Origin of the sequence: Streptomyces sp. NPDC017529 (assembly GCF_044329785.1) — a bacterium.
In the GTDB taxonomy this organism is placed as follows: Bacteria; Actinomycetota; Actinomycetes; order Streptomycetales; family Streptomycetaceae; genus Streptomyces.
Map to the genome: position 1 here is coordinate 171,364 of NZ_JBIRJY010000001.1, position 393,020 is coordinate 564,383.

Sequence of the window (393,020 nt, forward strand, 5' to 3'; positions counted from 1 at the left end):
GGACGAGATCCGCCACGCGGCCCGCGACAGCGCCGCCACGCTCGTCCTCACCGCGGAGGGGCCAGGGCCTCCGCCACCCGGCCCCCCGGACCGCTCCCCCGCCACCGGCTTCTCCGGCATCGCGACCGTCGCCTACACCTCCGGGACCACGGGACGGCCCAAGGGAGCGCTCCAGACGCGCCGCGCGGTCCGGCTCGGCGGCGAGAACATCGCGCGGCGCCTGGCACTCGGGCCCGCCGACACGGTGCTCAGCCCCCTGCCGCTCGCCCACACGTACGGCACCAACGTCCTGAACGCCGCACGGTCCGCCGGGGCCGCCATCGTCGTCCTCACCCGGTTCACCGAGGAGGCCGTCGCCGAGGCGCTGCGCCGGTACCGCCCGACCGTACTGGCCGGCGTGCCCACGATGTACCGCAGGCTGCTGGCCTGCGCGGACCTGCCGCTGGATACGGTCCGCTGCTCCCTGTCCGCCGGCCAGCCCGCCGGGGAACGGCTCGCCGCCGACTGGCAGGAGCGGTCCGGCGCCGTCTTCGCCGAGGGCTGGGGCATGACCGAACTGGCCGGCCTGGCCGCCCTCACCCCCGCCGACGACCCCGGCCACCCCGGCACCTCCGGCCCGCCCGTGGCGGACACGGGCGTCCGTACCGGCCAGGACGGTGAACTGCTGGTACGCGGCCCCCTCGTCACCCCCGGCTACCTGCACGCCCCGGAGGCGACCGCACGGGTCCTGACGCCCCGCGGGGAACTGCGCACCGGGGACGTCGGGCGGGTGTCGGCCGACGGCGGGGTCACCGTCCTGGACCGCCTCAAGGACGTGATCCTGTGCGGCGGTTACACGGTCTACCCGGCCGAGGTGGAGCGGGTGATCGCCGATCACCCGTCCGTGGCCGCGGTCGCCGTCACCGCCATGCCGGACACGGTGCGCGGCGAGTCCCCCCGCGCCTGGATCGCCACCGTCCCCGGCACGACCGCCGACGAGGCCGCGATCCTCGCCCACTGCCGGGCGCACCTGGCCCCGTACAAGATCCCCCGCCGTACGACGTTCCTGCCCGAACTCCCCACCACCGCGGGCGGCAAGGTCGCCCGCGGCCGGCTGCCCCGCTAGGAGACCCGCCATGTCCACCACACCAACGAACGTCCTGGTCGCCGGCGCCGGGCCGGTCGGGCTCGCCACCGCCCTGCTGCTGCGGGCCCGCGGCCTGCCCGTCACCGTCCTGGAAGCGGCTGCGGAGCGCGCGCCGCGGCCCGGCAGCCGGGCGATCTTCCTGCACCGGCAGTCACTGGCCACCCTCGCCGCGGCCGACCCGGCGCTGGGCGCGGAACTCGTACGCCACGGGCTGGTCTGGGGGACGAGATGCACGTACTTCGCCGGCCGCGAGGTGCACCGCCGTACGTACGTTCCGCCCCCGGCGGACCGCGCGCCCTTCTCCAGCCTGCCGCAACCGGTCATGGAGGAGCTGCTGCGGGCCGCCTGCCACCGCGCGGGAGCCGGCATCCGCTGGAACACCCCGGTCACCGGCGTGACCCCGTCGTCCGACGGCGTGCTGGTGCGCACCCCGGACGCCGTGCACCGCGCCACGTACGCCGTCGGCTGCGACGGGGCGCGGTCGGCCGTGCGCCGGGCCGTCGGCGTCGGGCTGCGCGGGCCCCGCTCCCCGTACGCGTTCCTCGTCCTCGACGTCGCGGACGACCCCGGGCATCCGCTGCCCCTGGAACGGGCCTTCCACTACCGCGACCCGCGCGTGGACGGCCGGAACGTGCTCACGGTGCCGTTCCGCGGCGGGCTGCGCGTGGACGTGCAGTGCCGCCCGGACGACGATCCGGACGCGCTCGGCGCGGCGGCGGACGACTGGCTCCCCGGCCTGCTGCCGGCCGGGCACGCCCGCACCGTCACCTGGTCCTCGCACTACCGCTTCCAGCAGGTCGTCGCCGACACCCTCACCGACGCGCACGGCCGCGTGCTGCTGGCCGGCGAGGCGGGGCACCTCTTCGCGCCCTTCGGGGCGCGCGGCCTGAACTCGGGGATCGCCGACGCCGCGGCGGCCGCGGCAGCGGCGGCCACCGGCGACGTGTCCGGTTACGCGGCGGCCCGCCACCGGGCCGCCGTCCTCAACCGCCGGGCGGCCGGGCGGGCACTGGCCCATCTCACCGCCCCCGACCCGTGGCACCGCGCCGCCCAGCGCCTGGCCGCCGCGGCCGCGCCCCGCTCCCGGCGCGCCGGCCGCTGGCTGGACTCCGCCCCGTACGGCCCGCGCGACGCCGGCATTCCGGGGAGCCGCTACTGAGCGCTGCCGTCACACCTGCCTCGCACACCCGGTCGATCCCGCCTCACCTCACCGTTCCCGCGCTTCACACTGGTCACGTCTGCCGTCGAACCTCCTTGCACCGCAAGGGAATTACTGCATCCTGGTCACTCACGACGGTGACGACGAGGGGGCGCCGGTGAGGTCCCGACGTGACCTGCTGATCCGGGAGTACGTCGGGCAGCGGCTCGTCCGCACCGGTGGCGAGCACGCCGGCCACCCCGTCCTGCTCCTGCTGGGGCCGCGCGGCAGCGGCAAGACCGCGCTGACGGGCCGCCTGGAGACCTGGGGCCGCCGGGCGCCGCTGGCCGCCCTCGACCTCGCGGCGCTCGACGACGGAGCCCACCACCCCGTCGACGTACTGGCCAGGATCGCCTTCCAGCTCAACGCCAGGCGGCGCGACTTCCCGCCGCTGGCCCTGCCGTCCTTCGCCGTCCTGCTGATGGCGCTCTCCGCCGAGGCCGACCCGGAGAGCCGGGACGCCGCCCTGGGCCAGATGCGCGAGGCCCTGCGGACCGGCCGCGCGGAGGACCACTCCCTCGCGGTGCTGCGGGAACTGGTCTCGACGGTCGGCGTGCCCATGGGGCTGCCCGGCTGGTCCGCCGCGGTCGTGCCGCTGATACAGGGGTGGCAGCGGGCCCGGGTGTGGTGGGGCGTGCACCGGCGGCTGGGCCGGGTGCCGCGGGGCGGGGCACGGCCCCAGGTACCCGCGGACGTCCTCGTCGAGCTCAACCAGCACTTCCGGCACGGCACGGCCGCCCAGCGGGAGCGCGCCGAGTCGGTGCTGTTGCAGGCCTTCCTCGCCGATCTCCAGGGCGCGTACACCCGGCACGGCGGCGACCGCGCCCGCACGCTGCGCTGCCTGGTGGTGCTCGACAACGCCGACAGCGAGCTGGGCGACGCGTTCCTCCAGGCGCTGGTCGAGGCGCGCGGACCTGGACACCCCGACCCGCTGGTGGTCGTCGCGTGCGCCGGCCGCGCGCCGGAGGTGCTGCGGCAGCTGGAACAGGGGCCCCGCCAGCTGGGCAGTTACCTGTCGTGCTGGCAACCGCCGGAGCGGGACGACCAGCCGGAACTGTTCGTGCCGCGCGTGGTGAGCCGGCCCGGCGGCGGCGCCCGGCTGGAGGTCGCGCAGCTGCGCCCGCTGGACCGCGCCGAGGTGCAGGAGCAGGCCGGCCCGTACGCGCGGCGGATGCCGCAGGCGGCGACGGCGGGCCTCACACACCCGGTGGCGTGGCTCGGCCGTACGGTCCACGAGCTGACGCGCGGTCACCCGGCGGCGACCACCGCGGTGCTGGAGGCGCTGGAGGACTTCGCGCCCGAGGTGCCCTGCGGGCGGCGGCTGCGCCTGGTGATGGCCCCCGAGGGGCCGCACTCCGTCGCGGGCGTGCTGCTGGAGCTGCTGCTCCAGGACCTGCCGCCGGAGCTGGAGGGGGCGATGCCGCGCGCGGCCGCCGCCGTCACCCTCGGGCAGGCCGCGAACGCCGCCGGCCTGTGGCGGCAGTCCGACGCCCCGCCCCGGCTGCTGCGCGGGCTGGCCCACGACGACCGGCATGCCGTACGCATCACCGTCGACGGGCACCGGCACAGCGCGCTGCCGGACATCACCCGAAGGCTGCTGCTGGACCGGCTGGCGGTGGCTCCGGAGGAAGCCGGCGCCGCCCCGCCGTGGGACGCGGCGCACGAGGCCCTGGCCGGCGCGGCGGACGGGGGACGCGTGGGCGCCTACCACCGGTTGGCGGGCGGCGACGTCGCAAGCGCCGCGGCCTACCTGCACGAGCGCTTCCTCGAAGTGTGCACGGGCGACGGGTCGGCGCAGGCGTGGTGCGAGGAGCTGTCCTGGATCCAGCGCGCGCCGCGCCGCTGGGAGGCGGACGCGCTGGAACGCACGGCGGGCGCCGAGTTCCGGCACCGGATCGCCCTGGCGCCGGGCCCGCCCGACCGGCTGATGGTCACCCGGCTGCTGGTCGCGGGCTGGATCACCACCCACCCGGCGTCCGACCCCTACGCGTCGCTGTGGTCCGACCCGCTGGGCGACCCGGCGGCCGAGCTGTATCCCAAGATTGTCGATGCACTGCAGACCCTGAGCGGCCGGCTGAGCGACGAGACGGACCACGACGTGCTGTGGCAGCGGGCGGCCGCCTACGAGAGGAAGCCGTGGTGACCGCCGGATGAGTGACGACGACCAGCTCGTGCCGCCGCGGCCGCGCCCCCGCATCTGGCTGCGGGCCGCCGTCGCGGTGGCCGCCGCTGCCGCCCTGGGCGTGGGCGGGTACCGGGCGTACGACGCGGTGTTCGTCCGGTGTGCCGACGGGGTGCGCGAACAGGGGCCGCACGACGAGTGCGTGGGCGTCACCGACGGCTCGTACGTGTTCGACGCCTCGCTGCGGGACATCTCGCGGCAGATCCTCGCCGAGAACCGGCGGGTGGCGAAGTCCGGCAAGCCCTGGGTCTCGGTGGCCTACCTCCAGCCGATGACGACGGGCGCCGGCGACCGGGGGCGCGACAGCATCCGCCGCGAGCTGGAGGGCGCCTATCTGGCCCAGCGCGAGCTGAACGACCCGCGGCGCGGCGGGCGCGGCGACTCGCCGCAGATCACACTGCTGCTGGCGAACAGCGGGGCGGGCTCCCGGCAGTGGCGGCCGCTGGTGGACCAGCTCAAGGAGATGAAGGACGGGGACCGGCACCTGGTCGCCGTGGCGGGCCTCGGGCAGAGCCGCCGGACCACGCAGGAGGCGATCGACGCCCTGCGGGAGGCGCGGATTCCCATGATGGGCTCCACCGTGACCGCGGACGCCATCAACCGGCCGGGCGAGACCGGCTTCTGGCGGGTGGCGGCGACCAACTCGGACCAGGCGTCGGCCGCGGTGCGCCACCTGCGGGCCTTGCAGAAGCGCCCCGGGCAGCAGCGCCCGTACCGCGTGACGACCATCAGGGACCGCAGCGAACAGGACACCTACAGCACCTCCCTGTACCGCAGCTTCACCGAGGCCGCCAAGCGCCACGGCCTTCAGGTCACCGACCTCGGACTGGCCTACAGCTCGACCGACCCCGCCACCGCCAACGCGTTCTCCTCGCTCGCCGACCGGGTGTGCGCCGACCCGCCGGACGCCGTGTACTTCGCGGGGCGGGGGCGGGCACTGCGCGTCTTCATCGAGGCGATGGCCGCCGCCGGACGGCGCTGCCCGACCACGGTGGTCACCGGCGACGACGTGATAGGCGTCTTCGACGTGCCCGAGAGCGACGAGGCCCGCCAGGCGTTCCGCGAGGTCTGGGAGCGCAGCCGCCTCACCGTGCACCACACCGTACTGGCCCACCCCGACCAGTGGACGAACGCCTACCCCGGCGCCGACAACCCGCTGCCGCAGTTCCGCGACGCCTACCGGCAGGACATCCGCCGCACGGACGCCGAACTGGCCGACGGGCAGGCCATGATGGGCCACGACACCCTGCTCACCCTGGGCGTGGCCATCCGCGACGGCGCCGGCCGGCAGGGCAGCGGCCCGGTCACCACCGGCAGCACCCGCCAGATGCTGTTGCAGATCAGCGGCAGCAAGCCGGTGTACGGAGTGAGCGGGCCGATCCGCTTCGACGACCGCGGCGACCCGGAGGGCAAGCCGCTCGCGCTGGTCGAGCTGCGGCCGGACGGCTCGTACGCCTTCCGCAAGGTCGTGTGGCCCTAGAAGTTCCGGCCCGTTACGCCGCCGGTACGGCCCGTGGTGTGCCCGTCCTGGCGCGCAGGCTCGCGCCGTAGCGGCGCAGGAGCAGGACGGCGGTGGTGGCGAGACCGGTGAGGAGGCCGAGCCAGATGCCGAGGGTGTGGAGCCCGGCGGCGTAGCCCAGGAGCCAGGCGGCGGGCAGGCCGACGGCCCAGTAGCCGACGAGGGTGATGCGGAAGCCGCTCCTGGTGTCGTCGAGTCCGCGCAGGAGGCCGACGCCGATGTTCTGGGCGCAGTCGAAGAACTGCAGGACCATGACGACCAGGAGCAGGTGGGTGGCGATCGACACGGCTTCCGCGTCCCGGGGGCTGCCGGTGTCGAAGAAGGGGCTGAGGACCAGCCGCGGCAGCGTCGCGTAGGCGGTGGCGACGACGGCCATGACGACGCCGGCGCAGGCCAGGGCGGTGTTCTTGATGCGCAGGGCCGTGTCGGTGCGGCCGAGGGCGAGTTCGCGGCTGACGTTGATGGACGCGGCGTGCGAGAGGCCGACGGCGACCTGGAAGACGATGTAGACGAGCTGGTTGACGGCGGTGTGCGCGGCCAGCGCGGCGCTGCCGAACGAGCCGGCCATCAGGGCGGTGACGGAGAAGAAGCCGGCCTCGGAGCCGTAGGTGGCGGCGATGGGGATGCCGAGCCCGGCGAGGCGGCGGACCGTGGCGCGGTCGGCCTTGGCGATGTTCGGGCTGAGCAGGGGGCCGAGCACGCCGTCCCGCTTGGCGGAGGCGTACAGGGCCAGAAACGAGAGGAAGTAGACGAGGGTGGTGGCCACGCCCACACCGGGCAGCCCCAGTTCGGGCATTCCCCAAGCGCCGTGTATCAGCGCCCAGTTGAGGCCGGCGTTGACGGCTACGGAGGCGATGGTGATCCGCAGCAGCGCCTGCGGCCGCCGCATGCCCACCGTGAACTGGCGGACGACCTGGAACCACAGGCAGGGCAGCAGGCCCGGCGCGAGGGCGAGGAGCATCGTCTGCGCACGGCCGACGACGTCCGCGTCCTGGCCGAGCCGGCCGAGAACCTGGCCGACCAGGAGCATGAGGGCGGCGCCCAGCAGGCCGGAGAGGGTGGCGACGGCCAGCGCCGCGCGGACGATCCTGCGGACCTCCTCGCCGCCGTCCCCGCCGCCGGAGCCCGGCCGCCGCGCCGCGTCTTCCGCGCGCGCCGCGGCGGCGGCCACCTGGTTGCCGACGGAGGTGACGAGGCCGACGCCCATGGTGCGCAGCTGGTTGAAGATGACGATGGCCAGCCCGCCCGCCGCGAGGTCGGCCGTGCCGAGCATGCCCATCATGACGGTGTCGGTGGTCGTCAGGGCCACCTGCGCGAGCTGGGTGAGGACGAGGGGGACGGCGAGGGCGGCCAGGGCGCGGCTGTCGCGGAGGAGGGTGGTCACCTGCATGGCGGGCTCACCTCCTGCGGAGCTTGGTGAGCGTTTCGTCGATCTCGCGTTCCAGTGCGCGGTCGACGAGAGCGCGGGCGTGCATCCAGTCGTCGTTGAAGACGGTGTCCAGGTACTTCTCCCCGCCGTCGTTGACCAGCGCGACCATGGTGCTGCCCGGTGGCAGCCCGGGCAGCCGGGCCAGGGCCTCGTGGACGACACCGCCGGCGGAGCCGCCGACGAGGAGCCCGGTGGCGCGGGCGACGGCGCGGGCGGTGGCGAAGGCCTCGACGTCGCCGACCTTCACACCGTGGTCGATCAGGCCGAAGTCGACGAGGGCGCCGATCTCGGCGCCTTCGGGGGTACCGGTGCCGGACTGGTAGTAGTCGTGGGCGGGGCCGCCGAAGGCGATGGAGCCCTTGGGTTCGACGCCGACCGTGGTGCAGCCGGGGACCAGGGTGCGCAGTTCGCGGGTGGTGCCGCAGAGGGCGCCGCCGGTGCCCACCGCGCCGATCAGCACGTCGATCTTCCCGTCGAGGGCCTGGTGGAGTTCGTGGGCCACGGGGAAGTAGCCGACGCCGTTGCTGGGGTTGTTGTGCTGCTCGGTGAAGACGGTGTTGTCCTGGTCGCGGGCCAGCTCCGCGGCCAGTTCCTCGCGCGCTGCGGTGGCCAGTTCCCCGGTGCCGTCGTCGGCGGCGTAGACGAGTTCGGCGCCGAGTGCCCGCATGGCGCGCAGCTTGTCGGCGCAGGCGTGGTGGTCGACGACGGCGGTGAAGGCGTAGCCGCGTTCCGCGGCGATGACGGCGAGGCCCAGGCCGGTGTTGCCGGAGGTGGACTCGACGATGCGGCCGCCGGGCCGCAGTGCGCCGCGCGCCTCGGCGTCCAGGACCATCTGCCGGGCCATGCGGATCTTCGCGGTGCCGGTGGGGTTGTACATCTCCAGCTTGAGCAGCAGGCGGCTGCCCGTCTCGGTGCGGCACAGCTCGAACAGCGGGGTGTATCCGACGAGTTCGGATATCCGGGAAACCACGGCGGGGCGCGCGAGGGCCTCGTTCATGGGAGCGCTCCTGGGCAGGTCGGAGGGGCTGGTCGCGGAGGTCGGTCGTGCGGGTGGCGGAGGTGGCGGGCCTCAGCAGGCGGGGTGCCGGTCGAGCCGCCAGCGCGGGCGGGCGCCCAGGCGGTCCACGACGACCTTGGGCGGCAGCGGCAGGTCGTGGAACGAGGACTCGTTGGAGTCCATCTGGTACCCGGCGGTGTTCGGGTAGACCAGCAGGTCGCCGATCCGCGGCCGGGCGGGGAACGGGACCTTGCGCCAGGTGAGCAGGTCCGGTTCCAGGCAGGAGGCGCCGCCCACGCACGCCGGGTGGCTCTCCGCGCCGCGCCTGACCCGCCCGGCCGCGGTGACCAGGTGGGGGTCCGGCAGGTATTCGCTGTTGAACCACTGCTCGGACAGGCTGAGGCTGGTGCCGTCGACCGTGAGGATCCGGTAGCCGTCGCGCTCCTTGACGCCCTGGACGCAGAAGACGGACGCGCCGGCGCCGTCCAGCAGCGCCCGGCCGGGTTCCGCCATCAGCAGCGTTCCGGTCTCCTTGAGGCGGCCGGCCAGGCTGGTGCGGGCGCCCTCGGGGACGGTGTCCAGGACGGCGCGCAGGGCGTCGGCGCCGGCGACGGGCGAGTGGTACGGGTAGAAGCCGTCCGGCTCGAACGTCTTGTGCGCGTGGTAGTGCTCGGGGCGCTGCCCGTCGAGGAACGTGTGCCAGTGGGCGGCGCTGCTGTAGTCGACGGCGAAGCCGCCGCCGATGCTGATCCGGTCGGCGCGCAGGCCCAGTTCCCGTGCCCGCAGGCAGTGGCCGACGAGTTCGCCCGCGAGGTCGGCGCGCGGCCGGGTGGCGTAGCCCGACAGATGGAAGCTGAAGCCCTCCATCCGTACCGCGTCCCCGGCGCGTACGCACCGGTCCAGGGCGGTCGCCACCTCGGCGGCGGTCAGCCCGAAACGGCTGTGCGGCTGTGCGGGCGGCAGGCGGCGCAGCAGCAGGCGGGCCGGGCGGGCGGTGCCGGTCAGGGCGAGCGTGATGAGCAGGTCGAGTTCGTCGAGGGAGTCGACCGCGACCAGGCAGCCCTGGAGGGCGGCCAGCCGTAGCAGCTCGGTGCTCTTGGCCGGTCCTGTGACGACGATGTCCGCACCGCGTACGCCGTCTCCGAGAGCCGCGCGCAGCTCCGGGACGCTGGCGGTGTCCACGCCCGCGTGGTGCGCGGCGCAGCGTTCCGTCCAGACCGCGGCCTTGTTGGCCTTCTTCGCGTAGTACACCTGCCCGGTCACTCCGGCGGCGTCGAGCGCGGCGCGGAAAGCGGCGAGGTTGGTGTCGAAGCGGTGCGGCAGCAGGAAGTGGAAGGGGCCGCCGAAGGCGTAGGACAGTTCGTGCAGCAGGCCGCTGTCCATGACCCGGTCGGTGTCCGGGTCGGTGTGGGCGGGCAGCGTCGGCACGTGCACGGGGTGCGGGCCGGTCACTGCCACAGCGGCACCCGCGTTCCCCGGCCCTGGCCGAGGGCGAGCTGCGCGAAGCGGTGGCCGAGGGCGATGTCGGTGACGACCAGTCCGCTGTTGTACGCGAAGATTCGTTCCTGCCCGGTGCCGCGGCCGGTCGCGGTACCGGCGATCACGGCGGGCAGCTCCGCGTCCACGCCGGGCAGGCGGCCCTGTTCGTCGGCCATGTCGACGCCGGTGACCTGCATCTGCGCCGCGCTGGTGGCCACGACGCGGTCGGCGCGGTGCAGGGTGGAGGGGGCCAGCCCGTGGCCGACGAGCACGGACAGCGCGCCGGGCCTGAGCCAGCCGGCCTCGACGGCCGCCGGGGTGTGGCCGCCCGCGGCCGCGACGAGGACGTCGGCGTCGCCCGCCGCGGCCCGCAGGTCGGTGACGAGTTCCACGTCCCGGTCGGGGAAATGGGTGCGCAGCTCTTGCCGTACCGCCGCGATGCCGTCGGGGTGTGTGCCGGACAGCATCAGGCGGTCCAGGTCCGGCAGGGTCGTCAGCAGGAACGGGAGGGCCAGGCGGCCTTGGGTGCCGGTGCCGATGACCAGCGCGCTACGGGCGCCGGGCGGGGCGCACTCGCGGGCCAGCAGTGCGGAGACGGCGGGGGTGCGCAGCGAGCCGATGCGGCCGCAGTCCATCATCGCGACCGGCAGGCCGGTGACGTCGTCGTAGAGCGTCAGCGTCGTGTAGTAATGCTGCTCCCCGCGGTCCTCGTCGAGGCCGTGCTTGTACGACGTCTTCACGGCGACGACGTCGCGGGAGCCGTCCCGGCCGAGCATCGCGTACGCGACGGAGTGCCCGTCGGCGGGCTTGACGGTGAGTTTGCGCGGATTGTCGGAGCGGCCCGCCGCCAGGGTGCGGTAGGCGCCCTCCACGGTGGCGACCACGTCGGCGAGATCGACGCGGAGGCCGGCGAGGTCGCTGGTGGACAGGAGGCGCAGGGACTTGTCGTCGGCGGGTATGGAGCGGGTGTTGTCGGCCACGGTGCTGTCGGTCATGTCCGTCCTCGGGGGAGATGCGGGTTGTCAGCAGGCGTGCGCTTCGATGGCGGCCTGACCGTAACCGTGCTCGGATGCCTCGGCCAGGGGGCGTGTACGGCGCGCGGGAACACGGACGGAAGCACGCTTGAGCCAGCGGTCGGTGCCGTCGTAGCGCGCGCGGAAGGGGACCCTGCCGTGTACGACGAGGTCGTTGTCGACGACGAGCACTTCGCCCGGGTCGAGGCTGACGGCGACGGAGACGCGGGCGAGTTCGTCCTCCAAGCGCCGGTAGGCGGCCCGGTAGGCGGGTGTGGCGTCGTGGAGCGGGGTGTAGGCGGGGTCGAAGCGGAGCGTCAGGCCGTCCTCGGAACGGAAGAGGGTGGGGACCGCGGGCGGGCGTCCGCCGTCGAAGTGCTGGGCCTCGGTGTACGCGTCGTCGGGCAGGATCGGCAGCAGCGGGCGGCTCAGCAGCGCGATGTCGGCGTCGTCGAGCCGTACGTTGCGGATGCCGGCCGCGGTGGTGGCGACGCGGTCGTGGTTGCGCATGCAGCTGAGCATCAGCAGGTGGGCGCGGCCGGGGTGGAAGGCGTCCTCGGTGTGCGGGCTGAGCAGCACCGCGCTGCTGGCACCGGTCTGTTCTGCCTCGCGACCGGGGGCCGGGACGATGTTGTGCACGAAGCGGCCGTCCTGCTGGCCTTTCCAGGCGATGGGGGTGCCCATGACGGTGGCGAGCAGCAGCAGGACGACGTCGTGGACGGCGCCGCTGTCACCGGCGGTGGCCCAGTCGGCGGGGGTGGGGCCCAGTTCGGTGTCGTCGACCTCCAGGCCGCGCAGGACGAACAGGCCGTCGTCGGTGTCGACGGGGCGGAGCCGGTGGCGGACGGTCGCGCTCAGCCCGGCGGCGGACTTCGCGACCCGGCCGAGAAGGTGTGGCGCGGCCGCCGGGGTGCCGGTGGCGCCGAGGATCCGCTCGGCGGTACGGCGCAGTTCGGCGGCGTCTGCGGGGTCGAGTCGGCGGACGGGTGCGGCTCCCGTGGTCATGTCGAGGCAGTCCGTTTCCGTTGGGGGTGGGGAATCGGGTCCGGTGCGTCGCCGCGCGGGCAGGGCGCGGCGCGCTCGACAGCGCGGTCACGGGGCGGAGTGGGTTCCGTACCGTTTCCGGCGTCCAGCGGACAGTAACGACGCTACCCACCCAACTTAGGTTAGGCAAACCTCACTTTGTTTGTCGCGCCTGCCCACTTTCACCCAACTCCGGTCCACTAAGGCCCAGTTGACGCCCACCAACAGGCGCACTCGAAGGCGAGCGCCCTTGCGGAGGTGCTCATCGTTAGGGTAGGCAACCCTAAGTGACCGAACGAACCAAGCGAGGCAGCGTGGACTTCAACAGGCGTCAGATGCTGTGGGCCGGCGGCGGTTTGGGCGCGGCCGCCCTGCTCGCGGCATGCGGCGGCGGCAACGGTACGACACCCGCCGGCGGCGGCTCCCCGCGGCAGGGCGGCACCCTGCGCATCGGCGCCCTGGGGCGTACCTCCGCGATCACCCGCGACCCGCACGGCACCCAGGGCAACGAGAGCGACTACCTCGTCATCGCCCTGGTCCACGACACGCTGACCGCGCCGGGCGGCAAGGTGAACACCGTCGGCCGCCTCGCCTCCGCCTTCACCCCCTCGAAGGACCTGAAGACCTGGCGCTTCACCATCGCCGACCACGCCGCCTTCCACGACGGCACCCCCGTCACCGCCGACGACGTGGTCTGGTCGCTGCGCCGGCTGCGCGGCACCCCGTCCGGAGCGGCCCGCCTGCCCGGCATCACGGCGGACCACATCACCGCCGAGGGCAAGAAGACCGTCGTCCTCGTCTCCGACTACGCCAACGCCGAACTGCCCATGCTGACACGGCTGTCGACCTTCGTCCTCAAGAAGGACACCGCCGACAAGGACATACCCAAGGCCCCGGGAACGGGCCCCTTCAAGCTGGACTGGTACCGCGGCGGCAACGCCCGGCTGCTGCGCAACGAGCACTGGCACGGCGGCGCCGTCCACCTCGACGCCATCGAAGTCACCATGTTCCAGAGCCCGCAGGCGATGGCCAACGCGATGCTGTCCGGGCAGCTCGACGTGGCCTCCAACGTCGGCGCGGTCGCCGCGCGCACCGCCGCGACGCGCAAGGACATCCAGGTCGTCCGGCGCCCCGACGACATGGCCATGCCCCTGGTGATGCGCACCTCCGAGGGCCCGTTCGCCGACCCGAGGGCCCGCGAGGCGATGAAGCTGATCGTCGACCGCGAGGCGATGGTCAAGCAGGTCCTGTCCGGGTACGGGAGCGTCGCCAACGACATCCTGGGCACCGGCGACCCCGCGTACGCCAAGGACGTCCCGCAGCGCACGCGCGACCTGGCACGGGCGAAGCAGCTACTGGCCGAGGCGCGGTTCGACCTCTCCAGGACGTACCAGCTGGTCACCACCGAGGACGTGGCCGGGCTCGCCGAGTCCGCCACCCTGTTCGCCTCCCAGGCCCGCGAGGCGGGCGTCAAGATCGAGGTCGTCAAGCAGGAGTCCGGCGCCTTCTACCAGAAGACCTGGCTCAAGGGCGACTTCTACACCAACTACTGGGGCACCAACGACTCCGTGGTCTTCTTCGCGTCCAAGACCCTGACCACCGGGGCCGGGCAGAACGAGGCCGACTGGTCGGACAGGGCGTTCGACGCCGCGTACCGCAAGGTCATGGCCACCGCCGACCGCACGGCCCGCACCGCGGCCCTGCGCGACCTCCAGCGCATCGAGCACGAACGGTCCGGCTATCTGCTGTGGGGCATGGCGGACGGCATCGACCTGGCCGCGCCCAAGGTGCACGGCCTGCCGAAGCTGCCCGGCTACGGGCGCGTCCAGCTCGAAAACGTCTGGCTCGCCCCGTGACGGAGACCGGCATACGGCCCGCCGAGGCCGCCACCCGGCCCGCGCCCGCCTCGGCCGCGCGCCGCGCCGGCGCGCTCGCCGCGCGCACCGCGACCGTACTGGCCAAACGCGCGCTGCTGCTGGTGGTGCTCCTCGCGGTGGTGTTCGCCGCGATCGAGCTGCTGCCGGGCGACGCGGCCACCGCCACCTCCGAACGCGGCGAGGGAGCCGCCGGCGTCGCCGCCCGGCGGCACCTGCTCGGCCTGGACCGGCCGGTGTGGGAGCGTTTCCGGGACTGGATCACCGCGCTGCCCACCGGCGACCTGGGCACCTCCGCCCGCGGCGAGCGCGTCACCGACCTGCTCGCCGCCCCGCTGCCCAACACCGTCCTGCTGGGCAGTACCGCGTTCGTCCTCACCGTGCTCGCCTCGCTCGCCCTCGGCAGCTGGGCCGCCGCGTGCCCGAAGGGCCTGGTGGACCGGGTGGTGGACCTGACCTCCACCGCCGCCTTCGCGCTGCCCGAATTCGTGGTGTCCGTGGGCCTGTTGCTGGCGCTGTCGCTGTGGACGGGCTGGCTGCCCGCCGCCACCGTCACCAGCGCCGGCGGCACCCCGGCCGACTGGACGATGCTGGTGATGCCGGTGCTGGCCCTGATGGTCCCGCAGACCGGCTGGAACACCCGGATCGTCCGCGCCGCCCTCGCCGACCAGGCCGCGACCCCGCACGTGGCGGCGGCCCGCCTCGACGGCCTGCCCACCCGGCAGGTCCTGCTCCGGCACGCCCTGCCCGGCGCCTGGCCCGCCATCGCCACCGGCGTCGCCACCTCCACCGGCATGCTGCTCGGCGGCACCGTCGTGGTCGAGACCCTCTTCAACTACCCCGGTATCGGCACCGTGCTGGCCGGGGCCGTCGCCGACCGCGACACCCCGGTCATCGCCGCCGTCGTCGCCTGCTCGGCCGCCCTGATCACCGTCGTCCTCCTGCTGGCCGACCTGGTCCGCGCCCGCACTCTGGGAGCCCGCCCATGAGCACCGCCGTGGAAACCGCGCGGCCGCGCCCGCGCCGCCCGCGGCCCCGGGTCCTGGCCCCCGCCGCGCCCGCCGCCCTGCTGGTCCTGGTCGCGCTGGCGGGCCCGCTGCTCGCCCCGCACCCGGTCGACAAGCCGGTCACCGCACCGTACGGAGCGGCCGGTACGGACACCGTGCTGGGCGGGGACCAGCTCGGCCGGGACGTCCTCAGCCGCCTGCTGCACGGCGGGTCCGCGCTGATCGGCAGCGCGCTCGTGGTGGCCCTCGTGGTCACCTTCCTGGCGGCCCTGCTCGGCTGCTTCGCCGTCCTCAGCCCGCGGCTGGGGCGCCTGGTCGAACGGGCCGCGGACACCGCGATCCTGCTGCCCCCGGTGCTGGGCATCATGCTCGTCGCCCTGGCCTGGCCGGACGGCGGCCGTCTCGCGATCACCGCGGCCGCCGTCGTCCTGGGGACCCCGTACGCCGTGCGGATCGTCGCCGGCGCCGCGGCGCCGATCGCCGCCACCGGGTTCGTCGAAGCGGCCGCCGCCGGCGGCGAACGCCTGGGACACCTGGCGCTGCGCGAGATCCTGCCCAACCTGCGCGCCACCGTCCTCGCCCTGTTCGGCCTGCGCTTCGTCGACGCGGTGTACGTCATCTCCATGGCCGGCTTCCTCCAGCTCGGCCCCCGGCCGCCCGAGGCGGACTGGGCCCTGATGATCCGCGAGAACGGGCCCGGCATTCTCCTCAACCCGTGGTCGGTGGTCGCGCCCGGCCTCGCCATCGGCCTGCTCGCCATCGGCGTCAACCTCGCCGCCAACGCGCTCGCCCCCGCCAACGCCCGCAGGGCCGCCCAGCGATGACCCTCCCCGGCCGCCCCGCGCCCGCGCGCCCGCCTCTCCAGGACCTTCCTTTGGCCATGACCGAATCCGCGACGCCCGTCACGGTCACCGACCTCGAAATCGGCCTCGGCACCGGGCCCGTACTCCTGCGCCGCACCAGCCTCGGCCTGCGGCGCGGCCGGACCACCGCCCTCACGGGGCCGTCCGGCTCCGGCAAGACGACGCTCCTGCGCGCCCTCGTCGGAGACCTCCCCGGCGGGGCGCGGGTCACCTCCGGCAGCATCGACGTCCTCGGCCACGACGTGCTCGCCCTGGCCCCCGCCGCGCTGCGCACGCTGCGCCGCCGGCATGTCGCCTACGTCGGCCAGGACCCGGGCTCCGCCCTCAACCCCCGGATGACGGCCCGGCGCCTGATCGCCGAACTGGCCGCCGATCCCTCGCCCGGGGCCGTCGAGCAGGTGATGGCCGAATGCCACCTGCCCGGCGTGCTCGCCCACCACCGCCCTGGAGCTCTGTCCGGCGGGCAGCAGCGCCGACTCGCGCTGGCCCGTGCCCTGGCCCGCCGCCCCGAGGTGCTGCTGCTGGACGAGCCCACCGCCGGGCTCGACTCCGCCTTGCGGGACGACATCACCGCACTCCTGCGCCATCTCGCGGCCGAGAACGGCATCGCCGTCATCATGGCCAGCCACGACCCGCATGTCGTCGAGACGTGCGCGGACTCGGTCGTCACGCTCGCCGCCCCCGCAACCGGGACCGTCCCTCTCAAGGGCACCCCGCGCGCCACCCGTGGCCGGCCGCCTCGTCAGACCGCGGCGCCCGAAGGGCTGCGGGCCGAGAACCTGCACGTCGCCTTCACACACCGCGGACACACCCACCAGGCCCTCGAAGCGGCGGACTTCCACGCGCCCACCGGCTCCGCCACCGGCATCATCGGCCCCTCCGGTTCCGGCAAGACCACCCTCCTGCGGACGCTCGCCGGGCTCCAGGTCCCCCAGGCCGGCACCCTGACCTGGAACGGCCGGCCGCTGCCCGCGCAGGTCCGCAAGCGCAGCCGCGACCAGCAACGACGCATCCAACTCGTCCCGCAGAACCCCCTCGGCGCCCTCAACCCCTCCCGCACCATCGGCGCCACTCTCACCCGGCCCCTCCGGCTGCACCGCGTCGTCGGCACCACCGAGAGGCCCGCCCGGGTCCGCGGTCTGCTCGACGACGTCGGCCTGCCCGCCGACTTCGCCCACCGCTACCCCCACGAACTCTCCGGCGGGCAGCGCCAGCGCGCCTCCATCGCCCGCGCCCTGGCCACCGAACCGGACCTCCTCCTGTGTGACGAGGTCACCTCCGCCCTCGACCCGGCGACCGCCGCCGCGGTCCTGGACCTCCTCACCCGCCTGCGCGCCGAACGCCGGCTGACGCTCGTCCTCGTCAGCCACGAACTCGCCCTGGTCACCGCCTACACCGACACGGTCCACCTGCTCCAGGCCGGGCGCGTCGTCCGGCAGGAGGCGGACCGCGAGGGCGTCACCTCACCCTGAGAGTCCGCTTCAGGGCCGAACGGCGCGGCGAAGGGCCCCTTCGGCCCGTCCCCGGGCGCTCCCGGGCGGCGGAAACTGAGGACATGGGGAACCCCCGGCGCCGAGGAAGCGCCGGAGGCGCGCAGGAAGCGGAGGTGGAGCGGTAAGGACGATGACCGGACGGCTCGGCGCGCTGTCGGCGGAACACCGCGAACGGCTGATGGCGCTGGCCCGGGAGGTCTCCTTCCCGGCCGGGCAGCGGATCTTCGAGGAGGAACGGAAGGCCGACCGCTTCTGGATCATCCGTACCGGGGCTGTGCAGCTGGACATCCGGGTGCCGGGCCGCCGGGCCGCGGTGGTCGAGACGCTGCACCCGGGAGACCTGCTGGGCTGGTCCTGGCTCTTCCCGCCGCACGCCTGGCAGCTCGGCGCGGAGACGCTGAGCCCGGTGCGGGCCTGGGAGTTCGACGCGCGGGAGGTGCGCGCGCTGTGCCAGGAGGACCCCGTGCTGGGGCACGCGCTGGTGCTGATGTACGCCGAGGTGATCGGCGACCGGCTGCGCTCCGCGCGCACCCGGCTGCTCGACCTGTTCGGGCCGTACGGGAGCGGGGTGCGCTGACCACCCGTGTCCGGTCCCCGGTCGGGCGCCCGGGGGCCGGGCACGGGTTGCGACCGCCGGGGCCGCCGGTCCCTCACGCCGCCGGCCCCGGCTCCGGCGCGACGCATGTGTGGTGCACGGGCCCGCGATGGACAACTCTGGGGGCAGGAGCCCGCGCTGAAGGAGTCCGTGATGCAGGAGCCCGTGACGCAGGAGACCAATCCCCGCACCGTCGGGGACGTGATGACCCGCACCGTGATCAGCATCGGCCGCGCCGCCCCGTTCAAGGAGATCGTGCGGACCATGGAGCAGTGGAAGATCAGCGCGCTGCCCGTGGTCGAGGGCGAGGGGCGGGTGGTGGGCGTGGTGTCCGAGGCGGATCTGCTGCCGAAGGAGGAGTTCCGCGACCACACGCCCTCGCGCATCGAGCAGATGCGCGTCCTGGACGCCCTGATCAAGTCCGGTGGTGTCACGGCCGAGGAGCTGATGACGGCGCCCGCCGTCACCGTGCACGCGAACGCCACGCTCGCCCAGGCCGCCCGCACCATGGCCTGGTACCGGATCAAACGGATGCCGGTGGTGGACGACTACGGCCGGCTGGAAGGCGTCGTCAGCCGCAGCGACCTGCTCAAGGTGTTCCTCAGGGAGGACGACGACATCGCCGAGGAGGTGCGCCGTACGGTCGTCGGGCAGCTCTTCGGCGGCCGGTCGCCGGAGCCGGCCGTACGGGTGGCGCAGGGCATCGTCACGCTCACCGGCACCATCGGCGACACCTCGCTCATCCCGGTCGCGGCCCGCCTGACGCGCGCGGTCGAGGGCGTCGTCGATGTCGACATGCAGCTCAAGGGCGGCACCTGAGGGCCCGTGAAATGCGAATGAACTGCACCGGAATTGCGTGAGCAACCGTGGCGCGCGGCGGGAATGCGGTTAGGATCCCGGCATGGTCACGGCCCGGTCGCCCTTCGGTGTGCAGCGGTCCCGCCCTTCGGCGAGCCCGTTTTGCGCGCTGTGGCTGGCCGTTCTGCTGCTCGGTCTGATGTACACGCACGCGCTGAGCGCGGGAAGTGTGGTGGGGCACGGCCCCGCGAAGTCGGCGACGGCCATGGCCGTCGCCCATTTCCCTTCAGGCGGCGGGAAGATGTCCGTACCCGCCGTCGATGCGCGCGCGGACACGGTACGGCCGGACGAGCGGCGCCACGACCGTGACCTGCCGCATCCGGCCGGTGAGTGCGTGTCAGGCCAGCCGCAGCAGGGGCCCGCGGTGGCGGCGCCGTGCCCGGCGCCGCTCGACCGGGCGCCGGCCGCGCACGCGCCGGCCGGGAGCGGAACGGGACGGGCCTCCCCCGCGTCCGGGGCCTTTTCACCAGGGAACGCCGAGCAGGCGTCGGTCCTGCGCATTTAGCGGTCCGGCGGTTCTCCCCTGGACTGCGTCTTCGTGACGTCCGCCGGCTCCGTGGTGCTCTCTCCGTTCCGGGGACCGGTATGTCCAGTCGTCAGCGCCCGGTCCCCCACGCGCGGAGGCTTCGTGCCGTTCTCCTCTGGCAGGCCTGCTCCCCTTTCCCTGATGCGCCGCATACGCCGTCCGGCCGTCTTCCTGCTGGCCGTTCTGCTGTTCGCCGCCTTCGACTGCGGCGCCCTCTTCCACCTGGCGGAGCAGTCCCACAACCCGTCTGCTGCCGTGTCCGCGCAATCAGCCGGCACGTCTGCGGCAACACCGGCCGGCGAGCTGCACGCCGCCGACATCTGTTCCGCGGCCGGTCTGGGCCGACTGCCCCAGCGGGCGCCCGAACCGCCGCCCCGTACGGCCGTCGAGCCCGTCGCGGACACCGGGTACGACGCGGCCGGCTCCCCCACGCCCCGCAGTGGCGGCCCGCCAGGGGCACCACTGTTCCGGGCCGGCCGGGACACGCTCACCTCGATCTGCCGGTGGCGGGTCTAGAAGCGGCCTCCGCAGCCGGCGGTTCCCGGCTGCCGCGCGCTGCCCCGGGGGCCTTCCCCCGAGCAGGCGGCGCGCGAGACGAGCATCCCCTCGCCACCTTCGACCGAGAGCGAAAAGATGCACTCTCCGACCACCAGCGTCCACGCGCCCGCGCACGCCTCCCTCTCCCAGCTCGTCGGCAACACCCCCGTCCTGCACATCTCCGAGCCCTTCGCCCCGGGCGGGCGGGGCTTCTGGGCCAAGCTGGAAGGCTTCAACCCGGGCGGCATCAAGGACCGTCCCGGCCTCCACATGGTCGAACGGGCCCGGGCCCGCGGCGACCTGCGGCCGGGCGGCACCGTCGTCGAATCGACCAGCGGCACGCTGGGCCTGGGGCTCGCCCTGGCCGGGATGGCGTACGGCCACCCCGTCACCCTCGTCACCGACCCGGGCCTGGAACCGTCCATGACCCGGCTGCTCACCGTCTACGGCGCCCAGGTCGACATCGTCACCGAGCCGCACCCGACCGGCGCGTGGCAGCAGGCCCGCCGCGACCGGGTGCGCCAGTTGCTGGCCGAGCGCCCCGGCTCCTGGTGCCCCGACCAGTACGGCAACCCCGACAACGTGGCCGCCTACACCCCGCTCGCCCTCGAACTGGCCGCCCAGCTCGGCCACATCGACGTGCTGGTGTGCAGCGTCGGCACCGGCGGGCACTCGGCCGGCGTCTCCCGGGTGCTGCGCCAGCTCTTCCCCGGGCTGCGGCTGATCGGCGTGGACACCGTCGGTTCGACCATCTTCGGCCAGCCGGCCCGCGCCCGGCTGATGCGGGGCCTGGGCTCCAGCATCCATCCGCGCAACGTCGCCTACGAGCACTTCAGCGAGGTGCACTGGGTGGCGCCGGCCGAGGCGGTGTGGGCCTGCCGCCGGCTGGCGGCCTCCCACTACGCCACCGGTGGCTGGAGCGTCGGCGCGGTCGCCCTCGTGGCCGGCTGGGCCGCCCGTACGCTCCCGGCGCACACCCGGATCGCGGCGGTCTTCCCGGACGGTCCGCAGCGCTACCTGGAGACCGTGTACGACGACGCGTACGGCGAGGAACACGGCCTGCTCGGCGTCGTACCGGCCCCCGAACCCGACGTGCTGGAGCGGCCCGACGAGAAGGAAGCCCTGCGCTGGACGCGTTGCACCCGGGTGACCGATCCGCTCGCCGCGGCGGCCGAGGGCCCGGCGGCCGTGGAGGGGGCCCGGTGAGGGGCACCCTGGCGCGTGTGCGCTCCTACGACCGCAGCGTGCAGCTGCTCATGGTGAACCAGTTCACCATCAACCTCGGCTTCTACATGCTGATGCCGTACCTGGCCGCGCACCTGTCGGGCACGCTCGGCCTGGCCGGCTGGGTCGTCGGACTCGTCATGGGCGTACGGAACTTCAGCCAGCAGGGCATGTTCCTGATCGGCGGCACGCTGGCCGACCGCCTCGGGTACAAACCGATGATCGTCGCCGGGTGCGTCCTGCGCACGCTGGGCTTCGCGACCCTGGCCCTGGTCGACTCGCTCCCCGCGCTGCTCGCCGCCTCCGCCGCGACGGGCTTCGCCGGCGCGCTGTTCAACCCCGCCGTACGGGCCTATCTGGCCGCGGACGCGGGCGAGCGCAGGGTCGAGGCGTTCGCCCTGTTCAACGTCTTCTACCAGGCGGGCATCCTGCTCGGCCCGCTGGTGGGCATGGTGCTGACCGGCGTGGACTTCCGTATCACCTGTCTCGTGGCGGCCGCGGTCTTCGCGCTGCTGAGCGCCGTGCAGATCCGGTCGCTCCCGGCGCGCCGCGGCGAGTCGGGGCGGCGCGGGAACGTGCTGGCCCAGTGGCGGGGCGTGCTCGCCAACCGGCCGTTCCTGCTCTTCTCCGCGGCCATGATCGGCTCGTATGTGCTCTCCTTCCAGGTCTACCTGGCGCTGCCGCTGGAGGTCCGGCGGGTGGCCGGCGCGGGGGAGTCCGGCACGGTGGCCGTCGCGCTGCTCTTCGCGGTCTCCGGGCTGAGCACGATCCTGGGGCAGACCAGGGTGACGGCCTGGTGTGCGCGCCGGAAGGACCCGGCGCGGGCGCTCGTGCTGGGACTGCTGGTCATGGCCGCCGCCTTCGTGCCGCTGCTGGCCGCGACCGCGCTGCCGGTGGCGGACGGCGGCCCCTGGCGGTGGGCGGTGGCCACCGTGCCGCCCGCGCTGGCCGCCTTCCTCCTGGCGCTCGGCACCATGATCGCCTACCCGTACGAGATGGACACCATCGTGCGGCTGTCCGGGGACCGGCTCGTCGCCACGCACTACGGCCTCTACAACACCGTCTGCGGCATCGGCATCACGCTGGGAAACCTGCTGACCGGCGCGGCACTCGACGCCGCGCGGACGGCGGGGGTGCCGGCCCTGCCGTGGCTCGTGCTGAGCGCCTTGGGCCTGGCCTGCGCGGCGTCGCTGTACGCGCTGCGCCGGTACGGCCACCTGGCACCGGCCGCGCCCGCGGCACAGCCGGTCACCGCCTGACCGGCGCACCGGTCCGAAGGGGCGGGCGGCGCCCGGCCGCCCGCCCCTTGCCCCGGCCGGTCAACCGGATGACCGGACGCCTCATCAATTCGCGGCCGAATTCCCCGCGATGCGCTCCGAAAGGCGTACCGGCGTCGGTAGTGCGGACGTAGACCGAAACGCACCCGGGCGTAAAGCCCGTAGTGCAGGGAGACCGAGGTGGGCGAATCATGCATGCTGCCGTACGACCCTTGCGCCGCCGTATCGCACTGGCCGGAGCCGTCGCCGCCGGAGCGCTGGCGCTTGCCGCCTGCGGCCATGGCGACGGAAAGCAGGAAAAGGAGGCGGGCACGGGAAGCGGTGGTTCCGCCGTGGCGTCCCGGGACGGTTCGCAATCACCGGCGGACGGCACCTTCGGCGAAGCGGACGTGACGTTCGCGCAGCGGATGATTCCGCACCACCGGCAGGCCGTGGAAATGTCGGAGCCCGCCGCCGAACGCGCCTCGGACACGGAGGTGAAGCAACTGGCCGCCGCCATCGTGCAGGCCCAGAAATCGGAGATCGCCACCATGCGCTCCTGGCTCTCGTCCTGGCACAAACCGGAATCCCCCCGGGCCGACGAGGGTGAGCAGCCTTCCGTCTCGCCCGAACACAGCCGGCACGGCATGGACCCGGGTATGGCCGGACCCGGCAGCCCGGGCATGGCGGGCATGATGTCCGACGAGGACATGGCCGGCCTGAGGTCCGCGCGGGGCCGTGCCTTCGACAAGAAATTCGGCGAAATGATGATCAAGCATCACGAGGGCGCGATCGAGATGGCCGAAAAGGAGCTGAAGCAGGGCCGCAACGCGGACGCGAAGCGGCTCGCCGACTCCATCGTCACGAGCCAGTCGGCGGAGGTGGCCAGGTTCAAGCAGGTGCTCGACCGGCTCTGACCCGCCGGCCCGCCGGGCCCCGCCGGAGGGTCCGGCAAAAGACCCGCCCTCCGGGGGCGCGCCAGCCGATTTTCAGACATCACACGGTGTTCATCGAAAATACACCTTCATACTGAAACCAGTTGTTAGCTTGCCGAGAAGTAGTAATCGCCTACATCAGTAGGGAGACATACTTCATGACCGCTCAGACAACTGCCGTCGAGGTGAATTACCCTTCGAGCGAATTCCGCACCTATGTCGAATCCGTCCTCGACGTCCTGTCGGCCGATCCCGACCGCCCCGTGATCACCACGGCGGACGGCCGCCAGGTCACCGCGGGGGAATTCCGGGACGGCGTCCACCGCATCGCGAGAGAACTGGCAGGCTGGGGAATCGGGCGCGGCAGCACCGTGTCCCTGCTCTCGGGAAACCGGCCCGAGGTCCTCACCGCACGGTACGCCGCCAACCTGCTCGGCGCCCGGGCCGTCTTCCTCTACCAGGGCATGGCCCCCGAAACGCTCGCGCACATCGCGCACAGCGTCGACACCGAACTGCTGCTCGTCGACCCCGGGCTGCCGGACGCCGCCGAAAGCCTGCTGGCCCACGCGCGGCCGCCGTACGTTCTCTCCCTCGGACCCGGCCCGCACGGCCAGGACCTGCTGGCGCGCGCCGCCCGGCACGAACCGCTCCCCGTGCGGGGCGCGGCACGCCCCGAGGACGACTGGTGCATCCGCCACACCGGCGGGACCACCGGCGTCCCCAAGGGCGTGCGGATGGCCCACGGCCCCTACCAGGACATGCTGGCGTTCGGATCCGTCGGCGCCGGCGAACCGCCCCGCTTCCTGGCCTGCACCACCCTGGCGCACGTGGCGGGCAACATCGCCGACGCCACGCTGCTGGCCGGCGGCTCCGTGGTGCTCCAGCAGTCCTTCGACCCCGGCGAGGTACTGGCCGCCGTCGAACGCGAGCGGATCACCCACCTGTGGCTGCTGCCGCCGCTGATCTACCGCCTGCTCGACCACCCCGCGCTCGCCGCCACCGACCTGAGCAGCGTCCGCCGGATCTCGTACGGCGGGTGCGCCGCCTCGCCGACGCGGCTGCGGCAGGCGTACGACACCTTCGGAGCGGTCCTGTTCGGCGGGTACGGCCAGTCCGAGGCGGGGCACGTCACCGTCATCGGCCCGGACGAGCACGAGAACCTGCCGGGGGAAGGACAGGCCACGGTCGGCCGCGTGATCCCCGGCGTAGAGGTCGCCATCCTCGACGAGCACGGCGCCCCCGCGCCCGCCGGGACGGTCGGCGAGATCCGGGTGCGCTCGGGGCAGGCCATGTCCGGCTACTGGAAGCAGCCCGAACTCACCGCCGAGGTGCTGCGCGACGGCTGGGTGCACACCGGGGACATGGGCTACCTCGACACCGAGGGCTACCTCTACATCGTCGACCGGCTCAAGGACATGATCATCGTGGTGGGCGGTCACGTCTACACCAGCGAGCTGGAGGAGCTGCTGCTCACCCACCCGGCCGTCGCCCACTGCGCGGCGTTCGGCGTGCGCCGTCCGGACGCCTCCGAAGAGGTGCACGTCGCGGTCGTCCCCGCACCGGGTGGCGGGCCGGACCTCGGCGGGCTCCGGGAGTTCGTCACCCGGCACAAGGGCGAGATGTACGCGCCCACCGGCCTCCACCTGGTCACGGAGATCCCGCTGACCCCGGTGGGCAAGCCCGACAAGAAGCGCATACGCGCGACGCTGGGCGCTTGAACGGTGCCGCGGTGCCCCGGCCGCCCGCCCCCGCGCCGGCGGGGGCACCGCACGCTGACGTACCGTCAGCCGGTCCCGCGACCGCCCTCACCCCTTCTCCCCCACCCGCGCTCCCCCGCCCCCATCAGGCCACTCTCTGGCTGCCCGCCCCCTTGTGCCGTGCCGCGCGAGCGTTTCCTATGTCAGCAGGCCCGAGAACGCCGTCCTGCTGGCCGTCGCCGGTCGAGAGAGGCTGTCGTATGCGGAGCGTGGGTGTGGAAGAAGAGCTTCTCCTGGTGGATCCGCATTCAGGGGAGCCGCGTGCCGTCTCCGGGACCGTGCTGGCCATGGCCCCGGACGACTCCACCTTGGAGAAGGAACTGCACCGCGAGCAGCTGGAGATCGCCACCCGCCCCACGACGCTCATGGAGGACCTGGCCGCCGAGGTCGCCCGCTGGCGCGGCGAGGCGGCGCGCCGGGCGCGCGTGGCCGGGACGGAACTGGTGGCCCTGGCGACCTCGCCGCTGCCCGTCACGCCGTCCCTCAGCGTGGACGAGCGCTACGAGCGGCTACAGGAGGAGTTCGGCCTGACCGCGCAGGAGCAGCTCACCTGCGGCTGCCACATCCACGTCTCGGTCGAGTCGGACGACGAGGGCGTGGCGGTGCTCGACCGGATACGCCCGTGGCTGGCGACGCTGCTGGCGCTGAGCGCCAACTCCCCCTTCTGGCAGGGCAAGGACAGCTGCTACAGCAGCTACCGCAGCCGGGTGTGGAACCGCTGGCCCTCGGCAGGACCCGTCGAACCGTTCGGCTGCGCGGCGGGGTACCACCGGCAGGTACAGGCGCTGCTCGCGACCGGGACCCTGCTCGACGAGGGCATGATCTACTTCGACGCCCGGCTGTCGCGCCGCTACCCGACCGTCGAGATCAGGGTCGCCGACGTGTGCCTCCAGCCCGACGACACGGTGCTGCTCGCCGCCCTGACGCGCGGGCTGGTGGAGACGGCGGCCCGCGCGTGGCGCGCCGGCGAACCGCCGGACCCCGCCGGGATCGGCCTGCTGCGGCTGGCGTCCTGGCGCGCCGGCCGCTCCGGGCTGTCCGGCCGCCTCGTCCACCCGCTCACCTGGACGCCCGCGCCCGCCGAAGCGGTGGTGCGCGCCCTGCTCGACCACGTCACCGAGGCGCTGGAGGACTCCGGCGACCTCGGGCTCGCCAAGGAGCGCCTGGACACCCTGATGGACCGCGGCAACGGGGCCCGCGTCCAGCGGGAACACCTGCGCCGCACGGGCGACCTGCGCTCGGTCGTCGAGGAGTGCGTACGGCGTACGGCACCGTGACCTGCGGTCGGCGCGCCCCGAAACTACGGTGCGCCCTTCGGTCGCACCGTGAAGACCCCGCCCGCACCGCCGCACGAGGATCGGGGTGGGCCGGATCCGGCCGGTGCCGGGACCGGCGCTCCGGAACCGGCGACCGTCGAGATCAACGGAGGGCGAGATGTTGACCGGTAGCGACCGGCTGGACCCCGGCACCGTAGAGGGCTCGGACTGGGTGAGCGCGCACGTCTTCTACGACACCGACCAGGACGCGCTGCTGACCGGCTGCGTCCGGCCGCTGGTCGCCAAGCTGACCGCCGACGGCCTGGTGCAGCGTCACTTCTTCCTGCGGTACTGGGAAGGCGGGCCGCACGTCCGGCTGCGGCTGCTGCCCGCCCGCACCGCGGACCGCGCAGAAGTCGAACGGCTGGTGACCGAGCAGATCCGCTCGTTCCTGACGCGCACACCGTCCCCCGACGTCGTGGACCGGTCGCGCTTCGCCGAGGTCTCCGAGGGCCTGGCAAGCCTGGAAGGCCGCCCTGACGACCGGCGGCAGGAAGAGGTGCGGCCCAACAACACGCTCGACTTCCCGCCCTACGAGCGGGAGCACTCGGACTTCGGCCACGGCCCGGCCATCGCCGCCGTGGAACAGCACTTCCAGGAGTCCAGTCGGCTGGCCCTGTCCGTCGTCGACACCGGCGCGACCGTGGAACAGCGCGCGATGCTGGCGTTCGACCTGGTCGTGGGCGTCTTCGCGCTCTGCGACGAGGTGCGCGACCGGTGGTCCCGGCACGGCGGCCCGCCGCTGCCGTTCGGCAGCGGCCCCGAATCCGCCGACGTCGAACCGCGCTACCGCGCACAGCGCGCACAGCTCCAGGAGCGGGCCCGGCGCACCTGGCGCCTGGCGGCCCGGCCGGAGGGTCCCGATCACCGCGCGTACTGGCTGGCGTCACTGCGCCGGCTCCGGCACGAGCTGCACGCCCTGGAGGACGCGGGCGCCTTCGCCAACGAGTGGCCCGCCTCCCCGCTGGCCGGCCCGCTCGAACTGGCCGCCACCGCCCACCCGGCCACCAGCCTCGTACTGCTGCGCTGCGGCCACCTGGTCAACAACCGGCTCGGGCTGACCCTCTGGCAGGAGAGCCAGGTGCGCTTCCTGGTCGGCCGGGTCCTCGCCGAGCTGCCCGAGGCGCTGAGCGCCCCGTGAACCAGCCGCCCGCACCGTGGCACAGCATCCACGTCCACCACCACGACGAGCACACCGAACCCGCGCTCGTCCTGGACGCCGTCCGCCCGGCGTTCGAGGCGGTACGCGCTTCGGTCAGCGGCGCCTGGTTCGGCCGACACTGGCTCCGCGGCCCGCACCTGCGCCTGAACTTCCGCACACCGGACGAGACCTGGGCCTCCCACGTCCGGCCCCAGGTCGTCTCGGCACTCGACGCCTACCTCCGCGACCACCCGTCCACGGCCCGGCTGGACGAAGCCGCACTGGCCCCGGTGCACGAGCGGCTGGCGGAACTGGAGATGGAGACGGGGCCACGGCACCCCTGGGTGCCCGACAACACCGTCCTCGAACAGCCCTACGACCACCGGCTGCCGGTGCTCGGGTCGATGCAAGGCAGCGAGGTGCTGGCCGGCTTCCTCAGCGACACCAACGACCTGGCGTTCGCGATGTACGACCACCTCCGCTCCGGCGGGGCGCTGCCCGTACTGGCACTGGACCTGATGTGGACCACCGTGTCGGTCGCGGCCGTCCCCTTCGACGAGGACGGCGCGGCCATCGAACGCGGCTTCATGTCCCTGCGCTCCCATGCCGACGCGTTCCTGTCCCGTACCCACGACCCGGACGGGTACCGGGCGGCCTTCGACGAGCGCCACCGGCGGCAGGCCGACGCGCTGGCCGGCCGCCTGCGCGCGGTGGAGTCCGTACTGTCCGGTGACCGCGGGGACGAGCTGCCGTTCGTCCGCGACTGGGCCGGGGCCGTACGCCGCTGCCAGCGCACCGCGCTTCCGCTGCTGGAGTCCGGCGAGCTGACGCTGAGCGGCGCCGGCCGCGCACCGCGCCTGCCCACCCGGCAGCTCAGCGACTTCCACCGCCTCCTGCAGACCGACCACGGCCACGCGGACTTCCTCCGCGACGACCACTGGTTCGCGTCCTTCCGGCTGGTGGTGAACTATCTCTACGTCCACCTCAACCGCCTGGGCCTCAAACCGGTGGACCGCGGCCTGCTCTGCCACCTGGCGGCCAACACCGTCGAAGCGGTGCACGGCGTCTCGGCGATCGGCAACTTCGAGCGCTACGTCGTCGCCTCCCCCACGGCCGACACCCCCGAATGGTCCCGCATCGGCACCCGGTGGGCCTCCGAGGGCACGGACGCACAGACGCCGTGAGACGGATGACTACGCCTCGCGCGGATGCGCTTCCGCACTCAGTTCCGGCAGCTTCCCGGCCGTGCCGGCGTCGGACGGCAGGCAGGAGACCAGCGTGACGCCGGGGGTGTCGACCGGGGTGAGCTTCACGTAGTCGAAAGTGAGCCGGCCCAGGCGCGGATGGTCGAAGATCCTGCGGGTGGGCCGGAACTCGGCGACGTCGTGGGTGTCCCACCACGTACGGAACTCCTCGCTGCGGCCGCGCAGTTCGGCGGTCAGCCGCTCGAACGCCGGGTCGCCGGTGTGCCGGTCGGCGACCGCGCGGTACTGCTCCAGGAGCGTACGGGCCTGGTCGGGCCAGTCGGCCAGCAGCGAGCGGGTCCCGAGGTCGGTGAAGACGAGCCGCAGCAGGTTGCGCCCGGGGTCCGCCCAGCCGTCCGGGTCGCCGATGAGGCCCGCCTCGGCACGGTTCCACGCCAGCAGGTCCCAGTTGGGCGCGACCACGTAGGACGGGTGCGGGTCGAGCGCGTCCACCAGCCGCTGCAACGGCCGGCTCCCGGCGCGCCCGGCCACCGGTTCCGGCAGCGGCTGCCCCGCCAGCGCGAACAGGTGCCGGGCCTCGGCCGGTGAGAGGCACAGCACCCGGGCCAGGCTGTGCAGCACCTGGCCGCTGACGGTGATGTCCCTGGCCTGTTCCATCCATGTGTACCACGTGACGCTGACCCCGGAGAGGGTCGCGACCTCCTCGCGGCGCAGGCCGGGCGTACGGCGGCGGGGTCCTGCCGGGAGGCCGGCGTCGGCGGGCGTGATCCGTTCCCTGCGGGAACGGAGGAACTCGGCCAGCACCCGGCGGCGTTCCCTGCCGTCTCCCGCGGCCCGCCCGTCCTGTGCGGCGCCCTGCCCGCGCGCTCCCACCCGACCGCCCATTCCCGTTCGTCCGCCCGTTCGTCCGCCCGTTCCCCGTACGCGCCGCGCCAAGGGGGTACCGCGACCACCAGCATAAGCAGCCTCTGTATGCCCGTCGCCGCCCCGACCAGGCTCGGAGCATGACGCACACCAAGCCGACGGCCGTTCCCCCACCATCCCCCCGCAACGCTTCGAGCAGCACCGGCACCCGCGGTACCGCTCCGCGCGGGCCCTCGCCCTGGCGCGCCCTGTCCGTCGTCCTCATCGGCGTCTTCATGGCCGTCCTGGACACCTTCATCGTGCTCGTGGCCGCGCCCGCCATCCAGCAGGACCTCGCCGCCTCGGACGCGGACGTCCAACTCGTCCTCGCCGGCTACCAGCTCACCTACGCCGTCGCCCTGATCACCGGCGCCCGCCTCGGCGACCTGTACGGGCGCAAGCGGTGCTTCCTGACCGGCATGGCGCTCTTCACGCTCGCGTCGGCGGGCTGCGCCGCCGCGCCAGGCCCCGGCGCGCTGATCGGGGCGCGGCTGGTGCAGGGGCTCGGGGCCACCGTGATGTTCCCGCAGGTCTTCTCGACGATCCAGGTACTGCTGCCACGGGAACAGCGGGCCCGCGCGTTCGGGGTGCTCGGTGCGGTCATCGGTACGGCGGGGGTCGCCGGTCAGCTGCTCGGCGGCGTCCTCGTCTCCGCCGACCTCTTCGGCACGTCATGGCGCCCGGTCTTCTGGGTGAACGTCCCCGTCGGCCTGCTCACGCTGGCACTCGCCGCCGCCTTCGTCCCCGAGACACGGGCTCCGGAGGGCCGCCGCCTCGACCTGGCGGGCACGGCCGTCCTGACACCCGCGCTCTTTCTCCTCGTCGTGCCGCTGATCACGGGCCGCGAAGCCGGCTGGCCGGTGTGGGCCTGGGCCGGCCTGGCCGCGGGGGCGCTCGCCCTCGCCGGGTTCGCGCTCGTGGAACGCCGCGTCGAGGCGCGCGGCGGCTCGCCCCTGATACGGCTGGGCCTGCTGCGGGAGCGCGCCTTCGCCGTCGGCATGCTGCTGGTCCTCCTCGCGTACTTCGGCATCAACTCCTTCTTCCTGGTCCTGTCCGTCACCCTGCAAGACGGCCTCGGCCTGAGCACGCTCACGGCGGGGATGTCCTACCTGCCGTTCGCCGCCGCCTTCTTCGCGGGCAGCATCGCCGCCGGGCGCATGGCCCACCACGGGCGCCGGCTGCTGCAGGCCGGGGCGCTGACCCTCGCCCTGGGCCACGCCGCCGCCATCGCTGCCGTCGTCCACGCGGGAGCGGCGCTGACGGCCTGGACTCTCGTCGTACCGCTGCTGGTGATCGGCGCGGGCACCGGCATGCTGGTCACGCCGCTGCTCAACGCCGTGCTCTCGCGCGTACGCCCCGCCGAGATCGGCATGGCCTCCGGCGTGCTGTCCACCGGGCAGCAAGTGGGCGGCTCGGTCGGCGTCGCCGCCGTCGGCGTCATCTTCTACGGCACACTGGGCGACGCCCCCCACCACGACACCGCCGCATACGGCCACGCCCTGACCGCCGCCCTGGCCTTCAACCTCACCCTGGCACTCGCCGTCTCGGCCCTCCTGCACTGGTCGGCACTCACTCCGGAACAGCGGGCCGGCCGGCGTCACCGGCGAACTGCGTGAACTGCTCCACGCCACCGGCACTCCCGGCCCGTACCTGCTGGTAGGCCATTCCCTGGGCGGCGCTTACGCGCGCCACTACACCAGACTCTTCCCCGACGAGGTGTCCGGCCTGCTCCTGCTCGACCCCTTTCACGAGGACCTGGTGGTCCGCGCTTCCCGGCGCGCACGGGAGAGGCTCGACGAGATGCTGGAGCAGATGGCGGGCCAGGAGTCGGCCGAGCCCACGCCGGAACAGCTGGAACAGGCCCGCGCCCGGCTGCTCCGGCACTTCGCCGCCTGGCCGGGGCCGCTGCGCGACGAGTTCCGCCGCGCGGCGAGCAGCGGGTCCTCGGCGACGCGGGGCACGGGTGGCTGCACGAGGAGAGGGCGGACGCGGTGCTCCAGGCCGTGGACGCGCTGCTCGCGCGGGCGTGTTCACGGTATCCGGGGCGCGTACGGGGTCAGCCGAGGCGGCGTACCGGCTGGCCCTTGAGGTAGGCCTCGATGTTTTCGACGGCCTGGCCGTAGTAGGTGCGGTAGTTGTCCTCGGAGACGTAGCCGAGGTGGGGTGTGGCCAGGAGGCGGGGTGCGGTGCGCATCGGGTGGCCGGCGGGCAGCGGCTCGATGTCGAAGACGTCGACGCCGGCGCCGGCGATCCGGCCCTCGTGCAGCGCGGCGAGCAGCGCCTCCTGGTCGACGATGGCTGCCCTGGAGGTGTTCACCAGGTACGCGGTCGGCTTGAGCAGGGCGAGTTCGGGGGCGCCGAGCAGGCCGCGGGTGCGGTCGCCGAGCGCCAGGTGTATCGAGACGAAGTCGCTGCTCCGCAGCAGTTCCTCTTTGCTCGCGGCGAGCCGCGCGCCGGCCTCGTCGGTCCGCTCCTTGGTGAGGTTCCGGCTCCAGGCCACCACGTCCATGCCGAACGCCGCACCGATCCGGGCCACCCGGCTGCCGATCTTGCCCAGGCCGAGCAGGCCGAGGCGCCGGCCGTGGAGGTCGGCGCCGACCGTGGACTGCCACGGGCCGCCGGCGCGCAGCGCGTTGCTCTCGTGCACCACGCCGCGGGCGAGGCCGAGCAGGAGCGCCCAGGTCAGCTCGACGGGCGGGGTCGGGGAGCTGGCCGTTCCGCATACGGTCACGCCGTGTGCGGCTGCCGCAGCGTGGTCGATCACGGAATTGCGCATGCCGGAGGCGACGAGCAGCTTGAGCCGGGGCAGCCGGGCGAACAGCGCGGCCGGGAACGGCACCCGCTCGCGCAGCGTGACCACGATGTCGAAGGGAGCCAGCGCTTCGGCCAGTTCGTCCTCGGTGGCGAAGTGCCCGGTGAAGCCGGTGACCTCCACCCGGTCCTGGACGGGGCTCCAGTCGGCGATGGTGGTGGCGACGTCCTGGAAGTCGTCGAGCACGGCGCAGCGCAGTCGCATGGCGGTCATCTCCCTCAGTACGGTCCGGCAGTACGGTCCGGGGCGCCGGCCGGAGAGGCTTGGCAGGGTTCGACCGGCCCCGGTAGAAGGAGATCATGTACGACAACTCCGGCTTCGGCCGCATCCCTTCCACCACCCTCGCCGAGCTCCTGGGCCGCGAGCAGGGGCCGAGCTGGCCAAGGAGGCCGCCGAAACCCTCGACGTGTGGGAAGCGGCCCACCGCGGCCGGCGGACGAGCACGGGCCGCCCGTTTCCGGCCCCGCGCACGTCGGACGCCTCGCGCAAACCACCGGATCGAGATCTTTCTCACGCTCCGGATTCCCCTTGCGCAGGTGTGCGAAGGCGCATTCCCGGTACTCGGGTGTTCACCTCTTGTCCGCGGGAAGGTTTCGTTGGGAGGGACCGGTAAGGAACCGGTGACCGGGCGTGGCCGCCGTCACGCCGGCGGCGCAGGGACGGACCTGTCTTCCTGCCTCCGGCGGGGCTCGGTAGCATTTGCCGGACGGTAATCGAAGATCGCGTGTGGTTGGGTACGCACCGCGCCGGCGACACGCCCTACGCGCTGACGCGCGTCAACCAACAGGAAAGGACCGCGGGTTGAGTTCCATCGAGGCTGCGGCACGTGAGCGTGTCACCGACGCGCTCCGCGCGGAGGCCGACACCGTCGCCGACCGCTGGGTACAGCTCCAGCTGGCCCAGGAAGAGCTGGGCAACGGCGTGAGCGAGAGCGAACTGCGCGAAGAGGCCGACAGTTTGCTCGGCGCCCTCGCGCAGGCGCTGGAGAGCACCGTGCCGGTGAACCGGCTGGTGGCCACGTACCAGGAGCTGCACGCTGCGGTCACCGAGCTGTCGATGCGCCGGGCCCGCGCGGGCGCGAAGCCGACGATCACCTCGCTGGCCGTACTGGCGCTCAAGGAAGCCCTGCTGGAGGCCGTACAGCGGCAGACGCGGGACACCGAGGAACTGTTCACCGCCGCGGTACTGATCAACCGGCTGCTGGACAGCGCCGGCGCCCTGTCCTTCGAGACGTACGTCGAGGGCCGCGAGGAGATCATCCGCAGGCAGAGCCGGCAGCTGCTGGAAGTGTCCACGCCGGTGGTACGGCTGTGGCGCCAGGTGCTGGCCGTCCCCCTGATCGGCACCCTCGACACCACCCGTACGCAGGTGGTGATGGAGAACCTGCTGGAGGCCATCCAGGAGCACGAGGCGCTGGTGGCCATCGTCGACATCACCGGTGTGCCCACGGTGGACACCGCCGTCGCCCAGCACCTGATGCAGACCGTGAACGCGGTACGGCTGATGGGCGCCGACTGTGTGATCAGCGGCATCCGCCCGTCGATCGCGCAGACCATCGCCCAGCTGGGCATCGACCTGTCCACCATCCTGACCCGCGCCACCCTCGCCGACGCGCTGGCGGCCGCCGTCGAGATCACCAAGGACAGCGCCGCCCGGCCCGCCACGGCCGCGGCCGAGGAGAACCGGTGAGCGGCGCGGGCCCGGTCGGCATCCCCATCCTGCGCCTCGGCGACGTCCTGGTCACGGGGCTGCTCAACGAGCTGGACGACGCCACGGTGGTGGCGTTCACCGAGGAGCTGACCACCCGCATCACCACCGACCGGGCACGGGGTGTGCTCATCGACATCTCCCGCCTGGAGATCATCGATTCCTTCGTGGCCCGCACCCTGATGGAACTGACCACCATGGCGAGGCTGCTGGGGGCCCGGGTGATCGTCGCCGGGATGCGCCCGCCGGTCGCGCTGACCCTGGCCGAGCTGGGGCTGAGCCTGACCGGCGTGGAGACCGCGCTGAACGCGGAACACGGCATGGTCGCGCTGGGCTGGCACCGCAGCCCCCGATCCTCCGGAGAGGTATTGCATGACGGACGCCGGTGAAGTCCGCGGTACGGGCACCGCCGGTACCGCGGTGCTCAACGGCGGCGAGGGCCATGGCCGCGGCGGCGACCCGGCCGGTGCCACGGTGCTCACCGTGCGCAGCGAGCCGGACCTGATGGCCATCCGGCACGCCGTGCGCGCCGCCACCCTGCGGGTGGGCTTCAGCATCGTGGACCAGACCCGGGTGGTCACGGCCGCCAGCGAGCTGGCCCGTAACGCCTACGTGCACGGCGGGGGCGGCACCGTCGCGATCGAGTACCCGACCCGGCCCGGCTCGGTGGGCCTGCGGCTGACGGTGAGCGACAGCGGCCCCGGCATCGCCGACGTGGACGCGGCGCTCGCCGACGGCTACACCACGGGTGCCGGGCTCGGTCACGGGCTGGGGGGTGCGCAGCGCCTGATGGACGAGTTCGAGATCCGTACCGGCAAGGGCGGCGGTACGACCGTGACCGCCACGCGATGGGCCGACCGTTGACCGCTCTGCCCACCGTCCCGCCGACCGCGTACATCCGTATCGACCACTACAGCGCGGTGCACCTGGCCGCCGAGGCGGCCAGGGCGCTGGCCCGGCGGTGCGGGCTGACGGGCGCGCTGCCCGACCGGGCCGCGGTCGTCGCCTCGGAGCTGGGCAGCAACCTGGCCAAGCACGCGACCGACGGGGCGCTGTTCCTCCAGAAGGTGCCGCTGGGCACCGGCGTGGAGATCCTCGCCGTGGACCGCGGGCCGGGGATGGCCGAGCTCCAGCGGTGCCTGGCCGACGGCTATACGACGACCGAGACCCTCGGCGCCGGTCTGGGCGGGGTCAGCCGGATAGCGACCACGTTCGCCATCCGTACCCAGGAGCCCGAAGGGACCCTGGCCTGCGCGCGGCTCACGGCGCCCGCGGACGCGGAGACGGCCCGCCGGGCGGTCGGCAGCGTCTGCCTGCCCATCGAGGGCGAGGAGGTCAGCGGGGACGCCTGCGCCATGGCCGAGACCGGCGATGGCGGGCTCACCGCGATCGTCGTCGACGGGCTCGGGCACGGGCCACCTGCCTCGGAGGCCGCCCAGATCGCACTGCGCGCGTTCGCCAAGGTGCCGGACGAGCCGCTGCCCGCGTTGCTCGTCCGGGTGCACCGTGCCCTGCGGCGCAGCCGCGGCGCGGCGGTCGGGCTGCTGCGTCTGGACTCCGGGCGCGCGCAGTACTGCGGCATCGGCAATGTGCGCTTCCTGGCCGTCACCCACCAGGAAACCGGCCACCGGCTGACCGGCCAGCCCGGCGTCGCCGGGCTGGAGATGCCGCCGCCGCGCACCCGCGAGCTCCCGTGGGAGCCCGGCGCCACCGCCGTGCTGCACACCGACGGCATAGACCACCGGTGGGCCCGCGACCCGGCCCCGTTCCTGCTGCGGCTGCCCGCACCGCTGCTGGCCACCGCCCTCGTCCACGGCCACCGCCACGCCCGGGACGACGCGACCGTACTGACCGCCAACCTCCACCAGAGACTTCCGTGACACCTCACGTCTTCCACTCCCCGCAGGCGCTGCGCCGCGCCGTGCGCCTGCTCGGTACGTCGCACTCCCTGCCCGCCGAGACCCGGGCCCGGCTCGTGCTGTCGGTCAGCGCGCTGGCCGGCGCGGCGTTCCGGGCCGGCCAGGGCGTCACCCTGGAAGCGGCCCTGGAGCCGTCCTCCCGGCCGGCCCAGGCCGACGCGGGAGACCGTTCCTCCGCACTGTCGCTGGCCGTCACCCTCCGCTCCCCCGTCCCCGCTCCCGACGAGGCCGTGCCGCTGCCGGCCCAGCGGTCGGGTGACGGGGGCACGACCTGGCACGTGCCGCTGCCGGGACCGGAGTACGCCGCGGACGGAGCAGGTCCGGACGGCTGCTCGGGAGGGCTCGGCGGCTCGCCGGCCTCCGGTGCCGAGACGGAGCTGCTGGAGGAGGAGCTGCGCGCGGCACTGGCCCGCGTCGACGCGCTCACCGCCGACCAGCGCCGGCTGACACACGAACTCGCCGAGACCAACAGCGGGGTCCTGGCCCTGTACGTCCAGCTGGAGGAGCGCGACGAGCAGCTGCGCACGGCGCACGGGCACATCCTGCGCGAACTGGAGGACGCGCTGCGGCCTCCGCCGCTCTTGGTGGACGGGCTCGAACTGGCCGTCCACTACGCTCCGGCCGGCACCGACGCCCCCACCGGCGGAGATTTCTACGACTGGTTCGTCCTGCCGGACGGTACGGTGCACATCACCGTCGTCGACGCGCTCGGCCACGGGGTACGCAGTACCCGCAGCGCCCTGAACGTCACGCACGCCGTACGCACCCTGGCCCTCGAAGGCCACCCGCTGACGTCCATCGTGGCGCGCACGGACGAGATCCTCTCGCCCTTCGATCCGGAGCTGATGGCGACGGTCCTGCTGGTCAGGATCGACCCGCGCACCGGCGAGGTGCAGCTGGCCAACGGCAGCCACCCGCCGGCCCTGGTGGTCCGCGCGTCGGGTCGTCACGAGTATCTGGAGGTCCGCGGCCGCGGCGTGGGCTACCCGCTGCCCGGCAGCGACCGGCTCCTGCGGGCCGGACTGGCGGAGGGCGACCTGCTGGTCCTCTACACCGACGGCCTCACCGAGAGCCGCCGGGATCCCAGGGAGGGCGAACAGCGCCTGGCGGAGAGCGCCCGGCGCCACCGGCACCGGCCCATAGCGGACGTGCCCGGGGCGATCGCCGCCGACATGCACACCGTCATCCTGCACTCCGACGACACGCTGGCCCTGGCCATCCGCCTGGCGTCACGGCCGTCCTGACGGGCCGGGCACCCGTGCCACGACGGCTTCGACGGTCTTGCCGCGGGGCGTGGGCCGCACGGAGGTGGACGCCGCGAGGCGGCGGACCATCGGCCAGCCGAAGCCGCCGCCCTCGCCGCGCACGTCCGGGTCCCGCTCGTGCGGTACGCGGGGGCTGGAATCGGCCACGGACACCGTGACCGAGCGGGCGTCCGCCGCCAGGCGCAGCGTGCAGACGCGGCCCTCGGCGTGCCGTACGGCGTTGGTGACGAGTTCGGAGACGATCAGTACCACCGCGTCGCGGGTGTCCGGATCGACCGGGGGCCCCAGGCTCCGTAGATGACCGGCGGTCACATCACGTGCGGTGGCCGCCGCCTGGGGGCAGCTCTCCAGGGTCACCACCAGTGGCGCCGGCGCGGTGACGTTCCGCGCTGCCGTGGTGCTGCTCATCGGGCTCACCTGTTTCCCGTTCGGCGATAAGACGTACAGTCGGGCAGCTTTCCCGTCCCCGTATCCCGTAATCACCCCTTCGCGCACCGAGCACCTGTTTCTTCCCAACTGGGGCCCCGGACTCCGGTAATCGGTGCCGGCGGCGTCACGGAGCGCAATACACCGCACACATACGGAATACTCATCCGATCGCAGGGTAGACGCATCGCCGGCAGCCGCCGGGGACGGGTACCCGGAAGCTGACGCGGTGAGCGGCAGAGCGGCGACAAAAATATCGTGGCACGCATAACCGCCGCACCCCGGCCCCGCATTACCCGACTCCGGGTCCGGTTCCGGTCACGGTCCGTCACACCCTCGGATCACTGCCCCGGCATGGGCAGCAGGGTGGGATTGTCGCCGTTGAGGAGCTGCGTCATCCGGTGCTCGATGTGTTTCCCGTATTCGGGATGCGTCAGAATGTAGAAACGCTGTTCGCGCATCGCCTCCACCACCCGCTCGCCGACGGCCCGGGGGCTGAGACCGGTTTTGAATGCCTTCTTGGCGGCCTCGACGGACCAGTCGCCCGGAACCGGACCCGCGTCGGAGAGACGGGCCGGCCGGTTGCGCTGGGAATGGTAGATGTTCGTGTCGACGAGGCCGGGGCACAGCACGGATATCCGCGGCTTGAGACCGTCCCGGACGAGTTCGAGGTGGACCGTTTCCGACAGGGCGACCACGGCCGTCTTCGTCGCGCCGTACAGCGATCCGCCGGTCAGCAGTCCGGCCAGCGAGGCGGTGTTGACGATATGGGCGTCCTCGTTCTGTTCGATCATGACGGGCAGGAAGGTGCGGATTCCGTGCACGACCCCCATCAGATTCACGCCGAGGATCCATTCCCAGTCGTCGAGCGTGCTCTCCCAACTCGGTCGGCTGCCGGTGTAAACGCCCGCGTTGTTGCACAGTACGTGCACGGCGCCGTAGGTCCCGAGCGCGGACTCGGCGAGCGCGGCGACCTCCCCGGCCGAGGACACATCGGTCACCACGGCGTGCACGTCGGCGCCCGCGTCGCGCAGCCCGGCCGCCGTGGCGCGGAGCGCGGCCTCCTCCACGTCGCTCAGCACCACGCGCATTCCCGCGCCGGCGAACGTCTCCGCCATTCCTTTTCCGATACCACTCGCCGCACCGGTAACGACGGCAACTTTGTTCTCCAGGTTTTCCATTTCCCCTCCGCATCGCGCCGGCCCCGCGTCGGGGAGACAGATTAAGGAAGGTCTGCCATTCAAGGAAGAGGCTGTCGTCCGGCACCCACCCCTGGGGACCCAAGGCCGGAACCATGATGATTCGGGGCATACGGGTGTCGACGACCCGCCGGACACCGGCACCTGCCGACCACAACGTGCCGTCCGGGTGACCTCTGAGTAACGACGGCAAAGCGCGGCAAAAATGTAGTCCAAAGCTGCCCAACTGGCGAAAAAGCGTCCCCGTATCGGCCCGCGGCAAGAGGAATCTGGAGTGCGTTCGTCGTGAGGCGTGGCGATGCGAAGCGCCACCGTGGCCCGAAGAGGAGCCGCTCGTATGTGGCGTGGCAAAACGAAGGCGGAGCGTGTCGCGGCGGATGCGGCCGAACGGCTGCTCGCGGCCGGACGACTGCTGCGCCGCGCGCCGGTGACGGCGGACGGGCGGGCTGTTTTCCGGGTGGACCAGGGCGTCAACGACGCCCCGTACCGGGAGCGGTGGGCCCACGACAAGGTGGTGCGTTCCACCCACGGGGTGAATTGCACGGGGTCGTGCTCGTGGCAGGTTTACGTCAAGGACGGTCTGATCACCTGGGAGACACAGGCGACCGATTACCCGTCGACGGGCCCCGACCGCCCGGAGTACGAACCCCGGGGCTGCCCGCGCGGCGCCGCCTTTTCCTGGTACACCTACTCGCCCACCCGGGTGCGGTATCCGTACGCGCGCGGCGTGCTGGTGGAGATGTACCGCGAGGCGCGGGACCGGCTGGGGGACCCGGTGGCGGCCTGGGCCGAGGTCACCGGTGACGAGGAGAAGCGCCGGCGCTACCAGACGGCGCGCGGCAAGGGCGGCCTGGTGCGCGTCGGCTGGGACGAGGCACTGGAGATCGCGGCCGCGGCCCATGTGCACACCCTGCGGGAGCACGGCCCGGACCGGATCGCCGGCTTCTCCCCCATCCCGGCGATGTCGATGGCCTCGCACGCGGTCGGCGCCCGGTTCATGTCGCTGATCGGCGCGCCGATGCTGTCGTTCTACGACTGGTACGCGGACCTGCCGATCGCCTCGCCGCAGGTCTTCGGCGACCAGACCGACGTGCCGGAGTCGGGCGACTGGTGGGACGCGGCGTACCTGATGCTGTGGGGCTCGAACGTGCCGGTGACCCGGACCCCGGACGCCCACTGGATGGCCGAGGCCCGCTACCGCGGCCAGAAGGTCGTGGTGGTCTCGCCCGACTACGCGGACGCGACGAAGTTCGCCGACGAGTGGCTGCACCCGCATCCGGGCACGGACGGGGCGCTGGCGATGGCGATGGGCCACGTGATCCTGCGGGAGTGCTTCGTCGACCGCGAGGTGCCGTATTTCACCGACTATGTGAAGCGGTTCACGGACCTGCCGTTCCTCGTCGGGCTGGAGCCGTACGAAGGCCCCGGGCAGCCGGACGGTGCCCGCGTGCCGGGCCGTTTCCTCACCGCGGAGGACGCGGGACTGGCCACCGGCGCCGCCGCGGAGGCCCGCCGGTGGATGCCCGTGCTCGTCGACACGGTCACCGGCGCCCCCGTCGTACCGCGCGGCACGCTCGGCGACCGCTGGGCCGAGGGCGGCGCGGGGCGCTGGAACCTGGGCCTGGGGGACATCGTTCCGCAGTTGAGCCTCCACCGGAATTCCGGTGGCCCGACCGCCCCGGTGGTGCTGCCGCGTTTCGACGAGGCGGGGGCGGTGGTGCGGCGCTCGGTGCCGGTGCGCGAGGTGGGCGGGCGCCTGGTGACCACGGTCTTCGACCTGTTGCTGGCGCAGTACGGGGTGGGGCGGGCCGGCCTGCCGGGGCAGTGGCCGCTCTCCTACGAGGACCCGGCCCTTCCCTGCACACCGGCCTGGCAGGAGGCCATCACGTCGGTGCCCGCCCGGGCCGCGGTGCGCGTGGCGCGGGAGTTCGCGCGTACCGCGGAGCGGACCCGGGGCCGCTGCATGATCGTGATGGGGGCGGGCACCAACCACTGGTTCCACTCCGACACCATCTACCGCTCGTTCCTGTCGCTGCTCCTCCTGACGGGGTGCCAGGGCGTCAACGGCGGCGGCTGGGCCCACTACGTGGGCCAGGAGAAGGTGCGGCCGTACGCGGGCTGGCAGCAGCTGTCCACGGCCGCCGACTGGGTGCGCCCGTCGCGGCAGATGGCGGGCACGCCGTACTGGTACCTGCACACCGGCCAGTGGCGTTACGACCGGGCCCCGGCCGACGCGCTCGCCTCCCCGGCCGGCCGGGGCCTGTTCACCGGCCGGCACACCGCCGACCTGGTGGCCCACTCCGCCCGCCAGGGCTGGATGCCGTCGTACCCCACCTTCGACGCCAACCCGCTGGACCTCGGCCGGCGCATCCGCGAGGCCGGTGCGGAGCCCGGCCGGTGGCTGGCGGCCGAGCGGGAGGCCGGCCGGCTCTCGTACGCCTGCGAGGACCCCGACGCCCCGGCCAACTGGCCGCGTGTCCTGACGGTCTGGCGGGCCAACCTGATCGGCTCGTCGGCCAAGGGCAACGAGTACTTCCTGCGCCACCTGCTGGGCGCCGACGACAACGCGGAAGCCCAGGAGGCACCACCCGGAGCCCGCCCGCGTGCGGTCGCCTGGCACGAGCAGGCGCCGCGCGGCAAGCTCGACCTGCTGCTGGCGCTGGACTTCCGCATGACGTCCACCACCTTGTTCGCCGACCTCGTGCTGCCGGCCGCGACCTGGTACGAGAAGCACGATCTGTCGAGTACGGACATGCACCCGTACGTGCACGCCTTCTCCCCCGCGATCAGCCCGCCCTGGCAGGCCCGTACCGATTTCGAGATCTTCCACGGGCTCGCCCGGGAGGTGAGCCGGCTGGCCGCCGGGCGCCTGGAGGGCGCGTGCGACCTGGTGGCCACGGCCCTGCAACACGACACGCCCGACGAGGCGCCGCCGCACGGGCCGACCGGACCGCGGTTCACGCTCGTCGAACGGGACTACACCGCGCTCGCCGACCAGCTCGCGGCCTTCGGCCCGCTGTCCGGGGAGCGGGGGTTGTCCGCCAAGGGCGTCACCGTCCGGGTCGGCCCGGAAACGGACTGGCTCGCCGCCCGCTGCGGCACGGCCACCCGCGGCGCGGCACGCGGCCGGCCGCTGCTCGACACGGACGTCAAACTGTGCGAGGCGATCCTCGCCCTGTCGGGCACCACCAACGGCCGCCTCGCCGCCGAGGGCTTCGCCCGGCTGGCCGAACGCTGCGGCCCCGGCCACGGCCTGGAGGAACTGGCCGCCTCGGTCGCCGAGCGGCGCGTCGTCTTCTCCGACACCCAGGCCCGCCCGGTGCAGGTGTCGGCGAGCTTCGAGTGGTCGGGCAAGGAAGGGCCCGAGCGCCGGTACGCGCCGTTCACCGTCAACACCGAGCACCGCAAGCCCTGGCACACGCTCACCGGCCGCCAGCACTTCTACCTCGACCACGAGTGGATCGCCGAGTTCGGCGAGCAGCTGCCCGTCTTCCGCCCGCCGCTGGACCTGGCCGCACTGGGTGAGCGGCCGCGTCCCGGCGCGTCCGCCGGGCGGTCGGTGACCGTGCGCTACGTCACGCCGCACTCCAAATGGTCCATCCACTCCGAGTACCAGGAGAACCTGCTGATGCAGACTCTGGCCCGCGGCGGCCCGGTCGTCTGGATGAGCGTGGCCGACGCCGAGGCCGCCGGCGTGGCGGACAACGACTGGATCGAGGCGGTGAACGCCAACGGCGTGGTCGTGGCCCGCGCGGTCGTCTCCCACCGGATGCCGACCGGCACGGTGTTCATGTACCACGTGCAGGAACGCCTGGTGAACGTGCCGCTCTCGCAGACCACCGGGCGGCGCGGCGGTGTCCACAACGCGCTGACCAGGCTGCTGATCAAACCCACCCACCTCATCGGCGGCCACGCCCAGCTGTCCTTCGCCCCCAACTACTACGGCCCCACCGGCAACCAGCGCGACGCGGTCACCACCATCCGCCGCCGCTCCCAGGAGGTCAGCTACTGATGCGCGTCATGGCACAGGTCGCGATGGTCATGAACCTCGACAAGTGCATCGGATGCCACACCTGTTCGGTCACCTGCAAACAGACGTGGACCAACCGCTCCGGCACCGAGTACGTGTGGTTCAACAACGTGGAGACCAGGCCGGGCCAGGGCTACCCCCGCGGCTACGAGGACCAGGACACCTGGCAGGGCGGCTGGCAGCGCAAGCACGGCCGGTTGGTCCCGCGCAGCGGCGGCCGCGCCCGGCGCCTGGCCCGGCTGTTCGCCAACCCCCGGCTGCCGACCCTGGACGAGTACTACCAGCCGTGGACGTACGACTACGAGAACCTCACCGCCGCCCCGCTCGGCGACGACGTCCCCACCGCGCCGCCCCGCTCGCTGATCGACGGCCGCCCCACCGCCGTCACCGGCGGCCCCAACTGGGACGACGACCTGGGCGGCGGGCCCGGCCAGCTCGCCGGCGACCCCGTACTGAAGAAGATGAACGACCGGGTGCGCCTGGAGTACGAGCAGGCGTTCATGTTCTACCTGCCCCGGATCTGCGAGCACTGCCTGAACCCGTCGTGCGTGGCCGTGTGCCCCTCCGGCGCCCTCTACAAGCGCATCGAGGACGGCATCGTCCTCGTCGACCAGGACCGCTGCCGCGGCTGGCGGATGTGCGTGACCGGCTGTCCGTACAAGAAGGTCTACTTCAACCACCAGACCGGCAAGGCCGAGAAGTGCACCTTCTGCTATCCGCGCATCGAAGCGGGCGACCCCACCGTCTGCTCGGAGACCTGCGTCGGCAGGCTGCGCTACCTCGGCGTCGTCCTGTACGACGCGGACCGCGTCGGCGCGGCCGCCGCCACCGCCGACGAGCAGGACCTGTACGAAGCGCAGCTCTCCTGCTTCCTCGACCCCGGCGACCCCGGGGTCGCCCGCGCCGCCGAGGCCTGCGGCATCCCGCACGACTGGGTCGCCGCCGCCCGGAACTCCCCCGTGTACGCCCTGATCAGCACCTACAAGGTGGCCCTGCCGCTGCATCCGGAGTACCGCACGATGCCCATGGTCTGGTACGTGCCCCCGCTGTCCCCCGTGGTGGAGTCCCTGACCGCCACCGGGCACGACGGCGAGGACCCCGCCAAGCTGTTCGCCGCCATCGACTCCCTGCGCATCCCGCTGGAGTACCTCGCCCACCTGTTCACGGCGGGCGACGTGGCACCGGTCGAGGCCGCTCTGTGCCGGCTGGCCGCGATGCGCGCCCACATGCGGCGCGCCAACCTCGGCGAGGACCCGGATCCGGCCATCGCCGCCTCGGTGGGCATGACCACCGAGGCCGTCGAAGCCATGTACCGGCTGCTGGCCATCGCCAAGTACGAGGAGCGCTACGTCATCCCGACCGGTTACACGAGCGCCGGGGCCCCGCACACCGACGAGGGGTGCAGTCTCGACGGCGACGGCGGCCCTGGCATGTATGGCGGAACGTACGACGCGGACGGCTTCCACGCCTCGCCGGCCGCCGTACCGGCGTCCGGAACCGGCACCTCCTTGCGTGGCCGGTTCAACCTCCTCAACTGGAACGGCAGCGGCCGCCCCAACGGCCTCTTCCCCCGCCGTTCCGACGATCCCTCGCCCCGCCGACAGGGCCGTTCATGAACACACCGCTGATCCACCAGGCCGCGTCCCTACTACTGAGCTACCCCGGTACCGACTGGCCCGCCCGGCACCGGGCCGTGCACGAAGCGCTGCGCCCCGTACCCGGCGAGCAAGCCGCGCTCCTGCTGCGCTTCTGCACCCGCGTACAGGACGTACCACCGCTCGTCCTCGCCGCCCGATACGTCGCCACCTTCGACCGCAGCCCCCGCCGCACCTTGCACATGACGTACTACACCGACGGCGACACCCGCCGCCGTGGCGCCACCCTCGCTCACCTCAAAAGCCGCTACCGCGAAGCCGGTTGGCAGCCACCCCCCGACGAACTGCCCGACTACCTCCCGCTGCTGCTGGAATTCGCGGCCCGCACGCCGAAAACCGGATGCCGACTGCTGGCCGAGCACCGGGCCGCCCTGGAACTCCTCCGCATGGCACTGGAGGAACACCGCAGTCCCTACGGCGACATCCTGAATGCCGTCTGCCACACACTCCCCGGGCCACGCCCCGCCGACCGCGCCGCCGCCCGCCGCCTGGCCCGCTCCGGCCCACCCCCCACGGAGGCCGTGGGCCTGGACCCCTTTCCCGGCTCCCAGCCGCAAGGAGCCCGACGGTGAATCACCTGCACACCGCTCTGTGGGGCATCCTGCCCTACCTCGTCGCCACCCTGCTCGTCGCGGGCACCGCCTGGCGCTACCGCTACGACCGTTTCGGCTTCACGACCCGCTCCAGCCAGCTGCACGAAAGCGCGCTCCTGCGCATCGGTTCGCCGCTGTTCCACTACGGCCTGCTCTTCGTCATCGCCGGGCACATCACCGGCCTGCTCATCCCCGCATCCTTCACCGAGTACGTGCACATCCACGAGTGGCTCTACCACGCCAACGCCCTCACCATCGGCGGCGTGGCCGGCCTGGCCACCACCGCGGGCCTCGCCATCCTGATCTACCGCCGCCTGACGGTACGGGCCGTACGCCACGCCACCCGGCGCAGCGACCGGCTCATGTACCCCGTCCTCCTCTGCGTACTGCTCGCCGGACTCGCAGCCACCGCGACCACCACCAGCGCCCACCCTTACGACTACCGCCAGGGGGTCGCGGTGTGGTTCCGTTCCCTGTTCACGTTCGCCCCGGACGTACCCGTCATGGCCCATGCGCCCTTCGTCTACCAGCTCCACACCCTTCTCGGCATGGCGCTGTTCGCGCTCTGGCCGTTCAGCCGCCTTGTCCACGCCTTCACCGCGCCGGTCGGCTACCTGGGCCGCCCGTACATCGTCTACCGGTCCCGCGCCACCGCCAGGCCAGAATCACGCGGAGCCGGGCTCTCGGAGTGAACCCCCCGAGAGCCCGGTTGCTCGTCACGAGCCGGCCATCAACGCCGCCACCGCCGCAGCCGTATCCGGATAGGCGCTGACCAGCGCCGCGCCCGAAGGCCCGGGCCCCGCGGTCTCCCAGGTCCCGTCGCAGCCCAGCAACCGCGCCACCGCGTCGCACGTTCCGGGGTGCGCTGCGAGCAGCGCGCTCCCGCCGGCGCCGCCCGTACGCGGCGCCGCGTACTGAGCCTCCGGTTCCGGCCGGTCCCGCCATGGCGGGACCCACGCGTCCAGCGCCGACAGCCGGCCGGGGAAGATCCGTCCGGCCTCGCGGATCAGCAGCGGGGCCAGTTCGGCGCCGCCCGACCGCAGGGTGGTGATCAAGGTCGGCAGCCAGGGCAGGAGCACCGTATCCGGCAGGCGCGCGAAGGCGTTCGACACCGCTTCCACGACGAAGTCGGTGAGGCCCGGGACGGGTTCCAGGGCGTGCACGAAGCCGCTCAGATAGCGCGGATACGACGGCACCACCAGGGGGTTGCCCAGCAATTCGTCGCACTTCGCCCGGAGGTCCGCGCGGGAGAGTGCGCCGAGATGCGACTTGGCCGCCCACAACAGTGCCGTCTTGGACGGGTCCTCCGGATGCGACTGGGCGACCGCCAGTTCCAGTTGGGTGCGGTCGCAGCCCAGCGACAGGGCCAGGCTCTCCATGCTGAACAGGAAGCCCAGCATGGCGGCCACTTGGCGGACGGTGGCATCGTCGTCGGTGAACGCCGTAGGCAGCAGGGTGCAGTAGTGCGCGTACCCGGTGGTGGCGAAGGACTCGATCCACGGCGGCAGCACCGGCTCGCTCGTGCGGTAGTACGCCAACAGCCCGCGTACGCGGCGCAGCACCTCCGGGGCGCCGTCGACGTTGCGTTCGGCCGACAAGGCCTCCAAGGCGCGGGTGCCCAGTTCGTCGGCGAGGCGGCGGCTGCGCAGGTACAGCGTCGCATCCTCGACGCACCGGAGGACGGTCGCGGCAGTGGCCTGCGGGGCGTATGCCGTGCGGCGGAGGCGCTGCTCCAGGACCTGTTCGATGCTGACGCCCTCATAGCCCAGCTCGATGAGCGCACGTTGGTGGGTGCCCAGTGCCAGGTCCCACGACTCCTGGACCGACCGCTCGCCGAGCCTCCGCTCGCCCATGATCGGGCGGGCGGCGCCGTGCGGCATCAGGTGACGCAGCATCCACAGGACGTCGGAACACCGCTCCAGCTCCGGCCGGCCGGCCATGTCCAGCAGAGCCCGCTGCACGCCGCGCTTCTGGAGCTTGAGGTTCAGGGGCGCGAGCCGGTCGTGCACGTCGCGGGCCAGGGGAGGCAGCGCGTCGTAGCCGACCCGGCCGATCCGGTCGCCGCCCATCATGATTTCCACGAGACGGCGCACATCGCGCCGGCCGGGCACGGTGTCCTTCTCGATGCAGGTGACGGCCGCGTCCTGGAAGTCGTACGGCGTCGGCTTGGCCCGGTCGCGCATCCCGGCGAGCAGGATCGACGTTTCGAACACCGCGATGGCGTCGGCGGTGGAGGCGAGGTATCCGTTACGCCGCGCGGCGCGCACGATGTCCACCGACCAGCCGAGCAGTTCGGCCTCGTCGAGCCGGTCCAGCGCGGGTGGCCGCTCCAGGAAGCCGGTCAGCCTGTCCGAGGGCGGGACCGCCGCCACGGGAGCCGGTGCGCCCGCGGACTTCCCGGCCCTCGGCTTCTTGGTGCCCGCTTGCCCCGCCAGGCGGTACGGCTCCACGCGCGTGCGCTTGACGTTCTTCGCCCAGACCGTCGCGGCTATCGACACCGAGCCGGCGGCGAGGCCGAACTGCGCCTCGATCGCCGCGTGGCTGGACGGGATCAGGCCGTGCTGCCAGGTGGTGGCGGTGCGCGGGCCGATCTCGAAGGTGTCGGTGCCGTGGACGCCGAACTCCGCGACGCGGCTGGCCGCGTGGAAGGCGCCGCACACGTAGAGGCAGTCGGCGGGGTCGGCGCCGGTCGCGGCCAGGTGCTCGCGCATCCTGGTCCACATGTAGCGCTCGCGGTCCTCGTCCACCCGCACCCGGTGGGGGTCGCCGGGCGCGAGACGCCTGAAGAGGCTGCCGATCAGGAGCATGACCTGGCGGTAGGTGTCGTGGTCGCTGTCGCCGAGCGGCAGTTCGACGTACTGGTGCCACCATTCCGACCAGTGCCGCACCCGCCCGTGGCGCAGCAGGTGCTCCTCCAGCTCGGCGAAGCGCGGCCGCAGGTCGCCGATCTCCAGGCCGACCGCTTCGCCGTGCAGCGCGGCCTCTTCCTCGGCGGGTGGCGCGTCGTGGTCCGCCGGCGCGGCGGCGGACGTCCCGCGCGCGTCCCACTGGAAGACGTGGTCGGAGGAACGGTCCACGAGGACCAGTTCGACGCCCGGCGTGTCCAGCGCGTAGGCGATCGCCTGGTACTCGGCCGATGCCTCGGTGATCGGGGCGACCACCGACAGCGGGGACCACTCGGCCGGGAAGCCGTCGACCTCGCTCGCGAACGCCTGGACCGCGACCGGGAGCCGGCAATTGCGCAGCTCGGTCAGCAACGGCGCCATGTCCTCGCACAGCTCCAGGTACACGACCTTCGGCTGCTTCTCCCGCAGGCGGCGTGCCATGGCGATGGCGGAGGCGGGCGAGTGGTGGCAGACGGGGAAGATTTCCAGCGGCTCGCGCACCGCGCGGTCGACGTCGTCGACGAGGCCGAGGAGGATGCCTTCCAGGGCGCCGGGGCCGTCGGAGAAGGCCGCGGCGGCCTCCTGCAACTGCGTGCGCAGTGCGGTGAACGTCTCCTCGCGGCTCCCCTCGTACGCGCCGCTCATGACAGGGTGGCGATCGCGTCGCGGCCGCCCTCCAGGAACTCCGGCCAGGGGCCGCCCTCGTCCTTGCCGCGCGGCTCGACGACGCCGTGCAGGTACTTGTTGAGTATGGCCAGGTCCTCGGGCTCGCGCCGGGCCAGTGAACCGACGAGCGAGGAGGCCAGCGTGCGGGCGGTCAGGGCGCGCTCGCCGAAGAAGTTGCCGTGCAGGATCGCGTCCTCCAGTACGCCGATCTGCTCGGCGGTGGACAGCGCCGACTCCAGCTTCTCGTCGTCGCTGCCGGCCGAGGCCGCCGAGGCGCGCAGGTCCGCGAAGCTCTGTAGCAGTACGTCCAGCAGGGTCGGCGGGACGTCCAGTTCGATCCGGTGGCGGCGGAGCAGTTCCTCGGTGCGGAAGCGGACGATCTCCGCCTCGCTCTTCTTGTTCGTCACCACCGGGATGCGCACGAAGTTGAATCGGCGCTTGAGGGCCGAGGAGAGGTCGTTGACGCCCCGGTCGCGGCTGTTGGCCGTGGCGATGACGGAGAAGCCGGGCTTGGCGAAGACGATGTTGTCGCTGTCCAGTTCGGGAACGGAGATGTACTTCTCGGAGAGGATCGAGATCAACGCGTCCTGCACGTCACTGGTGGAGCGGGTCAGTTCCTCGAAGCGGCCGATCGCGCCGCCCTCCATCGCGGTCATGATCGGCGAGGGGATCATCGACTCCCGCGACTGGCCCTTGGCGATGACCATGGACACGTTCCACGAGTACTTGACGTGGTCCTCGGTGGTGCCCGCGGTGCCCTGCACGACCAGCGTGGAGTTGCGGGAGATCGCGGCGGACAGCAGCTCGGCCAGCCAGCTCTTGCCGGTGCCGGGGTCGCCGATGAGCAGCAGGCCGCGGTCTGAGGCCAGCGTGACGATGGAGCGCTCGACGAAGCTGCGGTCGCCGAACCACTTTTGCGGGATCTCGCGGTCCAGGCCGTCGGAGCGCTCGGAGCCCAGGATGAACAGGCGGACCATCTTCGGGGACAGCCGCCAGGAGAAGGGCTTGGGGTTGTCGTCGACGGATTCGAGCCAGTCCAGCTCTTCGGCGTACTTGATTTCGGCGGGAGCGCGCAACAGGTCGGACATATCGGGCCTTTCGGAGAGAAAATGAGCAGGGTTCAGCACGTCGAACAGGTCGCTGTTCGGCCTTGATCAGCTTTGGTCGGCCTTGATCGCTCGTGAATCGCCGTCAGGTCAGGCGAGGAACGTCTTGAGCTCGCGGACCAGCTTGCGTATGTGGCCGGAGAGCACCGGCGTACCGAGGTCCTTGAAGCGGTCCCGGAACCAGGGGTTGACGCTGCCGCGGCCGGAGCTGGTCACCGAGCCGACGGGGATGAACCTGGCTCCCGAGCGGTGGATGGCGGCCATGCTCTCGAACAGCGGCTCGGTCTGCCATTCGTAGAAGTCGGAGATCCACACGACGACGGTGTTGCGGGGCTCGGCGATCTTCGGCTGGGCCAGCGCCATGGCGACCGTGCCGTCGGTGCCGCCCCCGAGGTTGGTGCGCAGCAGGGTCTCGAAGGGGTCCCGCACCCACGGTGTGAGGTCGAGTGCCTGCGTGTCGTACGCGATCAGGTGGACGTCCACCTTCGGCAGCCCGGCGAAGACCGACGCCAGGATGGTGCAGTTCACCATCGAGTCGACCATCGATCCCGACTGGTCCACCACGACGATCAGCCGCTGGGGCGTCGTCTTGCGGGCGGTGTGCCGGTAGTAGAGGCGGTCCACGTACAACCGCTCCTCCTCCGGGCTCCAGTTGGTGAGGTTCTTCCAGATCGTGCGGTCGAGGTCGAGGTTGCGGAACACCCGCTTGGGCGGGACCGAGCGGTCCAGGGCGCCTACCGTCGTCTTCTCGACCTGGGTACGCAGGACTTCGGCGACCTCGTCGACGAAACGGCGGATCAGGGCCTTGGCGTTGGCCAGGGCCACGCCCGAGAGGTTGTTCTTGTCCCGCAGCAGCTGCTCGATCAGGGACATGCTCGGGGTGAGCCGGGCGGCCAGCTGTGAGTCGGCCAGCACCTCGCGCAGGTGCATCCGCTTGACCAGGTCGGCTTCGATGGCGCCCAGCTCCGGACCGATCTCCGGAATCAGCCGGCCGAGGTCGGGCAGCGCGCCCCGGCCGCCGGTGCCGGTCGGGCTGACACCCTGCCCGGCGGCTCCTGCCCCGGCCCCGTGCCCGGCTCCCTGTCCGGCGCGGCCGCCACGCAGCCCGCCGGGCTGGCAGCCGAACGCGCGCTCCAGCCAACCCGCGTCGGACTGCCACCGTGCCAGCTGCCCGGCGCTGACCGTGCCGGAACCGGAGGTGAAGACGTTGAGCAGCACCTTCGACGCCAGCGCCGCGCGCCGCACCTCGGCGGCCCGGTCGCGGGTGCCCTCGTCGTCGGGCTCGGGCGCCATCAGGCCGTCGAACTCGGCGGCCAGTTCCGGGTGGCGCTGCACGACCGAGTCGACGGATGCCTGCGGGTCCAGCAGCGCGGACGGCAGACCGATGTCCTTGACGACGGCGAGGCTCGCCGACTCCAGCGTGGCCTGCTCCTCCTGGTCGAAGAGGCGGGCCAGGAGCCGCCAGTAGAGAACCTGCCGGCGGTTCTCGTCAGGGTCCGCCTCGGCCCCTGCCGTATGCCTGTTCGTGTGCTCCGTCATTTCCGCAGCAACCTTCCGGCGCGCTCCCGCAGCACGTGGACGGCGTCGGTGGCGGCCTTCTCCGCCTTGACGCCGGCCTTGTCGGCCGTGCCGCCGGCCCATTGCCCGGCGTGCACCGCGACGGCCTTCTTCCGCACGGTCGTCTCGACGGCCAGGGGCTGAATGCTGAACGTCCCCGCGTCCCAGCGGAGCAGCCCTATGCACGCGCCGGACGCCGCGACGGCCTGAGGGGTGAGCGGCCCGGCGGCCGGAATGCGGTCCGTGTCCACGGCCAGCGGCCGCCCGGCGACGGCGAAGGTGACCGCGTCGCCGTCCTTCCGCGCGGCGTAGCCCTCCATGAAGACGGGCACGGCGATCCGCGCAGGGTGCCGGTCGAGCGGGGCGGTGACCGCGTCGGCAGCAGTGGGCAGCGCGACGCGGGCGGTGGCGAAGGCGTCGGCCGGCTCGCCCTGACGGGCGTGCTCATCGCTCCAGAGCAGGTCGCCCCCGGCGGTGAGCGGCATACCGTCGAGGTCCATCGAGCGGCCCTCGCTGACGGCTTCCAGGAGCGACATGTGCGGGCGGAGCAGCTGCCACAGGCCGGCTCCGACGACCGTGTCGGGTTTCGGCGCCGACACACTCGCGCGCACCAGACGCGGCACCGCGCCGTCCGCCGGCTCGAACACCGCGTGGACCTGGGCCTGTACGGCGGTCGCGTGTTCCTGCAGGTCGACGCCGAGGGGCAGGAGGCGGCCGGTGGCCGTACCACTCGCGGACGCGTCAGCCGCACCTGGCAGCGTCAGCAGCAGCGCGCGGGACCACAGGTCGGCCCAGCGGCGTGCCGGAACACGTTCCAGTGCCGCGCCCGGACAGGACGCGGCCAGTTCGGCGGCGAAGCCGTCGAGGAGCGTCGCCAGGCGGCGCAGGTCCGGGTCCCGAAGCAGCGCGGAGACGACTTGCGCCGCCCCGGAGACGAGGTCGTGGTCGATGCCCTGCCAGCCGGAACGCGCCACGTCGGACAGCCAGGATCGGGCGGCGGCGAGCAGGTTCACCGTCTCTTGCGCGCGGGGGGACTCAGCGGTCTCCCCGCCACACGTCCGGCCGGTCACCTCCTCGGCCCTGACCAGCAGCGCGTCGTGGACGGAGCCGAGCAGCGCGGTGCGGGCAGCGGCGAGAGCCACGAAATGGTCCTCGCTCGCCGCTCCGGCCGTCGCCTTCTCGGCCGCCTCGGCGGCCCTGGCGGCCCTGGCGGCCAGCGGCGTGCCCGCGACGGCGTGGGCGAGCTGGGCCGGCCCGGCGGCCTGGGCGGGTTGGGGGCGGAGCAGACCCGCGACGAGGGCCTGGTCGAAGGCGTCGACGGCCGCCAGCGCTTCACCGAGCCCGTCGATGGTGTCGGCCAGCAGTCCGACGGGCTCCTCCTCGCTCGAACCGGGCTCGCTCGGTGGCGCCTCCGGCGCTGCCGCCCTGGTCGGCGGGAACCACTGCATCTCCGGCAACGGCGCGGTGACGGGCGCGAGTTCAAGGTAGGCCAGGTGGCGCAGGAACCTGCTGAAGACGGCGGGCGCGGCGGCCTTGGCGTCCCCCGGCGAGGGGCGTGTACCGACCATGCCGTCGGTGACGGACTGCGCGGTCGGCTCGTCGTCGGCGGTCTCGACTCTCAGGTAGCGGGCGACGCGCTCGGCGCCGTACTGCAGCACCGCCTCCTTGACCAGGGCGCGGATGTGGTTGCAGAACGAGCCCCGCGCCCCGCCGCAGGGCCGGTTGTTGTTGGTGCTGCAGGCGTACGCGTACGTGCCGGCCGCGACCGACGAGACATAGACCCGCTCGATGTCGGAGCCGCTGGACACCACCCCCTGCAGACGCCCGTCGGCCAGCTCGACGAACGGGACCTTGGCCAGCTTGCGCGGTCGCGCGGGCGGCACCACCCGCGCCGTACTCGACCTCTCCCAACCCGACACCGCACCATCTCCCATGCACCAAGAAGCCTTCCGCGCCACATCGGCGAGGCACGACTGAACATACTTCCGACCACTGACAACGCCGGTCGGGAACGCTCAGGGGGCACCAGCCCGCCCGGCCAGGTGCGGCGTCCCGTCGCCGGTCGTCCGCTGGCCTGAAGCCGCCCACCCGTCCCGCCGGCGGCATCGCGCCACTGTGGCAGGCGGCACCGCGTCGTGCGCGCGGGAAGCGTGCGGCGCCTCTTCCTGTGAAACGGCGCGTCATTTCCGGACGTTTTCCGAGAAACGGCGTGCTGATGTTGTGATGGGTGTACTCGGTCTGAGCGCGGGGTGCTGCGGGTCGAGGAGTTGTCATGTATTGCAACCGGTGTGGTGCTCAGGTTATTCAAGGCCCGGACGGCGGGTGGTCGTGCAACTGTGGAGCGTCCGGATGACGGAACCCGAATCAGGCTCGGGTAACGGGAGCACCGGCGATGCGGTCGGGCGGGGGCCGGCGTATTTCACGACCGCCCCGTGCCCGCGGTGCCAGACGGCCAACGACGGGCTCAACGGCCGCTTCGCCTGTGACGCCTGCGGCCACGCCTACTCATTCCACCCACCACCATGACGATACGCGGGGCTCGGCCCAGGGCCGCGGCCGAGCCTGCGAAACCACCCGTCGCAAATCTGCGGCGCTCTGTTGAAAAACCGCCGGGCGGGTAGAAGGAAAGCGTGGAGTACGCAGTGGTGTTGTTGCTCGCCTCGGTACTGGTCGGCGGGCTGGTGGTGTTCATCGTGGAAGCCGGACTGCGTCGCGCGCGTTCCATGACCGCCCGCGACGAACAGGAAATCAACGAACTGCATCGCCGTTACGGTGAGGGACGGTGGTGACACCCGTGGTCCTGTGAGCCGGCCGCGTTTCGCGCCGGCTCGTAGGCTTCCTGTTCACGCCGCTGCGGTGGTGCGCCTGGCAATAGGCGTCGCGCACCTGGCGATAGCCGGGGACATGGACGGTGTTCAGCAGTGACGCCCAGCGGGCGGCATTGTTTTCGATCCGCCGCACGATTTCCTTGCGCGCGGACGGGCCGTCGGCTTCGGCGAGCTGCCGTGCGTGCGTCCAAGCCTGTTCCCGCCACATACGGAACAGGCGGCTCGCGGTGTAGCCGGCAAGGGGGTTCCAGCGCGCGTCGGCCAGGGCGACCACGGGGTCGTAGTGCCGCGCGATCTCTTCGACTGCGGACGCGTAGGCCCGGTCCAAGACTTTCTGGAACCGGTCGTAGTCGGCTTTGCGCGAGGCTCCCCCGGGACGGGCGAGCCCCAGCGAGGCCAGCACGTAGGGCATATCCCGCTGGATATGGGCGTTGGCACCGAGCAGGACGTCCTGGCCGGCGTTCACATCCCCCGTACGCGCCGCGTCGAAGGCTGTTTTCCACGCCTGCGGAACCGCCCTTGACCCTTGGTCCGCGCGATAGGCGTCCAGGTACAGATTGACGAATCCGGTGTTGAGATCCCCGGCCAGCCATTCCGGCTCGTCGAAGGAGCCCGGTTTCGCGGCGGCTGCTTCCAGCGCGCGTTCCAACTGCACGTAGATGACGGGAAAAGGCGCCCGGTGATCGCAGCCCAGCGCATCGCGTACCTCGGTCAGGGCGTGGCGCGCTTGCCGGACGCAGCCGACCACCGGCCCTTCACAGGCGAGGCGCCGGGCCTCGCCCCTGGGTGGCGGTGTGGCAAGGGCCGGTCCCCCGGCCAATAGCACCGCACCCGCCAACGCCACAGCGGAAGACTTGAAGAAAGCATTACGCATCCGGGCCACCCCTCCTCGCCGCCTCGTCTGCCGAACGACCCAACTCGCAGAAGGTCACGGCAAAACCCGGAAGAAGTCGCGCATCGCAACGCCGTACGATATCCGCGTCGTACCAGGCACCCTGCGAATCCCGGGCCGTGTCCGCACCGGCCCCGCCCGCCGGCACGGCCCTCCTCGCCACCGACAGACCGCTAGGAGCGCCACCATGTCCCCTCCCCCGCAACCCGCCCGACCTTCCTCCTCGTCCACGGCGCCTGGCACCGCCCCACGTGCTGGAGCGCTTTGCAGGACGCCCTCGCCGCCGGCGGCTGGCAGTCCCGTGTGGCCGACCTGCCCAGTTCCGGCCCGCAGAGCACGCCCTCCGCCGGCGTCCATGACGACGCCGAGGAGATATCCGCACACCTGCGGCAGATCGAAGGCCCCGTGGTCGTCGTCGCCCACTCCTACGGCGGCCTCCCGGCCACCCAGGCAGCCGTCGGCCACCTGGGCGTCGCCCGCATCGTCTATCTCGCGGCCTACATGCCGGAGGAGGGGCAGTCCCTTGCCACCGTCCACGGCGGCAACAGCGTCAAGCCCGAGGACGAGGACCTCAGCGGCATTGCGCCCCTCGTCTTCGAGGACCCCCGTACGTCGCTGTACGGGGACCTGCCGGACGACCAGGCCGAGCACGCCATCAGCCAACTCGTCGACCAGAGCCGGCGGTCGTTCCAGCAGCAGGTGACGCATGCGGCATGGCGGACCGTGCCCTCTACCTACGTGATCTGCGAACGTGACCAGGCACTGCCGCCCGCGCTTCAGGAGAAGATGTCCGCGCGCGCCACACACGTCGAACGGCTCGGCACCGGGCACTCCCCCTTCCTGTCCGCCCCCGCCGAACTGGCCGCCCTCCTCGGCAGGATCGCTTCCGCACCCACCGAAGGCTGACCCGGCCGGGCGGCCTGGCCGCTCACGCGCTGGTCGGCACGCCCGCGTTGACGAGGATCTCGCGTGCCGCCAGGGCGGTGCTCTGGGCGGCGGTCAGGCCGGAGGCCGCCAAGTGCGCGTCCACGATGCGCAGCCCGGCGCCGTACCCCGCGAAGTCCGGCAGCCCCACGGCCGGTTGGCCCAGGCGCCGCGCGGTGGCGTCGCCCAGCACGTAGGCCGTCAAATGCTGCATCCCGGCCACGTCGACGTCGGCGGCGATCTTCTCGTACGCGCTGTCCAGCGCCGCGCCGGCCAGCGCCTGCGACCACGGCCCCATGGCCTGCTCACCACCCAGCTCCCGTACGAACGCCTCGGCCAGCCCTTCGGCGACGACGTGTTCTCCGACCGTGACGGTCATGGGGTCCCAGACGACATTCGCATAGCGCACGTTGTGGTGGAGCTCGTGCGCGGCGGCATACTCGATCTTCTTCAGGCTGGTCTCGGTGGGCCACATCGTCAGGTGGATCGCACCGGGAATGCCGCCCAGGCCGAAGTAGCCGGCACTGCGGACCGTCAGATGGTCGTCGTCGGGATCACCGAGCACCAGGACGACGTGCACCGTATCGGCGTGCCGAATGCCCGGAACCGCGGCGCTGATCCGCTCCCACGCGGCGCCGAGGGTGTCCTCGATGCGGTTCCACACCGCCGCGTCCTGCATCCGGCGGATGGCGGGCACGTACCGCGGATCCTCCCGGTCCAGCCGGAAGCCACTGCCCTGGCCGCGGTGCATTTCGGTCAGGTCCGTGATGCCCACAGCGGACATCACCCGCTGGATCGGGCCGAGCATGTCCCGTAGGGCGTCGGGCCGTTCCGCCAACGGCCGCTGGAGGATGCCGAGCATGGCGGACGCCGTGTCATGAACAACGATCTTCATGGTTCCGAACCGTAAGACCTCCCGTTACGTGAGGAGCAAGTCGTATTCGGCACGACCGGCGCACGGTTCCTTTCGGAGGCAGGGGCCGAAAGGAGGCTGGCCCCCATGCTCGGTGCGTCGTGCGCGAAGAAGGGCCGTGTCATATTCGACGGCGTTCGTCAGGCTTCGCCGTTCCCGAAGATCCCGTCGGCGGCGAAGACCAGCTTGGCGAAACGTTCGCCCATGCGGCGGTGGGTGGCGGCGTCCGGGTGGATCCGGTCGGGCAGTGGCAGCTCGGCGGCGTCCGCCTCCCCGTAGAGTTCGCGGCCGTCGAGGTAGTGGATGTTCGGGTCCTCGGCGGCTCGCTGCGTCACGATCCTGGCCAGTTCGTCCCGGATGACGTTCAGGGTGAGTTTCCCGCTCGCCCGCTCGGCCGGGTCGCCCGCGGCGCGGAAGCGCAGTTGTCCCTCGCTCATGCCGGAGAAGTCCGGGACGGCGGGGCCGGGCGTGTCTTCGTGAATGGGGCACAGGACGGACGAGACGACCAGCAGCGGGGTGGCGGGGTGGCCTTCCCTGACGGTGTCGAGGAAGCCGTGCACCGCGGGGGTGAAGGCGCGCAGGCGCATCAGGTCGGAGTTGACCAGGTTGATGCCGATCTTGATGCTGATCAGGTCGGCGGGCGTGTCCCTGAGGGTACGGGCGGTGAACGGGTCCAGCAGGGCGCCGCCGCCGAAGCCCAGGTTGATCAGGTCCACGCCGCCGAGGGAAGCAGCGAGCGCCGGCCAGGTGGTGGTGGGGCCCGCGGCGTCGGACCCATGGCTGATCGAGCTGCCGTGGTGCAGCCACACGCGGCGCCCGGTGTCCGCCGCGCGCTCGACGGGGGCGTCCGTGCGCAGGGCGAGCAGTTCGGTGGTCTCGTTGTGCGGCAGCCAGATCTCGACGTCCTTGCTGCCGTCGGCCAGGCCCGTGAAGCTCAGGGTGCCGGCCGGACCGGACTGGCGCTCGGCGGTGCCTGCCGTCATGTCGATGGTCAAGGTGTCGCCGCCCGGCACACTGGCCCGGCCGGCCGGGCTGCCGTCGACGAGCAGCTCGTACACGCCGTCCGGGCGCGGCGGGACGCCCACGTAGACCCGCTTGGTGGGCACCGTGTCCAGTTCGATCGCGGTGGCGCGGGTGCGGAAGGCCAGCCGTACGCCGGAGGGCTGTGACTCGGCCATGGCCAGCTGCCCGTCGGTGCACTGGGCTCGCGCCCAGGCGGGCAGCCGGTGCGGCAGTACGCCGCGCGCGGTGCGCTCCACTTCGAGGGCACCGCGCAAGAGGTCCTCGGTGATGGGGGTGGTGATCCAGTCGTCCTTGGTGTGCATGGCCTCAACCTGTCGATCAATGTGAGTGGGGTGTCACGCCGCGGGCCAGTTCCGGAGCAGGGCGTCCAGGGCGTCCAGGGTCCGCGACCAGCTCTCCTGGCTGTCGGGGGCGCTGTGGCTGAACCCGCCCGCCAGCTCCAGGCTGACGTAGCCGTGGAAGACGCTGCCCAGCAGCCGGACGGCGTGTGTCTGGTCCGGCTCGGTCAGGTCGTAGCCGCGCAGGATCGCCCGCGTCATCCGCGCGTGTCTGACACCGGCGCTCGCGGCGGCCGTCGCCGGGTCGAGCCGCAGCTGGGCCGCGGCGTAGCGGCCGGGGTGCTCGCGGGCGTAGTCGCGGTAGACGTTCGCGAAGGCGGCCAGGGCGTCCTTGCCGGCCCGCCCGGCGAGGGCGGCGGCGCACCGGTCGGCGAGTTCCTCCAGGGCGAGCAAGGCGATCTTGGTCTTGAGGTCCTGGGAGTTCTTCACGTGCGAGTACAGGCTCGCGACCTTGACGTCGAACCGCCGGGCGAGCGCCGAGACGGTCACCTGGTCGAAGCCGGCCTCGTCGGCCATCTCCGCACCCGCCCGGGTGAGACGTTCCGTGGACAGCCCTACGCGTGCCATAGCCTTCCCTCCGCTAGCCATAAACCAGTGTGCACTCACCTAAAGGTTTTAGGCAAATACTTATGGCTATTAGGGGTCTGTCAGGGAGCGGCAAGGGTGCGTCAAGGTGTGCCGGCTCGGGTGCGGGACAGGGCCAGGGCCGCCAGGGCCTCCGGGGCGCCGGCCTGCCCCCGGACGCCGGGGAAGGCGTTGACGTCCACGATGAGCGGGGCGCCGCCGCCCGTGTCGATGATGTCCACGCCGTAGACGTCCAGCGCGAAGACCTCACCGGCCCGGCGCACCAAGGCGGGCCAGCCGGGCGGCAGGTCGTCCAGGGCCAGCGGCACGGTGGGACCCCGCCCTTCGGGGGCGAGTTCGGAACGGCGCAGGGCGGCGAAGAGCCGGTCGCCGATCGCCCACAGCTTGTGGTCCCAGCCGCTGTTCGCGACGAACTCCTGGACCACGACCGGCTCCTGCGGGTGCGCGGCGGCGAGCTTTCCCAGCTGCGTGTCGTTGTCGACGCGGGCCACCAGGTCGTGTTTGCGGCTGTGCCGGCTCTTGACCACCACCGGGCCGGAAAGCCGCGGCTCGCGGGCGAACCGGGCGAGCGTGGCGAAGGTACGGGTGTCCGCGAACGGGAGTCCGGCGCGCCGGGCGCGTGCCGCCATCTCCGTACGGTCCTGGCACAGCGTGGTCGCCGCGGCCGAGTTCACCACCGGGGAACCGCGCCGTTCCAGGTCGCGGGCGAGGGCCAGGGCCCGCGGCGTACGTGCTTTCAGCAGGTAGACGTCGGCGCCCGGCCCGGTGTTGCCCGTCACGCTTTCCGGGTCCAGCGTCTTCACGTGGTGTTCGGGAGTGAGCAGGGCGGCGGTGGCAGCCAGCAGCGGGTGGCCTGGATCGCTCGTGATCAGGCCGATCCTCACGCGCTCTCCCCCGCCGCCGCGGACAGCTGCACGGCAACCGCGCCGTGCTGTTGCGGCGGGCCGGCGGCGGCCGGCAGCGCGGCCGCGGCGAACGGCCGGTCCGCGCGGGCCAGCCCGAGCACGGCGCGCGCCACCCGGGCCACCGCGTCGGGCACCTGGCGGAAGCTGGGGAAGTCGTTCACGTCGACGACCACGGGGCCGTCGGGCCCCAGCAGTACGTCCACGCCGTACAGGTCGAGGCCGTAGACCGCACCGACCTGGTTGACGATCGCGGCCACCTCGGCCGACAGCGGCACGCGGCGTTCCCTGACGGGGCGCTCCGGGTGCAGCGGGGAGCGGCGTTCGGTGGCGTAGAGCTCGCCGCCGACGCAGTACACCTTGACGTCGATGCCCGCATTGGGCACGTACGGCTGGGCGATGAGCAGGCCCTCCCGGGCCAGTTCGGGAACCACCCTGGCAAGTCGGTCCGGCGACGCCACCAGGTGCACGGCCCGCCCCGAGCTGCCGTCGGCGGGCTTGACCACCAGCGGGTACTCCGCGTCCGGTATCTCCGCCAGCAGCTCCGGCCGCGCCACGGCGTACGTCGGCGGGACCGGCAGCCCGCGGCCCCGGCCGATCGCCGCGGCCAGCGCCTTGTCCCGTACGCGCCGGATGGCGCGGGCGTCGTTGACCGTCGTCGTCCCGGCCGAGGCCGCCGCTTCGAGCAAGGTGAGCCCCGGGCCGCCGGAGACCGTCTTGAGCACCCACGCGTCGTGGGTCCCCGCCCGCACCGCCTCGGTCATGCGCAGCAGGGAACCGCCCGGCCGCAGCACGTCCACCTGGTGTCCCCAGCTGGTCAGTTGACGGATCACCTCATTCGGCATGCCGTCGTGCCGGTATTGTTCCTCCACCAGGAAGCAGAGCCTCATCGATCATCCTTGTAATCCGCCGGGCCTGCCCGGCGCGTTGCGAGATCACAGGATGTCATGAGCCGCCGCCGGCCCTTTCCCCGGCGCCGGGTGCCTGATGCCGGGTGCGGTTCCCCGTCGCACAACGCGGCACGAGCCCGCATCCGGCGGGCGGATGCGGGCTCGTGCGGCGAAGCGGTGGGGTCAGTTGCCGGCCTTGGCTCCGCGACGGCGTACGACGAAGACCGTTCCGGCGCCCAGCAGCACGGCGGCGCCGCCCGCGAGGGCGAGCTGCGGCACGGCGGAGGAGGCACCGGTGCTGGCGAGGTTGCCGCCGGCCGGGGTGGGCTTGGCGGAGTCGTCGTCGCCGGCGCCGGGCACCGGCTTGGCGGAGTTGCCGCCCTGCGCCGACTTGCCGGGCTCCTGGCGGTCCTTGTCGGCGACCTTGCCGGGCTTGGCGTCGTCCACCTTGCCGGGCTTGCTGCCGGCGGGGAGCACCTCGAAGTCGTAACGCTTCATGGGGCCGAGCACGCAGGGGTTGTACTGGTCGGAGGCGTCGCCCGCGAACAGGGCCAGGCCCTTCTTCGCCGGCACACCGGTCTCGATCGTCATGCGCATCTTCACGTCGGCGCGGGCGCCGGGCTTCATGGCCTTGACGGGCTCGGTGTAGGAGTGGCCCCGCGAGTCCAGCTCCTTCCAGCCGGAGCCGTCGGACCACTGCACCTTCATGAAGTGCTGCTGGTCGTTCTTGGCCCGCAGGTTGAAGAAGACCAGCGGGTCCACGTCCAGGGTGCGGTCGGTGCCGTTGGCCACCGTGAACGAGAAGTCGACCGTGGTCCCGGCCACGACCTTCGAGGGCAGGCCGTCGGCGAGGACGGTCAGGCCCGGGACGCGGACGCATTCCTTGGCGGCGGCGAGCGCCTCGTCGGCCGCCTTCTTCGCCTTGCGGGCCTCGTCCAGGGCGTACTTGGCCTTGCTGAGCTCCCGGAACGCCTCGACCCGGGCGTCGGTCACCGCCGTCCAGGCCGCCTTGCTCTTGGCGTCCGCGTCCGTCTTGGCGCGGGCGGCCTTGTCAGCCGCCGTCTCGGCCGCCGCCAGTTCCTTCTGCGCCGCGGACTTCCCGGCCTCGTCCCCGGCCGCGGCCAGCTTGGCCTTGGCGTCCGTGACGGCCTTGTCGGCGGCCGTCTTGTCCGCCTCGGCGGCCCCGGCTTCCTTGTCCGCGGCGAGAGCGGCCAACCTGAGCGGGTGGGACCCGCCGTCGTCCATGGCCTTCAGCGTCTCTTCGATCTTCTTGTTCTCGTTTTCCTCGGCCGCGACCGCGCGCTTGTACGCCTCGTCCGCGTCGTCGGCCGCCTTCTTGAGTTCCGCGAAGGTCGGCTTCTGCTGCGCCTGTGCCGAGGGGTTGGCATCGGCCAGAGCCGCGGAACCCGCGGAGAGCAGGACAGCGGGGGTGGTCACGGCCGCGACGGCAGCGGTCGCGAGGGTGCGGCGAAGGTTCACTGAGGCCTTTTCCTGGTCAGAGAGAAAGGGGACCCGCTCCATGGCCGCGTCGGCGGCGCACTTGGGGCGGGCACATGTGATCGTATGACCGGAATAAGGGCTCGGGGTAGCGTATTGCGCCCGAGGTGAGCGCCCTCATCTGTGACGTCGGAGGAAAATTCCGGGCAAAGGTGAACAGTTGCCTGCCTTACGGCAGGTTTCTCTGTGATCTAGCCAACGACGACGACCGCCGGGGTGTCAGTGGTGCCTGTTACGGTCGCTGACCGTGACCGAAGCGCTGCCCGAATTCCCGTACCACCCCGACCCCGTGGCCACGGGGTCCGTCGTGCCGTCCGGCATCCCGTGTTCCTGCTGCGGCCGGGCCCGCGGCTACGTCTACCCCGGCCCCGTCCACATCCGGAAGGAAGAGGTCGGCATCGGCGTGCTGTGCCCCTGGTGCATCGCCGACGGGTCCGCCGCCGCACGGTTCGACGCGGAGTTCACCGGCGACAGCGACGTGCCGGACGAGGCGTGGGACGAGATCGCCACCCGGACGCCGGGCTACCTCGCCCGGCACAAGGGCTACTGGCTGGCCCACTGCGGGGACGGCGCCGCGTTCCTGGGCGCGGTCGGCACGGAGGAACTGGCGCCCTACCCGGACGCGGTCGAGACCCTGCGGCAGGAGGCCGGCGGCTGGGGCTGGTCCCCTGTGGACGTCGAGCACTACCTCAACGTCCTGCACAAGGACCGGCAGCCGACCGCCTACCTCTTCCGGTGCCGTGTCTGCGGCACCCACCTCGCGTATTCCGAATACGCGTGAGCCGGCAGGCTTTGATCGGCCTGCCGGCTCTGATGTGACGCGTCCTCAGCCCTACGACAGGTTGAGGGGACCGCTCCAGTAGACGTCGTCGAAGTCGAAGTCACCGACGCTGGGGTTGAACTCGACCTCCGCGCTGCCGGCGGCGTCGGGCGGCAGCGAGAAGGCGTACTTGCCGACCACGGTCTTGCCGGGCTCGACAGAGCCGCTGATGAGCTTCTGCCGGCCGCTTCCGTCGATCACCAGCTCCGCCGAGGTGCCGTTGGCGTCCTTGACGGTCGGCAGTCCGGGCTCGGTCTTGATGCGCTCGGAGCTGGTGTTGACCACCGTGACCGTCACCTGGATCGCCTTGTTGCCCTTCGCGTGACCGAAGACCATGCTGTCCGGGACGAACGTCTCCGGCTTGGCGACCGTGATCTTGAGGCCCTTCTCGAACGTGTACGTCTGGCCGAACGAGATGTGCCGGGCCTTCTCCTTGGCCGCCTCCGCGGCCTTCTCCTTCTTTTCCTTCTCCGCCTCGGCCGCCGCCGAGGACTTCACCTCTTCGACCCCCGCGCGCACGTCGTCGGCCGCCTTCTTCACCACCACGACGGTGAAGATGCCGCCGCCGATCGCGGTCAGCAACCCGATCCCGCCCAGGATCACACCGGCCAGCGCCAGGCCCTTGTTGCTCACCTGGTCCTTGCGTGCGCGGCTCAGCCCGATGAAGCCGAAGACCAGGGCCAGCACGGCCGGCAGCCAGGACAGCCAGAACAGGATGATGAACATGCCGAGCAGGATGCCGATGATGCCGAGCACCAGGGCCGAGATGCCCAGGCCGTTACGGGGCTGGGGCTGAGGGGCCCACACCGGCGCCGCCGGGTACGCCGCCGGGCCGGCGGGAGCCGCTCCGGGCGGCGGCGGGCTCCACGGGTTGCGATCGTCCGGCGCCTGGTCCTCGGGCTTCTGGTCGCCAGGCGGAGTGGACACGGTCATGCACAGTCCTTGAAATAGTCCGAAAGAGACAAGTCGCTGACATTACCAGTCGTTTTACCTGTGCATCACGGTATTTCGGGCAGGTGGGAAGACCGTGATCACACGGAAACATCCGCCCGGTCCCCCGGCGCCGGCTCCGGGCGTCGCAGCGCGAAGGGCGGGCGTACGCCGCCGAGTTCACGGCGACGCCCGCTTCCGCCGAACCCCTGTACCGGACCCCCGCGGCGACGCGGGCGATGCGGTCCGGTACGGGGGTGACCGGTACCCGGCGGCCGCCCTGGCCGGCGTCGGCTCCCTCTTCGCCGTCACGCGGCCCACATGTCTCGAACGGTGATCTCCGGCGGCGTTCACGGACGACTACACCAGCGGCTGAACCCTCGACGGGCTGCGCGAGGGCTCGCCCTCCTGGCCCATGCCCGCCGACCGGCCGCTCACGCTCATCCCGGCCGCCGCCATCGGCGCGTGCGCCTCCTGTCCGCCGCGCCGTCGTGGTCCCCGCGTCCGGGGCGCGAGCCCCCGGACGCATCGCACCGCACTCCACCTGCGAACCTTGTGGTGATGGCTGCATGACAAGGAACGACTCGGAACCAGCGCCGCCCGATGGGCGATGCGCACCGGGCCGGTTCGGTTCCGTGACAACGCTCACGATGTTTCCTCGCCCTGCATGTCGACCGAATGCCTCCTGCGAGGCGTATGGCAGGTGAAGCGAGAGATCCGGGAGTGGCTGTTGACCGTCGAGGAGTTCGAGGAGTTCTACGCCCAGACGGTCGCGCGGCTCACGGGACAGCTGTACGTGATGCTCGGCGATCTGCACGAGGCGCAGGACGTGGTGCAGGAGGCGTTCGTCAGGGGCTGGAGCCGGCGCCGCCGGCTGGACCGGGACGGACAGCCGGAGGCGTGGATCCGCACCGTCGCCTGGCGCCTGGCGGTGAGCCGGTGGCGGTACCTGCGCCGCAGCGCCGACGCGTGGCAGCGCAGCGGTGCGCCACCACACGTCGAAGGGCCAGGACCGGCGCAGGTCGCGCTGGTCGAGGCGCTGCGCGGACTGCCCGCCCAGCAGCGCCGCACGCTGACCCTCCACTACCTGTGCGACCTCACCGTCGAGCAGATCGCCAGTGAGACGGGTCTGTCGGCGAGCACGGTCAAGACGCACCTGAGCCGCGGCCGCAAGGCACTCGCTCCCCGTCTGCACGACCCGCGTATTGAGGAGGCGCCCGGTGCCTGAACCCCAGGACCCGCTGCGGTCCCTGTTCCAGCAAGCGGCCGGCGCCGGACAGGACAGCGCCGTGACCGCCCCGGTCGCCCTGATCGCCGCGCGCGGGCGCCGGGCGCGGCGGCGGCGCTTCGGCGCGCTGGCGGTGGTCGCATGCCTGGTCTTCGGCGGCGGTGCCGCTGCCGTCGCCGCGCTCCTGCCCGGCAAGCCGGCCCCCGTAGGCCCGGCCGGCACTCCCCCTCCCAGCCGGCCGTCCACGAAGGGCCTGCCCTTCCCCGCGGCCACGGCCACGGCCACCCGGCTCGGCCCGGCGTCCTCCCCCACCCCGGAGTCCTCGATCAGCGCCCCCGCGTCGGGCTCCCCTCACACAACGGCGACGGAACCTCCCTGACCCGGCCCGCTTCGCAGTGACCCGGCGGAACGCCGCCGGGTGGTCCAGCGCGCCGCAACCCCCTCATGGAGTCCGTCATGCCTGCCATGCCCTTCGACGTACGCGAACACCCCGGTGACACGCCCCGCTCCCCGGCAGCGCCCCGGCGCCTGCCTGCCCCACGGAAAGGCCGTGCGAGCTGGGGCAAGCGCATGCTCTGGCGCCCGAGCCCGGCCGACAGAGACATTCTCTGGCTGTATCTGCTGACCCGAATATCGATCTGGATCACGGCCTACTGCGCCCGGTGGCTGTTCCCCGGCGACCCCGAGACCCACGACCCCGGCCCCGCCCTCGCGCCGTTCCAGCACTGGGACTGGGACCACTTCCTGCATATCGCGCGCGAGGGCTATTTCCCCGGCCAGGCCGGGCCGTGGCAGCCCGGCTGGGACAACCGGGAAGCCTTCTTCCCCGGTTTCCCCCTCGTGCTGCGCGCGGTCCACTTCGTCGTGCCGCACTGGGGCCTGGCCGGGCTGCTGATCTCCTTCGTGTCCGGCGCCGTCGCCGTGCTGGCCCTGGCCCGCATCACCCGGCTGCACCTGCCCGACACCGGAGCGGGCAAGCGCGCCGTACTGTTCTTCCTGCTCTCCCCGTGCGCCGTCTTCCTGACCGTCGGCTACACCGAGGCGCTCTTCCTGGCCCTGGCGCTGCCCGCGTGGCTCGCGGCCCAACGCCGCAACTGGCCCCTGGCCGCGGCACTGGCCACCGTGGCGACCGCCGTACGGGTCAGCGGGCTCTTCCTCGCCGCCGCCCTCGCCACTCACTTCCTCCTCACTCTTCGCAGCACCCGGAACCTGCGCCCGCTGCCCTGGCTGGCGCTGCCCGCGCTCCCCCTCGCCCTGTTCAGCTGGTATCTCCACGCCCACACGGGCGACTGGATGGCCTGGAAGAGCGCGCAGGAACGCGGCTGGTACCGCGCCTTCCACACGCCGTGGGAGGCCTGGGCCAACACCTGGCACAACGCCTTCGGCCACGCCCAGAGCACGGGGTACGGCTTCATGTTCCAGGCCGAACTGGTGGCCATGCTCACCGGACTGGTCCTGCTCGTCGTGCTGGCGCGCAAGCGCCGCTGGCCCGAACTCGTCTACGTCGCGCTCAGCCTGTGCGCGCTGGGAACGTCCTACTGGTACACGTCCATCCCCCGCGCCGCCCTCCTGTGGTGGCCGCTGTGGGTCAGCCTGGCCGCCTGGAGCCTGCGCCGCCCGCGCGTCAAAAGCGCGTATCTCTGCCTGGTCGCGCCGCTGAGCATCGTGTTCGCCCTGACCTTCCTGACCGGGCGCTGGACCGGTTGACCGATGGGCCGGTTGACGGCTGCCTCCGCCGCGCCAGGGGCACACCGCCTGGGTCCTCGACACCGGCGACGGCCGGCGGGTCGTGGCCTTCGGGGACGCCCTGCAACACCCCGGCCCAGGTCCGGCACCCGGGCTGGGAAGTGGTCCTCGATCACCACCGGGCCACGGCCGAACGCTCACGGCGCCGACTCGTGGATCACCTGGCCAGGGAAGGAGTCCTCGGCTTCGGCGTCCACTTCGCAGACCAGCAGCTGGGCACGGTCGACGGCTCCGGCCGCTGGCGCCCCTGGACGGACGGCAGCGACGCTTCGCGTGCCACCGGGTGACGCGTTCACCGTACGCCGCACAGCCGGAGCCGGTGAGGACTTCGGTACGTGTCAGCGGTGCCGCGCTCGCCAGTTCGCCAGCACGGCGTCGGCCGCGGCGTGCAGGTCCCGGGCCGGCGTGCCGTCGCACACCTGCGTCGACACGCCGAGCAGAAAGCCGTGGACCATCGACGTGACGCCTTCCACGTCGGCGTCTTCGGCGAGTTCCCCCGAGGCCACGCCCCGCGCGACGCACGCCCGGATGCGCGCCCGGTCCGCCGCACGGCGCGCCGCCACGATCTTCCGTGCCCCCGCCGCGTCCACTCCGGGCGCCCGGACCGTTCCGGCGAGAGCGATCAGGCACCCCCGGGGGCGCGACGGGTCGGTCTGCATGGTGATCGACCCGTGCAGGAGCCGGGCAATGGCCTCACGGGGGCTCACCGTCTCGTCGGCCACGGCGTCGGTGACGCTGCCCGGCCCGGCGATGTAGTGCTCGACCGCCCGCTCGAACAGCCCTTCCTTCGAGCCGAAGGCGCCGTAGAGGCTCGCGGAGGACAGCCCCGTGGCCGCGCGGAGCTGCGCCAGCGATGTCGCCTCGTAGCCCTGTTCCCAGAACAGCAGCATCGCGGCCTCCAGAACGGCCTCCGTGTCGAAGGCACGGGGACGGCCGGCGGGTGGCACGAGGGGCCTCCTTCATTACGGAATGGCTGATCCAGCTTGATGTCCGCCGTCGGCTTCCGTCAACGTGATCCGTCGGCGGCGGTCGCGGAGGGCGTGCGCAGAGCCGGGCTGCCGGAATCGTCACGCAAGGATCGCAAAAGTCGCAAGCCATCTGATCATGAACTAGAACTGTTTTTGTCCGGTTCAGCAGATCCACCGAGCGAGCCGGCACCTGACCGGTCTTCTCGGGATCAGAGAGGAAGTCAATGAGGCCAGACGCCGGGGCGGAGGAAATGCCCCCCGCGGGCTACGCGGACCCAGTGAGTGAATTGGTGCATACGGCTGTCGTGTGTCAGCCGTTGGACGCAGTCGCGCGCCTTGTCGATTTGCTGGAGCGCTCACCCCACGGCAGGTGCGCCGTCGACGAGGCACTGCGCACGGCCGCGACGGAACTGCCGGTGCGCGAGGTGGCGCAGTTGGTACACCTGCTGTCGCAACCGCCACGGCCGTACGACGGCGCGGACCAGGTGCTGCGCACCGCCGCGGAACAGCGGCCCGTCGCGGAGGTCAGCCACCTCATGACGCTGCTGCACCAGCCTCCGCACGCCGCGCGCTCCGGCTCGGAGACGACGCGCACGGTGGCGGGCCGCCGGCCGGTGGAGGACCTGGCGGAACTCATCGACACGCTCGCGGAAGAACGCGCGAAAGCCACCGCTCACCCGGCTTCCCCGAATGCCGCGGCACCGGTCGGCAGCGATGACGAGCCCGCGTCGCACAAGTCGGCGCGTGACCGTAATCCCTTCGCGGTCGCGGACAAATGGCTCCCGTGGCTGGCGGGCGCGGGAGTGCTGCTGTGCGGCGCGGCCCATTTCCCGATGGGAATCCGCAGCGGCTCCTCGGTGTCCGCGGAGACCGCGGCCATCGGCCTGCCGGCCGTGTGCGCCCTGCTGGCCACCCTGCTGTTCATCAAGAACACGATTCCGCGCCTGGCTGCCGCTGTCGTGATGTCCGCGGCAGTACTCGCACAGCACGTACTGGAAAGCGGCCTGTTCTCCCGCTCGCCCTTCCCTCACCTGCTGCACCACACTTTCCTGCCGCCCCTCCCGGCCTTTGCGGCAACCGGGCTCGCAGCTGCCCTGTCGCTCGCCGCGCTGGCACGCGTCCTGGCCGCCTCGCGGCACCCGCGAGCCGCCGCTCCCCTGCCGACGGTCTGACCGCGGACAGCTCCGCCGCCTGCGCCGCGCGTGCGGCAGCAGGCCGTCAGCCGTCCGCCTGCCGCGTGGCCGCGGGAGCCGCCTTCGCCTTGGCGACCGCGACCGCCAACTGCCGTTGCACCGAATCCGGCAGCGCGGTGCCCTGAACGCTGTCCACCAGGCCCTGAGCCAGCAGATGCAGCTTGGTGTTGGTGTTCTGGGACGCGGTGACCAGCACGGCCCAGGCCGCCTCGGGACTCAGGCCGAAGGTGGCCATCAATATGCCGCGGGCCAGGTCGATGGCCGGCCGGGTCTGCATGGCGCGCCGCAGCTGGGCCACTTCCACAGGCAGGTCCTGATGTGGGTTCCGGTCGTGGTCGCGACCGTCTTCCTGGTGGGTGTCCTCGGGTGAACTCCGGCTGGGGGCAGCGCCGCTCGGCGCGTCCGGGCCGTCCGGGTCCGGGTACATGAGCAACTCCCGTGCTCCGGTCAGGTCCAGGAGCCGCTCGACGGCGCGGCTGCCCGAACTGATGACGACGGTCTTGTTCTGAACGAGAGCCCGCAAGCGCAGGCGCAGCAGCATGTTGAGGCCGGAGCAGTCGCAGAACGGCACCGCGTCGAGGTGGAGTTCGACGCCCCGTACCGAGCGGCTGAGGACATCGCGCAGATCGCGTTCGATCCGCCGGCAGGTGTCCAGATCGAGCTCTCCCCGCACCGCCACGCGCATCCGGTCGCCGTGCGCGAGGACATCGGTCCGCGGCAGGCCTGGCGCAGCCTCGGGCATGGCCTTCCTCTCCCGTTCTCGGCTCGCCCGCTTCGGCTCCCAGGCTCGCCTACCACCCCTACACGCTAACAAATACACGAAACATGGTACGTGTTTCCTGGTGCGTGAATACCCGATCGGTAGACTTGGCGCATGAACGGAGTGCCCGAGTCCCACAACGGAGTGCCTGAGCCGCATACCGGATGGACGTTCGTGACCAATCACGCCAGGGTGCTGGCGGCCATCGCCGACAACCACAGCGCCCGCATCCGTGACATCGCCGCTCACTGCCGACTGACCGAACGCGCGGTCCAGAAGATCATTTCTGACCTGGAGCAGGACGGATACCTCTCCCACACACGGGAGGGCCGCAGCAACACGTACCAGATCGATCCGGGGAAGGTCCTGCGCCACCCGGCCGAAGCGGGCCTGACCGTGGCGTCGTTGCTCTCCCTGCTCGTCCAGGACGAAGCCGACCGCACCACGGTCCCCGACGGCCGGCATCGGCACAGCACGGCCTGAACGGCAAAGGGGCGGGCCCGGGAACCTCCGTACGGAGTTTCCTCCGCCGGCGTTCCCGGACCCGCCCCTTCGGTCAGGCGGCCGGCTTACAGCAGGTTGAAGATGTCGTAACCCCAGCCGATCTTGACCGGCGTGCCGTACGGAGCGCCCGCGTCACCGGTGCCGGAGTACCGGTACAGGTCGCCGCCGGGCGTGCGGGCCACCAGGTCGCTCCTGCCGTCGGCGTCGAGGTCGCCGACGGGCAGCAGACGGTCGTACATGTTCCAGCCGCCGCCGATCTTGGCGCGGGGTTCGAAGGGGGCCTTGTAGTCGCCCGTGCCCTTGTAGAGCCACAGCGTCCCGGCCTTGTCGCGGGCGACGACGTCGGGCTTGCCGTCGCCGGTCAGGTCACCCTGGCCGGCGATCTCGGTGTACTGGTCCCAGTTGGCGCCGATGCGCACCCGGTCGGACACCCGGCCGTCCGGGTAACCGAGGTACACCCACATCACGCCGGCCTTGTCGACGGCCATGAGGTCGGCCTCAGGGGCGCCGCCGAGGTTCCCCGGGGACAGGACCTTGTCGTAGATCTGCCAGCCCCTGCCGATGTCCTTGGTGTACACCTGCATGTCCTCGGACCAGGTGTAGGTCAGCAGACCATCCTTGTCGAAGATCCAGGTGCCGTCGCCGTAGCCGTCCTTGTCGTTGTCGACCCTGGCGACGGCGGCGGCGAAGTCGAAGCTCACGCCGACGTCGTACGCGGCTTCGAAGCCACCGCGACGGTCCGGGTAGTAGTGGCTCAGGTTGCCGGTCTTCTTGTCGACGGCCATCAACGGGAAGCTGGGCGTCTCCACCTGGCCGGGCGCCGCGACACGGGGAGCCGCGACCGCGCCCCGGGGAGAGTGGGCCCGGTGCTCCGCCTCGGCCTTGACACTGGCCTTGCCGGCTCCGGCCGGGTTCCCGGCGGCGGTGGCGGTACCGGCCGTGGCGGCCACCGCGGCAACGAACGCGGTGGCGGCGAGCGCGCGCCTGAAGGCGCGGCCACGCTTGACGAAGGTCATGAGAAGTCCCCCTGAAAAGGTCACTGGCTGGTGCGATTGGTCTGGACCGCACCACAGATTCCCGCAACTTTCTCACAAAGACTTCACAAACAACGCCGAAAATCCCCTCTACCTCACGGCTCCCACGAGGGAGGTACACCGAAAGGGGAGCGCAAAACCCGACGTTTCGCAGCAAATGCCGAGGTATCGCAGGTCATGCGATGACCAGACCACGAGTCGTCATTGGGTACGACTCTGCCATGTCCGGGGCATGACGCCGGGGCCGGTCCGCCGGGGCCGGGCCTCTAAGCGTCCTCGGCCGCCTGCCGCACCCTCTTGTTGCGCGCGCCCACGACCAGCGCCGTGGCCGCCCCCGTCACCGCCAACGCCGCCGGGACCATCCAGCCGCGGTTGGCGAAGTGGCCGAGAGCGTGGTCCAGGGAGATCCGGCCGGGCCCCGTGACGCCGAGGCCGGCGGCCGTCAGGCCCAGGAAGGCCGGGTGCTCGTAGCCGCCGCTCTGCGCGAAGAACCCGTTGGGCGTGTGCACGGCGGCGGCGCCCGCCATCGCTCCCGCGGCGCCCGCTCCGGCGGCGGGGGTGGCCAGGCCCAGCGCCAGCAGCACACCGCTGCCGGCCTCCGTGAGCCCGGCGATCGCCGCGTTGGCCTTGCCCGGTACGTAGCCCACGGACTCCATGAACTGACCGGTGCCCTCGACCCCGCCGCCGCCGAACCAGCCGAACAGCTTCTGCGCACCGTGCGCGGCCAGCACCCCGCCGGTGCCCACGCGGAGCAGCAGCAGGCCCAGATCTCGTCGGTCGAAACAGGTCACGGTGACTCCCTGAGCACGCGGCAGGAACAGTCCCCTCCGGGTGCCCAGGGTCGCGTTCCCGACACGTCGCGGGCTCGCCCGTTCGGCCATCCGGGCGACGGTGCGCGACGGGCCCCGGCGCCTGCCCCGACCGGGCCCGCGCGGCTCAGTCCCCCGGTTCGAGGACGAAGGGCCGGGTTCGGGTGACGAACCGGAAGCCCATCTTCCGGAGAATGGGCTCCGAGGTGGGGAGCGCGTCCACCAGCACATGCGTGCGGCCCCGCTCCCGGGCCTCCCGTAGGCGAGCGGCCACCAGGGCGGTGAACAGCCCGCGCTTGCGGTGCGTCGTCTTGGTGCGGCCCCCGGCCAGCTCGGCGAACCCGCTGCCCTCGGGGAAATAGACGCGCCCGCAGGCCGCCGGTTCACCGTCCACGTAGGCGACGTACACGCTCATCCCGCCGGGCGCCTCGCCCAGTGCCAGGAGCAGCCGGTGTGCTTCCTCCTCGGCGTTCTCGCGGCCGATCTCGCGGGAGATCTCGGCGTAGTCCCTCAGCCCCTCCTCGTCGTCCACCCGCCGGATCTCGTACGCGGAGGTGCCGAAGTCCGCCAACCGGCCCTCGTCCACGGGCAGGACGAGCACGCTCTCGGCGTCATCGGCCGCGAAGCCCGCCGCGCGCAGGCGGTCTCCCAGGCCGGCCGGGGTGTCGTGCTCGTAGACCTTCCACTCCAGGGAGTAGCCGGCCGCCTTGGCGCGCGCGGCCTCCTCGGCGATCACCGTGTCCAACTCGTCGGCCGTACACCGCGAATGGACGATCCGGCATTCAGAGCCGTCGGGGGCCGGCTCCCTTACGACACCGTTCGGGGCCGGCTCGCCGGCGGACCGGCGCAGGGCGTCCAGGCCCTTGAGGATGTCGGCGGTCATTGGCCCTCCGGATTCACGGATGTCGCGATCTCTCGTACATTCGCGTGATCGTAACTCCCGCGGGCCCGTCCCGGCGGGCAATAACGGCCCCTGTGCCAGTCGGCCAGGCGGCGCCCGGCCGGGAATTCGGTCGTGCTGAAAGCGCACGTCACCGTACTGTGACCCGGTTGACCACGGTGGGGGGGCACGGGCGCGGGAACGCGTCCGCCGCGGCCCCGCCCAGCAGTGACGAGCGCGCGGAGGACGGGGAGCAGTGGTGCAGTACCAGGGTTGGGCCGACGAGGGATTCGGGGCCGTCGCCGACGCGTTCGCGCGGAACTTCACCGATTTTCCCGAACTCGGGGCGGCGGTCACGGTGTACGCCGGCGGGCGCAAGGTGGCGGACCTGTGGGGCGGGGTCGCGGACGAGGAAACCGGCAGGCCCTGGAAACAGGACACCGTCGTACCGGCCTTCTCCTGCGCCAAGGGAATCGTGAGCCTGTGCGCGCATCTCCTGGCGCAAGAGGGACGTCTCGACCTCGACGCCCCGGTGAGCCGGTATTGGCCTGAATTCGCACAGCACGGCAAGGAGGCCGTGACCTGTCGGATGGCCCTCGGGCACCGGGCGGGAATCCCCGCCCTCGACCCGGTGCTCGGCTTCGACGAGATCGCCGCCTGGACTCCGGTGATCCGCGCCATCGAGGAGCAGAAACCCCTGTGGGAGCCCGGCACCTCGTACGAGTACCACGGTCACGTCTTCGGCTTTCTCGTCGGCGAGGTCGTCCGGCGTATCACCGGGCTCACCCCGGGTGCGTACTTCCGCCGCGCCGTGGGCGACCGGCTGGGCCTGCGGGCCTGGCTCGGTCTGCCCGAGGAGGAGACGGCGGGGTGTGCCCGGCTCGTCGAGGCCGCGGGACGGCCCGCGATGCCGGGGCCCGAGCATCTGCTCACCCGCATCGTGACGATGAACGGGGCGCTGGTCTTCCCCGGCCTCGACGTGCCGCACGGCTGGAACGATCCCGCGCTGCTCCGCATGGAGTTGCCGGGAGCGGGCGCCACGGCGTCGGCCGGCGGGCTCGCCGGTGTGTACGCGGCGGCCGCGACGGGCATCGAGGGCCGGGAGCGGCTGCTCACCCGGGACACCGTGACGGACGCGGTCCGCGAGGTGTCCGCCGGCGCGGGGTGGCTGGGCTTCGACGCCGGGGCGCGCTGGGGCTCGGGCTTCCTGCTCGGCTCCCCGGCCTTCCGGCCGATGCTGGGCGAGCGCAGCTTCGGCAACGACGGCGCGGGCGGTCAGTTCGCCTTCGGCGACGACGAGTTCGGGGTGGGCTTCGCGTACCTCGCCAACCGCATGATCGGCCATGGTGACGCCCGCGCCGACCGCCTGGTCGCCGCCGTGCGCACGTGCCTGGACGGCTGACGTACGCGAGCGGGCGCCGGGGAGGCCGTCACGGCTTCAGCACGTCGGCCTCCCGCACGGCGTGGAGGTGGACGAGGACGTCGAAGGAACGGGCGAGCGCGATGTCGGCGGGCGGGTAGTAGTACTGCGTGCCGATGTTGTGCGTGGGCCGGGCGACGTTCAGCCAGGCGCGCGCGGCAGCCGGGGCCGTACGGGCATCGAGGTAGAAGTCCCGGTAGCGGACCTGGTCGAGGGTGTGTTCGTTCATGCCGGGGTCGGCGGCGCCCACGGTGAACTTCTTCCAGTCGCCGCCGAGCGCGGCGTCCTTCGACAGGAAGGAGCCCCGGTCGAAGGTGAAGCCGATGGGGAGGTAGCGCTTGCCCAGCGTGTCGCGCAGGAACGCCCCCTGCGTCTTGGGATACATCCCGGGCTCGCCTGAGACGTAGCCGACGTGGTCGTTGTGTGCCGACACCAGGATCTTGTGGCCGGTACGCCGCTGCCACCAGACGACGTTCCGGGCCATCACCTCGTCGCGGAAGCGCTGGGCGGCGGCGACCGATTGCGGGTCGCCGACGTTCACGGTGAGGAACCGGGCGGTCTGCGCGATGGACCTGGCGTCCTGCTCGGCCCGTTCGTACGCGTCCCCGCCCGGCCCTTTCCGGCTGCCGATCAGCTCCAGGGCCTGCTGCGCCCTGGCGGCGAGCCGCTGTCGTTCCGCGAGCGGCTTGCGCAGGTAGGCGAAGGCGTCGTCGATCGGGCGCAGGCCGGTGTAGAGCTCGTTGATCCGCGGCAGCGACTGCGGGTGGTGCCGGCGTACGTAGCCGGTCACGCGGCCGAAGAACGCGTCGCTCAGGGTGGGCGCGCCGATGTCGTCGCCCATGAAGTGGACGGTACGGCCGGGGTGGCGGCGGTTGTGGTCGCGCATCCACTCGATGAGGCTCAGGAACTCCTCGCGGTCCCAGGGGGAGCCCGCCAGCGCCTCCTTCGCGATCCGGCGGGCGTCGCCCTGGCCGGTCTGGAGGTACTCGTCGATCCGGAGCCCCGCCGACCAGCTCAGCTCCAGGGCGAAGGTGGTGAAGCCCCGCTCCTCGACGAGGTGGCGGAAGACCCGCTCCTTCATGGTGAAGAACTCGTGGGACCCGTGCGTGGCCTCGCCCAGGCCGACCACCTCGGCATCGCCGATCATCGCGGTCAGGGCACGCAGGTCGGCCGTGTTCCCTCCGGGAGCGGTCGAGCGCAGTGGGTGGGCCGCCCGCTCCAGCGCGCGGACCGGGTTCTGCTGTGCGGCGGCCGGGGCGGCCTGGGCCGTCCCGGAGGCGAGGAGCGCTCCCGTCGCGACCGCCGCCGTCGCCGTCGCCAGGAGCCTGCGGCGGCTGATGTGCTTCCGGTGCGTGGCCATGCTGTTTACCCCTCAACTTGCGTGTGGCAACTGAGAAGGATCATCGCCTGCGGCTCTCCGGCCGCGCGCTGGGGACAACCGCCGGATCGTTCGGGGGGATTGCACCCCCTCGGCCGTGGACCTCCGTACACCTAGCCCCCGCGATCATGGCATGATCACGCAGATCCGTTCCGCGACTCATCGCGACGGTCCCGTTGTCGTGAGGCGCGGCAGGAGGCGACTCCGTGCCGCGCACCCCACCCCACGTCCCCAAGGGCCCACTGTGCACAAGCTCACCAAGCAGGCACTCATACCTGCCTTGACCGCCGTCTCCCTGCTGGCCGCGGGCTGCTCGGCGGCCGGATCCGGCGCTGCCGCCGAGCCCGCCGCACCCGGTGGCGGAAAACCCGCCGCACCGGCCGCCGAACTGGACTCCGCCACCGACGGCACCCCCGCCGGCAGCACCGCCGCCGGCGGGCAGCGGCTGCCCGTCGCCGCGGCCCAGGCCCCGTCCGGCCCGGCCGGCTCGACCGCCGTGGCGCGCCCGTCGCGCGACGGGCGCCCTGCCCACAAGTCCTCGCTGCGGATCGCGTCGTACGACCGCCACAACGGGCGCGCGGTCATCGCCGGCCCGACGGACCCCCCGAAGAATCCGCCGGCCACCCCCACACCCTCCGCCTCCGCCTCCGCCTCCCCCGGGAAGAACTCGGCCGTGGCCGTCGGCGACGTCATCGCGAGCGCGCCCGCTCCAGGCGCTCCCAGCGGCGTACTGGCCAAGGTCACCAAGGTCCTGGGCACGACGCGGGAGGGGACCGAGGTCAACACCGCCCCGGCCACGCTCGACGCGCTGCTGGGCAAGAGCAAGGCCGACGGGAAGGTGCCCGTCGACCCGGCGGGGGTCTCCGTGGAGCCGCTGGTCAAGGGCGTGAAGGTCTCCTGGGCGAAGAACGGCGAGCGCCGTTTCGGGCCCCATGGCGCGACGCTGCCCCTGGGCAGCCTGCGCCTCGACGTCGGCGCGTCGGTCGCCACCGCCGAGGGCGCCCCGGCGAGCGCCGCGGCCTCGGTCGCCGGCTTCGTGCAGCTCTCCCCCACGGTGGAGTTCGCCTACGACGGCAGCCGGCCGCACGCGAAGTCCGCCACCGGCGCGGGCACCGGCACGTCCCCCGGCGGCGCGTTCATCGGGCTGTCCGGCGACTGGTCCTCCCAGTGGCAGTTCAAGGGCCAGGCCGCGGCCTCGACCGGCGGCAAGCCGCTGCGGATGCCGTTCGCCAAGCTGCACGCGGACCCCGTCGTCCAGGTCGGCCCGGTGCCGGTCGTCGTCAACCTCGACCTGACCTGCTACCTCACGGTCGAGGCCGACGGCCGGATCAGCGTGGACGTCAAGCAGGATCTCAAGGGCGGCTTCCGGGTCGGCGGCAGCTACACCTGGGCCAAGGGCTGGAAGCCGGTCAGCGAGTCGGGACTGACGTCCACTCCGGTCCGGGCCGGCGTCACGGCGGCCGGCCGGGTGAAGGCGGCACTCGGCGCCGAGGCGAGCGTCGGCCTGTACGGCATGGCCGGCGTGAGCGCCGACATCGCGCCGTACCTGCGCGGCGAGGGCAGTGCCGTGGCCACCGGTTCGTCCGACGGCAAGGGTTCGGCCTCGGCCGACTGGAAGGTCTTCGGCGGACTGGACCTGTCGGGTGCGCTCCAGACCCAGCTGACGGTCTTCGGCACGCCGCTGTTCCAGAAGCGCGTCCCCTTGGGCGCCCTGCACCGGGAGTGGAAGCTGGCGGCCGGCCACCTGTCGTACCCGGCCGGGCAGCCGCACACCGGCTGACACCGGTCCGGCGGCCCGCCCCGGCGCCGCCCTGCCACGACGCCGGTCTCGAAACCGGACCGCCGGAGCGGCCCCGGGCGCGCCGGCTGCATAGAATCTGCTCTCATGTCGAAGCCTGACGAGTTGCTCGTTGACCTCGCCGCCATGGTGGAGTCCGGGCACAGCAACCAGATGTCCCTGACCGTGATCGCCGGAGGCTCTGTGATCACCGGGCGACTGGCCCCCGAAGCCGTGTGGCGGCAGCGCGTGTCGGAAATCCTGAAGGACTCGGACCGCCTGCGCGAGTTCGCCGGCGTCTTCACGTCCTCCGAGCGCAAGGAGGGGCCGCCCACGCACCTGCACTTCCACGTCGCCCGGATTCTCCAGGGCTCCATCGGGATCCCGGAGACAGGCGGGATGTACCGCGTCTCGATCGAGGACGTCAGCGGCTGGACCGTGGGCGACTTCAGCTACTCCGAGAACTGAGGGCCCGTGCCGCCGCCGGGACGCGGCGGCACACCCTCGGGGCCCGGCCGGTGTCCACCGGCCGGGCCCTTTTCGTTCGCCGCCCTGCGGGACGTGCTCGCCGCCATGGCACCGGCGGCCTGACCGCCGGCGGGCCCCGCGGTCCGGCCAAGTGGTGCTGACACCCCTTGGGTTCGGGGGAAACCCGTAGTGAGTGCGGACGTCTGTGCCTCTAGCGTCTGACGGTGTGAAACACATACCGAGAAGAGCGCAGAGGTTTCCCGTCGGAACGCACCGGTCGGCGTGGCGCGCGACGGCGTTCGCCGTGGCCTCCGCGGTGTTGGCCGTCTCCGCCCCCGCGGCCGACGCGGCGGCCCGCCCGGCCGCGCCGGCCGGCTGTGACGCGGTGCGCGGCGCGCTGACCGCGTCCCTGGACACGCTCGTCACCCGCCACGGAATACCGGGCGCGGCCGCCGAGACGGCCGACCCGCGCTGCGGCCGGCTGACCACCGCCCGCGGCGTCGCCGACCTGCGCACCGGGCGCCCGATGCGCGCTGCCGACCGGCTGCGGATAGGCAGTGTGACCAAGACCTTCACCGCGACGGTCGTCGTGCAACTCGCCGCGGAGGGCCGCGTCGGGTTGGACGCCCCGGTCGAGCGTTACCTGCCCGGACTGGTCCAGGGCAACGGGTACGACGGCCGCACGATCACCGTGCGGCAGCTGCTCCAGCACACCAGCGGCCTTCCCGACTACACCGGGAAGCTCGTACAACTCCCCTTGGAAGAGTGGAGGTGGAAGCACTCCGAGCCCCGCGAGCTGATCGCCACCGCGCTCACGATGCCCCGGCCGGACAAGCCGTGGCATTACGCGACCACCAACTACCTGATCGCCGGGCTCATCGTCGAGAAGGTCACCGGGCACGGCGTCGAGGCGGAGGTGAACCGCCGGATCGTCGAGCCGCTCGGCCTGCGCGACACCTATTGGCCCGGTGACAGCACGCGCATCGAGGGGCCGCACTCGCACAGTTACTTCACCGACTCCGACCAGGGAGGAACCGACGGCACGACGCTGGTCGACGGCACCGCCTGGAACATGACCTTCGGCGGCGCGGGCGGCGCGCTGATCTCCACGCCCGCCGACGTCAACCGCTTCTACCGCGCCCTGCTGGGCGGGAAGCTGGTGCCCGCACGCTGGCTCGCCGAGATGCGGCGCACCGTAGCCGCCGACCCCGAGCGGCTGTGGCCCGGCGCCCGGTACGGACTCGGCCTGATCGCCACGCCCCTGGAGTGCGGCGGCTGGTGGTGGGGGCACGCCGGCACGGTACCCGGCGGGCACCGTGCGCTGGGCGCCGTCGGCCCGGACGGCCGCGGCGTTTCCCTCGCCCTCACCGCGGCGCCCTCCGCTGCGGAGGCCGCGAAGGACTTCCGCGCGGCCGTGGACACCGCCTTGTGCGCCCCCGACCGCGAGCACCGGCCCAAGGAGAGCATGTGATCACCCCCCGCCCGGCCGTGCGCCGCGCCGCGGCCGCCGGCCTCGCCCTCGCCGCCTGCCTCACCGCCTCCCCCGCCGTGGCCACCGCGGCGACGGACCGGGACGCCACCGGACTCGACCGCTACTACCGCCAGCACCTCGACTGGGGCAGCTGCGTCCAGGGCCCCGACGACACGACGGGCCGTGACCTGGAGAAGGCCGGCGTCCAGTGCGCGGACGTGACCGTACCGCTCGACTACGCCGCTCCCCTCGGCCGTACCATCACCGTCGCGATCTCCCGCCTCAAGGCCACCGACACCCGCCACCGCATCGGCGCGATCCTGCTCAACAACGGCGGCCCCGGCAGCACCGCCCTGGAAAGCCCTCCCGAGATCCGCCAGGCGATGAAAGACGTCGGGCCGCGCTACGACATCGTCGGCTTCGACCCGCGCTTCGTCGGCCGCAGCACCCCGCTGGACTGCGGCTGGCCGGTCGGCACCAACATCCTCTCGGCCGGCCTCGGCCGCACGAGCTTCGAGCGCCAGGCCGCCTTCCAGAAGGACCTGGCCGACAAGTGCCGCGCCACCAACGCGTCCGTGCTCCCGCACATCAGCACCCGCAACACGGCCCGCGACATGGACGTCATCAGGGGCGCGCTGGGCGAGCGGAAGATCTCCTACCTGGGCTACTCGTACGGCAGCTACCTGGGCACCGTCTACACCCAGCTGTTCCCCGGCCGCTCCGACCGGATGGTGCTCGACGGCGCCATAGCCCCACATCACTACAGCCCCCGGCTGCTGCAGTACGCGCTGCGGGAGAACGAGCAGGCGCTCTCCGCCTGGGCCGACTGGGCGGCACGCCGCAACGGCACCTACGGACTCGGCCGCACCCGTGCCGAGGTGCTCGCCGGCATCGACCGGATCGTCGCGGCGGCCGCCCGCCACCCGCTGACGGTCGGCACCGGGCAGGAGAGCTTCCGGCTCGACGACACGCAGGTGCCGTTCCTGGTCTTCGTCGCGCTCGCCGACGACACCGACCCGGCACGGGCCGAGTTCGGCGAGCAGCTCGCCGTGCTCCGCAAGGCCGCGGCCGGTCAGCCGACCCGCCTGTCGCCGCAGTTCGCCGCGTTGCTGCGACTCGTGCTGACCGGCGGCCTCCCCGGTGCGGCGCAGAGCGCGTTCCTCTGTGGCGACAAGGCGGCTCCGCGCGACCCCGAGCGCTACTGGCGGGACATCCAGCAGAGCCGCGCGAAGCACCGGCTGCTCGGCCCGCTGGTCAACAACATCGGGCCGTGCGCCTTCTGGGACCGGCCGCGCGAGGAACCCACCCAGGTACGGCACGACGCCTCCGCGCTGATCGTGGCCGCCACCGGCGACCCGCGCACCACATACCGGAGCAGCCGCGATCTGCACGGCCTCCTGCCGGGCTCCAGGCTGCTCACCCTCAAGGGCGCCAAGCGCCACGGCATCTACGGCGCCTACGGCAACGCCTGCGTGGACGCCAAGGTCAACCGGTACCTGGCCACCGGCGAACTGCCGGCGGGCGACGAGACCTGCGTGAAGCAGGGCGGCTAGAGACGTACGGGGAGCGGCGGTTCACCGGGAGGCGCCGCTCCCCACCGACGGCAGGTAGCGCGGCGCCCGCCAGGCGTCCAGCCGGCGTTCCACCGCGGCTCCCAGGGACAGCAGCCGGGTGTCCTGGCGGTTTCCGGCCGTCAGGAGGAGGCCGACGGGCAGTTCGCCCACGGACCCGGCGGGTACCGACAACGACGGGTAGCCGGCGACCGCGGCGGGGGTGGAGGACGGGATCACGTCGTTGTCGCCCCGGGCGCAGTCCGTCGTCCAGGCGGGCGGGTTCGTCGGCGCGGCGATGGCGTCCAGGTGGTGGGCGGCCAGGGTCTCGTCGATGGACCGCCGGGAGAGGTCCGTCAGCTCGGCGCGCATGGCGCGGTACTCGGGGTCGGTCGTGGGAGGCGCGGCGAGGGCCTGCTCGAACAGCTCCTGACCGGCGAAGCACGTCTGCTCGGCCGGGTGGGTGCGGTTGAACTCGATCAGTCCGGCGAGGTCCCTCGGTCCCTTGCGGGTGGCGAGGTAGGCGTCGATGTCCCGGTGGAACTCGCTGAGCAGCGCCGGGAATTCGAGTTCGGCGAGCCGCTTCTGGTACGGGGGCGTCACCTCGACGACCTCGGCTCCCGCCGTGCGCAGCCGCGCCGCCGTACGGGTCATCACGGCGTCGACTTCGGCACCGAGCGAGGGCAGCCGCCACAGACCGATCCGTTTGCCGCGCAGGCCGTGGGAGTTCCGCGGCCCGTCCGCGCGGCCGGGGACGCCGTGCCACGCCGTCTTCCCGCCGCTGAGCACCGAGAGGGTGAGCGCGACATCGGTGACATTGCGCGCCATGGGCCCCGCGGTGTCCTGCTCGGCGGAGATCGGCACGACACCGGCTCCGCCGACCAGTCCGAGGCTGGGCTTGTGACCGGTCACGCCGTTCGCCCCGGCGGGGCACACGATCGAGCCGTCCGTCTCGGTACCGATCGCCACCTGCGACAACGACGCGGCGAGCGCGGCGGCCGACCCGGCGGACGACCCGCACGGGTTGCGGTCCAGTACGTACGGGTTGTGGGTCTGCCCGCCCACCGCCGACCAGCCCGACGTCGGCTTCGTGGAGCGGAAGTTCGCCCACTCCGACAGGTTGGTCTTGCCCAGGATCACCGCGCCCGCCTCCCGCAGCCGGGTCACCAGGGCGGCGTCGGTGTCCGGCGGACTGCCGGCCAGCGCCAGCGACCCGGCCGTCGTGGGCAGGCCGCGGGTGTCCACGTTGTCCTTGAGCAGGACGGGTATCCCGTCGAGCGGGCCCAGGGTGTCGCCGCGACGGTGCCGGGCGTCGCTGGCGGCCGCCTGGCGCAGGGCCGTCGGGTCGGTGCGCAGAACCGCGTTGATCGTGGGGTTGACCGTCTCGATGCGGCGCAGGTAGGCGCGGGTCAGTGCCGAGGAGGTCAGCGAACCGGCCGCCATACGGGCCTGGAGCTGCGGGATCGTCACGGTGTCGAGATCGACGCCCGGCAGCGGGGCCGACCCGGCCGCCGGCGGGCCACCGGCGCCGGGCCGGCCGGCTTCCGCGTGCGGAGGGGCGGTGCCCGTGACGAGGGACCCCGTGACCAGAACGGCAATCAGTGTGGCAATTCTCTTTTTCACCATGGGCGGTAGCGCACTACAAGCGGCACTTTCGACGCAAGGGTGTCGGGCGGGCGCTTCCTCATCTCAGACAAGCGTGCGGCGCACGCACTCGGTCACCACCCCCCGCAGACTGCCGGTGCTGCGCAGCAGGTCCCGCTGGACCCGGGCGCCGTTGCCCGTCTTCAGCAGCGCGGCCAGCGCCTCCTGCGTGGGCAGGACGTCTCCGGTGTCCTCCAAGGCGTCGCGTACGTGGTCGAACAGGGCCCGCACCACGGCTTCGGCGGGCGCCGGGCGCATCGCGGCGGGGTGGATCAGCTGCCCCTCCAGCCCCGACCTGGCCGCCCGCCACGTCGCCAGGCGCAGCATCGCCACGCTGTGGCGCGCGGGCGGTTCGCCGTCGCGCCACTGCCGTACCGCCGTCTCCACCAGCCCCCGGGCCAAGGCCGCCAGCACCACGGTGGTGGACGGGTCCAGGCAGACGTCGGCGACCCTGACCTCGACGGTCGGGTACGTGCGGGACAGCCGGGCGTCGAAGTAGACCATGCCCTCGTCCTTGAGCACGCCGCTGGCCGTCATCTCGCCCACCAGCTCGTGGTACCGGTCGGCCGAGCCGAACACCTCGACAGGGCCGGCCGAGGGCCACCGCCCCCACACCCGGTTGCGGTAGCTGCCGTACTCGCTGTCCGCGCCCTGCCAGAACGGCGAGTTCGCGCTCATCGCCAGCAGCACGGACATCCACGGCCGGACGCGGTCGAGCACCGCCACGCCCTCTTCGTCCGACTCCACCGACACGTGGATGTGGCAGCCGCACGTCAGCTGCTCCTGGACCGTGAGGCCGTAGTGCTCGGCGAGCCACCGGTGGCGCTCGCCGGTGCCGATGGCCGGGTCGGCCGCCAGCGGCGAGGTGGCCAGGGCGGCGACGGAGGCGCCCAGCCCCTCGGCGTGGCGGGCCGCCTCCGCCCGCCACCGCCGGATCTCCTTGTCCAGGTCGCCCATGTCCGTCTGCGGCCGGGTGGCGAACTCCAGCTGCTGCCGGTGCAGCTCGCTCTCGAACATCTCCTCGTTGCCCCGCGGGTCCCGCGAGGCCGCCGCGAGGACCGCGGCCGACAGGGCACGGGGGTCCCCTGTCCGGGCGTCCACCAGCAGCAATTCCTCCTCCACACCCACACTGCGCACGCCGTCCGCCCTTTCTCCGCCTCCTGGGTTCCGCTCACGTACCCCGCCGCGGCCCCTTCACCCGCTACGACGCGTCTTCGGAGTCCCACAGCTCGGTACGGCACGCTTCGACCAGGTCGCCGATGCGGTCCAGGACGGCGTCGGCGGGCCGCGGGCCGAGCCTGCGTCCGTCACGCAGGCGCAGCGCCACCTGGCCGGCGGCGGCTTCCCTGGCGCCGACGACCGCCTGGTACGGCACGAGGCGCGCCTCCCGGACGCGGGCACCCAGGCTGCCGCGTTCCGGCCCGTCGAGCCGGGCGCGCAACCCGCGACCGGCGCAGCGCGCGGCGAGCGCCTCGGCGGCCGGCACCTGTGCGTCGGAGACCGGGAGGATCGCCAGTTGGGTGGGGGCGAGCCAGGCCGGGAAGGCGCCGCCGTGCTGTTCGACCAGGTGGGCGACGGCCCGCTCGACGCTGCCGATGATGCTGCGGTGCACCATGACGGGGCGGTGCCTGGCGCCGTCCGGGCCGATGTAGTGCAGGTCGAACCGCTCGGGCTGGTGGAAGTCGACCTGGACGGTGGAGAGGGTGGACTCCCGGCCCGCGCTGTCGGTGACCTGCACGTCGATCTTGGGGCCGTAGAACGCCGCCTCGCCTTCGGCCGCCTCGTAGGGCAGTCCGGCGCGGTCGAGGACGTCGGTCAGCACGGCGGCGGACCGTTTCCACAGGCCGGGCGCCGCGACGTACTTCCCGCCGGGGCCCGGGAGGGAGAGCCGGTAGCGGGACGGGCGGATGCCGAGCGCCTCGTACGCCCGGCGGATCATGTCCAGGGCGCCCTGTGCCTCCTCGGCGACCTGGCCGGGGGTGCAGAAGATGTGCGCGTCGTTGAGCTGGATGGCCCGGACGCGGCCCAGCCCGCCGAGCACGCCCGACAGCTCGGCACGGTACATGCCGCCCAGCTCGGCCATGCGCAGGGGCAGCTCGCGGTAGCTGTGGGAGCGGGAGCGGTAGATCACCGCGTGGTGGGGGCACAGGCTCGGCCGCAGCACGAGCTGCTCGCCGCCGAGGTCCATCGGCGGGAACATGTCCTCGCCGTAGTGCGACCAGTGCCCGGAGGTCTCGTACAGCTCCCGTTTGCCGAGTACCGGGGAGTACACGTGCTGGTATCCCGCCCGGCGCTCGGCGCCGCGGACGTACTCCTCCAGGGTGTGCCGCACGGTCGCGCCGTCGGGCAGCCAGTACGGCAGCCCGGCGCCGATGAGCGGGTCGGTGCCGAACAGGCCCAGTTCCCGGCCCAGCTTGCGGTGGTCGTACATGGTGGTCTCCTCGCGGACGTCGGGCGAGTGACCTCCATGGCGAAGCCCCGGGGCACTCGCCCCGGGGCTTCGACTAGGACATCGGTCAGCGCGCCGGGACTCTCTCCGGCGTCGTCGTCATTCCGGCGCGCTTCATGCCGGGACCGTAGCAGAGGAGCCCCTGTCCGCGAGCGGGATTTTTTCCTAGGAAACCGTCACCGGTTCCTGCCATTCGATGCGGTGACCGGCCAGCCAGCCGGGGGTTCCCGGGCGGCCGCGGGCCAGCAGGCGGGGCATCATGGCGTCCCGCAGGGCCCGCTTGAGGCGGGAGGGCATCTTGTCGTCGCCCATGCGGGCGCTCATGGCCACGACGCGCTCGACGCGTTCCCTGCGCAGCCCTTCGTACGCCGCCAGCGCCTGGGGGACGCCGGGGACGTCGCGCAGGCACTTGGCGAGCACCACGCTGTCCTCCAGGGCCATGGAACCGCCCTGGCCGGCGTGCGCGGCCGCGTGCGCGGCGTCCCCGATGACGACCATCGACCCGTTGTGCCAGACGGGGAGCCTCGGCAGGTCGTAGGTGTTGCTGCTGATCATGGTGTTGCCGGTGGCGGCGACGAGGCCGGCGGCGGGGGTCCGGTCCTGGGCGAAGAGGGCGAGCAGCCGCTCCCGCCACTGGTCGGACGTGGTGCCGGTGATCTCGGTCCTGGACAGTTCGGGGCCCGGCATGTTGACGAACCACCAGGTCTCGCCGTCCGGGGCGGTGGTGTAGCCGACGAAGGACCGCTTGCCGTAGATCATGCGGTAGCCGTCGGGCGAGGCCGGTGCCGTGCTGTCGCGGGTGTACCCGAAGACGGTGTTCAGGCCGGTGTAGCGGGGTCCCGGCGCGTCGGGGTCGATCACCCGGCGGGTGGTGGAGCGCAGCCCGTCGGCCCCGATGAGCAGATCGCCTTCGGCGGTGCTGCCGTCGGCGAACGAGGCCACGACCCGGCCGTCGGCGGTCGTCGTGGCCCCGGTGAACCGCTTGCCGTGCACGACGTCGATGCCGCGCCGGGCCGCCTCCTCGTACAGCACCCGGTACAGGCTCGCGCGGCGCAGCGTGCGCGGGGTCGCTCCGCCGGGCCGCCCGTCGCCCATGGGGACGTGGCCGAGATCGCGGCCCGAACTGCTCGTGAAGTCCACACCGGCGGCGGCGAAGGAGCGGTCGAGCACGGGCTCCAGGGCGTCGATCGCCCGCAGCGCGTCCAGGCCGTTCTCCATGAGGGTGACGAAGGCACCGGCCTCGTCGGCCGCGGCGTCGTACGCCTCGTGGACGACGGACCGGATGCCCGCCTTGTGCAGGGCCATCGCGGTGGCCGGACCCGCGATGCCGCCGCCGATGATCAGGGCTGTGGTCATGCTGTCGCTCCTTCGTGCTGCCCGCGGGTGCGGTGCGGACCGCCGGTCACTTGACGCCCACGACCAGCGAGCGGGGGCCCGGCAGCGGCTGGACCCGGCAGTCGCGGAACCCGGCCTCCGTCAGCCAGCCGATGCCGTCGGCACCCGTGTAGTCGAAGCCGCCCGGGCTCTGGACGAGCATGTGCAGGCTCATCAGCAGGCCGAAGGTGTTCTGCCGGCGCTCGTCGTCGATCAGCGCGTCGGCGATCACCACGGCGCCGCCCTCGGGCAGCGCGTCGTACGCCTTGCGCAGCAGCATCCGCTTGGTCTCCAGGTCCCAGTCGTGCAGGATCTGGCTGAAGACGAGCACGTCGGCGCGGGGCAGCTCGTCGGTGAGGAAGCTGCCGGGACGGAAGGCCATCCGGTCGCCGAGCCCGGCGGCGGCCACCGTCTCGTCCACGGTGGGGCCGACCGGCGGCAGGTCGAAGCCGGTACCGGTGAGGTGGGGATGGGCGCGCAGCACGTGGGAGAGCAGGGCACCTTCGGAGCAGCCGATGTCGGCCACGGTGCGGTACCGGCCCCAGTCGAACGCGTCGGCCAGCGCCGTGATGGTCGGCAGCGAACCGCTCGTCATCGCCCGCTGGAACCGGCGCAGCCGCTCCGGGTCTGCGTACAGCTCCTCGAACGGGTCGGTGCCGTCCTCGGGCACGTTGGTCTGCGGCTCGCCCGTGCGCAGCGCCTCGGTCAGCCGGCCCCATGGCTCGTAGTCGTGCTCGCTGACGAACTCCAGGATGGCGCCGGCGTAGTGCTCCGGCTTTCCCCGGTCGAGGACGGCGCCGGTGGCCGCGGTGTTGCGGTAGCGGCCCGCCTCGCGGTCGAGGAGGTCCATCGAGACCAGGGCGTCGAAGAAGTCGCGGGCGCCGCGCGGGTGGATGCCGATGCGGGTACGCAGTTCCTCGGCGTCCAGGGGCCGGTCCGCGCGTGCCAGCTCGGTGAAGACGCCCAGTTCGCAGGCCGACATCAGCACCTTGGAGTGCCAGAAGCCCAGGCCGGTCCGGAGGATGTCGCCCACCGGGTCGGCCTCGGCGGGCGGTTCCAGCAGGCCGCGCACCTGCGCCGAGTCGAAGTGGTCCTCGAAGTGCGTGGCCTTGCCGTCGGCGATGCGCCAGGAGTGCACGAACTTCACGGTGCCGCTCACGCCGCTGCGTGCGCCGCGCATGTGGTGGGTGCCGAAGACCGCGATCCGCTCGCCCGACCCGACGAACTCCTCGGGCTCGGGACGCATCTCGCTGAACACCTTCGGTACGCGGGCCATGAACTCCCGGACCTCGCGGTGGCCCTTCTTGGTCCCGCCGAGCCCGTAGGCGTCCATGCCGTCGGGGTGGGTCCACAGGATGTCGGGCGCGAAGAACGCGAGGACGCCGTCGAGGTCGCGGCGGTGGAACGCGGCGTAGGCGGAGCGGATCAGGTCGGTGCTCGTGGGCATGTCTGCGTTTCCTCCAGGAGCCGTGGTCACGACAGCGGGGTGCTGGTTTCGAGCTGCGGGAAGTGGGCCGCCAGGGCGCGGCGGACACCGGTGCGCCAGTCGACGCGGCAGTCGCCGATGAGGGCCCGGCGCCGGGTGTTGTCGTAGGCGTACGTCTCACGGGTCACCTCGGCCTCGGTGAACCCGGCCGGGGTGCCGGTCACTTCCGAGACGTACGCCATCAGGTCCCGGATGCCCACCGTCTCGTCGCCGCCCCAGTTCACCACCTGCGCGGGCACGCCCGCCGCGCCCCACAGCAGCGGCACCTGGCGGGCGATGTCGTCGGTGTGGATCGGGCTGCACAGGTGCTGTCCGCCGCGGGGGACCTCGATGGGGCGGCCGGCCAGCATCTGCCGGTAGAACAGCACCGGTACGCCGCCGTGGCCGTACGGGCCGTAGGCCACGTTCAGGCGTGCGATGGTCGTGGGCAGGCCCAGCGTCGCCGCGAAGGCCCGCACCGTGCCCTCGGTGGCCAGCTTGCCCACGGGGTAGGTGGGCAGCCAGGGTGCCCGGCCGCCCAGCGGGTCGGTCTCGGTGTAGTGGTGGTCGAGTCCCTGGGAGGCGTAGATCGCGCCGGTGGAGACGTAGAGGAAGGACTCGGCGCGGCGGCAGTGTGTCATCAGGCGGCCGGTGGCGACGGAGTTGACGGCCACCGCGTCCTCGAAGTCGGTGCCGTCGCCGCGGTGCACGGCCGAGTGCAGGACGTGGGTGAAGTCGTCCGGCAGGCCGCCGAGGCCGTCCGTGGCCATGTCCCAGCGCCTGGTGTGCATGCCCTGGTCGGTCAGCTCGCGTTCGGCCGTGGCGTCGCCGAACCGGCCCAGGCACCACACCTCGTTGTCCTTGGCCAGTGCCTCGGCCACCGGCCTGGCCACCTGGCCGGTGGCCCCGGTGATCAGGATCTTCTTTCCCGCCAGCACGGGTTCTCCTTCGCTGTCGTCGCGTGGTACGTGCCCGGTCGGGCAGGTCAGTTGCCGTCCAGCGCCTGGTCCAGCTCCCGGCGCAGGATGTCCTGGAAGGCGGCGACGTGCCGGTGCCCCATCAGCGTGTAGTGCTCGCCGGGTACGTCGATGTACGTCACCGGGCTGCGGCTGAAGCCGTCCCACTTCTTGAGCTGGAGGTTCAGCCAGTCCTCCTTGGTGCCGCGGATGGGGATCGCGTAGAACACGCTGAGCCGCTCCACGCTGCCGGTCGGTTCGTACGTGCGCCCCATGGTCAGCAGCGACTGGGCCAGTTCCGCCCAGGCGGTGAACGCGGGCTGGTCCAGGTCGAGTTCGGCCATCCGACCGGCGGGCGCGCAGGAGAGCAGGGTTTCGATGGGGTCCTGGCCCGGCGGGAGCTTCCGCAGCTGCTCCGGCAGCCGTTCGGACTGTTCCTTGTTGATCAGGTCCAGGAAGAACGCCAGGTTGACGGCGCCCTCGGCGAAGTCGAGTTCCTCCATGCGCGGCTTGATGTGCGGCGGGAGGTTGAAGATGCCGACGAAGTCGACCCGCTCGCCCTGCGACTCCAGCTCCTTCGCGATCTCGAAGGCCACCGCGCCGCCGTAGGAGTACCCGGCGACCGCGTAGGGCCCGTGCGGCTGCTGGTCCCGGATGGCCCGCACATAGCACTGGACCATCTCGTCGAACTCGGTGAAGTAGTCCTCCCCGGCGTTGAAGCCGCGGGCCCGCAGCGCGTAGAACGGCCGCTCGCGCGTGAAGTACGCGGCGAGGTTGACGAAGACCAGCACCTCGCCGACGCCGGGGTGCACGCAGAACAGCGGGGTCTTGCCGCCGGTGGTCTGGAGCGGGACGAGGGGGTCGTAGGCGGCGGGGACGGCCGGCCGGCCCGCGTCCAGCCGGCGGGCCAGGTCGCGTACGGACGAGGCGCGCAGGATGTCCAGCACCGGCAGGTCCGCGATGCCGAAGGTGCGCTCGACCTGGCTCTTCAGGCGCAGGATGTCCAGGGAGGTGCCGCCGAGTTCGAAGAAGCTCACGGTGGCGCCGATGGCTTCGGGATCGGCGTCGAACAGCTCGGCGTAGATCTTGGCCAGCGCCGTTTCGGTGGTGCCTTCCGGCGCCGCGTGGTCACCGAGCTGATACGCCGTCACCTCGGCGGCGCGGCGCTCGTACACGGCCAGCCCGCCGGATTCCAGCCGCTTGCGCAGCAGCGCGCGCTGGATCTTGCCGAGGCTGGTCTTGGGGAACTCCTCGGCCGGCAGCGGCAGCACCAGCGCCGGCCGGAACCCCCAGTGCAGGACGACGCTGCCGCGGATCGCGACGAGCAGGCGGTGCAGTTCCGCCTCTCCTCCCGGGCCGGCGGCGTCGAGCGGGGCCGACGGCGCGAAGGCGACGACGAGCTGTTCGGTGTCGCTGCCCGGCTTGCGGGTGGGGAAGGCGGCGACGTACGACGGCTCCACACCGTCGAGCTGCTCCAGCACCGTCTCCAGGTCGTGACTGAAGTAGTTGACGCCGTTGACGATGACGCTGTCCTTGCTCCGCCCCACCAGCGTGAGCCGGCCGCCGGTGATCCTGCCCCGGTCGCCGGTACGGAACCAGCCGTCCTCGGTGAACGCCTGCCGGGTCGCCGCCTCGTTGTTGTAGTAGCCGGTGAAGACCATCGGCCCGCGCAGCTGGAGCTCACCGGCCGTGCCGTCGCCGAGCGGTACGTCCTCGTCGTCGACGGCCCGCATCTCCAGGCCGGTGACCGCGGTGCCCAGCGAGGCGAACTCCTGCCCGGCGTCGGCCTCCGGGAACTCCCGCGAGTAGATGCTGCCGGCGCAGGTCTCCGTCATGCCGAAGGCGGGCCACAGCGCCGCGCGGGTCAGTCCGTACGGCGCGAGCCGGTCGAGGAAGGTGAGGCCCGTGGTGCGTACGACGGCCTCGCCGCCGCTGACGATGTGGCGCAGGCACGTCAGGTCGGGGGCGAAGTCCGCCGGCGGCCGCTCCAGCGCCTGGTTGATGTGGCCGAGCAGGAAGTTGGGGGTGAAGGTGACGGTGACGCGGTGGGTGTCGATCAGCCGCACGAACCGCAGCGGGTCCTCCAGGACCGTCTCCGGTCCGCTGTGGATCTGGGTGGCGCCCACGGACAGCGGCAGCAGGTGGCACTCCAGCAGGGCCGCCACGTGGTCGAACGATATCCAGTTCAGCGTGGTGTCGCCGGAGCTCAGCCGGTGGTGCCCGTTCTTGCCGCGCATGGACGCCAGCAGGTTGCCGTGGGTCAGCATCACGGCCTTGGCGGCGCCCGTGGAGCCGGAGGTGAGCACCAGCAGCGCGAGGTCGTCCGGGCCCGCGCGGTGGAACTCCGCCGCGGGAGCGGCCGCCGCCAGGTCCTCCGCACAGGCCACGGCCAGGCCCGCGACGTCGGGCAGTTCGCCCTTCAGGGCCTCGGTCGTCACCAGCAGCGGCCCGTCGAGCAGGGTGTTCACATGCGTCAGCTGCGCGGCCCACCGTTCGGCGTCCGATCTCAGCGGCACCAGCGGGCAGGGGACGTAACCGCCCAGCACACAGGCCCAGAACACCGGTATGAAGTCCTGGGAGTGTTCCAAGAGGAGCGCGACCCTGTCGCCGGGCCGCAGCCCCGCGGTCCGCAGGCCGCCCAGCACGCGGCTCGCCGCCTGGAGGAGCTCCGGATACGTCATCAGGGGTAACGCGTCCGCACCGGCGGCGGACAGGCTCAGCACGCCCGAGGCGGGGTGGGACCGGGCAGCGTCGAGCAACAGACCGACCAGGCCACCGCCGGGCTCGTTTCGGGACAGGTCGGGTGATCGCGGACTTTCGCCTGCGGTGGAGGACGGCACTTCGCGCATGACTGTGTTCCTTTCCGACTTCTTGCTGGGTTCCCGGCGGCCGGGGGGAGATCGCCGCTGCACGGCCGGCGCCGCCGAAGGCCCGACAGCTCCAGGGCTGTTCGGAAGATCTACAGATACCGCTCGGAGGCGCTACGGCCGCTTCGAGCGCTTGAACCGGTACGCGACCGGGTGGAGCCGCCAACGCTGCGGCACCAGGGGCGCCGCCGTGCGGACGACGGCCGCGAACCGGCGCAGCCGCCGTTCGTCGGCCCGGGTCCAGCGCAGGCCGAGGCGGTCGCGCAGCGGTGCGGGCATGAACCCGACGACCAGCGCGTACGCCAGCGGTTCGACGGTCCGGCACAGGCGCTGCCAGTCCCGCCGGGGCAGGCGCCACCAGCCCGGCGGCGGCAGCGCGGACACGTTCACGATGCCCAGCAGGTCCCGCACCGTCTCGTTGTCGCCGAGGCGTTCGTCGACCATGGTGGCGACGTACGCGTCGAAGCCGTCCAGCGTGGGCGGCATGTGGTGCTCGCGCAGCCCCAGGATCAGCCCGAGCTGACGCCACTCCTGGTACAGGCGACGCTGGGCGGCGGGGCTCAGCGGACGTCCGAACCACTGCTGCGACAGCACGAGGGCCCGGTAGAGGGTGGCGTGCACCCACCAGTACGCCTCCGGGTTGAGCGCGTGGTACCGCTTGCCCTGGGCGTCGACCCCCTTGATCGTCTTGTGGCTCTCCCGCAGCCGGTCCGCCTCGCCGAAGGCCTGGGGACCGCCGAAGATCAGCGTGAACACGGAGGTCATCCGCTGGTCCAGCCGCTGCCACGGCCCGGCACCCACGGGGTTGGGGTGCTCCCGGGTCGCGGCCCCGATGCCGGGGTGCGCCCCTTGGAGGAGCAGCAGGTAACCGGAGAGCAGAAGCAGCCGCCGGTCGCCACCGATCCGCCAGGCGACCGAGTCCGGCCCGAGCGGCTGGACGGCGGAGCGCCGGGGGCGGGCGGCGGCCGCCGGTACGACAGGCCGGGCAGGTAAGCCGGATGCAGCAGTCATTCCCGTACCTCCGGAGGACGTGGGGATCATCTCCTGTGCCTGCGCGCTGCGGCCGAAAAATGTTCGACCAGGCGGCGAAGTGCACGACGCGCGGTCACACTACCCCGACAAATGCCGAAGTCATAGGCTTGTTGATCTCTTCAGAGGAATAGCGGCCGATGACCCACGATGGGCCGAAAGGCTCTGGACAGAGGGCACTTGGCAAGGTATTCCCGGGGCGCGACGCGGGAGGGGAAGCGGGAGGGGAACCGGCTGCCGGCGCGGTGGGCGAGGGTTCGCGCCGACGAGACCGACCCGCCGGGGGCCCCGGCACGGCCCCTCAAGAGGACCGTTCGGCCCTGGCGCCGGCGGCGCGCCCCGGGAAGGCTGGCGGGTCAGGCAACGAGATGCCCGGGCGAACGCGGCCGGAGCAAAGGGTGTGCATGATGAACCACGCGGACACACGGCAACCGAAGGGCCCTCACGAGGCGGTGGAACCCCGGAACATGAAGCAGCTGAGCCGCGGCCAGTCACTGCGGCTGCTCGGCAGCGTCTCGCTCGGGCGTCTCGTGTTCACACAGAACGCCCTGCCGGCCATCCGGCCCGTCAACCACCTGCTGGACGGCGAGGACATCATCGTCCGGCTCAACGACGGGGCGACGCTCACGTCGATCGCGCCGCCCGCCGGCGAGGCGGGCCTCGTGGTCGCCTACGAAGCGGACGCCATCGACCCGCGGACCCACCTGGGCTGGAGCGTCGTCGTGACCGGATACGCCCGCCTGGTGGCCGACCCGGCCCAAGAGGCGCGCTACCAGGAGCTGTTGCGCCCGTGGGTGGCGCAGACCATGAGCGCCGCCCTGCGCATCCACCCGGACCTGGTCACCGGGTTCCGGCTGGTCCCCCAGCCCGTGGACGCGGTGTGTGCTTCGGGGCCGGAGAGCCGTTGAGCCGTCAGGCCACGTACGCGGTCAACCGCCCGCGGGCAACGGGGCGCGCCACACGATCCGGCTGCCGCCGCCGTCGGGTGCATGGATCTCCATCGTCCCGTCCACGTTCGCCGCACGTTCGGCCAGGTTGCCCAGCCCGCTGCGGCGTCCGGTCTCCGGGATGCCCCTGCCGTTGTCCGTCACGGTCAGCACGACCTCGTCGCCGGTGGCCCGGAGGGCCACTTCCACCCGGGTCGCGTGCGCGTGCCGGGCCGCGTTGCTGAGCAGTTCGGTGAGGGCCGCCATGACGTGGTCGGCCACCTGCGGCGGTACGTCCGTGTCCAGCAGGCCTTCCATGCTCAGCCGCGGCGGGAAGCCCAGCGCCGTGCCGGCTTCGCCGACGGCGCGCGCCACGCGGGCCCGCAGGCTCGGCCCCGCGTCCTCTTCCCTGACCCGCAGACCGAAGATCGTCGACCGGATGATCTTGATGGTCTCGTCCAGGTCGCCGACGGCCCGGGTGACCCGCTCGGCGGCGCCGGCGTGCTCCACCAGCCGGGCGGCGCTCTGCAGCGTCATACCGGTGGCGAACAGCCGCTGGATGGCCAGGTCGTGCAGGTCACGGGCGATGCGGTCCCGGTCCTCCAGCAGGGCGAGCTGTTCGGCGTCGCGCCGCCGCTCGGCCAGTTCCAGGGCCACGGCCGCCTGCCCCGCGAAGGCGCGCAGCGGTTCCAGCTCCTCTTCGGTGAACACCGCCTCCCCCTCGGCACGCGCCAGGAGGAGGACGCCCCGGGTGCTGCCGCCCTCGCTGCCCAGGGGCACCGCCACAGCGGGCCCGAGGCCCTCGAACCGCCGCGCCCCGGCGGTGTGACGGCCGTCGTTCACCACATCGGACGTGGTGACGGGCGCCCCCGCCCGGTGGGCGGCGCCCGCCAGCGTGCCGTCGACCGGCTCCACCAGGCCGCGGCGCTTGCCGCCGTCCTCGCCGAGCGCCAGCTCGACGACCAGGTCGCCGGTGTCCCGCTCGGGTACGGAGACGTCCGCGAGCCGCGCCCGGGTGATCTCCTGGGCCCGGCGGGCGATCAGCTCCAGCACCTCCAGGCGCGGGCTGCCGGAGAACAGGCTGTTGGTGATCTCCGCGCCCGCCTTCAGCCAGCGCTGCTGGCGCTGCGACCCCTCGTAGAGCCGGGCGTTGTCGATCGCCACCCCGGCCGCGACGGACAGCGTGGCGATCACCGACTCGTCCTCCGCGTCGAAGTCGTGCCCGCCCCGCTTGTCGGTCAGGTAGAGGTTGCCGAAGACCTCGTCGCGCACCCGGATCGGCACGCCCAGGAACGTGCGCATCGGCGGGTGGTGGGCGGGAAACCCGTACGAGGACGGATGGCTGCCGAGGTCGCCGAGCCGCAACGGCTCGGGGTTGCGGATCAGTTCGCCCAGCAGGCCGTGCCCGGCCGGCAGCGGCCCGATCGCGGCGATCTCCTGGGGGGTCAGGCCCACCGTCAGGAACTGCGACAGCCGCCGGCCGTCCGGGCCGATCACGCCCAGTGCCCCGTACTCCGCGTCCACCAGCAGCGCGGCCGCCTCGACGATGCGCCGGAGCACCTGCGGCAGGTCCAGCTCCCGCCCCACCGAGACCACGGCCTCCAGGAGGCTGTGCACCCGGTCCCGGGTGCCGCGAGCCGCGTCGATGCGTGCCTGCAGTTCCTCCAGCAACTCGTCCAGTCGCAGCTGCGGCATCCGTGACAACGACTCCTGCGCGCCCACCGGCCCTCCTTCTTCGGTCGCCCGCTGTACCTGGTCAGCGTAACCCTGTTCGAACAGCCGCCCTACGGGACGGAGGGGTTGCCCGCCAGGGCGCGGACCGGTGACGGGGCATCAGGAAGCGGCCGAGGTGGTGTCCAGATGCGGGCAGGGCGTGCGGCGTGCGGTGTCGGGGATGCTCAGCCGGTGCGTCAGGTCCCGGGCCTGGCGCCGGGGCAGTGCGCTGCGCCACGCCAGGCCCGGGTAGGTGGAACGCAGGTGGGAGAGGGCACGTGTGCCCAGGCCGCTGCCGTGGAGCGGTCCGCAGACCTCCGCCTGGAGTATCACCCCGCACTCGCAGCGGCCGCACACCTGGTAGGTGACCTGCCCGACCACGCGCCGGATGTGCACCAGGAGCAGGCACTCCGCGCCGGCCGGGGACGGTGCGGGCGAGTGGACCAGTTCCACGTCGCGGTAGGCCATCAGCCGCCGGTGCCAGCGGCCCTTGCGCCGTCCGGGACGCCGGCGCCGGCCGCGCCTGGCGAAGGGCCGCTGAATGGTGGACACCACGCGCTTTTCAGGCATGTCCTGCGCGTACCCGTCTTTTCCCCGCCCACCCCTGCGAACACGGGCCCCTCATGCCACCGGGGCCCGCATCCAGGCGCCCGTCACCCCGTACGTCACTGGTGGCCGGGCAGGAAGCGCACGTCGTACTGCTGCGGGACGGTCGCGAACTTCCCCGGTTCCGGGATGACGGGCTCGCGCGGCAGGCCGAGCTGCTCGGTGGGCACGCCGAGGTTTTCGTAGAAGCGCTCGAAGGTGCCGCCGGGCCCGGCCGCGACGCCGACGACCTGGCTGTGGCGGCGTTCCATGCGGTAGGAGTGCGGGCAGTTCTTGGGTACGAAGCCGAAGCCGCCGGGGGTCATCAGCAGGTGGGCGGCGGCGGTCGGCCGGGCGCCGTGGCGGCCGCGGTCGAAGAGCACCACGCCGAGTTTGCGCTCACAGGTCCGTACGGCGTGAGAGACGGCGGACTGGGTCGTGCCCAGGCTCGCGGCCGCCGCGGTGAAGCCACGCTCCCGGTCGACGGCGATCAGGACGCGCAGTTCGTGCGGTGCGAGGTCGCTCATGCGCGGAGAGAACACCGGCGCCCGCGCCGTCCTCCCCAGCCCAGGAGTACACGTGACCGGCACGGCAGCCCGCTTCGTCCACCAGATCTCCCGCCCCGACGGCTTTCCGACCGCCGGGAACTCCGCCTTCACCGAAGCGACCGTGCCCGGCCGCCCGCCGCGCCCCGCAACCTCTTCGACATCGTCGAGAAGAGCCTGCGCCTGGAGGGCGTCCTGGTACGCAACCGCCGCGACGCGCAGGGCGAGTTGGCGGACTTTCTCGTCCCGCACCTGCAAGCGGGGCGCGTCCGCGACGTGCAGACCGTGGCCCACGGCTTCGACTGCGTGGTGGACGCGTTCCTCGGCATGCTCCGCGGCGCCAACACCGGCAAGATGCTGGTGCGGGTCGCGGCGGAACAGCCGTAGGCGCCCCCGTCGGCTACGCGGCGCAGAACTCGTTCCCCTCCGGGTCCCGCATGAGCCACCAGTGCCCGGCGGGGCCCTTGTCGACCTCGCTGACGCGGGTCGCCCCCAGGCCCTCCAGCCGGGCCACCAGCTCCTCAAGGCCGCCGGGCCCGGCGTGCACGTCGATGTGCAGGCGGTTCTTGCCGGACTTGCTCTCGGGCACGTCCTGGAAGAGCAGCCGCCTGCCCTGGCCGACGCCGCTGGTCGGGTCGAACGGGTCCTCGGGGTGGCGGATCGCGGCGTAACCACGGAACAGCTTGCGGCCGTCGTGCTCGGTGACCGCCTCCTCGCCGATGTGCCCGGCGGCCAGCAACTGCCCGACGAGCGCGCTGGGGTCCTCCACCTCGTACTCCAGGGCCGCCGCCCAGAAGTCCGCGAGGGCGGGCGCGTTCGTACTGTCGACAACCAACTTCCACGTCAAGGTCATATGATCAGTTATATACCTCGTCGCCGCCGAGGAACGTGAAACCCAGGCGCTCGCGCAGCGCTTCCGCCTGCTCGGGCGTGGCGAGGACCATGCTGCTGTCGTAACCCGCGTTCGGCTTGCGCTCGAAGTCGAGGCAACGCCAGGTGCGGGGGTCGTCGTCATGGGCGGTCACGGCGATGGCCTCGCAGGCCGCCTCGTGGTCGTAGTAGTCGTCGTGGACGGAGTCGATGTCGTCGGCGTGCACCGAGACCGCCACCTTGGACTGTTCGAGGCGCAGGCCACTTCGTAGTGGTCCGTTTCGAGGGTGCCGGCGCCTACCGCTCGTCGCGGTCCTGGCCGCGGTAGGCCTGCTGCGAGGCGGCCATCTTGCGCTTCACGGGCGGCAGGTGGTTGACGACGCGCATGCCGGTGCGCATCGCGGCCAGCACGGCGCGTCCGATGACGGGCTTGTGGATCGGGTCGTCACCGCTCATCTGCGCCAGCGACTTGCGCACCGCGTCGAAGCCGTAGTCGATCATCCGGGTCTCGTAGTCGCGGATCGCGGAGACCAGCGGCGTCCGGCCGTCGCGGGCGGCGGTCAGGTTGCGGCACAGCAGCACGGCGTCGCGCAGCGCGGTGTTGGCGCCGACCCCGCGGCCCGGGGTCATGGTGTGGATGGCGTCACCGATGAGGGTGATGTTGCTGGAGGGCCACGGGTCGATCGGCACCGAGGTGCGGATGCGTATCGGGAAGCAGGTCGAGGGGTCCACGAGCCCGGCGAGGGCGCGCAGGCGCGGGTCCCAGGTGCGCATCAAATCCCGCATCAGGCTCTGTAGTCGGAGCCCGTCCCGCTCCATGACGTCGGCGGGCAGGTTCTGCCTGGCACCGCTGAGGCCGAGCATGATGTAGTCGCGGGTGTTGTCGTACTGCAGGCCAGGCCAGTTCTTGATGAGGTCCGCGTCGCTGGCGCCGATCCCGCTCTTGGGGGCGCCGTCCTGGTCCCAGGGGAACTGCATGACGTGGAGGATCAGGGAGTACCCGCCGGGGGCGAAGAAGAGGTTGACGCCGTCGATCGTCCGGTCGGTCAGCAGGGCCCGGGACACGTCCGTCAGCGGCACCTTGCCCGCGATGGCGGTGATCCCGGCGTCCTTGAGTTCGGCGTGCGGCAGGTACTGGCGGCGGACCGGCGACTGCGAGCCGTCCGCGCCGACCAGGACGTCGCCGGTGGCGGTGGTGCCGTCTTCGAAGTGCGCGGTGACCGTGCCGTCGTGGTTGCCCTCGTAGTGGGTGAAGACCTTGTCGAAGTGCACGAGGTCTTCGAGGCCGGTGAGCAGCACTTGGCGCAGCGTCATCCGGGAGACGGAGCGTTCCGCGCCCGCCTGGTCGGCGCTGGCCCGCGCGAAGCCCTCCAGGGACAGCAGTTCCTTGTACTGCTCGGTGAACATGTTGAAGCGGTCGGGGGTACGGGCGCAGGTGGCCGCGAAGGTCTCGAACAGGTCGGGCGGCAGCAACTGCGACAGGGCCCGGCTGCCGTCGTGGTCGATGCCGACGCGGTAGCCCTGCAGTCCGCCGCCGCGGGTCCGGTCGCGCTCGTAGACCGCGCAGCCGATACCAGCGCGCTTGAGCCCGTGCGCCAGGGCGAGGCCGCCGGTACCGGCCCCGATGATGATCACGTGCATGGGTCCTGCCTTCTGTTCCTGGTGGATTGCTGTATGGGGCGCGTGGCCGGCTCCGGCCCGCCGGCGCTACGCGGGCGCCGGGCCGGCCTTGCCACCCCGCTTCGGCGCGGGTACGGCGCGCAGGCGCTCGGTGTGGCGTTCCTGGATGCCGCGCGAGAAGTCGAGGAAGTCCGCGACCAGGGCGAGCTGTGCGGTGGTGTAGCGGGCGAAGACCTCTGTGGCGGAGTCGTGGAGGAAGGGTTCGATCAGCGCGGAAGCGCGCTCCCGGAAGGCCGGGGTGACCTGCACGAAGGTGCTGCGCCGGTCGGTGGGGTGCGGGGCACGGGCGAGGTGGCCGCGCTTCTCCAGGCGGTCGATCATCGCGGTCACACTGCCCGTGGTCAGCCCCAGCCGGCTGCCCAGTTCGCCGGGGGTGGCCCGGTCCGCGCTCAGCAGCAGCTCCAGGCACCGCAGGTCGGTCTCGTTGACGCCCAGCAGGCGCGCCATCTCCCGGTCGAAGTCGTCGACGGCTCCTTGGTACGCCTGCACCGCCCCGCCCAGGGCGGCCTCGATCGACTCGGTCTCCTCAGCCACGCTCCGCACGTCCCTTCACCGTCACATTTACCTTGATTTCCAAGATACACGATTTTCAAGGTACTGCGCGACTCGGGACCTGGGCGTCGACGGTGCCGTACGGCTGGCCGGAGCTCTCGCCTCTCTCTGGGACCTGCACGGGCGCCAGTGACCGCTGGAAGCCGCCGTGCCGGCCACCCCGGAGCACGACCCCGTGCTGGGATTGCACCTGGAGCACAGCATTCGGACGGGCGCGTACTGCTCTTATGCCCCGGACCCCGCCTCGCGCATTGTCTGGGGATAAGGAAAACGTCGTCCCATGGAAATATCCGTCACTCACACGAGTGCAAATAAGCATGACCCGCCTCGCCGTCCCCCGCCCGCAGCAGACTGGGCATATTCCGGCTGCCGGCTCGCGATCGGAGGCGATGACGACGGAACACACGACAAGTGACCAGGACCCTCCGGCCCCGCGGGTCCGCAACGAGGTACGCGCGCCGGTCCGCGGACACGTGGTGCAGGCCGGAGCCATTCACGGCGACGTCCATCTGCACCCCGGGCGCGAGCACGCGGCGGTGCCCCACCAACTGCCGGCCGCGCCCCGGTGGTTCACCGGTCGGGCCCGGGAGCTGGCGGCGCTCACCGCCGCGCTGGACGAGACGGCGCATTCCGGCGCCACGGTGGCCATTTCGGCGATCGGTGGCGCCGGCGGAATCGGCAAGACCTGGCTGGCCCTTTACTGGGCGCACCGGCACGCCGATCGTTTTCCCGACGGCCAATTGTTCGTGGACCTGCGGGGCTTCACCCCTCTCGGAGATCCCATGCCCGCCGGGGAAGCGGTACGGGGATTCCTGCACGCCCTCGGCGTCGAACCGTCCGGAATTCCCGCCGACCCGGACGCCCAAGCGGGCCTCTACCGCAGCCTGGTCGCCGACCGCCGCATGCTGATCGTGCTGGACAACGCCCGCGACACCACCCACGTGACCCCGCTGCTACCCGGGAATTCCGCCTGCACGGTGCTGGTGACCAGCCGCCGCCGGCTGGCCGGTCTGGTCACCACCCACGGCGCCCGGTCGCTGGACCTGGACGTACTGCCCGAGGCCGAGGCGCGCCAGCTGCTGACAGCTCACCTGGGCCCCGAGCGGGCTGCCGCCGAGCCGGACGCCATCGAGGCGTTCCTGGCCTGCTGTGCGGGGCTGCCGCTCGCGTTGAGCATCGTGGCCGCCCGCGCCACCACACACCCCGGCTTCCCCTTGAGTCTGCTGGCCGAGGAGCTGCGCGACCACACGACCCGGCTCGACGAGCTGGACGCCGGCGAGATCCCGCTGAACCTGCGGGCGGTGTTCTCGTCGTCGTACCACGCCCTGTGCCCCGAGGCGGCCGCGCTGCTCGGGCTGCTGGGCCTGGCGCCAGGGCCGGACATCAGCCAGCCCGCCGCCGTCTCCCTGGCCGGGCTCCCGGCGGCCCGCGTGCGCGCCCTGCTGCGGGAGTTGGAAACCGCGCACCTGCTGACCCAGCCGGCCCCCGGGCGCTACCGGCTGCACGACCTGATCCGTCTCCACGCCTCCGAGCAAGCGCGCCACCACCACACCGAAGACAGCCGCGACGACGCGCTGCGGCGGCTGGTGGACTTCTACCTGCACACGGCCTACACCGGCGACCAGGTCCTGGACCCTCATCGCGAGTCGGTCGCACTCGACGCGCCCGCACCCGGCTGCCGTCCCCACCCGCTCCAGGACGAGGCGAAGGCACTGGCGTGGCTGGATGCCGAACACCCCGGCCTGCTGGCCGCGCAGCGCCTGGCCGTGGAGCGGGGGTGGCACACACAGGTGTGGCAGCTGGCCTCGGCGCTGCACACGTACCACTGGCGGCGGGGGCTCCTCGCCGACCAGGTCACCTTCGCACGCGCCGGTCTGGCCGCTGCCCGGCAGCTGGGCGACTCGGCCCTCCAGGCGCCGGCGCACCGCCTCCTCGCCGAAATCTGCGCCCTGGTGGGCCGACACACCGAGGCCCTGGAGCACCTCCACGAAGCCCTCACCCTGGCGGAGCGCGCCGGCGACCTGCCGAGCCAGGCCCACACACACCGCGTGCTCGCGTGGACCTGGGGGCAGCAGGGCGAGATCCCGTCGGCCCTGGACCACGCCACCCACTCGCTGAGCCTGTTCCAGGCGCTCGACGACCAGGAATGGGAGGCCCGCGGTCTCAACCAGGCGGCCTGGTACTCCGCGCAACTCGGCCATTTCGAGCAGGCCCGCACCCACGGCGAGCGCGCCCTGCTCCTGCACCGCCGCCACCAGAACCGCAATGGCGAGGCGCTCTCGCTGAGCGTCCACGCCTACCTGGGCCTGTGCACCGGCCGGCACACCCAGGTCCTGGACTACGGCCTGCCCGCCCTCGCCCTGTTCCGCGACATCGGCAACACCTTCTACGAAGCGCTCGTCCTGGACAGTCTGGGACAAGCCCACGACGCCCTGGGCCACCACACGCAGGCCCGGGAAGCCTGGCAGCAAGCGCTGGAGCTCTACCAGGCGCAGCACCGGTCAGCGGAGGCGGAGCACGTACAGCAGCGGCTCGCCGGACTCGCGGAGCGGGAACGGGCCGTGTAGGCACGCCAAGTGATCAGTACGGATACGTCCACGCGGTACTCGCCCTGCCGGCCGGGCCCGTCGTCCGTCAGCCCGTCAGGGCCGGTCAGGGGCCTCCGGGGTGCGTCGCACGCCGATCGCGGCGAGTGCGGCGCCGAGGACGCACAGCACGCCGGTGGTCAGGACGGCGGCGTGCACACCGTTCATGAACGCGTTGCCGCTGCCCTCGACGACGGCGGCGCCGAGCTGTGCGGGCATGCCCGGGGAGACGGGCGAAACGCCCATCGCCACCGCGTCCTTGGCCTTCTCGAAACCGGGCGCGACCGTGTCAGGGACACCGGCCGAGGTCAGCTCGCCGGTCAGGGTGGAGCCGACCTTGCCACTGATCAACGACACCAGGACCGAGGTACCGAGAGCGCCGCCGACCTGTAGGGAGGTGGCCTGCAGGCCACCGGCGACGCCGGCGTCCCGCACCGGCGCGTTGCCGACGATCGCGTCGGAGGAGGCCGCCATCACCATGCCGACGCCGAGCCCGAGCGCGATGAAGGGCGGCCACATGACGGCGTACGAGGAGTGCGCGTCCCAGGCCAGCATCCAGAAGGACGCGATCGCCTGTAGCAGCATGCCCAGCGGCATGGACAGCCGTGCGGAGAACCGCTCGGTCAACGCCGCGCCGGCCGGTGAGGCGACCACGGAGGCGAGGCTCAGCGGGAGGGTGCGGACGCCCGCCTCGACGGGGGTGAAGCCGCGGACGTTCTGGAGGTACAGCATGACGAAGAAGATCACGCCGAGCAGGACGAAGAAGTTGACCGCGGTGATGACCGTGCCGATGGTCAGGGCCGGGTTGCGGAACAGGCGCATCGGGAGCAACGGGTGCCCGACGCGGGTCTCGTACCGGCCGAAGACGAGCAGGAGCACGATGCCAGCGCCGATCGCGCCGAGTGTGCCTGCCGAGGTCCAGCCCCACGTCTCGCCCTTGACCACGCCGAACACCACGCCCAGCAGACCGAGCGCGAGGAGGACGACACCGGGGAGGTCGAACTTGTGGTGTCCCGTGGAGTTCTTGCTCTGCGGCAGCACCAGGCCGCTGAAGACCAGCGCGACGACGCCGATCGGGGCGTTGATGTAGAAGACGGACTCCCAGTTGACGTGCTCGACGAGCAGGCCGCCGACGATGGGACCGAGCGCCGTGGAGACGGACGAGACCATCGCCCAGATGCCCACCGCCATACCGAACTTCTTCGGCGGGAAGGCCGCCCGCAGCAGTCCGAGCGTGTTCGGCATGAGCAGCGCCCCGAAGAAGCCCTGCAGCGCCCGGAACGCGATGACCCCCTCGATGTTGCCCACCAGCCCGATGGCCACGGACGAGACGGTGAAGCCGGCGACGCCGACGAGGTAGTACGTACGCCGCCCGAAGCGGTCGCCCAGCTTGCCGCCCAGGATCAGCGTGGCGGCCAGGGCGAGGAGATAGGAGTTGGTGACCCACTGGAGGTCGGCGGTGGACGCGTTCAGGTCCCGGCCGATCTCGGGGTTGGCGATCGATACGACGGAGCCGTCGAGCCCGACCATGAACAGGCCGAAGGCGACCGCGACGAGCGTCAGCCAGGGGCGGCCCCGGCGGCCGCGGGGACCTTGCGGGAGGGACAGTGCGGGCAGGGGTGAGCGATCCACGGCAGTGGAGGACATGGCGATGCCTGTTTTCTTCGTAAAAAAGGGTGATGCCCGGCCGCGGCGGACCGGGAAATGGGATGCCTGCGGAGTGCGGCGAGTGGTGAAGGAGCGTCAGCCGGCGGCGGGGTGCACCCGCTGGGCGAGCCCCTGCAAGGCGCCGAGGGCGGAGCCGATGGCGTCCCGTTCGCCGTCGGTGAGCGCGTGGAGCGCCTCGGCGAAGTAGCCCTCGACCAGGTTCGCGACCTCGTCGAGACGGCTGCGCGCCACGGTCGTCAGGTGCAGGTGGGCCACCCGCTTGTCGGCCGCGTCCTGCCTGCGCTCCAGGAGTCCCAGGCCGACCAACTGGGTCACCAGGGCACTCGCGTTGTTCGGCTTCAGCATCAGCGCGTCGGCCGCGGCGCGCACGGTGACGCCGTCGTGCCCGCCGACGAACCGCAGCAGGGCCAGTTGCCCGTCGGGGAGTTTGGGGTGCGGGAAGTCCTGGGCGATGCGCCGGTCGACCGCCCGGTGCAGCGCGGGCAGGACGGCCGCGAGCCCGGAGGCGACGCGGCGGGTGTCCTGGGGGGACGCGCTGGGGGCAGACATACGGACGAGCATAGGTATGACTGCATACCTAAGTCAAAGTTCCCCGCCGGGAGAGGGCCGGCCCCCTGTTGTGCGCACGTACGGCGACGCGCCGTACCGGGCAGTCCGGTACGGCGCGTCGTCGTTCGGCCGGGAGCGCTCGGTGGCGCTCCGGGTCAGGAGCGGTGGTAGGGGTTGGGGACGTGGATGTCGGCACCCAGTTCGCGGGCGGCGTTGCGGGCGAAGTAGGGGTCGCGGAGGAGTTCGCGGCCGATGAGGGCGACGTCCGCCTGGCCGTCGGCGACGATCTTCTCGGCCTGCCGGGCCTCGGTGATCAGGCCGACCGCGCCGACCGGCAGACCGGTCTCCTTCTTGACCCGCTCGGCGAAGGGCACCTGGTAGCCGGGGCCGACGGCGATCTTGGCGTCGGGGGCGTTGCCGCCGGTGGAGGCGTCCAGGAGGTCCACGCCGTGCGCCTTGAGGTCGGCGGCGAAGCGTACGGTGTCGTCGGCCGTCCAGCCTTCGCGCTCGTCGTCCGCGTTCTCCGACAGCCAGTCGGTCGCCGAGATACGGAAGAAGACCGGCAGGTCCTCGGGCCACACGGCCCGGACCGCGTCGACCACCTCAAGGGCGAACCGGGTGCGCCCCTCGTACGAGCCGCCGTACTCGTCGGTGCGGCGGTTGGTGAACGGCGACAGAAACTCGTTGATCAGGTAGCCGTGCGCACCGTGGATCTCCGCCACCTGGAAGCCGGCCTCCAGCGCCCGCCGAGCGGTGGCGGCGAACTGCCCGACGATCTCCTGGATCTCGTCGGCCGACAGCTCGGCCGGCGCGGTGGACGCCTCGTCGAACGCGAGCGGGCTCGGCCCCACCGGCTGCCATCCGTACCCTTGGCCGGGGGCGATGGGCGCGCCGCGGTCCACCCACGAGCGCTCGGTCGACGCCTTGCGGCCGGCGTGCGCTATCTGGATGCCCGGGACGCTGCCCTGCGCCTTCAGGAAGTCGGTGATCCGGCGGAACGCGGCGGTCTGCGCGTCGTTCCACAGCCCCAGGTCGTACGGGCTGATGCGCCCCTCGGGGCTCACCGCCGTCGCCTCGGTCAGGATCAGCCCCGTACCGCCGGCGGCGCGCGACGCCAGGTGCTGGAAGTGCCAGTCGTTGGGCACGCCCTGCTCGGGGCCGTCCGGAGCCGCCGAGTACATGCACATGGGAGCCATCCAGATGCGATTCGGAATGGTCAGCGACCGAAGGGTGATGGGCTCGAACAGTGCGCTCACGGTTGACTCCCGCTGTCGGGGTTGCTCCTGCTTGACGCTTCATACGATAAACCTCGTAGTACGGCGGTTGTCAAACTACGAAGGTTCTCGTACATGCGACGGGGCCGGACCCTGGTGGGCCCGGCCCCGCGTACCGAGCTCGGCCTCGGAGGATGATGGCGATCCCCCCGCCTGCCGCCGTTCCGGCCGGCTCGCGACGTACCCCCGTACCGCCGCGACCGGCAGCCCGCCCGGGAGCGTCGCTCCTGGGCCGACCGGCTCACGATAAGGGGCTCCGCTTTCCTCGTTCGAGCGAATTTTGACGGCGCGAGGGGCGGCGCGTACGCGGCGCGGGGGCCGGGCGGCGAGCTGTTCGAACCCTCGGACCGCTCGCATCCGGCCGGTCGAGGCGTGCGCAGATGCAACTTTCCGCCATCTTGAGCACGCACGGCGGGCCGCTCGGGGCGCGGAGAGGAGGAACGGCTCGGCGGGCGCACGATGTCGCACAGAGGCCCGAACCGCTTGCAGTGTTTCGATCCGCAAAACGGGGAAACACCAGAGCTGAAGCGTTTTGATCTTATTTGCGAACGAGGTGAAGCTGCCATGGGAATCATCGCGTGGGTCTTGATCGGACTGCTGGCAGGCGCGATCGCGAAGGCGCTGATGCCGGGCAAGGACCCCGGCGGATGCCTCGTCACCATGCTCATCGGCATCGTCGGTGGTCTGCTGGGCGGCTGGCTCGGCAAGGTGATCTTCGGTGTGGAGTCGATCAACGGCTTCTTCCACCTCTCGACGTGGATCGCGGCCATCGTCGGCTCGGTAATCGTCCTGGCGATCTACCGCGTGACACTCGGCCGCAACCAGCGGCACTGAGGCGAGGCCCGGACGCGGGTCCCGGCGCGGAAGGCAGCCGGCCCGCCGAGAAGGAGCGGAGCGAGACCGCCCGGTCGGTGGCGGTGCCCGGCCCCCTGCTTGCAGGGGGCCGGTTTTCATGCGCTGACCTGCACGGACGGCGGGCCGCAGGGCCGTTGTCAGTGGTCGGGTGCAGACTGGCCCATACCTGAGACAACGGCGTCCCGGAGGTGTTCGAGATGGCATCCGGCAAGGCAGACGTAGTACTCGCGGTAGGCACTCGCAAAGGGCTCTTCATCGGCCGGCGGCGGCGTGGCGACTGGGAGCTGGGCGGCCCGCATTTCGCCGCCCAGGCGGTGTACTCGATCGGCATCGACACCCGCGGCCCGGTCCCCCGGCTGCTGGCCGGTGCGGACAGCGCGCATTGGGGGCCCTCGGTCTTCCATTCCGACGATCTCGGCGAGACCTGGCAGGAGCCGGCCAAGCCGGCGGTGAAGTACCCGCCGTACACCGGGACTTCACTGGAGCGGGTGTGGCAGCTCCACCCGGCCGGCCCGGCCGCGCCCGGTGTGGTCTACGCGGGGACGGAGCCCGGCGGGCTGTTCCGCTCCGAGGACGGGGGCGAGACGTTCGAGCTCGTACGTCCGCTGTGGGACCACCCTTCCAGGGAGCGGTGGGAGCCGGGCGGCGGCGGCCTGGCGGTGCACACGGTGATCACGGACCCGCGTAACGCGGACGCGGTGACGGTCGCGGTGTCCGCCGCCGGCGTGTTCCGCACGACGGACGGGGGCGAGACCTGGGCGCCGTCGAACAGCGGCGTGAAGGCCGTGTTCCTGCCGGACCCGGACCCCGAGTTCGGGCAGTGCGTGCACAAGATCGCGCAGGACCCGGTGGACCGGGACCGGCTCTATCTCCAGAACCACTGGGGCGTTTACCGGAGCGACGACGCGGGCGCGCGGTGGACGGACATCGGCGGCGGACTGCCCTCCGACTTCGGGTTCGCCACGGCCGCGCACCCGCGCCGGGCCGGTGTCGCGTACGTCTTTCCCATCACCGCCGACATGGACCGGGTTCCGGCGGACCACCGGTGCCGGGTCTACCGCACCGGCGACGCGGGAGCGAGCTGGGAGGCGCTGAGCGACGGCCTGCCGCGGGAGGACCACTACGGCACGGTGCTCAGGGACGCGCTGTGCGTCGACGACTCCGACCCGGCGGGCGTCTATTTCGGCAACCGCAACGGGGAGCTCTTCGCCAGCGCGGACGACGGCGACAGCTGGCGGCAACTGGCCTCGCACCTCCCGGATGTGCTGTGCGTGCGGGCAGCCGCCGTTGGATGAGCAACCGTGAAAGGGGAGGGAGAAAGACCGGGCGGGCGGCCGGACCGGGCGTGGGGGTCGGGCCATCGGTTGAAGAGGATCACCTTGCGGCCAGTAGGGTGACGGCGTGGCTGCACGACCTCTTCATGAAATCGTCGAACCTGGCTGGGCCAAGGCACTTGAGCCGGTCGCCGGACAGATCGCCTCGATGGGCGAGTTCCTGCGGGCGGAGATCGCCGCGGGGCGCACGTACCTGCCGGCGGGCAGCAATGTGCTGCGGGCCTTCCAACAGCCCTTCGACGACGTCCGGGTGCTGATCGTCGGACAGGACCCGTACCCGACCCCGGGGCACGCGGTGGGGCTGAGCTTCTCCGTCGCGCCGGACGTACGCCCGCTGCCCGGGAGCCTGGAGAACATCTTCCGCGAGATGTCCTCGGACCTGGGGCTGCCGCGGCCGTCCAACGGCGACCTCACGCCGTGGACGCAGCAGGGTGTGCTGTTGCTCAACAGAGCGCTGACGACGGCACCGCGCAAACCGGCGGCGCACCGGGGCAAGGGCTGGGAGGTGGTCACCGAACAGGCCATCAGGGCGCTGGTGGCGCGCGGCCGACCGCTGGTCTCGGTGCTGTGGGGCCGCGACGCGCGCAATCTTCGGCCCCTGCTCGGCGACCTGCCCGCGGTGGAGTCCGCGCACCCCTCCCCCATGTCGGCGGACCGGGGGTTCTTCGGCTCGCGCCCGTTCAGCAGGACCAACGACCTGCTGGCGCGGCAGGGCGCGCAGCCGGTGGACTGGAGACTGCCCTGAGCGTGCGGGATAGTGTTCCCGCATGACGAACGCGAACATCCCTGCGGGTTGGTACGCCGACCCGCAGGGCACGCCCGACCAGCTGCGCTGGTGGGACGGCTCCCGATGGACCGAGCACACGCACCCCGGCCGGCAGGCGCAGGGACAGGGGCAGGCTCAGGCGGCTCAGCAGTCGGTCGGGCAGCAGCAGGGCCCCGGTCAGGGGTACGCACCCCAGCAGCAGGGCGCCGGACAGCCGATGCCGCAGCAGCAGGGCGTGGGGCAGCCGATGCCCCAGCAGCACGCGCCGCAGGCCGGCCAGCAGGTTCCCGTCGGCGTCGGCCGGCAGACGCCTGACGCCCAGGCAGGGTACGGGCAGCCGGCCGGCGACCCGGGCAAGGTGCAGTACCAGGTGCAGCAGCAGGCCGGTGTCGCGCCGACCGCGCAGGGCGGCGGTTCCCTGTTCACCGAGCCGGTCCTGGTGGTGAACCAGAAGGCCAAGCTCATCGAGGTCTCGAACGAGTACAGCGTTTTCGACCAGCACGGCAACACCCTCGGCACGGTCGTGCAGGTCGGCCAGAGCACCGCGAAGAAGGTGCTGCGGATCGTCTCCAGCCTCGACCAGTACATGACCCACCGGCTGGAGATCCGTGACGCGTACGGGCAGCCGCAGCTGGTCCTGACCCGCCCGGCGAAGTTCATCAAGTCGAAGGTGCTGGTGGAGCGGCCCGACGGGCAGCCGGTCGGTGAGATCGTGCAGCAGAACGCCATCGGCAAGATCAACTTCGCGATGATGGCGGGTGGGCAGCAGGTCGGCGCCATCAGGGCGGAGAACTGGCGCGCCTGGAACTTCGCGATCGTCGACCACGCAGACACCGAGGTCGCCCGGATCACCAAGACCTGGGAGGGCCTGGCCAAGACGATGTTCACCACCGCGGACAACTACGTCCTGCAGATCCACTGCCAGCTGCCCGAGCCGCTGCGGAGCCTGGTCGTCGCCACCGCGCTGACCGTGGACACCGCGCTCAAGCAGGACGCCCGTGGGTTCGGCTGAGCCAGGGGGCAGCGCTCCGCGCCCGGCACCCGGCCATGTCCTGGGGGTGGATTCGGGCGGTTCGGGCCTGCGGATCGCCGTCGCCCGCGCGGACGAGCGGGACGCGCGGCCGCTCGCCTCGTACGCCTCCCAGGAGCCCATCGGCACGGGACCGAACGGCATGGACGCCCAGCAGTTGCTCAAACAGCTGGTGCCCGCCGCCCAGGACCTGATGCGGGACACCGGCGCGCGGCGCCTGGACGCGGTGTGCGTCGGCGCCTCGGGCATGGCCACGCTCGGTACGGAGCTGCGCGCCGAGCTGCCGTCGGCGCTGGCCGAGGCGTTCGGCGTACGGCGTCTCGCGCTGGCCGCCGATGCCGTGACCGCGTACGCCGGGGCGCTCGGGCAGGCGCCCGGCGCGGTGGTGGCCGCCGGTACGGGCGTGATCGCGACGGGCACGGACCTCACCCCGGCGGGCGGCTGGCGCCGCGCCGACGGCTGGGGCCACCTGCTGGGCGACTGCGGCAGCGGCGCCTGGATCGGCCGGGCCGGGCTGGAGGCCGCGCTGCGCGCCCACGACGGGCGGCCGGGCGGCTCGGACGTACTGCTGGACCGTATGGAGGCGATGTTCGGTGCGGCGGCCGAGCTGCCCGGCGCGCTGTACCCGCGCGCCGACCGCACGGCCGTACTGGCGTCCTTCGCGCCCGAGGTGGCCGCCTGTGCCGGGCACGACGCCGTGGCGGCGGCGATCCTGCGGGAGGCCGCTCGGCACCTCGCGGAGTCGGCAGCCGCCGTCTGCCCGTCGGCGCCGGGCAGCGCGGTGGCCTTCACCGGCGGCCTTCTGCATCTGGGCGAGCCGCTGCTGGCGCCGCTGCGCGCCGCGTTCGCCGAGCTGCTGCCGCGGGCCCGCCGTGTCGAGCCGGCGGGCGACCCGCTGGACGGCGCGCTGCGTGTCGCCGCGGCGCTGGCCGCCGACCGGCTGGTGCTGCCGGCCGACGAGAAGCTGTTGCGGGTCACCTGACCCGTCGTCGGTGCACGGGCCGCCGTGGCGCCCGCAACGCGCGACGGCGGTCCCCGCACCCGTACGCCTCCACGTCACGTTCCCCCGGTCCGACGAGACGCATTGTCATGTCTTCGATACCCGTCACGATCGGTCACCGCACCGCCACCGGCCATCGCCGGACCGACGCGTATCGCGCAGCGAGCGTCGCGGATCGCTCAGCAGTCGCCACCGGTCGCCCGGCCCACCCCACGAGCCGCGGGCGCCCCCTCCCGAACCACCCCATCCACCCTCTGACCTGCTCATACGGCGCGCGGGACAAACCGGCACGTATACCTCCCGACCGAACCCTCCCGCCGCGCGGGGGACCCCCGAGGCATTAGCATGCGACGCCATGAGTTCCCCCACTGGGCCCGCACCCGGCTCGCCCCGCTTTGACGAAGTTCCTCCGAGCTCGGGCGACGCCGCACCCGGCCTGCCTGTACGAATGCCGCGTCCCCGACAGTCCGGTCGGCACCGCCGTCCGGAGCCCGCCGCCGCGCCCGAGGGCGCGCCCGCGCTGGTCCTCGCCGTGCCCGGCGCCCCCACCGCCGCCGCGCGCGGCCTGGCGTCGGAGGTGACCAGCATCGCCCGGTCCGAGCTGCCCGGCCTCGACGCCCGGGTCGGTTACGTGGACGGCGGCGACGCGGAGTTCCCCGCGCTGGAGGCCGTGCTGGCGCAGGCCGCCGGCGAGCACAAGGCCCGTACCGGCGACGGCTCGCAGCCCGAGCCGCAGGGGCCGCCCGCCGTGGTCGTGCCGCTGCTGGCCGGACCGGACAGCGCGCTGCTCCGCCGCATACGCCAGGCGATCATGAACAGCGGTTCGGCCGCCGAGCTGACCGACGTGCTCGGCCCGCACCCGCTCCTCGCCGAGGCCCTGCACGTCCGCCTCTCCGAGGCCGGTCTGGCCCGCGCCGACCGGGCGCGCCTGTTCACGGTCGCGACGGCCGCGGACGGCATCATCCTCGCCACCGTCGGCGGCGACGAGGCGGTACAGGCCGCCGGGATCACCGGCATGCTGCTCTCCGCCCGCCTGGCGGTGCCGGTGCTGGCCGCCGCGCTGGACGAGGAGGGCGCGATCGCCCGCACCGCCGAGCAGCTGCGCTCCTCGGGCTCGCAGCACCTGGCCCTGGCCCCGTACCTGATCGGTCCCGAGATCGCCGACGGCCTGGTGGGGGCGGCGGCAGCGGAAGCGGGCTGCTCGGCGGCGGAGCCCCTTGGCGCCTACGGCACGGTCGGCCGTCTCGTGCTGTCGAACTACGCGGCGGCGTTGGGCATCACGCTGCAGACGGCGGGGCAGGGCGCGCCGGTTCGGTGACTCCCGGGGGCGGCTGCCGACCGCCGCCCGCTCGCCGGCGGTCACAGACCGCTGAAACGTCACGATCGCAAAAGGGCCGCTTCCCGTACTTGGGTTGCGGCCCTTCGGGCTCACCGCAAGCGCACGTCAGGCGAAGACCACGCAGGAGGCGGCCGGAGCGTCGGCCGAGCCGCCCGGTTCCGGCACTCCGGTCCGGGGGTCGACGGTGAACCAGGCCACGTTCCCCGAGCGTTCGTTGGCCGCGTAGAGGTGCCGCCCTCCGGGGTGCAGCGCCAGGTCGCGGGGCCAGTGGCCCCCGCACGGCACGGTGGTGACCAGGGAGACCTCGTCCCCCGACGCGCCGATGGCGAGGACCGAGATGCTGTCGTGGCCCCGGTTGGCGGCCCAGGCGAAGCGGCCGTCGGGCGAGACGACCAGTTCGGAGGGGTAGTTCTCGGCGGTGACCGACGAGGGAAGAATCGCCGTCTCCGTCAGCGGGGTGAGGGTGCCGGTGGCGGCGTCCCACCGGCAGGGGGTGACCGTCGAGGCCAGCTCGTTGACGACGTACGCGTGGTCGCCGCGCGGGTGGAAGGCGAGGTGCCGGGGCCCGCTGCCCGCGCGCAGCCGTACCTCGTCGCGTACGGTCAGCTCCCCGCCCGCCGGAGCGAGTTCGCAGACGCGTACGGAATCGGTGCCCAGGTCCACGCTGAGCAGCCAGCGGCCGGTGGGGTCGGGCAGGACGGCGTGCGCATGCGGCCCCTCCTGGCGGTCGGGGTTCGGGCCGCCGCCCTCGTGCCGCAGCACGGCGGCCGGCTCCGCGAGGGTGCCGTCGGGCCGTACGGGCAGCGCGGTGACGCTGCCGGAGCTGTAGTTGGCCGTCAGCAGGTGCCCCGCCCAGAGGGCGAGGTGGGTGGGGTCGGCGCCCCGCACCGGCACGGGGCCGGCGACCAGCACCGGTCCGCTCTCCGTGAGCGCGAAGGCGGCAGCCGCGCCGTCGGACGTCTCGCTCACCGCGTACAGGTGGCGGCCGTCCGGCGCCGGGGCGAGGTAGGACGGGTCGCGGACCTCGTCCGTGGCGTGCAGCGGGGTCAGCGCGCCCGTCTCCGCGTCGACCGCCGCCGTGATGACGCCGCGCCCGCCCGCCGACGTGAACGACCCGATGTACGCCCGCTGCCCGCCGCCTGCCGTGCCCGTCGGCTCACTCATCGGCGCTGTGCCTGCCCTTCGTCCGCCCTGCGCGTCGTATGGAGATGTACGCGCTGACGCTAACAGCCCACCGGACGCACCACCCCGGCCGATGAGCGGCCCGGCGGAAAACCGACAGCTCCCTCAGCGGCGGCCCCGCGCGGATCGGCCGCCGCCTCCCGGCGCAGGCGGCGGCCCGGCCTCAGGCGTCGGCCAGTGGTGCGCGCGGGGAGCTGCGGAGCGGTGCGGCCAGTTCGGCCAGGGCCCGTTCCAGGCCGTGCAGGTGGACGAGCGCGGGCTCCAGGGCGGGCGGGTGCGGAGCGGAGACCGTGGCGGCCCCCGCCTCGCGGGGCCGGTCCGGCGCGGTGAGCGCCTCGACGGCGGCCTCCACGCGCTGGCAGGCGGCGGTGAGGCGGGCGTCGTGCGATGCCTCCGGGTCGGCGGCGATGGAGGCCAGGCCGCGCACCTCGCGGGCGCAGTCGTCGAGCAGCGCGAGCACCTGCCGCGCCCGGCCCTTGCGGGCCCGCATCGGCGCCAGCGGGTGCACCAGCGGGGACAGCGAGAGCCGTACCCGGCGGAGCAGGACCTCCAGCTCGGCGACGAGCGGGGCCGGGTCGGCGCTCTCGCGGCCCGCGATGCGCGCGGCGGCCTCGGAGGTGCAGTGGTGCACGCAGCGCAGGGCGCGCTGGATCCAGGCGTCGGTCGTGGCGTGGGTGGTGACCGGCAGCACCAGGAGCACGGCCAGGACCGCGCTGAGCGCGCCGACGCCGGTCTCCGCGAGACGCAGCGCGAGCAGGGCGGGGTCCAGGACGCCCAGCAGCCCGTACAGCAGCCCGACCATCAAGGTCACCGCGAGCATGTTCCAGGTGTACGAGACCGGGGACGCGTAGAAGATCGAGAAGACGCAGACGGCGATGAGGGCGGCGGTGGGCGCCACGGCGCCGTCCAGCGGTACGGCGATGAGCAGACCGGCGGGGATGCCGAGGAGCGTGCCGGCCATCCGGCGGAAGCCGCGGACCACGGTCTCGCCGCGCGAGGCGGTGTTGACGAAGATCCACCACGTGGCGCCGACGGCCCAGTACCAGCGCTCGTGGGAGAGCACCTGGCCGGCCGCCAGGGCGAACGCGCCGGCGGCGGTCGCCTGGACCGCCTGGCGGGTCGTCGAACGGGCGAAGCCCTTGCCGCTCGGCAGGGCGGGGAGGGCGGCCGGCGGCACCCGGCGCTCGTAGCACCACACCCCGAAGCGGACGACCGAGCAGGCCACCAGGGAGAGCGCGGTGGCGGCGTACAGCTCGGGGAGCTGCTCGGGCACCGTGCGCAGGAACTGCGCCTCGAAGAACGACATGAACGCGAAGATGCCGAGGGCGTTGCCGCGCGGCCCCCACCGGCGGGCGTAGACGCCCGCGCCGACCATGGCGAGGAAGGCGGTGTCCCGTACGAGCGGGTAGTCGTGCAGCATCGCCGCGGCGGCGAGCACCGGGAAGCCGACCACCGGCAGCAGGGCCGTGGTGACCACCTGGCCCCGGATGGTCGGGTCCGCGACGGTGAAGAGCGCGAGCAGCGCGGCGAGCCCGCCCACCACGGCACCGATCAGCGAGTGGCCGACGACGCCGCACACGGCCACCGCCAGGCCGACGCCGAGCACGGCCCGGGCGGCGCTGCGCAGCCGCAGCCGTCCCGGATCCGGCGCCACGAACACCCTCTTCCACACGGTTTTCCCACCCTTCTGTCCGCCAGCATCAAAAAGGCGCCGCGGAAGTCCGCAGCGCCATCGACGGGGCTATGACAACATCAACACTGCTGTTGGCTCAACAGAGCGCGCGAGTGGTGAGCCATTGGTACAGCGAGAAGCGGTGTGGCTGGACCAGAAGCAGGCCAATGGTCTTCGTCTCACCTTTGCGTCCACATCGCGGAACACCGCCGTCACATGCAACCCCCACGCATTACTCTCGATGTCATGTCCGCACCCGCACGCCTCCTCTGTCTCGCGCTCTTCGCGAACTCGGCCTGGTGCGTCGACGACGGGCTCTGTCCCCGCTGACGCCTGCCCGCCCGTGCCCTCCGGTACGGGCGCCCCGGCACCTGCGACTCCCCCTGCCTTCCCGGGGTGACGTGCGCCTTCGGCGCGCCTCCCGACGCACGCACCACCGCTCACCTCACGGAGCCCGCTGTGACCACAGCTCCATCCGATCCGCTGATCGAAACGCCCCGGCCCGCCCCGGCCCTGCTCAACCCCGCGCCCACCTCCAGGCCCCGGCCCGCGGCTCCCGCCGCGCCGCCGGTCCGCCGTGTGCCACTCGCCGTCGGCCTGCTGATCGCCGTCGCGCTGGCGGGCCACGTCTTCGCCTCGTACGGCGCGAAGCCGGGCGTCCTCCTGCTGCTCGGGCTCGGCCTCGGGGTCGCCCTGTTCCACTCGCGCTTCGGGTTCACCTCGGCCTGGCGGCAGCTCGTCGCCGTGGGCAACGGCACCGGGCTGCGCGCCCACGCACTGCTGCTCGGCACGACGGCGACGCTGTTCGCCCTGGTCATCGGCACCGGCACCGGACTGTTCGGAGCAGCGCCCGCGCCCTCGGGCGGGCCGCTGGGCGTGGGGCTGCTCATCGGCTCGTTCGTCTTCGCCGTCGGCATGCAGCTGGGCGGCGCCTGCGCCTCGGGCACGCTGTTCGCGGTGGGCTCGGGACAGACGTCCATCGTGCTCACGCTGGGCGGCTTCATTGCCGGTTCCACGCTGGCTGCCTGGCAGTTCGACCTGTGGCGGGACCTGCCGGCGTTCGAGCCGGTCGTGTTCGCCGACCACGTCGGCTGGTTCGGATCGTGGGCCGTCACCGTACTGGCGCTGGGCGTCGTCGTGGTCGTCAGCCGTGCGGTCCAGGCACGCCGCAACCCGCCGCCGACCGGCCCCGTCCCCTCGGCGAAGGCCCCGACCGCCAGGGTCCTGCGCGGGTCCTGGCCGCTGGCGGCCGGCGCGGTGGCGCTGGCGCTGCTGGGCGGGGGCGTGCTCCTCGTCTCCGGCGGCGCCTGGGGTGTGACCAGCGCCTTCAGCCTGTGGGGCGCGAAGCTGGTGAGCGCCGTGGGCGGGCACCCGGAAACCTGGTCCTACTGGCAGAAGCCCGGCAACGCGCACGCGCTCGCCGGCCCCGTGCTGGCCGACAAGACGAGCCTCACCGACATCGGCATCATGATCGGCGCCGCGGTCGCCGCCGCGCTGGGCGGCACCTGGGCGCTGCACCGGGGCACTCCCTGGCGCACCGCGGTCGCGGCCGTCGTGGGCGGCGTCCTGATGGGCGTCGGCGCCCGGCTGGCCGGCGGCTGCAACATCGGCGCCTACCTCGCGGGCATCGCCTCCGGCAGCCTGCACGGCTGGATCTGGGGTGCGACGGCCCTGCTCGGCACCTGGGCCGGGCTGAAGCTGCGCCCCGCGTTCCGGCTGGCCAATCCGAAGCCCGGCGACGGCGTCTGCTGACGGCCGGGGCGGGCACCGCGACAGCGGGCCGCCGGCCCACCGGGCTCCACCGCAGGTGGGCCATTGGTACGGTCGACGGGATCTGTGCCGACTCTGAGGAGGCCGTTGGCCCGTGGCCGTGGACACGCTCGACGCGAAGATCCTGCGACTGCTGCTGGAGCAGCCGCGTACCAGCGTGCGGGAGTACGCCCGTATCCTCGGCATCGCCCGGGGCACGGTCCAGGCGCGGCTGGACCGGCTGGAGCGGGACGGGGTGATCACGGCCTACGGGCCGCGCCTGTCCCCCGCCGCGCTCGGCCACCCGGTCCTCGCCTTCGTGCACATCGAGGTCACCCAGGGGCACCTGGAGGACGTCGCCGAGGCGCTGTCCGAGGTGCCGGAGATCATCGAGGCGTTCTCGACGACCGGCGGCGGCGACCTGCTGACGCGGGTGGTCGCGCGGGACGCGGCGCACCTGGAAGACGTGATCCAGCAGCTGATCAAGATGCCGGGCGTGGTCCGGACGCGCACCGAGGTGGCCCTGCGCGAGCGGGTGCCGCACCGGATGCTGCCGCTGGTCGAAGCCGTGGGCGGTGCCGCGAAGCCGCGCCGGTGACCCCGTTGGCATGCCGGGGGCCATGAGCAGTCCCGCCGGCGCCTCCCCGGTCCCCGCCCGCCCCCTGGCCCCCTCCCCCACCCCGGTCCTCTTCGACTGGGACGGCACGCTCGTGGACAGCGAGCCGAACTACTACGAAGCGGGGCGCCGGTTGCTCGCCGAACACGGCGTCACCGGCTTCACCTGGGAGCACCACACCCGCTTCATCGGCATCGGCACCCGCGAGACGCTGGAGGTCCTGAAGCGGGAGCACGGCATGCACGGCCCGCGATAGAGGCGGAGCTCACCGGGACCGGTCTGGAGGCGCGGCTGACCGTGCTCGTGTCCGCCGAGGAGGTCGGGCGCGGCAAGCCGGAGCCGGACGTCTTCCTGGAGGCGGCGCGGCGGCTGGACGCGGCGCCGGACACGTGCGTGGTGCCGGAGGACGCGCCGCCGGGCGCGGAGGCCGCGCGCCGGGCGGGGATGCGGTGCATCGCGATCCCGTACATGCCGGAGACGGCCACGGACCCCGCGTTCGGTAGCGCCGGTCTGCTCTTCGCGGGCGGTCGGCGGGAGTTCACGGCGCAGGCCGCCTACCGGTGGCTCAAGGCCGAGGGATAACGGCACGCCCGCATGGCCGCCCCGCCGCTTCCACATCGGACGAAAAGGGGGCCAACACCCCGTACGCCGGGGCCCGGATTGACGTACGCGAGGGGCTCGTGTGTCATGACTTGGCAAAAGACTGGCAACGGGGGTCTCATGAGTCAGGGCACCAACGTCGAGAGCGACGCGCTGCGCGCCTACGCGCGCGCCGCCGAGAGCGCGGCCGACCGGATCGCGAAGATCCGCAGCCGGACGGCCGCGCTGGATCTGTCGGACGGCACCTTCGGGCAGCTGCCGGAGGCCAACAACCTCCGCTCCGATTACATGGAGCAGAAGGACCAGTCCGGTACGGACCTGGAGGACAGCGCGGAGATGCTGCGCTCCATCGCCGACGCCGTGCGCGGGTCCGCGGACCACTACGACGCCAACGAGGAAGAGACGGCGAGCGGCTTCGGGGGCGGTGCCTGATGGGCGTCGGCCAGGCCGCGGGCAGTGCGCTCGACCGCGTCAATTACGTACTGGACTGGAGCAACCCCCTCGCGGCCACCCTCGACGAGGTCATCAAGGCGATCCTCAAGCAGTGCGGCGCCGACGACTGGTTCGACTGGGTCACCGGGGACAGCGAACTGCTGGAGAAGACGGCGCAGGAGTGGCGCGACGCCGCCCGCGACCTCCGGGACGTCGTGGCGGATTTGGTCGCCGAGCGCAGGACCGTCGAGCGGGCGTGGGAGAGCGAGGCCGCCCAGGGCTTCAGCAAGACCATGACCGACTTCGAGCAGGCCCTGCTCGGCGAGGCCGACGACATGGACACCGTCGCCGAGCTGCTGGAGATGGCGGGCGCGGCCTGCGCGATCGCCGAGCAGGCGATGATGGACCTCCTCGTCGAGATCGTCGAGGCGCTGATGGTCACCGCCGCGACCACCGCGATCCTGTCGGTGCTGACGGCGGGCGCCGCGGCGGCGATCGGCCCGTTGGCGGGCGCGGCGAACGTGGCGTACCGGGCGGCCAAGGCGACCCGTATCGCGGCGAAACTGGCCGACAAGCTGGCCGACATCGCCCGCCAGACCCAGGCCCTGGCCAAACTCTCCCGGCTGCGCCGCTACTTGCGCGGACTGGACCGCGCGAAGATCAAGGAGTGGAAGGGCGCGAAGAGGCGGGTCGCGGGGAGTCTGCTGCGCGGCGAGCGGCCCGAGATGACCGACCTCGCCCAGTACATGGCGTGGAAGCAGGGCAAGAAGCTGGCCAAGGGAGTGCTCGGCGTCGACATGGGCGGCGCCGTGTCCGGCTCGGTCATGGAGAACGGCCCCGCGCTCGCGGAGGAGGCGGTCGAGTACGGCACCCGGCCGCCGTCGCAGAGCTTCGACGAGCGCATGGGGCAGAATCCCGACCAGGCCAAGAAGTCCGTCCGGGAGGCGTTCGGATGAGCATCGGCGGGGCGTTGTGGTCCGGCCTCAAGGCGTGGGTGACACCGCCCGACCGGCACGCGCTGGTGCGCGAGGCCAAGGCGCGGGCGGCGGCGCTGCTGCCGCCCGGCGAGACGGTGGTGGACGGCCACACCGTCGAGCCGGGCGAGCGGGTGCCGCAGCCCCCGGCGCCGTACCGGGTGGACGCCTTCGGCATCCGGCCCACCGCCACCGACCGGCTGCTGAACGGCGCGGAGCGCGTCGAGCTGGCGCTGGACCGGGTCAACCCCTTCAATGCGGCGCTGGACGCGTGGGACCGGCGGGGCGAGGACCGCAGCGCGCAGTGGCACGGCGGCTGGCAGAGCGCGGCGGGGCGGCTGGCGGCGGCTCTGCGCCCGCGTACCGAGAAGAAGTACCTGTCGGTGCTGCTGCTCACCGGGACCGGGTTGCACGTGGTGCGCGTACAACTCTCCTCGGACGGCAAGAAGGTGGCCGGCGCCGTCGAGCACGCGTACGCGGTGGCCCGTCAGGACGTCACCTGGCTGCGGGACCGCAAGGACGTACGGCACGGCACGCACGAGATCGGCTTCGCCGACGGCTCGTGGGTGACGGTGTTCCTCCCCCTCGGCGGCTGGGGCACACTCGTCGAGCAGTTCCCGCGCCGGCTGCGCCACACCGACCCGATGCCTTGAGCGTCCTGCGGCGGGCGACCGCCGCCGGACCGTAACGCCGCTACGGGTGCGCCGCTACGGGTGCCGCACCTCGACGCGCACCAGCGAGCCGGTCTCCAGCGCCGCCCACATCGCGCCGTCGGGGCCGGGTGCGATGCCGTGCGGCTCCCCGGCGCGGTCCGGGAGGTCGTACGCGTCGATGCGCCCGTCGGTGGTGATCCGGCCGATGCGGCCGGCGCCCCACTCGGTGAACCACAGGGCGCCGTCCGCGCCCGCGGCGATCGCGTGCGGGCGGCACTCCCGGTCCGGCAGGGGGTAGGTCCCGACGGTGCCGTCGGTGGTGATGCGGCCGATCCGCCCGGCACCGATCTCCACGAACCACAGGGCGCCGTCGGGGCCCGCCGTGATCCCGACGGGGGCGGCGCCGGGCGTCGGCAGGTCGTACAGGACGGTCTCGCCGTCGAGTCCGGTCCGGCCGATCGCGTTGGCCTGGTTGGCGGTGAACCACAGACCGCCGTCCGGCCCCGCCGTGATCACCGAGGCGAAGGCGCCGCGTACCGGCAGCTCGTACTCGGTGACCGTGCCGTCCGCCGTGATGCGGCCGATGCGGTCGGCGGCGGACTCGGTGAACCAGACCGCGCCGTCCGGCCCTGCGGTGATGCCGAGGGGGCCCGCGTCCGCCGTCGGCAGGGTGAAGGATTCCACCTTCGCCCCGGAGGCGCCGCCGCTCCCGGGGACGACACGGGCGATGCGGTGCTCCTTGAACTCGGTGCACCACAGCGCGCCGTCGGCACCCGCAGCGATCATGGTCGGCCCGCCGGTGGCGGTGGGCAGCGGGCAGGTGGTGACCTCCCCCGCCGTCGTCATCCGGGCAAGGCGCCCCCGGTGCACGAGCGTGCACCACAGGGCCCCGTCCGCCCCGGTGGCCAACGCGTACGGCCCGGCACCGGGCCCGGACACGGGGAACTCCCGCAAGGTGACTTCTGGCCGGGACGACATGCGCCGCATCCTACTGATCACGCCGGACGGCGAGCCGCCCGGCTGCCGCGCGGCTCAGCCGATGTCGGCCGAGTACGCGGTGGTGTCCAGTTGCGCCTTGCCCGTGAAGGCTTCCGTGCCCGCCTCGACGCCGCTGAGGTAGTCGGTCTTCGCCACCGCGCCGCGGCGGACGAGCGCTTGGAGGAACTCGTTCAGGTCGAGGTCGGACGACGTGGTGTTGCCGACGCGGACGAAGGAGTGGACGTTCCAGCCGGTCTTTCCGGAGTACAGGTCCCAGTACGCACCGGCGATCTTCACGCGCTGCTGCCGGGTGCCCAGCGGAGCGGCGGCGCCGCCCTTGGCGAGCCACACCATGACCTCGTGCTTGGGCCGGCTCCGCCAGTCCGTGTCCGCCCTGTCGTGGAGCCAGAGGTCGTAGGCGACGTTGTAGGCGCCCGCCTTGGTCTCCTTCACCTTGTACGTCCACTTCGCGCGTACCGGCGTCTTCGCGTCCAAGCGCACCGGCAGTCCCGTGGCGCCGGATTTCCAACCCCAATGCCAGCCGAGCACGCTGCTCGCGTAGGACTTCACCGATTCCGGCGCACCGGACCATTCGTAAGCGGTGCCCCAGCCGATGGTGTTCCCGGACTGGTAGGCGGACCAAGTACAGCTCCATCCGGAACCGGTGTCGGCTCCCCAGGTGTTGTTGTTGAGCCAGTACTTGCCCATGGGGGTGGACTCGTTCGGCGCGCAGCCGTCCGCCGCGCGGGCGGAGCGGGAGGAGGCGTCGAGGCCGAAGAAGGCTCCGCCGCCGATCGCGGCGGCGGCGAGCGTCGCGGCGAGGAAGCGCTTGCGGGACGAGCGGTGACGGCCAGGTGCTGCCATGGGACGGCCTTTCCGGTCGGGGTCAATGCTTCCTGGTTGCCGCCGGGCCGGAAAGGGTTGCTCCGGCCGGCTCCCAGGCACGGCATCCGGCCGCCCCGGCACGGCGTCCCGGCTCCGGGGGAATTCGATGGCGGGCGGCGGCAACCTTTCGCGCAACGGCGGCAACTGGGGGCTGTCAGAGTGTCCCCGACCAAGGAAGCCCGCACCGTGCTCAGCCTTCCCGGCCTTTCCGCCCGCCCCGGTCACCGGCCGCAACCACCGCGAACCGAAGGGTTGGCATGATCCCGTCCGCCCCTTCGCGCGGCATGAGCACCGCACGCGGCACCGCCGGTACCGACGCCGCGTCCGCGGAGTTCCACGCCTTCTTCGAGCGCCACCACGCCGAACTGGCCCGCCTGGCCCACCTGCTCACGGGCGAGGCGGACGCCGCCGACGACCTCGCGGCGGACGCGCTGCTCGCCCTGTGGCACCGGTGGGACCGGGTGCGCGGCGCGGAGCACCCGGTGGCCTACGCCCGCGGGGTGGTCGCCAACATGGCCCGCGGCCGCATCCGCAGCACCGTGCGCGAACGGCGCCGTGTCGCCCTGTTCTGGTCACAGCGCGCCGAGCGGTCCGACGGCCCCGACGTGGCCGCGGTCGTGGACGTCCGCCAGGCACTGGAACGGCTGCCCTTCCGCAAGCGTGCGTGCGTCGTGCTGCGGCACGCGTTCGACCTGTCGGAGCGGGACACCGCCCGCGCCCTGGGCGTCTCCGTCGGTACGGTGAAGAGCCAGACCTCCCGGGGCATGGCGGAACTCCAGCGGCACCTGGGCGCGGGGGCCGCGGACGACCTCGCGGGGAGGAGGCACTGATGGCGGACGAGAACCTGCGCGGGGAACTGCGCGAGGCGGCGCTGGCGTACCGGCCGGACCGTACCCGGATGCTCGCGCGGGTGGAGCGTGGGATGGCGGGCCGCGCCGAAGCCCGTACGGAGGGGCGCCGCGGCCCGGCACCGGCCCGCTCGTGGCCGCGCATCGCCCTCGCGACCGCCGCGACGGTGGGCGCACTGATCGCCGGGGGGTACGCGGTGGCGGCGATCGCCGAAGCCCCCGGCCCGCCGGGGAAGGTGACCACCCGTCCGCTGCCGCCCGCCGGCCCGCCCGCCGGGGACACGGGCCGCGGCGCGCCCCGGCCGGAGGACGGCCCGCTGTGGTCGGACGGCTCCGTCGACCCGCACAGCAACATCTACTGGTCACAGAGCAACGTCACCCTCAAGACCGGGCGCCCGCTGACCGCGCTCACCGTGGAGCTGCGGATCGCCCAGACCGGCGGCGTGGCGGACACGGGCCACTGGAGCACACGGCCCGAGTCCGACTTCACGGTGACCGTGGGCGAGCGTGGCGGCGTGCTCGTCTACCGGTGGACGCTCAAGCCGGGGCGCACCGTGCCCGCCGGGCAGCACGTCTTCGCGGGACAGTACAACCACGCGGAGGGCGGCCGGGACGCCAAGGACGACTCGTACGCGGCGTCGGCCGGGTCGGCAGGCGGCGGGCTGCACGTACGGGGGGCCTTCTGAGACACCGGCGTGCGGACCGGGCCGTGCGCTATTTCTTCGCGCGGCTCGGTTGCACCCGCTTGGGTTCGCCCTTCATCTTCGGGTGCTCCGGCGGGTACGGCAGGTCGCCGAGCCCGTGCTCGCGCTCGTCGCGGTCGGCGAGTTCGAGGGCCGCCTCCAGGCGGCAGGGGTGGGCGTCCATACCGGCGTGCAGGTCACCGTGCTCGGCGAAGCGGGCCGGCATGGTGAGGAGGTCGAAGTCCTCCGGTACGGCGTCGGGCAGTTCCTCCCAGCGCAGGGGTGCGGACACCGGCGCGTGCGGGAAGGGGCGCACCGAATAGGCGCTGGCGATCGTGCGGTCGCGCGCCGTCTGGTTGTAGTCCACGAAGATCCTGGCGCCCCGCTCCTCCTTCCACCAGGACGTGGTGACGTGCCCGGGGTCGCGCCGCTCCAGCTCCCTGGCCACCGCGATCGCCGCGCGCCGGACCTGGGTGAAGGTCCAGTCGGGCGCGATGGGGACGAAGACGTGCAGGCCGCGGCCGCCGGAGGTCTTGGGTCGGCCGGCGAGGCCGAGTCCGTCGAGGACGTCGCGCAGGGCGAGGGCGGCCCGTACCGCGTCCGCGTAGTCCGTGCCCGGCTGCGGGTCGAGGTCGATGCGCAGTTCGTCCGGGTGCTCGGTGTCGCCCCTGCGCACCGGCCAGGGGTGGAAGGTCAGGCAGCCGAGGTTGGCCGCCCACAGGACGGCGGCGGGTTCGGTGGGGCAGATCTCGTCGGCGTACCGGCCGCTGGGGAAGGAGATCCGGCCGGTCGGTATCCAGTCGGGGAGGTTCTTGGGCGCCCGCTTCTGAAAAAACGATTCTCCTCCGACTCCGTCGGGATACCGCTCCAACGTGGTGGGCCGGTCCTTCAGAGCGCGCAGGATCCCGTCGCCGACGCTCAGGTAATAGCGGACGACATCGGCCTTGGTGAAGCCGCGCTGCGGGAAGTAGACCTTGTCCGGGTGCGACACCCGCACCGTCCGCCCGCCCGCCACCAGCTCCAGCGACTCTGCCATGCACCCACGCTAGGCCGTACGGGCACCCCCCGCCCGTCGAGCGGGCGCGTACCGCTTATCGCCCCCGCGGCCCACCGCACAATCGCCCCCATGGACCTTCCCGTGATGCCCCCGGTGGAGCCGATGCTGGCGAAGGCCGCCCCGGCCATCCCGCCCGGCATACAGTACGAAGCCAAGTGGGACGGCTTCCGGGCCATCGTCTTCCGCGACGGCGACGAGGTGGAGCTGGGCAGCCGCTCCGGCAAGCCGCTCACCCGGTACTTCCCCGAGCTGGTCGAGGCCCTGCGCGGGCAGCTGCCGCCGCGCTGCGTACTGGACGGCGAAATCGTCATCGCCCGGGACGGGCGCCTGGACTTCGACGCCCTGCTGGAACGCATCCACCCCGCCGACTCCCGGGTACGCCACCTGGCGGAGGTGACACCGGCCGCCTTCGTCGCCTTCGACCTGCTCGCCCTCGGCGACGCGTCGCTGATGGCCGAAGCGCAGCAAGACCGCAGGCAGGCCCTGACAGCGGCGCTGCGCGACGCCGCCGACCCGGTGTTCACCGCGCCCGTCACCTACGACATCGAGGAGGCCCGCGACTGGTTCGAGCACTTCGAGGGGGCCGGGCTCGACGGGGTCGTCGCCAAGCCGCCCGCTCTGCCGTACCGGCCGGGCCGGCGGGTCATGGTCAAGACCAAGCACGAGCGGACCGCCGACTGCGTGGTGGCGGGCCTGCGCCCGCACAAGAGCGGGCCGGTGGTGGGCTCCCTGCTGCTGGGCCTGTACGACGAGGGCGGGCGGCTCCAGCACGTCGGCGTGTGCGCGTCCTTCTCCATGCGCCGGCGCCAGGAGCTGATGGAGGAGCTGGCGCCGCTGCGGATGGACTCCGTCGCGGGCCATCCGTGGGAGGAGTGGACCAGCGAGGAGGCGCAGGCGGCGGGCCGGCTGCCGGGCGGGCCCAGCCGCTGGACGGGCAAGAAGGACCTGTCCTGGGTCCCGCTGCGCCCGGAACGCGTCCTGGAGGCCGCCTACGACCACATGCAGGGCGACCGCTTCCGGCACACCGCCCAGTTCCGCCGCTGGCGCCCCGACCGCGAGCCGGAACAGTGCACGTACGCGCAGCTGGAGGAACCGGTCCGCTACAACCTGTCGGAGGTCCTCGGCGCCTGACACCGGGCCGCCCCAAAAAACTCTTTTCACGCGGCAGGACACGGACTTCGGCAGGCGAACGACCGAGTTTTCGCACCGAAGTCGGGCTCCGCGCAGAACTCCGCGAACTCGGCGATCACCCCCCGCCGTAATCATGGGCCGGCGCAAAAGCGCGGGCATTGGCCGGCGCCGCGACGAAAGCGCCGGCATAAGCAGGCCGCTAAACCGCTGAACCTCGTCGTCTGCACATTTTCCGAGGATCGTCACAACCCCGCCACAAACCCCGCACGCCCACCGGCAGACACCGTCGGTCAATTCCCGGCCATGGGATGCTGAAGCGTTGGCAGATCACGGCAGAGACGGGAGAGTACGACAGCGTGGGGGCAGTGATACGACGGAGCCTGACCGGTGTGTGGGACCGCTTCGCGGCGTCCGACCCAGGTCTGCTGCGGCTGATGGCGGGACTGCGTACGGTGGCGGCCATCGCGCTCACCCTCGTCGCCCTCGCCGTGCTCGGCACCGATGTCACGCACCTGGTCGCGGGAGCCATGACGGCCATGGTCGCCACCTTCGCGATCAAGGAGAAGCAGGTACGCGGCCAGGCGGTCACCCTCGCGCTCGGCCTGCCCGTGGCGCTCGCCGCGGTGTCCCTCGGCGCGCTGCTGCACAGCCACATCATCGCGGGAGACGTCTTCTTCGTCGCCCTGATCTTCGGCGCCGTCTACTCCCGCCGCTTCGGCGACCGCGGCACCGCCCTCGGCCTGATCGGCTTCCAGACCTACTTCGTTTCCCTGTTCGTCGGCGCCACCATATCCGCCCTGCCCGTGCTGGCGCTGACCCTGGCCATCGGCTTCGCGTGCAGCGCCGTCGTACGGTTCACCGTCGTACCGGAGACGCCGCAGCGCATCCTGCAATGGCTGCGCGGCGCCTTCCGGGCCCGGGTCGCCCAGCTGGTGGCCACCCACATCGAGCTGCTGGACGCCGGCCCCGACCAGCTGGACAAGGTCCTCGACGACCTGCGGCGGCACACCGCCCGGCTGCACGAGTCGGCGCTGATGATCCAGGGCCGCCTGGAGGACGGCACCCGCGACCCGGCCACCGCCGCCCTCCTGCAGCGCCGCGTCGCGGACGCCGAGATCGCCACCGAACGGCTGGGCGTCCTGCTCCTCAACGCCCGCAGCGCCGAACGCGCCGACACCCTCACCCTCCACCTGCCGCAGGCACCGCTGCCCACCGCGAAGAACCTGATGCGGGCCGAGGACGACGCGACCGTCACCCTGCGCCGGGACCTCAACGCCCTGCACCTGCTGGTGTCCCGGCCGGCGTCCGACCGCCCGGGCACCGCGGTCGCCCACGTACGCAACCGGCTCCTCGGCTACCGCGACGACGACAACCTGCCGCGCGCCTCCATCGCGGTCCAGGACGTCTTCCGCGGCATCGGCGAGGCCGCCCGCTCCGTCCTGGGCCTGCGGCTCGCGCTGGACGGGCCGCAGGACGAATCGGACGACTCCCCGGCGACGACCCGCTCCCGGGAGGAGTTCGACGCCGAGGACGTCGCGCTCGCCGGCGCCGAGGAACCCGAGGAGGACGACCGCACCGGCCTGCAGCGCCCCACCACCCGGGCCGCGTTCCAGATCGCGGTGGGCTCCACGCTCGCCATCGTCGGCGGCGAGTTCCTCTCCGCCCAGCGGTGGTACTGGGCCGTGCTGACCTGCTGGGTCGTCTTCCTCAACACCGCCTCCACGGGCGAGATCATCATCAAGGGCTACCGCCGGCTGCTCGGCACGGTCCTCGGCGTGATCGCCGGTGTGGCGCTCGCGGGCCTGGTCGGCAACCACACCTGGACGGCGTTCGCGCTGATCCTCCTCTTCGTCTTCGCCATGTTCTTCACGGCGCCCCTCTCCTACGCCCTGATGTCCTTCTTCGTCACGGCGATGCTCGGCCTCCTGTACACCCTCCTGAACACCTACAGCCTCGACGTCCTCATCCTGCGCATCGAGGAAACCGCTCTCGGTGCCGCCTGCGGCATCATCGCCGCGGCCGTCGTCCTGCCGGTGCACACCGACCGGCGCACCGACGACCTCCTCGGCACGGTCCTCGGCAAGCTGGACGACGTCGTATCGGCCTCCGTCGACCAGCTCAGCGGCGGCCCCGCCGCCGACCTCCTGAGCCTCTCCCGCGACCTGGACACCGCCCTCGACGAACTCCGCGCCTCCACCCGCCCGCTGACCCACCCGATCAGCCCCCTGCGCGTACGCCGCCAGACCGTCCGCTACCTCGTCGCCCTCCTGGAAACCTGCGCCTACCACGCCCGCTCCCTGGCCGCGACCGCCGAACTGCTCCCCTACAGCAAGACCATCGCGGCCGACCCCCGCCTGGAGCGCGTCGGCCGGCGCATCGCCCACAACATCGAGACCATCGCCGCCCACATACGGGGCGAGCACACCGACGCCAAGGTCAACTCCGGCGCCACCATCGCCTCCCTCCTCGAATCCGACACCACGTCCACCCCCCACGCCGGCACCGTCACCTACCGGGTCCTGCGCCATCTCCAGCGCCTCGACGAGGGCGTCGCGGGCCTGGCCCGCCCGCTGGAGGTACCGGTGGCGGGACGACCGGAAGCCAAGCCGCAACGCGCGGGACGGCCCGACACCAAGACCGCCCGGACGTGAGCTGACCTTCCTACCCGAGGAAGCTCAGCCGCACCTCCCGCTCCGGGTTGTCCCGGTTGGTGTCCACGAAGCACACCGATTGCCAGGTGCCCAGGGCCAGGCGGCCGTCGATGACGGGAAGGGTGGCGTGGGGCGGGACGAAGGCGGGGAGGACGTGGTCGCGGCCGTGGCCCCGGGAGCCGTGCTGGTGGCGCCAGCGGTCGTCGGCGGGGAGGAGGTCGCGGAGCGCGGCGAGGAGGTCGTCGTCGCTGCCGGCGCCGGTCTCGATGACGGCGATGCCCGCGGTGGCGTGCGGGACGAAGACGTTGAGGAGGCCGGAGGCGCCGTCGGCGACGTCGCGGAGGAAGGCGGCGCAGTCGTCGGTGATGTCGGCGACGGTTTCCTTGGTGCCGGTGGTGAGGTCCAGGGTGCGGGACGTGAATGCGTTGGTCATGGGTCCATTTTCGTACGGGTGCGCCGTGAATCCGCGCAGGTGTGCGCCGGCGGTGCGGGCAATGTCGCCGCAACAAAGGTCCGGCAGGCGAGACGGCGTTTGACCGGTCTTGGGAGCGCCGCTACGTTCTGCGACATGTCTACGTCAGCCCGGCTCATCACGCGCGGTCACATCGACCTGCTGCGGGTGGCGTCCGCCGCGTGTCGCCGCGGTTGCTGAGGTTGTGCCAGGCCGCGCCGGGTTGTCGTCCCGGGCCGCGCTAGGCCCCTTTTTGGGCGCGCTGACCAGCTGACGGTTTGCCGGAGTCGGCGACGTTTCTTGTTCGGACGCCGAGCCGGTCGGTTATTCCCGCGTGCGCCTTCTCTTGTTGTCAGCGCCGCCTCAGCGCTTTCTCTCCTCTGACTGCGGATCACCGACTTGTCGATTCTGGAGCGTTCATGAGTGTTGATCAGGCCGCGGTCGGCCAGGCGCCGTCCGGTGCGCCGCGGCCGGTTGCCGAGCGGCCGGCGGGCGGGTCGCGCACCGGCCCCGAGCTGGAACCCGTCGTGCCGGTGTCGGCCCGCCGGCGGCCCGTGCCGCGGTGGGTGCGGCGGGCCGTGGTGCCGGTGTTCCTGCTCGCGTTGTGGCAGGTGCTGAGCGCGAGCGGGGTGTTGGAGGGCGACATACTCGCCTCCCCGGGGACCATCGCCCGTACGGCCGGGACGCTGGTGTCCGACGGGACGCTGTCCTCGGCGATGTCGGTGTCCCTGCAACGGGTCGCCGTCGGGTTGGCGGTGGGGGCGGTCGCCGGGGTGGGGCTGGCGCTGGTGTCCGGGCTGTCGCGGCTGGGTGAGGATCTCGTCGATCCCGTCGTGCAGATGTTGCGGTCCGTGCCGTGGGTGGGCGGGATCCCGTTGTTCATCATCTGGCTGGGGATCGGTGAGGCGCCGAAGGTCGCGCTGATCGCGCTGGGGGTGGCTTTTCACCTTTACCTGAATGTGTATGCCGGGATTCGTGGAGTGGACGCGCAGTTGGTGGAGGCCGGGACCTCGCTGGGGCTCGGGCGTTGGGGGCTGGTCCGGCATGTGGTCCTGCCGGGCGCGCTGCCCGGGGCCATGACGGGATTGCGCTATTCGCTGGCCACCGCCTGGCTGGCGCTCGTCTTCGGCGAGCAGGTCAACGCCGACGACGGAATCGGGTTCCTGATGAATCAGGCCCGGGAGTTCTTCCGTACCGATGTGATCGTGGTGTGTCTGATCGTGTACGCGCTCCTCGGGCTGTTCGCCGATTTCGTCGTCCGTACTTTGGAGAGGTTGTTGCTGCAATGGCGGCCGACGTTCACAGGGCGGTGAAAGCCGCGGATCACGGGACGGCCGAGGGGGCTGCCGTACGGGTGCGGGGGCTCAGCCGGTCCTTCGACGGGCGGGCCGTCATCGACCGGCTCGGGCTGGAGGTGGCGCCGGGCGAGTTCGTCGCGCTGCTCGGGCGCAGCGGCTGCGGCAAGTCCACGCTGCTGCGGGTGCTGGCCGGGCTGGACCGGGAGATCGCGGGCCAGGTGCTGGTGCCGCGTCGCAGGGCCGTCGCCTTCCAGGCGCCGCGGCTGATGCCGTGGAAGCGGGTGTGGCGCAATGTGCTGCTCGGTTTGCCGGGCAACCCCGAACGCGGTGCGGCTGTGGCGGCGTTGGAGGAGGTGGGGCTCGGGCACCGGGTGGACGCGTGGCCGAAGACGCTGTCGGGGGGCGAGGCTCAGCGCGCCTCGCTGGCGCGCGCGTTGGTGCGTGAGCCCGACCTCTTGTTGTTGGACGAGCCGTTCGGCGCGCTGGACGCGTTGACGCGTATCAAGGCACAGCAGTTGGTGTCCGAGCTGTGGCAGGAGCGAGGTTGCGCGGTGCTGCTCGTCACGCACGACGTGGAGGAGGCCCTGCTGCTCGCCGACCGTGTGCTGGTGATGGAGGGCGGGGTGATCGCGTACGAGAGCGAGGTGGACCTGCCACGGCCGCGCGAGGTCGCCGATCCGCGTTTCGCCGCGCTGCGCGCACGGCTGCTGGACCGCTTGGGAGGAAGAGAGAACGGAACGGATCTCCTATGACACCGCTTGAACGGTGGGCACTGCCCACACCGCGACGCCGTTTCGCTCCGGCCGCCCTGCTGCTGCCCCTCGTCCTGCTGCTCGCCGCCTGTGGTGGGGCACCCCGGGCGGGCGGTTTCGGGGGCGGTACCCGTGGCGGTACCGACGGGAAGGGCCCGGTGACCCTCAATGTCGGTGACCAGAAGGGGGGCTCGGCGGCCGTGCTGCGAGCGGCCGGGGAGTTGGACGACCTTCCGTACCGGATCCAGTGGTCGACCTTCACCTCCGGGCCGCCGTTGCTGGAGGCGGTCAACGCCGGGGCCGTGGACGTCGGCGCGGTGGGCAACACGCCGCCCGTCTTCGCCGCCGCCGCGCATTCGAAGATCAAGGTGGTCGCGGCCACGCACAGTGCCTCCGCCGGCGAGACGATCCTGGTGAAGAAGGACTCCCCGCTCACGCGGCCCGCGCAGCTGAAGGGCAAGTCGATCGCGGTGGCGCGGGGCAGCTCCGCGCACTACCAGCTCGTCGCCTCGTTGAAGAAGGCCGGGCTGACGCCGGGGGACGTGACCCTCGATTACCTTCAGCCGGCCGACGCGCTGGCCGCGTTCAGCCGCGGCAGGGTGGACGCCTGGGCGATCTGGGACCCGTACACCTCGCAGGCGCTCGACCAGGCGGACGCGCGGGTGCTGACCACCGGGGAGGGCGTCGTCAACGGCCTCGGCTTCCAGGTCGCGGCGCCCGCCGCCCTGGACGACGAGAAGAAGTCCGCGGCGCTCAAGGACTACGTGGACCGGCTGCGGCGCGCGCAGGACTGGGTGCACCGGCATCCGGACGCGTGGGCGAAGGTGTGGGCCGAGGAGACCGGGCTGCCGCGGAAGGTGGCGCTGGCCGCGGTCAAGCGCACCCGGGGTACGGCGGTGACGGTCGCCCTGGACCGGGCGGCCGTCGCCTCTGAGCAGCGGATGGCCGACATCTTCGCCGAGTTAAGGCTGATCCCGGGCCGCTTCGACTTCGCGCCCTTCGTCGACACCCGCTTCAACGGCGGCCTGCCGCCTTCGAGCACGGCACCACGTACTTACGGCACCGACGGAAAGGCCAGCTGATCATCATGACCGTACATCTGCACTGGTTCCTGCCCACCGGCGGCGACGGGCGCTCCCTCGTCGACCGGCACGCGTACACCGACGGCGGGATCAAGCGCGACCGCATCACCCCGGTCAGCGGCGTGCGGGCCCCGGACATCGAGTATCTGGCGCAGATCGCCAAGGCGGCCGAGCAGCTCGGGTTCGAGGCGGTGCTCACGCCGACGGGTACGTGGTGCGAGGACGCGTGGCTGACGACGGCGGCGCTCACCCAGGTCACCGACCGGCTGAAGTTCCTGGTGGCCTTCCGGCCCGGGGTGATCTCCCCCGTGCTGGCCGCGCAGATGGCCGCGACGTACCAGCGGATCTCCGGCGGCCGGCTGTTGCTGAACGTGGTGACCGGCGGGGACTCCACCGAGCAGCGGCGCTTCGGGGACGCGCTGGACCACGACCGGCGCTATGCCAGGACGGACGAGTTCCTGCAGGTGGTGCGGGGTGTGTGGGGCGGCGTTCCGTTCGACTTCCAGGGCGCGCACTACCAGGTGGAGGGCGGGCTGACCGCGCTGCCGCCCGACCCGCTCCCGGAGATCTTCTTCGGTGGCTCGTCGGCCGCCGCGGGGCCGGTCGCCGCCCGCAACGTCGATGTCTACCTCACCTGGGGCGAACCGCCCGAGCAGGTCAAGCAGAAGATCGACTGGATCTCCGGCCTGGCCGCGCGGGAGGGCCGTACGGTCCGCTTCGGCATCCGGCTGCACACCATCTCGCGCGACTCGGCGAAGGAGGCGTGGGCCACGGCCGACCGGCTGCTGGACGACCTGGACCCGGACACGGTGGCCGCCGCGCAGCAGGCGCTGGGCAAGAGCGAGTCGGTGGGCCAGCAGCGGATGCTGGCGCTGCACGGCGGCTCGCGCGACCGGCTGGAGATCGCGCCGAACCTGTGGGCCGGTGTGGGTCTCGTACGTGGCGGGGCCGGGACGGCGCTGGTCGGCAGCCACGCGGAGGTGGCCGACCGGATCGAGGAGTACCACTCGCTCGGCATCGAGCACTTCGTGCTCTCCGGCTACCCCCACCTGGAGGAGGCGTACTGGTTCGGCGAGGGCGTACGGCCGGAGCTGGCCGCCAGGGGGCTGCTGCCCGCCGGCCGCCCGCCCCTGTCCGGCGTCCCGGCGGCCAACGGCCGGCCGGCCTCGGCGCCGGGCGGGGCGCCGCTGCTCGTCTCGGGCGGCCGCTGAGCGGGAGCGGCGCGGGGTGCGGGGCGCGGGGCGCGGAAGATTCCGGCCCGCACCCTGGTTGGTAGAAACATGAACTACAGCGGGGTGCGCGAAGCCGAGGCCGTGGTGGTCGGTGCCGGGCAGGCGGGCCTGGCCGCCGCCTTCCACCTGCGGCGGACGGGGTACGAGCCGGACCGGGACTTCTTCGTGCTGGACCACGCGCCGCGGCCGGGCGGCGCGTGGCAGTTCCGGTGGCCCACCCTGACGTACGGGAAGGTCCACGGCATGCACGCGCTGCCCGGCATGGAGCTGACCGGCGCCGATCCGGGCCGCCCTGCCGCCGAGGTGATCGGCGCCTACTTCGACGCCTACGAGCGGGCCTTCGGGCTGCGGGTGCACCGGCCGGTGGACGTCCGGTCGGTGCGCGACGGCGCGGGCGGGCGCCTGCTGGTGGAGACCTCGGAGGGCACGTACGCCACGCGGGCCCTCGTCAACGCGACCGGGACCTGGGAGCGCCCGTTCTGGCCGCGGCTGCCCGGCCAGGCGGACTTCCGCGGCCGGCAGCTGCACAGCTCCGGCTACCGGGGGCCGCGGGACTTCACCGGACAGCATGTGGTCGTCGTGGGCGGCGGCACCTCGGCCGTCCAGCAGCTGCTGGAGATCGCGGAGGTCGCGGCGGAAACGACCTGGGTGACCCGCCGCCCGCCGCGCTTCCGCGAGGGGCCGTTCGACGAGCAGCGGGGCCGCGCGGCCGTCGCGCTGGTCGAGGACCGGGTCCGGCGGGGGCTGCCGCCGCGGAGCGTGGTCTCCGTCACGGGCCTGCCGATGACGGAGGCGATGCGGCGGGCGCGCGAGCGGGGCGTGCTGGTGCGCCGTCCGATGTTCGACCGCGTCACCGAAACCGGCGTCCACTGGGCGGACGGCGTACGGGACGACGGCGTGACCGGCGTTGCCGCCGACACCATCCTCTATGCCACCGGCTTCCGCCCGGCCCTGGGTCACCTGGCCCCGCTCCGCCTGCGCGAACCGGGCGGCGGCATCCGCCTGGAGGGCACCCGCGCCGTCCGCGATCCCCGCGTCCACCTCGTCGGATACGGCCCCTCCGCCAGCACCGTCGGCGCCAACCGCGCCGGACGCGCGGCCGTACGCGACATCCGGCGGCTGCTGCGACCGGTCGTCCCGACTGCCGCCTGAACGGCTCGCGCACCGCCCCGGCTCCACCGCGGGAGCAAGGGCGGTGCGGGGTCACGACGTCACTGCACGACGTCGAGTGTCGGCCTGGCGGGGCGGAGGGTGTGGATCGGGTGCGGCAGGCGGATGTCCGCCGTGCCGTCTCCTTCGAAGAGGCGCTCGCCCGCCGCGACCGGCGCGGTGCCGAAGGCGCTCTTGAAGGACTCCGCGCCGTGGCTCGTCAACGTGAACGCGACATGCGCCGTGACCTTGCCGCCGCCGAACCGGATCTTCTTCGGGTCCGGCTTGAACGCCAGGAACGCCGTCCTGGCGGGCCGGGCGCCCCGGACGTCGCCGGAGACCCGGCCCGTGGCGAAGTCGGCCTTCAGGTGGTTGACCCGCAGATGGCGGCCGCCCCGCGTGAAGTCGAAGCCGCCGTCGAAGTCGATCTCGCCCTTGGTCGCGTTGCGGTTGACCGAGCCGCCGGTGATCGGCGTGGTGGCACAGAGCCGTTCGCGGTTGCCGGTCAGCCGGGCCGGGCGGATCGCGGTCAGCCGTACGTGTGCCTTGGCGAGGGCGCGGGTGGCCCCGGGCGTCAGGCAGAAGTCGCCGCTGCCCTTGCCCAGCCGGATAAGCTCCGCCCGGTGCGCCGGCGCCGGGCGCGGGCCGTCCGGAGCGGAGGCCAGCGAGATGCTGCCGCCCAGGGGCCCGGTGAGGACGAGTGCGGTCACACAGGCCGTGGTCAACAGGCGGCGCGGTGCGGACATGGGGACGTCTCCTTCACGTACGGCTACGGCCGCCCATGGCGGACCGGCAGCGTTGCTGTGTTTGCTACAGATATGCACGCCCCGTTCCGCGCGCGACGTCCCACGCCAGCAAATCACCCGGATGGCCCGGACATTCCGGGCGTGTTGGCCGGGACGGCGGGCGCCGCGACAGCGTATGGGCGGCGGGTGACCGTACCCGGCGCCCAGGGGCTTGCGCGGCCCGGCACCCTAGCAACCGGGGGCGGCCGTGGCGGGTCTTTGTCCGGTAGGTGCTAAGCAACGGAAAAGCGGCCCGGTACCGCATTAGCGTCCTCTTTCCCGTCACCCGGAGAAGGAGGGCACTGTGCGAAGCGTCGGACGGCGGCGTTCGGTGATCGGCGGTGTCCGGTCGCGGTTTTCGGTGGGCACCGGGCTGGTCGTCGCCGGGCTTTCCCTGACCGCCGTGGCCATTTTGCTGCCGGTTCAGCTGTTCGCGGGCACCGGCAGCAGCGCGGCGAACGGCACCGCCCCTGCCGCGCAGGACGACGGGCTCGGGGAGTGGAACACGCCGTCGGGCCCTCTGTCCCCGCTCGACCGGGAATTCGTCCGGAAGGTGCGGCAGGCCGGACTGTGGGAACTGCCCGCGGGCCGGCAGGCGCTGCAACGCGGGACGCGTCCGGCCGTCAGACACGCGGGGCGCCATTTGATGGAGGGGCATACCGATCTCAATCAGCGCGCCGCCGAGGTGGGGCGAATGCTGGACGTCACCCTGCCCGGCCGGCCGACTCCCGAGCAACAGGGCTGGCTCGACCAGTTGGGGGCGGCCCAAGGCGACGCCTATGAGCGGCTGTTCGCGAACCTGGCCCGCCAGGCGCACGGCAAGGTCTTCTCGCTCGTCGCCCAGGTGCGGGCCAACACCCGCAATTCCGTGATCCGGGACCTGGCCACCCGTGCCAATTCCGTCGTGCTCGATCACATCACGGCCCTGGAGGAAACCGGACTGGTCGACTTCGGGGCACTCGCCGACGGACAGGCGTCCGCCGGGCCGGGCGCGGTTACGGTGGCGCCGCCCGCCCGGCAGCCGGCGCCCCCGTCGTCCTCGTGATCCGGCCGCGCTCAGAAAACCACAACTCCCAAGAGAAGTGATGTCATGAAACGGCAGCAATACCGGCGGACACAGCAGGCGTTGACGCGGACGCACAAAAGAACCCGCCTCACCAAGCGGAGCGGAGCGCTGGTCGCCACCGCGCTGGCCGCTTGCGGCGGTACGGCGATGATCGCCGCCCAAGCGTTGGCGGGCCCCGCCGGGGCGGAGACCGGTGGCGGGGATGCCGCGGCGGGCGGCGGACGGAACGCGGCGGCCGGCCGGACCATCAGCTGCCCGGACGTGGGGCAGCGGTTGCGCCGCCTCCCGCCGGAGGCGGCGCCCGCGGTGAACCGGGGCCTGGGGCAATTGGAAGCCCAGGTGGCCCGGGCGTTCCAGCAGTGGTCGGCGGACCCCGGCGCGCAGGACCGGGTGCTGCGCACGCTGGGCCGGGACCGCAAGGCCACGATCGGGCGCATCACGGACGCGCTGCGCCAGGCCGGTGAGCGGCCCGAGGCGCTGGACGGCCTGAATACGTGCCGGACGACGCGGGGTTCCGCCGCCGCGCTGAACGCGCCCAGGGGCGCGCAGGACGGAGACAGCGCGGACAACGGTCCTTTCCGCGACGATTTCGTCGACATACGGACCGTACGGCCGAATGCGCCGGGCAACGGGCGAGGCGGCGGGCAGGGCGCTGCCACCGGTTCGTTCCTGTCGCAGTGCGGGCGCAACGAGAACGGCCACAACAACCCGGACAATTTGATCGTCGCGCCGGGCGTGCGCAACGGCGCCCACCACACGCACGACTACGTCGGAAACCTGGAGACGGACGCGTTCTCCTCCGACAACGAACTGGCCGGGGCGGGCACGACGTGCGGCAACGGGGACCGGTCCACCTATTACTGGCCGGTGCTGCGGCTGCGCGACAACGGACGGGAGCGGGACGCCAACGCACCGGGCGGCGGCCCGGACGGCAATGTCGGTACGATCCTCCGCCCCGCTTCCGTATCACTGGAATTCGACGGCAACGCGGCGGACAAGGTCACCGAAATGCCGCCCTTCCTGCGGAATCTCACCGGCGACGCGAAAGCGCTGACGAACGGTCCGGCCAACGCCAATGCCTCGTGGAGCTGCACCGGATTCGAAGACCGGCAGCTCAAGAACAAGTATCCGCTCTGCCCCCGGGGCAGCGACGTCGTGCGGTCCCTGGCCTTTCCCAGTTGCTGGGACGGGCGCAACACCGACAGCGCCAACCACCGTACCCACGTCGTTTTCCCGGGAGCGAACGGCCGGTGCCGCAACGGTTTCCGGGCCATTCCCCGGCTGGTGCAGCGGCTGACGTACGCCATTCCGCAGAACACGCTGTACGCGGTGGACAGCTTCCCCGACCAATTGCACAACCCGGTGACGGATCACGGTGACTTCATCAACGTCATGCCTCGGCAGCTGATGCGCCGGGCCGTGGACTGCATCAACTCGGGCCGTGAATGCCGCTGAGCTGCCGTTGAGCCGTCGTTGAGTTGCCGTTGAGCCGTCGTTGAGGCGATGTTGAGAGGAAAGGACCCGCCATGAAGCTCTCGCCCGGTCCGTTACCGGCCCTTCTGGTGGCGGGCGGCCTGTCCTGCGCGATCGTCGTCGCCGGTTACGCGAACGGCGGCCCGGCACCGGACGGCCGGCGCTCCCCGCCCGCCGCACACGCCGCCCCCTCCCCCGCCGCGCCGGGCGCCCCCGCCTCCATGGCGCGGATCGCCACCGCCCTGGGCTGCCGCGCCGAGGTCATCGTCGACGCCCAGGAGCTGCGCGAAGGCGGCTGCACCACCGGCCGCGGCGTCTTCCGCATCCTGACGTTCAGCAGCGACAGCAAGAAGCGCGCCTGGCTCACCGAGGCGCAGGCGTACGGGGGCACGTACCTGGTCGGTACCCGGTGGTCGGTCACCGGGCCCTCTCCGAGTGCGCTGTTGCCGCTGCGCGACCGCCTCGGCGGCACCATTGAGACAGGAGGTGCGCACGGGCACTCATCCTGACAGCTGCAAAACCCCCGCTCACGGCGCTGCCCCGGCTTCCCCGGGCGCGCGGCGGCGCCGCTTTTTCGCTCCCTTGACGGGCACCGGCCCACGGTGCCCGTTTTCCGTGTGTGACAGCCTCCCGGCGGTGGTAGTGATCACGGGCGCGGACACATGTTCGCGTCCGTAAACTCCCGTGCGATTCCCGTACGTCCCCCGTATCACGCACGCAACGACTCCTGGAGGCATCCCATGGCATCCCCGCACTCCGCCGCGCCGACCGCGTCCCCGCTGCCGCTGATGCAGTTAGCCACCGGGTTCTGGGCGTTCAAGACGCTGGCCACCGCCGACGAGCTGGGCCTGTTCGGCCTGCTCGACCGGCTCGGCGGCGGCACGGTCGAGGAGTGCGCCGAGGAGCTGGAGATCGGCACCCGGCCCGCGGGGATGCTGCTGACCGGCTGCGCGGCACTGGACCTGCTGGAGCGCCGCGGGGACGGGCGCTTCGTCAACTCGGCGCTGACCGACGCCTATCTGGTGCCGGGCCGCCCGTACCACTTCAGCGGCTGGCTGCGAATGCTGGACCAGCGGCTGTACCCCGGCTGGGGCCGGCTCGGCGAGGCCGTGCGCACCAACCGCCCCACCACCTGGGACCCCGACAAGCAGCCGCACCTCTTCGACACCGAGGACCCGGGGCTGCTCTCCGTCTTCTGGGAGGCGATGCACGCGGTGTCGTCGTGGACCGCGCAGCGGCTCGGCGAGGTGGTGGACCTCACCGCCGGGACACGGCTGCTGGACCTGGGCGGCGGCTCCGGCGCGTACGCCATAGAACTGTGCCGGCAGCATCCGGGGCTCAAGGCGACGGTGTACGACTTGCCGAGGGTGTGTCCCATCGCGGAGCGCAACATCGCCGACGCCGGGCTCGCCGACCGTGTCGGCACCCACCCCGGCGACTTCCTCGCCGAGCCCGACCTGCCCGGCGGTCACGACGTCATCGTGCTGTCGATGATCCTGCACGACTGGGACGAGGACACCAACCGCACCCTGCTGGACAAGTGCTGTGCGGCACTGCCGCCCAACGGCACGCTGGTGATCAGCGAGCTGATGGTCGACGACGACCTGACCGGGCCCGCACCGGCCGCGCTGATGAGCCTGAACATGCTGGTCGAGACCGAGGGCGGCCGGAATTACACAGCGGCGGAGTACAGCTCCTGGCTGGCCGACGCCGGGTTCGCCGAGGTCCGCAAGGTCCCGTTCGAGGCGCCGGGCGCCAACGCTGCCATCGTCGCCCGCAAGTGACGCTCCCGGAGTGACCGGGACGCGGGCCGTTCGCGGTGCGCGCGCGGACCGCGAACGGCCCGCGCGCACGCCCGTCTCAGGTCTCCAGCTTCTGCTTCGCGGTCTCCGGCAGGGTCAGGTACACGACGAAGGAGACCAGGCAGAGCGCGGAGACGTACCAGGGGAAGAAGTCCGCGTGCCCGGCCTGCTTGAACCAGGTGCCGACATACGGGGCGGTGCCGCCGAAGAGGGCCACGGTCAGCGAGTACGGGAAGCCGATGCCCGCGGCACGCACCCGTGCGGGGAAGACCTCGGCGTTCACGGCGGCGGCCACCGCGGTGTACCCGGTCAGCAGCACCATGCCCGCGCACTGCACCAGCAGCAGCGACCAGAACGCGTCCGTCACCAGGTGCAGCAGCGGCACGGCGAGCACCGCGAAGCCCAGCGCGAAGCCGAGCAGCAGCGGCTTGCGGCCGACACGGTCGGAAAGCATGCCGCCGAGCGGCTGGAGCAGGGCGAAGAACAACAGGGACAGGGTGCCGACGGTGAGCGCTTCGCTCTTGTCGAAGCCCACGTTGACCTGCGCGTACGTGGGCAGGTAGGTGGTCCAGGTGTAGTACGCGAGGGTGCCGCCCGCGGTGATGCCGCAGATCAGCAGGGACTGGCGCGGGTAGCGGCGCAGCGCCTCGAAGAGGCCGGGGCGTGCGGCGGCACGCTGCTGCGCGCTCCGCGTCTCGCGTGCCCCGCTGCGGACCCAGAGGCCGATCAGGCTGAACACCGCGCCGATCAGGAAGACCAGGCGCCAGCCCCACTCCCCCATCTGCCCGTCGGTCAGCACGCCCGCCAGCAGGGCGGCGGTACCGGACGCGAGCAGCTGGCCGGCGGTGGTGGAGACGTACTGGAAGCTGGAGAACAGCCCGCGCCGGCCGGGTCCCGCCGACTCGACGAGGAAGGTCGTGGAGGCGGCGAACTCACCGCCCACCGAGAGTCCCTGCACCAACCTGGCGACGACGAGCACGATCGGCGCCAGCACGCCGGCGGCCGCGTAGGTGGGGGTGACGGCGACGAGCAGGCTGCCGCCGCCCATCAGCAGGATCGTCAAGGTCAGCGCCGTCCGGCGGCCGCGCCGGTCCGCGACCGCGCCCATCAGCAGCCCGCCGACCGGGCGCATGAAGAAGCCGACCGCGAACACCGCGAAGGTGGACAGCAGGGGCACCAGGGAGTTGCCGGTGTCCTTGGGGAAGACCCGGTCGGCGATGTAGACCGCCAGGAAGGAGTACGCGTACCAGTCGTACCACTCCACGGCGTTGCCGACCGACGCCGCGGCCAGCTGCCGCAACTGCGACACCTGCCGCGGCGCGCCGTCCGGCGCCCTCTCCCGCCTCACGTCCTCGGCCTGCTCCGCACGCGTCATGGTCCTCCGCTCCGGGTCCTTCTCCTTCGCCCGCCGCTGGGGCAGGATGAGCCGACAGGTGATCATGTACCGGTGGGACGGCCCGCCGCCAGCGGTCGACGGCAGCCGAAAGGAGATGGCAACGTGCGCGTAGCACTGTTCGTCACCTGCATCAACGACACGCTCTACCCGGACACCGGCCGGGCAGTGATCACGCTCCTGGAACGTCTCGGTGTCGAGATGGGATTCCCGCCCGGACAGAGTTGTTGCGGCCAGCCGCAGTTCAACACCGGCTACCGGCACCTCACGGAGCCGCTGGTGCACCGCTTCGACCGGGCTTTCGAGGACTACGACTACGTGGTCACCCCGTCCGGTTCGTGCGCGGCGATGGTGCGGGACAACTACCCGCGGATCGCGGAGCGGGCCGCGGCCGAGGGGCGCGGCGGCCGGGAGCTGGCCGGGGCAGCGGCGCGCGCCGTGCCGAAGACGTACGAACTGACCGAGTTCCTGGTCGACGTGCTGAAGGTGACGGACGTCGGCGCCTACTACCCGCACACCGTCACCTACCACCCCACCTGTCACGGCCTGCGCATGCTGGGGCTGGGCGACCGGCCGCGGCGGCTGCTGGAGCACGTCAGAGGGCTCGACCTGCGGGAGCTGCCGGGGGCCGAGGAGTGCTGCGGGTTCGGCGGCACGTTCGCGGTGAAGAACCCGGCGGTGTCGGCCGCGATGGGCGCGGACAAGGTCCGCAACATCCGCGCGACCGGCGCGGAAGCGGTCTGCACGGTCGACAACTCCTGCCTGCTGCACATCGGCGGCACGCTCACGCGGCAGGGCGCGGGGGTCAGGCCCGTGCACATCGCGGAGATCCTGGCCGCCACGGAGACGGGCGCGGAAACCGGTACGGAAGGGAGCCCCCGATGAGCGGCACGTATCTCGGCATGCCCGCGTTCCCCGCGGCCGCCGCGTCCTCCACCCAGGACACCCGGTTGCGCGCCAACCTGCGGCACGCCACCCACACCATCCGCGACAAGCGCGCCAAGGCGGTCGCGGAGCTGGACGACTGGGCCCGGCTGCGGGCCGCGGGCGCCGCCGTCAAGGACCGTACGCTGCGCCACCTCGACCACTACCTGGAGCGGCTGGAGGAGTCGGTGACGGCCGCCGGCGGGCGGGTGTACTGGGCGGCGGACGCCGCCGAGGCCAACGCCATCGTCGCCCGGCTGGTGCGGGAGACCGGCGAGCGCGAGGTCGTCAAGATCAAGTCGATGGCGACGCAGGAGACCGGGCTGAACCGGGCACTGGCCGAGGCGGGCATCAGCGCCTACGAGACGGACCTCGCGGAGCTGATCGTGCAGCTGGGCGACGATCTGCCCTCGCACATCCTGGTGCCGGCGATCCACCGCAACCGGGGCGAGATCCGCGACATCTTCCGCGAGCGGATGGGGCGTTGGGGGCGCCCGGCGCCGGAGGGGCTTTCGGACTCGCCGTCCGAGCTGGCGGAGGCGGCGCGGCTGCACCTGCGCGAGAAGTTCCTGAACGCGAAGGTCGGCGTGTCCGGCGCCAACTTCATGGTCGCCGAGACGGGCACGCTGGTCGTCGTGGAGTCCGAGGGCAACGGCCGGATGTGCCTGACCCTGCCCGAGACGCTGATCTCCGTCGTCGGCATCGAGAAGGTGGTGCCGACCTGGCAGGACCTGGAGATCTTCCTCCAACTGCTGCCCCGGTCCTCGACGGCCGAGCGGATGAACCCCTACACCTCGATGTGGACCGGTACGACGGACGGGGACGGCCCGCGCGCGTTCCACCTCGTGCTGCTGGACAACGGGCGCACCGACACCCTCGCCGACACGGTCGGCCGGCAGGCGCTGCGCTGCATCCGCTGCTCGGCCTGCCTGAACGTGTGCCCGGTGTACGAGCGGGCCGGCGGGCACGCGTACGGGTCGCCGTACCCGGGGCCGATCGGCGCGATCCTCACCCCGCAGCTGCGCGGTACGGGCAGCGAGCTGGACGCTTCGCTGCCGTACGCCTCGTCGCTGTGCGGCGCCTGTTACGAGGTGTGCCCGGTGGCCATCGACATCCCGGAGGTGCTGGTGCACCTGCGGGAGCGGGTGGTGCAGGGCGGCCCGGTCACCCGGCGCGGCGTGAAGACCGTCGTCAGGCCGGCCAGGGGGCACGCCGCCGAGCGGGCCGCGATGCGCGCGGCGGGCTTCGCCTTCGGGCATCCGGGAGTGCTGCGGGCGGGCCAGCGGCTGGCGGCGCGCACCCGGCGGCTGCATCCGCGCCGGTTGCCGGGGCCCGGGCGGGCCTGGTCGGACAGCCGGGACCTGCCGGCGGTGCCGGCCGAGTCCTTCCGGGACTGGTGGCGGCGTACCCGTGGAGAGGAGCAGGGCACATGAGCAGCCGGGACGTGGTGCTGGCGCGGGTGCGCCGGGCGCTGGCGGACGTGCCGCGCGACGAGTGGCCACAGGACGCGCCGGTACCGCGCGACTACCTGCGTACCCATGGTTCCCGTACGGCGGAGGAGCGGGTGGCGCTGCTGGCGGAGAACTTGGCGGAGTACCGGGCGCTGGTGCACCACAGCGGCACGGACGGCCTGGCGGCGCTGGTCATGCGCCTGCTGAACGAGCACGGTGCGCGGACGGTGCTCGTGCCGCCGTGGCTGGAGCCGTTCTGGATGGCCGCCGCCGACCAGACCCGCATCCACGACCGGGCGGCGTGCACCGCACGCGAACTCGACGCGGTGGACAGCGTCGTCACCGGCTGCGCGGTGGCGATCGCCGAGACCGGGACCATCGTGCTGGACGGCTCGGCCGACCAGGGCCGCCGCCGGATCTCGCTCATTCCGGACCATCACATCTGTGTCGTACGCGTACCGGACCAGGTGGTCGACTCGGTGCCGCAGGCACTCGAACGCCTCGATCCGGCACGCCCCCTGACGTGGATCTCGGGGCCTTCGGCGACCAGTGACATCGAGCTGGACCGGGTCGAGGGGGTGCACGGGCCGCGGAAGCTGGAGGTCGTCCTCCTCACGGAGTGAGGCGCCCGGGGGCGCGCCGGCGCGAAGTGGCGTGCGGGAGGCTTGTGCCGGGCGCCGTTGTGGTTCGACTCTGACGCTTCCTGTTGCCATACGTTCGGAGCTGTCGCATGAACGTACGCCGCATCAACCGCCGCTCGTTCCTCGCCACCGGCGCCGCGCTGGCCGGCTGGGCCGCGTTCGCCGCACAGAAGCGAGCCTTCGCCGCCTCGGCCGGGTACGTACCGGCCGCGGGCGGCACCGAGTGGGACGCCGCCCCGCGCGTCTTCCAGGTCAACCGCGAACCGGCCCGCGCCCGCCTCGTCCCGTACGGCGACACCGGATCGGCCCTGACCGGAAAGTTCACCGAGTCCCCGTACTACCGCCCGCTCAACGGCAGCTGGCGCTTCCACTGGGCCGAGAATCCCGACCGGCGGCCCGGGGACTTCTTCGCGCCGCGGTACGACGACAGCGCCTGGGACCACATCACCGTGCCCTCCAACTGGGAGATCGAGGGCTACCCGGAGCCGATCTACCTCAACGTCGAATACCCCTGGACCGGCTACGAGAACCCCCTGCCGCCGCACGTGCCGCGCCGGTTCAACCCGGTCGGCTCCTACCGGCGCGCCTTCACCGTGCCGGAGGACTGGGGCAGCCGCCGTACGCTGCTCTCCTTCCAGGGCGTGAAGTCGGCATTCTTCGTGTGGGTCAACGGCGAACGGGTCGGCTACAGCGAGGACAGCTACACGCCCGCCGAGTTCGACGTCACCGAGCGGCTGCGCCCCGGCACGAACGTGCTGGCCGTCGAGGTCTACCGCTGGTCCGACGGCAGCTGGCTGGAGGACCAGGACATGATCGACCTGTCCGGGATCTTCCGCGACGTGTACCTGTACTCGATCCCGCCGGTACACCTCCAGGACCTGCACGTGGGCGCCGCGCCGGACGCCGCCCACCGCGACGCGGAGCTGACCGTGTCGGCGACCGTACGCAACCGTGGCACGGCGGCGGCGGGCGCGCACCGGCTGAGAGCGCAGCTCTACGACGGGCGGGGACGGCCGGTGCTGCCCGAGCCGCTCACCGCCGCCGTCCGCCTCACCGGCGGTCAGGAAGCCACGGTCGCGCCGAAGACCACCGTCAGGGCCCCGGCCCTGTGGTCCGCCGAGGCGCCGAACCTCTACACGCTCGTGCTCACCCTCACCGACCCCGCAGGCCGGACCGTCGACATCCACAGCACCCGTACCGGCTTCCGCTCGATCGCGTACGGGCCCGGCAAGCTCACCGTCAACGGGCGGCCCGTCGTCTTCCGCGGCGTCAACCGGCACGAGACCGACCCCGACCACGGGCAGGCCGTCCCCGAGGAGCGGATGCTCCAGGACATCCGCATCATGAAGCAGCACAACATCAACGCCGTCCGCACCGCCCACTACCCCGGCGACCCGCGCTGGCTGGACCTGTGCGACGAGTACGGCCTGTACGTCATCGGCGAGGCCAACCTGGAGACGCACGGGGTGCGCGACTGGCTGCCCGGCAGCCTGCCGGCCTGGACCGGCGCCTGCCTGGACCGGATGCGGTCGATGGTCGAACGGGACAAGAACCACCCGTCCGTCGTGGTCTGGTCGCTCGGCAACGAGGCAGGCCGCGGCCTGACCTTCCGGGCCATGTCCGACTGGACGCGCCGCCGCGACCCGTCCCGGCCGGTGCACTACGAGGGCATGAACGCCGTCGCCGACATCGAGAGCCGGATGTACAGCACGCCGGAGGAAGTGGAGCGGTACGGGAAGTCCGGCGACCCGAAGCCGTTCATCCTGTGCGAGTACGCGCACTCCATGGGCAACAGCACGGGCAACTTCCAGGAGTACTGGGACGTCTTCGAGCGCTACCCCAACCTGCACGGCGGCTTCATCTGGGACTTCGTCGACCAGGCCATCCGCCTGCCCGTCCCCGGCGACCCGGAGCGCACCTATCTGTCCTACGGCGGCGATTGGCACCCCGGCTACCCCACCGACTGGAACTTCAGCTGCAACGGCGTCGTCTCCGCCGACCGCGTGCTGCACCCGGCCATCCACGAGGTCAAGAAGGTCTACCAGGCGGTCCGGATGGCCGCCGCGGACCTCGCCGCCGGCACGGTACGGATCACCAACCGGCAGCTGTTCCTCGGCCTGGACGCCTACGCACTGCGCTGGGAGGTCACCCGCGACGGCGAGCGCGTCCAGCACGGCACGCTGCCCGCACCCGAGGCCGCGCCGGGACAGGACGCGACCGTGCGGATACCTTTCCGGCGGCCCGAACGGCCCGCGCCCGGCGCCGAGTACTGGCTGAATCTGTCCTTCGTACTGCGGCACGCCACCTCCTGGGCGGACGCCGGCCACAGCGTCGCCGCCGAACAGCTCGCGCTGCCCTGGCGCGCCCCCGCACCCGCCGAACCCCCCGCCGCCGGACTGCCCCCGCTCGACCTCGCCGAGTCGGACCGCGCGGTCACGGTGCGCGGGCGCGACCTCGAAGTCGTCCTGGACAAGGCCACCGGCACGCTGTCCGCCTACCGCCACCGCGGCCGGGCGCTGCTCACCGGAGGCCCGGTGCCCAACTTCTGGCGCGGGCCGACGGACAACGACATCGGACGGGGCGCGCAGAACTCGCTGCGCACCTGGCGCGAGGCGGGCGCCAAGCGCACGGTGACCAGCGTCAGGGCCGCCCGTACGGCCGCCTCCGAGGTGACCGTCGAGGTCACGGCCACGCTGCCCACCGCGCCGGCGGCCTCCCGCTGGGACACCGTCTTCACCGTGCGCGGCGACGGCGAGGTGCGGGTACGGCACACACTGACGCCGGGCGCCGGGCTGCCCGACCTGCCCGTGGTCGGCGCGCTGCTGACCGTACCGGCCGGGCTGGAGACCTTCGCCTGGTACGGGCGGGGGCCGCACGAGAACTACTGGGACCGGCGCACGTCGGCTTTCGTCGGCCGCTACCGCAGCAGCGTCGACGCCCAACTGGGGCCGTACGTACGGCCCCAGCAGACCGGCAACGTGACCGATGTGCGCAGCGCCTCGCTCACCGGCCGCGACGGCACGGGGCTGGCCGTCAGCGCCGAACCGGGCGACGGCGCGCCGCTGCTGGAGCTGAGCGCCCTGCACTTCGCGCCCTCCGACCTGGAGAGCGAGCGGCACGAGCACCCGTACGAGCTGAAGCGGCGTGCGGAGACCGTCCTCGGCGTCAACCACCGGCAGACGGGCGTCGGCGGCAACGACTCGTGGGGCGCGCCGCCACTGGACGAGTACGTGTTGCACGCGGACCGGGCGTACGGCTACGCGTACCGGCTGCGGCCCGCGTGACGCGGGGCGGGGGACGGGCGGGACGGGACGGGACGGGACGGGACGGGGGGCACGCTACTCGTACATGACGTACTCGGGCCGCGGCCGCAGGGCGAGGACCTCCTGATGCGACATCAGGCGGCTGCCCTTGGGGTCCTCGTCGTAGAAGAGCTTGAAGCCGGTGTGCATGCCGCGGGGCAGGTCCTTGACCAGGTACTCCCAGGTCTCCCGTTTCAGGTCGGGCGAACCGATGCCGTCGGCGCACTTGACGGCGGCGACGCCGGGCTGCGGCCTGAACGCGTGCTGGTCCTCGACGACCGAGGTCGCCACCTGGTGGAAGACGAAGGGCTTCTCCGGCAGGTCGTGCTCGCGGACCAGCCCGGAGAGGTAGCGGGCGATCTCGGTGAGTTCGCGGCCGTCGGTGCTCCCGTAGGTGTCGCCCGGTTTCTCGCCGGGGCCCATCTCCCACTCGGGGTCCAGGGCGAGTCCCACGTCCGGGTGCACCAGCCACTCGCGCAGCGCCTTGACCTCGCCCAGCGCGGAGGCGCGCCCCGGCTGGATGTTCAGGAGCAGCAGGGCGCGGTGCTTGCGTGCCGCCTCGTGGAAGCGGCGGACGGTGCCGGCGGGGGTGCGGGAGCGGTAGGTGCCGTCGTCGCCCGCCTCGGCGTTGGCGACCGTCGCCAGCAGTTCCAGGACGGGCAGCGGTTCGCGGTCGGCGGCGTAGGTGTGGGCGAGCTTCTCGATCTCCCGGGCGCGCTCGTCCAGGTCGCCTTTGCCGAGCCGGCCGAGGACCGGGGACCCGGGCAGGCCGCAGAAGCCCACGAGCTGGTGACGGGGGAACAGTTCCCGGCCGCCCCGCGGGAGCTGGGGGCGCTTCCTGGCCGGCCTGGCCGAAGGGCCGCTCCCGGCTCCCGGGGTCCGGGGCCGCGGGGCGCCGGGCGGTGAGGCGTCGCTGTCCGCGGTGCCGCCGCAGGCGGCGAGGAGGCCGAGGCCGGCCGCGGCGGTGGCGGCCAGGGCGCCGCGGCGGCCCAGCTCGCGCGGTGGGCGGCCGCCCGCGCCGGGCGTGCCGTCGGGTGCGCTGTCGACCACGTCGTCTCCGTGAGTGCGTAGGGGGTGCGTGCCGGCCGGTGGGGACGTTGTGCCGTGCGCCTTGCCGGGTGCGACCGGATGAAACTCCACTCGGCACGCTGTCTGCCCTATCACGATCAAGATTGCGCCAACTCCGACCGGGCGGGCGGCACCGCGCCTCTCACCCGCTCGCCACCCCCGGCTCCCGCCTTCGGCCGCAGGGTGACCCCCGCGTTGGTAGGCAGCCGGTGCGTACGCAGCCCGAGGGGCTGGGTGGCCACGCGCACGCTCGGCAGACTCGTGATCACCGCACCGACGAGAGAAACGAGTGGCCGACATGAGCAACGACACCGTGTGGAACGCCGGCTGGAGCACCGCCGTGCAGCGCCCGAGCACCGGGTTCGACAAGAACTGGGCCGAGGAGGGCTTCGCGGACCAGACGGTACGTCAGGTCGTACGGGTCACCGGCTCCGGCACCACGGCCCGCGTCAGACTCTCCAACCGCTTCGGCACCGGCGAGCTGGCGGTCTCCGGCGCCACGCTCGCCCGCACGGACCGGGGCGCGGCCGTGCGGGAGGGGACCACGCGCCGGCTGACCTTCGGGGGCGCCGACTCGGTACGGATACCGGCGGGCGGCGAGGTCTACAGCGACGCGGCCGAGGTGGACGTGGCGCCCTTCGACCGGCTGACGGTGAGCCTGTACTTCGCGCGGCCGACCGGGCCCGCCACCTTCCACGCCCAGGCGTTCACCACGTCCTACCGCGCCGCGGGCGACCAGCTCGCCGCCGCCGACCCGGCGGTCTTCACCGAGACGTCGCTGTCCTGGTACTTCCTCGCCGACGTCGAGCTGGCGGGCGGCCCGGCCCGGCGGGACACCGTGGTGGCGTTCGGCGACTCGATCACCGACGGCTTCGCCTCGACGCCCGGCACCGACCGCCGCTACCCGGACGCGCTCGCCGGGCGGCTGGCCGAAGCGGGCCTGGCGCGCCCGGTCCTCAACGCCGGGATCGGCGGAAACCTGCTGCTCAACGACTCGGACTGGTTCGGTGAACGGGCCGGCGCGCGCTTCGCACGCGACGTCCTGGACAAGCCCGGGGTACGGACCGTGATCGTGCTCGTCGGCCTCAACGACATCGGCTTCAGCGAGGCGGACGAGGCCGCGTTCCCGACGTACCGGCCCAACCCGCGGCTGTCCGCCGCGCAGGTCGTCGACGGCTACCGCGAGCTGGTCGAGCGGGCGCACGCGGCGGGGGTGCGGGTCGTCGGCGGCACGATCCTGCCGTTCCGGGGCGCCGAATACCACACGCCGGCTTCCGAGGCCAAGCGCCAGGAGATCAACGCCTGGATCCGCACCTCCGGCGCGTTCGACGCGGTCGCCGACTTCGCGGCGGCGCTGGCCGATCCCGCCGACCCCGACGCGCTGCTCCCGGCGTACGACAGCGGCGACCGCAAGCACCCGGGCGACGCCGGGTACCGGGCGATGGCCGCGGCGGTCGACCTGTCGGCCCTCTGAGCGGCCGCGGCGCGCCGCCTACAGGCGCTCGACGATCCGGAAGCGTTCGGCCACGACCATCGTGTCGTCGCCGACCGTGAACGCCGGGTCTCCGAGCGCCTCGCGCATCTTTGGCCCGTGCCAGAAACCGTCGTGGTCGGCCCGCCAGCCGGCGACCGTCCCGTGGCCCTCGCCCTCGTCCACGGCGTGCCGCAGGTCCACGTCGGCCAGGCGCAGCACGCGTACGTCCGTCACCTCGATGACGGCGACGGAGCGGCCGTCGGAGCCGGGCACCCGGTAGCGGTCACCGGCGCGCGGCAGCGGGTCGCCCGCGTGCTCGTAGTCCGCCACCAGGCCCGTCGTGGTGGTCTTGGCCCCGGACAGCACGGCGGCGACGAGCCGGTCGCGCAGCGGTCCCGGATAGGCGAACTCGAAGGGTGGCAAGGATTCGTGGGCAGGCATACGGCCCACTCTAGAAGGGCCACGGCGCGGCACGCCCGCGCGTTTTCAGGGGCGGTCGTCCCGCCCGGCGGCACGTGCCGTGTGCAGTGCCCAGGCCACCATGGGTGCCTGGAGCGGCAGCCGGCCGTAGGCGACGGCCTTGAGGGGCGCGGAGCGGTGCCGCCAGTCGCGGGCCATCTTGACGTTGGCGGGGAAGACGGCGGCGAACAGGCCCGCGGCGGCCAGCGCGCCGGCCCGGCGGGTGCGCGGCAGGGCGACCGCGGCTGCCACCGCGAGTTCCGCGGCGCCGCTGAGGTACGTCCAGATGCGCGGGGAGCCGGGCAGTGCCCGGGGCACGATCGCGTCGAACGGCTTGGGGGCCAGGAAGTGGAGCGCCCCCGTACCGCCGAGCATCCGGGCCATCAGCAGGGCGGAACGGTCGGCGGTTCGGTCGGCGGCTGCCACGGGGCGCTCCCGAGATCGGTCCGGTGCGGTCGGTGCCGACCTTACCGGCGGGTCAGGTCGGCGGACAGGGCCCGACCACCGCCGGGTACGAGGTGTGCGTCACGCCGTACCAGGGCCGCGTACCGCCCGTCGGCGGCGAGGAGTTCGTCGTGGGTGCCGCGTTCGGCGATCCGTCCCGCGTCGAGGACGACGATCTGGTCGGCGTCCCTGACCGTGGACAGGCGGTGCGCGATGGTGATCGTCGTACGGCCCTTGGCGAGGGCGTCGATGGCCTGCTGCACCGCGTGTTCCGTGCGGGTGTCCAGGGCGCTGGTGGCCTCGTCGAGGACGAGGACGGGCGGGTCGCGCAGGATGGTGCGGGCGATGGCCAGCCGCTGTTTCTCGCCGCCGGAGAAGCGGTGGCCGCGTTCGCCGACGAGGGTGTCGTAGCCGTCCGGCAGGGCCGCGATGTGGTCGTGGATCTGCGCGGCGCGGGCGGCGCGCTCCATCTCCTCGTCGCTCGCGTCGGGCTTGGCGAAGCGGAGGTTGTCGGCGACTGAGGCGTGGAAGAGGTACGTCTCCTGGGAGACCACGCCGACCGCGCGGGCGAGGGTGTCGAAGTCCAGGTCGCGTACGTCGGTGCCGTCCAGGGTGACCCGGCCCGCCGTCACGTCGTACAGGCGCGGCACCAGGTAGCTCAGGGTGCTCTTGCCGCTGCCGGTCGGGCCGACGACGGCCAGGCTGCTGCCGGCCGGGACGGTCAGGTCGATGTCGCGCAGGGTGGCCGGGGACGGTCCGGCGCCGGGGCCGCGCTCGGAGGTGTCGTAGGCGAACGTCACGTGCTCGAAGCGGATCTCGCCGCGCGGTGCGGCCAGGCGTACCGGGCGGTCCGGTTCGGTGATGGTCACCGGCAGGTCGAGGTATTCGAAGATGCGCTGGAAGAGCGCGATGGAGGTCTGCATCTGCACGCCGGTGGACAGCAGCGAGACGGTGGGGCGCAGCAGGCCCTGCTGGAGCGTGACGAAGGCGACGAGGGTGCCGATGGAGAAGGCCGGGCCGCCCATCCGGAGGACCAGGCCGGCCGACCAGTAGATGACGGCGGGCATGGCGGCCATGACGATGCCGATGGTGGCCATCCGCCAGCGGCCGGCCATGTTGGCGCGGACCTCCAGGCCGACCAGCCGCTCGGACTCGGCGGCGAAGTTCGTGGTGAGGGAGTCGGCGCGGCCCATCGTGCGGCCGAGCAGGATGCCGCTGACCGACAGCGATTCGGTGACCATCGCGGACATCGCGGCCATCTGCTTCTGCCGCTCGGTGGTGATCTTCTTGCGTTCGTTGCCGACCCGGCGGCTGATCCAGACGAAGAGCGGGAGCAGCAGCAGTGAGATGGCGGTCAGCCGCCAGTCGAGGGCGAGCATGGCGACGACGGTGGCGACCACGGAGGTCAGGTTGGAGACCAGGGAGGTGGCGGTGGAGGTGACGGTGGCCTGCATGCCGCCGATGTCGTTGGCGATGCGGGACTGCACCTCACCGGTGCGGGTGCGGGTGAAGAACGCCAGCGGCATGCGCTGGAGCTTGGCGTAGACGGCGGTGCGCAGGTCGTGCATGACGCGCTGGCCGACGGTGGTCGAGATCAGGGTCTGCAGGACGCCGAAGACGCTGGTCAGCACGGCGGTGACGATCATGCCGGCGGCGAGCAGGGTCAGCAGGCCGGTACGGCCCTGGGGGATGGCCACGTCGAGGACGGCGCGCAGCAGGAAGGGGGAGGCGACCGAGACCAGGGAGGAGGCGGCCACCAGCAGGCCCACCGTGACCAGCCGGCCGCGGTAGGGCTTGAACAGCGCGAGGATGCGCCGCACCTGGGCCGGCTGGGCCGGGTCCTTGGGCGGCGGGGTCCACTGGGGTTCGTCGGGGCGCATGGGCTCCTTCGGGGGGCAGGGAGGTTGGGGCAGCCGAGCATAGCCAATAGTTACCTATACTCACAATGAACTTGATCCTGATACCCTCCGGCCATGCCCTCCCCCGACCCGGCCACCGCGGACCACGACCTGGCGGAGCAACTGGTACGGCTCACCCGCCGGATGCACCGCGCGCAGAAACAGCACCTGGAAACGCTCGACATCGCGCTGACCCCCGCACAGCTGCGGCTGCTGCGCATCGTGGACCACTACCCCGGCGACGCGCCGCCCCGCATGGCCGACCTGGCCGCGCGCCTGGAAGTCGTACCGCGGGCCGTGACGACGCTGGTCGACGCGCTGGAGGCGAAGGACACGGTCCGCCGGGTGCCCGACCCCGCCAACCGCCGCGTCATACGGATCGAGCTGACCGGCACCGGCCGTTCGACGCTGCGCGCGTTGCGCGGCGCGCGCCGGGCCGCCGCACAGGACATCCTGGCGCCACTGACCGCCGAACAGCGGGACGTCCTCGGCGGCCTGTTGTCCACCCTGGTCGACGGGGCGGCGGCGCGCTGCTGAAACACTGGCCCGGTGGCCGCTCCGGAGGCCGGAGCGGGCCCGAGCAGACCGGAGGTAGAACGTCATGCCCCTGCTGGAGCCGAAGCCCGGGACCCTGCGGCCGGCCGCCACCGAAGGCCCGTACCACGACCGGGTGGCCGACGGGCGGGCGTCCGGCACGCCGGAGCGGCTGCGCGACGACCTGACCGCGCTGCTGGGCCCTGACAAGGTGCTGCACGGGATCTCCGACCTGGTCCGGTACGCCTCCGACGCGAGCCCGTACCGCTTCGTCCCGCAGGTCGTCGTGCTCGCCGAGGACGTCGACGACATCTCCGCGGTCTTCTCCTACGCGCACGGCAAGGGCCGCAACGTCGTCTTCCGGGCCGCCGGCACCTCGCTCAACGGGCAGGCGCAGGGCGAGGACATCCTCGTGGACGTGCGCCGGCACTGGGCGGGCGTCGAGGTGCTGGACGGCGGCGCCCGCGCCCGTATCCGGCCCGGCACCACCGTCGTACGGGCCAACGCCGCGCTCGCCCGCCACGGCAGGCTGCTCGGCCCCGACCCGGCCAGCGCCATCGCCTGCACGCTCGGCGGCGTGGTCGCCAACAACGCCTCCGGCATGACGGCCGGCACCACCCGCAACTCCTACCGGACGCTCGCCTCGGTCACACTCGTGCTGCCCTCCGGGACGATCGTGGACACCGGCGACCCGGCGGCGGACGAGGAACTGGCGCACGCCGAGCCCGCCCTGTGCCGGGGCCTGATGGAGCTGAAGGCGGAGATCGAGGCGGACCCGGAGCTGGTGGCCAGGATCCGCGCCAAGTACCAGATCAAGAACACCAACGGCTACCGCCTGGACGCCTTCCTGGACGCCTCCACCCCCGCCGGGATCCTGCGCGGGCTGGCGGTGGGCTCCGAGGGCACCCTCGGCTTCATCGCGGAGACCGTCTTCGAGACGCTGCCCCGGAACCGCTGCACCTCGTCGGCCCTGCTGTTCTTCCCGACGCTGAGCGCCGCCGCTGCCGCCGTGCCCCTGTTCAACGAGGCCGGCGCGATCGCCGTGGAACTGATGGACGGCAACACGCTGCGCGCGTCGGTGCGCGTGTCCGGAGTGCCGGCCGACTGGGCGGAGCTGCCGAAGGCGACCGCCGCGCTGCTGGTCGAGTTCCGCGCGCCGGACGACGCGGCGCAAGAAGCCCAGGAGGAGGCCGCGCGCGAGGTGCTGGCCGGACTGGACCTGGTCACCCCGGTCGCGTCCGTCACCAACGAGTTCACCCGTGACGCCGGGGTCATCGCCGGGTACTGGAAGGCGCGCAAGGCGTTCGTCACGGCGGTCGGCGGCTCCCGCCCTTCCGGTACGACGCTGATCACCGAGGACTTCGCCGTACCGCCGTCCCGGCTCGCCGAGGCCTGTGCGGCACTGCTGGAACTCCAGGCCCGGCACGGCTTCGACGCGGCGGTAGCGGGCCACGCCGCCCACGGCAACCTGCACTTCCTGCTCGCCTTCGACGCCGCGCGGCCCGCCGACGTGGAGCGCTACGCCGCCTTCATGGACGAGTTCTGCACCCTGACCGTCGAGCGCTTCGACGGGTCGCTGAAGGCCGAGCACGCCACCGGCCGCAACATCGCGCCGTTCCTGGAACGGGAATGGGGCCCGCGCGCCACGGAGTTGATGTGGCGCGTCAAGAAGACCGTGGACCCGCACGGCATCCTGGCCCCGCGCGTCCTGCTCGACCGCGACCCGAAGGCCCATCTGCGCGGCCTGAAGACCATCCCGCGGGTCGAGGCGGTCGCCGACCCGTGCATCGAGTGCGGCTTCTGCGAACCGACCTGCCCCAGCCAGGACCTGACCACGACGCCGCGCCAGCGCATCGTGCTGCGCCGCGAGATGATGCGCCAGACGCCGGTGTCTCCCGTCACGGGCGCCCTGCTGGACGCGTACGGGTACGACGCGGTGGACACCTGCGCGGGCGACTCGACCTGCAAGCTGGCCTGTCCCGTCGGCATCGACACCGGCGCGATGATGAAGGACTTCCGGCACCGGCGCCACTCCCCCAAGGAGGAACGCGCGGCGGCACTGACCGCCCGGCACTTCAAGGTGGTCGAACGGTCGGCGCGGCTGGCGGTGGCCGCCGCCGCACAGATCGGCGACCGGATCGGCGAGGGGCGCGCCGACCGGCTGCTGAAGTCCCTGACGGGCGCGGCGCGCAAGGCGGTACGGCCCGATCTCGTACCGGAATGGCTGCCGCAGATCCCCGGCGCCGCGGCCCGCCGGCTGCCCGCCACCCGGCGGGTGGGCGCCGTCGCCGTCTACTACCCGGCCTGCGTGAACCGCATCTTCGGGGAACCGGACGGCTTCGACGGGCCTTCCCTGCCCGAGGCCGTCGTGGCGGTGTCGGCGCGCGCGGGCAAGCCGGTGTGGATCCCGTCCGACGTGACCGGCACCTGCTGCGCCACCATCTGGCACTCCAAGGGCTACGACGAAGGCAACGCGGTGATGGCCAACCGCATCGTCGAGGCCGCTTGGGGCTGGACCGCGGGCGGACGGCTGCCGCTGGTCGTGGACGCCTCCTCGTGCACGCTCGGCATCGCCCACGAGGTCGTGCCGTACCTCACCGAGGACAACAGGGAACTGCACGATGAACTGACCGTCGTCGACTCCGTCGTCTGGGCGGCCGAGGAACTGCTGCCGCACCTGGAGATCCTGCGGACGGTCGGCTCCGCGGTGCTCCACCCGACCTGCTCCATGCGCCATCTGGGCGACGAGGCGCAGCTGCGCGCGGTCGCCGAGGCGTGTGCGGAGGAGGTGGTCGTCCCGGACGACGCGGGCTGCTGCGCCTTCGCGGGCGACCGCGGCATGCTGCACAGGGAACTGACGGAGGCGGCGACCGCCAAGGAGGCGGCGGAGGTGGCCTCCCGGCGGTTCGACGCGCACCTGTCGGCGAACCGGATGTGCGAGGTGGGCATGGACCACGCGACCGGCGGCCGGGGCTACCACTCGGCCCTGCTCGCCCTGGAGCGGGCGACGCGGCCGACGGGGTGAGGGCGGGGGCGGGGGCCACCCGGCGCCTCAGTCCTGTACGTGCAGCGCCACCGCGCTCTTCGCCGGTACCGGGATCCGTGCCGTCCCGTCGTCCCCGACGGTGACCGTGTGCCCGTCGCACGCCCCGGGCGCGGCCCGGACGACGTCGCAGTAGGTGCCGGCGGGCAGCGACGTGGCGAACGTACGGTCCAGCGCGCCGCCGCCGTTGTTGAGGGCGACGAAGCCCTTCCCGTCGCGCCCGAACGCGATCGCGTCACCGCCGTTGTCCCACCAGTCGGTGATCCCGGCGGAGCCCACCGCGTTGCGGAACCCGACCATGCCGGTGATCTCGCGCTTGGCGTGGATGCCGGTCCAGCCGTCGGCGCCGGCGGGCGGGCCCGCGTCCTTGTCGGTCCACGCGTACCCGGAGTGGACGTTCGGCGCTCCGTATGGGGAGGCGAGCATGAAGACGTTGGCGAGGAGGTAGGCGGCGCCGTCCTTGTAGGTGAGCGTCGAACCGTTGCGCTCGGTGTCCCAGTTGTCGACGAACGTACGGGCCCGGTCGCCGCTCAGCTTCCCGTCGGCCACGGACTTCAGCTGCGCGAGGTTCCCGCTCTGGAACGCGGCCTTGAGGTGCGTGCCGTAGCGGAACTCGTCGACGTCCCCGGTGGCGGTGTACTCCTCCGGCCGCACCGCCTCGCCCTCGCCGTACACCACCTCCTGCACCCAGAAGCCGGGGGCCTTCATCTTGCCCTTGACGGCCGCCAGATCGCCGGCGGCCATGTGCTTGGCGGCGTCCACACGGAAGCCGTCCACGCCCAGTGACCGCAGGCCGTCCAGGTACCCGGCGATCGCGGTCCGTACGCGGTCGCTGCCGGTGTCGAGGTCGGCCAGGCCGACGAGTTCGCAGTTCTGCACGTCACCGCGGTCGGTGTAGTCGGCGATGTCCTTGCGGCAGGTGTGGAAGTCCTGGTCGCGGTAGAGGCCGGGATAGTCGTACTTGGTGTACGAGGTGCCGCCGGTGCCCGTACCGGACCCGGCCGCCATGTGGTTCACGACCACGTCGGCGATCACCTTGACGCCCGCCGAGTGGCACGCGCCCACCATGTTCTCGAAGGCCGTACGGTCGCCCAGCCGGCCGGCGATCCGGTAACCGACGGGCTGGTACGACGTCCACCACTGCCCGCCCGCTATGTGCTCGGTGGCGGGCGACACCTCGACGTAGCCGTACCCGGCCGGGCCGAGCTGCTCGGTGCAGGCCTTGGCGACCTGCGCGAACGGCCGCTCGAAGAGGGTGGCCGTGACGGACTTGACGCCCGGCGGGGACGCCTGCGAGGTCCAGGGGGCGTACGTGGCAAGGCCGGCGGCGGCCAGCACTCCGGCCAGCGCTCCGCCGAGCAGACGGGAACGACGCTGCATACTGCGGCTCCTTCGACAGGCGGAGACGACCGGCCGCGACATTCGGGCGTGGGGGGGGGCCGCGGGGCGGTGTCCGCGCGGGCAGCCGCATGCGGGGCTGCCGTGGGGGGTGTCGGATGTCGCGACGGAGCCTGCCCTTCCGCCGGTTGACGCGTCAAGAGGTTCCGTAAGAAATTCCAATCGCTTGCGCAAGAAACTTTCCACCACCGCCGTTCCATACGGGGCGGATGACCAAGGCCCTTGCAGGGCAAGCCCCTCAGGAGCCCACAGGGCAGGCGACCGGGCCCGGACGAAGAATCAGTCCGAGCGGCCCTCTTGTGCCTCATGCCGCACAACCGTCAAGGTCCTCAGCGAGGTTCACGCTTCCGCCACGCACCATCCGTTCCTATGGAGGACCGATGAACGAGGCACCATCGCAGCACCATGAGCCCCACGAGAACGACGACCACCGCGCCAGACCCGACGAGACGGGACCGAGCAGGCGCTCCGTTCTGTGGAGCGCCGGAGCGGCGGGTGCCGGGCTGGGAATGGGCGGACTGGGCGCGGGCAGCGCCGCGGCAGCCGGCTCGCGCCAGGGGTCGGCGGCAGCGGCCGCGGCAGCCGCCGAAGCGGCGGCAGCGGAACCGAGGCGCAAGTACAAGACCATGATCGGTGTACCGTTCGAGAAGCGGAGCACGCTGCGGATCGGCATCATCGGCCTGGGCAACCGCGGCATGGGCATGCTCCCCCTCTACCTCGCCATCCCGGGCGTCCGGGTCGTGGCGCTGTGTGACCCGGTCAAGGAGAAGGCGGCCCAGGCGGCCCAGCTGGTCACCGCCGCCGGGCAGCCCGCGCCGGCCGTCTACACCAAGGGCGACCACGACTTCGAGAACCTGTGCAAGCGCGGCGACCTCGACTTCGTGTATATCGCCACGCCGTGGGACTGGCACTTCGACATGGCGAAGTCTGCACTGCTCAACGGCAAGCACACGGGCGTGGAGTGCCCCCTCTCCCTGCGCATCGACCAGCTCTGGGAGCTGGTCGACCTCTCCGAGCGCATGCGCCGCCACTGCATGCAGCTGGAGAACTGCTGTTACGGACGCAACGAGATGCGCGTCCTGCGAATGGCGCACGGGGGCCGCTTCGGCAAGCTGTTGCACGCCGCGGGCGCTTACAACCACGATCTGCGCCAGCTGATGTTCGACCCGACGTATTACGAGGGCCCCTGGCGGCGGCTGTGGCACACCCGGCTGCGCGGCGACCTCTACCCGAACCACGGCTTCGGGCCGATCGCCAACTACATGGACGTCAACCGCGGCGACCGGGCAGTGCGCATATCCAGCTTCGGCACCCCCGCCCTCGGGCTCGCCGAGTACCGCGAGGCGCACATGCCGCCGGGCGACCCGAGCTGGAAGGAGTCGTACATCGAGAGCGACCGCACCTTCAGCCTCGTCCAGACCGCCAAGGGCAGGGTGCTGCGGCTGGAGCACGACGTCTCCACGCCGCACCCCTACAGCCGCATCAACAGCCTCGGCGGCACCAAGGGCGTCTTCGAGGACTACCCGGAGCGGATCTACATCGAGCCCGACCACACCGACGACCAGTGGGGCGACTTCGGCAAGTACGCGGAGTGGGACCACTGGCTGTGGAAGGAGCACGCCAACCCGCCCGGCGGGCACGGCGGCATGGACTACATCATGCTGTTCCGTCTCGTGCAGTGCTTCCACCTCGGGCTCGTACCGGACTTCGACGTCTACGACGGAGCGACCTGGAGCGCGCCGGTACCGCTGAGCGACGCTTCCATCAAGGCGAACGGCACGCCGCAGCGCATCCCGGACTTCACCCGCGGCCTGTGGCACAAGCCGCGGCAGGGCGTGGACTCCCCCAAGCCGCGGGCGTGACCGGGCGGGGGCCGGGCGGACACCGAACCGCGCCCGGCCCCCGCCTTCCGGTGGCGGTGCCGGTTCAGGCGGCCAGATGCGCGGCGTCGCCCATGACCACGACGGGATGCTGCTTCGGGTCGAGCGTGCGCAGCAGCGACACCATGCCCGCCTTCGAGATGCTCACGCAGCCGGACGTGCCGCTGCCGTGGTCCAGGTGGAGCCAGATGCCGCCGCCCTTGGCCTGTCCCTGCGGCCGGGTCGGGTCCAGGGGCGAGGTTCCCTTGACGCGGTTGTAGTCCACCGCGATGACGTGATCGAAGTCGTGCCGGGTGCGCTTGTCCCAGTACGGGGGCGGGGTGAAGGCCGTGGAGTGGGTGTACGGCAGCTTCGCGCCCGGGTCGGGCAGCACCCCGCCCGCGTCGGAAAGACCGTAGACGCCGACCGGGCTGCGCAGGTCGTTCTCGTGGTGGTCGGTGGTCCAGCCCTTCCTGCCGTTGTGCGCCGGCCAACTCGCCGTACGCTGCCACCCCTTGGCCGCCTTCGTGTACAGCACCATCGTGGCGTCCGGGGAGTCGGCGCCCTTTCCGTACACGGCGACCACCTGCCGCGTTCCGCCCGGGATGCGTGCCCGCAGCTGTGCGCCCACGCCCGGCACGGTCTTCGTGTACCCGGCCGGCGCGCCCGCGGTCCGGCCGCCACCCTTTCCTTCGTCCCGTGCCGCTCCGCCGTTTCCACCGCAGCCCGCCAGCAGGGTCAGCCCCACCGCGGCGAGCGCCGCCCTCCGTACCATGCAGCCCGCTGTTCGCATGACTCCCATGGTCGCACCACGCGGCGCGTACGAGCAGGGCGCCCGCGGCGCGTACAAGGAGGGCGCTCGCGGCGCGTACGGGCGGGGCGCCCGCGACGCGTTGTGCGCGGTCGCGCGGAAAACCGGTTGAACCGGGGCGCCTTGACGCGCCAGTCTTCCATGGCCTTCCCACACCCGCGCCCGCCACCCGAACACGCGTCCGCGCGCCCCGGCAGCAGCGCACGGCCCGGCAGCACCAGATCCAGGCATCACCGCATCGCATCCGCATCCTGACTCCCTTGGACATCATGCACATTCGCGACCTTCCTCATGCCGACCCAGGTGTCCCGGACGTCCGCTCCGGTGGCCGATTGCTCCTGTGGCTGTACCGGCAGCAGCTCGGCGGACAGACCAAAGCGCTGTGCTGGGGGCTGGTGCACACCGGTGGTGTCGCGTCGTTCCCCGTACCGGTGGGCCTCGCGGTCCAGGCCGTGGTGGACCGCTCCGGCCCCCGGCTGCTGCTCGCGGGCGGCCTGTTGCTGCTGCTCGGCGCCCTGGTCGCGGTCGGCGACGTGATGCTGCACCGCTCCGCCATCACCAACTGGATCACGTCGGTCGCCCGCATCCAGCAGCTCCTGGCGCGCAAGACGACGGAGTTGGGGTCCACCATGACCCGGCGGGTCGCCGCGGGAGAAATCGTCGCGGTCAGCACCGCCGACCTGGAAAAGGTGGGGTGGTTCGTCGAGGCCGTCTCCCGGTTCGGCGCCGCGGCGCTCACCTCCGTGGGCGTCTGCGTGGCCCTGCTCGTCTACCAGCCCGCACTGGGCGTGGTGGTGGCAGCCGGCGTACCCGTGCTGGCACTGGCCGTCCTGCCGCTGCTGCCGCCCGCGACCCGCCGCGCCGACGAGCAGCGCGAGAAGGCGGGCCGGGCGACCGAACTGGCCTCCGACACCGTCGCGGGACTGCGCGTGCTGCGCGGCATCGGCGGCGAGGAACTCTTCCTCGACCGCTACCGGAGTGCTTCCCAGGACGTCCGCCGGGCCGCCGTGCGCAGCGCCCGGATGTGGTCCACCATCTCCGCCGTCCAAGTCGTCCTCCCGGGGCTCCTGCTGATCGCGGTGGTCTGGTACGGCGTCGGGCTCGCCCTCGACGGCCGGGTCCAGGTCGGCGAACTGGTCACCGTCTACAGCGCGGTCACCTTCCTCCTCTACCCGCTGCGGCACTTCGAAGAGATCGCGATGGCCTACTCCTTCTCCAAGCCCTCGGCCAAACGCGCGGCCCGCGTGCTGGCGCTGAGCCGGCCCGCCGACGGGCGCGTCGCCGCGCCCGAGACGCTCGGCGGGGACCTGTTCGACCCGGTCACCGGTCTGCACGCGCCGGGCGGGCAGCTGACCGCGGTGGTGTGCGGCGACCCGGACGCGGCCGGGCGGCTCGCCGACCGGCTGGGCGGCCACCCCGCCGACGCCCCGGAAGGCACGCCTTCGGTCCTCCTGGGCGGCATCGCCCTGGACGACGTGCCACGCGACACGGCCCGCGCCGCCGTACTCGTCCAGGACAAGGACCCCGTCCTGCTGTCCGGAACGCTCGGCGAGCTGCTGGACATCCCGTCCTCCGGGTCCGTACGGGCCGAGGACGCGCTGGCGGCGGCACAGTGCGGTGACGTGCTGGCGGCGCTGGCACAGGGCTCGGCCGACGCCTCCGGCGATCCGGCGCGCACCCACATCACCGAGCGCGGCCGGTCCCTGTCCGGCGGGCAGCGACAGCGCCTGGCCCTGGCCAGGTCGCTGGTCACGGACCCCGAGGTACTGGTCCTGGACGAGCCGACCAGCGCCGTCGACTCGCACACCGAGGCCCGTATCGCGAACGGGCTGCGGGAGCTCCGCGCGGGCCGCACGACCGTGGTCCTCACCTCCAGCCCGCTGCTGCTGGACCGCGCCGAACACGTCGTCTTCCTCACCGAGGGCCGGGTGGCGGGCACGGGCACCCACCGCCGGCTCCTGCACGACGACGCCGCATACCGCGCCGTGGTCACCCGCGAGACCGAGGACGACGAAGAAGGCGGACCGGCCACCCCTCTGGCGGGCGGGCCCGCGTCCGCTTCCCTGGCGGGCCGGGCCGCGTCCGGTCCGCTCTTCGCCCGTACCGGCACCGACCAGATCGAGGAGACCGCATGATCGGCCTGGCGCCCCCGGAGCACGATCCGGACGCCCCGCGTACGGCCACGACCCTGCCGGTCGGCTCGCCCGCGACCGTACGCGCCTACGTGGGCGGGCTGATCCGCCGGCACCGGCGGGCCTTCGTCCTGCTGGTGGCCGTGAACGCCACCGCCGTGCTCGCCTCCATGGTCGGGCCGTACCTGCTCGGCGGGCTCGTGGAGGACCTCGGCAACGGCGCCCGCGATCTCCATTTGGCGCCCGTCATCGGGCTGTTCGCGTTCGCTCTGGCCGTCCAGACCGTCTTCGTACGCCTGGTACGGCTGCGCGGCGCGATGCTCGGCGAGCAGATGCTGGCGGACCTGCGCGAGGACTTTCTCGTACGGTCCGTGGCCCTGCCGCCGGGTGTGCTGGAGCGCGCCGGGACCGGCGACCTGCTGTCCCGCATCACGACGGACATCGACCGGCTGTCCAACGCGATGCGCGAGGCCGTGCCGCAGCTGTCGATCGGCGTCGTCTGGATCGCGCTGCTGCTCGGCGGCATGACCGTCACCGCTCCCCCGCTGGCCCTGTCCGTGCTCGTCGGCCTGCCCGTGCTGCTCGTCGGCTGCCGCTGGTACTTCAAGCGGGCCCCGCACGCCTACCGCTCGGAGGCGGCCGGATACGCCGCGGTCTCGGCGGCGCTGACGGAGTCGGTGGACGCGGGCCGGACCATCGAGGCGCACCGGCTCGGCGAGCGCCGCGTCCGGCTGTCCGAACGCCGGATTTCGGAATGGGCACAATGGGAGCGATATACCCTTTTTCTCCGCTCTGTGCTCTTCCCGGTCGTCAACGTGACGCACGTGCTGATCCTGGGCTCGGTGCTGCTGCTCGGCGGCCTGTTCGTGCTGCGCGGCTGGATCACGCCCGGCCAGCTGACGACGGGCGCGCTGCTCGCGCAGATGATGAGCGAGCCCGTCTCGATGATCCTGCGCTGGTACGACGAGCTCCAGGTGGCCCAGGTGTCCATCGCGCGGCTGGTGGGCGTGCGGGAGATCGAGCCGGCTGCGGGCGACGCACGGGTGGCGCCGGCGGGCCGGGACGTACGGGCGGACGACGTGCGCTTCGGCTACCACGCGGGCGTCGACGTCCTGCACGAGGTCTCGCTGCGGGTGCGCCCCGGCACGCGGATGGCGCTGGTCGGTCCGTCCGGTGCGGGCAAGTCGACGCTCGGGCGGCTGCTCGCCGGGATCTACGCCCCGCGCACCGGCGAGATCACCCTCGGCGGCGCGGAGCTGTCCCGGATGCCGGCGGAGCGGGTGCGCAAGCATGTGGCACTGGTCAACCAGGAGCACCACGTCTTCGTGGGCTCGCTGCGCGACAACCTGCTGCTGGCCCGTTCCACCGCCGGGGACGCCGAGCTGTGGGCCGCGCTCGGCGCGGTGGACGCCGCCGGCTGGGCACGGGCCCTGGACGGCGGCCTGGACACCGAGGTCGGCTCGGGCGGCCATGCCCTCACCCCGGCGCAGGCCCAGCAGATAGCGCTGGCCCGGCTGGTGCTGGCCGATCCGCACACGCTCGTCCTGGACGAGGCGACCTCGCTGCTGGACCCGCGCGCGGCCCGGCACCTGGAGCGCTCGCTGGGCCGGGTGCTGGACGGCCGCACGGTCGTGGCGATCGCTCACCGGCTGCACACCGCGCACGACGCGGATGTGATCGCGGTGGTCGAGGAGGGCCGGATCAGCGAACTCGGCAGCCACCACGAACTGGTCGCCGCGAACGGCGCCTACGCGGCCCTGTGGCGTTCCTGGCACGGGTAGCCGCGCCGCCCCGGACCGGTCGGCGGGCGTCCGAGGAAGGACACCGGCCTGCTGTTCCGGGGCCGCAGGGGCCGCGCCCTGGACCGGGCGCGGCAGCACCGGCCCGGGCGCCTGCCCGGCGCCGGTCAGATGTAGCCCAGGGCTCCCAGCCCGCCGATGCCGCCCAGCAGCATGAACGCGGGCATCAGCACCTTCAGCTCCACCCAGCTCCCGGCGCGGAACCGCATGCCCTTCGGCGGGCCGAGCGGGTACCAACGCTTGCGGCCTATCGGGATGGGCCACAGGACCGGGCAGCCGGAGACGGTCAGCGCGTCGCCGATGTCGTGGACCAACGCGCCCAGCACGATCGGCAGGCCCAGCCACAGGTACTCCTGCCCCGGCTCGGTGAACAGCCAGCCCGCCCCGTTCCCCGGCTGGTCCAGGATGCCGGCCAGAATCCAGGCCGTCGCGGCCCCCAGCAGCCACACCAGGACGTCGCTGGAGACCCGGGCCGCCCGCCACAGCAGCCCCTCGATCGCGAGGACCATGTGGACGAAGAGGATGCCCAGCACCGCCCAGCGGCCGCCCTGGACCGCCAGGAGTGACATGCCGGCGCCGATCAGAACCGCCCACACCCACGTATGGGTGAGGGTGCGGTGCCCGCCGGAGCGGTGGGAGTCGCCGCGCATCTTGGTGGCCTTGTAGACCGCGTGCGAGATGGAGTCGACAACGCCGCACAGCGACCGCGAGAGCGGTCCGAAAGCGCGCGAGATGGTGGCCGACTTGTGGTCCAGGTCGGGGGCGAGTGCCGCGCCGGCGCAGATCAGCGCGCCGACGACGAGCACCGGCCAGGGCATCGGATACCCTGCGGCCGCCGTCGCCGCGCCCACCCCCAGCCAGGCCGCAGCCCCGGACAGCGAGTGCGCCGGTCCCATCATGGTCGTTCCCCATCCCGGATTGACTAGATCCATCGCTCGGATCCCCGGTTCCTGACGCCGGGCCGGCGACACAGCGTAGCGTCAGATGATCTAGGTCTGACCCGCCGGTTGTCTCATCCGGACCGGGCCAAGGCAGTATGGGGGCGTGACCCTCATCGATCATCTCCCGAACGACGCCGACCCCGATGCCCTCTTCGAAGCCTTTTCGAGCTGGGCCGAACAGCAGGGCATCGCGCTCTACCCTGCCCAGGAGGAGGCGCTGATCGAGGTGGTCTCGGGGGCGAACGTCATCCTGTCCACCCCCACCGGCTCCGGGAAGAGCCTGGTCGCGGCCGGCGCGCACTTCACCGCGCTCGCCAACGACCAGGTCACCTTCTACACCGCGCCGATCAAGGCCCTGGTGTCGGAGAAGTTCTTCGACCTGTGCAAGCTCTTCGGCACCGAGAACGTCGGCATGCTCACCGGCGACGCCTCCGTCAACGCGGACGCCCCGGTGATCTGCTGCACGGCCGAGGTGCTCGCCTCCATAGCGCTGCGGGACGGCAAGGACGCCGACATCGGCCAGGTCGTCATGGACGAGTTCCACTTCTACGCCGAGCCGGACCGCGGCTGGGCCTGGCAGATCCCGCTGCTGGAACTGCCGCAGGCGCAGTTCGTCCTGATGTCGGCGACGCTCGGCGACATGTCGCGCTTCGAGGAGGACCTGACCCGGCGCACCGGCAAGCCGACCTCGGTCGTGCGGTCCGCGACCCGGCCCGTGCCGCTGTCGTACGAGTACCGCGCGACCCCGATGACGGAGACGCTGACCGAGCTGCTGGAGACGCGGCAGGCCCCGGTCTACATCGTGCACTTCACGCAGGCCGCGGCCGTGGAGCGGGCGCAGGCCCTGATGAGCATCAACATGTGCACCCGCGAGGAGAAGGACCAGATCGCGGCGCTCATCGGCAATTTCCGTTTCACGACCAAGTTCGGACGGAACCTGTCCCGCTACGTCCGGCACGGCATCGGCGTCCACCACGCCGGCATGCTGCCCAAGTACCGCCGGCTCGTGGAGAAGCTGGCCCAGGCCGGCCTCCTGAAGGTCATCTGCGGCACGGACACGCTCGGCGTCGGCGTGAACGTCCCCATCCGCACCGTGCTGTTCACGGCCCTGACCAAGTACGACGGGACGCGGGTGCGCACGCTGCGGGCGCGGGAGTTCCACCAGATCGCGGGGCGCGCCGGGCGGGCCGGCTTCGACACCGCGGGCTTCGTCGTCGCCCAGGCGCCCGAGCACGTCGTGGAGAACGAGAAGGCTCTCGCCAAGGCCGGGGACGACCCCAAGAAGCGCCGGAAGGTCGTGCGCAAGAAGGCGCCGGAGGGCTTCGTCAACTGGGGCCAGAACACCTTCGAGAAGCTGATCGCCTCCGAGCCTGAGCCGCTGACCTCCCGTTTCCGGGTCACCCACGCGATGCTGCTGTCCGTGATCGCACGGCCGGGCAACGCCTTCGAGGCGATGCGCAAGCTGCTGGAGGACAACCACGAGCCGCGCCGCAACCAGCTCCGGCACATCCGCCGCGCCATCGCCATCTACCGTTCGCTGCTGGACGGCGGGATCGTCGAGCGGCTGGCCGAGCCGGACGCGGAGGGGCGGATCGTCCGGCTCACCGTCGACCTCCAGCAGGACTTCGCGCTCAACCAGCCGCTGTCCACCTTCGCGCTGGCGGCGTTCGACCTGCTGGACCCGGAGTCGCCGTCCTACGCGCTGGACATGGTCTCGGTCGTGGAGTCCACCCTCGACGACCCGCGGCAGATCCTCGCGGCCCAGCAGAACAAGGCCAAGGGCGAGGCGGTGGCCTTGATGAAGGCCGACGGCGTCGAGTACGAGGAGCGCATGGAGCGCCTCATGGACGTCGAGTACCCCAAGCCGCTGGAGGAGCTGCTCTCGCACGCGTACAACCTCTACCGCAAGAGCCACCCGTGGGTCGGCGACCACCCGCTGTCGCCGAAGTCGGTCATCCGCGACATGTACGAGCGCGCGATGACCTTCACCGAGTTCACCTCGTTCTACGAGCTCGCGCGCACCGAGGGCATCGTCCTGCGGTACCTGGCGAGCGCGTACAAGGCGCTCGACCACACCGTGCCGGACGACCTGAAGTCCGAGGACTTCGAGGACATCATCGCCTGGCTGGGCGAGATGGTCCGCCAGGTGGACTCCAGCCTGCTGGACGAGTGGGAGCAGCTGGCCAATCCCGAGGAGGAGACGGCCGAGGAGGCCGCCGAGCGGGCGGACCAGGTCAAGCCGGTCACCGCGAACGCCCGGGCGTTCCGGGTGCTGGTGCGCAACGCCCTCTTCCGGCGGGTCGAGCTGGCGGCGCTGGACAAGGTCGAGGAGCTCGGCGAGATGGACGCCGAGTCCGGCTGGGACGCGGACGCCTGGGGCGAGGCGATGGACGCCTACTGGGACGAGTACGAGGAGCTGGGCACCGGTCCGGATGCGCGCGGCCCCAAGCTGTTGCAGATTCAGGAGGAGCCCGAGCACGGACTGTGGAAGGTGCGGCAGACTTTCGCCGATCCCAACGGCGATCACGACTGGGGCATCTCCGCCGAGGTGGACCTCGCGGCCTCCGACGAGGAGGGGCGCGCGGTCGTGCGCGTCACCGACGTGGGCCAGCTGTGACGGCGCCGAGACACCCAACGGAGGACCTACGGTCATGACCAACCCCGCCGAGCGCCTGGTCGATCTGCTGGACCTGGAGCAGATCGAGGTGAACATCTTCCGCGGCCGCAGCCCGCAGGAAAGCCTCCAGCGCGTTTTCGGCGGGCAGGTCGCCGGCCAGGCGCTGGTCGCGGCCGGGCGCACCACGGAGGGTGACCGGCCCGTGCATTCGCTGCACGCGTACTTCCTGCGCCCGGGCCGGCCCGGGGTGCCGATCGTGTACCAGGTGGAGCGGGTGCGTGACGGCCGGTCCTTCACCACCCGCCGGGTCGTCGCCGTCCAGCAGGGACGCACGATCTTCAATCTGACCGCCTCCTTCCACAAGCCCGAGCCGGGCTTCGAACATCAGTTGCCGCCGCGCCGGGAGGTGCCCCCTCCCGAGGAGCTGCCGACCGTCGCGGACGAGGTGCGCGAGCACCTGGGCGGGCTGCCCGAGACGCTGGAGCGGATGGCCCGCCGGCAGCCCTTCGACATCCGCTACGTCGACCGCCTGCGCTGGACGCCGGAGGAGATCGAGGGCGCGGAGCCGCGCAGCGCGGTGTGGATGCGGGCGGTCGGCCCCCTGGGCGAGGATCCGCTCGTCCACACCTGCGCGCTGACCTACGCCAGCGACATGACGCTGCTGGACGCCGTACGCATCCCGATCGAGCCGCTGTGGGGGCCGCGCGGCTTCGACATGGCCTCCCTCGACCACGCGATGTGGTTCCACCGCCCCTTCCGCGCGGACGAGTGGTTCCTCTACGACCAGGAGTCCCCCGTCGCGACCGGCGGCCGCGGCCTGGCCCGCGGCCGCATCTACGACCGCGCCGGCAACCTCCTCGTGTCCGTGGTCCAAGAAGGCCTGTTCCGGCCGCACACCCCGCCTGCCGCCGGAGCCTGAGCTCCGTCCCCGAGCGGGGTGGCGGGCGTGGCGGGGGTCCGCAGCCGGCTGGTCGCCGGCTGCCCGCGGCGGGCCTGGTCCAGGGAGCGGGAGAGGTTGACGCGGTACCACAGCACCTCGTCGAACTCCTCCGCCGTCGTCGCCCGCTCGACGGCCTGCCCGGCCGCCGGTACGGCGGCAGGCGGGGCCAGGGCGGGGCGCAGCCTGCGCAGCAGTGACCGTTCCAGCGGGTCTTCGGCGACCGAGGCCAGTTCTTCCGGGGGCAGTACGGCCGCGATCACCGCGGCCGACTCCCAGGGGTCGGCCGCCTGGCCCATCAGCTGGGCGACCCGTCGGCTGCGCCATTGCCGGCCGCGCCAGTCCTGTCCGCTGCCGAGCATGGCCCGCATCGCCGCCGGGACGCTGCCCCGCATCAGCTCCGGCTCGCGGTCGGCGAAGCCCGTCAGTTCCGCTGCCAGGTAGAGCCACACCACGGCGCCGTAGCGGTTCACGTAGAACCGGACCGGGCCGAAGCAACCCGCGCGGGCCAGCCGCAGGAACCGGCTCGCTCCGATGCCCATCAGGCCGGCGGCCTCGGCCGTGCCGACCGTTCGAAGGCGGTCACGCAGCGTTTCGGGGAATCCCTCCTCGGCGCGCAGCCGCCGGATCTCCTCCACCGGCACCCGCCGCCGCGCCCACGGCCCGGCCGGACCGGTCCACGGCCCCGGCCCCGCCCCTGGCCCCGGTGGGACCGTGGCGACTTCCCCCAACTGTGCCGCCAGCTCGAACTCGCCGCTGCGCAGCTCCAGTTCGCGAGCCGCCCGCCCCGGCGCGAGCGCCTCCCCCGCGGTGAGCGGTTCCTCCGCCGCGTACGCCTGCCGCTTCTCGTCCATCACCGTCATGTCGCACTCCCCCGTCGTCGACTTCGTCACGGGCTCGTCAGGGTCCCGCGTCGGTTCGTTACCGACAGTGACGACGATAGCCGCGAGGTACGACAGCCGGTCAACCCCCGGCCTCAGCGCTGTGGACAACTCCGCTATCGGCGGGCCTCGACCCCCAGGTGTTCACCCACACGGTTGACCAACAGTGCCATTTCGTAGGCGATTTGCCCCATGTCGGCCTCCGGTCCCGCCAGCACGCACAGACAGCTGCCGTCCCCCGCCGCCGTCACGAACAGTACGCCGTCGTCGAACTCGACCATCGTCTGCCGCACCCGCCCGGCCCGGAAGTGCCGGCCTGCCCCCTTGGCGAGGCTGTGCAGGCCCGACGCGACCGCCGCCAGGTGCTCGGCGTCCTCCCGCGCCAGCCGTTCGCTCGCGCTCGTCACCAGTCCGTCGTTGGACAGCACCAGCGCGTGCCGCACCTGGTCCAACCGCTCGGTCAGGTCGTCCAGCAACCAGTCGAGTCCGCCGTTCGGCGCCATCGCGCTTCCTCCCCGTGTCCCCGTGGGCAACTGCCGTGCCAGCCTGGCTCACCCGTGGCGCCCCGGCAAGCGGCACGGCCGGTCGGCGTGCCTCGCGGAGCCCGCACGCGCCGGATGACCCAGGATGGCGGCATGGGACACAAAATGAGCAAGGACGAGTGGCAGAGGTTCCTGACCGAGGGCACGCGCACCGGCAAGCTCTCGACCGTACGGGCCGACGGCAGCCCGCACGTCGCGCCGGTGTGGTTCCTCCTCGACGGCGACGACCTCGTCTTCAACACCGGAGCCGACACGGTCAAGGGGCGCAATATCGCCCGGGACGGCCGGATCGCGCTCTGTGTGGACGACGAGCGGCCGCCGTTCAGCTTCGCGGTCGTGGAGGGGCGGGCCGGGATCAGCGACGATCTCGCCGAGGTGCGTGGCTGGGCCACGCGCATCGCGGCCCGCTACATGGGCGAGGACCGCGCGGAGGAGTACGGGGCGCGCAACGGCGTCCCCGGTGAGCTGCTGGTGAGGGTCCGCATCGACAAGGTCGTCGCGATCGCCGACCTGGCCGGCTGACGCACCGGCGCACTCCTGGCCCCGCGGCGGCGCGTGCGGCCGGCCGGCGACCGGCGCGCCTCATCCCACCGAGTCCAGCAGCCGGGCGGTGTGCACCCGCCCGGCGTGCTCGACCAGCCGTATCAGCACTTCCTTGCCCGAATCCCGGTCCCGCGCGTCGCACAGCACCACCGGAGTGCCCCGGTCCAGGTCGAGCGCCCGCGCCACCTCGTCGGCCCCGTAAGCACGCGCGTCCGCGAAGCAGTTGACGGCCACCAGGAAGGGGATCGCCCGGTTCTCGAAGAAGTCCACGGCGGGGAAGCAGTCTTCCAGCCTGCGGGTGTCGGCGAGCACGACGGCACCGAGGGCGCCCCGCGCCAGGTCGTCCCACAGGAACCAGAACCGGTCCTGCCCCGGCGTACCGAAGAGGTACAGCGAGAGCCCCGCCCTGATGGTGATGCGTCCGAAGTCCATCGCCACGGTGGTCGTTGCCTTGCGGACCACGTCCCCCGCGTCGTCCAGCGCCGCACCCGCCTCGCTGAGCAGTTCTTCCGTACGCAGCGGCCTGATCTCGCTGACGGCGCCGACCAGCGTCGTCTTGCCGACACCGAAGCCGCCCGCCACCAGGATCTTCAATGTCATCGCGGCGTCGTCCGTGGTGTCGGCGGGCCCGGCCGCGGGCGCTTCGGGTACGTCGCGGGGCTCGTCGTACGACTCGAAAACCATGGCGAGGACCGTACTCCTTGCGCTACACAGCGTGGCTCAGAGTTGACAAGTTCGTACGCTTCGGTAGAAACCCCGGTCACGGTCCGGCCGGATGCCACCAGCGGGAAGCCTGTTTCCGGGAACCGGCCGGCGCACCGGCGGAGCACGAGAAAGAAGGCCGATGATGTCCACTCACGAGGCCACCGAGACCGGCACGGGCATCGCCGCCGTCCCCGCCGCGGGCGACAACGAGGCAGGACCCTGGCACAACCTCTGCCGCATCTGCCATCCCAAGGAGTCGCCCGTGCGGCCGCTCGTCGCCATCTGCGGTGAGCCCCTGCTCGGCGTGCGAGCCGCCCGCGGGGCGCCCCGGTGCGAGCTGTGCGACTACCTCACGCCGCATCACGTGCGGGGGCACCTGCCGTGATACGGCCGCCCCGCGTTGCCCGAACCCCACCGAAAGCCGCATCCGATCCTGCTAACTTGATTAGCCTACCTAACTAGGCAGGCGAAAGGGCCTCATGTCCCAACAGCAGTGGAACACCGTCGACGACTACTTCAACTCCCTGCTCGTCCCGGCCGACGAAGCACTGCGGGCCGCGCTGCGCGACATCGAGGCGGCCGGTCTTCCCCGTATCAGCGTGGCCCCCAACCAGGGCAAGCTGCTCCACCTGCTCGCCCAGATCCAGGGGGCCAGGCGCATCCTGGAACTCGGTACGCTCGGCGGCTACAGCACCATATGGCTCGGCCGGGCGCTGCCCGCCGACGGCCGCCTGATCTCGCTGGAAGCCAACGCCTCGTACGCCGGCATCGCCCGCGCCAACCTGGCCCGCGCCGGGCTCGCGGACCGGACCGAGATCAGGGTCGGCCCGGCGCTCGACAGCCTCGCCCGACTGGTCGCGGAAGGCGCCGAACCGTTCGACCTGGTCTTCATCGACGCGGACAAGCCGAACAACCCGCACTACCTGGAGCGGGCCCTCGAACTGACCCGCCCCGGCAGCCTGATCATCGGCGACAACGTCGTGCGCGACGGGGACGTCGTCGACGCCGGCAGTACGGATCCGTCGATCCGCGGCACCCGCCGGTTCCTGGAGCTCATCGCCGGGAACCCGAAACTGTCGGCCACCGCGCTGCAGACGGTGGGCGTCAAGGGGTATGACGGATTCGCGCTGGCCCGCGTGATCGGATAGGGGTGCTCACGGCAGGCTGATCCTGTTTCCGGCGGACACCTCGGCACCGGCGATGCCCGACCCGGCGTAGCGGATGTTGTTTCCCGTGGCCGTTCCGCCGGAACAGGAGGCGAAAAGGATCCCGGTGCCGTCGCGTCCCCGGCTGTATTTCACGACGTTCCCGGTGACCACGCCTTCATGGACGTATTGCAGCACGATCCCGTTCGCACTCGCCCAGTCACGGATGATGTTCCCGCTCACGACGACGTTCTCCAGCGGCGTGTCAGACATTCCGTACACGCCGATGGCGGCGTAACGGGGGCCTTGGCCCGGCTGGTTCTCCAGGCCCATACGCGTCAGGACGTTGTTCGCGATGACGATGTCCTCGGTTTGCGACCAGAACCAGGACTGGTACTGCGCCGACGGGTCGACCTGCACCTGGATTCCGCTGTTGCAGTCCGCGAGAATGTTGTTCGAGATGACCGCGTTGCGCCAGTTCTGGGCGCGTATCCCGTAGTTCTTGGCCCGGGTGATCCTGTTGTTCACCACCCGGATGCCGTCGTGGAAACGGCCGGGGAAGGTGGCCGTGTGCGTGCCCACCAGGGCTCCGTACCCGTCGGCCGAGCAGCCGTCCACCACGATGTCGACGCAGTGCGTGCCGTCCGGCGCCTCCTGCACCTCGACCGCCTCGGAGAAGAACCGCGTCGGAGTGGTCGCCTTGAAACCCTTGAAGACGCAGTTGCGTGCCGTGCCGTTGCGGACGCCGTGGAACTCGATCGCGTGCCAGTCCGGGATGTTGTCCACCACCAGGTCCTCGTAGAGGATGTTCTCCGCGGAGCAGAAGGCGAACATGTCCAGGTGCAGCGGGTTGTTCGCGCCGCCGTCCCACAGCCCGCCCCGGATGCTGATGTTGGACGCCCCGTTGTAGCCGTTGTGGGAGAACCCGCCGCCCCACAGCGTGTCGATCGCGGAGGTGTCGCTCCGGACGATATGAGCGCCGTAGGCGATCACGGTCAGGTTTCCCGTGTCCGGTACCACCGTCCCGGTGCTGTGGACCAGATAGCGGCCCGGAGGAATCACCAGCGTTCCGCCACCGGCGGCGCAAATGGTGGTCACCGCGCTCTGCAGGAGATGTGCCGCGTCGACGAGGCCCTTCGGATCGGCACCGAAATGGTCGACGAAATTCCACTTCCCCGTGTCGGTCATGCCAGCATGATTACGCCGGTCGGCCGGGAGGGAAAGGCGTCGAGGGGAAACAGTTGCGGCGCCAACCACCGCGGCCGACCGGGCGGTCGCCGTCGTCGGGCCAGTGGGCGAGCACGCGCACCGTTCCCTACAGTTCCCGTATGAACGACGAGACCGCCCGGGTGGCGGAGAGCGCCGGGCAAGCGCACGACGTGCGGGAGTTCTTCGGTTCCCGGGCGCACGACTGGGACGCGCGGTTTCCCGACGACGGCCCCGCCTATCAGGCGGGCGTCGCCGCGTTGGAACTGCGTGCAGGCGACCGCGTCCTGGACGCGGGCTGCGGTACGGGCCGGGCCCTGCCCGCGTTGCGGGCGGCCGTCGGGGCGCGCGGAGCGGTGCTGGGCGCCGATCTGACGCCCGAGATGCTGGCGGCAGCGGTACGGGCCGGGCGGGGGCGCCTGGCGCCCCTCCTGCTGGCCGACGTGAGCCGGCTTCCGCTGCGGGACGGGTCGCTCGACGCGGTGTTCGCCGCCGCGCTGCTGTCCCACCTGTCCGACCCGGGGGCCGGCCTCGCCGAACTGGCCAGGACCGTGCGGCCCGGAGGCAGGCTGGCACTGTTCCACCCCGTCGGCCGCGCGGCGCTGGCCGCACGCAAGGGCCGTCGGCTCACCTCCGAGGACGTACGGGCCGAGCCCAACCTACGGCCCCTGCTCGCCCGTTGCGGGTGGGGCCTGGTGCGTTACGTGGACGAGGACGCGCGCTACCTGGCCGTGGCGGTACGGCAGGGCGTCTGACCTCCGAAAGCCTTCGCCTCTGTAACAGCTACGCGGACCGTTGAGGGGACTCGGGCAGTACCGGGCAGCCGCCCGCGGGGCTCCCCTTGGGGAAGGTTCCCAGGTCGGCGACGCGGTAGCCGTTCGGGTAGCCCTTGATCTCCGGGTTCTGGCGGGCGTAGTGCGGGCGGCGGCGCGGCGGCAGCAGACGTACCGACTTGGCGCGCAGCCGCAGTGCGCCCTGCACCACTGCCCGGACGGCCGGCTTGGGGCGCTCGTAACGGAAGGCGTGCAACAGCGCGTCGTCCAGTAGCGCCATGCTCGCGCCGCGCACCACGGGAGCCAGCGGGCCGTACCAGCCCGCCATCAGGCCGAGCGTGGCGTCGGAGACCCGCCGGCCGCCCTCGTCCCAGCCGAAGTGCTCGTGCTCGTAGTCGTCCAGGAAGCGTTCGAACTCCTGGAAGTCCTGCGGGATGCCGGTGATGCCCATGTGCCGGCCGAGCGTCCGGTAGTAGACGGCCGAGGCGTGCTTCTCGTGCTCGCTCAGCCGCCGCCACCCGTACAGATCCAGCCAGCGCTTGGGAACCACCACGAAAGTGCACAGCACGTACCGCATGTCGTCGTTGCCGATGTCGTAACGCCGGTGCATCTGGTTGATGCGGCGGATCGCGGTCCGGCCTTCCTCCGCGTCGAAGCCGTGCTCCATTACCGTGTCCAGGAGAAGCGCGGTGTCGTCGTAGCGCTTCTGCGTACGGTCGGTCAGCTCGGCGGTTTCCGCGAGCAGCCGCCCGATGGCCGGAACGGCGTAGGTGCGGTAGAGCGCCAGCTCCAGTGCGCGCGCGACGTCCCACGGGAATTCGTACGTCGTGGTGATGCGATGGATGCGCAGGAAGTCCCGCTCCGGATCCAGCCGCTGGATCTCCTTCAGCCAGTCATATCGCCGCACCGAGTGTCCGCCCTTTCGTCGCCGAAGTTCCAATCGTAAGCACCCAGGGCACACTGGAACGACCGGAACGGGCACCGGGAATGGGGGACACGATGGCCGGATTCTTGCGCGGGACTTCCGGGCTGCTCCGCGGTCTTGAGGACTTCTTCGCCCAGATCAGAACGGCCCTGCGGATGCCGGGCGGCGACGGCCCCCGGGCACCGGGGCCGAAAGCGCGCCGGCACAACATCTTCGAAGCCGCCGCGGCCCATGTGGCGGCCTGCGCCGAGGATGACGACGAGCGCAGCGCCGAGACCGCCGAGTGGGTCTCTCCCGAGGCCCTCGCCTTCGGCATCAACGAGCTGGCCTGCCGGGCGGTGATCGCGCTGGCCCGGGAGCGCCGCGAGTCACCGCAGACCGTGGCCAGGGACCTGCTCAATCTGCCGGCGGCCTGAGGGCGGCCGGGAGGCGGGGAACTTGGTTCGCGGGCGTACGACTGGTGACAAGCGGCTCTTGGTCCAACTATGGTGCGCCGACGACTGATCGGAACGATCGGGGCGGTACGGGTCCGGCGGGCCGGGGCCACCCGGTCAGAGCGCATCGGATGGGGAGGCCCGCGTGTCGACCGACAGCGCCGGAACGTCCACGGCTGCCGGACAGGGCGGTCAGGACGGGCAGACCGCCGACGACGACCAGTTGCTCGTGCTGACGGCGGTGCTGCTGACGCCCGCGCAGTTCCCGAGCGTGCTCGGCGACGACTACCCCGAGGCGTGCGCCGGGCTCGGGCTCGAACCGTACGCGGCGGGCTACGGGCTCGTGCTCGGCCAGGACGGGCAGGGCGCGCGCTGGACCGCGGTGACGGAGGACGTCTCGCTCGTCGCGTGTGCCATCGCGGCCTGGGACTGCGGTATGGAGTTCGACCTCTCGCCCGGTGAGGACGGCGTGGTGGCCGCCCTGCCCGGCTGGCCGCTCGCGCTCGCCGTAGCGGCGCCGGGCGTGCCGGCACCGCACGACCCCGCGCCGGAGGACGGCGGTCCGGCCGTGCTCACGCCGCCGCCCGCCGCGCAGTGGGGCCCGGCGCAGCGGCGGCTCGGCGCCGACGAGATCGCGCTCCAGTGGGCGGTGTGGCGCGAGCAGGTCGAGGGTGAGGTCACGTTCGTCGATCCGGGCGCCCGGCCGCACGCCGGGGTGCGGCGCGCACTGGCCGAGGCACGCGGTTACGTGGCGGAGCCCCCGCCTCCGGGGCGGGTCCGCTCGTCCTTCGCCGACGGCGAGGCCCGTACGCTGCGCGTGGACGGTCCGGGCTGGAGCATGGTGGCGCGGACCGACGACATCGCGTTCGTCCTGCTGGACGAGCAGCCGGGCGAGATACTGCCGGTGGGACGCGGCCCCGAACTGCCGGGGCTGCTGAAGGCGTTGGAGGCACTGGCGGCCCGGCCGGCCTGAGAGCCGGCGTACGGGGCCGCACGGCAACGTCCCACCCGCGGACCGCCGGTCCGCAGGCCCGCTGACGGGGACGTCGTCCGAGGCCCGGCGCGCCGCGCCGGGCGGTTAGCGCCCTATCTCCTTGCGGGTCACGCGGCGCAGCCTGCGCCGCTGCGAGGGATCCAGCGTCAGATACGCCACGGCCGGCACTCCGACCATGACCAGCAGCGCCGCCCAGAACGGCAGCAGCCACAGCAGGATCACTCCCACTGCCACGCCGCCGACGGCGACCTTCGCGTTCGTGGACATCCTTCACGTCCCTTCCGCGGCGGATGCCGCGCTCTCTGTACCCCATTGAACGCCTTTTCGGCCCCACAGGTTCCATCCGGGACCGGTACGTCAGGAGTCACGCGGCACCGCTCCGGTCTCGGCGTTCCGCCCGGCGGTGCTGTACCCTCGGGCGCTCCGGTCACCAGTAGTCAAATTTGAGGAGTTAGCTGCACGTGGCACCCATCCCCGCGGCACCATCCGCTCCGGCCTCCGCCCTCTCCCGCTGTGCCGCGGTCTTCCTGCCCGCCGAACCACCCCGTACCGGACGCGTCGCCTTCTGGCGGCCGGACGGCACACCCTTGGACGACCGGCCGACGCGGCAACTGACCGTCGCCGTCCCGGCACCCGGCTCCGGGGTCGAGATCCGCGACGTCCCGGCCGTCGTGCTGCCCGTCGCCGACGCCCTCCCCGTCCTCACCCGTGCCCGTACGGCTTCCGCGGCAGACCCGGCGGCGGCCTTCTGGGGCGCCGCGTCCGTACTGGCCCTCCAGCTCGTCGCCCGCGGGCGGCTGCTGCCCGGCCTGAGCCGTTCCGGCCACGACGCCTGGCGCGTGGGCCCGCTCGACCCCGCCGACTTCGAGCGGCTGCGCGAGCTGGCCGCTTCGCTGCCGCCGCAAGCACACGCCGTGCCGCTCCCCGGCGCCGACGGCCCCGTACTGCTTCCCGAGCCCGAGCGCCTGGTACGCGCCTTCCTGGACGCGGTGGCCGACGGGCTGCCCCGCTCCCCCGCCGCCGCGCTCGTCACCGGCGGGCCGGCCTTCGCGGCGCCCGAACCGCAGCACATCCCCGCGCAGCGCGCCTGGGCGGCGGACGTCGCGGCCGGACACGACGCGGGCGTACGGATCTCCCTGCGCGTCGAGGTCGCGGGCCTGCCCGGCACGGACACCGCCCCGGACGCCACCGGCGATGCCGGGAATCCGACCGCCCACGAGGGCACCGCCGCGGCGCGCTGCACCTTCAGCGCCGTTCTCCAGGTGCACAGCCTCACCGACCCCACTCTGGTCGCCGATGCGTCGGAGGTCTGGGCGGGGACCTCTTCCGCCGGGCAGGCGTTCGGTTCGCGGGCCCGTATGGACACGCTGCTCACGCTGCGGCGCGCCGCCGCGGCCTGGTCGCCCCTGGCGCCCCTGTTGTCGGCCGCCGTGCCGGACGCCGTCGACCTCGCCGACGAGGAGATCGCCGAGCTGCTCGGCCCGGCGTCCCGCGCGCTGGCCGCCGCCGGCGTCCAGGTGCACTGGCCGAAGGATCTGGCACGCGGGTTCGGCACCCGCGCCGTGGTCGGGCCGCCCGGACCGGACGACGCGCCGGACGAGTTCGCGGGAGGCCGGGACCGTACCGCGTCCGGCTTCCCGTCCCTCTTGTCCGCCGACGCGCTGCTCTCGTTCAGCTGGCGCTTCTCCGTCGGCGGCCAGGAGATCGGCAGGGCGGAGCTGGACCGGCTGGCCGAGGCCGGGCGGCCGCTCGTCCGGTTGCGCGACCAGTGGGTGCTGATCGACCCGGAGGCGCTGCGGACGGCGCGCGGCCGCCAGGACCGCAAGGTGGCGCCCATCGACGCGCTCGGCGCCGCGCTGACCGGAACCGCCGAGTCCGAGGACGGCGAGCGCGTCGAGGTGCAGGCGTCCGGGTGGCTGGCCCGCCTGCGCGACCGCCTCGCCGCACCGGAGGCGGCCGGCCCGGACACGGATGCGCGGGGAGCGGGTCCGGTACCGCAGCCGCCGGCCCTCGCCGCCACCCTCCGCGACTACCAGCTGCGCGGCCTCGGCTGGCTGCACCGCATGACCTCGCTCGGCCTCGGCGGCTGTCTCGCCGACGACATGGGCCTGGGCAAGACCATCACCCTCATCGCGCTGCACCTGCACCGGCAGGGCGATCCCGCCTCCGCCGGGCCCACGCTCGTCGTCTGCCCGGCCTCCCTGATGGGCAACTGGCAGCGCGAGATCGCGAGGTTCGCGCCCGGCACCCCGGTACGCCGCTTCCACGCGGGCCGGCGCAGCCTCGCGGGTCTGGCGGACGGCGAGTTCGTGCTCACCACGTACGGCACCATGCGGCTGGACGCGGCGAAGCTGGCGGACACGCGCTGGGGGCTGGTCGTCGCGGATGAGGCCCAGCACGTGAAGAATCCGTTCTCCGCGACGGCGAAGGCGCTGCGCACCCTGCCGGCGGGGGCGCGGGTCGCGCTCACCGGCACGCCGGTCGAGAACAACCTGTCCGAGCTGTGGGCCGTTCTGGACTGGACCACGCCGGGCCTGCTCGGCCCGCTGGGGCGCTTCCGCGAGCGCTACGCGCGGACCGTCGAGGGCGGCACGGACCCGGCCGCCGCGGAACGGCTCGCCCGGCTCGTACGCCCCTTCCTGCTGCGCCGCCGCAAGTCGGACCCGGGCATCGCGCCCGAACTGCCGCCCAAGACGGAGACCGACCACGCGGTCGCGCTGACCAGGGAACAGGCCGGGCTGTACGAGGCGGTGGTACGCGAGGGGCTCGGCGAGATCGCGGAGTCGGCCGGCATCGCGCGCCGCGGCCTGGTGGTCAAGCTGCTCACCTCCCTCAAGCAGATCTGCAACCACCCGGCGCAGTTCCTGAAGGAGGAACGGCCGCGTATCGCCGGACGTTCCGGGAAGCTCGAACTGCTGGACGAACTGCTGGACACGATTCTCGCCGAGGACGCGAGTGTGCTGGTCTTCACCCAGTACGTCCGGATGGCGCGGCTGCTCGAAACGCACCTGGCGGGGCGCGGGGTACCGACGCAGTTGTTGCACGGTGGCACCCCGGTCGCACGGCGCGAGGACATGGTGCGGCGCTTCCAGAGCGGCGGGGTTCCGGTGTTCCTGCTGTCCCTGAAGGCGGCGGGCACCGGCCTGAACCTGACCAACGCCTCCCACGTCGTGCACTTCGACCGCTGGTGGAACCCGGCGGTCGAGGCGCAGGCCACCGACCGCGCGTACCGGATCGGCCAGACCAAGCCGGTGCAGGTCCACCGGTTGATCACCGAGGGCACGGTCGAGGACCGGATCGCCGCCATGCTCGCGCGCAAGCAGCGGCTGGCGGACGCGGTGCTCGGCTCCGGCGAGGCCGCGCTGACCGAACTGACCGACGCCGAGCTGGCCGACCTGGTCGGACTGCGGGGGAGCGAGTGATGACCGACGGCCACGGAAAAGGACTGCCCCGCGAGCACCAGGACGAGGACGGACACGTGACAGGACACCGTACGGAACGCATCTTCGCCGCCCTGCCTCCGGCAGCCGGGCGGGGCTTCGCGCGCACCTGGTGGGGGCAGGCCTGGCTGAAGGCGCTGGAGGACAGCGCGCTCGACGGCAGGCAGGTCAAGGAGGGCCGCCGGCACGCGCGGGCCGGGGCGGTGGGCGCGGTGTCCGTACGGCCCGGCCGGCTCACCGCGGTCGTCAAGGACCACGACGGCACGCCGTACCGCTGCGACGTCCTGCTCCAGGAGCTGAGCGCGGCGGACTGGGACCGGTTCCTGAACCTGGTCGCCGACCGGGCCGGGCACATCGCGGCGCTGCTGGACCACGACATGCCTCCGCACCTGGTGGAGGACGCGGCCGCCGCCGGCATCGAACTGCTGCCAGGGATCGGCGATCTGGAGGCAGAGTGCGGCTGTGAGGCGTGGGACCACTGCGCGCACACCGCCGCGCTCTGCCACCAGACGGCACGGCTGCTGGACGAGGACCCTTTCGTGCTGCTGCTGATGCGCGGCCGGGGCGAGCAGGAGTTGCTGGGCGAACTCCAGGCGCGCAGCGCTGCGCGCGCGCAAGAGGTGGCGGACGGGCTCGCGTCCAGCACGTCTGAAGCCGTGCCGGAACCGGCTCCCGAAGGCGTACCGGCCGACGAGGCGTACGCGGCGCGCGACATCCTGCCGCCGCTGCCCAAGCCCCCGCCCGCCGTGGACCAGCCTGGCGCAGCGCCGGTTCTCGGCGGGGGCAGTGATCCTGCGCCCGGCGTGGAAGTGGCAGCGCTGGAGTTCCTGATAGGCGACACGGCGGCGCGCGCCCAGCGCCTGCTGGCCGACGCGCTGGCGCCCCGGCACGAGGACAGCCCGCCCCAGGCGCCGCTGACCTGCGCAGAGGACGCCGTACGGCTGGCGGCGGCCGGTCCTGACGCCCGGATCACCGCCCGGCTGGCGGCCGGCTCGGGGCGTACGGCCAAGACGCTGGCCCTGGCCGTGCGGGCGTGGGAGTACGGCGGCGCCCCGGCGCTCGCGGTCCTGGAGGAGCAGTGGACTCCGGAACCGGCGGCCATGGCCCGCGCCGTCGCACAGCTCGCCGGCGCCTGGGACGAGGACGAGGACAAGCCGCGGCTGCGGCACGAGCGCAACCGCTGGACCGTGACCGGCGGCGATGCCCAGCTCCGGTACGGGCGCGACGGACGCTGGTGGCCGTACCGGAAGGAGCGCGGGCAGTGGGCACCGGCGGGCCCGGCCGCCGAGGACCCGGCGACGGCGCTCGCGGCGCTTGGCGCCGGGGCCGGAGACGCCCGGTAACCGGCCCTCGTCGGGGGGCGACCCCGACGCCGCTTCTGCTGACTGCCGCGCGCCCCGGCGCTACGCTGCACCGCGTCAGTGGGCCGGCGCGCGGACCGCCGGCCCGGCGTGCGGCCGATCGGAGGGACTGTGCCTGCCCTGAGCCCCCTGGACGTTCTCGAACAGCGGCGCGCCGCGGTCACGGGGCAGGACGCGGACGCCTTCGCGGACCTGTTCGCGCCGGACGGTGTGATCGAGCTGCCCTTCGCGGGCCGGGACGTACCCGACCGTATCGAGGGCCGGGAGACGATCCGCACGTTCGCGCGGGCGGCGATGGCCGCGATGCGCGTCGACGCGCTCGTGACGCTCGCCGTCCACCGCACCGAGGACCCGGAGGTCGTCATCGCGGAGACGCTCGCCAAGGGGTCGGGACGCGGTGACGCGTTCGAGGGCCGCTCGGTGCAGCTCCTCCGCATCCGGGACGGCCGGATCCTGTTGTTCCGCGACTACACGGGGCCGTTGCGCGAGCCGTCCTGACGCCTGCCCGCCCTGGGGCGCGCGGCTACGCGCCCCAGATCCGGGCGATGAAGAAGGCGGCGACGAGGACGACCACGACGGCGAGCACCAGCACCGGGCCCTTGGACCAGCCCCGGGTGGGGTTGTGGGTCTCCAGCGGCCCGGCGTCCGGGGTGCTGCCCTCGGCGGGCGGTGTCTCGCCCGGTGGCACCCCGCCGCCCGGTTCCAGGCCGGTGGTGCGTTCCGGTACCGGGTCCGGGTTCTTCGGTGAATCGTTCATGCTGCCCGGGTGCCCGTGCACGGCGAATTCTCACCGGACGGGGTGAAGCAGCCGGTCGGGCCCGTGTGCCGCCCGGAGTTCCCGGGGCCCGCGGCGCGAATCCGGGCGCTCCGGGCATGTGCGGCGCGGCGGAGAATACTTCAGCGGTCAATCACCCGTATGTGGTCGCGGTGCGCCGCCGCACATGGTTCGCTGGCTTGATCCCCCACGCCCCGCCGTGTCCCCGCAGCGAGGAGGACCCTTGCCCCTGCCCGACGCCCAGCACGCCGGCCACCACGCCCCCCGCGACGCCGCACCACCCGAAGCCACGGAGCACACCGGCCCGGTGGCAGGCACCGGGCTCCCCGCCCCGCGTCCCGCGCACCGGCTGCCGTATTACGAAGACGTGACCCCCGGAAGCGGCTGCCGTCCGCCGCGCGCCTGGTACGCCCGCTCGGACGCCCGCCGGATGTCGCTGCACGGCGCGTGGCGCTTCCGCCTCTCCCCCACCGCCCGCTGCGCGGACACCTCCTTCGCCCGGCCGGACTTCGACGACGCGGACTGGGCCGACCTGCGCGTACCGGGGCACTGGGTCCTGGCGGGCCACGGCGCGCCCGCGTACACCAACACCCGCTACCCGTTCCCCGTGGACCCGCCGCGGCTGCCCGACGAGAACCCGACGGGGGACCACCGGCGCGCCTTCGACCTCCCGGCGGGGTGGGAACCCGGGCCGGCACTGCTGCGTTTCGATGGTGTGGAGTCCTGCGCCCGCGTGTGGCTCAACGGCCGGGAGCTGGGGCACTTCAAGGGCAGCAGGCTGCCGCACGAGTTCGAGGTCGGACACCTGCTGCGGGAGCGCCGCAACGTGCTCGCGGTCCGCGTCCACCAGTGGTCCTCGGGCAGCTACCTGGAGGACCAGGACCAGTGGTGGCTGCCCGGCGTCTTCCGTGACGTCACACTGCACCAGCGGCCCCCGGGCTCGGTCCTCGACCACTTCGTGCACGCCTCCTACGACCACCGCACCGGCCGCGGCACCCTGCGCGTGGACTGCGCGCCGGCGGGCCGGGTCACCGTGCCCGCGCTCGGCCTCGACCTGGCGACGGGCGAGAGCGCCACGGTGCCGGTGACGCCCTGGACCGCCGAGACGCCGCATCTGTACGACGCCGAACTGCGCACGCCCGGCGAGCGCGTCCCGCTGCGCGTCGGCTTCCGTACCGTCCGCGTCGAGGACGGCCTGCTGAAGGTCAACGGCCGCCGGGTCCTGTTCCGCGGCGTCAACCGGCACGAGTTCGACCCGCGGTACGGGCGCGCGGTCGGCCCCGAGGCGATGCGCCGCGACCTGCTGCTGATGAAGCGGCACAACGTCAACGCGGTCCGCACCAGCCACTACCCGCCGCACCCCGCCTTCCTCGACCTCTGCGACGAACTGGGCCTGTGGGTGGTCGACGAGTGCGACCTGGAGACGCACGGCTTCAAGCAGCAGGGCTGGCGGGACAATCCGGTCGACGACGACGCCTGGACGCCAGCGCTGCTGGACCGCGCGCGCCGCATGGTCGAACGCGACAAGAACCACCCCAGCGTGATCATGTGGTCGCTGGGCAACGAGTGCGGCACCGGCCGCGGCCTGTCCGCCATGGCGGCCTGGATGCGCGAGCGCGACCCGTCCCGCCCGCTGCACTACGAGGGCGACCCGGCCTGTGCCGACACCGACGTCTACTCCCGGATGTACGCGGACCACGCCGAGGTCGCCCGGATCGGCCGGCGGGAGGAGGAGCCGCTCGCCGACCCGGCCGCGGACGCCCGGCGCCGTGCCCTGCCGTTCCTCCTGTGCGAGTACGCGCACGCGATGGGCAACGGCCCCGGCGGCCTGAGTGAGTACCAGCGGCTGTTCGAGACGTACGAGCGCTGCCAGGGCGGCTTCGTGTGGGAGTGGATCGACCACGGGCTGCGGCAGCGCACCGGGCGCGGCGAGCTGTTCCACGCCTACGGGGGCGACTTCGGCGAGGAACTGCACGACGGCAACTTCGTCTGCGACGGGCTGGTCTTCCCCGACCGGACGCCGTCGCCCGGACTGGCCGAGTTCAAGAAGGTGGTCGAGCCGGTGCGGATCGGCGCCGCGGACGAGCAGGGCGACGGCGTGCCCGGCGCCGTCCTGGTCACCAATCTGCACGACTTCACCGACCTCTCCCATCTGGCCTTCCGCTGGTCCTACGAGGCCGGGGGCGAGGTGCTGGCCGAAGGCCCGCTGGACTTACCGCCACTGGCACCCGGTGCATCCGCCGTGGTGGCGCTGCCCCCCGAGCCCGCCGGCCGGTACGGGCGCGAAGCCCGGTGGACCGTGCGTGCCGTCCTGGCCGGGGACACCGCCTGGGGCGCGGCGGGCCACGAAGTCGCCTGGGGGCAGTTGCCCGCCACGCCGACGCCGCGGCGTACCGTGTCCCGCCCGCTCGTCCCGAGCGCGACGCCGCGGCGTGGCGAGGGCAACCTCATCCTTCTCGGTCCCGGCGCCTTCGACGCCACCACCGGTGTGCTCCGGTATCTGCACGGCTGCCGGCTGGCGGGCCCGCGGCTGGACGTGTGGCGGGCGCCGACCGACAACGACGAGGGCGCGCCCTGGCAGCCGGGCCCGCACCGAGCCGAGCAGTGGCGCCGCATCGGGCTGCACCGTATGCGGCACCGGGTGGAGTCCGTCGAGCGCGGCCGCGACGCCCTGGTGGTACGGACCCGGGTGGCGCCCGCCGGCACGGACCTGGCCCTCGGCACCGACTACCACTGGAGCGCGGACAACGAGCGGCTGCGGCTGGAGGTGTCGGTGCGGCCGTACGGCGACTGGCCCTGCCCGCTGCCGCGGCTCGGCCTGCGGATGGGCCTGTGCGCCAGTTTCGCCACGGCGCGGTGGTACGGCGGCGGGCCCGGCGAGGCGTATCCGGACACGAGGGCGGCAGCGCGGACGGGGCTGTGGACCATGCCGGTGGAGGCGTTGCAGACGCCGTACGTGCGGCCGCAGGAGAACGGGGCGCGGGCGGACGTGCGGTGGGTGGAGCTGGCCCGGGGCGACGGTTCGGGACTGCGCGCCGAGGGCGAGCCGGCCTTCTGGTTCTCCGCGCGCCGCTGGACGAGCGAGCAGTTGGACGCCGCCCGGCACACCACCGATCTCGTCCCCGGCGACCATGTCTGGCTCCATCTCGACCACGCCCTGCACGGCATCGGCAGCGCTTCCTGCGGCCCCGGAGTGCTGCCGCAGTACGAGCTGACGGCGGCCCCCGCCCGGTTCGCCGTCATCTTGCATCCACTGCGATGAATTTCACGTTTCATCGGGTATTGACAGCGGTTGTCCTCGGCGGTCTAAACCAATGACAGGATGGAGATGCACCTTTTTCGACGCAACTGACCGAGAGGCCCCGTCCTGCCATGGCGCTCGCCATCCTCAACCGTCTTCGTGACCGCTCCCCCCGCACCGCCTCCGCCCAGGCCCCGATGCCCCGCGGTGCCGGGGCGCTGGACCTCAGCGTCCAGGACCCCGTCGGCCTGCCGATGGCCGGCGCGGGGGTGTCGGTGCGCAACACCGAGGGCACCGAGGTGACGCGCGGGCAGACGGACCCGAACGGCAGGTTCACCGCGACACTGGCGCCCGCCGCCTACCACGTGGTGGTCACCTGCGACGGCTTCCGCCCCGAGCGGTTCGACAGCCTGGTCACCGCGGGCGAGCGCACCGCGCCCCGGCCGCTGGGCCTGGAGCCGGCCCCCGCGGTGCCGATGCCCACGCCGGGCCGGTGGCGGCTGGACCCCGACCACTCCTCGATCCGCTTCACCGCCCGGCACATCGGGCTGGCCGAGATCCACGGCCGGTTCAACCACTTCGAGGGCGGACTGTGGATCGCGCCGGACATGCGGGACTCGCGGGTGGAGGTGACCATCGACGCTGCGAGCATCGACTCGGGCGTGCAGATGCGCGACGACCACCTGCGCTCGGCCGAGTTCCTGGACGTGGCGCGCTACCCGTACCTCCAGTTCGCCGGCGAGCGGTTCGTGCACAAGGGCGGCGCCCGCTGGGCCGTGCAGGGGGTGCTGCACCTGCACGGCGTCAGCCGGTCGGTGCAGCTGGACACCCGCTACCTGGGCATCGGCACCGGCATGGGCGGCGAGACCCGTACGGCGTGCAGCGCGGTGACCGAACTGCACCGCGAGGACTTCACGCTGGACTGGCGCAAGATGCTCGCCAGGGGCATCGCGGCCATCGGCGCCACCATCCGCGTCGAGCTGGACATCCAGGCCGTCCAGGACCAGTGAGCCCGGCAAGGGTGCGAGAGTGGACGCCATGAGCGTCTCTCCGTTCCCTTCGTTCGCCGCCGCCCTCGCCGCGGGACCGCTCGTCCTGGACGGCGGGCTGTCCAACCAGCTGGAGTCCGCCGGGTACGACCTGAGCGACGCGCTGTGGTCGGCGCGGCTGCTCGCCGAGGAGCCGGCGGCCCTGGTCGCGGCGCACCGCGCGTACTACGAGGCGGGCGCGCGGGTGGCGATCACCGCCGGCTACCAGGCGACCTTCGAGGGGTTCGCCGCGCGGGGCATCGGCGCGGCGGAGGCCGCCGGGCTGCTGCGGCGCAGCGTGGAGCTGGCGCGCGAGGCGGCGCGGCAGGCGACGGCGGCGGGCACCGCCACCGGGCCGCTGTACGTCGCCGCCTCGGCCGGCCCGTACGGCGCGATGCTCGCGGACGGTTCCGAATACCGGGGCCGCTACGGGCTGGCGGTGGCCGAGCTGGAACGTTTCCACCGCCCTCGGCTGGAGGTGCTGGCCGCGGCGGGCCCCGACGTGCTGGCGCTGGAGACCGTGCCGGACGCGGACGAGGCACGCGCCCTGCTGCGGGCGGTCCGCGGTCTCGGCGTACCGGCCTGGCTGTCGTTCAGCGCCGCCGGGGATCGCACCCGGGCCGGGCAGCCGCTGGCGGAAGCCTTCGCGCTCGCGGCGGACGTCCCGGAGGTGATCGCGGTGGGCGTGAACTGCTGCACCCCGCACGACGCGGACCGGGCCGTGGCGGTGGCGGCCCGCACGGCCAGCAAGCCGGTGGTCGTCTACCCGAACAGCGGCGAGAGCTGGGACGCGCGGGCGCGGGCCTGGCGCGGTACGCCGACCTTCAGTGCGGACCGGGTCGCGGCCTGGACCGCCGAGGGCGCCCGGCTCGTCGGCGGCTGCTGCCGGGTGGGACCGGACGGGGTGGCGGCGCTCGCCGGGCTGCTGGCGGGCTGAGAGCCCGCGTCCGCACCCGGCGAGTACGGGGCGGTGTCGTTACCCGGTCGCAACCCGAGTGGCGGCGACAGCGGCCCTGGTCGGTGACAGGATGCAGCCAACTCACCTCCGCCCGGAGAGTGTTGGGCCGTATCCTGACCCGGAGGACCCGTGTCCGTTCGCTCATCGACGTCCGCCACGGCCGCTCTCGCGGCGGCCGCCGCCCTTCTCGCCGCAGGGTGCACGAGCACGAAGGCCGGCGGGAGTTCCGGCGGGGAGTCGGCCTCGGGCGTCCAGCTGGTGTCCCCCGGCACGCTCAAGACGTGCACCCATCTGCCGTACGCGCCCTTCCAGGTGAAGAAGGAAGGCAAGATCGTCGGCTTCGACGTGGACCTGGTCGACCTGGTCGCCAAGGCGCTGAAGGTGCCCCAGGAGATCGTCAACACGCCCTTCGAAGGCATCGAGACCGGCCAGGACTTCAACATCCGCAAGTGCGACCTGGCCGCCGCCGGCATGACGATCACCGCCCAACGCGAGAAGGTCATGGACTTCTCCGACCCGTACTTCAACGCCACCCAGGCGCTCATCACCAAGAAGGGCAAGCCCTACCAGAAGGTCGAGGACCTCAAGGGCAAGAAGCTGGGCTACCAGAAGGCCACCACGGGCGCCGAGTACGCCAAGAAGCACGGGCAGGGCGTCGAACTGGTCGAGTACGAGGACCTGGGGCTGCTGCTCACCGCCGTCAAGGCCGGGCAGGTGGACGCGGGCATCAACGACAACGGCGTGCTGCTCGACTACGTCAAGCAGAATCCCGACACGGCGGTGACCGCCGAGTTCGACACCGGCGAGCACTACGGGATCGGCGTGCGCACCGGCAACGACGCGCTGCGCAAGAAGATCAACGAGGTCCTGAAGAAGGCCAGAGCGGACGGCAGTTACGACCGGATCTACAAGAAGTGGTTCGGCACCACGCCGCAGCAGGGCTGACCCCGCAGCCAGCAAGAGGAGCCGCACACCGATGCCCCTGTCCCGACGCCGGCGCGCCCGCCTGATCCGGGGCGGCCAGTACGCGGTACTGGCCGCCGCCGCGCTCGTCCTCGCCCTGGTCGCCGACTGGGGGACGCTGCGCCACGCGTTCTTCGACGTGGCGGTCGCCAAGGCGCTGTTCCCCGACATCATCACCACCGCACTGGTCAACACCGTCCTGTACACCCTGCTCGGCTTCGGTTTCGGCCTGGGGCTGGGGCTGGTGCTGGCCCTGATGCGGCTGTCGCAGGTGCCGCCGTACCGCTGGATCGCCGTCACCTACATCGAGTTCTTCCGCGGCGTTCCGGCGCTGCTGGTGTTCATCGCGCTCGGCTTCGGCGTGCCGCTCGCCTTCGAGGTCGCGCTCGACATGAACATCACCGTGATGCTCTCGCTGGGCCTGGTGGGCGCCGCGTACATGGCGGAGACGATCCGGGCCGGCATCCAGGCCGTACCCAAGGGGCAGACGGAGGCGGCCCGTTCGCTGGGCATGTCGCAGGGCCGCGCGCTGCGGTCGGTCGTCATCCCGCAGGCGTTCCGCATCGTGCTGCCGCCGCTGACCAACGAGCTGATCCTGCTCACCAAGGACTCCTCCCTGGTGTACCTGCTCGGCCTGTCGCTCGGCCAGTTCGAGCTGGCCAACTTCGGGCGGGACGCCCTGAACGAACACAAGAGCCTGACGCCGATCCTCATCGCCGGCCTGCTCTACCTCGTCATCACCCTCCCCCTGGGCCAGCTGGTCCGGCGGCTGGAGGCCCGTACCGCGAAAGCCAGGTGAGTGCCGTGAGCACCGACGGGGCGCCGGCGGCAGCCGACCGTGCGATCGAGGTCGAGGGGCTGCACAAGTCCTTCGGCTCGCTGGAGGTCCTCAAGGGCATCGACTTCTCCGTCGAGCGGGGCGAGGTGGTGTGCGTCATCGGCCCTTCCGGGTCCGGCAAGTCGACGCTGCTGCGCTGTGTGAACCTGCTGGAGGAGCCGACCGCCGGACGGGTCACCGTGGCGGGCACCGAGGTCACCGACCCGGACGTGGACATCGACCGGGTCCGGCGCCGTATCGGCATGGTCTTCCAGTCCTTCAACCTCTTCCCGCACCTGACCGCGCTGGAGAACCTGACCCTCGCCCAGCGGCGGGTGCTGCGCCGCGACCGGGCGGCGGCCGGGCGGATCGCCCGCGCCAACCTGGACCGGGTCGGTCTGCGCGACAAGGAGTCCGCGTACCCGGCGCAGCTCTCGGGCGGCCAGCAGCAGCGGGTGGCCATCGCCCGCGCGCTGTCCATGGACCCGGAGCTGATGCTCTTCGACGAGCCGACCTCGGCCCTCGACCCGGAGCTGGTCGGCGACGTACTGGCGGTGATGCGTTCGCTCGCCCAGGAGGGCATGACGATGCTCGTCGTCACCCACGAGATGAGTTTCGCGCGGGAGGTCGCGGACCGGGTGGTGTTCATGGACGGCGGGGTCATCGTGGAGGAGGGCTCCCCCGAGCAGGTGGTGGGCCGGCCGCGGCACGAGCGGACGCGGACGTTCCTGGCCCGGGTGCTCGACCCGGCCGCCGCCGAGATGAGCGAGGTGGCGGGCCCGGCGGACGAGGGGCCTCACGAGCCGTGATCACCCGTACGGCGGCCGGGCGTACCGGCACCCCGCTCCTCGGATGTCAGAACTTTGACATAGGTACTCCGGCGCCCTACTGTCAGGCATGTCAAAATCCTGACATCAGAGACGAGGGAGACCCATGTCCGCCGGCATCGAAGGACCCGACTTCATCGCCCTGCAAGTCCGCGACCTGGACGCGGCGGCGGCGTTCTGCGAGCAGCACCTGGGCCTGCGCCGGGCCGCGGTCTCGCCGCCGCACGCGGTCGTGTTCGACACCAAGCCCGTCCCGTTCGCCGTCCGCGAGATCCTCCCGGGCGTCGACCTCGCCGACACCGCGCGGCCCGGCCTCGGCACGCTGCTCTGGTTCCGCACCCCGGACGCCCACCAGCTCCACGACCGGCTCACCGCCGCCGGGGTCACGATCCTCAGCCCGATCGAGGACAGCCCCTTCGGGCCGAAGTTCACCTTCGAAGGCCCCGAAGGCTACGCGCTCACCGCGCACGGAGGCTGACCGTGCCCGCCGTCTCCCTCGCCCCGGCCGGGCCCTTCTCGCTCGCCGCCGGTATCCGGTTCCTGGAGGGCTTCACCCCCGCGCGTTACCGCCACGCGGCGGACGGGATCCTGCGCCTGGCCTTCCCCGCCGACGACACGGCATCCGTCGTCGCGGCCACCGTCCGGCAGGAAGCGGGGGCGGACGGCGGCACCGGTACGGTCCGGGCCGAATTCACCGTGCACCCCGGCAACCCGGCGCAGGCGGTGGCCTCCGGGCCCGCCGCCTATGAGGCGGTACGCGCCCAACTCGCCCGCATCCTCTCCCTCGACGTCGACGGCACCGGATTCCCGGCCCTGGCCACCGACCCCGTGGCGGCCGGGCTCATGGCGGAACTCCCGGGACTGCGCCCGGTGTGCTTCCACTCGCCCTACGAAGCCGCCGTCTGGGCCGTCATCGGCAACCGCATCCGCAGGACGCAGGCGGCAGCCGTCAAGGCCCACATCGCCCGCCGGTACGGGCACCCCGTCCACGTCGCGGGCCAGACCCTGCACGCGTTCCCCACCCCCGCCGCCCTGCGCGCCGTCACCCACGTACCCGGCCTGACCGACATCAAGATCCAGCGGCTGCACGCGCTGGCCGAAGCAGCCCTGGACGGACAACTCGACGCGGCCCGCCTGCGCGCCCTGCCCGCCGACTACGCCCTCGCCGACCTGCGCGCCATACCCGGCATCGGGCCCTTCTCCGCCGAGCTGGTCCTCATCCGCGGAGCGGGACACCCCGACGTCTTCCCCCGCCACGAACCCCGCGTCCACCGAGCCGTCGCCACCGCTTACGGGCTCGGCCTCCCGGCCGCCGGCGACGTGGCCCGGCTGGCCGGGATCGCCGACCGGTGGAAGCCCTACCGGAGCTGGGTCGCCTTCCTGCTCCGCGTGCGCGCGGAGGAGACCCGCTCCCCGCACCCGCCGTCCGGCTGGCCCGGCCGCCGTCCGGGCGGTCAGCGCGCCCGCAGCACATGCTCCACGGCCAGCTGATCGAGCCGTTCGAACGCCATGCCGCGGGCGGCCGCCGCCTCGGCGTCGAAGGACTCGTACGCCGTACGGTCACCGAGCAGGCCGGCCAGTCCGTCCGCCGCGGTGGGCCGGGCCAGCTCGTCCACCCGGGACGCCCGCAGCGCCTCCTGGACCACCGGGTCGGCACGGAAGGCCGCGGCGCTCTCCCTGAGGATGAGGTAGGTACGCATGCAGCCGGCCGCCGATTCCCACACCCCGTCCAGGTCCTCGGTGCGCGGCGGCTTGAAGTCGAAGTGCCGGGGGCCTTCGTAGCCCGCCGACTCCAGCAGGTCCACCAGCCAGAAGGCGGACCGCAGGTCTCCGGCGCCGAAACGCAGGTCCTGGTCGTACTTGACGCCGGACTGCCCGTTGAGGTCGATGTGGAAGAGCTTGCCCGCCCACAGGGCCTGGGCGATGCCGTGCGGGACGTTGAGCCCGGCCATCTGCTCGTGCCCGACCTCGGGGTTGACGCCGTACAGCGCCGGCCGCTCCAGCCGTTCGATGAACGCGAGCGCGTGTCCGACGGTGGGCAGCAGGATGTCGCCGCGCGGCTCGTTGGGCTTCGGTTCGATGGCGAAGCGCAGGTCGTGGCCCTGCTCGACGACGTACTGGCCGAGCAGGTCGAACGCCTCCTTCATCCGGTCCAGCGCCGCGCGGACGTCCTTGGCCGCGCCGGACTCCGCGCCCTCGCGCCCGCCCCACGCCACGAACGTACGCGCGCCCAGCTCGGCCGCCAGGTCGATGTTGCGGAGGGCCTTGCGCAGCGCGTAGCGCCGTACGTCGCGGTCGTTGGCGGTGAACGCGCCGTCCTTGAAGACGGGGTGGGTGAAGAGGTTGGTCGTGACCATCGGAACGGCCAGACCGGTGGCGTCCAGCGCCTGGCGGAAGCCCTTGACGGCCGCCTCGCGCGCGATGTCGCCGGAGCCGAAGGGGATCAGGTCGTCGTCGTGGAAGGTGACACCGTACGCGCCCAGTTCCGCCAGCCGGTGGACGGACTCGACCGGGTCCAGCGGACGGCGGGTGGCGTCCCCGAACGGGTCACGGCCCTGCCAGCCGACCGTCCACAGACCGAAACTGAACTTGTCCTCGGGTACGGGCTGGTAGCGCATCGCGGCTCCCTCGGCCGATTCGTGACAGCGTTTTACGACGTGATAGCGCTTTACAAATCGCCAAACTAATATTCCGGCAGCACGCCGGGAAGCCATTCGACGGGCGTGGTGCTGCCCGGCATCCCGCGGGGGCGTCCCCCGCGGTCCGAGGGAGAACGCGATGGGCACACAGGCAACGGGACCACTCGTCGTCGGCGTGGACAGCTCCACGCAGTCCACCAAGGCGCTGGTGGTCGACGCCACGACCGGCGAGGTCGTGGCCCGTGGCCGGGCCCCGCACGTCGTCACCGGTGGTACGGCGTTCAGTAGCGCGGCTTCGGGCGGTACGACTTCGGGCGGCGCGGCTTCGGGCGGCGCGGCTTCGGGCGGCGCGGCTTCGGGCGGCGCGGGCAAGGAGAGCGATCCCGAGCAGTGGTGGCGCGCGCTGGGCGAGGCACTGGACCAGTGCGGCGACGCCGTACGGCAGGCGGCGGCCGTCTCCGTGGCGGGCCAGCAGCACGGCCTGGTCTCCCTCGACGCGTCGGGGCGGCCGGTGCGCCCGGCGCTGCTCTGGAACGACGTGCGGTCGGCACCCCAGCACCGACGTCTGCTCGACGAGTTCGGCGGGCCGCAGGAGTGGGCGCGGCGGGTGGGGAGCGTACCGCTGCCCGCGTTCACCGTGACCAAGTGGGCCTGGCTGCGCGAGAACGAGCCCGAGGCCGCCGACGCGACGGCAGCCGTACGGCTGCCGCACGACTACCTCACCGAGCGCCTCAGCGGCGAGGCGGTCACCGACCGCGGAGACGCGTCGGGGACCGGCTGGTGGTCGCCGGGCGGCGAGTCCTACGACGAGGAGATCCTCGGGCACATCGGCCTGGCCCCGAAGGCGCTGCCGCGGGTGACGCTGCCCGGCGAGGCGGCGGGCACCGTACGCACCGGTGACCTGCCGCTGCCGCACGGCGCGTTGGTCGCCGCCGGCACCGGCGACAACATGGCGGCGGCACTGGGGCTCGGCCTGCGGCCCGGGCAGCCCGTACTGAGCCTGGGCACCTCCGGCACGGTCTACGTGGTGTCCACCCGGCGTCCGCCCGGCGACCCGACGGGCACGGTCGCCGGGTTCGCCGACGCGCGCGGCGACTGGCTGCCGCTGGCCTGCACCCTGAACTGCACACTCGCCGTGGACCGGATCGCCGCCCTGCTCGGACTGGAACGCGAGGACGTCGAGCCCGGCGGGACGGCGGTCGTGCTGCCCTTCCTCGACGGCGAACGCACGCCGGACCTGCCGCACGCGTCCGGGCTGCTGCACGGTCTGCGGCACGACACCACACGCGGCCAGTTGCTCCAAGCGGCCTACGACGGAGCGGTGTTCGCGCTGCTCCAGGCGCTGGACCGGATCGTGGACGAGGACGTACCGGCCGACGCGCCGCTGTTCCTGATCGGCGGCGGGGCGCGTGGGCGCGCGTGGCGGGACACCGTACGCCGCTTGTCGGGGCGGCCTGTGGTGGTGCCCGAGGCCCGCGAACTGGTCGCTCTGGGGGCGGCGGCGCAGGCTGCGGGCCTGCTGCTGGGCGAGGACCCGGCGGCGGTAGCGCGGCGGTGGGGGACGGCGCGCGGTGCCGAGTACGAGGCGGTGTCCTGCGACACCACCGCGCGGGAGCGGCTTGCACGGACGCTCACGGCGGGCGGGCCGCTGCTGGGGGCCTGACGACGGGGCTGGTCGGCCGGTGGGTCGCCCGGTGGTTGGGGCGTGACGGCGAGGCGACCCCGGGGGGGGTGGCCGTCGGTGGCCGGAATCCCGGGTCCGCACAACGGATTCGGACGCCGGCGTACCGCCGACGCGGGAGTTGTGATGAGGTGCCGGGCATGAGCATCTTTGTTCGTGCCCGGTTCGAAGTGAGCGACCGCCGTCAGGACGGCACCGAGCGGAGTGCCACCGCACTGCACGAAGCGACCGGGCCGGACCCCGACAGCCCGGCCTGCCGCTGGTTCACGCTGCCCGAACCAGGCGCCTACCTGGTGCTGGAGGAGTACGCCGACACGGCGGCGGGCAGCGTGCCCCCGGAACATTCCGCCGGGCTCCTGACGAGCCTGGGCCGCTGCGCCGACATGGCGTTCACCGAGATGTACGGGCCGCTCGGCCCCAGCCGGCCGGCCGCCGCCGGCTGAAAGGGCGGCATCTCGCGCGCCGGCGCCGGCGGGCCGCTGCTCGACGCTCCCTGGACCGGTCCTGGACACCTGCCGTTTCCCGGCCGCTCTCCGGTGCATAACCCGATCCGTCACCGCGAAGCATTAACGCGCCCGCGCATCGGAAGCCGCCGCTCCCGCCGAATCACCTCGGCACCCTTTCCAACAACAGATTCCACTAAACCTGTCCATCTCAATTATTTTTCATGCCACTCTTTTGAGTGATTGCCCCGATTAAAACGACACGACTATGTTCAGTGCGGCGAGCGGCACGGACCTCGCCCCGCGGAACGTCCGTGACCCGCCCGCCGCCCGCTTTCACCTTCCCAAGATTGGTGGCGCAGCCGTGACGGTTACGGACGAGACAATTCCCGCCCCCGGGGGCGAACCGCAGAATTCCAGCCTCACCACGGCCGCGGCACGCAACCTGGCCACCACCACCAAGACCGTGCCGCAGATGCAGGGCATCAGCTCGCGCTGGCTGCTGCGGCTGCTGCCCTGGGTACAGGTCTCCGGCGGCACGTACCGCGTCAACCGCCGCCTGACCTATACCGTCGGCGACGGCCGCGTCGATTTCGCCATCTCCGGCACCGAGGTCTCCGTCATCCCCGACGAGCTGCGCGAACTGCCGGCGCTGCGGGACTTCACCGACTCCGGCGTGCTCGGCGCGCTCGGCGAGCGCTTCGCGCAGCACGAGTACGCGCCGGGCGACGTGATCGCCGAAGCCGGCACGCCGGCCGACCGCCTCGTCCTGATCGCACACGGCCGGGTCGACCGGATCGGCGCCGGCAAGTACGGCGACGAGACGGTGCTCGGGGCGCTCGCCGGAGGCGACCACCTCGGCGACCGGCTGCTCACCGACGCCGCCGCCTCCTGGGAGTACACCTACCGCGCGGTGACGCGGGTGACGGTCATGGAGCTGCCCCGGCAGGCGGCCCAGGAGGTCACCGACCGCTCGCAGGGGCTGCGCGACCACCTCGCGGCGGCGGGCGCGAGCACCGCGCCGCCCCGCAACGCCAGCGGCGAGTCCGCCATCGAGGTCGCCTCCGGGCACCACGGCGAACCGCCGGTGCCGGGCACCTTCGTCGACTACGAGCTCCGGCCGCGCGAGTACGAACTGAGCGTCGCGCAAACGGTCCTGCGCGCCCACACCCGGGTCGGCGACCTCTACAGCGACCCGATGAACCAGGTCGAGGAGCAGTTGCGGCTGACCATCCAGGCGCTGCGCGAGCGCCAGGAACACGAAATGGTCAACAACCGCGAGTTCGGCCTGCTGCACAACGCCGACCTCAAGCAGCGCGTCCGCGCCCGCAGCGGCCCGCCCACCCCCGACGACCTGGACGAACTCCTCGCGACGGTGTGGAAGGACCCGAGCTTCCTGCTCGCCCACCCCAAGGCGATCGCCGCCTTCGGCCGCGAGTGCAGCGCCCGCGGCCTGTACCCGACGGCAGTCGACGTGATGGGGCACTCGCTGCCCTCCTGGCGCGGCGTGCCCATCTTCCCGAGCAACAAGATCCCGCTCGGACAGGACGGCACCACCTCCTTTCTGGTGATGCGCACCGGCGAGGACAAGCAGGGCGTCGTCGGGCTGCACCAGACAGGAATCCCCGACGAATACGAGCCGGGTCTCTCGGTCCGTTTCATGGGGGTCAACGACCAGGCAGTCGCCAACTACCTCGTCAGCGCTTACTACTCCACCGCCGTTCTCGTACCGGACGCACTGGGAATTCTGGAAGACGTGCAAATCGGTCACTGACCCGCCGCATTCCGGCCGCGGTGGAAGAACGGCTGAAGAACCGTTTACCGAGAAATGACGCAAGGGACACGTTTCGGCGCTCTCCGCGCGATATCCGCGGTCCCGCCAACGCCCCGCATGCCGGTGCCATGCGCTGTGCGGCCCGGCCGCGGCCGCCGCATCGCACCACGCTGACACGACCGACAGGAACAGGTGAGTACCTCCATGACCACATCGGCGGACCCGACGTCCGGACCCGGCGCCCCCCAGGACACCGACCAGGCGCGGACCAGCCTGGCGACGGCCGCGGCACGCAACCTGGCGACCACGACCAAGACCGCGCCGCAGATGCAGGGGATCTCCTCCCGCTGGCTGCTGCGCGTACTGCCGTGGACCCAGGTCTCCGGCGGCACGTACCGCGTCAACCGGCGCCTGACGCACACCCTCGGGGACGGCCGGGTGGAGTTCACCAGCACCGGTTCCGACGTCCGGGTCATCCCCGCCGAGCTGCGCGAACTGCCGCCGCTGCGCGACTTCGACGACCCGGCGGCGCTGGAGGCGCTGGCCGGCCGGTTCGTACAGGAGGAATACGCGCCCGGCGACGTGCTGGCGGAGCGGGGCCGGCCCGCCGACCGCGTCATCCTCGTCGCGCACGGCAAGCTGAACCGTATCGGCACCGGCAAGTACGGCGACGACACGGTCCTCGGCGTGCTCGCCGACGGCGACCACCTGGGCGAGGCGGCGCTGCTGGCGCCGGACGCGACCTGGGAGCACTCCGTGCACGCCGTCACCCGGGTGACCGTACTGTCGCTGCCCCGCGCGCAGTACGAGGAGCTGGCCGACCGCACCCCCGGGCTCCGGGACCACCTGGAGCGCTACCGCACGGCCGAGGTCCCGCCGCAGAACAAGCACGGCGAGGCGGCCATCGACGTGACCTCCGGCCATGTCGGCGAGCCCGCGCTGCCGGGCACCTTCGTCGACTACGAGCTCGCGCCGCGGGAGTACGAACTGAGCGTCGCGCAGACCGTATTGAAGATCCACACCCGGGTCGCCGACCTCTACAACGACCCGATGAACCAGCTGGACCAGCAGTTGCGGCTGACCATCGAGGCGCTGCGCGAGCGCCAGGAACACGAGATGGTCAACAACCGTGAGTTCGGCCTGCTGCACAACGCCGACCTCAAGCAGCGCATCCACACCCGCAGCGGCCCGCCCACCCCCGACGACCTGGACGAACTGATCTCGCGGCGCCGCAAGACGCAGTTCCTGCTGGCGCACCCGCGGACCATCGCGGCGATCGGCCGGGAGTGGAACGCGCGCGGCATCTACCCGACCGGCATGGAGATCGGCGGCACGGCGGTACGGGCCTGGCGCGGCATCCCGCTGCTGCCGTGCAACAAGATCCCGATCAACCCCGACCAGACCAGTTCGGTCATCGCGATGCGTGTCGGCGAGGAGAACCAGGGCGTCGTCGGCCTGCACCAGACGGGCATCCCCGACGAGTACCAGCCCGGCCTCTCGGTCCGCTTCATGGGCATCAACGAGCAGGCGGTCATCAACTACCTGGTCAGCGCCTACTATTCGGCGGCCGTGCTGGTGCCGGACGCGCTGGGCATCCTGGAGGACGTGGAAATCGGACACTGACACTTCGTCCGCCGGGCGCCGTCCATCCCGGACGGCGCCCTTCCGCCGCCCGTACCAACGCCGTGCCGCAGGGCTAGGGTGTGTCGTCAAATTCCCGTCGTTCGCCCGGAGGGCGGGCCGCGCGGCGTCTGGTGCGTGCGATCGCAAGGCGGAGGGTCTTCCCGGTACTGGGTGTACCGGGAAGGGCCCGACAACGCAGCGAGCGTGCGTGCCAGGCGTCGCGCGGCAGGCGGGAATTTGACGACACGCCCTAGGAGTGTCGTTCGGGGAAGTTGGTGACGCTGCTGGCCGAGGTGCGTTGGCCAGCAGCGATTCCACGGCCCGGGTCGCCACTTGGTACATGTCCAGCACGCTCGGCCCGTAAGCGCGGGCGAGCCGCTGCACCAAGTCGAGCTGGGGCATGCGGAAGGTGCCCTCCAGGGGGCGGGCCGAGCTTGTGGAGATGATGTGACTGCCCGGGACAAGGAATGGCTGCCGCCCGCCGAGGCGCACGGCAGGCTGCACCGGGACCTCCGCGCGCGAGCCGTCTCCCTGCACTGGTCGGCTCAACCCTTCAGCCACAGAAACCTCCTGGCTAGACGTCATTACCCATCCGGACGCGGAACCGCGCCCTCCCCTCCCTCCGGTGCGGCGGCTTTACGCCAGCCCCGGCAGCTCCGACCGGACACCGAGAGCGCGGACACAACCACTCCGGAACAAGGCGGCCGCAGCGGTCCGGCCCCGCCGCCGCCCGCGGGCGAAGCGTTACGGACTCCGTCGGGAGACCCGCCGACGCCGCTTCACTCGTCCCCCCTTACCGCCGTGACTCTCGTGGCACGCCCGGCTCATGCGTCCCGCCCGGCAGGGCTCGCCCGCGCCCTGCCTGGGGGTTCGCCCTCGGACACCGGGTCAGCGAGCGCGTTTTCACGCGGAGTCCGCCATCGTCCATCCGCCCGCCTTCCTCCCTTGTGCAAAGCCTTACGACCTTCGGCGGGCCTCGTGGGCGCGCCGCCGGACGACGCCGTCGCGCCCGGCGAAGGCGGCCTGGGAGTAGCACACCGGCACACGGTTCCGGCCGCTTCGCGCAATTCAGGCCGTCAGGACGGCATTTGGGGCATGGCCAGACCTTATCGGCGGAAAAAACAGGTTCTCTCCTAACGGCCCCAAAAGACGGATCACGCCTTACGCTCCCTGGTCATGCGCAGAACAATGAGCAGATTCAGCAGGGTCGGCCTGGCCGCCCTCCTCTCCCTCGTCGTCTCCGTCCTCGGGCTGGGCGCCGCCTCCCCGGCCGCGGCAGCGGACACCCCGGCGCTCGCCTTCACCGTGGACAAGACGCAAGCCACCCCCGGCTCGGACGTCACCGTGACCATGACCTTCACCAACACCGGCACCGCCGACGTGCGGTTCGTGTGGCAGTCCTTCCAGCCCACGTGGGAGACCTCCACGGCCAGCGGCCTGAAGTACACCTGGGGCGCTTGTACTGCCGACCCCGGAGTGACGTGCACCGCGGGCCAGGGCGCCTCGTACTCCGTGCCGATCGCCCCCGGCGCCACCCGTAAGGTCACGATGACCTACAAGATCGCTGCCGACTCCTCATGCGGCTACCCCGACGTCGCCTTCTACTCGTACATCTACTACGAGTTCGCCGGCGGCCTGCCCGCCAAGGACGGCACCTTCTACACCCCCGCCACCCGCGTGGTCTGCCCGACCACTCCCCCGGCGGGCGCGCAGGCCTGACGCAGGCCGACACGGTCCACGCTGCCATCCCCCACCGGTACCGCTACGGCGCGAGTCCCCAGACGCGCCCCGTCCCCGTGAAGCTCCCGCTCCTCCGGCCCGGGCCGGAGGAGCGGTCCCGTTTTCCGCGCCGCCGTACCGGTCAGGTGGTCAGCGACCGGTCGGCACCGGCGGCATGACATGCCGCACCGTGAAGTCACCGGTCCCGACGGTCTCGTACGGGGCGGCGCTCAGGCACTTGGGCACCGTCATCTCCGGTATGGAGTTCGCGGCCCAGCTGTAGCCGAGGCGGTCGTGAGTGCCGTTGTCGTAGACGGTGAAACCGACGCGCTTGCCGACGACGCGGCCGTCGGGGTGGTCGGAGCGGGTGATGACGCCGGTCGCGGTGGCCACCGGGCCGCCGGTGATCAGGCAGTCGATGCGGCCTTCGAAGTGCGCGCCCTCCTTGCCGTCGGCGGTGAAGTGGCTGAAGCGGAAGGTACCGCGTGGGGTGCCGCCGGCCTCCTCGGGGCCGAAGCCGTGCGCGTCGAAGGAGAAGCGGACCCGCTGTCCGTCCGCGCGGTACATCTTCGCGGCGCCGGTGAGGCTCGCCTCTCTCGCTGTGTCCTTCGCCGCCGTCTTCGGGTGGGCGGCCGGCGTGGTCTGCTGGCCGGCGGTGGCGGTGGTGGCCAGGCAGGTCCCCATGGCCGCCAGGGCGGCTGCGGTGGCGACGAGCCCTCGCACGAGGCGGCGGGGCACCCGGCCGTCCGTGCCCATCCCGGCGGTCCGGCCCGCGCGGTCCGCTGCGGAGCGCGGAGTGGTGAATGAACGGAACATGGCGAACTCCCTCGTCGTGGCGGCTCACGGCCGCTCGCACCGTCGTCGGTGGCCCCGACCGCTGTGCCCGCCGGCTGCCGAGATCAGCTTCCGCCCCGGCCGGAGTTCGCCACCATCCGCCGATCGGCAGATCAATGGCCCTGACCAGCGTGGTTTCTCTGCCGATCGGCAGAGAGACCACGGGCGGGCAGATCTTTATGCTCGTGGTGTCGGACAACGGGCGGGGATTTCGGGGGGCTGGGCAGTGCGACGGAACATATGGGAAAGAACGCGGGCCCGCGCGAGCGCGGCGGCGCGAGTGCGGGGACGTGACGGACGCTGGGACCGGGCCGTCCTGGGCGGGCTCGCCGTCGCCGGCCTCGTCGCGGCAGTAACACTGCACCTCGCGGCGGCAGCCCCGGCGTATGCGACCGTGCCCGCGCTCGCCGCCGTCGGCATCCTGCTCGGCGGGATCGTCTCCTGGCCGCGCTCGCGCGGGTGGATCGGCGCGGCCACCACGGGGGCCGGAATCCTGCAACTCGTGGCCGCCTTCGCCACGCCGGCCTCCGATGATCTCGCGGGTGGTTACTGGCTGCTCGTGGCGTCCGGGCTGCTGACGGTGCTGCTGGTCGCGACGTTCCGCTGGGCGCCGCCGCGGCAGGTGGTGGCGGGCACGGTGTGCGCGGGGTCGGCGGTCTCGCTGTGGACCCTGTGCCTCATACCGGAGGCGTCCTTCTTCGAGCACCTCGGCATAGCCGCCTTCTGGTCACTGCCCGTCCTCGGCGCGTCGATAGCCGGCGGCTACCCGCGGGCGATGCAGTCCGGCAAGCGCCGTGCGGTGCTCGCGGCGCGCCGCGCCCAGCAGCTCGAACTCGCCCACGATCTGCACGACTTCGTCGCCCACGACGTGAGCGGCATCGTGGTCCAGGCCCAGGCGGCCCGGTTCGTGGCCGAGCACGACCCGGGGGCGGCCGTCGCGGCCCTGGAGCGGATCGAGCGGGCCGGTCTCGGCGCGCTGGCCTCCATCGACCGTACGGTACGGATGCTGCGCGCCTCGGACGGCGACGAACCGGAGCCCGCCCTCGCCCGGGAGGCTCCGCCCGGCTTCGACCAACTACCGGACACGGTGCGGAGGTTCGGCGACACCGGCCGCACCCGCGCCCGCCTCGACATCGCGCCCGGGGTGGCCGGGGCGCTCTCGCGCGAGGCCGCGGCGACGGCGTACCGCGTCGTCGTGGAGGCACTGACCAACATCCGCCGGCATGCGCCGGACGCGGCCCTCGCCACCGTCACCGTCGGCCCCGCCGGGGAGGCGGACGGCCCGGCCGTCGCGATCCACGTCACCAACGACACGCCCCCGCGCCCGGGCGCCTCCCCGCTCGGCCGCCGCGACCGCGGGCAAGGCCTCATCCACCTGACCGAGCGGGTGCAGGCGCTCGGCGGTTCGCTCGACGCCGGGCCGTACGAGAACGGCTGGCGCCTGACCGTGATCCTCCCCGCCAACCCCGTCGCCGCCAACCCCCTACCCGCCAACCCCCTACCCACCTCCGCATCCGCCTCCCCCCTCCCCGGACTCACACCATGACCGTGCCCCCGCGCCCCGCCAACGCGCCCACCCGCATCCTGATCGCCGACGACCAGGAGGACGTGCGCAGCGGTTTCCGGCTGATACTCGACTCCCAGCCGGACATGACGGTGGTGGGGACCGCGGCCGACGGCGGCACCGCCGTGGAACTCGCCCGCTCCCTCTCCCCCGACGTGGTCCTCGCCGACATCCGGATGCCCTGCCTCGACGGTCTGGAAGTCACCCGCCTCCTGGCCGGCCCGGAGGCGGAGAACCCGCTGCGGGTCATCGTCGTCACCACCTTCGACCACGACGACTACGTGCACGCCGCGCTGCGCCACGGGGCCTGCGGCTTCCTGCTCAAGCGCTCGGGGCCCGGCCTGCTGATCGAGGGCGTACGGGCCGCGATGGCCGGGGACACCCTGATCAGCCCGCAGGTCACCGTGCGGCTGCTGCACCGCCTGGCCCCGCCGCCGGCGGTGGACGCCGCCGATCCGCTCACCGACCGGGAACGGGAGATCACCCGGCTCGTCGCCCGGGGCCTGACGAATGCCGAGATCGGCGCCGAGCTGTTCATTTCCGCGGGCACCGTCAAGACCCACATCGCCAACATCCAGGCCAAACTGGCCGTGCGCAACAGGGTGGGCATCGCCGCCTGGGCCTGGGAGACCGGGCTCGCCGGCCCCGTCTCCGGGTGAGGCCGGGGCGACACGACGACCGTACGGCGGTTGTACGGATTTCTGATACCTCCGGGCCATAGTGGGCTCCTCGTGCCCATGGGACAGTTGCCGCGACGTCTGGGGGAATCGTGAGGAATCGATTCGTTCGTGTGCGCGCGGGACTGACGGTGCTGACGGCGTGGGGCGTACTCGCCGGGAGCGGGGTGGCCGGGAGCGGGGTGGCGGCCGGGACCACCGCGGACGACACCCTGCGGCTCGGTCGCGCGGTCCGGCTCGCGCCGGGGGTGACGTACCGCGCGTTCGACGTGGTGGTGGCGCGCGGTACCGCGCACGGCCACCTCCTGACGGTGGACCTGGCCGACCCGCGTGTCGCGGTGGACCTGCTGTACCCCGGCGCGGTCGGCGCGCGGGCCCCGGTCTCCCGGCTGGCCGACGCCCGGGCCGCCGTGGCCGCCGTGAACGGGGACTTCTTCAACATAACCGAGACCCAGCACCCCGGAGTCGAGGCGACCGGTGCCCCGGTCGGCCCGGCCATCGCCTCCGGCCGTCACCTGAAGGCGGCGGTACCCGACGGACAGCGTTTCGGCCCGGCTCTGCCGCCCGGCACGAACACCAGGGACGTCATCGCCGTCGGCTACGACCGCCGCGCGCGCCTGGACCGGCTGTCCCTGCGCGGGGCCGCGCTGACCGCCGACGGCGCGCTCCCGCTCAAGGGCTTGAACCAGTACGCGCTGCCGGTGAACGGCATCGGCGCGTTCACCTCGCGCTGGGGGCCGGCCTCGCGCGTCCGGGCGACCTGCGGCACGGACACCGACCGGGCGGCGCCGTGCAGCACGGAGACGTACGAGGTCACGGTCCGGCACGGCCGCGTGACGGGCGTCGCGCAGGTGCCCGGCCGGGGCGGCATCGCCCGGGGCACGACCACGCTCGTCGGCCGGGAGGAGGGCGCCCGGCGGCTGCGCAAGCTGCATGTCGGCGACCGGGTGCGGATCGGCCACCACCTGGTCGGGTCCCGGCCCGTACCGCCGCGCTTCGCCGTCGGCGGCTTCCCGATCGTGCGGCACGACCGGCCGCTGGACGGCCTGGACACGGTCACCCCGGCCGTACGGACCTCCGCGGGCGCCGGCGCGGGCGGCCGCACGCTGTTCCTGCTCGCGCTCGACGGTGCGCCCGGCCGGGCGGGCATGACGGTACGTGAATTGGCCGACGTGATGGACCGGTTGGGCGCCCGGAACGCGGTCAACCTGGACGGTGGCGGTTCCTCGACCCTGGTCACGCGCGCGCCGGGCAGCCCCGGCGCGACCGTGCGCAATCACCCCTCGGGGGGTGCGGAGCGGCCGGTGCCGAACGCGGTCGGCGTGTTCGCGCGGGGGTGACCCGGAGCGCCACTCCGGGGCGCGCTCACGGCCGGACGCTGCTCACGACGTCCGCGGCGCCGGACAGGCCGTTCTGGATGTCCGGCGCCAGATTGCTGCTCGCCAGATAGAAGCCGAGCAGCATGCACACGAGGGCGTGTGTGAACTTCAGCCGACCGCTGCGCAGGAATACGACGGTCAGCACGACGAGCAGCACGACGACCGAGATCGAAATAGCCACGACAAACCTCCTCACCCGCCGCCCGAACGGACGACAACGTGCGCCAGTTTGGCTTATTCCGCACCTTTCCCCGTGGCTCTGCCGATGCGCCATCCAGGTGATCACTGCGGGTCACCGGACGAAGCGGGACGGCACCGGCCGCATTCCGCGTTCCGCGGCTCGCGCGAAATGCGGGCAGCCCTGGCGCGAAAGGGCCTATTGCCCCTGGTTCAGAGGCCTTTGGTCCGGGACCGGACCGCGTCCGAACCGTGTGGGCCACCGCCTATATTCATGGGATGAGCACATCGCGGGTGCGGCGCGTGCTGCGCCGCTGGCTACCGAACCAGCACGGCGCCTGGGCCATGCTCCTCATGCCGTTCCTGGCGGGAGCCCTGCTCGGCGGGTTCGACGGGTGGCATGCCGTGCTGCTGCCCGCGTGGCTGCTCGCCTATTGCGCGGCGTTCCACGCCCAGCAGTACGTCCGGCTGCGCCGGATATCCCGTAACCCCCGAGCGCCGCTCCGCCATCGCGCGCCGCTGGCCGGATTCGCAGCGGCCTTTGCCGCCTGTGCCGTTCCGCTTGCCGTGGCACATCCCTGGCTGCTGGTCGCCGCTTTGTGCGCGGCGCCTTTCTTTGCCGTCAATATCGTCTACGCACACCGGAACGAGGAACGCGCCACGGTCAACGGAATCGCGGCGGTCGTGCCCGCCTGCGGAATGCTGGTCGTCTCCGACCGGTTGGGCGGCGACACCGTGGATTCCGGCGCCTGGCCGGCCGCCCTGGCCTGTCTGCTGTATTTCGCCGGGACCGTGCTCTACGTGAAAACCATGATCCGGGAGCGGGGGAACCAGTCCTTCCGGGTGGCGTCGGGCGTGTACCACGGACTCGCGGTGGTGGCCGCCGCCTCACTCGACCTGTGGCTGGCGGTGCCCTTCGCACTGTTCTGCCTGCGCGCCGTGACGCTGCCCGGACGCGGCCTGCGGATCGCGGTGGCCGGCGCCGTGGAGGTGCTGTGCTCGGTGCTGCTGTTGGCCTTCCTCGCGTGCGGCCCTCTCCTGGCCCACTGACGCCCCGGGCGCCTGGTACAGCGGGGTCTAGCCCCCCTTCGCGTGCTTGATCTGCGCGTAGACGTGGGCGCGCAGTTCGGCGAAGCGGGGGGACGAGCGGGTGGTGATCTGGTCGCGGGCGGCGGGCAGGTCGACGGGGAGGTCCTCGTGGACGACTGTGGGCGCCGAGGACAGTACGATCACCCGCCGCCCCAGGTAGACCGCCTCGTCGATGTCGTGGGTGACCAGCAGCGTCGTCACGCCGAGCCGGCGCCACAGGGTCAGCAGCAGGTCTTCCAGTTCGGCGCGCGTCTGCGCGTCCACGGCGGCGAACGGCTCGTCCATCAGGAGCACCTGCGGCTCGTACGCGATGGCGCGGGCGATGGCGACGCGCTGCTGCATGCCGCCGGAGAGCTGCCAGGGGTGGGCCGCGGCGGCGTCGGCGAGGCCGACGGCGGACAGTGCCTCGTCGACCAGCGTGCGGCGGCGCGGGGCGGGGACCTTCTTCTCGCGCAGCGGGAGTTCGACGTTCTTGCGCACCGTCATCCAGGGGAAGAGGCTGCGCCCGTACTCCTGGAAGACGACGGCCATGCCGGGCGGCGGGCCGGTGACGCGGCGGCCCGCGACCCGCACCTCGCCCGCGGTCGGCGACAGCAGCCCGGCGACGCATTTGAGGAGCGTCGTCTTGCCGCAGCCGGACGGTCCCACGACGCAGACCAGGTCGCCGCCGTCCACCCGGAAGTCGATCTTCCGCAGCGCCTCGACGCCGCCGCGCTCCTCGTACACCTTGCCCAGTCCGGTGACCTCAAGCATGCCGTCCCCGCTCCCCGCCGCGCGCCGAGTGCCAGGCCAGTATGCGGCGTTCGGCGGCACCGAACGCCAGCGAGAGGCCGAATCCGAGCAGTCCGAGGACGACGATGCCGCTCCACATCTCGGGGATGGCGAAGCCGCGCTGGAAGAGGACGACGGTGTAGCCGATGCCGGAGGTGCTGGCGAACATCTCGCCGATGACCATGAGGATGATGCCGATGGACAGGGCCTGCCGCAGCCCCGCCATGATCTGCGGGCTCGCGGCGGGCAGGACGAGGTGGCGCAGCCGGGCGGGTCCGCGCAGCCCGAAGCAGCGGCCGGTGTCGTCGAGCACCTCGTCCACGGCGCGCACGCCCTCGACGGTGTTCAGCAGTACGGGCCAGACGCAGCCGGAGACGATGACCAGCACCTTCATCGCGGTGTCCAGGCCCGCGAGCAGCATGATGAGGGGGACGAGGACGGGTGGCGGTATCGCGCGGAAGAACTCCAGGACGGGTTCGGCGGCGGCCCGCAGGGTGCGCGAGGAGCCGATGGCCACGCCGAGGGCGACGCCGAGCAGGCCGGCGAGCGCGTAGCCCGTGAGCAGCCGGCCCACGCTGGGCAGGACGTCCTCGGTGATCCGGGCCGAGAACCAGACCTCGGTGAAGGCGGTGGCGACCCGGCCGGGCGTCGGCAGGTAGTAGGCGGGGCTCGCCGAGCTGTAGGCCCACCAGCCGAGGACCAGCAGGACGGGCAGGCCCAGGACGCGCAGGAGGCGCAGGCCCGCCCGGCGCAGCACGCCCGCCGCCGCGGGCCGCTTCCCCGCCGGGCTCACCGCGCCGCCTCGCTCCGTACGGACGGGTGCCAGGCCAGCACCCGGCGCTCGACGGCCCGCACCGCCGCGTTCACGCCGACCCCGACCAGGCCGGCCAGCACGATCAGCGCGTAGACGTCGGTGACCGCGCCGCCGGACTGGGCGAGCTGGATGCGCAGCCCCAGCCCGGGGCTGCCGATGACCAGTTCGGCGGTGACGGCGAGGATGAACGCCACCGCGGCGGCCAGCCGCAGGCCGGTCATCACGTACGGCAGCGCGGTCGGCCACACGAGGTGGCGCAGGCGGGCCCAGCGGCCGAAGCGGTAGCTGCGGGCGGTGTCCCGGGCGACCGGGTCCACGTCGGCCACGCCGTACAGCACCTGGATGAGCACCTGCCAGAAGGAGGCGTAGACCACGAGGAGCAGGGTGGAGCCGGTCTCGGCACCGAACAGGAGGGTGGCCAGGGGGATCAGCGCCACGGACGGGATGGGGCGCAGGAACTCGATGGTGGAGGCGGTGACGGCGCGCAGCCCCGGTACGGCGTCGATGAGTACGCCGAGGGCGACGGCCAGGCAGCAGGCGATGGCGAGTCCGAGGGCCCAGGCGCGCAGGGTCTCACCGAGCGCGGTCCACAGGGTCGCGTCGCCCAGTTCGGCGGCGAGGCGGCGCAGGACGGCGGTGGCGGGCGGCAGGTGGCGCGGGTCGACCAGGCCGAGCCGGGGTACGGCCTCGGCGGCGGCGAAGAGGCAGGCCAGGCCGGCGAGCCCGAGGGCGGCGGTGCGCGGCGCGCTCAGCGGCGCTCCGGCGCGCTCGGCCCGGCGGGTCACGGCAGCAGGGCGCCGACGTCGGCGGGCTTCTTCAGTACGCCGTCCTTGCGCGCCAGGTCGGCGATGCTCCGCACGGACGCGCGGTTGATCGCGGTGGGCCATTTCGGCAGCACGATCCGTTTGACGACCGAGGGTGGGATCTTGGTGTACTTGCCGAGTTCCGCGCGGACCGCTTCGGGGTGGGCGCGGGCGTGGGCCAGCGCGTCGTTGATGGCGGCCGTGAAGCGTTTGACCAGGTCGGGCTTGTCGCGGAGCAGTTTCTCGCTGGTGAAGTACATGGCGACGGTGAGGTCGTCGACGGCTTCGGCGAAGGGCCAGCACACGTCGTGGGCGCCCTGGTCGATGGCCTGGGTCTGGAAGGGCTCCACCGTCCAGATGGCGTCCACCCGCCCGGCGGCGAGCGCCGCCGGCATGTCGGACAGCGGGATCTCGGTGAACTTCAGCTTCTCCGGGTCCCCGCCGGCCCGGCGCACCGCGGCCCTGATGGTGGTGTCGCCGATGTTCTTCAGCTGGTTGACGGCGATGTTGCGGCCGGGCAGGTCCTTGGCCGACTTGATGGCGCTGCCCTTGGGCACGAGGACGGCGCTGTAGTCCTTGCCGGGCCCCGCCTGCCCGGTGGACGCCACGCCGTTGGCCACGGCCTTCAGGGGCAGTCCCTGTTCGCGGGCCGTGAGCAGGGTGGTGGTGTTGCTGAAGCCGAAGTCGAACTGGCCGCTGACGACGCCGGAGGCGCTGTACGCGCCGCCCTGGACCGGCGTGATCTTGGCTTTGATGCCGTGCCGGGCGAAGAAGCCGTGCGAAGCGGCCAGGTGGACCGGCGCGGTGTCCACGATGGAGAGCGCGCCGATCTCGATGCTGTCGGTGCCGTTGCCGTCGCCGGACCCGGAACCGTCGCTTCCGCATGCCGTGGAGGTGAGGAAAAGCGCTGCTGTCGCCGCCGCGGCGGCCCGTAAGCGATACACGCGGGAACCGTAGGGGCGGGCGGGAGCGTCGTCAACGGTGTAGGGACGAGCGACCGGAAGGAACCGCTGGGACAGCGAGCAGGGACACCTGGGGTGCCGGGACCACGCCACCGCGCGAGCGCGTCGCGCTCCGGTGGCGCGGCGTGTCATGGATCACGTCACGCACCGCAACGAAACATAGGTGGTTTTCGTCTTAGCGGCCGACACCCGCCGGACCGCACACGGAAAGCACGCCCATGAGTCCTGCCCCCGCCCCGCACGGCCACCGGCCGCCGCGGCTCGCACGCGCCGTGCCGGCGCTGGTGCCGCTGCTCGGCATCCTCGCGCTGACCGCCTGCGGAGGCCCTGCCGCGTCCGCCTCGAAGGGCGATCCGGTACGGGTGTCGCTGGGGGCGGCGAACGGTACCCGGACCGTGAAGGCGGGCGACAAGCTGCGGGTCAGCGCGGCCGGCGGCAGCCTCGTCAAGGTCGTGGTCACGGACCCGAAGGGCCGCCGGCTGCCCGGCGGGCTGGGCGACGGCGGCAAGGTGTGGACCTCGGGCGAGCCGACCGCGCCGGGCACCAAGTACTCGGTGGCGGTCGAGGCGAAGAACGCCGAGGGCGGCACGAACGAGGTCAAGGAGTCCCTGACCACCGCCAAGGCCGACAAGCTCAACAAGGTCGAGCTGAGCCCCGGCTCGCAAGGCGCCACGGTCGGTGTGGCCCAGCCCGTCTCGGTCGCCTTCGACTTCCCGGTGACCGACAAGGCCGCCGTGGAGAGGCACCTCAAGGTCACCACCGACAACGGCACGACCGGTTCGTGGGGCTGGGTGAAGGACCTCTCCGGCAAGGACCGCGTGGACTGGCGGCCGAAGGAGTACTGGAAACCGGGAACCAAGGTCGGGCTGCGTGCCGACCTGAACGGCGTGGACTCCGGCGGCGGCCGGTACTTCGCCAAGGACTACGACCTGAACTTCACCATCGGCGCGAGCCAGGTGATCAAGGTGGATCTGGACAGCAAGCACCTGACGTTCAACGAGAACGGAAAGGAGGTGAAGGACATCCCCTTCTCCGCCGGCAAGCCGGACGCGCAGCACTCCACCTGGACGGGCATCTTCCCGCTCCTGGCGAAGGAGGGCACGATCAACATGAACTCCGAGACCGTGGGGCTGGGCGACGCGTACGACAAGATGGTCCGCGACTCCATGAAGCTCACCAGCTCCGGCACCTACGCGCACGCGGCGCCGTGGAACGCCGACAAGGTGGGCCGCGTCAACAACAGTTCCGGCTGCATCGGGCTGACCGACGCCGACGCCGACTGGCTCTACTCCAAGGTGCGCGTCGGAGACCCGTTCGAGGTCACCGGTTCCTCCGTACGGGGGAGGGCGGCCGAGAACAACGGTTTCGGGGACTGGATGGTCGACTGGTCCCAGTGGCAGAAGAAGAGCGCCCTCCCATCGAGCAGCTGACCCCCTACAGAGCCTAATGTGACGGAATGAGCACCGTGCAGGACCAGGACCAAATAACGGCGTGGGCGCGCTTCAGTCGCCGCGTGCCCAACGGCTTCGCCATCTTCTTCAGCCTTCTCGGGCTGTTCTGCGCCGTCACGGCGCTGATCGGGCCGCTGCGGCGCGGCCTGAAACCGGTCATCTACTGGCTGGACACCCTGACCATCGTGGTCGAACCGAACCTCGCGTACGCGGTCTTCCTCTTCCTGCTGGCCGCGGCCATGACCGCGCGCAAACGGGTCGCACTGTGGTTCGCCGTCGTCTACATGGTGCTGGTGACGCTGACGGACGCGATCCTCGTCGTGGACGGCTACTGGGAGTACTTCTTCTCCCTGGTGCTGTGCTCGGCCGCGCTGATCCTGCTGCTGGTCGCGCACCGCGAGTTCTACGCGGTCACCCGCCGCGGCGCGTTCTGGCGCGCCGCCGGCGTGCTGGTCGCGGGCCTGGCCGTGTCGATCCTCGTCGGCTGGGGTCTGGTGTCGCTCTTCCCGGGCAACCTGGAGCACGGCGCGGACAGCCGGCTGCTGTGGGCGGCCGACCGGGTCTGCGGCGGCCTGCTGAGCGGACGGCAGTTCCACGGGCACCCGCCGCACTGGATCATCTTCCTGCTCGGCCTGTTCGGCGCGGTGGCGCTGCTGAACGCCGCCCTGACGCTCTTCCGTTCGCAGCGCATGGAGGCCGCGCTGCACGGTGACGAGGAGACCCGCATCCGGGCGCTGCTGGCCCGCTACGGCGGCCGGGACTCGCTCGGCTACTTCGCCACCCGCCGCGACAAGGCCGTCGTCTTCTCCCCCAGCGGCAAGGCCGCCGTCACCTACCGCGTGGAGGCCGGCGTCTGCCTGGCCAGCGGTGACCCGGTCGGCGACCGCGAGGCGTGGACCCCGGCCATCGAGGAGTGGCTCAAGGTCGCCGGGCGCTACGGCTGGCAGCCCGCCGTCATGGGCGCCAGCGAGGACGGCGCCAAGGCGTTCGCGCGCAGCGGTCTGAGCGCGCTGCAGCTCGGCGACGAGGCGATCCTGCACGTCAAGGACTTCGACCTGGACGGCCGCGAGATGCGGGTGACCCGCCAGGCCGTCAACCGCGTCGAGCGCACCGGCGCCACCTTCCGGGTCCGCCGGCACTCCGAGCTGTCCGACGCCGAGATGCAGGAAGTCATCCACCGGGCCGACGCCTGGCGCGACACCGAGACCGAGCGCGGCTTCTCGATGGCGCTGGACCGGCTCGGCGACCCCGAGGACGGGGACTGCCTGCTGGCCGAGGCGTTCGACGGCAACGGCAACATGATCGCCCTGCTGTCCTTCGTGCCGTGGGGCAAGGACGGCATCTCGCTGGACGTGATGCGCCGCGACCGCAGCGCGCCCAACGGCGTGATGGAGTACATGGTCGCGCAGCTGTGCGCGCACGCCGGGCAAATCGGCGTGCGCCGCATCTCGCTGAACTTCGCGGTCTTCCGGTCGGCCTTCGAGGAGGGCGCGCGCATCGGCGCGGGGCCGATCCTGAAGGTGTGGCGCAAGCTGCTGCTGTTCTTCTCCAAGTGGTGGCAGCTCGAAGCGCTGTACCGCTCCAACGCGAAGTACGCCCCCGAGTGGTACCCGCGCTTCCTGTGCTACTCCGACACCGGCGCCCTGGCCCGTATCGGCCTGGCCTCCGGCATCGCCGAGGGCTTCGTGGCCGTACCGAGCCTGGGCAAGCTGTGGGGCAAGGGCCACAAGAAGCGGGCGCTCACCCCGGCCAGCACCGCCAACCTGCCGTCGCTGGACGAGCTGGGCCTGGTGCAGCAGCCCCCGGCGAGCGAGGAGGAGCTGCGCGAGCGGGAGCTGGCGGCGCTGCCGGAGCAGGTCCGCGTGCGGCACCGCAAGCTGGAGCGGCTGCGCGAGGAGGGCACCGACCCGTACCCGGTCGGCGTGCAGCGCTCGCACACGCTCGGCGAAGTCCGCGACGAGCATCCGGACCTGGAGTCCGGTACGCACACCGGCAAGGTCGTACGGATCGCCGGCCGGGTGCTGCTCACCCGTGACCACGGCGGTGTGCTGTTCGCCGTGCTGCGCGACTGGTCCGGCGACCTCCAGGTCGCGCTGACCCGCGAGGGCACCGGCGCCGAGGAGCTGGAGCGCTTCGGCGCCGACATCGACCTCGGCGACCACATCGAGGCGGAGGGCGAGGTCGGCGCGAGCGACCGCGGCGAGCTGACGGTCTTCGTCACGCACTGGCGGCTGACGGCCAAGTGCCTGCGCCCGCTGCCCGACAAGCGGCGCGGTCTGACCGACCCGGAGGCCAAGGTCCGCCAGCGCTACGTGGACCTGGTCGTCTCGCCGGACTCGCGGGACAACCTGCGGGCCCGCAGCACCGCGGTGCAGGCGCTGCGCCAGGGTCTGATCGAGCGCGGCTACCTGGAGGTCGAGACGCCGATGCTCCAGCAGATCCACGGCGGCGCCAACGCGCGTCCGTTCCAGACCCACATCAACGCCTACGACCTCGACCTGTACCTGCGCATCGCGCCGGAGCTGTACCTCAAGCGGCTGTGCGTGGGCGGTATGGAGAAGGTCTTCGAGATGGGACGCACGTTCCGCAACGAGGGCATCTCCTACAAGCACAACCCCGAGTTCACGATGCTGGAGGCGTACCAGGCGTTCGCCGACTACGACGTGATGCTCGACCTGACCCGGGAGCTGATCCAGGGCGCGGCGGTCGCCGCGTTCGGCAGCGCCACCGCCCGCAAGGCGGACGCGAACGGCAAGCTCGTCGAGCACGACATCTCGGGCATCTGGCCGGTCAAGACGGTCTACGGCGCGATCTCGGAAGCCCTGGGCGAAGAGGTCGACGCGGACACGAACCCGGATGTGCTGCGCCGCCTGTGCAACGCCTCGCGGGTTCCGGTGAAGGCCGAGATGGGCCGCGGTGACATCGTCCTGGAGATGTACGAGCGGCTGGTCGAGGAGAAGACCACGCTGCCCACCTTCTACAAGGACTTCCCCACCGACGTCTCGCCGCTGACCCGCCAGCACCGCAAGGACCCGCGGGTCGCCGAGCGATGGGACCTGGTGGCGTTCGGCACCGAGCTGGGCACCGCCTACTCGGAGCTGACCGACCCGGTCGAGCAGCGGCGCCGGCTGACCGCCCAGTCGCTGCTGGCGGCGGGCGGCGACCCGGAGGCCATGGAGCTGGACGAGGACTTCCTCCAGGCCCTGGAGTACGCGATGCCGCCGACCGGTGGTCTGGGCATCGGCGTGGATCGGCTGGTCATGTTCCTCACCGGTCTGTCGATCCGCGAGACGCTGCCGTTCCCGCTGGTGCGGCGCCGGTAGGCACCCGAAGACGAAGGGCCGCTCCCAGCCGGGAGCGGCCCTTCGTCGTACCGGGAACGCGCCGGTCAGCCGCCCAGCACCGCCGGGTTGGCGCAGTGCGCGAGCGGCTCGCCGCGCAGGAAGCGGGCGGCCTCGGCGGCGACGGTGCGGGCGGCCTTGTGCGCGACCTGGCGGCTGCCGCCCGCGATGTGCGGGGTCAGCACGACGCCGGGCGCGGTCAGCAGGCGGGAAGCGGCCGGGACCGGCTCCTCGGGGAAGACGTCGAAGCCGGCGCCCCTGAGCTGTCCGGACTCCAGCGCGTCGCAGACCGCCTCGTAGTCCAGGAGCGCGCCGCGCGCGCAGTTGACCAGGACGGAGCCGCGCGGCATGGCGGCGAGCTGCGCGCGGCCGATCATGCCGCGGGTCTCCTCGGTGAGGCGGGCGTGCAGGGAGACGATGCGCGAGCGGTTCAGCAGCTCGTCCAGTCCGACCTGCTCGGCGACGCCGGCCAGCGCCGCGGGGGCGGCGTACGGGTCGTGGACGAGGACGTGTGCGCCCATGGCGGCCAGGACCTTGGCGACGCGGCTGCCGATCGCCCCGTACCCGATCAGGCCGACGGTGGTGCCCTCGATCTCGATGCCGCACTTGTCGTAGTCGTAGTAGTCGCCGCGCCAGACGCCCTGGCGCAGGTCGGTGTGGGTGTCGCCGACGCCGCGGGCGGCCGCCAGGAGCAGGGTCAGGGTGTGCTCGGCGGTGGCGGTGGCGTTGCGGCCCGGGGCGTAGCAGACGGCGACGCCGTGCCGGGTGGCGGCTTCCAGGTTGGCGTTGACCGGCCCGCCGCGGCCGACGCAGAACAGCTCCAGGTCCGGGCAGTGGGCGAGGATGCGCTCGGTGAGGGCGGCGTGTTCGGTGACGCAGATGCGGACGCCTTGGAGCGCCTCGATGAGCTGGTCCTCCGTACCGGACGCCTCGTCGACCTCGGCGACCTTGCCGAGCGGGGTGTGCGGCCAGGGCAGTTGCAGCTCCCGGATCTGCCCGGCGGTCACCGAGCCGCCGGTGGCCTCGCGGACCGCCTCGGTGAGCAGGCTGGGGAGGATGAAGTGGTTGCCGGCGGCGAGGACGGTGGGGCTGCTCATGGGGGTGTTTCTCCTGGAATGGACTGGGGGGTGTACGGCGTTGGTGTGCGAGTCGTGGCGGGTCAGTGCAGGGGCGCGGCGACCGGCGTGTGTGTGGCGGGAGCGTTGAGGCGCAGCAGCGCCGCCTGGCCGTCGCGAATGCGCAGTTCGGTCAGCGCGCCGTTGAGGAGCTGCGGGAAGACGCGGCGGTAGTCGGCGAGCGGGATGCCCAGCAGGTGGCAGAGCAGGACCCGGACGAGGGTGGAGTGGGCGACGATCAGCACCCGGCCGTCCGGGTGGGCGCGCTCGATGTCGGCGAGGCAGTCGGCGGCGCGTACGGCGGCGGCGCGCGGGTCCTCGCCGCCGGGCAGGTGGTGGCCGACCGGGTCGGCGAGGAACGCCGCCAGCTCCTCGGGGAAGCGGCGGCGCATCTCGTCCCTGGTCAGGCCCTCGCCGCGGCCGAAGTCCACCTCGTAGAGGCGTGCGTCGACGTGTGGCACGAGGCCGCAGGCCGCGGCGGCGGGGGCGGCGGTGCGGCGGGCGCGGGACAGCGGGGAGCACCAGACGGCGTCCAGGCGGGCGGTGGCGGCCCAGTCGGCGAGGGCCGCGGCCTGCTCCTCACCGCGTCCGGTCAGCGCGACGTCGGTGAGCCCGGCGTAGCGGTTCTCGGCGTGCCACTCGGTCTCGCCGTGGCGTACGAGGATGAAGTCGGTCACTGTGCGGCCCTCCTGCGGGCGTGGTCGGCCACGGTCTGGCCGAGCCAGCCACGGTGGGTCAGTTCGTCGAGGAAGCGGAGGTAGGCGGGGAGCAGACGGGCGGTACGGGCCGGGTCGGGCGTGACCGGCGCACCGGTGCGGACCATTGCGGCGGCGGCCTCCTGGAGGGGAACGCCGCCGGAGGTGGCGGCGAGCACGGCCATGCCGAGGGCGCCTTCGGCCTGTTCGGGCAGGCGGACGGGGCGCCCGAGCAGGTCGGCGCGGAGCTGGTTCCAGTACGCGTTGCGGGCGCCGCCGCCGGTGAAGGTCAGCGGCCCGTCGACGGGGGCGCCGAGGTGGTCGAGGTAGTCGAAGCAGAGCCGTTCGACGCAGGCGACGCCGAGCAGGTGGGCGTGGAATTGCCGGGCGCGGGTGGACACGTCGCCGAGGGTGAAGGGTTCGGCGTCCGGTGCGCGGAAGGGGAAGCGTTCGCCGCCCGCCGATACCAGCGGGTAGGTGACCGCGTCCCAGTCCCGGCCGTCGCGTGCGGCCCGTGCGGTGAGCGCGTCGAGGTCGTCGCCGTCGTCCGGGGTGAAGTGCCGCGCGATGACGCCGGCGCCGGAGCTGGAGGCGCCGCCGGGCAGCCAGTTGCCGTCCGGCCCGCGGTGGCAGTAGACGACGCCGTCCGGGTCGCGGATCAGGTGCGGGCTGGTTCCCTTGAAGACGAGGGTGGTGCCCAGCACCGAGTTCCAGGCGCCGGGTTCGAGGGCGCCGGCGCCGATCTGGGCGGCGCAGCCGTCCGTCATCCCGGCGACGACGGTGACGCCCTCCGGGATGCCGGTGGCCCCGGCCGCCGCGGCGCACACCGTGCCGAGGACGGTGCCGGGTCGGACGACCTGCGGCAGTACGCTCGCGGGCACGCCGAGCGCGGCCAGTTCCTCGGTCGGCCAGCGCTCGTCGGCGAGGTGGTATCCGGTCTTGAGCGCGTGGCTGGCGTCGGACGGCACCTGGCGGCCGGTCAGGCGCCAGGTGACGAGGTCGGCCTGGTGCAGCAGCCGGGCACGCGCGGCGAGTCCGGGGTCCTGTTCCAGCAGCCACAGCAGCTTGGGGAGCGCCCAGGAGGGCTGCATGCTGCGGTAGCCGAGTTCCTGCCACACCGCTCCCCCGGCCTGGTTGACGGCGGCGGCCTGGTCGGCGGCGCGCCCGTCGTCGTACATGAGGCCGGGGGTGAGCGGGGTGCCGTCGGCGTCGGCCAGGAGGATCGTGCCGGAGGTGGCGTCGAGGGCGAGGCCCCGTATCCGGGCCGGGTCGATACCGTCCAGGGCCGTACGGCAGGCGGCGGACAGGGCGCTCCACCACTGTTCGGGCCGCTGCTCGTGGCGCCTGCCGTCGCGGTGGCTCGTCAGCGGCCGGGAGGCGGCGGCGAGCAGCTGTCCGGTCCCGTCGACGGCGACGCAGCGGGCGCTCTGCGTGCCGAGGTCGAGGCCGAGCCAGACGGCGTCGGCGGTCAGGGCGTCAGACACGGTGGGGGGCTCCTTGGGCGAGGTGTTCGGGTGGTGCGGAGATCTGCCGGGCCAGGGCCGGCGGCCGGTGGGGGGCTTCGGCGGCGCCGTCCGCTTCTCTCGCGGCCCCGGGCCGCCAGCCCGCCTCGCGGGCGAGGGCGCGCCAGTGCAGGAAGTCCTCGTACAGTTCCGCGTACCGGGCCGAGCGCTCCGGATCGGGCTCCCAACCGGTGCGCATCCGTACGTACTTGGACGCGGCGCTGTGCATGCTGGACTCGGCGCCCGACAGCACCAGGCCGGTGAGGAAGGCGCCCTTGGCGCCCAGTTCGGTGTCGCCGGAGCGGGCGGTCGGCACGCCGGTCGCGTCCGCGATGAGCGCGCACCAGGCGTCGCTGTTGGCGCCGCCACCGCACAGGCGCAGTTCGGTGACGTGGGTACGGGAGGCGGCCAGCGAGTCGCGCAGCACGAGCGAGAGGCCGTCGAAGACCGCGCGGGCCAGGTCGGCGCGGGTGTGTTCCAGGGACAGGCCCCAGAATCCGCCGCGGGCGTGCCCGTCGAGGAACGGCGCCCGCTCGCCTGCCGGGGAGAGGTACGGCAGGAACATCAGGCCGTGGGCTCCCGGCTCGGACTCGAAGGCCAGCCGGGCCAGTTCCGGCGGCCCGGACAGGTGCAGCATGCGCGCCGCCCAGCCGAGCACCTCGGCGCCGTTGAGGGTCGGGAAGGCGCGCAGGACGCGTTCCCTGCCGCGGTAGGCGATGTTGATGCCGGACGGTTCGCCGGTGGTGTCCACGCTCTTGCGGACGATCTCGGTGCACAGGGTGGTGCCGAGGATGCTGCACGCCTGGCCCGGGTTGACGACGCCGACGCCGCGCGCGGTGGAGGCGATGTCGTACGGGGCCATGACCACCGGGAGCCCGGCGGGCAGTCCGAGCTGCCCGGCGGCCTCGTGGGTGATCTCGGCGATCCGCTCGTGCTCGCCCAGCACCTTCGGCAGCAGCCGCTCGTACCCGGTGAGGCCGAAGAGGTCGACGACGTGCGGGTCGTACGCGCCGGTGGCGTGGTCGAGGAAGGGCGCCGAGGCGTCCGACTCGTCGATGGCCGTGACGCCGGTCAGGCGCAAAAACAGCCAGCCGGCGGCGGTGAGCGAGGAGTGGGAGCGGGCGAGCCGGTCCGGGTCGTTGGCGGCCAGCCAGGCGAAGATCGCGTTGGGCATGCCGGCGCAGGTCAGCGAGCCGTTGCGGCGGAAGGCGGCTTCCAGGACGCCGTCGCGCTGCCAGCGGCCGACCACGTCGCCCGCCCGCCCGTCGGACCACAGGACCGCCGGCCCTGTGGGGCGGCCCCGGTCGTCCACCAGCCAGGCGCCGTCGCCCTGGGCGGTGAAGGACACCAACCAGACCGGGTCGGTGGGGCCCGGCCTGCCCGCGAGTTCGGACAGGGCGTTGCGGACGGTGAAGACGACGGCGTTCCAGACGGCGTCCATGTCCTGCTCGGCCCAGCCGGGGCGGGGGCGGAGCACTTCGGTGGCGAGCCGGGAGACGGCGGTCTCCCGGCCCCGGTCGTCGAAAACGACCGACTTGATCATCGTGGTGCCGACGTCGATGGTCAGTACGGACATCAGGTGCGTCCTCTCACGCCGGTGCCGGGGCGGACGGCGCCGGTGCGGCTGCCGCGGCCCCGCGGTCCGTGCCCGGTTCGTCCGGCAGCTTCAGGAAGACGGTGAGCGCGGTGCCGGCCGCGTACATCCCCGCGAAGATCCAGACCACCCCTTCGACGCCGAGCGGCCCCGCGAAGGCCGCGACCACGGCCGGTCCGACGAAGGTGCTGGCCCCGGCGCCCAGGTTGAGCGCCGCCAGTGCCTGGCCCTTGTGCCGCGGCTCCAGCGAGGGCATCAGCGCCGATATCGGGACGTACCCTGCCAGCGTAGCGCCGTAGAAGGCGGCGACCACCAGGGCGAGGGGGAAGTTGGCGCCCGCCGCCTGCGGCACGTAGAACAGCAGCAGGGTGCTGGCGGTGCAGCCCGCGCCGCCGAACCAGGCGATGGTGCGGCGCCAGCCGAACCGGTCGCCGATCATCCCGCAGAGCAGGTTGGCGACGATGTTGGTCGCGAACATCGCGCTGAGCAGGTGCAGCCACTGCGTGAGGCTGAAGCCGACGGTCCGGGTGAAATGCACCGGCAGGATGACGAAGAAGCCGAACTGCGAGGCCGTGTTGACGGTGCGGACGACGGCCCCCGCGCCGACCCGGGGATTGCGCCACAGGATCGTGACGCTGCCCGCCAGGGTGGCCAGCGGGCCGTCGCCCCCGGTGCGCGGCCGCCTGCCGCCACGGTCGTCGCGGACCAGCAGCAGCGCGATCAGGCCGCCCGCTGCGACCAGGGCCAGGGCGGCCCACAGCGTGGCGTACGCGCCGATGTGCGGGATGAGGCCGCTGGCGGTCAGCGAGCCGAGGGTGGGCAGGCCGCCGGTGAAGGCGAACCAGAACCAGCCCATGGCGGTGCTGAGCCGGGCCTGCGGCGCGACGCCGGCGATCCAGACGAGGAACCCGTACGCGAACAGCGGGTAGCCGAGGCCGCGCAGGCCGTAGGCCAGCATCATCAGGGGGTAGTTCGCCAGGGGCACGGCCGCGGTCAGGAAGAGGACCTGGAAGGCGCACCAGACGGCGAGGCCGGCCCACATGACGCGGCGCGGGCCCCACAGCTCGGACAGTACGCCGGAGAGCCAGGCGGCGATGCCGGCCGCGATGCCGTAGACGGTGAACAGCAGCGCCACCCGCGACGCGGAGATGCCCTGGTCGATCAGGTACGGCGAGAGATAACCGGACTCGACCCCGTCCCCGATCATGAACAGGAGCAGGCCCAGGTAGCCCCAGGCGAGGGTCGGCGGTATGCCCAGGCGTGTGATCAGCGAACGCGGAGGAGGTTTCGTCATCGAATCTCCCCTTTCTACGGCGGCAGGGGGTCTGCGGAGCGGACGGAGCCGATGCAACAGTCCGGCCGAAACAGGCGTCAATGGTGGCCGGAAATCTTCGCATCGGGCCGGTGGCCTGCCGTGTTGTGTCATACCGATAGCGCCGGTAGGAGCCGCGCCCCACGCGCACGCCACGTTAAGTCCGTGCGAACATAACGCGGCGAATTCACACGGCGTACGCCGCGCCCCGGCCGCAGGGCGGCCCCGGCACGGCACGGAAGGCAGTCACCATGGACCGGCTCGAAGCCCAGGAGGAGCGGCGGCGCCGCCTGCGTGACGCGGTCGTCGCCCGGGGCTTCGTCCGCACCGCGGACCTCGCCGAGGAGTACGGCATCAGCCTGATGACCGCCCACCGCGATCTGGACGCGCTCCAGGCGCAGGGCTGGCTGCGCAAGGTGCGCGGCGGCGCCACCGGGCTCCCGTCGGCGCAGTTCCACGGGAGCGTGGCGGACCGGATGGCGGTCATGGCGCCGGTCAAGCAGGCCCTGGCGCGGGCCGCGGCGACGCTGCTGGTGCCCGGCCAGACCGTCCTGCTCGACGACAGCACCACCTGCCTCCTGCTGGCGCACCGGTTCGCCGAGCACGCGCCGCTGACCGTGATCACCAACTCGCTGCCGGCCGTCACCACCCTCGCCAAGGAGCCCGGCATCTCGCTGATCACGCTGGGCGGCGCCTACTTCCCCGCGTACGACGCGTTCATGGGCCTGCACACGGCGGACGCGGTACGGGCCTTCCGCGCCGATGTGCTGTTCCTGTCCACCACCGCCGTCACCAACGGCCGCTGCTACCACACCTCACCGGAGACGGTGCAGGTCAAGCGGGCGATGATGGAGAGCGCCGCGCGGCGGGTGCTGGTCGCCGACCACACCAAGTTCACCAAGGGCGGGCTGTACGCGCTGGCGCCGCTGACCGACTTCGACCTGCTGATCGTGGACGACGGGCTGCCGGCGGCGGAGGTACGGGCCATGCGGGCGCGGGGCACCGAGGTGATGGTGGTGCCCCGGCCCTGAAGGCCCGGGTCCGGGTGCGGAACCCGGGGTCAGCAGGCTCGGTCGAGCACGTCGGCGGCGGCGCGCACCGACACCGCCCACGACCGGTCCCGGGACACGGTCGGCCCGAGTGCGTCCAGGACCTGGGCGCACGCGTCGGCGGTGGGGCGCCGCGCGCCGACGTGGACGGCCTGGCGCAGGGCGACGGCGAGGGAGCCGTGCAGCAGGCGCAGCGTCCGGGCCTGCCGGAGCGCGGTGAACGCGGCCTGGGTGCCGAAGGGGACGATGTCCTGGTTGTGGAAGTTGGTCGGGACGCTCTGCATGGCCGACGGGGTGGTGTCGCGGCGCATGGCGACCACGAGGGAGGTCGCGGCGAGCTGGACGCCCTGGACGCCGTGGTCACGGCCGGGGTCCTCGGCCAGCACGGGGTTGAGGCCGCCGTTGCGCCGGGGATCGATCAGCAGGTCCAGCTGGCGTTCGGCGAGGTTGGCGACCTGGGCGGCGGTGTTGGTCATCAGGTCGGCGGCGAAGGCGACCTGCTGGCCGAAGAAGTTGCCGCCGTGGGCGACGACGTCCCGCTCGGGGAAGAAGAGCGGGTTGTCGCTGATGCCGTTGAGGTCGTCGGTGACGACCTGGCGGGCGTGGCGCAGGCTGGTCGCGGCCGCGCCGAGGATGTGCGGCGCGCAGCGCAGGGTGTACGGCTCCTGGAGGGCGCGGGTGCCGCTGGGCTCGTGGCCTGCCAGCCGGGCGCGCAGGTCGGCCGCGCGTTCCGCGGTGTCGTCGTGGCCCAGCGCCTCGAAGATCTCGGGGGCGGTGAAGTCCGGGCGGCAGCCGAGGACCCCGGCGAGCAGGGCGGTCAGCGCGGTGCCGACGCGGACCGAGCGGTGCAGCTGGGCGAGCGCGAGGCCGGCCACGGCGGCGGTGACGGACGTGCCGTTGACCAGACCCAGCGCGTCCCGCCCGGTGAGCCGCACCGGTCGCAGCCCGGCCTCGGCGAGGGCCTTGTCCGCCGGCATGCGGGTGGTGCCGAGGTAGGCGTCGCCGCGCCCCTGGAGGGAGCGGATGGCGTGCGCGAGGGGCGCGAGGTCGCCGCTGGCGCCGACCGAGCCGTACTCGGGGATCACCGGCGCGAAGGTCGTGCCGAGCATCGCCACGAGGGCTTCGACGGCGTCCGGGGCCACGCCGGACCGGCCGCGGGCCAGGCTCCACAGGCGGGTGAGGAGGGCGGCGCGGGCGACCGGCGGGTCGAGGTCCCGGCCCTGGCCGACTTCGAGGTGGCTGAGCACGTTCTCGCACTGGTCCGCGCCCTCGTCCTGGCCCGCGTAGACGACCAGCGGCCCGAAGCCGGTGGTGGTGCCGTAGATTTCGCGGCCCTCCGCGACGCAGGTGTGGAGGTATTCGTGGCAGCGTGCGACGGCTTCCAGGGAGGCGTCGTCGAGGCGTACGGCGACGGGACCGGCGGCTGTTTCGAGGGTTTCGGGGGTCAGCACCGAAGGGAACAGCAACTCGGCCGTGGAGGGCCTCAGGTTCGAGGGCATCGGGTTCCTTGGGTGGGGTGTCGGTGGGTCCGCGCCGGGGCGCGCGGCCGCGGTCGGGCGGGCCGGTGGAGCGGTCGGTACCGGACGTCAGGACGGACCGGCGGTGAGCAGGTAGGCCCATGCCGCGCCGGGTGCCGCCGGGCTGTCGCCCGGGTCGGCGGCGATGACCAGGGCCTGGTCGGCGTCGCCGGCGGCGACGAGGCGGGCGGCGGTGGCATGCGCGGCGGCCGGCAGGCCGCCCACGGCGAGCGTGGAGACGAGCGGGCCGGTCAGGCCCCAGACGGCGCTGAGGTGGCCGAGCGCGGTGGAGGGGACGTTCTGGAACAGCAGTGGTTTGGGCACCTGCCGCTCCTCGGCCACCGCGTCGTCGATGGCGGTCTGGGTGACCGTGTCGCCCCGGGTGGCCGCCAGGACGAGCGCGGTGCGCGGCCCGAGCTCCGGGGGCAGCGGCGGCGCGCCGTACCGGTCGGCCAGGCAGCGCTCGCCCACGGCCACCAGCAGGGGCGCGAAGGCGGAGGTCTCGAAGCGCGGGACCTCCGGCAGGCGTGCCGAGGGGTCGTCCGGGGGCGGCCACTGGGCCCGGTTCTGGACGATCAGTTCCATGGCGTCCTCATGGGAGCTTTTGCCGCACTCACGTCGTCGTACGGCAGGGGGTGGTCGGGTTCACGGCGCCGCCAGGAGGAGGGCCGTACAGACGCCGCCGAAGCCGCTGTTGAGGCTGAGGGCGTAACCGGAGCGCGGGCAGCGGCCGGTGTCGAGCACGAGGTCGAGGGGGCAGTCCTCGTCGGGAGCGAGGTGGTTGGCGTTGACGGGCAGTTCCTGCTGTTGGAAGGCGAGGGCGCAGACGGCCAGCTCGACCAGGCCCGAGGCTTCCAGGCAGTGCCCGTGCAGGGCTTTGGTGGAGCTGACCGGGACGCGCACGCCGTGCGGGTCGAGGGCGCGCACGATGCCGGCGGCCTCACCCGCGTCGAAGGCGGGGGTGGCGGTCGCGTGGGCGTTGACGTAGCCGATCCGGCCGGGCTCGACGCCGGCCCGCCGCAGCGCCTTGGCGATCGCCCCGGCGGGTCCCCGCCCCTCGGGGTGGGGGCGGCAGACGTGGTGGGCCTCGGCGGCGTTGCCCCACCCCAGGACGTCGGCCCACGGCCGCGCGGTGCCGGTCCGTTCGAGGACCACGGCGGCGGCTCCGTCGCCCAGCACCGGTCCGTCGCGCCCGGCGCTGAACGGCCGGCAGACGCCGTCCGGGGCGAGGATGCCGGCGCTGTCGAAGGCGGCGAACATGCTCGCGTCGACGAAGCTGCCGCCGGCGACGACGGCCCGCGGCTCGGCGCCGGTCCCGATGAGGTGGGCCGCTTCGGTGATGGCGGTGTTCGAGGCGGCGCAGGCGGCGGTGTGCACGGTGAGCGCCTCGCGCAGGCCGCAGGAGCCCGCCAGTTCGGCGGCCAGCGCGGCCGTGTCCGGTCCCGCGTGGAGGGCGAGGACGAGCGGGGTGGCGGCCCGGTCGTCGGCCGACAGGCCGGCCTGGTCGCAGGACTCGCTGACGAGGTGGGCCAGTTCCGCGTACAGGTCGGGGGTGCCGGGGAGCGTCGCGGCGTGGTGGGCGCGGTAGCGGGAGGTGTCGAAACGGGCGACCGGGGTGGTGGCCGGGGTCGTGGAGGCCAGTCCCTTCCACAGCGCCTCGGGGCCGCGGCCGTACGCGGTGAGGACCGAGAGGCCGGTGACGCGGGCCATCAGGACACCACCGCGTGCCGGGGCTGAAAGGTGACGGGCAGCGCGGACAGCCCCGCGGTGACGTGCAGATGGGTGATGCCGCCGGTCGAGCCGCGCTGCCAGGGCAGCGTGTCGAGCGGCTGGGCCGCCGCGAGCCCCGGCAGGCGGCGCAGGACGGCGCCGAGGGCGGTACGGCACAGCTGCACGGCGAACTGGGTGCCGAGGCAGAAGTGGGGGCCGTGGGCGAAGACGAGGTCCTGGCCGGCCTGCCGGGCGAGGTCGAGCCGGTTGGGGTCGGCGAAGCGGTTCGGGTCGCGGTTGGCCAGGGCGATGTGCACGATCGCCGCGTCCCCCGGTTCGAGCCGCGTGCCGTACACCTCGGCCGGGCGGATGGCGAAGCGCGGCATGGTGGCCGCCAGCGGCGAGGTGTAGCGCAGCAGTTCGTCGAGGCCGGCGGCGACGCGGTCGGGGTCGGCGAGCAGACCGGGGCGCTGCCAGAGCGCGTACAGGCTCGACGTGACGAAGTCGCTGACGGGCTCGTAGGCGGAGACGAGCAGCAGGAAGAGGGTGGAGGTCAGCTGCCCCTCGTCGAGGCCGGCGGCGTCGGCGTGCGCGACCATCTCGCTGACGGCGTCGGGCCCCGGGTCGCGCCGCCGGTGGGCCACGAGGTCGCGCATCAGCTCGCTCATGGCTTCCCGGTCCGCCGCGTACCGCCGGCGTGCCGGTGAGCCGGGGGGATCGAACAGCGGTGACGGGGCCCAGCGCCGCAGCTCCAGGGCGCGCCGGGCGAAGTCGGGCGGATATCCGAGCAGTCCGGTGATCGCCTGTACGGCGAAGGGGTGGGCGAAGTCGCGTACGAGGTCGGCCCGGCCCTGCCCGGCGATCTCGTCGAGCAGCGCCTCGGCGTGCGAGCGCGCACCGGCGGCGGCCGCCCGCACCCGCTCCGGCGTGAACGCCACCGCGCCCAGCTCGCGCAGCCGCCGGTGCGTGTCGCCGTCGGCGTTGAGCATGCTGCGGACGATGCTGTGGGTGACCTGCGGGCCGGTGAAGGCGAGGTAGCGCTGCCAGCGCTCGCCGCCCCGCACGGCCGGCTTGGCGAAGGCGGTGTCCGTCAGGATCCGGCGCGCGGCGTCGTATCCGGTGGCGACCCAGGCCGAGGAGCCGTCGGGCAGCTCCGTGCGCCACATCGGGGGCTCGCCCCGGGTGTCGATCCGCTCGGCCGCGGGGCTGAGCCGCACGCGCGCGTCCATCAGCAGCTTCGTATTCGGACCAGCGGTCACCGCAGCCTCCCCACACACATCACCGGGCACGTATCGTCACCAATAAATTACCATCAGTAATATTTCCCCGCTACGCTACTCACCCGCACGGGTGGCGCGTGACCCCTCACCCCCACAGCGGACAGGACACACTCATGCACCAGGAGGGCATCGGCTCCTGGCCCGCACGACGGGCCCGGCGCACGCCGCACCGAACGGCCCTGATCCACGACGGAGCACCGGTCAGCTACGCGGCCCTGCACGCGCACACCACCCACGTCGCCCGCACCCTGCGGCTGCACGGCGTACGCAAGGGCGACCGGGTCGCCTACCTGGGCCCCAACCGGCCCGCCTTCGTCGCGTCCCTGTTCGCGACCGGCCTGCTGGGCGCGGTGTTCGTCCCGCTCAACACCCGACTCACGCCGGCCGAACTCACCCACCAACTGACGGACTGCGGCGCGCGGGTGCTGCTGAGGTCCGGCTCCGTTCACGGCGGCGCGGACTGGGGTGACCTGGCGGCGATCGACGTGGACGACATTTCCCCGACGCCCCCGGCGGACGAAGCCGCAGCGCACGAAACGCCGCCCACCGAGCCGCCCGACGTGCCGACGGCCCCGGACGACCCCTGCCTGATCCTCTACACCTCGGGCACGACCGGACGCCCCAAGGGAGCCGTGCTCACCCATGCCAACCTCACATGGAACGCCGTCAACGTCCTGATCGACGAGGACCTGACGTCCCATGAGGTCGCGCTGATCGCCGCGCCGCTCTACCACGCCGCGGCGCTGGGCATGCAGGCCCTGCCGGTGCTGCTGAAAGGCGGCACCTGCGTGCTCATGGACTCCTTCGACGCGGGCGCGGCGCTCGAAGCCGTGGAACGGCACCGCGTCACGTCCGTGTTCGGCGTCCCCACGATGTTCCGGCGGATCGCCGCCCACCCGCGCTGGCACGAGGCCGACCTGTCCTGCCTGCGCACCCTCGTATGCGGCGGGGCCCCGGTACCGGAAGCGCTGGTCGGCACGTACGCGCGCCGGGGGCTCGTGCTGCGCAGGGGGTACGGCCTGACCGAGGCGGCACCGGGGGTCCTGCTGACGCACGACGGGCCCGCCGGCGTACCCCACCTCTTCACCGACGTCCGCGTGGCGCGCCACGGGGCCGCCGCCGACGCCACCACCGAGGAGACCGGCGAACTCCTCGTACGCGGCCCGAACGTCATGGCCGGCTACTGGAACCGGCCGCGGGAGAGCGAGGCCGCGTTCGCGGACGGCTGGCTGCGCACGGGCGACGTGGCCCGGCTGGCCGCCGACGGCGGGGTGACCGTCGTCGACCGGGTCAAAGAGGTGATCATCTCGGGCGGCGAGAACGTCTACCCGTCCGAGGTCGAACACGCGCTGCTGGCCCACCCGGGCGTCGCCGAGTGCGCCGTGATCCCGGTGCCCGACGCCGAATGGGGCGAGGTCGGCCGCGCGGTCCTGGTGGCGGCGCCGGGCGTGGCCCTCGACGCGGACGAGGTCCTCGCCTCCCTGGCCGGCCGGCTGGCCGCGTACAAGATCCCCCGCTCCGCCGTCATCGCGACGGCTCTCCCCCACTCCGCCACGGGCAAGGCCGCGCGGCAGCACATCAAGGACCGGTACGGCTCGGCCTGAGCCGCCGCGGCACCCGGGTTGGTTCAGGAACTGAGCTGGCTCACCACGGCACGCGCCGTGGAGCGCGCGGCGTGCGCCGCATCGAAGGCACGGGTACGTACATGGAAGCCGGCATTCCGCCGGAAGCCGAGCGAACGGCGTCCGGGGCCGCGCCGGAGCAGGTCCTGATAGAGGTCCTGGTGCCGCTCGGCGACGAGCGAGGGATCGAAGCGGGCCGAGTTGCGCAGAGCCGCCTCGCCCATGCGCCTGCGCAGACGGTCGTCGCCCACGAGCCGAAGCAGCGCCGCGGCCATGTCGCCGGCGCGGCCGGCCGGCACCAGAAAGCCGTCGGCGCCGTCCCTGACGATCTCACGCGGTCCGACGGGGCAGTCCGTGGAGACCACGGGCAGACCGCACCGCATCGCCTCGACGATGGTCATGCCGAACGACTCGCGGTCGGAAGCCGAGGCCGCGATCGACCCTTTCACCCATTCCGGTTCGAGCGGGTCGGCCTTGCCCATGAGATGCGCATGCTGTTCCAGTCCGAGTTCACCGATCAGGCCGGTGAGGGAATCCCTCTCGTTGCCCGTGGTGTCGCCTTCGCCGAAAATACGGAGCTGCCAGTCCGGGTGCTCGCGGACCACTTCGGCGAACGCCTTGACCAGAATGTCGTACCGCTTGAGCGGGATCAGCCGCCCCGCTGCGACGATGACCTTTCCGCTGCCGTCGGCAGGCTCGACGGAAACCCGGGGCACACTGTTCGGTATCGCTTCCACCCGCACTCCCGGGAAATCGAGCCGCCGGTACGACCGGGCGTCGGACTCGGACACCGTGGTGATGGCGTCCAACAGCCGGTAGCGATGGCGTATCTCGTGCCGCAGCCGGAAACCGTGCCCCGAGAACGTCAGGTGCTCCTGCCCCACGCGAATGCCGGCGGCGCGTGTCTGGCGGGCGACGTGCGCGTTGAGACCGGGCCTCGTACCGACGACCACGTCGGCCTCCAGCCGCGCCAGAAAGCGGCCGATGCGGGCATCCGTGAGACGGCTGTACTGCCTGTGCCGTCCGTCGGCGCGGGGGAAGATCCTGGCGGGCTCCGCATGACGGGGGTCGTCGCCCTCGAAATCGGCGGACGCGGCACGCAGGTCCACAAGGTGGGTCAGTCGCACGTGCGCCGGCACGTCCATGACCGGAACGTCGCGGTGCCGGAAAACCGAGACGATCTCCACGTCATGCTGCTCGGACAATACCGAAGCGAGGTTGTACGTGGCCCGAATCGTGCCGCCGATGCCGTAGGCATTGTGAATGAGAAAGACCACGTGCATGGGCCGTCCAACCTCTGAAAGCGCATCGTGAGTTCGAGCTGTCCCCTCCCGCCGCGGGATGACGCCGTACGGGCTGGACGGCCGCATTCTGCGCACACCGACCCGAAGAAAACCTGAAAGTCCGACGCCGGCGCCCGGCCCTGCCCGGAGCCTGAAGTTTTCTTAAGGAAGGAGGACGAAAGGTGTGCCAGGCTTAAAGGCGTGCACCGCATCCTGCTCGTCGAGGACGATCCCCAGGTCGGCCCCGCCATCCGCCGCGGCCTGACCGCCGAGGGCTACACCGTGGACGTCGCCACCGACGGCGTCACCGGCCTGGCGCGCGCACTGGCCGGGGACCACGACGTCATCGTTCTGGACGTGATGCTGCCCCGCCTCCACGGCTACGGGGTGTGCGGCCGGCTGCGGGCCGCCGGCGTCACCACACCGGTGCTGATGCTGACCGCGAAGGACGGCGAGCACGACGAGGCCGAGGGGCTGGACACCGGAGCCGACGACTACCTCACCAAGCCGTTCTCCTACGTCGTCCTCCTCTCCCGGCTGCGGGCCCTCCTGCGACGCGGCGGCCGCACCGGCACCTCACCCGTGCTGCGCCACGGGGACCTGTGGGTCGACCTGGCCACCCGCCGGGCCGGGCGCGGCGCCACGGCCGCCCACCTCACCGGCAAGCAGTTCGGCGTGCTCGCCGCGCTGATCCGCGCCGAGGGGCGGGTGCTGTCCAAGGGCGAGATCCTCGACGAGGTGTGGGACCCGGCCTTCCGCGGCGACGCCTCGATCGTCGAGGTGTACGTCTCCGCGCTCCGCCGCAAGATCGACACCCCGCACGGGACCCGCTCGATCGAGACCGTCCGCGGCTACGGCTACCGCCTCGCCCCCACCGGGAGCACCGGTGGCTGAGCGGACCGGGGTGCTGCGGTGGATACCGACCGAGATCCGGGCCGCGATCCTCGCGGGGCTCGCCGCCTGCGTCGTCTTCACGGCAGGAGCGTGGTGGCTGCGCGGCCACGTCCACGACGAGACGCTTGGGCAGACCGCTCGCCTCGCCGCGGTCCAGGCCCGCACCACCGCGGCGACCGAGGCGACCACGGACCGGAGCCACGTCTTCGAGGAGGGCTTCTGGCCCAAGGCCGAGATCGACGACAGCGGCCGTCTCCACCCCGCCTCCGGCATCGCCGTCACCCTGGACGGCCTGGCCGGGCTCCTGCCGCCCGCCCCGCCCGACGCCGGTCCCGACTGGACCCGCACCGTCACCCTCGGCGCCGAGCGGACCCGCGGCCTCGCGCAGAAGTGGCGCGCGCAGCTCGAATCCGCCCTCCCCCAGGGAGACGATCCCGCCGCGGTGACCGTCCGGACGCAGGCCCGCCATCGCGTCGAACGCCTGCTGCGCCGGGACCTCACCGCCGTCGCCGCCCGCTACACCCTCCCCGACCGCCGCTGCACCGACCCCGCCGACGCGCCCGGCAGGTGCCGGCGCACCGTCTACCACCTGGTTCCGCCCGACGACGCCGAGGCCGCCGTCGCCACCCTCGAAGCGCCCCTGAAGGCCGGCGTCCCCGCCGCCACCCTGATCGTGGCGGCCACCGCGTGGATCACCACCCGCCGGTCCCTGAAACCCGTCGAGGCCATCCGCGCGCAGGTGGCGGACATCACCGACACCACCGACCTGCACCGGCGGGTCCCCGTCCCGGCCGCCCGCGACCGGATCCGCGCTCTGGCCGAGACCACGAACACCACCTTGAACCACCTCGAAGAGGCCGCCGAACGGCAACGCCGTTTCGTCGCCGACGCCTCCCACGAACTCCGCTCACCGATCACGGCCCTGCACACCCAGCTCGAAGTCGCCCTCGCCCACCCCGAACACCTCACCGACGCCGTCCAGGACGCCCTCCAGGCCACCGACCGGCTCCGCCGCGTCACCGACGACCTCCTCTACCTCGCCCGGCCCGGCACATCCGAACTCCGGGAGGTCGTCGACCTGGTCGAGATCGCGCACGAACTCGCCCACGAATACGGCCACCGCGGCCACCCGGTCGTCCTCGGGCCCTCCCCCGAGGAAGCGCCCGCACGCGGTGACGCGCTCCAGCTCCACCGGCTCCTGCGCAACCTCCTCGACAACGCCCACCGGCACGCCGCCGACCGGGTCACGCTCACCATCACCCCGCGCGGGCACGGGTGGGACACCTCCGTGCACAACGACGGCACCCCGCTCGCTCCCCACGACCTGGAACGGGTCTTCGAACGCTTCACCCGCCTCGACGAGGCCCGTGCCCGCGACACCGGCGGCAGCGGTCTCGGCCTGGCCATCGCCCGCGACATCGCCCACCGCCACCACGGCACCCTCACCGCTCATACCGAGCCCCCGCACCCCGGCACCACCTTCACCCTCCATCTCCCGGCGGCCAAGACATCACCGTGACCACCACCGCGCCCCGCCCCGCCCTACCCGCCGTGCCCGGCGCGTCCGCCGTCCGTGCCCTGTGCCTGCGCGTGGCCGGGTGGCTGCCGCCGGTTCTCGCGCTCGTCCTCGGCGTATCGGGGAACTGGGACCCCTCCGCGTGGACCGACGAGGTCGTCACCCTCGACGTGGCACGGCGGTCCTGGCCGCAGCTGATGGATTTGCTGGGGCGGGTCGACGCGGTGCACGGCCTGCACTACGTGCTGATGTACCTGGTCGGGCAGGCGAACGGGGGGCTCGACGAGTTCACGGCGCGGGTGCCGTCCGCGGTGGCGGTGGCCGTCGCGGCAGGCGGTCTGACGTGGCTGGGGCGGCTGCTCGGCGGCCCGCGTACCGGGCTGTACGCGGGGCTGCTGCTCGCCCTTCTGCCGACCGCGTCGCGGTACGCGCAGGAGGCCCGCTCGTTCGCCTTCGTCATGGCGGTGGCGGTGCCGGCCACGGGCGCCCTGGTGAAGATCTTGTCGGGCCCTGCCCGAGGCCGGTGGCTGGTCGGCTATGCCGTGCTGACCGCCCTGCTGGGCTGGTTCAACCTGGTGGGGCTGCTGCTGGTGGCCGCCCACGTGGTCACCGTGGCGCTCCGGCGCCCCGGCCGCCGCGTCGTCGTACGCCTGCTGGCGGCGCTGGCCGCGGGTATCGCCGCCGTGGTCCCGCTGCTGGTCCTCGCCGCCACCCAGAGTTCCGCCGTGGGCGAAGCCGCACCGGTCACCGCCGGGACGCCGTTCAACTACTTCACCTGGCTCCTCACCCCCGGCCAGGGCACGCTTCCCACCCCGCTGAAACTGCTGCTCACCTGCACCGCCCTCGCCGCCCTGGCCCTCCTCGCCGTGCGCCGCCGCAGGGCCGCGCCCCTGGCCCTCGCGGTCGGTGTGCCCTGGCTCGTCGTGCCCCCGCTGCTCCTCATGGCCGTCTCCCTCGGCCATCCCCTCTTCGCCTACCGCTACCTGCTGTTCTGCCTGCCGGCCCTGGCCTTGCTGCTCGCGCTGGCCGCCACCGTCGTCCCCCCGTACCAGCAGGTGCTGTTCGTGCTCCTGCTGTCCGTCCCCGTCGCCGCGTCCCACCTGGCCATCCGCCAGGAGGACAGCCGCCAGTGGGACACCCGCGCCGTGATCAGGACCCTGCGCGTCCACGACGCCCCCGGCGACGCCGTCCTCTTCAGCGGCGCGCGGTGCGGCCTGATCGCCACCGCCTTCAAGGAGGCGTTCACGGGCCGTCCCGACCTGGGCACGGCCCGGACGGCCGCCGCGCTCGGCGCCCTGGACAACCTGCCCGCCGGTCCGGCCCTTCTGCGACAGCGTCTGGCCCACACGCCCCGCGTGTGGCACATCAGCTGCAACCACCTCTCCTCCGGCGCCCGCCAGGCCGCCGCCCGCACCGTCGCGTCCCAGGAAGAGGCCCTCACCCGCGCCGGCTTCTCCCCGGCCTATCACCACAGCGCCCCCGGCGTGGACATCACCCTCGAAGAACGCCCCGCCACCAGGTAGCCCGCCAAGAGGCTACGAGCCGCCGAGCTCCTCCCACCGCACCGTCCGGTCGCACCACCGTTCCAGCAGCAAGCGGTCGTGTCCGACCGCCAGCAGTCCCGCTCCCGACGAGCGCCGGTACTCCTCCACGACCGCCACCAGGGCCGCCGTCGTGGAGGCGTCGAGCATGGCGGTCATCTCGTCGCAGATCAGCCAGCGGGGGCGGAGTACCAGGGCGCGGGCCAGGCAGGCGCGTTGCAGCTGGCCGTCGCTGACCTCGTGCGGGCGGCGGGCCAGGAGGTCGGTGCCCAGGCCGACGGCGGGGGCCAGTTCGGCGAGGCGGCCGGGGATCTCGGTGCGGCGACCGGTGGCCCGCAGGGGTTCGGCGATCAGGTCGGCGAGGCGGAGCCGGGGATCGGCGGACAGCCGCGGCTGCTGGAAGACCACGCCGTACGCGGTGCGCTGGGCGCGCGTGGCCCGGTGGCGGTAGCCGCCGACGGGGTGGCCGTCGAGGACGACGGTGCCGGCGTCCGGGCGGTGCAGCAGCGCGGCCACCCGGGCCAGCGTCGACTTGCCGCAGCCGCTGGGGCCGAGCAGGCCCACGGACTCGCCGGCCGCGATGCGCAGCGTCACGTCGCGTACGACGGGCCGGCTGCGGTCGTACCCCGCGGTGATCGAGTGGAGTTCAAGCACCGGCTGCCTCCCCGTGTGCGGCGGCCGCCGGCGCTGCCGGCGGGTGGTGGCAGGCGGTGCCGCCGGTAAGTGCGGGCACAGCGGTCGCGCAGACGTCCGTGCCGCGGTCGCAGCGGGCGGCGAAGGCGCAGCCCGGCGGGAGGGCGCCCAGTTCGGGCGGCATGCCCGGGATCGGGGTGAAGGCGCGGTCCGGGAGGGCGTCGAGCAGGCCGCGGGCGTAGGGGTGGCGGGGGCCGGGGGCGCCGAAGAAGTCCGGTGCCCCGGCGAGTTCGACGATCCGGCCGGCGTACATGACGGCCACCCGGTCGGCGATCCGCTCGGCCGCCGCCAGGTCGTGAGTGATCATGAGGAGGGCCCGCCCGGCGCCTTCGCCGTCCCCGGGGGCGTCGATGTGGCGGCGCAGTTCGTCGACCGTGCGGTCCACCAGGTCGCGGTCCAGGCCGGTCGTCGGCTCGTCGGCGAGGAGCAGCGGGGCGTCGCCGACCAGTGCGAGGGCGGTGGCGGCGCGCTGTGCGAGGCCGCCGGAGAGTTCGTGCGGGTGCCGGTCGAGGTGGTCGGCGGGGAAGGCGGCCCGCGCCGCGGCCTGCTCGGCGGCGGCCCGCAGGGCGTGCTTGGGCGTGCCGGTCAGCTCCCGGACGGTCTCTTCGAGCTGCGCCCGTACGGTGCGTACGGGCGTCAGGTGCGCGGCGGGGCTCTGCGGCACCAGGCCGATGCGGCGGCCGCGTACCGAGCGGGACAGCTCACGTTCGGAGGCGGTGAGCAGTTCGACGCCGTCCAGGTGCGCGGTGCCGGCGGTCTCGGCGTTGCCGGGGAGCAGGCCGAGCAGCGCGGAGGCCAGGACGGACTTGCCGCAGCCGCTCTCGCCGACGAGCGCCAGGCACTGGCCGGGCGCGAGGTCGAAGGAGGCGTCGGTGACGGCGGCGACGTGCCGCCCGCCGCGCATCCGGAAGCGTACGGACAGCCCGCGCACGGACAGGACGGGAGGCGCGGCGGGCGCGGACGGCGTGGCGGGCGGGTTCACAGCATCAGCTCCGATCGGCGGCGCGGGTTGATGCGTTCGCGCCAGGCGCCGGCCAGGCCCGCGATGGCGAGCGTCGGGACGATGATGAACAGGCCGGGGAAGAGGGTCGGCCACCAGTCGCCCGCGAGCAGCGAGCTGCGGGCGCTGTTGACCATGTTGCCGAGGCTCGCCTCGTGGGCGGGCAGCCCGAGGCCCAGGAAGGACAGCGCGGACTCGTGCCAGATGGCGTGCGGCACCATCAGGACGGCGGCGAGCCCGGCCTGCGGCAGCACGCCGGGCAGCAGGTGGCGGACGGCGACCCGCAGGCGTGAGGCGCCGCCGGAGACGGCCGCGTCGACGTACGGGCGGGAGCGGAGGGAGAGGATCTCGGCGCGTACGATGCGGGCCGTCGAGAGCCAGTGGGTCAGCGCCACCGAGATGATCACGGGCCAGACGCCGGGGCGGAACATCGCCACGATGAAGATCCCGAGCAGCAGGTGGGGCACGGAGGAGAACAGGTCGACGACGCGCATCACGCCGCGGTCGGCCCAACCGCCGAGCGCCCCGGCCAGTGCGCCGACCGCGGTGCCGATGACGGTGGCGGCGAGCGCCGCGACCACGCCGACGAGCAGCGAGACGCGCAGCCCGTAGACACACCGGAGCAGCAGGTCGCGGCCCACCTCGTCGGTGCCGAAGGGGTGGGCGGCGGAGGGTGCGTGGAGCTTGGCGGCGAGGTCGACGGCCTGCCGGTCGAGGGGGACCAGGAGGGGCACCACGACGACGGCGAGGACGACGGCCGCCACCAGGACGGCGGAGGTGCGGACGCGCAAGGTGCGGGTACCGCGGCCGTCCCGGCGCGCGGAGCGCCGGTGCCAGGCGGTGGCGGCGGGGGTGCCGGCCGTCGCGGGGGGTGTCTTGAGCGTGTCAGCCATCGAAGCCCACCCTCGGGTCGGCGAGTCCGTACAACAGGTCGGAGAGCAGGTTGCCGAGCAGTACGGCGGCGGTGGCGAGCACCGTCAGCGCCGCCAGCAGCGGGAAGTCCACGCTGGTCGCCGCCTCGACGGTGGCCGCCGCGATGCCGGGCCAGCTGAAGACGGTCTCCACCAGCAGGGCGCCGGTGATCAGTTCCGGTACGCGCGAGCCGATCAGCGTGAGGACCGGCAGCAGCCCCGAGCGCAGGGCGTGCCGGAGCAGGACGGTGCGCTCGCTCAGGCCGCGGGCCCGCGCGCCGCGCACCGGGTCCTCCTCCAATGCGTCGCCGACGCCCTGCCGTACGTAGAGGACGAACCACGGGAGCTGGGAGACGGCGAGGACCAGTGCCGGGAGGACGACGTGGCTCGCCACCTGCCCGGCCGTGGCGACCTCGCTGGCCGTGTCGGTCAGCCCGCCGGCCGGCAGCACGCCCAGCTTGAGCGCGAACAGCCAGACGGCCAGCAGCCCGAGCCAGAACGGCGGGGCGGCCTCCAGCGTGTAGGCGGCGGAGGTGACGGCGCGGTCGAGCATCGAGCCGCGCCGCCGGGCCGCCAGTACGCCCAGCAGCGTGCCCAGGAGGACGGCGATCACGAACGCCAGCGCGCACAGCAGCACCGACCAGCCGATGCGTTCGCCGATGACCTGGGAGACGGGGGCGCGCAGCGTCGCGGAGTCGCCGAGGTCGCCGGTGAGCGCGCCGGTCAGCCAGTGCCACCAGCGGCCGAGCAGCGGCTGGTCGACGCCGAGGTTGTGCCGGATCTGGTCCAGGTTCTCCTGGGAGGCGGTGAGCCCGGCCGTGCCCGCGTACGCCTTGACGGGGTCGAAGGGCGCGGCGGCGGCGACGGCGAACACGCCGAGGGTGACGGCGAGGAGGACCGGGACGGCGAGCAGCGCGCGCCGTCCCGTCATCCGCGCCATCGGCCCCCAGGGCAGCTGTGCGAGGCGGCTCACTTGGCGGGCTGCCAGTCCTCTACGTTCCACCACGGGCCGGAGGCCAGGCCGTGGTCGTGCGGCTCGACCTGGGTGGTGAGGTCCTTCCACTGGTCCTTGACCACGTACAGGTGGTCGATGTGGGTGAGGAAGATGTACGCCGGGTCGTCGGCGAGTTCGCGCTGGATGGTGTCGTAGCCGGCCTTGCGCGCGGCCTTGTCGTCGGTGCGGCGGGCGTCCACCAGCGCCTTGTCGACCTTGGGGTTGTCGTAGCGCGACATGTTGTTGAAGCCGTCGCCGGCGAGCGAGGAGTGCAGCAGCAGGTACTGGTCGAAGTCCGGGTCGGCGGGGCTGCCGCCGCCGGCGAGCACCGCGTCGGTCTTCATGTTCGGCTGGATGGCCTCCCAGGGGCCGGACTCCACCTTGACCTCGATGCCGGCCTTCTTGGCGTCGGAGGCGAAGGCGAGCGCGTGCTCCTGGCGGAGCTTGTCCCCGGCGAGGTACCAGAGCTTGAAGGAGGCCGGCCGGCCGTCCTTGGCACGGATGCCGCCCTCGCCCTTCTCCCAGCCCGCGTCGTCGAGGATTTGCTCGGCCTTCTTCAGGTCGTGGGTGCGCTCGGTGCCCTTGGCGAACCAGGGGCTGTCGGTCGGCACGGGCCCGTAGGCGGGCTTGCCGGCGCCGTCGAGGATGCCGTCGACCATGGCCTTGCGGTCCACCGCGATGTCCAGGGCCTGCCGTACGGCCTTGTCGCCGGTGACCTCGTTGGCGGTGGGGAGGGTGACGTTGCGGTAGTCGAAGGTCTTGGCCGTCAGGGTCTTCTTGTCCTTGTCGGATGTGAAGGTGGCGGCGAGGTTGGGCGGCAGGATGGCGCCGTCGAGGTCGCCGGAGCGCAGCCGGGTGGCGCGCACGTCGTCGTCCTTGATGATCGCCATGGTGAAGTTCTTCACCTTGGGGGCGCCGCCCCAGTAGTGCGGGTTGGCCTTGAAGGTGAGCTTCTCGCCCTTGGACCAGTTGGTGAGGACGTACGGCCCGGTGCCGATCGGCTTGGTGGTGAACGAGCCGGTGTTGACGTCCTGGTTGCCCGCGATGTGCTTCGGCGCGATCGGCAGGACGGTGCGCTCGGCGAACGGCGCGTAGGGGTACTTGAGGTGGAAGACGACGGTGCGCGCGTCCTTCTTCTCGACCTTCTCCAGGGCGTCCAGCTCGGCCTTGGAGGCGTTGTTGGTCTTCTCGTCGAGGATGGTCTCGTAGGTGAAGACCACGTCGTCGGCGGTGAAGGGCTTGCCGTCGCTGAACGTCACGCCGTCGCGCAGGGTGTACGTGTAGGTCGTGCCGTCCTCGGAGACCTCGGGCAGCTTCGCGGCCAGCGCGGGCTTGAGCTTCATGTCCGCGTCGTGGGTGAGCAGCCCGTCGAAGATCTTGGAGTTGCCGTCCTTGCCGTAGCCCAGCAGCGGGCTGAGGCTCTCCGGCTCGTAGGCGATGCCGACCACGGCGGAGTCCTTGGCGCCGGCCGCGCCGCCCTTGCCGCCGGTGGGCGTCGAGCAGGCCGCCGCCGTGAGCGCCACCGTTGCCGCCAGCGCCGCGGCGGCCGCTGACCGTATCGACCGGGCCGTCATGCCCACTCCCCTGCTGCAGATCGTCCGTTGTTGCAAAGCGCAGGCAATTAAACAGCATGTAAGAAACGGAACCTTCGCCACCCCCTCCCGGCGGCACCGGCATCATGGGCGGATGCCCTCCGACCCGCTCTCGCGCCTGCCCGCCGCACTGCGGGACGTGCCCTACGCCGGCGCCCGGCACCCCGGCGCGTCCCCGCTGCCGGGCCGCCATCCGTACGACGTGACGGAGGGCGCCAACTGCCAGCTCTACGCCTACGCCGTACTGCGCCACTTCGGGCGCGAGGTGCCGCCGCTGCGGTCCGCCGAGCTGTGGGCGGACACGGCGGCGACCGTGCGGGCCGAGCCGCCGGGCCCGCTGGACCTGGTGCTCTTCGACGCCGGGGAGGTGCCGGGTCAGCCCGCGGGGTACGGCGCCCACGTCGGCGTACACCTGGCGCCCGACCAGGTGCTGCACCTGTGCAGGGAGGCCGGACAGCCCGCCGTGTGGTCCTACGCGGACTTCGCCGGCCGGGCGCGCTACGCGCGCTTCCTGGGTGCCAAGCGGGTGCGGGACGCGGCGGTCAGCCGGTAGCCGGCGGCCTCACCAGTCGCCGCCGCCGAAGCCCCCGCCGTCGCCGCCACCGAAACCGCCGCCGAAGTCCCCGCCGCCACCGAAGCCGCCGGAGAAGTCGTCGGGGTTGAAGTCCGCGCCGGAGGTGTCGCCGCCCTCGGCTCCCGACGGGCCGCCGCCGAAGTCGGAGGCGTAGGCGGACGGGCCCATCAGGACGCTGCCCAGCATGGTGCCCACGAGGAGGCCCGGCAGCATGCCGCCGCCGAAGTAGCCGCCCGCCCAGGGGCCGTAGGCCGGCCCCGCGTCCCAGTAGGGCCGCTGCCCGTACTCGGTCTGCACCGTGCGGGCCATCGGCTCCAGGCCCTCCTCCAGGCGCGTCCGGTCGGCGGCGCACACCGGGACCGTACGCGGCGCCGCGCCGTTCGGCGCCCACTCCGCGTCGGCGACGGACGGGCCGTGCCGCGGGTCGAAGAAGCACGGCACCCGGCGTTCGGGCAGCGGCTTGCCCTCGCGCCGCGCGGCCAGGGAGGCCAGCGCGAACCGGCCGTCCTCCAGGGCCCTGGTCACCTGCTCGACGTCGCCGGGGCGCTCGGCGCGGTCCATCGCCGCCTTGGCGTTCTCGTACGCGTCCAGCGCGTGGGTGTAGTCGGTGCGCATCGCGTCGTCGGCGCCGGGCTCGCCGGGGTTGAAGTCGAGCCGGTCCAGCTCCTCGCCGAAGGCGGTGATGTCCTCGTCCACCACGACGCGCAACTGCTCCAGCGCGGCCCGCTCCTCCTCGGCGCGCTTCTTCTTGCTGCGGCGGTGCAGCGCGAAGGCGCCACCTCCGCCGACCACCACCAGCGCGCCCAGGCCGACGAGCGCGCCGGTGCTCACACCGCCGCCGTCGCCGCCCCAGGAGGCCGGCTCGTGGCCGGACGCCTGCCGGGTCGCGGTGTCCACGAAGCTGTCCAGGCGCTCCTTGGTGGTGCCGTAGCCGGAGCGCTGGACCGCGCCGACCAGGTTGCGTACGGAGTTGCGCGACATCACCCGCCCGTCGGCGGCGGCGTTGAACCGGTCGCCCAGCTCGACGGCGTAGACGCCGCTGACGCCGGTCTTGGTCCGCAGATCGCGCAGGAGGCTGTCCGGCCGGTACTCGGCGGCCTTGGGCAGCACCGCGACGAAGACCGGCTTCCCGGCGTCCTTGATCTTCTTGGCGAGGGCGTCCGCGTCGGCCGCCGACAGCTCGCCGGAAGCCCGCGGGTCCACGTACACCGGGCCCTTCTTCAGGGCCTCCGCCGCCTCGTCGAGCCCGCCGGCGGCCCGCGCGCCGGGGGCCACGGCGGTGAGGACCGCCAGGAGGGCGGCCGACAGGAGGAGCGCCGGGCCGGAGGCCGTGGGGCGACGGGCTGCGATCTTCATGAGTACGACGCTACCCGAACCACACTTTTTAGACATAACGCTTGCGTAACGGGCAAGCCCGGGGTACGGCACCACGGTGCGGGCACAGTGTCGCGCAGCCGCGGCGGTCCGGCCGCCCGGGGGCCGCCGGTGCGGTGGCCGTGACGCCGGAACCGGTGATGATCTCGCCGCGCGGGCAGGCTCCGCCCGACCGCCCCCCGACGAACGGAGCTCATGATGCGCACGGCGAAAGCCAAGGGCATAGCTGTCGGAGCCGCCACCACCGTCGCCGCGGGAGCCCTCGCGGTCGGACCGGCCGCCGCCCCCTCCGCCGCCGACCCGGCCGTCAAGGTCACGACACCGGCCGCGGGCGCGAGCGCCAAGGTGGCGGGCAGCCTCCTGGTCCAGTGGTCGAACACGACCGGGAAGGAGGTGGACGTCTGGCTGAGCGCCCGTACGCCGTCCGGGAGCCACGACCGGCTGTCGCTGGTCGCACCGAAGGCGGGCAGCAAGAAGGCCGGAGAGGCCCTCGCCACGCTCCCCACCGTGCCGCCGGGCACGTCCTACACGGTGGAGGTCGCTACGCAGGACGGCGGGGAGAGCGACGTCAGCGGGCCCCTGAGCCTCGTCGGGTAGCCCGGCGGCGCCCTCCCCGGCCCGTCCGCCGCCCGGCTACGGAGCCGGAATGCCCACCAGTCCCGCGAGGGTCTCGCGGTGGCGCCCCGGCGTTCCCAAAGCGATCTCGTCGGCCTTGGCCCGCTTGAGGAACAGGTGCGCCGGGTGCTCCCAGGTCATGCCGATGCCGCCGTGCAGCTGGATGCACTCCTCGGCCGCGCGGACCGCGACGGGCGCGCAGAAGGACTGCGCGACCGCGACGGCCACCGGCGCGTCCGGGCTGCCGGTGGCCAGCGCGTCGGCGGCGTTGCGGGCCGCCGCGCGGGCCGAGGCGACGTCCAGCCAGAGTGCCGCCATGCGGTGCTTGAGGGCCTGGAACGAGCCGACGGGACGGCCGAACTGGGTCCGCTCGGCGGTGTACCGGACCGTTTCGGCCAGGCACCATTCGGCGATGCCGAGCTGTTCGGAGGCGAGCAGCCCGGCGCCGGCGAGCAGCGCCCCGGACACCGCGGCGGGAGCCAGCTCCGGCCCGGCCAGCAGCCGTCCCGCGGCCCCGTCGAGGGTGACGCGGCTCGGCGTACGGGTCAGGTCGAGCGGCGTGCCGGGCTCGGTCCGCACCCCGTCCGCCGCCGCGTCCACGGCGTACAGCGCGTATCCGTCCGGTCCCCGGGCCGGTACGAGCAGGACGCCGGCGGCCGCGGCGTCGGCGACGCCGGTCACCGTGCCGGTGAGCACGCCGTCGGCAGCGGCCCGTACGGACGGTTCCGGCACCGTGCCCGGAGCCGCCGGCAGGGGCAGGACGAGGACGCCGACGGTCCCCCCGCCGGCCAGCGCGGCGAGCGGTCCGGCCACCTCCCGCCGGTCGGTGTCGCAGCCGAGCAGCGCGCTCACGGCCAGGACGGCGCTGGTCAGGTACGGCACCGGGGCCACCGTACGGCCCAGCTCCTCCAGGACCACGGCGGCCTCACGGGCGCTCGCGCCCTGCCCGCCGAGCTTCTCCGGGACGAGCAGCCCGGCCGTGCCCATGCCGGCGGCCAGCGAGCGCCACAGCCCGGTGTCGTACGCGCGGCCGGTTTCAAGGTCCGCGAGGACGGCCGCCGGGCCGCCGCGGCCGGCGAGCAGCGAGCGGACGGCGGCCCGCAGGTCGTCCTCCGGCTCCGAGTAGAGGAGGTCGGGGTCCGCGAGGGCCGGGGCCCCGCTCTGAGCGGTCATCGGGGGAGGTCCTTCCACGCGGCGTCCTTGTCGGTCCGCGGCTCGGGCGGCAGGCCCAGGACGCGTTCGGCGACGATGTTCAGCAGCACTTCGGAAGTGCCGCCCTCGATCGAGTTGCCCTTGGCGCGCAGGTAGCGGTAGCCGGCCTGGCGGCCGGTGAAGTCCACGCCTTCGGGGCGGCGCAGCGTCCAGTCGTCGTACGCCAGCCCGTCCTCGGCCAGGAACTCCACCTCCCAGCCGCTGATCTGCTGCGCCAGCCGCGCGAACGCCAGCTTCAGGCCGCTGCCCTCGGGCCCCGGCTGGCCCTTGGCGAGCTGCTGCCGCAGCCGCTCCCCCGTCAGGCGGGCGACCTCCGCGTCCACCCACAGGCGCAGCAGCCGCTGGTGGAGGTCGTGGGTGCGCGACGTGGGACGGGCGCGCCAGGCCCGGGCCGCGACACCGATCATGCCGCCCTCGCGCGGCATGCGGAGGCCGCCGATGGCCACCCGTTCGTTCATCAGCGTGGTCTGGGCGACCTTCCAGCCCTCCCCCACCTCGCCGAGGCGGTGCGCGTCGGGAATCCGTACGCCGGTCAGGAAGACCTCGTTGAACTCGGCCTCGCCGGTGATCTGCCGCAGCGGGCGCACGTCCACGCCGGGGTCGGTCATGTCGCACACGAAGTAGGTGATGCCGCGGTGCTTGGGCAGCTCCGGGTCCGTACGGGCGATGAGGATCGCCCAGCGGGCCTGGTGGGCGCCGGACGTCCAGACCTTCTGGCCGTCCACCACCCAGTGGTCCCCGTCCCGTACGGCACGGGTGGCGAGCGCGGCGAGGTCGGAACCGGCGCCGGGCTCGCTGAACAGCTGGCACCACACCTCTTCGCCGGTCCACAGCGGCCGCAGGAAGCGTTTCTTCTGCTCGTCCGTGCCGAAGCGGAGGATGGTGGGGGCGGCCATGCCGAGGCCGATGCCGATTCGGCGCGGGTCGTTGTCCGGCGCGCCCGCCGCCTCCAACTCGGCGTCCACGACCGCCTGGAGCGCGCGCGGGGCGTCGAGCCCGCCCAGGCCCCGGGGGAAGTGGACCCAGGCCAGCCCCGCGTCGAAGCGGGCCCGCAGGAAGTCGAGCCTGGCGGTACGGGCCGGCGGATGGGCCGCAAGCAAGTCGGCGGTACGGCGTCGCAGCTCGTCCGCGTCGAGGCTCCCGGCCGTCGTCGTCTCCGTCATCACGCGTCCTCCAGGCCGGGGACGACGACGAGGCGGCCGGTCGTAGTGCCGTCGAAGACCCGCTGCACCGCCTCCGCCGCGCCGGACAGCGGTACGCGGCCACCGATCAGCGGCTTGATGACACCCTGCGCCGCCAGCTTGGCCAGCTCTTCGTGACAGGCGTCGACCGCGGCCGGGTCCTTGGTGCCGTACAGACCCCAGTGCAGGCCGAGGATCGAGTAGTTCTTCACGAGCGCGTGGTTGAGGCCCGGAGCCGGTACGGCACCGCTGGCGAAGCCGACGACCACGATGCGACCCTCGAAGGCGACGCACTTGACGGACTTGGCGTACGCGTCGCCGCCCACCGGGTCGTAGACGACGTCCGCGCCCCGGCCGCCGGTGGCCTCCTTCACGGCGGCGGCGAGGTCGTCGGTGCGCCGGTCCAGCACCAGGTCGCAGCCCAGTCCGCGGGCGACGGCCGCCTTCTCGGGGCCGCCGGCCACACCGATGACGTGCGCGCCTGCGGCCTTGCCGAGCTGGACGGCGGCGCTGCCGACGCCGCCCGCCGCGGCGTGCACGAGCAGCGTTTCGCCGGGTTGCAGCCGGGCCCGCCGGTGCAGGCCGAACCAGCCGGTCTGGTAGCCGATGTGCAGCGCGGCGGCCTCCGCGTCGTCCAGGGCCTCCGGTGCGGGACGGACCGCCGCCGCGTCCACCACCACCAGGTCGGCGAAGCCACCGCCTGGCAACGGCGGCTGGGCCAGCACCCGGGCACCCACTCCGGCAGTCGCGCCTTCGCCGGCGGCGAGCACCTCGCCGCAGATCTCCACGCCCGGCGTGAAGGGGAACGGCGGCCGTACCTGGTACTCGCCGCGGCACAGCAACGCGTCGGGAAAGTTGACGTTCGCGGCACGGACGCGCAGCAGCAGTTGCCCCGCTCCCGGCTGCGGGTCCGGCACTTCTTCCAGCCGCATCACCTCGCGAGGCTCGCCGTTCTCGTGTACGCGCCATGCCTTCACTGGTGCCTCCACAGACCTCGGGTACGCGGGGAGCGCGGGATGCCGGACCCCGCGACCCTCGGCATACTAAGCGGTCGGTATCCCGGAGGGAACAGCCGATCGGGAGATCCTGGTACTGGCAGGGACAGGCACACCGCGCCCCGGGTGGACGACACTGACCGGCATGGACACACCCGCCGAGTTGGGCAACTTCCTCAAGACCCGCCGCGCCCGCCTCCAGCCGGAGGACGTCGGCCTGGTCTCCTACGGCGCCCGGCGCCGCGTGCCGGGCCTGCGCCGCGAGGAGCTGGCACAGCTGGCCGGGGTGAGCGTCGCCTACTACACACGGCTCGAACAGGGCCAGAGCCACAACGCCTCGGACGGGGTACTGGACGCGCTCGCCCGCGCCCTGCGGCTGACCGCCGACGAACGCGCTCACCTGCGCGACCTCGCCCGCCCCACCCGGGCCCGGCGCCGCCCGGCCGTACGGCCCGAGCGGGCGCGCCCCGGGATGCTCCAGCTGCTCGGCGCGCTGGGCGGGGTGCCGGCCGTGACGCTCGGCCGCCGGTTCGAGGTGCTGGCCTGGAACCGGCTGGGGCACGCGCTGCTGGCCGGGCACCTGGACTTCGACAGCCCGGGGCGGCCGCTGGACCGCCCCAACACCCAGCGGCTGCTCTTCCTCGACCCGCACACCCGCGAGCTGTACCCGGACCGCGAGACGGAGACCCGGCGGGCCGTCGCCGCGCTGCGTATGGCGGCCGGGCAGTACCCGGACGACCACCGGCTGGCCGAGCTGATCGGCGAGCTGGCCATGAAGAGCGACGAGTTCGGCACGCTGTGGTCGCGGCACGTGGTCAGCAACTGCGACTTCGGCGTCAAGAGCTTCCACCACCCGCTGGTGGGCGCCATGGAGCTGGACTTCGAGATGACGCGCACACCGGACGGCTCGGGGCAGGGCCTGCTGATGTTCACCGCGCGGCCCGGCAGCCCGTCAGAGGCGGCGCTGCGGCTACTCGCCGCGGAGCACCTTCCAGAAGCCCGGGTCCTCGAACCCGAGCGCCCATAGCCCCGTGCCCCGCACGCCGTACTTCTTCAGCAGCGGCAGGTGCGCGGCGACGCCGCGCGCGTCCTGGTACCAGACGTGGTGCACGGCCCGGCCCGCCTTGTACGTGAAGTGCGGCGTGCCGGACTTGGTGTCGAAGCGGTAGGCGGCGCCCTTGCGGCGGCGCAGCGCCTCCGCCTGCTTCCAGGTCAGGTGCCCGGCCCGGGCCTTGACGCCCAGGGTCCAGTCCCAGCCGTAGCCGGGGAAGGCGACTTCCAGCTTGTCGCGCGGCACGGTCCGGGTGGCGTAGCGCAAGAACTCCTCGTACCAGGCGAGCGAGGACAGCGGGCCCGGGGAGCCCTCGGCCCAGTGCAGGTCGTAGCCCATGATCCGGATGCGGTCGGCGGCCCGGCCGAGGCGCACGTAGTCGTACGCCTTGCCGGAGTTGCCGGTGCGGGCCATGACCGTGATGACGCACAGCTTGCCCTTGGCGTGCAGTCTGGCGCACAGCTCGTCGGCGAACAGGGCGTAGCCGGTGCGCACACGGTCGCGCATACGGGCGGTCCCGGTGGTGGCCATCGTCTCGTAGTCGAGGTCGATGCCGTCGTACGCGCGCGAGGCGACCAGCCGCAGCAGGGCCGAGACGTGGGCGGTGCGCCGGGCCCGGTCGTGGAACAGCGCGGCCATCGTGTCGGCGTTCATGGCTTCGTTGACGGTGGGGACGACCTTGATGCCGGCCCTGTGGAGCCCGTCGATGACCCGCCGGTTCCCGGCGCCGTGCTGGCCCTTGACGGTGGTGCCGGAGGTCGCCCGGTACCAGAACGGGCTGACGGTGTGCAGTTGGGCGGCGTGCCGGAGCGCGTCCTGATAGGCGGCCTCGGTGTCGTCCCAGTAGGGCAGCCAGGCGGAGACCGTACGGGCGGAGTCCGTGGCGGCGGGCGGCGCAGTGGCGGGAGCCCGGTGTGCGGCCGTGCCGTCCGTACGGTCGTGGGCCGCGGCGCCGGGGGTGAGTGCCGCGGCGGCCCCGGCCGCCGCCAGCAGGAACGCGAGTCCGAACCGGGTGCGGGAAGCCGATGCTTGGTCCATGCCCCGAGCCTGTCCCGGGTACGGCGCGCACGCCGCGCCGGTTCGGCCGAACGGCCGCCGCCCCGCGCACGGAAGCGGGTCGCGGGGTCAGCCGAAGCGGCCGCCGGAGCTCTCCGCCGCCCGGCCGCCCGCCCCCAGCAGGCCGGTCCCCGTGAGGTCGGCGCGCCCGGCCAGGCGCAGGAACGCGCGGCGCGAGCCCTCGGTCACGATGCCCGGCAGGCAGGCGCGCACCACCTGCCCCGCGCGCAGCCACGGCTGGGCGTAGACGGTGGCGGCCCGCCGTTCGACGCCGCGCACCAGGCGGTCGGCCACCGGCGCGGCGTCGTACGTCTTCGAGGCGGGCCAGGGCAGGTGCGCGCGCAGTTCCCGCATCGCCTCCTGGCGGTCGGACGCCCGGACCATCTCGGTGTCCGCCCAGCTGAGGTACGCGATGCCGACGCGCACGCCGCGGTGGGCCAGCTCGGCGCGCAGCACCTGCGCGAAGGTCTCCGCGCCGGACTTCGAGGCGCAGTACGCCGACAGCATCGGCGCCGGGCCGATGGCCGCGAGGGAGGCGACCTGGAGGTAGTAGCCCCGGGTGCGCAGGAGCGCGGGCAGGAAGGCGCGGGCGGTGACCGCGCTGCCGACCAGGTTGACCTCGACGACCCGGCGCCAGACGGCCGGGTCGGTGTCGAGGAACGGGCCGCCCGCCACCACCCCGGCGTTGGCGACCACGACGGACGGCGGCCCGAAGCGGCGCTCCACGAGCGCGGCGGCGCGGTCCATCGCGTCCTCGTCGGTGACGTCGACCGGCCAGTACTCCGCGCTCCCCGGCAGTTCCGCCGCGACCCGCTCCAGCTCGTCCTCCTCCAGCCCGAGCAGCGCCACGCCGGCTCCCCGCCGTACGAGTGAACGCGCCATGTCCGCGCCCAGGCCGCGCGCGGCGCCGGTGACCACGGCGGTGCGCCCGCGCAGGGGAAGCTCTTGGCTCATGGTCGGGCCTCCACGTCTGCGTGCGGTGCCGGCCGGCGGGCGGGTCCGGACGGCGGGTACCCGGGCCGGGCCCGTCCAACGTAACGCCGGGTCGCCGCCGGGGCCCGGCAAGAAACTTGCCCGGCCGGTGTCGTACGGCCCGCCAGGGGCACACGGTCACGGTCCCGAAGGCCGAAACGGCCGGTCCGGCCTAGGCTGGCGACTGGTTCCCCCTGACGTTGGAGACCGCATGGCGGTAAGACATCAGCTGATCAAGAGCCCTCCCACCGCGGTGTGGGCGGTGCTCGCCGACGGCGCCCGCTACCAGGAGTGGGTGGTCGGCCCCTACCGGTCGGAGCCGGCCGAGGGCGACTGGCCGGAGCTGGGCTCCTCGATCGCGTACAGCGTGCGCGTGGGGCCGTGGTCGCTGAGCGGCCGGACCATCGTCCGGCGTGTCGAGCCGCCCAGGGAACTGGAGCTGGAGATCGAGAGCGGCGCCCTGGGCACCGTGCGGATAGCCGCCGAGATCCGCCCCTGGGGCGAGCACAGCCTCGTCATCATGGACGAACACCCGCTGCGCGGACCCGGCGGGCTGCTGCACAACGCCGTGCTGGACGCCCTGCTCCAGATCCGGCACCGCAGCATGCTCGGCAGGCTGGCCAAGGTCGTGGAGGGCGGCGGCCCCCGGCGGCAACCGAGCGGGGCGTTCTGAGATGCCGGACGCGGTGGTGATCGGGGCAGGGCCGAACGGGCTGGTGGCCGCCAACCTGCTGGCCGACGCGGGCTGGAGCGTGGAAGTGCTGGAGGCGCAGCCCGAGGCGGGCGGCGCGGTCCGCAGCGACCGAGGCGTCCACCCCGACTACGTCAACGACCTGTGCAGCTCCTTCTATCCGCTGGCCGCGGCCTCGCCGGTGCTGGCCGCGCTCCGCCTCGGCGACCACGGGCTGCGCTGGAGCCACGCGCCCCGGGTCCTCGCGCATCCGCTGGCCGACGGGCGGTGCGCGGTGCTGGAGCGCCGGCGCCCGGCCACCGCCGACGGCCTGGACCGCTTCGCCGCGGGCGACGGCGACGCCTGGCGGCGGCTGTGCGACATCTGGGACCGGGTCGGTCCCGACGTCCTGCACGCCCTGTTCACGCCGTTCCCGCCGGTGCGGCCCACGGTCCGGCTCGCCGCCCGGCTGCGCGGCGCGGGCGGCCTGCGGCTGGCCCGCACGCTGGTGCTGCCCGTGCGGCGCCTCGGCGAGGAGGAGTTCGGCGGCGAGGGCGGCCGGCTGCTGCTCGCGGGCAACGCCCTGCACGCCGACCTGGCGCCGGAGGCCGCGGGCAGCGGCGGGTTCGGCTGGCTGATGTCGATGCTGGCCCAGTCGCACGGCTTTCCCGTGCCGGTCGGCGGCGCGGGCGCGCTGACCGAGGCCCTGGTACGGCGGCTGGAGGCGCGCGGCGGTGTGCTGCGCTGTGGTGAGCGCGTCACCGAGGTGGTCGTACGGGCGGGCCGTGCCGTGGCGGTGCGCACCGCGGGCGGCGAATCGGTGCCGGCGGGCCGTGCGGTGCTGGCCGACGTCTCCGTGCCGTCCCTGTACGGCGAACTGGTCGACAGCCGGCACCTGCCCACGCGGCTGCTCGCCGATCTGCGCCGCTTCCAGTGGGACTTCGCGACGTTCAAGGTCGACTGGGCGCTGGACGGCCCGGTGCCCTGGACCGCCCGGGAGGCGGCCGGCGCCGGCACCGTGCACCTGGCCGACGGCGTCGACGAGCTGACGCGGTTCGCCGCCCAGCTCGCGGCGGGCCGGGTGCCGGACCGGCCGTTCGCCCTCTTCGGGCAGATGACCACCGCCGACGCCACCCGCTCGCCGGCCGGCACCGAGTCGGCCTGGGCGTACACCCACGTACCGCACGACGTGCGCGCGGACGCGGGGGACGCGGGCATCACCGGCACCTGGAGCCACGGGGAGCGGGAGGCGATGGCGGACCGGGTGGAGGAGCAGGTGGAGCGGTACGCGCCGGGCTTCCGCTCCCGCGTGCGGGCCCGCCGGATCCTCGCCCCGCCCACACTCCAGGCACTCGACGCCAACCTGCACGGCGGCGCCATCAACGGCGGTACGACCGCCATGCACCAGCAGCTCGTCTTCCGCCCGCTGCCGGGCTCCGGGCGCCCGGAGACACCGGTCAAGGGCCTCTTCCTGGCCTCGGCCGGAGCGCACCCGGGCGGCGGTGTGCACGGCGCGCCCGGCGCCAACGCCGCGCGCGCCGCCCTGCGCAAGCGGTCGCCGAGCGGGGCGCTCAGCCGCTTCCAGCGGGCACTGACCAGCCGCAACCGGCTTGGCGACCGGCCCGACGACCCGAACGAGTGAGCGGGGCGGGCGGCTGCGCCCGCCCGGTCAGCCGGCGGGCTGCGCCGCGCACGCGTGCGTGCGCGCGCCGTCGCCCACTTCGCGCGCCGGGGCGTGGACGGCCGGCACCAGGTCCCACCACCAGGAGATGACGGGAATGTCGAGGGGCGCGTGGCTGTCGTCGGTCGGCGTGGAGCGCAGCGTCGACGGCAGCCGGGCCGGGTCGTCGGGGGTGGTGTAGCGCAGGGAGGTGATGCCCCAGTCCTGGGAACCCCGGATGAAGGAGCCCAGGTTGTGCAGGTACTGGCGCAGCTGCGGGCTGCCCTGCTGCCGCAGCTGCGCGCTCAGGCGCATGAACAGCGTCATCACGCGGTCCCGCTGGGCTATCGCCGTGGTCAGGGCCTCGTCCTGGGATATGCCGTACTCGGTTTGCAGGACCCGCAGGACGTTGAGGTAGTAGCCCGGGCCGCGGCTCTCCTTGTGGTGGGAGAAGATGTCGTTGTCCCAGGTGATGATGAAGGAGGCCATCTCGGCCGCCGCGCGCACGGACGTGTGCTCGCGCTCGTGCGGCTGGAGTTCGTAGCCGTGCCCCATCTCCAGCAACGGCAGGACGACCGAGGTCGCCCCGTCGTACAGCCGCATCAGGGTGTAGTCGGGCAGGCTCGGCACGGCGCCGGAGCGCCGGTAGGACGCCTCCCACACCACGGAGAAGAAGTACTCGCGCAGCGCGTCGATCCAGCGGGCGGCCTGGCCGGCGGTGCCGTAGCGGGACACGCGGTGCCGCAGGTCGCGCAGCCCCTCGGCGAGGCTGTCGCCCGGGAGTACGGGAGCCTCGGGGTTCTGGGCCACGCGCAGCAACCGGTGCAGTACGCCCGTCAGTTCGCCCGGGTCGTGGCCGAGGTCGCTCTCCTCGCAGCAGCCGTCGTCGACGCCGAAGAGCCACAGGACGAAGTCGGCGAGCAGGGAGACGACCTCCTCCCGGCCCTCGGGCAGGATGCGGGCCGAGAAGCCGCCGATCCCGTGGGTGACCAGGCGTCCGCGCAGCTCGTCGGAGCCTATGGAGAATCGTTTCGCCCAGGCGGTGGTCCGGGCCTCGATCTCCTCGTGCCGGGGGTGGATGGCGGGCGGAATGGGCGAGTAGGTCGGGGGAACGGTCAGCTCGGGTCCCACGCCTGACCACCTCTCAGCATCGGTCTGGCACTCTCGGCCGGGTGGGGGAAAGGGGACGCCGGTCCTTGAGTGATCAACTAAGGCGCATCGTACGCAGCGCGCCCCGCTGATCCAATAGTGTCTTTGTGTCTATGACAAGTTTCGGAGGGCTACCATCCGGTTCTTTTCGCCACCGGAGAAAGGACGCGGCCGCCTTGCGGATGTTCACGGTGTTCGACGAGGCGGAACGCCGGACCTGGGCCGGGCGGGCCGCCGCGTACGAGCGCAGCTTCGCCGGACTCTGCGCCCACCCGGTCCCCGCCCTGCTCGACGCCGCCGGGGTACGGCCGGGGGCACGGGTACTCGACGCCGGCACCGGCACCGGCACCGCCGCCCGCGCCGCGAACGGCCGGGGCGCCGCGGTGACGGCCGTGGACGCCGACCCCGGCATGGCCGCCCGCACCGCGGCCACCTGCCGTGGCACGGACGTGTGCGTCGCCGCCCTGCCCTGCCTCCCCTTCGCCGCCGGCCGTTTCGACGCCGTGGTGGGCAACTTCGTCCTCAACCACGTCGGCCGGCCCCGGGCGGCGGTCGCCGAACTGCGCCGGGTCACCCGGCCGCGCGGCCGGATCGCGCTGACCCTGTGGGCGGCCCCGGCGGCGCCCGGCCAGGCGCTGGTCGGGCGCGCGATGCAGGCCGCCGGCGTGACCCGCCCCGCCCATCTGCCCACGCTGGCACCCGAGGACGACTTCCCGCGCACCGAAGGAGGCTTCGCCCGGCTGCTGCGCGACGCCGGGCTCACCGGCGTCCGCTGCCGGACGCTCGCGTGGGAGCACCGCGCCACCCCCGAGGAGTGGTGGAGCGGGCCCGCTGCCGGAGTGGCTTCGGTCGGGCAGGTCCTGACGAACCGTCCGCCCGCGGTCGTCAGCGAGGTCAAGCGCCATTACGACGCGCTGTGCGCGGAGTTCACCGGGCCGGACGGGGTGCTCGTGCTGCCGCACGCCGCGCTGCTGGGCAGCGGGCGGGTGTGAACGCGGCCGACGGCTCCGGCCGTCACGCGGGCGCCGGCAGGAAGCCGCGCAGGTGGGCGAGGAGCGCCTCCGGTGCCTCCTCCGCGATGAAGTGGCCGCATTCGGCGATCTCCGCGCCGGTGACCAGCTCCGGACGGGCGGAGTAGTCCCGCCAGATGTCCAGCGTCGGCAGCCGCGCGGGCAGGCCGACCGCTCCCCACAGGGCCAGCACGGGCACGGTCAGCAGCCGGCCCTCGGCGAAGTCCGAGTCGTCCAGTGCGGCGTCGGCCTCCGTGGCCCGGTAGTCGTCGAAGCCCGCGCGGAGCGCGCCGGGGCGGGAGAACGCCGCCACGTACGCGTCCACGGCCTCGTCGGTCAGCGCGTGCCGGTTGTAGGTCCAGCGCTCGAAGAAGTACTCCAGGTAGCCGCGGACGTCGGCGCCGGCCAGCCGCTCGGGCAGGTCGGGCTGGAGGTGGAAGAACCAGTGCCAGTACCCGGCGGCGATGGTGGCGTCCAGGCGGCGGAGCATCTCGCGGGTCGGCACGATGTCCAGGAACGCGACCCGCTCCACCTGCTCGGGCCGGTCCAGGGCCCAGCGGTGCGCCACCCGCGCGCCCCGGTCGTGCCCGACCACGCTGGCCCGCTCGAAGCCCAGCGCCTCGACGAGCCCGGCCGTGTCGGCGGCCATCCGCCGCTTGTCGTAGCCGGTGACGGGCTTGTCGCTGCGGCCGTAGCCGCGCAGGTCGGGCGCGACCACGGTGTAGTGCCGGGCCAGTTCGCCGAGGACCGGCCGCCAGCAGCGGGAGGTCTGCGGCCAGCCGTGGAGCAGCACCACCAACGGCCCCGAGCCCGCGCGGGTGTAGTGCAGCCGTACGCCGTCCACACGGGCCACGCCCGTGGTCGTGCCGTCCATCTCCCGTTCCTCCCGCGTCGTCGTCCAGGAGGTCAACCCTCTCAGAGGGTCCGGGACGCGGGCACGCTCGCCCCGGCGCGGGGTGGCGGCGCGCCGTGCCCGTACGGGGTCAGGTGCGGCCCTCGCGCTCCTGGGCGTCCCTCAGGTCGGCGGAGGCCGCCGCCCAGCGGGCGCGCACGACGGGGAAGCCGGCCTGTTCGCAGGCGTCGCAGACCAGTTCGTCGTCGTCCACGAGGTGGCGCACCTCGCGGCCGCCCGCGATGCGGCGCAGCAGTTCCAGCTTGGTGTGGCGGGCGGGCCGCCGGTCGCCGTCCGGCCGCATCCACAGCCTGCCCTCGGGCAGACCGTGCCGGTCGAGCCAGGCCAGGGTGTCCTCGCGGCAGCGCTCGGGGCGGCCGGTGAGGTAGACGATCTCGCACTCCGCCGCGCTCCGGAGGGCCAGCGCCACGCCCTCGGCGAGCGGCGGGTCGGCCGGCGCCGCGGCGAAGAACGCGTTCCAGTCGCGCGGCCTGCGCCGCAGGAAACGCTGGCGGTGCGCGGTGTCCGCGAGCGTGCCGTCCAGGTCGAAGACGGCCAGCGGGCGCGAGCCCGTGCCGTGTCCGCCGCTGCCCGCTCTCGTCATCGCGTCCCCTCGTCCGGTCCGTTCCTGACCGTGATTTTACCTTCACCCGTCACCCGGCCCCCACGCGAATACGAACGGCCGTTCGGTAAATAAAACGCCAGACCGGAGCCGGTGCCGGCGGCCGCGGGCCGGCCCGCCGCGCCGCCGCAACCTCGCGCCGACGCCGGGTCCCGACGAGAATGGGCCCTTGAGCGCACCGCCCGCACCCGCTTAGGTGGAGGGCGGCAATTCCGCCGTCGGACGGCAGCCACCGTCCCGACCCGAAGGAGTTGGTTCCCATGCCCGCACGGCCGTCGGTCACGGAGGCGGAGCTCGAAGCCCACCTGCGTGGCATCTGCTTCAAGACCGGACCACCCCGCTACATAGGCGTCGAGATCGAATGGCTCGTCCACGACGCCCGCAACCCCCGATGTCCCGTCGCCCCCGAACGGCACCACGACGCGGCCGCCGCACTGCGCGCCCTCCCCCTGCGGTCGGCCCTCACCTTCGAACCCGGCGGTCAGCTGGAGCTCAGCTCGCTCCCCGCCACTTCCCTCACCGCGTGCATCGAGGCCGTGTCGGCCGACCTGGCGCTGGTCCGCCCCGCCATGCGGGAGCTGGGCCTCGGCATGGCGGGCCACGGCCACAACCCCTGGCACCCGCCGCACCGCGTGCTCACCCAGCCCCGCTACGACGCCATGGAGGCGTACTTCGACCGCTGGGGCAGCGCGGGCAGATCCATGATGTGCAACACCGCCTCCGTGCAGGTCTGCGTGGACGCCGGGCAGGAGGAGCCGGGCCCGCTGGGGCTCGGCCGCCGCTGGCGGATGGCCCACCTGCTGGGCGCGGTGCTGGTCGCCGCGTTCGCCAACTCGCCGGTCAGCGAGGGCTGCCCGACCGGCTACCGCACCACCCGCCAGGTGGTGTGGTCGCAGATGGACCCGGCCCGCACCCTCGCGCCGTCCGACGGGCCCGACCCGCGCGCCGCGTGGACCGGGTACGTCCTGGACGCGCCCGTGATGTGCGTCCGCAGCGACGAAGGCCGGTGGGACGCGCCCGAGGGGCTGACCTTCCGCGACTGGGTCCGCACCGGCTCGCCGCGCCCGCCCACCGAGGAGGACCTCGACTACCACGTCACCACGCTCTTCCCGCCCGTACGCCCGCGCGGGCACCTGGAGCTGCGCATGATCGACGCGCAGCCGGGGGACGGCGGCTGGATCGTGCCGCTGGCCGTCACGGCCGCGCTCTTCGACGACCCGGAGGCCGCCGAGAGCGCGTACCGCGTGGTCAAGCCCCTCGCGGAGACGGCCGGTTCGCGGCCGGCGCCACGCAACCCGCTGTGGCGGCACGCCACCCGCGGCGCGCTGACCGACCCGGAGCTGCGCGCCGCCGCGCTGGCCTGTTTCACCATCGCGCAGGAGGCGCTGCCGCGGCTGGGCGCGTCGGACGAGGTGGCCGGCGCGGTGGCGGAGTTCGCCGAACGCTATGTCGCGCGGGGCCGCTGCCCGGCGGACGACCTGCTGGACACGGCGTACGCGGACGAGCCCGCGCCCGCACCGCCGGCGAAGCCGCCCTGGCCGGTGGCCACCGCGCCACCGCCGCCGGAGCCGGTCCTCGCGTACGACGACGAGCTCATCCCCGGGAAGGACAGCCAGTGACCCTCGATCCCGAGTCGCTCCGGGAGCGCGCGGCGCATGCCCTGCTGGCCGCGCGCGACCGTACCCGCCTGCTCACCACCTGCGTCGACGAGAACGACCTCACCGCCCAGCACTCCCCCCTGATGTCACCGCTGGTGTGGGACCTCGCGCACATCGGCAACCAGGAGGAGCAGTGGCTGCTGCGCACGGTCGGCAAGCGTGACGCGCTCCGCCCCGACATCGACTCCGTGTACGACGCCTTCGAGCACCCGCGCGCCGAACGGCCGTCCCTGCCCCTGCTGCCGCCGGCCGAGGCACACGGCTACGTGGCGGACGTACGGAACCGGGTGCTGGACGTGCTGGAGAGCAGCCCGCTGCGCGGCGGGCCGCTGCTGGACTCCGCGTTCGCCTTCGGCATGATCGCGCAGCACGAGCAGCAGCACGACGAGACCATGCTCGTCACCCACCAGCTGCGCCGCGGCCCGGCCGCGCTCACCGCCCCCGAACCGCCGGTGACCTCCGACGGCATCCTGCCCGCCGAGGTGCTGGTGCCCGGCGGCCCGTTCACGATGGGCACCTCCACCGAACCGTGGGCCCTGGACAACGAACGCCCCGCGCACCGGCGCCTGCTGCCGTCCTTCCGCATCGACACCACGCCGGTGAGCAACGGCGCGTACCTGCGGTTCGTCGAGGACGGGGGCTACGACGAACCCCGCTGGTGGACCGCCGAGGGCTGGGACCACGTACGCGAACACCGGCTGCGCGCCCCGCTGTTCTGGCGGCAGGAGGGCGGGCAGTGGCTGCGGCGGCGCTTCGGCGTCACCGAGCCGGTGCCACCGGACGAACCGGTTCTGCACGTGAGCTGGTACGAGGCCGACGCGTACGCGCGCTGGGCGGGCCGCCGGCTGCCCACCGAGGAGGAGTGGGAGAAGGCCGCCCGGCACGACCCGGTCAGCGGGCGCTCCCGGCGCTACCCGTGGGGCGACGAGGACCCGGGCCCGGCCCACGCCAACCTGGGCCAGCGGCACCTGCGGCCCGCGCCCGTCGGCAGCTATCCGGACGGCCAGTCGCCGCTGGGCGTACGGCAGCTGATCGGCGACGTGTGGGAGTGGACCGCGAGCGACTTCCTGCCCTACCCCGGCTTCGCCGCCTTCCCCTACCGCGAGTACTCGGAGGTGTTCTTCGGCGGTCCCTACAAGGTGCTGCGCGGCGGCTCGTTCGCCGTGGACCCGGTCGCCTGCCGGGGCACCTTCCGCAACTGGGACCTGCCGGTGCGGCGCCAGATCTTCTCCGGGTTCCGCACCGCCCGCGACGCCGGAACGGCGGGCTCGTGAGCGCCCCGGCCCCGGTCGCGCCGGAGGAACCGCCCGCCGTACCAGCCGCCCCGGGGAGGTGCCGCTGATGTGCCGGCACCTCGCCTACACGGGGCCCGAAGTGGCGCTCGGCGACCTGATCACCGCGCCGCCGCACGGCCTGTACCGGCAGTCGTGGGAACCGCGCCGCCAGGTCAACGGCACGGTCAACGCAGACGGCTTCGGCGTCGGCTGGTACGCGCCCGGCGACCCGGTGCCCGCCCGGTACCGCAGGGCCGGGCCGATCTGGGCCGACACCGGCGTCCTCGACCTGTGCCGGGTGGTGCGGACCACCGCGCTGCTCACCGCCGTACGGGACGCCACCCTCGCCGGCGCGGACGGCGAGGCGGCGGCCGCGCCGTTCGCCGCGGGCCCCTGGCTGTTCAGCCACAACGGAGCGGTGCCGGGCTGGCCCGGTTCGCTGGCGGACCTGGCCGCCGGGCTGCCGCCGGAGCGGCTGCTGTCCCTCCAGGCCCGCTGCGACGCGGCCTTCCTGTGGGCGCTGGTGCAGCACCGGCTCGACGCCGGCACGGCCGCGCCGGAGGCGCTGGCCGACACCGTCACGGCGGTGGCCGCCGCCGCTCCCGGCGCCCGGCTGAACCTGCTGCTCACCGACGGCGCCACCATCGCCGCGACCAACTGGGGCGACTCGCTCTTCTACCGCGCCGAACCCGGCCGCGGCACGACCGTCGCCTCCGAACCGTACGACGACTCCCCCCACTGGACCGAGGTACCCGCGTACACCCTGCTCGCGGCCACGCCCACCGACGTCCGTCTGACCCCGCTCAAGGAGCCCGCCGCGTGAGTCCCCTCGCCGTCACCCGTACCCTGCCCGCCGACGCCACCACGGCCGCGCTGCGCGCCGACGTGGCGCACGGGCTGACCCGTACCCCCAAGCAGCTGCCGCCCAAGTGGTTCTACGACGCCCGCGGCAGCGACCTCTTCGAGGCCATCACCACCCTGCCCGACTACTACCCGACCCGCGCCGAACGGGAGATCCTGATCAGCCGGTCGGCCGACATCGCCGCGGCGACCGGCGCCCGCACCCTCGTGGAGCTGGGCTCCGGCTCGTCCGACAAGACCCGCCACCTCATCAAGGCGCTGACCGGCCTGCACACCTACGTCCCGGTCGACGTCAGCGAGAGCGCGCTGGCCGCGGCGGGCGAGGCACTGCTCGCCGCGCACCCCGGACTGACCGTGCACGCGCTGGTCGCCGACTTCCAGCAGGGGTTCGCACTGCCCGGCACCCCGGGCCCGCGGCTGCTGGCGTTCCTGGGCGGCACGGTCGGCAACCTGCTCCCGGAGGAGCGGGCCGCCTTCCTGCGCTCCGTACGGGAGCTGCTGGCCCCCGGCGACGCGCTGCTGCTCGGCACCGACCTGGTCAAGGACGAGGCCACCCTCGTCGCCGCCTACGACGACGCGCAGGGCGTCACCACCGAGTTCAACAAGAACGTGCTGAACGTCATCAACCGCGAACTGGGCGCCGACTTCGACCCGGACGACTTCCGGCACGTCGCCGTGTGGGACGCCGAGCGGGAGTGGATCGAGATGCGGCTGCGGGCCCGCAGGGAGCTGACCGTCAAGGTGCCCGCCCTGGACCTCGTGGTGCCCTTCACGGAGGGCGAGGAGATCAGGACGGAGATCTCGGCGAAGTTCCGCGAGGAAGGCGTGCGCGAGGAACTGGCCGCCTCCGGTTTCGAGTTGAGCGAGTGGTGGACGGACGAGGCGGGACGGTTCGCGCTGTCCCTGTCCGTACGGACCTGACGCCTGCGGGCGGGGGCGGCACGTGCCGCCCCCGCCCACGGCGCGGTCGGTCAGAAGAGCTTGTTGTAGATCTTCCAGCCGCCGCGCCCCTCGCGAGAGCCTTCTCGGAAGCAGCCCTGAACGGGAGACCGCCCAAGCCGCCCTTGAGGTGTTCACCCAGGCACGTCTGCTGACTGGCACGCCATGCGCATGAAGCACATTTGGCGCAGGCAGCGGTCCGCAGCCTCCTGTGGGCCGTCTTCGCCTGGTTGCTGACCGGTTTCGCCTGCTCCTCGGGGCGGCAGTGGTGCGGGCCGTCCGTGCCTTCCGCGGCGACCGAAGGCACGATCCACGGTGAGCGCTTCACGGACGGGACCGGGTTCCCGTCCGTGGGCGGCGCCGCACCGCGGCACGCCCGGCCCCGGCTAGGGGGCCGGTGCCGCCCCCACCCTGACCGGCAGGTGCTTCAGCCCGTTCTGGAAGTTGGACACCAGCCGGACCGGTTCCCCGGCGAGTTCGAGGCCGGGCAGCCGGTCCAGTACGTGGCGCAGTACGGCCCGCATCTGGACGCGCGCGAGATGGCTGCCCAGGCAGAAGTGCGGGCCGAAGCCGAAGCTGACGTGGTCGTTCGGCGTGCGGGCGACGTCGAAGCGGTCCGGATCGCCGAAGACCGTCTCGTCCCGGTTGGCGGACGCGTGGTACACCACGACCTTCTCGCCCCGCCGGATGCGCTGCCCGCCGAGTTCGGTGTCCCGGGTCGCGGTGCGCCGGAAGTCGATGACCGGTGGCCAGTAGCGCAGCATCTCCTCCACCGCCGGTCCCGTCAGGTCCGGGTCCCGCCGCAGGCGCGCGTACTGGTCCGGGTGCCGGAGGAGCGTGAGCAGGCCGCCCGGGATGCCGTTGCGCAGCGTCTCGTTCCCGGCCACCGCGAAGAGGAAGAACATGTTCTCGAACTCGGCGCGGGTCAGTCCGCCCTCCCGCAGGTGCGCCATGACGCTGCCGGGGCGGGGGTTCCCGGCCAGCGCGTGGGCGTAGGCGAACATGTCGGCCAGTGCCCGGCGGGAGCGCGGGTTCACCGGGCGGCCGTCCGGGCGGGCCGCCGGGGCCTGGCGGTGCCGGAGCGCCGCCCGGCCCATCGGGCTGAGCAGCGCGGGGTCGGCGGTGCTGGACGCGGCGTACTCGTCGTCCTGGTAGCCGATGACCCGGTTCGACCAGTCGAACAGCAGCTGCCGGTCCTCCTCGGGCACCCCCATGACATGGGCCAGCGTCCATACCGGCAGGTCGGCTGCGACCGCCACGAAGTCCGCCGCACCCGCGCGCGCCACCTCCTCCACCAGCGCCCGCGCCCGCGCGTCGACGACGGTTTCCAACTCCCGCACCGCGCGCGGGGTGAAGGCGGCGGCGACCACGCGCCGGATCCGGGCGTGGTCCGGTGGGTCCTGGTTCAGCATCATCGCGCGGACGAACGCGAGGTCTTCCTCGGTGTCGGGGTCGCGGATCTGGGTGGCGCCCAGGTAGGAGGAGTAGACCTCGGGGGTGCGCAGGACGTGCTTGACGTCCGCGTACCGCAGCACGGCCCAGTATCCGGGCCCGGCGGGCCAGCCGCCGACCGGCGGCTCCTCGACCCAGCACACCGGGCTGGTCGCGCGCAGCCGGCGGAACAGCGCGTACGGGACACCGGTGGCGTACGTCCGTGGGATGAACACTTCGGCTGCTCTCACGCAGGCGACCGTATGATATTCCCTCGTTCGAGGGAATCAGGCACACTCGGCGGCTGATGGCGGCGTGTGCTGCGCAATATCACCGAGTGCAGCGATCGCAACGTTTCCGCAGCCTCCAACCTGCCGCTTTGATAGCACTGTTGGTTCTCCTCGTGGTCCTCCTCGCGCCCGCCGTGGCGCGAGCCCGGCCCGTTGACACCCAGGCGAGCGCCAGGAAGCACGACCCGGGCGCCGCGTCGGAGGGCTGGCCGATTCCGCCCTGCCGGCCGTGGCCGTGGCCATGGCCCTGCACCACACCTACCCCCACGCCTACTCCCACACCCAGCCCTACCCCCACGCCCACCCCCACTCCCACCCCCACGCCTACTCCCACCCCGTCTCCCACCAGGCCGCCCGAGCCCACTCCCTCACCGCCGCACTCGCAGACGCCGCCGTCCCGGCCGCCCATCACGCCTCCGCCGCCGCGCCTGCCCGCGCCGGCGCCCGTGCCGACGCCGACACCGACGCCCGCCCGGCCGACCCCCGGCCCCACCCACCGCGAGCCCACGCCGCCCCCGGCCCCACCGCCGTCGAGCCGCCCGCCGTCCCCCTCGCCCACGCCGACACCCACACCGTCGGTCGTCCTGCCCCGTACGTACGTGGCGTCGGCCCGCAAGCCGCGCTCAAGCCGCTCGGTCGTCACCACGACGCTGCTGATCACCGCGCCGGCCGTGCTGGCGGCCGCCGCGCTGCGCCCCCGTTCGTCCGGTTCCGCCGGGCGCCGTTCCTCGTAGGAGGTCACCATGTCGGAATGGCTGGTGCTGGTCATCGCGATGGCCGCCGTGTGCACCGTCGTCCTGAGCATCACGGTCCTGAGGCAGCGCCGCATCGGCGAGGACGACGATCCCTCGGAGACGCCCGACGTCATCGAGTACATGACCATGATGGTGGGCGTGGTGTACGCGATCGTCCTCGGTCTGGCCATCGCGGGCGTGTGGGAGGCCCGGGGTGCTGCCGGGGACTCCGTGCGCGCCGAGGCGCAGGCCCTGCACGAGATCAGCGAGCGGGTACGGGCCTACCCGGAGGCCGCACGGGAACGTATCCGCGCGGACGTCGACGCCTACGTCTCCCACCTCGTCCACAAGGAGTGGCCGGCCATGGCCGAGGAGGGCCGGGTCACCGAGCGCGGTACGCAGCTCCTGGAGAAGGTCCGTGCCGACGTGACCGACTACCACCCGCGCAACGACTACGAGAGCCAGTCGTACCAGCCGCTGGTCGACCAGGTGGCGGTGGCGGACGACGCCCGCAACGCACGGGCGGACAGCATCGCGCCGACCCTGCCGCCGGTGGTGTGGTTCGGGCTGATCACCGGCGCGGCGATCACCATCGGACTGATCTTCACCCTGCAAATCCGCCGCTCTGCCCGGGAGTTGCTGATGGCGGGCCTGTTCAGCGCGCTGATCGCCTTCCTGCTCTTCCTGGTCTGGGACTTCGACGCCCCGTTCAGCCGGGGCATCTCGACCTCCGCGGACCCCTTCACGGATCTCTTCCCGGGGTTGTGACGCCGTGCCGGCCGCTCCGGCCTCGTGCGATCATGCGCGCATGTCCTCCGAGCTGCCGTTCACGGATGCCCTACGAGACCAACTCGGCCCGACCCGCGATGCGGTGCGGCTGGGCAGCAGCCCGCGCTCCAGGGTGTGGCGGATCGAGCTGTCCGGCACCCCCGCCGTGGTCAAGCAGGCCGTCGACGGCGCGGACGCCGACGAGCGGTACACCCGCGAAGTGGCCGCGTTGCGGCTGGCCTCGCGGGTGACACCGCCGGTCGTACCGCGGCTGCTCGGCGCCGACCCGGCCGCCCGCGTGCTCGTACTGGAACACGTGGAGCACCGGCGGCCGGCGCCGGACTGGGTGGTCGGCTACGCGGCGGCCCTGGCGCGGCTACACGCGGCCACCGCCTCCGTGCCCGCCGACGGCGTACCGCTGCCCGCCTGGTCCGGCCCCCGCCAGAGCGACACCGCCTCCTTCCTGGCGCTCGCCCGGCGCCTCGCCGTCCCCGTACCGGACGGTACGGACGCCGAACTGGCGGCCCTGATACGGCGGCTCGGCACCGCGCCCGGCCGCGCCTTGCTGCACGGCGACCCGTGCCCCGGCAACGACCTGCACACCCCGGACGGCATCCGGTTCGTCGACTTCGAGCAGTCCTGTCTAGGCAACGGCCTCACCGAACTCGCCTACCTGCGCGTCGGGTTCCCGACCTGCTGGTGCGTCACGGCCACACCCGGGCCGCTGCTGCGCGAGGCCGAGTCCGCGTACCGGGCGGCCTGGCGGGACGCGACCGGCTCCGCACCGCCGGGTGATCTCACCGACGCGTGCGCGGGCTGGCTGGTCCGGGGCGACGCACTGGTCCAGCGCGCCCAACGGGGCGCCACCGACCAGTTCGCCAGGCTCCCGGAAGAGGACTGGGAGTGGGGCACCGTCACCGCGCGGCAGCGGCTCGCGTACCGGCTCGGCGTCGTCGCCGAGCTGACCGCCGGCCGCGACGACCTGTACCGCCTCGGCCGCCTCGCCGGCGCTCTGCGCGCCCGGATGCTCGACCGCTGGCCCGCCCTCACCCCGCCACCGCGCCAACGGCCAGCAGAGGACTGAGGCCCGCCAACGCGCGGGCAGCAGAGAGGAGTTGTCATCCTTTCTTCTCCTGCCGTCGCCTGTTCAGCGTGCCCGTCCTGTGCTTCGATGCTGCGATCACGTGTTCGCGCAGGGGCGGCAGGTGGCGGAGGGGCGGGGGGCGGGCGCATGGACCGGCGGAGGTTTCTGAAGGGGGCGGCCGCGGTGTCGGCCGCGGGGGTGCTGACGGGTGCGGGCAGCGGGCAGTTCACGGCCGCGGCGGCGGCACGCCCCCCGTACGCCGGGCGCGCCGCCACGGGAACCCGGCGCGCAGCCTCCGTACGGGACTGGATGTCGGTCCTCGGCGACGGCACCCCCGTGCAGCGGCTCTCCATCCCGGGCACGCACGACTCCGGCGCACAGCACGGCGGCCCCTGGGTGGCCTGCCAGAACACCGGCATCGCCGAGCAGCTGGACAGCGGCATCCGCTTCCTTGACATCCGTTGCCGGGCCGTCGACTCGGTGTTCGCGATCCACCACGGCGCGTTCTACCAGAACCTGATGTTCGGCGACGTGCTGGCGGCGTGCCGGGCGTTCCTCCAGGCGCATCCGTCGGAGACCGTGCTGATGCGGGTCAAGCAGGAGTACTCCGAAGAGAGCGCGGCGGAGTTCCGCCGGATCTTCGACCTCTACCTGGACGCCAAGGGCTGGCGGTCGCTGTTCCGGCTGGACGGCACGCTGCCCGCCCTGGGGCAGGCCCGCGGGAAGGTCGTGCTGCTGGCCGACTCCGACGGGCTGCCGGGCGTGCGCTACGCCGACCCCCGGGTCTTCGACGTCCAGGACGACTACATGGCCGAGCCCTTCCGCAAGTACCCGCTGGTCGAGGGGCAGTTCCGCAAGGCCGTCAAGGAGCCGGGCAAGCTGTTCGTCAACTACGTCAGCACCGCGGCGCTGCTGCCGCCCCGCTCCAACGCGGACCGCCTCAACCCGCAGGTCAAAAGGTTCCTGACCGGGTCCGAGGCGAGCGGCTGGACGGGGCTCGGCATCGTCCCGATGGACTTCCCCAACGCGTACGGCCTGGCCGAGACGCTGATCCGGCACAACACGGGCGGTTGACATGAAGACGCGAAGACTTCCGCACCTCTTGCTCGCACTGCTGCTGGCGCTGCTCACCGTTCCGGCGACGGGCCTGCCCGCACACGCGGCCGACAATCCGGCACGCGTCGTCGCGGAAGTACCGGTCGGCGACCGCATGCTGGACCTCGCGGTCTCCTCCCCCGAGACCGACGCGCCGGTCAAATGGGTGCGGCTGCTGCTGCCGAAGGGCTGGTCGAAGAACGCCGCGCGCACCTGGCCGGTGCTGTGGCTCCTGCACGGCGGTGGCGGCAACCACAAGGACTGGACCGACAACACGCACGTCGAGCAGTTGGCAGCCGACCGCGACGTGCTCGTGGTCATGCCGGAGACCAGCGGGTGCAGCAGCTACAGCAACTGGTACAACTACAACAACTGGGGCTCCCCTGCCTGGGAGACGTACCTTCTCGACGAGCTGCGGCCGCTGCTGGAGCGGGACTACCGCGCCGGGACGGAGCGCGCCGTCGCGGGCCTGTCGATGGGCGGGCTGGGCGCCTTGAAGTTCACCGCGGCGCGGCCCGGGATGTTCCGCGCGGCCGCCTCGTACAGCGGCGCCGTCCACCCCCTGTACCGGCCGACCGACGGCGGGTTCTCCGGCCCGGACGGCGTCAAGCTGGGCGCGCTGACCTGCCTCGTCGACTGGAAGCGGGTCTGGGGCGAGCCCGGCTACCCGTTCGACACCAACAACCCTGCCGACCTGCGGCAGCAGTGGCTGTGGAAGCGCAACAGCCCCCTCGAACAGGCGGCCGCGCTGCGCGGGACGCCGCTGTACCTCTCGTACGGGGACGGGACCACCGACGGCGGTCCTGGCTGGTCGTGGGGGAACGACGACACCCCGCCCGCGCCGTCGCCCGCGCGCTGCACCGACCCGCCCGCGCACGGTACGCAGGACCCCGTCGAGCGCACCGTGTACGGGATGAACCAGCAGCTGCGCGCCAAGCTGGGGCAGCTGGGCATCCCGGCGACCGTGTGCGCCTCGAAGGGCGGGCACACCTGGCCGTACTGGGAGCGTGAGCTGGTCGCGTCCTTCCCGATGCTGATGAGCGCGCTGGGCGCCTGAGCGCGCGGACGGGTCCCGGCGCCCGCCCCGTGCCCGTGCCGTGTGCTCCAACCGGGTGAAAAGAGCGCGGCCGGGCGACCGGGCACCCCGTTTCCCGCATCAGAACAGGAGAGAACATCCACTCCCGGCTCCCCGGCCCCCGCCCGAGGTGACGCCGCCTCACGGACGGGCCGCATCAGCAGGTGAGTACGACCGAGCGCGACGGCGGCACGCCGCCACCGTCCGCAGGCGGGCAGCGCAAGCGCCGCCGGACCACCGCCCTCGGGCTCTGCGCCGCGCTCGTCCTCACCTGCGCCGGCACGGTCCTGGCCGTACGGGCCGTCGCGCACGGCGGCCACCTGGCGGCCGGTGACCCGGCCGAGGGCACGTACGCGGCGGACGCGGCCGAGGGGGACGCGGCGGCCGACGCCCTGCTCTCCGGCCCGTACACCGAACGCCCGGGACCGGCGCGCGCCGGCGTCCGCGCGGCCGGGCCGCGGAACGGGGCCGCAGCGGCGGGGAAGGCCCCGGGCGCCACCGGCCTGCCCGTCTCGCGGCCGCTGCGGGCCGCACCGGCAGCCGTCGTCCCCGCCGTCGGCCCGCTCTTCTCACCCGGCGGCGATGGCGACGCCGACCACCACTGCACCGCGAGCGTGGTGCACTCCGCGGCGGGCGACCTGGTCGTCACCGCCGCGCACTGCGTGTACGACGGCGGCTTCCGCACCAATCTGGTCTTCGCGCCCGGCTACCACGACGGCGTCCTGCCGTACGGCGTCTGGGTGCCGTACCGCATCGACGTCGACCCGCGCTGGACCGACGACCGGGACGACGCCCACGACGTGGCGTTCCTGCGGGTGCGCCGCCCGCATCACGCGGCCCCGGGCGAGCGGCGCGTCGAGGACCTGACCGGCGCCGAGCGGATCCGCTTCGCCCCGCCGGCCGGCCTGCCGACGCGGACCGTGGGCTACCCGGACGACCGGGAGAGCCCCGTCGGCTGCCAGAACACCACCAGCGGCGTACCCGCCGGCCGGCCCGCCCAGCTGCGCTTCGACTGCGCCGGCCTGCCCAACGGGACCAGCGGCGGCCCGATGCTCACCGACATCGACCCGGCCACCGGTCTCGGCACGGTGACCGGTGTCATCGGCGGCCTCGACGAGGGCGGCGACGACGAGACCTCGTACAGCAGCTGGTTCGGGCCCGGCACCGCCGCCCTCTACCGGCGCGCGGCCGGCGAACGGGTGTAGCCGCGCCTCCGGCGGTTACGCGCCGCGCGGCACCACCGTCTTGAGGACCTGCGGCAGCGGGTACCAGTCGGCGGTCGCGAAGCTGCCGTGGGCGGCGGCGAGCAGGTTGACGCGGTCGCGGGCCTCGGCCTCGGTGGGCTTGGTGCCGTCGACGGCCGGGGGCACCTTGTGCGCGTCGGTCATGACCAGGAGGTAGTGGCGGCTGTCGTACCAGGCGGTGTCGATGCCGCCCTTCGTGTACGTCGCGGCGTCCCCGTCGAAGACCACGAACCAGGGGCGCAGCGAGGCGTCGGCGTACCGGGTGCGCGGGTCGCCCGCCGCCGCGCCGTGCACCGCGGGGAAGGCGGTGGCCTCGGCGAGCTTGCCGCGGGCGGCGAGGTCCTTGAGGTGGGTGGCGTACTCGCGGTCGGTCCACAGCTTGTCGAGCGGGTTGTTCTCCTCGACCGTGCCCGGTATGAGCTCGAAGAGGAACTTGCCGTTCAGCGCGGACCGGGTGGGCCAGCCGTTCGCCCGTACCGCCTCGTCGAGGTCGCGGTGGCCGGCGGCCAGGTCGCCGGGCCCGTACACCGCGTCGCCCAGCCGGGAGCGGACCAGCGCGTCGAAGGCGGCCGGGCCCCGGCCGCTCCGGCCGTTGAAGCCGTCCTTCAGCTCGACCTTGACCATGACCGGCCGGTGGCCGGGGTGGGCGTCGTGCCACGCCTTCATGTCGGCGAGGCAGCCGCCGAGGTCCTGGTCACGCTTCTTGGTGCGCAGCTCGCCCGCGGTGGCGGCGTTGGCGCAGTTGCTGTTGTTGCCGAGCGGGTTGCCGTGCGAGACCCGCCAGGACTTGCCGAGCGCGTTCGTCCACACGTCGAGTTCCAGCAGGCTCGCGCCCGAGTCCAACGCGTCCGCGAAGTACGGGTACTTGGTCTTCTCGTAGGCGTTGTGGACGCCTACGGAGGTGGTGGCGCCGTACGATCCGGCGGGCTGCGCCGCGCCGGCCGGGCCCGCAACCGCCAGCACCATCGCCGCGGCGACCGCCGCCGTTCCCGCGCTCCGTGTTCTGTTCACGTTCCCCCGCTTTCACTCCACTGGTTCCCCGGCAGCCCCCTCCGGCTCCGGAGTCACCAGCCCCTCCGGTCGAAGCCGAGCGTACGGGAGTTGACGGGTGGTCCGGCCACCGGGTGGGTACGCGGGGCGGGAAACGCCGTGCCGACCCAGCAAACCAGGACGTGGAGGACATGTACGGCATCGTGGTTACCGTGGACACACCTGCGAACGACACCGCGCTCCGGGGCCGGCCATGAGTGGCGACCGCGCCCGGATCCGCGCCCTCCTGGACACCTACGGCCGGACCTACGCCGACGAGGCCGGCATCCGCCTGAAGGACACGCCGCAGCCCCTGTACCGGCTACTGGTCCTCTCCTGCCTGCTGAGCGCCCGCATCCAGGCCGGCATCGCGGTGGCGGCCTCGCGTGCGCTGTCGGAGGCGGGGCTGCGCGACGCGCGGCGGATGAAGGACGCCACCTGGCAGCAGCGGGTGGACGCCCTCGGCGAGGGCGGCTACCGCCGCTACGACGAGCGCACCGCGACCCAACTGGGCGACGGCGCCGATCTGTTGCTCGACAAGTACGGCGGCGACCTGCGCCGGATGCGGGACGCGGCGGGCGGCGACACGGACCGGCTGCGCACGCTGCTGCGCGAGGTCCCCGGCCTGGGGCCCGCCGGCACGGACATCTTCCTGCGGGAGGCCCAGACCGTCTGGCCCGGACTCGTACCGTATCTGGACGCCAAGGCACTACAGGGCGCGGAGCGCGCCGGGTTGCCGGCCTCGCCCGACGCGCTGCTCAAGGCCGCGGGCACGACGGAGCCCGCGGTACTGGCGGCGGCTCTGGTCCGCGCCGCGCTCGACAAGAAGGGCGCGAAGGAGATCCGCGACGCCAAGTGAGCCCCTGAGCCGCACGGGCCGCCCTCGGCCGCCCGTGCACCGTCCGCTCCCTGCCCCGGGACGCCTGCCGGCGGGGCCTCACGGCGACTTCGTGAGCAGCCCCCTCGCCGTCGCCGCGATCGCCTGCGCGTCGATGCCGGCGGCCCGCAGCTGCTCCTCCGGGGACGCCGACCCGGGCATGGTGCGCACCGCGAGTCGGGCCAGGCGGGGCACCGGGCCGCCGTCGGTGAAGGCGTCCAGCACCGCGTCGCCGAGGCCGCCCTCGGGGTGGTGGTCCTCCACGGTGACGATCCGCCCGGTGACCTCGGCGGCCTCGCGCAGCGTCGGCAGGTCCACCGGCTTGAGGGAGTACAGGTCGATGACACGGGCCGCCACGCCCTCGGCGGCCAGGGTGTCGGCGGCGGCCAGCGCCTCGTGGACGGTCACCCCGGCGGCCACGATGGTGATCCGGTCCTCGGGGGTGGCCCGCAGCGTCTTGCTGCCGCCGATCGGGAAGTCCTCCGCGGGCCCGTAGATGACCGGGCTCTCGCCCCGGGACGTGCGCAGATAGCGGATGCCGCGCGCCCCGGCCATGGCGGCGGTCAGGCGGGCCGCCTGGTTGGCGTCGCACGGGTACAGGACGGTGCTGCCGTGCACGGCGCGGAACGCCGCCAGGTCCTCCAGGCCCATCTGGGACGGCCCGTCCTCGCCGATGGCGACGCCCGCGTGCGAGCCGACGAGGTTGAGGTCGGCCCGGCTGACGGCGGCCATCCGCACGAAGTCGTAGGCGCGGCTGAGGAAGGCGGCGAAGGTGGTGGCGTACGGCACCCAGCCGCGTACCTGCATGCCGGTGGCGGCGGCCACCATCTGCTGCTCGGCGATGTAGCACTGGAAGTACCGGTCGGGGTGGGCGTCGCCGAACGCCTGGGCGCGGGTGGAGTCGCCGACCTCGCCGTCCAGCGCGACCACGTCCTCGCGGGCCGCGCCGAGCGCGGCGAGCGCCTCGCCGAAGGCGTTGCGGGTGGCGACGGAGTCGCCGACCTTGTAGTCCGGCAGTTCGGGCTCGCCGCCGCCGGACCGCAGGCGCGAGCGGGCCTCGCGCGGCGGCCGCACCCGTACGCGCAGGTCGCGTTCGCCGCCCAGCTCCTTGATCGCCTCGGCGGCGTCCTTGAGCGGCTTGCCGTGCTTGCCTTCCTGGTCGGCCACCTCGCGCACGCCCTGGCCCTTGCGGGTCCTCGCGATGATCGCGGTGGGCCGGTCGGTGGTGGCCGCGGCCTCGGCGTAGGCGCGGTCGACGGCCGCCACGTCGTGCCCGTCGACCTCGACGGTGTGCCAGTCGAAGGCCCGGATGCGGCGCGCGTAGGCGTCCAGGTCCCAGCCGTGCCGGGTGGGGCCGCGCTGGCCGAGCCGGTTCACGTCGACGACCGCGGTGAGGTTGGCCAGCTTCTCGTACCCGGCGTGCTCGAACGCCTCCCACATCGAGCCCTCGGCCATCTCGCTGTCGCCGCACACCACCCACACGCGGTACGGGACGCGGTCCAGGTCCCGGCCCGCCAGGGCGAGGCCGACGCCGATGGGCAGGCCCTGGCCGAGCGAGCCGGTGGCCACGTCCACCCACGGGATGCGCGGGGTGGGGTGCCCTTCCAGCAGGCTGCCGTTCTTGCGGAAGCCCAGCAGCTGTTCGTCGGTGAGCGCGCCGGCCGCCTTGCCCATGGCGTACACCAGGGGCGAGGCGTGCCCCTTGGAGAAGACGAGGTGGTCGTTGCCGGGGTTCTCCGGGTCGTCGAAGTCGTAGCGCAAGTGCTCGCCCAGCAGTACGGCGCCCAGGTCGGCGGCGGACATCGAGGAGGTGGGGTGGCCGGAGCCGGCCGCGTCGGCGGCCCGTACGGCGTCCACCCTCAGCTGCTGTGCCAGCTCGCGCAGCCGGCCGTACCGGGCGTCCTCGCCCGGTCCCTGCTCAGTGGTCATCAGGTTCCTTCCGCTTGTCGGCGGCACCGGACGCGTCCGGTGCCGGTTCCCCGTCGCGTGCGCCCGCCGGTATGCGGGCCAGTTCGGGTGCCGCGGTGTCCAGCGGCACCGACCAGGAGCGCACCAGGCCCAGTTGCACGCCCTGGCGCGGCAGCGCCGCGTCCAGCAGCCAGTCGGCGGCCACCCGTACGCGGTTGCCCGGCATCGCCATCAGGTGGTAGCCGCGGGTCACGGCGTTGGCGACCGGTCCCGACAGCGGGACGTGCAGCGGGTTGGCGGCGGCCTGCACACCGCCGAGGTCGACCATGAAGCCCAGGTCGTGGTGTTTGTAGGCGCGCGGTTCGCCGCGGCCGTAGGAGGCGGCGACGTTGTGCGCGGCGACCTTCCCCTGGCGCTGCGCGTGCTGGGCGGTCATCGGCGTCGTCTGTCCCGGCCTGGTCAGGTCGGGTACGGCGGCGGCGTCGCCGCAGGCGATCACCTCGGGGTGGCCCGGCACGGCGAGGAACTCGTCCACGCACAGCCGGCCGCGATCGGTGGGCAGCCCCAGCGACTCGACCAGCGGGTCGGGCCGTACGCCGACGCACCAGATCAGCGACCGGGTGTCGACGGAGGTGCCGTCGTCCAGCAGCACCCCGTCCGAGGTGGCCTCCTTGACGGAGGTCCTGGTCCGGATCTCGACGCCGCGTTTGCTCAGCACCCGGTGGGCGGTGCGCGACAGCCGCTCGTCCAGCTCGGGCAGTACCCGGTCGGCGAGGTCCAGCAGGATCCAGCGCGGCTGCGCTGCGCCGCGCAGCCCGGCGTTGCGGCGCGCCAGCGACCGGGTGAACGTCACGCCGTGCGCGGCCACTTCGGTGCCGGTGTAGCCCGCGCCGACCACGACGAAGGTCATGCGGGCGGCCCGTTCGGCCGGGTCCTCGGCGGCGCCGGCCAGCTCGATCTGCCGGGTCATGTGATCACGCAGGTAGAGGGCTTCCGGCATGCCGCGGAAGCCGTGGGCGTGCTCGGCGACGCCGGGGATGGGCAGCAGCTTGTTGACGCTGCCGACGGTCAGCACCAGGCGGTCGTAGCCGAGCGTTCCGGTGCGTCCCTCCGGGTCGGTGTACCGGACGCGGCGGTCTTCGAGGTCCACGCCGCCGACCTGGCCGAGGACCAGCCGGACGCCGGGCAGGGTGCCGGTCAGCGACACCGAGACCCGGCGGGGCTCCAGGATCCCGGCCGACACCTCGGGCAGCAACGGCAGATAGAGGAAGTAGTCGTTGGGGTTGACCAGCACGATCTCAGCGGCGCCCCTGGCCTTCTTCGCGAGCGTGCGGGCGCACTCGTACCCGGCGAAGCCGGCCCCCACTATCACCACGCGCGGCCGCTTGCGGTCACGGCTGTCCGCCACCATCTGCGTCTCCTCTCACCCAGTCGTCCTGCCCTGATCGGCCCGGGTGCCCGCATTCCGGGCGGGTATGTACGCCGTCCGGCCCAACCGGGCCGCACCGGTCGCCGTTCGGCCACCGGACGCCGTGGCCGCGCCGGGGCCGCTCAGTCCGGCAGGGCGAGCAGCACCCGGCCCGGCGCCTTCGGGTGTTCGACGGCTTCGTGCGCGGCGGCGACCGCGTCGAGGGGGTACACCTCGGCGACGGGCCAGTGCAGCTCGGCCGCGGCGGCCGCGGCGGTGAGGTCGGCGACGGCCAGGCGTACCACCTCGCGGGGGAAGTCGTCGTAGCCCAGCAGCCGCAGCGTCACGTTCTTGAAGGCCAGCGGCCAGAAGGGCAGCACGGGGGCGGGGTCGCCGGTCGCGTAGGCGGCGATCGTGCCGCCGGGGGCGACCAGGCGCGCATCGCACGCCGCGTTGGCGTCGAAGGCGACCTCGACGACCCGGTCGGCGCCGCGGCCGCCGGTCAGCGCGAGCACCGCGTCCAGGGCCTCGTCCCCCGCGCACACCGCCTCGTCCACGCCCAGCGCCCGCAGCGCGGCCAGCTGGCCGGGCCGGGTGACCGTGCCGATCACGCGTGCGCCGCCGCGCCGCGCCAGGGCGGCCGCCGCGCGGCCGACGCTGCCCAGCGCGCCCGCGACCAGCACCGTCCGCCCGGTCACCGGGCCGTCGGCGAACACCGCGCGGTGCGCGGTGATGCCGGGGATGCCCAGGCAGGCGCCCTGCTCGGCGGGGACCTGGTCCGGCAGGGCGCCGGCGCAGCCCTCCGGCACGACCGTGTACTGGGCGGCGGTCCCGTACGGCCGGTAGCTCTGCGCGTACGAGCACCAGGCGCGGCGGCCGACCCAGGCGGCGGACACCCCCTCGCCGACCGCGTCCACCACCCCCGCCCCGTCGCTGTGCGGCACGGTCCGCGGGTAGGCGGGCGCGGCGGCGCCCAGCCGGGCCTGCCGCTTCTTCACGTCCCCCGGGTTGATCCCGGAGAACGCCAACCGGATGCGCAGTTCCCCCGGGCCGGGGCCGGGAGTGGGCAGCTCCCCCACGCGCAACACCTCTGTGGCCGGCCCCTTTTCCTCGTACCAAGCGGCGCGCATACGAGCACGATACGGCGCCTGCCGACGGCGTGGACAACCCCCGTCGCGCGCAATACTTTCAATGGCACCTCAAGACGGCTCGGGGGTGCGCGGTGAAGATCGAGGTCATCGAGAAAGACGATCAGTACATTCTGAATCACTGCACCAAATATCTCGCCCGGGACAGTTCGGAGCCCCGCCACGATTTCGGCCAGTACCCGGCCGGTGACGCCCGCGCGGCGATCTGCGAGGCGTGGCGCTTCCCGGTCGTCGACGCGCACTGGGACGGGACGTCGGCGGCCGGTTCGTACCCGTACAACGACGTGACCTTCGTCTACGACGGCCGCCGCACCACCCCCGCCTCGGTGGCCGTGCTGGGCACCTTCGGACCGCTGCACTCGCCGGTGCCGCTGCGCCCCCTGGTGTTCGCGGGCGAGCCGACCGGGTTCCGCGCCGCCACCGTGCGCGTCCCCAAGGGCCAGGTGCACACGTACAAGTTCGCGGTGGACGGGGCGTACCTGCTCGACCCGGTCAACCCGCAGCGCACCGTCCTGGACAACGGCGAGCCGTGGTCCCGCTTCTTCACCGACGCCTGCACCGTGCCGCTGTCCTTCAGCCGCGCCGAACGCGACCTGCTGGGCCGGCTGGTGTGCCACCTGCTGCCCTTCCGGCTCGACGAGAACCGGCGCTTCGTACGCGGCGTGTACGAGTCGCTGGACCGGGCGGCCAGGGGCGAGGAATTCCCGCTGGCCTATCAGCTCGACGACGAAGTGGGCACGGTCAACTACATCGACAAACTGGTCGCCCGCCAGGAGCAGCATCACGCCGACGATTACCACACCTGCCTCAAAATCATCGGCGAAATCATGCGGTCCCGTTTCGGCGGGCTCGACCCGGCGGCCGCACCGCCGGAAATGTACGCGGATCTCTACCGGCAGATGGAAACCGAAAAGGTGGACGGCTGGGACTACTCCCGTTACGGAAGTCCGCGATTCTTCCTGCTACTCCTGCGGCGGCACGCGCTGACCGGCGCCTTCGTCCACCCGAAACACGGCGGGAATTCCGGCGCGGCGGGCTGGATGTACCTGGAGAGCAGGTTCCGGGACGCGGCGGACGGCACGCTCTTCGACTGGCGGCGGGCGATGGAGTCACCGCTGGGACACAACACCGACTACCGGGGCTGAGTGGGGGACGGCATGGACGGGGAGAGTGCCGCGATCGTCGTCATCGGCAGCGGCGCGGGCGGCTCGCCGCTCGCCCACACGCTGGTACGGGCCGGCCACCGGGTCGTGATGCTGGAGAAGGGGCCGCTGCTGCGCACCCAGGCGCAGAGCCCCACCGGGCTGTCTGACTTCAAGCGCGACGAGTCCTTCGCGACCGGCTCGGAGAAGCGCATCACCGTGCAGGGCGTGGCCAACACCGGGGAGACCTACTTCTCCAGCCACGTGGAGCCCGACCTGAACGACGAGCCGCACGTCTACCGCGGCAGCGACGGCAGGGACCGCGTCACCATCGAGGGCTACACGGCCCAAGTGGTGGGCGGCGGCACGCAGTTGTACGGCGGCGTCTCCCCCAGGTTCACCCCCGAGGACCTGCGGCTGGCCACTCTCAACGCGGCACGGGACGACCTGCGCGACGACCCGGGCGGCGACGTCCGCAGGGAAGCCCGCGACTGGCCGCTGGACTACGCCGCCCTGGAGCCGTACTACACCAAGGCCGAGGAGCTGGTCGGCATCAACGGAACCTGGGAGGGCCAGGCCAAGGTCCCGTCCCAGGACCGCTACCAGCCACCGCTGGAGCCCAACCCGATCAGCGCGTACGCGGCCGCCGGCATGGACGCGCTCGGCATGCGCCGCTACCGCACCCCACTCGCGGTGATCACCCGCGACCACGCGCCCAGCGGCCGTGCGGTGCCCGCCGACACCGACACCATCAAGACGGCGTTCGTCAACCGCTACGGCGACCCGCTGGGCCTGAAGTCCAACACGTGGGTCTCGCTGCTGGCGCCGCTGCGCGACGGCGACGGCAGCGGCGTCCTGGACCTGCGGGCCAACTGCATCGTCACCCACCTGGAGGCGGACGGCCCGCGCGTGACGAAGGTGCACTACCGCGACCCGGGCGGGCGGCCGCGTACGATCGCCGCCGGCACCGTCGTCGTCGCCTGCTCCGCGATCGAGTCCGTACGGCTGCTGAAGCTGTCCGCGCTGCTCGACCCGGCCTTCGACAAGCGCGTCAACGCCAACGGCCTGCTGGGCACCTACTTCCTGACGCACTGCTTCGGCGGCGCGCAGTGCATCGTGCCGGGCCGCGCGGACAAGACAAAGACGCTGGACTCGGACTGGGCCACCGACCACTGCGCGCGCCCCGAGTGGTTCCGCGCCCAGGGCCTGTGGGCGGGCGGCGTGATCTACAACAACACCTCCGACGGCGCCCTGCCCATCTCGCTCGCCCGCACCTGGCACGCGATGGACATGGACGACATGTGGAAGGGCTACCTCTACGACACCGGCATCGTCGGCAACGGCTTCGAGGACTACCTGGAGGACAGCTTCGGGCGGCGCCTGTCGGTGGCGTTCATGGCCAACCAGGTGCCGCAGCGCGACAACCGCATCGAGCTGCACCCGAGCGTCAAGGACAAGTGGGGCCGCCCGGTCGCGTACATCATCAAGACCTGGCACCCGCACGACCGGGCGCTGATGGACACCCTCGCCGAGCAGTGCCGGCAGATCCTGGTGCGCGGCGGCGACGTCCGCGACGTCAGTTCGGGGTCGGTGGGCGGTTCGGTGGTCCGGATCGCCAACCACGTACTGGGCGGCGCCAGGTTCGGCGCCGACGCGGCGGACTCCGTCCTCGACCCCGACTGCCGGGCCTGGAACTTCGACAACCTCTACGTCACCGACGGGGCGTTCCTGCCGACCTCGGGCAGCGCCAACCCGACGCTGACCATCGAGGCCAACTCCTTCCGCGTCGGCGACGTGCTGCTGGACCGGGTCGGGAGGCCGTGACATGGACAGCCGCTTCGACGAGGTCCACACCCACCCCGAGAACGAGATCTTCCGCGTCGTCTTCTACCCCGACCGCATCTACCACGCCCGCTACTTGAACGCGACACGCTCCTCCCGCTACCGCTACTACGTCGCCGAGGTGCGCGGCTCGGCGGACGGCACCGCCATCAAGGGCGACGTCTTCCTCGGCGGCGCCAAACTGTGCCCGATGCTGCGCATCGAGTACTCCGGCATCCGCCTCGTCGAGCAGGCCAGGGAGTTCAACCGGCGCCTGGGGCCGCGTACGAAGGCGTGGCTGAAGGTCACCGGCGAGGACCCGGCGGACTCCGCCGAGGCGATCGTCACCCTGCACTGGGACCCGGTGATCGGCGCGTACGCCGCGGAGATCTGGGAGACCCTGGAGCCGCCGGACGGCACCGCGCACGACCACCGGGTACTGCCCCTGATGGGCCGCGGCGCGCCGATCACGCGGGTGCCGCAGCTGTCCCCGCTGCTCGGCTCGGTCTCCGAGGTGGCGATGGCCTTCCGCGAGGACGGCGTGCTGTACCCGACGGGCCAGCGGCTGGGCAACCCGCAGTGGGACAACGCGTATCTCCGCTCCCACCAGGAACCACGCACCCAGGAGCCCAGCGACCCCCGCAACACCGTCTCCGACAGCAACTACCTCCTCGACTTCCAGCGCGGCTTCTTCATCCCCGACGCCTCGCGGATACAGCCGGTCAACTACCGCAACGCCATGACCGACGAGGGCAACCCGGAGCGCGGGGACGACAACATCGTGCAGATGCGCTGGCTCTTCCAGCGGGAACTCGGCAGCGACCTGGTGTTCTTCCACGAGGTGACGGTGCCGCCCGGCGCGGTGGAGGGCGCCCACCGGCACATCGGCTCGGAGGAGCTGTACTACGTCGTCTCCGGCACCGGCACCGCGTACCTGAGCGACGGCGACGACCCGACGACCGCCGCCTACCCGCTGGTCGAGCGGCCCGTCTTCGGCATCGGTTCGGTCAAGTGCCGGGAGCTGCCGGTCAAACCGGGCAGCGTGCTCTACACCAAGAGCGGCGGCGTGCACGGCATCCGCAACCCGGGCACCGAGCCGCTGAAGTTCGTCGCGTTCCTCTACCACACCACCTGAGGCGGTCCCGCGATGCCCAAGATCGTGCACACCGACTCGGTCTTCCGCGTCGACCCGGTCAAACCCCCGGACTACGCGGAGGACAACCCGCTGCTGAAGCTGCTGGGCCTGGTCGAGCGCACCCGCTTCGCCGCCGAACGCGAACTGTACGAGCCCGGTTCGCTCCAGTACCTCTACCCGCTGCGCACGCTCCAGTTGTACGGCCCCTCCTCCCCCAACCAGGACCAGCTGGACCCGATGCAGCAGGACGACAAGACCGACTTCCAGAAGCAGAACGTCCGCGACTTCACCCTCGCCGACACCCGGGCGGTGCGCGGCTGGGCCGAGGTCGGCGACTGGCGCGGGCCGTTCCTCCAGCTCTCCTACCGGGGCGGCCCGGACTCCGCGCTGTGGCGCGAGGCGGGCCAGCTCGGCGACGCCATCGGCTGTGTGCTCTCCGTCCAGGGCAGCCGGCCGGTGCCGGTCCGGGTGCCGTACGACGAGGAGACGGACTTCTACACCGTCGAGCTGTGGGGCCGGGTCGGCGACGGGCTGCGCGACCTCCTCGGCCCACGCGGCCGGACAGCGCTGGACTCCGGGCTGCTCCAGCCGAGCCCCGACATCGTCACCGGGCTGGGCCAGGACTTCCTCCGCGACCAGATGACCAACCAGGACCTGCGCCTGGTCGCCCCGCGGCACGCCATGCACCCCGTACTCCCCTGCTACGTCGACGTGCGCTGGACCGCGAGCCCCGACGGCGCCGGACCGGCCGACCCGCCCTCCGGATCGGCCCGCCTGGGCTTCGAGATGAAGATCCGCGGTTGGGAGAACTACCTCGGCGTGGGCACCAGCGCCAACCCGCACGGCGGTGTCGGATTCCTCGAATTCCGCACCCTGTTCAGCGAGTACGGCCGTTGGGCGGGCAGCAACGACCTGCGGCGCGGCCTGGAGCCGTACAACCTCGACGCGAACGGCAACAAGGGGCACGCGAGCGGTGACGTGGAGCCCTTCCTCGCCGTCACCTACATGGACCTGCACGTCCTGGACCCGGCCTGCGGCATCGGCCTGCACCGGCACCGCGACAACCAGGAGGTCTTCCTGATGCTGGAGGGCGACGGGCTGATGGTGACCGGCGACTGGGCCGACTCCGGCAGCCGGGTGCGCTCCTTCGAGCTGCGGCGGCTGCCCGCCGGCCACCTCGCCCTCCTCAAAGGCGGCAACCTGCACGGGCTGATGAACCCCGCCGACCAGCGGGCTTCCCTCTTCATGTTCGGCGGTTACGACTGATGGCCACCTCTCCGGTACCCGGTGATCCGTACCGCCTCGGCGCCCACTGGGACGGCTCGGGCACCTCCTTCGCCGTGTACTCCTCCGCGGGCGCGTACGGCGGCTCGGTCGAGCTGTGCCTGCTCGGCGAGGGCGGCGAGCGGCGGGTCCCGATGGCGGTGGACTGCGACATCTGGCACACGTACGTGCCCGGCGCACGCCCCGGCCAGGGCTACGGCTACCGTGCGCACGGCCCGTTCGCACCCGGGCGCGGCCTGCGCTTCGACCCGTCCGTACGGCTGCTCGACCCGTACGCGAAGATCCTGAAGCCGGTCGGCGAACGGGCACTCCTGCCGCTGGTCGCCGACCCGGCGTTCGACTGGGGCGACGACCGGGCGCCGCGCCACCCGTGGTCGCGGACGTTCCTGTACGAGACGCACGTCAAGGGCCTGACCGCACGGCATCCCGGCGTACCCCCGCCGCTGCGCGGCACGTACGCCGGACTGGCGCACCCCGCCGTCACCGAGCACCTGAACCGCCTCGGCGTGACAGCCGTCGAACTGATGCCGGTGCACCAGTTCCTCCCCGAGCCGTTCCTCCTCGACCGCGGCCTGACCAACTACTGGGGCTACTCCAGCATCGGCTTCTTCGCGCCGCACGCCGCGTACAGCTCGGCGGGCCACGAAGGCGGCCAGATCACCGAGTTCAAGGCGATGGTCAAGGCCCTGCACGCGGCCGGCATCGAAGTGATCCTCGACGTCGTCTACAACCACACCGCCGAGGGCCCGCCCGACGACCCCACCCTGAGCTTCCGCGGTCTGGCCAACGAGATCTACTACCGGCTCGACCCCGCCGACCCGTCCCGCTACACCGACACCACCGGCACCCGCAACACCCTCAACGCCGGCCGCCCCGAAGTGCTGCGCCTGATCATGGACTCGCTGCGCTACTGGGTCACCGAGATGCGCGTGGACGGCTTCCGCTTCGACCTCGCCGCGACGCTGGCCCGCCAGTACGGCTACGTCGACCACCTCGCCGCCTTCTTCGACCTGCTCTACCAGGACCCGGTCGTCAGCCGCGTCAAGCTGATCGCCGAGCCGTGGGACGTGGGCGCGCCCGACAGCTACCAGGTGGGCCGGTTCCCGCCCGGCTGGAACGAGTGGAACGACCGCTACCGCGACACCGTGCGCGACTTCTGGCGGGGCCGTCCGGCCGTCGGCGACCTGGCGAGCCGGATCGCCGGCTCCGCCGACCTGTACGCCCCCGAGCGGCGCGGCCCCGACGCCTCCATCAACTTCGTCACCTGCCACGACGGCATGACCCTGACCGACCTGGTGACGTACGCGCGCAAACACAACGAGGCCAACGGCGAGGACAACCGGGACGGCACGGACGACAACCGCTCGGCCAACCACGGCACGGAAGGCCCCACACGGGACCCGGCCATCACCTCCGTACGCGAACGCCAGCGCCGCAACATGCTCGCCACCCTCCTCCTCTCCCAGGGCTGCACCATGCTGTACGGCGGCGACGAACTGGGCCGTACGCAGGGCGGCAACAACAACGCCTACTGCCAGGACAACGCCACGAGCTGGTACGACTGGTCGTCCCCCACCCCGCTCACCGACTTCGTACGCCGCGCCGTCGCCCTCCAGCGCGCGCACCCCGTCCTCCAGCGCACCACCTTCCTGACCGGCTCCGGCGACCCCCCGGACATCGCCTGGTACGACCGCGAGGGCCGCCCGATGACCCCGGCCCGCTGGCAGGACCCGGCCACCCGCTTCCTGGCCTTCCTGCTCGCCGGGGACCGCGCGGCGGCACCGGACACCGACCTCCTGGCGCTGCTCAACTCCGGCGCGGACGCGCTGGACTTCCCGGTTCCCGGCCGGATCGGCGCGGTGTACCAGGTGGTACTGGACACCACGGCGCCCGACGGCGCCCCTGCGTCTTCGGCCACTCTCAAGGCCGGAGGCGTCTGCGCCGTGCCCGCGCGCACGGTCCTGGTGGCGACGGCGGCCCTGCCATCCGGTTGACGGCGCCTCTAGAGTGCCCGGGTCAGCACTCCACCGCAGGCCAGGGAAACCAGGGGGACCGGGAATGCCCGCCACCAGACCGTCGCAGGCCCTTCCGCTCGCGGCGACCGTGCTCACCGGCACGGTCGCGCTCTACATGGCGCTCGTCGCGTTCGGCAACATCACCGACTTCGGCACCAACCAGGCGTTCGTCCAGCACGTCCTGGCCATGGACACCACCTTCAAGGACCCCGACCTGATGTGGCGCGCCATCGAGTCGCGCACGCTCCAGAACACCGCATACGTCCTGATCGTCATCTGGGAAACGGTCGCGGCACTGGTCCTCGTCGCGGCAACCGCGCGGTGGGCACGGGAACTGCGCCGGGGCGCCGGATACACCGGCGCGCGGCGCTGGAGCACCATCGGCCTGCTGATGGTGCTGCTGCTCTTCGGCGCGGGCTTCATAGCCGTCGGCGGCGAGTGGTTCGCCATGTGGCAGTCACAGAGCTGGAACGGACTGGAAGCCGCCACGCGGAACTTCGTGGTGGCGGGCGTCGCACTGGTGATCGTCCAGCTACGGGCCGCCGACGAGCGACAGGCGAGCGGGCGCGGCTAGAGTTCCACGGCTGTGCTGTGAATCCTCATGGGGCCGCCCTCCGCGTCCCAGCGGAACAGCACTCCGGAACGGTCGACGCGATGCCAGACCTCCTCCGGATCGAAAGGCGCGCACTCGGTGATCCGGTAGCCGTCTTCGGCCAACGCGGCGACCGTCCGGTCGAACGCCGGAACGGGTTCACGCCTGCGCCGCCCCGGTGCGCTGGGGAGGGAGACGACGCCGCCATCGGACTCGACCTGCAGATGCCAAAGTCTTCCTCCGCCGGTGAACCCCAACTCCAGATCGCCGTACAGGCAGTAGACCGGATCCGGGGCCTCACTGGCGAACGCGTCCGGCCCGCCCCAGCGGGCCACCACGTCGCGGTAGTGCACTCCGGGTGCGGCCGCACCCAGTCCTCCCGTCCGCAGAAGCCCCGCGAGACCTGTCACCGGCCTTCTTCCCTCCTCGGCTCACGGGCGCGCGGACCGACTCGAACGCGCCGGCCACCGGCACTCACCACTCGACGCGGTAGCCGGTGAGCCACGTGTCGGCGCCGTCGCCGCCGCGTGCGACGCTGCGCGGCAGCATCACGTCGCGCACCACCCGCCGCAGCGTACCCGGTGCCGCCCGGCGGGCCATGAGGGCGCTGTGCGCGACCACCCGTTCCACCCTGGCGCGGCGCAGTTCCTCGTACGCGGCGAAGGCCCACCGGGGCTCGTGCCGGTCGCGCAGGCACTTGGCCAGGACCACGCCGTCCTCGATCGCCATCGAGGCGCCCTGGGCCGCGTTGGGCGCGGCGGCGTGCGCCGCGTCGCCGATGATCACCATGGTGTCGGAGTACCACCGCGGGGTGGTCGCGAGGTCGTAGGCATGGGAGCCGACGATGTGGTCGCCGGTGGCGCGGACGACGCCGGCGGCCGGGCCGCGGTCGCCTTCCAGGAGCGCGGCGACACGCTGCCGCCACTGCTCGGCGGTGACGGCGGCCAGGTCCCGGCGGGACCGCTCGGGGCCCGGCGCGTCGGCGAACCACCACACCTCGCCGTCCGGCGCCGTGGTGCAGCCGAAGAAGATCCGCTTACCGTAGATCATGGTGTAGGTGTCGGGCGCGGACGGCGGCTCGACGTCCCGGGTGTAGCCGCAGACGGTGTTCTGGCCGGTGTAGCGGGGGCGGGGCGCCGCCGCGTCGATCATCTTGCGGACGACCGAGTGGATGCCGTCCGCGCCGATCAGCAGGTCGCCCTCGGCACGGCTGCCGTCCGCGAAGGAGGCCACCACCCGCCGGTCGCTGACGGTCTCGGCAGCGACCAGCCGCTTGCCGTGCCGCACGGGTATCCCGCGGCGGCGCGCCTCGTCGTGCAGTACGCGGTAGAGCGTGGCACGGGTGAGCGTACGGGGGCCCATGCCCGCCCCGCCGGCGGAACCCGCCAGCGGACGTTCGCCGAGCCGCTTGCCCGTACCGCTGAGGAACTCCACCCGCTCGGCGGGGAAGGAGTTGGCCACGACCGTACCGTGGGCGCCGATCACGCGCAGCGCCTCCAGCCCGTTGGCGAAGACGACGAGGAAGGCACCGACGTCGTCGGCGCCGGACGGGTACGCCTCGAAGACCTCCGCGTCGATGCCCGCCTTCTGCAAGGCCATCGCGGTCACCGCTCCCGCGATGCCACCACCGATGATCAGAGCATGGGTCATGGCGTCCCCCCAGGTGAATCGCCGGCCGCGGCGCGGAGCCCCGCCCCGCCACCGTCCAGACTGCCGCCGGCGGACGACGGGAGCCAGACCCGTGCGCGGGGCCGGCTCCCGGAGCCCGCGCCGCCGGACCGGTCAGGGCCGCAGCGCGGGAACGACGCGCGCAGGCCCGATCACGGCGTCCGGCGTGCGCAGCCAGATCCGAAGCTCCCCGTCTTCGGTGAGCGTCGTCCCGAAGTCGCCGAGCGGCGGCCGGCCGGCCGCGACGTACTCCCGCCGGACCTCCAGAAGCTCCTGCCACAGGTCGCGGCCGCGGCCGTAGACCGCAGCCCAGCCCTCCTCGGCCAGAACCCCCGATCCGGCCCCGTCCCAGAGAAAGAGCCGGTCGGACGACCCGGTCATGTGTACCCCCGGCAGTCGGGCACCGGCGTACAGCCCGAAGGCCAGGCCCGACAAGCCGTCCAGCTGCCCGTCGAGCAGCTCGTGACAGCGCTGTGGCGTGGTTCCGTCCACGGCCGACGACGCCGTGGACCGGTGGGCACGCATCGGCATGTACGAGGCACCACCGCGGAAGGAGCCCGTGACGACCCCGGTCGCGGCGTCCTTGACGAACTGCGCCAACAGCCCGGAAGAGAAGTCGCGCACCAGCGGGGCGACCAGGACACCGCCCGGCCGCAGCTGGCGCAGGAGCGCGGCCGGGACCGTACGCAGCGCGCACGTCGCGATGACGCGGTCGTACGGCGCACCCGGCGCCCACCCGGCCGCGCCGTCCGCGACGTGCACGGCAGGCGCCAGGCCGGCCCGCGCAAGGTTCTCCCGGGCCCGCGCCGCCAGGGTCCCGTCGATCTCGACCGACGTGACGTTCGCGTCACCGATGCGCAGACACAGCTTCGACGCCACGTCCCCGGTGGCCGTTCCGATCTCCAGAGCCGTCATCCCGTCCCGGAGGTCGAGCAGGCCGAGCATCTTCGCGACCATGGACGGCATGGAGTTGGAGGAGCTGGCCACGCCCGGCCCATCGGTCCGGCCGTCGTCCACCTGGGTCACCACCGGCGAGTCACTGTAGATCAACCGGTACCGCGTGTCCGCGTCGGTCACCGGCTCGCACCGGTCCGGCCGCTGGACCCAGACCTGCTCCGGCAGCCAGTGCTCGCGGGGGACGCGTTCCCAGATCTCCCGCCACGGCGGCACGAGCAGGCCGCCCGCGGCCACCTTGCCGACCAGCGCGGCCTGGCCTTCGTGAACTCGCGGCTGAAGGGGCATCACAGGTTCAGTTCTTCATCCATGAGCACCTTGCCGTTACCGTCCGGGGACGGCGGGTCCGGCGGCGGTGTCCAGGGCTTGTCGCTCGGCGGGCCGGCGTGCTTACCGTCGTCGGCCAGAATTTCCATACGGAGTCCGCGCACGAGGTACCTCCTTCATGTCCCTGCGGGCCTGTTCGTGGCAGTAGAGGGATGCCCTGTTCCGCGGAAAGGAATCAAGAGCAGACCAGCACCGGCACCGGTGCGGAGGGGCGCACGGAAGCATACGCAGTTCGGAGAACTCAGCCGCACCTCGCCACGCGAAGCTGCCGCATCGGGCAATGCCATCGACCTCGACCGAGACCATTTCGGCACCTGAGGAACCTGCTCGCCCGCCCCACCCTCTGCCGGTGCGGCAGGGGTGGGGCGCAGGTCGCAGGGTGGTGTCGGCGGTCAGCCTGCCGCGTACACGTCTTCTATGTAGCGGCCGGCGGCCGTCAGGTCGCGGAGCCAGGTCTCGGCCTGTTCGTCGGTGGCGCCGGTGCGGGCCGTGTGCAGCTCGCGGAAGGCTGACCGGACGCCCGGTGCCATGCGGCTGCCGTCGCCGCAGACGTATACCCGGGCCCCGGCGTCCAGCAGTGCTCCGACCTCGTCGGCCTCGGCGGTGATGCGGTGCTGGACGTAGCGGCAGTTGTTTTCGGGGCGGGTGCTGAATGCCGGGCGGAGCGAGATCGCGCCGGCGGTCTCGGCCGCTCGTAGTTCGTCGGCGTGCAGGTAGTCGGCGTCGGGGGCGTCGCAGCCGAAGTAGAGGAGGGCGGGCGGCAGTTGGCCGTCGGTGAGGGCGGCCAGGCGGTCGGCGACGGCGCCGCGGAAGGGGGCCAGACCGGTGCCGGCCGCGACCAGGATGACCGGTGCCGGGTCGGCCGGGTCGATGCGGAACGCCTCCCGGCAGGGCTGGACCCGGGCCAGGACGGTGTCGCCGGGCGCCAGGGTGTGCAGGTGGCCGGAGCCGGTGCCGCCGGGGAGCAGGGAGACCATCAGGTCGGCGTGGTGCGGGTCGGCGGCGGGCGAGGAGGACAGGGAGTAGTGGCGGATGCGCAGCGCGGGGAGCAGGTCGAGGAGGACCGGCCAGGGCAGTGCGCCGCGCAGTGCCGGGTACGCCTCGACGAGGTCGATGACGCTGCGGGTGTCGTCGTCGGCGAGCGCCTGGAGGGCGGCGCGCTCGGGCGGGCAGTGGTTGTGGGCGGCGAGGGCCGTGAGCTGCTCGGGGGTCGGCCGCGCGGCCAGCTCCACGTGGTGGGTGAGCAGTTGCCGTACGGTCAGCGGACGGTCGACGGGCAGGGTGTCGCGGCTCGGGCGCCCGGCGCCCGCGCGAATGTCGAGGACGGTGTCGAGGTCCACGCCCAGTACCCGTGCCGCGCGCTCGACCGCCGCGGGGCCGTTCGCCGGGAGTACGGCGAGGTGGTCGGCGGTGCGGTAGGTGACGCCGTCGGGCAGGGCGAGGCGCAGGAAGCGCTTGACGCGGGGGTGGCCGGGGGCGGTGAGGTCGTACGCCTCGGTGACGGTCATCGGCCGGAGGCCGTGGCGGCCGGCGAGGGCGTCCAGGGGGCTGCCGGAGACCTCGCGGACGGTGTAGGACGTGTCCGTGGCGTCGGCCGCGGCGTTCGCGCCGATCGTCGCCGGGTCGCCGTACCGTACGAGCAGTTCGGTGCGGAGCGCGGCCGTGAACGCCTTGACGGCACCGTTCAGGTCGCCGGACGCGTCGGCCTCGCCGCGTGGGAGGAGCCGCTCGGCGCCGAGGGCGGCGAGGCGCTCGTCCACTACGGTCGGCACGCGCTGGTACGTGGCGGCCCAGTTGCGGTCGCCGACCCCGAGGACCGCGTACGGCACGCCCTCGGCCCGCGCCTGTGCGCTCTCCAGCCACTTTACGAAGCGCGCCGCGTCGTCCGTCGGCTGGCCGTTGTAGGAGGCGGCGACGATGACGACCGGACGGTCCGTGGGGAGCGCGTCCGCCGCGTCGTCCAGCGGGGCCACCTCGGTGGTGAAGCCGAGGCCGGCGGCCTCGTCGGCGATGCGCTCGGCGAAGTCGCGGCAGGTGCCGTAGTTGGTGCCGTGGAGGAGGAGCAGGGCGGTGTCCTGACGGACCCGCGTGGGCAGGCCGTCGTCCGTGCCGGGCCGCGTGCCGTCCTGTTCCGCCGCGCCGCCGGGCAGTACCGCCAGCGCCGCGCGCAGAGCCGCCCGGTCGGCGGCCGTGCGCCTGGCGAGGGTGAGCGTGAAGCCGTCCGGCTTGAGGGTCAGCGTCTCCTTGACGTGCAGCTGGTAGTCCGCGTGGTCGATGAGACGGTAGCGGTGCACCAGCATGGCGAGCAGCATCGTCGCCTCGTGGAGCGCGAACTGCCTCCCGATGCAGGCGCGTTCGCCGGTGCCGAAGGGCTTGTACGCGTGCGGGGAGCGGGCCGCCTCGGCGTCCGGCGCGAACCGCGTGGGGTCGAACAGCTCCGGGTTGTCGCCCCAGGCCGGGTCGCGGTGCAGCATCGGCGTCAGGACGGTGACCAGCTGGCCCGCCTTCACCGGGTAGCGGCCGCCGAGCAGGGTGTCCGTACGGGCCTGGCGGGAGAAGGCGGCGGCGGTGGGCCACAGGCGCAGCGCCTCGTTGAGGACCTGGCGGGTGAAGGGCAGCCGGCCGACGTCCTCGAAGGACGGGTCGGGGTCGGTGTCGTCGCCCCACAGCTCGTCCGCCTCGCGCTGGGCCAGGCGCAGCGCGACCGGGTCCTTGGCCAGGTGGTAGAGGGCGAAGGACAGGGCGCCCGAGGTCGTCTCGTGGCCGGCGATGAGGAAGGTGATGACCTGGTTGCGGATGTTGGCCAGGTCGAGCGTGGTGCCGTCGGCGGGGTGGGTGGCGCCGAGCATCAGGCCGAGCAGGTCGTCGAAGCCCTCGTGCGCGCCGCCGTCCTCGCCCGTGCGGGAGGCGATGACCTCGTCCACGACCGAGGCGAGGTAGTCGGCGTCGGCCCGGAAGGCGGCGTCCTGCTCGGTGTAGTCGCCGTCCGGCTTGCGGCCCAGGCGCTTCATGCTCCACTCCAGGCAGCGGACCATCGCCTCGACGAAGGGGTGCGTGGTGTCGCGGGAGAACGACTCGAAGTCGAAGCCGAAGCCGGCCAGGCCGATGGTGTCCAGCGTCATCCTGGTCATGTCGTCGGGGACGTCGGCGGGTGTCCCGTCGGCCGCGCGGCGGTCCCAGGCGGCGAGCACCCGGCGCGCCACCTTCAGCATCGCGGGGTGGTAGGTGCGCATCGAGCCGAGCGCGAAGGCGGGCATGAGGATGTCGTGCGCCTTGGCCCAGTTCGGTTCGTCGTTGTACGCGGTGAACAGGCCGTCGCCGGCGAACTCGCGGACGTTTTCCAGCGCGACCGCGATGCCCTTGGCGAAGCGTTCCTCGTCGGCCAGCTCGGTGACCAGTTCCAGCGAGGAGACGAACATCGCCTCGTGGTCGTGCAGCCGCCGCCGGAACACCGGGCCGTGCTCGCGGGCCAGGTCCATGGCCTGCTGGAGGGGTGTGGAGCTGAGGCCGGTGGCCGACACGTCGACGACCGGCACCTCCTCGGGAAGGCGCTCGGCCGCGTCGGCCGCCTCGCACGTGATCGTCTCGGTCATGACTCAAGCGTGACCCGCCCGGTGTACCGTGCGACGCCGGGTAACTGCATGATTGTGCAGTGGTTTTTCGCTGTCCGCTCTTGCGGCCTGACCGGAGAAGGAGCAATGGACGAGACGACGGCGGGCGGCCCGGCGGGCCCGTACGAGACGGGCTCCTGGCACAACCACTTCCTGATCCTGCTGGACCGCATTCCCGTGCCGGTCGCGGTGTGCACGGTGTACGGCGACGTGCTGATCGCCAATCCGGCGATGGCCGCCGAGTGGGGCGCGGCCCCCGGCCGGCTGCGCGGCCGCAACCTGCTGGACCTCTTCCGCCCCCGCTCCCAGGCGCAGGTGGACCGCCTGGTCGACGCGCTGCGCCGGGGCCGCAGGTCCCGGTACCCGGTCGGGGTGCGCTGGCGGGTCGGCACGGACGGCACGGAGCGGGAAGGCGAGTTGACGGTCGATCCCGTCGGCGACCCGTCGGAGTACCCGCCCGCCCTGCTGGCTCTGCTCCGCGTCCACGACGACGCGCCGCCCGCCGCGGCCCCGGCCCGTGCGGCGGCCAGCCCCGTCGAGACCCGCATCCTCGCGCTGGCCGCGTCCGGCGCCACCACCGCCACCATCGGCGGCCGGCTCGGCCTCACCGTCGACGGAGTCAACTACCACCTCACCCGCCTCTCCCGCCGCTGGCGCGTCCAGGGCCGCGCCGCCCTGGTCGCCAAGGCGTACGTCCTGGGCGTCCTGGCCCCGGGGGTGTGGCCGCCGGCGCCGGCCGGGGACTCCTGACGGCCCGTCCGCCACTTACCCCAAAGATCCACGAATCCGCCCGAAACGAACCCTGTCGGGCGGGCAGCGGGGCGAGTAACGTCAAGCGCCCTTGTTCCGTACGGAGGGTGTCCTGCCATGGCCGACACCGTGAGTCACACGCAGTACGAGACGTACGAAGGCGGCAGCCCGGAGGCGGAGCGGGTGGTCTTCGAGGAGCTGGCGCGGCAGTTGATGCGGGTGCAGCTGAAGAACAGGAAGAGCAGCGGGGCGGCGGGCGTCGAACGGGCCTTCCACGCCAAGGCCGCGCTGGGCGTGGAGAACGCCCGGCTGCGCTTCGACGACGAGCTGCCCGCGGCGCTGGCCTCCGGGTTCGCACAGCCGGGCGCGGAGTACCCCGCGACGGTGCGGCTGTCGAACGCGAGCGGTACGGCACAGCCGGACATCGCGCCCGACCTGCGCGGGATCGCCGTGCGCGTCGAGGTGTCGGCGGAGGAGACGCACGACCTGCTGGCGACCAACTTCCCGGTGTCGCACGCGCGTGACGCACGGGAGTTCGTGGCGTTCGCCAAGGCGATGGCGGGGGCCGGCAACACCCTGCAGAAGGCGTTCGGGCTGCTGGTGAAGCTGCCGCTGGCGGTGGGCTGGAGCACGGCCGCACGGATGCGCCGCAACGTGCGGGCCGCCTCCCGGCACGCGGTCGGCTCGCTGGCGCGCGAGACGTACTGGAGCCGCGGCGCGGTGCTGTGGGGCGAGGCCGGTCCGGTCCGCTACCAGCTGCGGCCCACGCCCGGCGGCACGCCCGCGCCGCCTCCCGACCGGCACGACCCGGACCTGCTGCGCCACGAGCTGGCGGGGCGGCTGGCGCTGGCGGACGTCGAGTTCGACCTGTGCGTACAGCGTTTCGTGAACGAGAAGTGCACCCCGGTCGAGGACGGCGCGGCGCAGTGGCGGGAGGCGGACGCGCCGGTGGTCCCGGTCGGGCGGCTGACGATCCCCCGGCAGGACGTGACCACCGCCGAGGCCCGCTCGGCGGCCCGCCGGGTGGAGGCGCAGGCGTTCAACCCGTGGCACACCACGGACGACTTCCGCCCGCTGGGCAACCTCAACCGGGCGCGCAAGGCCGCGTACCGGGCGAGCGCCGGGCACCGGCTCGGCACCCGGTTCCGCACCGGGGAGCCGCTGCGCAACACCGTCGTCGGCGTGCCCATGCGGGCCGCCTTCCGCGCCGTCAACCGGTATGTGCCCTGGCACAAGCTGCCGCTGGACCTGAGCCTGCTCAACCTGGTGGCGCTGCGGCAGGCGCTGCGCCGCTTCAACCTCATCGACACCGAGGTCCCGGAGGCGCCGCCGCGGGCCGTGCCGGTGCCGGAGACGGTGGACGAGGGCGCGCGGACGGCCCGTACGTACGACGGCTCCTCCACCGACCTGTCGGAGCCCCGGATGGGCGCGATCGGCTCCACCTTCGGCCGCAACCTCCAGCCGGTGTACCGGCCGGACCTGGACGACGTGCCGAACCCGGTCACCACGGCGCGCGAGCTGCTGCACCGTACGGCGTTCCGGCCCGCGTCCTCGCTGAACATCCTCGCCGCGGCGTGGATCCAGTTCCAGGTGCACGACTGGGTCAACCACCGGCGGTACCAGACCGGCGAGCGGTCGGTGGAGGTCCCGATGCCGCCCGGCAGCGCCTGGACGAACAGGCCCGGCGGGCCGCCCGAGGACGTGATGCGGTTCGCCGAGAACATCGGCATCGAGCGGCCGGGCGAGCCGCCGCTGCTGTTCACCAACACCACCTCGCCGTGGTGGGACGGCTCGGAGGTGTACGGCGGCGACGAGGCCACCGCGCGCTCGCTGCGCGAGCCGGACGGCGCGAAGCTGCGCCTGGAGGACGGCCACCTGCCGGTCGGCGCCGGCGGCATCCCGCTGACCGGCTTCAACGAGAACTGGTGGCTGGGCCTGAGCGTGATGCACACGCTCTTCGCCCGGGAGCACAACGCGCTGTGCGACGCGCTGCACGCCGAGTACCCCACCATGAGCCAGGACCGGATCTACCACACCGCCCGGCTGATCGTCTCGGCGCTGATCGCGAAGATCCACACGGTGGAGTGGACTCCGGCGATCCTGGCCACCGAGGCCATCGACGTCGGGCTGAAGACCAACTGGCAGGGCCCGCCGGACAAGTGGCTGAGCAAGCTGGGGCTGTGGCTGGTCGAATCGCACGCCCTGCGCGGCATCCCCGAGACCCTGCCCGACCACCACAAGGTGCCGTACTCGCTGACCGAGGACTTCGTCACCGTCTACCGGATGCACCCGCTGATCCCGGACGACTACGAGCTGCGCGAGCACCGCTTCGGGCAGCGCGTGGAGAGCGTCACGTTCGACGGCATCCAGGGCGTGGCGGCCGAGGCGGTGGCCCGCAAGACCGGGCTGACCGACACCCTGTACTCGTTCGGCATCGCCCACCCGGGCGCGATCACCCTGCACAACTACCCGCAGGCGCTGACCCGCTTCGAACGGGACGGGGAGATCATCGACCTGTCGGTGGTCGACCTCGTACGGACCCGGCGGCGCGGGGTGCCGCGCTACAACGACTTCCGTGCGGGGCTGCGCAAGCCGCGGGTGGGCCGCTTCGAGGACATCAGCTCCGATCCGGAGACGGTGGCGCGGCTCAAGGAGGTGTACCGCAACGTCGACGAGATCGACACGATGGTGGGGCTGTTCGCCGAGAACCCGCCGAAGGGCTTCGGGTTCAGCGACACCGCCTTCAGGATCTTCATCCTGATGGCGACCCGCCGTATCCAGTCCGACCGGTTCCTGACCGTCGACTTCCGGCCCGAGCTGTACACGCCGCTCGGTATGGACTGGATCGCCCGCGGCGGCATGAACTCGGTCATCCTGCGGCACTGCCCCGAGCTGGCCGCGATGCTGCCGCGCGACGCGAGCGCCTTCGCGCCGTGGCGGCCGGTGCTCCCGGTGCGCGGCGACGGCCCGGGTTCGTGAGGGACGCGGCCGCACCGCGCCACCGGGGGTGCGCGCCCCGGCGGAGCCCTGCCGGGGCGCGGCAGGAGGCGCCCGATAACCTCCTCATGTGGAGGAGAACACGCCCGCGCCTTTCGAGCGCGGTACGGACGGCCCGAAGGTCATCGTCGTCGGCGTCGACGGCTCGGATTCGTCGTGGCGCGCCGCCGCCTACGCGGCGGGGCTGGCCCGCCGGCAGGGTTCCATGCTGGCCCTGGTGTACGTCCAGCCGGTGCTGCCGGCCGGGGCGGCCATGGGGGCGCCGGTCGTGGACGCCACGAGCGAGGTCGCCGAGGAGCTGATGGCGGAGATCCGCGAGGCGACGGAGCGCGTGCAGGGGATGTACGACGTGCGCTGGGAGTTCCACACACTGCGCGGCGACCCGTACAGCGGCATGGTGCGGATGGCCGACGAGCTGACGGCGGACGCCGTGGTGGTGGGGGCCTCGGAGTCCGCTGGGCACCGGATCATGGGGTCGGTGGCGGTGCGGCTGGTCAAGGCGGGCCGCTGGCCGGTGACGGTGGTTCCTTAGCCCGTCCGTCACGGTCCGGGTGCACGGGCGCCCGGACCGGCCCTTTCCGGCCACGGTCGCGGCCGGAATGCACACCTCAACCAGATTGGTCTGGACCACGCCGACGGCGGCGGTTAGGGTCCTTGCGAACGGCGCGCCACCCACCGCAGTCCTCGCATCCCCCGCTTCGCTCCCCCGCCAGCTCCGCACCTGGGACCGGTCCATGATCGAAATCGTGGTCGTACTCCGGGTCGAGGACGCCGTCCTCGACTTCCTCTCCGTCCTCCTCGACCCCGACCCCGGCGGCGGCCCGGCCACCGTGGTCCTCGCCGACCGGGGCACCGTCCTCCCCCTGCCCGCCGACGCGACCCCGGCCGAACGGCTCGCCCTGCTCGCACCGCACGTACGGTCCGGCACGGACGACGCCGCCTCGCCGGGCCCCGAAGCCCTCGCCGACCTGGTACGCAGGGCCGCCGACGGCCGCTCCGCACGCGTGTGGACCCACTCGCCGGCCGACAACCGGCGCAGCCGCGGCCGCGTCGGCCGGGACACCGCCATCGCCTGCGCCGGGTTGGCGCGATCCGCCGGCGCGACCGCCACGCCGCTGCTGACCGTGCGGCACGCCGTCGGCTACTCCCCCTACCTCCAGTTCGTCAGCGACCTCGACCGCCCCCTCGGACGGGCACAGGTCGCCGCCAAGCTGGACTTCGCCAACGACGCGTGCGCCGCGCTCCTGGACACCTCCTCGCCGGAGTTCGTGGTGCAGACGCCGCGCATCCCCGCCGTCGAACGGTTCTTCGCCGCCGACCCCGGCGAACGCGAGCGGCTCTTCGCGCTGCTCGCCAGCCTCGGCGACGAGGCCGCCGCGGTCGCCGACCCGTGGGAGTTCGCCACCTCGCCGTACGAGGCGCGGCGCCTGGACACGACCGCTGCCTGGGTGCGGCGCCACTGTCCGCCCGAACGGGGGCCCCTGGTCGAAGTGGGCGCCTGCGAGGGCGCGTTGACCTCCCGGCTCGCAGCGGACGGCTTCTGCGTCCACGCCACCGAACCCAACCCGCACTTCCGCGCGCGGCTCGCCACCGCCCAGGCCGGCAGCGGTTCCGTGCAGGTCCGCTCCGACGACCTGGCGGGCCTGGCCAAGGACGGCCCGGCGGGCGCCGCCTACCTGCTGGTCGAAATGCTCTACTACGGGCAGGACTTGACGCTGCTCGACGACCTGCCCACCGACCTGCTCTTCGTCGCCCTGGAGCCGGAGGCGATCCGCACGCGGCTACGCCCGTGGCTCGCCGGGTCCGCGGCATGGCGGACAGTGGAAGAGACCCGGCTCGTCGCGCCCCGGGTGGAGCCGGTCTGCGGCGGCCGCGCGTACCTGAGCAAGCGCGGCAGCGTCGGGCTGGTGCTGCGGCGCGCCGGCGCCTGACCCCGCCGCGCCGCCGACTGCCGCGGCCCGGCCGCCCCACCTTCTCCCCGTACCTCCCGTACCGGAAGGCTCCGCCATGCGCGCCGACATCTCCCTGGTCAACGCCTGCCTGCTGCCGGCCTACGCAGGTCGCTCGCCCGCCGACTGGATCCTGCGCGCGGCGGAAGCGGGCCTGGCGGGCGTCGGCCTGTTCGGCACCAACTTCCCCCCGGGCGCCGGGTCCCTGCGCGAGGAGGTCACCGGACCGCTGCGCGCCGTACGCCCGGACCTGCTGATCGCGCTGGACGAGGAGGGCGGTGACGTGACCCGGCTCGACTACCGGCGCGGCAGCGTCTACCCGGGCAGCCACGCGCTGGGCGCGGTCGACGACACCGGGCTCACGCGGGAGGTGGGCGCGGCGATCGCCCGCGACCTGCGGGCCGAGGGCGTCAACCTCTGCCTGGCCCCGTGCGCGGACGTCAACTCCCGGCCCGACAACCCCATCATCGGCGTCCGCTCCTTCGGCGACCGCCCGGACCTCGTGGCGCGGCACACCGCTGCATACGTCCGGGGCGTGCAGGAACTCGGCGTCGCCGCCACCGTGAAGCACTTCCCCGGGCACGGCGACACCCGTACCGACTCGCACTCCGCGCTGCCGGACATCGACCGCGACGCGGCGTCCCTCGACGCGGTGGACCTGCCGCCGTTCCGTGCCGGCATCGCGGCCGGCGCCAAGGCCGTGATGACCGGCCACATCCGGCTCTCCCGGCTGGACGGCCTGCCCGCGACGCTGAGCCGGCGGATCGTCACCGGCCTGCTGCGCGAACGGCTCGGCTACCGGGGCGTGGTGATGACCGACGCGCTGGAGATGGCCCCGGTCGTCCGGCGCTGGGGGTACGGCGGCGCGGCGGTGGCCGCGCTGGCCGCCGGCGCCGACCTCGTGGTCCTCGGGGCGACCGACGGCGAGAAGCTGCTGCCCGAGATCCACGACGCCGTCCAAGAGGCGCTGGACCGGGGCACGCTCACGTTGGAGCGGGTGGCGGAGGCGGCCTGCCGGGTCGCGTCGCTGCGCGCCTGGGCCGACCCGGGCCGACGCGCCGGGGAAGCGGGCGGGCCGGCGGCGGACGAGCCGTCGCCGCCCGTCGGCCTGGCCGCCGCCCGCCGGGCCCTGTGGGCGCACCGCGTGCCCCGGCCCGCCGGCGGCCGCCCGCTGCACACCGTACGGCTGGCCACCGTCGCCAACCTGGCGGTCGGCGAGGCGCCTTGGGGGCTGCGCACCCCGCTCCTGGGCCTCGGCGCGCTCGCCTCTGCCACGGACGTCGAGCCGGGCACCGACCCCGCGGCGGTCCTCTCGCCGGACGGTGCGGGACCGCTCGCCGTGGTCGTACGGGACGCGGCGCGCGACCCCTGGCAGCTCGCGGTCCTGCGGGCGCTGCGCGACCGGCGCCCCGACCTGGTCACCGTGGACATGGGCCTGGCGCCGAACGGGCCGCTGCCCGGCGACGCCCCGGCGACGCTGTTCACCCGCGGCGCCGGGCTGGCCAACGCCGTCGCGGCGGCGGAGTACCTGAGCGGCCGCGTCTGGCGCGGTCCGCTGCGCACGTGAACGGCGGCCCGCCCCGGCGCGGCACCGGGCACACGGGAGGACGGCCACGGCACGGACGAGGGGGTACCGGCGTGTACGACAGCTGCGTGGGGCTCGGCTACCACTGCGAGTCCACGTACCAGATCCGGCGCTTCACGGGCGTCGGGCGCGCCCACTTCTTCGACTGGCTCGACCTGGACTTCGAGTCGGTCGTGGAAGCCGTGGCGGAGGACTTCCGCAACGTGCTGCGGCCGGGCCTGGCCGAGCCGTTCGACGAGGGCCGGTGCGCCCTGGACCGCGGCTCCGACATCCGCTTCTACCACGAGTTCCACCCGGCGGCCGGTGCCGGCGCCCCGCTCACCCAGCAGGACATCGACGACCAGTTCCCCAAGGTGCGGGCCAAGTTCGCCGCGCTGGCGGCACGCTGGCGGTCCCTCGCCCGCTCCCCCGCCCGCGTGCTGTACGTCCATCACGACGCCTGGGACGAGCTGACCGCCGCCGACCTGCGCCGCCTGCGCGCGGTGATCGCTGCGCAGCACCCGGGCCACCGGTTCGCCCTGCACTGGGTGCGCCGCACCACGCCGCCCGACGCCGCCGCGCTCGGCCCCGGCATCACCTGGGCCACCGCCGCCGCGGCCCCCGGCCGCTGGCAGGGCGACGACGCCGCCTGGGACGCGGCCCTCGCCCCCGTACTCGGCACGCCCCGGCGCGTGTCCGCACCGCCCCCGGCACTAAGGACCCCCGCATGACGCCTCCCCCGCCGCGCACCGTCATCCTCTCCCCGCACTTCGACGACGCCGCCCTCTCCCTCGCGGGTCTCATACCCCTGCTTCCCGCCCCGGTGACCGTGGTGACCGTCTTCGGCGGCGCCCCCGCGGGCGATCCCCCGGTCTCCTGGTGGGACAGCACCTGCGGTTTCTCGACGGCCGCTGAGGCGCACCGCGCCCGGCTCGCGGAGGACGCGCGGGCCGCCGAGCTGCTCGGCGTCTCCCAGGCCGTACTGGACCACCCCGACGGCCCGTACGGAGACGGCGGGGAACTGACCGGCATCGACGCCTGCTTGTCCGGGCTGCCGGCCCCGCTCCCGCTCGTCCTGCTGCCCATCGGGACCAACCAGCCCGACCACGAACGGGTCCGCGACCGCGCCCTGCGCGTCCTCGCCGGTCTCGGCGCGCCGCTGCCCCTGCTGTACGCCGACCTCCCGTACACCGGCCACCTGCCCGAGTGGGGCACCCCGGACGCCGACCGCGCGCTCAGCGCGAACCCGGCCTACGGTCCCGCGTACCGGGACCTGCTGGCCCGCTACACCCTCGGCGTCGCGCACGACCTCGTCCTCACCGACGAGCAGTGGGCCCGCAAGCGCGCGGCGGTGCTCTGCTACGGGTCGCAGCTCGCCCCGCTGGCCGCCGACCACGGGAGCCTGCTGGCCCGCGGCGGGCCGCTGCGGGCCGAACGCGTCTGGTCGCCGGCCCACCGCCCGCAGCCGGCCGGGGAGGGCGCGTGAGCGAGCCCGTCCTCCAGGCGCGCGGTCTGGTCAAGGACTACCGGCGCGGCCGGGTCGTCGACGGCGTACGGCTGACCGTGCACGAGGGCGAGCGGGTCGGCCTGCTCGGGCCCAACGGCGCGGGCAAGACCACCACTCTGCTGATGTGCCTGGGCGCGGTGGAGCCGGACGGCGGCAGTGTGCACGTGCTCGGCCACCGGCTGCCCGCCCGGCGTGCCGCCGCGATGCGCGGCGTCGGCTTCGCGGCCGGCTACCTCCCGCTCCCCGACCGGCTGCGGGTGCACGAGTACCTGCGGCTGTACGCGGATCTGTACGGGCTGCGCGCCCCGCGCGCGGCGGTGGCGCGCGCCCTGGACCACTTCGGCATCGGCCACCTGGCCACCGCCATCGGCACGGAACTCTCCAGCGGGCAGCGGACGCTGGTCGGCATCGCCAAGGCGGCCCTGCACACACCCCGGCTCCTCGTCCTGGACGAGCCCACCGCGGCCCTGGACCCGGACATCGCCCTGCGCGTACGGACCGGGCTCCTGGACCTGTGCGCGCGGCACGGCACCGCGCTGCTGGTCACCAGCCACGACATGGTCGAGGTGGAGCGGCTGTGCGAGCGGGTGGTCTTCCTCGCGGCCGGGCGGGTGACCGCCGACGGCACGCCGGAGGAGGTGGCGCGGCAGTTCGCGCAGCGCGACCTGGAGGGGGTCTTCCTGCACCTCGCGGAGGAGCGCGACCGCGAGCGCGACCGGGTCCGCGACGGCCGGGACCGGGCGGGGGCCGGTGCCGGATGAACGCCACCGAAGCGTACGACCTGCACGGGCCCGTCGCGGCCAGTGCGCACCGGGTACGCGCCGTCGCCCGCAGGCACTGGCTGGTGCTGCGCCGCAGCCCGCACCGGATCTTCGACGTCCTGGTCTGGCCGGTCGTCGACACGCTGCTGTACGGCTCCATCGGCCTGTTCGCCGCGAAGGCGGCCGGCGGCGGGGCGGGCGCGGACCAGGCCGCTGGCCTCGGTACCGGGCCGACGCTCGCGGTCTTCCTGCTCAGCGGCACCGTCCTGTGGCATCTGGTCCACCAGACGCAGATCTCCCTGGCCACCGGGTTCCTGGAGGAGACCTGGTCACGCAACGTGGTCGGGCTGCTCAGCACGCCGCTGCGCGGCTGGGAGTACCTGGCGGGGGTGGGCCTGTTCGCCCTGGTCCGCACGGCGCTGAGCGCGCTCGTGGTGGCCGCGCTGGCCTATGGCGCGTACGCCTTCGACGTGACGTCGCTGGGTCTCGGGCTGATCCCCGTCGCGGCGCTGCTGCTGCTCTGCGGCTGGGCGGTGGCCCTCGCGGTGGTCGGCCTGGTCCTGCGCTACGGCAGCGGGGCGGAGGCGCTGGTCTGGGGCGGGCTCTCGGTGGTGATGCCGCTGTCCGGCGTCTTCTACCCGGTCGACACGCTTCCCGCGCCGCTGCGGCCGGTCGCCGAGGCGCTGCCCACCACGCACGTCTTCGCGGCCGGCCGGGCCCTGGCGGCGGGCGGGCCCACACCGTGGCACGAACTCGCCGTGGCCATGCTGGGCACCGCCGCACTGCTGGTCCTGGCCCTGTTCTTCCTGGGCCGCATGCTGGCCGCCTTCCGCCGCCGCGGCCTGGTCACCCGCTATTCGTGACGCGCAGGGGCGCGCCTGGCACGCGCGCCCCGGCCCGCGCGGGGCTGTTCAGCCCTCGCCGTCCTCCAGCCGGAAGCCGACCTTCAGCCCGACCTGGTAGTGCTCGATCTCGCCGTCGACGATGTGGCCGCGCACCTGCGTGACCTCGAACCAGTCAAGGCCCCGCAGCGTCTGCGCCGCCCGCTTGACGCCGTTGCGGATCGCGGCGTCCACGCCCTCCGGGGACGTCCCCACGATCTCTGTCACCCGGTACGTGTGATTCGACATGTCAGCTCCTCGGTCCTGCCGGTGTCGGTGCTCACGCCCCGGGTGCCCGGAATCACCGGTTCCACTCGGGTAGGCCAGGGAGTCGCCTTCCCCTGCCGCCCCCGAAGGGCCATGATGACCGGCCGTCGGCCGACGACGGAGAGGGAATGGTGTGGCGATGCGCGCGGGGCAGGGAGTATGGCGTCGTAAACCGATCGAACTCATCCAGGAGACGGAGGGCGGCTCGGGCGAACAGCTCAACCGGGTGCTGGGGCTGTGGCAGCTGACGGCCATCGGCGTCGGCGGCATCATCGGAGCGGGCATCTTCACGCTCGCCGGGACGGTGGCCAACGGCAAGGCGGGCCCGGCCGTCCTGCTGTCGTTCCTCGTAGCGGGCGTGGCCAGCGCGGCGGCGGCCTTCTCCTACGCCGAGTTCGCCGGGCTCATCCCGAAGGCGGGCTCGGCGTACACGTACGGCTATGCGGTGCTCGGCGAGCTGGCGGGCTGGTTCATCGGCTGGGACCTGCTGCTGGAGTACACCGCGATCGTGGCGGTGGTCGCGATCGGCATCTCCGGCTACTTCAGCTTCCTGCTGGGCGAGACGGGGGTGGAGCTGCCCGCCTGGATGCTGGGGGCGCCCGGTACCGGCGAGGGGCACCGGGTGGACCTGTTCGCGGCGGTGCTGTGCCTGCTGATCGCCTACCTGCTGACCCTGGGCATCAAGAACGCCGCGCGCTTCGAGACGATCGTGGTGGGGCTGAAGGTCCTGGTCGTGCTGCTGGTCATCGGCGTGGGCTTCTTCCACGTCAAGACCGGGAACTACACGCCGTTCTTCCCCTTCGGCGTCAGCGGCGCCTTCACGGGCGCGGCCACGGTCTTCTTCGCGGTGTTCGGGTACGACGCGATGAGCACCGCGGCGGAGGAGTCCAAGGACGCCCAGCGCCACATGCCGAAGGCGATCCTCTACTCGCTGGCGATCTCGATGGTGCTGTACGTGCTGGCCTGCCTGGTGCTGACCGGCATGCAGAACTACACGGACATCGACCCGGAGAGCGGCTTCTCCTCGGCGTTCAAGTCGGTGGGGCTGAGCGGCCTGGCCGATGTGATCGCGGTGGGCGCGATCATCGGCATCCTCACGGTCATGTTCACGTTCATGCTGGGCGTGACCCGTGTCTGGTTCAGCATGAGCAGGGACGGCCTGCTGCCGAAGTGGTTCGCCAAGACCCATCCGAAGCGGCACGTGCCGACCCGGGTGACGTGGATCGTGGGCGTCGCCTCGGCCGCCATCGCGGGCTTCCTGCCGATCGGCGAGGCCGCCGAGCTGACCAACATCGGCATCCTGCTGGCGTTCGTGGTGGTGTGCGTCTCGGTGATCGTGCTGCGCTACAAGCGGCCCGATCTGCCGCGCACGTTCCGCACCCCCGGCATGCCGGTGGTGCCCGCGATCGGGGTGGTCTTCTCGCTCTGGCTGATCACGTTCCTGGAGTGGCAGACCTGGGTGCGCTTCGCGGTGTGGTTCCTGATCGGCCTGGTCTTCTACTTCGCCTACTCCTACCGGCGCTCCGAGCTGGCGAAGGCGGAGCGGGAGATCGACGGCCTGGAGGACCGCGAAGGGCGGCGGTGACCGCTGCCGCACACGCCGGAGCGCCCCGGGACCGTGGTCCCGGGGCGCTCCGGCGTTTTGGTGCGCGGGCTCAGTACGCGGAGTTGACGTTGTCCATGGAGCCGTAGCGGTGGGCGGCGTAGTTGGCCGCTGCCGTGATGTTGGCGACCGGGTCGGTCAGGTCGTTGGCCGTGCCCTCGACGTGGTACGCGTCGAAGGTGGGCTGGATGACCTGGAGCAGACCCTTGGACGGGATGCCGTTCTTGGCGTTGATGTCCCAGTCGTTCACGACGTTCGGGTTGCCGCTGGACTCGCGCATGATGTTGCGGTGCAGGCCCTCGTAGCTGCCGGGGATGCCCTTCTCCTTCATGATGGCCAGCGATTCCTTGATCCAGCCGTCCAGGTTGTTCGCGTAGTGCGGCTTGGAGGCCTCGACCGGCTTGCGGTCGGCGGCACGGCTGGCGGCCTCCTTGGCGGTGTGGCCCTGGGCGGCCACGGCCGTGACCTTCACCGTGTCGGCGAGGTTCGCGGCCTGCTGAACGTCCTTCTCGGCGCCGTTGCCGGCCTTCGGGTCGGCGGCCTTGGTCTTGGCACCCACCGGCTGGCCGTTCGCGGAGACCGGCTGCACGGCGGACGACGCGGCGGCGTGCGCGTCGCCGGTCGCGGCGGGGACCGTCAGCGCCGCGGTGGCACCGGCGGCGGCCAGCACGGCGACGGAGAGCTTGTGGGTCTTGGTCACGCGGACGGAACGGAGCAGAGTGGGCATCGGCATGCGGGAAATCCTCTTCCAATCACTGAAATGGGCGGGCGGCAGCCATTGGCAGGATGTTCGAGCAGGAAGCCACTGGCGGCACATGAACCGAGTGGCTTTGTCCGCGTCCGCCCCGAAGGCATTTACGCGACGCTCCAACCCGGCGCCTCAGCAATGATTAGCGACGCCCAAATCGGAAAGCAATAGAGACTTTGCGGGTATCGACTACGGCCCGGCTACGTAGCAAGTTCGCTGCTCGCCCGGTCAGTCCGGGCCCCGTGGCCACCGGGCGGCAGCGGCCCTTTACTAAACAGGGCCGTAAAGGACGGAAGTCCCGTGCCGCGCGTCACAATCGGCGGCGGACGAGGCACTTCCCAAAAACCGCTTGAAATGGCCCCTGGCGCCGCTTTCTCGCCGCACCGGCGAGAACCTTGTGCTCCGCGTCACGCTTTACCGCAGAACTCCGGAAAGCAGTGGCGCCGGTCACTGCGGAAAGGGGATTGATCGGAGGAGTCTATGAACCCGATAGGATTCCGGGAAACAAAAACGCGACCGGCCTCGGTGGCCGGCCGCGTCCGCGGCGTCGTGCGGGCGGCATGCGCCCGGGGCGTCAGCCCTGCAGCGACTTCCAGAACTCCTCGAAGGAGAGCTTGCCGTCCGCGTTCCCGTCCTTGGCCGCGATGACGGCCTCGGCGACCGGGCCGGTGACGTAGGGGTCCCCCATCTCCGCCATCGCGCGCTTGTACTCGTCCGCGGTGACCAGCCCGTCGCCGTCCGCGTCGAACCGGTTGAACGCCGCCTTGGCCGCCTCGATGTCTGCCACGGGTGTGCCCCCTTGAATCGCTGTCTCGCTGAGTTGACGTGGGTACATTAACCGACCGTCACCACGCCCCGGCGCGCCAGGTAGGCCGCCGTGCGGCTCTCCGCCACCGCCGCCACCTCGGCCGGGGTACCGGCGGCCACGATGCGCCCGCCCGCCGAGCCGCCGCCGGGCCCCAGGTCGACGACGTGGTCGGCGCCCGCCACCACGCCCATGTCGTGTTCGACCACCACGACGGTGTTGCCCGCGTCCACCAGCCCGTGCAGCTGCCGCAGCAGGACCTCGGTGTCGGCCGGGTGCAGTCCGGTGGTGGGCTCGTCCAGCAGGTAGAGAGTGTGGCCACGGTGGGCGCGCTGGAGTTCCGTGGCCAGCTTGATGCGCTGGGCCTCGCCGCCGGACAGCTCGGTCGCGGGCTGCCCCAGCCGCAGGTAGCCGAGGCCGACCTCCTGGAGGGTGCGCAGGCTGCGCGCCGCGGCCGGCACGTCGGCGAGGAAGTCCGCCGCGGCGTCCACCGTCATGCCGAGCACGTCGGCGACGGTGCGGCCGCGGTAGGTGATCTCCAGGGTCTCCGGGTTGTAGCGGGCGCCGTGGCAGGCGGTGCAGGGCGCGTACGTACCGGGCAGGAAGAGCAGCTCGACGGCGACGAAGCCCTCGCCCTGGCAGGTCTCGCAGCGCCCGCTCGCGACGTTGAAAGAGAAGCGGCCCGCCGTGTAGCCGCGGGCGCGTGCCTCGTCGGTGGCGGCGTAGACCTTGCGTACGGCGTCGAAGAGCCCGGTGTAGGTGGCGAGGTTGGAGCGCGGAGTGCGGCCGATGGGCTTCTGGTCGACGCGCACGAGGCGGTCGATCGCCTCCAGGCCCTCGGCCCCGGCGAGCCGCGCCCGCGCGGCGCCCTCCTCGTCCTCCTCCGGCCCGGCGCCCAGGTGATCCGCGACGGCGTCCGCGAGGACCCGGGTGACCAGCGTGGACTTGCCGGACCCGGACACGCCGGTGACGGCCGTGAAGACGCCGAGCGGGAAGGTGGCGTCCACCGAGTGCAGGTTGTGCAGGGTGACGCCGTGCAGGGACAGCCGCCCGGTGGGCTCGCGGGGCGGGCGCGTGGCCGGCGGCTCGTCCTCGAACAGGAAGCGCCGGGTGGCGGACTCGGTGACCTGCGCCAGGCCGGCGACCGGGCCGCTGTGCAGGACCCGCCCGCCGCGCTCGCCCGCCTTCGGCCCGATGTCCACGATCCAGTCGGCGCGCCGCACCACGTCCATGTCGTGCTCCACGACGAACAGCGAGTTGCCCGCCTCTTTCAGGCGCCCGAGGACGGTGAGCAGCGCCTCGGTGTCCGCCGGGTGGAGGCCCGCCGAGGGCTCGTCCAGGACGTAGACGACGCCGAAGAGGCCGGAGCGGAGCTGGGTGGCCAGCCGCAGCCGCTGGAGTTCGCCGGCGGACAGGGTGGGGGCCGCGCGGTCCATGGCGAGGTAGCCGAGGCCCAGCTCGCTGAGCACGTCGATCCGGGCGACGAGGTCCCTGGCCAGGGCGGGCGCCACCCCGTCGTCCGCGGCCCCGGCCGTCGGGCGCAGCAGCTCCGCCAGGCCGCTCAGCGGCAGGCCCGACAGCTCCGCGATGTCGTGGCCGGCGAAGGTGACGGCCAGCGCCTCCGGCCGCAGCCGCCGCCCGCCGCAGCCGGGGCAGGGCGCGGAGACCAGGTACCGCTGGACGCGTTTGCGCAGCGTCTCGCTCTTGGAGTCGGCGAAGGTGTGCAGGACGTAGCGCTTGGCGCTCTGGTACTGGCCCTGGTACGGCCGGTGGATGCGGCCCGCTTCCCGTACGGGGTGCACGGTGACGACGGGCTGCTCGTCGGTGAACAGGATCCAGTCCCGGTCGGCGGCGGGCAGGTCGCGCCAGGGCTTGTCGATGTCGTATCCGAGCGCGGCCAGCACGTCCCGCAGGTTCTTGCCCTGCCAGGCGCCGGGCCAGGCGGCGATGGCGCCGTCCCGGACGGACCGCGACGGGTCCGGTACGAGCGACTCCTCGGTGACCCGGTGGACGCGGCCCAGGCCGTGGCACTCCGGGCAGGCGCCGGCCGCGGTGTTCGGCGAGAAGGCGTCGGAGTCCAGCCGTTCCGGCGCGTCGTCCGGGTAGGTGCCGGCGCGCGAGAAGAGCATGCGCAGGGTGTTGGACAGGGTGGTGACGGTGCCGACGGAGGACCGGGAGGTGGGGGCCGAGCGCCGCTGTTCCAGGGCGACGGCGGGCGGCAGCCCGGTGATCTCCTCGACCTTCGGCGCGCCGACCTGGTGGATCAGGCGGCGGGCGTAGGGGGCCACCGACTCGAAGTAGCGGCGCTGGGCCTCGGCGTAGACGGTGCCGAAGGCGAGCGAGGACTTGCCGCTGCCGGACACGCCGGTGAACACGGCGAGGGTGTCCCGCGGGATGTCCACGTCGACGGTGCGGAGGTTGTGCTCACGGGCGCCGCGCACCCGTACGTACGAGTCGGTCATGCCTTCCATGATCGGTCACGCCCGTGTGCGGCACGCGGGCCCGCCCCTTCGGTCGGGGCGGGGCGGGCCCGCGGCCGGGTCGGGTCAGGCGACGGCGGCCCGTACGCCCTCGCACGCCTCGTCCCAGGGGGCGGGCGTGGCGATCAGTGCCCGCAGGCCCCGTACCTGGCGGGGCGGCAGCCCGATCGCCAGGACGCCGGTGGCCTGCCCGCCGTGCCCGTACAGGGCGACCGCCTTGCGGGCCTCCCGGTCGACGACCGTGGCCGCGGTCCGGTCGGCGCCGGTGAGCACGCCGTACGCCTGGATCTTCAGGGCGTACTGGTCCGACCAGAAGTACGGCACGGGCGTGAAGGGGCGGCGCTCCCGCCCGGCGGCGGGTGCCAGCGCGCCGTTCCCGCCGTCCGGCAGGGTCTCCGCCAGCTCGGCGAGGAGGTTGCGGGCGGCGGCCATGCCCTGCTCGGTGGCGTTCATGCGGTGCTCGACGCGCAGCTCGCGGCCGTGTACCGGGTGCTGCCAGCGGGCCACGTCGCCGGCGGCGTAGACGCCGGGCGCGGCGGCGCAGTACGCGTCGCAGCGCAGCCCGTCGGTGGTGTCCAGGGCCGGGTCGCCGCGCAGCCAGCCGACGGCCGGTTCCGAGCCGATGGCGACGAGGACGGTGTCGGCGGGCAGCCGGGTGCCGTCGGCCAGCCGTACGGCGGTCACGTGCCGCACGGGCCCGTCCCCGTCCGCCTCGAACCCGCCGACGGCCGCGGTGCGCAGCCGTACGCCGCGCGCCCGGTGCTCGGCGGCCAGCAGTTCGCCGATCTCCGCGCCGACCGTGCGGGCCATCGGCAGCGGCTCGCGCCCGACGAGCGTGACCTCGTGCCCCAGCTCGCGGGCCACGGCCGCCGCCTCGCAGCCCAGTACGCCGTTGCCGACGACCACGAGCCGCCGGCCGGTGCCGGACAGCCGGGCCTTGAGCGCGAGTGCGTCCTCCAGGGTGCGCAGGGTGTGCACCCCGTCGAGTCCGGCCGCCTCCGGGAGGGTGCGGGCCGCGACGCCCGTCGCGACGATCACGCCGTCGCAGGCCAGCCGTTCTCCCCCGGCCAGCGTCAGGGTGCGGGTCGCGGTGTCCAGCGCGGCCGCCCGGGTGCCGAGCCGCAGGTCGAGACCGAGGGCGTCGAGCTGGTCGGCGGCGCGCAGGTGCAGCTTGCCGGGCTCCCAGGCGCCCTGGAGGAGCTGCTTGGACAGCGGCGGCCGGTCGTACGGCGGGTGCGGCTCGTCGCCGACCAGGGTCAGGGTGCCGGTCCAGCCGAAGCGGCGCAGGGCCTCGGCGGCGGCGAGGCCCGCCGCCGAGGCGCCCACGACGGCGATGCGGCGGGGGCTCACTCGTGTACCTGGATGACGGCGGCCGGGCAGATGGCGGCGGCCTCGCGGACCATGTCGTGCTGGTCGGCGGGCGGCGCGGCGTCCAGGAGGACGACCACGCCGTCCTCGTCACGCTGGTCGAAGACGTCGGGGGCGATCAGCACGCACTGGCCGGCGGCGCAGCACTTGTCGGCGTCGAGGGTGATGTTCATGGCGCAAGACTCCTGAGGAGGAAGGTGGGGCGGGCGGGAGAGGGGTGTCACCAGGTGACGGGCAGGGCGTGGCAGCCGTAGATCGCCATGTCCGTACGGAACGGGATCTCGTCGACGGGGACCGCGGGCCGCAGGCCGGGGAAGCGGCGCAGCAGGGTGCCGATGACGACCTGGAGCTCGACGCGGGCCAGGGCCTGGCCGAGGCACTGGTGGATGCCGTAGCCGAAGGCGACGTGGTGCTGGGCGTTGGGGCGGCACACGTCGAGCGCGTCGGGGTCCTCGAAGACCTCCGGGTCGCGGTTGGCGGACGGTACGGCCACCACCACGCCCTCGCCGGCCCTGATCAGCTGCCCGCCGATCTCGATGTCCTCGGTGGCGGCGCGGCGCGGGCCGTTGCGGATGATGCTGTGGAAGCGCAGCAGCTCCTCGACGGCGCCGCGGATCAGGCCGGGCTCGGCGCGCAGCCGGTCCGCGGTCTCCTGGTCGCGCATCAGGGTCAGCGCGCTCAGCCCGATCATGTTGGCGGTGGTCTCGTGGCCCGCGATGAGCAGCAGGGCGGCGAACGCCACGACGTCGTCGTGGGTGATCTCGCCCGGCACCTGCTGCTCGGTGATCAGGCGGCCGAGGATGTCGTCGCCGGGCGCCGCCTCCTTGGCGCTCACCAGCTGGTGCAGGTAGGCGCGGAGTTCGCCGCGCGCGGTCTCCCGCTCCTCGTCGCCGACGGTGCGGGACAGCAGGGTGCCGGTGAGCCGCTGGAACACGTCGTGGTCGTCGTACGGGACGCCGAGCAGCAGGCTGATGACGAGCGAGGGCACCGGCAGCGCCAGCGCCTCGACGAGGTCCACGTCCTGGCCCGCGCGCTTCTCCATGGCGTCGCACAGCTCGTCGGTGAGCCGCTGGATCTCCGGGCGCATCGCCTCGACGCGCTTGACCATGAACTCGCGGGTGACCATGCGGCGCAGCCGGGTGTGCTCCGGCGGGTCCATGCGGATGAAGCCGCGGTGCTCCGTGGTGGCGCCGCCGGTCATGCCGCTGAGCGGGTAGCCGGGGCGGGTGGTGTCGGAGCTGAAGCGGGTGTCGCCCAGGATCGCGCGGATGTCGGCGTAGCGGGTGGCCAGCCAGGCTTCGGAGCCGTCCGGCAGCGAGATCTTCGACAGCGGCGCCTCGGTGCGCAGCCGCCCGAACTCGGCGGGCGGGTCGAACGGGCAGCCCTGCGGCGGCTGCACGGGCAGCGGCGCCGGCGCGACGGGCGGGGCGGATGCGGGGGAAGTGGTCATGTCGCTCCTTGCGAGCACGCGGGCAGGGGCGTGCGCCATGAGTCGGACGTTCGCCTAACGCCCGTAAACTTACATGCGTAATGCACGGGCACGACGACGGGGGTGGGGTGCTGCCCGGTGAACGGCCCCGCGCTGAACTCGGGTGCCGGATAAGGCCGGAGCGCTCCCGGAGCGCCCGGATTGAAGCCGATTGAAGCTACTTGTCCCGCTCCATGAGGAGCCCCAGGATCTCGTCCACGAAGCGGTACAGCCGCCCGGTGTCCTTGCGGCTCGGCATGACCTGCCACAGCATCACCCGGCCGTGCACCGAGGACCACAGCACGTACGGCGCTTCCTCGCGGGAACCGCGCACCCGCCACCCGGCGGCCTCACAGGCGCTCAGCCCGTCGTGCAGGCCCCGCACCAGGCGTCCCGCCGGGTGCCCCGCCAGCCGCTCGGGTTCGACCGGCGTCTGCCGGGTCTCGTACAGCAGGCGGTACTTGGCGGGGTGGTCGACGGCGTACCGGCAGTACGCCCGCAGCTGGGCGCGGAGCAGTTCCAGCGGGTCTTCGGTGCCCGCGGCGGCCGCCGCCCCGGCCATCGCCGCCGTCAGCCGCTCGAAGCTGACCTCCAGCGCCGCCCACACCAGCTCGGTCTTGTCGGCGAAGTGCCGGTAGATGCTGGGGGCCGCGACGCCCGCCGCGCGGGCCACCGCGCGCAGCGACAGGGCGTCCTCGCTGCCGACCTCTTCGAGGAGGCGTTCGGTGGCGCGCAGCAGCTCCTCGCGCAGGCGCTCGCCCTGCCCGCGCGGATTGCGGGACCGTACGGCCGCACTCTCACCCACCGCCGTTACGCCCCTTCCGCGTCCCGCACCGTCTTGTGTCGTCCTCGTGTCGTCCGCCCTCAGGGTTTCACATCGCGGCCCGCCGACCGCCCCTCACCTGCCCATCGTCAGCCCGGCGCCCGCCGCACCCCTGCTCAGCACGGCCTCGCGGATGCCCTCGCGCACGTCGGGGAAGCCCTCGGCGGCGGCGAGGTTGACCATCCGCAGCGGCGGCCCGTGCGCGGACAGCTGCGGGACGTACTCGGCCTTGGTGACCCGCCAGCGCTGCCCTTCCCCCGCGGGCGGTTCGAAGCGGAAGCGGGCGATGGTGCCCCAGTTGCCGCGCGGACTCTCCATGATCCCGGCGATCTGGTCGCCCATGCCGTAGACGACCCAGGTGCCGCCGAGCTTCTCGTACGGCTGCGGGGTGTGCGCGTGGGTACCGACGACGAGGTCGACGTCGGGCCGCCCGCCGGTCCGCGCCCCGGTGAGCGCCTTGGCGACCTTGAGCTGCTGCTCGTCGGGCTCGGTCTGGTACTCGGTCCCCCAGTGCGGGCTGACCACGACCACGTCGGCGCCGGCCCGGCGGGCGGCCCGCGCGTCCGCGACGATCTTCTCGGCGTCGATGAGGTTGACCGACCACGGCTTGCCCTGCGGCAGCGGGACGCCGTTGGTCCCGTACGTGTACGAGAGCTGGGCCACCCGCGCCCCGCCGGGCGCCTTGAGCAGCGCGGGCCTGGCCGCCTCGGCGGCGTCCCTGGCCGAGCCGACGTGCTTGATCCCGGCCCGGTCCATCGTGTCGAGGGTCCGCCGGACGCCCTCGGCGCCGTCGTCGAGGGTGTGGTTGGAGGCCGTGGAGCAGGAGTCGTAGCCGGTCTCCTTGAGCGCGTCGGCCACCTGGGGCGGCGCCTTGAAGGCCGGATAGCCGGTGAACGGCCCGCCTTCGGGCCCGAACGGCGTTTCCAGGTGGCAGATCGCCAGGTCGGCGCCCGCGATCACGGACTTCACCCCGGCCAGGATGGGCCCGTAGGCGTAGCCGTCGCCGCCGGCGTCCTGCCGTGCCGTCTCCAGCACGGAGGGGTACGAGGCGATCACGTCGCCGGAGGCGACGAGGGTGAACCCCGAGGAGGCACGGTGCCCGGAGTGCCGGTGCGCGGCGGTACCGGTCGCCGAGGCCGGGTCACCGCCGCCGGGCCCCGGCGCCGTTCCCGCGGGCCGCCCGGCGCCCTGCTGGGCCCCGCAGCCCACGGCCAGCGCGAGGAGGAGCGCGGCGGCGCCGTACGGTCGGTGCAAGCTCATGCCTCACGCATAACAGCACAAAAGGCCCAATAAACCGATTAACGCACCGGCGACACCGCTGGTCCCGTCCCGTCCTCCGACCGGCGGGACACCGGTTCGCACGAGTAATCAGTTCGAGCTACGGCCCGCGGCGCGGTTACCCTCCCCCGCATGACCGGTGCACCGCTGCGCGACGACCTCTTCCCGACCGGCCTGCCGGTGTACTCGACCGTGGGGCGCACCGCCTCCGGGCGCGCGTGGCTGGACCGGCTGCCCGCCACCGTCCGGGCCGTCCAGGAGCAGTGGGACCTGCGGCTCGCCACGCCGCTGCACGGCGGCAGCTGCTCGTGGGTCGCGCCTGTGGGCCTCACCGACGGAACCGAGGCCGTGCTCAAGGTGACCTGGCCGCACCGCGAGGCCGCCGGCGAGGCCCGCGCGCTGTACGCCTGGGACGGACGCGGAGCCGTACGCCTGCTGCGGCAGGACCGGGAACACAACGCGCTGCTGATCGAACGGTGCGACCCCGGCGGGGAGCTGGGCGACGACCCGTCGGAGCCGGCCGAGCGCCTGCTGCGGGCCGCCGAGCTGCTGCGGGAACTGTGGGCCGCGCCCGCACCGCCCGACGGCGCGCTGGAGCGGGTCGCCGACGTGTGCGCCGAATGGGCCGATACCGTCGAGGAACGCATGCACCGGCTGCGGCCCGGATACGACCCCGGACTCGTCCGGCTCGGCACCCGCCTGCTGCGCGAACTGCCGGCCACCGCCGGCCGCGAGGTCGTCGTGCACGGCGACTTCAACCCCGGCAACGTGCTCTCCGCGCGACGCCGCCCGTGGCTCGCCATCGACCCCAAGCCCATGGTCGGCGACCCCGGCTACGACCCCTGGCCGCTGCTGGAGCAGATCGACGACCCCTTCGAGTACGACGACCCGCGCCCGGTCCTGCGCGAACGCTCCACACTGGTGGCCGAAGCCCTGGACGAGGACCCGGCGCGCCTGCTCGCGTGGGCGGCGGCCCGCACCGTGGAGAACGCCCTGTGGTGTGCCGACCACGGCGAAGTCCGGGACGGCGCCGAGGAGTTGGAGGTCGCGGCGGAACTGGCCGCGCTGGCGGGACTGTGAGCGCGTGACAGCCGCACCCCGGAGGCTCCCGGCGACATCACGCCGCGAAGGCCCTTAGGGTGACCCGGCATGAAGAGCGAGCCGAATCCACCGACGCGGCCGGCCGGGCCGGTTCCGCCGTTGCATGTGACCGTCTGGGACGAGGCGCTGCCGGGCGCGCCGCGGGCGGTGCTGGTGCACGGCGCACCGGGGTGCGGAACGGACAGCTTCGCCGCGCAGCAGCCGCTGGCGGACCTGTTCCGCCTCGAAGTGGTCGGCCGGCGGAGCGCCGGCGGCGGCCCGGGCCCCGGGCGGGACGACTACGCGGCCGACGCCGAGGCCGTCGGCCGGCTCCTGCACCCGGGCGCCCACCTGGTGGGCCACGCCACGGGCGGCGCGGTGGCCATGCTCGCCGCGGCCGAACAGCCCGACGCCGTACGCTCGTTGACGCTGATCGAACCGGCCGCGCTGGACGCCGCGCGCCCCTCGCTGGGGCAGCTGGCGCTGGCCGAGTGGCCCAAGGTCGTGGTCAACGGGGCGCACGGCGGCCCGTGCCCGGGCCGGCGGGCGGACCCGGACACCGCGCCGTCGGCCGTGTGCGGCGAGAGCGTGGCGGAGACGATCGGCGCCCGGCACGTGCGCGTCGACGGCACCGGGCACTACCCGCACCGCGAACGCCCGGAAGCGGTGAACGCGGTGCTCAGGCGGCTGTGGCAGAGCTGAGGGCGGCAGGGCGCGCCCCGGCGCTCAGGCGACCTCGATTCCGTACTCCTGCACCAGCGCCTCCAGGCCGCCCACGTACCCCTTGCCGCCGATGACGAAGTCCCAGTCGCCGTTGGCGCGCCGGCGGAAGGAGCCGAGCACCAGCGCCGTCTCGCCGCCGCGCCCGTCCGAGACCTCCAACTGGCCCAGCTCCGCGCCGGTTTCGTCCACGAGGCGGATGCTCGCGTCCGTGAAGCCGGACAGGTCGGCGTCGGGGTCGGCCTGCGGGTCGATGGCCGCGACGAGCACGAACCGGTCCGCGGCGGCGGGCAGCGCCTCGAAGTCCACCTGTATGGCGGCCCGGTCGGGGGCGAAGCCGGACAGCATGCGTACCGTGCCGTCGGGGGTGCGCGGGTTGTTGTAGAAGACGAAGTGGTCGTCGCTCAGGACGCGGTTGCCCTGGCAGACGAGCGCGCAGACGTCCAGGGCGACGCTGCCGGACCAGTTCATGCCAAGGATGCTGCCCGTGGCGGCGGCCTCCTCCGGCGCCTGCGGGACCCGTGCGGCTTCTTCGTCCTCGGCGGGTGCCTGCCACCGGTCCGGCGCCGCGGCCGGCCCCAGCCGTCCGCGCAGCCCGTGGCGGGCCAGCAGGTCGACCAGCTCGGGCCCGCTGACGAGCGTGAGCGGTTTGCCGTTGGCGAAGGCGTGCGCGCCGGGGCCGAACCGCGAGGTGGTCACCAGCACGCCCTTGTTGGCGCCCTCGGACTGGACGGTGCCGAACAGGTCGCGCACGGCGGTCGGCGGCACGGTGTTGCGGTAGCGCTTCACCTGCACGATGATCTTGCCGCCGCGGATCGGGTCCGGGTCGAGCGCGTCCACGTCGACACCGCCGTCCCCGGACCGCTGCGTCGTCAAGGCCTGCATGCCCATCGCGCGGAACAGCTCGGCGACCAGCCCCTCGAAGGCGATCGGGTCCATGGCGAACAGGTCGGGGTCGCCCTCGCCGCCGTGGGTCACCACGCCGCTGCCGACCTCCCCCGGCTGCCGCACCGGACGGACGGCGGTCCGCTGGTCGGGCTGCGCGGACAGCTGCCCGCGCAGCCCGTCGGTCAGGCAGTCCACCGCGCTGACCTGCGCCAGGTGCAGCTGCTCGAAGGCGGCCCTGGGCGCCGCGACGGTGGCCAGGCACAGCTGCGCGGGGCGGCCGGTGACCGGGTCCACGTCGTCCACGAAACCGTTCAGCGCCACCGAGTCGAGCGTGCCGTACGCGTCCGCCGCGAACAGGTCGCGCAGCACCAGCAGCACCGACTGGGCCAGCACGTCGCGGTAGGCCGCCCGCCGCTGGGCCACCGGCCGCGCGGTCTCCCTCTCCTGGTCGGCCGAGGGCATGTAGCGCACGGACTTGGCCGCGGGCACGACGCCGTACCCGGGCAGTTCCCAGTCCAGTACGAGCTGACGGGCCGCCGGATCGTAGGCGGCGCGGACGCTGCGCGGGAAACCCTCGGGCCAGCCGGTGGCCGCGTACAGCGCGGCGGAGAAGTACTCCACCGCCGCCTCGGGATCGCCGTCGCGCAGCCCCGCCACCAGCTCCTCGACGGCGGCGTTGTGGCCCCTGATCTCCGCCAGCTGCCCGGCGGCCCACTGGTCGTACTGCCGCCGGTACTCCCCCAGTTGGTGCAGGCGCTGCGCCTCCGCGGCCTGCGCGGCGTGCCAGTCCCGCTCGTAGCGGACGCGCGCCTCTTCCTGCGCCTGCGCGCGGCGGGCCCCGCCGACGTGCCAGCCGGTGGTCTGCGACTGGTAGGCGTTCGGGTCGGGCATCGGTATGGGCACGGCCAACCGGCCCGGCGCGAACGGCTCGACGTGTTCGGGGCGCAGCAGCGCGGCGGCGGTGAACGCGGGGGCCCGGCACCCGGCGGCCAGCAGTCCGGACAGCTCGGCCATGCGGGCGTCCAGCTCCTCGGTGAGCCGGCGGGCCTCGGCCTCCCGCTGCTGCTTGTACGCGGTCTGCCGCTCCCGCTGCATACGGGCCATGGCGCGCTCGGTGTCGCGCTGCTGCCGCTCCTGGTCACGGCGGGCCTGTTCACCGGCCCTGCGCTGGGCCTCCTGCCGGCGTTGCTGCTGACGCTGCGCCTCGGCCCAGACGGCCACCAATCCGTTGGAGCGGCGACTCATGCGGATCTACGTCCTCCCCTGGGGCGCGCAGCCCCGCACAGCCCGCCCAGGCCCGTCCACCAGCGGGTATTCATCCGACTTTAGCGGGATCACGACGGGTCGTACCCCGTCGGGGCGGCCCAAAGGCGACGGCCGGGCCTCAGCGCCCCAGAAGGGTGCCCAGTCGCTCCAAGAGCGGCAGCAAGGCAACGCGTTCCTCGGGCGTGAGCGCTTCGAGCGCGCCGTGCACGGCGTGCATGTCGGCGCGCACCCGGCGGGCGAGCGCCCGGCCCTCCTCGGTGGCGGTGACCACCTTGCTGCGGCGGTCCCGTGGGGCCGCCTCCCGCCGTACGAGCCCGCGCTCCCGCATACGGGCGATGAGCCGGGTCGCGTTCGAGGCGTCGCAGACCAGGTGACCGGCGAGGGCGCTCATCGAGAGCGGCTCCTCCAGGGCGATCAGCGCACGGGCCTGCGCGGTGCTCAGGCCGTGGCGCAGCGCGGCGGCGGCGAGGTCGTCGTAGTAGCCGCGGACCGTGCGGGCGAACGGCTCCACGAGGTCGCCGGGGGTGGGCTGTGTGGTGTCGGACACGGACTCCAGCATAGCGACTTACTTGACTTCAGCAATTGTTGGCATTTACATGGAAGCACTGCTTGACAAGGTCAAGCAGTGCTTCCAGGACGACGGCCGGACCCGCCCCTTCCGCACCCGCCCCCGCCCAGCCCCGCCCGTACCCATCGGAGACACCATGACCAGCAGCACCCCCGAGCAGCCGGACGCCGTGGTCGCGCGGCTGCGCGCCACCTTCCGCACCGGCCGCACCGCGCCCTTGGACTGGCGCACCGACCAGTTGCAGCGACTGCGCGCCCTGCTCACCGAGCACGGCAAGGACTTCGCCGCGGCCCTGCACGAGGACCTCGGCAAGGGCGAGGCCGAGGCGTACCGCACCGAGATCGACTTCACGCTGCGCGAGATCGACCACACCCTCGACCACCTGGCGGACTGGCTGCGGCCCGAGCCGGCGCCGGTGCCGCCCCACCTGAGCGACGCCGAGGCCTGGACGGTGTACGACCCGCTGGGTGTCGTGCTGGTCATCGCGCCCTGGAACTACCCGCTGCAACTGCTGCTCGCCCCCATCGTGGGCGCGCTGGCGTCCGGCAACTGCGTGGTCGCCAAGCCCAGCGAGATGGCGCCCGCCACCTCCGCCGCCGTCGCCCGCTACCTGCCCCGCTTCCTGGACCCGGACGCGGTCGCGGTGATGGAGGGCGCCGTACCGGAGACGACGGCCCTGCTGGAGCAGCGCTTCGACCACATCTTCTACACGGGCAACGGCACCGTCGGCCGCATCGTGATGCGCGCGGCGGCCGAGCACCTGACCCCGGTCACCCTGGAGCTGGGCGGCAAGTCGCCCGCCTTCGTGGACCGCGGCACGGACGCCGACGCGGTCGCCGCCCGGCTGGTGGCGGGCAAGTTCCTCAACGCCGGCCAGACCTGCGTGGCACCGGACTACGTCCTGACCGACCCGGAGACGGCCGCCCGCCTGGAGCCCGCCCTCGCCCGCGCCGTCACCGCCCTCTACGGCGACGACCCGGCCGCCGCGCCGAACTACAGCCGCATCGTCAACGAACGGCACTTCGACCGGCTCACCGGGCTGCTCGGCTCGGGCCGCACGGTGGCGGGCGGCACGCACGACCGGGACCGCAAGTACATCGCGCCGACCGTGCTCGGCGGCGTCTCGCCCGACGCCCCCGTGATGCGGGAGGAGATCTTCGGCCCGATCCTGCCCATCGTCGAGGTGGCCGGCCTGGACGCGGCGATCGACTTCGTCAACGACCGGGACAAGCCGCTGGCACTGTACGCCTTCACGGACTCCGCGCAGACCCGGCGGCGGCTGACCGAGGAGACCTCCTCCGGCGGCCTCGGCTTCGGCCTGCCGGTCGCCCACCTGACCGTGTCCGACCTGCCGTTCGGCGGCGTCGGCGAGAGCGGCATGGGCCGCTACCACGGCCGGTACTCCATCGAGACGTTCAGCCACCGCAAGGCCGTCCTGTCCAAGCCGCCGGCCTGAGTGCGCACGAGCGCCCCGCTCGGTGACACCTCGCGGGGCGCTCTCAATGAGTACGAATACGGATATCCACCCACCGTCAGCTCGCGAACGCTGACGTCATGGAACGCAAGGAAACACCCGCCTGGCCCGGCGTGATCGCGGCACTCTCACTCGTCCTGCTCTTCCTCTCGCCCTGGATCTGGGCCTGGACCCTGGCGCTGGACCCCGTCATGCACCCGTCCGGATCCGACTGGGTGCGCAACCACGACGCCAACGTCCTGCTCGCCCAGCTGACGCTGGCCATCCTCGGCGCCCCCACGGCCGGCGCGGTCCTGGGCGCCGGAGCCGCGGCATCCCGCCGCCGAAGCACGGGAAGCCGAAGCACCGGAAAAGGCGCCCTCACCGGCGCGTGCCTGGCCTCGCTGCTCCTGAGCGTAGGCGGCCTGGTCTGGTTCTTCGCGAACTTCCGCCTGGGCCCGGAGCAGTGAGGGCACGTCACGGCAGCGGCCGCAACCCGTCCAGGGTCAGGTCGAGGAGGCGTTCGGCCTGTTCGCGCTGCTCGGGCCCGGCCGAGGTGAGGGCGATGCCGGCGAGGGCGGCGAACATGTCGGCCGGGCCCACGTCGGGCCGGACCGAGCCGTCGGCGACGCCGGCCTCCATGAGGGAGGAGAGCGCGGCCTGGATCATCGCTCGGCTCTCGGCGTAGGGGTCGGCCCCCGAGGCGACGACGGCGCGCAGCGCGTCGGCCATGCCGAGTTTGGCGGTGGCGTAGTCGATGAAGCGGCGCGTCCACGCGCGGAGGGCCTCCCGTGGCGGCATGGCCGCCAGGAGGCCGGGGGCAGCGTCGCACAGCCGGGCCACTTCGTTGCGGTAGGCCGCCTCGATCAGGGCCTCCCGGGTCGGGAAGTTGCGGTAGAGGGTGCCGGTTCCCACGCCGGCCTCCTTGGCGACGCGCTCGAAGTGCGCGTCCAGCCCTTCCTCGGTGAACACCCGCACCGCCGCGACCAGGATCTTGTCCCGGTTGCGTTGCGCGTCGGCCCTCAGCGGACGCCCCGTTTCCCGTGCCATCAGCGGCTCTCTCTTCTCGACACCGGTTGCCAAGTGGAGGCGCCGCCACTTAATGTGAGCGAAGTGGCGGCGCCTCCGCTTCCACCGTAGGGCATGCGTCGTCCTGCCCTCCTCCCTCCCGCACAAGGAAGGCCACCGGCATGCCGGAAACCGAAGGCAAGGTCGTCGCGATCACGGGCGCCGGCAGCGGCATCGGCGCGGCGACCGCGCTCCTGCTCGCCGGGCGCGGTGCGAAAGTCGTGCTCGGTGGACGCAGGCGGGAACGCCTGGAAGCACTGGCCGCCCGCATCGAGGAGGCCGGCGGCGAAGCCGCCTGGATCCGCACGGACGTGACCCGGCGCGCCGACCTCGCCGGACTCGTCGGGCTCGCGCGCGACCGGTACGGCCGGCTCGACGTCCTCGTCGCCAACGCCGGGGTCGGCCTGATCTCCCCCCTGGACGACCTGTGCGTCGAGGACTGGGAAGAGATGATCGACGTCAACTTCAAAGGCGTGCTGTACGGCATCGCCGCCGCCCTGCCCGTCTTCCGGGAGCAGGGCCGCGGCCACTTCGTCAACGTCGTCTCCACCGCCGGGCTGCGCATCGTCCCGGCCCAGTCGGTGTACGCCGCGACGAAGAACGCCGTACGCACCCTCTCCGAAGGCCTGCGCCAGGAGGCCGGCGACAGCCTGCGCGTCACCGTCGTCTCCCCCGGCGTCGTCCGCACCGACTTCGCCGAACGCATGGCCCCCGCCATGAAGGCCCGCATCGCCGAGATGAACGACATCGCCCTCCCGCCGGAGGCAGTGGCCCGCGCCATCGCCTTCGCCATCGGACAGCCGGACGGCGTCGACGTGGGCGACATCGTCGTCCGCCCTACGGCGCAGGGCTGACGTTCACCCGCCGAAGTAGTGCCCCGCTTCGAGATCCGCGATGAGGCCCTTTTCCTCGGGGTGCCATCCCAGTTGCTTTCGGGTCAGGGTGCTCGATACCGGGTTGTCGAGCGCGGCGAAGGCGGCGAGGAAGCCGAAGTGGTCTGCCGTGTGCTCGGGGGCGAGGGGGGCGGTGGGCAGGCCCAGTTGCCGGCCGATGGTCTCGGCGATGTCGCGGAAGGGGATGCCTTCCTCGCCGGTCCCGTGCAGGATCGAGCCGGCCGGGGCGGCTTCCAGTGCCAGCCGGAACAGGCGGGCCGCGTCGAGCCGGTGGACGGCGGGCCAGCGGTTGGAGCCGTCGCCCGCGTAGGCCGATACGCCCTTGTCGCGGGCGGCGCCGATCAGCAGCGGGACGAAGCCGTGGTCGCCCTCGCCGTGTACGGAAGGGGCCAGCCGTACGACCGATGCGCGTACCCCGCGCCCGGCCAGCGACGTCGCCGCCCTTTCCGAGGCGGTCCGGAGCAGCTTCGCCCCGGGGTCGGGCGCGGTCTCCTCGGTCGCCGGGCGGCCCGGGGTGGCGCCCGCGAGCGCCAGCGTCCCCCCGGTGATCACCAGCGGCTTGCCGGTGCCCTCCAGTGCGGCACCGAACGCCTCGACGGCGCGCAGGTCCAGCTCGGCCGCGCGGGCGAGTTCCGAGAAGTCGTGGTGGAAGGCGAGGTGGATGACGCCGTCCGCCGCCGCGGCACCGGCACGCAGGCTGCCGGGGTCGTCAAGGGACCCGCGGTGCACCTCGGCCCCCGCGGCCTTCAGCGCCGCGGCGGCCGTGCCGGAGCGGGCCAGGCCGACCACCTCGTGCCCGGCTGCGAGAAGTTCCGGGACGACTGCGGAGCCGATGAATCCGGTTGCTCCGGTGACGAAAACGCGCATGGGTGCTCCCTGGGTGAACGACGGGCTGTCCGGCCCCGCGGCGCGTTGGGGAGGGCTGCCGGGGCCGGTGGCTCCATCGTCCGAGGGGAACGCGGCCGGGGTCCAAGGCCTGTTGCGCATAGGGGTATACGGATCGGGCATCACCCGAGGCCGGAGGGGATTCCGGGCGGTTTCCCGGGCGTGCGCGCTACCGTTCACGTATGCCCGACTCAGCTTCCACGCCGGACCTCGACTTACGGCTGGTGCGGTACTTCACGGCCGTCGCCGAGCACCGGAACTTCGGCCGCGCCGCCGAGGCGCTCCGCATCACCCAGCCGTCCCTGAGCCGCCAGGTCCGCCGCCTCGAACAGCAGTTGGGCGTCCGCCTGCTGGACCGCACCCCGCAGGGCAGCCGGCTCACCGGGGCCGGGGAGGACTTCCTGCCCCGCGCCGAGGCGCTGCTGCGCGCCGCCGCGCAGGCCGCGGCCAGTGCCAGGGCCGCCGCCGAGCCGGCCCGGATCACCATCGGGTACTCCATGAGCGCCTGGGTCACCCCGGCCGTACGCGTACTGCGCCACCAGTACCCGGACGCCGAGGTGCGCACCCTCCACCTGCGCTGCCGGGAAGCGCGCACGGCACTGCTCGACCACCGGGTGGACGCGCTGGTGACCCGGCTGCCGTTCCCGGCCGACCGGTTGCGGGTGACGGTCCTGTACGAGGAGCCCCGGGTGCTGCTGGTGCCGCTCGGCCACCGGCTGGCCGGCAGGGAGTCCCTCACCCTCGACGACATCGCCGGCGAGCCCCTCCCCCGGTTGCGGCAGCCCTATCCGGAGTTCAGCGCCTTCTGGCGCATCGAGCCACGCCCTGACGGGAGCCGGGTGCCCGACGGGCCGGTCGTCGAGGAGCTGGAGGACAAGTTCGAACTCGTCGCGGGCGGACAGGCCGTGGCCGTCTCCGCCGGCGTCCACTCGACGCGCCTGCGCGCGGATGTCACCGCGGTCCCCCTGCGCGGTGTCGAGCCGAGCCACGTCGTGGTGGCGACCCGCGACGACGACCGCCGCCCGCTCGTGGCGGCGTTCCGCAGGGCCGCGCAGGCCCACCTCACCGGCCCCGAGCCGGCCGGCCCCGCGGACGTCCCGCCCAGCCACGTCCCCGCCTGAGGAGGCCGCCCCATGGCCGGATACGACCCGCTGTCCGCCGAGGAACGCGCCGTCGTCACCGTCGTCCGTGACTTCGTGGACCGTGACGTCCGGCCCGTGGCGCGGGAGCTGGAGCACCGCGACCGGTATCCGGCGGAACTGGTCGAGCGCATGAAGCAGCTCGGTGTCTTCGGGCTCGCGGTGCCGGAGCCGTACGGCGGCGCCGCCGTCTCCGCCTCCTGCTTCGCGCTGGTCACCGAGGAGCTGGCGCGCGGCTGGATGAGCCTGGCGGGCACCATGGGCGGCCACTCCGTCGTGTGCTCCCTGCTGGTCCGGTACGGCACTCCCGAGCAGCGTGCGCGGTGGCTGCCGAAGCTGGCCACCGGGGAGGTGCGGGCCGCCATGGCGCTCACCGAGCCGGGCGGCGGTTCCGACCTCCAGGCGCTGCGCACCACCGCGCGCCGGGCCGCCGACGGCTCGTACGTCGTCGACGGCGCCAAGACCTGGATCACCAACGCCCGCCGCGCCGGGCTGATCGCGCTGCTGGTCAAGACCGACCCCGCGGCCGAGCCCGCGCACCGCGGCATGTCCGTACTGCTCGCCGGGCACGGCCCCGGCATGACCGTCTCCCGCGATCTGCCCAAGCTGGGTTACAAGGGCGTGGAGAGCTGTGAGCTTGCCTTCGACGGCTTCCGGGTGCCCGGTGACGCGCTGCTCGGCGGCCGGGAGGGGCAGGGTTTCGGCCAGATGATGCGGGGGCTGGAGATCGGCCGTATCCAGGTGGCCGCGCGGGCGGTGGGGGTCGGCCGCGCCGCCTTCGAGGACGCCGTCCGCTACGCGCGGCAGCGGGAGAGCTTCGGCAAGCCGATCTGGCAGCACCAGTCCGTCGGCAACCAGCTGGCCGACATGGCGACTTCGCTGACGGCGGCGCGCCAGCTCGTCCTGCACGCGGCGCGTACGTACGACAGCGGGCAGCGGGCCGACCTGGAGGCGGGCATGGCGAAGCTGTTCGCGTCGGAGACCGCGATGCGCATCGCCCTGGACGCGGTGCGGGTGCACGGCGGGTACGGCTATTCCACCGAGTTCGACGTCGAGCGGTACTTCCGCGACGCGCCGCTGATGATCGTCGGCGAGGGGACGAACGAGATCCAGCGGGATGTGATCGTACGGCAGTTGATGCGGCGTGGCGGGGTGTGAGGCGGCTGCCGCGGGGCGGTCGCGCGCCGGTCAGATGGCGCGGTCGCGGCCGGCCCAGTAGGGGTCGCGCAGCCTGCGCTTGAACAGCTTGCCCGACTCGTCGCGCGGCAGGCTCTCCTCGAAGACCACCACTTCGGGCACCTTGTACGAGGCGAGATGGTCCGCGACCTGCGCCCGTACGTCCCCGGCGGTGAGCGCGGCGCCCGGTTCGGGCTGCACGTGTGCGGCGAGCACCTCGCCGTACTCCTCGTCGGGGATGCCGAACACGGCCACGTCGCGGACCCCGTCGAGGCCGAGCAGGCAGCCCTCGATCTCCGCCGGGTAGATGTTGACGCCGCCGGAGATGGCCAGGTCGCTGCGGCGGTCGCTGAGGTAGAGGTAGCCGTCGGCGTCGAGGTGGCCGATGTCGCCGATCGTGACGTGGCCGGGCAGCCGCCCGGCCTCCATCGCCGCGCGCTTGGCGGGGTCGCCGAGGTAGGTGAACTGCGGCCAGTCGTCGTCCGGCTTGAGGTAGATCTCACCGGTCCGGCCGGTGGGCAGTTCGGTGCCGTCGGGGCCCAGCACCGCCACCGAGCAGCTGCCCTCGGCCCGGCCGACCGTGCCGGGGTGGGCCAGCCACTCGTGGCTGTCGCACCAGGTGACGGCCCCGGTCTCGCTGCCGCCGTAGTACTCGCGCAGCACCGGTCCCCACCAGTCGATCATGGCGTGCTTGATGTGCGGCGGGCAGGGCGCGGCGGCGTGCACGACCGAGGTGAGCGACGACAGGTCGTAGCGCTCGCGGACGTCCTTGGGCAGGCGCAGCAGCCGGACGAACATGGTCGGCACCATCTGTGTCTGCTGGATGCGGTGGCGCTCGACCAGCCGCAGGAACTCCTCGGCGTCGAAGCGCGGCATCAGGGTGATGTCCAGCCCGGCGGCGAGCGCGAGGGCGGCGTGCTGGCCGGGTGAGGCGTGGTAGAGCGGCGCGGGGATCAGCGTGCGGCCGCCGGGGCGTACCGCGAAGTAGGCGAGGAACTTCGCCACCGATTCGGCCAACTGCTCTTCGCCGACCGGGTCGCGCAGCACCCCCTTGGGGCGGCCGGTGGTCCCGGAGCTGTAGATGACGGTGGGTGGCCGGCGGGCGACGGTCTCGGTGAGCGGCGCGTGGTCCGACAGCCAGGCGTCCAGGAGCGGGTGGTCGCCGGTCACGGGCGGCGGCGGGAAGCCGCAGGCCGCGGCGGTGCCGGCGGGCACCGGGACCTCGATGAGGCGGGCGCGGGCGGGAAGTACGGCCGCGACCCCCGGCAGCAGGTCGGTGTGGGCGAAGACGACCCTGCTGTCGCTGTCGCCGAGCACATGGCGCAGGTCGTCGTGCCGGAAGTGCCAGTTGACGGGGACGGCGGAGGCGCCCAGCCGGGCCGCGCCGGCGGTGATCTCCAGGTACGCGGGCTCGTTGCGCATCACGATCGCGATCCGGTCGCCGGGCCCGACACCCAGCACGCGCAGGCCGACGGCGACGCGTGCGGCGCGTTCGTGGAACGCCGGGTACGAGCGTGCCACCCCGGCGGAGCGGATGGCGGGCGTGTCGGCGACGTCCATGCAGCCTCCAGGCAGTTGCGGTTCGCGCCCGTGCAGTCGCGGCTCGCGCCCATTGAACAGGGGGTTCCGCTCGCCCGCCAAGGCCCTGACGCTCCGTCAGCACACAATCGCGCCAGCGCGCAGTGGTCGGTCCCGGGGCCCGGCGGGACGAGTGGCCGGAGGCGTGCCGGAGGGCTCCCGGCGGGGGTGCGGCGGCCGGGTACCCGTCGTGAGCGCCACCGTGTGCCGTCCGGCGGTCACCGGTGCCCGCTCCTATCCTCGGGGAGCATGAGCCAACACGAATCGGATACGAACCGGCCCGATACGGGCGGGGCCGGCGACAAGAGCGACATCCTGCGCCGCCACGGTGAGGCCATCGCGCTGTTCGGCACCCGGGTCCACCAGGTGCGTGACGACCAGTGGGACGCCCCGACGCCGTGCGAGGCCTGGACGGTACGCGATCTGGTCGGCCATCTGACCGTGGAGCAGCTGTGGGTGCCGCGCCTGGTGCGGGACGGCGCCACGATCGAGGAGGTGGGCGACGAGTTCGACGGCGACCAGCTCGGCGACGATCCCGTCGGGGCCTGGGACCGGGCGGCGGTGGCCGCCGTGGCGGCGTTCTCCGAGCCCGGCGCGCTGGACCGCACGGTCCACCTGTCGTCCGGTCCTTCCGGGGCCGGCGCGTACTGCTCGCAGATGATGATGGACGCGGTGGTGCACGCCTGGGACCTGTCGCGGGCGATCGGAGCCGACGAACAGCTGCCGCCGGAGGCTGCCTCCGCCGCGCTGCGCGAGGTGGAGCCGTACGCGGACGACCTCGCGAGCACCCCGATGTTCGCCGATCCGGTGCCACCGCCGCCCGGTGCCGACGATCTCACCCGGCTGCTGTGCCTGCTGGGCCGGCGGCCGTGACCTCCGCTTCCGCGGGCCCCGGAGGAGCCCGCGGGAGCCGGCCGGTGTCCGCGGGCCCGCCACGGCCCGCGGGGCGGGTCAGTCGATGCCGCGGAAGATGTGCGGCTCGGCGGGATCGTCGTCGCAGCCCGCGAGTCTGACCGGAGCGCAGCGGCCCCAGACCTCCAGATTGCGGACTTCTCCGATCCGGCCGGGCCGCTCGCCCCGCTTGGGCCGCGGCTGCTTGCGTTGCACGTTTTCCAATGCCACCACGCACTCCTTCATCAAGGGGACACTTCCGACGCGGTGGCGTCTTTTCACAAACCGGGACGTCAGCCATGGTTTGTGGCGCTTCCCGCGACGGGCCAAGGGTGTTGGCATCTCCCAGACAGGTCGTCCGTCGCCCTCAGAGTAACGACACCGACCGGAGCGCGCTCGACATTTACTGGCTATATAGGCAAGTCGGGGAGAACGCGGAGATTCCGCCCCGCCCTGTTCACCGGGCGCCCGCCGCTGCCCGGAGAGCTGCCCGCGGTTCCCCCGGTTGGCGTACACGGACCGGTACACGGATCGGCCCGGCGGCGCGGAACCGGCCCCGCCGCTATTTCAGGAGGCGGGACATCCGGCGGTCGGCCAGCAGCTTGCCGCCGGTCTGGCAGGTGGGGCAGTACTGGAGCGAGGAGTCGCTGAAGGAGACCTCGCGGACGGTGTCGCCGCAGACCGGGCACGGCTCCCCGGTACGGCCGTGCACCCGCAGCCCGCTCTTCTTCTCCCGCTTGAGCTGCCCCGCGGCCACCCCTCTGGACCGTTCCACCGCCTCCGCGAGCGTGTCCCGTACGGCCGCGTGAAGCCGGGCCGTGTCCTGCTCGCCGAGCCGGGCCGCGGCCTTGAACGGCGACATGCGGGCCGCGTGCAGGATCTCGTCGGAGTAGGCGTTGCCGATGCCGGCCAGCACGCTCTGGTCCCGCAGTACGCCCTTGATCCGGCGCCGCTCCCCCTTGAGGAGTGCGGCGAGGGACTCCTCGGTGAAGTCCGCGGCGAGCGGGTCGGGGCCGAGCCGGGCGATGCCCGGCACCTGGGCGGGATCGGTCACGCAGTAGACGGCCAGCCGTTTCTGGGTGCCGGCCTCGGTGAGGTCGAAGCCGGGCGCCGGGCCGGGTCCGTCCGCGCTCAGCCGGACGCGCAGCGCCAGCGGCCCTTTGCCGGGGCGCGGCGGGGCGTCGGGCAGGGCGTCCTGCCAGCGCAGCCAGCCGGCGCGGGCCAGGTGGACCACCAGGTGCAGGCCGCCGGCGGTGAGGTCCAGGAACTTCCCGTGCCGCGCGACCGCCGTGACCGTGCCGCCCTCCAGGGCGGTCAGCGGCGGATCGTAGGTCTTGAGCACGTTCACGGCGGTGGGCCGGGCGCTGACCAGGACGCGGCCGACGGCGTGCGCGTGCAGGAATTCCCGCAGGGCTTCGACTTCCGGCAGTTCGGGCATGCCACCAGCCTGCCCGGTGCGCGGGCCGGGTACATCCCGTGCCCGCCGCGTGCCGCGTGCCGGTCGGGCAAGAGGGCCCCGCGGTGCTAGGGATAGACCCGTGGACTGGTTCACGGAGAGCGGCGACTGGCTGGGCCGGCTGGTGTTCCAGCGGATGCTGGCCGTGCTGTACCTGGTGGCGTTCGTGGCGGCGGCGCGGCAGTTCCGGGCGCTGATGGGCGAGCGCGGAATGCTGCCGGTGCCGGAATTCGTGCGCCGGGTGCCGTTCCGCAAGGCGCCCTCGGTCTTCCAGTGGCGCTATTCGGACCGGTTCTTCGCGCTCTGGTCCTGGGGCGGTGCCCTGCTCGCCGCCGCCGTGGCGGCGGGCGCCGCGGACGCGGTGCCGCTGGGCGCCGCGATGGCGATGTGGGCGGTGCTGTGGGGGATGTACCTCTCGATCGTCAACGTCGGCCAGACGTGGTACGGCTTCGGCTGGGAGTCGCTACTGCTGGAGACCGGCTTTCTGGCCGTCTTCCTCGGCAACGACGACACGGCGCCGCCGGTGCTCGTGATGTGGCTGCTGCGCTGGCTGCTGTTCCGGGTGGAATTCGGGGCCGGACTGATCAAGATGCGGGGCGACCGCTGCTGGCGCGATCTGACCTGCCTCTACTACCACCACGAGACACAGCCGATGCCGGGCCCGCTGAGCTGGTTCTTCCACCGGCTGCCCAGACCGCTGCACCGCGTCGAGACCGCCGCCAACCACTTCGCGCAACTGGTCCTGCCGGTGTTGCTGTTCACCCCGCAGCCGGTGGCGACCTGGGCGGCGCTGGGGATCGCCGTGACGCAGCTGTGGCTCGTGCTGTCCGGCAACTTCGCCTGGCTGAACTGGCTGACCATCGCCCTGGCCCTGTCCGCCGTGGACGTGCCCTGGCTCGCGCGGCCGGCCAGGTTCCCCGGCGTCCCCGTCTGGTTCGCGGTGCTGACCGCGGCCGTCACCGCCTTCGTCGCCTACCGGAGCTACCGGCCGGTCCGCAACCTGCTCTCCCGGCAGCAGCTCATGAACACCTCCTTCGACCCGCTGCACCTGGTCAACTCCTACGGGGCCTTCGGCAGCGTCACCCGGGTACGCCGGGAGATCGTGATCGAGGGCACGGACTCGGCGGTGGCCTCGCCGGACGCGGTCTGGCGGGAGTACGGGTTCAAGGGCAAGCCGGGCGACGTGCGCCGCCTGCCGCGCCCGTACGCGCCGTACCACCTCCGGCTCGATTGGCTGATGTGGTTCGCGGCCCTCTCCCCCGCCTACGCGCGCAGCTGGTTCGGGCCGCTCGTGGAGCGGCTGCTGGAGAACGACACCGACACGCTGCGGCTGCTGCGCCACAACCCGTTCCCCGACGCGCCGCCCGCGCTGGTGCGGGCCCGGCTCTACGAGTACCGCTTCACGACCTGGCGGGAACTGCGGGAGACCGGTGCGTGGTGGCACCGGACGGAGCTGCGGGACTTCCTGCCGCCGACGAAAACAGTTCCGCGCGGAACGCGATGACCATGTCGCGGGCGTGCCGCAGCCCGATCCGCTCGAAGTCGCGTTCCAGTACGTCCAGCTCGGCGAGCGTCTCGTCCTGTGAGCCGCCCAGCCGGGAGCGGGACTTGACCAGGCCGAGCCGGGAGAGTGCGGTGCCGCGCGGCTCGTGCATCTCCGCGAACTCGCCGAGCGCGCCGGCGTACACCTCGCACGCCTCGGTGTACCGGCCGGCCCGGAACAGGACGTTGCCGCGCATCTTGTGGTTGTAGGCGAGCGCGCTCGCCAGGTCCATGGTGCGGCAGATCGTCTCGGCCTCGGTGAGCAGGGCGAGAGCCCGTTCCGTTTCGCCCTGTACGGACAGGACGTCGGCTATGCCGCGCAGCGACCAGGCGCGGCCCCGCGCGTCGTCGCCGTCTGCGGCGATCCGCGCGGCCTCCTCGAACAGTTCCAGTGCCTTGTCGTACCCGCCGGTGTTGCGGTGCATCTGCGCGATGCCGGACATCGCCCACACCACGTGGCGGGCCTCGCCGTGTGCCCGTGCCTGTTCGAGGAGCTGCTCGTGCAGGTCGGCGACGGCCGCGTAGTCGCCCTGTATGCGGCCGGTCTCGGCGAGGCCGGCGAGGGAGTAGCCGTGCGCCAGGCGGTCGCCGCCCTCGTCGGCGAGGGTGACGGCCCAGGCGAGCAGCCTGCGGGCCAGCGCGAGGCCGCCGCACTGCCGGGCGAGCGTGCCGCCGCTCCACAGGGCCCAGGACATCGCGCCCAGGTCGCCGGCGCACCGGGCGCTGCGGTAGCTGTCGTGCCAGGCGTCCCGCGCCTCGGCCACCCGCCCCAGCCGCCGGTTGGCCTCGGCGACGGCGAGCGCCGCCCGTGCGTGCTCCAGGTCCGTGCGCGCCTGCCGCCGCGCGCGGCGGGCCGTGGCGAGCACGTCCTCGTACGAGGAGTTCACGTTCAGCGACGCGCCCAGCTCGCCTTGGTACTCCGGGGCGAATGCCTTGCCGTACATGTATCCGTGGCCTCCCGATCGTGCATGTGCTTGATCACGAAGCTACGAGCCGGCGGGGGCCCGGCGAATCAGTCCACGGATTGGTCATCCCGTATGCCTTGGGTCCTACGGGAGGGGGACATGGTCATCACCGGGATGTACGGGATGCCCGGCCCCCTCTTGTCGTGGCGCCCGGGCCGGGCCACCCTGGCTGCCACATCCGCGATCTCCGGACCCCGAGGTGTGGCATGGACAGCAGGGCACGGACCGGCACCGACCGCCGCCGCTTCCTCCGTACGGCCGCGGCGGGGGCCACGCTGACCGCGATCGGCGGCCTCGGCGGCGCGGCGGCTCCCGCACGGGCGCGCTCCCGGCCGCGTGCCGGCCGGCCGCTGCTGCTGGGCACGTACACCTCCGTCCCGGGCGGCGGAACGGGCGTGGGCCTGGGGACGTACGACGCCGGAAGCGGGCGGATCGCCGGCTCCGGTGTCATCGGCGGGGTCGCCGACCCCTCCTACCTGGCCCTCGGCCCCTGCGGCCGGACGCTGTACACGGTCAACGAGCAGCGGCAGGGCGCGGTGACCGCCATCGCCCTGCGCGGCGACGGCCGCCACCGCGTCCTGGGCAGCCGCTCCACCGGCGGCGCCGGGCCGTGCCACCTGTCCGTACACCCCGGCGGGCGCTGGCTGCTCAGCGCCAACTACCTGTCCGGCAGTGTCGCCGTGCACCCCATCGGCCCGGACGGCGCGCTCGGCGAGCGCACGGACGTGGTCGCGCACTCCGATCCGCCGCCCGGGCCCGGGCAGGACGGGCCTCACGCGCACCAGATCGCCGCCAGTCCGGACGGCCGGCACGTCCTCGCCGTCGACCTGGGCAACGACACCGTCTACACCTACCGCCTGGACACCGCAGCGGGGACGCTCGCCCTGGTCTCGTACGCGCGGCTGCGGGCAGGGGCGGGCCCGCGGCACCTCACGTTCCACCCGTCGGGCCGCTACGCGTACCTGGCCAACGAGGTGGACAACACGGTCGTGGTCTGCGCGTACGACCGGCGGACCGGCCGGCTCACACCGGGCGCGCCGCAGCCCACCGGAACCGGGCCCGGCACGAGCTATCCGGCGCAATTCCTGGTGACCGGCGACGGCGCCTTCGCCTACCTCGCCAACCGCGGCCACAACAGCCTGACGCGGTACGCGGTCGAAGCGGCGGGCGCCCGCCTGCGGCTGCTGGACACGGTGCCGTCGGGCGGCGACTTCCCCCGGCACACGGCCTTCTCACCGGACGGACGGCTGCTCTTCGCGGCGCACCAGAAGTCGGGGTCGGTGACGGTGTTCTCGGTGGACGCCGTGCGGGGCGGGCTGCGGCGGCTGGGCGAGCCGTTCGCCGCGCCCGTACCGGTCTGCGTGCTGCCGCTCTGACGCCGCGGGCCCGCGCCTCGGCAGCCGAAACACTGCGGCAACAGCCCCGCAGGGTTGCGCCGATAGCGTCGGCCCGCATGAGTACGGGAACATCACGCGGGACGGCAGCGGCCACCGCACCGGACGGCGGACAGGCCGGCGGGGAACTGCGCAAGGGCCTCCAGCGGCGCCACATGAGCCTGATCGCGCTGGGCGGGGTCATCGGCGCGGGCCTCTTCGTGGGCAGTGGTGTGGTCATCCGGGCCACCGGGCCGGCCGCCGTGCTGTCGTTCCTCGCGGCCGGTCTCCTCACCGTCCTGGTCATGCGGATGCTGGCCGAGATGACGGTGGCCCGGCCGGCCCTCGGCTCGTTCTACGCCCATGTACGCGAGACCCTGGGGCACCGCGCCGGCTTCACGGTCGGCTGGCTGTACTGGTACTTCTTCGTGATCGTGGTCGCCGTCGAGGCGGTGGCGGGCGGCCGGATCGTCCGGCTGTGGCTGCCCGGCGTGCCGCTGTGGGCCGTCAGCCTGGCGCTGATGGCGCTGCTGACCGCGACCAACCTGGTCTCGGCCCGCTCCTTCGGCGAGTTCGAGTACTGGTTCTCGTCGGTCAAGGTCATCGCGATCGTGGTGTTCCTCTTCCTGGGCGCGCTGTACGTGTCCGGGCTGTGGCCGCGGGCCCACGGCGGCCTGGCACTCCTCACCGACTCCGGCGGCTTCGCGCCCGAAGGCGTCGGCGCGGTCCTCGCGGCGGTCGTGCCGTGCGTCGGCTTCTTCACCGGCGCGGAGATCGTGACCATCGCGGCGGCCGAGTCGGTGGAGCCGGAGCGCGCCGTGGCGGCGGCGATCCGCTCCATCGTGCTGCGCGTGGTGGGCTTCTACGTGCTGTCGGTCCTCGTCGTCGTGGCGGTCGTGCCGTGGACGTCGCGGGCCGTGGAGGTCAGCCCGTACGCGGCGGTACTGGACCGGCTGGACGTACCCGCCGCCGGTACGGTCATGAACGCCGTCGTCCTGATCGCCGTGCTCTCCTGCCTCAACTCCGCGCTCTACACCTCGTCGCGGATGCTGTTCGCGCTGACCCGCAACGGGGACGCGCCGCGCGGCCTCACCAAGCTCAGCCGTGGCGGGGTGCCGCGCCGGGCGCTGCTGGCCGGGACGTCCGCCGGCTATCTGTCGGTGATCGCGGCGTGGGCCTCGCCCGACGTCGTCTTCCGCTTCCTGGTCAACTCCTACGGTGCCGTCGCCCTGTTCGTCTACCTGGCGATCGCGGTCGCCCAGCTCCGCCTGCGCCGCAAGCTGGAGCGCGAGGATCCGCGGCGGCTGACGCTGCGGATGTGGCTGTTCCCGTGGCTGAGCCGGGCCACCGTCACACTGATGGCGGCGGTGATCGCGGCGATGGCCCTCCTGCCGGACAGCCGGGCCCAGTTCTGGCTGAGCCTGCTCACGGTGGGCGTGATCCTGGCCGCCTACGAGGTACGGCGGCGGCGTCCGGCCCGGTGAGCCGGGCCGGTCTGTGCAGGCCGTCCGTGGCGCCGACGGACGGCCTGCCGGTGCCCACCGCGTCCCGCGGCGGCCCGCCCGCCCCCAGCCGGGCCGCCGCTCGGGGAATTCGTGCCCGCCGAATTCCCGGGAGGGTGGGAAGGTAACGCGTGCCGCGCTCCCGTCGTTCCGGGCGGTGCCGGTCTACGGTGCGGACAGGCGCATTCCCGGATAGATGAGGTTCGGGTTCGCACCGATCACCCGGTGGTTGAGGCGGTAGAATTCCTTCCAGCCGCAGCCGTGCGCGTACGCGATACCGCTCAGCGTGTCCCCCGGATTGACGACGATATTACCGCCGGAATTCCGGTGCGTCCGGGACTTGTACTCCTTGCCGTACTGCTGGTGCCGGTGCTGCGGCGCGCGGACCCGTCCGGTGCCGTTCGTGCGGGCCGGCGAGCCGGAGCGCGGCGCGGACCGCTGCCGCGGGACGGTGGTCTGCGGCGCGCTGTGCCGCGCGCCGGACGAGCGCAGGCCCAGCCGGGCCGAGCAGGCCGGCCAGGCGCCCCAGCCCTGGCGCGCCAGCACCCGCTCCGCCACCCGGATCTGCTGGGCCCGCGAGGCCCGGGACGCCCGGGACGCGTACCTGCCGCCCCCGAAGGAGCGCCAGGTGGAGTGGGCGAACTGCAGCCCGCCCGAGAACCCGTTCCCCGTGTCGGCCCGCCAGTTGCCGCCGCTCTCGCACTGGGCCAGGCGGTCCCACGTGGCACCGCTGCGGGCCTCGGCCGGCCCCTCGGCCGCCATGTTCATCGCGCCGGCCGCCAGCAGCACCGCTGCCGCCGTCGCCCCTCGGGCCCCACGCCCCCGGACGTCGTTGCGTCCGCTCGTTTCCGATCCCTGAGGAAATGCCATCGACTTGCTCCCGTCGCTCACCGCGCGGTTTCCCTGCGGCTATGGGGAAACATGACGCCGTCCCGGAGCACTGCCTTCCCGGTATTCACGCGGGGCGTTCTCCGCGTTTTCACCGGGTGTGTGCCGTGCTTTTCGCGAGCCGTCATGAATTCGACGAGTGAAAGACAACCACGGCCGCGGACGGCACCGGCAGAGCGCGTGGGAGCGCCCTCGTCCGGCGGCCTGCCCCCGCACCGCCGGAGCGGGGGCACAGGGCTCCGCATGGCGCCCCCCTCTGCCGGGTAGGGGCGCACCCCGCGGTGCGGAGCGCATCACCTGCCCGGGCGTATCGATCGCTTGTCCGAGCCGGGGGTGCCATCGGAGCGCATCCGGGGGCCCGGGGCACGCGCGGCGGGGGTCCGCACGCACCGCGCACGTACCCCCTCGGGCGGCGCAACGCGGCCGTCGGTACGGCGGGTTCGCGCCACGGCCGGGACCGGCGCCGCGCGCCGCGCGCTCACACGGGTACGAGCGTGACCTCGGTCGCCTTGACGCTCACCCAGACCTCGGTGTCCTCGGCCAGGCCCAGTTCCGCTGCGGCCTGCGGCGTGATCTCGCCCACCAGGTCGGGGACCTCCGGCGAGCCGACCAGCACCCGCAGCCGGCCGCCGAGCGCGGTGATCTCCCTGACCCGTCCCGGCCACACGTTGCGGGGGCTGCCGGAGGGGCGCGCGCGGTGCACGGAGACCGCTTCCGGGCCGATGATCGCCAGCGCGCCGGAGCCCTCGGGCAGCGGGTCGGCGGCCACCAGCCGCCCGGCGCCCGCCAGCCGCAGGCCGTCGCCGGTGGCCGTGCCGGGCCAGGCGTTGCGGCCGAGCATCCGGGCCACCCACGGCGAGCGCGGGTGCCGGGCGACCTCGGCGGGGGCCGCGTCCTGGAGGGTGCGCCCCTCCTCCAGGACCAGGACGCGGTCGGCCAGCGAGACGGCTTCGACCGGGTCGTGAGTGACCATCAGGCAGACGCCGCCGAACCCGGCCAGGTGGCGGCGCAGCGTGTGCCGGACGTGCGCGCGGGTGCTCTGGTCGAGGGCGGCGAGCGGCTCGTCGAGCAGCAGCAGGCGCGGCCGGGCGGCCAGCGCGCGGGCCAGCGCGACCCGCCCGGCCTGGCCGCCGGAGAGCTGGGCGGGGCGGCGGTGCGCGAGGTGGCCGACGCCGAGCCGGTCCAGCCACCGCTGGGCCTCGCGGCGCGCCTCCGCGCGGCCGGTGCCGTGGGCGCGCAGCCCGTACGCCGTGTTGTTCAGGGCCGTCAGGTGGGGGAAGAGCGCACCGTCCTGCGGCACCCAGGCGACGCCGCGGCGGTGCGGCGGCAGCGCGGTGACGTCGCGCTCGCCGAGGGTCAGCACGGCGTGCGCCCGCGGGGTGAGCCCGAGCAGGGCACGCAACAGGGTGGTCTTGCCCGCGCCGTTGGGGCCAACGACGGCGATGGTGGTGCCTGGGGCGGCGTCGAGGGTGAGCCGGTTGAATCCCGTGACGTCGGCGTGCAGCGGCCAACGCCCGGTACGGAGGCCGTCTTCGGGGCCACCGGGGCCGGCGGGCTCCCCGGCGGCGCCTTCGGTGGACGCGGTGGCGGCGCCGGGCGGGGTGTGGGACACGGGCGTGCCGTGGGCTGCGGATGCGGCGGGCACCGGGCCCGGCCGGCTGCCGCCGGCATCCGCCGTCGCGTCGCCGTCCGCGTCCGTACGCGTCGCCGCGCCGCTCGTGCGCCCCCGCACCGTGCCGCCCCCGCCCGCCCATCTGCCGCGCAGCGCGACGAGGACGGCCGTCGCGATGACGAGCAGCAGGAGGGAGACGGAGGTGGCGGCCTCGGGGCTGTCCTGGAGGAGCAGGTAGACCTGGAGGGGCAGGGTCTGGGTGACGCCGGGCAGGTTGCCCGCGAAGGTGATCGTCGCGCCGAACTCGCCGAGCGCCCGCGCCCAGGTCAGCGCGGCACCGGCGGCGAGCCCTGGGGCGATCATGGGCAGCGTGACCGTACGGAAGACCCGGAACGGCGCGGCGCCGAGCGAGGCGGCCGTCTCCTCGTACCGCGCGTGGAGGGCGGCGAGTGCGCCTTCGAGGCTGATGACCAGGAAGGGCATCGACACGAAGGTCGCGGCGACCACCGCGCCCGCGGTGTGGAACGGCAGCTGTACGCCGAACGTGTCCGCCAGCCACTCGCCCAGCAGGCCGCGCCGCCCGAAGCCGAGGAGCAGCGCCACGCCGCCGACGGTCGGCGGCAGCACCATGGGCAGCAGGACGAGGGAGCGCACCAGGGCCTTGCCGGGGAAGTCGACGCGCGCCAGCAGCCAGGCCAGCGGCACGCCGAGCAGCAGGGACAGGCCCAGCGCCCAGAAGGACACGACCAGGGAGACGCGCAGCGCCTCGGTGACGTCCGGGGAGGTCAGGTGGGTGCCGAGGTCGTTCCACGGGGTGCGCGTGAGGATGCCCGCCATGGGCACCAGCAGGAACGCCACCGCCAGAACGGCGGGCAGGGCCAGGGCCAGCGGGGCCCGCAGCCCCGGGGCGGCCTTCCGGCTCACGGCTTCTGGAAGCCCGCGTCGCGCAGGATCTTCTGCGCCTGCGCGCCGCCGAGCCACTTCACGAACGCGTCGGCCTCCTCGGCGTGCCGGGAGACCTTGAGCGTGGCGGCCGGGTACTCGGCGATGGCGTTCTGGTCGTCCGGGATCTGTACGGCGTCCACCTTGTCCGGCGCGGTCATCGCGTCGGTGGCGTAGACGATGCCCGCGTCCGCCTCGCCCAGCTCGACCTTGCTCAGCACGCCGCGGACGTCCTGCTCCTGGGAGACCGGCTGCACCGTGACGCCCTGCCGGTCCAGGACCTTCTTGCTGTAGCGGCCGACGGGCACGGCGGGCGCGGCGAGCACGACCTTGAGCTTCTTCTCCGCCGCCAGGTCCGCCAGGCCTTTGACATGCTTCGGGTTGCCGTCGGCGGTGGCGATCACCAGGCGGTTCTTGGCGATGGTCCGCGGCGTACCGGTCTTGCCGTTCAGGCCGTCCATCGTCTTGGTGTCCGCCGTGACCAGCGCGTCGGCCGGGAAGTCCTGGTTGACCTGGGCCGCGAGCTGCTGCGAGCCCGCGAAGGAGAACTTGACCGTGATGCCGGGGTGTTCCTTGTGGTACGCGTCGGCGGCCTTGGCGAACACGTTGGTCAGCGAGGCGGCGGCGAGAACCTTGACGGTGGTGGTGCGGTCCCCGGCGGAGTCACCGCCGTCATCGCAGGCGGCGGCGAGCGGGACGAGGACGACCGCGGTCAGCGCCGCGGCGGTGGCGCGTCGCCGGCCGGCGACAAGGGTGCGGGACATCGGGATCGGCTCCTTGGGCTCGCGGGGCGCGGGGACGCGGCGCGCGTCAGACGCGGTCGATGTGGACGTTGGTCGACTTCACGCGGGCGGTGGCCCGCACGCCGACCTCCAGTCCGAGTTCCTCGACCGCTTCCCGGGTGAGGAGGGAGACCAGGCGGTGCGGCCCGGCCTGGATCTCCACCTGCGCCGCGACGTCGCCCAGCTTGATGGCCGTGACGATGCCGGAGAAGGCGTTGCGGACCGAGGTGTGGGAGGTGTCCTCCTCCGTACTGCCGTTCTTGGCGAGTTCGGTGGAGAAGGCGGCCAGGTCGCGGCCGTCGATCAGCCGGCGGCCGGTCTCGTCCCGGTGGGTGGGGACCCGTCCGGCGTCGGCCCAGCGGCGGGCCGTGTCGGGGCTGACGCCGAGCAGGCGCGCCGCCTGGCCGATCGTGTAGGACTGCATGTGCGGCACCGTATGGCAGATGTCGTCTCATCTGCAATTAACCCTGTGGAAAGCGCCTGGCAGGTGCGAGCCCGGTTGGAGGAAGCGCCAAGGGCACCCGCGGTCCCCGGGACCGGCGCCGCGGCGCGCCGGACGCCCGATGCGGGGGCGGAGTCCGGACATACCAGGGGGCGGAGCATCGGACTTGCATGCGAAGCCGTACTCTTTGGAAGGGATGGGGAGGGCATGCCGTAACACGAGGGGAGCGCGGCCCGATGAGTACTCCTACTTTCTCCGCCCGTTCTGCGGCCCGCGGTCGGTCGATCATGAAATGGCGCCGGTCCGGGGCCGCGCGCGACGACGCGCCGCCGCTCCACGAACGCCCCGTCCTGCACACGGTCCCGCACCCCTCCCCCGACCGTCCGCTGCCCCTGCGGCTCGCCGACCTGGCCGTCGCCGCCTGTACGGCGCAGACGGTCCTGGCACCGAAGCCGGACCCCCTCGCGCTGCACGCCGCCGAGCTGCTGCACGCGCCCTTCGCCTCGATGGCCGAGGCGGCGATGGGCCGGCCGCTGGACCGGCGGCTGCGCGAACAGCTCGGCCGCCTCGGCCGGGCGGGTGAGCAGCGCGCCCTCCAGGCCGGCGCGGGCGCGCCGGGCAAGCGAGGCGCCCTGTGGTCCGTGGGACTGCTGGTGGCCGGTGCCGCCGCGACGAACTGCCGCTCCGACGTGGAGACCTGCGAGGCGGCGGCCGCCCTGGCGCGCCTGCCGGACGGCGGCGCCCCCGCGGCCAGCCGGTCGCCCGGCGGCCGGGCCCGGCAGTACTACGGCGTGCCCGGCGCCGTCGGCCAGGCCCGCTCCGGCTTCCCGAACGTGCTGGGCGTGGCCCTCCCCGCGCTGCGCCAGTCCCGCGCCGCCGGCGCCTCCGAGGTGACGGCCCGGATGGACGCGCTGCTCGCGCTGCTGTCCACGGTCGATGACACCACGCTGCTGCAACGCGGCGGTTCGCAGGGGCTGTTGTCGGTGCAGATGGACGCGCGCGACGTGCTGTCCTCGGGCGGCTACGGCACCGCGCGCGGGCGCAAGGCGTTCGCCCGGCTGGACGCGCGGCTGACCCGTAACGGCCTCACGGCGGGCGGCAGCGCGGCCCTCCTGTCGGCCACCCTGTTCCTGGACTTCCTCTTCGAGGGCCGCTGATCCTCCGGGGAGCCGCCGGCTCTCCTGGAACCCCTGGCGGCATTCAGTTCGTGACGTACTGGCGCAGTACGTCACGTAGTTCGGCCTCGAACGCGTCGTAGCGGCGCCGCAGTTCCGCGCCCGGCCAGCCGGCGGGCAGCAGGGCGTCCGGCAGCAGCGGGTCCGCGAGGAGGTGGCGCAGCACCGCGGCCGAGACCGTGAAGCGTCCGGCGGGCGAACCGGCGCGGGACAGCGCCGCGAGCAGCGCGCGGGCCCGCGCCGCCCAGCCGTCCAGGTCCCACAGCCCGCGTGCCAGCGCCGCCGGGTCGCCGTCCGGGGCGCCGGTGAGCAGGGTGCACTGCCGGCCGACCACGGCCGGGCGGGTCCGCTGGAGGTTGGCGGGGCGCAGCCACGTGCCTTCGCGCAGTTCGGCCATCCGCAGTTCCGTCATGGCCTGGCGCAGTGCCGTGCGCTCGGCGGCCGGGCGCGCTTCGGCGGTGACCACGGCGATCTCCCAGCCGCCGTCCCAGGCACGGGTGCGGGGTGAGCGGCTTTCGTCCTGCCGCGCCTGGCGTTCCAGCAGCCGCGCGGTCAGCCCGTACGCGCCCTCCTGCTGCTGGAGGTCCCCCGCGGCGACCATCCGGGAGAGGGCGACGCGGACGGTGCCCTCGGCGGTGCCGAACAGCTCGCCGACGCGCACCAGGGCGCGCGCCGGGAGGCGGGGCGGGTGGTGCCCGAGCAGGGTGCTGAGCACGACGGAACGGGCGGTGAGCGGCGGGAGGCCGAGGTGCCCGAAATCGTCGCGTACGGAGGCGTCGCGGATGTCGTGGTCCATCGCCCGAAATCCTAACCACGCCCCGCCACCGCGCTCTCCGCGCTATTACACTCTTCCGCCACCCATCCGAAATCTGTAACGTCCACGGTATGACCGTCACCCACGAAGTCCTGAACCAGGCTCCGCCGCTGACCGGGTTCAGCGCGGCGGACGACCCCGCCCTGCTCGCGGCGCTGCACCGCGCGGACGCCGGCTGGGGCGCGCCCGAGGTGCTGGAACTGGGCGCGCTCGCCGGTACGGAAGCGGTCCAGGAGCAGTCCCGGATGGCCGAGGAGCAGCCGCCCCGGCTGCACACCCACGACCGCTTCGGCCACCGGATCGACGAGGTGGAGTTCCACCCCGCCTGGCACCAGCTGATGACCGTGGCGGTGGAGCACGGCCTGCACGCCGCGCCGTGGGCCGACCCCCGCCCCGGCGCCCACCTCGTGCGCGCGGCGAAGTTCCACGTCTGGTCGCAGGCCGAGCCGGGGCACGGCTGCCCGGTCTCCATGACGTACGCCGCCGTCCCCGCCCTGCGCGCCGAACCGGCCCTTGCGGAACAGTACGAGCCCCTGCTGACAGCCCGCTCGTACGACTACGGACTGCGGCCGCCACTCGGCAAAACCGGCCTGATCGCGGGCATGTCGATGACGGAGAAGCAGGGCGGCTCCGACGTCCGGGCCAACACCACCCGGGCGGTGCCGGCCGGCGACGGCACATACCGCATCACCGGTCACAAGTGGTTCACCTCCGCGCCGATGAGCGACGTCTTCCTGGTGCTCGCGCAGACGGCGGAGGGGCTGGGCTGCTTCCTGCTGCCGCGCGTGCTGCCCGACGGCACCCGCAACGGCATGCGGCTGATGCGCCTGAAGGACAAGCTGGGCAACCGCTCCAACGCCTCTTCCGAGATCGAGTACGACGAGGCGGTGGCCTGGCCGGTCGGGGAGCCGGGGCGCGGCGTGCGGACCATCGTCGAAATGGTGAACATGACGCGGCTGGACTGCGTGATCGGCTCGGCCGCCGGGATGCGCGCCGGCCTGCGGCAGGCGCTGCACCACACCACGCACCGCCGCGCGTTCGACCGCGCGCTGTCCGGACAGCCGCTCATGCAGGCGGTACTGGCGGACCTCGCGATCGAGTCGGAGGCGGCGACGACGCTGGCGATGCGGCTGGCGACCGCCGTGGACGGGGCGCAGGCCGGCGACGCGGGCGAGGCCGCGCTGCGCCGGCTGGGGCTGGCCGTCGGCAAGTACTGGGTGTGCAAGCGGGGCAGCGCGCACGCGGCGGAGGCCCTGGAATGCCTGGGCGGCAACGGCTACGTGGAGGAGTCGGGCATGCCGCGCCTCTACCGCGAGGCACCCCTGCTGTCCATCTGGGAGGGCTCGGGCAACGTCGCCGCGCTGGACGTGCTGCGCGCCCTCGCCAAGGAACCGGCCGCGCTGGACGCGTACTTCGCCGAGGTCGACGCGGCCGCCGGCACCGACCGGCGGCTGGACGCCGCCGTCACCGGCATCCGCAAGACGCTCGGCACACTGGACGACCCGGAGCGGGCCCAGCGCGCCGCCCGGTCGCTGGCCGAACGGATGGCCCTCGCGCTCCAGGGGGCGCTGCTCGTACGGCACAGCATCCCGGCGGTCGCGGACGCGTTCTGCGCCTCGCGGCTCGACGGGGAGTGGGGGCACGCCTTCGGAACCCTGCCCGCCACGGCCGACCTGGCGGCGATCCTGGAGCGGGCACGCGTCAAGTCCCCGGCGGAGGTCGCCGGATGACCGGCCCGTCCCCCGCCGTACGCGTCGAACGCGCCGGCCCGGTGTTCACCGTCATCCTCTCCCGGCCCAAGGCACGCAACGCCGTGGACGGCGCGACCGCCGACGCGCTGGCCGCCGCCTTCCGCGAGTTCGCCGCCGACGACGACGCGTACGCCGCCGTCCTGTGGGGCGAGGGCGGCACGTTCTGCTCCGGCGCCGACCTCAAGGCGGTCGGCACCGCGCGCGGCAACCGGGTCGCGGCGGACGGCGACGGCCCGATGGGCCCCACCCGGATGCGGCTGGACAAGCCGGTGATCGCCGCGGTCAGCGGACACGCGGTGGCGGGCGGCCTGGAACTGGCCCTCTGGTGCGACCTGCGGGTCGCGGAGGAGGACGCGGTCTTCGGCGTGTTCTGCCGCCGCTGGGGCGTCCCGCTGATCGACGGCGGCACGGTACGGCTGCCCCGGATCGTCGGCACCGGCCGGGCCCTGGACATGGTCCTGACAGGCCGGCCGGTCGGCGCCGCCGAGGCCCTGCAGATGGGCCTGGCCAACCGGGTGGTCCCACCCGGCGAGTCCCGCACAGAAGCCGAAAACCTCGCCACCGCCATCGCCCGCTTCCCACAGGCATGCCTACGCAGCGACCGCGCTTCCCTGCTGGCACAGGAGGGCCACCCGGAAGAGACCGCAATGGCCACCGAACTCCGCCACGGCCAGGCCTTACTGGCCGAGGCCATGACAGGCGCAGCCCGATTCACCTCGGGGACGGGGCGGCACGGTGAGATGGATGTGTGACGGTCATCCGCCGGCGGCCGGTGTCGGTTCTCGTGTCGTTCGGGGGAAGGCTCTGCGGTAGTCGGACGGTGTTACGCCCACCCGTTTGAGGAAGTGGTGGCGGAGGTTGTTCGCTGTGCCCAGGCCGCTCAGTTCGCTGATTTTTTCGACTGGTAGGTCTGTTGACTCCAGAAGGCTTTGGGCGTGTGCCAGGCGTTGGTCCAGAAGCCATTGGAGAGGGGTTGTGCCGGTGGCCGCCTGAAGCCGGCGGTAGAAGGTCCGCGGGCTCAGCGTGGCGCGCTTGGCGAGGTCTTCGACGGTCAGGGGGCGGTCGAGGTTGGCGCGGGCCCAGGCCAGGACGGGGGCCAGGCCCTCGTCGTCGGTGGTGGGTACGGAAAGGTCGACGAACTGTGCCTGGCCGCCCGGGCGGTGGGCGGGGACGACCATCCGGCGGGCCAGTTGGTTGGCCACGTGCGCGCCCAGGTCGCGCCGTACGAGGTGGAGGCAGAGGTCGAGGCCCGCCGTCAGGCCGGCGCTGGTGAGCACGTCGCCCTCGTCCACGTACAGCACCGAGTCGTCGACCCGCACCTTCGGGTACCGCTCGGCCAGTTGGGCGGTGTGCATCCAGTGGGCGGTGGCGCGGCGGCCGTCGAGCAGTCCCGCCTCGGCGAGCGCGAAGGCCCCGGTGCACAGCGACACCATGCGGGCGCCGGCGTCGTGGGCGCGGCGCAGCGCCGTGATCAGGGCGGGCGGCAGCGGTCTGCCGTCCTCGACGCAGGGGTCGGGTACGGACGGGACGACGACCGTGTCCGCGTGCACGAGGTCGTCCAGCCCGTAGGGCGTGCGCAGGCTCAGCCCGGACGGCCCCGCGGGGGCGTCCGGGGCGTTCGCCTCCCCCGTTCCGCACAGCCGCAGGTCGTACCAGGGTTCGGCCAGGTCGGGCTGCGGCTTGCCGAAGACGGTGCAGGGGATGCTCAGTTCGTACAGGTCCCAGGAGGGGACCCCGATCTCCTCGGTCACGACCACCGCGACGGATCCAGCGCTCATGCCGGAAGGATAGGGCAGCAGGGCGGCAGGAATTTGGTGGTAGCCGTCAGTACTGCCACTGGTTTGGCCTGCCGGGCGCTGCGAGCGTGGGCCGTACGTGATCAACCGCCGGGCCGACCACCGCCGGCGGACGTACGAGGAGAGTGACATGCGGACCGAACGCGCGACCGTGACGGTGCTGGGGCTGGGTTCGATGGGGTCGGCGCTGGCCGACGCGCTGCTGGACGCCGGCCATGCGACGACGGTGTGGAACCGGTCGGCGCACCGGGCCGCGGCCTTGGCGGAGCGGGGCGCCGTGCCGGCCGCGACTCCCGCGGAGGCGGTCGCGGCGAGTCCGCTCGTGATCGCCTGCGTGCTGGACCACGCGGCTCTGCACGCCGTCCTCGACCCGGTGGCCGGTTCGCTGGCGGGCCGGACGCTGGTCAACCTCACCTCCGGCTCGCCCGAGCAGGCCGCGGAGGCCGCCGCGTGGGCGCGGTCGCACGGTGCGGGCTATCTCGACGGGGCGGTCATGACGACCCCGCCGGGCGTCGGCAACCCGGAGACGATGTTCCTCTACAGCGGCCCGCGCGAGGTTTTCGACGCCCACCGCCCGGCCCTCGCCGCCCTGGGCGACCCGCTGCACCTGGGCGCCGATCCGGGCCTGGCGTCGCTGTACGACGCCGCCCTGCTCGGCCTGATGTGGGCCACCATGACGGGCTGGCTGCACGGCACCGCCCTGGTCGGCGCCGAGGGAACGCCGGCCACCGCCTTCACCCCGGTCGCGATCCGCTGGCTGGGCGCGGTGAACGGTTTCCTCACGACGTACGCGTCCCAGGTGGACGCCGGCCGCTACCCGGGCGACGACGCCACCGTCGACGTCCAGATCGCCGCCGTCGGCCACCTCATCCACGCCGCGGCGGCGCGCGGCGTGGACAACGCGCTGCCCGAGCTGCTGAAGGCCACCATGGAACGCGCCCGCGACGCGGGCCACGGCTCCGGCAGCTACGCGAGCGTCGTCGAGGTCCTCAAGGGCGAGGCGGGCGGCCGGTGACCACGACGACAACGCACGCGGCACCGCCCGCCACCGCGTGGCCCGGCCTGCTGGCCGCCGCCACCGACGCCTGCCTGGACGTCCTCCTCGAAGGCGCCGGCCAGGACTGGTCGCGGCCCGCCGGCAGCCTCGACTGGGCCTGCCGGGAGACTCTCGACCACCTCGCCCTCGGGCTGACCGGCTACGCGGGCCTGCTCATCGCCCGGCCCACCGACCGCTACATCACCCTCTTCGCCTCCCTGGACCCCCACGCGCCGGTGCCCGCCTGCCTGGAAGGGCTGCGCATCGCCGCGTCCCTGCTCGGCTCCACGGTGCGCGACACGCCGGCCGGCGTCCGTGCCTGGCACCCGTGGGGGCACGCGGACGCCGCGGGATTCGCCGCCATGGGCGTCACGGAGCTGGTCCTCCACACGTACGACATCACCCGCACGCTCGGCCCGGCCTGGGCGCCGGACGGCGGCCTCGCCGCCGCCGTCCTGGCCCGCCTCTTCCCCGGCGCCCCGCCCGCTCCGTCCGGGCACGGCCCGTTCGACGTGTTGCTGTGGTGCACGGGGAGGGCCGCGCTGCCCGGACTTCCGCGGCGTACGGAGTGGCAGTGGGACGGTTCCGTGCGGTGACGCCGCAGGGTGGGCGCACCCCTTGTTGAACGCGTTCAACCCGTCGCGTACTGTCGTGCGCGACGGGTTTTGAACACGTTCAAATCGGCTTCGGCCGGGTCAGGGGGGACCGTGACCGCTCTGGTCGCTCTCATCGTCATGCTCGGGATGTGCGCCGTGATCCCGATGGGGCTCGCGCTCATCGACGAGCCGGGGCTCCGGTGGCTGCGGCGCGGCTGGCCCGCGGCCGCCGTGGCGGGCTCGGCCGCGCTCTGGCTGCCGCGCGGCGCCACCGCGACGGCGCTCGCCACCGGCTACGCGCTGGCCACCCTCGCCCTCGCGCTGTACGCACCGCGCCGGCTGCTACGCACCCGCAGCCTCGCGCCCCGCGAGATCGCGGTACTGACCGCCCTCGTCACCCCGGTCGTCGCCGGGACCGCGCTGGTCGCCGAGCGCTCCGGCCACCAGCTGTTCGGCTTCGACCTGCGCATTCTGTCGCTGACCGTGCCGCACTTCCACTTCGCCGGATTCGCCGCCGCCCTGGTGGCCGGGCTGGTCTGCCGCGCCGCGGCACCCGGCCGGGCCGGACCGCTCGCCGCGCTCAGCGTGCCCGTGGGCACCCTGCTCGTACTGGCCGGCTACTTCGTCGACGACTGGGCCGAGCTGGCCGGCGCGGTCGTCCTGACCGCCGGCATGTGGCTGGTCGCGCTGGTCACCTGGCGCGACCTGCGCACCACCGCACCGGACCGCACCACCCGGACCCTGCTCGGCGTCTCCGCGGCCGTCCTCCTGGCGACCATGCTGCTCGCCCTGAGCTGGGCGCTCGGCGAGGCAACCGGCGTCCCGCACCCCACACTGGCATGGATGGCGGCCACCCACGGCCTCGGCAACGCGCTGGGCTTCGCCCTCTGCGCGCTGCTCGCCTGGCACCGCCTCCGGGCCCGCCCCACCGCGTACCGCCCCAGCGCCAACCGCCCGACCGCCAACCGCCCCACCGCGTCCGCAACCGAGGAAGCAGGCACTCCGGCATGACACCCTCCCCTTCCGCCCCCTTCAACTACGCCGAGCACGGCGCGACCCGGCGCCGTCCGCTGCCCGGCGGCTACCGCCACCTGCACGAGGCGACCTACCTCGGGCACGGCCGCGCCGTCCTCGAAGCCGCGGGCGAGGCGGTCACCACCTTCCGGATGCACCGCGCGGCGGGCGTCCGGGTCCGGGCGTCGGCCGCGGAGGCCGCGCCCGGCGTGGCGGTCGTGTGCGATCTGGGCCTCGGCCCCGCGCGGCTGCCCGCGCCCTGCCGGGTGGTGTGGAGCGAGTACGAGAGCGAGCGCATCGGCTTCGCGTACGGCACGCTGACCGGCCACCCCCAACGCGGCGAGGAGTCGTTCGTGGTCGAGATGCGGGACGACGGCGCGGTGTGGTTCACCATGACGGCCTTCAGCAGGCCGGGCCGCTGGTACACGCGGCTGGCGGGCCCGCTGGTCCCGGCTTTCCAGCGGCTGTACGCGCGCCACTGCGGCCGTACCCTGCGCCGGCTCGCCACCGGTCCCCGCTGACCCGCGGCCCGCCCGCCGGCCCCCGCGCCCCTCCCACCTCACCATTCCCGTACGTCCACACGGAGTTCATGGTTCCGTCACCAGCCGCCCCGCCACCCGTGAAAGAAATCGAACATGTGTGGAGACGAGCTGATCCCGCCGCGGGCGGACATGACCGAGGACCAGTGGCTGCGTACGGCCGGCCCCGGGCTACCCGACGGGCCCGCGCCGCAGGCCGCGCCCGACGCGCGGCCCCGGGCACGCGGTGTGCACCGGCGGACGCTGCTGGGCGGTGCGGTGGCGGGAGCGGCGCTGGCCGCCGTGCCGTTCGGGGCGCAGCGGCCGGCGGTCGCCGCACCGCGCGCGGGCGGCCCGGAACGCTTCCCGTTCCCGTCCGCGCCGGGCCCCGCGGGCGAGTACGCCGTCCTGGTCACCGGTGACGCCGGGACGGGCAAGGAGGAGCAGTACGCGGTCGCCGAGGCGGCCCGGGAAATCTGCCGTACCGAGCACATCGGGCTGGCGGTCGGCCTGGGGGACAACATCTACGAGAACGGGCCCGAGTCCGACCGCGACCCGGAGTTCCAGGAGAAGTTCGAACAGCCCAACACCGGCATCGACATGCCGTGGCTGATGGTGCTGGGCAACCACGACTGCTCGGGCCTGATACCCGGCAGCGGCGGCGACCCGTCGCGCGGTGACCGCGAAGTCGCCTACGCGGCCACGTCCCGCCGCTGGTACATGCCCGGTCGCTACTACAACGTCGCCCTCCCGGCGGGCGGCGCCCAGAACGACCCGCTCGTCGAGTTCTTCGCGCTCGACACCAACCCGGTCGCCTCCTACGTCGTGCAGACCGACCCGCACTACCGGTGGAACGGCCCGTACATGCGCGAGCAGCGGCGCTGGCTGGACGCCGCGCTGAGCGCCTCCCGCGCGCGCTGGAAGGTGGTACTGGCCCACCACCCGTACCTGAACAACGGCAAGCACGGCAGCGCCGGCTCGTACGACGGGTTCGTCATCGGGGACTACACCAGCGGCATCCACCTCAAGGAGCTGTACGAGGAGGTGGTGTGCGGCCGCGCCGACCTGATCCTGTCCGGCCACGACCACACCCTCCAGGTCCTGGAGCCCACCGACCGTACGCGCGGCACCCGGCAGGTCGTGTGCGGCGCCGCCGCCAAGGCCGGCGACGGCAAGGCGCACTTCACGCACCCCGCCGCCTGGCAGGACTTCTCCCGGAACGGGTTCATGGTGGTGAAGGTGTCGGCCGCCGCGATGACGATCGACGCGTACACGGTCGACGTCGCGGCGAAGCGGGCCCGGCTCGCCCACCGGACCCGGACCGCGCGGCCGGTGGCGGCGGGGGCCAGGGTGCCGGCGGAGGCCAGGTGACCGGGGACGTACCACCCATAACCGGCTGAAAATGCGCGAACCGTGATGCTGTCCTAATGTGAGCCCATGGCCGCTTCCCGGTTGCGATGGCTCCCCTCCGGCGGACCGCGAACGGAAGCGGCGGGCGTGGTGGCCCCGGCGTCGCCGGCCCCGGCTGCCTGGCGGGCAGCCGGGGCCGGCACGCCACAGAAACACCGGCCGCGCCCCGCCCGGACGGCGGCACGGGGGCGCAGCGCGACATGACCGGACGGGACGGCGTGCCTCCGGGCGGCCACGACCCGCGCCGCGACGACCCGGACCGGGCCGCCGGGCCCCGACCCGGCGCCGACCGCGCCGGCGACCGGCCGCCGCTGGACCCCGTGCCGCTGCGCGACCGGCTGGGCCTCAACCGGACCGGCACCTTCGACTGGGACCTCGACCGCGGCGTGCTGGAACTCGACCCGTGCGGGCTGGAGGTCTTCGACCTGCGCCCCGACGAGTACGACGGACGGCCCGCGACCCTGACCACCCGGCTGGCGCCCGAAGAGGGCTACCGGCTGGACGCGGCGGTCTCCCAGGCCGTCCAGAGCGGGGCGCACTCGTACGGCGCCTACTTCCGCGTGCACTGCCGGGACGGCGCGCCCCGCTGGACGCACACCCGGGGCCGCATCCTGCGGGACGCGCGCGGCCGGCCGTACCGGATCGTCGGCCTCGTCCAGGAAGCGGGCACGGAACTGGCCGACTCCGCGCTGCTGCGGTCGCTCCGGGAGGACCGGCAGCGGCAGACCCAGATGGTGCAGCAGACCACCGCCGCGCTCTCCCGCGCCCTGTCCGTCGCGGACGTCACCCGGGTGCTGACCGGCACGGGCGGCGCCCGGCGCTTCGGCGCCGACGCGCTGATCCTCGGGCTCGTCGACAACGACCGGTTCGAAGTCATCGCGATCACCGGGCTGCCCGGCGCCACCCCCGAGGAGATGATGGCCTCACGGCTCGACGACACGCTGCCGCTGTCGGACGCCGCGCTGTCGCGCCGCGCCACGTTCCTGGGCTCGCGCGGCGAACTGATCGCCCGCTACCCGCGGCTGCGCCCCTACCTGGACCGGGTGCCCATGGGCAGCGCCGTCTTCCTGCCGCTGGTGGCACAGGCCCGGGTCGTCGGAGCGCTCGGACTGTTCAACTCCGAGCCCAAACAGCACTCGGCGGAGGACCGCAACCTGGCGCTCGCACTGGGCGGCGTCGTGGCCCAGTCACTCCAGCGGGCCATGCTCTTCGACCAGGAGAGGGAGTTCGCCACCGGGCTCCAGGCGACGATGCTGCCGCGCCGGGTGGCGGACATCGCCGGCGGCGCGGTCACCGTCCGCTACCACGCGGCGCGCACCGGGCGGGACATCGGCGGCGACTGGTACGACGTCATCCCCCTGCCCCAGGGGCGCACCGGGCTGGTCGTCGGCGACGTCCAGGGCCACGACACCCACGCGGCGGCGGTGATGGGGCAGTTGCGCATCGCGCTGCGCGCGTACGCCGCCGAGGGGCACTCCCCGGAGACGGTGCTGGTGCGGGCGTCCCGCTTCCTCGCCGAGCTGGAGACCGAACGGTTCGCCACCTGTACGTACGTCCAGGCGGACCTGGAGTCGGGGGCCCTGCACATCGCACGGGCCGGTCACCTGGGGCCGCTGGTCTGGGACGCGGCCGGGCACACCGACTGGCACCCGGTACGCGGCGGGCTGCCGCTGGGGCTGGCCACCGCGTTCGGCCAGGACCACTTCCCCGAGACCCAGCTCTTCCTGGAGCCGGAGTCGACGCTCCTGCTGTGCACCGACGGTCTCGTCGAACAGCCCGGCCGGGACATCGCGGCCGGCATCGACGCGCTCACCGCGGCCGTACGCGACGGGCCCGCCGACCTCGAAGCGCTGGCCGACCGGCTCTCCGACCAGTTGTGGGCGCGGCCCGGCTCCGGCGACGACATGGCACTCGTCCTCCTGCACCGCGACCCGTCCCCCGGAACCGCCACCGCGACGCCCCGCATCCGCCTGCACGTCCACCAGGCCGACCCGTCCGGGGCCTCGGAAGTACGGGCCGTCCTGCGGCGCATGATGGACCAGTGGCGGGCCGGCCCGGTCGCGTACGACATCGAAGTGGCCGCCACCGAACTCATCACCAACGCGCTGACGCACACGGACAGCGGGGCACTGGTGACGGCGGAACTCCTGCCCGCCGGGACCGGCGCGCGGGGCGCCGGCCGGCGCCGCGTCCGCCTGGAGGTCGAAGACCGCTCCAGCCGCTGGCCCCGCCGCCGCACCCCCGGCGAAACGGCCACCTCGGGCCGGGGCCTGATGATGGTCGAGGCCCTGGCCGACTCCTGGGGCGCCGAGCCGAGGGGAGCGGGAAAGGCCCTCTGGTGCGAATTCGCCCTGCCGGGCGAGGAGTAGCGCCGAAGTCGGACGATCTCGCCGCCGAGACAGCGGACTTGCGGGCTTGCGGGCTTGCGGGCTTGCGGACTCTGCCATCATCCGCCAACTGCTGCCCCCCAGGTACCGTCACACTGTCAGCACACCGTGGGGTTTGCGAGTGGGAGGGCAAAAGCGCGTGGCTACCGTCGGCGAACAGATCAGGAGCACGGACGAGGCGATCTGCAAAAACATCGCCTCGCTCACCGACCAGCGGGCGCTGCTCTCACAGAACGTCCTCGCCCAGCTCCGCAACCTGGTCGAGGGGGTTGCGGTATGCCTGCACGCCGGCCGGTCTGACGCCGAGTTCACCTATGCGGCCGTGGAGCCCGGGCTCGCCTTCGTCAAGGGCCAGGCAAAGCTCAACTTCCTCGGCAAGTTCCACAAGCTCATCCAGGTGAGCGCCTCCCACTACACCCTGGACGGGGACGCCTCCGAGCGGTTGATGCTCAAGTATTACGAGTATCTCCACCGCGTCCGCAGCCTGCTCAAGGACCGTTGCGGGATCGCGGTGCTGGTGAACCTGGAGGCGTTCCCGGTCGACCTCGACCCATCGCTGCGGGAGTACCACGAGAAGATCGCCGCGAGGGTGGAGGCGATCCGTCCGACACCGGCACCGCCGGACGCCGGGGCGCGAGGCCGGCACTACATCCACAAGACGCGCCCGTTCTTCGTGGGAGGTCGCGTCTACTACGAGGTGACCTTCTACCGAGCTGTCAACAAGGTGAACAAGTTCGATCGCGTCATTGCCTTCACCGACATCGACCTGACCGATGAGTACGCGGCCATGCTGACGCTCCAGAGCGACTCGATCGACGTGCTCGGCCAGACGATGCCCGTCACGATCATCCGCGAGTGGGAAATCTCCATTCGCCCGTGCGAGTTCGACAACTTCGCTCGCCTCCTGGGTGCCCGCACCACGGTTCGGACCAACTCCCCGGAGTACCGCTACCTGATGCGAGGGCTGACAACGGACGCGGGCAACCTGCTCGACCTGATCGACATGCCGGACGACGAGTACGCGAGGGTGAAGGCGAAAGGCACGGAAGGCGTCGCCAAGCCGCAGATCTTCCCCGTGCTCGATACGGCACGCCGCATCGTGAGGTCAGCCGCTCCGGGCCACAACGTCATCCGTTATCTCATGCTGCGGATGCACAACCAGGTTCTGAAGCCGCAGTATCACCGGGACAGCTGTGGCCGCCTGTCCGGGATGAATCTCCAGTATGGCTGTATCCCGTTCGACGCCATGCCGTTCTGCACCTCGCTGCCGGGGCACAACCCGCGGTACCGGAATCTCGTGGAGAGCCTCGATGTGACCGGGCGGAGCCACGAACTCCTCGCCCGACGTGTGAAGAACAACGTGGAGCGTCACGGAATCCTCTACACGCCCGAGCGCGATCTCGCGGAGTTCGGTGATGTCCCGGGGTTGATCTCCGCCTACAACAACAAGCTCTACTACAAGCACAGCGATCGCCGGCTCGTGCTGGACAAAGGCCACGTCTTCATTCGCGGGTACGAGGACGACACCGTCGCCATCGTCGAGGAGCTCCAGGAGTGTGCGTCATCCGGGATCGACGGCTATCCGCAAGCCGTCGAGCGCTGGCTCGACGAGGCGCCTCGTGGCATCGACGACGAGGTCAAGAAGGAAGCGCTCAAGCTGTTGTTCAGCCAGTCGCGTGTCGCGTTGATCTACGGCGCGGCCGGCACGGGCAAGTCGACGATGGTGGACCACATCGCGCACTACTTCAACAGCAAGGCGAAACTCTTCCTCGCCCACACCAACCCGGCCGTCGACAACCTCCGGCGCAAGGTGTCCGCGCAGAACTCGACCTTCCGGACGATCAGCAGCCAGATACGCAGAAACGCCGTGGATCCGGAGTACGACCTTCTCGTTGTCGACGAGTGCAGCACGGTCAGCAACGCCGACCTGATCAAGGTGCTGGAGAGGACGTCCTTCACCTTGCTCGTGCTCGTCGGCGACGTCTACCAGATCGAGTCGATCCAGTTCGGGAACTGGTTCGGCATCGTCCGCTCCTTCCTCCCGAGCACGTCGGTGTTCGAACTGACAACGCCCTTCAGGACGAAGAACGACGCACTTCTGGGCTTCTGGGACAAGGTCAGGAACGTCGACGACGACATCGCCGAGGTCATGGCCCGCAACGGATACTCGACCGTGCTCGACAGGACGCTGTTCCAGGCCCAACGCGACGACGAGATCATCCTGTGCCTGAACTACGACGGCCTGTACGGCATCAACAACATCAACCGCTTCCTCCAGAGCAGCAACCCCGGCGCGGCGACCACTTGGCGGGTCTCCACGTACAAGGTCGGCGATCCGGTCCTCTTCCACGAGACCGAGCGGTTCCGGCCGGTGATCTACAACAACCTGAAGGGCCGCATCGCCGGTATCGAGCGCACCCCCGGCCGGATCCGGTTCGAGGTGGAACTCGATCGCACGGTCAGCGAGTCCGACATCGACAACGAGGAACTCGAACGGGTGGGGGAAGCGACGGTGCGGTTCTCCGTCTACGAGCAGGACACCAGCGACGAGGACGACGACTCGCTGAACACCACCGTGCCGTTCCAGGTGGCCTATGCGGTTTCGATCCACAAGGCGCAGGGCCTTGAGTACGAATCCGTCAAAATCGTCGTCACCGACGCCAACGAGGACGACATCACACACAGCATTTTCTACACAGCCGTCACCCGGGCGCGTGAACGCCTGCGGGTCTTCTGGACACCGGAGACCCAGCAGGCCGTTCTCAAGGGGCTCCACCGGAGCACCAATCCGAAGGACGCCGCTCTTCTGTCCAGTCGTCGTGGCCTTGCTCCGGTGGCCGGGCCCCGTCGAGCCCCCTGACCGCGTGGGATCGCGCCGGGAACGGGGGCCCGGTCCCCTTACGCCCCGTGCCAGACCGTGGTGGCGTTGCAGAATTCGCGGATGCCGTGGCCGGCCAGTTCGCGGCCGTAGCCGGAGCGTTTGATGCCGCCGAAGGGGAGGGCGGGGTGGGAGGCGGTCATGCCGTTGAAGAAGATGCCGCCGGCCTCGATGTCGCGGATCAGGCGGTTCTGTTCGTCCTCGTCGCGGGTCCACGCGTTGGAGCTGAGGCCGAACGGTGTGTCGTTGGCGGTGGCGATCGCCTGGTCCAGGTCGTTGACGCGGTAGAGGGTGGCGACGGGCCCGAACGCCTCCTCGTGGTGGATGCGCATCTCGGGGGTGACGCCGGCCAGCACCGTCGGCTCGTAGAACCAGCCGGCGGTCAGCTTCTCCGGCCGCTTGCCGCCGCACAGCGCCGCCGCTCCGCGCCGGACCGCGTCGTCCACCAGTTCCTCCAGGTCCGAGCGGCCCTGCTCGCTCGACAGCGGGCCGACGTCGGTCGACTCCTCCATCGGGTCGCCGACGGTCAGCGCCGCCATCCGTTCCGTGAACCGCACCGCGAACTCGTCGTAGACGTCGGTGTGCACGATGAAGCGCTTGGCGGCGATGCAGGACTGGCCGTTGTTCTGGACGCGGGCGGTGACGGCGGTGCGCACGGCCGCGTCGAGGTCGGCGGACGGCAGCACGATGTAGGGGTCGCTGCCGCCGAGCTCCAGCACCGTCTTCTTGATCTCGTCGCCGGCGATCGAGGCGACCGAGCGGCCCGCCGGTTCGCTGCCGGTCAGGGTCGCGGCGGCGACGCGGCGGTCGCGCAGGATGCTCTCGATCTCGCCGGAGCCGACCAGCAGGGTCTGGAAGCAGCCGTCGGGGAAGCCCGCGCGGCGCAGCATGTCCTCCACGTACAGCGCGGTCTGCGGCACGTTGGAGGCGTGTTTGAGCAGACACGTGTTGCCGGCCATGAGCGCGGGCGCGGCGAAGCGGACGACCTGCCAGAGGGGGAAGTTCCAGGGCATGACCGCGAGGACGGCGCCCAGTGGGCGGTAGCGGACGTAGGCGCGGGACGCTCCGGCGTCCTTGGCGTCACCGGCGTCCGGCACCTCGTCGGCGAGCAGTTCCCCGGCGTGGTCCGCGTACCAGCGCATGGTCTTCGCGCACTTGGCGGCCTCCGCGCGGGCGGCCGCCAGCGGCTTGCCCATCTCGGTGGTCATCGTGCGGGCGATGCCGTCCTGGCCCGCTTCGAGCAGACCGGCGGCGTTGCGCAGCAGTTCGCCGCGTTCGGCGAAGGACGTCGTGCGGTAGCTGCGGAACGCCCGCTCGGCCCGGTCGAGCCGCTCCTCGATCGCGTCCGCGTCGAGCGCGTCGAAGGTCTTGAGGGTCTCGCCGGTCGCCGGGTTGACCGTGGCGATGGCCATGGGATGCACCTCCCGGAGGGTGTGACGGGGAAAAGGGGAAGGAGGGGGAAGGGGGCTCAGGTGAGCGGACCGGGGGCCGGGGACGGCTCCGGTACGGGGTCGGGGCCCGGCGGGCGCGGCACGGGGTCGGGGTTGGGTGTCGGCGGCTGCGGCGCGGGCGGCGGCGGGGTGGGGTCGGGCGGTCCTGGCACCGGCGGCCCGGGCGTCGGCCCCGGCTCGGGGCCGGGGCCCGGCCCCGGCTCGGGCCCGCCGGGCCCCGGGGACGGCGTGGGCGTCGGCGGGGCGGGCTCGCGCTCCAGTCCCGGTGCCGGCGTGTGCGTACGGTGCGGTGTGGCTTGCCGCTCCACAGCAGACCTCCTGGGTCGGACGGCATGTGGTTCTCCGGGCCCGGTACCCGGGTTTCGCCCGTCTATCGCCCCGGCGTACGACGGATTGCGGGAGCGGGCGTGTCCGGGGCCGCGGTGTGCGCGGTCCGCCGCGCCCGCTGTCGGGTTCGTACGGTGCCGTACGGTGTCCGCGGCCTTACATTGCGCTCATGACCTCCGCGAGGACCCTGGCGTCCGTGGCCTGCGCGGCCGCGCTCGCCCTCACCGTGCCGGCTTCCGCCCCGGCCGCGCCCCGTTCCCCCGCCGCCGCTCCGGCCGGCGCGGCCGGGCCGCTGCCCACCCGGATGGCCGACACCGGCGGCGGCAGCCAGCTGATCACGGCCCGGGCGGCGGGCCCGCGCTCGACGACCGGCACGGTCAGCTGGTGGGAGCGGCACCGGGGCCGCTGGCAGCGGGTCGGTTCGGCGCCCGCCCGCTTCGGTGCGAACGAGCTGGCCGAGGGCCGCACCCGCAAGCAGGGCACCTCGACGACCCCCACGGGCCTGTACGACCTTCCGTTCGCCTTCGGTCTGCGCGCGGCGCCGGCCGGTACGACGATTCCGTACCGTCCGGTGCGTGCCTCGTCCTGGTGGTGCCAGGACAACGCCTCGACCGCGTACAACCGGTGGGTGGACCCGCGCCCGCGCGACTGCGCGGCGCGGGAGGCCGAGCGGCTGGCCGGCTACCGGGTGCAGTACGGCCGGGCCCTGGTCGTCGGATTCAACTACCACCGGCCGGTGCGCGGCCGCGGCGCGGGCATCTTCCTGCACGTCGACGGGCGTGGCGCGACGGCGGGCTGTGTATCCGTACCGGCCCGCGCGATGGCGCGCCTCGTGTCCTGGGTCCAGCCCGCCGCCCGCCCGCACATGGCGATCGGCACGGATTCCGGTCCCACGGCGATCACCCGTTACTGACGTCGGCGGGTTCCGCACGGGCCCATGCCGCCTCCGGAAAGGGGCGGCCGGTCGAAGAACGCGCGAGAAGTACGGGCGGCCGTGAAAAGAAGTCAAGGGCCTGGCGGGGCATCGCCAAGTGCTGTGTACTGGCGCCCACTTGCTCCCCTTTCTTTTTTCGGCAGACGAAGAAAGAAAGGGAGAAAGGGGAGCCACCAGCCGAATACCGACGTTCCGCGCCGAAAGGCTTCGCCATGACCGTCACCGGGACCCCGCCATGACCACCGCCGAGCCCGGTTCCGCCGCGCACGTCCTCGAACTCGTCGCGACCGGCACCGCCCGCTCGCGCGCCGACCTCGTACGGGAGCTGGGGCTCGCCGCCTCCACCGTCTCCGCGCGCGTCCAGGAACTGGTCGACGCCGGGCTGCTGGCCGAGTCGGGCGAAGGCGTCTCGCGCGGCGGCCGCCGCCCCCGCCTGCTGCGCGTCCCGGACGGCGGCACCGTGGCCCTCGCCGCCGACCTGGGCAGCCATCACCTCCGTACCGGAGCGGTGGGCCTGACCGGCGCCGGCTTCGACATCGACGAGTGCGCCTTCGACCTGACGACCGGCCCCGAACCGGCGGTCGGCCTGCTCGCCGAGCGGCTGACCGCCCTCGCCCGGCGCCAGCGTGCGGCCGGCCGCACGGTGGGCGGCGTGGGCATCGGCTTCCCCGGCCCGGTCGACCCCGCGTCGGGCCGGGTCATCGCCCCGTCCCGGATGCCGGGCTGGCATCTGTACGAGCTGCGCGACCGGCTCGCCGAGCGGCTCGGCCTGCCCGTCCTGGTCGACAACGACGCCAACGTCCTGGCCCTGGGCGAACACCGGGCCGCCCGCCCCGAGCTGCGGCACCTCGTGGTGGTCAAGGCGGGCCGCGGCATCGGCTCGGGCGTGATCAGCCACGGGCGGCTGTACCGGGGTGCCCGCGGCTCGGCCGGGGACATCAGCCACGCACGGGTGGACGCCGCCGCCGAGCGCCCCTGCTCGTGCGGCAACATCGGCTGCCTGGAGACCGTGGCCGGCGGCGCCGCGATCGCCGCGGCGCTGCGCGGGAAGGGCATCGAGGCGCACTCCACCACCGACATCCTGCGGCTCGTCGAGGACGGCGAGCCGCACGCCACGGCCCTGGTGCGGCAGGCCGGGCGGCACATCGGCGCGGTGCTCAGCGTCGTCGTGAACTTCTTCAACCCGGAGGCCGTGGTCCTGGGCGGGGCGCTGTCCGCCGCCGAACCCCTGGTCGCGGCGGTCCGCGGCGTGCTGTACGAACGCTGCCTGCCGGTGGCGACCAGCGAGCTGGCCATCGTCGCCGCGGGCTGCGGCCCGGACGCGGGGCTGCTCGGCGCCGGGCACGCCGCGCTGCGCGAACTGGTCGCCGACGGCGGGCTGCCGGTCGTACGGCCCTGACGCGCCCTCACGCCCCTCCGACGCCCGGCGCGTCCGGTCGGCCCGTTATGTGCGGCGCCGGTGCATGACCGCCCGTACGGTGGAGAGGCGCTCCCTGATCACCTTTCTCCGACGGAGGGCCCCGATGGAGTCGCCGACCCCGCTCACCGAGAGTGAACTGCTCGACCTCGACGCCCACTGGCGGGCGCTGAACTACCTCGCCGCCGGCCAGATCTACCTGACCGGCAACCCGCTGCTCACCGAGGAACTGCGCCCCGAGCACATCAAGCCGCGACTGCTCGGCCACTGGGGCACCTGCCCCGGCCTGAATCTCGTCTACACCCACGTCAACCGGGTGATCAGCACCCACGGGCAGGACGCGGTGTGCGTGTGGGGCCCGGGGCACGGCGGGCCCGCGGTCTTCGCCGGTGCCTGGCTGGAGGGGACGTACGGGGAGCTGTATCCGGACGCCGGGCGGGACGCGGCCGGGATGGCCCGGCTGTTCCGCCAGTTCTCGTTCCCCGGCGGGGTGCCCAGCCACGCCGCGCCGAACGTGCCGGGCTCCTTCCACGAGGGCGGCGAGCTGGGTTACTCCCTCTCGCACGCGTACGGCGCCGCGCTGGACAACCCGGACCTGCTGGTGGCGTGCGTGATCGGCGACGGTGAGGCGGAGACCGGGCCGCTGGCCGCCTCCTGGCACGCGAACAAGTTCCTGGACCCGGCGCACGACGGTGCCGTCCTGCCGATCCTGCACCTGAACGGCTACAAGATCGCCAACCCGACGGTCCTCGCCCGGCTGGACGACGACGAGCTGGACGCGCTGCTGCGCGGCTACGGGCACGAGCCGCTTTACGTCACCGGCTCCGACCCCGCCCAGGTGCACCGGGACATGGCCGCCGCCATGGACACCGCGCTGCACCGCATCCGCGAGGCGCAGCGCGCCGCCCGCGACGGCGGCGAGCTGCCCCGCCCCCGCTGGCCGGCGATCGTGCTGCGCACCCCGAAGGGCTGGACCGGCCCCGGCGAGGTGGACGGCACCCCCGTCGAGGGCACCTGGCGCGCCCACCAGGTACCGCTCGCCGGGGTCCGGGACAACCCGGACCACCTGCGCCAGCTGGAGCGCTGGCTGCGGTCGTACGCTCCGGGCGAGCTGTTCGACGGCGAGGGCCGGCCGGTGGACCGGGTGCTGGCCTGCGTACCGCGCGGCGACCGGCGGCTCGGCTCCTCCCCGCACGCCAACGGCGGCCGCCTCGTGCGCTCGCTGCCGCTGCCCGACCCGGCGCGCTACGCCGTGCCGGTGGACAAGCCCGGCGCGCAGCTGCACGAACCGACCCGGGTCCTCGGCGGCCTGCTGCGCGACCTGATGGAGCGGACCGCGGGAAGCCGCGACTTCCGGCTGTTCGGCCCGGACGAGACGGCCTCCAACCGGCTCCAGGACGTGTACGACGCCACCGACAAGACCTGGCAGGCGAAGACCGAGCCCACCGACGAGCACCTGGGCCGGCACGGGCGCGTCATGGAAGTGCTCTCCGAGCACCTGTGCCAGGGCTGGCTGGAGGGGTACGTGCTCTCCGGACGGCACGGGCTGTTCTCCTCGTACGAGGCGTTCGCGCACATCGTCTCCAGCATGACCTCGCAGCACGTCAAGTGGCTCCAGTCGGCCCGCGACATCCCCTGGCGGGCGCCGGTGGCCGGGCTGAACTACCTGCTGACCTCGCACGTCTGGCGCCAGGACCACAACGGCTTCTCCCACCAGGACCCCGGCTTCGTCGACCACGTCCTCAACAAGGACCCGCACACGGTCCGGGTGTACCTGCCGCCGGACGCCAACAGCCTGCTGTGCGTGGCCGACCATGTGCTGCGCACCAAGGACGTGGTCAACGTGGTGGTCGCCGGGAAGCAGCCGTGCTTCGACTGGCTGGACATCGAGCAGGCGCGGGCGCACTGCGCGCGCGGCGCCGGCATCTGGGAGTGGGCCGGCACCGAGAAGCCCGGCACCCGCCCCGACGTGGTGCTCGCCTGCGCGGGCGACGTGCCGACGCAGGAGACGCTGGCCGCCGCCTCCCTGCTGCGCGAGCGCTTGCCGGAGCTGTCCGTACGGGTCGTCAACGTCGTCGACATGACCCGGCTGCAACCCAACGAGGAGCATCCGCACGGGATGACGGAGCGGGAGTTCGAGGCGCTGCTGCCGCACGACGTGCCGGTGGTCTTCGCGTACCACGGCTATCCGTGGCTGGTGCACCGGCTCACCTACCGCCGGGCCGTCCACCCCAACCTGCACGTGCGCGGCTACAAGGAGATGGGCACCACGACCACGCCGTTCGACATGGTCGTCACCAACGACCTGGACCGCTACCGGCTGGTGATGGACGTCGTCGACCGGGTGCCGGGCCTCGCGGTGCGGGCCGCCGGGGTGCGGCAGGCGATGGCGGACGTACGGCAGCGCCACCACAGCTGGATCCGGGAGCACGGCACGGACCTGCCGGAGGTCGTGGACTGGAGCTGGCCGGGCTGAGGCCGGGCCCCCTCAGGGCCGCGGGTCCCGGGCGTCGTACCGTGCGAAGTCGCGCCGCCACAGGGCCAGGAGCAGCACCGCCACGACGCAGGCGGCACCGCCGCCGACGACCGCCACGGCCGGTGTGGCGAGGCCGGCCGCCGACCCCGCCAGGAAGTCGCCGAGCCGGGGGCCGCCCGCGACCACGACGATGAACACGCCCTGGAGGCGGCCGCGCATCCGGTCCGGCGCGGCCGCCTGGAGCATGGTGCCGCGGAAGACCATCGAGACGGTGTCGGCGCAGCCGGCGACGGCCAGGAAGAACAGGCCGAGCCACAGGTGGCGGGTCAGCCCGAAGCAGGCGACGGCCGTTCCCCAGGCGGCGACCGAGACGAGGATGGCCAGGCCGTGCCGGCGGACGGCGCCGAGCCACCCGGAGAACAGCGCGCCGAGCACGGCGCCGACCGCGGGCGCGGCGGCGAGCAGGCCCACCGTCTTCGCGTCGCCGCCGAACCAGAGGACGGCGATGGCGGGGAACAGCGCGCGGGGCTGGGCCAGCACCATGGCCGCCAGGTCGGCGAAGAAGGCCGTCCGCAGATTGGGCCGGGTGGCCAGGAAGCGCAGTCCTTCCAGGACGGAAGGCCGGCGCGGCGTCTCGTCGCCGCCGTGGTCGGGGCGCATGGCGGGCAGCCGCCACATGGCGTACAGGGCGGCCGTGAAGCAGCCGACGTCGATCAGGTACGCGGCCTGGTAGCCCCACAGGCCGACGAAGACGCCGCCGAGCATCGGCCCGCCCATCATCCCGAGGTTGGTGGTGAGCGAGCTGAGGGCGTTGGCTGCGGGCAGCTGCTCGGGCGGCAGCAGGCGGGGGATCATCGACGAGCGGGCGGGCGAGTTCATCGCGAAGCAGACCGCCTGGAGGGCGACGACCGCGTACAGCACCCAGACCTGACGTACGTCCAGGAGCGTGGCGGCGGCCAGCGCCACGGACAGCACGGTGGCGCCCACCGCGCTGAACAGGCCGAGTTTGCGGCGGTCGACGGTGTCGGCGATGGCGCCGCCGTACAGCCCGAAGACGACCAGCGGCACCAGGGAGCACAGGCCGACCGCGCCGACGGCGAACGTGGAGCCGGTGAGCGCGTACACCTGGAGGGAGACCGCGAGGGCGGTCATCTGCTGGCCGATCCAGGAGACGGTGTTGCCGAACCACAGGCGGCGGTAGTGCGCCGAGGCGCGCAGCGGGGTGATGTCGGCGAAGACGCGGGTGTACAGCGGAGGTCGGGACCCGGAGGCGGATATGGCAGGAGGCACGGGGCAGTAAAGCACGATCGGTGGTGCTGACACGTACCGGGGCGGCGGCGCCCTGCGGGCGTCCCTCAGCCTCCCGAAAGGCCGTACACGCGGCGGGCGTTGCCGGCGGCGATCAGTGCCGCGACGCGGTCGGCGTCCGCCGCCGACCAGGCGCCCGAGCGCACCCAGCCGGTCAGCACCTCCGCCAGCGCCGTGCGGAAGGCGGCGCTGCCGACGGTGTACAGCTCGGGCAGGCCGTAGGCGTCGGTGGAGAACAGCAGCTTGCCGAAGGGCGCCAGCTCCAGGAACCCGGCCAGTACGGCCGCCGCGCGCGGTCCGGTGTGCCCCAGGGTCAGCCCGACGTCGGCGTACACGTGCGGGAACACGGCGGCCAGGTAGGCGGCTTGGCGGTGGTACGGGTAGCAGTGCAGCAGGACCAGGTCGGTGCCGGTGCCCGCGGTGGCGTGGGCGAAGTCGGTGAGCAGCGCCGGGTCGGCGCGGTGCAGGCGCAGGTCGGGGTCGCCGAAGCCGGTGTGCAGCTGGAGCGGGCGGGCGGTGCCGGCGGCGAGCCACAGCAGGTGGCGCAGCAGGACCGGGTCGGTGAGCCGGCTCGCGCCGGTGGCGAGCCAGGCGCGGGCGGCGGCCGCCACCTGGGCGCGGGTGGGCGGTTCGGGTGCCAGGGCCAGGCCGTGGCGGTAGGCGGCGACGGACTTGAAGCCCACGGCGGTGCGGGCCGCGTCCCGTACCGCGTCGGCGAGGCCGGCCGTGAACACCTCGGCGGCCGCGCCGGCGCCCGCCGCCGCGCCCTCCCCCGCCCGTACGCCGGCCGCGACCCGTTCCGCCAGCGTCTCCAGGCGGACGATCTCGTGCCCGGTGCCGCCGCCGGCCGCGGCCGTCTCGTGCGCCCCGGTGAGGTCGCCCGGCAGGCCGGTGTCCACCAGGTACGTGCCGATGCCGGTGCCGCCGAGCAGCAGGCGCCGGGCCTCGGCCGCGCCCAGTTCCCGCCGCCTGGCCAGGTAGTCGCCGGGCGGGCAGTGCGGCGCGAGGCCGAGCAGCGGCGGGCACCAGCGGCGCACGGCGAAGCCGGTCTGGGTGTCGAAGAACGTGGTGCCCGCGGCGGCGGGCCGGTCCGACTCGGTCAGGTACGACTCGAACTCGGCGGCCGTCAGGTCGCCGCGCAGCACGCCGTGGCAGTGCTGGTCCACCAGCGGCGGCAGGTCCAGGTCCGGGCCGCCGCCGGTGCCGGTCGCCGTCATCAGTACCTCCAGCGGGTCGCGGCGGCGATCTCTTCGGGCTCGCTGCCGTCGAAGTGCGCCTCCTCGGCGCGGCGTACCGCGATCACGGCACCGTGCAGCACCTCGCCCATGGCCTCGGTCAGCACCGTCGAACGGGCCAGCAGGTCGGTGGACTCGGTCAGGGACGACGGCAGCCGGACGATGCCGCGGCGGGCGCGTTCGCGTACGCCCAGGGCGCCCGGGTCGCCGGCGACCGGCGGCGGCAAGGCGGTGCCCGCCGACATGCCGTGCAGGCCGGCGGCGAGCACCGCGCCGACCGCCAGGTACGGGTTGGCCGCGGCGTCGAAGGGCTTGATCTCGGCGTGCCCGCCGTCCGGGTCGCCGGGCGCTCCGGTGACCAGGCGCAGCGCGGCCTCCCGGTTCTCCACGCCCCAGCACTGGTAGGCCCCGGCCCAGGCGGACGGGGCCAGCCGCAGGTAGCTCGCGGGCGAGGGGCAGCCGACGGCGAGCAGGGCGGGCAGCGCCTCCAGGACGCCGCCGAGGAAGGCCGCGGCGTCGGGGTCCAGGCCCCACTTCTGGTCCGGGGCCCGGTGCAGGCCGCGTTCGCCGCGGCTCAGGCTGAGGTGGAGGTGGCAGCCGTTGCCGACCTGCCCGGCGACGACGGTGGGCGCGAAGCTGGCCCGCAGGCCGTGCCGCAGCGACACCGCCCGTACGGTCTCCCGGACGAGCACCAGGTCGTCGGCGGCGCGCAGCGGGTCGGCGGCGGCGGTGGACACCTCGAACTGGCCCGGCGCGTACTCGGGGTGGAGTTGCAGGACGTCGATGTCCTGGAGGGCCAGCGCCTCGGCGACGTCGCGGAGGTAGTCGGAGAGTTCGACGACCCGGCTCATGCCGTAGGCGGGGCCGACGCAGGGGTAGTCGAGGGGTTCGCCCGCTCCGGCGGAGCCGTCGAGGCGTCCGGTGCCGGCCGCGCCGCCCGGCCGTCCGCCGGGTCCCTGCGCGCGGGCGACCACCCATTCCGTCTCGAAGCCCATCCGGAGGGTGAGTCCCGCGTCGGCCGCGCGGTCCACCATGCGGCGGGCGAACTGCCGCTGGCAGCCGGGGTGCGGCGCGCCGAGCTGGTCGTAGCGGTCCACCGGCGCCCAGGCCCAGCCGGGCTGCGCGGCCAGCACGGTGAGCCGGTCCAGGTCGGGGAAGAGCCGCAGGTCGCCGTCGGGCCCGCCGAGGTGGGCGGACGCGGTGATCGCGTCGTCGGAGGTGAAGACGTCGAAGACCGGGGACATGCCGACGCCGCGGTGTACCGCGGGCGCCAGGCGGGCGGTCGGCACGGTTTTGGTCCGGGCGATGCCCGCGTTGTCGACCCAGGTCAGGGCGATGGCGCGGACTCCCTCCGCGTCCAGCTTCGCCGCCGCCTGGCGGGCGTCCCCCCACTGCTGCGCAGGCCCCGGTCCCATAGCGCGTGTCCCCATTTCACCGTGCCGATCCCTCGGCGGCCGTTCCCGCCCCGGCCGTTCCGTCCCCGCGGGTACGGAACGGCCGTCACGGGCAGTCGAACTCGCACCATACGCACTTTCCGGTGCCGCGCGGTTCCACACCCCACACATCCGTCAGCCGGTCGACCAGCAGCAGCCCGCGCCCCGACATCGCGGACTCGCCGGGTTCGCGGCGCCGCGGCAGCGCGCTGGAGCGGTCCGCCACCTCCAGCCGCAGCCGCCGGTCGGCGCCGCGGGGCATCCGTACCGTCACCACCGCGGCGCCGTCGGTGTGCAGCAGCGCGTTGGTGATCAGTTCGTCGGCGACCAGCTCGACCTCCTCGGCGCGGTCCCGGGCGCCCCAGGTGCGGACCGCGGCGCGGATCATGTGGCGGGCGGCGGACAGCCCCTGGGGGTCGTCGGGCGCGACGTGCTGCTGGAGCCGTCCGGCGGCCGGTTCGGGCGGCTCGCCGCCGCGCCGCAGGATCAGCATCGCCATGTCGTCCTCGCCGGACCGCTCGGCCGCCAGGTCGCAGAGCCGGTCGGCCAGTTGCTGTACCTCCTGCGGCCCGTCGCGCACCACCCTGGCCAACTCCCGCACCCCGTCGTCGATGTCCACGCCGGGCTCCTCCACCAGCCCGTCGGTGTACATCACCAGGGTCTCGCCGACGGCCATGTGGACGGTGGTGACGGGGTAGTCCAGGTCGCGGAACCCGGTGCCGATGCCCAGCGGGAGGCCGCCGGTGACGGGCAGCCGGCGGCACAGTCCCTCGGCGTGCCGCAGCAGCGGGTCCACGTGCCCGGCGCGCACCAGCCGCACGGTTCCGGTGGCCAGGTCGGCGTCCGCGTACGTGCAGGTGGCGAAGCGGTCGGTGTCCAGGTCGTCGAGGAAGGCGGAGGCGCGGGCCATGACGGTGGCGGGCGCGTGCCCCTCGGCGGCGTAGGCGCGCAGCACGATCCGCAGCTGTCCCATGACGGTCGCGGCGTGGGTGTCGTGCCCCTGGACGTCGCCGATGACCGCGGCGACCCGGCCGTCGGGCAGCGGGACCACGTCGTACCAGTCGCCGCCGATGTCCCGGCCGATGCGGGCGGCGCGGTAGCGGACGGCGATCTGGGCGCCGGGGACGCCCGGGATGCGCCGGGGCAGCATGGCCTGCTGGAGGCCCTCGGCGAGGTCGTGCTCCTGGTCGTAGAGCATGGCGCGGGCCAGGCTCTGCGCGACGCTGGAGCCGAGGGCGAGCAGCAGGTTGCGCTCCTGTACGCCGAACGGGTTCTCCGAGCGGTAGAAGAGCCCCACCACGCCGATCGGCCGGGCCTGCGCGATGAGCGGCAGGTACGCGGCGGAGCCGAAGTTCATCCGTTCGAGATGCGGCCAGAGCGCGGGGTAGCGCTCGGCGAACTCGGCGCGGGAGCGGATGAAGCAGGGTTGCAGGGTGCGGACCACCTCGGTCATCGGAAACCGGTCCTCGATGCGGAGGATCTCGTGCTGCGGTACGAAGGTGCCGGCCTGCCCTTCGTGGATCACCCGGACGCGGCCCGCCTCGACCAGGCCGACGATGATGTTCTGCGCGCCCAGCCGGCTCAGGGCCTGGTCGTCGCCGAGCACGTCGATGACGTCGCGGACGGTCCTGGCGTGGGCCAGCGCGGCGGTGGTGCGCTCCACGATGCCGGTGTTGCGCAGCTTCCGCGCGTGCGCCTCGGCCCGCTCCGCCGCCTGCGCGTACTCCTGGCTCGCGTCCCGGACGATCCCGATGATGCGGCGCGGGGTGCCGCTCGCGTCGCGGCGGATGCTGGCCTGGGTGTGGGTCCAGCGCACCGTGCCGTCCCGCAGCCGGATGCGGAAGTAGGCGCCGTAGGAGTCGCTGCCGTCCTTCAGGGCCTGTGAGACGACGGCGTCCAGGCGCGCCCCCTCCTCCGGTGGCACGCGGCAGGACAGACTCGCCGGACGGGAGTCGTACTCCTCCGGCAGCAGGTCGAAGACCTCAAGAGCGGAGCCGTCCATGTGCATGCGGCCGCTGTCGAGGTCCCAGTCGAAGCCGCCCATGCCGTTGAGGGCCAGCGTCAGGTCCGGGTGGGCGGGCCAGTCGTCCGGCACCGACACGGCCGGCAGCTTCGCGCCCCGGTCAGCCATGTCCGCCACTTTGCCACATTCGTCCGGTAAGCGGGCGGTCCGGAGACCCGGCAGCCACCGTCCGCGCTCGTGCTGACTTTCTCATCAGTCAGTGCGCAATTCCGAGCCACCACCCCGACATATCAAGCCCGAGAGCCACTTACTCCCGTTGAGATCGTTGCGGTATTCTCAACACGCTGTTACGGTCCCGGACCATGGACGAAGACCCCGGAACCCGGGTCGCCGACGACGCGGGCGATATCACCGGCCGCGTCAAGAAGGTGGTCGAGAGTCTCGGGTGCAGCCGCCGCGAGTTCGCCCGGCGGATCGTGATGGACCCCTCCAAGCTGTCCAGGTCGCTGAGTGGCACCCGGCGGTTCACCCTCGCCGAGATCGTGCGCGTCGCGGACATCGGCGGCGTGGACGTGGCGTGGCTGCTCGGCTCCCGGGGCGCACCGCCGGCGCGCGGCCGGGAGCCGGCCGCGGTGCCCGACGGCGGCCGGCCGCTGCAGATCGTCAGGGAAACCGTCCGGCTGATCGCCGAGCACGGCTTCCACGGCGTCCGGGTCGCCGACATCGCCGCCGCCTGCGGCACCAGCACGGCCGCCGTGCACTACCACTTCCCCGGCCGCGACGAACTGCTGGAAGCGGCCGTGCGCTGGTGCATGGACGAGGACACCGCCCGGCGCGCGGCGGGCCTGGCCGACGCCCCGGACGCCCGCGCCGAATTGCTGCACCTCATCGCGCTGCAGACGCCGCGCACCGGACAGCAGCGGCGGCAGTGGCTGGTCTGGCTCGACCTGTGGGCCCAGGCCGCCCGCTCCACCGCCGTCGGGCGGCTGCACGAGCACTACTACCGGCAGTGGCGGACCACCGTCGCCGAGGTCGTGCACCGGGGCGTCGAGCAGGGCGTCTTCCGGGCGGTGGACCCGGAGTTCACGGCGCTGCGGCTGACCGCGCTCATCGACGGCCTGGCCACGCAGGTGCTCGCCACCGCCCCCGACAGCACCGGCCCCGACAGCATGCACGCGGCCCTGCTCGCCTTCGTCGACAGCGAACTGTCCCCGGTTCGTACGCAGCCCCCTCGCCCCTCCGCGCCGAGCTAAGGAATTGCCGTGAACAACGAGGTCGTCATCACCTGCGCGCTGACCGGCGCGGGCGACACCGTGCGCCGCTCCCCGCACGTGCCCGTCACCCCCGGGCAGATCGCCGCGTCCGCCGTGGAGGCGGCCTCGGCCGGTGCCGCCGTCGTCCACGTCCACGTACGCGATCCGGAGACCGGCGCGCCGTCCCGCGATCCGCGCCTGTACGCCGAGGTCGTCGAGCGCATCAAGGAGACCGGCACCGACGTCGTCGTCAACCTGACCGCCGGGATGGGCGGCGACCTCGTCGTCGACCCGGACGAGCCGCTGCGGTACCTGCCCGGCACGGACCTGGTCGGCGGCCTGGAGCGGCTGCCGCACGTCGAGGAACTGCTGCCCGACATCTGCACCCTGGACTGCGGCTCCCTCAACTTCGGCGAGGGCTCCAGCCTCTACGTCTCCACCCCCGACATGCTGCGCGCGGGCGCCAAGCGCATCCAGGAGCTGGGGGTGCGCCCGGAGCTGGAGATCTTCGACACCGGGCAGCTGTGGTTCGCCAAGCAGCTGCTGGCCGAGGGGCTGCTCGACGACCCGACCGTCTTCCAGCTGTGCATGGGCGTTCCGTGGGGCGCGCCGGCCGATCCCGGCGTGCTCCAGTCGATGGTCGCGATGCTCCCGGAGGGCGCCGAGTGGGCCAGCTTCGCGCTCGGCCGGATGCAGATGCCGTGGGTCGCGCAGTCCATCCTCCTCGGCGGGAACGTCCGGGTGGGCCTGGAGGACAACCTGTACCTGGGCAAGGGTGTCAAAGCCACCAACGGCCAGCTGGTCGAACGGGCCGTGCAGATCACGGAGTTGCTGGGCGCGACGGTCGCCACCCCGGACCAGGCCCGAGCGCGCCTCGGCCTGAAGCCGCGCGGCTGATCCTCTTCAGCCCCCGCCCACCCCAGGAGTTGGCCATGCCTCCCCTTCCTCCCTCTTCCGTACGCCGCGTGGCGTGCATCGGCGCCGGCGTCATAGGCGGCGGCTGGGTCGCCCACTTCCTCGCCCGCGGCTACGACGTCACCGCCTGGGACCCCGCGCCGGACGCCGAGGACAAGCTGCGCCGCCTGGTGGACGCCGCCTGGCCGGCGCTGGAACAGCTCGGTCTCGCCGAGGGCGCCTCCCCCGACCGCCTCACCGTGGCGTTCACGCTCGCCGAGGCCGTCGCGGACGCCGATTTCGTCCAGGAGAGCGCCCCCGAGGAGCTGGACCTCAAGCGCGACCTGCTCGCCCGGCTGGACGCCGCGACGCCGCCCGGCGTCGTCATCGCCTCCTCCACCTCCGGCTACCCGATGACCGACATGCAGACGGCGGCCGCCACGCCGGGCCGCCTGGTCGTCGGTCACCCGTTCAACCCGCCGTACCTCATCCCGCTGGTGGAGGTCGTGGGCGGCGAGCGGACCGACCGCGAGGCGGTGGAGTGGGCGGGCGGGTTCTACGGCGTGGCGGGCAAGTCCGTCATCACCATGGACCGCGAGCTGCCCGGCTTCATCGCCAACCGCCTCCAGGAAGCCCTGTGGCGCGAGGCGCTGCACATGGTCGCCAACGGCGAGGCCACCGTCGCGGACATCGACGCCTCGATCACCGAGGGCCCCGGGCTGCGCTGGGCGTTCATGGGCCCGATCCTGACGTTCGCGCTGGCCGGCGGCGAGGGCGGCATGGCCCACATGCTCGACCACTTCGGCCCGTCGCTGAAGTCGCCCTGGACCAGGCTGGAGGCGCCCGAGCTGGACCGGGCGCTGCGCGACGCGGTGGTCGACGGCTGCGCGGAAGCGGCCGGGGGCCGCACGTACGCACAGCTCGTGGCCGAGCGCGACCAGGGCGTCATCAACGTCCTGCGCGCGACCGGGCGGCTGGACGGGCCCGCCGGGTGACGGCGCGCCTGCCCCTGCTGCGCCGGACGGTCCAGGACGACTGGATCGACTACAACGGCCATCTCTCCGAGGCGTACTACGTGCTGGTCTTCGGCTTCGCCACGGACGCCCTCATGGACGCGACCGGGCTCGACGCGGCCTACCGCGCGCGCAGCGGCCACTCGCTTTACACGGTCGAGGCGCACGTCCGCTACCTCGCGGAGGTGCCGCGCGGCGCCGAACTGCTCGTACGGACCACGGTGCTGGGCGTGGGCCCGCGCAAGGTGCGGTTCGTCCACGAGATGTACGCCGGCGAGCCGTCCGGCGAGCCGGTGGCCACCGAGGAGGTCTTCGCCCTCCACGTCCGCCGGGACGGGGGCCGTGCGGCGCCGCTGCCGCAGGACACCGGCCGGCGGCTGTCGGCGCTGGTCCGGCCCGCGCCGGAGTGGGCGGGCCGGGGCATCCGGGAGGTGTAGCCGGACAGCCGGCGGCCGTCAGCGGTGGCGGCGTACGGCGATGACGTTGTCGTCGAGCGTCGCGTGCTCGCCGGCGGGGCCGGTCGCCTCGCGCTGCCGCAGCTCGGCGGTCTCGACGGTCCACTCCGCGGCGTTCAGGGCGAGCCCGGCGAGCGTTCCGGCCGCGGTCGGCATGACGGCTCCCGGCGCCCCCTGGCCCCAGGGCGGGACGGAGGCGTGCTCGACGATCAGCAGCAAGCCTCCGGGGGCGACCGCCTCGGCGGCCTGCCGCAGCACCCGCTGCCGGGGGAAGTCGATCGGCGACTGGAGGAACTGGGCGGAGACCAGGTCGAAGCGGCCGGCCGGGAACGACACGCCGAGATCGTGCTGTTCGGTACGGACCCGGGAGGCCAGGCCGGCGTCGGCGGCGTCCGCCCTGACCAGCTCCAACGCGGTGGGCGCCACGTCCACGGCGGTCACCTGCCAGCCGCGCCGGGCCAGCCACAGCGTGTCGCCGCCGGGCCCGCAGCCCAGGTCGAGGGCGGTGCCGGCGGGGAGGCCGGCGACCATGTCCGCCAGCACGGTGTTGGGCCGTCCACGCCCGTGCTGTTTGCCGCCGCGGTACCGCTCCTCCCAGAACTGTTCGGTGTCGGGGGCCGGTTGTGCGGGGTGAGAGTGCTGGGGGACGGTGGGTGTGTTCCGTTCCGGTGTGGTCATGCGCCCACAGTGCGGCGGCTCCGGCCGTAGGCGGAAATAAATTTGCCGAAAGAGCAAGAAGGCGTCCGCCCGCGGCCGGTGCGACGCTGGAAGGGCCGCGCCGCCCCGGCGCGCCCCCGAGAGAGGAACGCCATGTCCGTACCAGGCCACCGCATCACCGTCGAGCAGGGCACCGACCACGTCCGCGTGGTCCACGACGGCCGGGTCGTCGCCGACAGCCGCCGCCCGCTGCTGCTGCACGAGACCGGCTATCCGGTGCGCTACTACCTGCCGCCCGAGGACGTACGGACCGATCTGCTGGTCCCGTCCGACACCAGCACGCACTGCCCGTTCAAGGGAGACGCCTCCTACTGGTCACTTTCCGGTGGCCCGCAGGACATCGCGTGGGCCTACCCTGCGCCCAAGCCGGCGGTCGCGCAGATCAAGGACCACCTGTGCTTCTACGAGGCCGAGTTGGTGGAGTAACGCGGCACGGGAGCGAGTAGGAAAGTTTCCTAACTATTCTCCGTCGGATTTATTGACGCGTACATGAGCCGTCGCCAAGATTCCTCCGTACGGCACCCCCGCCGACCGAGGAGACGGACATGACGCCCACCCCCCGCGCCCCGAAGTCCCGCACCTTCCTGTCCAACCCCCGCACCGGCATACCCACCGCCGCGGGCGCGGTCCTCGCGCTCGTCGGCGGTGCGCTGCTGTGGTCGCCCGCCGGCCGCGCGGACGCCGCGCCGGAACGGGCGGGGGCGCGGGCCGGCGGCTTCACGGCGGTGGCCGCCGGGGACATCGCCGAGCGGTGCACCGCGAGCAGCAGCAGCTGCGTGCACCCGAAGACCGCGGCCCAGGTCAAGAGGATCAACCCGGCCTTCGTGCTGACCATGGGCGACAACCAGTACGACGACGCCCGGCTGAAGGACTTCCAGAAGTACTACGACACCTCCTGGGGCGCCTTCAAGGCCAAGACCCACCCGGTGGCCGGCAACCACGAGACGTACGACCCGGCGGGCAAACTGGCCGGCTACAAGTCCTACTTCGGCTCCGTCGCCTATCCCAAGGGCAAGAGCTACTACAGCTTCGACCAGGGCAACTGGCACTTCGTCGCGCTGGACTCCAACAGCCTGGACTCCGCGCAGACCAAGTGGCTCAAGGACGACCTCGCCGCCAACTCCAAGAAGTGCGTGGCCGCCTACTGGCACCACCCGCTGTTCTCCTCCGGCGAGCACGGCAACAACCCGGTCGGCAGGCCGGTGTGGAAGCTGCTGTACGACGCCAAGGCCGAACTGGTCCTCAACGGGCACGACCACCACTACGAGCGCTTCGCGCCGCAGGACCCGGACGGCAAGGCCGACCCGAACGGCCTGGTCGAGCTGCTCGCCGGGATGGGCGGCGCCAACCCGTACAAGATCGAGGAGGTCCAGCCGAACAGCGAGAAGCGGCTGACGAAGACCTTCGGCGTGGTCAAGCTGAACTTCACCGACGACGGGTTCTCCTGGGACCTGGTCGGCACGGACGGGACGACGAAGGACAGCAGCCCCTCCTACAAGTGCCACTGACCGGCCCGGGACCCGCCCCTCATGTATCTCGCCACCACCGGCGCGGCCGCCGCCACCACGCAGCTGACGCGCGGCCGCGTCGCCGGACCGGTCCTCGCGCTCGGCACGGTCAGCCTGGTCACCGACATCTCCTCCGAGATGGTCACCGCGGTGCTGCCGCTCTACTTCGTCCTGCAACTGGGCCTGTCCCCGCTCCAGTTCGGGTTCCTCGACGGGCTGTACAACGGCGTCACCGCGCTCGTGCGGCTGCTGGGCGGGCACGTCGCGGACCGCGGCGGACGGCACAAGCTCGTGGCCGGCTTCGGGTACGCGCTGTCCGCGCTGTCCCGGCTGGGCCTGCTGCTCGCGGGCGGCGGCACGGCCGGGATCGGCGCGGCCATCGCCGCCGACCGCGTCGGCAAGGGCGTACGGACCGCCCCGCGCGACGCGCTGATCTCGCTCAGCAGCCCGCCGGACACGCTGGGCCGGGCGTTCGGGGTGCACCGCGCGATGGACACCACGGGCGCGCTGCTCGGCCCGCTGGTCGCGTTCGCCCTGCTGTGGGCGACAGCGGACGCCTACGACGCGGTGTTCGTCGTCAGCTTCTGCGTCGGGCTGCTGGGCGTGCTGCTGCTGGTGGCGTTCGTACCGGGGCGCGCCGACCCGGGCGCGGCCGCCGCCCCGGAGCCGCGGGTGCCGCTGCGCGACAGGATCACCGAACCGCTGCGCGACGCCGCCTTCCGGCGCATCATGCTGGCCGCCGCCCTGCTGGGCGCGGCCACCATCGGCGACTCGTTCGTCTACCTGCTGCTCCAGAAGCAACTGGACTTCGCGGTGCGCTGGTTCCCGCTGCTGCCGCTCGGCACCGCCGCGGTCTACCTGCTGCTCGCGGTGCCCGCCGGCCGGCTCGGCGACCGCGTCGGGCGCCGGGTCCCCTTCCTCCTCGGCCACGTGGCCCTGCTCGCCGCCTACGTACTGCTGCTCATCGCCGGCGACGGCACCGCCCTGATGGCCGGGGTCCTCCTGCTGGTCGGTGTCTTCTACGCGGCCACCGACGGCGTGCTCATGGCGCTGGCGGGCCCGGTGCTGCCGGCCGCGCGGCGGGCGAGCGGCATGGCGCTGCTCCAGACGGGCCAGGCGCTGTCCCGGCTGCTCGCCGCCGCAGGTTTCGGCGCCGCCTGGACGCTGTGGGGCAGCCGGGCCGCGCTGGTCGCCGCGGCCGTCGTCCTGGCGGCCGCCCTCGCGGGCGCCGCAGCACTGCTCCCCCGTACGGAAAGGCGGTCGTGACCGGCATGACAGACGCACCGGAGGCAGGGAAGGGTACGGGCGCCGCCGGGCTCCCGATGCGCGTCAGGATCATCGCCGTCGCGGTCGCCACCGCCGTGCTCGCCACGGTCGCCGTGGTCTACACGGTGACGGCGGTGCAGCGCACCGAAGCGGCCGACGCCCCTTCGGCGTTCGGCCTGGACCACGGCCGGCTGTACTTCCGCAGTACGCGGGAGGGCGCCGGGTCCGGCCGCGTCGCACGGCTGTCCGCCGCCCCCGGCCCGGCCGCGGGGGCGGGCGTGCGGGCGGCCGCCGCGCCGGGGCCCGACCACCGCGCCACCGGCGGCCCCGCCTGCGAGCGCTTCTACGCGGCCGGCGGCACCGCCCTGTGCCTCCAGCGCCGCCCCGGCATCCCCCCGGCCGCGTACGCCGTCGTCCTGGACGGGCGGCTGCGCGAGAAGCGCCGGATCGCCCTGACCGGCATCCCCAACCGGGCACGGGTCTCCGCCTCGGGCCGGATGCTGTCCTGGACGATGTTCGCCACCGGCGACTCCTACGCCAGCTCGTCCTTCTCCACCCGTACGTCCATCCTCGACACCCGCACCGGCTACCTGGTCAAGAACATGGAGGACATCCCCCTGACCCTCGGCGGCCGCCGCTACCACTCCCCCGACGTCAACTACTGGGGCGTCAGCTTCGCCCGCGACGACAACCGCTTCTACGCCACGGTCTCCACCAAGGGCCGGACCCACCTCGTCGAGGGCGACATGCGCGCATGGACGGCCCGCGCCCTGCGCGAGAACGTGGAGTGCCCGTCCCTCTCGCCCGACAACACCCGGCTGGCCTTCAAGAAGCGGGTACACGACGGGGCACGCGACCCGTGGCGGCTGTACGTGCTCGACCTGCGCACGATGCGCGAGCGGCCGCTCGCGGAGCAGCGCAGCGTCGACGACCAGGCGGCCTGGCTGGACGACCACACGCTCGGCTACGCACTGCCCGGCCGGGACGGGCGGGGCAGCGACATCTGGACCGTGCCGGCGGACGGCACGGGCGCCCCGGCCCTGCGGGTGGCGGACGCGTCCTCGCCGGCGATGGTGCGGTGACGGCACGGGCCGCCCGCGGCTACACCGGGGGCCGGTCCTCGCCGGCTCGCAGGCGGGGCGCGTTCCCGGCCGCCTCGACCGGCCCCGCCCGCCGGCCGAGCCCGTCCGCCAGCTCCCCGGCCCACGCCGTCAGCCCGGGGATGTCGATGCCGTACGGCACGGTGTGCGCGTACGGGGCGATGGCCCCGGCACCCCGGCGCAGCAGCGCGGCGCCGCCCTTGGCGTTGCCCCGGGCGGCGTGGGTGAGGCCGACGGCGAGCTGGGCGAGACCGCGCCAGAGCTGCCGTTCGGACTCGGGGGCCGTCTTCCAGGCGTCCTCCAGGACTTCGTGGGCGTGAAAGGGCATTCCGCGGTCCAGGAGGTCCTGGGCCTCGGCGATGGTTTCACGGGGGCTGCGCTCGATGCCCTCGGGCTGGCGGGCCACGCCTGGGGCGCCGTACGGCAGCGGGCGTCCCAGGCCGTCCCGCGGGCGGGCGTTGCGCGCCCGGCCCTCGGGGTCGCGGTCCCGCGCGGGACCTGCCTGGGCCGCCGCTCCGGCGCCGCAGTGTTCGCAGCCGGGCTCCGCCGGGCGGTCCGTGATCCGGCCGCACTCCTGGCACACCCGGTCCAGCCAGCAGGCCGGGTCGCCGCCCTCGTCGTGTGGTGTCGCGTTCACGGTTCGATTGTGCAGCGCATGGCGGGACGGCGGGCGGCCGGGGCGACGGCCGAGCGGAGCGATCACCCCGGACGAGTCCGTCATATGGCCGAATTTCGACGGCGCCCCGCACCCGCCGCGTACCGCCCTCCCTCAGCGGCCGTCCCCGGGCGTCTGCCTCCCGCGCACGTACATGCGCCAGCCGAAGACCGCCCCCGCCGCCAGGGCCACGGCGAAGCCGCCGGCCACCGCCCACAAGGTGGTCTCCGACCACCGCCCGGGCTGCCGGGAGACCTGGGCCGCGACCGGCCGCGCCCCGGCGGTGCGGCCGCCGTCCCCGCCCCCCGCCCCGTCGGCCGTCGGCCCCGCGGCCCGGCCGCCCGGCGCCGCGGCCCCGGCCACGAGGGAGCCGACCGGGCGGGTCCTGCCGACGGCGCCGAACCCCCAGTCCAGCAGCGAAGCCGCCTCGTTGTAGACGGCGTTGGACGCGCCGGACTGCGGGTTCAGCACGGTGACCAGCAGCCTGTGGCCGCCCCGTTCGGCCGCGGCGACCAGGGTGTTGCCGGCGTTGCTGGTGTAGCCGTTCTTGACCCCGAGGATGCCGGAGTAGCGCCGCATCCCGTTCGCCCCCGTCAGCAACCGGTTGGTGTTGCGGATCCCGAAGGCGGGACTGCCGCTGCTGGGGAACCGCGCCGACGCGGTGGCGCAGTACTTGGCGAAGTCCGCGTTGGCGAGCCCCGTACGGCCGAACACGCTCAGGTCGTACGCCGAGGACACCTGGCCGGGACTGTCGTACCCGTCCGGGGACTTCACCGTGGTGTCCCTGGCGCCCAGCTGCCGCGCCCTGGCCTGCATCTCCCTGGCCGTGGCCGTCCAGCCGCCGTTCATCGAGGCGAGCACCCGCACCGCGTCGTTGCCGGAGCGCAGGAACACCCCGCGCCACAGGTCGGCGACCCGGTAGCTCCGGTTCTCCTGGATGCCGACGAGACTGCTGCCGGGGCCGATGCCCGCCAGCTCCTTCGGGGCGACCTTGTGCACCGCCTGCGCGCGGAACTTCGGCAGCACGGTGACCGCGAACAGGGTCTTGAGAGTGCTGGCCGGCGCGAGCCGCTGGTGCGCGTTCTTGGCCGCCAGCACGTCCCCGGTACGGAGGTCGGTCACCGTCCAGGCGCGGGCCGACACCCCGGCGGGCAGCGCGGGCGCCCCGGCGCCCGCCAGCTCGGCCCCCGTGCGGTCCTGCAGCCGGTCCGCGACCGTCCCGCGCACCGCTTCCGCCCGCCGCCCCTGCGCCACCCCCTCGGCCCGGGCCGCCGACGGTATGGACGTGAGCGTCAGCCCGGCGGCGGCGATCACGGCCAGCACACCGGCTTTCCGGGACAAAAGCGTGTCAAGTGCCATGCCTTCACGCTAGGAAGCACGCACCCCGCCCGCAGAGGGGCCTACGCCAGACGGCCGAAGAGCGCGGAGCGCCGGGGCGGGGCGCGCACCGGGAGACGCTCGACGGCACTTCCGCCCGGACGCACGAGGACCCGCCCGGTGCGACGGGGGATGCACACCGGGCGGGCCTCACGACCTTTCTACCGCATGCAGGAACGGTTATGCCTCAAAAATTTGTTCGCCCCGCAACTACCAGGCGACGGGGAGCGAGATCAAGCCACCCGAGCGCAGCGACCGGCGGCGGCGCGGTCCGGCCGCCGCCGCGTCGTGCCGCAGACCGGGAAAACGCCTGATGAGAGCAGCCAGAGCGAGTTCCGTCTGCATCCGCCCCAGCGCCGCGCCGAGGCAGTAGTGGATGCCGTGCCCGAATGTGAGGTGACCCGTGGCGTCACGGCCGGGATCCAGCGTGTCAGGGGCGTCGAACCGGCGCGGGTCGCGGTTGGCCGAAGCAAGGGAGAGCAGCACACTCTCCCCCGCCGGCACCCGTACGCCGCCGATCTCCACGTCCTCCAGCGGGAACCTGCGGATGGCGAGCAGGGCCGGTCCGTCGTAGCGCGCGAACTCTTCCACGGCCGCCGGGAGTTCGGCCGGATTGGCACGCAACGCTGTGAGGCGTGCGGGGTGATCGAGCAGGGCGAGTACGGAGTTTCCTATGAGGTGCACGGTGTTCTCGTAGCCCGCGAACAGGAGGAGGAAGGCAAGCGAGGTGAGTTCGTCCTCCGTGAGCCGGTCCCCGGCATCCGCGGCCGGGCCCGTGCCCGCGTCCCCGCCGGGCGCCGGGCCCGCGTCCCTGACCATGACGAGATCGGAGAGCAGGTCGTCGGCGGGGGCCGCCCGCTTGGCCGCGATCAGGCCGGTGAAGTAGCGCATCATCGCCCCGACGGCCTCCTTCGCCAGGTGCGGCCGCTGCGGGTCCGGCGTGATCAGCGCGTCGGTCCAGGCCCGGAAGTCCGGCCGGTCCCCCTCCGGCACGCCAAGGAGATCGCAGATCACGACGATGGGCAGCGGACCGGCGTACGCGGTCATCAGGTCGGCCCGGCCGGCGTCCTCGACCGCGTCCAGCAGGCCGTCCGCGAGCCGCCGTACGGGCGCCCGCAGCTTCCCGACCCGGGCGGGCGTGAACGCCTTCGCCACCAGGCGCCGCACCCGCGTGTGGTCCGGCGGGTCCATGTTGAGCAGGTTGGCGTCCAGGGCGGGCGGCAGCGCGAAGCCCCGGTAGCCGCCGGCACGCGCGTTGCGCTTGTCCAGGGAGAGCCGGGGGTCGGCCAGGCACCTGCGCACGTCCTCGTACCGCGTCACCAGCCACGCGGGCTGCCCGTCGGGGCCGGCGACGCGGTGTACGGGACCGGCGTCCCGCAGCACCGCGTAGCCGGCGTGCGGATCGTCCACGAGGTGCGTCACGTCGATGAGGTCGTCGGTGCGTGTCTCGGCGCTGTTCTGCATGGGCCACGACTCTAGGGCACTCGCCGGGCCCCGCCCCCGCTCCCGGTTCAGTGCCGTTGCGCGGCGCTGCGCTGGCGGAGTTCGGTGAGGACGGTGTCGGTCAGCGGCGAGTGGTAGACGTCGGCGACCCGCGCCAAGTGCTCGTATTCGGCGTCCGGTTCGGCCGGCAGCCGCTCCGCGGTCACGCCGCCCGGTCCGCCGGACCGTCCCGGGAATCCGGTCGGCCCGGGCGCCGGGCGCTCCTCCTCCGCCGTCACCACCACGCAGTCGGCACCGAGGACGGGCACGAGCCCGATCGCCCGGTTCTCCAGCCCGCGCCGCAGCGCCGCGGCCTCCGCGACGGCCGCCAGCTGCCGTTCGTCCGCCACGACCGCGCGCCCGCGCTCCCGCGCGATGTCGATGGTGTCCGACTCCACGTACCGCCGGATGCCGCGCTGGACGTCCCGGATCTGCGCCATCTGCCGGTCGGCCCGGCCCTGGAGGCCGGCGAACGGCCGCTGCGTACGCCGCGCCGCCACCTCGGGGGCCTGCGCGGTGACGTCCTTCCACAGCGGGTGCAGGCGGCGCAGCCGGCGCCAGGCGGACGCCCTCGGCCCCGCGGCCGGCAGCGCGAACCCGGCCAGCATCAGGACCGCGGCGACCGACGCGCTCAGCGGGGCCACCCCGTTGGAGAGCCACGGCGCCTCGTGGCCGGCCCAGGAGAGCGCGAAGCCGGCCAGTTCGCAGGCGCAGTACACCAGGCCGAGCCAGCAGCCGGCGGCCAGCACCCGCAGGCCGCGGGCGAGCCAGGAAGGGCCGAGCCCGGACGCGTACCGCGGGCAGAGCGTGCCCAGTCCCGCGAGGCCGGCGCCGGAGATGGCCAGATACAGCACCAGGAACGTCATCACGCCCGGCGAGCCGGTGTAGGCCGTACTGAAGTCCCCGGGGTGTTCCACGGCGTCGGGCCGCCCGACGGCGAAGCCGGTCACCGCCGCCGCCCAGACCGCCGCCACGACCGCCAGCGCCGTGCGGGTCCGCAGCCGGGCCCTGGCGCGGCCCTCCGCGCCCGTACCGCCGTTCCAGCGCAGCACCAGGACGAACGCGCCGGCCGCGAACACCACCACCGAGGAGTACAGGAGGAGCATCGCGAGGTTCGGCACTCCGGTCAGCCGGTCGAACCACCGGTAGACGCCGGGCGCGGAGAAGAGGAACACCGTCGCGATGCCCGCGGCCATCACACAGGTCAGCCCCAGGTCCGCGGTGCCGCGGTCGCGCAGCCAGTCGCGGACCTTGAAGGCGACGACCGTCCAGGCCATCGCGCCGAGGCACAGATACACCACGTCAAACACTCGATCCCCCGTCCGAGTTCACCGATGTACGTCAGGCGCTTGGGGGAGGTCCCGAGGTCGCGGAAGATCCGGTACGCGTCGCCGGTACGGGCCGTCAGGCCGGAGCCCGCGTCTCCCGGGCGCGTCGGCGCGATCCGTACGGGACGGCCGGGATCCCCGGCCGGCAGCTCACAGCGGCTTCGCGCGCGCCGGGCCCGCGCGCCCGCGCGTAGCCGGTGGCACCGCTTCGCGCGCACGCTCCGCGCCCCGTTCCCGGTCCGCGCGCCCCCCATCAGCATCCGCCCCCCGGCTTCGCTCCCCCGGGTTCCGGCCGCCCGCGCCCCGCACGCAGTTGTGACCGCCGAAACCGCGGCACGATCCTGTCACGCGAGGGATATCGCGCACCAGACCACTTACGGACAGTGAGAATCGCGGAGCCGGCGCCCCTCATGACGCCTCCGGTACGGCTCAGTCCGTCCCGTCCGGCTCCCCCACCGCGTCGAGCGCCTCCGTCAGCCAGGCGATCCAGAAGGTCTCCAGGCCGATGCCGCCTTGGAGCACGAGGTGCCGTAGCCGGTCCGGCCCGGCGTCGCGCTCCGGTGGGAAGTCGCGCCGCTCGATCGCCTCGTACTCCGCCAACTGCTCGCGGTGCAGGGCGAGGTGGCGGCTCAGCTCGTCCCGCAATCCGCCGGAGCCGACCACCGCGGCGGCACGCATGCGCAGCAGCAGCGGGTCGCGGACGGGCCGGGGGTCCCCGGGCCCGGCCACCCAGGCGGTCAGCTCGTCCCGGCCCGCCGGCAGCGCCGCGTACTCCTTGCGCTGCCCCCGGGTCGGCCCCTCGGAGGGCAGCGCCCGGATGTGCCCGCTCTTCTCCAGCTTCCCCAGCTCACGATAGATCTGCTGGTGCGTGGCGGACCAGAAGTAGCCGATCGACCGGTCGAAGCGCCGGGCCAGTTCCAGGCCGGAGGACGGCTTTTCGAGCAGGGCGGTGAGGATCGCGTGCGGGAGGGACATGGCCGCATCCTACGTACGCCCTCTCACCGGGCCGCGGACAGTTCGGTGCCCTGGAGGATGGCGCGTTTGGCGTCCAGCTCGGCCGCGACGTCGGCCCCGCCGATGAGGTGGACGGGGTGCCCCGCGGCCCGCAGTGCCTCGTACAGCTCGCGGCGCGGCTCCTGGCCCGCGCAGACGACGACCGTGTCCACGGGGAGCACCGAGGCGGCCCCGTCGACGGTGATGTGCAGGCCGTCGTCGTCGATCCGGTCGTACGTCACGCCGGCGAGCATGGTGACGCCGCGGTGCCACAGCTCGGTGCGGTGGATCCAGCCGGTGGTCTTGCCGAGCCCGGCGCCGGCCTTGGAGGTCTTGCGCTGGAGGAGGTGCACCGCGCGCGGAGGGCTCAGCAGGTGCGGATACGGACTCATGCGACGGCTCCTCGCGGTGTCGGCCCGCCCCGACCACGCGGCAGGCGCCCGGGACGCGCCGCGCCGGGCGCCGCGCCGGGCATTATGCAACTAGTTGCACAACGGAGAACAGAGGACCGCGACGTCGCCTGCGACACACCGGATCCACCGCAACACGGCGAAGGCCGCCCCCGCATCCCTGCGAGAACGGCCTACGACCTGCGAAAACGCTGGTCGGGACGACAGGATTTGAACCTGCGACCCCTTGACCCCCAGTCAAGTGCGCTACCAAGCTGCGCCACGTCCCGATGCCCGTCCGGCCCGGGGTTTCCCCCCGGCTGACCGCGCATGAGAACAATACCGCATGTCAGGGGGTGTCCACCGCCAGGTTTCGGCGAGGCGTTCCCCGGCGGCCGCGGTCCGGCCGGTGCCGGCGGGTGCGGGGCGGATGAGTATCCGTACTCATGCGCCCCCGCCGGGGCGGCGGCACGCTACGCGCATGACCACTCCATCGATACAGCGGCCGACGACCACCGCCTTCTTCGTGCAGTCCGCGATCTCCTTCGGGCTCTCCCTGGCCGCGCCAAGCTGCCGGTGGGCGCCTGGGAGCGCGGGTTCCTCGCGCTCGGTCTGGTCTTCGTGGTCTCGTCGGCGTTCACGCTGGCCAAGTGCGTACGGGACCGGCAGGAGGTCGAGGAGGTCACCAGCCGCGTGGACAAGGCCAGGATCGACAAGCTCCTCATCGAGCAGGACGTCTTCAAGCCGGGTCAGATGTGACGCCCGGCGTTTCGGCACCGACCGATTCGGGGCGGTCGCCCAGCAGATAGCGGGCGCCCGCCCCCTTCGACGCCGCGGCGTCGCCCGGGTTGTAGAGCCCGCACTTGCGCAGGCTCAGGCATCCGCAGCCGACACATCCGGCCAACTGGCGGCGGAGCTGCTGGAGTTCGGCTATCTGCCGGTCGATGCGGCGGGTCCATGTGCGGGCGACCCGGTTCCACTCGGAGGCGTTGGGCGCGCGCTCCTTCGGCAGCTTGGCCAGGGCGGCGCTGGTCTCCTCCAGGGAGAGGCCGACCACCTGGGCCGCCCGGATGAAGGCGATCCGGCGCAGGGTGGCACGGGTGAAGCGGCGCTGCCCGCCGCCGGTGCGTTCGGAGTGGATCAGGCCCAGCTCCTCGTAGTAGCGCAGCGCGGAGGCGGCCAGTCCGCTGCGGCCGGCGAGTTCCCCGATCGGGAGGCGGTCGTGAGCTGATGTCATGCCCGCAGGCTATCGCTTGACCTCAAGGGCGCTTGAAGTTGCAGGCTCTCTGCCATGACGAACACGACCACGAACGTGACGCGCCAGGACCGGACGGAGAGCGCGCCCGGCTTCGCCGAACTCCCCGGTCTGATGAGCCTGATGACGGGCGACGAGAAGCACGGCCCCGCCGCCACCTCCACCCTCGACGCCCTCTGGGTGCTCTACGACCGGGTGCTGCGGATCTCCCCCGACGCCGCCCGGGACCCGGCCCGGGACCGTTTCCTCCTCTCCAAGGGGCACGGCCCGATGGCCTACTACGCGGTGCTCGCCGCCAAGGGCTTCTTCCCCGCCGCGTGGCTGCCGGGCTTCGGCTCGTACGACTCGCCGCTCGGCCACCACCCGGACCGGGTGCTCGTGCCCGGCGCGGAGATCGGCAGCGGCTCGCTGGGGCACGGCCTGCCGCTGGCCGTGGGCACGGCCCTGGGCCTGCACGCACAGGGACTCACCGACCCGACGGTGTGGGTGCTGGTCGGCGACGCGGAGCTGGACGAGGGCAGCAACCACGAGGCCATCGCGTACGCGGGCGCCGCCGGCCTGTCCCGGCTGCACACGCTGGTCGTCGACAACTCCTCGTCGACCCACGGCTGGCGCGGCGGCATCGCCTCCCGCTTCGAGGCCGCCGGCTGGTCCGCCGCGACCGTGGACGGACGCGACCACGAGGCGCTGTACGCGGCGTTCACCGCGCCCCACCCGGGCCGGCCGCACGCGGTGGTCGCCCGCGTGGAGCCGAAGGAGTACGCGGACGAGCCGAAGCCGAAGCCGCGCGGAGACGCGGCGTGAGCGCCGGATTCCCGGCACCGGGCGCGCATCCGGCGCCCGCCGCGTACCGCCACCCCGCCAACCTGTGAAGGGATCACCCTGATGGACACCATGCGTGAACGTTTCGCCTCGGTCACCGGCCAGCTGCTCGACGAGGACCCCCGGCTGGCGGTCGTGCTCGCCGACATCGGCGTGGACGGCTTCCGGACCGCGCGGGAACGCCACCCCCGGCGGGTGGTGAACGTCGGCATCAGAGAACAGCTCCTCGTCGGCGTGGGCGGCGGCCTCGCCCTCACCGGGCTGCGGCCCGTCGTGCACACCTTCGCCAGCTTCCTGGTGGAGCGCCCCTTCGAGCAGGTGAAGCTGGACTTCGGGCACCAGGACACCGGCGGGGTACTGGTCAGCGCCGCCGGGTCGTACGACTGGCCGGCCGGCGGCTTCACCCACATGGCGCCGGGCGACATCGCCCTGCTGGACAGCCTGGACGGCTGGACCATGCACGTGCCGGGCCACCCGGACGAGGCCGAGACGCTGCTGCGCCACGCCGCGGCGGCCGGTGACGACAAGGTCTACGTACGGCTGTCCGTCCAGAGCAACGAGGCGCCGCGCCCCGTCGACGGCGCCCGGTTCCTGACGCTGCGCGAGGGCCGCGGCGGCGTCGTGATGGCCGTCGGGCCCATGCTGGACAACGTGCTCGCCGCCACCGAGGGCCTGGACGTGACCGTGCTGTACGCGACGACCGTGCGGCCCTTCGACGGCGCGGCGCTGCGCGCCGCGGTGGCGGGGGCCGCGGCCGCCGACGTGGTGCTCGTCGAGCCGTACCACGAGGGCACCTCGACCCGGCACGCCAACGACGCGCTCGGTGACGTGCCGCACCGCGTCCTGGGCCTCGGCGTCGGGCGCCGGGAACTGCGCCGCTACGGGCAGCTCGCGGAACACCTCGCGGGCCAGGGCCTGGACCCGCGGTCGCTCCGCGAGCGGATCACCGGATTTCTCACCCGGTGACGGTGGCGGAGGCGGTGGCGTCGGCGGCTCGCTCCCGGGAGCCGTCGGCGCCCGCCCGGAAAGCGGCACGGTACGTCTTCGGAGTCACCCCGACGACGCGCTTGAACCGCTCCCGGAACGCGGTCGGCGAGCCGAAACCGGCCTGCGCGGCGATGCGCTCGACGCCGTGACCGGTGGTCTCCAGCAGGAACTGCGCGCGCCGCACCCGGGCCCGTAGCAGCCACTGCAACGGCGTGGTGCCCGTCTGCTCCCGGAAGCGGCGGCTGAAGGTCCGCTCGCTCAGGCCGCAGCGCGCGGCCAGCTCCGCGAGGGTCACCTCCTGGGCGAGGTTGTCCTCGATCCAGGACAGCACCGGTTCCAGCAGCGAACCCCGGGGCACCGGCGGCTGGGGGTGCACGATGAACTGCGCCTGCCCGCCCTCCCGTTCCAGCGGCATCACCGCCAGCCGGGCCGAGTCCGCGGCGACCGCCGAGCCGAAGTCCCGCCGGACGACGTGCAGGCACAGGTCCAGCGCGGCGGCGGCCCCCGCCGAGGTCAGGATCTGGCCGTTGTCCACGTACAGCACGTCCGGCCGCACGTCGACCAGCGGGTACAGCTCGGCCAGCCGGCCGGCCGCGATCCAGTGCGTGGTCGCCCGCAGCCCGTCCAGCAGCCCGGCCGCCGCGAGGGTGAACGCTCCCGTGCAGACGGACACGATCCGGGTGCCGGCCGCCGCTGCCGCGCGCAGCGCGTCGAGCACCTCCTCACCGGGAGGGGCGGCGTGCTCCGAACACCCCGGCACGACGACCGTGTCCGCTTCCCGCAGCGCCTCCAGGCCGTACGGGGCGGTGAGTGTGAAGCTCTCGCCGGCCACCTGCGACTGCGGCGCGCAGACCCGGACCCGGTACGGGCGGCGCCCGTCGGCCAGCCGGGCCCGCCCGAACACATCGATCGGGGCCGCCATGTCGACCGCCACCACATGGTCCAGGGCCAGTACCGCCACCGTATGCATGGAGACACGGTAAACGAGATACCGCCATCCACCTCCGGGCAGTTCACAGGGTTGTGGCAGGCGTCTGCCCAGCCGGCACCGGTTGGCGGGAACCCGTTGGACATTGTCGGTTCAGCCCATGGGGAACGGTGTGCGCGCCGCCCTAACCTGACGCCGCAAGATCCCGAGTACGCGGCGAAGGAGCACCACCGATGCACATCCAGTCCGTCCCGAGAGGCGGCTCCGGCCCGCTCGGCGTCGTTGCCCCGCAGCCGGAGCACGGAGCGGGCGCATGACGAAGTTCCTGCTCGCCGTGCACGTCCTGGCGGCTGTCATCGCCATCGGTCCGGTGACCGTGGCGGCCAGCATGTTCCCCCCGGCGGTACGCCGCGCCCAGGCGGCCGGGCCGGACGCCGCGGCCCTGGCCTCCGTCCGGCTGCTGCACCGCATCTGCCGGGTCTACGCCGCCGTCGGCCTGGCCGTACCGGTCTTCGGCTTCGCCACCGCCAGCAGCCTCGGCGTTCTCTCCGACGCGTGGCTGATCACCTCGATCGTGCTGACCGCCGCCGCGGCCGGCGTCCTCGCGCTGTTCGTCCTGCCCGGCCAGGAGGGGCTGCTCGCCCAGCTGGACAGCACCGGCACCACCACCTGCGCCCCGGTGGCACCTCGCGCCATCGCGCGGCTGGGCATGCTCACCGGCGTCTTCAACCTGCTCTGGGCCGTCGTGACCGTCCTCATGATCATTCGCCCCGGCTCCACCACGGGAGCGTGACCGTGCACCGCGCCTGGACGCCCCTGCGCGTCTCCGCCGCCGTCGAACTCGCCTCCCTCGTCGTCATGCCGGCCAACCTCGCCACCGCGCACCTGCCCGCCGTCTCCTCCCTCATGGGCCCGCTCCACGGGGTAGGCCTCCGCCGGCAGGAGAGATACCAGAGGGGCGCGCCCTGTGGGTGTTGACCCGGGACCGGCGGCCCGTGGCAGGATCAAGCGGCCCGCCGCCACGGACCGGGCAACCTGCCATAGCTGGAGGACCGTTGGACACCACGGAAAGACCAGAGGACGCTTCCCGGCCCGTACTTCCCCCACGCCCTTTCTCCCGCCGCAGATTCCTGCAGGGCACGGCATCCGCGGCCGCGGTGACCGGCCTGGCCGGCCTCCCGGGGCCGCTCGCCGGTACGGCGCACGCGGCCGGCGCCGGCTCGCCCGCCCTCTCCTTCACCGCCGCGACGAACGGCGCCGCCACGCTCTCACCGACCGGCGGCCCCCTGGTCGCCGAGATCCAGAACGTCCTGTGGTCCGTGCCGCGCGACGGCGGCGAGGCCCGCGCGCTGACCCCGCCCGACCTGGAGCCCACCCGGCCCGTCTTCTCCCCCGACGGCAGCCGCCTCGCCGTCTGCGCCTACCGCGGCGGCGGCTTCCACATCTGGACGCTGTGCCCCGACGGCTCCGGCCTGCGGCAGCTGACCGACGGCCCCTGGGACGACCGCGGTCCGGCCTGGTCGCCGGACGGCACCCGGCTCGCCTTCGCCTCCGAGCGGGGCGGCGACCCGGTGGCCGGCAGCCCGTACCGGATCTGGGTCCTGGACGTACGGACGCGGAAGCTGACCCGCGTCACCGGGCTTCCCGGGCAGCGGGGCCCCCACCAGAACGGCGCCTGGGAGGACTTCGACCCCACCTGGTCACCGGACGGCGAGCGCCTGTGGTTCGTGCGCGGCACGCTCGCGGGCACCGCCTTGAACAGCCGTACCATCGCGTCCGTACGGGCCGACGGCAGCGGCGAGGTCGTCACCGAGCACACCGCCGCCGCCGGCACCCAGGCCCTCGTCCCGGCCCTGGCGCCCGCCGCGAAGGGCGCCGCCGCCCGGCTCGCCTACCTGCGGACCACCGAGCGGCCCGGCGCCACCTGCGCCCTCGTCGTGGACGGCGCCGTGGTCCCGGTCGACGGTGACGTGCTGCCCGTACCGCCTCGCTGGATCTCGCGCGAGAAGCTGCTGCTGACCGTCGACGGCCGGTTCACGGTGCTGCGACCCGCCGCGCCGGACGCCGCGGAAACCATCGACTTCACCGCCGAACTGCCCCTGCGGCGGCCCCGTTACGAGGTCAAGGACTACGGCTTCGAACGCACCGGCGTCCGGCCGGTACGCGGGGTGCACCTGCCCGCCCTCTCCCCCGACGGCCGCCGGGTGGCCTTCGCCGCGCTGGACTCGCTCTGGCTGGCCCCGGTTTCCGGCGGCAGGCCCCGGCGGCTGGTCCGCGCGGACGCCACCCGGTACGTCCTCGGCCCGAGCTGGTCCCGCGACGGCCGCTCCCTGCTGTACGCCGACGACCGCGACGGGCTCTTCGCGGTCCGCCGGCACGACCTGGCGACCGGCGAGGAGACGGTGCTCGCCGGCGGGGGCCGCGTCCAGCCGGCCCTGTCCCCGGACGGCGGGCGGCTCGCCGCGATCGACATGTCGGGCAACCTCGTCGTACGCGACCTGGCCGGCGGCACGGAGACGGTGGCCGCCGCGCCGCTGGGCGCGGGCGGCGTACCGGGCCGCCCGAGCTGGTCGCCGGACGGCCGCTACCTGGCGTTCTGCGACCGCAACCGCCTCAACCGCCGCTTCCGCGAGGGCTACAACCTCATCCGGGTCGTCGACACGCACACCGGCGAGGACCGGCTGCACGCCCCGGACCCCGGGCACGGCCTCACGTCGATCGCCGACCGCTACGACTCGGGCCCCGTCTGGTCGCCGGACGGCCGGTGGATGGCGCTGATCGCCGAATCCGCGCTGTGGGTGCTGCCCGTACGGCCCGACGGCACCCCCGACGGCGCGCCGCGCCGGCTGACCGACGAGAGCGCCGACCACCCGTCCTGGTCCGGCGACTCCCGCACCCTGCTCTACCTCTCGGCCGGCCGGCTGCGGCTGACCGGCCTGGACGGCGGCCCGGCCCGTACCGTCCGGGTCGCGCTCGACCACCGCGGCACGCGGGCCCCGGACACGGTCGTCCACGCGGGCCGTTTCTGGGACGGCACCGGCGACGAGGTGCGCGAGGACGTCGACGTGGTGGTGCGCAACGGCCGGATCACCGCCGTCGAGCCGCACGCCCGCGCTTCGGGTCGCCGCGCCGCCCGCCGCGTCGACGCCTCCGCGCGCACGGTGATCCCCGGACTGTGGGACTCGCACACCCACCCCTGGCAGACGACGTACGGCGGCCGGCAGACCGCGCTCCAGCTCGCCTACGGCATCACCACCGCCGTCTCCTTCGGCGGCTTCTCCTACGAGCAGGCCCGCATCCGGGAATCCATCGCCGCCGGCACACTCGCGGGGCCGCGGCTGCTGTCCTGCGGCGAGCTGCTGGACGGCAGCCGCGTCGCGTACAGCATGGGCCGCGCCCACGCCACGCGCGAGGGCCTGCGCCGGTCGCTGGAGCGGGGCGCCGCGCTGGACTGGGACTTCGTCAAGACGTATGTACGGGCCCCGGGCTGGATCATGGAAGAGGCCGCGCGCTTCGCGCACCAGCGGCTGCGGGTGCGGTCCGGCAGCCACCTGCTGACGCCCGGCGTACAGCTCGGCCAGGACCTGACCACCCACCTTCAGGCGACGCAGCGCCTGGAGTCCGGCCACGCCGTCTCCGCCACCGGCCACGCCTACCAGGACGTGGAAGAGGTCTACACCGGTACGGACTTCCACCTCGTCGCCACGCCCTTCACCGCCTCCGTACTGCTGGGCACCGACCCCGGTCTCGCCGACGACGACCGGGTGACCATCCTCATGCCGCCGTGGGACGCCGCGCTGGCGCGGGAGAACGCGGGCCACCGGCCCACCCCCGCGCAACTGGGCGACCTCCGGACCGAAATCGCCGTCTACCGGCGGGTGCTGCGCGGCGGCGGCCTCGTCGCCCTGGGCACGGACCAGCCGCTGACGCCGATCGGACTGCACCTGCACCTGGCGCTGCGCGCCCTGCACCGCCACGGGTTCACCGCGGCGCAGGCCCTGCGCACCGCCACCGCCCTCCCCGCCCGCGTCTTCGGCGCCGACCGGGACCTCGGCACGCTGGAGGAAGGCAAGCTGGCCGACCTGGTGATCGTGGACGGCGACCCGTTCACCGACTTCGACTCCCTCGTCCGTACGGCCGCGGTGCTCAGGGGCGGACGGCTGTACGAGCAGCGGGACCTGGTGGCGGCCTTCCCCGCGCCGTCGGACCGCGCGGTCAAGTCCGGTGCGGGCGAGGTGGACTGGCTGGAGGTGGGGCGGCAGCACCGGCGCGATTCCTGCTGCGGACCGGCGGACTGAGCACCGGGGCGGGAGGGCGGCGCGCGACGGACCGGCGCCCTCCCGCACGCCTCACCCCTCTTTCGTCTGGCCCCGCTCGAAGTAGTCGGCCAGCACCGGGTCCAGGGCCGGCACCTCGCGCGGGGTGCCGCCGTCGCGGAGCGAGGCGGTGGCCCGGTCGCCCGCCGCCACCGCCATCCGGGCCGCGACCGGCGAGGTGTCGGTGCGCCCGCCGTGCCGGACGAACCGCAGGAACTCGTCCACCAGCAGCGGGTCGGCGCCGCCGTGCCCCGCCTCGTCGTCCGTCTCCCCGGCCGGCAGCTCGTACACGGCGTCGGCGTCGGCGCGGTAACCGGACTGGCGGCGGTTCCACACCCGTACCGAACCGCCCGGCCCGTCCCCGAAGTTCTCCAGGCGGCCCGCGTCCCCGATGACGGTGTAGTTTCTCCAGTAGTCGGGACTGAAGTGACACTGCTGGTACGCGGCCAGCACCCCGTTGTCCAGGCGCATGTTGACCAGGGAGACGTCCTCGACGTCGATCTCCGGGTTCAGGCCCCGCTGGCCGCCCGGCGGCCAGTGCGCGGCGTGCTCCAGCCAGTCCTGCGGCCGGGCCTCGCCGGGCGCCCGCCGCAGGCCGGGATCGCCGTAGACCATCAGGTCGCCCAGCGCCTGCACCTGCCGCGCGTAGCCGTTCGCGAGCCAGTGCAGCGCGTCCAGGTCGTGGGCGCCCTTCTGGAGCAGCAGCCCGTTGGTGTGCCGCCGCTCGGCGTGCCAGTCCTTGAAGTAGTAGTCGCCGCCGTGCCCGACGAAATGGCGGACCCACACGGTCTTCACCCGGCCGATGTCACCGCGCAAGATCAGTTCCCGCATCAGCCGGATGACGGGCATGTGGCGCATGTTGTGGCCGACGTACAGGCGGGTGCCGGTCTCGAAAGCGGTGCGCAGTATGGCGTCGCAGTCCTCGACGGTGGTCGCCAGCGGCTTCTCGACGAAGACGGGCCTGCCCGCGCGGAGGGCCTGGCGCGCGAGGTCGGCGTGCGTGTGGTCGGGTGTCAGGACGAGCAGCGCGTCCAGGCCCGGGTGGCGCAGCAGCGCGCGGTGGTCGGTGAACGTCTCGGCGGCGGGGAAGCGTCGGGTGGCGTACGCCAACGCGTCCGGGTCGGTGTCGGCCACCGCGGCGACCCGGGCGCCGTATCCCGGCCGGTGGGCGGTGCGCGCGAGGTCGCCGCGCAGGCCGAAGCCGATGACTCCCAGGCGTAGATCGTCGGTCATGAGGCGCCTCCACAGGCTGACGGACTCCAAGGTCGGCGGAGTACGGGACCAAGGAACGGCGGGGCGGTGACGGCCGCGTGCCGCAGCAAGCACGCTTCCCCCCGCCACCCCGCGAGAACACCGCCGGACGTCGTCCCGGCACCGTAGACCACGAGGGTGGTGAACGTATCCGGCGCGCTCCTACTCTTCGCATAAATGCACGGAGTTGATGTTTTATGCGTCGTGCAGCAGGTATGCCAACGGGTATTGCACGGAGTACACAACCGACGACGGTCCGGACCGGCCTGCGACGACGGCCACGGCGACCGGCGGCGCACGCCGGGAGTGCGCCGTCCGGCGAGGCAGGGATCAGCACAGCGCGGGGGCGTTCAGCGGAGGAGGACTCGTCTTGCATCGCTACTTCACCGACCAGCGGCACGAAGCACTCCGACGCCGGGTACGGGAGTTCGCCGAGCGCGAGGTCCGGCCCCGGATAGCCGAGATGGAGGCCGCCCGCACGGTCTGCCACGACCTGTCGCGCCTGATCGCCCGGCAGGGGTGGATCGGCGCGACGGTGCACCGCGCCTACGGCGGGATGGGGGCGGGGCACCTGGCCAAGACCCTGATCATCGAGGAGCTGGCACGGGTGAGCGGCGCCATGGGCGCCATGGTGCAGGCGTCCCAGCTCGGCGCCGCGAAAATCATCCACTTCGGCACCGAGGAGCAGAAGAAGACCTGGCTGCCGGCGATCGCCTCGGGCGACTGCCTGCCGACCATCGCGGTCACCGAGCCGCAGTCGGGCGGCCATGTGCTCGGCATGACGGGTACGGCGGTCCGGGACGGCGACGAGTACGTCCTCAACGGCCGCAAGATCTACGTCGGCAACAGCCACGTCGGCGACCTGCACGGCGTCGTGATGCGGACGTCGGAGGGGCCCGCGGGCCTGTCGGCCTTCCTGGTGGAGGCGGGCAGGCCGGGGCTGCGGGTCGGCGAGCAGCGGCAGGCGATGGGGCTGCACGGCTTCGGCTTCGGCGAGCTGTTCTTCGACGGCTGCCGGGTGCCGGCGGCGAACCTGCTGGGCCGGGAGGGCGACGGGCTGTCCGTCGCGTACTCCTCCAGTGTGCTGTACGGGCGCCCGAACCTGACCGCGGTCTCGCTCGGCATCCACCAGGCCGTGCTGGACGAGACCGCGCGGTTCTGCGCCGAGCGGGAACGCTACGGCAAACCCCTGGCCGCGCTCGGCAACATCAAGATCAAGCTCGGCCGGATCCAGTCGCGGCTGCTGACCGCCAGGCTGGCCGCGTACCACGCCGTCCACCTGCTCGACCAGGGCGCGCCCTGCGACGCGGAGCTGATGAACGCCAAGCTGGTCAACGTCGAGACGGCGCTGGAGTCGGCGCGCGACGCGATGGACATCCACGCCGCCTGCGGACTGTTCACCGACCGGCCGGTGGAGCGCTACCTGCGCGACGCGCACCACATCTTCGCCCCGGCGGGCACCTCCGACGTCCAGCTGCTGCGCCTGGGCGAGCTGGCCCTCGGCACGGCCAAGGGCGAGTGGTCCAGCCGGCTGTCGGACCTGGTACGCAAGGAACCGGCGGAGGACGGCGCGGGCGGGGTGCCGGAGCCCGCCCTACCTGGCCGGCACACCTCCGTCCTGCGGGAGCGGACGGAGTTGCAGCCGACCGGGTAGGGCGGGGCGCGCGCGCCGTTCAGAGCTCCTCGGCGCGCTCCCGTTCCATCCGGTGGATCTGCTCGACGAGTTCGGCGGCCATCGACTTGATGGTCTCCAGCCCCTCGCGCCCCCACGGACGGCGTTCGAGGTCCACCACGCAGACCGTGCCGAGCGCCATGCCCGTACGGTCGATGAGCGGGGCGCCGAGGTAGGAGCGGATGCCGATCTCGTCCACGACGGGGTTGCCCGCGAAGCGCGGGTAGTCGCAGACGTCCTCCAGGACGAGCGCCTTGCGGCGGACGATGACGTGCGGGCAGTAGCCGTGGTCGCGGGCCATCACCCGGCCCGGCTGGGCGCTCGGCGGCGCGGGCCCCAGTTCGACGGGCGCCCGCTCGCCGCCGGGCGTGTAGAGGCCGGCGAAGTACTGCCGGTGCTCGTCGATGAAGTTGACCATGGCGTACGGCGCCCTGGTGGTGCGGGCCAGCTTGCGCGCGAAGTCGTCGAAGGCGGGCAGCGGCGCCTCGCCGATGCCCAGGGCGCGGAGCCGGGCGACGCGCGCCGGGGCCTCGTGGTCCTCCGGGGTGAGCAGCAAGTGGCGCGTGGGGTCGTAGGAGGCGTACGACACGCGCGGGGCGGGACGGGTCACGGGAGCTCCGGGGTGGCGGCGAGGGCGGGGCTGAGCAGATGCTGGACGAGCGAGACCAGGACGTGGGTGGACGAGCTGCACTGGCGTGCGTCGCAGAGCACGACCGGGGTGCCGGGGGCGAGGTCTATGGCGGCGCGCACCTCGTCCGGGGTGTAGTGGTACGAGCCGTCGAACTCGTTGACCGCGACGACGAACGCGATGCCGCGCCGCTCGAAGAAGTCGACGGCGGCGAAGCACTGGTCCAGGCGGCGGGTGTCGGCGAGGATGACGGCGCCGAGCGCCCCGTTGGACAGCTCGTCCCACATGAACCAGAAGCGTTCCTGCCCCGGCGTGCCGAAGAGGTAGAGGACGTGCTCGCGGCCGAGGGTGATCCGGCCGAAGTCCATGGCGACGGTGGTGGTGTTCTTGTCCTCGACGCCCGCCAGGTCGTCCGTGCCCACGCTGATCTGGGTGAGCAGTTCCTCCGTGCTCAGCGGTTCGATCTCGCTGACCGCCCCGACGAAGGTCGTCTTGCCGACGCCGAAACCGCCGGCCACCAGGATCTTCAACGCCAGCGGGAAGGGGTCGGCGGGGAAGCCGGCGGACGACCCGGCGGCGGCCGGGGGCCGGGCGTCGGCGGACGGGACGTCAGAGCCGTTTGCGTAGTCCATGCAACACCGCCTCCAGCAGGGCTCGGTCGGTACGGTTCGGGGGGCCTGACCCGCAGGCGGACACCGGCACGGGGGCGCGGGCGGCGAGCGCCCCGCACTCGACGAGGTCGGCCAGCAGGACCTTGGTGACCACGGCGGGCAGATGTATGTGCGCCGCGATCTCGGCGACCGACACCGGGCCGCCGCACAGCCCCAGCACCTGCGCGTAGTCGGGGCCCTGGCAGGTGACGGGGCGCTTGCCGGTGGCTATCACCATGGTCAGCAGGTCGAAGTGCGCGGTCGGGCGGGTACGGCCGTTGCTGACCGTGTACGGGCGGACGAGGCGGCCGGCCTCGTCGTCCAGCCACGGGATCTCGCGGCCCGCCCTGCGGCGGCGCCGTACCCCCATCGTCAGCGACCACCCGCCGGGGCCTGCTGCCGTACCGGTGTCGCCAGGTAGGGCCGTACGCTCTTGACGAGCATGCCCATCTCGTAGCCGAGCACCGCCACGTCGGCCTCCCGGCCGGCCAGCACGGCCAGGCACGCGCCGGACCCCGCGGTGGAGACGAACAGGAACGTGGACTCCAGCTCGACGACGACCTGGAGCACGTCGTCGCCGTTGCCGAAGCGCACCCCGGCGCTGCGGGCCAGGGAGTACAGGCCGGAGGAGAGGGCGGCCAGGTGGTCGGCGCTGTCCGGGTCGAACCCGTGGGCCGCCTTGACCAGGCCGTCGGAGGACAGCAGAAGCGCGCTGGTCGCGTGCGGTACGCGGTTCACGAGTCCGGTCAGCAGCCAGGAGAGGTCGGTCTGCCGGCCTCCCTGCAGGTGCGCATGCGCCTGGGCGTGCACGTCACTCACCATGGTTGCGGTCGTCTCCTCGGCCGGGTTCGGGCCTGTCGTGGCCGGCGTCGGTGCCGGCGCGGTAACTGTCGTGACCGTCGTGGTCGCCGTGACGGTCGTAGCTGTCGTCGGCGAGGCTGAGGCCGCGCCGGAAGGCGGCCATCAAACCGGGGTCGTGCTCGGGTTCGGGCGCGCCGTCGCGGCGCGCGGCGGAGGGCAGGATCGGGTCGCCGCGCAGCTGGGGCACGAGGTGCTCCTGCTTGCGGCGGCGCGGGAGGCGCGGCCGGGCGCCGTCGTCCGGGGCGGCGGGCGGTGCGGGGGGCAGCAGGACGGGGCCCGGGGCGGCGCCGGGCACGGACGGCGTCACCGGGTGGGGGTCCGCGCCGTGGTTCTCGGGGGCGAGGGGGCCCGGCGTGGGGTCGGGGGCCCGGTGCGTGCCGGTCGGTTGCCGTTCGCCGGCGGTCTCCACGCCGGCCTGCACGGCGCGCGTGCCGGCGTGCGGGGTGTCGGCCGCGCTGGGCCAGGCTCCGCTGCCGTACCCGACGTCCGGCGGGTACGGCCCGTCGCCGCTCCCGGCTACCGGCGCTCCGTGCGAGGTGCGTACGAGCCGCCGGTGCGGCGGGCGTTCGCGCGGCGCGGCGGGTTCCGCGCAGCCGTCGTCGTACGCGGCGTGGTGGCCCGCGGGGGAGGCGGGGCCCGCGCCGACGGAGCGCGGTGCCGGGGGCGCGTCCGGGAGGACCATGTCTCCCGCGTCCACGTACTGCTCGCCCTCCTGGCCCGGCTCGGGTTCCGCGCCGAGCAGCCCCTTGGGCATGACGAGGACGGCCTGCACCCCGCCGTAGATGTTGGTCTGCAGGCGGACCACGATGCCGTGCCGCCGCGCGAGCGAGGAGACCACGAAGAGCCCGATGCGCCCGTCGCTCAGCAGCTCGGCCACGTCCACGTGTTCGGGGTCGGCGAGCAGCCCGTTCATCCGCGTCTGCTCCGCCGGGGACATGCCCAGGCCGCGGTCCTCGACCTCGACGGCGAGGCCGGCCGTGACCCGTTGCGCGCGCAGCAGGACGTGCGTGTGCGGGGCGGAGTAGACGGAGGCGTTCTCGACGAGTTCGGCGAGGAGGTGGATGACGTCGGCGACGGCGTGGCCGCGCAGCGTGCCCTCGATGGGCGGCACCAGCTTGATCCGCGGGTACTGCTCGACCTCGGCGATGGAGGAGCGCAGCACCTCGGTCATGGTGACCGGGCGGCTCCACTGGCGGCGCGAGATGGCGCCGCCGAGGACGGCGAGGTTCTCGGCGTGCCGGCGGATGCGGGTGGCGAGGTGGTCGACGTGGAACAGGCCCTTGAGCAGGTCGGGGTCCTCGACCTGGTTCTCCAGCTCGTCCAGCAGCTCGATCTCGCGGTGCACCAGGGACTGCAGGCGCCGGGCGAGGTTGACGAAGACCTCGACCTTCTGTTCGCTGCCGCTGGCGTTGCTGCGGGCGATGGCCACCGCGTCGACGACCGCGGTCTCGGCCGCCCGGCCCGCCGCGGCCACCTCGTGGGCGAGCAGGTCGAGGGTGTCGCCGGAGGGCGGGGGCGCGGCCGGTTCGGCCGCGCGCTGCGGGAGCCATTCGCCCTGCCGGACCCGGTGCAGCAGGTCGTACAGGTCGTGCTGGCTGCGGGCGCAGACCTGGCGCAGCCTGGCGTAGCGGGCCACGGCGGCGCGCGCCTCGCCGGTGGCGGCCGTGGCGGCGGCCGTCACGACGCCGCAGACCAGGGCGCAGGCGCCGAGCAGTACGGCCCACTCGCGGCCGGCCAGCTCGGCGCCGCCGACCCGTACGACGAAGACGACGGCGGCCGAGCAGGTGGCGGTCACCAGGAGGCAGGGCAGGGTGGCGAGCCGCACCAGGCGGGACCGTATGGCCGAGTCGGCGGCCGACTCCGGGAACGCGGCCCGGCCGTGCCGCCCGCCCTCCCGGTCCCGCCGCCGCGTGGCCGCGGGAGCGGGCTCCGTCCCCCGGGAACCGTGGGACCCCAGGGGACCCTCGGTCTCCTGGGTGGCAGGGGTCCCCTGGGGGAATGCAGCAGGCATCAGCGCCCTCCGGATCGGCCGTCGGCAGTCGCGGAGCACGCACGCTAGTTGTTGCGGGGGTGGGTCACGGACGCACTTCGGGGTTTCGCCACCCCGCGCCACCTTCCCCCGAGGGGATCACTCGCACGGCAGTGCGCTTCTTTACGAACAGCCGTTCATCCGGTGGCCGTTGTGACCTCTTCTGCGGCGCCCGCCTGGATGTCGCGCGCCACCGCCCAGGACGGCCAGCCGTGCACAGGCGGCAGGGCCACCGCACGCCACCACGGGTCCACGATCTGCTCGTCGGCCGGCTCGAAGGGCTTGCCGGGCAGGGGCGCGGCCACCTTCGCGCCCGCCGCGCGCGCCGCCGCGACCGTCCGTTCCACCGGCTCGGCCCACGGATGCGGCGCCAGATTGAACGTCCCCCAGTGGATGGGCAGCAGCAGCCCGTCCGGCTCTCCGCCCTGGAGGTCCAGGTGGGCGCGCATCCCTTCCTCCGGTGTCATGTGGATGTCCGGCCAGAACTCGCTGTAGGCGCCTATCTGGATCATCGTCGCGTCGAACGGGCCGTGCTCCGCGCCGATCTGCGCGAAGCCGGGAAAGTAGCCGGTGTCGCCGCTGTGGTAGATCCGGTGGCCGGGCCCCGTCACCACCCACGACGCCCACAGGGTGTGCTGCGGACCGCGCAGCCCGCGCCCGCAGAAGTGCTGCGCGGGCGTGGCCGTGAGGGTGAGCCCGCCTGCTTTTGCCGACTCGTGCCAGTCCAGTTCGGTGATCCGCTCCGGGGGCACGCCCCACAGTTCGAGGTCGGCCCCGACGCCGAGCGGCACGACGAACCGGGTATCCGTACGGGCCAGCGCCCGGACCGTCGGCATGTCCAGGTGGTCGTAGTGGTCGTGCGAGATCACCACGGCGTCGAGGCGGCCCAGTTCGCCGAGGGCGACCGGCACCGGGTGCAGGCGCCTGGGCCCGGCCCAGGTCAGCGGCGAGCAGCGCTCGCCCCACACCGGGTCGAAGAGCACCCGCCGCCCGTCGATCTCGGCGAGCACGGTCGAGTGCCCCAGCCACGTCAGCCGCAGCCCGGAGGCGGGCGGCTCGCCCCAGTCCGCCGCGGTCGGGCGGTGCACGGGTATCCGGCCGACCGGCATCCGGCGCAGCCGTCCCTCGCGGTTCAGCTGCGTACGGGCCATGGGCAGGGCGGAGCCCTGGAGCAGCTGTCTGGTCGGTGCCGGGTTCCGGAACTGACCGTCGACGAACTGCGGGGACCGCCGTATTCGCGCCAGCCGCTCCCCGGTGGGCAGGGCGCCGAAGGCGGCGGGGCGGCGCAGCGCGAACCGGCCGGCGGGGCTCGGGGCGGCCGGGGTCTCACGTCGGGGTCGGTAGCCGGGCACGGCACCTCCATGGTCGAGGCGGTCACACGGTGAGCGGGTCACCGCGAGGGGAACGGACCGGCGCGGCGGCGAGTTCCGGCCCGCCGGTCCGTCCGGGCTCGCGGCAGCGGTCGCTCCGGCACCCGGACACGACACGCCTTCCCCTTCCGCCCCGGACCACGCGCGGGCGCGGCGTTCCGTGGCGGCCCGTAACAGTGGAGTCCGGCTTCCGTACCGGCCTGGCACGGAAGCCGCGCGGCCGCTCCCGGGCCTCTGTGCGGCGGGGGCGTACGGGCCTACCGTCGTGCCATGAGCCAGACCCGGCCGCCGGCCCAGCCGCCGGAACACGAAGACTCGCCGGGCGGTGCGGGCCAGGAGGCAGCGCCTCTGACCAACGCCGCCGACCTCTCCGGACCCGGTGCCAACACGGGCCTCGCCGACGTACAGAACCCCGCGGGCCCGACGGACGCGAAGAACCTCAAAGACCACACCACCGCCGCTGATCCCAGACCTCCCACGAGCCCGGCCCGCTCGCTTCCGGGGTTACCCAGCGGGCCGGCGGCCCCGGCGGATCCGCCGCCCATGGCGCGCGCGGCGCCCCACCTGTCCCGGCCCGGCGTACGCCTGGTGGCCGCGCCCCTGGGCGTCACGCTCGGCCTGCTGGCGGTCGCCGCGTTCGGCACCGGCTTCGTCGGCCGGTTCCGGGCCGCAGAGACGCCCGAGGCCCGCTCCTTCACCTCGCTGCTGGAGTTCGACCTGTGGAGCGCCCTGGTCGGCGCCTCGATCGCGCTGTACGTGGCGGTGGCCTACGCGATGTCGTACGCGGTGCGCCAGCGCTGGCGGCACCCGGTGGACCGGCCCGCGCCCTGGGCCGTCGGGGTGCTGCTGGCGGGGGCGTTCCTGTTGATGGGCGCCGTCTTCGGAGTGCTGCGCTTCTTCATGCCGCCCGGCACGACGCCCGTGCCCCTCGACGGGCTGTGGTGGCGCATGCCGCTGCTGCTCGTCCTCGGGATGCTGGCGGCGGTCCCCGGGGCGGTGGGCCTGTGGGACGTACAGTGCCGGTTGCTGCGGCTGAGCCGGCGGCTGCCCACCGAGCCGGACGTCCTGCCGCCGGTGGGCGCGCTGCGCGAGCTGGACCGGGCGTGGCGGGACGCGCTGCGCTTCCTGACCGGCGGCAGCCTGATCATCTCGACGGCGGTGGTCGACGCGGGCGCGCTGCGCAACGCCCTGCTCGCCCACGGCATGTCGCAGCAGGCCTTCCCCGCCTCCTCCGTGCTGCTCTACGGGGCGTTCTTCAGCGTGATGTTCGCCCTGGTCTTCATGCCGGTCGTGGTGCTGTGGCGGTCGGTCGCGGGCCGCTTGGTGGAGGCGACGGTCCGCATCCCGGAGGCCGACGAGCTGACCGAGGACTGGGTCGAGCGCCGGGCGCGGCTGGTGGCCTTCCTCCGCCTGAACGTTTCCCTGCCGAAGGTGCTGGCCCCGGCGTTCGGCATCCTGGCGCCCCTGGCCACCGGCGTGGTCAGCCTGTTCCTGCCCGGCGGCGGCCGGTGACGCCGGCCCGCGCAGCGCCGGCCCGTACGGTCAGGCCGCCCGGCGCAGCGGTTGGACGGTCGCGGGCGGGGCCCCCGGGCCCCCCCCGCGGGGGCGCCCGTGGGGGGGCCGGTGCCAGCGGGG

The 393,020-nt window shown here is 73.2% G+C and carries 337 protein-coding genes, 1 tRNA gene and 7 pseudogenes (1 of these 345 running past the window's edge); 191 read left to right on the forward strand and 154 right to left on the reverse strand.

Going from position 1 to position 393,020, the window contains the following annotated elements; genetic code table 11:
• From ACH4K4_RS00360 to ACH4K4_RS00375, 4 genes are all read left to right on the forward strand, one after another.
• Positions 1 to 1,105, forward strand: partial view of a class I adenylate-forming enzyme family protein gene (locus ACH4K4_RS00360; RefSeq protein WP_398163745.1) — the 3' portion only. The gene continues 233 nt to the left of window position 1, outside the view; 1,105 of the gene's 1,338 nt are visible here — the last part of the coding sequence; its start codon lies beyond the left edge, outside the window; its stop codon occupies positions 1,103 to 1,105.
• Between the two features lie 10 nt (positions 1,106 to 1,115).
• A complete protein-coding gene (locus tag ACH4K4_RS00365; protein ID WP_398163746.1) occupies positions 1,116 to 2,285 on the forward strand; it encodes an FAD-dependent monooxygenase in 1,170 nt (389 codons plus the stop codon).
• 157 nt (positions 2,286 to 2,442) lie between these two features.
• Positions 2,443 to 4,467: an ATP-binding protein gene (locus ACH4K4_RS00370; protein WP_398163747.1), complete on the forward strand. Its 2,025-nt coding sequence runs from the start codon at positions 2,443 to 2,445 to the stop codon at positions 4,465 to 4,467.
• Between the two features lie 7 nt (positions 4,468 to 4,474).
• Positions 4,475 to 5,986 (forward strand): ABC transporter substrate-binding protein, encoded by a 1,512-nt coding sequence (locus ACH4K4_RS00375; RefSeq protein WP_398163748.1) that lies wholly within the window; start codon positions 4,475 to 4,477, stop codon positions 5,984 to 5,986.
• A gap of 13 nt (positions 5,987 to 5,999) precedes the next feature.
• Here ACH4K4_RS00375 and ACH4K4_RS00380 read toward each other — a convergent pair whose 3' ends face one another.
• The 5 genes from ACH4K4_RS00380 to ACH4K4_RS00400 form a co-directional block, all read right to left on the reverse strand.
• The gene (locus tag ACH4K4_RS00380) at positions 6,000 to 7,415 is read right to left on the reverse strand and encodes an MATE family efflux transporter (RefSeq protein WP_398163749.1); all 1,416 of its coding nucleotides are present in this window, start codon (positions 7,413 to 7,415) and stop codon (positions 6,000 to 6,002) included.
• Positions 7,416 to 7,422: 7 nt separating this feature from the next.
• The gene (locus ACH4K4_RS00385) at positions 7,423 to 8,451 is read right to left on the reverse strand and encodes a cysteine synthase family protein (RefSeq protein ID WP_398163750.1); all 1,029 of its coding nucleotides are present in this window, start codon (positions 8,449 to 8,451) and stop codon (positions 7,423 to 7,425) included.
• Positions 8,452 to 8,523: 72 nt separating this feature from the next.
• Complete coding sequence (locus tag ACH4K4_RS00390; RefSeq protein ID WP_398163751.1) at positions 8,524 to 9,909, reverse strand: Y4yA family PLP-dependent enzyme; 1,386 nt, start codon at positions 9,907 to 9,909, stop codon at positions 8,524 to 8,526.
• Positions 9,900 to 10,925, reverse strand: coding sequence for an ornithine cyclodeaminase family protein (locus ACH4K4_RS00395; RefSeq protein ID WP_398163752.1), 1,026 nt, complete (start codon positions 10,923 to 10,925; stop codon positions 9,900 to 9,902). Before ACH4K4_RS00395 ends, ACH4K4_RS00390 begins: the two co-directional genes overlap by 10 nt.
• Before the next feature lie 27 nt (positions 10,926 to 10,952).
• Positions 10,953 to 11,948 (reverse strand): TauD/TfdA family dioxygenase, encoded by a 996-nt coding sequence (locus ACH4K4_RS00400; RefSeq protein ID WP_398163753.1) that lies wholly within the window; start codon positions 11,946 to 11,948, stop codon positions 10,953 to 10,955.
• A 353-nt stretch (positions 11,949 to 12,301) separates the two neighbouring features.
• Here ACH4K4_RS00400 and ACH4K4_RS00405 point away from each other — a divergent pair, with 353 nt between their 5' ends.
• The 15 genes from ACH4K4_RS00405 (at position 12,302) to ACH4K4_RS00475 (ending at position 28,532) form a co-directional block, all read left to right on the forward strand.
• Positions 12,302 to 13,822: an ABC transporter substrate-binding protein gene (locus ACH4K4_RS00405; RefSeq protein ID WP_398164480.1), complete on the forward strand. Its 1,521-nt coding sequence runs from the start codon at positions 12,302 to 12,304 to the stop codon at positions 13,820 to 13,822.
• Positions 13,819 to 14,829 carry an ABC transporter permease gene (locus ACH4K4_RS00410; RefSeq protein ID WP_398163754.1) on the forward strand — a complete coding sequence of 337 codons (1,011 nt, stop codon included), beginning with the start codon at positions 13,819 to 13,821 and terminating at the stop codon, positions 14,827 to 14,829. The genes ACH4K4_RS00405 and ACH4K4_RS00410 overlap by 4 nt, the downstream gene beginning before the upstream one ends.
• Positions 14,826 to 15,671 (forward strand): ABC transporter permease, encoded by an 846-nt coding sequence (locus ACH4K4_RS00415; RefSeq protein ID WP_398163755.1) that lies wholly within the window; start codon positions 14,826 to 14,828, stop codon positions 15,669 to 15,671. The genes ACH4K4_RS00410 and ACH4K4_RS00415 overlap by 4 nt, the downstream gene beginning before the upstream one ends.
• Positions 15,672 to 15,727: 56 nt before the next feature.
• On the forward strand, positions 15,728 to 17,182 hold the full coding sequence (locus ACH4K4_RS00420) for an ABC transporter ATP-binding protein (protein WP_398163756.1): 1,455 nt from the start codon (positions 15,728 to 15,730) through the stop codon (positions 17,180 to 17,182).
• A 151-nt stretch (positions 17,183 to 17,333) separates the two neighbouring features.
• Positions 17,334 to 17,780 (forward strand): cyclic nucleotide-binding domain-containing protein, encoded by a 447-nt coding sequence (locus ACH4K4_RS00425; RefSeq protein WP_398163757.1) that lies wholly within the window; start codon positions 17,334 to 17,336, stop codon positions 17,778 to 17,780.
• A 171-nt stretch (positions 17,781 to 17,951) separates the two neighbouring features.
• Positions 17,952 to 18,617 (forward strand): CBS domain-containing protein, encoded by a 666-nt coding sequence (locus ACH4K4_RS00430; protein WP_398163758.1) that lies wholly within the window; start codon positions 17,952 to 17,954, stop codon positions 18,615 to 18,617.
• An 82-nt stretch (positions 18,618 to 18,699) separates the two neighbouring features.
• Entirely contained in the window at positions 18,700 to 19,161 is a 462-nt protein-coding gene (locus ACH4K4_RS00435) for a DUF6153 family protein (protein ID WP_398163759.1), read from the forward strand.
• A gap of 162 nt (positions 19,162 to 19,323) precedes the next feature.
• Positions 19,324 to 19,698: a hypothetical protein gene (locus ACH4K4_RS00440; protein ID WP_398163760.1), complete on the forward strand. Its 375-nt coding sequence runs from the start codon at positions 19,324 to 19,326 to the stop codon at positions 19,696 to 19,698.
• Between the two features lie 117 nt (positions 19,699 to 19,815).
• On the forward strand, positions 19,816 to 20,925 hold the full coding sequence (locus ACH4K4_RS00445; protein WP_398163761.1) for a PLP-dependent cysteine synthase family protein: 1,110 nt from the start codon (positions 19,816 to 19,818) through the stop codon (positions 20,923 to 20,925).
• Positions 20,926 to 20,975: 50 nt separating this feature from the next.
• Complete coding sequence (locus ACH4K4_RS00450) at positions 20,976 to 22,202, forward strand: MFS transporter (protein WP_398164482.1); 1,227 nt, start codon at positions 20,976 to 20,978, stop codon at positions 22,200 to 22,202.
• Positions 22,203 to 22,411: 209 nt separating this feature from the next.
• Positions 22,412 to 23,116, forward strand: coding sequence for a DUF305 domain-containing protein (locus ACH4K4_RS00455; protein ID WP_398163762.1), 705 nt, complete (start codon positions 22,412 to 22,414; stop codon positions 23,114 to 23,116).
• A gap of 176 nt (positions 23,117 to 23,292) precedes the next feature.
• Positions 23,293 to 24,852, forward strand: a complete 1,560-nt coding sequence (locus ACH4K4_RS00460; protein WP_398163763.1) for an AMP-binding protein — start codon at positions 23,293 to 23,295, stop codon at positions 24,850 to 24,852.
• A 239-nt stretch (positions 24,853 to 25,091) separates the two neighbouring features.
• Positions 25,092 to 26,168 carry a glutamate--cysteine ligase gene (locus ACH4K4_RS00465; protein WP_398163764.1) on the forward strand — a complete coding sequence of 359 codons (1,077 nt, stop codon included), beginning with the start codon at positions 25,092 to 25,094 and terminating at the stop codon, positions 26,166 to 26,168.
• 157 nt (positions 26,169 to 26,325) lie between these two features.
• Positions 26,326 to 27,348 (forward strand): lantibiotic dehydratase C-terminal domain-containing protein, encoded by a 1,023-nt coding sequence (locus ACH4K4_RS00470; RefSeq protein ID WP_398163765.1) that lies wholly within the window; start codon positions 26,326 to 26,328, stop codon positions 27,346 to 27,348.
• Positions 27,345 to 28,532, forward strand: a complete 1,188-nt coding sequence (locus ACH4K4_RS00475; protein ID WP_398163766.1) for a thiopeptide maturation pyridine synthase — start codon at positions 27,345 to 27,347, stop codon at positions 28,530 to 28,532. The genes ACH4K4_RS00470 and ACH4K4_RS00475 overlap by 4 nt, the downstream gene beginning before the upstream one ends.
• 9 nt (positions 28,533 to 28,541) lie before the next feature.
• Here the strand turns inward: ACH4K4_RS00475 and ACH4K4_RS00480 are convergent, their stop codons facing one another.
• Complete coding sequence (locus ACH4K4_RS00480) at positions 28,542 to 29,426, reverse strand: helix-turn-helix transcriptional regulator (protein ID WP_398163767.1); 885 nt, start codon at positions 29,424 to 29,426, stop codon at positions 28,542 to 28,544.
• A gap of 131 nt (positions 29,427 to 29,557) precedes the next feature.
• Here ACH4K4_RS00480 and ACH4K4_RS00485 point away from each other — a divergent pair, with 131 nt between their 5' ends.
• Positions 29,558 to 31,072 (forward strand): MFS transporter, encoded by a 1,515-nt coding sequence (locus tag ACH4K4_RS00485; protein ID WP_398163768.1) that lies wholly within the window; start codon positions 29,558 to 29,560, stop codon positions 31,070 to 31,072.
• Positions 31,050 to 31,544: pseudogene (locus ACH4K4_RS00490) on the forward strand (alpha/beta fold hydrolase); the annotation flags it as partial. The gene ACH4K4_RS00485 and the pseudogene ACH4K4_RS00490, both read left to right, overlap by 23 nt.
• Here the strand turns inward: ACH4K4_RS00490 and ACH4K4_RS00495 are convergent.
• Positions 31,513 to 32,472, reverse strand: coding sequence for a D-2-hydroxyacid dehydrogenase family protein (locus tag ACH4K4_RS00495; protein WP_398164484.1), 960 nt, complete (start codon positions 32,470 to 32,472; stop codon positions 31,513 to 31,515). The pseudogene ACH4K4_RS00490 and the gene ACH4K4_RS00495 overlap by 32 nt on opposite strands.
• Before the next feature lie 597 nt (positions 32,473 to 33,069).
• On the opposite strand from ACH4K4_RS00495, the gene ACH4K4_RS00500 reads away from it, so the two are divergent.
• The 5 genes from ACH4K4_RS00500 to ACH4K4_RS00520 are packed head-to-tail and all read left to right on the forward strand — an operon-like array spanning position 33,070 to position 37,138.
• The gene (locus tag ACH4K4_RS00500; RefSeq protein ID WP_398163769.1) at positions 33,070 to 33,957 is read left to right on the forward strand and encodes an STAS domain-containing protein; all 888 of its coding nucleotides are present in this window, start codon (positions 33,070 to 33,072) and stop codon (positions 33,955 to 33,957) included.
• On the forward strand, positions 33,954 to 34,364 hold the full coding sequence (locus ACH4K4_RS00505) for an STAS domain-containing protein (RefSeq protein ID WP_398163770.1): 411 nt from the start codon (positions 33,954 to 33,956) through the stop codon (positions 34,362 to 34,364). Before ACH4K4_RS00500 ends, ACH4K4_RS00505 begins: the two co-directional genes overlap by 4 nt.
• Positions 34,348 to 34,839 carry an ATP-binding protein gene (locus ACH4K4_RS00510; protein WP_398163771.1) on the forward strand — a complete coding sequence of 164 codons (492 nt, stop codon included), beginning with the start codon at positions 34,348 to 34,350 and terminating at the stop codon, positions 34,837 to 34,839. The genes ACH4K4_RS00505 and ACH4K4_RS00510 overlap by 17 nt, the downstream gene beginning before the upstream one ends.
• On the forward strand, positions 34,824 to 35,855 hold the full coding sequence (locus tag ACH4K4_RS00515; protein WP_398163772.1) for a SpoIIE family protein phosphatase: 1,032 nt from the start codon (positions 34,824 to 34,826) through the stop codon (positions 35,853 to 35,855). The genes ACH4K4_RS00510 and ACH4K4_RS00515 overlap by 16 nt, the downstream gene beginning before the upstream one ends.
• Positions 35,852 to 37,138, forward strand: a complete 1,287-nt coding sequence (locus ACH4K4_RS00520) for a PP2C family protein-serine/threonine phosphatase (protein ID WP_398163773.1) — start codon at positions 35,852 to 35,854, stop codon at positions 37,136 to 37,138. The genes ACH4K4_RS00515 and ACH4K4_RS00520 overlap by 4 nt, the downstream gene beginning before the upstream one ends.
• On the opposite strand, the gene ACH4K4_RS00525 is transcribed toward ACH4K4_RS00520, so the two are convergent.
• Positions 37,124 to 37,567, reverse strand: a complete 444-nt coding sequence (locus ACH4K4_RS00525) for an ATP-binding protein (RefSeq protein ID WP_398163774.1) — start codon at positions 37,565 to 37,567, stop codon at positions 37,124 to 37,126. The genes ACH4K4_RS00520 and ACH4K4_RS00525 overlap by 15 nt on opposite strands.
• 359 nt (positions 37,568 to 37,926) lie before the next feature.
• A complete protein-coding gene (locus tag ACH4K4_RS00530) occupies positions 37,927 to 38,766 on the reverse strand; it encodes an SDR family NAD(P)-dependent oxidoreductase (protein WP_398164485.1) in 840 nt (279 codons plus the stop codon).
• A 355-nt stretch (positions 38,767 to 39,121) separates the two neighbouring features.
• Here ACH4K4_RS00530 and ACH4K4_RS00535 point away from each other — a divergent pair, with 355 nt between their 5' ends.
• The 4 genes from ACH4K4_RS00535 to narI are packed head-to-tail and all read left to right on the forward strand — an operon-like array spanning position 39,122 to position 45,754.
• Positions 39,122 to 42,796 carry a nitrate reductase subunit alpha gene (locus ACH4K4_RS00535; RefSeq protein ID WP_398163775.1) on the forward strand — a complete coding sequence of 1,225 codons (3,675 nt, stop codon included), beginning with the start codon at positions 39,122 to 39,124 and terminating at the stop codon, positions 42,794 to 42,796.
• Positions 42,796 to 44,430 carry a nitrate reductase subunit beta gene (narH, locus tag ACH4K4_RS00540; protein ID WP_398163776.1) on the forward strand — a complete coding sequence of 545 codons (1,635 nt, stop codon included), beginning with the start codon at positions 42,796 to 42,798 and terminating at the stop codon, positions 44,428 to 44,430. Before ACH4K4_RS00535 ends, narH begins: the two co-directional genes overlap by 1 nt.
• A complete protein-coding gene (gene narJ / locus ACH4K4_RS00545; RefSeq protein WP_398163777.1) occupies positions 44,427 to 45,041 on the forward strand; it encodes a nitrate reductase molybdenum cofactor assembly chaperone in 615 nt (204 codons plus the stop codon). Before narH ends, narJ begins: the two co-directional genes overlap by 4 nt.
• Complete coding sequence (narI, locus tag ACH4K4_RS00550) at positions 45,038 to 45,754, forward strand: respiratory nitrate reductase subunit gamma (RefSeq protein WP_398163778.1); 717 nt, start codon at positions 45,038 to 45,040, stop codon at positions 45,752 to 45,754. Before narJ ends, narI begins: the two co-directional genes overlap by 4 nt.
• 24 nt (positions 45,755 to 45,778) lie before the next feature.
• Here narI and ACH4K4_RS00555 read toward each other — a convergent pair whose 3' ends face one another.
• The 5 genes and pseudogenes from ACH4K4_RS00555 to ACH4K4_RS00575 form a co-directional block, all read right to left on the reverse strand.
• The gene (locus tag ACH4K4_RS00555) at positions 45,779 to 48,592 is read right to left on the reverse strand and encodes a hypothetical protein (protein ID WP_398163779.1); all 2,814 of its coding nucleotides are present in this window, start codon (positions 48,590 to 48,592) and stop codon (positions 45,779 to 45,781) included.
• Positions 48,589 to 49,701: an AAA family ATPase gene (locus tag ACH4K4_RS00560; RefSeq protein WP_398163780.1), complete on the reverse strand. Its 1,113-nt coding sequence runs from the start codon at positions 49,699 to 49,701 to the stop codon at positions 48,589 to 48,591. The genes ACH4K4_RS00555 and ACH4K4_RS00560 overlap by 4 nt, the downstream gene beginning before the upstream one ends.
• Before the next feature lie 108 nt (positions 49,702 to 49,809).
• On the reverse strand, positions 49,810 to 51,258 hold the full coding sequence (locus tag ACH4K4_RS00565; RefSeq protein ID WP_398163781.1) for a VWA domain-containing protein: 1,449 nt from the start codon (positions 51,256 to 51,258) through the stop codon (positions 49,810 to 49,812).
• Positions 51,255 to 52,640: a hypothetical protein gene (locus tag ACH4K4_RS00570; RefSeq protein ID WP_398164487.1), complete on the reverse strand. Its 1,386-nt coding sequence runs from the start codon at positions 52,638 to 52,640 to the stop codon at positions 51,255 to 51,257. Before ACH4K4_RS00570 ends, ACH4K4_RS00565 begins: the two co-directional genes overlap by 4 nt.
• 51 nt (positions 52,641 to 52,691) lie before the next feature.
• Positions 52,692 to 53,210 (reverse strand): annotated as a pseudogene (locus ACH4K4_RS00575) (hypothetical protein); the annotation flags it as partial.
• A 696-nt stretch (positions 53,211 to 53,906) separates the two neighbouring features.
• Between ACH4K4_RS00575 and ACH4K4_RS00580 the strand changes: the two are divergent.
• Positions 53,907 to 54,065, forward strand: coding sequence for a hypothetical protein (locus ACH4K4_RS00580; RefSeq protein ID WP_398163782.1), 159 nt, complete (start codon positions 53,907 to 53,909; stop codon positions 54,063 to 54,065).
• Here the strand turns inward: ACH4K4_RS00580 and ACH4K4_RS00585 are convergent.
• A complete protein-coding gene (locus ACH4K4_RS00585) occupies positions 54,025 to 54,978 on the reverse strand; it encodes a DUF5995 family protein (protein WP_398163783.1) in 954 nt (317 codons plus the stop codon). The genes ACH4K4_RS00580 and ACH4K4_RS00585 overlap by 41 nt on opposite strands.
• A gap of 249 nt (positions 54,979 to 55,227) precedes the next feature.
• Here ACH4K4_RS00585 and ACH4K4_RS00590 point away from each other — a divergent pair.
• A pseudogene (locus ACH4K4_RS00590) lies at positions 55,228 to 55,902 on the forward strand (alpha/beta hydrolase); the annotation flags it as partial.
• 22 nt (positions 55,903 to 55,924) lie between these two features.
• Here ACH4K4_RS00590 and ACH4K4_RS00595 read toward each other — a convergent pair.
• The 6 genes from ACH4K4_RS00595 to ACH4K4_RS00620 all read right to left on the reverse strand — a co-directional run bounded on the left by ACH4K4_RS00595 (position 55,925) and on the right by ACH4K4_RS00620 (position 62,050).
• Complete coding sequence (locus ACH4K4_RS00595; RefSeq protein WP_398163784.1) at positions 55,925 to 56,815, reverse strand: DUF2268 domain-containing protein; 891 nt, start codon at positions 56,813 to 56,815, stop codon at positions 55,925 to 55,927.
• 158 nt (positions 56,816 to 56,973) lie between these two features.
• Positions 56,974 to 58,158 (reverse strand): GDSL-type esterase/lipase family protein, encoded by a 1,185-nt coding sequence (locus tag ACH4K4_RS00600; RefSeq protein ID WP_398163785.1) that lies wholly within the window; start codon positions 58,156 to 58,158, stop codon positions 56,974 to 56,976.
• Positions 58,159 to 58,191: 33 nt separating this feature from the next.
• Complete coding sequence (locus tag ACH4K4_RS00605) at positions 58,192 to 58,761, reverse strand: TetR/AcrR family transcriptional regulator (RefSeq protein ID WP_398163786.1); 570 nt, start codon at positions 58,759 to 58,761, stop codon at positions 58,192 to 58,194.
• A gap of 101 nt (positions 58,762 to 58,862) precedes the next feature.
• Entirely contained in the window at positions 58,863 to 59,663 is an 801-nt protein-coding gene (locus ACH4K4_RS00610; RefSeq protein WP_398163787.1) for a RimK family alpha-L-glutamate ligase, read from the reverse strand.
• Positions 59,660 to 60,571 (reverse strand): RimK family alpha-L-glutamate ligase, encoded by a 912-nt coding sequence (locus ACH4K4_RS00615; protein ID WP_398163788.1) that lies wholly within the window; start codon positions 60,569 to 60,571, stop codon positions 59,660 to 59,662. The genes ACH4K4_RS00610 and ACH4K4_RS00615 overlap by 4 nt, the downstream gene beginning before the upstream one ends.
• A 183-nt stretch (positions 60,572 to 60,754) precedes the next feature.
• Positions 60,755 to 62,050: an LAETG motif-containing sortase-dependent surface protein gene (locus ACH4K4_RS00620; protein ID WP_398163789.1), complete on the reverse strand. Its 1,296-nt coding sequence runs from the start codon at positions 62,048 to 62,050 to the stop codon at positions 60,755 to 60,757.
• Between the two features lie 265 nt (positions 62,051 to 62,315).
• On the opposite strand from ACH4K4_RS00620, the gene ACH4K4_RS00625 reads away from it, so the two are divergent.
• The gene (locus ACH4K4_RS00625) at positions 62,316 to 62,849 is read left to right on the forward strand and encodes a CbrC family protein (RefSeq protein WP_398163790.1); all 534 of its coding nucleotides are present in this window, start codon (positions 62,316 to 62,318) and stop codon (positions 62,847 to 62,849) included.
• Between the two features lie 51 nt (positions 62,850 to 62,900).
• Here ACH4K4_RS00625 and ACH4K4_RS00630 read toward each other — a convergent pair whose 3' ends face one another.
• Positions 62,901 to 63,821, reverse strand: a complete 921-nt coding sequence (locus ACH4K4_RS00630) for a DUF4190 domain-containing protein (protein WP_398163791.1) — start codon at positions 63,819 to 63,821, stop codon at positions 62,901 to 62,903.
• 727 nt (positions 63,822 to 64,548) lie between these two features.
• On the opposite strand from ACH4K4_RS00630, the gene ACH4K4_RS00635 reads away from it, so the two are divergent.
• The 4 genes from ACH4K4_RS00635 to ACH4K4_RS00650 all read left to right on the forward strand — a co-directional run bounded on the left by ACH4K4_RS00635 (position 64,549) and on the right by ACH4K4_RS00650 (position 67,079).
• On the forward strand, positions 64,549 to 65,046 hold the full coding sequence (locus tag ACH4K4_RS00635; RefSeq protein ID WP_398164489.1) for a SigE family RNA polymerase sigma factor: 498 nt from the start codon (positions 64,549 to 64,551) through the stop codon (positions 65,044 to 65,046).
• On the forward strand, positions 65,039 to 65,425 hold the full coding sequence (locus ACH4K4_RS00640) for a hypothetical protein (protein ID WP_398163792.1): 387 nt from the start codon (positions 65,039 to 65,041) through the stop codon (positions 65,423 to 65,425). Before ACH4K4_RS00635 ends, ACH4K4_RS00640 begins: the two co-directional genes overlap by 8 nt.
• A 77-nt stretch (positions 65,426 to 65,502) precedes the next feature.
• Entirely contained in the window at positions 65,503 to 66,753 is a 1,251-nt protein-coding gene (locus ACH4K4_RS00645; protein WP_398163793.1) for a mannosyltransferase family protein, read from the forward strand.
• Between the two features lie 191 nt (positions 66,754 to 66,944).
• A complete protein-coding gene (locus tag ACH4K4_RS00650) occupies positions 66,945 to 67,079 on the forward strand; it encodes a hypothetical protein (protein ID WP_398163794.1) in 135 nt (44 codons plus the stop codon).
• Between the two features lie 51 nt (positions 67,080 to 67,130).
• On the opposite strand, the gene ACH4K4_RS00655 is transcribed toward ACH4K4_RS00650, so the two are convergent.
• Complete coding sequence (locus ACH4K4_RS00655) at positions 67,131 to 67,739, reverse strand: TetR/AcrR family transcriptional regulator (RefSeq protein WP_398163795.1); 609 nt, start codon at positions 67,737 to 67,739, stop codon at positions 67,131 to 67,133.
• A gap of 338 nt (positions 67,740 to 68,077) precedes the next feature.
• Here ACH4K4_RS00655 and ACH4K4_RS00660 point away from each other — a divergent pair, with 338 nt between their 5' ends.
• Positions 68,078 to 68,932 carry a hypothetical protein gene (locus tag ACH4K4_RS00660; protein WP_398163796.1) on the forward strand — a complete coding sequence of 285 codons (855 nt, stop codon included), beginning with the start codon at positions 68,078 to 68,080 and terminating at the stop codon, positions 68,930 to 68,932.
• Positions 68,933 to 68,978: 46 nt separating this feature from the next.
• Here ACH4K4_RS00660 and ACH4K4_RS00665 read toward each other — a convergent pair whose 3' ends face one another.
• Entirely contained in the window at positions 68,979 to 69,695 is a 717-nt protein-coding gene (locus ACH4K4_RS00665; protein WP_398163797.1) for an ANTAR domain-containing protein, read from the reverse strand.
• 132 nt (positions 69,696 to 69,827) lie between these two features.
• Between ACH4K4_RS00665 and ACH4K4_RS00670 the strand changes: the two genes are divergently transcribed.
• A complete protein-coding gene (locus tag ACH4K4_RS00670; protein ID WP_398163798.1) occupies positions 69,828 to 70,196 on the forward strand; it encodes a helix-turn-helix transcriptional regulator in 369 nt (122 codons plus the stop codon).
• A gap of 86 nt (positions 70,197 to 70,282) precedes the next feature.
• On the opposite strand, the gene ACH4K4_RS00675 is transcribed toward ACH4K4_RS00670, so the two are convergent.
• The 3 genes from ACH4K4_RS00675 to ACH4K4_RS00685 form a co-directional block, all read right to left on the reverse strand.
• Positions 70,283 to 71,233, reverse strand: coding sequence for an FG-GAP repeat domain-containing protein (locus ACH4K4_RS00675; protein WP_398163799.1), 951 nt, complete (start codon positions 71,231 to 71,233; stop codon positions 70,283 to 70,285).
• A gap of 284 nt (positions 71,234 to 71,517) precedes the next feature.
• A complete protein-coding gene (locus tag ACH4K4_RS00680) occupies positions 71,518 to 72,042 on the reverse strand; it encodes a DoxX family protein (protein ID WP_398163800.1) in 525 nt (174 codons plus the stop codon).
• A 145-nt stretch (positions 72,043 to 72,187) separates the two neighbouring features.
• Positions 72,188 to 72,943, reverse strand: coding sequence for a GNAT family N-acetyltransferase (locus ACH4K4_RS00685; protein ID WP_398163801.1), 756 nt, complete (start codon positions 72,941 to 72,943; stop codon positions 72,188 to 72,190).
• A 256-nt stretch (positions 72,944 to 73,199) separates the two neighbouring features.
• On the opposite strand from ACH4K4_RS00685, the gene ACH4K4_RS00690 reads away from it, so the two are divergent.
• Complete coding sequence (locus tag ACH4K4_RS00690) at positions 73,200 to 74,342, forward strand: serine hydrolase domain-containing protein (RefSeq protein WP_398163802.1); 1,143 nt, start codon at positions 73,200 to 73,202, stop codon at positions 74,340 to 74,342.
• Positions 74,343 to 74,370: 28 nt separating this feature from the next.
• On the opposite strand, the gene ACH4K4_RS00695 is transcribed toward ACH4K4_RS00690, so the two are convergent.
• A complete protein-coding gene (locus tag ACH4K4_RS00695) occupies positions 74,371 to 75,720 on the reverse strand; it encodes an erythromycin esterase family protein (protein ID WP_398163803.1) in 1,350 nt (449 codons plus the stop codon).
• Between the two features lie 262 nt (positions 75,721 to 75,982).
• Between ACH4K4_RS00695 and ACH4K4_RS00700 the strand changes: the two genes are divergently transcribed.
• The 4 genes from ACH4K4_RS00700 to ACH4K4_RS00715 all read left to right on the forward strand — a co-directional run bounded on the left by ACH4K4_RS00700 (position 75,983) and on the right by ACH4K4_RS00715 (position 81,007).
• On the forward strand, positions 75,983 to 77,518 hold the full coding sequence (locus ACH4K4_RS00700) for a hypothetical protein (protein WP_398163804.1): 1,536 nt from the start codon (positions 75,983 to 75,985) through the stop codon (positions 77,516 to 77,518).
• 105 nt (positions 77,519 to 77,623) lie between these two features.
• Entirely contained in the window at positions 77,624 to 77,983 is a 360-nt protein-coding gene (locus ACH4K4_RS00705; RefSeq protein ID WP_398163805.1) for a hypothetical protein, read from the forward strand.
• Between the two features lie 304 nt (positions 77,984 to 78,287).
• Complete coding sequence (locus tag ACH4K4_RS00710; protein WP_398163806.1) at positions 78,288 to 79,454, forward strand: serine hydrolase domain-containing protein; 1,167 nt, start codon at positions 78,288 to 78,290, stop codon at positions 79,452 to 79,454.
• Entirely contained in the window at positions 79,451 to 81,007 is a 1,557-nt protein-coding gene (locus ACH4K4_RS00715) for an alpha/beta hydrolase (protein WP_398163807.1), read from the forward strand. The genes ACH4K4_RS00710 and ACH4K4_RS00715 overlap by 4 nt, the downstream gene beginning before the upstream one ends.
• Positions 81,008 to 81,028: 21 nt before the next feature.
• Here ACH4K4_RS00715 and ACH4K4_RS00720 read toward each other — a convergent pair whose 3' ends face one another.
• From ACH4K4_RS00720 to ACH4K4_RS00755, 8 genes and pseudogenes are all read right to left on the reverse strand, one after another.
• Complete coding sequence (locus tag ACH4K4_RS00720; RefSeq protein ID WP_398163808.1) at positions 81,029 to 82,630, reverse strand: amidase family protein; 1,602 nt, start codon at positions 82,628 to 82,630, stop codon at positions 81,029 to 81,031.
• A gap of 63 nt (positions 82,631 to 82,693) precedes the next feature.
• Positions 82,694 to 83,785, reverse strand: a complete 1,092-nt coding sequence (locus ACH4K4_RS00725) for a glutamate--cysteine ligase (RefSeq protein WP_398163809.1) — start codon at positions 83,783 to 83,785, stop codon at positions 82,694 to 82,696.
• Between the two features lie 64 nt (positions 83,786 to 83,849).
• A pseudogene (gene thrS / locus ACH4K4_RS00730) lies at positions 83,850 to 85,085 on the reverse strand (threonine--tRNA ligase); the annotation flags it as partial.
• A gap of 177 nt (positions 85,086 to 85,262) precedes the next feature.
• Positions 85,263 to 86,453 carry an FAD-dependent monooxygenase gene (locus tag ACH4K4_RS00735; RefSeq protein WP_398163810.1) on the reverse strand — a complete coding sequence of 397 codons (1,191 nt, stop codon included), beginning with the start codon at positions 86,451 to 86,453 and terminating at the stop codon, positions 85,263 to 85,265.
• Between the two features lie 46 nt (positions 86,454 to 86,499).
• Positions 86,500 to 87,918, reverse strand: coding sequence for a methyltransferase (locus ACH4K4_RS00740; protein WP_398163811.1), 1,419 nt, complete (start codon positions 87,916 to 87,918; stop codon positions 86,500 to 86,502).
• 26 nt (positions 87,919 to 87,944) lie between these two features.
• Positions 87,945 to 88,871, reverse strand: coding sequence for an NAD-dependent epimerase/dehydratase family protein (locus ACH4K4_RS00745; protein WP_398164490.1), 927 nt, complete (start codon positions 88,869 to 88,871; stop codon positions 87,945 to 87,947).
• Positions 88,872 to 88,921: 50 nt separating this feature from the next.
• Positions 88,922 to 91,741 (reverse strand): AMP-binding protein, encoded by a 2,820-nt coding sequence (locus ACH4K4_RS00750; RefSeq protein WP_398163812.1) that lies wholly within the window; start codon positions 91,739 to 91,741, stop codon positions 88,922 to 88,924.
• Positions 91,742 to 91,873: 132 nt separating this feature from the next.
• On the reverse strand, positions 91,874 to 92,770 hold the full coding sequence (locus tag ACH4K4_RS00755) for an oxygenase MpaB family protein (RefSeq protein WP_398163813.1): 897 nt from the start codon (positions 92,768 to 92,770) through the stop codon (positions 91,874 to 91,876).
• Between the two features lie 485 nt (positions 92,771 to 93,255).
• Between ACH4K4_RS00755 and ACH4K4_RS00760 the strand changes: the two genes are divergently transcribed.
• Entirely contained in the window at positions 93,256 to 93,696 is a 441-nt protein-coding gene (locus tag ACH4K4_RS00760; protein ID WP_398163814.1) for a pyridoxamine 5'-phosphate oxidase family protein, read from the forward strand.
• A 21-nt stretch (positions 93,697 to 93,717) separates the two neighbouring features.
• Here ACH4K4_RS00760 and ACH4K4_RS00765 read toward each other — a convergent pair whose 3' ends face one another.
• The 3 genes from ACH4K4_RS00765 to ACH4K4_RS00775 form a co-directional block, all read right to left on the reverse strand.
• Entirely contained in the window at positions 93,718 to 95,409 is a 1,692-nt protein-coding gene (locus ACH4K4_RS00765; RefSeq protein ID WP_398163815.1) for a GAF domain-containing protein, read from the reverse strand.
• A 138-nt stretch (positions 95,410 to 95,547) separates the two neighbouring features.
• On the reverse strand, positions 95,548 to 95,997 hold the full coding sequence (locus tag ACH4K4_RS00770; protein WP_398163816.1) for a hypothetical protein: 450 nt from the start codon (positions 95,995 to 95,997) through the stop codon (positions 95,548 to 95,550).
• A gap of 95 nt (positions 95,998 to 96,092) precedes the next feature.
• Complete coding sequence (locus tag ACH4K4_RS00775) at positions 96,093 to 96,539, reverse strand: LysR family transcriptional regulator (protein WP_398163817.1); 447 nt, start codon at positions 96,537 to 96,539, stop codon at positions 96,093 to 96,095.
• A 144-nt stretch (positions 96,540 to 96,683) separates the two neighbouring features.
• Here ACH4K4_RS00775 and ACH4K4_RS00780 point away from each other — a divergent pair.
• Positions 96,684 to 96,944, forward strand: a pseudogene (locus ACH4K4_RS00780) (NADP-dependent oxidoreductase); the annotation flags it as partial.
• A 13-nt stretch (positions 96,945 to 96,957) separates the two neighbouring features.
• Here ACH4K4_RS00780 and ACH4K4_RS00785 read toward each other — a convergent pair.
• The 4 genes from ACH4K4_RS00785 to ACH4K4_RS00800 all read right to left on the reverse strand — a co-directional run bounded on the left by ACH4K4_RS00785 (position 96,958) and on the right by ACH4K4_RS00800 (position 99,641).
• On the reverse strand, positions 96,958 to 97,410 hold the full coding sequence (locus ACH4K4_RS00785) for a VOC family protein (RefSeq protein ID WP_398163818.1): 453 nt from the start codon (positions 97,408 to 97,410) through the stop codon (positions 96,958 to 96,960).
• A gap of 4 nt (positions 97,411 to 97,414) precedes the next feature.
• A complete protein-coding gene (locus ACH4K4_RS00790; RefSeq protein WP_398163819.1) occupies positions 97,415 to 97,654 on the reverse strand; it encodes a hypothetical protein in 240 nt (79 codons plus the stop codon).
• 70 nt (positions 97,655 to 97,724) lie between these two features.
• Positions 97,725 to 99,068: an FAD-dependent oxidoreductase gene (locus ACH4K4_RS00795; RefSeq protein WP_398163820.1), complete on the reverse strand. Its 1,344-nt coding sequence runs from the start codon at positions 99,066 to 99,068 to the stop codon at positions 97,725 to 97,727.
• 66 nt (positions 99,069 to 99,134) lie between these two features.
• Positions 99,135 to 99,641, reverse strand: coding sequence for a MarR family winged helix-turn-helix transcriptional regulator (locus ACH4K4_RS00800; RefSeq protein WP_398163821.1), 507 nt, complete (start codon positions 99,639 to 99,641; stop codon positions 99,135 to 99,137).
• A 407-nt stretch (positions 99,642 to 100,048) separates the two neighbouring features.
• Here ACH4K4_RS00800 and ACH4K4_RS00805 point away from each other — a divergent pair, with 407 nt between their 5' ends.
• Positions 100,049 to 102,226 carry an ATP-binding protein gene (locus ACH4K4_RS00805; protein ID WP_398163822.1) on the forward strand — a complete coding sequence of 726 codons (2,178 nt, stop codon included), beginning with the start codon at positions 100,049 to 100,051 and terminating at the stop codon, positions 102,224 to 102,226.
• Between the two features lie 75 nt (positions 102,227 to 102,301).
• Here ACH4K4_RS00805 and ACH4K4_RS00810 read toward each other — a convergent pair whose 3' ends face one another.
• The 3 genes from ACH4K4_RS00810 to ACH4K4_RS00820 form a co-directional block, all read right to left on the reverse strand.
• Complete coding sequence (locus ACH4K4_RS00810) at positions 102,302 to 103,891, reverse strand: MFS transporter (RefSeq protein WP_398163823.1); 1,590 nt, start codon at positions 103,889 to 103,891, stop codon at positions 102,302 to 102,304.
• Positions 103,892 to 103,987: 96 nt separating this feature from the next.
• A complete protein-coding gene (locus tag ACH4K4_RS00815; protein ID WP_398163824.1) occupies positions 103,988 to 104,461 on the reverse strand; it encodes a MarR family winged helix-turn-helix transcriptional regulator in 474 nt (157 codons plus the stop codon).
• A 155-nt stretch (positions 104,462 to 104,616) separates the two neighbouring features.
• Entirely contained in the window at positions 104,617 to 105,717 is a 1,101-nt protein-coding gene (locus tag ACH4K4_RS00820; protein ID WP_398163825.1) for an NADH:flavin oxidoreductase/NADH oxidase, read from the reverse strand.
• 582 nt (positions 105,718 to 106,299) lie between these two features.
• Between ACH4K4_RS00820 and ACH4K4_RS00825 the strand changes: the two genes are divergently transcribed.
• From ACH4K4_RS00825 to ACH4K4_RS00850, 6 genes are all read left to right on the forward strand, one after another.
• A complete protein-coding gene (locus ACH4K4_RS00825; RefSeq protein WP_398163826.1) occupies positions 106,300 to 106,569 on the forward strand; it encodes a GlsB/YeaQ/YmgE family stress response membrane protein in 270 nt (89 codons plus the stop codon).
• A gap of 218 nt (positions 106,570 to 106,787) precedes the next feature.
• A complete protein-coding gene (locus tag ACH4K4_RS00830; RefSeq protein ID WP_398163827.1) occupies positions 106,788 to 107,885 on the forward strand; it encodes a WD40/YVTN/BNR-like repeat-containing protein in 1,098 nt (365 codons plus the stop codon).
• Between the two features lie 106 nt (positions 107,886 to 107,991).
• Positions 107,992 to 108,669, forward strand: coding sequence for a uracil-DNA glycosylase (locus ACH4K4_RS00835; protein WP_398163828.1), 678 nt, complete (start codon positions 107,992 to 107,994; stop codon positions 108,667 to 108,669).
• A 22-nt stretch (positions 108,670 to 108,691) separates the two neighbouring features.
• On the forward strand, positions 108,692 to 109,702 hold the full coding sequence (locus ACH4K4_RS00840; RefSeq protein ID WP_398163829.1) for a phospholipid scramblase-related protein: 1,011 nt from the start codon (positions 108,692 to 108,694) through the stop codon (positions 109,700 to 109,702).
• Positions 109,689 to 110,702 carry an N-acetylglucosamine kinase gene (locus tag ACH4K4_RS00845; protein WP_398163830.1) on the forward strand — a complete coding sequence of 338 codons (1,014 nt, stop codon included), beginning with the start codon at positions 109,689 to 109,691 and terminating at the stop codon, positions 110,700 to 110,702. The genes ACH4K4_RS00840 and ACH4K4_RS00845 overlap by 14 nt, the downstream gene beginning before the upstream one ends.
• 373 nt (positions 110,703 to 111,075) lie before the next feature.
• Entirely contained in the window at positions 111,076 to 112,038 is a 963-nt protein-coding gene (locus tag ACH4K4_RS00850) for a sirohydrochlorin chelatase (RefSeq protein ID WP_398163831.1), read from the forward strand.
• 126 nt (positions 112,039 to 112,164) lie between these two features.
• On the opposite strand, the gene ACH4K4_RS00855 is transcribed toward ACH4K4_RS00850, so the two are convergent.
• Both ACH4K4_RS00855 and ACH4K4_RS00860 read right to left on the reverse strand, forming a co-directional pair.
• On the reverse strand, positions 112,165 to 113,223 hold the full coding sequence (locus ACH4K4_RS00855; RefSeq protein ID WP_398163832.1) for a lactonase family protein: 1,059 nt from the start codon (positions 113,221 to 113,223) through the stop codon (positions 112,165 to 112,167).
• Between the two features lie 181 nt (positions 113,224 to 113,404).
• On the reverse strand, positions 113,405 to 114,913 hold the full coding sequence (locus tag ACH4K4_RS00860) for an FUSC family protein (RefSeq protein ID WP_398163833.1): 1,509 nt from the start codon (positions 114,911 to 114,913) through the stop codon (positions 113,405 to 113,407).
• A gap of 459 nt (positions 114,914 to 115,372) precedes the next feature.
• On the opposite strand from ACH4K4_RS00860, the gene ACH4K4_RS00865 reads away from it, so the two are divergent.
• The 6 genes and pseudogenes from ACH4K4_RS00865 (at position 115,373) to ACH4K4_RS00890 (ending at position 119,937) form a co-directional block, all read left to right on the forward strand.
• Positions 115,373 to 116,665 (forward strand): YeeE/YedE family protein, encoded by a 1,293-nt coding sequence (locus ACH4K4_RS00865; protein ID WP_398163834.1) that lies wholly within the window; start codon positions 115,373 to 115,375, stop codon positions 116,663 to 116,665.
• A gap of 112 nt (positions 116,666 to 116,777) precedes the next feature.
• On the forward strand, positions 116,778 to 117,260 hold the full coding sequence (locus tag ACH4K4_RS00870; RefSeq protein ID WP_398163835.1) for an Lrp/AsnC family transcriptional regulator: 483 nt from the start codon (positions 116,778 to 116,780) through the stop codon (positions 117,258 to 117,260).
• A 22-nt stretch (positions 117,261 to 117,282) separates the two neighbouring features.
• Positions 117,283 to 117,860 (forward strand): annotated as a pseudogene (locus ACH4K4_RS00875) (HAD family hydrolase).
• A gap of 138 nt (positions 117,861 to 117,998) precedes the next feature.
• On the forward strand, positions 117,999 to 118,310 hold the full coding sequence (locus ACH4K4_RS00880) for a hypothetical protein (RefSeq protein ID WP_398163836.1): 312 nt from the start codon (positions 117,999 to 118,001) through the stop codon (positions 118,308 to 118,310).
• A complete protein-coding gene (locus ACH4K4_RS00885; protein ID WP_398163837.1) occupies positions 118,310 to 119,266 on the forward strand; it encodes a WXG100 family type VII secretion target in 957 nt (318 codons plus the stop codon). The genes ACH4K4_RS00880 and ACH4K4_RS00885 overlap by 1 nt, the downstream gene beginning before the upstream one ends.
• Positions 119,263 to 119,937, forward strand: a complete 675-nt coding sequence (locus ACH4K4_RS00890) for a hypothetical protein (RefSeq protein ID WP_398163838.1) — start codon at positions 119,263 to 119,265, stop codon at positions 119,935 to 119,937. Before ACH4K4_RS00885 ends, ACH4K4_RS00890 begins: the two co-directional genes overlap by 4 nt.
• Positions 119,938 to 119,991: 54 nt before the next feature.
• Here ACH4K4_RS00890 and ACH4K4_RS00895 read toward each other — a convergent pair whose 3' ends face one another.
• Both ACH4K4_RS00895 and ACH4K4_RS00900 read right to left on the reverse strand, forming a co-directional pair.
• Positions 119,992 to 120,915 (reverse strand): virginiamycin B lyase, encoded by a 924-nt coding sequence (locus ACH4K4_RS00895; protein ID WP_398163839.1) that lies wholly within the window; start codon positions 120,913 to 120,915, stop codon positions 119,992 to 119,994.
• Between the two features lie 54 nt (positions 120,916 to 120,969).
• Positions 120,970 to 121,779 (reverse strand): endo-1,4-beta-glucanase, encoded by an 810-nt coding sequence (locus ACH4K4_RS00900; protein WP_398163840.1) that lies wholly within the window; start codon positions 121,777 to 121,779, stop codon positions 120,970 to 120,972.
• A gap of 305 nt (positions 121,780 to 122,084) precedes the next feature.
• Here ACH4K4_RS00900 and ACH4K4_RS00905 point away from each other — a divergent pair, with 305 nt between their 5' ends.
• Positions 122,085 to 122,630: a SigE family RNA polymerase sigma factor gene (locus ACH4K4_RS00905; protein WP_398163841.1), complete on the forward strand. Its 546-nt coding sequence runs from the start codon at positions 122,085 to 122,087 to the stop codon at positions 122,628 to 122,630.
• Positions 122,630 to 123,334 (forward strand): hypothetical protein, encoded by a 705-nt coding sequence (locus tag ACH4K4_RS00910; RefSeq protein WP_398163842.1) that lies wholly within the window; start codon positions 122,630 to 122,632, stop codon positions 123,332 to 123,334. Before ACH4K4_RS00905 ends, ACH4K4_RS00910 begins: the two co-directional genes overlap by 1 nt.
• Before the next feature lie 28 nt (positions 123,335 to 123,362).
• Here ACH4K4_RS00910 and ligD read toward each other — a convergent pair whose 3' ends face one another.
• Positions 123,363 to 124,367 (reverse strand): non-homologous end-joining DNA ligase, encoded by a 1,005-nt coding sequence (gene ligD, locus ACH4K4_RS00915; RefSeq protein WP_398163843.1) that lies wholly within the window; start codon positions 124,365 to 124,367, stop codon positions 123,363 to 123,365.
• 90 nt (positions 124,368 to 124,457) lie between these two features.
• On the opposite strand from ligD, the gene ACH4K4_RS00920 reads away from it, so the two are divergent.
• A complete protein-coding gene (locus tag ACH4K4_RS00920; RefSeq protein ID WP_398163844.1) occupies positions 124,458 to 125,519 on the forward strand; it encodes an ATP-dependent DNA ligase in 1,062 nt (353 codons plus the stop codon).
• Positions 125,520 to 125,827: 308 nt separating this feature from the next.
• Positions 125,828 to 128,170, forward strand: coding sequence for an FUSC family protein (locus tag ACH4K4_RS00925; RefSeq protein ID WP_398163845.1), 2,343 nt, complete (start codon positions 125,828 to 125,830; stop codon positions 128,168 to 128,170).
• Between the two features lie 10 nt (positions 128,171 to 128,180).
• Here the strand turns inward: ACH4K4_RS00925 and ACH4K4_RS00930 are convergent, their stop codons facing one another.
• Positions 128,181 to 128,603, reverse strand: a complete 423-nt coding sequence (locus ACH4K4_RS00930; RefSeq protein ID WP_398163846.1) for a secondary thiamine-phosphate synthase enzyme YjbQ — start codon at positions 128,601 to 128,603, stop codon at positions 128,181 to 128,183.
• A gap of 437 nt (positions 128,604 to 129,040) precedes the next feature.
• Between ACH4K4_RS00930 and ACH4K4_RS00935 the strand changes: the two genes are divergently transcribed.
• From ACH4K4_RS00935 to ACH4K4_RS00955, 5 genes are all read left to right on the forward strand, one after another.
• A complete protein-coding gene (locus ACH4K4_RS00935; protein WP_398163847.1) occupies positions 129,041 to 129,934 on the forward strand; it encodes an ABC transporter permease in 894 nt (297 codons plus the stop codon).
• The gene (locus ACH4K4_RS00940) at positions 129,907 to 130,671 is read left to right on the forward strand and encodes an ABC transporter ATP-binding protein (RefSeq protein WP_398163848.1); all 765 of its coding nucleotides are present in this window, start codon (positions 129,907 to 129,909) and stop codon (positions 130,669 to 130,671) included. Before ACH4K4_RS00935 ends, ACH4K4_RS00940 begins: the two co-directional genes overlap by 28 nt.
• Positions 130,668 to 131,753 (forward strand): ABC transporter substrate-binding protein, encoded by a 1,086-nt coding sequence (locus tag ACH4K4_RS00945; protein WP_398163849.1) that lies wholly within the window; start codon positions 130,668 to 130,670, stop codon positions 131,751 to 131,753. Before ACH4K4_RS00940 ends, ACH4K4_RS00945 begins: the two co-directional genes overlap by 4 nt.
• 5 nt (positions 131,754 to 131,758) lie before the next feature.
• Complete coding sequence (locus ACH4K4_RS00950) at positions 131,759 to 132,964, forward strand: LLM class flavin-dependent oxidoreductase (protein ID WP_398163850.1); 1,206 nt, start codon at positions 131,759 to 131,761, stop codon at positions 132,962 to 132,964.
• Between the two features lie 69 nt (positions 132,965 to 133,033).
• Positions 133,034 to 134,137, forward strand: a complete 1,104-nt coding sequence (locus ACH4K4_RS00955) for an NAD(P)-binding domain-containing protein (protein WP_398163851.1) — start codon at positions 133,034 to 133,036, stop codon at positions 134,135 to 134,137.
• A gap of 59 nt (positions 134,138 to 134,196) precedes the next feature.
• Here the strand turns inward: ACH4K4_RS00955 and ACH4K4_RS00960 are convergent, their stop codons facing one another.
• The gene (locus ACH4K4_RS00960) at positions 134,197 to 134,880 is read right to left on the reverse strand and encodes a hypothetical protein (protein ID WP_398163852.1); all 684 of its coding nucleotides are present in this window, start codon (positions 134,878 to 134,880) and stop codon (positions 134,197 to 134,199) included.
• 370 nt (positions 134,881 to 135,250) lie between these two features.
• On the opposite strand from ACH4K4_RS00960, the gene ACH4K4_RS00965 reads away from it, so the two are divergent.
• From ACH4K4_RS00965 to ACH4K4_RS00980, 4 genes are all read left to right on the forward strand, one after another.
• Positions 135,251 to 135,964 carry a DUF4142 domain-containing protein gene (locus tag ACH4K4_RS00965; protein WP_398163853.1) on the forward strand — a complete coding sequence of 238 codons (714 nt, stop codon included), beginning with the start codon at positions 135,251 to 135,253 and terminating at the stop codon, positions 135,962 to 135,964.
• A 45-nt stretch (positions 135,965 to 136,009) separates the two neighbouring features.
• The gene (locus tag ACH4K4_RS00970) at positions 136,010 to 137,440 is read left to right on the forward strand and encodes a DUF1996 domain-containing protein (RefSeq protein ID WP_398163854.1); all 1,431 of its coding nucleotides are present in this window, start codon (positions 136,010 to 136,012) and stop codon (positions 137,438 to 137,440) included.
• Between the two features lie 71 nt (positions 137,441 to 137,511).
• Positions 137,512 to 137,967, forward strand: coding sequence for a hypothetical protein (locus tag ACH4K4_RS00975; protein ID WP_398163855.1), 456 nt, complete (start codon positions 137,512 to 137,514; stop codon positions 137,965 to 137,967).
• A 231-nt stretch (positions 137,968 to 138,198) separates the two neighbouring features.
• Entirely contained in the window at positions 138,199 to 139,242 is a 1,044-nt protein-coding gene (locus ACH4K4_RS00980; protein ID WP_398163856.1) for a methyltransferase, read from the forward strand.
• A 76-nt stretch (positions 139,243 to 139,318) separates the two neighbouring features.
• Here the strand turns inward: ACH4K4_RS00980 and ACH4K4_RS00985 are convergent, their stop codons facing one another.
• A complete protein-coding gene (locus ACH4K4_RS00985; protein WP_398163857.1) occupies positions 139,319 to 140,701 on the reverse strand; it encodes an MFS transporter in 1,383 nt (460 codons plus the stop codon).
• 57 nt (positions 140,702 to 140,758) lie between these two features.
• Between ACH4K4_RS00985 and ACH4K4_RS00990 the strand changes: the two genes are divergently transcribed.
• The 4 genes from ACH4K4_RS00990 to ACH4K4_RS01005 all read left to right on the forward strand — a co-directional run bounded on the left by ACH4K4_RS00990 (position 140,759) and on the right by ACH4K4_RS01005 (position 146,953).
• Complete coding sequence (locus tag ACH4K4_RS00990) at positions 140,759 to 141,538, forward strand: (Fe-S)-binding protein (protein ID WP_398163858.1); 780 nt, start codon at positions 140,759 to 140,761, stop codon at positions 141,536 to 141,538.
• Complete coding sequence (locus ACH4K4_RS00995) at positions 141,535 to 143,010, forward strand: lactate utilization protein B (protein WP_398163859.1); 1,476 nt, start codon at positions 141,535 to 141,537, stop codon at positions 143,008 to 143,010. The genes ACH4K4_RS00990 and ACH4K4_RS00995 overlap by 4 nt, the downstream gene beginning before the upstream one ends.
• Positions 143,007 to 143,651: a lactate utilization protein C gene (locus tag ACH4K4_RS01000; protein WP_398163860.1), complete on the forward strand. Its 645-nt coding sequence runs from the start codon at positions 143,007 to 143,009 to the stop codon at positions 143,649 to 143,651. The genes ACH4K4_RS00995 and ACH4K4_RS01000 overlap by 4 nt, the downstream gene beginning before the upstream one ends.
• A 107-nt stretch (positions 143,652 to 143,758) precedes the next feature.
• On the forward strand, positions 143,759 to 146,953 hold the full coding sequence (locus ACH4K4_RS01005; protein WP_398163861.1) for a glycoside hydrolase family 2 TIM barrel-domain containing protein: 3,195 nt from the start codon (positions 143,759 to 143,761) through the stop codon (positions 146,951 to 146,953).
• Positions 146,954 to 147,007: 54 nt separating this feature from the next.
• Here ACH4K4_RS01005 and ACH4K4_RS01010 read toward each other — a convergent pair whose 3' ends face one another.
• Positions 147,008 to 148,021: a hypothetical protein gene (locus ACH4K4_RS01010; RefSeq protein ID WP_398163862.1), complete on the reverse strand. Its 1,014-nt coding sequence runs from the start codon at positions 148,019 to 148,021 to the stop codon at positions 147,008 to 147,010.
• A gap of 316 nt (positions 148,022 to 148,337) precedes the next feature.
• On the opposite strand from ACH4K4_RS01010, the gene ACH4K4_RS01015 reads away from it, so the two are divergent.
• Positions 148,338 to 149,513 carry an SGNH/GDSL hydrolase family protein gene (locus ACH4K4_RS01015; RefSeq protein ID WP_398163863.1) on the forward strand — a complete coding sequence of 392 codons (1,176 nt, stop codon included), beginning with the start codon at positions 148,338 to 148,340 and terminating at the stop codon, positions 149,511 to 149,513.
• 18 nt (positions 149,514 to 149,531) lie between these two features.
• Here the strand turns inward: ACH4K4_RS01015 and ACH4K4_RS01020 are convergent, their stop codons facing one another.
• The 3 genes from ACH4K4_RS01020 to ACH4K4_RS01030 form a co-directional block, all read right to left on the reverse strand.
• Positions 149,532 to 149,954 (reverse strand): ASCH domain-containing protein, encoded by a 423-nt coding sequence (locus ACH4K4_RS01020; RefSeq protein WP_398163864.1) that lies wholly within the window; start codon positions 149,952 to 149,954, stop codon positions 149,532 to 149,534.
• Positions 149,955 to 149,999: 45 nt separating this feature from the next.
• The gene (locus tag ACH4K4_RS01025; RefSeq protein WP_398164491.1) at positions 150,000 to 150,356 is read right to left on the reverse strand and encodes a hypothetical protein; all 357 of its coding nucleotides are present in this window, start codon (positions 150,354 to 150,356) and stop codon (positions 150,000 to 150,002) included.
• A gap of 83 nt (positions 150,357 to 150,439) precedes the next feature.
• Complete coding sequence (locus ACH4K4_RS01030; protein WP_398163865.1) at positions 150,440 to 152,296, reverse strand: ABC transporter ATP-binding protein; 1,857 nt, start codon at positions 152,294 to 152,296, stop codon at positions 150,440 to 150,442.
• A gap of 93 nt (positions 152,297 to 152,389) precedes the next feature.
• Between ACH4K4_RS01030 and ACH4K4_RS01035 the strand changes: the two genes are divergently transcribed.
• Together ACH4K4_RS01035 and ACH4K4_RS01040 are read left to right on the forward strand one after the other, a co-directional pair.
• Positions 152,390 to 152,851, forward strand: a complete 462-nt coding sequence (locus ACH4K4_RS01035; RefSeq protein WP_398163866.1) for a MarR family winged helix-turn-helix transcriptional regulator — start codon at positions 152,390 to 152,392, stop codon at positions 152,849 to 152,851.
• Between the two features lie 64 nt (positions 152,852 to 152,915).
• Positions 152,916 to 155,873 carry an FAD-binding and (Fe-S)-binding domain-containing protein gene (locus tag ACH4K4_RS01040; protein ID WP_398163867.1) on the forward strand — a complete coding sequence of 986 codons (2,958 nt, stop codon included), beginning with the start codon at positions 152,916 to 152,918 and terminating at the stop codon, positions 155,871 to 155,873.
• 27 nt (positions 155,874 to 155,900) lie between these two features.
• Here the strand turns inward: ACH4K4_RS01040 and ACH4K4_RS01045 are convergent, their stop codons facing one another.
• Positions 155,901 to 157,271: an alpha-amylase family protein gene (locus ACH4K4_RS01045; protein WP_398163868.1), complete on the reverse strand. Its 1,371-nt coding sequence runs from the start codon at positions 157,269 to 157,271 to the stop codon at positions 155,901 to 155,903.
• Between the two features lie 398 nt (positions 157,272 to 157,669).
• Between ACH4K4_RS01045 and ACH4K4_RS01050 the strand changes: the two genes are divergently transcribed.
• Positions 157,670 to 159,151: a Gfo/Idh/MocA family protein gene (locus tag ACH4K4_RS01050; RefSeq protein WP_398163869.1), complete on the forward strand. Its 1,482-nt coding sequence runs from the start codon at positions 157,670 to 157,672 to the stop codon at positions 159,149 to 159,151.
• A 64-nt stretch (positions 159,152 to 159,215) separates the two neighbouring features.
• Here the strand turns inward: ACH4K4_RS01050 and ACH4K4_RS01055 are convergent, their stop codons facing one another.
• Positions 159,216 to 159,950: a L,D-transpeptidase family protein gene (locus ACH4K4_RS01055; RefSeq protein ID WP_398163870.1), complete on the reverse strand. Its 735-nt coding sequence runs from the start codon at positions 159,948 to 159,950 to the stop codon at positions 159,216 to 159,218.
• Between ACH4K4_RS01055 and ACH4K4_RS01060 the strand changes: the two genes are divergently transcribed.
• The 3 genes from ACH4K4_RS01060 (at position 159,949) to ACH4K4_RS01070 (ending at position 163,872) form a co-directional block, all read left to right on the forward strand.
• The gene (locus tag ACH4K4_RS01060; protein ID WP_398163871.1) at positions 159,949 to 160,071 is read left to right on the forward strand and encodes a hypothetical protein; all 123 of its coding nucleotides are present in this window, start codon (positions 159,949 to 159,951) and stop codon (positions 160,069 to 160,071) included. The genes ACH4K4_RS01055 and ACH4K4_RS01060 overlap by 2 nt on opposite strands.
• Before the next feature lie 157 nt (positions 160,072 to 160,228).
• Positions 160,229 to 162,094: an ABC transporter transmembrane domain-containing protein gene (locus tag ACH4K4_RS01065; RefSeq protein WP_398164493.1), complete on the forward strand. Its 1,866-nt coding sequence runs from the start codon at positions 160,229 to 160,231 to the stop codon at positions 162,092 to 162,094.
• A complete protein-coding gene (locus ACH4K4_RS01070) occupies positions 162,091 to 163,872 on the forward strand; it encodes an ABC transporter ATP-binding protein (protein WP_398163872.1) in 1,782 nt (593 codons plus the stop codon). Before ACH4K4_RS01065 ends, ACH4K4_RS01070 begins: the two co-directional genes overlap by 4 nt.
• 125 nt (positions 163,873 to 163,997) lie before the next feature.
• On the opposite strand, the gene ACH4K4_RS01075 is transcribed toward ACH4K4_RS01070, so the two are convergent.
• Positions 163,998 to 164,789, reverse strand: a complete 792-nt coding sequence (locus tag ACH4K4_RS01075) for a metal-dependent hydrolase (RefSeq protein WP_398163873.1) — start codon at positions 164,787 to 164,789, stop codon at positions 163,998 to 164,000.
• Between the two features lie 145 nt (positions 164,790 to 164,934).
• Here ACH4K4_RS01075 and ACH4K4_RS01080 point away from each other — a divergent pair, with 145 nt between their 5' ends.
• Both ACH4K4_RS01080 and ACH4K4_RS01085 read left to right on the forward strand, forming a co-directional pair.
• Positions 164,935 to 167,448: a DEAD/DEAH box helicase gene (locus tag ACH4K4_RS01080; protein ID WP_398163874.1), complete on the forward strand. Its 2,514-nt coding sequence runs from the start codon at positions 164,935 to 164,937 to the stop codon at positions 167,446 to 167,448.
• Positions 167,449 to 167,482: 34 nt separating this feature from the next.
• Positions 167,483 to 168,367, forward strand: coding sequence for an acyl-CoA thioesterase (locus tag ACH4K4_RS01085; RefSeq protein WP_398163875.1), 885 nt, complete (start codon positions 167,483 to 167,485; stop codon positions 168,365 to 168,367).
• Here the strand turns inward: ACH4K4_RS01085 and ACH4K4_RS01090 are convergent.
• Entirely contained in the window at positions 168,283 to 169,278 is a 996-nt protein-coding gene (locus tag ACH4K4_RS01090; RefSeq protein WP_398163876.1) for a DUF6397 family protein, read from the reverse strand. The two genes, ACH4K4_RS01085 and ACH4K4_RS01090, sit on opposite strands and share 85 nt — an antisense overlap.
• A 104-nt stretch (positions 169,279 to 169,382) precedes the next feature.
• Complete coding sequence (locus ACH4K4_RS01095) at positions 169,383 to 169,769, reverse strand: roadblock/LC7 domain-containing protein (RefSeq protein ID WP_398163877.1); 387 nt, start codon at positions 169,767 to 169,769, stop codon at positions 169,383 to 169,385.
• A 132-nt stretch (positions 169,770 to 169,901) separates the two neighbouring features.
• Here ACH4K4_RS01095 and ACH4K4_RS01100 point away from each other — a divergent pair, with 132 nt between their 5' ends.
• The gene (locus ACH4K4_RS01100; protein WP_398163878.1) at positions 169,902 to 170,330 is read left to right on the forward strand and encodes a PPOX class F420-dependent oxidoreductase; all 429 of its coding nucleotides are present in this window, start codon (positions 169,902 to 169,904) and stop codon (positions 170,328 to 170,330) included.
• A 60-nt stretch (positions 170,331 to 170,390) separates the two neighbouring features.
• On the opposite strand, the gene ACH4K4_RS01105 is transcribed toward ACH4K4_RS01100, so the two are convergent.
• Positions 170,391 to 170,951 carry a GTP-binding protein gene (locus tag ACH4K4_RS01105; RefSeq protein WP_398164495.1) on the reverse strand — a complete coding sequence of 187 codons (561 nt, stop codon included), beginning with the start codon at positions 170,949 to 170,951 and terminating at the stop codon, positions 170,391 to 170,393.
• 247 nt (positions 170,952 to 171,198) lie between these two features.
• Here ACH4K4_RS01105 and ACH4K4_RS01110 point away from each other — a divergent pair, with 247 nt between their 5' ends.
• Positions 171,199 to 171,441 carry a hypothetical protein gene (locus ACH4K4_RS01110; protein ID WP_398163879.1) on the forward strand — a complete coding sequence of 81 codons (243 nt, stop codon included), beginning with the start codon at positions 171,199 to 171,201 and terminating at the stop codon, positions 171,439 to 171,441.
• Between the two features lie 94 nt (positions 171,442 to 171,535).
• A complete protein-coding gene (locus ACH4K4_RS01115; protein WP_398163880.1) occupies positions 171,536 to 172,204 on the forward strand; it encodes an O-methyltransferase in 669 nt (222 codons plus the stop codon).
• A gap of 6 nt (positions 172,205 to 172,210) precedes the next feature.
• Here ACH4K4_RS01115 and ACH4K4_RS01120 read toward each other — a convergent pair whose 3' ends face one another.
• Positions 172,211 to 173,389: a NosD domain-containing protein gene (locus ACH4K4_RS01120; protein ID WP_398163881.1), complete on the reverse strand. Its 1,179-nt coding sequence runs from the start codon at positions 173,387 to 173,389 to the stop codon at positions 172,211 to 172,213.
• 140 nt (positions 173,390 to 173,529) lie between these two features.
• Here ACH4K4_RS01120 and ACH4K4_RS01125 point away from each other — a divergent pair, with 140 nt between their 5' ends.
• A complete protein-coding gene (locus tag ACH4K4_RS01125) occupies positions 173,530 to 174,162 on the forward strand; it encodes a class I SAM-dependent methyltransferase (RefSeq protein WP_398163882.1) in 633 nt (210 codons plus the stop codon).
• Positions 174,163 to 174,190: 28 nt separating this feature from the next.
• Here ACH4K4_RS01125 and ACH4K4_RS01130 read toward each other — a convergent pair whose 3' ends face one another.
• A complete protein-coding gene (locus ACH4K4_RS01130) occupies positions 174,191 to 175,087 on the reverse strand; it encodes an oxygenase MpaB family protein (RefSeq protein WP_398163883.1) in 897 nt (298 codons plus the stop codon).
• 173 nt (positions 175,088 to 175,260) lie between these two features.
• Here ACH4K4_RS01130 and ACH4K4_RS01135 point away from each other — a divergent pair, with 173 nt between their 5' ends.
• Complete coding sequence (locus ACH4K4_RS01135; protein ID WP_398164497.1) at positions 175,261 to 175,521, forward strand: hypothetical protein; 261 nt, start codon at positions 175,261 to 175,263, stop codon at positions 175,519 to 175,521.
• A 163-nt stretch (positions 175,522 to 175,684) separates the two neighbouring features.
• Positions 175,685 to 176,512, forward strand: coding sequence for a hypothetical protein (locus tag ACH4K4_RS01140; protein ID WP_398163884.1), 828 nt, complete (start codon positions 175,685 to 175,687; stop codon positions 176,510 to 176,512).
• 105 nt (positions 176,513 to 176,617) lie between these two features.
• Here ACH4K4_RS01140 and ACH4K4_RS01145 read toward each other — a convergent pair whose 3' ends face one another.
• Positions 176,618 to 176,800: a hypothetical protein gene (locus ACH4K4_RS01145; protein WP_398163885.1), complete on the reverse strand. Its 183-nt coding sequence runs from the start codon at positions 176,798 to 176,800 to the stop codon at positions 176,618 to 176,620.
• Between the two features lie 194 nt (positions 176,801 to 176,994).
• On the opposite strand from ACH4K4_RS01145, the gene ACH4K4_RS01150 reads away from it, so the two are divergent.
• The 3 genes from ACH4K4_RS01150 to ACH4K4_RS01160 all read left to right on the forward strand — a co-directional run bounded on the left by ACH4K4_RS01150 (position 176,995) and on the right by ACH4K4_RS01160 (position 181,832).
• On the forward strand, positions 176,995 to 179,955 hold the full coding sequence (locus ACH4K4_RS01150; protein ID WP_398163886.1) for an SNF2-related protein: 2,961 nt from the start codon (positions 176,995 to 176,997) through the stop codon (positions 179,953 to 179,955).
• Positions 179,955 to 181,316, forward strand: coding sequence for an SWF or SNF family helicase (locus tag ACH4K4_RS01155; RefSeq protein ID WP_398163887.1), 1,362 nt, complete (start codon positions 179,955 to 179,957; stop codon positions 181,314 to 181,316). The genes ACH4K4_RS01150 and ACH4K4_RS01155 overlap by 1 nt, the downstream gene beginning before the upstream one ends.
• Positions 181,317 to 181,445: 129 nt before the next feature.
• On the forward strand, positions 181,446 to 181,832 hold the full coding sequence (locus ACH4K4_RS01160; RefSeq protein WP_398163888.1) for a nuclear transport factor 2 family protein: 387 nt from the start codon (positions 181,446 to 181,448) through the stop codon (positions 181,830 to 181,832).
• Between the two features lie 25 nt (positions 181,833 to 181,857).
• Here ACH4K4_RS01160 and ACH4K4_RS01165 read toward each other — a convergent pair whose 3' ends face one another.
• Positions 181,858 to 182,091, reverse strand: a complete 234-nt coding sequence (locus ACH4K4_RS01165) for a DUF6480 family protein (protein WP_398163889.1) — start codon at positions 182,089 to 182,091, stop codon at positions 181,858 to 181,860.
• Positions 182,092 to 182,332: 241 nt separating this feature from the next.
• Here ACH4K4_RS01165 and ACH4K4_RS01170 point away from each other — a divergent pair, with 241 nt between their 5' ends.
• The 8 genes from ACH4K4_RS01170 to ACH4K4_RS01205 all read left to right on the forward strand — a co-directional run bounded on the left by ACH4K4_RS01170 (position 182,333) and on the right by ACH4K4_RS01205 (position 191,434).
• On the forward strand, positions 182,333 to 185,371 hold the full coding sequence (locus ACH4K4_RS01170; protein ID WP_398163890.1) for a glycoside hydrolase family 2 TIM barrel-domain containing protein: 3,039 nt from the start codon (positions 182,333 to 182,335) through the stop codon (positions 185,369 to 185,371).
• Positions 185,372 to 185,481: 110 nt separating this feature from the next.
• The gene (locus ACH4K4_RS01175) at positions 185,482 to 186,360 is read left to right on the forward strand and encodes a YceI family protein (RefSeq protein WP_398163891.1); all 879 of its coding nucleotides are present in this window, start codon (positions 185,482 to 185,484) and stop codon (positions 186,358 to 186,360) included.
• 28 nt (positions 186,361 to 186,388) lie between these two features.
• On the forward strand, positions 186,389 to 187,315 hold the full coding sequence (gene mmuM, locus ACH4K4_RS01180; protein ID WP_398163892.1) for a homocysteine S-methyltransferase: 927 nt from the start codon (positions 186,389 to 186,391) through the stop codon (positions 187,313 to 187,315).
• 150 nt (positions 187,316 to 187,465) lie between these two features.
• A complete protein-coding gene (locus tag ACH4K4_RS01185) occupies positions 187,466 to 188,281 on the forward strand; it encodes an ABC transporter substrate-binding protein (protein WP_398163893.1) in 816 nt (271 codons plus the stop codon).
• A gap of 31 nt (positions 188,282 to 188,312) precedes the next feature.
• On the forward strand, positions 188,313 to 189,098 hold the full coding sequence (locus ACH4K4_RS01190) for an amino acid ABC transporter permease (RefSeq protein WP_398163894.1): 786 nt from the start codon (positions 188,313 to 188,315) through the stop codon (positions 189,096 to 189,098).
• Positions 189,095 to 189,925 carry an amino acid ABC transporter ATP-binding protein gene (locus tag ACH4K4_RS01195; RefSeq protein WP_398163895.1) on the forward strand — a complete coding sequence of 277 codons (831 nt, stop codon included), beginning with the start codon at positions 189,095 to 189,097 and terminating at the stop codon, positions 189,923 to 189,925. Before ACH4K4_RS01190 ends, ACH4K4_RS01195 begins: the two co-directional genes overlap by 4 nt.
• A 124-nt stretch (positions 189,926 to 190,049) precedes the next feature.
• Positions 190,050 to 190,421: a VOC family protein gene (locus tag ACH4K4_RS01200; RefSeq protein ID WP_398163896.1), complete on the forward strand. Its 372-nt coding sequence runs from the start codon at positions 190,050 to 190,052 to the stop codon at positions 190,419 to 190,421.
• Between the two features lie 2 nt (positions 190,422 to 190,423).
• On the forward strand, positions 190,424 to 191,434 hold the full coding sequence (locus tag ACH4K4_RS01205; RefSeq protein WP_398163897.1) for a DNA-3-methyladenine glycosylase family protein: 1,011 nt from the start codon (positions 190,424 to 190,426) through the stop codon (positions 191,432 to 191,434).
• Here the strand turns inward: ACH4K4_RS01205 and xylA are convergent.
• On the reverse strand, positions 191,398 to 192,561 hold the full coding sequence (gene xylA / locus ACH4K4_RS01210) for a xylose isomerase (protein ID WP_398163898.1): 1,164 nt from the start codon (positions 192,559 to 192,561) through the stop codon (positions 191,398 to 191,400). The two genes, ACH4K4_RS01205 and xylA, sit on opposite strands and share 37 nt — an antisense overlap.
• A gap of 160 nt (positions 192,562 to 192,721) precedes the next feature.
• On the opposite strand from xylA, the gene xylB reads away from it, so the two are divergent.
• From xylB to ACH4K4_RS01235, 5 genes are all read left to right on the forward strand, one after another.
• Positions 192,722 to 194,245 carry a xylulokinase gene (xylB, locus tag ACH4K4_RS01215; protein WP_398163899.1) on the forward strand — a complete coding sequence of 508 codons (1,524 nt, stop codon included), beginning with the start codon at positions 192,722 to 192,724 and terminating at the stop codon, positions 194,243 to 194,245.
• A gap of 158 nt (positions 194,246 to 194,403) precedes the next feature.
• Positions 194,404 to 194,706 carry a hypothetical protein gene (locus tag ACH4K4_RS01220; RefSeq protein WP_398163900.1) on the forward strand — a complete coding sequence of 101 codons (303 nt, stop codon included), beginning with the start codon at positions 194,404 to 194,406 and terminating at the stop codon, positions 194,704 to 194,706.
• 364 nt (positions 194,707 to 195,070) lie between these two features.
• On the forward strand, positions 195,071 to 196,480 hold the full coding sequence (locus ACH4K4_RS01225; RefSeq protein WP_398163901.1) for a family 2B encapsulin nanocompartment shell protein: 1,410 nt from the start codon (positions 195,071 to 195,073) through the stop codon (positions 196,478 to 196,480).
• Between the two features lie 204 nt (positions 196,481 to 196,684).
• A complete protein-coding gene (locus tag ACH4K4_RS01230; protein WP_398163902.1) occupies positions 196,685 to 198,103 on the forward strand; it encodes a family 2B encapsulin nanocompartment shell protein in 1,419 nt (472 codons plus the stop codon).
• A gap of 1,188 nt (positions 198,104 to 199,291) precedes the next feature.
• On the forward strand, positions 199,292 to 199,822 hold the full coding sequence (locus ACH4K4_RS01235) for a hypothetical protein (RefSeq protein WP_398163903.1): 531 nt from the start codon (positions 199,292 to 199,294) through the stop codon (positions 199,820 to 199,822).
• Positions 199,823 to 199,972: 150 nt separating this feature from the next.
• Here the strand turns inward: ACH4K4_RS01235 and ACH4K4_RS01240 are convergent, their stop codons facing one another.
• Positions 199,973 to 200,638: a hypothetical protein gene (locus tag ACH4K4_RS01240; protein ID WP_398163904.1), complete on the reverse strand. Its 666-nt coding sequence runs from the start codon at positions 200,636 to 200,638 to the stop codon at positions 199,973 to 199,975.
• A gap of 298 nt (positions 200,639 to 200,936) precedes the next feature.
• Here ACH4K4_RS01240 and ACH4K4_RS01245 point away from each other — a divergent pair, with 298 nt between their 5' ends.
• From ACH4K4_RS01245 to ACH4K4_RS01255, 3 genes are all read left to right on the forward strand, one after another.
• The gene (locus tag ACH4K4_RS01245; RefSeq protein ID WP_398163905.1) at positions 200,937 to 202,202 is read left to right on the forward strand and encodes a sensor histidine kinase; all 1,266 of its coding nucleotides are present in this window, start codon (positions 200,937 to 200,939) and stop codon (positions 202,200 to 202,202) included.
• Positions 202,199 to 202,879, forward strand: a complete 681-nt coding sequence (locus ACH4K4_RS01250) for a response regulator (RefSeq protein WP_398163906.1) — start codon at positions 202,199 to 202,201, stop codon at positions 202,877 to 202,879. The genes ACH4K4_RS01245 and ACH4K4_RS01250 overlap by 4 nt, the downstream gene beginning before the upstream one ends.
• Before the next feature lie 131 nt (positions 202,880 to 203,010).
• Complete coding sequence (locus ACH4K4_RS01255; RefSeq protein WP_398163907.1) at positions 203,011 to 204,237, forward strand: phosphodiester glycosidase family protein; 1,227 nt, start codon at positions 203,011 to 203,013, stop codon at positions 204,235 to 204,237.
• A gap of 25 nt (positions 204,238 to 204,262) precedes the next feature.
• Here the strand turns inward: ACH4K4_RS01255 and ACH4K4_RS01260 are convergent, their stop codons facing one another.
• Complete coding sequence (locus ACH4K4_RS01260) at positions 204,263 to 204,457, reverse strand: hypothetical protein (protein ID WP_360128415.1); 195 nt, start codon at positions 204,455 to 204,457, stop codon at positions 204,263 to 204,265.
• A gap of 275 nt (positions 204,458 to 204,732) precedes the next feature.
• Between ACH4K4_RS01260 and ACH4K4_RS01265 the strand changes: the two genes are divergently transcribed.
• A complete protein-coding gene (locus tag ACH4K4_RS01265; protein ID WP_398163908.1) occupies positions 204,733 to 205,503 on the forward strand; it encodes a YwiC-like family protein in 771 nt (256 codons plus the stop codon).
• 27 nt (positions 205,504 to 205,530) lie between these two features.
• On the opposite strand, the gene ACH4K4_RS01270 is transcribed toward ACH4K4_RS01265, so the two are convergent.
• Genes ACH4K4_RS01270 through ACH4K4_RS01285 form a run of 4 tightly spaced genes read right to left on the reverse strand, consistent with a single transcriptional unit; the run spans position 205,531 to position 208,874 of the window.
• A complete protein-coding gene (locus ACH4K4_RS01270) occupies positions 205,531 to 206,295 on the reverse strand; it encodes an ABC transporter ATP-binding protein (RefSeq protein WP_398163909.1) in 765 nt (254 codons plus the stop codon).
• Positions 206,288 to 207,106 carry an ABC transporter permease gene (locus tag ACH4K4_RS01275; RefSeq protein ID WP_398163910.1) on the reverse strand — a complete coding sequence of 273 codons (819 nt, stop codon included), beginning with the start codon at positions 207,104 to 207,106 and terminating at the stop codon, positions 206,288 to 206,290. The genes ACH4K4_RS01270 and ACH4K4_RS01275 overlap by 8 nt, the downstream gene beginning before the upstream one ends.
• On the reverse strand, positions 207,103 to 207,879 hold the full coding sequence (locus ACH4K4_RS01280) for an ABC transporter permease (RefSeq protein WP_398164498.1): 777 nt from the start codon (positions 207,877 to 207,879) through the stop codon (positions 207,103 to 207,105). The genes ACH4K4_RS01275 and ACH4K4_RS01280 overlap by 4 nt, the downstream gene beginning before the upstream one ends.
• A gap of 29 nt (positions 207,880 to 207,908) precedes the next feature.
• Entirely contained in the window at positions 207,909 to 208,874 is a 966-nt protein-coding gene (locus ACH4K4_RS01285) for an ABC transporter substrate-binding protein (protein WP_398163911.1), read from the reverse strand.
• A 236-nt stretch (positions 208,875 to 209,110) separates the two neighbouring features.
• Between ACH4K4_RS01285 and ACH4K4_RS01290 the strand changes: the two genes are divergently transcribed.
• Together ACH4K4_RS01290 and lysX are read left to right on the forward strand one after the other, a co-directional pair.
• Positions 209,111 to 210,322 (forward strand): Ig-like domain-containing protein, encoded by a 1,212-nt coding sequence (locus ACH4K4_RS01290; RefSeq protein ID WP_398163912.1) that lies wholly within the window; start codon positions 209,111 to 209,113, stop codon positions 210,320 to 210,322.
• Positions 210,323 to 210,348: 26 nt separating this feature from the next.
• Positions 210,349 to 213,666 carry a bifunctional lysylphosphatidylglycerol synthetase/lysine--tRNA ligase LysX gene (gene lysX / locus ACH4K4_RS01295; protein ID WP_398163913.1) on the forward strand — a complete coding sequence of 1,106 codons (3,318 nt, stop codon included), beginning with the start codon at positions 210,349 to 210,351 and terminating at the stop codon, positions 213,664 to 213,666.
• A gap of 65 nt (positions 213,667 to 213,731) precedes the next feature.
• Here the strand turns inward: lysX and ACH4K4_RS01300 are convergent, their stop codons facing one another.
• From ACH4K4_RS01300 to ACH4K4_RS01320, 5 genes are all read right to left on the reverse strand, one after another.
• Positions 213,732 to 214,781 carry a 2-hydroxyacid dehydrogenase gene (locus ACH4K4_RS01300; protein WP_398163914.1) on the reverse strand — a complete coding sequence of 350 codons (1,050 nt, stop codon included), beginning with the start codon at positions 214,779 to 214,781 and terminating at the stop codon, positions 213,732 to 213,734.
• Between the two features lie 62 nt (positions 214,782 to 214,843).
• On the reverse strand, positions 214,844 to 215,476 hold the full coding sequence (locus tag ACH4K4_RS01305) for a histidine phosphatase family protein (RefSeq protein WP_398163915.1): 633 nt from the start codon (positions 215,474 to 215,476) through the stop codon (positions 214,844 to 214,846).
• Positions 215,473 to 216,978 carry an FGGY-family carbohydrate kinase gene (locus tag ACH4K4_RS01310; protein ID WP_398163916.1) on the reverse strand — a complete coding sequence of 502 codons (1,506 nt, stop codon included), beginning with the start codon at positions 216,976 to 216,978 and terminating at the stop codon, positions 215,473 to 215,475. The genes ACH4K4_RS01305 and ACH4K4_RS01310 overlap by 4 nt, the downstream gene beginning before the upstream one ends.
• Entirely contained in the window at positions 216,971 to 218,572 is a 1,602-nt protein-coding gene (locus tag ACH4K4_RS01315) for an FGGY family carbohydrate kinase (protein WP_398163917.1), read from the reverse strand. The genes ACH4K4_RS01310 and ACH4K4_RS01315 overlap by 8 nt, the downstream gene beginning before the upstream one ends.
• 13 nt (positions 218,573 to 218,585) lie before the next feature.
• A complete protein-coding gene (locus ACH4K4_RS01320) occupies positions 218,586 to 219,884 on the reverse strand; it encodes an MFS transporter (protein ID WP_398163918.1) in 1,299 nt (432 codons plus the stop codon).
• Between the two features lie 269 nt (positions 219,885 to 220,153).
• On the opposite strand from ACH4K4_RS01320, the gene ACH4K4_RS01325 reads away from it, so the two are divergent.
• Positions 220,154 to 220,933 (forward strand): DeoR/GlpR family DNA-binding transcription regulator, encoded by a 780-nt coding sequence (locus tag ACH4K4_RS01325; RefSeq protein ID WP_398163919.1) that lies wholly within the window; start codon positions 220,154 to 220,156, stop codon positions 220,931 to 220,933.
• A 29-nt stretch (positions 220,934 to 220,962) separates the two neighbouring features.
• Here the strand turns inward: ACH4K4_RS01325 and ACH4K4_RS01330 are convergent, their stop codons facing one another.
• The 4 genes from ACH4K4_RS01330 to ACH4K4_RS01345 all read right to left on the reverse strand — a co-directional run bounded on the left by ACH4K4_RS01330 (position 220,963) and on the right by ACH4K4_RS01345 (position 225,437).
• Positions 220,963 to 222,450 carry an aromatic amino acid ammonia-lyase gene (locus ACH4K4_RS01330; RefSeq protein WP_398163920.1) on the reverse strand — a complete coding sequence of 496 codons (1,488 nt, stop codon included), beginning with the start codon at positions 222,448 to 222,450 and terminating at the stop codon, positions 220,963 to 220,965.
• Positions 222,451 to 222,537: 87 nt separating this feature from the next.
• The gene (locus ACH4K4_RS01335; RefSeq protein ID WP_398163921.1) at positions 222,538 to 223,053 is read right to left on the reverse strand and encodes a hypothetical protein; all 516 of its coding nucleotides are present in this window, start codon (positions 223,051 to 223,053) and stop codon (positions 222,538 to 222,540) included.
• 60 nt (positions 223,054 to 223,113) lie between these two features.
• Positions 223,114 to 224,178 (reverse strand): beta-ketoacyl-[acyl-carrier-protein] synthase family protein, encoded by a 1,065-nt coding sequence (locus tag ACH4K4_RS01340; RefSeq protein ID WP_398163922.1) that lies wholly within the window; start codon positions 224,176 to 224,178, stop codon positions 223,114 to 223,116.
• Positions 224,178 to 225,437: a cytochrome P450 gene (locus ACH4K4_RS01345; protein ID WP_398163923.1), complete on the reverse strand. Its 1,260-nt coding sequence runs from the start codon at positions 225,435 to 225,437 to the stop codon at positions 224,178 to 224,180. The genes ACH4K4_RS01340 and ACH4K4_RS01345 overlap by 1 nt, the downstream gene beginning before the upstream one ends.
• A gap of 134 nt (positions 225,438 to 225,571) precedes the next feature.
• Between ACH4K4_RS01345 and ACH4K4_RS01350 the strand changes: the two genes are divergently transcribed.
• Positions 225,572 to 227,062: a long-chain fatty acid--CoA ligase gene (locus ACH4K4_RS01350; RefSeq protein WP_398163924.1), complete on the forward strand. Its 1,491-nt coding sequence runs from the start codon at positions 225,572 to 225,574 to the stop codon at positions 227,060 to 227,062.
• 23 nt (positions 227,063 to 227,085) lie between these two features.
• Here the strand turns inward: ACH4K4_RS01350 and ACH4K4_RS01355 are convergent, their stop codons facing one another.
• The gene (locus ACH4K4_RS01355) at positions 227,086 to 228,363 is read right to left on the reverse strand and encodes a glycosyltransferase family 4 protein (protein ID WP_398163925.1); all 1,278 of its coding nucleotides are present in this window, start codon (positions 228,361 to 228,363) and stop codon (positions 227,086 to 227,088) included.
• A 201-nt stretch (positions 228,364 to 228,564) separates the two neighbouring features.
• On the opposite strand from ACH4K4_RS01355, the gene ACH4K4_RS01360 reads away from it, so the two are divergent.
• The 3 genes from ACH4K4_RS01360 to ACH4K4_RS01370 are packed head-to-tail and all read left to right on the forward strand — an operon-like array spanning position 228,565 to position 232,296.
• Positions 228,565 to 229,257, forward strand: coding sequence for a response regulator transcription factor (locus ACH4K4_RS01360; RefSeq protein WP_398163926.1), 693 nt, complete (start codon positions 228,565 to 228,567; stop codon positions 229,255 to 229,257).
• Positions 229,250 to 230,776: a sensor histidine kinase gene (locus tag ACH4K4_RS01365; protein ID WP_398163927.1), complete on the forward strand. Its 1,527-nt coding sequence runs from the start codon at positions 229,250 to 229,252 to the stop codon at positions 230,774 to 230,776. Before ACH4K4_RS01360 ends, ACH4K4_RS01365 begins: the two co-directional genes overlap by 8 nt.
• The gene (locus tag ACH4K4_RS01370) at positions 230,773 to 232,296 is read left to right on the forward strand and encodes a hypothetical protein (RefSeq protein ID WP_398163928.1); all 1,524 of its coding nucleotides are present in this window, start codon (positions 230,773 to 230,775) and stop codon (positions 232,294 to 232,296) included. Before ACH4K4_RS01365 ends, ACH4K4_RS01370 begins: the two co-directional genes overlap by 4 nt.
• Before the next feature lie 12 nt (positions 232,297 to 232,308).
• Here ACH4K4_RS01370 and ACH4K4_RS01375 read toward each other — a convergent pair whose 3' ends face one another.
• The 5 genes from ACH4K4_RS01375 to ACH4K4_RS01395 all read right to left on the reverse strand — a co-directional run bounded on the left by ACH4K4_RS01375 (position 232,309) and on the right by ACH4K4_RS01395 (position 237,486).
• Positions 232,309 to 232,968, reverse strand: coding sequence for an ABC transporter ATP-binding protein (locus ACH4K4_RS01375; protein ID WP_398163929.1), 660 nt, complete (start codon positions 232,966 to 232,968; stop codon positions 232,309 to 232,311).
• Entirely contained in the window at positions 232,961 to 233,911 is a 951-nt protein-coding gene (locus ACH4K4_RS01380) for an ABC transporter ATP-binding protein (RefSeq protein WP_398164500.1), read from the reverse strand. Before ACH4K4_RS01380 ends, ACH4K4_RS01375 begins: the two co-directional genes overlap by 8 nt.
• Positions 233,912 to 233,985: 74 nt before the next feature.
• Positions 233,986 to 234,900 carry an ABC transporter permease gene (locus ACH4K4_RS01385; protein WP_398163930.1) on the reverse strand — a complete coding sequence of 305 codons (915 nt, stop codon included), beginning with the start codon at positions 234,898 to 234,900 and terminating at the stop codon, positions 233,986 to 233,988.
• A complete protein-coding gene (locus tag ACH4K4_RS01390; RefSeq protein WP_398164502.1) occupies positions 234,893 to 235,858 on the reverse strand; it encodes an ABC transporter permease in 966 nt (321 codons plus the stop codon). Before ACH4K4_RS01390 ends, ACH4K4_RS01385 begins: the two co-directional genes overlap by 8 nt.
• A gap of 29 nt (positions 235,859 to 235,887) precedes the next feature.
• Positions 235,888 to 237,486 carry an ABC transporter substrate-binding protein gene (locus ACH4K4_RS01395; protein ID WP_398163931.1) on the reverse strand — a complete coding sequence of 533 codons (1,599 nt, stop codon included), beginning with the start codon at positions 237,484 to 237,486 and terminating at the stop codon, positions 235,888 to 235,890.
• A 112-nt stretch (positions 237,487 to 237,598) separates the two neighbouring features.
• Between ACH4K4_RS01395 and ACH4K4_RS01400 the strand changes: the two genes are divergently transcribed.
• Entirely contained in the window at positions 237,599 to 238,057 is a 459-nt protein-coding gene (locus ACH4K4_RS01400; RefSeq protein WP_398163932.1) for a cell wall hydrolase, read from the forward strand.
• 9 nt (positions 238,058 to 238,066) lie between these two features.
• On the opposite strand, the gene ACH4K4_RS01405 is transcribed toward ACH4K4_RS01400, so the two are convergent.
• Positions 238,067 to 239,434: a hypothetical protein gene (locus ACH4K4_RS01405; protein ID WP_398163933.1), complete on the reverse strand. Its 1,368-nt coding sequence runs from the start codon at positions 239,432 to 239,434 to the stop codon at positions 238,067 to 238,069.
• Positions 239,435 to 239,650: 216 nt separating this feature from the next.
• Between ACH4K4_RS01405 and ACH4K4_RS01410 the strand changes: the two genes are divergently transcribed.
• The gene (locus ACH4K4_RS01410; protein WP_398163935.1) at positions 239,651 to 240,049 is read left to right on the forward strand and encodes a hypothetical protein; all 399 of its coding nucleotides are present in this window, start codon (positions 239,651 to 239,653) and stop codon (positions 240,047 to 240,049) included.
• Between the two features lie 36 nt (positions 240,050 to 240,085).
• On the opposite strand, the gene ACH4K4_RS01415 is transcribed toward ACH4K4_RS01410, so the two are convergent.
• From ACH4K4_RS01415 to ACH4K4_RS01425, 3 genes are read right to left on the reverse strand one after another with little or no spacing between them, the layout of a single operon-like run.
• Positions 240,086 to 241,240, reverse strand: a complete 1,155-nt coding sequence (locus ACH4K4_RS01415) for an acyl-CoA dehydrogenase family protein (protein WP_398163937.1) — start codon at positions 241,238 to 241,240, stop codon at positions 240,086 to 240,088.
• Positions 241,237 to 242,442, reverse strand: coding sequence for an acyl-CoA dehydrogenase family protein (locus ACH4K4_RS01420; RefSeq protein ID WP_398163938.1), 1,206 nt, complete (start codon positions 242,440 to 242,442; stop codon positions 241,237 to 241,239). Before ACH4K4_RS01420 ends, ACH4K4_RS01415 begins: the two co-directional genes overlap by 4 nt.
• On the reverse strand, positions 242,442 to 243,437 hold the full coding sequence (locus tag ACH4K4_RS01425; RefSeq protein WP_398163940.1) for an NADPH:quinone oxidoreductase family protein: 996 nt from the start codon (positions 243,435 to 243,437) through the stop codon (positions 242,442 to 242,444). Before ACH4K4_RS01425 ends, ACH4K4_RS01420 begins: the two co-directional genes overlap by 1 nt.
• Before the next feature lie 163 nt (positions 243,438 to 243,600).
• Between ACH4K4_RS01425 and ACH4K4_RS01430 the strand changes: the two genes are divergently transcribed.
• Positions 243,601 to 244,482, forward strand: a complete 882-nt coding sequence (locus tag ACH4K4_RS01430) for a helix-turn-helix domain-containing protein (RefSeq protein WP_398163941.1) — start codon at positions 243,601 to 243,603, stop codon at positions 244,480 to 244,482.
• On the opposite strand, the gene ACH4K4_RS01435 is transcribed toward ACH4K4_RS01430, so the two are convergent.
• Both ACH4K4_RS01435 and ACH4K4_RS01440 read right to left on the reverse strand, forming a co-directional pair.
• Positions 244,426 to 245,544 (reverse strand): glycosyl hydrolase family 18 protein, encoded by a 1,119-nt coding sequence (locus tag ACH4K4_RS01435; RefSeq protein ID WP_398163942.1) that lies wholly within the window; start codon positions 245,542 to 245,544, stop codon positions 244,426 to 244,428. The genes ACH4K4_RS01430 and ACH4K4_RS01435 overlap by 57 nt on opposite strands.
• A gap of 87 nt (positions 245,545 to 245,631) precedes the next feature.
• Positions 245,632 to 246,516: a short-chain dehydrogenase/reductase gene (locus ACH4K4_RS01440; RefSeq protein ID WP_398163943.1), complete on the reverse strand. Its 885-nt coding sequence runs from the start codon at positions 246,514 to 246,516 to the stop codon at positions 245,632 to 245,634.
• 229 nt (positions 246,517 to 246,745) lie between these two features.
• Here ACH4K4_RS01440 and ACH4K4_RS01445 point away from each other — a divergent pair, with 229 nt between their 5' ends.
• Positions 246,746 to 247,207, forward strand: coding sequence for an SRPBCC family protein (locus ACH4K4_RS01445; RefSeq protein ID WP_398163944.1), 462 nt, complete (start codon positions 246,746 to 246,748; stop codon positions 247,205 to 247,207).
• Position 247,208: 1 nt separating this feature from the next.
• Positions 247,209 to 248,846 (forward strand): phytoene desaturase family protein, encoded by a 1,638-nt coding sequence (locus ACH4K4_RS01450; protein WP_398163946.1) that lies wholly within the window; start codon positions 247,209 to 247,211, stop codon positions 248,844 to 248,846.
• 27 nt (positions 248,847 to 248,873) lie between these two features.
• Here ACH4K4_RS01450 and ACH4K4_RS01455 read toward each other — a convergent pair whose 3' ends face one another.
• Complete coding sequence (locus ACH4K4_RS01455) at positions 248,874 to 249,995, reverse strand: selina-4(15),7(11)-diene synthase (RefSeq protein WP_398163947.1); 1,122 nt, start codon at positions 249,993 to 249,995, stop codon at positions 248,874 to 248,876.
• Positions 249,996 to 250,195: 200 nt separating this feature from the next.
• On the opposite strand from ACH4K4_RS01455, the gene ACH4K4_RS01460 reads away from it, so the two are divergent.
• Positions 250,196 to 251,005 (forward strand): class I SAM-dependent methyltransferase, encoded by an 810-nt coding sequence (locus ACH4K4_RS01460; protein WP_398164503.1) that lies wholly within the window; start codon positions 250,196 to 250,198, stop codon positions 251,003 to 251,005.
• Positions 251,006 to 251,027: 22 nt separating this feature from the next.
• Here ACH4K4_RS01460 and ACH4K4_RS01465 read toward each other — a convergent pair whose 3' ends face one another.
• Both ACH4K4_RS01465 and ACH4K4_RS01470 read right to left on the reverse strand, forming a co-directional pair.
• On the reverse strand, positions 251,028 to 251,897 hold the full coding sequence (locus ACH4K4_RS01465; protein WP_398163949.1) for an alpha/beta fold hydrolase: 870 nt from the start codon (positions 251,895 to 251,897) through the stop codon (positions 251,028 to 251,030).
• A 109-nt stretch (positions 251,898 to 252,006) separates the two neighbouring features.
• The gene (locus tag ACH4K4_RS01470; RefSeq protein WP_398163950.1) at positions 252,007 to 252,519 is read right to left on the reverse strand and encodes a hypothetical protein; all 513 of its coding nucleotides are present in this window, start codon (positions 252,517 to 252,519) and stop codon (positions 252,007 to 252,009) included.
• Between the two features lie 278 nt (positions 252,520 to 252,797).
• Between ACH4K4_RS01470 and egtA the strand changes: the two genes are divergently transcribed.
• From egtA to egtD, 4 genes are all read left to right on the forward strand, one after another.
• On the forward strand, positions 252,798 to 254,156 hold the full coding sequence (gene egtA, locus ACH4K4_RS01475) for an ergothioneine biosynthesis glutamate--cysteine ligase EgtA (protein ID WP_398163952.1): 1,359 nt from the start codon (positions 252,798 to 252,800) through the stop codon (positions 254,154 to 254,156).
• Positions 254,153 to 255,469, forward strand: coding sequence for an ergothioneine biosynthesis protein EgtB (egtB, locus tag ACH4K4_RS01480; protein ID WP_398163953.1), 1,317 nt, complete (start codon positions 254,153 to 254,155; stop codon positions 255,467 to 255,469). The genes egtA and egtB overlap by 4 nt, the downstream gene beginning before the upstream one ends.
• Positions 255,470 to 255,536: 67 nt before the next feature.
• Positions 255,537 to 256,292: an ergothioneine biosynthesis protein EgtC gene (gene egtC, locus ACH4K4_RS01485; RefSeq protein WP_398163955.1), complete on the forward strand. Its 756-nt coding sequence runs from the start codon at positions 255,537 to 255,539 to the stop codon at positions 256,290 to 256,292.
• Positions 256,289 to 257,251 (forward strand): L-histidine N(alpha)-methyltransferase, encoded by a 963-nt coding sequence (egtD, locus tag ACH4K4_RS01490; RefSeq protein ID WP_398163957.1) that lies wholly within the window; start codon positions 256,289 to 256,291, stop codon positions 257,249 to 257,251. The genes egtC and egtD overlap by 4 nt, the downstream gene beginning before the upstream one ends.
• Positions 257,252 to 257,655: 404 nt before the next feature.
• On the opposite strand, the gene ACH4K4_RS01495 is transcribed toward egtD, so the two are convergent.
• Complete coding sequence (locus ACH4K4_RS01495) at positions 257,656 to 258,951, reverse strand: cytochrome P450 (protein WP_398163959.1); 1,296 nt, start codon at positions 258,949 to 258,951, stop codon at positions 257,656 to 257,658.
• 485 nt (positions 258,952 to 259,436) lie between these two features.
• Between ACH4K4_RS01495 and ACH4K4_RS01500 the strand changes: the two genes are divergently transcribed.
• The 6 genes from ACH4K4_RS01500 to ACH4K4_RS01525 all read left to right on the forward strand — a co-directional run bounded on the left by ACH4K4_RS01500 (position 259,437) and on the right by ACH4K4_RS01525 (position 264,951).
• Positions 259,437 to 259,724: a hypothetical protein gene (locus tag ACH4K4_RS01500; RefSeq protein WP_398163960.1), complete on the forward strand. Its 288-nt coding sequence runs from the start codon at positions 259,437 to 259,439 to the stop codon at positions 259,722 to 259,724.
• Positions 259,725 to 259,733: 9 nt separating this feature from the next.
• Positions 259,734 to 260,492, forward strand: a complete 759-nt coding sequence (locus ACH4K4_RS01505) for a hypothetical protein (protein ID WP_398163961.1) — start codon at positions 259,734 to 259,736, stop codon at positions 260,490 to 260,492.
• A gap of 40 nt (positions 260,493 to 260,532) precedes the next feature.
• Entirely contained in the window at positions 260,533 to 261,576 is a 1,044-nt protein-coding gene (locus ACH4K4_RS01510) for a phosphotransferase family protein (protein ID WP_398163962.1), read from the forward strand.
• 147 nt (positions 261,577 to 261,723) lie between these two features.
• On the forward strand, positions 261,724 to 262,650 hold the full coding sequence (locus ACH4K4_RS01515) for a phosphatidylinositol-specific phospholipase C (RefSeq protein WP_398163963.1): 927 nt from the start codon (positions 261,724 to 261,726) through the stop codon (positions 262,648 to 262,650).
• Between the two features lies 1 nt (position 262,651).
• The gene (locus ACH4K4_RS01520; protein ID WP_398163965.1) at positions 262,652 to 263,728 is read left to right on the forward strand and encodes an alpha/beta hydrolase; all 1,077 of its coding nucleotides are present in this window, start codon (positions 262,652 to 262,654) and stop codon (positions 263,726 to 263,728) included.
• Between the two features lie 182 nt (positions 263,729 to 263,910).
• Positions 263,911 to 264,951, forward strand: coding sequence for a trypsin-like serine peptidase (locus ACH4K4_RS01525; RefSeq protein ID WP_398163966.1), 1,041 nt, complete (start codon positions 263,911 to 263,913; stop codon positions 264,949 to 264,951).
• Positions 264,952 to 264,966: 15 nt separating this feature from the next.
• Here the strand turns inward: ACH4K4_RS01525 and ACH4K4_RS01530 are convergent, their stop codons facing one another.
• Positions 264,967 to 265,956 (reverse strand): phosphatidylinositol-specific phospholipase C domain-containing protein, encoded by a 990-nt coding sequence (locus ACH4K4_RS01530; RefSeq protein WP_398164504.1) that lies wholly within the window; start codon positions 265,954 to 265,956, stop codon positions 264,967 to 264,969.
• A 277-nt stretch (positions 265,957 to 266,233) separates the two neighbouring features.
• On the opposite strand from ACH4K4_RS01530, the gene ACH4K4_RS01535 reads away from it, so the two are divergent.
• Entirely contained in the window at positions 266,234 to 266,878 is a 645-nt protein-coding gene (locus ACH4K4_RS01535) for an endonuclease (RefSeq protein ID WP_398163968.1), read from the forward strand.
• Positions 266,879 to 266,956: 78 nt separating this feature from the next.
• On the opposite strand, the gene ACH4K4_RS01540 is transcribed toward ACH4K4_RS01535, so the two are convergent.
• The 3 genes from ACH4K4_RS01540 to ACH4K4_RS01550 form a co-directional block, all read right to left on the reverse strand.
• Positions 266,957 to 268,825, reverse strand: a complete 1,869-nt coding sequence (locus ACH4K4_RS01540; protein WP_398163969.1) for a transketolase — start codon at positions 268,823 to 268,825, stop codon at positions 266,957 to 266,959.
• Positions 268,815 to 270,215, reverse strand: coding sequence for an NAD(P)/FAD-dependent oxidoreductase (locus ACH4K4_RS01545; protein WP_398163970.1), 1,401 nt, complete (start codon positions 270,213 to 270,215; stop codon positions 268,815 to 268,817). The genes ACH4K4_RS01540 and ACH4K4_RS01545 overlap by 11 nt, the downstream gene beginning before the upstream one ends.
• A gap of 140 nt (positions 270,216 to 270,355) precedes the next feature.
• Positions 270,356 to 271,342, reverse strand: a complete 987-nt coding sequence (locus tag ACH4K4_RS01550; RefSeq protein ID WP_398163971.1) for a zinc-binding dehydrogenase — start codon at positions 271,340 to 271,342, stop codon at positions 270,356 to 270,358.
• 92 nt (positions 271,343 to 271,434) lie between these two features.
• Between ACH4K4_RS01550 and ACH4K4_RS01555 the strand changes: the two genes are divergently transcribed.
• The 6 genes from ACH4K4_RS01555 to ACH4K4_RS01580 all read left to right on the forward strand — a co-directional run bounded on the left by ACH4K4_RS01555 (position 271,435) and on the right by ACH4K4_RS01580 (position 279,331).
• Positions 271,435 to 272,505 carry a gluconate 2-dehydrogenase subunit 3 family protein gene (locus ACH4K4_RS01555; protein ID WP_398163973.1) on the forward strand — a complete coding sequence of 357 codons (1,071 nt, stop codon included), beginning with the start codon at positions 271,435 to 271,437 and terminating at the stop codon, positions 272,503 to 272,505.
• 12 nt (positions 272,506 to 272,517) lie between these two features.
• On the forward strand, positions 272,518 to 274,326 hold the full coding sequence (locus ACH4K4_RS01560) for a GMC oxidoreductase (RefSeq protein ID WP_398163975.1): 1,809 nt from the start codon (positions 272,518 to 272,520) through the stop codon (positions 274,324 to 274,326).
• A 1-nt stretch (position 274,327) separates the two neighbouring features.
• On the forward strand, positions 274,328 to 275,458 hold the full coding sequence (locus ACH4K4_RS01565) for a cupin domain-containing protein (RefSeq protein WP_398163976.1): 1,131 nt from the start codon (positions 274,328 to 274,330) through the stop codon (positions 275,456 to 275,458).
• A 12-nt stretch (positions 275,459 to 275,470) separates the two neighbouring features.
• Complete coding sequence (locus ACH4K4_RS01570; protein ID WP_398163977.1) at positions 275,471 to 276,724, forward strand: hypothetical protein; 1,254 nt, start codon at positions 275,471 to 275,473, stop codon at positions 276,722 to 276,724.
• Positions 276,724 to 278,736: a glycogen debranching protein GlgX gene (gene glgX / locus ACH4K4_RS01575; protein ID WP_398163978.1), complete on the forward strand. Its 2,013-nt coding sequence runs from the start codon at positions 276,724 to 276,726 to the stop codon at positions 278,734 to 278,736. Before ACH4K4_RS01570 ends, glgX begins: the two co-directional genes overlap by 1 nt.
• A gap of 64 nt (positions 278,737 to 278,800) precedes the next feature.
• On the forward strand, positions 278,801 to 279,331 hold the full coding sequence (locus ACH4K4_RS01580) for a DUF2165 domain-containing protein (RefSeq protein ID WP_398163980.1): 531 nt from the start codon (positions 278,801 to 278,803) through the stop codon (positions 279,329 to 279,331).
• On the opposite strand, the gene ACH4K4_RS01585 is transcribed toward ACH4K4_RS01580, so the two are convergent.
• The 5 genes from ACH4K4_RS01585 to ACH4K4_RS01605 form a co-directional block, all read right to left on the reverse strand.
• Positions 279,328 to 279,759: a hypothetical protein gene (locus ACH4K4_RS01585; RefSeq protein WP_398163981.1), complete on the reverse strand. Its 432-nt coding sequence runs from the start codon at positions 279,757 to 279,759 to the stop codon at positions 279,328 to 279,330. The genes ACH4K4_RS01580 and ACH4K4_RS01585 overlap by 4 nt on opposite strands.
• Before the next feature lie 64 nt (positions 279,760 to 279,823).
• Positions 279,824 to 280,999 (reverse strand): FAD-dependent monooxygenase, encoded by a 1,176-nt coding sequence (locus ACH4K4_RS01590; protein ID WP_398163982.1) that lies wholly within the window; start codon positions 280,997 to 280,999, stop codon positions 279,824 to 279,826.
• Between the two features lie 132 nt (positions 281,000 to 281,131).
• Positions 281,132 to 282,259, reverse strand: coding sequence for a methyltransferase domain-containing protein (locus ACH4K4_RS01595; RefSeq protein ID WP_398163983.1), 1,128 nt, complete (start codon positions 282,257 to 282,259; stop codon positions 281,132 to 281,134).
• A complete protein-coding gene (locus tag ACH4K4_RS01600) occupies positions 282,259 to 282,402 on the reverse strand; it encodes a hypothetical protein (RefSeq protein WP_398163984.1) in 144 nt (47 codons plus the stop codon). Before ACH4K4_RS01600 ends, ACH4K4_RS01595 begins: the two co-directional genes overlap by 1 nt.
• 288 nt (positions 282,403 to 282,690) lie before the next feature.
• Complete coding sequence (locus ACH4K4_RS01605; protein WP_398163986.1) at positions 282,691 to 285,891, reverse strand: bifunctional cytochrome P450/NADPH--P450 reductase; 3,201 nt, start codon at positions 285,889 to 285,891, stop codon at positions 282,691 to 282,693.
• A 105-nt stretch (positions 285,892 to 285,996) separates the two neighbouring features.
• Between ACH4K4_RS01605 and ACH4K4_RS01610 the strand changes: the two genes are divergently transcribed.
• From ACH4K4_RS01610 to ACH4K4_RS01650, 9 genes are all read left to right on the forward strand, one after another.
• Positions 285,997 to 286,659: a helix-turn-helix transcriptional regulator gene (locus ACH4K4_RS01610; protein ID WP_398163988.1), complete on the forward strand. Its 663-nt coding sequence runs from the start codon at positions 285,997 to 285,999 to the stop codon at positions 286,657 to 286,659.
• Between the two features lie 117 nt (positions 286,660 to 286,776).
• A complete protein-coding gene (locus tag ACH4K4_RS01615) occupies positions 286,777 to 289,638 on the forward strand; it encodes a peroxidase family protein (RefSeq protein ID WP_398163989.1) in 2,862 nt (953 codons plus the stop codon).
• A gap of 88 nt (positions 289,639 to 289,726) precedes the next feature.
• Complete coding sequence (locus ACH4K4_RS01620; RefSeq protein WP_360130397.1) at positions 289,727 to 290,188, forward strand: universal stress protein; 462 nt, start codon at positions 289,727 to 289,729, stop codon at positions 290,186 to 290,188.
• Between the two features lie 202 nt (positions 290,189 to 290,390).
• Positions 290,391 to 291,587, forward strand: coding sequence for a hypothetical protein (locus ACH4K4_RS01625; protein WP_398163990.1), 1,197 nt, complete (start codon positions 290,391 to 290,393; stop codon positions 291,585 to 291,587).
• 76 nt (positions 291,588 to 291,663) lie between these two features.
• The gene (locus ACH4K4_RS01630; protein WP_398163991.1) at positions 291,664 to 293,172 is read left to right on the forward strand and encodes a glycoside hydrolase family 3 protein; all 1,509 of its coding nucleotides are present in this window, start codon (positions 291,664 to 291,666) and stop codon (positions 293,170 to 293,172) included.
• A 71-nt stretch (positions 293,173 to 293,243) separates the two neighbouring features.
• The gene (locus ACH4K4_RS01635; RefSeq protein ID WP_398163992.1) at positions 293,244 to 293,900 is read left to right on the forward strand and encodes a papain-like cysteine peptidase; all 657 of its coding nucleotides are present in this window, start codon (positions 293,244 to 293,246) and stop codon (positions 293,898 to 293,900) included.
• Positions 293,897 to 294,655, forward strand: a complete 759-nt coding sequence (locus ACH4K4_RS01640) for a PIG-L deacetylase family protein (RefSeq protein WP_398163994.1) — start codon at positions 293,897 to 293,899, stop codon at positions 294,653 to 294,655. Before ACH4K4_RS01635 ends, ACH4K4_RS01640 begins: the two co-directional genes overlap by 4 nt.
• On the forward strand, positions 294,652 to 295,437 hold the full coding sequence (locus tag ACH4K4_RS01645) for an ABC transporter ATP-binding protein (RefSeq protein ID WP_398163996.1): 786 nt from the start codon (positions 294,652 to 294,654) through the stop codon (positions 295,435 to 295,437). Before ACH4K4_RS01640 ends, ACH4K4_RS01645 begins: the two co-directional genes overlap by 4 nt.
• A complete protein-coding gene (locus tag ACH4K4_RS01650) occupies positions 295,434 to 296,300 on the forward strand; it encodes an ABC transporter permease (protein WP_398163998.1) in 867 nt (288 codons plus the stop codon). The genes ACH4K4_RS01645 and ACH4K4_RS01650 overlap by 4 nt, the downstream gene beginning before the upstream one ends.
• 48 nt (positions 296,301 to 296,348) lie before the next feature.
• On the opposite strand, the gene ACH4K4_RS01655 is transcribed toward ACH4K4_RS01650, so the two are convergent.
• Positions 296,349 to 296,567 (reverse strand): dodecin, encoded by a 219-nt coding sequence (locus ACH4K4_RS01655; RefSeq protein WP_398164000.1) that lies wholly within the window; start codon positions 296,565 to 296,567, stop codon positions 296,349 to 296,351.
• Between the two features lie 157 nt (positions 296,568 to 296,724).
• Here ACH4K4_RS01655 and ACH4K4_RS01660 point away from each other — a divergent pair, with 157 nt between their 5' ends.
• Positions 296,725 to 298,170 carry an amino acid permease gene (locus ACH4K4_RS01660; RefSeq protein WP_398164001.1) on the forward strand — a complete coding sequence of 482 codons (1,446 nt, stop codon included), beginning with the start codon at positions 296,725 to 296,727 and terminating at the stop codon, positions 298,168 to 298,170.
• A 70-nt stretch (positions 298,171 to 298,240) separates the two neighbouring features.
• On the opposite strand, the gene ACH4K4_RS01665 is transcribed toward ACH4K4_RS01660, so the two are convergent.
• The 8 genes from ACH4K4_RS01665 to ACH4K4_RS01700 form a co-directional block, all read right to left on the reverse strand.
• A complete protein-coding gene (locus ACH4K4_RS01665) occupies positions 298,241 to 298,921 on the reverse strand; it encodes a transglycosylase SLT domain-containing protein (RefSeq protein WP_398164002.1) in 681 nt (226 codons plus the stop codon).
• 589 nt (positions 298,922 to 299,510) lie between these two features.
• Positions 299,511 to 299,723: an EF-hand domain-containing protein gene (locus ACH4K4_RS01670; protein ID WP_398164004.1), complete on the reverse strand. Its 213-nt coding sequence runs from the start codon at positions 299,721 to 299,723 to the stop codon at positions 299,511 to 299,513.
• Positions 299,724 to 299,770: 47 nt separating this feature from the next.
• Positions 299,771 to 302,203 carry an excinuclease ABC subunit UvrA gene (gene uvrA, locus ACH4K4_RS01675; RefSeq protein ID WP_398164006.1) on the reverse strand — a complete coding sequence of 811 codons (2,433 nt, stop codon included), beginning with the start codon at positions 302,201 to 302,203 and terminating at the stop codon, positions 299,771 to 299,773.
• An 84-nt stretch (positions 302,204 to 302,287) separates the two neighbouring features.
• Positions 302,288 to 303,571 carry an NAD(P)/FAD-dependent oxidoreductase gene (locus ACH4K4_RS01680; RefSeq protein ID WP_398164007.1) on the reverse strand — a complete coding sequence of 428 codons (1,284 nt, stop codon included), beginning with the start codon at positions 303,569 to 303,571 and terminating at the stop codon, positions 302,288 to 302,290.
• The gene (locus ACH4K4_RS01685; RefSeq protein WP_030022493.1) at positions 303,568 to 303,762 is read right to left on the reverse strand and encodes a ferredoxin; all 195 of its coding nucleotides are present in this window, start codon (positions 303,760 to 303,762) and stop codon (positions 303,568 to 303,570) included. The genes ACH4K4_RS01680 and ACH4K4_RS01685 overlap by 4 nt, the downstream gene beginning before the upstream one ends.
• A gap of 47 nt (positions 303,763 to 303,809) precedes the next feature.
• A complete protein-coding gene (locus ACH4K4_RS01690; RefSeq protein WP_398164009.1) occupies positions 303,810 to 305,039 on the reverse strand; it encodes a cytochrome P450 in 1,230 nt (409 codons plus the stop codon).
• A gap of 196 nt (positions 305,040 to 305,235) precedes the next feature.
• Positions 305,236 to 305,862: a TetR/AcrR family transcriptional regulator gene (locus ACH4K4_RS01695; protein ID WP_398164011.1), complete on the reverse strand. Its 627-nt coding sequence runs from the start codon at positions 305,860 to 305,862 to the stop codon at positions 305,236 to 305,238.
• A gap of 93 nt (positions 305,863 to 305,955) precedes the next feature.
• Complete coding sequence (locus tag ACH4K4_RS01700) at positions 305,956 to 307,140, reverse strand: CapA family protein (RefSeq protein ID WP_398164012.1); 1,185 nt, start codon at positions 307,138 to 307,140, stop codon at positions 305,956 to 305,958.
• 150 nt (positions 307,141 to 307,290) lie between these two features.
• On the opposite strand from ACH4K4_RS01700, the gene ACH4K4_RS01705 reads away from it, so the two are divergent.
• Complete coding sequence (locus tag ACH4K4_RS01705) at positions 307,291 to 308,238, forward strand: aminoglycoside phosphotransferase family protein (protein ID WP_398164014.1); 948 nt, start codon at positions 307,291 to 307,293, stop codon at positions 308,236 to 308,238.
• Positions 308,239 to 308,307: 69 nt separating this feature from the next.
• A complete protein-coding gene (locus ACH4K4_RS01710) occupies positions 308,308 to 308,940 on the forward strand; it encodes an alpha/beta fold hydrolase (protein WP_398164015.1) in 633 nt (210 codons plus the stop codon).
• Positions 308,941 to 308,964: 24 nt separating this feature from the next.
• Here ACH4K4_RS01710 and ACH4K4_RS01715 read toward each other — a convergent pair whose 3' ends face one another.
• Positions 308,965 to 311,091 (reverse strand): restriction endonuclease, encoded by a 2,127-nt coding sequence (locus ACH4K4_RS01715; RefSeq protein ID WP_398164016.1) that lies wholly within the window; start codon positions 311,089 to 311,091, stop codon positions 308,965 to 308,967.
• A 139-nt stretch (positions 311,092 to 311,230) separates the two neighbouring features.
• Positions 311,231 to 311,659, reverse strand: a complete 429-nt coding sequence (locus tag ACH4K4_RS01720; protein ID WP_398164017.1) for a MarR family winged helix-turn-helix transcriptional regulator — start codon at positions 311,657 to 311,659, stop codon at positions 311,231 to 311,233.
• 157 nt (positions 311,660 to 311,816) lie between these two features.
• Between ACH4K4_RS01720 and ACH4K4_RS01725 the strand changes: the two genes are divergently transcribed.
• Positions 311,817 to 313,136: an aldehyde dehydrogenase family protein gene (locus ACH4K4_RS01725; protein WP_398164506.1), complete on the forward strand. Its 1,320-nt coding sequence runs from the start codon at positions 311,817 to 311,819 to the stop codon at positions 313,134 to 313,136.
• Between the two features lie 98 nt (positions 313,137 to 313,234).
• The gene (locus ACH4K4_RS01730; RefSeq protein ID WP_398164019.1) at positions 313,235 to 313,603 is read left to right on the forward strand and encodes a hypothetical protein; all 369 of its coding nucleotides are present in this window, start codon (positions 313,235 to 313,237) and stop codon (positions 313,601 to 313,603) included.
• A 7-nt stretch (positions 313,604 to 313,610) separates the two neighbouring features.
• Here ACH4K4_RS01730 and ACH4K4_RS01735 read toward each other — a convergent pair whose 3' ends face one another.
• On the reverse strand, positions 313,611 to 314,183 hold the full coding sequence (locus tag ACH4K4_RS01735; protein WP_398164021.1) for a TetR/AcrR family transcriptional regulator: 573 nt from the start codon (positions 314,181 to 314,183) through the stop codon (positions 313,611 to 313,613).
• 140 nt (positions 314,184 to 314,323) lie between these two features.
• Between ACH4K4_RS01735 and ACH4K4_RS01740 the strand changes: the two genes are divergently transcribed.
• Positions 314,324 to 315,055 carry an SDR family oxidoreductase gene (locus tag ACH4K4_RS01740; RefSeq protein WP_398164022.1) on the forward strand — a complete coding sequence of 244 codons (732 nt, stop codon included), beginning with the start codon at positions 314,324 to 314,326 and terminating at the stop codon, positions 315,053 to 315,055.
• 3 nt (positions 315,056 to 315,058) lie between these two features.
• Here the strand turns inward: ACH4K4_RS01740 and ACH4K4_RS01745 are convergent, their stop codons facing one another.
• Entirely contained in the window at positions 315,059 to 315,961 is a 903-nt protein-coding gene (locus ACH4K4_RS01745; RefSeq protein ID WP_398164024.1) for an SDR family oxidoreductase, read from the reverse strand.
• 200 nt (positions 315,962 to 316,161) lie between these two features.
• Here ACH4K4_RS01745 and ACH4K4_RS01750 point away from each other — a divergent pair, with 200 nt between their 5' ends.
• Together ACH4K4_RS01750 and ACH4K4_RS01755 are read left to right on the forward strand one after the other, a co-directional pair.
• Positions 316,162 to 317,100, forward strand: coding sequence for a LysR family transcriptional regulator (locus tag ACH4K4_RS01750; protein WP_398164025.1), 939 nt, complete (start codon positions 316,162 to 316,164; stop codon positions 317,098 to 317,100).
• 12 nt (positions 317,101 to 317,112) lie between these two features.
• Positions 317,113 to 318,276 carry an acyl-CoA dehydrogenase family protein gene (locus ACH4K4_RS01755; protein WP_398164026.1) on the forward strand — a complete coding sequence of 388 codons (1,164 nt, stop codon included), beginning with the start codon at positions 317,113 to 317,115 and terminating at the stop codon, positions 318,274 to 318,276.
• 30 nt (positions 318,277 to 318,306) lie between these two features.
• Here ACH4K4_RS01755 and ACH4K4_RS01760 read toward each other — a convergent pair whose 3' ends face one another.
• Positions 318,307 to 319,854, reverse strand: coding sequence for an AMP-binding protein (locus ACH4K4_RS01760; RefSeq protein WP_398164027.1), 1,548 nt, complete (start codon positions 319,852 to 319,854; stop codon positions 318,307 to 318,309).
• Positions 319,855 to 320,121: 267 nt separating this feature from the next.
• Between ACH4K4_RS01760 and ACH4K4_RS01765 the strand changes: the two genes are divergently transcribed.
• Positions 320,122 to 320,745, forward strand: coding sequence for a TIGR03086 family metal-binding protein (locus tag ACH4K4_RS01765; RefSeq protein ID WP_398164029.1), 624 nt, complete (start codon positions 320,122 to 320,124; stop codon positions 320,743 to 320,745).
• Positions 320,746 to 320,823: 78 nt separating this feature from the next.
• Here ACH4K4_RS01765 and ACH4K4_RS01770 read toward each other — a convergent pair whose 3' ends face one another.
• Both ACH4K4_RS01770 and ACH4K4_RS01775 read right to left on the reverse strand, forming a co-directional pair.
• Positions 320,824 to 320,994: a hypothetical protein gene (locus ACH4K4_RS01770; protein WP_360130595.1), complete on the reverse strand. Its 171-nt coding sequence runs from the start codon at positions 320,992 to 320,994 to the stop codon at positions 320,824 to 320,826.
• 331 nt (positions 320,995 to 321,325) lie between these two features.
• The gene (locus tag ACH4K4_RS01775; protein WP_398164031.1) at positions 321,326 to 322,201 is read right to left on the reverse strand and encodes an Fpg/Nei family DNA glycosylase; all 876 of its coding nucleotides are present in this window, start codon (positions 322,199 to 322,201) and stop codon (positions 321,326 to 321,328) included.
• A gap of 100 nt (positions 322,202 to 322,301) precedes the next feature.
• Here ACH4K4_RS01775 and ACH4K4_RS01780 point away from each other — a divergent pair, with 100 nt between their 5' ends.
• Entirely contained in the window at positions 322,302 to 323,723 is a 1,422-nt protein-coding gene (locus ACH4K4_RS01780) for a lipase maturation factor family protein (RefSeq protein ID WP_398164033.1), read from the forward strand.
• On the opposite strand, the gene ACH4K4_RS01785 is transcribed toward ACH4K4_RS01780, so the two are convergent.
• Positions 323,620 to 324,705: a tetratricopeptide repeat protein gene (locus ACH4K4_RS01785; protein ID WP_398164034.1), complete on the reverse strand. Its 1,086-nt coding sequence runs from the start codon at positions 324,703 to 324,705 to the stop codon at positions 323,620 to 323,622. The genes ACH4K4_RS01780 and ACH4K4_RS01785 overlap by 104 nt on opposite strands.
• A gap of 227 nt (positions 324,706 to 324,932) precedes the next feature.
• On the opposite strand from ACH4K4_RS01785, the gene ACH4K4_RS01790 reads away from it, so the two are divergent.
• Together ACH4K4_RS01790 and ACH4K4_RS01795 are read left to right on the forward strand one after the other, a co-directional pair.
• On the forward strand, positions 324,933 to 326,102 hold the full coding sequence (locus ACH4K4_RS01790) for a lactonase family protein (RefSeq protein ID WP_398164035.1): 1,170 nt from the start codon (positions 324,933 to 324,935) through the stop codon (positions 326,100 to 326,102).
• A gap of 77 nt (positions 326,103 to 326,179) precedes the next feature.
• Positions 326,180 to 327,583 (forward strand): amino acid permease, encoded by a 1,404-nt coding sequence (locus ACH4K4_RS01795; RefSeq protein WP_398164036.1) that lies wholly within the window; start codon positions 326,180 to 326,182, stop codon positions 327,581 to 327,583.
• A 183-nt stretch (positions 327,584 to 327,766) separates the two neighbouring features.
• Here ACH4K4_RS01795 and ACH4K4_RS01800 read toward each other — a convergent pair whose 3' ends face one another.
• The 4 genes from ACH4K4_RS01800 to ACH4K4_RS01815 form a co-directional block, all read right to left on the reverse strand.
• Positions 327,767 to 328,471, reverse strand: a complete 705-nt coding sequence (locus ACH4K4_RS01800; protein WP_398164037.1) for a transglycosylase family protein — start codon at positions 328,469 to 328,471, stop codon at positions 327,767 to 327,769.
• A gap of 496 nt (positions 328,472 to 328,967) precedes the next feature.
• The gene (locus tag ACH4K4_RS01805) at positions 328,968 to 331,025 is read right to left on the reverse strand and encodes an ABC transporter permease (RefSeq protein WP_398164038.1); all 2,058 of its coding nucleotides are present in this window, start codon (positions 331,023 to 331,025) and stop codon (positions 328,968 to 328,970) included.
• On the reverse strand, positions 331,022 to 331,807 hold the full coding sequence (modA, locus tag ACH4K4_RS01810; RefSeq protein WP_398164039.1) for a molybdate ABC transporter substrate-binding protein: 786 nt from the start codon (positions 331,805 to 331,807) through the stop codon (positions 331,022 to 331,024). The genes ACH4K4_RS01805 and modA overlap by 4 nt, the downstream gene beginning before the upstream one ends.
• A gap of 46 nt (positions 331,808 to 331,853) precedes the next feature.
• Positions 331,854 to 332,249, reverse strand: coding sequence for a molybdopterin-binding protein (locus ACH4K4_RS01815; protein WP_398164041.1), 396 nt, complete (start codon positions 332,247 to 332,249; stop codon positions 331,854 to 331,856).
• Between the two features lie 254 nt (positions 332,250 to 332,503).
• Here ACH4K4_RS01815 and ACH4K4_RS01820 point away from each other — a divergent pair, with 254 nt between their 5' ends.
• Entirely contained in the window at positions 332,504 to 333,424 is a 921-nt protein-coding gene (locus tag ACH4K4_RS01820) for a triphosphoribosyl-dephospho-CoA synthase (protein WP_398164042.1), read from the forward strand.
• Between the two features lie 43 nt (positions 333,425 to 333,467).
• Here ACH4K4_RS01820 and ACH4K4_RS01825 read toward each other — a convergent pair whose 3' ends face one another.
• Positions 333,468 to 334,238 (reverse strand): PaaX family transcriptional regulator C-terminal domain-containing protein, encoded by a 771-nt coding sequence (locus ACH4K4_RS01825; protein WP_398164043.1) that lies wholly within the window; start codon positions 334,236 to 334,238, stop codon positions 333,468 to 333,470.
• 89 nt (positions 334,239 to 334,327) lie between these two features.
• Here ACH4K4_RS01825 and ACH4K4_RS01830 point away from each other — a divergent pair, with 89 nt between their 5' ends.
• Together ACH4K4_RS01830 and ACH4K4_RS01835 are read left to right on the forward strand one after the other, a co-directional pair.
• Entirely contained in the window at positions 334,328 to 335,986 is a 1,659-nt protein-coding gene (locus tag ACH4K4_RS01830) for an acyl-CoA dehydrogenase family protein (RefSeq protein ID WP_398164044.1), read from the forward strand.
• Positions 335,983 to 336,759: a crotonase/enoyl-CoA hydratase family protein gene (locus ACH4K4_RS01835; RefSeq protein WP_398164045.1), complete on the forward strand. Its 777-nt coding sequence runs from the start codon at positions 335,983 to 335,985 to the stop codon at positions 336,757 to 336,759. Before ACH4K4_RS01830 ends, ACH4K4_RS01835 begins: the two co-directional genes overlap by 4 nt.
• 3 nt (positions 336,760 to 336,762) lie before the next feature.
• On the opposite strand, the gene ACH4K4_RS01840 is transcribed toward ACH4K4_RS01835, so the two are convergent.
• Positions 336,763 to 337,785, reverse strand: a complete 1,023-nt coding sequence (locus ACH4K4_RS01840; RefSeq protein WP_398164046.1) for a GlxA family transcriptional regulator — start codon at positions 337,783 to 337,785, stop codon at positions 336,763 to 336,765.
• A gap of 148 nt (positions 337,786 to 337,933) precedes the next feature.
• Between ACH4K4_RS01840 and ACH4K4_RS01845 the strand changes: the two genes are divergently transcribed.
• The 7 genes from ACH4K4_RS01845 to ACH4K4_RS01875 all read left to right on the forward strand — a co-directional run bounded on the left by ACH4K4_RS01845 (position 337,934) and on the right by ACH4K4_RS01875 (position 347,624).
• Positions 337,934 to 338,818, forward strand: a complete 885-nt coding sequence (locus ACH4K4_RS01845) for an NAD(P)-dependent oxidoreductase (protein ID WP_398164047.1) — start codon at positions 337,934 to 337,936, stop codon at positions 338,816 to 338,818.
• On the forward strand, positions 338,815 to 339,435 hold the full coding sequence (locus tag ACH4K4_RS01850) for a hypothetical protein (protein ID WP_398164049.1): 621 nt from the start codon (positions 338,815 to 338,817) through the stop codon (positions 339,433 to 339,435). Before ACH4K4_RS01845 ends, ACH4K4_RS01850 begins: the two co-directional genes overlap by 4 nt.
• Before the next feature lie 111 nt (positions 339,436 to 339,546).
• Positions 339,547 to 340,446 carry a YndJ family protein gene (locus ACH4K4_RS01855; RefSeq protein ID WP_398164051.1) on the forward strand — a complete coding sequence of 300 codons (900 nt, stop codon included), beginning with the start codon at positions 339,547 to 339,549 and terminating at the stop codon, positions 340,444 to 340,446.
• Positions 340,443 to 340,970, forward strand: a complete 528-nt coding sequence (locus ACH4K4_RS01860) for a DUF1990 family protein (RefSeq protein WP_398164053.1) — start codon at positions 340,443 to 340,445, stop codon at positions 340,968 to 340,970. Before ACH4K4_RS01855 ends, ACH4K4_RS01860 begins: the two co-directional genes overlap by 4 nt.
• 114 nt (positions 340,971 to 341,084) lie before the next feature.
• Positions 341,085 to 342,338: a metallophosphoesterase gene (locus ACH4K4_RS01865; RefSeq protein ID WP_398164054.1), complete on the forward strand. Its 1,254-nt coding sequence runs from the start codon at positions 341,085 to 341,087 to the stop codon at positions 342,336 to 342,338.
• A gap of 239 nt (positions 342,339 to 342,577) precedes the next feature.
• Positions 342,578 to 344,746, forward strand: a complete 2,169-nt coding sequence (locus ACH4K4_RS01870) for a SpoIIE family protein phosphatase (RefSeq protein ID WP_398164055.1) — start codon at positions 342,578 to 342,580, stop codon at positions 344,744 to 344,746.
• 157 nt (positions 344,747 to 344,903) lie between these two features.
• Complete coding sequence (locus tag ACH4K4_RS01875) at positions 344,904 to 347,624, forward strand: ATP-dependent RecD-like DNA helicase (RefSeq protein WP_398164057.1); 2,721 nt, start codon at positions 344,904 to 344,906, stop codon at positions 347,622 to 347,624.
• A gap of 38 nt (positions 347,625 to 347,662) precedes the next feature.
• Here ACH4K4_RS01875 and ACH4K4_RS01880 read toward each other — a convergent pair whose 3' ends face one another.
• Positions 347,663 to 349,054, reverse strand: coding sequence for an NADP-dependent succinic semialdehyde dehydrogenase (locus tag ACH4K4_RS01880; RefSeq protein ID WP_398164058.1), 1,392 nt, complete (start codon positions 349,052 to 349,054; stop codon positions 347,663 to 347,665).
• Between the two features lie 535 nt (positions 349,055 to 349,589).
• On the opposite strand from ACH4K4_RS01880, the gene ACH4K4_RS01885 reads away from it, so the two are divergent.
• The 3 genes from ACH4K4_RS01885 (at position 349,590) to ACH4K4_RS01895 (ending at position 354,247) form a co-directional block, all read left to right on the forward strand.
• Positions 349,590 to 350,333, forward strand: a complete 744-nt coding sequence (locus tag ACH4K4_RS01885; RefSeq protein WP_398164059.1) for a L,D-transpeptidase family protein — start codon at positions 349,590 to 349,592, stop codon at positions 350,331 to 350,333.
• 256 nt (positions 350,334 to 350,589) lie between these two features.
• Positions 350,590 to 351,753, forward strand: a complete 1,164-nt coding sequence (locus ACH4K4_RS01890) for an ROK family protein (RefSeq protein WP_398164061.1) — start codon at positions 350,590 to 350,592, stop codon at positions 351,751 to 351,753.
• Positions 351,754 to 351,877: 124 nt separating this feature from the next.
• The gene (locus ACH4K4_RS01895; RefSeq protein WP_398164062.1) at positions 351,878 to 354,247 is read left to right on the forward strand and encodes a phosphoketolase; all 2,370 of its coding nucleotides are present in this window, start codon (positions 351,878 to 351,880) and stop codon (positions 354,245 to 354,247) included.
• Positions 354,248 to 354,259: 12 nt separating this feature from the next.
• Here ACH4K4_RS01895 and ACH4K4_RS01900 read toward each other — a convergent pair whose 3' ends face one another.
• The 4 genes from ACH4K4_RS01900 to ACH4K4_RS01915 form a co-directional block, all read right to left on the reverse strand.
• Positions 354,260 to 355,537 (reverse strand): MFS transporter, encoded by a 1,278-nt coding sequence (locus ACH4K4_RS01900; protein WP_398164064.1) that lies wholly within the window; start codon positions 355,535 to 355,537, stop codon positions 354,260 to 354,262.
• A 65-nt stretch (positions 355,538 to 355,602) separates the two neighbouring features.
• Positions 355,603 to 356,772 carry an amidohydrolase family protein gene (locus ACH4K4_RS01905; RefSeq protein ID WP_398164065.1) on the reverse strand — a complete coding sequence of 390 codons (1,170 nt, stop codon included), beginning with the start codon at positions 356,770 to 356,772 and terminating at the stop codon, positions 355,603 to 355,605.
• A complete protein-coding gene (locus tag ACH4K4_RS01910) occupies positions 356,772 to 358,205 on the reverse strand; it encodes a glutamine synthetase family protein (protein ID WP_398164066.1) in 1,434 nt (477 codons plus the stop codon). Before ACH4K4_RS01910 ends, ACH4K4_RS01905 begins: the two co-directional genes overlap by 1 nt.
• 85 nt (positions 358,206 to 358,290) lie before the next feature.
• Positions 358,291 to 360,354 carry a SpoIIE family protein phosphatase gene (locus tag ACH4K4_RS01915; protein WP_398164068.1) on the reverse strand — a complete coding sequence of 688 codons (2,064 nt, stop codon included), beginning with the start codon at positions 360,352 to 360,354 and terminating at the stop codon, positions 358,291 to 358,293.
• 194 nt (positions 360,355 to 360,548) lie between these two features.
• Between ACH4K4_RS01915 and ACH4K4_RS01920 the strand changes: the two genes are divergently transcribed.
• Genes ACH4K4_RS01920 through ACH4K4_RS01935 form a run of 4 tightly spaced genes read left to right on the forward strand, consistent with a single transcriptional unit; the run spans position 360,549 to position 363,783 of the window.
• A complete protein-coding gene (locus tag ACH4K4_RS01920) occupies positions 360,549 to 361,439 on the forward strand; it encodes a TetR family transcriptional regulator C-terminal domain-containing protein (RefSeq protein WP_398164070.1) in 891 nt (296 codons plus the stop codon).
• A gap of 9 nt (positions 361,440 to 361,448) precedes the next feature.
• Positions 361,449 to 362,336 (forward strand): 3-keto-5-aminohexanoate cleavage protein, encoded by an 888-nt coding sequence (locus ACH4K4_RS01925; RefSeq protein ID WP_398164071.1) that lies wholly within the window; start codon positions 361,449 to 361,451, stop codon positions 362,334 to 362,336.
• 35 nt (positions 362,337 to 362,371) lie between these two features.
• Positions 362,372 to 363,328 (forward strand): 3-hydroxyacyl-CoA dehydrogenase NAD-binding domain-containing protein, encoded by a 957-nt coding sequence (locus ACH4K4_RS01930; RefSeq protein WP_398164073.1) that lies wholly within the window; start codon positions 362,372 to 362,374, stop codon positions 363,326 to 363,328.
• Positions 363,325 to 363,783 carry a thioesterase family protein gene (locus ACH4K4_RS01935; protein ID WP_398164074.1) on the forward strand — a complete coding sequence of 153 codons (459 nt, stop codon included), beginning with the start codon at positions 363,325 to 363,327 and terminating at the stop codon, positions 363,781 to 363,783. Before ACH4K4_RS01930 ends, ACH4K4_RS01935 begins: the two co-directional genes overlap by 4 nt.
• An 18-nt stretch (positions 363,784 to 363,801) precedes the next feature.
• On the opposite strand, the gene ACH4K4_RS01940 is transcribed toward ACH4K4_RS01935, so the two are convergent.
• Entirely contained in the window at positions 363,802 to 364,479 is a 678-nt protein-coding gene (locus ACH4K4_RS01940) for a class I SAM-dependent methyltransferase (RefSeq protein WP_398164075.1), read from the reverse strand.
• 132 nt (positions 364,480 to 364,611) lie between these two features.
• Here ACH4K4_RS01940 and ACH4K4_RS01945 point away from each other — a divergent pair, with 132 nt between their 5' ends.
• From ACH4K4_RS01945 to ACH4K4_RS01960, 4 genes are all read left to right on the forward strand, one after another.
• Positions 364,612 to 364,944, forward strand: coding sequence for a DUF427 domain-containing protein (locus tag ACH4K4_RS01945; protein WP_398164076.1), 333 nt, complete (start codon positions 364,612 to 364,614; stop codon positions 364,942 to 364,944).
• Between the two features lie 119 nt (positions 364,945 to 365,063).
• Positions 365,064 to 366,026, forward strand: coding sequence for a metallophosphoesterase family protein (locus ACH4K4_RS01950; protein ID WP_398164077.1), 963 nt, complete (start codon positions 365,064 to 365,066; stop codon positions 366,024 to 366,026).
• Between the two features lie 21 nt (positions 366,027 to 366,047).
• Positions 366,048 to 367,292, forward strand: a complete 1,245-nt coding sequence (locus tag ACH4K4_RS01955) for an MFS transporter (RefSeq protein ID WP_398164078.1) — start codon at positions 366,048 to 366,050, stop codon at positions 367,290 to 367,292.
• 5 nt (positions 367,293 to 367,297) lie between these two features.
• Complete coding sequence (locus tag ACH4K4_RS01960) at positions 367,298 to 368,374, forward strand: hypothetical protein (RefSeq protein WP_398164079.1); 1,077 nt, start codon at positions 367,298 to 367,300, stop codon at positions 368,372 to 368,374.
• A gap of 19 nt (positions 368,375 to 368,393) precedes the next feature.
• On the opposite strand, the gene ACH4K4_RS01965 is transcribed toward ACH4K4_RS01960, so the two are convergent.
• The 7 genes and pseudogenes from ACH4K4_RS01965 to ACH4K4_RS01995 form a co-directional block, all read right to left on the reverse strand.
• Positions 368,394 to 368,954: a DUF309 domain-containing protein gene (locus tag ACH4K4_RS01965; protein ID WP_398164507.1), complete on the reverse strand. Its 561-nt coding sequence runs from the start codon at positions 368,952 to 368,954 to the stop codon at positions 368,394 to 368,396.
• 207 nt (positions 368,955 to 369,161) lie between these two features.
• Positions 369,162 to 370,406: a D-alanyl-D-alanine carboxypeptidase family protein gene (locus tag ACH4K4_RS01970; RefSeq protein WP_398164080.1), complete on the reverse strand. Its 1,245-nt coding sequence runs from the start codon at positions 370,404 to 370,406 to the stop codon at positions 369,162 to 369,164.
• A 228-nt stretch (positions 370,407 to 370,634) separates the two neighbouring features.
• The gene (locus ACH4K4_RS01975; protein ID WP_398164081.1) at positions 370,635 to 371,888 is read right to left on the reverse strand and encodes a cytochrome P450; all 1,254 of its coding nucleotides are present in this window, start codon (positions 371,886 to 371,888) and stop codon (positions 370,635 to 370,637) included.
• A gap of 47 nt (positions 371,889 to 371,935) precedes the next feature.
• Entirely contained in the window at positions 371,936 to 373,216 is a 1,281-nt protein-coding gene (locus tag ACH4K4_RS01980; RefSeq protein WP_398164082.1) for an MAB_1171c family putative transporter, read from the reverse strand.
• A gap of 447 nt (positions 373,217 to 373,663) precedes the next feature.
• The gene (locus ACH4K4_RS01985) at positions 373,664 to 374,209 is read right to left on the reverse strand and encodes a PadR family transcriptional regulator (protein WP_398164084.1); all 546 of its coding nucleotides are present in this window, start codon (positions 374,207 to 374,209) and stop codon (positions 373,664 to 373,666) included.
• 23 nt (positions 374,210 to 374,232) lie between these two features.
• Positions 374,233 to 374,607 (reverse strand): annotated as a pseudogene (fadH, locus tag ACH4K4_RS01990) (NADPH-dependent 2,4-dienoyl-CoA reductase); the annotation flags it as partial.
• A 222-nt stretch (positions 374,608 to 374,829) separates the two neighbouring features.
• Positions 374,830 to 374,906: transfer RNA gene (locus tag ACH4K4_RS01995), tRNA-Pro, on the reverse strand.
• A gap of 286 nt (positions 374,907 to 375,192) precedes the next feature.
• Between ACH4K4_RS01995 and ACH4K4_RS02000 the strand changes: the two genes are divergently transcribed.
• Positions 375,193 to 375,375, forward strand: a complete 183-nt coding sequence (locus ACH4K4_RS02000; RefSeq protein WP_398164086.1) for a YiaA/YiaB family inner membrane protein — start codon at positions 375,193 to 375,195, stop codon at positions 375,373 to 375,375.
• On the opposite strand, the gene soxR is transcribed toward ACH4K4_RS02000, so the two are convergent.
• Positions 375,356 to 375,853 carry a redox-sensitive transcriptional activator SoxR gene (gene soxR, locus ACH4K4_RS02005; protein WP_398164087.1) on the reverse strand — a complete coding sequence of 166 codons (498 nt, stop codon included), beginning with the start codon at positions 375,851 to 375,853 and terminating at the stop codon, positions 375,356 to 375,358. The genes ACH4K4_RS02000 and soxR overlap by 20 nt on opposite strands.
• Before the next feature lie 54 nt (positions 375,854 to 375,907).
• Here soxR and ACH4K4_RS02010 point away from each other — a divergent pair, with 54 nt between their 5' ends.
• The gene (locus tag ACH4K4_RS02010) at positions 375,908 to 376,675 is read left to right on the forward strand and encodes a transketolase (RefSeq protein ID WP_398164089.1); all 768 of its coding nucleotides are present in this window, start codon (positions 375,908 to 375,910) and stop codon (positions 376,673 to 376,675) included.
• An 81-nt stretch (positions 376,676 to 376,756) separates the two neighbouring features.
• On the forward strand, positions 376,757 to 377,659 hold the full coding sequence (locus tag ACH4K4_RS02015) for a transketolase family protein (RefSeq protein ID WP_398164090.1): 903 nt from the start codon (positions 376,757 to 376,759) through the stop codon (positions 377,657 to 377,659).
• Here ACH4K4_RS02015 and ACH4K4_RS02020 read toward each other — a convergent pair.
• Positions 377,649 to 378,650: a GlxA family transcriptional regulator gene (locus tag ACH4K4_RS02020; protein WP_398164092.1), complete on the reverse strand. Its 1,002-nt coding sequence runs from the start codon at positions 378,648 to 378,650 to the stop codon at positions 377,649 to 377,651. The two genes, ACH4K4_RS02015 and ACH4K4_RS02020, sit on opposite strands and share 11 nt — an antisense overlap.
• A 271-nt stretch (positions 378,651 to 378,921) precedes the next feature.
• Here ACH4K4_RS02020 and ACH4K4_RS02025 point away from each other — a divergent pair, with 271 nt between their 5' ends.
• From ACH4K4_RS02025 to ACH4K4_RS02035, 3 genes are all read left to right on the forward strand, one after another.
• A complete protein-coding gene (locus tag ACH4K4_RS02025) occupies positions 378,922 to 379,401 on the forward strand; it encodes a hypothetical protein (RefSeq protein ID WP_398164094.1) in 480 nt (159 codons plus the stop codon).
• Complete coding sequence (locus ACH4K4_RS02030) at positions 379,398 to 379,586, forward strand: hypothetical protein (RefSeq protein WP_398164095.1); 189 nt, start codon at positions 379,398 to 379,400, stop codon at positions 379,584 to 379,586. The genes ACH4K4_RS02025 and ACH4K4_RS02030 overlap by 4 nt, the downstream gene beginning before the upstream one ends.
• 77 nt (positions 379,587 to 379,663) lie before the next feature.
• Positions 379,664 to 382,906 (forward strand): amidohydrolase family protein, encoded by a 3,243-nt coding sequence (locus ACH4K4_RS02035; RefSeq protein ID WP_398164097.1) that lies wholly within the window; start codon positions 379,664 to 379,666, stop codon positions 382,904 to 382,906.
• A 51-nt stretch (positions 382,907 to 382,957) separates the two neighbouring features.
• Here ACH4K4_RS02035 and ACH4K4_RS02040 read toward each other — a convergent pair whose 3' ends face one another.
• The gene (locus ACH4K4_RS02040) at positions 382,958 to 384,157 is read right to left on the reverse strand and encodes a Gfo/Idh/MocA family protein (protein ID WP_398164098.1); all 1,200 of its coding nucleotides are present in this window, start codon (positions 384,155 to 384,157) and stop codon (positions 382,958 to 382,960) included.
• A gap of 388 nt (positions 384,158 to 384,545) precedes the next feature.
• On the opposite strand from ACH4K4_RS02040, the gene ACH4K4_RS02045 reads away from it, so the two are divergent.
• The gene (locus ACH4K4_RS02045; protein ID WP_398164099.1) at positions 384,546 to 385,829 is read left to right on the forward strand and encodes an acyl-CoA dehydrogenase family protein; all 1,284 of its coding nucleotides are present in this window, start codon (positions 384,546 to 384,548) and stop codon (positions 385,827 to 385,829) included.
• 19 nt (positions 385,830 to 385,848) lie between these two features.
• Here the strand turns inward: ACH4K4_RS02045 and ACH4K4_RS02050 are convergent, their stop codons facing one another.
• The 6 genes from ACH4K4_RS02050 to ACH4K4_RS02075 form a co-directional block, all read right to left on the reverse strand.
• Entirely contained in the window at positions 385,849 to 386,457 is a 609-nt protein-coding gene (locus tag ACH4K4_RS02050) for a GAF domain-containing protein (RefSeq protein WP_398164100.1), read from the reverse strand.
• Entirely contained in the window at positions 386,454 to 387,107 is a 654-nt protein-coding gene (locus ACH4K4_RS02055; RefSeq protein WP_398164101.1) for a GTP-binding protein, read from the reverse strand. The genes ACH4K4_RS02050 and ACH4K4_RS02055 overlap by 4 nt, the downstream gene beginning before the upstream one ends.
• Entirely contained in the window at positions 387,085 to 387,495 is a 411-nt protein-coding gene (locus ACH4K4_RS02060; protein WP_398164102.1) for a DUF742 domain-containing protein, read from the reverse strand. The genes ACH4K4_RS02055 and ACH4K4_RS02060 overlap by 23 nt, the downstream gene beginning before the upstream one ends.
• A 2-nt stretch (positions 387,496 to 387,497) precedes the next feature.
• Entirely contained in the window at positions 387,498 to 387,947 is a 450-nt protein-coding gene (locus ACH4K4_RS02065) for a roadblock/LC7 domain-containing protein (protein WP_360140607.1), read from the reverse strand.
• A complete protein-coding gene (locus ACH4K4_RS02070) occupies positions 387,937 to 389,997 on the reverse strand; it encodes an ATP-binding protein (protein WP_398164104.1) in 2,061 nt (686 codons plus the stop codon). Before ACH4K4_RS02070 ends, ACH4K4_RS02065 begins: the two co-directional genes overlap by 11 nt.
• A 155-nt stretch (positions 389,998 to 390,152) precedes the next feature.
• Positions 390,153 to 391,304, reverse strand: a complete 1,152-nt coding sequence (locus ACH4K4_RS02075; protein ID WP_398164508.1) for an MBL fold metallo-hydrolase — start codon at positions 391,302 to 391,304, stop codon at positions 390,153 to 390,155.
• A 351-nt stretch (positions 391,305 to 391,655) separates the two neighbouring features.
• Here ACH4K4_RS02075 and ACH4K4_RS02080 point away from each other — a divergent pair, with 351 nt between their 5' ends.
• Positions 391,656 to 392,897 (forward strand): hypothetical protein, encoded by a 1,242-nt coding sequence (locus ACH4K4_RS02080; protein WP_398164105.1) that lies wholly within the window; start codon positions 391,656 to 391,658, stop codon positions 392,895 to 392,897.
• Positions 392,898 to 393,020: the final 123 nt, after the last annotated feature.

Excerpts from the sequence above, each read along its gene's own strand:
- ACH4K4_RS00970 (WP_398163854.1), top strand. The coding sequence starts at position 136,010 with ATGAAACGGCAGCAATACCGGCGGACACAGCAGGCGTTGACGCGGACG.
- ACH4K4_RS01395 (WP_398163931.1), bottom strand. The coding sequence starts at position 237,486 with ATGACGGCCCGGTCGATACGGTCAGCGGCCGCCGCGGCGCTGGCGGCA.
- ACH4K4_RS00705 (WP_398163805.1), top strand. The coding sequence starts at position 77,624 with ATGTCGAAGCCTGACGAGTTGCTCGTTGACCTCGCCGCCATGGTGGAG.
- ACH4K4_RS01175 (WP_398163891.1), top strand. The coding sequence starts at position 185,482 with ATGGCGCTCGCCATCCTCAACCGTCTTCGTGACCGCTCCCCCCGCACC.
- ACH4K4_RS01745 (WP_398164024.1), bottom strand. The coding sequence starts at position 315,961 with ATGCGCGTTTTCGTCACCGGAGCAACCGGATTCATCGGCTCCGCAGTC.
- ACH4K4_RS00810 (WP_398163823.1), bottom strand. The coding sequence starts at position 103,891 with ATGTCCTCCACTGCCGTGGATCGCTCACCCCTGCCCGCACTGTCCCTC.
- ACH4K4_RS01710 (WP_398164015.1), top strand. The coding sequence starts at position 308,308 with ATGAAGAGCGAGCCGAATCCACCGACGCGGCCGGCCGGGCCGGTTCCG.
- ACH4K4_RS01515 (WP_398163963.1), top strand. The coding sequence starts at position 261,724 with ATGGACCGGCGGAGGTTTCTGAAGGGGGCGGCCGCGGTGTCGGCCGCG.
- xylB (WP_398163899.1), top strand. The coding sequence starts at position 192,722 with ATGGGCACACAGGCAACGGGACCACTCGTCGTCGGCGTGGACAGCTCC.
- ACH4K4_RS00460 (WP_398163763.1), top strand. The coding sequence starts at position 23,293 with ATGACCGCTCAGACAACTGCCGTCGAGGTGAATTACCCTTCGAGCGAA.
- ACH4K4_RS01950 (WP_398164077.1), top strand. The coding sequence starts at position 365,064 with ATGACGCCCACCCCCCGCGCCCCGAAGTCCCGCACCTTCCTGTCCAAC.
- ACH4K4_RS01340 (WP_398163922.1), bottom strand. The coding sequence starts at position 224,178 with ATGGCCCGCGTCACCGGCCTCTCGGTCCTCACCGCGTACGGCCGCGGC.
- soxR (WP_398164087.1), bottom strand. The coding sequence starts at position 375,853 with ATGACATCAGCTCACGACCGCCTCCCGATCGGGGAACTCGCCGGCCGC.
- ACH4K4_RS01560 (WP_398163975.1), top strand. The coding sequence starts at position 272,518 with ATGGACGGGGAGAGTGCCGCGATCGTCGTCATCGGCAGCGGCGCGGGC.
- ACH4K4_RS01095 (WP_398163877.1), bottom strand. The coding sequence starts at position 169,769 with ATGGCGCCGAACGGCGGACTCGACTGGTTGCTGGACGACCTGACCGAG.
- ACH4K4_RS01915 (WP_398164068.1), bottom strand. The coding sequence starts at position 360,354 with ATGGCTGACCGGGGCGCGAAGCTGCCGGCCGTGTCGGTGCCGGACGAC.
- ACH4K4_RS02025 (WP_398164094.1), top strand. The coding sequence starts at position 378,922 with ATGACGAAGTTCCTGCTCGCCGTGCACGTCCTGGCGGCTGTCATCGCC.
- ACH4K4_RS00380 (WP_398163749.1), bottom strand. The coding sequence starts at position 7,415 with ATGCAGGTGACCACCCTCCTCCGCGACAGCCGCGCCCTGGCCGCCCTC.
- ACH4K4_RS01420 (WP_398163938.1), bottom strand. The coding sequence starts at position 242,442 with ATGACGGAGACGACGACGGCCGGGAGCCTCGACGCGGACGAGCTGCGA.
- ACH4K4_RS01240 (WP_398163904.1), bottom strand. The coding sequence starts at position 200,638 with ATGTTCCGTTCATTCACCACTCCGCGCTCCGCAGCGGACCGCGCGGGC.
- ACH4K4_RS02010 (WP_398164089.1), top strand. The coding sequence starts at position 375,908 with ATGACGAACACGACCACGAACGTGACGCGCCAGGACCGGACGGAGAGC.
- ACH4K4_RS00430 (WP_398163758.1), top strand. The coding sequence starts at position 17,952 with ATGCAGGAGCCCGTGACGCAGGAGACCAATCCCCGCACCGTCGGGGAC.
- ACH4K4_RS01520 (WP_398163965.1), top strand. The coding sequence starts at position 262,652 with ATGAAGACGCGAAGACTTCCGCACCTCTTGCTCGCACTGCTGCTGGCG.
- ACH4K4_RS01785 (WP_398164034.1), bottom strand. The coding sequence starts at position 324,705 with ATGTACGGCAAGGCATTCGCCCCGGAGTACCAAGGCGAGCTGGGCGCG.
- ACH4K4_RS00535 (WP_398163775.1), top strand. The coding sequence starts at position 39,122 with ATGTGGCGTGGCAAAACGAAGGCGGAGCGTGTCGCGGCGGATGCGGCC.
- ACH4K4_RS00735 (WP_398163810.1), bottom strand. The coding sequence starts at position 86,453 with ATGACCACAGCCCTGATCATCGGCGGCGGCATCGCGGGTCCGGCCACC.
- ACH4K4_RS01740 (WP_398164022.1), top strand. The coding sequence starts at position 314,324 with ATGCCGGAAACCGAAGGCAAGGTCGTCGCGATCACGGGCGCCGGCAGC.
- ACH4K4_RS01725 (WP_398164506.1), top strand. The coding sequence starts at position 311,817 with ATGACCAGCAGCACCCCCGAGCAGCCGGACGCCGTGGTCGCGCGGCTG.
- ACH4K4_RS00995 (WP_398163859.1), top strand. The coding sequence starts at position 141,535 with ATGAGCGGCACGTATCTCGGCATGCCCGCGTTCCCCGCGGCCGCCGCG.
- ACH4K4_RS00825 (WP_398163826.1), top strand. The coding sequence starts at position 106,300 with ATGGGAATCATCGCGTGGGTCTTGATCGGACTGCTGGCAGGCGCGATC.
- ACH4K4_RS00855 (WP_398163832.1), bottom strand. The coding sequence starts at position 113,223 with ATGAGTGAGCCGACGGGCACGGCAGGCGGCGGGCAGCGGGCGTACATC.
- ACH4K4_RS01595 (WP_398163983.1), bottom strand. The coding sequence starts at position 282,259 with ATGCCCCTTCAGCCGCGAGTTCACGAAGGCCAGGCCGCGCTGGTCGGC.
- ACH4K4_RS01540 (WP_398163969.1), bottom strand. The coding sequence starts at position 268,825 with ATGACCACTGAGCAGGGACCGGGCGAGGACGCCCGGTACGGCCGGCTG.
- ACH4K4_RS01250 (WP_398163906.1), top strand. The coding sequence starts at position 202,199 with ATGACCGTGCCCCCGCGCCCCGCCAACGCGCCCACCCGCATCCTGATC.
- ACH4K4_RS00495 (WP_398164484.1), bottom strand. The coding sequence starts at position 32,472 with ATGCGACTGCGCTGCGCCGTGCTCGACGACTTCCAGGACGTCGCCACC.
- ACH4K4_RS01650 (WP_398163998.1), top strand. The coding sequence starts at position 295,434 with ATGAACGCCACCGAAGCGTACGACCTGCACGGGCCCGTCGCGGCCAGT.
- ACH4K4_RS00685 (WP_398163801.1), bottom strand. The coding sequence starts at position 72,943 with ATGACCGCCGACATCCTCAAGGGCCTGGACGCCCTGCGCCGGTCCGCC.
- ACH4K4_RS00925 (WP_398163845.1), top strand. The coding sequence starts at position 125,828 with ATGCTGAAGCGTTGGCAGATCACGGCAGAGACGGGAGAGTACGACAGC.
- ACH4K4_RS01510 (WP_398163962.1), top strand. The coding sequence starts at position 260,533 with ATGTCCTCCGAGCTGCCGTTCACGGATGCCCTACGAGACCAACTCGGC.
- ACH4K4_RS00920 (WP_398163844.1), top strand. The coding sequence starts at position 124,458 with ATGGACCTTCCCGTGATGCCCCCGGTGGAGCCGATGCTGGCGAAGGCC.
- ACH4K4_RS01660 (WP_398164001.1), top strand. The coding sequence starts at position 296,725 with ATGCGCGCGGGGCAGGGAGTATGGCGTCGTAAACCGATCGAACTCATC.
- ACH4K4_RS02070 (WP_398164104.1), bottom strand. The coding sequence starts at position 389,997 with ATGCCTGCTGCATTCCCCCAGGGGACCCCTGCCACCCAGGAGACCGAG.
- ACH4K4_RS00830 (WP_398163827.1), top strand. The coding sequence starts at position 106,788 with ATGGCATCCGGCAAGGCAGACGTAGTACTCGCGGTAGGCACTCGCAAA.
- ACH4K4_RS00670 (WP_398163798.1), top strand. The coding sequence starts at position 69,828 with ATGAACGGAGTGCCCGAGTCCCACAACGGAGTGCCTGAGCCGCATACC.
- ACH4K4_RS00465 (WP_398163764.1), top strand. The coding sequence starts at position 25,092 with ATGCGGAGCGTGGGTGTGGAAGAAGAGCTTCTCCTGGTGGATCCGCAT.
- ACH4K4_RS00880 (WP_398163836.1), top strand. The coding sequence starts at position 117,999 with ATGAGTCAGGGCACCAACGTCGAGAGCGACGCGCTGCGCGCCTACGCG.
- ACH4K4_RS00450 (WP_398164482.1), top strand. The coding sequence starts at position 20,976 with ATGGTGAACCAGTTCACCATCAACCTCGGCTTCTACATGCTGATGCCG.
- ACH4K4_RS00775 (WP_398163817.1), bottom strand. The coding sequence starts at position 96,539 with ATGAGCGACCTCGCACCGCACGAACTGCGCGTCCTGATCGCCGTCGAC.
- ACH4K4_RS01035 (WP_398163866.1), top strand. The coding sequence starts at position 152,390 with ATGCCCTCCCCCGACCCGGCCACCGCGGACCACGACCTGGCGGAGCAA.
- ACH4K4_RS01665 (WP_398164002.1), bottom strand. The coding sequence starts at position 298,921 with ATGCCGATGCCCACTCTGCTCCGTTCCGTCCGCGTGACCAAGACCCAC.
- ACH4K4_RS00630 (WP_398163791.1), bottom strand. The coding sequence starts at position 63,821 with ATGACCGTGTCCACTCCGCCTGGCGACCAGAAGCCCGAGGACCAGGCG.
- ACH4K4_RS01325 (WP_398163919.1), top strand. The coding sequence starts at position 220,154 with ATGGACCGGCTCGAAGCCCAGGAGGAGCGGCGGCGCCGCCTGCGTGAC.
- ACH4K4_RS01685 (WP_030022493.1), bottom strand. The coding sequence starts at position 303,762 with ATGAACATCACCCTCGACGCCGACAAGTGCTGCGCCGCCGGCCAGTGC.
- ACH4K4_RS01000 (WP_398163860.1), top strand. The coding sequence starts at position 143,007 with ATGAGCAGCCGGGACGTGGTGCTGGCGCGGGTGCGCCGGGCGCTGGCG.
- ACH4K4_RS01200 (WP_398163896.1), top strand. The coding sequence starts at position 190,050 with ATGTCCGCCGGCATCGAAGGACCCGACTTCATCGCCCTGCAAGTCCGC.
- ACH4K4_RS00955 (WP_398163851.1), top strand. The coding sequence starts at position 133,034 with ATGAACTACAGCGGGGTGCGCGAAGCCGAGGCCGTGGTGGTCGGTGCC.
- ACH4K4_RS01120 (WP_398163881.1), bottom strand. The coding sequence starts at position 173,389 with ATGACCGACACGGGGAAGTGGAATTTCGTCGACCATTTCGGTGCCGAT.
- ACH4K4_RS00695 (WP_398163803.1), bottom strand. The coding sequence starts at position 75,720 with ATGGCCACGCACCGGAAGCACATCAGCCGCCGCAGGCTCCTGGCGACG.
- ACH4K4_RS01290 (WP_398163912.1), top strand. The coding sequence starts at position 209,111 with ATGAGTCCTGCCCCCGCCCCGCACGGCCACCGGCCGCCGCGGCTCGCA.
- ACH4K4_RS01735 (WP_398164021.1), bottom strand. The coding sequence starts at position 314,183 with ATGGCACGGGAAACGGGGCGTCCGCTGAGGGCCGACGCGCAACGCAAC.
- ACH4K4_RS01415 (WP_398163937.1), bottom strand. The coding sequence starts at position 241,240 with ATGACCGCTCAGAGCGGGGCCCCGGCCCTCGCGGACCCCGACCTCCTC.
- mmuM (WP_398163892.1), top strand. The coding sequence starts at position 186,389 with ATGAGCGTCTCTCCGTTCCCTTCGTTCGCCGCCGCCCTCGCCGCGGGA.
- ACH4K4_RS00895 (WP_398163839.1), bottom strand. The coding sequence starts at position 120,915 with ATGTCGTCCCGGCCAGAAGTCACCTTGCGGGAGTTCCCCGTGTCCGGG.
- ACH4K4_RS00440 (WP_398163760.1), top strand. The coding sequence starts at position 19,324 with ATGCGCCGCATACGCCGTCCGGCCGTCTTCCTGCTGGCCGTTCTGCTG.
- ACH4K4_RS01945 (WP_398164076.1), top strand. The coding sequence starts at position 364,612 with ATGTCCGTACCAGGCCACCGCATCACCGTCGAGCAGGGCACCGACCAC.
- ACH4K4_RS01320 (WP_398163918.1), bottom strand. The coding sequence starts at position 219,884 with ATGACGAAACCTCCTCCGCGTTCGCTGATCACACGCCTGGGCATACCG.
- ACH4K4_RS00890 (WP_398163838.1), top strand. The coding sequence starts at position 119,263 with ATGAGCATCGGCGGGGCGTTGTGGTCCGGCCTCAAGGCGTGGGTGACA.
- ACH4K4_RS00615 (WP_398163788.1), bottom strand. The coding sequence starts at position 60,571 with ATGAGGCTCTGCTTCCTGGTGGAGGAACAATACCGGCACGACGGCATG.
- ACH4K4_RS00975 (WP_398163855.1), top strand. The coding sequence starts at position 137,512 with ATGAAGCTCTCGCCCGGTCCGTTACCGGCCCTTCTGGTGGCGGGCGGC.
- ACH4K4_RS01705 (WP_398164014.1), top strand. The coding sequence starts at position 307,291 with ATGACCGGTGCACCGCTGCGCGACGACCTCTTCCCGACCGGCCTGCCG.
- ACH4K4_RS01220 (WP_398163900.1), top strand. The coding sequence starts at position 194,404 with ATGAGCATCTTTGTTCGTGCCCGGTTCGAAGTGAGCGACCGCCGTCAG.
- ACH4K4_RS01335 (WP_398163921.1), bottom strand. The coding sequence starts at position 223,053 with ATGGAACTGATCGTCCAGAACCGGGCCCAGTGGCCGCCCCCGGACGAC.
- ACH4K4_RS01895 (WP_398164062.1), top strand. The coding sequence starts at position 351,878 with ATGGAGTCGCCGACCCCGCTCACCGAGAGTGAACTGCTCGACCTCGAC.
- ACH4K4_RS01230 (WP_398163902.1), top strand. The coding sequence starts at position 196,685 with ATGACCACATCGGCGGACCCGACGTCCGGACCCGGCGCCCCCCAGGAC.
- ACH4K4_RS01135 (WP_398164497.1), top strand. The coding sequence starts at position 175,261 with ATGCCGGGCGGCGACGGCCCCCGGGCACCGGGGCCGAAAGCGCGCCGG.
- ACH4K4_RS00395 (WP_398163752.1), bottom strand. The coding sequence starts at position 10,925 with ATGACCGACAGCACCGTGGCCGACAACACCCGCTCCATACCCGCCGAC.
- ACH4K4_RS01505 (WP_398163961.1), top strand. The coding sequence starts at position 259,734 with ATGTCGGAATGGCTGGTGCTGGTCATCGCGATGGCCGCCGTGTGCACC.
- ACH4K4_RS00985 (WP_398163857.1), bottom strand. The coding sequence starts at position 140,701 with ATGATCACCTGTCGGCTCATCCTGCCCCAGCGGCGGGCGAAGGAGAAG.
- ACH4K4_RS01835 (WP_398164045.1), top strand. The coding sequence starts at position 335,983 with ATGACCGGCCCGTCCCCCGCCGTACGCGTCGAACGCGCCGGCCCGGTG.
- ACH4K4_RS00560 (WP_398163780.1), bottom strand. The coding sequence starts at position 49,701 with ATGTCCGACCTGTTGCGCGCTCCCGCCGAAATCAAGTACGCCGAAGAG.
- ACH4K4_RS00805 (WP_398163822.1), top strand. The coding sequence starts at position 100,049 with ATGACGACGGAACACACGACAAGTGACCAGGACCCTCCGGCCCCGCGG.
- ACH4K4_RS00905 (WP_398163841.1), top strand. The coding sequence starts at position 122,085 with ATGAGCACCGCACGCGGCACCGCCGGTACCGACGCCGCGTCCGCGGAG.
- ACH4K4_RS01830 (WP_398164044.1), top strand. The coding sequence starts at position 334,328 with ATGACCGTCACCCACGAAGTCCTGAACCAGGCTCCGCCGCTGACCGGG.
- ACH4K4_RS00795 (WP_398163820.1), bottom strand. The coding sequence starts at position 99,068 with ATGCACGTGATCATCATCGGGGCCGGTACCGGCGGCCTCGCCCTGGCG.
- ACH4K4_RS01265 (WP_398163908.1), top strand. The coding sequence starts at position 204,733 with ATGAGCACATCGCGGGTGCGGCGCGTGCTGCGCCGCTGGCTACCGAAC.
- ACH4K4_RS01930 (WP_398164073.1), top strand. The coding sequence starts at position 362,372 with ATGCCTCCCCTTCCTCCCTCTTCCGTACGCCGCGTGGCGTGCATCGGC.
- ACH4K4_RS01025 (WP_398164491.1), bottom strand. The coding sequence starts at position 150,356 with ATGGCCCGGATGCTCGGCGGTACGGGGGCGCTCCACTTCCTGGCCCCC.
- ACH4K4_RS01985 (WP_398164084.1), bottom strand. The coding sequence starts at position 374,209 with ATGTCCCTCCCGCACGCGATCCTCACCGCCCTGCTCGAAAAGCCGTCC.
- ACH4K4_RS01870 (WP_398164055.1), top strand. The coding sequence starts at position 342,578 with ATGACCGGACGGGACGGCGTGCCTCCGGGCGGCCACGACCCGCGCCGC.
- ACH4K4_RS01955 (WP_398164078.1), top strand. The coding sequence starts at position 366,048 with ATGTATCTCGCCACCACCGGCGCGGCCGCCGCCACCACGCAGCTGACG.
- ACH4K4_RS00445 (WP_398163761.1), top strand. The coding sequence starts at position 19,816 with ATGCACTCTCCGACCACCAGCGTCCACGCGCCCGCGCACGCCTCCCTC.
- ACH4K4_RS01155 (WP_398163887.1), top strand. The coding sequence starts at position 179,955 with ATGACCGACGGCCACGGAAAAGGACTGCCCCGCGAGCACCAGGACGAG.
- ACH4K4_RS00565 (WP_398163781.1), bottom strand. The coding sequence starts at position 51,258 with ATGACGGAGCACACGAACAGGCATACGGCAGGGGCCGAGGCGGACCCT.
- ACH4K4_RS02015 (WP_398164090.1), top strand. The coding sequence starts at position 376,757 with ATGGACACCATGCGTGAACGTTTCGCCTCGGTCACCGGCCAGCTGCTC.
- ACH4K4_RS01565 (WP_398163976.1), top strand. The coding sequence starts at position 274,328 with ATGGACAGCCGCTTCGACGAGGTCCACACCCACCCCGAGAACGAGATC.
- ACH4K4_RS01015 (WP_398163863.1), top strand. The coding sequence starts at position 148,338 with ATGAGCAACGACACCGTGTGGAACGCCGGCTGGAGCACCGCCGTGCAG.
- ACH4K4_RS01730 (WP_398164019.1), top strand. The coding sequence starts at position 313,235 with ATGGAACGCAAGGAAACACCCGCCTGGCCCGGCGTGATCGCGGCACTC.
- ACH4K4_RS02055 (WP_398164101.1), bottom strand. The coding sequence starts at position 387,107 with ATGGACTACGCAAACGGCTCTGACGTCCCGTCCGCCGACGCCCGGCCC.
- glgX (WP_398163978.1), top strand. The coding sequence starts at position 276,724 with ATGGCCACCTCTCCGGTACCCGGTGATCCGTACCGCCTCGGCGCCCAC.
- ACH4K4_RS01350 (WP_398163924.1), top strand. The coding sequence starts at position 225,572 with ATGCACCAGGAGGGCATCGGCTCCTGGCCCGCACGACGGGCCCGGCGC.
- ACH4K4_RS01105 (WP_398164495.1), bottom strand. The coding sequence starts at position 170,951 with ATGACATTGAAGATCCTGGTGGCGGGCGGCTTCGGTGTCGGCAAGACG.
- ACH4K4_RS01145 (WP_398163885.1), bottom strand. The coding sequence starts at position 176,800 with ATGTCCACGAACGCGAAGGTCGCCGTCGGCGGCGTGGCAGTGGGAGTG.
- ACH4K4_RS01905 (WP_398164065.1), bottom strand. The coding sequence starts at position 356,772 with ATGACGGCGACCGGCACCGGCGGCGGCCCGGACCTGGACCTGCCGCCG.
- ACH4K4_RS02060 (WP_398164102.1), bottom strand. The coding sequence starts at position 387,495 with ATGGGGGTACGGCGCCGCCGCAGGGCGGGCCGCGAGATCCCGTGGCTG.
- ACH4K4_RS01075 (WP_398163873.1), bottom strand. The coding sequence starts at position 164,789 with ATGATGGGACCGGCGCACTCGCTGTCCGGGGCTGCGGCCTGGCTGGGG.
- ACH4K4_RS01330 (WP_398163920.1), bottom strand. The coding sequence starts at position 222,450 with ATGCCCTCGAACCTGAGGCCCTCCACGGCCGAGTTGCTGTTCCCTTCG.
- ACH4K4_RS01760 (WP_398164027.1), bottom strand. The coding sequence starts at position 319,854 with ATGGACGTCGCCGACACGCCCGCCATCCGCTCCGCCGGGGTGGCACGC.
- ACH4K4_RS01020 (WP_398163864.1), bottom strand. The coding sequence starts at position 149,954 with ATGCCTGCCCACGAATCCTTGCCACCCTTCGAGTTCGCCTATCCGGGA.
- ACH4K4_RS00645 (WP_398163793.1), top strand. The coding sequence starts at position 65,503 with ATGCCTGCCATGCCCTTCGACGTACGCGAACACCCCGGTGACACGCCC.
- ACH4K4_RS00405 (WP_398164480.1), top strand. The coding sequence starts at position 12,302 with ATGCTGTGGGCCGGCGGCGGTTTGGGCGCGGCCGCCCTGCTCGCGGCA.
- ACH4K4_RS01690 (WP_398164009.1), bottom strand. The coding sequence starts at position 305,039 with ATGACCACTTCCCCCGCATCCGCCCCGCCCGTCGCGCCGGCGCCGCTG.
- ACH4K4_RS01825 (WP_398164043.1), bottom strand. The coding sequence starts at position 334,238 with ATGGACCACGACATCCGCGACGCCTCCGTACGCGACGATTTCGGGCAC.
- ACH4K4_RS01315 (WP_398163917.1), bottom strand. The coding sequence starts at position 218,572 with ATGTCCGTACTGACCATCGACGTCGGCACCACGATGATCAAGTCGGTC.
- ACH4K4_RS00510 (WP_398163771.1), top strand. The coding sequence starts at position 34,348 with ATGACGGACGCCGGTGAAGTCCGCGGTACGGGCACCGCCGGTACCGCG.
- ACH4K4_RS00425 (WP_398163757.1), top strand. The coding sequence starts at position 17,334 with ATGACCGGACGGCTCGGCGCGCTGTCGGCGGAACACCGCGAACGGCTG.
- ACH4K4_RS01815 (WP_398164041.1), bottom strand. The coding sequence starts at position 332,249 with ATGCAGTCCTACACGATCGGCCAGGCGGCGCGCCTGCTCGGCGTCAGC.
- ACH4K4_RS01615 (WP_398163989.1), top strand. The coding sequence starts at position 286,777 with ATGGCCGACACCGTGAGTCACACGCAGTACGAGACGTACGAAGGCGGC.
- ACH4K4_RS00455 (WP_398163762.1), top strand. The coding sequence starts at position 22,412 with ATGCATGCTGCCGTACGACCCTTGCGCCGCCGTATCGCACTGGCCGGA.
- xylA (WP_398163898.1), bottom strand. The coding sequence starts at position 192,561 with ATGCGCTACCAGCCCGTACCCGAGGACAAGTTCAGTTTCGGTCTGTGG.
- ACH4K4_RS01820 (WP_398164042.1), top strand. The coding sequence starts at position 332,504 with ATGAGTACTCCTACTTTCTCCGCCCGTTCTGCGGCCCGCGGTCGGTCG.
- ACH4K4_RS00770 (WP_398163816.1), bottom strand. The coding sequence starts at position 95,997 with ATGCCTGAAAAGCGCGTGGTGTCCACCATTCAGCGGCCCTTCGCCAGG.
- ACH4K4_RS01435 (WP_398163942.1), bottom strand. The coding sequence starts at position 245,544 with ATGGACCAAGCATCGGCTTCCCGCACCCGGTTCGGACTCGCGTTCCTG.
- ACH4K4_RS01590 (WP_398163982.1), bottom strand. The coding sequence starts at position 280,999 with ATGACCCATGCTCTGATCATCGGTGGTGGCATCGCGGGAGCGGTGACC.
- ACH4K4_RS01005 (WP_398163861.1), top strand. The coding sequence starts at position 143,759 with ATGAACGTACGCCGCATCAACCGCCGCTCGTTCCTCGCCACCGGCGCC.
- ligD (WP_398163843.1), bottom strand. The coding sequence starts at position 124,367 with ATGGCAGAGTCGCTGGAGCTGGTGGCGGGCGGGCGGACGGTGCGGGTG.
- ACH4K4_RS01100 (WP_398163878.1), top strand. The coding sequence starts at position 169,902 with ATGGGACACAAAATGAGCAAGGACGAGTGGCAGAGGTTCCTGACCGAG.
- ACH4K4_RS01920 (WP_398164070.1), top strand. The coding sequence starts at position 360,549 with ATGGACGAAGACCCCGGAACCCGGGTCGCCGACGACGCGGGCGATATC.
- ACH4K4_RS01165 (WP_398163889.1), bottom strand. The coding sequence starts at position 182,091 with ATGAACGATTCACCGAAGAACCCGGACCCGGTACCGGAACGCACCACC.
- ACH4K4_RS00850 (WP_398163831.1), top strand. The coding sequence starts at position 111,076 with ATGAGTTCCCCCACTGGGCCCGCACCCGGCTCGCCCCGCTTTGACGAA.
- ACH4K4_RS01625 (WP_398163990.1), top strand. The coding sequence starts at position 290,391 with ATGATCGAAATCGTGGTCGTACTCCGGGTCGAGGACGCCGTCCTCGAC.
- ACH4K4_RS01975 (WP_398164081.1), bottom strand. The coding sequence starts at position 371,888 with ATGCAGAACAGCGCCGAGACACGCACCGACGACCTCATCGACGTGACG.
- ACH4K4_RS01300 (WP_398163914.1), bottom strand. The coding sequence starts at position 214,781 with ATGAGCAGCCCCACCGTCCTCGCCGCCGGCAACCACTTCATCCTCCCC.
- ACH4K4_RS01570 (WP_398163977.1), top strand. The coding sequence starts at position 275,471 with ATGCCCAAGATCGTGCACACCGACTCGGTCTTCCGCGTCGACCCGGTC.
- ACH4K4_RS01070 (WP_398163872.1), top strand. The coding sequence starts at position 162,091 with ATGATCGGCCTGGCGCCCCCGGAGCACGATCCGGACGCCCCGCGTACG.
- ACH4K4_RS01055 (WP_398163870.1), bottom strand. The coding sequence starts at position 159,950 with ATGGGAGTCATGCGAACAGCGGGCTGCATGGTACGGAGGGCGGCGCTC.
- ACH4K4_RS01715 (WP_398164016.1), bottom strand. The coding sequence starts at position 311,091 with ATGAGTCGCCGCTCCAACGGATTGGTGGCCGTCTGGGCCGAGGCGCAG.
- ACH4K4_RS00415 (WP_398163755.1), top strand. The coding sequence starts at position 14,826 with ATGAGCACCGCCGTGGAAACCGCGCGGCCGCGCCCGCGCCGCCCGCGG.
- lysX (WP_398163913.1), top strand. The coding sequence starts at position 210,349 with ATGAGCACCGTGCAGGACCAGGACCAAATAACGGCGTGGGCGCGCTTC.
- ACH4K4_RS01700 (WP_398164012.1), bottom strand. The coding sequence starts at position 307,140 with ATGAGCTTGCACCGACCGTACGGCGCCGCCGCGCTCCTCCTCGCGCTG.
- ACH4K4_RS01910 (WP_398164066.1), bottom strand. The coding sequence starts at position 358,205 with ATGGGACCGGGGCCTGCGCAGCAGTGGGGGGACGCCCGCCAGGCGGCG.
- ACH4K4_RS00555 (WP_398163779.1), bottom strand. The coding sequence starts at position 48,592 with ATGAGCGGCGCGTACGAGGGGAGCCGCGAGGAGACGTTCACCGCACTG.
- ACH4K4_RS00470 (WP_398163765.1), top strand. The coding sequence starts at position 26,326 with ATGTTGACCGGTAGCGACCGGCTGGACCCCGGCACCGTAGAGGGCTCG.
- ACH4K4_RS00595 (WP_398163784.1), bottom strand. The coding sequence starts at position 56,815 with ATGAAGATCGTTGTTCATGACACGGCGTCCGCCATGCTCGGCATCCTC.
- ACH4K4_RS01550 (WP_398163971.1), bottom strand. The coding sequence starts at position 271,342 with ATGCGCGCCGCTTGGTACGAGGAAAAGGGGCCGGCCACAGAGGTGTTG.
- ACH4K4_RS00420 (WP_398163756.1), top strand. The coding sequence starts at position 15,728 with ATGACCGAATCCGCGACGCCCGTCACGGTCACCGACCTCGAAATCGGC.
- ACH4K4_RS01630 (WP_398163991.1), top strand. The coding sequence starts at position 291,664 with ATGCGCGCCGACATCTCCCTGGTCAACGCCTGCCTGCTGCCGGCCTAC.
- ACH4K4_RS00435 (WP_398163759.1), top strand. The coding sequence starts at position 18,700 with ATGGTCACGGCCCGGTCGCCCTTCGGTGTGCAGCGGTCCCGCCCTTCG.
- ACH4K4_RS01940 (WP_398164075.1), bottom strand. The coding sequence starts at position 364,479 with ATGACCACACCGGAACGGAACACACCCACCGTCCCCCAGCACTCTCAC.
- ACH4K4_RS01465 (WP_398163949.1), bottom strand. The coding sequence starts at position 251,897 with ATGGACGGCACGACCACGGGCGTGGCCCGTGTGGACGGCGTACGGCTG.
- ACH4K4_RS00530 (WP_398164485.1), bottom strand. The coding sequence starts at position 38,766 with ATGGAAAACCTGGAGAACAAAGTTGCCGTCGTTACCGGTGCGGCGAGT.
- ACH4K4_RS00605 (WP_398163786.1), bottom strand. The coding sequence starts at position 58,761 with ATGGCACGCGTAGGGCTGTCCACGGAACGTCTCACCCGGGCGGGTGCG.
- ACH4K4_RS01845 (WP_398164047.1), top strand. The coding sequence starts at position 337,934 with ATGCGGACCGAACGCGCGACCGTGACGGTGCTGGGGCTGGGTTCGATG.
- ACH4K4_RS00910 (WP_398163842.1), top strand. The coding sequence starts at position 122,630 with ATGGCGGACGAGAACCTGCGCGGGGAACTGCGCGAGGCGGCGCTGGCG.
- ACH4K4_RS01755 (WP_398164026.1), top strand. The coding sequence starts at position 317,113 with ATGGCCGGATACGACCCGCTGTCCGCCGAGGAACGCGCCGTCGTCACC.
- ACH4K4_RS02080 (WP_398164105.1), top strand. The coding sequence starts at position 391,656 with ATGAGCCAGACCCGGCCGCCGGCCCAGCCGCCGGAACACGAAGACTCG.
- ACH4K4_RS01960 (WP_398164079.1), top strand. The coding sequence starts at position 367,298 with ATGACAGACGCACCGGAGGCAGGGAAGGGTACGGGCGCCGCCGGGCTC.
- ACH4K4_RS00940 (WP_398163848.1), top strand. The coding sequence starts at position 129,907 with ATGGCGGCCGACGTTCACAGGGCGGTGAAAGCCGCGGATCACGGGACG.
- modA (WP_398164039.1), bottom strand. The coding sequence starts at position 331,807 with ATGTCCCGCACCCTTGTCGCCGGCCGGCGACGCGCCACCGCCGCGGCG.
- egtC (WP_398163955.1), top strand. The coding sequence starts at position 255,537 with ATGTGCCGGCACCTCGCCTACACGGGGCCCGAAGTGGCGCTCGGCGAC.
- ACH4K4_RS00525 (WP_398163774.1), bottom strand. The coding sequence starts at position 37,567 with ATGAGCAGCACCACGGCAGCGCGGAACGTCACCGCGCCGGCGCCACTG.
- narH (WP_398163776.1), top strand. The coding sequence starts at position 42,796 with ATGCGCGTCATGGCACAGGTCGCGATGGTCATGAACCTCGACAAGTGC.
- ACH4K4_RS00750 (WP_398163812.1), bottom strand. The coding sequence starts at position 91,741 with ATGCGCGAAGTGCCGTCCTCCACCGCAGGCGAAAGTCCGCGATCACCC.
- ACH4K4_RS01890 (WP_398164061.1), top strand. The coding sequence starts at position 350,590 with ATGACCACCGCCGAGCCCGGTTCCGCCGCGCACGTCCTCGAACTCGTC.
- ACH4K4_RS01860 (WP_398164053.1), top strand. The coding sequence starts at position 340,443 with ATGACACCCTCCCCTTCCGCCCCCTTCAACTACGCCGAGCACGGCGCG.
- ACH4K4_RS01085 (WP_398163875.1), top strand. The coding sequence starts at position 167,483 with ATGACCAACCCCGCCGAGCGCCTGGTCGATCTGCTGGACCTGGAGCAG.
- ACH4K4_RS01410 (WP_398163935.1), top strand. The coding sequence starts at position 239,651 with ATGCGCACGGCGAAAGCCAAGGGCATAGCTGTCGGAGCCGCCACCACC.
- ACH4K4_RS00585 (WP_398163783.1), bottom strand. The coding sequence starts at position 54,978 with ATGCGTAATGCTTTCTTCAAGTCTTCCGCTGTGGCGTTGGCGGGTGCG.
- ACH4K4_RS00960 (WP_398163852.1), bottom strand. The coding sequence starts at position 134,880 with ATGTCCGCACCGCGCCGCCTGTTGACCACGGCCTGTGTGACCGCACTC.
- ACH4K4_RS00740 (WP_398163811.1), bottom strand. The coding sequence starts at position 87,918 with ATGCCCACGAGCACCGACCTGATCCGCTCCGCCTACGCCGCGTTCCAC.
- ACH4K4_RS01790 (WP_398164035.1), top strand. The coding sequence starts at position 324,933 with ATGGACAGCAGGGCACGGACCGGCACCGACCGCCGCCGCTTCCTCCGT.
- ACH4K4_RS01065 (WP_398164493.1), top strand. The coding sequence starts at position 160,229 with ATGCACATTCGCGACCTTCCTCATGCCGACCCAGGTGTCCCGGACGTC.
- ACH4K4_RS00720 (WP_398163808.1), bottom strand. The coding sequence starts at position 82,630 with ATGGTGAAAAAGAGAATTGCCACACTGATTGCCGTTCTGGTCACGGGG.
- ACH4K4_RS01040 (WP_398163867.1), top strand. The coding sequence starts at position 152,916 with ATGCCCCTGCTGGAGCCGAAGCCCGGGACCCTGCGGCCGGCCGCCACC.
- narJ (WP_398163777.1), top strand. The coding sequence starts at position 44,427 with ATGAACACACCGCTGATCCACCAGGCCGCGTCCCTACTACTGAGCTAC.
- ACH4K4_RS01450 (WP_398163946.1), top strand. The coding sequence starts at position 247,209 with ATGCCGGACGCGGTGGTGATCGGGGCAGGGCCGAACGGGCTGGTGGCC.
- ACH4K4_RS01445 (WP_398163944.1), top strand. The coding sequence starts at position 246,746 with ATGGCGGTAAGACATCAGCTGATCAAGAGCCCTCCCACCGCGGTGTGG.
- ACH4K4_RS01440 (WP_398163943.1), bottom strand. The coding sequence starts at position 246,516 with ATGAGCCAAGAGCTTCCCCTGCGCGGGCGCACCGCCGTGGTCACCGGC.
- ACH4K4_RS01605 (WP_398163986.1), bottom strand. The coding sequence starts at position 285,891 with ATGACCGAGACGATCACGTGCGAGGCGGCCGACGCGGCCGAGCGCCTT.
- ACH4K4_RS00840 (WP_398163829.1), top strand. The coding sequence starts at position 108,692 with ATGACGAACGCGAACATCCCTGCGGGTTGGTACGCCGACCCGCAGGGC.
- ACH4K4_RS01270 (WP_398163909.1), bottom strand. The coding sequence starts at position 206,295 with ATGCTTGAGGTCACCGGACTGGGCAAGGTGTACGAGGAGCGCGGCGGC.
- ACH4K4_RS01800 (WP_398164037.1), bottom strand. The coding sequence starts at position 328,471 with ATGGCATTTCCTCAGGGATCGGAAACGAGCGGACGCAACGACGTCCGG.
- ACH4K4_RS00980 (WP_398163856.1), top strand. The coding sequence starts at position 138,199 with ATGGCATCCCCGCACTCCGCCGCGCCGACCGCGTCCCCGCTGCCGCTG.
- ACH4K4_RS02020 (WP_398164092.1), bottom strand. The coding sequence starts at position 378,650 with ATGCATACGGTGGCGGTACTGGCCCTGGACCATGTGGTGGCGGTCGAC.
- ACH4K4_RS01880 (WP_398164058.1), bottom strand. The coding sequence starts at position 349,054 with ATGGCCATCGCCACGGTCAACCCGGCGACCGGCGAGACCCTCAAGACC.
- ACH4K4_RS00765 (WP_398163815.1), bottom strand. The coding sequence starts at position 95,409 with ATGCCGCAGCTGCGACTGGACGAGTTGCTGGAGGAACTGCAGGCACGC.
- ACH4K4_RS01865 (WP_398164054.1), top strand. The coding sequence starts at position 341,085 with ATGTGTGGAGACGAGCTGATCCCGCCGCGGGCGGACATGACCGAGGAC.
- ACH4K4_RS00600 (WP_398163785.1), bottom strand. The coding sequence starts at position 58,158 with ATGCACACCAAGGACGACTGGATCACCACCCCCATCACCGAGGACCTC.
- ACH4K4_RS01190 (WP_398163894.1), top strand. The coding sequence starts at position 188,313 with ATGCCCCTGTCCCGACGCCGGCGCGCCCGCCTGATCCGGGGCGGCCAG.
- ACH4K4_RS01115 (WP_398163880.1), top strand. The coding sequence starts at position 171,536 with ATGTCCCAACAGCAGTGGAACACCGTCGACGACTACTTCAACTCCCTG.
- ACH4K4_RS00385 (WP_398163750.1), bottom strand. The coding sequence starts at position 8,451 with ATGAACGAGGCCCTCGCGCGCCCCGCCGTGGTTTCCCGGATATCCGAA.
- ACH4K4_RS01610 (WP_398163988.1), top strand. The coding sequence starts at position 285,997 with ATGGACGAGACGACGGCGGGCGGCCCGGCGGGCCCGTACGAGACGGGC.
- ACH4K4_RS01045 (WP_398163868.1), bottom strand. The coding sequence starts at position 157,271 with ATGCAGCGTCGTTCCCGTCTGCTCGGCGGAGCGCTGGCCGGAGTGCTG.
- ACH4K4_RS01655 (WP_398164000.1), bottom strand. The coding sequence starts at position 296,567 with ATGTCGAATCACACGTACCGGGTGACAGAGATCGTGGGGACGTCCCCG.
- ACH4K4_RS00945 (WP_398163849.1), top strand. The coding sequence starts at position 130,668 with ATGACACCGCTTGAACGGTGGGCACTGCCCACACCGCGACGCCGTTTC.
- ACH4K4_RS01545 (WP_398163970.1), bottom strand. The coding sequence starts at position 270,215 with ATGGTGGCGGACAGCCGTGACCGCAAGCGGCCGCGCGTGGTGATAGTG.
- ACH4K4_RS00935 (WP_398163847.1), top strand. The coding sequence starts at position 129,041 with ATGAGTGTTGATCAGGCCGCGGTCGGCCAGGCGCCGTCCGGTGCGCCG.
- ACH4K4_RS01355 (WP_398163925.1), bottom strand. The coding sequence starts at position 228,363 with ATGCACGTGGTCTTTCTCATTCACAATGCCTACGGCATCGGCGGCACG.
- ACH4K4_RS01580 (WP_398163980.1), top strand. The coding sequence starts at position 278,801 with ATGCCCGCCACCAGACCGTCGCAGGCCCTTCCGCTCGCGGCGACCGTG.
- ACH4K4_RS01110 (WP_398163879.1), top strand. The coding sequence starts at position 171,199 with ATGTCCACTCACGAGGCCACCGAGACCGGCACGGGCATCGCCGCCGTC.
- ACH4K4_RS00930 (WP_398163846.1), bottom strand. The coding sequence starts at position 128,603 with ATGACCAACGCATTCACGTCCCGCACCCTGGACCTCACCACCGGCACC.
- ACH4K4_RS01535 (WP_398163968.1), top strand. The coding sequence starts at position 266,234 with ATGAGTGGCGACCGCGCCCGGATCCGCGCCCTCCTGGACACCTACGGC.
- uvrA (WP_398164006.1), bottom strand. The coding sequence starts at position 302,203 with ATGACCGACTCGTACGTACGGGTGCGCGGCGCCCGTGAGCACAACCTC.
- ACH4K4_RS01050 (WP_398163869.1), top strand. The coding sequence starts at position 157,670 with ATGAACGAGGCACCATCGCAGCACCATGAGCCCCACGAGAACGACGAC.
- ACH4K4_RS01885 (WP_398164059.1), top strand. The coding sequence starts at position 349,590 with ATGACCTCCGCGAGGACCCTGGCGTCCGTGGCCTGCGCGGCCGCGCTC.
- ACH4K4_RS00375 (WP_398163748.1), top strand. The coding sequence starts at position 4,475 with ATGAGTGACGACGACCAGCTCGTGCCGCCGCGGCCGCGCCCCCGCATC.
- ACH4K4_RS01390 (WP_398164502.1), bottom strand. The coding sequence starts at position 235,858 with ATGGCGCGGATGACGGGACGGCGCGCGCTGCTCGCCGTCCCGGTCCTC.
- ACH4K4_RS00760 (WP_398163814.1), top strand. The coding sequence starts at position 93,256 with ATGAAGCAGCTGAGCCGCGGCCAGTCACTGCGGCTGCTCGGCAGCGTC.
- ACH4K4_RS01385 (WP_398163930.1), bottom strand. The coding sequence starts at position 234,900 with ATGGCTGACACGCTCAAGACACCCCCCGCGACGGCCGGCACCCCCGCC.
- ACH4K4_RS01775 (WP_398164031.1), bottom strand. The coding sequence starts at position 322,201 with ATGCCCGAACTGCCGGAAGTCGAAGCCCTGCGGGAATTCCTGCACGCG.
- ACH4K4_RS00515 (WP_398163772.1), top strand. The coding sequence starts at position 34,824 with ATGGGCCGACCGTTGACCGCTCTGCCCACCGTCCCGCCGACCGCGTAC.
- ACH4K4_RS00815 (WP_398163824.1), bottom strand. The coding sequence starts at position 104,461 with ATGTCTGCCCCCAGCGCGTCCCCCCAGGACACCCGCCGCGTCGCCTCC.
- ACH4K4_RS01405 (WP_398163933.1), bottom strand. The coding sequence starts at position 239,434 with ATGAAGATCGCAGCCCGTCGCCCCACGGCCTCCGGCCCGGCGCTCCTC.
- ACH4K4_RS02065 (WP_360140607.1), bottom strand. The coding sequence starts at position 387,947 with ATGGTGAGTGACGTGCACGCCCAGGCGCATGCGCACCTGCAGGGAGGC.
- ACH4K4_RS01060 (WP_398163871.1), top strand. The coding sequence starts at position 159,949 with ATGGTCGCACCACGCGGCGCGTACGAGCAGGGCGCCCGCGGCGCGTAC.
- ACH4K4_RS00785 (WP_398163818.1), bottom strand. The coding sequence starts at position 97,410 with ATGACCTTGACGTGGAAGTTGGTTGTCGACAGTACGAACGCGCCCGCC.
- ACH4K4_RS01530 (WP_398164504.1), bottom strand. The coding sequence starts at position 265,956 with ATGGTGCTGGCGGTTGCGGGCCCGGCCGGCGCGGCGCAGCCCGCCGGA.
- ACH4K4_RS01430 (WP_398163941.1), top strand. The coding sequence starts at position 243,601 with ATGGACACACCCGCCGAGTTGGGCAACTTCCTCAAGACCCGCCGCGCC.
- egtA (WP_398163952.1), top strand. The coding sequence starts at position 252,798 with ATGCCCGCACGGCCGTCGGTCACGGAGGCGGAGCTCGAAGCCCACCTG.
- ACH4K4_RS01460 (WP_398164503.1), top strand. The coding sequence starts at position 250,196 with ATGTTCACGGTGTTCGACGAGGCGGAACGCCGGACCTGGGCCGGGCGG.
- ACH4K4_RS00365 (WP_398163746.1), top strand. The coding sequence starts at position 1,116 with ATGTCCACCACACCAACGAACGTCCTGGTCGCCGGCGCCGGGCCGGTC.
- ACH4K4_RS00950 (WP_398163850.1), top strand. The coding sequence starts at position 131,759 with ATGACCGTACATCTGCACTGGTTCCTGCCCACCGGCGGCGACGGGCGC.
- ACH4K4_RS01795 (WP_398164036.1), top strand. The coding sequence starts at position 326,180 with ATGAGTACGGGAACATCACGCGGGACGGCAGCGGCCACCGCACCGGAC.
- ACH4K4_RS00755 (WP_398163813.1), bottom strand. The coding sequence starts at position 92,770 with ATGACTGCTGCATCCGGCTTACCTGCCCGGCCTGTCGTACCGGCGGCC.
- ACH4K4_RS00665 (WP_398163797.1), bottom strand. The coding sequence starts at position 69,695 with ATGCCCGAGGCTGCGCCAGGCCTGCCGCGGACCGATGTCCTCGCGCAC.
- ACH4K4_RS01235 (WP_398163903.1), top strand. The coding sequence starts at position 199,292 with ATGAGCAGATTCAGCAGGGTCGGCCTGGCCGCCCTCCTCTCCCTCGTC.
- ACH4K4_RS01380 (WP_398164500.1), bottom strand. The coding sequence starts at position 233,911 with ATGCGCGGCGGGCGGCACGTCGCCGCCGTCACCGACGCCTCCTTCGAC.
- ACH4K4_RS01765 (WP_398164029.1), top strand. The coding sequence starts at position 320,122 with ATGAGCCAACACGAATCGGATACGAACCGGCCCGATACGGGCGGGGCC.
- ACH4K4_RS01970 (WP_398164080.1), bottom strand. The coding sequence starts at position 370,406 with ATGGCACTTGACACGCTTTTGTCCCGGAAAGCCGGTGTGCTGGCCGTG.
- ACH4K4_RS01125 (WP_398163882.1), top strand. The coding sequence starts at position 173,530 with ATGAACGACGAGACCGCCCGGGTGGCGGAGAGCGCCGGGCAAGCGCAC.
- ACH4K4_RS00900 (WP_398163840.1), bottom strand. The coding sequence starts at position 121,779 with ATGGCAGCACCTGGCCGTCACCGCTCGTCCCGCAAGCGCTTCCTCGCC.
- ACH4K4_RS01400 (WP_398163932.1), top strand. The coding sequence starts at position 237,599 with ATGCCCTCCGACCCGCTCTCGCGCCTGCCCGCCGCACTGCGGGACGTG.
- ACH4K4_RS02040 (WP_398164098.1), bottom strand. The coding sequence starts at position 384,157 with ATGACCGACGATCTACGCCTGGGAGTCATCGGCTTCGGCCTGCGCGGC.
- ACH4K4_RS00400 (WP_398163753.1), bottom strand. The coding sequence starts at position 11,948 with ATGACCACGGGAGCCGCACCCGTCCGCCGACTCGACCCCGCAGACGCC.
- ACH4K4_RS00675 (WP_398163799.1), bottom strand. The coding sequence starts at position 71,233 with ATGACCTTCGTCAAGCGTGGCCGCGCCTTCAGGCGCGCGCTCGCCGCC.
- ACH4K4_RS01750 (WP_398164025.1), top strand. The coding sequence starts at position 316,162 with ATGCCCGACTCAGCTTCCACGCCGGACCTCGACTTACGGCTGGTGCGG.
- ACH4K4_RS01470 (WP_398163950.1), bottom strand. The coding sequence starts at position 252,519 with ATGACGAGAGCGGGCAGCGGCGGACACGGCACGGGCTCGCGCCCGCTG.
- ACH4K4_RS00885 (WP_398163837.1), top strand. The coding sequence starts at position 118,310 with ATGGGCGTCGGCCAGGCCGCGGGCAGTGCGCTCGACCGCGTCAATTAC.
- ACH4K4_RS00485 (WP_398163768.1), top strand. The coding sequence starts at position 29,558 with ATGACGCACACCAAGCCGACGGCCGTTCCCCCACCATCCCCCCGCAAC.
- ACH4K4_RS01840 (WP_398164046.1), bottom strand. The coding sequence starts at position 337,785 with ATGAGCGCTGGATCCGTCGCGGTGGTCGTGACCGAGGAGATCGGGGTC.
- ACH4K4_RS01640 (WP_398163994.1), top strand. The coding sequence starts at position 293,897 with ATGACGCCTCCCCCGCCGCGCACCGTCATCCTCTCCCCGCACTTCGAC.
- ACH4K4_RS01030 (WP_398163865.1), bottom strand. The coding sequence starts at position 152,296 with ATGCGCCCCGACGAACCCCAGTGGACCCCGCCGCCCAAGGACCCGGCC.